Raw genomic sequence first — 448,915 nt, 5'->3', positions numbered from 1 at the left:
CCACCAGAAGCCGGCCCGACTGTGCGCTGCCGACCGTCCCGTGGTCCATGCCGTCTCTCTCCCGAGGTCGTGGCTGCTGACTGTCGCCCTCGAACACTACGCCTTCCTTGCGCACTTCGACAGCCGACGATCCGCGCAAAAACGGACATACTACCACAGAACGCACTTGCGGTCTCTTCGGGGTAGCGGGTAGGGCTAGTAGGAACACGTAACCGACACGGCCGGCTTTGGAGGCGCCGCACACCGCAGTGCACGTATCTGGCTTCGGCAGCCGTATGCCGAGAACGATGGAGGACATCATGTCACCCCGGCTCGACGAATCGCATACCCCCCAGGCGACGTCGACACTCCCTCCGGAACATCTGGATCCCATCGCCCCCGACGGCGTCGCCGCAGACGCCCTCACCGGACTCCCGGAGATCCCCCCATACGACGAAGTGGCCCCGGAAGACGCCCGGGCCCTGTCCAAGACCCTCTTCGAGCGGCTGGAGTCGCTGGAGGAAGGCACCCACGAATACGCCTACGTCCGCAACACGCTCGTCGAACTCAACCTCGCCCTGGTCAAGTTCGCCGCGTCCCGGTTCCGCTCCCGCAGCGAGCCGATGGAGGACATCATCCAGGTCGGCACGATCGGCCTGATCAAGGCGATCGACCGCTTCGAACTCAGTCGTGGCGTCGAGTTCCCGACCTTCGCCATGCCAACCATCATCGGCGAGATCAAGCGGTTCTTCCGCGACACCTCGTGGTCCGTGCGCGTCCCGCGCCGGCTGCAGGAGCTCCGGCTCGACCTGGCCAAGGCCGGTGACGAGCTGGCCCAGCAGCTGGACCGCGCGCCGACCGTCGCGGAACTGGCCGACCGGCTCGGCATCTCGCCCGAAGAGGTCGTCGAGGGCATGGCCGCGTCCAACGCGTACACCGCCTCCTCGCTGGACGCCCAGCCCGAGGAGGACGACAGCGAGGGCGCGCTGGCGGACCGTATCGGCTACGAGGACCACGGGCTCGAAGGCATCGAGTACGTCGAGTCGCTCAAGCCGCTGATCGCCGAACTCGCGCCCCGGGACCGCAGGATCCTCTCCCTGCGGTTCGTCGCCGGTATGACCCAGTCGGAGATCGGCGAGGAGCTGGGCATCTCGCAGATGCACGTGTCCCGGCTGCTGGCCCGCACGCTGGGGCGGTTGCGCAAGGGGCTGACGGTCGAGGAGTGACCTCCTCCGCGCGGAGCCGGACCCCTTCGCGCGGAGACCGACCGACGTCCGCTCCGGACGGTGCCGTTACCCGCGGAAACTCTTTCCCCGCGGGTCCCCTTCCTCCACTATGAGCCGTCATACCCGCCGGTAGGTCAGAACACCGGCGGGTCGGACGGCTGTGCGAGGAGGCGGGGGATGGGGCGGGGCGACCCGGACGACGGTCACGGTCACGATCCCGGGGACCGCGCGGGGACACCCGACGCGCACCTCACCCGGTTGCTGCGCGCCGACTCCGCCACCGCGTACCCGGCGCTGCGCGAACTGCGTGCCCGGCACCGGGAGTCCGCGCTGGCCTACGCCCGGCTCTGCGTCGCCGGCGAGTCGACGGCCCGTCAACTCGCCGCGCAGGCCTTCGCCGAGGCCGCCCGCGAGACGGCCCAGGGCACCGACCCCGCCGGGCCGTGGCGGCACCGGCTGCTGCTGCTCACTGCCCGGCTGGCCGCCGAGTGGGCCGCCGACGAGCGCTCCGCCGGGCTCGACCCGGGCGTGCTGCTCGTCCTCAACACGGCGGGACCGGGCGTCCCGGTGCCGCCGCTGCTCGGCGCGTTCCGCTCCCTGCCGTCGAACACCCAGGGCATCCTCTGGTACGCCGTAGTCGAACAGGAGGACGACGAGACCACCGCCGCCTTCCTCGGCCTGACCCGCGAGGAGGTCGCCCACGGCCGGGACGGCGCCCTCCAGGCGCTGGGCCGCGCCTGTCTGCGCGCCCGCCTCGCCGCCTCCGACGACCCGCGCTGCCGGGGCTTCGAACGGCTCCTCGAGGAGGCCGTACGGCCGTACACGGCCCGCCGCAGCGCCGATCTGGACGCCCACCGCGCGGTGTGCCCGCACTGCGCGACGGCCTACGAGGAGCTGTGCGCGCTGCGCGACGCGCCCGCCACCGCGCTCGCGGAGGGGCTGCTGCCGTGGGCGGGGACCGCGTACGCCACGGCAGGCCGGCGGCCCGAACCCCGGCCGGCGGACCCGGCCTGGCCGCCGTCGCGCCGCCGGTACGCCCTGGCCTCCGCCGCCCTCGGGGTGGCGCTGGCGCCGTTGCTCGCCTTCCTGCTGACCCCCGACGGCGACCGGATCCACAACACGGCGAGCCCGGCGGGCCCGCCGTCCGTCCCGGCCGCTCCCCCGCCGGTGACCGTCACGACGACGGCGACGGTGTCGGCGACCACGTCACCGTCCCCGTCCAGATCGCCCTCGCCGACGCGGACTTCCGCCCGGCCTCCCCAGCCGTCGCGCACCCCGGCGCCGCCTCCTCCGTCCTCCGCGCCTCCCCCGGCCCGGCCACCGGGCGCCGCCTACGCCCAGGTCGTGAACGCCGCCTCCGGGCTGTGCCTGGACATCCGCGACGGGGTGATGACGAACGGCACGGACGTCATCACGGTCCCGTGTGCCTCCTCCGCCACCCAGATCTGGCGGGTCGACGCCTGGCGGGGCGTGCTCCAGTCGGCCGCCGATCCGGAGTACTGCCTGGACAGCCGGGGTTCCGTCGACCGGGGCGTGGGCATCTGGACGTGCTCCTCGGTGAACGGGCGCAACGGCCGGAACCTGCGGTTCTCCGTGGACGCGCACGGGGTGATCCGGCCGGGGATCGCCCCGGGCCACGCGGTGACCCCGGCCGGCGGCGGACTGGCCCTGCTGCCGGAGACGGGGCGGCCGGACCAGCGGTGGCGCGCCGGCTCCTGAGGGGCGCGCCGATGTTCCTCATAGGCGCGCAGGAACGTGGGGGGCGCGAACGCTCGTGACGGGTGCGCCGGTTGCTCGCGGGCGCGAACGCTCGTGGCGGTCGCGCCCGTCGGCGGTCAGACCACGCGGATGCCGCGCCGCCAGACGCCGGTGACCAGGGGGACGCCCGGGCGGTAGGCGAGGTGGACGTGGCTCGGGGCGTCCAGCAGGATCAGGTCGGCGCAGGCGCCCGGGGTGAGGCGGCCGATGTCGGTGCGGCGCAGGGCCGCCGCGCCGCCCGCCGTGGCCGACCAGACCGCCTCGTCGGGGGTCATGCCCATGTCCCGCACGGCGAGGGCGATGCAGAACGGGACGGACGAGGTGAACGACGAGCCCGGGTTGCAGTCGGTGGACAGGGCGACCGTGACCCCCGCGTCGAGCAGCCGGCGGGCGTCCGGCCACTCGGCGCGGGTGGAGAACTCGGCGCCGGGCAGGAGCGTGGCGACCGTCCGGCCGCTCGCCAGCGCGTCGACGTCGGCGTCCGTCAGGTGGGTGCAGTGGTCGGCGCTGGCGGCGTCCAGTTCGACGGCGAGCTGCACACCGGGGCCGTACGACAGCTGGTTGGCGTGGATGCGCGGGTGCAGGCCCTTCGCCTTGCCCGCGGTGAGGATCGCGCGGGCCTGGTCGCCGTCGAAGGCGCCCTTCTCGCAGAAGACGTCGATCCAGCGGGCGTACGGCGCGCAGGCGTCCAGCATCTCGCCGGTGACCAGGGCGACATAGGCGGCCGGGTCGTCGGCGTGGTCCGGGGAGACGATGTGGGCGCCGAGGTAGGTGACCTCGTCGGTGTGGGCGGCGGCGATCCGCAGGGCGCGGGCCTCGTCGGCGACGGTCAGGCCGTAGCCCGACTTGGTCTCGAAGGTGGTCGTGCCCTGGCGCAGCGCCTCGGTGAGGTAACGGGTGAGGTTCGCCTCCAGTTCCGCGTCGGTGGCGGCGCGGGTGGCGGCGACGGTGGTGCGGATGCCGCCCGCGCTGTACGGCCGCCCGGACATCCGGGCGTTGAACTCCTCGGTGCGGTCGCCCGCGAAGACCAGGTGGGAGTGGGAGTCGACGAAGCCGGGGAGGACCGCCCGGCCGCCCGCGTCGACCCGATTGTCAGTGGCGGGTGCTTTGCTTGATTCACCGGTCCACGCGATGCGGTCGCCGTCGATGACGACGGCCGCGTCCCGGACCAGTCCGAGGGGGGAATTTCCCCCACTCTCGAATTTGCTCGAGCGGGGGGACCCCCATCCGAGGGAGGGGTCGTTGGTGACCAGGGCGGCGATGTTGGTGATGAGCGTGCTTGCGGTGCTCGCGGAGTGGGCGGGGCTGACGGTCGTCGCGTTGCTCATGGCGTCCTTGGTGGCCTGGTCGGCGGTGGGGTCGGGGGCGGGGGCGGAGCCGGCCGCGGGGGCGGATGCGGGCCGCGCGGGCGCGCGGCCCCGGTTCATCCGCGCAGGGCTGCGACGGCGTCCGCGAGGGATTTCGGCACATCCGGTACGAGGGAGTGGACCCCGTCCCGCACGACGTGCCGGCCTGCCACGACCGTATGCGACACGTCCGCTGCCGACGCGGCGAATACGGCCGTCTCGGCCCCGAGCCGCGGAGGCGGCCCTGCCGTCCTGACCGAGTCGAGCGCGATCGTCGTGAAGTCGGCGAGCGCCCCGGGCTCCAGGGTGCCTGCGTCGGTCCAGCCGAGGGCGGCGTGGCCGTCGGCGGTGGCGGCCCGCAGCAGGGCGGCGGCCGTCCAGTGGCCGCGGGTGCGGCTGCGCAGCCGCTCGTTCAGCTCCATCGCCCGCGCCTCCTCCAGCAGGTCGATGACGGCGTGGCTGTCGGAGCCGAGGGAGAGCGGCGAGCCCTCGTTCTGGAGGGCGACGGCGGGTCCGATGCCGTCGGCGAGGTCCCGCTCGGTCGTCGGGCACATGCAGGTGCCGGTGCCGCTGGAGCCGATGAGGGAGATGTCCTCGGCGGTGAGGTGGGTGTTGTGGACGCCGGTGGTGCGCGGCCCGAGGACGCCGTGCAGGGCGAGGAGCTGGGTCGGGGTGCACCCGTGGGCTTCCCGGCAGGCGTCGTTCTCGGCGGTCTGCTCGGACAGGTGCACATGGAGCGGGGCCCGCCGCTCCTCGGCCCAGCGGGCCACGGTCGCCAGCTGCTCGGCGGGCACGGCCCGCACGGAGTGGACGGCCGCCCCGATCCGCGCGTGATCGCGTTCCTTGAGAACTGAACAGCGTTCGGCCCAGGCCTCGGCGTCGCCGTCGGAGAAGCGGAGCTGATGGCGGTTGGGGGGCTGGCCGAAGCCGGAGGAGAGGTAGGCGGTGTCGAGGAGGGTGATGCGGATGCCGGCTTCGGCGGCGGCCGCGATCAGGGCCTCGCCCATCGCGTTGGGGTCAGCGTACGGGGTGCCGCCGGGGGCGTGGTGCACGTAGTGGAACTCGCCGACGGCCGTGATGCCGGCGAGGGCCATCTCGGCGTACACCGCGCGGGCGAGGGCGTGGTAGGTGTCCGGGGTCAGCCGGTCGGCGACGGAGTACATGACCTCGCGCCAGGTCCAGAAGGTCCCGCTGCCGACCTGGACGGTGCCGCGCAGGGCCCGGTGGAAGGCGTGGCTGTGCGCGTTGGCGAGGCCGGGCAGGGTGAGGCCGCGCAGCACCTCGGCGCCCGGCGGCGGGGTGCCGACTCCGGTCCGGACGGCGGTGATGCGCCCGCCGTCGGTCTCCAGGGCCACGCCCGGCTCGACGTTCGCGCCGAGCCAGGCGTGCTCCAGCCAGTAGGTCGCCTTGGTCACGTGCGGGCCAGTCCTTCCAGTACGTCGGCGAGGGCGAGCACCCCGGCCACGCAGTCGTCCTCGGCGGCGGACTCGGCCGGGGAGTGCGAGACACCGGTGGGGTTGCGCACGAACAGCATGGCGGTCGGCACGGTCCCGGAGAGGATCCCGGCGTCGTGTCCGGCACCGGTGCCGAGGACGGGGACCTTCAGGTCGGTTTCCTTGCCGAGGATGCGGGCGAGTTCGTCGCGCAGGGCGTGGTCGAACTCGACGACGGGCGTGAAGGACTCGCGGACCACGTCGAGGTCGACTCCGTGCGCGGCGGCGTACTCGCGGGCGGCCCGCTCGACGCCCTCCACCACCGTGTCGAGGGTGTCCTGGTCGGCCGCGCGGGAGTCGAGCCAGCCACGCACCAGGGAGGGGATCGCGTTGACGCCGTTGGGCTCCACGGCGATCTTGCCGAAGGTGGCGACGGCGCCGGCGAGCCGCGCCTCACGGCGGGCGGCGAGCACGGTCTCGGCGTACGACAGCATGGGGTCGCGCCGGTCGGCGAGCCGGGTCGTGCCCGCGTGGTTGGCCTCGCCCCGGAAGTCGAACCGCCAGCGGCCGTGCGGCCAGATGGCACTGGCGATGCCGACGGCGTCCCCGCTGAGGTCCAGCGCCCGGCCCTGCTCGACGTGCAGCTCGACGAACGCGCCGATACGGGCGAGGCGTTCCGGGTCCGGCCCGATCGCGTCGGGGTCGTATCCGGCGGCCTCCATGGCCTGCGCCAGGGTGACGCCGTCGCCGTCCGTCAGACGGTGGGCCTGCTCGCGGCCGAGCTGCCCGGCGGTGAGCCGGGAGCCCACACAGGCGAGGCCGAAGCGGGCGCCCTCCTCATCGCCGAAGTTGACGATGGCGAGGGGCTTGGTGAGCCGCGCGTTCCGGGCGCGCAGCTCGTCGAGCGCGGCGAAGGAGGACACGACTCCGAGCGGCCCGTCGAAGGCGCCGCCGTCGGGCACGGAGTCGAGATGCGATCCGGTGACGACGGCGTCCCCGGCGGCGGGGTCGCCGAGCCAGGCCCACTGGTTGCCGTTCCGGTCCACCTCGTACGCCAGCCCCCGGGACCGGGCCTGCTCCTCGAACCAGGCCCGGCACTCCCCGTCGGCCCCCGTCCACGCGAACCGCCGGTACCCACCGGAGTCGGGGTGCCGACCGATGGGCAGCAGCTCCCGCCACATCTCCTGGAAGGAGGAACCGCCCACAGGGTGTGGACACTCGCCGTCGATGGCAGACCGTGGCGGCTGTGGGCCGTCACTCCGCACAGCCGGGCCCGCACTCGGCGACGGGACATCGGCCCCGACCGGACGGTTGCCGTCACGCTCACTCACGCGGGGTCACCCTCACGCATCGGCACCCGCACGCCGCGCTGCTCCGCCACCGACTCGGCGATGTCGTAGCCGGCGTCGACGTGGCGGATGACGCCCATGCCGGGGTCGTTGGTCAGGACGCGGCGGATCTTCTCGCCGGCGAGGGGCGTGCCGTCGGCGACGGTGACCTGCCCGGCGTGGATGGAGCGGCCCATGCCGACGCCTCCACCGTGGTGGATGGAGACCCAGGACGCGCCGGAGGCCACGTTGACCATCGCGTTCAGCAGCGGCCAGTCGGCGATCGCGTCGGAGCCGTCCAGCATCGCCTCGGTCTCGCGGTACGGCGAGGCGACGGACCCGCAGTCGAGGTGGTCGCGGCCGATGACGACCGGCGCGGACAGCTCTCCGCTCGCCACCATGTCGTTGAACCGCTCACCGGCCTTGTCGCGCTCGCCGTAGCCGAGCCAGCAGATGCGCGCGGGCAGCCCCTGGAAGTGCACCCGCTCGCCGGCCATCTTGATCCAGCGGGCGAGGGACTCGTTCTCCGGGAACAGCTCCAGGATCGCCTTGTCGGTCCTGGCGATGTCGGCGGGGTCGCCGGAGAGCGCCGCCCACCGGAAGGGGCCCTTGCCCTCGCAGAAGAGGGGGCGGATGTAGGCGGGGACGAAGCCGGGGAAGGCGAACGCCCGGTCGTACCCGGCGAGCCTCGCCTCGCCGCGGATGGAGTTGCCGTAGTCGAACACCTCGGCGCCGGCGTCCATGAAGCCGACCATGGCCTCGACGTGCCGGGCCATGGACTCGCGGGCGCGGGTGGTGAACCCGGCGGGGTCCTTCGCGGCGTAGGAGGCCATCTCGTCGAAGGCGACGCCGACCGGGAGGTAGGACAGCGGGTCGTGGGCGGAGGTCTGGTCGGTGACGATGTCGATCGGCGCGCCCATGGCGAGCAGCTGCGGCACCAGCTCGGCGGCGTTGCCGAGGACGCCGATGGACAGCGGGCGGCGGGCGTCGCGGGCCTCGACGGCGAGCTGCAGCGCGTGGTCCAGGGAGTCGGCCTTGACGTCCAGGTAGCGGTGCTCGATACGGCGTTCGATGGCGCGCGGGTCGCAGTCGATGCAGATCGCCACGCCGTCGTTCATCGTCACGGCGAGCGGCTGGGCGCCGCCCATGCCGCCGAGCCCGGCCGTCAGCGTGATCGTCCCGGCCAGGGAGCCGCCGAACTTCTTCGCGGCGACGGCGGCGAAGGTCTCGTAGGTGCCCTGGAGGATGCCCTGGGTGCCGATGTAGATCCAGGAGCCGGCGGTCATCTGGCCGTACATGGTCAGGCCCAGCTGCTCCAGGCGGCGGAACTCCTCCCAGTTGGCCCAGTCGCCGACGAGGTTGGAGTTGGCGATGAGGACGCGCGGCGCCCACTCGTGGGTCTGCATGACGCCGACCGGGCGGCCGGACTGGACGAGCATCGTCTCGTCCTGCTTCAGGCCCTGCAGGGTCCGCACCATGGCGTCGAACGAGCGCCAGTCGCGGGCGGCCTTGCCGGTGCCGCCGTAGACGACGAGCTTGTCGGGGTGCTCGGCGACCTCGGGGTCGAGGTTGTTCTGCAGCATCCGCAGGGCGGCTTCCTGCTGCCATCCCAGGGCGCTCAGTTCCGTGCCGCGCGGTGCTCGGACGGGGCGGGGTCCTGACATGGCATGCCTCCTGACGGACGACGATCTTGTTTCTACGACTATTCACATCCTGACGGTCTGAATAGAGCTAGTCAATACACCGGTGTGCCAGCGCGGGCGCGCCGCGGATGTTTCGCTGGAGGTGGGCCGGACACAGGGACCGGGCGACGACATGACGGGGGATGCCGTGGTCAACGCGAGTGACGACAGGGCCGCGCGGGGCACGCGGGGCACGCGGGGCCGGCCGGGCGAGCCGGGCGGCGCCGAGCGGGCGGCCCGCCGGGACCAGGCGGTGCGCGCGGCGGTGGAGCAGGGCCTGCTGGGTCCCGCCGCGCCCCTCGTCGGGCTGCTCGACGTCACCGGGATCCGGGAGTCGGCCGCCGAGCTGCGGGCCGCGTTCGACGCGGTGGTGCCGCCGGGCACCCCGGTGCTGCACGCCTTCGCGGTGAAGGCGACCCCGCTGGTGCCCGTGCTGCGGCTGCTGCGCGAGGAGGGGATCGGCGCGGAGGTGGCGAGCCCCGGCGAGCTGGCCCTGGCCCGCGCGGCGGGCCTGCCGCCGGAGCGGACCGTGCTGGACTCCCCCGCGAAGACCCCCGCGGAGCTGCGCGAGGCGCTGGCGCTCGGCATCGCCGTCAACGCGGACAACCCGCAGGAGCTGGCCCGCCTCGACGCCCTGATGGCGTCCGCGCACAGCCGCTCACCCCTGGGGCTGCGGGTGAACCCGCAGGTCGGGGGCGGTTCCATCGAGGCGCTGTCCACCGCGACGGCCACCTCCAAGTTCGGGGTTGCCCTGCGCGACGAGGGCGCGCGGGACTGGGTGATCCAGGCGTACGCCGACCGGCCCTGGCTCACCCGGCTGCACGCGCACACCGGCTCGCAGGGCATCCCCCTGTCGCTGATGGCCCGGGGCGTCGCCGAGGCCCACGCGCTCGCCGAGGAGATCAACCGGCGGATCGGCCGCCCGCAGATCGACACCATCGACATCGGCGGCGGTCTGCCGGTGAACTTCGCCTCCGACGAGACGAGTCCGACGTACGCGCAGTACGCCCGGCTGCTGCGGGAGGCGGTCCCCGCGCTGTTCGACGGCCGCTACGGCCTGGTCACCGAGTTCGGCCGCTCCCTGCTGGCCAAGCACGGCACGGTGGTGGCGCGGGTGGAGTACACCAAGTCGGCGGGCGGGCGCCCGGTGGCGGTGACGCACGCGGGCGTCCAGGTGGCCACCCGCACGGTGTACGCGCCCGCCGCGTGGCCGCTGCGCATAGCGGCCTACGACGCGAAGGGCCGCCCCAAGGAGGGCCCGGAGACCGTGCAGGACATCGCCGGCCCCGCCTGCTTCGCCGGCGACCTGCTCGCCGAGGCCCGCGCCCTGCCCCTGCTGGAACCCGGGGACTACGCGGCGGCGCTGGACACCGGCGCCTACTACTTCGCGCACCACTACGCCTACAACTCGCTGGCGCGCCCCGGTATCCACGGGTTCGTGCCCGACGGCGCCGGGGGCGTGGCCTTCGCGACCGTCCGCGAGCCGCAGACGCTCCAGGAGATCGTGGCCGAGTCCGGAGGAGCGCACGCCGACGCGCTGACCGGGCTTCAACAGCCGTAATCCGACGCGCAGTTGCCCCGCCGGGAACAGGTGGCCAGCCGACCCACACTAGTACGCCGGACGCATGTTCCTGTGGAAAATGCCAGAACCCTCACCCGCCGCCCACACAGTGCGTAGCCTCGGCGTCACTCGACGGAAGGCCAGGCGGGGAGGGGAGCCACGGTGCCCGGAATCGACGAGTGCCTGCTGGACGCGATGCGATTGCCCGGTGCCCGGGGTGCCGCGCTGGTGGACTGGACGAGCGGGCTGGCGCTCGGCGTCGTCGGGGAGTTCCCCGGCGGTGACGCGGAGGCGGCCTGCGCCGAGTCGGCGGAACTCGCGCGGCTGGCGGCGGAGCACAAGACGTTCGCCCCGGACGGCGGCCCGGGCGAGGCGGATCCGCCGGTCGAGGACCTGCTGATCAGCAACCGGGACTCGTACCACGTACTGCGGTTCGTGCCGACGTCGTTCGACAGCACGGTGTTCCTGCACGTGTGGCTCGGCCGCGCGGACGGCAACCTGGCCCTCGCCCGCATCCGGCTGGGCGAGCTGGCCGGACGGCTGGTCCTGGCATGAGAGCCGTCCGCACCACCGCCCCGCCCCCGCTGCCGCGCCGGCACCGCGCGGGCGCCGCGGAGCTGGTGGCGGCCGGGCTCTCGCCGATGCTGTCCCGGCTCGCCGCCGAGCGCGCCACCGGGGTCCTGGTCCGCGAGCGCGGCACCCTCCACCTCGCCGAGGGCCGCGTGGTGCACGCCGAGAGCCCGGCCGCGCCCGGACTCGGCGTGCTCCTCACCGCCCGCGGCACGCTGGAGCCCGCCGCCTGGCGGGAGGCGGTGGACCGGACCGGATCGCCCCAGGACGCCGGGCGGCTGCTGGTCGAGCTTGGCCGGCTCGCCGCGGGGGCGCTGGAACTGTGCCGGCTGGGCGCCCTGTTCGACGCGGCGTACTTCGCGCTCGCCCCGAGCAGCGCACCCGGGCGTTTCCGCTACGGCGATCCGCTCCCGTCGGCCGGACTGCGCCCGGTGCCGGTGGCGGAGGTGGAGCGCGCGACCCTGCGCCGTCGGGAGCTGCTGTACCGCATATGGCCCGACCCGGGCACCGACACCGCGGCGCTGACCCGCCCGCACCCCGCCGCCGCCCCGGCCCGCCGGCCCCTCCCGGCCCTCGCCCTCCCGCCCCGGCAGCGGGCCGTCCTCGCCCTGGTGGACGGCGTCCGCACCGCCGCCGACATCGCCCGCGCGCTGGGCCGCCCCGGCTTCCACACCCTGGTGGACCTGCGCCGCCTGGCGGCGGCGGGCCTGGTGGCCCCGGTCCCGGCACCACCGGAGCGTCCCGCACCACCGGAACGTCCCGCGCCGCCGGAGCCCTCCGCGCCACCGGAGACTTCCTCGCCGCCGGCACCCTTCGCACCGCCGGAGACTTCCTCGACGCCGGCGCCCTCCTCCCCGCCGGCGCCCTCGGCACGACCCGCACCGCCGCTGCCGACGAGTCCACCGGCACCGACGCCTCCAGCTGCGCTGACCGTTCCACCGGTACCGACCGGTCCGCCGCCACCGGCCGGACCGGCGCCCACCGGCCGGGCCGCACCGACGGGACCACCCACACCGACGGGCCGGCCCGCACCGACCGAACCACCCATCCCCACCAGTCCGCCCCCACCGTCCCCCGCAAGCTCCCTGCCCGAGGTCACCGACCCCGACATCACCTTGCTGAAGAGGCTCAGGGATGCGCTGGAGGCCCTTTGAACGGCACCGACCGCCCACCGCGATCGCGGAGATCACCGAGATCGCCGAGATCGCCGTGCGCGCCGAGAGGAGAGAACCGATGGCGGCCGAGCCCGACATCCTCCACGAACTGCACCTGCTGAGGGCCCGGATGCCCCAGCTGACCGGCGCCCTCGCCGCCAGCGTGGACGGCCTCGTCCTCGCCCACGACACCCCCGGCGTCGAGCCGGACGGCCTGGCCGCACTGACCGCCGCCTCGCTCGGCGTCGCGGTGCGGCTGACCGACGCCACCGGCCGCGGCGGACTGCGCGAGCTGCTCGTGCGCGGCGAGCGCGGCTATGTGGCGACGTACGCGGCGGGCCGTACCGCCGTGCTCACGCTGCTCGCACAGGACCGCGTCAACGTCGGCCGGCTCCACCTGGAGGGCCGCCGGGCCGGCGCCCGCATCGGGGAGCTGGTCGAGACGGCGCACCGCACCACCCACCCCATCACCGAGAGTTGAGAGGACCCACCACCATGGCCAACACCGAGACCGCCCTCAAGGAAGCGCTCTCCTCCATCGAGGGCGCCACCGGTGTCGCGCTCGTCGACTACACCAGCGGCATGGCGCTGGGCACGCTGGGCGGCAGCAAGACCTTCGACCTGAACGTCGCCGCCGCGGGCAACACGGACGTGGTGCGCGCCAAGATGCGCACCATGGAGCACCTCGGCCTGAAGAGCGAGATCGAGGACATCCTGATCACCCTGTCCGACCAGTACCACCTGATCCGGCTGCTCAAGAGCCGCGGCGGCAACGGGCTCTTCCTCTACCTCGCGCTCGACGCCAAGCGGGCCAACCTGGCGATGGCCCGCCACCAGCTCAAGCGGATCGAGGAGGACCTGGAGGTCTGACGCGCCCTCCCCCGCCGGCGGGTCAGACCAGCGCCGCGGTGCGGCGACGCTCCCCGCTCTGCGCCGCGGCGCGGCGGCGCGCCCCGCTCTGCACCGCGGTGCGGCGGCGCGCCCCGCCCGGGGCCGCGTCGCCCGCCGCGACGCCCGTGCTGCGGTACGCCTTGACGGCCTTGCCGGCCGGGCGTCCGCCGCGCGCGGTGAGCCAGTCCACCCGCACCCACAGCAGCTCCTCCTGCGCCCGCTCCAGGCGGCCCAGCCACGCCGCCTTCAGCCACAGACCGGTCCCGCACCCGGCGAGCAGCAGCCCGCCGGCCACCGGCACCGCGAAGTTGCCGCCCAGCGCGGCGAGAAACCCGAGCAGCAGCCACCAGCGGTGCCCGCGCCGCCAGGTCCGGGCGGTCACGGCGCGGTCCTGGAGGACGTCGTACTTCCCCGCGCGGGCCGTCCCGCGGGCCAGCGCGGCATAGCGCCGGCGGCGGGCGCGGGCCACCACCACGGCGCCCGCGATGAACAGCGCCGCACCGGCGTACACGCCGATCCGCCGTCCCGTCAGCCCCGGGATGAACAGGCCGATCCCGGCCGCGCAGACGCCCAGCCACCACAGCGGCGCGGCGCCCGCCCGTACGACGACGGCCACCCGAGCCAGTCCCTGACCTCCGCGTGCCACGTTCCGCCTCCTCGTCGTCCGGCACAGTCCTGACGGCCCGGCAGGGTAGCGGCGGAACCTGAGACGAGTCTGAGAACGCGGGCCCCGGAAGCCCGGCCACTCCGCCGAAACCCCGCGGAAGCCCGGCTGTCCACGGACGCCCCAGGAAGCCCGGCTGCTCCACGAGCACCCTCCGGAAGCCCGGCCGCTCCACGAACACCCCCGGAAGCCCGGCTACTCCACGAACAGCCCCCGGGCCGCCGCCCGCGTGTCGAACTCCTCGAGCCGCGCCTGGGCGTCCGGCAGGTCGTCGCACATCGCCTCCAGCAGCACCCGCCCCAGCAGCATGGGCGCGCAGGCGGTGTCGAAGGCGAGGCCGGTGCCGACGGCGGCGGGCAGCAGCAGGTCGGAGACCTTGGCGACCGGGGCGAAGGCGGAGTCGGCGACGGTCACCACGGTCAGGCCCGCCTCCCTGGCGTACCCGAGGGTGTCCACGACCTCGCGGGGGTGGCGGGGCAGCGCGAAGCAGAGCAGGGCGGTGGCGCCCGCGCGGACGGCGCCGTCGATGCGGTCCTGGAGCATCGTGCCGCCCTCGTTGAGCAGCCGTACGTCCGGGTGGACCTTGGCGGCGAAGTAGGCGAAGCCGTGGGCCTGGGCGGCGGCGGCGCGCAGGCCGAGGACGGGCAGGGGGCGGCTCGCGGCGAGGACGCGGCCCGCGCGCTGCACCGGGCGCGGGTCGGCCAGTGCCTCGGCGAGGTGCCTGAGGTTCTCGATCTCGGCCTCGACGGCCTGCTGGTACTCGTTGAACGCGCCGGTCTCCGCGGCGGGCTGCTCGGCGGGGGCGACCTCGCGGAGGTGGCGGCGCAGCGCCGGGTAGCCGTCGAAGCCGAGGGCGACGGCGAAGCGGGTCACGGACGGCTGGCTGACCCCCGCCAGCTCGGCGAGTTCCACGCTGGAAAGGAACGGCACGTCGGCGGCGCGGCGCACCATGCTGTGCGCGATCCGGCGCTGGGTCGGCGTGAGCCGGTGCCCCTCGAAGAGCGCCTGCAGTCGTGCGGCAGGGCTGTCGGTCGGGCTCATGCCGTGCTCCCCCTTGTCACCGGGTCCGTCGTCACCACGTCTGGCGTCACCAGGTCTGGCGTCACCAGGTCTGGCATCTCCAGGTCTGGCATCTCCAGGGCTGGCATCTCCAGGTCTGGCGTCACCAGGTCTGCCTATTCAGGTAACGGAAACTCTGCATTCTCCTATGCAGCCGGGCAACAGGGGGGTTGTCCCCAGTGCCGCCGCGTCCCCCGCTTCCTACCGTGGGGGTCATGACCGGAATGGACGGGCGGGACACCGACCTGAAGAAGGAACTCGACGCCACCCTGCGCGCGCGCCGGGAGCTGGGCGAGGAGTACGAGTCGGCGCTGGTCGACTCCTTCCTGGAGAAGGTCGACCAGCGCATCGACGGCGTGGTCGAGCGCCGGGTGCGGCGGCAGCTGGCCGAGCAGCAGCTGGCGGCGGCGCGGGAGACCCGGTCGCCGGACGGCACGGACTCCTGGGGCGAGCGCTTCGGCTTCGGCATCGTCTCGCTGGTCCTGGCCGTCCCGCTGTCCGCGATCGGCGGGGGCATCGGGGGCCTGTCCGGCCTGGTCACCGCGTGGCTGGGGATCGTGGGCGTGAACGCGGTCCAGGCGGCCCGCGTCCACCCGGGCCTGTTCCGCGGGCGCGGGCGGCGGGCCGACGACTCCGGCTGGGAGGACTGAGCCCGCCGGGGAAAGACCTGCAGGGGAAGGCCCAGCGGGGGAAGACCCTGCGGGAAAGAGTTGCGCGGGGACCGCCGCACCCCCGTTTCCGGGGGGCGGGACGACGGCGGTCCCCGCGAGGGACGCGGGCCGGGTCAGGGCCGGGCTTGCGCGTCCGTGGCGTCCATGGAGGTCCGGGAGCCGCTCCGGAGGTCCTAGGCGCCGCTGGGTGCCGGTCGGAGCGGGGAGCCGCTCCCACCCCTGCCGACACCCACTACTGTGCCGGTCCCGTGTTAAGCGGGTGCTGCGCGGACGTGACACCCTCGTACCACTTCCGCGCGGCCCAAACCCCCTCGAGTCACCGCGAGTTCGCCGCCGTCACCGGCGGTTCACCGCGGCTTCGCCGCGACGTCCCCTCGGCTACTTGGCGTTCTTGGCGAGGAAGGCGAGCAGGTCCTGGCGGCTGACCACACCGGTCGGCTTGCCCTCGACGAGCACTATCGCGGCGTCCGCCTGGCCGAGCACGTTCATCAGGTCGCCGACCGGCTCGCCGGAGCCGACCTGCGGCAGCGGGGCGGACATGTGCTTCTCCAGCGGGTCGTCGAGGGAGGCGCGCTTGGCGAACAGGGCGTCCAGCAGCTCGCGTTCGACGATGGAGCCGACGACCTCGGCGGCCATGACGTCCGGGTGGCCGGCGCCGGGCTTCACGACCGGCATCTGGGAGACGCCGTACTCCCGCAGGACCTCGATGGCCTGACCGACCGTCTCGTCCGGGTGCATGTGGACGAGGGACGGGATGGCGCCGTGCTCCTTGTCCTCCAGCACGTCGGCGACGCGGGCGCTGGGACCGGCGTCCTCGAGGAAGCCGTAGTCGGCCATCCACTCGTCGTTGAAGATCTTGCTGAGGTAGCCGCGACCGCTGTCGGGGAGCAGTACGACGACCACGTCGTCCTCGGTCAGCCGCTCGGCGACGCGCAGCGCGGCGACGACCGCCATGCCGCAGGAGCCGCCGACCAGCAGGCCCTCCTCCTTGGCGAGGCGGCGGGTCATCTGGAAGGAGTCCTTGTCGGACACGGCGACGATCTCGTCGGCGACGGTCCGGTCGTAGGCGGTCGGCCAGAAGTCCTCACCGACGCCCTCGACGAGGTACGGCCGCCCGGAGCCGCCGGAGTAGACGGACCCCTCGGGGTCGGCGCCGATGACCTTCACCCGGCCGTCGCTGGCCTCCTTGAGGTAGCGGCCGGTGCCGGAGATGGTGCCGCCGGTGCCGACGCCCGCCACGAAGTGGGTGATCTTCCCCTCCGTCTGCTCCCACAGCTCGGGGCCGGTCGAGTGGTAGTGGGAGAGCGGGTTGTTCGGGTTGGAGTACTGGTCCGGCTTCCAGGCGCCCGGCGTCTCGCGGACCAGGCGGTCGGAGACGTTGTAGTAGGAGTCCGGGTGCTCGGGGGCGACCGCGGTCGGGCACACGACCACCTCGGCGCCGTACGCGCGCAGCACGTTGATCTTGTCCGTGGACACCTTGTCCGGGCAGACGAAGATGCACTTGTAGCCCTTCTGCTGGGCCACGATCGCCAGGCCGACGCCGGTGTTGCCGCTGGTCGGCTCGACGATCGTGCCGCCGGGCTTCAGCTCCCCGCTCTGCTCGGCCGCCTCGATCATGCGCAGGGCGATGCGGTCCTTCACGGACCCGCCCGGGTTGAAGTACTCCACCTTGGCCAGGACGGTCGCCTTGATGCCCTTGGTCACGCTGTTGAGCCGCACCAGCGGGGTGTTGCCGACGAGGCTGATCATCGAGTCGTGGAACTGCACCGTTGTCTCCGGTTGCTGCAAAAAGAAGTGGTCGTGGTGCCGCCAGCCTAAGCCCCGGAACGGTCGTTCACTCACTGTTGCGATTGGCGGACGGCCGGTACGGGGCAAGGAGTGGATGTACGGCAACGAGGAGGTGGCGGCGACGCATGACCAGCATGTCGAGGGCGAGGGTGGCGCGGCGGATCGCGGCCGGCGCCGCGTACGGCGGCGGTGGCATCGGTCTGGTCGGCGCGGCGCTCGTCGGCCTGCTGCTGGCCGAGGCGCAGATGGCCAGACGCCAGGTGCAGGCGAACGGCTCCTCGCCGTACGTACCGAAGGCGGACGGCCTGTACGGCGGCGGCTACGGGACCCCGGGCGAGGAACCGCTGCGGCTGACCCTGCTGGGCGACTCCACCGCCGCCGGGCAGGGCGTGCACCGGGCCGGGCAGACGCCCGGCGCGCTGCTGGCCTCCGGGCTCGCGGCGGTCGCGGAGCGGCCGGTGGAGCTGCGCAACGTGGCGGTGCCGGGCGCGATGTCGGACGACCTCGACCGGCAGGTGGCGCTGGTCCTGGCCGGGCCGCAGCCCGTGCCCGACGTGTGCGTGATCATGGTCGGCGCCAACGACGTCACCAACCGGATGCCGCCCACCCGCTCGGTCCGCCACCTGGCGGGGGCGGTGCGACGGCTGCGTACGGCCGGTGCGGAAGTGGTCGTCGGCACCTGCCCGGATCTCGGCACCATCGAGCCGGTGCAGCAGCCGCTGCGCTGGCTGGCCCGCCGGGTCTCGCGCCAGCTGGCCGCCGCGCAGACCATCGGCGTGGTGGAGCAGGGCGGCCGTACGGTGTCGCTGGGCGATCTGCTGGGCCCCGAGTTCGCCGCGAACCCCCGTGAGCTGTTCGGCCCCGACAGCTACCACCCCTCGGCCGACGGGTACGCCACCGCCGCGATGGCGGTCCTGCCCACCGTCTGCGCCGCCCTGGGCCTCTGGCCGGCCGAGGAGGAGCGTCCGGACCTGTCCCGCCGCGAGGGCTTCCTGCCGGTCGCCCGCGCCGCCGCCGAGGCCGCCTCGGAGGCCGGTACGGAGGTCACCGCCGCGATGCCGACGGGTCCGCGCGGCCCGTGGGCGCTGCTGAAGCGGCGGCGCAGGCGGCAGGTGGCGGAGGAGCACCTGGACGAGCACGCGGACTCGGGGAGGCAGGCGGGCGGCTAGAAGCCGAACGGACGGGCACCCGGAGTCCGACAGCCCGGGCCCCGGAGTCCGGCAGCCGGGCCCCCGGGAACCAAGCAAGCGCTTAGAAAGTTGCGGTCCATGTCACACCGCGTACGTCGTGACCGCGCGCATACGTACGGGTAACTTCCCAACCAGCCCTGCCATCCATCCCGTACGCCACTGGAGCCGTGATGCCCGAAGCCGTGATCGTCTCTGCCGCCCGCTCCCCCATCGGCCGCGCCTTCAAGGGCTCCCTCAAGGACCTGCGCCCCGACGACCTCACCGCCACGATCATCCAGGCGGCGCTCGCGAAGGTCCCCGAGCTGGACCCGAAGGACATCGACGACCTGATGCTCGGCTGCGGTCTGCCCGGTGGCGAGCAGGGCCACAACCTCGGCCGGGTCGTCGCCGTACAGATGGGCATGGACCACCTGCCGGGCTGCACCATCACCCGCTACTGCTCCTCCTCGCTCCAGACCTCCCGGATGGCGCTGCACGCCATCAAGGCCGGCGAGGGCGACGTCTTCATCTCCGCGGGCGTCGAGATGGTCTCCCGCTCCCAGTTCGGCACCTCCGACCAGCCCGACACCCACAACCCGCTCTTCGCCGAGGCCGAGGCCCGCACCGCCTCCGTCGCCCAGTCGGAGGGCGCGACCTGGCACGACCCGCGCGAGGACGGCGTCCTGCCCGACCCGTACATCGCCATGGGCCAGACCGCCGAGAACCTGGCCCGCTTCTGGGGCGTCAGCCGCCAGGAGATGGACGAGTTCGGCGTCCGCTCGCAGAACCTCGCCGAGGAGGCCATCAAGAACGGCTTCTGGGAGCGCGAGATCACCCCGGTCACGCTGCCCGACGGCACGGTCGTCTCGAAGGACGACGGCCCGCGCGCCGGCGTCACCCTGGAGGCCGTCTCCGGCCTCAAGCCGGTCTTCCGCCCCGACGGCCTGGTCACCGCCGGCAACTGCTGCCCGCTCAACGACGGCGCCGCCGCCCTGGTCATCATGTCCGACACCAAGGCCCGCGAGCTCGGCCTGACCCCGCTGGCCCGGATCGTCTCCACCGGCGTCTCCGGCCTCTCCCCCGAGATCATGGGCTACGGCCCGGTGGAGGCGTCCAAGCAGGCGCTCCAGCGCGCGGGCCTGACGATCGACGACATCGACCTGGTGGAGATCAACGAGGCCTTCGCCGCCCAGGTGATCCCCTCCTACCGCGACCTGAACATCCCGCTGGAGAAGCTGAACGTCAACGGCGGCGCCATCGCCGTCGGCCACCCCTTCGGCATGACCGGCGCCCGCATCACCGGCACGCTCATCAACTCCCTCCAGTGGCACGACAAGCAGTTCGGCCTGGAGACCATGTGCGTCGGCGGCGGCCAGGGCATGGCGATGGTCATCGAGCGCCTGAGCTGAACCGCGGCCCGAGCGGCGCCCCTGGGTGACCGCCATACCACCCACCGTCACCTGACGGCCCGGAACCCGGAAACCTCCTGGGTTCTGGGCCGTTTTGTGATCCAATCTCCCCCAGGATGTGACCTATCTCCCTCGGCACAGGGAACTCCGCAGGTCAGAGCAGCACCACCGGACACCCCCACCCCAAGAACCTGTCCGTTTCGTGACGTTACGCACTGACAGCTGGTTAGTTCACCCCTCAAGCTGATGTAGGAAGTCGGGGGTCGACTTTGAACCGGGAGTACGTCAGTGAGCGCCATGCCGATCGCCCTGCTGGTCACCACGGCCGCCACCGGCGCCGTGGGCGTCGCCGTCCTGCGCACCCTTCTGCAGCTGCGCCGCCAGGTCGCGGCCCTGCACACCGAGCTGGCCGCGGCCCGCGGGGCCCGCGCCCACGTGCCCGCCGCGCGCACCACCGCCGACACGGACGAGATACGCGCGGCCGTGGCCGAGGCGCTGGCCGAGGAGCGCGAGCGCGAACTGGCCGAGGCCCGCGCCTTCTGGGCCGCTCAGGAGGCCCGGGACATCTCCGACGCCCCGTCGCTGCTCTCCCTCGCCGACAGCGACCTCTTCCTGCCGCGCCAGGCCGACTTCGTGGGTCTGGAGCCGGTCGCCGAGCCCGACGAGTTCCCCGGCGACTCGCCCGAACTGGCCGCCGCCCGGCGCCGCCACCCCTCCCACCCGGACTTCGTCCCGGTCGCGTCACCGGTCGTGAACGACCACGAACGCACCGTCGCGACCCTGGAGGAACTGGCCGCCGCCCGCACCGAACTCACCGACGTCCGCCCGGGCCCGCTCGGCACCCTCGACGTCTACGTCTTCGCCGACGGCACCACCCTGTGCATGACCCCGGGGCACCGCGAGACCGCCGAACGCCTCGCCGCCGCCCTCCAGGCCGGCGAGACCCCGGTCCTCCTCGGCGGCTCCGGCATCTCCGGCGCGTACGCCCTCACCTTCGAGTGCGGCGACGAGAACGTCTACATCCTGGCGGACAGGGTCATAGCGAGCCTGTGAGGGCTCTCCCGAAGAGCCCCGGGCTCGTCTCGGCGAACGGCGCCGGTGCCCCCCTCAGGGGCGCGGGGAACTGCGCGAACACCCCCCACTCACCCGCACCCGCCGACGAACCTCAGACCCCCGCCTTCTTCTGCGCCTCCTCCACCAACCGCACCGCCTCGGCGACCTCGGCGTCGCTCCGCAACACGACCGCGAGATCATGCGCGGCCACACTCACCTGATCCGCCGCCGCGAACATCCCCGCGTCCGGCATGACCCGGGGCTCCACCCCGGGAGTCTCCAGCTCCTGCGCCCACCGGGCCAGCTCCCTGGCCAGCTCCAGAGCCGCCCCGGCCGCGCTCCGCTGCAACCGGCTCTGCGGCGCGGCCCTCAGACGATCGGCAAAGTGATCCACCGCACGGGTCAAAGGCGTCGTATCAACCACGCCGAGACCCTACGCCCCGCACGGGGACCGTTTCCAACAGCCACCCGCACTGTTGCCAACGGGCGAACGCTCAGGCACGGTGACCTGAAGGACCGGCTTACATCCCCTTGCGTATGGAGGCGCCGATGTCCCAAGTCTTCTCCGAGGAGACCCACCGCAATCTGCTCGCCCGCATCCCCCATTGCACCGGTCGTGAAGTGACCGACTGGCTGCGCACCGTAGAAGAAGGCCCCGCGCTCCGCTTCGAGGAGAAGGTCAGCTGGCTGCGCCACGAATACGACCTCGCGTACGGCCACGCCAAAGCGCTGATCCACGAGTACGACCTGAGGAGGGCCGCGCGCCGGTTCTGAAGGCCGGGCGCGCGCACGACGAAGGGCCCCGGGGGCAGCCCCGGGGCCCTTCGTCATGTCACCGCCTGCCGGCTACGGCAGATCAGTCGTCGCCCGAGAAGATGGCGACCAGCCGCAGCATCTCGATGTAGATCCAGACCAGGGTCATGGTCAGACCGAACGCGGCCAGCCAGGACTCCTCGCGCGGCGCGCCGTAGGCGATGCCGTCCTCGATCTGCTTGAAGTCGAGGGTCAGGAAGAACGCGCCGAGCACGATCGCGATGATGCCGACGATCGCACCGAGCGGGCCCATGCTGCGCAGTCCGCCGTCCTCGGCGACACCGAAGACGACCAGCAGCAGGTTGACCGCCATGACCAGGATGAACGCCATGGCGATCGCCAGGCCGATCCGGGCGTAGCGCGCGGTCACGCGGATCCAGCCGGCCTTGTAGATCAGCAGCGTGGCGCCGGAGACCGCCATGGTGCCGAGCACCGCCTGGAAGGGCGCGCCGGACCACTGGGTGTTGAACATCTCGCTGATCACGCCGAGGAAGACGCCCTCGAAGGCGGCGTACGACAGGATCAGCGCGGGGGACGCCTTGCGCTTGAACGACTGGACCATCGCCAGGACGAAGGCGATCAGCGCGGCGCCGATGGCGAGCCCGTAGCTGGTCGACGAGACCGGCAGGAGGGCCCAGGCCAGGACGGCGCCGACGGCGACGGTGCCGAGCGTCATGGCCGAGCGCATGACGACGTCGTCCATCGTCATCCGGTTGCCGGTGGCGACCGGGGCCTGCGGCGGGGCGCCGTGCTGCACGTCCTGGGCGTACGGGTTCTGGGCGTAAGGGTTCTGCGCGTACGGGTTGCCGCCGGCGCCGGGCTGCGCGTAGGGGTTGCCCGTGGCGTACGGGTTGCCCTGCGTGCCTACCGCTGCGCCCCCGGCCTGCGGCGCGGTGTTGAAGCCCGCGTAGCCGTTGTCGCGGCTGAACCCCCGTCGCGAGAAGACCGGGTTGCTGCTCCTCATTTCACTCCTCCATGGCCACCCTGCGTAGCCTTGGCTCAAGAGTAATAGACAGGCAAAGGAATGACCCTAGTGCTTGGGGAGGATCTTTCCCTCCACTTGCTGCGCAACACGCTACGCGGCCGGGTGATTCCCGGCATGTGAGGGACCGAACCGTGGCCCCACGGTGACGATCTCGTCACCCTGGGGGCGGTGAGCGCCGCCCGGGGGGGCGGTGTGATGACGACTCGGGGAAGACTTCGGTGCATGGTGCACACGAGACTTCGGTGCATGGTGCACACGATCCGAGGGCGTCGGAGGTGCCCGGAACCGGACTCGAACCGGTACGCCCGCGAGGGGCAGCGAGGTTTAAGCTCGCCGTGTCTGCATTCCACCATCCGGGCAGGCCATGGGCTCCGCGTCGAGGTTCCGAGCCTAACGGGACGCGTCCCCCGAACAGCGGAACGACGGCCCGATGTTGTCTTATTTTATTGACGTCTGAGGGTGCATCAGCACTCGGAACGCGCCATCCGCACTTGCCAATAGCCTTGCGTGTGACGCCCGCCCGCGTATGCGGAATGACGGAATTTCACCGCCCGAACAAGGGCACTCCACCTGTTCTCGACACGATCACCCGCTCGGGCACGCCCCCTCCGCCCCCCCCGGCGGTCTCTCAGGGTCCCCGTCATCCCCAGGTATGACGCGGGCCCCTCCCGGTCCGACCGGAGTCGCCCCCCGGAACCGGAACAGCGGCTGACTACACGGCGCCGTACGGCCGCAACGATGGACGGGTACCTCGATCCCCGTCCCGACAGGAGCCCTTTGCCGTGACCACGACTCCCCTCGCCGACCGGACCACCGCGGTGGCCGCCCGCGCCACGGAGCTGTCGAAGATCTACGGGCAGGGCGAGACCCGGGTGGTCGCCCTCGACCGGGTCTCCGTCGAGTTCCGGCAGGCCGAGTTCACCGCGATCATGGGTCCCTCCGGGTCCGGCAAGTCCACGCTGATGCACTGCGTGGCCGGCCTCGACACCTTCTCCTCCGGTTCGGTGCGCATCGGTGAGACGGAGCTGGGCTCGCTGAAGGACAAGCAGCTCACCAGGCTCCGCCGGGACAAGATCGGCTTCATCTTCCAGGCGTTCAACCTGCTGCCCACGCTGACCGCGCTGGAGAACATCACCCTTCCGATGGACATCGCGGGCCGCAAGCCGGACAAGGAGTGGCTGGACACGGTGATCCGGATGGTCGGCCTGTCCGACCGGCTCGGGCACCGCCCTTCCCAGCTCTCCGGCGGCCAGCAGCAGCGCGTCGCGGTCGCCCGGGCGCTCGCCTCCAGGCCGGACATCATCTTCGGTGACGAGCCGACCGGGAACCTCGACTCCCGCTCCGGCGCCGAGGTGCTGGGCTTCCTGCGCAACTCGGTGCGCGAGCTGGGGCAGACGGTGGTGATGGTGACCCACGACCCGGTGGCGGCGGCGTACGCGGACCGCGTGGTGTTCCTCGCGGACGGCCGGATCGTGGACGAGGTGTACGGGCCGACGGCGGAGTCGGTGCTGGACCGGATGAAGCGGTTCGACGGCAAGGGCCGCACCAGCTGACGCACCGACGCCGTTCCCCGCCCTCCCCCACCCTGGACTGAGAAGAAACGATGTTCCGTACCGCCTTGCGCAATGTGCTCGCGCACAAGGCCCGGCTCCTGATGACCGTGCTCGCCGTGATGCTCGGCGTGGCCTTCGTGTCGGGGACCCTGGTCTTCACCAACACCATCTCGGACGCCTACCAGAAGAGCTCCGCCAAGGGGTTCGACCAGGTCGACGTCGCCGTGGACCCCGAGTACCAGGAGGACGACGGCGACACCCTCGGCAAGACCCCGGAGCTGACCCAGGCGCTGCTCGACAGGAGCGCGCGGGTGCCGGGGGCCGAGTCGGCCATCGGCGTCGTCACCGGCTTCACCGCCCTCGCCGACAAGGACGGCAAGCTGGTCGGCACCGGCTTCCAGTCGCAGGGCGGCAACTACTGGGGCACCGACGACCCGCGCTACCCGCTCGTCGAGGGCCACGCCCCCAAGGGCCGCGGCGAGGTCGTCATCGACGCGAAGACCGCCGAGCGCACCGGCTACCGGGTCGGTGACACCCTGCGCCTGTCGGTCGACGGCCCGGTCCTCACACCGAGGATCGCCGGCGTCTTCACCACCGACGACGGCAACGTCGCCGCCGGCGGCAGCCTCGCCCTGTTCGACACGGCGACCGCGCAGCGGCTGTTCGGCAAGACGGGCACGTACGACCAGATCGCCGTCAAGGCGAAGCCGGGCGTCACCCAGAGCGCGCTCAAGGCGCAGCTGGACAAGGCGCTGTCCGCCGGTCTCGTGGAGACCACCACCGGAAAGCAGCTCGCCGACGACCAGGCGGAGATGATCGCCTCCTCGATGAGCGGGCTGAAGCAGGGCCTGCTGGTGTTCGCCGGGATCGCGCTCTTCGTCGGCACCTTCATCATCGCCAACACCTTCACCATGCTGGTCGCCCAGCGCACCAAGGAGCTGGCGCTGCTGCGCGCGGTCGGCGCCTCCCGCCGCCAGGTCACCCGCTCGGTGCTGATCGAGGCGTTCGTGGTGGGTGTGGTCGCCGCGGTGACCGGACTGGTCGCGGGCATCGGCATAGGCGCGGGTCTGCGCTCCCTGATGGGCTCGCTCGGCGAGACCGTGCCGGACGGGCCGCTGGTCGTCACCCCGGGCACGATCGCCGCCGCGCTCGCGGTCGGTGTCCTCGTCACCATGCTGGCCGCCTGGCTGCCGGGGCGCCGCGCGGCGAAGATCCCGCCGGTGGCCGCGATGAGCAGCGTGCACGCCCAGGCGACGGTGAAGTCGCTGGTACTGCGCAACACGATCGGCGCGCTGTTCGCCGGGGCGGGTGTCGCGGTCGTCCTCGCGGCGACCTCCATGGGCGGCTCGGACGGCCAGGCGCCGATGGGTCTGGGCGCCTGCCTGCTGATCATCGGGGTGTTCGTGCTGACGCCGCTGCTGTCCCGGCCGCTGATCGCGGCGGCTGCGCCGGTGCTGCGGGTCTTCGGGGTGTCGGGCAAGCTGGCCCGCCAGAACTCGGTGCGCAACCCGCGCCGTACGGCCGCCACCGCCTCGGCACTGATGATCGGGCTGACCCTGATCACCGGGATGACGGTGATGGCGGGCAGCCTGCAGAAGGCGATCGACAAGATGGCCTCGGACGCGATCCGCGCGGACTACGTCGTCTCGATGGCGAACCGGACCCCGCTCTCCCCGGACGTCGACGAGAAGCTGCGCGCGACCGAGGGCGTCACCGCGACCAGCCCGCTGCGCAACGCGCCCGCGCGCATCGACGGGGAGACCGAGTTCCTGACCGGTGTCACCGGCGCCACCATCGGCGACCTGACGGAGCTGCCGGTCGCGGACGGCAGGTTCGAGGTCGGCGGCGACCGGGTGGTCGTGGACGAGGACACCGCGAAGGCGCACGGCTGGAAGGCCGGATCGGTGTTCAGCGCGTCGTTCGAGGACGGCGAGAAGGAGCGGCTGACCGTCGCGGGCGTCTACCGGCCCAACGAGATGATGCGCGGCATCATGCTCGACCTGCCCACGCTCGCCCCGCACCAGAGCGACCCGGCCGACATGCAGGTCATGGTGCAGACCGCCGACGGCGCCTCGCCCGCGACGAAGGACCGGCTGGAGAAGGCCCTCGGCTCCAACCCGGCCGTCCGGGTCCAGGACAAGCAGGACATCTCCAACGAGATCGCGCAGATGTTCACGATGATGCTGAACATGCTCTACGGCCTGCTGGCCATGGCGGTGATCGTGGCCGTCCTCGGGGTCATCAACACCCTGGCGATGTCGGTGTTCGAACGCTCGCAGGAGATCGGCATGCTCCGCGCGATCGGCCTGGACCGCACCGGCATCAAGCGGATGGTCCGCCTGGAGTCCCTGGTCATCTCGCTGTTCGGCGGGGTCCTCGGCATCGGCCTCGGGGTGTTCTTCGGCTGGGCGGCCGGAGAGCTGATGGCGGACAGCCTGGCGACGTACGAACTGGTCCTGCCGTGGGCCCGTATCGCGGTGTTCCTGCTGCTGGCGGCCACGGTCGGCATCCTGGCGGCGCTGTGGCCGGCGCGCCGGGCGGCCCGGCTGAACATGCTGGCGGCGATCAAGTCGGAGTAGCCGCCACGACGGCCCGAGGGCCCCGCTCCTCCCGCTTCTCCCGGGGGGGGGGGGGGGGGGAGCGGGGCCCTGGCGTTGCCGCTAGACGTTCCAGGTACGGGACCGCAGGGGCATCCCGGACTTCCCGGAATCGGGTGTGCGCACGGCGAGGACCTGGTTGACGCCGATGCGGTTGTGCTCGAAGGACAGCGCGGAGGCGGCCATGTACAGCCGCCAGACCCGGGCCCGGCCGGGGCTGGTCAGCCGTACGGCCCGCTCCCAGCCGGCCTCGAGGTTGGTGACCCAGCGGCGCAGGGTGAGGGCGTAGTGCTCGCGGATCGACTCCACGTCGCGCACCTCGAACCCGGCCCGCTCCAGCTGGGCGACGGTGGTGCCGATGGGCGCCAGCTCGCCGTCGGGGAAGACGTAGGCGTCGATGAACTCGTCGACGTCGTACTCGGATTCGTCGCGCTGCGGGCGGCGCGCGATCTGATGGTTGAGCAGCCGCCCGCCGGGCTTCAGCAGGCCGTACAGATTCCGGGCGTACTCCAGGTACTTCTCGGAGCCCACGTGCTCGGCCATGCCGATGGAGGAGATCGCGTCGTACGGCCCGTCGGTGACGTCGCGGTAGTCCTGCACCCGGATCTCCACCCGGTCGGTCAGCCCCTCGTCGGCGACCCGCTTGCGGGCGTAGGCCGCCTGTTCCTGCGAGAGGGTGATGCCGACGACGCTCACCCCGTGCTCGCGGGCGGCGTGGATGGCCATGGAGCCCCAGCCGCAGCCGACGTCGAGGAGTCTCTGCCCGGGCCGCAGGCCGAGCTTGCGCGAGACGAGTTCCAGCTTGTCGCGCTGGGCGTCCTCCAGGGTGCCGCCCTGTTCCTCGGGCCTCTCCCAGTAGGCGCACGAGTAGACCATGGACGGGCCGAGCACCAGCTCGTAGAAGTCGTTGCCCACGTCGTAGTGGTGGCTGATGGCCCGCCTGTCGGTGCGCCGGGTGTGGAGATGGCCGCGGCGCCGGCGGACCTCCTCTCCCGGCGGGGCGGGCGGCAGCCCGGGCCCCGCCATCCGCACCAGCCCCCGCACGGCGGCCCGCACCTCGGGGTCCCGCAGGGCCTCCGCGAGGGTCCGCGCGTCCTCCCCCCGCTCCCAGACCAGTCCCGCCATCAGGTCGAGCGTCGCGTACAGATCCCCCTCGACCTCCAGCTCCCCCGCGACCCAGGCCCGCGCCAGCCCCAGCTCCCCGGGCTTCCACAACAGCCTGCGCAGCGCCCGCCGGTGACGCACCACCAGCACCGGCGCCCCCGGCGGCCCGGCCTGCGAGCCGTCCCAGGCCCGGATCCCGACCGGGAGCGGCGCTCCCAGCACCTGCTCGAGCAGCTCCTTCAGCCGCGGCGCGGCGTCCGCCATGGTGCACACCTCCGTGACAGCGATCCCAGGAAGTCCGACACCACGTAAACACCTGCGAGGTCGCAGCGCAGTCCCCCACGCGCGTTACGGCTGGGCAAAACCCTGGTGGGGCAGAGCCGGTTACCGGAAACGCCGAAGGGGCCGCCCGCACCACGGATGGCAGGCGGCCCCTTCGGGGTGTTTCAGAGGTGACCGGAGGTCAGGAGGCCTTGGCCTTCTCCTCGGTCTTCTCGGTCCTCGCGGCGGCCGGGGCCGGCGCCGGCTTGGCGGCCTCGTAGAACTCCTCGCGCGGGGACTCCAGGGCGCCGAGTGCGACGACCTCACGCTTGAGGAACATGCCGAGCGTCCAGTCCGCGAAGACGCGGATCTTGCGGTTCCAGGTCGGCATGGCCAGACCGTGGTAGCCACGGTGCATGTACCAGGCGAGACGTCCCTTGAGCTTGATCTTCATCTTGCCCATGACGATCATCGCGACGCCCTTGTGCAGGCCGAGGCCCGCGACCGCGCCCTTGTTGGCGTGGCTGTACTCCTTCTGCGGGAAGCCCCGCATGCCGGAGACCACGTTGTCGCCGAGGACCTTGGCCTGGCGCAGCGCGTGCTGGGCGTTCGGCGGGCACCAGGCGTTCTCGTTGCCCGCCTTGCGGCCGACGAGGTCCGGGACCTGGGCGTTGTCGCCCGCGGCCCAGATGTAGTCGGTGCCCTTGACCTGGAGGGTGGGCTCGCAGTCGACGTGACCGCGGGGGCCGAGCGGCAGGCCGAAGCGGGCCAGGGCCGGGTTCGGCTTGACGCCGGCGGTCCAGACGATGGTGTTGGCGTCGACCTCGAGGCCGTTCTTCAGCACCACGTGGCCGTCGACGCAGGAGTCCATCGACGTGGAGAGGTAGACCTCGACGCCGCGGCTCTCCAGGTGCTCCTTGCCGTAGGCGCCCAGCTTCGGGCCGACCTCGGGGAGGATCTTGTCGGCGGCGTCGACGAGGATGAAGCGCATGTCCTCGCGGGACACGTTCTTGTAGTACTTGGCCGCGTCGCGGGCCATGTCCTCGACCTCGCCGATCGTCTCGGCGCCGGCGAAGCCACCGCCGATGAAGACGAAGGTGAGCGCCTTGCGGCGGATCTCCTCGTCGGTGGTGGAGTCGGCCTTGTCCAGCTGCTCCAGCACGTGGTTGCGCAGGCCGATGGCCTCCTCGATGCCCTTCATGCCGATGCCCTGCTCGGCGAGGCCGGGGATCGGGAAGGTGCGGGAGACGGCGCCGAGCGCGATCACCAGGTAGTCGAAGGGCAGCTCGTACGCCTCGCCGACCAGCGGGGCGATCGTGGCGACCTTGCGGTCCTGGTCGATGGTGGTGACCCGGCCGGTGAGGACCTCCGCCTTGGGGAGCACGCGTCGCAGCGGGACGACGACGTGACGCGGGGAGATGTTGCCGGCGGCGGTTTCGGGGAGGAAGGGCTGGTAGGTCATGTACGACCGGGGGTCGACGACCGTGACGGTCGCCTCGCCGTAGCGCATCTTCTTCAGAATGCGCCGAGCTGCGTACAGGCCTACGTACCCACCGCCTACTACGAGGATCCTGGGACGCTCCGTGGTGCTCATGCCATCGAGTATCCACCCGGTCGGAGGGGGTGGCTCGTGCGCCCCTTCACAAGCTTCCACAGGCCCTGTGCTACACTCCCCGGCTCGCGTGACTTAGATCATGTCTAAGTGCGGGAACCGTGACCCCGCCCACACCGTTGTCAATGCCGCGTGAGCTGCCTCTCTGGGTCGCGGAGCCCCTCGTGAGCCGTCGGAAACAGTCCGCGGACCGCGTGATTCGAAGGCGCCCCACCCCCTGTTCTGAACATGTTCAAAGGCCAGTCGACCCCCCGAACGGGGCAACCGAAGGCGTTCGACGGCCCTCAGGGACCAAATTCCTTGTGAAGAACTTCACGAACTTTCCCGACGCGGCGTCACCGCGGGGTCCCGAAGGCCGCTCAAACGTGGTCACCGACTGCTCACCAGAGGCCTCTGACCAGGGGGTCGGTGCCGTCGGCGGGGTCGCCGACGGCACCCTTCCCGGCGGGCCGGACCACCGCCCGAAGCGCGGGTCGTCGGGGTCGTCGGCCCGGTAGGTGGACTTCCCGCGCGTCAGTGCACTGCCGTCACGCGACGGACCAGGCGATGCCGTCCAGGATGTCGTGCTCGCTCACCACGACCTCCTCCGCGCCGATCCGCTCCATGATCGCCAGCAGGACGAGGGCGCCGGCGGCGATCACGTCGACCCGGCCGGGGTGCATGGACGGTACGGCGGCGCGCTCGGCGTGGGTGGAGTGCAGCAGCCAGTCGGTGATCTCGCGGACCTTGTCGTGGGAGATCCGGGAGTGGTGGATGGCCGCCGAGTCGTACTCCGGCAGTTCCTGGGCGATCGCCGAGACCGTCGTGACCGATCCGGCCAGGCCCACCAGCGTGCGCGCCTCGCGCAGCGGCACCGTCCGTTCGGCCAGGTCGAGGGCGGCCTCGATGTCGGCGCGCATGGCCGCGACCTGCTCCTCGGTGGGCGGGTCGGTGACCGCGCCGTCCGTCACCAGGTGCCGCTCGGTCATCCGGACGCAGCCGACGTCCACGGAGCGGGCGGCGCGCACATGCTCCTCGCCGACGACCAACTCGGTGGAGCCGCCGCCGATGTCGACCACCAGGAAGGGCCGCTCCAGGTGGTCGTGGCCGGTCAGCTCCTTGGTGGCGCCGGTGAAGGAGAACTCGGCCTCCTGGTCACCGCTGATGACCTCCGGCTCGACCCCGAGGATGTCCACGACGCCGCGCACGAACTCGTCCCGGTTCTCGGCGTCCCGGGAGGCGGAGGTGGCCACGAACCGCAGCCGCTCGGCGCCGTACTCCTTGATGACGGCGGCGTACTCGCGGCAGGCCGCGAAGGTCCGCTCCAGCGCCTCGGGGGCCAGCCGCCCGGTGCGGTCGACGCCCTGGCCGAGCCGCACGATCGTCATACGGCGGTCCAGTTCCGCCAGTTCGCCGGTCTCCGGGTCGCAGTCGGCGACCAGGAGGCGGATGGAGTTCGTACCGCAGTCGATGGCGGCCACCCGGGTCACTGTCCGGCCTCCTCACCGGTGAGGGTCACGCAGGAGCCCTTGCGCCACCACTCGGGCAGCATGGCCAGGGCCTCGTCGCCGAGCGGGTTCACGCCGGGTCCGGCGGCCAGCGAGTGGGCCACCAGGACGTGCAGGCACTTGACCCGGTCCGGCATGCCGCCGGCGCTGGGGAAGCCCTTCAGCTCCTCGATCTCGTCGCGGCGGCGGATGTAGTCCTCGTGCGCGGCGCGGTAGGCGGCGGCCAGCTCGGGGTCGCTCTCCAGCCGGGCCGTCATCTCCTTCATGACGCCGTTCGCCTCGAGCGTGCCGATGGCCGAGTTGGCCTTGGGGCACGTCAGGTAGTACAGCGTCGGGAAGGGCGTGCCGTCGGGCAGCCGCGGGGCCGTCTCCACGACGTCCGGCTGCCCGCAGGGGCAGCGGTGCGCGATCGCGCGCAGCCCGCGGGGCGGCCGGCCGAGCTGCTGCTTGAAGGCCTCGACGTCCGCGTCGGTGGGCTCGGTGCGCGGGGTGGGCGGCAGATCAAACAGCGTCAGCGCGGAGCGCTGCCCTTCAGGGGGGGTGGTCGGGCGGCGGGCGGGAGTTTCCATGCCTGTCTTTCTTCGTCCGTTCAACGGTCCGGGACATCGGCGGCGTCGGCCTTGTCGACGCCGTCCCAGACGTTCGAGTACCAGGGGCGGTCGGCCCCGCCCGTGTCGGTGCGGGACTGCTTGGCCGCGTCCGGGTCGATCACCACGTACCCGGTCTCGCCGGGCATCACATAGTGCAGCCGTTTGCGGATCTGCTGCTCGGCGTACGCGTCGTCCTGCCACCGCGCCTTCTGGTCGCGCAGCCGTTCGACGCGCTCCCGCGCCTGCCGCTGCTCCCGCTCCAGGTCGGCGATCTCGGCGCGCTGGGCGACGTACTGCCTTATCGGGTAGGCGAGCGCCACCACCAGGGAGCAGACCACCAGCGCGAGCAGCGCGGCCCGGCCGGTGAGCCGGGAGCGGCGGGCCTGCCGTTTGGTCTGCGAGCGGTAGACACGGGCGGCGGTCTGCTCGCCGAGCAGTCTGATCCTGGTCGCGGTGGAGAACCGGTCCCGGTCCTTCACGGCCATCGTCCCGCCTCCCGTTCACGCGCGTACGTCCCCGCACACGGTACGGGACCGAGTACGGGGACGTACGTACGACGCTTCCTACGCGAGCGCTGCTCAGCCCTTGAAGCGGGGGAACGCGCTGCGGCCGGCGTACACCGCGGCGTCGTCGAGGATCTCCTCGATGCGCAGCAGCTGGTTGTACTTGGCGACGCGCTCGGAGCGGGCCGGGGCGCCGGTCTTGATCTGGCCGCAGTTGGTGGCGACGGCGAGGTCGGCGATGGTGACGTCCTCGGTCTCGCCGGAGCGGTGGGACATCATGCACTTGTAGCCGTTGCGCTGGGCCAGCTCGACGGCGTCCAGGGTCTCGGTGAGCGAGCCGATCTGGTTCACCTTCACCAGCAGGGCGTTGGCGGCGCCCTCCTCGATGCCCTTGGCCAGGCGCTCCGGGTTGGTGACGAACAGGTCGTCGCCGACGAGCTGGACCTTGTCACCGAGCTGGGCGGTAATGGTCTTCCAGCCCTCCCAGTCGTCCTCGAACAGCGGGTCCTCGATGGAGACCAGCGGGTAGGCGTCGACCAGCTCGGCGTAGTACTCGGTCATCTCGGCGGCCGAGCGGTTCTTGCCCTCGAAGACGTAGGAGCCGTCCTTGTAGAACTCGGACGCGGCCACGTCGAGGGCGAGGGCGATCTGCTCGCCGGGGGTGTAGCCGGCCTCCTTGATGGCCTCGAGGATGAGGTCCAGGGCCTCGCGGTTGGAGCCGAGGTTCGGGGCGAAGCCGCCCTCGTCGCCGAGGCCGGTGGACAGGCCGCGGTTCTTCAGCACCTTCTTGAGGGTGTGGTAGACCTCGGCGCCCCAGCGCAGGGCCTCGGAGAAGGACTCCGCACCGATCGGGGCGATCATGAACTCCTGGATGTCCACGTTGGAGTCGGCGTGCGAGCCGCCGTTCAGGATGTTCATCATCGGCACCGGGAGCAGGTGCGCGTTGGGGCCGCCCAGGTAGCGGAAGAGCGGCAGGTCGCTGGCCTCGGAGGCGGCGTGCGCGACGGCGAGCGAGACGCCGAGGATGGCGTTGGCGCCGAGCGAGCCCTTGTTGTCGGTGGCGTCCAGGTCGAACATGGCCTGGTCGATCAGGCGCTGCTCGGTGGCGTCGTACCCGACCAGCTCCGGGCCGATCTGCTCGATGACGGCCAGGACGGCCTTCTCGACACCCTTGCCGAGGTAGCGGTTCGAGTCGCCGTCGCGCAGCTCGATGGCCTCGAAGGCGCCCGTGGAGGCGCCGGACGGGACGGCGGCACGACCCGTGCTGCCGTCGTCGAGGCCGACCTCGACCTCGACCGTGGGGTTGCCTCGGGAGTCCAGGATTTCCCGGGCTACGACGACGTCGATGGACGGCACGAGCATCTCCTTCGTGGATGTGACGCGGTTGGCAGAACCGCGGGTGTGGCTCTGCGAGACGAGCCTAACCGGCTCCGGGGGATCGGCCAGCCGACCGCCCACCCCGTGGACGGAACCGAGAGTAAATTGTTTCCGAACGGAACAAAGACCGTTTCGGAAAATCCGCCGTCTCGGGCGGGGCGGGCGGGCGGCGGACACGGCAGGCGGGCGCCGCGAACACATGGGCGGCCAGGCGGCGGACGCGCGGCCGGACATGACCCCGCCCCGGCGCGTACGGGGGAGACGCGCCGGGGCGGGGAGTCTGCGGACGTGCCGCTGCTCTCTTCTTACTTGAGGTGCAGCTGCTGGCCCGGGTAGATGACGTCGGCGTCGTCGACGATGTCCTTGTTCAGCTCGAACAGCTTCTGCCAGCCGCCCTTGACGTCGTGCTCCTCGGCGATCGTGCTGAGGGTGTCGCCCTTGACGACCTTGTACTCGCCGTCGCCCTTCTCGACCTTCTTGCCGGTCGGGGTGGTGACGGTCTTCTCGGCCTTCTGGGCCGGCTCGGCGGCCGGGCGCTCGGCGGAGCGGGAGGCCGGCTGCTCCTCGGTCTCGCGGGCGGCGGTGGAGCCGGTGCTCTCGGCGGAGCCGCCGTTGTACGGAGCGCTGGAGAGGTTGACGCCGCAGTGCGGCCACGCGCCCTTGCCCTGGCCCGCGAGGACCTTCTCGGCGATGGCGATCTGCTGCTCCTTGGTGGCCTGGTCGGCCGTGGCGGCGTACTGGGTGCCGCCGTACGCGGCCCAGGTGGAGGCGGAGAACTGCAGGCCGCCGTAGTAGCCGTTGCCGGTGTTGATGGACCAGTTGCCGCCGGACTCGCACTGGGCGACGGCGTCCCACTCGGCGGCGGTGGCGGCGGAGGCGTTGCCGGCCGCCATCAGCGGGCCGGCGACGGCGGCGCCGGCGACACCGGCGATGGCGATGGCGCGGGTGGCCTTGGACGGACGACGGTGCTTGCCCTTGCTGGAAAACAGCATGGATCGATCCCCTCACCGACGCCTACGAGGTGAGCTGTCGGGTTCGGGCCGGTTGAGTTGCCCGGCCGCGGCTCTCGCGAGCTGCGGCTTCACCCCAAGCCGGTTCCGGTGTCGAGTCTCCTCAACGGCCGGGCCCGGCACTTACCTTGGGTCCCCCGCTCCTGCCTACGGCGCTTGAAGCGACGACTGTTCCCGGGCGCCGCTGGCAGGATTCGGCGTTGCGGCAGCCGGGGCTCGCGGTGACGAGCGGCTTTGACCGTAGCCACGCGATCAGCGGAATTTCAAAGACGATCAGGGCTTCTGAGACCTATCTCTCACCATGTTTATAACGGACATTCACCGCGAACCGTATGCTGAAGTCCCGCTACTTTTCTCCCGGTTCAACCCCGACCTCGAGGGTCTGACCGGGGAGGATGAGGTCGGGGTCGGCGCCGACCGTCGCCTTGTTCTCGGCGTAGAGCGCGGACCATCCGCCCTGCAGGTCAAGGGAGTCGGCGATGCCCCAGAGGCTGTCGCCGGAGCGGACCGTGTAGGTGCCGTCGGCCGCGTCGCGGGCGGCGGCGGAGTCACGGGAGGCGTGCCGCCCGGAGGGCTCGGTCGTACGACTGTCGGCGGCCTCCTCCTCGGCGCTGTCACCGCGGTGGCGCCCAGTGCCGGTGGAGCCGCTTTCGCCGGTGCCCGAAGAAGGGGCGTTCTGGCCGGACTTGTCCGACTCGTCGTTCTTGGTGGTGGCCGAAGGAGAGTCACCCTCTCCCCGTGCGTCACCCGACGACGCACCGTCGGTGGCGGCGGGGGACGGCGAAGTCGTGCCAGAACCGGACGATTCGGCATCTTCCGAGGCGCCGGCACCACCGGAAGACAGGGAGGAATCGGAGGATTCGGCCGTTTCCGAGGATCCAGAGTTTTCCGACGAGTCGGACAAGCCGGACTCGGGGCTCGTCGAGGAGTCGTCGGCGTCCGGCGTGGCCGTCGCACCCGACGCGGCGTCAGCCGCGAGACCGGTGTCGACACCGGGCGACGCGGAGTCGCCGTCGAGGCCGGCGAGCAGACCGCAGGTGGGCCAGGCCGCCACGCCCTCGGCGGCCAGGATTCTCTCGGCCACGGCTATCTGCTGCGAACGGCTGGCCACGTCGGGGCTCTCCGCGTAGTCGAGGCCGCCGTACTTCACCCAGTTCTCCTGGGATATCTGCAGACCGCCGTAGTAGCCGTTGCCGTTGTCCGCGCTCCAGGAGCCGCCGCTCTCGCACTCCGCGACCCTGTCCCATGTGGCTCCGCCGGCGGCGCTCGCGCTGGTCGCGCCGAGGAGCGGGATGGCGATGGCGGAACCGGTCACTCCGGCCGCGACGATGAGGGCCGGGGCCTGGCGGGGGCGACGGTGACGACCGTTCCCGGAGAGCATGCGGGGACCTTTCGCGAGACAACGGTGAAGCGCGGCACCGCTGCTGTGACGCTCGGCGCCGCGTTGATGGGTGAACGTATAGGCAGACGATCACTTGTCACAAGTTAATGCCGCACAGATCACGTGAAGATCACAGAGGTGAGGGTGTGTCACCTTTACGGCGGGGCAGGCTCGCTGGTCGCGCCGGGAACCGCGGGCGCAGCCGCGCGCGTCCTCACCGCTCGGGGGTGAACTCCACCGGCAGCGTACGCAGTCCGCGCATGATGAGGCCGCCGCGCCAGCGCAGCTCCGCGGGGTCGACGGCCAGGCGCAGATCCGGGAGGCGGGTGAGGAGGGTGGCGAGCGCGGTCTGGCCCTCCAGCCGGGCCAGCGGGGCGCCCAGGCAGTAGTGGATGCCGTGCCCGTAGCCCAGGTGCTGGTTGTCGCGGCGGGCGAGGTCCAGGGTGTCGGGGTCGGCGAACCGGGCGGGGTCGCGGTCGGCGGCGGCGAGCACGACGAGGACCGGGTCGCCGGGGGCGATGTCCTGTCCGCCGATGGTGAGCGGCTGGGTGGCGAAGCGCCAGGTGGCCAGCTCCACCGGGCCGTCGTAGCGCAGGAGTTCCTCGACCCCGGTCTCCAACAGGCCGCGCTCGCCGGCCGCCAGGGAGCGCTGGAGGCGCTCGCGCTGTTCCGGGTGGGTGAGCAGGGCGTAGGTGCCGTTGCCGATGAGGTTGACCGTGGTCTCGAAACCGGCGAACAGCAGGATGAACGCCATCGCCGCCGCCTCGTTCTCGGTCAGGTGCTCACCGTGGTCGGAGGCGCGGATGAGACCCGAGATCAGGTCCTCGCCGGGGGCGGGTTCGGCGGGCAGGGCCTCCCGCTTGCGGTGGATGAGGTCGGCGAGATAGCCGCGCATCTTCTTCACCGAGCGCGCCACGCCGCCCCGCGGGCCGCCGCCGTGCCGGATCATCATGCCCGCCCAGTCCCGGAAGTCGTCCTGGTCCTCGCGCGGTACGCCCAGCATGTCGCAAATGGCGTAGATGGGCAGCGGGAAGGCGAACTCGTGGATGAGGTCGGCGGAGCCGGTGCGGGCGAACCGGTCGATGAGGTGGTCGGTCAGCTCCTGCACACGCGGCGCGAACTCCGCGACGCGCCGGGGCGTGAACGCTTTGGAAACCAGGCGGCGCAGCCGGGTGTGGTCCGGCGGGTCGATGTTGAGCAGATGCGTCATCAGCTCCGCCTTGCGCTCCCCCGGGATGCCCGTCTTGCCCTTGGCGTGCGCGGGCTCGTCGTGGTGCGCGGGGTTCTTCGACAGCCGCTGGTCGGCGAGCGCCTGCTTGGCGTCGGCGTACCGGGTGACCAGCCAGGCCTCCACCCCGCTGGGCAGCCGGGTCCGGTGCACGGGGGCGTGCTCACGGAGCCAGGCGTACGCGGGGTAGGGGTCGGTGGCGAACTCCCAGGTGAAGAGCGCGGGGGCGGGGGTCGGGGGGTGGGGCTGGTCGGTCACGCCGTCGACGGTATCCGGAGGCGGGGGGTGCCCTCACCCTGAGGTCATGCGGACCTCTTGGGGGTGTGGTGATTGCGGATCTCCACGTTGCAGTCGGTGACCCGCGAGTGGTCGCCCGCGCCGCGGCCTCCGCGCGCTGCCTGGCGAGGGCCTGGCACACCGCGCAGTCCGGTCGTGCGGCCGGCGGGTCCAGGGGCAGGCCGAGGTCCATCGGCCGCCCCTGGAGGGTCACGGCCTCCCCCCTCGGGCGGTCGAGAGGTCCTGGTGCCGTGGTGCTCGCCGATACTCCTCGTACAGCGCGTCGGCGGCCGGGCACTTCAGGTCGGCGTTGACGCCGTGCTCGTCCGTGGCCGTGCAGGTCTCACAGTCGAGGCAGTGGTTCCACAGTCGCAGGAGTGCGGCCCGCTGAGGGTTGAGCACGACCGGAGGCCCGCCGCTCAGGTTCTCGTAGTGGTCGCACAGCGTGTTGACGGATCGGGCCAGCCGCTGGGCGTGCGCGACCCGCGCGCGCAGCGTACGGCCCGGCGGCACGCTGAGGCGAGTGCGGTCTCCATGACGGCGACGTTCGCGCAGGCGCGCGGCGCGTCGTCCTCGGGCAAGGCGTCGGCCAGCGCCTCGACCACGGGGAGGGCCAGCATGAGGTGCCCACGCAGCCGCAGGGTCAGCGTCTCCAGCTCGTCTTCCGAGGGGAGTTCGGCGCCCTCCGCGAGCAGGGCGCGCGCGGCGGCGCGCATGGTCTTGATGTCCAGGGGGGCGGTCGTACCGCTGGGCGGCATGCCTCTCACCTCCGCGTTTTGGGTGATCATCGCGTCACCGAAGGTAATCGGCGGGGGTGGGGGCGGACAGACACGTTCCGTGGCCCGCGCGGCGGCGGCCCACCGGGAGCGGACACGGAACGTGCCCCTTATCACTGGGTGCCGAAGAACGCCGCCAGGTCCCGCTGCTTCGACGTCAGGCTGCGCCGCTTGCTCCTCCGGAGCAGCTCGTGGAACGTGTCCGCGGCCATCCGCTGGTGCCGCAGCCACTGCGGTGTGTCGTCCATCAGCGACCCCAGGATGTCCGTCGCCGCGTCCGTCTGTTTCAGCATCACGTGGGCGTGCGCCACGTCCAGCAGGTGACGGCGCATGAACAGCCGTCCCTTCGCGTCGGCCGGCTTGGGCATCCGCTCAGACAGGCGCAGCACCCGGTCGGGTTTCTCCGCCACCAACTGGTTCTCGATGCCCTGGAACGCGACCGTCCGCCAGTCGAACCGCCCCCACGAGGACACCGCGACAGCCTGCCCGCCGCCGAGTGCGGCCCCCGCCGTACGGCCCAGCCGAAGGATCTCGCGTGCTTCCTGGGGCCGGTTGTTGCGGGCGGCGGCAGCGCTGCCGTGCACCAGCAGCTTCCCCCAGGCGCCGAGCGCCTGCGGGGTGGCGCGGGAGATCCGGGGCTCGACGGCGTCCGCCGTGGCGATGCTGACCTGCTCGGCCTCGTCCAGGCGCCCCTGCCGCATCAGCAGCCAGCCCTGCTGGTACACGGCCGCGGCAACGCCCCCCATGTCCTTGACCCGTGCGGCGTCCTCGATGGCGTCGCGCAGCGCGATGTGGGCGAGGTCGTACGCGCGGACCTGGGTGAGATAGCGGCCGGCCATCTGGAGAACGTCGGAGCGGATCCGCAAGGCCTCGGTGTGCTCGGGGCCGTGGTCGAAGTGGTCGACCGCGGAGTGGGCGGCGTGGACGAGGGAGGGCAGGAAGTCGGCGACGTAACCGTAGTCGTCGCGGTGGTAGGCCGTGCCGACCTCGGTGGCGGTGGACCGGAGCCGGTCGAGGTCGGGCTCGACGATCGCGTCGGTCAGGCGCCCGCCTAACGTGATCGGCGGCGCGAGCGCCTGACGGAGCGGCATGAGGTCGATGTTGTCGTCGTCGCCGCGGGTGGTGGCGTGCGGCCCGCCCGGTTCGAAGAGTGCGGAGGTACGGACACCGAGGGTGCGGGCCAGGGCGTGGTACGTCTCGAGGCGGGCGGTGCCGCCTCGTTCGAGCTTCTTCACGACTCCCAGGCTGAGCTGGGCGCGTTCCGCGAGGCCTTCTTGGGTGAGGCCTCTGGTGAGGCGGAGTTCCTTGAGCCGGTCACCAGGGTGCGCGGGCCTCTTGTCGGCGGGGTGGGGCATGCTGGTGCTCCGTTCTCGGTACGCCTTTCCCCGGTACCTACCCCTTCTCCTTCTCCCCCCTCTCGTACGCCACGATCGCGTCCCGGTACGCCCGGGCCGCCGCCCGCAGGGCCGCCTCCGGGTCCGTTCCCTCGGATTCGGCGCGGGCCGCCAGGGCCAGGAGTTCGTAGCCGATGCCCTCGGCCGGGGGGAGGGGTACGTCCAGGCCCGCCGTCCGTACGCGGGAGGCCAGCTTCGCGGCGAGGGCGAGGCCGGGCTGGTGCAGGGGGATGCCCTCGGTCACCGATGTGCGCTGCTTCTCCTCGGCCTTGGTGCGCAGCCAGTGCTCCTTGACCTCCTCCGGGGTGGACGCGGTCTCGTCGCCGAACACGTGCGGGTGGCGGTGGATCAGCTTGGCGACGATGCCGCCGGCCACGTCGTCGACGGAGAACGGCGCCTCCGGGTCCTCCTCGGCGATCCGGGAGTGGAAGACGACCTGGAGCAGGACGTCGCCCAGCTCCTCGCGCAGCTCGTCGCGGTCGCCGTCCTCGATCGCCTCGACCAGCTCGTACGCCTCCTCGATGGCGTACTTCGCCAGGCCCTCGTGGGTCTTCTGGGAGGTCCAGGGGCACTCCGCGCGCAGGCGGTCCATGACCTGCACGAGGTCGAGGAGGCGGGCGCCGGGCAGGTCGTAGGAGGCGGGCAGCAGCTCCAGCTCGGGCATCCGGACCCTGCCGGAGCCGGCGAGGCGGGCCAGACCGTCCGTCAGGGCGGGCTCGCCCTCGCCGGTGGCGACGACGACCACGGTGCGACCGCCGGCGCAGGCGTCGACCAGTTCCTCGGCGGTCGGCGCGGCCTCCTCGACCGTTATCCCGGCCTCGCGCAGATAGGGCAGCTGCGGGTGCGTCCCGTCCGCGCACAGGACGCGGTCGGCGGCGTGCAGCGCCTGCCAGGCGGGCCAGGAGAGCAGGCCGGGGGCGACGCGGTGGCTGGTGGTGAGCAGGACGACGCGGCCGGGGGCGGCCTGCTCGGTTGCGCCTTCGAAGCTGGTTGCGTTCACGATCCGAACGTAACCCACGCCGCCGACCGGCCTCAGAAGTTATCCACAGGCACGGTGCGATCATCCGACCGGCATGGCTGCCGACGCCCCCGCCGTACCGTTCCTGCTACGCGATCACGCTCCCGCTACGCGATCACGCCGGTTCCTGCGCCGCCGTGACCTCCCGCACCCACGGCGTCTTCGCGTCGACGCGGCTGCTCTTCTCCACGTCCCAGCTGCCGTAGCGCGGATTGAGGTCGACGCCGAGCTTCTTCGAGGTCTCGGACAGGGCCTTCCAGAACTCCGGCCGGCTGGTGTCGGTGCCGAGCTTCGCGGCGAGTTTCTGGGCCTCCAGCTGCAGGCTCAGGTTCTCGTCCAGCCGCGCGGGCGCCACGCCGTACTGCTGGAGCCAGGCCGTCTCCAGCGCCTTCGCCCCGCCGACCTGCTGTTCCAGGCCGGACCGCATCTCCTGGACCTCCTTGCGGGTCACCGTGACGCCGGCGTCCCGCGCGGCCTGGTGCAGCACCCGGTCGAGGACCATGCCGTGCAGGGTGTCGCGGGTGAGGCTGCCGGTCTTGGCGATGGCCTGCGCGTACTGCGCCTCGTCGGCCACCGCGGCGCGCTGGGCCGCGCGCACCTCGTCGACCCGGTTCTCGAGCTGGGCGACGGTGATCCGCTGGTCCCCGACGACGGCCGCCGCGCCCGGACGCGCATCGTTTGCGCAGGCGGTGAGCAGGGGTGCCGCGGCGATCGCGGCGGACAGGAGGAGCGCGGTGCGACGGCGGTGCAAGGAAACCTCCCGAGGAGATTGTGCGACGGTGCACAAAGTCTTGCGGTGATCGATGGTAGGCAGGGGACCGGCTCTGGCCAACCCATTCGACCAACGATTCACCGCCACTTCCGGCACCGCCGCGCCGCGCCCCCCGCGGCCCCTGGGCCGCGCCCCTCCGGGCGCCCGCGCCGCGACCCGCGCCCCCGGCCGCCCGCTAGCGCACCTGCCCCAGCCACTGGAGGGTGCGCCGCACCTCGGCCGCCAGCGGGTGCCCGGGGCCCCGGAGGCGCTCCACGTCGTGGAGGAGGCGGACGAGGGTGTCGTGGGCGGCGGCCCGGTCGCCGAGGGCGAGCAGGAGGTGGCCGATGCGGCGGCGGACGTCGTGGGCCAGCTCCGGGTCGCCGGAGACGTACTGGTTCTCGTAGTACGGCAGCAGCGCCCGGTACTCGGCGAGCGCCGCCGCCGGTTCGCCGAGCTGTTCCAGGCACTGCGCGGCCTCGTAGCGGAAGCGCAGCGACTGGGGGTCGGCCTGGCCTGCCTCGGCGGCGCGTTCGTCGGCGAGGCGGCGCAGTTCGGGCAGCGCGCGCCGGTACTGGCCGTCGTCCATGAGCGTCGCGGCGTACTGCTTGCGCAGGGTGCGGACGACCGGGGAGTGCTCGCCGTGCTGTTCGGCGGCGGCGGGCAGGATCGCGCCGAGGATGTCGACGGCCTGGGTGATCCGGCCCTCGCCGAGCAACCGCTTGACCTCGTCCACCGCGCGGGCCACGTCCGGCTTCTCGGCCTTCTCGACGGCCGGGGTGACGGGGGCGGGCTGGGGCGCGGGCGTGCGCGCGCGGTCCGGCCAGGGGGCGTGCGGGCGCAGGAAGGGGCGCGTGGGGTCGAGGGGCGCCCCGCTGGGCATCCCGCGCACGGGCAGCAGCGGCGCCAGCTCCTCGTACACCTCCTGCGCGGAGGCGGGCCGGTGCTGCGGGTCCTTGGCGAGCAGCCGCAGGACCAGCGACTCCAGGGCCTCGGGCACCTCGGGGCGGATCCGGCGCACGGGCAGCGGCGGCTCGTACAGATGCCGGTGCAGCACACCGAGCGCCGTCGAGCCCGCGAACGGCACCTCGCCGCTGAGGAGTTCGTGCAGCAGGACACCGAGCGCGTACAGGTCGGTGTACGGGCCGACCGCGCCGCCCATCGCCTGCTCCGGCGCCATGTAGGCGGGCGAGCCGATCGGGGAGCCGGTGTGGGTCAGCCGCGTGGTGTCGCTGTCCATGACGGAGGCGACGCCGAGGTCGAGGACGGTGACCGTGCCGTCCTGCTTGACCATCACGTTGCGCGGCTTGAGGTCGCGGTGCACGATCGGCACGGCGTGCACGGCGCTCAGTACGGCGCACAGTTGCGCGGCGACCGCCACCGCCCACTGCCACGGGTACGGGGTGTGCTCGGCGAGGTGGTCGGAGAGGTCGGCGCCGTCCACGTACTGCATGACGAGGAACAGCTCCTCGCCCTCGCTGCCCGCGTCGTGCACGGTCACCAGACCGGGGTGGTCGACCTGCGCGGTCACCCGGCACTCGCGCACGAAGCGGCGGCGCAGCTCGTCGGCCTCCTGCCCGGCCACCTTGTCGGGGCGCAGCAGCTTCACCGCCACGCGCCGGTCCAGGCGCCGGTCGTAGGCCGTCCAGACCTGGCCCATGCCGCCCTGCCCGATGAGCGTGGCCAGTTCGTACCGGTCGGCGACGACGCGTCCTGTCGTCACGGTCACCGTCCGCCCTCGTGGTCGCCGCCCTCACGGCCGTCCTGTCTGCGCAGCAGCTCGCTCAGTTCGTCGAGTTCGGCGCGCACCTGGTCGATCCGGGCGGGCGCGGGGCGCTGCGGCGGCGGGGTGTGCGCCGGGGGCACCGGCACACCGGAGGCGGGCCCCGGGGGCGGGGTCGTCCCCGGTATCGGGGTCGGGGGCTGGGGCAGCGGGGACACCTGCGGAGGGCGCGGCGTCTGCGCGGGCTGCGGCGCCTGCGGGACGGTGGTGGCGGCGCCCGGGACGGCGCCCGGGGACGCGGCGTACGGCGCGGCGGGCCGCGGATAGCCGTACGCCTGCGCCGGACGCGGAGCATACGGGCCGTAGCGGAGCTGGTGGAAGTGGCGGATGTCCGCGGCCAGGTAGTACGCGATCACGATCACCAGCGTGCCCAGCAGCAGCCCGAGGCCGGTCCAGCCGGCCGCGGTGTGGATCTCCTCGCCCGGCTCGGTGCCCAGCAGCACCATGGCGAGGGCGTCCACGGCCAGGACGGCCACGAACAGCCCCCAGTCAAGCGACTTGCGCGTCACGAGCGCCAGGCGCAGCAGCATCGTCCACGTCAGGAAGCCGAGACTGAGGACGGAGATCACCACGAACAGCACACGCAGAACGACCAACCACGCCGTGGGTGGCGGCTGTTTCACCGGCTGCACGTAGCCGTGGCCATGCATGACTGCTCCTGAAGTCGGGCGATTGTCGCTTCGAGCGTATAGGCCGACTCGGACAACCGGTCCCGGGTTGTACCGAACCGTTGTCATGCTGATCACTTCCGACGACCGCGAAGACCCCGCAGGTCGTACGCGCCTCAGTCCGGGGTGACCGTGCCGTCCGTCAGGCCGTCGTACATGCCGCGCACGAGTTGTTCCCCGAGCCGGCTCGCGTGGCGCAGCACCCGCTCGAAATCGTCGAGGGCGCGGAAGCGCGCGCCGTAGCGCCGTTGTTCGTCGAGCGGCAGCCGGGGCAGTTGCAGGCGGCGTACGTCGAGCCGGGTGGCGGTGGAGGCGTAGCTGCTGGCCTGGCGGTTGTTGGCGGTGCCGCGCAGGAAGCCGGCGAGGAACCAGGGGTCGAGGGCGGTGGGATCGGGGCGCAGCAGGACGAGGTTGCGCCCCAGGGCGGCGCCCCCGGTCGCGTCGTCGATCACGCGCGCCACCGCGCCGCCGCCGAGGACCGGCACGACGACGTCGCCGGGCCGCGTCAGCACCGCCTCCTCCTCGCTCTCCGGCAGGGTTCCGGAGGGTGCCGTTCCGGCGAGCACGTCGTGGTCGGTGAGGACGGGCACGCGCGCGGGGCCGCCGAGTCCGCCGGTACGCATCACCAGGGCGCCCGCGCGGGCGAGTTCGCCGACCGTGGTGAGCGGCCACCGCGCGGGCTGCGCCGGCCGGACCGCGGGCGGGGTGAGGTCGGTGGTCAGCCGCAGGGTCTCGCCGAGGCGGGTGCGCACCTCGGTGAGCTGTTCGGCGCCGTCGGCCGCCGTGGGCGGCGGGAGGTGGCGCGCCGGGGAGAAGTCCACGTCGTCGTCGAGGAGTTCGATGACCGGCACGGAGCGCGCGAGACCCGGCCGCTCCTGGAGGGTGCCCGCGCGGTCGAAGGACTGCCAGGCGTCGAGGACGGCGTCGCGCACGGCGTGCCAGTCGGGTCCGCCGCGCCCCTCCGTGGCGAACTGCCCGGCGTCCGCGAGCAGCACCTCGGGCTGCGCGGGCGTCGCCGCGGGCCGGCGCAGCACCCACAGGTGCAGGGGGATGTTGTACGGCGGTGCCGCGCCGACCGGCAGGGCGACGACGGCCCGCAGCGCGCCGCGGCGCAGCAGGTCGGCACGGATGCGGCGGCCGGAGCGGCGGGAGGCGGCGGCGGGCGGCATGAGCAGGACGGCCGTGCCGCCGTCGCGCAGCCGGGCCAGCGCGTGCTGCACCCAGGCCAGCTCGGACTCGGTGCGGGCCGGGAAGCCGTACTCCCAGCGCGGGTCGTAGGCCAGTTCGTCGTGGCCCCAGTTGCGCTCGTTGAACGGCGGGTGGCACAGCACGACGTCGGCGCGCAGCGCCGGGTGGGCGTCGGCGCGCAGGGTGTCGCCGCCGGCCGCGCGCACGGTCGACGTGGTGTGCAGGGCGAGCCGGAACGCGGTGAGCGCGGCGAGGTCGGCGGCGCTGTCCTGGGCGTACAGCTCGCGGTCGGGGCGGGCCGCGGCGGCGCGCAGCAGGGCGCCGGTGCCGCAGGCGGGGTCGAGGACGGTGCGGGCGGGACCGGCGAGGTCGGCCATGAGGCGGGCCAGTTCGGCGGGGGTGAGCGTGTACTGGCGGGGGTTGGCGTCGAGGTGCCGGCCGAGCAGGAACTCGAAGGTCTGCCGCGCGCCCAGCTCGGCGGCCAGCTCGGCGGCGCCGCGCAGGAGGGGGACGGAGGGGAGGAGTTCGGGGCCGGTGGGGAGGTGAACGGCCGGCGCGGTGTTCACAGGGGTGGAGCTTGTGGCTCCGGACGACGGGCGGCCGGGCGCCGGGGTGTTCACAGGCCCGCCGTCGTTCACCGCCTCGGGTGCCCCGGAGCCGCCGTATCCCCTGTCCGCGCCGCTTCCGCCGTTCACGGCCGCGGCGCCGCCGCCACCCGTCGGCGTCACGCGCGGCACCGCGCCGAAGCGCGGCGCCATCACCTGCTCCAGCGCCGCGGGCAGGGACTGCGCGAGCCGTTCGTCGGAGCCGGCGCTCAGCTCCAGCCAGACCGTCGGCCGGTCGTGGATGAGCAGCAGGGCGCAGCCCGCGTGGATGAGGGCGGTGACGGGCCCCTCTGGGTGTCCGGCGAGCTGCTGCCAGACCCGTTCGCGCAGCGGGACCTCGGCGAGTTTGCCCTGGCGGCGCAGCCATGCCTCGACCTCGGCGAGGGCGAAGGAGGGGCTGGTCTCCGTGCCGCCGACCGGTTTCGGGAAGTCGGCGTGGCGGCGGCGCCAGTTGCTCACGGCGGCCCGGCCGACGCCGGCGAGCCGGGCGATCCCGGCGGCGGTCACCTCTGTCGCGTTGTCCTGCACCCCGCCCGCTCCCCTCGCCACGTTCGTTCTGTGCATCGAGCATACCGACGTAGGCAAGATCCAGGCATTCACGGACGTGTACGCACCTCGGCCTGTGAACCGTGTTGACTCGGTTCACACCTCATGCTCTCATTGACCCAGCGAACGAACGATCGCCGGACGGAGGCGGTCGACACGTTGGGGAGGGAACAGTCATGGGCATGAAGGCCAAGGTCGCGCTGGGCGCTGTCGTGGGTGTCGTCGTCATCGGCGCCGTGTCGGCGAACGGCGGTGGCGACGACGGCAAGGCGTCCGGTGGCGACAAGGGCTCTTCGGCCTCCGCGAACCGCGACTCCGGCACGGGTGTCGGCAAGGGCTCGGGTTCCGAAGCGGCCGAGAAGAAGGTCGCCTTCGAGGGGGACGGCGACTTCCAGGTCGGCTCGGACATCAAGCCCGGCACGTACCGCACCACCGGCAACACCGACGACATGTGCTACTGGGAGCGCGCCAAGGACGCCTCGGGCGAGGTGGACTCCCTGCTGGCCAACGACAACGTCAGCGGCACCGCCTACGTGACCGTCCAGGCCACCGACAAGATCTTCAAGTCCAGCGGCTGCAACGACTGGGAGGCCGTCGACCCCAAGGCCAAGGGCGGCTCCCCGGCCACCGAGATGGCCGGCGACGGCGGCATGTTCAGAGTCGGCGTCGACATCGCCCCGGGCACCTACAAGTCCACCGGCAACACGGACGACATGTGCTACTGGGAGCGCGCGAAGGACGCCGAGCACTCCCTCGACTCGATCATCGCGAACAACAACGTGTCCGGCTCGGCCGTCGTCACCATCAGCGCCTCGGACGCCTACTTCAAGACCTCCGGCTGCCAGGACTGGAAGAAGACCTCCTGAGCCGGCGGCTCACCGGGCGGCCGGCCTCCCCCGCCGGCCGCCCACCCGTCCCTCGTATCTCATCTCCAAGGAACCCCCATGCGCCGTACGACACTTGCCGCCCTCTGCCTCGCCGCCGTGACCACCGTCGGCCTCACCGGCTGTCTGCCGGGCCAGGACAAGGCGGACGACAAGCCGAAGGGGCCCTTCGCCGGGCTGACCGGCGGCGAGATCGCGGACCGGGCCGTCAAGGCCACGACCGGCGCCTCGTCGCTGCGGATGGCGGGCGAGGTCCCCGACGAGGAGAGCGGCGGCACGATCCGCTTCGACGTGGCCGTCAACAAGAAGGGCGAGTGCGCCGGCACCTTCGGCACGGGCGAGGGCAAGGCCGACCTGATCAAGACCGCCGACACCGTCTACATGCGCTACGACGAGGCGTTCCTGCGCGCCCAGGCCGAGGGTGAGCCCAAGGCGGAGACCGACGCGGTCGTGGACATGATGGCCGGCAAGTGGACCAAGATGGCCGCGACGGGCGCCGACGCCGAGGGCGTGGGCGACTTCTGCGACCTGGACGAACTGCTCGGCGGCGCCGACGACGTGAAGTCGGACGCGACCCGCTCCAAGACCACGACCGTCGACGGCGCCCCGGCCATCGTCCTGCACGAGAAGGACGGCAAGGACCGCTACACGCTGTACGTCGCCACCGAGGGCGAGCCGTATCTGCTGCGCCTGGACACCAAGAGCGCCGGCGAGCGGGACTCGCTGGTCTTCAGCGACTACGGCAAGCCGGTCCCGGCGAAGAAGCCCAGCGGCGAGATCCTCGACCTGGACGAACTCGCGGGCTGACCACAGTCCTCGGATGCGGCGGCGCCTACAGCGCGTGCCGCATCCACACGTTGGGCTCGACGTACACCGCGTATCCGCGCTCCGGCTCGCACCGCACCGGCACCAGCGCGCCGGGCACCTCGACGTCGCCCGCGGTGTCGAAGGGCAGGCCGGTCCACCGGCGCCACTGCTCCAGTGAGCCGGAGACGGTCATCGAGGCCGGTGCCACGGAGTGGACGGTGGCGCCGGCCCGGGCGTGCACGCGCAGCCACGGGTCCTGAGGAAGCCCGTCGGGGCGCACCCGGCGGGCGTACTCCTCCATCGACGTCCGCGGCTCCAGGTGCTTGGCGCTGGGGCGTACGGGGGCGACGACCTCGCGGAAGCCGAGGGCGCGGGCGTTGTCGCGCAGCGCCGCGAGCATCACCGCGGACAGGCCGAGACCCTGGCGGTGCGGGGCGACCGAGACGGAGATCGCGCTCACGGTGTCCGGCCGGACGCCCCGGCGCAGATCGGAGAAGGCCCACAGGAGGACCGCGTCCCAGCCCCGCTCGGGCAGGTCGCCGCGGCCTTCGGCGGCGAGGGCGAACGGCACGCTGTAGGCGTTCGCGACGACCTCGCCCCGCTCGTCCTCGGCGAACAGCACGTACTGCGGCAGTTCGGTGGCCATGCGCGGGAAGTGGGCCCAGCCCACCGGGTCCTCGGTCACGAACTCCGGCCAGCTGTCCGCCATTCCGACGACCCGCCGCAGCATGTCGGGACGCTCCGCCAGGGTCGACACTCTCCATTCCATGGGCGGCACCGTAGGCCGGACCCGGGACACCGGAGAAACGGTTTTCCCGTGCGGCGCGGGGAGTTCAGTCGGCGTGGAACCGCTCCGGTGCCTTCGTGGGGGTGCCGCCCGACGGCAGTTCCTGGTCGGGGCAGCGGGAGAGCACCCGCCGCATCGCGGCCTTCTCGGCGGAGGTCACCCACAGCCCGTACTTCTTCTTCACCGCGACCTGCGCGGCGACATACGTGCACCGGTACGCCTTGTTCGGCGGCAGCCAGGTCGCGGTGTCGCCGTCGCCCTTGGCGCGGTTGGTGCCGGCGTCGACGGCGAGGAGGTTGAGCGGGTCGTTGGCGAAGGCGACGCGCTTGCTCGGGTCCCACCGGCCGGCGCCCTTCTGCCAGGCGTCGGAGAGGGCGACGACGTGGTCGATGTCGACCTGGCTGCGACCGCGGACGTAGGTGACGTCCCGGCCGGTGTAGGGGTCGGGGTCCAGGGTGCCGGAGATGACCTCGCAGCGGTCGTCGCCGAACCGGACGCCGGTGAGGTCGCGGCGCAGGATGTCGTCGCGGGTGTCGCACCGGTTGGAGTCGGTGTCCGCCCAGGGGCTGCCGAAGCGGTCCCGGTCGTAGCCGGTCCTCGGCGCCCGCCCCTTCACGGGCAGCGACTCCACGGCCGCCAGGGCCGCTCCCCCGCCGGCCGTCTCCTGCGGTCCGCCGGCCCCCGTGGTCGACCCGGTGCAACCGGTCACGACGCTCAGCAGCACTCCCACGGCGACGGCCGCCGCCCGGCCCCTGTCAGGCCTCATATCGCCTTCCACCCCTTACTCAACTCGGCATCCCGGACATCTCGGGCGTATCGTCGGTCTTGAGTCATCCTCGGAAGGAGCTCTGGATGGGCATCTTCGACAGGTTCAAGAGCCATGGGTCGCAGGACAAGGCCAAGAAGGCGTCCGACGCGGCGGAACAGAAGATCAACGAGAGGACGGGCAACAAGTACGAGGACCAGGTCGACCAGGGCCAGCAGAGGATCGAAGGCCAGTTCGGCATGGACCGCGGCGACCGGCCCGACCAGCAGCAATAGGGCGTCAGCGCACCCCATGGCACCGCAAGCCGCCCGGAGGCACCCGGGCGGCTTGCGCCCTGTCGTGACGTGACGCAGCCCTTGCGCTACGACCCCAGCACCGACGTCAGGAACTCGCCCACCCACGCCAGCAGTTCCCGCCCGACCAGCGGCTTGCCGCCGATCTTCGCGGTCTTCGGCCGGGGCACCAGCACCTGGTGGGCCGTCGCCTTGACGACCGTCCCCGGATACAGCCGCTTCAGCCGCAGCTCCTGCGACTCGCGCAACTCCACCGGTGCGAAGCGGATGTTGGTGCCCTGGAGCACGATCTCGCCGACGCCGCACGCCCGCGCGAGCATCCGCAGCCCGGCCACCAGCAGCAGGTTCTCCACCGGCTCCGGCAACTTGCCGTAGCGGTCGACCAGTTCCTCCCGGACCGCCTTGATGTCCTCCTCCGTGTTGGCGGAGGCGATGGCGCGGTAGGCCTGGAGGCGCAGCCGCTCGCCCGGCGCGTAGTCGTGCGGGACGTGCGCGTCGACCGGCAGCTCGATCTTGACCTCGAGCGGCGGCTCCTCCTCGATCTCCCCGGTCTCCAGCTGGCGCCGGTAGTCCGCGACCGCCTCGCCGACCATCCGGACGTACAGGTCGAAGCCGACGCCCGCGATGTGGCCGGACTGCTCGCCGCCGAGCAGGTTGCCCGCGCCGCGGATCTCCAGGTCCTTCATCGCCACGTACATGCCCGCGCCCATCTCGGTGTGCTGGGCGATGGTCGCCAGGCGCTCGTGCGCGGTCTCCGTCAGCGGCTTCTCCGGCGGGTACAGGAAGTACGCGTAGCCGCGCTCGCGGCCACGGCCGACCCGGCCGCGCAGCTGGTGCAGCTGGGACAGGCCGAAGGTGTCGCCGCGCTCCACGATCAGCGTGTTCGCGTTGGAGATGTCGATGCCGGACTCGACGATCGTCGTCGACACCAGCACGTCGAACTTCTTCTCCCAGAAGTCCACGACGACCTGCTCCAGCGCCGTCTCCGACATCTGGCCGTGCGCGGTCGCGATCCGCGCCTCGGGCACGATCTCGCGCAGCCGGGCCGCCGCGCGGTCGATCGACTCGACCCGGTTGTGGATGTAGAAGACCTGGCCCTCGCGCAGCAGCTCACGGCGGATGGCCGCGCCGATCTGCTTCTCCTCGTACGGCCCGACGAAGGTGAGCACCGGGTGCCGCTCCTCCGGCGGGGTCGTGATCGTCGACATCTCGCGGATGCCGGTCACGGCCATCTCCAGGGTGCGCGGGATCGGCGTCGCCGACATCGTCAGCACGTCCACGTTGGCCCGCAGCTTCTTCAGCTGCTCCTTGTGCTCGACGCCGAACCGCTGCTCCTCGTCGACGATGACCAGGCCGAGGTCCTTGAACTTGGTCTCCGACGAGAACAGGCGGTGGGTGCCGATGACCACGTCCACCGAGCCGTCGCGCAGGCCCTCCAGGACCGCCTTGGCCTCGGTGTCGGTCTGGAAGCGGGACAGGGCCTTCACGACCACCGGGAACTGCGCGTACCGCTCGCTGAACGTGCCGTAGTGCTGCTGCACCAGCAGGGTCGTCGGGACGAGCACCGCGACCTGCTTGCCGTCCTGGACCGCCTTGAAGGCGGCGCGCACCGCGATCTCCGTCTTGCCGTAGCCGACGTCGCCGCAGATCAGGCGGTCCATGGGGACCGACTTCTCCATGTCCTCCTTGACCTCGGCGATGGTGGTGAGCTGGTCGGGGGTCTCCGCGTAGGGGAAGGCGTCCTCCAGCTCGCGCTGCCAGGGCGTGTCCGGCGCGAAGGCGTGCCCGGGGGCCGCCATGCGCGCGCTGTACAGCTTGATCAGGTCCGCGGCGATCTCCTTGACCGCCTTCTTCGCGCGGGCCTTGGTCTTCGTCCAGTCGGCGCCGCCCAGGCGGTGCAGGGTGGGCGCCTCGCCGCCGACGTACTTGGTGATCTGCTCCAGCTGGTCGGTCGGGATGTACAGCCGGTCGCCGGGCTGGCCGCGCTTGGCGGGGGCGTACTCCACCACCAGGTACTCGCGGGTGGCGCCCTGGACGGTGCGCTGCACCATCTCGATGTACCGGCCGACGCCGTGCTGCTCGTGGACGATGTAGTCGCCCGGCTCCAGGGTGAGCGGGTCGATGGTCTTGCGGCGCCGCGCGGGCATCCGGGTGCCGTCCCGGCCGGCCGCGCGCTGCCCGGACAGGTCGGTCTCGGTGAGCACCGCCAGCTTCAGGTGCGGGTCGACGAAGCCGTGCTCGATGGAGCCGCACGCCACGTGCACGACCGACGGGGAGATCTCGGCGAGGTCCGCCTCCAGGCGCGCGGCGATGCCCTCGCCGCCCAGCACCTCGGCCGTCCGGGCGGCCGGGCCGTGGCCCTCGGTGACGTAGACCGTGCGCCAGCCGTCGGCGAGCCAGCCCTTGGTGTCGGCGAGCGCCTTGGCGGTGTCCCCGCGGTAGGTCTCCGGGGCGTGCATGCCGAGCTTGAGGGTGTCGGCGTCCAGTTCCTCGTCGGCCGCGAACGGCGACACCGACCACCACATCATGTCCAGCTCGCGGGCCCGGTCGCGGACGTCGGCGATGGACCACAGGGAGGCCGCGCCGACGTCGATGGGGGCCTCGCCGCCGCCCGCGGTGGCCGCCCAGGACGCCTGCAGGAACTCCTGGGAGGTCGCGACCAGGTCGGAGGCACGGGTGCGCACCCGCTCCGGGTCGCAGACGACGGCCATGGAGCCCTTGGGCAGCACGTCGAGCAGCAGCTCCATGTCGTCCACCAGGACCGGGGCCAGCGACTCCATGCCCTCCACGGCGATGCCCTCGGCGATCTTGCCGAGGAGTTCGCCCAGCTCGGGGTGTTGCTCGGCGAGGGCGGCGGCCCGCTCACGGACCTCGTCCGTGAGCAGCAGCTCACGGCAGGGCGGGGCCCACAGGCCGTGCTCGGCGACCTCCAGGGAGCGCTGGTCGGCGACCTTGAAGTAGCGGATCTCCTCGACGTCGTCGCCCCAGAACTCGATGCGCAGGGGGTGTTCCTCGGTGGGCGGGAACACGTCGAGGATGCCGCCGCGGACGGCGAACTCGCCGCGCTTCTCGACCAGCTCCACGCGCGCGTACGCGGCGGCGGCGAGCGCTTCCACGACCTCGTTCAGATCCGCCGTCTGTCCTGACTTCAACGCCACCGGCTCCAGGTCGCCGAGGCCCTTGACCTGCGGCTGGAGCACGGAGCGCACGGGGGCGACGACGACGGAGACCGGGCCGGTCTCGGGGTCGTCGGGGCTGGGGTGGGCCAGGCGGCGCAGCACGGCGAGGCGCCGGCCGACGGTGTCGCTGCGCGGGGAGAGCCGCTCGTGCGGCAGGGTCTCCCAGGAGGGGTACTCCACCACGCCGTCCGGGGGCAGCAGCGAGCGCAGCGCCGCCGCCAGGTCCTCCGCCTCCCGGCCGGTCGCGGTCACGGCGAGCACCGGGCGGCCGGACTCGCGGGCCAGCGCGGCGATCGCGAAGGGGCGGGCCGCAGGGGGGCCGACGAGGTCGACGTGCATCCGGTTGCCGTCGGCTGCCGCCTTGATCGCTTCCGCGAGGGCGGCGTCCTTGACGACGGCGTCGAGCAGACCGTGCAGGCTCATGGAGGGGCTATCCGTTCCGGTGATGGGCAACGCGAATCGCCCGACGCGTGATACGGCCGGGGGGTCTCCAGCCTACGACGCTGCGCTGGGCGGCGCCGGGGCCTGTGGACAACCGTCGCTTCCGCAGGCCCCGGCGTGCTGCGCCACACCGCTGCCCCCTGCCGGCGGGCGCGTCCCGGCGGGCTCGCACCCTGGTCCCGGGGTCTCCGTCCACCCACCGCACGGCGGGCCTCTGCCCACCCACCGCACGGCGGGCGCGTCCCGGCGGGCTCGCACCCTGGCTTCCCGGGCCTCCCCGCCCACCCAGCGCCCGGCGGGCCTCCGCCCACCCACCGGGGTCGCGCGCAGCGCGGAGGCGCCCGGCTCTGTCCATCCACCGCACGGCGGGCCTCTGCCCACCCACCGCACGGCGGGCGCGCCCCGGCGGGCTCGCACCCTGGCTTCCCGGGCCTCCCCGCCCACCCAGCGCCCGGCGGGCCTCCGCCCACCCACCGCACGGCCCGCCCGGCCGGCAGGCGGGCGCCGGACCGGAAAAGCGCCCGGCGCCGAAGAGTCCCCTGGACTCCCGGCGCCGGGCTCCTCCGCAACCCCCGTGTGCGGTGGCTACTCGGTGGCGATGGCGTTCAGGACGTTCATCCGGCCCGCGCGGAACGCCGGGATCAGCGCCGCGAACAGCCCCACCAGGGCCGAGCCGAGGAACACCCCGCCGATCGTCGGCCACGGGATGTCGAGGACCTTCAGGCCCTCCAGGGCGAGGAGCTGCTGCGCGGTGGCGCCCCAGCCGATGCCCAGCCCGAGGCCGAGCAGCGCGCCGAACAGGGCGATCACGACCGACTCCAAGCGGATCATCCGGCGCAGCTGGCGGCGCGAGAGGCCGATCGCCCGCATCAGGCCGATCTCCCGGGTGCGCTCCACCACCGACAGCGCCAGGGTGTTCACCACCCCCAGGATCGCCACGATGATCGCCAGGGCCAGCAGGCCGTAGATCATGTTCAGGAGCTGCCCGATCTGGTCCTTCAGGGCCTCCTTGTAGTCGGTCTGGTCGCGGACCTGGAACTGCGGGTAGTCGTGCAGCGCCTCCTTGAGCGCCTGGTAGGCGGCCGTCTCCTGGCCCTCCTTCGCCGTGGCGAAGACGAGCAGGTCGAGCGGCATCCGGTCGGCCGGCACGTACTTCGCGACCGTGTCGATCGAGGCGTACATCGCGCCCTTGTCGACGACGACCTCGTCGCTGGTGATCGCGCGGACCGTGAGCGGCGCCGTCGTGCCGTCCTTGAAGTCGACCTTCACCGTGGAGCCGAGCTCGATGCCATGCTCCTCGGCGAAGCCCTCGAAGACGGACATCGAGTCGGGCCGGTAGGCGTCGGCGAGGTCGCCGGCCACCGTCTTGGTGCGCACGTCCTCGGCGTACGACGGGTCGGCGGCGTTGATCGTCTCGCTCTTGGACCGCTTGCCGTCGGGGGTGATCAGGTCGGCGTCGAGGACCTTGTACTCGGTGACCCGCTCCAGCCCGTCCACCGACTTCACGGCCTGCACGGCCTGCGGGATGATCGGACGTCCCTGGTCGTTCTGCACGATGAAGTCGGTGCCGACGGTCTTGTCGAGCTGGTCGGTGGCCGAGGCGACCATCGAGGAGCCCACCACCGACAGGCACGCCACCAGCGCGAGCCCGATCATCAGCGCGGCGCCCGTGGCGCCGGTGCGGCGCGGGTTGCGCAGCGCGTTGCGTTCGGCCATCCGTCCGACCGGCCCGAAGATCCGCAGCAGTACGGCGCTCAGCACCCGCACCACGCCGCCCGCGAGCAGCGGTCCGACGACCACGAACCCGATCAGCGTGGCCACCACGCCCACGCCCAGCCACAGCGAGCCGTCGCTCGCCTGGTCGGCGGAGCCGGCCAGGTAGAGGGCAGCGCCGCCCGCGCCGGTCAGCAGCAGACCGATCACGGCCCGGACGACACCGGCCTTGACGTCGGCGGGGGTGCCCACGTCGCGCAGCGCGGCCATCGGGGAGACCTTGCCCGCGCGGCGGGCGGGCAGGTAGGCGGCGAGGACGGTGACGACGACGCCGAGGAGCAGGCCGAGGACGGGCGTCGTCCAGGCGATCGTCAGGTCGTCCGTGGACAGCTCCATGCCCATCGAGCCCATGAGTTCCATGAGTCCGATCGCGAGGCCCACCCCGGCGCCCACGCCGAGCACCGAGCCGACGACGCCGAGCAGCAGCGCCTCCACCAGCACGGACCGGTTGACCTGCCTGCGGCCGGCGCCGATGGCCCGCATCAGGCCGATCTCGCGGGTGCGCTGGGCGACCAGCATCGAGAAGGTGTTGATGATCAGGAAGATGCCGACGAGGAAGGCGATCCCGGCGAAGCCGAGCATGGCGTACTTCATGACGTTCATGAACTCGCCGACCTCTTCGCGGTTGGCGTCGGCGACCTCCTCGGCGGTCTGCACCTTGTAGCCGCCGTCGAGCGCGGCGGAGACGTCCTTCTTCAGCCGCTCGTCGGTCACGCCGTTCGCGGCGGTGACGTTGACGTTGGTGTAGACGCCGGTCTCGCCGACCAGGGTCTTCTGGGCGGTCTCGGTGTCCAGGTAGAAGATCGCGGCGCCGGGGTTGGTGACGGTGAAGTCGGCGATGCCGGAGATCTTCGCCCGGTGGGTGCCGACGGCCGTGATGACGCCGATCTCGTCGCCGAGCTCCAGGCCGTGCTTGTCGGCGGTGTCCGCGTCGACCATGATCTGGCCGGCGCCCTCGGGGGCCGCACCGGAGGTGATGTCCATGGTGCGGGCGTCGTTGGAGTTCCAGTTGCCGACGATGGTCGGCGCGCCGGAGGACGGCGACAGGCTGTCCTTGTCGGCGTCGACGACGGTGACCGAGGTGGAGAAGACGGTCCCCTCCGCCGACTTCACGCCCGGCACGCCCCGTACCTCGTCGAGGACGGCGGCGGGCATCACGGGCGGCTTGCCGGTGCCGGAGGTGGTCTCACCGGTGTCCGAGGAGTCCTTCGCGCTGACCGTGACATCGGAGGAAGTGGCGGCGAACAGCTTGTCGAACGTCGTGTTCATGGTGTCGGTGAACACCAGCGTGCCGCACACGAACGCCACCGACAGCAGCACCGCCACGGCCGACAGGGCCATCCGCCCCTTGTGCGCGAGGAAGTTGCGCAGCGAGGTCTTCAGCACGGTCATGACGTACGCCCCCGGGCGTCGAAGTCCTTCATGCGGTCCAGGACCTGCTCGGCGGTCGGGTTGTACATCTCGTCGACGATCCGGCCGTCGGCGAGGTACAGCACGCGGTCCGCGTAGGAGGCGGCCACCGGGTCGTGCGTGACCATCACGATGGTCTGGCCCAGTTCGTCCACGGAGCGGCGCAGGAAGCCGAGGACTTCGGCGCCCGCGCGGGAGTCCAGGTTTCCGGTCGGCTCGTCACCGAAGATGATCTCGGGCCGCGCGGCCAGCGCCCGGGCCACGGCGACGCGTTGCTGCTGGCCGCCGGAGAGCTGGGTGGGCCGGTGCTTGAGCCGCCCGGCGAGCCCGACGGTGTCCACCACGCGCGCCAGCCACTCCTTGTCCGGCTTGCGGCCGGCGATGTCCATGGGCAGCGTGATGTTCTCGATCGCGTTCAGCGTCGGCAGCAGATTGAACGCCTGGAAGATGAACCCGATCCGGTCCCGCCGCAACTGGGTGAGCTTTTTGTCCTTGAGCCCGGTGATCTCGGTCTCGTCCAGGTGGATCTGACCGCTCGTCACGGTGTCGAGCCCGGCGAGGCAGTGCATCAGGGTGGACTTGCCGGACCCGGAGGGGCCCATGATCGCGGTGAACCGGCCGCGGGCGATGTCCACGTCGACGTGGTCGAGGGCGACGACGCGGGTCTCCCCGGCCCCGTAGGCCTTGACGACCTGCCGCGCCCGCGCGGCAACGGCCGTACGCCCTCCAGTGCCCCCGTGCCTGGGAATGGTTACAGCCGAAGTCACGGTATGTCTCCTATGTCGGTCATCTATTGGTGCGTGCGCATCCCTTGAACCGCTGGACGCGCACGAAGTGGTTACGAGAAGGAGTCTCGCGGGCGGAGGGGGTGCTGTTCGATGGTGCTCAGCCCCCTCCTGTGCTGGGGAAAACCCCACCCCCCACGCTGCGGTTCGCCGGTGCCGGCGGCGCCCTCAGCGGTGTAAAGCCAGGTTAAGGACGCCCGGTGCCCCGTCTCGTCCTCCGCCGGGACGAGCCCTCCCCGAGCCGTTGTACGGAGGAACCCCTAGGGGACTCCACCGGCAGACGGAACCGCCCCGGGGCGCTGTCCGCCCTTCGGACCACCCACCCTGCACCCTCCCGCGACGTCAGGGGCAAGTGCGAAGCTGTCGTGCGGCAGATAGGTGCAAGGGGAAGGAATCCCGTGGGCCAGGGCGACACCGAGCCGATGCGTCAGAACGGCACCGAGTCGGGGCCGAGGCCGCGGGGCGGCACCGCGTCCGAGCCCGGGCCGGGCACCCGGGGCCGCGGCGCCGTCGTCGCCGCGCTGATGCTGTCCATGGCGCTCGCCGCGCTGGACTCCACCATCGTCGCCACCGCCGTCCCGCAGATCGTCGGCGACCTCGGCGGGTTCTCCGTCTTCTCCTGGCTGTTCTCCGGCTATCTGCTCGCCGTCACCGTCAGCCTCCCGGTCTACGGCAAGCTGTCCGACACCTTCGGCCGCAAACCGGTGCTCATCGTCGGCGCGGCCGTCTTCCTGCTCGGCTCGCTGCTGTGCGCGCTGGCCTGGAACATGGGCGCGCTCATCGCCTTCCGCATCGTCCAGGGCCTGGGCGGCGGCGCTCTGCAGGGCACGGTGCAGACCCTCGCCGCCGACCTCTACCCGCTGAAGGAGCGCCCGAAGATCCAGTCCAAGCTGTCCACGGTGTGGGCGGTCTCGGCGGTCGCGGGCCCCGGCGTGGGCGGCCTGCTCGCCGCGTACGCCGACTGGCGCTGGATCTTCCTCGTCAACCTCCCCGTCGGCGGCCTCGCCCTCTGGCTGATCGTGCGCCATCTGCACGAGCCGCAGCGGGAGAAGGCGTTCCCCCGCGCGCGGGTCGACTGGGCGGGCGCCCTGGCCGTGTTCGGCTGCGGCGGGGCACTGCTGACCGCGCTGGTGCAGGGCGGGGTGGCCTGGCCGTGGCTGTCGCCGCCGTCGCTCGCCCTGTTCGGGGCCGGGATCGCGCTGCTCGCGGTCGTGGTGCTGGTGGAACGGCGGGCGGCCGAGCCGATCATCCCCGGCTGGGTGTGGCGGCGCCGTACGATCGCGGCCGTCAACCTGGCGCTGGGCGCGCTGGGCCTGCTGATGGTGGCACCCACGGTGTTCCTGCCGACGTACGCGCAGTCGGTGCTCGGACTCGGCCCCGTCGCCGCCGGGTTCGTGCTCTCGGTGTGGACGCTCAGCTGGCCGGTGTCGGCGGCGTTCAGCCAGCACGTCTACCGCAGGATCGGCTTCCGCAACACCGCCATGCTGGGCATCGGCACGGCCACCCTCGTCCTCGCCGCGTTCCCGCTCCTGCCGTATCCCGGCGAGGCCTGGCAGCCGACGCTGCTGATGCTCGTGCTCGGCGCCGCGCTGGGCCTGTTCCAGCTACCGCTGATCGTCGGCGTGCAGTCGACGGTCGGGTGGGCGGAGCGCGGCACGACCACCGCGTCCGTGCTGTTCTGCCGGCAGACCGGCCAGACCGTCGGCGCCGCCGCCTTCGGCGCGGTCGCCAACGGGGTGCTCGCCGCCCGCCTCGGCGGCGCCGGCGACCTCGACTCCGTCGCACACGGCCTGGACACCGGCGCCGCCTCCGAGGCGACCCGGCGCGCCATCGCGGACGCGGTCCACGCGGTCTACCTGGGCGCGGCCGGGGCGGCGGCACTGGCGTTCCTGGTCCTGCTGCTCCTGGCCCCCCGCCGCTTCCCGGTCCTGACGGACAACTGAGGCACAGGGGGCCGAAGCCCGGCACGCCGGCGGACGGTAAGCGCATACCGACCGCTCAGTTTGGTGAAAACGCCGCGCGTCCCGGATGTGCCGAGTAGCGTGCGTGGCCCCGCACCGCAGACCCCCACTCCCTGCGGTCCGACCTCCGCGGACCCGAGCCACGCAAGGAGCACCGGGATGTCCTCCGACCCGTATCCGACGTACCCCTGGCAGCCCGCGCCGCCGCCCCTGCCGCACACCCACCGCAGACCGCCCCGCCCGCCGCTCGGGAACCACGGCGACCTGCGCACCCTCCGCAGCGCCTACCGCTGGCAGCGGCGCGTGGCCACGCTCACCGCGCTGGGCTACTTCACCCTGTTCCTCGTCCTGTCGGCGTACGCGCCGTCGTTCATGACCTCCGACGTCACCGCCGGACTGCCCGTCGGGCTGCTGCTCGCACTCGTCCAACTGCCCGTCACCTGGCTGGCGATCGCGCTCTACGAATACACCGCGCGCCGCCACGTCGACCCGCTCGCCGACCGGATCCGCAGGCAGTCCGCGCTGGACGCCAGGCGGGAGGCGGGCCGGTGAACGTCTTCAGCGAGTCCGCGCAGACCATGACCCTGGTCGCGTTCACCGCGATCGCCACGATCACCCTGCTGCTGTGCGTGATGACCGGCCCCGACCGGGACGACCTCGACGAGTTCTACACCGGCTACAGCTCCCTGTCGCCGATGCGCAACGGCCTCGCGATCGCGGGCGACTACATCTCCGCCGCGACCGTCCTCGGCACCTGCGGGGTCATCGCGCTCTACGGCCACGACGGGATCGTCCTCGCCCTGAGCACGGCCCTGTCGCTGATGCTGCTGATGTTCCTGCTGGCCGAACCGCTGCGCAACGCGGGCCGGTTCACCATGGGCGACGCCTTCGCACGCCGCATGCCCGGGCGGACCGTGCGGATGACGGCGTGCCTGGTGACCCTGGCCGCGCTGCTGCCGCTGATGCTGGTGCAGCTCGCGGGCACCGGACAACTGCTCGCGTTCATCCTGGGCTTCTCCGGCGACGAGGTGAAGACGGGCTGCATCATCGGCCTCGGCGCGCTGATGATCTCGTACGCGGCGATCGGCGGCATGAAGGGCACCGCCCTCATCCAGATCCTGAAGATCGTCATTCTGCTCGGCTCGGGCGCCGCGGTCGCCGTGCTCGTCCTGCACCGGTTCGACTGGGACCCGACGGCCCTGTTCTCCACGGCGGCGCGGCGCAGCGGCGTGGGCGACGCGTTCCTCGCCTCCGGGCTGGAGTTCGCGGGCGGCCCCTTCCCCCGCGCCGACATGATCAGTGCCCAGCTGTGCGTGGTGCTCGGCGGGGCCTGCCTGCCGCACGTCACCATGCGCATGTACACCGCCTCCAGCGCTCCCCAGGTACGCCGTTCGATGTCCTGGGCGGTGTCGAGCGTCGCCGTGTTCGTGCTGGTCATCACCGTCGTCGGGACGGGCGCGACGGCGCTGGTCGGGCGCGAGGCGATCGCGCTGGCCGACCCGCAGGGCAACTCGGCCTACCTGCTGGGCTCCCTCGCGGCGTTCGGCGCGGAGGTGTCCACCGCGGAGACGTTCCTGTTCACGACGGTCGCGACCGGGGTGTTCCTGACCGTGCTCGCCTCCGTCGCCGGCATGATCCTCGCCTGCGCCAACTCCCTGGCCCACGACGTGTTCGCGGCCCGCGTGCAGGAGATGCCGGCCCGCCGCGAGATGACCCTGGCCCGCGTCTCCGCGCTCGCGGTCGGCGTCCCGGCGATCCTGCTGGCGACGATGGTCCAGCACCGCAGCCTCCAGCCGCTGGTCACCCTCTCCTTCAGCCTCGGCGCCTCGGCCATCGCGCCCGCGCTGGTCTACAGCCTCTTCTGGCGCCGCTACACCCGCACCGGCCTGCTCGCCACCCTCATCGGCGGCACCCTCGCGGTCCTCGTCCTCACCCCGGGCACCAACCTGGTCTCCGGCTCCCCCGTCTCCGCCTTCCCCGACGCCGACTTCACCTACTTCCCCTTCACCACCACCGGTCTCGTCTCCGTCCCCCTCGGCTTCGCCTTCGGCTGGCTCGGGACGGTCCTCTCCGGCCGGCGCAAGGCGGAGCGGGAACGCCGGCAGTACGAGGCGGTGGAGGGCTGGATCCTCGCGGGGGCGGTGCGCAGGAACGAGTGAGGGCACCGCTGCCCGGGCGGTGGACGCAGTGAGGTGGCCTCACCCGCGGGAGCCCGCCCTGACCGGCTGTCACTCCGCCGGTGCCCGCCCGCCCTGACCGGCTGTCACTCCGCTGGTGCCCGCCCGCCCATGAGCGCCGCCAGGCTCTCGCGTACGTGGTCCATGTGCGCCTGTACGTCGTCCCGGCGCTCCCCGTGCTCGCGCAGCACCCGCTCGGTCTCCTGGGCGATGCGCTCCTCGCGGGCCCGGGCCTCGGCGACGATCTCGGCGGCCCGTGCCTGCGCCTCCTCCTGCCGCAGCCGGGCGGTCTCCTCGGCGTCGGCACAGGCCCGCTCGGCCTCGCGGAGCGCGGCCTCGGCGCGAGCGACGGCCGCGGCGTGCCGGGCGTCCAGCGCGGCGGCCCGCTCGGCGGTCTCGCGCTCGGCGGCGGCCCACCGCTCGGCGTGGTCCTTCGCCTGGTCCGCGAGGAGCGCGACGGTCCGCCGCCGCACCTCCCGCAGCGCGGCGACCGCCTCCGTACGGCGCTCCTTCACCTCCCGCCGGGCGGTGGCGCGGATCTCGTCGGCCTCGGCCCGCGCCGCGAGCAGCCGGTGACGCACCCGGTCCTCGGTCTCCACGCGGAGCGTGTCGGCGTACTCCCGCGCCGCCCGGCACACCCCGTCGGCGTACGCCCGCCCCCGCGCGCCTCGTTCGTGCGCCTCGCGCCGCGCCCGCTCGCGCACCTCCGCCGCCTCCTCCTCCCCGAGCAGGAACAGCCGCCGGGCACGCTCCCCCAGCGCCTCGTACGTCTGCGGCGCGAGCCGTGCGACCGTCTCCCGCATCCGCTCCGCCTCCGCCTCCATCTCCCTGGCGAGCACGGTGAGCCGGGCGGCCCGCTCCCAGGCGGCGTCACGGTCCCGGCACAGTGCCGCGGTGAACGCGTCGACCTGCCCGGGGCGGTACCCGCGCCCCCGGACGGTCACGAAGCCATGTGCCGACACCGATGCGCTGCTCATCCTCCGGGCCCCTCTCCACCGACCACGACGCGCTCTCGCGCACTTCTCGATGGATCGGCAGGAAACGCCCGCACCGCAACACCCGGCGCGCCAGGTGCACACAAAAGGGCCCGGCCCGGTCGGGAACGACCGGGCCGGGCCCCTTCTCACACACCGTCAGACGGGCGTCACAGCAGCCCGTCCCACATCTGCTCCAGCAGCACCGACCACCAGCTCTCCGGCGAACCGAGCGCCGCCGGGTCCAGCGCGGCCAGCTGGGCCTGGAAGTCGACGGTCCAGCGGCCCGCCTGCTCCTGGTTCAGCCCGAACCGCAGCCGCCACATCCGGCCCAGCAGCGCCAGGCAGCGGGCGAACTCCGGCAGACCGGTGTTCACGAACTGCGGCGGCACCGGCGCACCGCCCGGCCCCGCCTCCACCGGCACGGCGACGATGTTCGCCGTGCCGTACTGCACACAGATCGCCTTGCCGAAGTCCGTGCCCATGACGAGGTACGAACCCGCGTCCGCGGCCGGCTGCACCCCGCGCTCCTGCGCCAGCTCCGCCAGCGTGGGAACGGGCCGCCCCGGCTGGGCCTGCGCCCAGAAGAACGGGCCCATGTCGACCGGCAGACCGGCCACCACCAGGGTGTGCGCCACGATCGGCGGCACCCCCTGCCGGGACACCGCGGCCTGCTCGAACCGGAAGACGCCCGGCCCGAACGCCGCCGCCAGCTCCTGCGCCACGCCCTCCGGCGGAATCGGCGGCGCCGGCTGCACCGGCGGCACCGGCACCCTGACCGGCGCCGGACGCGCCGGCCCGTCCGCGACCTGGTGCAGCTCGCCCTGGTGCGCCAGCAGCTGCTGCATCCCCTGCTGCCGGCTCGCGTGGTCCGTGCCGTACGGCGCGATCGACGTGATCCGGGCCTGCGGCCACTGCTCGCGGATCATCCGCGCGCAGTACGCCCCCGGCAGCTCGCACGACTCCAGCTCCGTGTGCAGCTCCAGCACCTGGTCCGGCGGCACGTTCATCGCCCGCAGCTCATGGAAGATCTGCCACTCCGGGTGCGGGGTGCCCGGCGCGGAACGCCGGATCAGCTGCTGCTCCGAGCCGTCCTGCGCGCGGTAGCGCAGGACGGCCTGGTAGCCGGGGCCGACCGTCGGCTGGGCCTGCTGCTGCGGATAGCCGTACGCCGGGGGCTGCGCGCCCGGAACCGGCTGACCCGGAACCGGCTGACCCGGCATGGGCGGCATGGGCGCGTGCCGGCCGGGCGCGGACGGCATCGGCAGAGGGGCGCCGGGGGCACCCGGAGCGCCCGGGGGCATTCCGGGTGCACCCGGCGCCATTCCGGGTGCGCCCGGTACGCCGGGTACGCCCGGGGCCTGCGGCGGCGGGGGCACGCCCGGACCGCCGACAGGAGGTGCGGCCAGCATGGTCTCCGCGTGGTGCACGGCGCCCGCGCCGGGCGCACCCGGCACCCCCGGGGCGCCCGGAGGCTGCGGTGCGCCGGGGGCACCGGGGGCATGCGGGGCGCCCGGAGCGGCGGGCGGCTGGGGCGCGCCCGGCCCCATCCGGGAGGGGTCGGCCAGCATCGTGGCGGCGTGGTGGACGCCGCCCGGAGGCGTACCGCCGGGGGTGTTCGGCGCACCCGGCGGGCCCGGCGGGTTCGGAGCATCCGGGGCACCAGAGGCCCCCGGGGCGCCCGGGCCCTCGGGGCCGTCGGGGCCGAGGGCGGAGACGAGCTGCGTGGGCACGTACGCACCGCCCGCCGGGGTTCCGTCCGGCGGCGGAGGTGTGCTGCCCGGCCGTACGCCCGGGGTGCCCGGCGCGCCCGGCGGAGGCGGCGGCGTCGCACCCCGGCCACGCCGCGGCGGCGGGGCCGCCTTGCTGGTCGCGGCGTCGGCGATGTCCCCCGCCTGCGGCGGGTAGCCGTAGGCCGGCGGGGGCGGCGTGCTTCCCTGCGGCGCGGGCGGCGCGGCCGGAGGGGGCGTGCTCCCCTGCGGCGCACCCGGACCCTGCGCCCCCGGCACGGGCGGGGCGGACGGCACGGGCGGCGCGGACGGCGGCGGCGTGCTGTGCACCCCCGGCGCGGGCGGCACCCCGGGAGCGCTCGGCGCCCCGGGCACGCCCTGCGCACCCGGTCCACCCTGCACACCCGGTCCACCCTGCACACCCGGTCCGCCCATTGCGCCAGGCGCGCCCTGCGCCTGCGGATCGTCGATCGCCGGCGCGATCGCCGTCGGCGGGAGCTGGCTGCCGCCCGACATCAGTGCCGTCTTGGCGTCCGGCACCGCCGAGGGCGCCGACGGGGACGGCTCGTCGTCGACGCCGCTCAGCGGCGGCGCGAACACGGTCTGCGGCAGCGGCACGGAACGGTCCTCACCGGCATCCGCGTTGGTGTCCGTCCCGGCCCACGGCGTCGCCCCCGCGGGCGCGCCGGGCACGACACCCGGCGCCGGCGCACCGGTCGGAATCCCGGCCTGCGTCTGCGGCAACGCCGAACCCGAGGCCGGCGCCGCGAACCCGGGCACCGCGTCCCGAGGCCCGGCATCCACAGCCCCGGCCCCCTGCGACGCCGCACCCGCGGGCACCGCGTCCCGAGGCCCGGCCCCCTGAGAGACCGCACCCGCGGCCCCCGCACCAACAGGTCCCGCACCCGGAGGCACCGCATCCGCAGGCACCGCATCCGCAGGCACCGCATCCGCAGGCTCCACGCCCCGAGGTTCCGCCCCGGCCGCAGACGCACCCGAGGGCACCGCGTCCACCGGCTCCGGCCCCCGAGGCACCGCACCCGCGGACCCCGCGCCCTCGGCCCCGCCGCTCTCCTCGGCCGCCCCGCCCCGGGTCCCCCGCTGATCCGGGATGCCCAGCTTGTCCGCCGCCTCCTGCAACCACTCCGGCGGACTCAGCAGGAACGACGTCTGGTTCAGATCCACCCGGGCCGCCGGCGCCGGCGCGGGCTCCCCGGCCGCCTCCTCACGGCCGTACTCCTCCTCATAACGGCGGATCACCTCACCCACCGGCAGCGACGGCCACAGCGTGGCCTCCCCGCTGTCCCGGGCGATCACCAGTCGCTGCCCGCCGCCGTCCGAACGCGGCCCGTCGGGACGGTCCTCCGCCCACACCACGAAACCGAGGTCGAACTCCCGCACCCGCACCTCACGGTGCTGGTACGACGGCACGTCCCCGTTGATCCACTCCTCGGCGCGCTCCTGCGCCTGCGCGAACGTCACCATCGGCCAGCTCACTCCCCGGACACCGGAACGGACCGCGCGAAACCGCCGTCCACCATCAGATTCGCCACCGTCTCCAACTCCGGCGGCGAACCCGCGAGCCGCGACAGAAAAGCGTCGAAGTCCTCACCGCACGGCAGCAGCAGCCGCTCCACCCGCTCCGCGGGCGACCACGACGGATCCACGTCGCGCGCGTCGTCGTACGCGCAGAACCACACCGAACCGACCCGCTCGCCCTTCACCTTCACCGCGAGCAGGCCGCCCTGCACGAACGCCACACCCAGATAGTCCTTGGTGAGATGGTCCCGCAGGCACTTGTTGACGTACACCAGATCGTTGACCGCCGCCTCGTCCCGCACCGTGAAGAACGGCTGGTCGATCAGCAGCCCCAGCTCCGCGTCCAGCGCGGTGCCCACCGGCGCGCAACCACCCGCCGCCTTCAGGAACGACCGGTAGGCGCCCGGCAGCCGGTAGCCGAGATCCTCCTCGACGCCCTGCACCTGCGCCTCGCTCACCGCCACACCCGACTTCGGCAGCCCGAAATGCGCCGGACGCGTCTCCTGCAACGGCCGCGTGCCCCGCTTGCCGTGGTCCACCGCCGCCGTGGCGATACCGCCGTGATGCCGCAGCAACGCCTTCACCTCGACCGGCACCAGCTCCAGCCGCCGCGTCCCCGCCACGTGATGCCACGTCCAGCCGTGCGGCGTCGCCACCGACGGGATCGTGTCCCACAACTCGTGCCCGGACGCCGCCAGCGCCGCGTTCGCCGACACATAGTCCGTCAGCCGCAGCTCGTCGACACCGAAACCCTCCGGCGGATCCGCGATCTCCGCCGCCGCACGCGCGTACGGCGAGAAGTCGGGGTAGCCGCGCTCGTCCACCCGTACCCCTCTCGGGTGACGGGCCGCCCGGACCGGATCCGGGAAATGCACGACCTGCCCGGCGTAGGCCGCGTTCGGCGGCGCGGCGTGTCCCCCGGCCTGGCGGCCGGGAGGTGCCCCCAGCCCGAGCCGACCTGTCGTCATGGCGGTTGCCCCCTGCGGCACTCTGTACGACCCGTAACGACCGACTCCGGCCACTACGCCCCGTATCGACTTCTCTGCTCCGACGCACCCCTGTCCCGGGCACGCCCACCGCGCGCGACGCGGTCCCGACAGCCTATGCGGTACGGGGAAACCGGTCACCGGCGCCGGTCACGCCCGCCCCGCACCACCGGACGGACCCCTTCCGCACCACCCCAGCACCCACCGCCCCGCCACCACGCCACCCGACCCGCCCTGACACACCGTCACCATCGCGTCACCACCATGTGACGACCCACCCCCGACCGTGCGTGTCGAGCCGCCCCAGCTTCCACACCAGCCACGGCATTTGGCACTCTGTGTCCGCCGGGGGGATGCACGGGAGGGGAAACACGAGCATGAACGCAACACAAACAGGCCCGCACACCAGCGCCTCCGGCGACCCCCGCGTCGGCTGGAGCGCCACCGACGAACGCCCCGCACCCACCCTGCGTCACCGCCGCGACGGCATACTCCCCACCGTCGCCGCCGCCCTCTCCGTCCGCGGCACCACCCTCACCGGCACCGCCGCCCGCGGCGACCGGCCACCCGCACTCCACCCCCTCGTCCAGGACTTCCTCGACACCCTCACCAGCGCCCAACGCGACCGCTTCACCGGCCGCTGCGCCGAGACCATCCTCATCTCCCGCCACCTCACCGCCGCCGACGCCGCCCGCAGCAAACGCGCCGCCCGCAGACCCATGACCAACGGCGAAGCACGCAAAGCCCTCAAACACGCCAAACTCACCGCCCGCCGCATCCGCGAGGCCGGCGACCCCCTGCACGGCAGCTTCGCCGCCCCCTGCCGCGCCTGCACCGCCCTCAGCGCCCACTTCGGCGTCCGCATCGTCGACCCCACCGCGACCGACGACTGACCGCGCCACCGCCCCACCACCACACGACGAACAAGGGCAGATGCACACCGACCGCGCCTCGACCACCCGCTTCTCCGTCCCCGTCGACGCCGCCCTGCGCGCCGCCGGCTGGCAGCCCGGACGCTGGGACATCAAACAAGCCGAGATCTGGGCCGACACCCTGCGCGACCACATCTCACCCGGCGGCCACCGCCACGCCGTCTCCCCCGCCGCCGTCGAAGCCTGGGCCGAATTCGGCGGCCTCCACGTCAACCCCACCGGCCCCGGCCGCCAGCTCGCCCCCGCCGCCCTCCACCTCGACCCCCTGCACGGCCTCCACATGGCCCGCACCCTCGGCGACCTCGGCCGCGCCCTCGACACCGACGTCAGCCCCCTCGGCGCCGAAACCGACACCCAGGCCCTCCTCGCCATCGACGCCGAAGGCCGCGTCTACGCCCTCGACCACACCGGCGACTGGTACCTCGGCCCCGACATCGACCACGCCCTCACCACCCTCGTGGCCGGCCTCGAACCCGTACGCCTGACCGCCACCCCGACGGACTGAAACCGCACCCCTCCGGCCGAGACCCCACCCCGCCGGGCGAGACCCCACCCCTCCGGCCGAGACCCCACCCCGCCGGGCGAGACCCCACCCCGCCGCCTACGACGCCGGAATCACCGCCGACACCCGGAAACCCCCCGCCTCCGTCGGCCCCGACACGAACACCCCACCGAGCCCCACGACCCGCTCCCTCATCCCCACCAGCCCATTGCCCCCCGACGGCAACCGGGCCGACGACGCCGCACCCACCTCCGGCGGCGGCTCGTTCTCCACCTGCATCGCGATCTCCGACGCCCGATGCGCCAGCCGCACATACGTCTTCGCCCCGGCGGCATGCTTGTGGACGTTCGTCAACGCCTCCTGCACCACCCGGTACGCCGTCTGCTCCACCTCCGGCGGATACGCCCGCACCTCCCCCTCCACCGACAGATCCACGACCATCCCCGCCGCCGCCGACTGCCCGATCAACTCGTCCAGCTCCGACAGACAGGGCCCCTCCCCCGGCTCCTCGACAGCCCGCGACGCCGCGGCAGCCGCAGCGGCACCCACCGCCGCCAACGGCACCGACGACCCCTCACGCCGCCGCACACCGTCCCCCGCGGTCCGCAGCACACCCAGCATCTCCCGCAACTCGGTCAACGCCTGCCGCCCCATGTCCCCCACCAGCGCGGCGTTCTTCACCGCCTTCTCCGGATCCTTCCGCGCCACCGCCTGCAACGCCGCCGCGTGCACCACCATCAGACTCACCCGATGCGCGACCACGTCGTGCATCTCCCGCGCGATCCGCGTCCGCTCCTCGTTACGCGCCCACTCGGCCCGCTCCTCCGCCCGCTCCGCGAGCAGCTGAAGCTCCCGCTCCAACGAGTCCGCCCGCTCCCGCAGACTCTCCATCAGCCGCCGCCGCGCCCCCACATACAGCCCCAGCAGCAACGGCGGCGCGGTCACCCCCAGCGAAGCGGTGATCGAAATGAAGGGAACGAACCAGTCCCCCACACTCAGCTCGACATCCCCGTGCGCCATGTCCTGCCGCGCCCGCACGAACGTCACCACCAGCGTCCCCAGCAGCGACATCCCCGCCAGCGCCGCGATGATCCGACGCGGCAGCTCCGAGGCGGCGAGCGTGTACAGCCCCACCACCGTCAGCAGCAGCCCCATCTGCGCCGGCGCGATCGCGATCGACACCAGCACGACGGCGATCGGCCACTTCCGCCGCAGCAGCAGCGTCGAACCCGCCACCACCCCGAAGACGACCCCCGCCGCCTCCGGAATCCCCGCGTCCTGCGCGAACGGATACCCCTCCGCCCCGCACTCCAGCGCCGACACCAGCGCGAGGCTCCAGTCGAGCACCGCCCCGCGCCGCCTCACCCACCACCACGGCCCCGACCGGGCCTCCGTGTGGTCATCCCCCGTCGTGGTCATGCCTCCAGCCTACGGGCGGCCCTGTCCGCTTTTCCGGCGAGTTTCGACGACTGGCCTACACCACAGTCCGTAATCGAATAACCGCGAAACAGCCCGGAATCCCTCGAACTGGCGAACTGCGCCCGTTCGACCCCCGGAACCCACCATTCCGGCCGGACGGTATGCACATGGCACATACCAGCGGCAAGTACGCCGACTACGAGGGCCTGCGCGAGCGGGCGGTGGCGCTGCGGCGCCAGGGCTACAGCCTTCGGCAGATCCGGGACGAGCTGAGGGTCTTCAACAACGACATCCTCAACCGCCTGGTGAAGGGAGAACCCCCACCGGAGTGGACGAAGCGCCCGCGCGCGAAGGACGACCTGCGCGAGAAGGCAAGGGAGCTGCGACTCAAGGGCTGGACCTACGACCAGATCGAGGCGGAGCTGGGCTGCTCCAGAAGCTCTGTCTCCCTTTGGGTGCGGGATCTGCCGAGGCCGGCACGCAGTCGGTCCCCGGAAGAAGCGGTAGCGATCGCACGCAAGGGCTGGGAGGAGAAGCTCCGCATCCGCGAAGAGGAACGACAGCAGACCAAGGAAGCAGCCAAGCAAGCCGTCGGCAGCCTGTCGAGCCGCGAGCTGTTTCTGATCGGCGTGAGCCTCTACTGGGCCGAGGGCGGCAAGGACAAGCCGTACGACCGCCGAGAGAACGTCACTTTCGTGAACAGCGACCCAGGCATGATCAAGGTCTTCCTGGCCTGGCTCGACCTGCTCGGCATCGAGCGCGAGCGGCTGCGGTTCACCGTCATGATCCACGAGAACGCGGACGTGGCAGGCGCGGAGCACTACTGGGCTGACCTCGTCGGTGCCGACCGCTCTGCGTTCAACAAAACGACGCTCAAGAAGCACAACCCGAAGACGGTCCGCAAGAACGTCGGTGAGACCTATCGCGGCTGTCTGGTGATCAAAGTCCTGAAGGGCGCCGAGTTGTACCGTCGCATCGAAGGGTCTTGGTACGGCATAGTGTTGGGTGCCGACTCGGCGACCTGACCAAATGTCCGGTTTAGGCGAGTTTCATCCCCCATGGTGTAATCAGGCAGCACTGAGGGTTTTGGTCCCTTAAGTTCAGGTTCAAATCCTGATGGGGGAGCTCCTTGCATGCGGGCCCTGACATCTACGTCGGGGCCCGCTCTCATGTCCCCCCGGAAACCCCCCGGTATCCTGCGGTTGTCCACACCCCCTCCACAGCCGAAGGGCATCCCGTGAGCGCCATTCGCCCGGCAGCCGTCGTCGTTCTCGCAGCGGGTGAGGGCACCCGTATGAAGTCGGCCACACCGAAGGTCCTGCACGAGATCTGCGGCCGCAGCCTCGTGGGGCACGTGCTGGCCGCGGCCGGTGAGTTGGAGCCGGAGAACCTGGTCGTCGTGGTCGGGCACGCGCGGGAGCGGGTGACCGAGCACCTGGCCGCCGTCGCCCCGGACGTGCGTACCGCCGTGCAGGCGGAGCAGAAGGGCACCGGGCACGCGGTGCGGATGGGCCTGGAGGAGCTGGGCGGCGGTGTCGACGGGACCGTGGTGGTGGTCTGCGGCGACACTCCCCTGCTGACCGCGGACACGCTGCGGCGGCTCGCTCGGACGCACTCGGACGACGGGAACGCCGTCACGGTGCTCACGGCCGAGGTGCCGGACGCGACCGGCTACGGCCGGATCATCCGGGACGAGGCGACCGGTGCCGTGACCGCGATCGTCGAGCACAAGGACGCGACCGAGGCGCAGCGGGTGATCCGGGAGATCAATTCCGGGGTGTTCGCGTTCGACGGCCGGCTGCTGGCGGAGGCGCTGGGGAAGGTCCGTACGGACAACAGTCAGGGCGAGGAGTATCTGACGGACGTGCTCGGGATCCTGCGGGAGGCGGGGCACCGAGTGGGTGCCTGTGTGGCCGGGGATCACCGGGAGATCGCCGGGATCAACAACCGGGTGCAGCTGGCCGAGGCGCGGCGCATTCTCAACGACCGGCTGCTGACCGAGGCCATGCTTGCCGGGGTCACGGTGGTGGACCCGGCGACGACCTGGGTCGATGTGACGGTCACGTTCGAGCAGGATGTCGTGGTGCATCCGGGGACGCAGTTGCAGGGTTCCACGCATCTCGGTGAGGGGTGTGAGGTCGGGCCGAACAGCCGGTTGAAGGACACCCGCGTGGGTGCGGGGGCGCGGGTCGACAACACGGTGTCCGAGAAGGCCGTGGTGGGTCCGGAGGCGTCCGTGGGGCCGTTTGCGTATCTGCGGCCGGGGACGCGGCTGGGGCGCAAGGGCAAGATCGGGACGTACGTCGAGACGAAGAACGCGTCGATCGGCGAGGGCACGAAGGTGCCGCATCTGTCGTATGTCGGTGACGCGACGATCGGTGACCACACCAACATCGGTGCGGCGAGTGTGTTCGTGAACTATGACGGTCAGGACAAGCATCACACGACCGTCGGCTCGCACTGCCGTACCGGTTCGGACAACATGTTTGTGGCTCCTGTCACGATCGGGGACGGTGCCTATACGGCTGCCGGCTCAGTGATCACCAAGGATGTGCCGCCCGGCTCGCTGGCCGTGGCCCGTGGTCAGCAGCGGAATATCGAGGGTTGGGTGGCTCGTAAGCGTCCTGGGAGCGCGGCGGCGAAGGCGGCCGAGGCGGCGTCCCGGGGGCCGGAAGGCGAAGGCTGACCGGAAACAGGTGCGTCTGGGACGGCGTACCGTGATAAGTGCACACCCGCACCCCACCAGCTGAGACGACGTATCTCGCGCCCCAGCTGCGAGACGTCGTGTCAACACCCCAGCTGAGACACCTCTGAGGAGAAAGTGCTGTGACCGGGATCAAGACGACCGGCGAGAAGAAGATGATGTTCTTCTCCGGCCGCGCCCACCCCGAGCTTGCCGAGGAGGTCGCCCACCAGCTGGGTGTCGGGCTTGTTCCGACGAAGGCCTTCGACTTCGCCAATGGCGAGATCTATGTCCGCTATCAGGAGTCGGCGCGTGGCGCGGACTGCTTCCTGATCCAGAGCCACACGGCTCCGATCAACAAGTGGATCATGGAGCAGCTGATCATGATCGACGCGCTGAAGCGTGCGTCGGCCCGTTCCATCACGGTGATCGTGCCGTTCTACGGTTACGCGCGGCAGGACAAGAAGCACCGGGGTCGTGAACCGATCTCGGCGCGTCTGATCGCGGATCTGATGAAGACGGCCGGTGCGGACCGGATCCTGACCGTGGATCTGCACACGGACCAGATCCAGGGCTTCTTCGACGGTCCGGTGGACCACCTGTTCGCGCTGCCGCTGCTGGCGGACTACGTGGGCAAGAAGGTGGACCGGGAGAAGCTGACGGTCGTGTCGCCGGACGCGGGCCGGGTGCGGGTCGCGGACCGGTGGTGTGACCGGCTGGGCGCGCCGCTGGCGATCGTGCACAAGCGGCGTGACAAGGACGTGGCGAACCAGGTGACCGTCCACGAGGTCGTGGGTGAGGTCAAGGGCCGGGTGTGTGTCCTGGTCGACGACATGATCGACACGGGTGGCACGATCTGTGCCGCGGCGGACGCGCTGTTCGCGCACGGTGCGGAGGATGTCATCGTGACGGCGACGCACGGTGTGCTGTCGGGTCCGGCGGCGGACCGGCTGAAGAACTCGCGGGTGAGTGAGTTCGTGTTCACGAACACGTTGCCGACGCCGGGTGAGCTGGCGCAGGATCTGGACAAGCTGACGGTGCTGTCGATCGCGCCGACGATCGCGAGTGCGGTGCGTGAGGTGTTCGAGGACGGTTCGGTGACGAGCCTGTTCGACGAGCAGTGAGCCGTACGGTCCGCTGACTGATCGATTTTTCTGCGGCCTCCCGAGCCGAGTATCCTGGTCCGGTTGCTCGGCGAGGGAGGCCGTACTCGTTGTACGGCGGTCCGTTATCGACGCGCTCTTCGTAGCAGGCCGTTCGTGGCCGGGTGACCCGTCCGTTCCGCTTCCTACGAGGAGTGATCATCATGTCCGAGGTGAAGCTCACCGCCGAGACCCGTACCGAGTTCGGTAAGGGTGCCGCCCGTCGTATCCGTCGTGACAACAAGGTTCCGGGTGTGCTGTACGGCCACGGCTCGCAGCCGCTGCACCTGACCTTCCCGGGTCACGACCTGCTGCTGGCGCTGCGTACGCCGAACGTCCTGATCTCCCTGGACATCGACGGCAAGACGCAGGAGCTGGCGATTCCGAAGGCCGTGCAGCGTGACCCGCTGAAGGGCTTCCTGGAGCACGTCGACCTGCTGCTGGTCAAGCGTGGCGAGAAGGTCACGGTCGAGGTTCCGGTCGTCGCCGAGGGCGAGCTGGCCGCGGGTGGCAACCTGCTGGAGCACGTGCTGAACGCGCTTCCGGTCGAGGCCGAGGCCACGCACATCCCCGAGCAGCTGACGGTGTCGGTGGAGGGTCTGGAGGCCGGTGCCTCGATCCACGCCAAGGACATCGCGCTGCCGAAGGGCACCACGCTGGCCGTCGAGGAGGACGCCGTCGTCCTGCAGGTCCTGGCCGCGCAGGCCGAGGAGCCGGCCGAGGGCGAGGGTGAGGCCGAGGGCGGCGAAGAGTCCGCCGAGGCCTGATCCTCAGCTTCGTCGTTTCGTCAGCCGCTGTTCCCCGGGGGGTTCTCCGTGGGGGCAGCGGCTGGCGCGTATCCAAGGAGAGATGGACGTGACGGCGGATGTGGGTGCGCCCTGGCTGATCGTGGGGCTGGGGAATCCGGGGCCGGAGTACGCGATGAACCGGCACAACGTCGGTTTCATGGTGGCGGATCTGCTGGCGGAGCGGATCGGCGGCAGGTTCAAGCGGGCGGGCAAGGCGCAGGCGCAGGTCGTGGAGGGCCGGATCGGTCCGCCGGGGCCGGCCAGTCGCCGGGTGATCCTGGCGAAGCCGATGTCGTACATGAATCTGTCGGGTGGCCCGGTGAACGCGCTGCGGGACTTCTACAAGGTGCCGGTGGGCAACATCGTGGCGGTGCACGACGAGCTGGACATCGACTACGGGGCGCTGCGGCTGAAGCTGGGGGGCGGTGACAACGGGCACAACGGGCTGAAGTCGATGACGAAGGCGATGGGCTCGGACTATCACCGGGTGCGGTGCGGGATCGGGCGTCCGCCGGGGCGGATGCAGGTGGCGGACTTCGTGCTGAAGGATTTCTCGTCGGCGGAGCGCAAGGAGCTGGACTGGTTCGTGGACCGGGCGGCGGACGCGGTGGAGTGTCTGGTGATCGAGGGGCTGGAGCGGGCGCAGAGCACGTACAACTCGTGACTACGCACAACTCCTGACTTGTCCCTTACGTGAGTTGACTGGCCGTGTAGGCATGGCCAAGGATCGCGGCCATGCCTTCTGCGGTCGTCTCCCGTCAGGGTGCGGACGCCGTGCTGCGCTTCGGCCGGTTCGCGGCGATGGGCGCGGTCACGGCGCTGATCCTCGTCGCCGGTGTGTGGGCCTCGTGGGGGTCCGCTCAGTACGTGATGCTCACCAAGGGGAGGGAGAGCGGCACCGTCGAGGTCACCCGGTGCGGCGAGGACACGTGTGCCGGTCCGTACAGGCCTCTGTCGCCGGGTTCGCAGCCCCGGGAGCGGGTGGTGCTGGAGCACTCGGTGGCGGTGCGCGAGGGGCGGACGTACACGGTGGTGCTGAAGCCGGACGGTGGCGAGGCGGTGCGTTCGGGGCCGGCGGGGGTTCTCCACGCTTGGGTGCCGATGGGTGGCGCGTTGCTGCTGGCGTCGGTGGTGGTCGCGGGGGGTCTGCGGCGGGCGCGGGCGGCGTGGGTGCTGGCGGGGTCGGGGTTCGTGCTGATCACGGCGGCGTTCCTGGTCGTATGACGGCCTCGTGGTGGTCTTGTGGTCCGCTTTCGGGAGGGGCCGATACGTCTGACCGGGTTTCACCGTTGTCCCGCACGTGGAGAGTTGGATCGTTGCCTTTTCGTGCTTGATCCGACACCGGGGTCTGCCGGATGCTGAGCCGCCCCCTCCACATCTTCCCCGTTCGTCACACGAAGATGGACTACTGCTTCATGCGAACCCTCTCTCGCGCCGGCGCCGTGTGCGCCGTCGCCGCGGCCACGCTGCTCCTGTCGCCCGCCGCCCACGCCACCCCGCCGGGTGACAACGGCACCGTCAAGATCCATGACGCGGCCACCGGTGAGGAGCTGCGCAAGAACGAGCCGCACGTCTGCACCTTCTACCTGGACGCGTTCGGTTTCGACGCGGGTCAGAAGGTCGACTGGCACATCGAGGCCTGGGCGCCGACCGCCGACGTCAAGGGCGAGACGGTGAAGTCCGGCTCGCTGACCCTGGACGCCGACGGTCACGAGCGCACGGAGGACATGACCCTCCCCGACGGCCACTACAAGCTGTTCTGGACCTTCGAGGGCAAGCACGGCGCCCCGAAGCACAAGGTGTTCTGGACGGACTGCGAGGAGGAGGGCGGTCAGCCGGGTACGACGCCGTCCGCCTCGCCGTCCGGGTCGGCCGGTGCGTCCGAGGCGCCGAGCGCGTCCCCGAGCGTGTCGGAGGGCGCCTCCGAGGGTCCGTCGGAGGGCCCGTCGGGCAGCCCGTCCGAGGGTGCCACCCCGGGTGCCTCGGAGAGCGGTGCGGCGACCCCGGCCGCGTCCTCGTCCCCGCAGGGCGGTGTCGAGGGTGACCTCGCCGAGACCGGCAGCAGCGCCCCCGTGGGTCTGCTGGCGGGTGTGGCCGCCGCGCTGGTGGCCGCGGGTGGCTTCCTGGTGGTCCGCCGTCGCAAGGCCCAGCAGGGCTGACGCAGGCGCGGCAAGAGGCGGCGCCCCAACGCTCTCGGTGAGCGTGGGGGCGCCGTCGTGTGTGCGGGCGGGGGTCAGCCGGTGTTGCGCAGGCCCGCCGCGACACCGTTGACGGTGAGCAGCAGCGCCCGCGACAGCAGCGGGTCGACTTCCTCGCCGGCGGCGGCCGCGTCGCGCTGCCGCTTGAGCAGGGCGACCTGGAGGTAGGAGATCGGGTCGAGGTAGGCGTCGCGGATGGTGAAGGTCTGCTTGAGGACCGGCTGGGCGTCGAGCAGTTCCTTCTCGCCGGTGACGCGCAGGACCTCGCGGACGGTCAGCTCGTGTTCGGCCTTGATGGTGTCGAAGACGTGCTTGAGCTCGTCGGGGACGAGGGTGTCGACGTAGTGGCGGGCGATCCGCAGATCGGTCTTCGCGAGGGTCATCTCGACGTTGGAGATGAAGTTCCGGAAGAAGTGCCACTGCCCGTACATCTCGTCGAGCACGGTGTCGAGACCGGCCTCGCGCAGCGCCTTGAGGCCGGAGCCGACGCCGAACCAGCCCGGGACGATCTGCCGGGACTGGGTCCATCCGAACACCCAGGGGATGGCGCGCAGGCCGTCGAGCGAGACGCCGGAGCCGGGGCGGCGGGAGGGCCGGGAGCCCAGGTGCAGGTCGGCGAGCTGGTCCACCGGTGTCGAGGCGAGGAAGTACGCCGGCAGGTCGGGGTCCTCGACCAGGCGCCGGTAGGCGGAGTGGGCGGCGTCGGAGGCGACGTCCATGGCGGCGTCCCAGCGGGCGAGGGCCTCGTCGGACTGGCGCGGGGCGGTGTGCAGGGCGGAGGCCTGCAGCGTCGCGGCCACGGTCAGTTCCAGGTTCTCGCGGGCGAGGGAGGGGATGAGGTACTTGTCGGAGATGACCTCGCCCTGCTCGGTGACCTTGATCTCGCCTTCGAGGGTGCCCCAGGGCTGGGCGAGGATCGCGTCGTGGGTGGGGCCGCCGCCGCGGCCGACGGTGCCGCCGCGGCCGTGGAAGAGGCGCAGGCGGACGCCGTAGCGGTGGGCGACGTCGCGCAGGCGGCGCTGGGCGCGGTGGATCTCCCACTGGCTGGTGGTGATGCCGCCGAACTTCGAGGAGTCGGAGTAGCCGAGCATGACCTCCTGGACGTCGCCCCTGAGCGCGACGAGGCGCCGGTAGGACGGGTCGGAGAGCATGTCCTCGAGGATGGTGTCGGCGGCCTTCAGCTCGTCGGTGGTCTCCAGGAGCGGGACGATGCCGATCTTGGCCCAGCCGGCGTGGAGGTCGATGAGTCCGGCCTCGCGGGCGAGGACGGCGGCGGCGAAGACGTCGTCGGCGCCCTGGCACATGGAGATGATGTACGACTCGATGACCTCGGGTCCGAAGACCTCCAGGGCCCGCTTGATGGTCTGGAAGACGCCGAGGGTCTTCTCGCCGGCCGCGTCGACGGGCGCCGGGGTGGGGGCGAGGGGGCGGCGGGAGCGCAGTTCCTTGGCGAGGAGCCTGGTGCGGTAGTCGCGGGGCATGTCCGCGTACCGCCAGGACTCCTCACCGAGCCGGTCGAAGAGCTGGCCGAGGGCGTGGTGGTGGGCGTCGGCGTGCTCGCGGACGTCCATGGTGGCGAGCTGGAGGCCGAAGGCTGCCAGGGTGCGGATGGTGCGGTTCATCCGGCCTTCGGCGAACAGGGCGCCGCGGTGCTCGCGCAGGGAGGTCTGGATGAGGGTGAGGTCCGCCAGCAGCTCGGAGGTGCCGAGGTAGTCGCGGCCGGGCTCGTGCGGGGTGCCCTTGGCGAGGCGGAGCTTGGTGTTCTCCAGCTTCTGCCGGATGCAGGTGGCCTTGAGCCGGTAGGGCTCCTCGGCGTTGAGGCGCTTGTAGCGGGGGCTGATCTCGGGGAGGTTGTCGAGGTCGGCCTGGAGCGATTCCAGCAGCTCGGGGGTGGCCCCGCTGTAGCGGATGGAGTTGGACAGGAAGCCGCGCAGCTCGTCGATCATCTCCAGCGCGTCGTTGATGCCGTGCTCGTGCTGGAGGATGAGGACGTCCCAGGTCACCTGGGGGGTGACGTTGGGGTTGCCGTCGCGGTCGCCGCCGATCCAGGTGCCGAAGGTGAGCGGGCGGGTGTCGTCGGGGAGCTTGACGCCGACGCGCTCCAGCTCGGCCGTGAGGTCCTCCAGGACGTCGCCGACGGCGTTCGCGTGCAGCTCGTCCAGGTAGTAGATGGCGTTGCGGGCCTCGTCGGCCGGCTCCGGGCGGACGACCCGCAGCTCGTCCGTCTGCCACACCAGGTCGATGTTCTCGGCGAGGCGGACGTCGTGGCGGCGTCGGTCGGAGTCGAGGACGGGGGTGTCCAGCAGGGCGGCGATGCGCCGGAGCTTGTTCAGCACCGAGCGGCGGGCGGCCTCGGTGGGGTGGGCGGTGAAGACGGGGCGGACGTTGAGGTTGCGCACCGTCTCGCGCAGGTGCTCGGGGTCGGCGTCCTTCAGCCGGTCGGCCGTGCGGGACAGCAGGCCGCCCTCGGCGGCGCGCTTGGCCCGCAGCTCGCGGCCGCGGTGCACCTGCTCGGTGACGTTGGCGAGGTGGAAGTAGGTGGAGAAGGCGCGGACCAGCTTGGCCGCGGTCTCCAGTTCCGTGCCACGCAGCAGCTCGGCGGCGGCCTCGCCGTCCTCGCGGGTGAGGCGGCGGACCTTCTCGACGAGCTCCAGCAGCTCGGGGCCCTCCTGCCGCACCAGGGTCTCACCGAGGAGATCACCCAGCCGGCGGATGTCGGCGCGCAGCGCGCTGCTGTTCGTCGTGGTCTGGTCGTCGGCACTGCTCACAGGTGCGGCTCCTTGCAGTGTTGAAGCTCGTCTGGGAGGGGTACCCGGACGGCGTCTCGTACGGCGGCTTGCCGCATACGGGCCGGACATCCGGGAAGTAAACAGAGCGGACCGCGCTGTCCGACCGACATCAAGGATAGGTGTCCATGCGGACGCGCAGGCTTTCGGGCTCTTGCCGCCGGGCGAGCCGCTGCCATACTTACGACGCCGTAGGTTACGGAACCGTAGGGAGCTGCCCGGTTCGGTGGCCCCGGCACCCTTCTTGACCCTCGACCCCACAGGGGACGCCCATGACCCCAAGCTCCGATGTGATCGACAACGCCTCGCAGTCGACCGCCGAGACCTCCGCCGCTTCGACGCCGTCCGCCACGCTGGGCGGTGAGAAGAAGCGGTCCGTCGAGCAGATCACGCTGCTGCTCTTCATCGTCGTCCCGTTCCTCGCCCTGCTCGCGGCCGTGCCGCTGGCGTGGGGCTGGGGCGTGAGCTGGCTGGACCTCGGTCTGCTGGTCTTCTTCTACTTCCTCGGCTGCCACGGCATCACGATCGGCTTCCACCGCCACTTCACCCACGGTTCGTTCAAGGCCAAGCGCCCGCTGAAGATCGCGCTGGCGATCGCCGGGTCGATGGCGGTGGAGGGGCCGCTCGTCCGCTGGGTCGCCGATCACCGCAAGCACCACAAGTTCTCGGACGCGGAGGGTGACCCGCACTCCCCGTGGCGGTACGGCGAGACCGTGCCCGCGCTGATCAAGGGCCTGTGGTGGGCGCACATCGGATGGATGTTCGACGAAGAGCAGACGCCGCAGGAGAAGTACGCCCCGGACCTGATCAAGGACAAGACGCTGCGGACGATCTCCCGGCAGTTCGTGCTGTGGACGGCCGTGTCGCTGGGTCTGCCCGCGCTGATCGGCGGTCTGGTGACGATGTCCTGGTGGGGCGCGTTCACCGCGTTCTTCTGGGGCTCACTCGTGCGGGTGGCACTGCTGCACCATGTGACCTGGTCGATCAACTCGATCTGCCACGCGGTGGGCAAGCGCCCGTTCAAGTCGCGTGACCGCTCGGGCAACGTGTGGTGGCTGGCGATCCTGTCGTGCGGCGAGTCCTGGCACAACCTGCACCACGCGGACCCGACGTCGGCGCGCCACGGTGTGATGCGCGGCCAGCTGGACTCCTCCGCCCGGCTGATCCGCTGGTTCGAACAGCTCGGCTGGGCGTACGACGTGCGCTGGCCGTCACGCTCGCGTATCGATTCCCGCCGGAACACCGGGGAGGACGACTCCCGGCGCCGGAAGGAGGCCGCCGAGGCGGCATGATTGACGCCGTGGCGACCGACTCCAGCAGTACCCCGAACAGTGACAAGCCGCGGCGCACGCGCCGTACCCGAATGACCGGTGCGGAGCGACGCCAGCAGCTGCTGGAGATCGGTCGCACCCTCTTCGCCGCGAAGGGCTTCGAGGGCACGTCGGTGGAGGAGATCGCCGCGAAGGCGGGGGTCTCGAAGCCGGTGGTGTACGAGCACTTCGGCGGCAAGGAGGGGCTGTACGCGGTCGTCGTGGACCGCGAGATGCGGCGCCTGCTGGACATGGTGACCGGCTCGCTGACCGCCGGACACCCCCGCGAACTGCTGGAACAGGCGGCGTTCGCGCTGCTGGACTACATCGAGGAGTACACGGACGGCTTCCGGATCCTCGTCCGCGACTCCCCCATCCCCCAGTCGACCGGTTCCTTCGCCTCCCTCATCTCCGACATCGCCACCCAGGTGGAGGACATCCTCGGCAAGGAGTTCAAGAGCCGCGGCTTCGACCCGAAGCTCGCCCCCCTCTACGCCCAGGCCCTGGTCGGCATGGTCGCGCTGACCGGCCAGTGGTGGCTGGAGGTCCGCCGCCCGAAGAAGGCGGAGGTGGCGGCCCACCTGGTGAACCTGGCGTGGCACGGCCTGGACGGCCTGGAGCCGAAGCCGCGGTTGATAGGGCACCGGAAGAGCTGAAATCCAGGGTGCCGAGGCCTGCGCCGCGGAATGCCGGGTCCATGACCAGGATTCCGATCGACGAGGCAGGCCCCCGGCTCGACGAGCTGGTCCGCCGGGTAGCCCACAGCTGCGAGACGATCGCCCTCGCCGACCATGGACACGTGGCCGCGCTTCTCGTATCACCTCGGGTGATCGAAGATCTGGAGGACTCCCTCGCAGTCTCCGACTACCGGCGCCGCAAGGCCGAAGGCACGCTCGGCGCCGGCATCCCGCACGAGGACGTCAGACGCATCCTGGGGCTGGGCCCCTGAGCTGTAGGCCGGCCGGCGTCGGCCTGCTGTTGTCGGCGCGGCTTCGGGGCCACTCCCGCCTCACCCCTCCTTTCGGGCCACCGCGAACACACGGCGGAACGGAAACGGCGTGCCGTGCCCGGTCGGCGGGTACGCCTCGCGGAGGGCGTCGCGGTAGGTGCGTACGAATGACTCCTGGGCCTGGGGGTCGTCGGCCAGGGCCGTGAGCACTGGGCGCAGGGCCGTGCCCTTCACCCAGTCCAGGACCGGGTCATCGCCCTCCAGGAGATGGACGTACGTGGTCTCCCAGACGTCCGCCACGCAGCCGAGGTCCGTCAGGCGGCTCAGGTACTCCGACGGCGTGAGGACGGCGTTCTCGTGGCGCAGCGCCCCGGCGAGGCGGTCCCGCCAGGGCGGGGACTCGGCCAGCTCCCGCAGCAGCCGGTGGCTGGGGGCGTCGAAGTTGCCGGGGACCTGGAAGGCGAGGGTGCCGCCGGGGGTGAGGGCGGCGATCCAGTCGGGGAAGCGGTCGGCGTGACCGGGGATCCACTGGAGGGTGGCGTTGCTGATGATCAGGTGGTGCGGCTCGGCGGGCGTCCAGGTGCGGATGTCGGCCTCGCGGAACTCCAGCCGGCCGCCGCCCGGGGTCTGGCCGCCGGACGCCCGCGCCAGCATCTCGGGCGAGTTGTCGTAGCCCGTGACGCGGGCGGTGGGCCAGCGCCGGGCGAGGAGCTCGGTGAGGGTGCCGGGGCCGCAGCCGAGGTCGGCGATGCGGGGCGGGCCTGCGGGGAGGTCCGGGACGCGGGCGAGGAGGTCGGCGAAGGGGCGGGCGCGGGGGCCGGCGTGGCGCAGGTACTGGGCGGGGTCCCAGATCGGGTCAGCCATGGCGCCAGACTGGCAAGCAAGTCTCTTGACGTCAAGAGACTTCACATCGACACAACCACTACACTGATCGCCATGGAGGACGAGGTCGATCGGCTGGTCGCAGCGTGGCGCCGGGAGCGCCCGGACCTCGACGTGGAACCGCTCGAGGTGCTCAGCCGGGTGAGCAGGCTCGCCCGGCATCTGGACCGCGCACGCCGTCTGGCCTTCTCCGAGCACAGCCTGGAGCCCTGGGAGTTCGACGTGCTGACCGCGCTGCGCCGCGCGGGCACGCCGTACCAGCTCTCGCCGGGTCAGCTGCTGACGCAGACCCTGGTGACGTCCGGGACGATGACCAACCGTATCGACCGGCTCGCCAAGAAGGGCCTGGTGGAGCGGCTGCCCGACCCCAGCGACCGGCGCGGTGTGCTGGTCCGCCTCACCGACGAGGGCCGCGACCGCGCCGACCAGGCGCTGGCCGGGCTGCTGGACCAGGAGCGCGCCATCCTCGCCGAGCTGTCCCGCGCCCAGCGGGGGGAGCTGGCCGCCCTGCTACGCCAGCTGACCGCCCCGTTCGACAACATCCCCGGTTAGGTCGGCCGGCCCCACCCCGGCCCGCCGGGCGAGCGCGACCGCGGCGAGGGTGGAGTGCACGCCCAGCTTGCCCAGCACGTTCTGCATATGCGTACGCACCGTGTGCGGGCTGAGGAACAGCCGCTCGGCGACCGCCTTGCGGCCGAGGCCGGCCACCATGCAGCGCAGCACCTCCCGCTCCCGCGGGGTCAGCGACTCCACCAGCCGCTCGCTCTCGGTGCGGTGCCGGCGCGCGGCGGTCAGCTCCCGCAGCACCCCGGTGAGCAGCGCGGGCGGCAGATGCGTCTCGTCCCGCAGCACCCCGCGGATCACCGTGAGCAGCCGGGACAGGGAGCAGTCCTTCGCGACCCAGCCGGAGGCGCCCGCCTGGAGCGCCAGGGCCGCCCGCCGCGGGTCGTCCTTCTCCGCGAGGACCACGATCCGCACCCCCGGCTGCGCCGAGCGCACACAGCCGACCAGGGAGATCCCGTCGACGACGCCGTCCTCGCCGCTCTCACGCGGCGCGGGTACGGCCGCCACCGCGGGCCGGGGCAGGGGCGCGGGCAGGCTCCCGCCGAGGTCGGCGTCCACGAGCAGCACGTCGAACCGCCGGCCCTCGGCCGCCGCCCGTTCCAGGCTGCGCAGCGCGGCCGGGCCGCTGCCCGCCGCGGACACGTCGACGTCGGGTTCGGCGGCCAGGGCCGCCGCCAGCGACTCGGCGAAGATGCGGTGGTCGTCGACGACCAGGACTCGGATGCGAACCACTGATACCCCCACTGGTCCGGACAGACCGGAACACGAAGAACCGGCGCGGGTACAGCGCCCGAGCGGTGTGGCACCCACGACCGCACGGCCGCCGCCGTGCCATGACTGCTACCCCCGCTGCGGGCGCCGTACCCGACTTGTCTCGCCCCCTGAACAGCACCGGCCCCCACCGGTGCCAGTTCCTCAGAGTACGGGCGGGGGGCCGCGGCGGAAGGCTATTTGCAGAACTGGCGGTCCGCCGCGTTTATGGTGAGCCGCATGTTTCGTCTGGAGACAGAAGTCGACAAGGCCCGGCGCGATCTTCTCCGTTCGCGGCTGCGCGACACCAACACCGCGGCCTCGCCGGTGCTGGCGGCGCTGCGAGGCACGCGGGGGGCGCGCGAAGTGCCGTTGCACGTCTGGGCGTCGGACGAGACGGGGGAACTGGCGGGCGGGCTGGTCGGTCACACCTGGGCGACCTGGCTGCACGTGACGTATCTCTGGGTCGACGCGCCGCACCGGGGCGCCGGTCTGGGCGGCCGGCTGCTGGCCGAGGCGGAGCGCGTCGCCCGCGACGAACGCGGCTGCGGGGCCGCGCGGTTGGAGACCTGGGACTTCCAGGCGCCCGGCTTCTACGAGAAGCAGGGATACGAGGTGGTGTGCGTGATCCCCGACTATCCGCCGGGGATCACCGAGTACACCTTGGTGAAAAGGTTTTAGACGAACGGGTTCCAGATGAACCGGTTCCATAAGGGGCGGCGCTAGCCGATCCGCCGCGCCCCCGGCGACGGCACCGCCTCGAACACCCGCGGCGCGGTGAAGCCGGCCGCGGCGAAGGCCTCCTCGACGGCCTTGGTGATCGTGTCGACGTCGGCCGCCTCCGCGAGGACGATCGCCGAGCCGCCGAAGCCGCCGCCGGTCATCCGGGCGCCCAGCGCGCCGGCCGCGAGCGCGGTGTCCACCACCAGGTCCAGCTCCGGGCAGGAGATGCGGAAGTCGTCGCGCAGCGAGGCGTGGCCCTCGGTGAGGACGGGGCCGATCGCCCGGGTGTCACCGGACTCCAGCAGCGCGACGACCCTCTCGACGCGCTCGTCCTCGGTCACCACGTGGCGGACCAGGCGGCGCACCTCCTCGTCGTCGCCGAGCCGGTCCAGCGCCGCGTCGAGTTCCCCGTACGGGATGTCCCGCAGGGCGTCCACACCGAGCAGCGCGGCGCCCTTCTCGCAGCCGGCGCGGCGCTTGCCGTACTCGCCGGTGGAGTGCTCGTGCTTGACCTGGGTGTCGACGACCAGCAGGCGCATGCCCTCGGCGGCGAGGTCGAACGGGATCTGCCTCTGGGACAGGTCCCGGGTGTCCAGGAACAGGGCGTGGCCGTCGGTGCAGCAGGCGGAGGCCGTCTGGTCCATGATGCCGACGGGGGCGCCGACGTAGACGTTCTCGGCGCGCTGGCACAGGCGGGCCAGCTGCCAGCCCTTCAGGCCCAGCTCGTACAGGTCGTTCAGGGCGAGGGCGACGACGACCTCCAGGGCCGCCGACGAGGACAGGCCGGCGCCCGCCGGGACGGTGGAGGCGAGGTGGATGTCCGCGCCGGTCACCGGGTGCCCGGCCTCGCGCAGCGCCCAGACCACGCCCGCCGGGTAGGCGGTCCAGCCCTTGTCGGACTCGGGCGCCAGGTCGTCGAGGCGCAGCTCGGCGACGCCGCCCTCGACGTCGGCGGAGTGCAGCCGCAGCCGGCCGTCGGTGCGGCGCGCGACGGCGGCGAGCGCGGTGTGCGGCAGCGCGAAGGGCATCACGAATCCGTCGTTGTAGTCGGTGTGCTCACCGATGAGGTTGACGCGGCCGGGTGCCGCCCAGACGCCCTCGGGTTCGGCCCCGTACAGCTCGGCGAAGCCGTCCCGTACCTGCTGTGCGCCCACGCTCACCGCTCCCTCGTGATGTTCTGCGCGAACTCCCACGCGTCCGCGACGATGCCCGCGAGGTCCGCGCGGGTCGGGTTCCAGCCCAGCTTCTCGCGGGCGGTGGCGGCGGAGGCCACCAGGACCGCGGGGTCGCCGCCGCGGCGGGGGGCGACCACCTCGGGGATGGGGTGGCCGGTGACCCGGCGGACGGTCTCGATGACCTCGCGGACGGAGAAGCCGTTGCCGTTGCCGAGGTTGCAGATCAGGTGCTCGCCGGGCTCGGCGGCCTTCAGGGCCAGCAGGTGGGCCTCGGCGAGGTCCGCGACGTGGATGTAGTCGCGGATGCAGGTGCCGTCCGGGGTGGGGTAGTCGTCGCCGTAGATCGAGATGGCGTCGCGGCGGCCCTGGGCGACCTGGAGGACGAGCGGGATGAGGTGGGATTCGGGGTCGTGGCGCTCGCCGCAGCTGCCGTAGGCGCCGGCGACGTTGAAGTAGCGCAGTGAGACCGCGCCGAGGCCGTGGGCCTTGGCCTCACCGGTGATCATGTGGTCGACGGCGAGCTTGGAGGCGCCGTAGGGGGAGGTGGGGGCGGTGGGGTCGGTCTCGGTGATGGGCGTGCTGACGGGCTCGCCGTAGGTGGCCGCGGTGGAGGAGAAGACGAGCTTGCGCACGCCGGCCTCGCGCATCGCGGCGAGCAGGGCCATGGTGCCGCCGACGTTGTTGTCCCAGTACTTCTCCGGCTTCACCACCGACTCGCCGACCTGGGAGAAGGCGGCGAAGTGCAGCACGGCGTCGTAGGAGGAGTCGAGCCACTTGGCGGCGTCGCGGATGTCGCCCTCGATGAACGCGGCCCCGGCGGGGACGCCCTCGCGGAAGCCGGTGGAGAGGTTGTCCAGGACGGTGACCTCGGTGCCCGCCTCCAGCAGATGCTGGGCGACCACGCTGCCGACGTATCCCGCGCCGCCCGTCACCAGGTACTTACCGCTCATCAACTCGCTACCTCTCGCAGTCGCTCGGCCGCGCGCTCCGGCGGCACGTCGTTGATGAACACGCTCATGCCGGACTCGGAACCCGCGAGAAACTTCAGCTTGCCGGAAGTCCGTCGGATGGTGAAAAGCTCCAGGTGGAGCGCGAAGTCGTCACGCGTGACGCCGTCGAACTCCGCCAGCTGGCCGAACGGCGCCTGGTGCCAGGCCGCGATGTACGGCGTCGGAGGCTCACCCTCGCCGAAGATCCGGTCGAAGCGCCTCAAGAGTTCCAGATAAACCTGGGGAAACTCTGAGCGCGCGTCCTCGTCGAGCGCCAGCAGATCGGGCACGCGGCGCTTGGGGTACAGGTGGACCTCGTACGGCCAGTGGGCGGCGTACGGGACGAAGGCCGCCCAGTGTTCACCCTCAAGGACGACCCGCTCGTCGGCCAGTTCCCGCTCCAGGACGGCGTCGAACAGGTTCTCCCCGCCGGTGGCGTCCTTGTGGGCGGCGAGCGAACGCAGCATCAGGGCGGTGCGCGGGGTGGTGAACGGGTAGGCGTAGATCTGCCCGTGCGGGTGCTGGAGGGTGACCCCGATCTCGGCGCCGCGGTTCTCGAAGCAGAACACCTGTTCCACGGAGGGCAGATGGGAGAGCTCCGACGTCCGGTCGGTCCAGGCGTCCAGGACCAGCCGCGCCTGCTCCTCGCTCAGATCGGCGAACGAGGCGGTGTGGTCGGAGGTGAAGCAGACGACCTCGCAGCGGCCGGAGTCGCCGGCCAGGGAGGGGAAACGGTTCTCGAAGACCACGACGTCGTACGACGAGTCGGGGATCTCGCTCAGCCGTTCGCCCTCGGAGGGGCACAGCGGGCACTCGTCGGCCGGCGGGTGGTAGGTGCGGCCCTGCCGGTGCGAGGCGATGGCGACGGAGTCGCCGAGCAGCTCGTCGTGGCGGACCTCGGAGGTCGTCACGGTCCGGTCCAGCGGACGGCGGTCGACCGCGTCGCGCACGGCGTCGTCGCGCAGGTCGTAGTAGATCAGCTCACGACCGTCGGCCAGCCGGGTCGAGGTCTTCTTCACCGCGGACTCCTCATTCGAGCCACCCCATCACTAAGCCCACCCATCAAACAGAACCAAACACATCGAAACACAACTCACCACGACCGTCAACATCACAATCAAACAAAGACCATCACCAGAAGTGTTCAATTACTGAACGCGGAGGCGTAGGTTCCGCCACGGATCAGTTCGCGCAACGAAGCGAGTACTTATGCAAACCCCCACACACACCACCTCACAGCTGGCGGCCGAGCTACGACTCCCCACGAACTGGCTCGACTACACGATCCTCGGGATCTACTTCGTCGTCGTCCTCGGCATCGGTTTCGCCGCCAAGCGGTCGGTGAAGACCAGCCTCGACTTCTTCCTCTCCGGCCGCTCCCTGCCCGCCTGGGTCACCGGTCTCGCGTTCATCGCCGCGAACCTCGGCGCGACCGAGATCCTGGGCATGGCGGCCAACAGCGCGCAGTACGGCGTCTACACGACGCACTGGTACTGGATCGGCGCCATCCCGGCCATGGTCTTCCTCGGCCTGGTGATGATGCCCTTCTACTACGGCTCGAAGGTGCGCTCGGTCCCCGAGTTCCTGCTGCTGCGCTTCGACAAGGCGGCGCACCTGCTCAGCTCGATCCTGTTCGCCTGCGCCGCCATCCTCATCGCCGGCGTCAACCTCTACGCCCTCGCCATCGTCGTCGAGGCGCTGCTGGGGTGGCCGCAGTGGGTGGCGATCGTGGTGGCCGGATTCTTCGTCCTCGCGTACATCACCCTCGGCGGCCTCTCCTCGGCGATCTACAACGAGGTGCTCCAGTTCTTCGTGATCCTGGCCGCGCTCATCCCGATCACGGTGCTCGGGCTGAAGTCGGTCGGCGGCTGGGACGGGCTCTCCGACAAGCTGACCGCGCAGCACGGCGGCGACTTCATGACCTCCTGGGGCGGCACCGGCATCGGCGAGGCCAACCCGCTGGGCGCCAACTGGCTGACGATCGTGCTCGGCCTGGGCTTCGTGCTGTCGTTCGGCTACTGGACGACGAACTTCGCGGAGGTCCAGCGCGCCCTGTCCGCGAAGAACCTCTCCGCCGCCCAGCGCACCCCCCTGATCGCCGCCTTCCCGAAGATCTTCATCGTCTTCCTGGTGATGATCCCGGGCCTGGTGGCGGCGGCGCTCGTCCCGGCGATCGGCACGCCGGACTCCGACCTCCAGTACAACGACGCCATCCCGTACCTGATGGAGTCCCTGCTGCCGAACGGCGTGCTGGGCATCGCGGTGACCGGTCTGCTGGCGGCGTTCATGGCCGGCATGGCGGCGAACGTCTCGTCCTTCAACACCGTCTTCACCAACGACATCTGGGCGAGGTACGTGGTCCGCGACCGCGCGGACGACTACTACGTGCGGTTCGGCCGCCTGATCACCGCGATCGGCGTGCTGGCCTCCATCGGCACGGCGTTCCTGGCGTCGTCCTTCTCCAACATCATGAGCTACCTCCAGACGCTGTTCTCCTTCTTCAACGTGCCGATGTTCGTCGTCTTCATCATCGGCATGTTCTGGAAGCGGGCGTCGATGAAGTCCGGCTTCTGGGGCCTGATCGCGGGCACGACCGCGGCGATGGTGAACTACTTCTGGATCTACAAGCAGGGCATCGTCGACATCCCCTCCGACCAGGGCGCCAACTTCGTCTCGGCGATCGCGGGCTTCGTCGCGGGCGCGGTGGTCATGGTGGCGGTCTCCCTGTTCACCAAGCCGAAGCCGGCCGAGGAACTCCAGGGCCTGGTCTACGGCACCCGCTCCCCCGGCATGTCCGAGCCGCCCGCCCCCGGCGACGAGGCCTGGTACCGCAAGCCCGCCCTGCTCGGCTGGGGCGCGGTCGTCCTGGCCGCCGCCTGCTACATCCCGTTCTCGTTCTGACCGGAGGCCTGAGAAACCATGTCCGAACACCACGAGCACGGGTACAGCGAGAAGGACGTCCTGCGCGAGGTCACGGAGCTGGAGGGCAAGTCCGCGACCGCGGCCCGCCTCTTCGACATCCGCCGCATCATCGGCGGCCTCTTCGTGATCTACGGCGTCATCGTCACCATCGCCGGCCTCACCGACGACGACGCCGCGATCGACAAGGCCCAGGGCGTCAACATCAACCTCTGGACCGGCCTGGGCATGCTGGCGCTGGGCCTGTTCTTCCTCATCTGGCTGAAGCTGCGACCCACGGCTCCGCCGCCGCCGGACGCGATCCCGGAGGAGAAGCGGGCCGAGTAACTCGGATACGGGGCCGGGACCCACTCGCGGGTTCCGGCCCCATACGCATGCCTAGGCATCGCCGGGGTGGGACTCCTCCTCGCCGAGCCTCAGCCCTCGTGACTCGGCGACCCGCAGGGCGGCACTCAGACACTCGGCGAGCCGGAGCCCGGCGTACCGCAGCTCGGCGTGCGGGGAGAGCGGGTCGTCGAGGACCTGCCGGGTGACGGCGAGCACGTCGGCACTCGCGGCAAGCTGCCGCGCTTCCGCGGAGTCGGCCAGCCGGGAGAGGTACCCGTCTCCGGCACCGGGGAGGAGATAGCAGGGCTTGCCCTCCGGGGAGGTCCACGGCAGCAGTCGGACGACAGACTCCGGATCGGTGCGCTGCGGCTGCTCCATCAGGCGGCCACCCCTTCGAGGTAAGGGCGTACGAGGCGGGTGGCGGCGCCGTCGAGGGGGCCGGTCGAGGCCGTAGGGGGAGCGGTGGAGGGGGGCGGGGACGCGGAGAATGGGGTGGGGCGGGCCGGGGACCTGCTCGGTGGGTTCCGGTGCCGGGAGCGAACAGCGTCAGCAGCCACGCCGCAGCCCTGTGGATGACTCGGACGGCATCGCTATGACTCGGCATGACGCGTCCGGGTGCGTCATGACTCTGCCTGCCTATCTCCGCCGCGTTCTGACTGCTTAGTGTGCTCCCATGTCTGAGGACCAGGATTGGCGCCCCGACCCGGCGTCCCGGATCTATGTGTACGTGCAGATCGCGGACCGCATCTCGAGCCAGATCCGCTCAGGACAGCTCGCAGTAGGCGCCCGCCTGGCGTCGGAGCCCGATCTCGCAGCCCAGTACGGCGTCGGCATCAACACCCTGCGCCGCGCCATCCGGGAACTCAGGGAACGCGGCATCGTGGACACCGTCCCCGCGAAGGGCACCTTCGTGATCGCCGTGCCCGAGCCGGAGGCAGGCGCCTCCCGCGGCGACGAATAAGGCCATGGACTGGAAGGCCTATGCGGAGGCTCGCGAGGCGGAGATCGCCGCGGCGCGCGAGCGTGGCCCGTCCCATCTCGTCGACCTGCAATGGCGGCAGTTGCGGGAACGGGCCGCTGAAGCCGGATACACCGGCTTCCTGGTCCTTCTGGATGCGGCGGCTGCCGAGCCGAGGCTGCGGCAGCTCTTCCCGTTCACCAGCATGTGGGTCCTGTGTTTCAGTTCGAACGTGGACGAGCCGTCCTTGGCGGAGGCACCGGCTGTCGTCGCCCGACTCGACGGCCGATTCCAAGTCAAGGCTGACCGTTGGGGCGACATCATCGGTGAGACCGACTCCGCGGCCGAGGCCATCGCACTTGTCGTGGCTCACCTCCCGCCGCACCTTCGGTGAGACACCCCGGCGAGGATCCGGCACGCCGTCCGGACGCCGCAGGCCGGCTCGGCCGACTGGGCGTCAATGATCGCACCGGTACGGCCGGGCCCCTGTTGAGCCCCGGTTCTCGTACGTGACCCAGGCGGCCGCGGCGGCCAGGAGCGCTGAGATCAGGCGCCGGGGCCGGGCTGACCGTCACAGCTCCGGCCTCGTGCCCGGTTCCGGACTGCTCCCGGGGTGCCGCAGCGGCCCCGCCCTGTCCAGCAACCCCGTCCGAGCCGCCAGTGCCGCCGCCTCCAGGCGGGAGCCCACCCCCAGTTTCATCAGGACGCGTTGGACGTGGGTGCGGGCGGTGGAGGGGGCGATGCCCATGCCTGCGGCGATGAGGCGGGTGTCCTCGCCGTCGGCTACGCGGACCAGGACCTCGACCTCGCGGGGGGTGAGCATCTGGAGCAGGCGCTGGCCCTCGTCGTCGGGCTGGGCGGTCGGGTTGAGGAGTTCGGCGAAGGCGCCCTGGAGGAGGGCGGGGGCGACGGCCGCCTCGCCCGCGCGGGCCTTCATGATGGCCCGCTCGACGCCCTCTATGCGCTCGTCGTGACGGACGTAGCCGGACGCGCCGGCGGCGAAGGCCGCGGCGATGCCGCGGGGGGACGGGACCGGGCCGAGGACCAGGACCGCCACCTGGGGGCGTTCGCGTTTGATGCGCGTCACCGGGTCGAAGGCGCCGGGTTCCGCCGGGGCCGCCGTGCCCAGCAGGCATACTTCGGGCGCCCGCGTGATCACCAGCTCGGCCGCGCCCGCGGCGGGCGCCGCCGCGGCGAGCACCCGGTGCCCGCGCAGCTTCAGCGCCGAGGCCAGCGCCTCCGCGAGCAGACGGTGGTCGTCGACCACCATGAGCCGCACTCCCATCGAGCAACCCCCAGTCCCCCCAGTGGACGCCTCTATGGCTGCCCACGGATCACTCGGACAGACCCCCGCGCAGGGCCCCCCGGCACCCGCGCTCTTTCATGCCCCCGGAAGCTACACGCTTGTTCGACGTTGCGCTGCCCCTACTGGTGAGAACTGCCCCGTAACTCCGATATTCCGCTCATTCGAGGGTGTTGACGGGGTTGAGAGTTACGCGCACGGCCCCGTCCCTGAGCTGGGACGGGGCCGTGCGCTCCGGCGCGTGCGCCGGGGGGGGCGAGCGGGTGCCGGGTCAGCCGGTCGCGCCGAAGGCGACCGCCAGGTACTTGTCGCCGTACGAGGACGACGAGCTGGCGAACGTCTCGGACAGGTACAGCCGGCCCTGGGAGTAGAGCAGCTCCGAGTACTTGGGCGACATGCCGGTCTCGACGTCGCGGACCGACTCGTCGGACGGGTTCTCCAGCAGCTTGGTCTCCTTGAAGCTGCCGCCGTCGAAGCTGACGACCTGCCCGCCCTTGTCCCACGGCGGCGCCTTGTACGCGATCACGTTCCCGCCGTCCATGCGCAGCGGCATGATCGTGTAGCCGTCGCCGGCGTCGCCGCGCTGGCCGGTCGGCTTGCCGGTGGCCAGGTCGAAGACGATGATCTCGTTGGTCGAGCCGTAGTCGCCCGTGGTGTCGTGCTCCTCGGTCGGGATGTACAGCCGGTCGTTGCCGACGGCGATCCCCGTGCAGTCCTCGATGCGGGAGATGCCCTCGCAGGACGCGGCGTACTCGTCGCCGGGCGCCGAGATGCGGGTGCGCAGCTTGCCGGTCTTGTTGTCGATCGAGAAGAAGTCGGAGATGCCGGAGCCGTCGCCCGCGGCGTCACCGACGTCGGCGGCCACCACCAGCGGCTCGGTCGAGACCACGCTCGCGTACTCGATGCCCTGGGCCATCTTGTACTCGGAGATGACCTTCCCGGACTTCGGGTCGATGGTCTGGATGTGCAGCTGCCGCGCGCCGTACTGGCCGCACTTGCGCACCGCGACCAGCTTGGCGCCGCCGCCGTAGCCCGCGTCGTAGCAGGTGTCGGCCGGCTTCGGGGCCCACAGCGCCTTGCCCGTGGTGAGGTCGAAGGCGGCGCCGCCGCTGGTGCTGCCGACGGCGACGGTGGACGCGCTGATCGTGATGTTGTCGAAGTTGATGTCCCGGTCACCGGTCTTGGCGGTCTTCTGCCACAGCTTGGTGCCGGCGGCGAGGTCGATCACGGCGACCTGGCTGCATCCCTCGAAGCCGTCCTTCGCCGGCATCTTCGGCTGGAAGACCACCGCCGTCTTGAAGTCCTTGGTCATCTGGCGGCTGGCGTGGCAGACCGGGCCGGGCAGCTTGATCGTCCAGGCCTTGGTGCCCTTGGCGACGTCGTAGCCGACGATCTCGGCGACACCGCTCTTGGCGTACACCTTGCCGGTGAGCCAGGAGCCCTCCACGACCACGGTGTCGTCCTTGGCCACCTTCGGCATCGGCACCTGGAACAGCACCTTGGACGCCGGGTTGGCGGGGACCTTCTCCGTGCCCTTGGAGGAGCCGCCGGAGCCGCCCTTGTCGTCACCGCCGCCGGTGCCGCCGCCGGAGCTCGCGGTGTTGTTCTTGTCGTCACCCTTGCCGGAGTTGGCGTACCAGACGCCGCCGCCGACGATCAGGGCGATCGCGACGACCGCGGCGACGATGATCGCCAGCTGGGCGTTGATCTTCCGCCCGCCGCCGGCCGGCGGGGCCGCCTGCGGGTGCATCGGCATGGTCGGCTGCGGATAGCCGTAGCCGGGACCGGGCTGTCCGTACGCACCGGGCTGCTGGCCGTACGGGGGCGTCGGCTGGCCGTACGGGTTCGGCTGGCCGTATGCGTTCGGCTGCTGGCCGGCGGGCGGGCCTGGCGGCGGGGTGGCCGGGGCGCCGTACGGGCCCGGCTGCGGGCCGGGGTAGCCGTAGCCGGACGGCGGCGGGGTCTGCGGCGGGGGCGGTGCCGCGGGGGCGCCCTGCGGGGGCTGGGGTGCCTGCGGGTAGCCGTAGCCCGGCTGGGGGGCCTGGGCGGGCGGCGTCTGCGGGGCGCCGAAGCCACCCTGTTGCTGCGGGGGCTGGGGCGGGTCCTGGGGTGCGCCGAACCCTCCCCCCTGCGGGGGCTGCTGAGGCGGCGGGGGCGGTGGCTGGGTCATCGTGGGGTACCTCTGGGGACGGATCGGCCGAGCGGGCGAAAGGGCGAAGGGCGCGTCAGATCAGGAGACAGGGGGCTCGTCACTTGCCGTAGGCGAGCATCAGCTTCTCCCTCGCTTCGTCGTCGCCGGACAGCCGCGTGGTGGACAGGTACAGCCGGCCGTCCACCCAGTCGACGTCCCGGGAGAAGAAGCCGTTCTCGACGTCCGCCGCGCCCGCCGGGTTCTGGAGCAGCTTCACCGGCTTGTGGCTGCCGCCGGTGGTGGCGATGGACACGACCTGGCCGCCCGCGTCGTACGACGGCTCGACGTAGGCGACGAGCTTTCCGCCCTCGGCCTTCAGCGGGAACATCGTCTCGTCCGTCGGGGACTTCACCCGCCACTTCTCCTTGCCCTTGGCCAGGTCGACCGCGATGACCTCGTTGGCGCCGGTGGTGGCCTCGGTGGGCAGGTAGAGGGTGTTCGCGTCGACGGCGACGCCGTTGCAGCCGGTCAGGTCACGCTGGAGGACGGCCCAGCCGCACTCGGGGGCGATCGCGTCGTCGATGTCGACCTGCGAGCGGATCCTGCCCTTGTCGGTGAACGTGGCGATGTTCCACGTGTCCTTGTCCTCGTTGGTGCTGTAGACCACCAGCGGGTTCACCGAGAAGGTACGGCCGATCCGCCAGCCCTTCTCGTACGCGAACGTCCACTTGACCTTGCCGGTCTTCGGGTCCAGCTCCTGGATCTCGTCGTGCTCGTTGTCCGTGGCGGCCCCGCAGGAGGCGACCTGGATCAGCCGGGAGCCGCCCGCGAACGCGGCCGGGAAGCAGGCGTCGCCGTACTTCTTCTTGTCGAAGAGCTTCTTGCCGGTCGTGACGTCGTACGCCGTGCCGGACTGCGAGCGGCCGACCATCAGGGTGTTGCCGGCGATGGACAGCTCGACGGTGATCGTGCTGTCGAACAGCGCGCCGTCGGCGATCTCGCCGCTCCAGCCCTTCTCGCCGGTGTTCAGGTCGATCTGCTGGAGCTGGTTGCACTTGGCGCGGTCGCTGGCGCCGCTCATGTACGCCACGACGATCTTGTCGTCGGCGGTCTTCTGCGGGGTGGTCGCGCAGATCTTCTGCGGGAAGGTGATGGTGTCCCAGGTGGGGTTGCCGTCCCCGACGTTGTAGCCGACCAGGTCCTTGTACGCCGCCTTCACAGCCGTCTTGTCGGTGATCCACATGCCGTTGGCGTCGGCGCCGGAACCGGGCGCGTCGGGCGCCTCCTTGTACCAGAGCACCTTCGACTCGCCCGGCTGGCGGCCCTCGTTGAGGTTGTCCGGGTCGGCGCCGCCGTCGCCGCTGCCGTCACCGGGGTTGACCGGGGACTCGGGGGCGGTGGGCTTGGCGTCGTCGCTCTTCCCGGCGACCGGCTTCTTCTTCCCGCCGTCGTCGCCGCCACTCGTGACCGCGTACACGGTGCCGCCGATGACCAGCAGCGCCGCCACGGCCGCGCCGATGGCGAGCGCGGGCTTGCCCTTGAAGGGGTTGCGGGAGCCGCCGCCGGGCGGCGGGGTGCCGGGGGCGCCGGGGAACTGCTGCTGCGGGAAGCCGTAGCCGGGCTGCTGCCCGGGCTGGCCGTAGGGACCCGGCTGCTGCGGCGCGCCGTACGGGCCCTGCTGGGGCTGGCCGTACGGGCCCGGCTGACCGTAGGGGCCCGGCTGCTGGGGGGCGCCGTACGGGCCGGGCTGCTGCGGGTAGCCGTAGCCCGGCTGCGGGACGCCCGGGGGCTGGGCGGGGGGCGGAGGGGTGCCGGGCCCCGGGTTCTGCGGGGCACCGAAGCCGCCCGGCGGCGGATCCTGCGGAGCGCCGAAACCGCCCGGCTGCGGCGGCTGGTTGGGCGGCTGGGTCATCTGCGGTTCCCCCTTGTGACCGATGTGGCGCCGCGCCCTGTGGCGCTGCGTTTCCGCCACACCCGTGATTCTCAGACGTTTTCAGACGGTACTCAGACGGCCCTTTCTATCACCCGGGACCGACAACGCAGCGGGCCGCGTCCTCCCCTGTTCCCAAGGGAGGACCGGCCCGTGATGCCGCCGTTACACGCCTTCACGCCCCCTTCACCAGGGTTACGCGTCCTCGGCCAGTTCGAGCCAGCGCAGTTCCAGCTCCTCGCGCTGGCCCGCCAGTTCCCGCAGTTCGGCGTCCAGTTCGGCCACCTTCGCGAAGTCCGTGGCGTTCTCGGCGATCTGCGCGTGCAGCTTGGTCTCCTTCTCGGAGATCTTGTCCAACTGGCGCTCGATCTTCTGGAGTTCCTTCTTGGCGGCGCGTTGGTCGGCGGCGCTCTTCTCGGCCGTGGCCGCGGGCTTCGGGGCGACGGGGGCGGCTGCCGCCGCGGCCTCCTCCATCTTCCGCCGCCGCTCCAGGTACTCGTCGATCCCGCGCGGCAGCATCCGCAGCGTGCCGTCGCCGAGCAGGGCGAAGACGCGGTCGGTGGTGCGCTCGATGAAGAACCGGTCGTGGGAGATGACGATCATCGAGCCGGGCCAGCCGTCGAGCAGGTCCTCGAGCTGGGTCAGGGTCTCGATGTCGAGGTCGTTGGTGGGCTCGTCGAGGAAGAGGACGTTGGGCTCGTCCATGAGCAGCCGCAGCAGCTGGAGCCTGCGGCGCTCACCGCCGGAGAGGTCGCCGACGGGCGTCCACTGCTTCTCCTTGGAGAACCCGAACGTCTCGCACAGCTGCCCGGCGGTCATCTCCCGCCCCTTGCCGAGGTCGACGCGCTCGCGCACCCGCTGCACGGCCTCCAGGACCCGCCAGTCCGGGTCCAGTTCCGCGACCTCCTGCGAGAGATACGCCAGCTTGACCGTCTTGCCCACGTTGATCCGGCCGGCGGCGGGCTGCGCCTCGCCCTCGGTCCGCGCGGCCTCCGCCATCGCGCGCAGCAGGGAGGTCTTGCCGGCGCCGTTGACGCCGACGAGACCGATCCGGTCGCCGGGGCCCACGTGCCAGGTCACGTGCTTCAGCAGCACCTTGGGCCCGGCGGTGACGGTGATGTCCTCCAGGTCGAACACCGTCCTGCCGAGCCTCGACGACGCGAACTTCATCAGCTCGCTGCTGTCCCGGGGCGGCGGCACGTCCTTGATCAGCTCGTTGGCGGCCTCCACGCGGAAGCGCGGCTTGGACGTGCGGGCGGGGGCGCCGCGGCGCAGCCAGGCCAGCTCCTTGCGGACCAGGTTCTGCCGCTTGACCTCCTCCGTGGCCGCGATCCGCTCGCGCTCGGCGCGGGCGAAGACGTAGTCGGAGTAGCCGCCCTCGTACTCGTAGACGTCGCCGCGCTGGACGTCCCACATGCGCGTGCACACCTGGTCCAGGAACCAGCGGTCGTGGGTGACGCACACCAGCGCCGAGCGGCGCTCGCGCAGATGCCGGGCCAGCCAGGCGATGCCCTCGACGTCGAGGTGGTTGGTGGGCTCGTCGAGGATGATCAGGTCCTGCTCGTCGATGAGCAGCTTCGCCAGCGCGATACGGCGGCGCTCACCGCCGGAGAGCGGCCCGATGACCGTGTCCAGGCCCTGCGGGAACCCCGGCAGGTCCAGCCCGCCGAACAGTCCGGTCAGCACGTCGCGGATCTTCGCGTTGCCCGCCCACTCGTGGTCGGCCATGTCCCGGATGACCTCGTGCCGGACGGTCGCCTCCGGGTCGAGGGAGTCGTGCTGGGTGAGCACGCCCATGCGCAGCCCGCCGGAGTGCGTGACCCGCCCGGAGTCCGCCTCCTCCAGCTTGGCCAGCATCCGGATCAGCGTCGTCTTGCCGTCGCCGTTGCGGCCCACGACACCGATGCGGTCACCCTCCGAGACGCCCAGGGAGATGCCGTCGAGGAGGGTACGGGTGCCGTAGACCTTGCGGACGTTCTCGACATTGACCAGGTTGACGGCCATTTCTCTCCTGCTCACGGGGGACGGTCAGCCTTCAAGCGTAGGGCCTCGGGGGTGGGGGGCGGGGCGCGAGGGGATCGTCACTCGTTGTGATGACGCGATCGGGAATCGGCGGCTACCGTGGAGGGCAGGCAGCAGGATCCCGTCCATGGGAGGAATCATGACCGCCGAGTCCGCGAAGCACCGCGTCCAGTGGCCGGTGCCACCGCAGGACGGCTACACCGTGGACGACCTGTTCACTCTGCCGGATCTCCCGCCGCACACCGAGCTGATCGACGGGAGTCTGGTTTTCGTGAGTCCGCAGCGCCACTTCCATTACGCCGCGATCCATCTGCTGGCGAACGGACTGCGCAGCACCCTGCCGTCGAGCTTGAAGGTCGCCTGTGAGATGACGGTGGTACTCGACCCGCGCAACGGGCCGGAACCGGACATCTGCGTGGTCCACAAAGAAGCCTTCACCGGCCAACGTCAGACCCGTTTCGCGGCGCCCGATGTCCTGCTCGCCGTGGAGGTGGTCTCACCGGACTCCGAGGCCCGCGACCGTGACACCAAGCCACACAAGTACGCCGCAGCCGGTATCCCCCACTTCTGGCTGGTCGAGATGGGCGGCCAGGACGACCACCCCGTGGTCCAGGTGTACCAGCTCGGCGAGGCCACCGGCACGTACGCGCTGACCGGCATCTACCACAACCAGGTCAAGGTCAGCGTTCCCTACGACATCGACATCGACCTGACCACCATCGACCGGTACTGAGCCCTCTCAGACCACCGTCGCCCCCACCACCGGCCCCGCCGCCACCCGCACCGCGCGGCACGTGCCCGACATCCGCAGCGCCTCCGCGACCTTCTCCGCGGAGGCCGCGTCCCGCGTGAGGAACGCCGTCGTCGGCCCCGACCCCGAGACCAGGCCGGTCAGCGCGCCCGCGGCGCGGCCCGCCGCCAGGGTGTCCGCCAGTTCCGGGAAGAGGGAGAGCGCGGCGGGCTGGAGGTCGTTGGAGACGGCCGCGGCGAGCGCGTCCGCGTCGCCCTTGGCGAGGGCGTCGAGGAGGTCGCGGGAGGCGACCGGCTCGGGAACCCGAGTGCCCTCGGCGAGCCGGTCGAACTCGCGGAACACGGCCGGGGTCGACAGCCCGCGCTCGGCCATCGCGAACACCCAGTGGAAGGTCCCGCCGACCTCCAGGACCGTCAGCTTCTCGCCCCGCCCCGTGCCCAGCGCCGCCCCGCCGACCAGGCTGAACGGCACGTCGCTGCCGAGTTCGGCGCAGATGTCGAGCAGTTCCTCGCGAGTGGCGCCGGTGCCCCACAGCGCCTCGCAGGCGAGCAGCGCGCCCGCGCCGTCCGCGCTGCCGCCCGCCATGCCGCCGGCGACCGGGATGTCCTTGGCGATGTGGATGTGCACGTCGGGGGTACGGCCGTGGCGGCGGCCCAGTTCGATCGCCGCGCGCGCGGCGAGGTTCGAGGAGTCCAGCGGCACCTGGGCGGCGTCGGGGCCCTCGCAGGTGACCCGCAGTCCGTCCGGGGACTCGGTGACCGTGATCTCGTCGTAGAGGCCGACCGCCAGGAAGACGTTCGCCAGGTCGTGGAACCCGTCGGGGCGGGCGGCACCCACTGCGAGCTGGACGTTCACCTTGGCCGGGACGCGGACGGTGACGCTCACTGACCGGCCTCCTTGTGCTCGGCGATGCGGGCGAACTCCTCGACGGTCAGGGACTCGCCGCGCGCCTGCGGTGAGACGCCCGCGGCGACCAGGGCGGCCTCGGCGTCGGCCGCCGACCCGGCCCATCCGGCGAGCGCGGCCCGCAGGGTCTTGCGCCGCTGGGCGAACGCCGCGTCGACGACCGCGAAGACCTCCGCCTTGGAGGCGCTGGTCTTGATCGGCTCGGCGCGCCGGACCAGCGAGACGAGCCCGCTGTCGACGTTCGGCGCGGGCCAGAAGACGTTGCGGCCGATGGCGCCGGCCCGCTTGACCTCGGCGTACCAGTTCGCCTTCACGGACGGCACGCCGTACACCTTCGAGCCGGGCGCCGCGGCCAGCCGGTCGGCGACCTCCGCCTGCACCATCACGAGGGTGCGCTCGATGCTCGGGAAGGTGTCGAGCATGTGCAGCAGCACGGGGACGGCCACGTTGTACGGCAGGTTCGCGACCAGCGCGGTCGGCGCGGGGCCGGGGAGTTCGGCGACGTGCATCGCGTCGGAGTGGACCAGCGCGAACCGGTCGGCGCGGTCCGGCATCCGCGCGGCGATCGTGGCGGGCAGCGCCGCGGCGAGGACGTCGTCGATCTCGACGGCCGTCACCCGGTCGGCGACCTCCAGCAGCGCCAGGGTGAGCGAGCCGAGCCCCGGGCCGACCTCGACGACCACGTCGTCGGGGCGCACCTCGGCGGTGCGGACGATACGGCGGACCGTGTTCGCGTCGATCACGAAGTTCTGGCCGCGCTGCTTGGTGGGGCGTACGCCGAGGGCGGCCGCCAGTTCACGGACGTCGGCGGGGCCCAGCAGGGCGTCGGGGGTGGGGCTGCTCACGGCACAAGGGTACGGGGGCGCGGGGCGGGGTCGGTCCGCGGCGGGCTCGGGGAAGCGGTCGTGGGCGGCCGGGGCCGGTGGGTTCACCCCTGGAGCCGGGAGCCGCAGTGCGGCCAGGGGCTGGCGCCGCGCCGCAGGTACAGCTTCTTCGCCCGGTAGGTCTGTTCGGCGGCGGGCGCGTCCTGGGGGCGGCCGGTGCCGCCGAGGCTGTGCCAAGTCTGGGTGTCGAACTGGTAGAGGCCGCCGTACGTCCCCGAGGCGTCGACCGCGTCGGGCCGCCCGCCGGACTCACAGGCGGCGAGGCCCTCCCAGTTCAGGTGGTCGGCGCCACGCACGGAGGTCGGCAGCGGCTTGGTGCCCACCTTCACCACCTGGGTGACCGGCGCGCGCACCAGCTCGGTGCGGATCCGGCGCGGCTTCTGCCGGACGCCGTTGACGGTGCGCAGGGAGTAGGTGACCCGGCGCAGGCCCGGCTGCCCGGCCTGCTCGACGATCTCCGTGCCCCGGAAGACGGCCGGGTCCTCGATCCGCCGCACCTGGAACGGGATCTGCTCCTCGCGCACCTCCTTGCCGCCGGTGATGCGCAGCACGGTGACGGTCTGCCCGTCGCGCGGGAAGCTGCCGGGCGGGACGGAGGTGGTGTCCTGGCCGCGCAGGGTGATGCCGGCCTGTTCGACGGCCTCGCGGACGGTCGCCGCGTTGGTGCGGACGACGCGGGCGCGGCCGTCGGCCATGATCGTGACGGAGCGTTCGGTGCGGACGTCCAGGGTGAGGCCTTCGCGCCCGATGCGCCGGGAGCGCGAGGTGGACAGATACGCGCCCTCCGCGCGCACCCCGAGCTGTCTGAGCGCCCCGTCCACCGTGCGCGCCGTCGTCCACACCTCGCGCCGGTGTCCGTCGAGGGTGAGCCGGACGGGGCGCCCGTAGCGGACCACCACCTCGTCGCCGCTGTCGAGCGCCGTGCCGGGGCCCGGCGCGACCACGTCGTGCGCCCCCACCTCGACGCCCTCGTCGGCGAGGAGTTCGGTGACGTCGTCGGCGAAGGTGTGCAGCGTGCGCGCTCGGCCGTCGACGCTCAGCTCGATCGCCTTGTCCTCGGCGACGAACGCGGTGGTGCCGCCGGCGAGGAAGGCGACCACCAGCGCCTGCGGGAGCAGGCGGCGCATGGAGCCGTCCGGGCGCTCGGCGTACCGCGCCCTGCGCCGGCGCGCGGCCCGCCGGCTCGCTCCGGCGCGCGGCACGGGCACCGGGGCGGGAGCCGAGAGGGGGCCGGAGCCGGGCGCGGCAACGGGGGCGGCGGCGGTGGGCGCGGGCCCCGGGGCTCCCTCGTAGGCCGGCGCGTACGTGTCCTCGTACGCCCCGTCCGTCACCCCGTACGCCGCCCCGCCCGTCCCCCCGTACCCGTAGGCCACCTCGTACGGGGCGCCGTCGAACGCCTCTCCGTACCCCAGCGTCTGCGCCGAGTGCGGATCGAAGCCGTCGGGCGCCCCGGGCACGGTCTCCGTGCGCATGGTCTCCGTGCCATGGGCGCCGTAGCCGTCATAGGTGCCGTAGGGCGCGTACTCGGCGCCGTACCCATAGCGCGCGTCCCGCGCGTACTGCGAACTGCTCACGCCGACACACTCCAGGGGCCCAGGGGTCCGATCGGGCCCCAGAACCTAGCGGAGCGGCGGTCACTCTCCAAAGCGACGCGACTACGCCGCGTCGCGATCAGTAGCCGAAGGCGCGGGCCGTGTTCGCCGCGATGGCCGTCGCCAGCGTGTCCTCGTCGATCCCGCGCACGGCGGCCATCGCGCGCACCGTGACCGGAATGAGATACGGCGCGTTGGGCCGTCCGCGGTACGGCGCGGGCGTCAGGAACGGCGCGTCGGTCTCCACCAGCAGCAGCTCCTGCGGGGCCACCGCGACGGCGTCCCGCAGGTTCTGCGCGTTCTTGAAGGTGACGTTGCCGGCGAAGGACATGTAGTACCCCGCCTGCGCGCATATCTCCGCCATCTCGGCGTCGCCGGAATAGCAGTGGAACACCGTCCGCTCCGGCGCGCCCTCCTCCTTGAGGACGCGCAGGACGTCCGCGTGGGCGTCGCGGTCGTGGATGACGAGCGCCTTGCCGTGCCGCTTGGCGATCTCGATGTGGGCGCGGAAGGAGGTCTCCTGCGCCTCCTTGCCCTCGGGGCCGGTGCGGAAGTAGTCCAGGCCGGTCTCGCCGACGCCCTTCACCTGGGGCAGTGCGGCGAGCCGGTCGATCTCGGCCAGCGCGTCGTCGAGCGCGGCCTGCCCGCCGGGCTCGCGGGCGCCCTGCCGGGACCAGCCGTCGGGGTCGCCGTGCACGATGCGCGGGGCCTCGTTGGGGTGCAGGGCGACGGCGGCGTGGATGTTCTCGTAGGCCGCCGCCGTCTCGGCCGCCCACTGTGAGCCGCGCACGTCACAGCCGACCTGCACCAGCGTGGTCACGCCCACCGACTCGGCCTTCAGCAGGGCCTCGGGGACCGTGCCGGACTGCATGTCGAGGTGGGTGTGGGAGTCGGCGACCGGCACCCGGAGGGGTTCGGGCAGCGGCGGGGCTTCGTCGTGGGAAGACATGCCCCGATCCTACGAAAGGGGGATGCCCCGCAGCACCGGCTTGATCGCTTCGGTCTCCGGGCTCAGCCCGTGGACGAGCGCTTGTCGGCGACCACCGCGTCGAAGACGACCCGCTTCGGCACCCCCGCCTCCACGGCGACGGCCGCGATGGCCTCCTTGCGGCGCTCCCCCGCCTCCTCGCGCACCCGCACCCGCCGCACCAGCTCCGCCTCGTCCGGCGTCTCCGGCGCGCGCTCGGGGGCGCCCTCGACCACGACCGTGATCTCCCCGCGCACGCCCTGTGCCGCCCACTCCGCCAGCTCGGCCAGCGGTCCGCGCCGGACCTCCTCGTACGTCTTGGTCAGTTCGCGGCAGACGGCGGCCCGCCGCTCGCCGCCGAACACCTCGGCCATCGCGGCGAGGGTGTCGTCGAGCCGGTGCGGGGCCTCGAAGTAGACGAGGGTGCGCCGCTCCTCGGCGACCTCGCGCAGCCGGGCCAGCCGCTCGCCCGCCTTGCGCGGCGGGAATCCCTCGAAGCAGAAGCGGTCCACGGGCAGCCCGGACAGCGCGAGCGCGGTGAGCACGGCGGACGGGCCGGGGACGGCGGTCACCTTGATGTCCTGTTCGACGGCCGCCGCGACCAGCCGGTACCCGGGGTCGGACACCGACGGCATGCCCGCGTCGGTGACGAGCAGCACGCGCGCGCCGCCGAGCAGCGCCTCGACGAGTTCGGGGGTGCGGGCGGTCTCGTTGCCCTCGAAGTACGACACGACGCGGCCCTTGGGGGTGACGCCCAGCGCCTGGGTGAGGCGCCGCAGCCGCCGGGTGTCCTCGGCGGCGACCACGTCGGCCCCGGCCAGCTCCTCGGCGAGCCGGGGCGGGGCGTCGGAGATGTCGCCGATGGGGGTGCCGGCGAGGACCAGGGTTCCGGGAGTGTCTGTCACGGTTCCATCCTCGCAGGGGCCGTGCACGGGACTCACACAGCACGGTTCCCTACGATGGCGCGGTGACCAGTACCGCGTCCTCCACGGACACCCGGCAGGACCAGGCCGCCCCCGACCCGCGGCCGTCGTGGCAGCGGCGGCTGCGCCGTTTCGGTTACCTCGCACCGCCGCGGGGCGACGTCCGGGACCGGCTGGTGCCGCCGTACGCCGAGCCGAGCCCGCGGCTGTGGGCGGCGCTCGGGATCCCGGGCGGGCTCGCCGGACGGCTGGTGCGCTGGTCGGGCTGGACCGGCCCGCTGCTGGTGACGCTGTTCGCGGGTGTGCTGCGGTTCTGGAACCTGGGCAGCCCGAAGGCGGTGATATTCGACGAGACGTACTACGCCAAGGACGCCTGGGCGCTCGTCCACCGCGGCTTCGAGGTCAACTGGGACAAGGACGTCAACAAGCTGATCCTGGACTCGGGCGGGCAGGTGCCCATCCCGACGGACGCGGCGTATGTCGTGCACCCGCCGGTCGGCAAGTACGTCATCGGGCTCGGCGAACTGATCTTCGGTTTCGACCCGTTCGGCTGGCGGTTCATGACGGCGCTGCTCGGCACGCTGTCGGTGCTGATGCTGTGCCGGATCGGCCGCCGGCTGTTCCGTTCCACGTTCCTGGGCTGTCTCGCGGGCGCGCTGCTGGCGGTGGACGGGCTGCACTTCGTGATGAGCCGCACCGCGCTGCTCGACGGCGTGCTGATGTTCTTCGTGCTGGCCGCGTTCGGCTGCCTGGTCGTGGACCGGGACAAGGCGCGCCAGAAGCTGGCCGCCGCGCTCCCGGCGGACGCCGACGGCCGGGTCCGCCCCGACGCGTACGCGGCGGAGACGACCCGTCTGGGCTGGCGGCCGTGGCGGCTGCTGGCGGGCCTGATGCTGGGTCTGGCCGTCGGCACCAAGTGGAACGGCCTGTACTTCCTGGCGGCGTTCGGTGTGCTGACGGTCCTGTGGGACGTGGCCTCGCGCCGGGTGGCGGGCGCGCGCCGGCCGTACGCGACGGTGATCCGGCGCGATCTGGGCTGGGCGTTCCTGTCGACGGTGCCCGTCGCGATCGTCACGTACATCGCGAGCTGGACCGGCTGGATCCTGTCCCCGAGCGACGGCACCGGCGGCTACTACCGCAACTGGGCGGCGACCGACGGCAAGGACAGCAGCTGGTCGTGGCTGTTCCCGGACTGGTGGCGCAGCCTGTGGCACTACGAGAACCAGGTCTACGACTTCCACGTGGGCCTGTCGTCGCCGCACACGTACGAGTCGAACCCGTGGAGCTGGATCGTCGCGGGGCGCCCGGTGTCGTACTTCTACGAGTCGCCCGCGCCGGGCAAGGACGGCTGTCCCGTCGACGCGGGCGAGAAGTGCGCCCGCGAGGTGCTGGCGCTGGGCACGCCGGTGCTGTGGTGGGTGGCCTGCTTCGCGCTGCTGTACGTGCTGTGGCGCTGGTTCTTCCGCCGTGACTGGCGGGCGGGCGCGATCGTGTGCGCCGTCGCGGCCGGGTATCTGCCGTGGTTCCTGTACCAGGAGCGGACGATCTTCTTCTTCTACGCCGTGGTCTTCGTACCGTTCCTGTGCCTGGCGCTGGCGATGATGCTCGGCGCGCTGATCGGTCCGTCCGGCTCGGGCGACACCCGCAGGGTCGCGGGCGCGACGGGCGCGGGCGTGCTGGTGCTGCTGATCGCCTGGAACTTCATCTACTTCTGGCCGATCCACACCGGCACGGCGATCCCGATCGACGACTGGCGTTCAAGGATGTGGTTGGACACCTGGGTCTGACCGGCCTGGGTGGGTCCGCACCACACCGCCCGATAGATGCACCTCACAATAAGGAAAACATCCGCCCCCGTTGTCACACCCCGCGCCTACAGTGCGAGAAACCACAACGGGGAGGGGACTGCGCCATGCGCAAGGGGGTCAAGGGCGCCATCATCGGCTCGGTGTTCGCCGTGATGGTGGGCGGCGCCGGGTACGGGGCGTTCAACATCGTGTCCGCGCTGAGCGGTGACGGGGGCGGGGCGGGCGGCACCGAGACCGTGAAGTCCGGGCCGCCCAGCGAGGACGAGGTCGCGGAGACCACGCGGAAGTTCTTAGCCGCCTGGGAGAAGGGGCAGGGCCGGACGGCGGCGTCGTACACCAACAACGCCGGGGTGGCCGGGCCGCTGCTGACGGCCTTCGGCGAGGACGCGCACCTCACGGACGTGAAGATCACTCCGGGGGCCGCCAAGGGCGCCACGGTGCCGTTCGAGGTGCGGGCGACGGTGTCCTACGACGGCAAGAGCAAGCCGCTGGCCTACGACAGCCGGCTCACCGTGGTCCGCGGGGTCACCACCGGGCGCGCGCTGGTCGACTGGAAGCCGTCGGTCGTCCACCCGGCGCTGAAGGACGGCGACACCCTCGTCACGGAGGAGGCGGCGAGCCCGCCCATCGAGGCCGTCGACCGCGGCGGCGCGGTGCTGAACGCGGAGGAGTACCCCTCGCTCGGCCCGATCCTCGACGAGCTGCGCAAGCGGTACGGCGACAAGGCCGGCGGCAGCCCGGGCGTCGAACTGGTCGTGCGGCACCCGGAGGAGACCGGCGCGGCCGACACCTCGCTGCTGACCCTCGCCGAGGGCAGGCCCGGGAAGCTGCGGACGACGCTCAGCGCGACCGCGCAGGCGGCGGCCGAGAAGGCGGTGAAGCAGTATCCCGAGTCGTCGGTGGTCGCCGTCAAGCCGAGCACCGGCGAGGTGCTGGCGGTCGCCAACAACCGCGCGGACGGCTGGAACGCGGCGTTCCTGGGGCAGGCGGCGCCCGGGTCGACGATGAAGATCGTGAGTGCGGCGACCCTGATCGACAACGGGCTGACCAACATGAACGGGCCGGCTCCCTGTACCCCTACGGCGATGTGGGAGAGCCAGACCTTCGGCAACCTGCCCGGCCTGGAGCCCAACCTGAACGCCAACCTCTCGGAGAGCTTCGCCCGCTCCTGCAACACTGCCTTCATCAAGTTCGCCGACGAGCTGAAGGTCGACTCCCTCACCCGGGAGGCCGACGAGCGGTTCGGTCTCGGCCGGGACGACTGGCAGGTGGGTGTGCCCTCCTTCGACGGCTCGGTGCCCGCCTCCGGCGGCCCGGACGGCGCGGCCAACCTCATAGGCCAGGGCCAGGTCCAGATGAGCCCGCTGAACATGGCGTCGGTGATCGCCACCGCCAAGACGGGCACCTTCCGGCAGCCGGTGATCGTGCCGCAGAGCCTGGACGGCCGGGAACTGGCCACCGCGCGGGGGCTGTCGCCGAGCACGGCCGAGCAGCTGCGGGCCATGATGAACCGCACCGCCACCAGCGGCACCGCGGCCGAGGTGATGGCCGGACTGCCCGGCGCCATCGGCGCGAAGACCGGTTCCGCCGAGGTCGACGGGGCGAAGGCGAACAGCTGGTTCACCGGGTACCGGGACGACGTCGCGGCGGCGGCCATGGTCCAGCAGGGCGGCCGGGGCGGTGACGCGGCGGGCCCGATCGTGGCGTCGGTGCTCCGCGCGGGCGGCTGACCCACCAGAGGACACCTTCGCGTGCGGGCGGGTGGCTGATCTCACGCCCGCACGAGGGGACTCTAGGGTGGTGCAGTCGTTGCAGACGGTGAAGGCTGTGGGGCCGTAGAGGCCGGGATACGCACCGGCGCTCCGGAGTGCCCGGGGATGTCGCGGAGGATCGGGAAGAAGTGGGCAACAGAAGGCGCGTCGCCGAGCGACGGAACACGAGACCCGCGGTCATCGGCGGGGTGATCGCCGCGGTCGTCGGCGGCGCCGGAATCGGCGCGTACGCGCTGCTGGGCGGCGGAGCCGCGGCCGAGGACGGGACGGCGAACTCGACCGCCGCCCAGCCGCGCACGAAGTCCGTCAAGACCGGGCCGCTGTCCGCCGCCGAGGTCACCACCACGGCACAGCGCTTTCTCACCGCCTGGCAGCGGGGCCAGGTCCGGCAGGCCGCCGCCGCGACGGACGACACCGCGGCGGCCACCGCCCTGCTCACCGGCTACGCCAAGTCCGCCCGCGTCGAGAACGTCACCCTCACCCCCGGTCCCCGCACCGGCGACAAGGTGCCGTTCACCGTGAAGGGCACGGTCACCTACAAGGGAGTGAGCAAGCCGCTCGCGTACGAGAGCGCGCTGACCGTGGTGCGCCGCGCCTCGGACGGGGAGCCGCTGGTCGGCTGGTCGCCGGCCGTCGTCCACCCGGATCTGCGCGAGGGCGACACGCTCGTGACCGGCGAGGCCGGCACCCCGCCGGTGAAGGCGCTGGACCGCGACGGCGGCGAGCTGACCAGCGAGAAGTACCCCTCGCTGGAGCCGGTCCTCGACGGGCTGCGCGAGAAGTACGGCAAGAAGGCGGGCGGCACGGCGGGCGTCGAGCTGCGGGTGGTCCGCGGCAAGGAGTCCAAGGCGCGGAAGCTGTCCGACAAGACGCTGCTGGAGCTGAGCGAGGGCACGCCCGGCACCGTGAAGACGACGCTCAGCCCCCGGATGCAGGCCGCCGCCGAGCGGCAGGTCGCCGCCAAGGCCCGCGCCTCGGTCGTCGTGCTCAAGCCCTCGACCGGCGAGATCCTGGCGGTGGCGAACTCCTCGCGCGGCTTCAACACCGCCTTCCAGGGCTCGCTGGCCCCCGGCTCCACCATGAAGGTCATCACCGCGTCCCTGCTCATCGAAAAGGGGCTGGCCTCGGCGGACAAGGCGCATCCGTGCCCGAAGTACTTCACGTACGGCGGCTGGAAGTTCCAGAACGACGACAAGTTCGAGATCAAGGGCGGCACGTTCAAGGCGAGCTTCGCCCGCTCCTGCAACACGGCCTTCATCAGCCAGGCGCCCAAGCTGAAGGACGACGACCTGACCCGGCAGGCCCAGCAGGTGTTCGGGCTGTCGCTGAACAACTGGGCCGTCGGGGTGCCCACCTTCGACGGCTCGGTGCCGGTGCAGTCGCAGGCCCAGATGGGCGCGTCCCTGATCGGCCAGGGCGGCGTGCGGATGAACCCGCTGAACATGGCGTCGGTGTCGGCGACCGTGAAGTCGGGCGTGTTCCGCCAGCCGTATCTGGTCGCCCCGTCGGTGGACGGCCGCACGCTGGCCACGGCCCAGCGCACCCTGTCCGCCTCGACGCTGGCCCAGCTGCGGGACCTGATGTCCTACACGGCCGCCTACGGGACGGCGGCGGAGGCGATGGCCGGGGTGAGCGGTGACGTGGGCGCGAAGACCGGCTCCGCGGAGGTCGACGGCCAGAAGAAGCCCAACGGCTGGTTCACGGCGTACCGGGGCGACCTCGCTGCGGCGGGTGTCGTCCAGGCGGCCGGGCACGGTGGCGAGACGGCGGGGCCGATCGTGGCCTCGCTGCTGAAGCTCGGCGGCTGAACCACTCGGCAGCTGAGTACTCGGCAACTGGGACTCAGCAGCTGAGCACCCGGCGGCTGAGCACCCGGCGGGCCGAAGCAGGCCGTCAGCCGGCGGTGGAGACCGGGAGCGCCGTGTAGGTGCGGCGCAGGAAGCGCATCAGCGCCTTGGTCTCGAACTGGACCACGGAGACGCCGTGCGGGTCGTGGAACTCGACCACGGCCTGCACGCGTCCGCACGGCCACACCCGGACGCTGCCGGAGCCGGCCGGGGCCTCGGCCGGGGCGCGCAGTCCCCGTTCGAGAAGCTCGCGGTCGAAGGTCCATTCGTGGTCGCCGGGGAGATCCATCCGCACCGCGCCGGGGTCGGCATCCGGGTCGTAGCGGAGGATGACCGGAACCGCTCGCTGTTCGTCCTCCACCTGGTCGGCGGTGTCGGTGACTATGTGGGCCCGCGCGTACTGCTCGACTACAGACATAGAAGGACCCCTTACCCAGCGTGACCGATGCGGAAACCCGTGTGTCCGCTTCTTCTTCAATGTCCTATATTCCGCGATTCACGCCTCGGGGGCGACAAGAGAGAGACTCGCTCTTGCAAAGGGTTCGCATCAAGCCACTATCATCGAACGGTGCATGTACCTGACGGATTCATCAACGCCCCCACCTCCGTAGCCACCGGAGTCGTCGCCGCGGGTGCCGTCGCCGTGAGCCTGCGGGGCGCGCGCCGCGAGCTCGACGAGCGGACCGCGCCGCTGGCCGGACTGGTGGCGGCGTTCATCTTCGCCGTCCAGATGCTCAACTTCCCGGTCGCCGCGGGCACCAGCGGGCACCTCCTCGGCGGGGCGCTCGCCGCGATACTGGTCGGCCCCTACACCGGCGTCCTGTGTATATCCGTGGTCCTGCTCATGCAGGGCATCCTCTTCGCGGACGGCGGCCTGACCGCGCTCGGCGTGAACATCACCGACATGGCGGTGGTCACGGTGATCGTCGCCTACGCGTTCTTCCGCGGCCTGGTGAAGGTGCTGCCGCGCACCCGCCGCTCCGTCACCGCCGCCTCCTTCGTCGCCTCGCTGGTCTCGGTGCCGGCCGCCGCGCTCGCCTTCACGTTCTTCTTCTGGATCGGCGGCACCACCGACGTCTCCATCGGCAAGGTCGCCGGCGCCATGGTCGGCGTGCACCTCCTCATCGGCATCGGCGAGGCCGCGATCACCGCGCTGACCGTCGGCGCCGTGATCGCCGTACGCCCGGACCTCGTGTACGGCGCCCGCGATCTGCGCGCGCCGCTGAAGCTGCGGGTGGGCGGGGAGCTCGTCGACGCGCCCGCTCCCGAGGCCGCCCCGGTCGCGGCACGGGCCTCGCACCGCGCGGTGTGGATCGGCGGCCTCGTGGCCTCCGTGGTCCTCGCCGGGTTCGTCAGCTTCTACGCCTCCGCCGACCCGGACGGCCTGGAGAAGGTCGCCGCCGACCACGGCATCGACAAGAAGGCCGAGGAGCACGCGATCGCCGACTCGCCGCTCGCCGACTACGGGGTCGAGGACGTCGACGACGCCCGGCTCTCCGGCGGCCTCGCCGGGGTGATCGGCGTCGGTGTGACCGTCGTCGCGGGCAGCGCCGTGTTCTGGGCGGTGCGCCGCCGCCGCTCCGCCGAGACCTCGCCGTCGTCCACCGCCACCCCCGAGAACGTCTGAGGCCGCCGTCATGGGCGCAGGGCACGCGCACCGGCTGTACCGGCGAGGCGACTCGCCGGTGCACGCGCTGCCGCCGCACACCAAGCTCGCCGCCGTCTTCGCCTTCGTGGTGGTCGTGGTCTCCACACCCCGGGAGGCGATGTGGGCGTTCGGGCTGTACGCGGCGCTGCTCGCCGGTGTCGCGTGCCTCGCGCGCGTGCCCGCCGGTTTCCTGCTGAAGCGGCTGCTGATCGAGGTGCCGTTCGTCGCGTTCGCGGTGCTCATGCCGTTCGTGGCGGAGGGCGAGCGGGTCGAGGTGCTGGGGATGTCCCTCAGCGTCAGCGGGCTGTGGGGCGCCTGGAACGTGCTCGCCAAGGGCACCCTCGGCGTCGCCGCCTCCGTGCTGCTGGCGGCCACCACCGAGCTGCGGGAGCTGCTGCTGGGTCTCCAGCGGCTGAGGCTGCCGCCGCTGCTGGTGCAGATCGCCTCCTTCATGATCCGTTACGGCGATCTCATCACCGACGAGATGCGGCGCATGCGGATCGCCCGGGAGTCCCGGGGCTTCGAGGCGCGCGGGGTGCGGCACTGGGGCGTGCTCGCGAAGTCGGCGGGCGCCCTGTTCATCCGCTCCTACGAACGCGGGGAACGCGTGCACCTGGCCATGATCAGCCGGGGGTACGCCGGTGCCATGCCCGTGATCGACGAGGTGACCGCGTCCCGCGCGCAGTGGTCGTACGCCCTCGCCCTGCCCGTCGCCGCGCTCGTGATCTGTCTGCTGGGATGGATGCTGTGACAGCTTCTGTGGACTCCGCCGCCCCGTCGGGAACTCCGGCCTCCCTTGAGGTCTCCGGCCTCGCCTTCGCCTACCCCGACGGGCACCAGGCCCTGTTCGGCGTGGACTTCTCGATCGCGCGGGGCGAGCGGGTGGCGCTGCTCGGGCCGAACGGCGCGGGCAAGACGACCCTCGTCCTGCACCTGAACGGCATCCTGACCGGCGGCACGGGCAGCGTGAGGGTCGCCGGGCTGCCGGTGGACAAGCGGAACATGGCTCAGATCCGGCGCAAGGTCGGCATCGTCTTCCAGGACCCCGACGACCAGCTGTTCATGCCGACGGTGCGGGAGGACGTGGCGTTCGGGCCGGCGGCGGCCGGGCTGAAGGGCGCGGAGCTGGAGGCGCGGGTCGACCGCGCGCTGGAGCGGGTCGGCATGGAGCGGTTCAAGGACCGCCCGCCGCACCACCTGTCCTTCGGGCAGCGGCGCCGGGTGGCCGTCGCGACGGTGCTCGCCATGGAGCCGGAGATCCTGGTCCTGGACGAGCCGTCGTCCAACCTGGACCCGGCCTCCCGCCGTGAACTCGCCGACATCCTGCGGTCGTTGGACGTGACGGTGCTGATGGTCACCCACGATCTGCCGTACGCCCTGGAGCTGTGCGCGCGCTCGCTGATCCTGAGCGAGGGGGTCATCGCGGCCGACGGGCCGACCGGTGAGCTGCTGTCCGACGAGGCCCTGATGCGCGCCCACCGTCTGGAGCTGCCGTTCGGCTTCGATCCGCGGTCCGTGACAATGGGCGCGTGACGCGCCGAGACGACGAGGGAGTCGAGCAGGCCGAGGGGCCGCCGCTCCTCGACCAGCAGCTGTGCTTCGCGCTGTACGCCGCCCAGCGCGCGGTGACCGCCGCGTACCGCCCGCTCCTGGACGAGCTGGGTCTCACCTACCCGCAGTACCTGGTGCTGCTGGTGCTCTGGGAGCGCGGTGAGATCACGGTGAAGGAGCTGGCGGGCGCGCTGCGGCTGGACTACGGCACCATGTCGCCGCTCCTGAAGCGGCTGGAGAGCGCCGGTCTGGTACGCCGGGAGCGCGCGGCCCACGACGAGCGCTCGGTGCTCGTCGCGTGCACCGGGCGCGCGGAGGAACTACGCGAGCGCGCGTCACGGGTGCCCGCCGCCCTCCTCACGGCGACGGGACTCGACGCGGCGGACGTCGCCCGGATGCGTGAGGAACTGTGGCAGCTCGCGCACCGCGCGGAGGAGGCGGCGGCCCGCGCCCGCTGAGCCCCCTCCCCGCGGCATACTCACCCCGCCGCGTGCCGCGCCCCCGCCGACGCCATCCCCAGCCAGGTGTGCGGGTTGCCCTCCCAGCACCAGCCGAGCTTGGGCATGCCCTGGCTGATCCAGATCGCGGGGACGCGGTGGTCGCCGGAGCGGGAGCCGCCGAGGGAGAAGCACTTGTTCTTCACCAGCACCTCGGGGAAGTGGGTGATCAGTGCGATGCCCTCCTCGATGGTGAGCAGGGTGCGGCCACGCCCGGCGATGGTCTCCATGGCGTCGTTCGGCACGACCCCGCAGAACTCCTCGCCGCGCTCCACGTCGGACACCAGGTGGACGCGGTGGCCGGGGACGGCCACCGAGGGGATGGCGACGAACCGTTCCAGCGCGCCGGGCTCGAAGCTGTCGTCGACGAAGCCCGGCTTCTTCTTGCCGTGCAGCGTGGTGAGGGCCATCGTCCGCTCGACCGGCGCCGCCTCGCGGGTGACGACCAGCAGGAACGGCACCCGCCCGGCCGCCACGTCCGGCTCCGCCGTCCCGGACGCCGCCTCGCGCAGGGGGGCGCACAGCTTCTCGAAGTCCGCCGGGGAGAGCCCGCACAGCTCCGGATAACCGAGGTCGATCAGATTGCGTACCTGCCGGTCGAACTCGCGCGCGGTCATGGAGTCCCTTCGGAGGGGAGAGGTTGACGGAACAAAGTTAGGTCCGACCTAGAAATGTGTCAAGCATAAATTTGGGCGAGGCATAGCTAGACTGCACCGCATGACCCAAGCGACGACCGGCCTGCGGGCCCTGAAGAAGCGCCAGACCAGGGAGAAGATCTCGCATGAGGCCACCCGGCTCTTCCTGGAGCGGGGCTTCGACAACGTGACGATCGCGGACGTGGCCGCTGCCGCGCAGGTGGCCAAGATGACCGTCACCAACTACTTCCCGCGCAAGGAGGACCTGGCCCTGGACCTGGCCGGCGTCTTCGTCGAGATGCCCGCCGACGCGGTCCGCGGCCGGGCCCCGGGCGAGTCCGCGCTGGCCGCGCTGCGCCGCGCCTTCCTGGCCGCCGCGGCCGGGCACGACCCGGTGATCGGCTTCTCCGGCCTCCCCTTCGCCCGCATGGTCACCGACAGCCCCGCCCTGGTGGCCCGGCTGCGCGAGTTCCACGACCTCCGCGAGAAGGCCCTGGCCCAGGCCCTCGCCGAGGAGACCGGCGCGACCCCGGACGACATCCGCCCCCGCGTCGCCGCCGCACTGCTGGGCGGCGTCCACCGGCTGCTGTTCGAGGAGACCCTGCGGCTGACCCTCGACGGCCACGGCAACGACGAGATCGCCCTGATCGTCACCGCCCAGGCGCGTACGGCCTTCGCGACGCTGGAGCCCGCCCTCGGCGGCTACGCGGTACGCCCCACCGCCCGCTGACCGGCCGGTCCGCTGTTACCCGCGGTCGCTCCCCCTCGCCGCACCCACCGAACCTACTCGCCGGTACCTTGTGCACGATGCGTCCGCTCATCCGCCCTGGGGGAGGTCCCGCCGTGTCCGAAGGCGTCGCCGTCGACACCCGCCCGACAAAGATCATGTACGTCGCAGAAGCCACCGCGCACGGCGGCAGGGACGGCTATGTGACCAGCCAGGACGGCCAGATCCAGCTGAAGGTGGCGATGCCCCCGGAGCTGGGCGGCGACGGCAACGGCACCAACCCGGAGCAGCTCTTCGCGGCCGGTTACAGCTCCTGCTTCCACAACGCGCTGATCCTGGTCGGCAACCGGGAGGGCTACGACCTCACCGGCTCCACGGTCGCCGCCAAGGTCGGCATCGGCCCGAACCGCAACCGCGGCTACGGCCTCGCCGTCGCCCTCAGCGTCTCGCTGCCCGTCCTCGACCCGGACATCGCCGCCAAGCTGGTCGACGCGGCCCACGAGGTCTGCCCGTACTCCAACGCCACCCGCGGGAACATCGACGTGACGATTCTGCTTGGGTGAGAGAGGCGACCCGCACAGCAGAGGAGGAGTACGGACGTGGACGTGCACGGCACCGTGGCCGAGGGGTTCGAGCCGGTCAGGGAAGCGTTCGTACGGAACTTCGAGACGCTCGGCGACCGGGGCGCGGCGGTGGCCGTCTACCGGGACGGGCACAAGGTGGTCGACCTGTGGGGCGGCACCCGGGACATCGACGGCATCGAGCCCTGGCGGCCCGGCACCGCGCAGATCGTCCGCTCGGCGACCAAGGGCGTCGCCGCCGCCGTCCCCCTGCTGCTGCACCAGCGCGGCGAGCTGGACCTGGACGCGCCGGTCGGCGAGTGGTGGCCGGAGTACAAGACTGCGGGCAAGGAGCGCACCCTGGTCCGGCATCTGCTCGCGCACCGCGCGGGCGTGCCGGTGCTGGACCGCCCGCTGACGCCCGCCGAGGCCGCCGACCCGGTGCTCGGCGCGGAGGCGGTCGCGGCACAGGCGCCGGTGTGGGAGCCGGGCACGGACCACGGCTATCACCCGCACACGTTCAGCTGGTTCGTGGCCGAGTTGGTGCGCCGGGTCACCGGCCGGCCGATCGGCGAGTGGATCGCCGACGAGATCGCGGGCCCGGTCGGGGCGGACTTCCGGCTCGGGGTGCCCGCGGCCGAGGCCGCCCGGGTGGGCCGGGTCGGACCGGTGACGGCCGAGGAGGCGGCGGGCGCCCTGCGCACCCGCCCGAAGCGCGCGGTCACCGACGCCTACGCGGACCCCGCGTCCCTGACCCGCCGCGCGTTCGGCGCGATCTCCCCGAAGCCCGACGAGAACGACCCGGTCTACCGCGCCGCCGCCCTGCCCGGCTCCAGCGGCGTCGCCACCGCCGACGGGCTGGCCCGGATCTACGCGTCCCTGATCGGGGAGATCGACGGCGGCGTCCGGCTCTTCACCCCGGAGACGGCCGGCCTCGCGCGCGGCGAGCAGTCCGCGGGCCCGGACCGGGTGCTGGTCGTGAACACCCGCTTCGGCCTCGGCTACATGCTGCACGGCAGCGCGTCCCCGCTGCTGTCCCCCGGTTCCTTCGGTCATCCGGGCCGCGGCGGCTCCCTCGGCTTCGCCGACCCGGAGTCGGGGATCGCCTTCGGCTATGTGACCAACGGTTTCCGCAAGAGCGTCACCGCGGACCCGCGCGCGCAGGCGCTGGTGAGGGCGGTCCGTACCGCTCTCACCGGCGCCTGACCCGCCACGGGCTCATACGTGGATGGGGTGGGAGGTCCGCCCCGACGCCGAGTCGATCTCGTCGTGCGCCTTGGTGAGCAGCCGCATGGCGAGTTCGTTCAGCGCGCGGGCACCGGCGATCTCCTCGCCCACCCTGGGCTGATTCGCGTCCGTGTGGTGCCTGCTGGCGTGGCCGTGGGAGCGCACCTCGCTGCCGTCGGGCAGCCGCACCAGCGCGGCGGCCTCGGTGTGCCGGTCGTCCTCCTTGAACTCCAGCTCGACGTGCCATCCCACTGCGGTGTGCATGGTCATGACGATCACCTCCGGAAGGGCCTGCTTCCAGAGTGCTCCTCATGGCGCACGGACGCATCCATTGGAGCGGTCACTTGGCGACGTACGTCAGGAAGTCGGTCCACGTGGCGGGAGTGAGGGTGAGGTGCGGGGTGTCGGGGGTCTTGGAGTCGCGGACGTGGATCTTGGCGGGGGTGGTGGCGACCTCGACGCAGTCGCCGGGTTCGTTGCTGCTGCTGTAGCTGCTCTTGAACCAGTGGAGTTCAGAGTTGCTCATAGTCTCCCCAGCGCTTGCTCGATGAACGCTTGCGACTCCCTCGGCGTGAGAGCCTGCGCCCGGATCATGCCATAGCGCAGTTCGAGGATCCGAAGATCCCTTGGGTGCGAGACCGGGCGCCCGTTGAACGCGCCCTCGGAGCGTCCGACCGCCGTACCGTCAGCGAACTTCAGCACCTCGATCAGGCCGGGGACTCCGGCGTGCTCCTCCCTGTCGGTAGGCATGACCTGGAGCGCTACGTTCCGCAACTTGGCCACCTCCAGCAGGTGTTCGAGTTGGCGGCGCAACACCATCTTGCCTCCGAGTGGCCGTTCGAGCGTCACCTGTTCCTGGACAAAGCTGAGCGCCGGGGCAGGCTCTCGCTCGAAGACGGACTTACGGGCCATGCGCGCGGCGATCTCACGCTCGATCACGTCCGGAGACAGGGCCGGCTGCCGCATCTCGTACAGCGCCTGCGCATACTCCGGCGTCTGCAACAAGCCGTGGATGTTGTGATTGCTGTACAGCAGCATCTCCACCGACCGCGCCTCAAGATCCGCCAGCTCCCGCACCTTCTTCGGATATCGCGCCCTCCGCATGTCCTCCATGAACGCCCTGAGATGACCTTGCGCGTTCAGGATCTGGTCCGCCCTGTCCAGGAACTCCGGCCGGGGAATCCGCACCCCGCGCTCGATCTTCCGGATCATGTCCTCGCCGTAGCCCATCACCTCGGCGAGATCGCTCACCCGCATCCCGGCCGCCTCCCGGCAGACCCTCAGCAGCCGCCCGACCGCCTGCACCACCGGCTCGATCTCGTCGCCGGGCTCGACGTCCCAACCCGCTTCTTCCACAACCTCGTTGCTCATCGCGACCCACCTCCAACGCGCTTCCGTACCCGTACAACCCCCGAGACACCCGAGACAGCGCAGGACAAAGCCAGGACAGTCACCGTACGCACAGGCGTTGTCACTGATCCACGGAAGCAGCTTCGGCCACGCTGAGTGACATGAACCGCGAGATGAGTGCCCCTGAAAACCAACTCACCCACCGCATCCGCCACTTCACGGTGCTCCTGTCCCCCACGCCCAGAGGCGCGCGGCTCGGCCGGCTGCTCGCCACGGAGCAGCTGCGCTCCTGGGGCCTGCCGCTGGACCCTGCGGAGAACGTCATCGCGGAGCTGGCGGTGAACGCGGCGACGCACGGGCGGGTGCCCGGACGGGACTTCCGGCTGACCCTGTACGTCGTCGCGCGCACCCTGCGTGTGGAGGTCACGGACACGCGGGCCGAGTGCCTGCCGCGGCTCGGTCCGGGCTACGGGCTGCGGCTCGTGGACGCGCTGGCCGACCGGTGGGGTGTGGCCGCGGGGCCGTCGCCGCGGAAGACGGTCTGGGCAGAGATCAGCCGGTGAGGGCGCCCCGTCCCCACGGAGCCCTCACCGGCTGGTTTCACACGGCCGTCAGACGCGGACCAGTTCGCGGTCCTCGTCCGGGTCCTTGCGGCCGTCGGTCCCGGTGCGCAGGCCCTCGCCCTCGACGTCGACGTTGGGCAGTGCGCGGTCCAGCCACTTCGGCAGCCACCAGGCCTTCTTGCCGAGCAGGGCGAGTACCGCGGGGACGATGGCCATGCGGACGACGAACGCGTCGAAGAAGACGGCGATCGCGAGGCCGAAGCCGATCATCTTGACCATGGACTCGCTGGAGCCGATGAAGCCCGCGAAGACCGCCATCATGATCACCGCGGCGGCCGTGACGACCCGCGCGCCGTGCTTGAAGCCGGTCACGATCGCCTGGCCGGGCTTCTCCCCGTGGACGTAGGCCTCGCGCATCCGGGTCACGAGGAACACCTCGTAGTCCATGGCGAGGCCGAACACCACGCCGACCATGAAGATCGGCATCATCGACATGACGGGGCCGGTCTCCTCGACGCCCATCAGGCCGGACAGCCAGCCCCACTGGAAGACCGCGACGACCGCGCCGAGCGCCGCGAGGACGCTGAGCAGGAAGCCGAGGGCCGCCTTCAGCGGGACGAGGATCGAGCGGAAGACCACGATCAGCAGGAGGAAGGCGAGGCCGACCACCAGGGCCAGGTACGGCAGCAGCGCGTCGTTCAGCTTCTGCGAGACGTCGATGTTCATCGCCGTCGCGCCGGTGACCAGCACCTGGCCGTCCTTGCCGGCGGTCAGGTCGGCGCCGGTGTCGCGGATGGCGTGGACCAGTTCCTCGGTGGTGGCCGAGGACGGCTTGGCGTCCGGGATGACGGTGATCGTGGCGGTGTCGCCGGCCTTGTTGGGCGCGGGCGGGGTCACGGTCACCACGTTGTCGAGGCCCTTGACCTCGTCGGCGACGTCCGTGAAGAGGGTCTGCGGGTTCGCGCTGTCCTTGCCGTCGACGACGACCATGAGCGGGCCGTTGAAGCCGGGGCCGAAGCCCTCGGAGAGGAGGTCGTAGGCGCGGCGCTGGGTGGTCGACGTGGGCTGGGAGCCGTCGTCGGGCAGGCCGAGTTCGAGCGAGGCGGCCGGGACCGCGGCGGCGCCGAGGCCGAGGATGCCGAGCAGCAGCACGGCCACCGGCCGGCGCACGACGAAGCTGGCCCAGCGGGTGCCCATGTTCGGGCGGGCCGGCTTCTTCGGCGTACGGCCGCCGCCGAGGAGCTTGCTCTTCTCGCCGGTCGGGCGGACCCTGCGGCCCGCGTAGCCGAGCAGCGCGGGGATCATGGTGAGCGCGATCAGGACGGCGATGGCGACCGTGCCCGCCGCGGCGATGCCCATCTTGGTCAGCATCGGGATGTTGACGACCGACAGGCCGACCAGGGCGATGACGACGGTGAGGCCGGCGAAGACCACCGCGGAACCGGCGGTGCCGACGGCCCGGCCGGCCGCCTCCTCGCGGTCGCGCCCCTCGGCGAGTTCCGCGCGGTAGCGGGAGACGATGAACAGGGCGTAGTCGATGCCGACCGCCAGGCCGATCATCGTGGCGAGGGTGGAGGTGGTGGAGCCCAGGTCGAGGGGACTCGCCAGCGCGGTGATCGTCGCGACGCCGATGCCGACGCCGATGATGGCGGTGAGCAGCGGCAGTCCGGCGGCGAGCAGCGAGCCGAAGGTGATGACGAGGACGACCGCGGCGACCGCGATACCGATGATCTCGGAGCTGCCGGTGTGCGGCACGGCCTGGAGGGCGTCACCGCCGATCTCGACGGTCAGCCCGGCGTCCCGCGCGTCCTCGGCGGCGCCTTCCAGGGCCTCCTTGGTGGTGTCCTTCAGCTCCATGCCGGACACCTTGTAGGTGACCTGGGCGTAGGCGACCGTGCCGTCGCGGCTGACGGACCTGGCCTGGTACGGGTCGGCGACGGCGGCGACCTCGGAGCCGTCGGCCAGCTCCCGGACCGTCTCCCGGACGGTCGCCTTGTTCTCGGCGTCGGTCATCTTCTCGCCCGCGGGCGCCTTGAAGACGACGCGCGCGGTGGCGCCGTCGGCGCTCATGCCGGGGAAGCGTTCCTCCAGCAGGTCGAAGGCCTTCTGGGCCTCGGTGCCGGGGATCGAGAAGGAGGTGGTGCCGGGGGTGGGGGCGCTTGCCGCGCCGACGCCCGCGAGCGTCAGCAGCGCCACCCATATGAAGGCGACGATGTGCCTTCGCCGGAACGAGAACCGGCCGAGTCGGTAGAGAAACGTGGCCACGAGGGCGTACTCCCGGTCAGTCGTGGGGTGGTCAGGGCAGGGGTTATCGGCCCGACGACGTGAGCGGTCGCGTCAGGTGGTGCTGAGTGGGGTGCTCAGGTGGTGGTGACGCCGAGGGCGGGGAGGACCACGGCGTCGATGTACGAGATGAGGAAGGACTGCGTGGGCGGCAGCTCGTCGATCAGGGCCCGGGTGACGAACGCGCCCAGCAGCATGTGCAGCACGTACTCCAGCGCCGGGTTGTCCGCGCGGACCTCGCCCCGGTCGACGGCGCGCCGCAGCACCCGCCGGAACTCCTCCAGCTCCGGTTCGATGAGCAGTTCCTTGAACGCCCGCAGCAGGTCCGGGTTGGTGTGGACCGCCATGGCCAGCCCCCGGATCAGCGCGGTGTTCTGCTCCATCGTGCAGTCGTCCTCGCGGGTCACGAGGGCGAGCAGGTCGCCCCGGAGCGACCCGGTGTCCACGTCGGCGATCCGGCCCGGCTTCATGTGCCGCATCGCCCGCGCCACCAGTTCGGCCTTGCCGCCCCACTGGCGGTAGAGCGTGGCCTTGCTGGAGTGGGTGCGGGCGGCGACGGCGTCCATGGTCAGGGCGTCGTAGCCGACTTCGCGGAGCAGGTCGAGCACGGCGGTGTACAGCTCGGCCTCCCGCTCGGGCGTGAGCCGGCTGCGCCGCGGGGTGGCGGTGTCGGCCATGCTCCTCACCTCTTCCGGGTTCCGAACCTCTACCGGTCGAAACGGGCTTCCGAACGACACGGTTTCGTACAGGTTCAGGGTAGCGCCGGGTGCGAGCGAAACGAAACGGTTTCGTACGTGTGCTGGGTCACCTCTGTCAAAGCGGCATAAGTTGCTCGGCCCCCATACCGGGCAAAGCATGAAGAGGTGACCTATCTGCGCCTGCCCCACCTCCATCGTGACCTGCTGTGCTTCGTGGCCGAGGACGACCTCTGGCTCGCCCCGCTCGACGGACCGGGCCGTGCCTGGCGGCTCACCGCCGACCGCACCAAGATCGGCCACCCCCGCTTCTCCCCCGACGGCCGCCACCTCGCCTACACGAGCTGGCGCAGCCTCGTCCCGGAGATCCACCTGGTCCCCGTGGCCGGCGGCCCGTCCCGGCAACTCACCTACTGGGGCAGCCCCGACACCCGGGTCTGCGGCTGGACACCCCCGGAGGGCGACGGCCCCGGCGACATCCTCGCCGTCGCCTCCCACGGCGAGCCCTTCTCGTACTTCACCTGGGCGTACAAGGTCTCGACCGACGGCGACCCCGGCCGCAAGCTGCCCTGGGGCCCGGTCGCCGACATCCAGGTCGCCGACCTCCCCGACGGGCACCGCACCCTGCTGCTCACCGGCACCCCGCCGCACGAGCCCGCCGCCTGGAAGCGCTACCGGGGCGGCGCCATGGGCCGCCTCTGGCTGCACGGGCAGCGCCTCCTCGCCGACCTGGAGGGCCATCTGCACTCGCCGATGTTCGTCGGCGACCGGATCGCCTTCCTCTCCGACCACGAGGGCGTCGGCAACCTCTACTCCTGCGCCCACGACGGCTCCGACCTGCGCCGTCACACCGACCACGACGCCTTCTACGCCCGGCACGCCGCCAGCGACGGCACCCGCGTGGTCTACCAGTGCGCCGGTGACCTGTGGATCGTCGACGACCTGGCCCCCGACGCCGTACCGCGCAAGCTCGACGTACGGCTCGACGGGCCGCGCACCGGCCGCCGCCCCTACCAGGTCCCGGCCGCCCAGCACGTCGACGCGCTCTCCGTCGACGAGACGGGCCGCGCCAGCGCCGTCGTCGTCCGCGGCAGCCTGTACTGGCTCACCCACCGCGACGGCCCCGCCCGCACCCTCACCGACACCCCCGGCGTGCGGATCCGGCTGCCGGAGATGCTGGGCTCGCGCGGGCAGGTGGCGTATGTGACGGACGCCGAGGGCGAGGACGCCGTCGAGATCGCCTATCTGCCGCGCGCCACCGGCGACCGCGAGCCCCGGCGGCTCGCCTCCGGCCGGCTGGGCCGGGTCCTCGAACTGGTCGCCGACCCGCGGGGCGAACGCCTCGCCATCGCCGCGCACGACGGACGGCTGCTGCTGATCGACGCGACCGAGGAGTCGGACGGCGAGGTCACCGAGCTGATCCGGTCCGACAACGGCCCGGTCCGCGACCTCGCCTTCTCCCCGGACGGCTGCTGGCTGACCTGGTCGCACCCCGGCATCGGCCGCTCGCTGCGGCAGATCAAGCTGGCCCGGATCGCCGGTGCCGCCGCGGAGGGGGCGCCGGTCGTCGTCGACGTCACCAACGGCCGCTTCGAGGACGAGAACCCGGTCTTCACCCGCGACGGCCGCTACCTCGCCTTCCTCTCCTGGCGCGGCTTCGACCCGGTCTACGACGTGCACACCGGCGACCTGTCCTTCCCGCTCGGCTGCCGCCCCTACCTGGTGCCGCTCTCCTCGGCCACCCCCTCCCCGTTCGCCCTCGACCCCGACGGCCGCCCCGCCGCCGGCGGGCTCGGGCAGCTCGGCGACATCGGCGACCTCGGCGAGGAGGGCGGCGGCGAGGGCACCGTCACCGTGGAGGTGGAGGGCCTGGAGAGCAGGGTCACCCCGTTCCCGGTCGCCGCCTCCAAGTACTCGGCGCTCGCCCCCGTCGCGGGCGGCGGACTGGTCTGGCTGCGCTGGCCGATCTCCGGCGCGCTCGGCGAGACCTTCGTCAACCCGGACGACACCACCGGCCGCCCCACCCTGGAGTACTTCAACATCACCAAGGCCAAGCGGTCCGAACTCGTCGGCCACCTCGACTGGTTCGCCGTCAGCGGCGACGGCAGCCGCCTCGTCGTGGTCGACGAGGGCGACCTGCGCGCGGTGCCGTCCACGGAGAGCGGCGACAGCGACACCACCACCTGGATCGACCTGCGCCGCATCCTGCACGAGGTCGACCCGGGCGCCGAGTGGCGCCAGGCCTACGAGGAGGCCGGGCGGCTGATCCGCGCCTACTTCTGGGACCCCGGCATGTGCGGCATCGACTGGGACGCCGTCCTCGACCAGTACCGCCCGCTGGTCGACCGGGTCGCCTCCCCCGACGAGTTCGCCGACCTGCTGCGCGAGGTCCTCGGCGAACTCGGCACCTCGCACGCCTACGTCAGCGCCGCCCGCCGCAACGAGGGCCCGCCCCACTACCAGCGCTGGCAGGGCCTGCTCGGCGCCAACCTCGTCTGCCGCGACGGCCGGTGGATGGTCAAGCGCATCCTGCCCGGCGACTCCTCCGACTCCAAGGCCCGTTCCCCGCTGGCAGGTTCGGGCATCCGCGAGGGCGCGGTCCTCACCCATGTCGACGGCCGGCCCGTGGACCCGGTGACGGGGCCCTTCCCGCTGCTCGCGGGGGCGGGCGGGACGACCGTGGAGCTGACGTTCGCCTCACCGGAGCCTCCCGAGGGGGCCCAGGGGGGCGGGGATGGGGAGGGAGCCGGGAGCGAGGGCGCGGGTGCGGGCGAGGGTTCGGGCGCGGGCGCGGGTGCGGGTTCGGGCGCGGGCGCGGGCGCGGGTTCGGGCGCGGGCGCGAGCGAGGGTTCGGGCGCGGGTTCGGGCGCGGGCGCGGGTTCGGGCGCGGGCGCGGGTTCGGGCGCGGGCGCGGGTTCGGGCGCGGGTGCCGGGCGCTCCCGGCGCGTCGCCGTCGTCCCGCTCATCGACGAACGCCCGCTGCGCTACCAGGACTGGGTGGCCAAACGCCGCGAGGTGGTCCGGGAGTTGAGCGGCGGACGCTGCGGCTATCTGCACATCCCCGACATGGGCGGCTCCGGCTGGGCCCAGTTCAACCGCGACCTGCGCATGGAGGTCTCCCGGCCCGCCCTCATCGTCGACGTACGCGGCAACGCCGGCGGCCACATCAGCGAACTCGTCATCGAGAAGCTGACCCGCACCATCCTCGGCTGGGACCTCACCCGCGACGCCCAGCCGGTGTCGTACACCTCCAACGCCCCGCGCGGGCCGGTGGTGGCCCTCGCCGACGAGGCGACCTCCTCCGACGGCGACATGATCACAGCCGCATTCAAGCTGCTGAAGCTGGGCCCGGTGGTCGGCCAGCGCACCTGGGGCGGCGTCGTCGGCATGACCGGGCGCCACCGCCTCGGCGACGGCACCGTGATCACCGTGCCGATGAACGCGGCCTGGTTCGACGCGTACGGCTGGTCCGTCGAGAACCAGGGCGTCAGCCCCGACGTGGAGGCGCTGCGCACCCCGCTGGACTGGGCCGAGGGCCGCTACGCCCAGCTCGACGACGCCGTGCACCTCGCCCTGGAACTGCTGGAGACCAACCCGGCGGCCACACCGCCGGACTACCGCCACGTACCGGACCGGTCGCGGCCGAAGCTGCCGCCGCGGTCCTGACCGCCGACCGCCGCGGTCCCGCGGCCAGGGCAACCGCAACGCGGGGCGCCCTCGAAATGGAGGACACCCCGCGTCGGCATGAACCGATCGCTTACCGGTCGCGGTCGTAGTCCGTACCGAAGCGCTCCTCGTCCTCCCGCTCCTGCGGCGTCATGGCGTCGTCACGACGCTGGCCACGGCGGTTCTGGACCTGCTCCTTCGCCTGGCCCATCTTCTCGCGGGCCTGCTCCTGCAGGTGCTCGGACTGGTCCTGGAACTTGTCCTTCATACCCATGTGATGTCACTCCTTGTGACTGGGGGGAGTTGGGGCCCCCGAGTGGGGGCTCACTCAGATTCACACGGGCCGCCACGCTCTGCATGTCGATCAGTCACGCTGCGTGATGCGCACCGCGCGGGCCTGCTCGTCCGCCGCACCGCCCGCGCCCACCAGCCCGGTGCGCATCCCCTCCAGCCGGTCCGCGAACCGCCGCATCTCCCGCTGCCCGACCGTCCCGATCAGCGCCGGCAGATACCCGCGCACGCCCTGCATCCCGCGCAGCCACCACTGCCCGTACACGTGCGCGGAGCGCCGCTCGATGCCCGCCACGATCCGGTCGACCGCCGGGCCCAGCGGGTACGTCTTGTTGGACGGCCACGGCAGCCGCTGCCGCAACTCCCGCATCACGTCGTCCTGATCGGCCCCGCGCACCATGTCGGTGTCCGTCCAGGAGAGATAACCGACGCCGACCTTCACGCCCTTGTAGCCGACCTCCGCGCGCAGGCTGTGCGCGTAGGCCTCCACACCCGACTTGGACGCGCAGTACGCCGTCATCATCGGCGCCGGGGTGATGGCGGCGAGGGAGGCGATCTGGAGCAGATAGCCGCGGCTCTCCATCAGCACCGGCAGGAACGCCCGCGCGGTCACCGCCGAGCCGATCAGATTGACCTCGATGACCCGCCGCCAGGCCTCCGGGTCGGAGTCGGTGAACGGACCCCCGGTCGCCACACCCGCGTTGGCGACCACGATGTCGACCTTCCCGAACCGCTCCTTGGCCTCCCGCGCCACCCTCGCCATCGCCTCGTGGTCCGTGACGTCCGCGTGCCAGTGGTCGCTCTCGCTGTGCAGCCGCGAGGAGACGTCCTTGAGCGCGTCCGGCTCCAGCCCGACCAGCGCGACCTTCACCCCGCGCGCCGACAGCTTGCGCGCCAGCAGCTCGCCGACACCGCGCGCGGCGCCCGTGACGACCGCGACCTGCCCCTCCAGGCTCACCCTGCTCATGCGCCCTCCCTCACCTTCGCGTACGCCGTGACGAGTTGCCGTATCTTCCCGGTGATCAGCTCGGGGGCCTCCACCGGTGTCATGTGGCCGAGCCCGGGCAGCTCGGTGAGGCCGGCCGGGTGCGGGAGCGCGGCGGCGAGCGCCCGCGCGTGCACCGGCGGGGTGAGCCGGTCGTGCGTGCCGACGACGACCTCCGTGGGCGCGCTCAACTCCCGTACGGCGTGGTCGAGGTCGAGCACGGCCAGGACACGCGACCAGGTGTGGCGCACGGCGCGCGGGCAGGCGTGCACGATCCGCGCGCACGCCTCCACCATGTGCGGTGCCGAACCGGCGCCCATCGTCCCGTACTTGAGGACGCGCCGCGCGAGGGGCGTGACCGGTCCCAGCGGTGCGCGCGAGCCGAGGATCCGCCGCGTCAGCCAGGTGCGCAGCCGCCCGGGCCGCAGGGGTACGACGGTGGCGGCGGCCACGAGCTGCGAACTCCCCGTGCTGCACAGCAGGACGGCCGCGGCGTGCTCCCGCACCCGGGGGCGGGTGGCCGCCGCGAGGATCGTCATGCCGCCCATGGAGTGACCGGCGAGCACCGCCTTCTCGCCGGGCGCGAGGGTCGCGGCGAGGACGGCTTCCAGGTCGTCGGCGAGGGCGTCGGTGGTGCAGGTCGGGCTCGCGGGACTGCGGCCGTGGCCGCGCTGGTCGTAGGCGATGACCCGGTGGTCGGCGGCCAGGGCGCGGATCTGCGCCGCCCAGAAGGCGGTCGAGCAGGCCCAGCCGTGGATGAGGACGACGGGGGGCGCGTTCTCGGGCCCGTGCACCTCGACGTGCAGCCGCGCGCCGTCGGCGGAGACGGCGGTCAGTTCGCGGGCGGGGGCGGGAGGGGCGTAGGGGCCGGAGAGGACGGGGAGGAGGCGGCTCATATGGCGGCCTCGGCCTCGGTGGAGGCGGACTTGGCGGTGGCCTCGGTGGTGGGGGCCTCGGAGGCGCCGGTGTTGGCGGCGCCGGTGTTGGCGGCGCCGGTGTTGGCGGCGCCGGTCTTCGCGGCGCCGGTCTTCGCGGCGCCTGCCTTCACGGTGCCGGTCTTCGCCGGCGGCCTCAGCACCTCGTACTCCAGGAGGTCCACCCGCCGTGTCGCCCGCCGGAACTCCGCCGTCGTCCCGGGCCAGATGGTGGTGTTGCGGCCGTTCGCGTCCAGGTACCAGCTCGTGCAGCCGCCGGTGTTCCACACCGTGCGCTTCATCCGCTCCTGCACCCGCCGGTTCCAGGCGTGGACCGCGCTGGGGCGCGCGTCGAGCGCCGCGCGCCCGCCGAGCACGTCGAGCTGGCGGATGAAGTCGGCCATGTAGTTCAGCTGGGACTCGATCATCAGGATCATCGAGGAGTTCCCGAGGCCGGTGTTGGGCCCGATGATCGTCATCCAGTTGGGGAACCCGGCCGCGGAGGCGCCGCGCAGGGCCTCCATGCCGCCCTTCCAGACCTCGGCGAGGGTCTTGCCCTCGGCGCCGACGACCCGCTCGGCGATCGGCATGTCGGTGACGCGGAAGCCGGTCCCGAAGATGATCGCGTCGACATCGGCCTCGCTGCCGTCGGCGGCGACGAGGGTGGAGCCGCGCACCTCGCTCAGCCCGGAGGCGACGACGTCGACATTGGGCCGGGCGAGCGCCGGGTAGTAGTCGCTGGACAGCAGGATCCGCTTGCAGCCGATGCGGTAGTCGGGGGTCAGCTTGGCCCGCAGCGCCGGGTCCTTGATGGCGCGGGCCATGTTGCGCTTGGCCAGCTGCTCGACGAGGCCGAGCTCGTCGGGGTGCTTGGTGAACGCCTGGACCTGCAACTCCCGGATGCCCCACAGCAGTCCGCGCCGGGCCTGGGTGGTGAACGGCAGCCGCCGGTGCAGCCAGCGCTCGGCGCCGCTGATCGCGCGGTCCATGCGGGGCATGACCCACGGGGGCGTGCGCTGGAAGAGGGTGAGCCTGCCGACCTTCGGCTGGATGGCCGGCACGATCTGGATCGCGGAGGCGCCCGTGCCCACCATGGCGACCCGCTTGCCGCGCAGGTCGTAGTCGTGGTCCCAGCGGGCGGAGTGGAAGACCTTGCCGGGGAAGGAGTCCAGGCCCGGGATCTCGGGGATCTTCGGGTCGGACAGCGGCCCGGTGGCGGAGACGACCAGGTCGGCGGTGAGCCGCCCGGAGGCGGTCTCGATCTCCCAGCGCAGCTCTCGGGGGTCCCAGGTCATCAGCTTGACCTCGGAGTCGAACCGCAGGTGCGGGCGCAGCCCGAAGACGTCGGCGACCCGCTCCAGGTAGGCGCGGATGTGCTCCTGCCCGGAGAAGGTGCGCGGCCAGTCGGGGTTGGGCGCGAAGGAGAAGGAGTACAGGTGGGACGGTACGTCGCAGGCGCACCCCGGATAGCTGTTGTCCCGCCAGGTCCCGCCCACGCTGTCGGCGCGTTCCAGGACGACGAAGTCGGTGATCCCCTCGCGGCGCAGCCGTACGGCGGCCCCCAGTCCGCCGAATCCGGACCCGACCACCGCCACCCGTACATGCTCGTGCTCGTGCTCGGCCATCCCGAAGCCTCCACGCATCGCTCGCAACCATGCCAGTGAACACTGGCGCAATGGGGAGCGTAGAGGAGAGCCGTACTCACCGGTAGGGGTCGGCGCCAGGAAAGTTACCGTCGGTACGACTTAGGGTGCGGACGTGGCAGACAAGGCAGCGAACCACCCGGACAAGCAGGCGAAGCGCGAGTACCGCATGGAGGAACTGGCCCGCCTGGCCGGCATCACGGTGCGCACCCTGCGCTTCTACCGCGAACGCAAACTGATCCCCCCGCCCCGCCGCGAGGGCCGTATCGCCTGGTACGACGACCACCACCTGGCCCGACTGCGCACCATCGCCGCCCTGCTGGAACGCGGCCACACCCTCAGCGGCATCGCCGAACTGGCCGAGGCCTTCGACCACGGCCGCGACGTCGGCGACCTGCTCGGCCTCGGCGTCCCGACCGAGGAGACCCCGGTCCGCCTCACCCCCGAGGAACTCGCCGACCACTTCGCCGGCCAGGCCACCCCCGAGAACCTCGCCGCCGCGATGGAACTCGGCTACCTCGGCACCGACGGCGACGAGATCGTCCACATCAGCCGCCGCCTGCTGGACGTCTCCTCCACCCTCGTCCGCGAGGGCATCCCCCTGGCCGACGTCCTGGCCGCCGCCAAACGCGTCCGCGAACACGCCGACGCCCTCGCCGACCTCTTCGCCGACCTGATCCTCCGCCACGCCCCCGAAGACCACCTCCACCGCCTGCGCCCCCTGGCCCGCAGCGTGGTGGAGGCGGAACTCTCCCTGGCCCTGGACCGCCGCCTGAGCAAGCGGCCCTGACACCCGGGCGCCGGCCGGCGCCTGCGCGGTCCCTGGGGGCGTCTCGTCGATCAGGCCGGATCAGCGAGCGGCGTCTGGTGCCGTGCATCGCAAGGCGGAGGAGGGAGTCGATGCGGAGCATCGGCGACCGACGACAACGCGGCGAGGCGCGGTGCCAGGCGTCGGGAGCCCGGCATGATCGACGAGACACCCCCTAGAGGTCGTAGACGACGGTGACGGGCGCGTGGTCCGACCAGCGCTCCGCGTGGGTGGCCGCGCGCTCCACGTATCCCTTGACCGCCCTGTCCGCGAGACGGGGCGTGGAGACGTGGAGGTCGATCCTCCAACCCGTGTCATTGTCGAAAGCGCGACCCCGGTACGACCACCAGGTGTACGGCCCCTCGACGTCCGGGTGGAGCGCCCGCACGACGTCGACGTAGCCGCCGGCCTCCGGGGTGAGGACCTGGGTGAGCCAGTCGCGTTCCTCCGGGAGGAAGCCGGAGTTCTTGGTGTTGCCGCGCCAGTTCTTCAGGTCGGCCTGCCGGTGGGCGATGTTCCAGTCGCCGCAGACCAGCACCTCGCGGCCGTCGGCGGCGGCGCGCTCGCGCAGTTCCTTGAGGTAGGCGAGGAACTCGCCCATGAAGCGGATCTTCTCGTCCTGCCGCTCGGTGCCGACCTCGCCGGAGGGGAGATAGAGGGAGGCGACGGTCACACCGGGCAGGTCGGCCTCGACGTACCGGCCGCTGGCGTCGAACTCGGCCGAGCCGAAGCCGACGCGTACCCGGTCGGGTTCGCGGCGGGTGTAGAGCGAGACGCCCGCGCGCCCCTTCGCGGCGGCGGGGGCGTGCACCACGTGCCAGCCCTCCGGCTGCCGTACGTGCTCGGGCAGCTGCTGCGGCTCCGCGCGGACCTCCTGGAGGCACAGCACATCGGCGTCGGTACCGGCCAGCCACTCCACGAAGCCCTTCTTCGCGGCGGCGCGCAGCCCGTTCACGTTCACGGTGGTCACAGTCAGCACCCGGGCACGATACCGGCACACTGGACCGAGTCCGGATTCCGACGGCCACAAGCCTGCATAGAAGTACGATGCCTCACATGAATATACGTCGCGTCCCCTTCGACCACCCCGACGCCGTCAAGCTCAACGACGAGGTCCAGGCCGAGTACCACGAGCGCTACGGCGACGGCGGCGACGCCACCGTGCTCGAGCCCGCCGACTTCGAGCCCCCGAACGGCGTGTACTTCATCGGGTACGACGAGTGGGACCGGCCGATCGCCACGGGCGGCTGGCGGCGCCAGGACAAGAACGAGGAGGGCAACGAGGACGGCGACGCCGAGCTGAAGCGCATGTACGTGATCAGAGAGATGCGCGGTCGCGGACTCGCCCGGCGCATGCTCGCCGCGCTGGAGGAGGACGCCCGCGCGGCCGGCCGTATCCGCATGGTCCTGGAGACCGGCACCGAGCAGCCCGAGGCCATCGCCCTGTACACCTCCAGCGGCTACGAGCCGTGCGCCAAGTTCGGCTACTACCGGTTCTACGAGTCGAGCCTGTGCTACGCGAAGGCGCTGTGAGGGCGACGGCCGTCCCGGCCGCCTGATCCGTCTGCCAAGCTGTGACGATGACCATGGAGACCACGGCGGAGTGGGAGCGGCGGTGCGCCGCCCTGTGGGACGCCTTCGACGAGTGCGACCCGGCGGAGTTCCGCTCGCGGATGAAGGCGCTGACCGACGAACTGCCGCCGGGCCACGCCGTCGCCGACTTCGAGCTGGCGTCCGCGTACGACGCGACCGATCTGGGTGAGCAGGCCGTTCCCCTGTACCGCAAGGCCCTGGACGGCGGCCTGGACAGCGACCGCCGGCGGCAGGCCGTCATTCAGCTCGCGAGCACGCTGCGCACCCTCGGCGACCCGCAGAGCAGCGCGGACCTGCTGCTCGCCGAGCGCGATCAGACCTCGGACCGTCTCGACGACGCGGTCTCCGCGTTCCTCGCCCTGGCCTTCGTCGATCTCGGCCGCGAGCGTGAGGCCGCCGCCCTGGCGCTCGGTGCTCTCTCCCGCCATCTCCCCGCGTACAACCGCTCACTCGCCCACTACGCGCAGGCCCTGACCGCCGAGGGGATCACCGGGGGCTGAGCCCGGTCGGCTGGGCGCCGTCCAGGGTGCGGGCCGGTGGTCACGGGTGGGAGGCTCCCGGGCCCTCGCCCTGGGCCACTCGGTGGGACGTGTCCTCCGGTTCGGACGGCTCCGCGGTCACGCCGAGTGCCAGCGCGAGCGTCATCGCGAGGAACCCGGCCAACTCGATCGCCTTGCTGCGCATGCGCCACCCCTTTGTCGCGGTCCACGTCCGTGCCCTGTTCGCCGATCGTTCTCCCGGCGTCCCGGACACCGCCGGTCGCCGTTCTCCCATCCTCACCGGGGGCGGGAACGGACCGGCAACCGCGCGTCAAGGCAGCGGGCTCAGGGGCCGCGTCAGGCCGCGGGGCGCGCCGCGACCTCGGGTTCCAGGGCCTGCGGCGCGGCCGGCGGGGCGGGCTGCTCGACCGTCTCGCCGGGCGGGCGCAGCGCGTTCAGGTCCACCCAGCGCAGGGTCGCCAGCGTCATCAGCACCGGCAGCGTCCCGCCGAGCACGAAGACCACCACCATGAAGGCCCGGCCGGTGCCGACACCGGCGATCACCGCGGACAGCGGTACGAGCGCCAGCGAGCCGAGCCAGTCGACGCTGATGACCCGGCCTCGCACCGCGCTCGGCACGGACGTCTGGATCAGCGTCGACCAGTAGACGTTGCCGACGGTCGAGAAGAAGCCGTACAGCGCGGCCATGGGCAGCAGCATCCAGAACGCCGGTACGAACACCATCAGCGCCAGCGGCGCCGCGCCCGCCGTCCAGGCCAGCAGCATCCGGCGGGCGTAGTCCCGGGGGACCTTGCGCGCGCCCAGCACGACGGACGCCACCACGGCCGCGATCCCGGTCACCGCGATGAGCAGGCCGTAGTCGCGGGCGTCGCCGTGGAGCCGGTCGCTGATGAGGAAGGGCAGGAGGACCTGGCGCGGACCGGACTGGAGCAGCAGTACGACTCCGGACCACACGATCAGCACCCACAGCCAGCGTTCCCCGAACAGATAGCGCAGTGCCTGGCGGTACGGGACGGGTTCGGCCGGCTCGCCCGCCTCCGCCCGCCCGGACACGGCACCCGGCACGCCCGGCCGGACGAGGGCCACGCACAGCGCCGCCACCCCGAAGCTCACCGCGTTGAGCACGATGACGCTCATGGAGTCGAGCACCGAGATCAGCACGCCGCCGATTGCCGGGCCGGCCATCCGCATGGTGAGCGAACGCACCGTGGATTCCAGGGCGTTGGCGGAGTGCAGTCCCTCCTCGGGCACGAGGTCGGGGGTGAAGGCGTCGGAGGCGGGCCCGCTGATCGCGGCGGACGCGCCGAGCACGAAGGCGGCGCACACCAGTTGCCACACCATCAGCTGCCCGACGGCGTGGACGACCACGAGCCCGCCGAGGGCGGCGAAACTCACCGCGAACGACGCGCCGATGACCCGCTTGCGCGGGAAGCGGTCCGCGAGCACTCCGCCCACCAGGACGCAGGAGATCAGCCCCACCGCCTCCGCGCCCACCACCATGGCGAGGTCGGAGCTGTCACCGCCCAGCTCCATGGCGACCCAGGGCAGTGCCACGAGCCAGACGCCGTCGCCGATCATGCTGACGAGGTAGGAGAGGAAGAACAGCCGGTACTCGCGGTAGCGCAGCGGCGCCAGCGACCGGGACAGGGAACGGGGAAGGGATGGCATCGGATTCCCAACTCCAGCGATAGGGAAAGGAGGAGGCGAGCGTGCGGGGGTACGACAGCGGTGCGGCGGCCGGGGTGGCCGCCGCACCGGGGCGTCGCTCTCAAGAGCCGGACATCGACACCTTCTTCCGCAGCGCGACCCGGATCTCCTTGCCGTCCTTGCCCTTGATCATCATCACCGAGGGCGTGGAGTGGGTGACGGGCAGCGCCCGCAGGGCCTTCTGGTCCGCGACGCGCGCCTCGTAGTACTCCCGGCTCGCCGGCACCGTGTTGGCCCGCAGCGCCGGGATCGGGCGCTGGGCGACCGGCCAGTCGATGACGTCGTTGCCCGGCTGGTACTCGCTTCCGTCCTCGGGCAGCAGGGTGCGGGGCCGGTTGACGGTGTAGACGTTCTCCAGGTGCTCGAAGGCGTGGCCCACGCCCGGCGGGATCAGCAGGTACCGCTCGGGGTCGGGGTGGAAGGTGTACGTGACGTCCGCGCCGTAGGTCGGCGAGTCCACCCGGGTGTCGATGAGGTGGAGGGTGACCTCCTGGTCGCGGGGCCCGGCGAAGGTGAGCCGGTCCTCCTGGCCGAGGTGGATGCCGTAGGCGTCGTGGGTGTAGCCGGTCTCGCCGTGGTCGATGAAGTAGAGCGGGTGGCGGTCCAGGAGGGCGGAGAAGCCGGACTCGGCGCCGCTGCGGATCACCGGGTGGCGCACCCAGCCCACGCCGAAGACGTCCGCCAGCGGCTCCCAGTTCCTCTTGTCCTCCTTGGGCAGCGGGCGGCGCAGTTCGACCCGGCGCACCGTGCCGTCGGCGAGCTTCACGTCCCGGGTGACGGGATACTCGTAGGCCACCTTCGGGATCATGGCGCGCTGCTGGGCGGCGACCATGTCGTACCAGAGTTCGCTGGCCGGGTGGGCGTTGGGCTTGTAGAGGGGGATGTCCTCGTCGGCGATGTCGAGGGGGATGTTGATGATGTCCGCGTCGGGCTGCCAGTCGAGGCTGCCGTGGACCCATTCGTCGGGGTCGGGCAGGAACAGCTCGTAGGAGTTGATGGTGTTGACGAACTCCAGGCCGTCGAAGGTGTGGGCCACCCCCGGCGGGATGTAGAGGGCGCGGGCCGACGTGGGCGACCAGGTGTGCTTCTCCCGCATGCCGGCGGTGGGCGAGCCCTCACGGCAGTCGATGAACCAGCCGGTGATCGTGCCGCTGCTCGGGCCCATGAAGGTCAGGACGTCCGCCTGGCCCAGGTGGATTCCGTAGTGACCGTAGCTGAATTCCGTTTCCCCGTGGAAAACCAGGGTCGCGGGGCGCAGGGTCGGAAAAGGGACGACGTAGGAATCGTTCCCGTTCTCGATCCGCCAGTTCTCGCGCCAGCCGAGTCCTTCGATGGAAAACGACTCACTCACGACGTTCCCTTTCTTCTTCTGCTCGATGATGAGAGCGGGACGCGAACCTTTCCCCGAGGGGGGCGGTCCGGTCCCCGGACACGGGTTCCGGGGACCGGACCGCTGCGCCCCACGGCTGGATCAGGCGAGGATCTCGACCTCGTAACCGGCGGCCTCGGCGGCGGCGCGCAGGTCCTCGATGGAGGTGGTGGGCAGCTCCTCGAAGATCTCCGCGACGGCGGCCTGCTTGATGCCGGCGAGGGAGGCGGACAGACGCGCGGCCTGGTCGGCGCCCTCGAACTTGCTGAAGGCCAGGCTGGTGAGCAGCGACTGCAGCGCCTCGTCACCGGAAGCGGCGGCCTCGCGCAGCTTGGCGAGGGTGGCGTCGTCGACCTGGCTCCAGTCGGCGTCGAACTGGGCGCCGTCGGCGTACAGGCCGTTCATCATCTGCTGGGCCGGGTTGGTGACGGAGACGTTGCTCATAGCGGACTCCTTCTGTTTTCGGCCCCCTTCTTTTTCTTGCCTTTTTTCGGGGGCCTCCCTGTTGGTGATTTGATTTCATCAAGCCCGGCCGTCACGGTCAATGAATTTCTGATCGGCCTCTCTGCAACGAGAATTCGGACACGTCGATGGGTCCCGCTCCCGTCCGGCTCCCGTCCCGCGTTCGCCCCGCTTTCGTCAGGCCGCGATCCGGTCGTTCTCCTCGGCCATCAGGGTGGCGACCCGGTCGATGAACAGCCGCATCTCCCGGCTGAGCGGGGTGCGCCGGCGCCGTACGAGCTGGGTGTAGACGGCGGAGGGCGGGTGCCAGTCGAGGGCCACGAGCGCGCCCGCCGCGATGTCCTCGGCGACGGCGACCTCGGGCAGCAGCCCCACTCCGAGTCCGGCCGCGGCCCACCGTTTGGTCGACTCGACCGTGCCGGACTCCAGGATCGGCGCGGTGTGGCCGGGCAACTCCCGCTGGAGCAGCCGCCGGTAGCCACGCCCGGACTCCGGGGCCAGGATCGGCACGTCCCGCAGCCGGGCCCCGGTGACGGACCGCCGGCCGGCCAGTGCGTGGTCGGGTGCGACGACGGCGACGAGCGGCTCCGGCCCGAACACCGTGCTCTCCAGCCCGGGATGGCGGATGTCGGTGTCGATCAGCAGGACCAGGTCCAGGGCGCCCTGGCGCAGACCGTCGAGGATCTCCGCCCCGCTGCCGGGCCGCAGCACCAACTCCAGCTGCGGGCAGCGGTGATGGAACAGCTCCAGCAGCGGTGGCATGCGGTACGTGGCGATGCTCTCCATCGTTCCGATCACCAGCCGCCCCGACGGCTCGGCGGAACCGAGGGTGGCGCTGCGGGCCTCGTCGGCGAGCAGGAGCAGCCGTTCCGCGTACGGCAGCAGGCGCAGGCCGGCCGGGGTGAGCCGGACCCGGCGCCCGGCGAGCCGCTCGAACAGGGCGACGCCCAGGGCGTTCTCCAGGCCCTTGATCTGCCCGGTCACGCTGGACTGCGCGTAGTTGAGCTCCGCAGCGGTGCGGCTGAAGCTGAGCAGGGTGGCGGCCTTGTGAAAGGTTCTGATCTGACGCATGTCCACGTGCCTGTCCTCCTGGGTGAGAGTTGGGGGGTCACTGGCGACGGATGCGGGGTGCGGGACCGGCCTGTGCGTGCAGGTGTTCGCCTGCCTCGGTGAGGCGTACTCGTGCCTCGGTGAGGCGTTCGGCGGCCTCGCCGGGGTTCGCGCCGCCGACGACGACGCAGCCGTGCCGGGGTGCGGCGTCCACCGCGGCCGGACTGCCGGGCGGCAGCCGGACGATCCCGCTCGCGGCGGCGCCCACCGCCTCGGTGGGCGGCAGGCACCGGCCGAGCCGGAGGGCCTGGAAGAACGCCGCCTCCAGGTCGATCCCGCGCGTGAGCCTGAGCAGCAGGGGGATACCGTCCCGGGCGAACCGGGGTCGGCAGGAGATGACGCGCGGGCCGGTGGCGCCCAGCACGACGGTCGTGTCGGCCGGTCCCTGCTCGAATCCGGCGAGGTCCAGCAGCGCGCACACCGCGGACCGGATCTCGGCCTCCGCGCGGGCGCCGATCGGCGCCGGGTGCACATGCCCGGTCGCCACGAAGTGCGGCGGCCCGTCGGTCTCGGTCGCCGTGACGCCGACGACCTGGTGCATGCCGTCGACACTGAGCGTCGTGACGGCGTACTGCGGCCCGGCCACGAACTCCTCGACGAGGCAGGGCCCTCGGGTGCGCGCGGCCCAGGCCGCGAGGCCGCCCGGGTCGGCCACGAGGACGGGACGCGGGTCGGCACCCGCGCCCAGGGCGCACACGACGGCGGGAAACCCGACCGACTCCGCCACGGCGCGCGCCAGTTCGTCACCGCGCTCGACGCGCCGGAAACGCACCCCGAGCCGGTCGTGGTGCCGCAGCAGTTCCCGCAGCGCGGCACGGCTGCCCAGAATCCGGTGGGCGTCCCGGGGATTGCCCGCCAGCCCCAGCCGGTGGGCCTCGTCCAGCACCGGCCGCATCCCCGTCCCGCCGCCCAGGTACATCACCCGGCCGACGCCGTACTCCTCCGCGGCCCGTACGACCAGGGCACGCAGGCCCGCCTCGTCGGTGAGGTCGGCGACGAGCACCTCCTCGGAGCCGCGGACCACGTCTCCGTGCTCGGCGGCGACACCCAGCACCGGGTCCCACACGGACCACACCCGGTACCCCGCCTCGACGGCCTTGCGAACCGTCCGCGCGCGCGGCAGGACCATCAGCATGCGGTCGGCTCGGGTCTGCATCACGGGACTCCCCGGGGGACTCGGACATCACCTCCGCGGAGTGTGCACGCACCGGTTCCTGTTTGGTTCCCGCACGCGTCCGCCGAGAGGGAGCGGGCGGTTTCCGGGGGATGGAGGGGGCGGTTCCCGTGGGGTGGGGGGACTTCGCCGGGCGGAGGGGGCTTCCGCCGGGCGGAGGGGGCAATCGCCGGGTGACGGAGGCTTCCGCCGGGCGGAGGAGGCTTCCGCCAGGCGACGGAGGCTTCCGCCAGGCGGAGAGGCCTTCACCGGGCGGAGAGGCCTTCACCGGGCGGAGAGGGCTTTCACCGAGCGAAAGGAGCGGCCCCACCGAGCCGTTACTCCGCCCGGTGCTCCCCGATGCCCAACTCCGCCGCCAGGGCTCGCGCGCGTTCACGGTGGGTGCTCGCCGCTTCCTCGTCGCCCAGGTCCTCCTCCGCCTCGGCCAGTCCGGTCAGGGCGGCGAGGATCTCGGCTCGGTAGCCGAGGGACGTGGCCTGGTCGAGGGCGCGCCGGTGCAGGCGCAGTGCGGTGGTGGGGTCGCCGGACCTGCGGTGGACGCGGCCGACGATGTTCTCGATCTCCGAGGCGCGCAGCCGTACGCCGGAGCGGCCGACCATCTCGCGGGCGCGGCGGGCGTCGCGCAGCGCCCGCTCGTCGTCGCCGAGGAGCTGGCGGGCCTCCGCGGAGAGGGCGAGGGCGAGGGCGTGGTTCTCCGCCGCGCGGGTCTCGTCGCCGGGCGCGAGGGCCGCGTCGAGGACCGCGAGCGCCCGCTCGTGTTCACCCAGCCCGATCAGCCCGGCGGCCAGGTCGTTCAGGATGAGTCTCTCCTTGTCGCGCACGCCCAGGCGGCGGTTGATGCGCAGCGCCTCCTCGGCTGCCTCGACGGCCTCGCGGTGGCGGCCGAGGCGGCGGTACGCCGAGGACAGGTTGGCCCAGCTGTCGACCTCACCCGTCGTATAGCCGCTCTCGCGCCGCAGTACGACGGCCCGCTCCAGATCCCGGACCGCTTCGGCCAGTTCGCCGGTGTCGAGGTGGAGCAGCCCGAGCCGTCCGACGCTCATCGCCTCGCCCACCGCGTCGCCCAGGGCGCGGGCGATGCGCAGGGCCTCGGACACGCTCTCGATGCCGTCGCGGAAGCGGCCCGCCCGCCACTCGGCCACGCCGAGGTTGTTGAGGCTGAGGCACAGCAGCCGCCGGTCCCCGAGCCGCCGCGCGGCACGGACGCCCGTGATCCCCAGCGCGAGCTGCTCGTCCGGCTTGCTGCGCGAGTACAGGTAGAAGGAGAGATTGCGGGCCAGATGCACCACGCAGGCCGGGTCGGCGGCGTCCCCCTCGCGGTCGATCACGAGCTGGATGGTGTGGTACTCCCGGTCGAACCAGTCCATGGCCTGCGCCGCCGTCCGCAGCTCGGGCAGTTGGCCGGCCGGCGGCACCGCGACACCGGACTCCACGCGCAGCCGGTCCGGGAACAGCACCTCGCAGGCCGCCTCGGTCGCGCCGAGGTAGTACGGCAGCAGGCGCGCGGCCGGCGTCCCGTCCCCGGTGTCGTCGCCCGGGAGGGAGAGGGCGAAGCTGCGCACCAGGTCGTGGAAGCTGTACAGGCCCAGGGTGTGCTGCTGCACCATGTGGGCGTCCAGGAGGTGTTCGAGGAGATCCTCGGCCTCCCGCACGGTGGTCCCCATCAGGGCCGCCGCCGACCAGACGTCGATCTCGGCGCCGGGGTGCCTCCCGAGCAGCCGGAACCCGGCGCGCCCGCTCGCGCTCAGTGCCTGGTAGGAGAGTTCGAGGGTGGCCGTGACGCTGCGCCGCCCGGTGCTCAGCTCCTCCAGTCGGCGGGTCTCGTGCCGGAGCCGCTCCACGAGGTGGGCCACCGTCCAGCGGGGGCGGTTGCGCAGCCGGGCCGCCGCGATGCGCAGGGCGAGCGGCAGCCGCCCGCACAGTTCGCCGAGTTCGGCCACCGCGTCCGGCTCGGCCTCGGTCCGCGCGGCGCCCAGCGTCTCCGCGAGCAGTGCGGCGCTCTCCCGCGCGGTGAGCATCCCGAGCCCGATCCACTCGGCGCCGTCGAGGTCGACCAGCCGGCCGCGGCTGGTGATCAGCACCAGGCAGCCGGACGACGCGGGCAGCAGCGGGATCACCTGCCGGGGGTCGGCGGCGTTGTCGAGCAGGATCAGCACCCGTCTGCGCGCGACCGTCATGCGCCACAGCGCCGTCCGCGCCTCGGTCTCCTCCGGTATCTGCTCGTCCGGTACGGCGAGCGACCGCAGCAGGCTCTCCAGCGCCACCGCGGGATGCAGGGGCTGTTCCCCGGGGGTGAAGCCGCGCAGGTCGATGAAGAGCTGGCCGTCCGGGTAGTGCTCGGCCAGCAGGTGCGCGGCCCGGACCGCGAGGGTGGTCTTGCCGGAGCCGCCCATGCCGTCGAGGGCGATGATCCGGGTCCCGGCGCCGCCGGGTTCGCGCGCCTTCTCCAGCAGCAGCCGCAGCTCCCCGTCCCGGCCTGTGAAGTCGGTCACGTCGTACGGCAGCGTGCACACGGCCCGGTCCGCGGGGCCCGGCCCGGTCGCGGTGGCCGGCCGCGGTCCGGCGGGCGGCGGGCCCAGTCCGGGGTCCTCGCGCAGGATGTCCTCGTGCAGGCGCGCCAGCCGGGCGCCCGGTTCGATGCCGAGTTCCTCGACGAGCGCCCGCCGTGCGGCCGCGTACTCCTCCAGGGCCTCCGCGCCGCGCCCGGAGCGGTACAGGGCGAGCATGAGATGCCCCCGCAGGGTCTCGCGCAGCGGGTGACGGGAGACCAGGTCCCGCAGGTCGCCGACGAGTTCCGCGGCCTCGCCCTGCGCCATGCGCAGCTCGAAGTACTGCTCGGTCGCGGTCAGCCGGCGTTCCTCCCACGCCGTCGCCGCCAGGTCGACGACCCGGCCGCCACGGCCGTCCATGACCGGGCCGCGCCACAGGGCGAGCGCCTGCCGCAGGGTGGCCACCGCGTCGGCCGTACGGCCCTCGGCGACCGCCACCCTGGCCGCGCTCAGCAACTGCGCGAACTCGTCGAGATCGAGCGACCCGTCGCCCAGCTCCACGCGGTAGCCGGGACCGTCGGTGACGACGACGCCCGCGCCGCCCGGGATACGCCGGCGCAGCTCCGACACCGCCTTGCGCACCTGGTGTTCGGCGCTGCTGGGCGGTTCCTCGTCCCAGGCGGCGTCGACCAGGCGGGTGACCGGGACGATCCGGCCGGGCTCGAAGAGCAGGGTGACGAGCACGCGTTCCTGGATCGCTCCCCCGAACTGCAGGCGGGTCCGGCCGGCCCAGCCCTCCAGCGTGCCCAGGATGTTGAAACGAAGACGCCCCGGCTCGCCCCCCGTCACCGCGCCCCCTCCGTCAGGTAGAGCCCTTTCCCGGGCACCGTCCCGGCAAGATCCTCGCCCGGACGTCTTCCGCTTCCACGGCCGCCGCCGAGGCCCAGCAGGAACGGTAACCGCCGACTCGGCGTCATGTCCTCGGCCCGGAACCCCTAACAGGCCCCGGAAACGACGAAGATCCCGCACGATCATCACGATCGTGCGGGATCTCGTCACCGGCCTCGAGCAAGCTCGAGAGCGGTTGTGCGTGGACCTGAGGGGATTTGAACCCCTGGCCCCCTCGATGCGAACGAGGTGCGCTACCGGACTGCGCCACAGGCCCTTGCAACGAGTGAAACTTTAGCACCCCGATCGGCCGGCTCGGAAATCCGCTCCCGGCCGGGGCACGGGGGCGCCCTACTCGTTGGCCGCGCGCGGCCGGTCCCCGTCCTCGTACTGGTCGAACAGCGGCGTACGCCCCCGCTCCCGCGCCCGCCGGGCAGAGGCCGCCCGCCGGGCGTCGCTGCGGCCGTCGCCCTCCGGCCGGTCGCCCGCCCGGTCCGCCTCCGGGTCGGCCGGCTCGTCCGCGGCCGGGTCGGTGGCCGACCGGGTCTCCTCCTCACGCGCGACGGGGCTCGACCGCGCCGAGCTCCACGCGTCCGGCGCCCCGAGGTCGACGTCGGCCGTGGCGCGCGGCGCGACCGGCGCGGTCACATACGTCGGCAGCGGCACCGGGACCGGCTCCCAGCTCTCCCCGTGCCCCGGCCGCCGCTGCCGCTCGCGCTGCTGGTCGACCCACTCCGCGTGGTCGGTCTGCTCGACGAGCGCCCGCCGGTCCGCGGCGAGCGCCGACAGGCCGGGGTCGGCCTCCGGTTCCGGGCCTTCGTCGGGTTCGTCGCTGTCGGCGGGGGTGGACGGCTGCCGGCGCGGCTGGCGCGCCCGCTCCCGCAGCCGCTGTGCGGCGGCCTCCGCGCGGCGGCGGTCCATCTGGAACGCGAAGCGGCGGCGCTCCTGGCTGCGCAGGTAGGCGATGTACGCGCTGAGCAGCACGGCGGGCACGCCGGGCGCCCAGAGGAAGGCGAGCCCTCCTACGGCGGCGACGACCGAGCCCATCGTGAAGGCGAGGAAGAGCACCACGGTGGTGCGCCGGCGGCGCGCGAGCACCTTCGAGCGCCGGGCACGCGCTGCGGCGGCCTCCGCGCTCGGTGCCCGCCGAGCGCCCGGGACCTGTCCCCGCGCGGGTGCGGCACCGGAGGCGTGGCCTGATGCGGAGCCTGATGCGGAGCCCGGGCCGCGGGCGGGTGCGTCGCCGGTGCCGTCCGCCGGGGCGGTCGCGCGTTCCCGTGCCGGTTCCGGGCGCTGCCCGCCGCGCGCCGGCAGCACCTGCGTGTGCGGGCGGGTCGGGGGCACGGCGAAGGCCCGGACGTCCACCGAGTCGGTGACCGCGTCCGGGTCGCTCAGGGCGGGCTCCGCCTCGTCGGCGGAGCGCGCCTGCAGGTCCTTGGCGTACCGGCGCTCCATCCCGGCCCTTCCGGACAGCAACCGGATGGCTGTGCTGAAGCGTTCCGTCGGACGGGCCTCGTTCAGCTCGTCCTGCCTACGGAGCCACATCGGCACCAAGTAGGCGGCCCAGGCCCCGACGATGACTGCGTAGATGAGGCCGCTGCTGCTCACGCCTCACACGGTAGAGGGGTTTGCGTGAGGCCATCCGCCAATTGAGCCGGTGTGTCGCACGATCTGGCTGATATTTCTTGCTTTTTTTGTGAGGGATGCGATCAGCAGCCCACTCCGACCGTGAATTCAAAGCACCGAGTCGGTCATCGGGCGCATAATTTCGAACATTTATTCAATTACTGCTGCGGGTGCGGCTCCGCCGCCACCGGTTCACCAGCCCGTCGGGCACTTCCTCCGCGGTGAGCGCGAAGACGAGGTGGTCGCGCCAGGCTCCGTCGATGTGGAGATAACGGGGCCGCAGCCCCTCCTCGCGGAATCCGAGTTTCTCCACCACGCGGCGGCTGGGCCCGTTCTCCGGGCGAATGCAGACCTCCACGCGGTGCAGTCCGACCGTGCGGAAACAGTGGTCCACGACGAGCGCCACGGCGGTCGGCATCACCCCGCGGCCGGCCACCGCCTCGTCCACCCAATAGCCGATGTGCCCGGAGCACATCGAACCCCAGGTGATCCCGGCGACCGTCAACTGCCCGACCAGCCGCCCCTGGTACTCGATCACGAACGGCAGCATCCGGCCCGCGTTCGCCTCGGCGCGCAGATGGCGCACCATCTGGCGGTAGGTCGGCCGGTGGATGACCGGACCGCCGGGCCCGGGCGGCGGGATCGTCGCCTCCCAGGGGCGCAGCCAGTCCCGGTTGCGCCGGTTGACCTCGCGCCAGGCCCGCTGGTCACGCATCTTTATCGGCCGGAGGACGACGTCTCCCTCGGCCAGCTCGACGGGCCAGGATGCGCTGCTCAGCTCGCACCCCCCGGGCCGGGTCTGGGGTGGTCGCCGCCGCGGATCTGGTCGACGGCGTGGATCAGCAGGGGCTCCAGCACGGCCAGTCCGTCCCGTACGCCTCCGGTGGAACCGGGCAGGTTCACGATCAGGGTCCGGCCCGCCACCCCGGCCAGCCCCCGGGAGAGCACCGCCGTCGGCACCTTGTCCCGGCCGTACGCCCGGATCGCCTCCGCGATGCCCGGGACCTCGCGGTCGAGGACCGCGCGGGTGGCCTCCGGGGTGCGGTCGGAGGGCGAGATGCCGGTGCCGCCCGTGGTGACGATCACGTCGTACCCCGCCGCCACACCCGCTCGCAGGGCGGCCTCCACGGGGTCCCCGTCGGGGACGACCTGCGGGCCGTCCACGGCGAAGCCGAAGCCGGTGAGGCCGTCGGCGATCAGCGGGCCGCCCTTGTCCTCGTAGACACCCGCGGCGGCCCGGTTGGAGGCCGTGACGACCAGCGCGCGGTACGGCGCGGTCGGCCCGCTCACGCCCGGCTCCAGTCGCCCGACTTGCCGCCCGTCTTCTCCTCCACCCTCACGTCCGTGATGACCGCTCCCTTGTCGACCGCCTTGACCATGTCGATGACGGTGAGCGCGGCGACCGAGACCGCCGTCAGGGCCTCCATCTCCACGCCCGTGCGGTCCGTCGTCTTCACCGTGGCGGTGATCTCCACGGCGTCGTCCGCGACCGACAGGTCCAGTGTCACACCCGACACCGACAACGGGTGGCACAGCGGGATCAGGTCCGGGGTGCGCTTGGCCCCCATGATCCCGGCGATCCGCGCGGTGGCGAGGGCGTCGCCCTTGGGGACGCCCTCACCGCGCAGCAGCTCGACCACGCGGGGCGAGACGAGGACGCGTCCGCTGGCGCGGGCGGTGCGCGCGGTCACGTCCTTCTCCGACACGTCGACCATGCGGGCGGCGCCCGCGTCGTCGATATGCGTCAGGTGGTCCTGCCCGCGCGGTCCGGGGGTCTCCCCCCGGGAAAACTCAGTCATGCTCTGTGCCGCTCCCGGTCCGGGCCCGTCGCGGTGCGGCGCGCGGGCCTGCTGTGCGCGACACGGTACCGCCAACACCCGGGGGTCAGCCGAGCAGGATCACCTCGACGTCGTCGCCGGGCGCGACGGACTCCACGTCCTCGGGGACGACGATCAGCGCGTTCGCGCGCGCGAGGGCGGCGACCAGATGGGAGCCGGCCCCGCCGACCGGGGTCACCGTGCCGTCGGCGTACGTCCCGCGCAGGAACTGGCGGCGGCCCTTGGGCGAGGTCAGCGGCTTGTCCGCCGTCAGGGCGGCGCGGGCCCTGGGCCGGTGCACGTCGGTGAGGCCCATGAGGGTGCGGATCGCGGGGCGGACGAACAGTTCGAAGGAGACGTACGACGACACCGGGTTGCCGGGCAGGGCCAGCAGCGGGGTGTGGTCGGGGCCGATGGAGCCGAAGCCCTGCGGCTTGCCGGGCTGCATGGCGAGCTTGCGGAACTCGACGCCGCTGCCCGGCTCGTCCTCGTCGCCGACGTGCGACAGCGCCTCCTTGACCACGTCGTACGCGCCGACGCTGACACCACCCGTGGTGACCATGAGGTCGGCGCGCACGAGCTGGTCCTCGATCGCGGTGCGCAGGGTCTCGGCGTCGTCGGCGACGGCACCCACGCGGTAGGCGATGGCACCGGCGTCGCGGGCGGCGGCGGTGAGGGCGAAGCTGTTGGAGTCGTAGATCTGTCCGGCGGCCAGCTCCTCGTCGGGCTGGACGAGTTCGCTGCCGGTGGACATCACCACCACGCGCGGGCGCGGGCGCACCCGCACGGTGCCGCGGCCGATGGCGGCGAGCAGCGCGATCTGCGGCGGGCCGAGGATGGTGCCGGCGTCGAGCGCGCGGTCCCCGGCCTTCACGTCGCTGCCCTTCGCGCGTACGTGCGCGCGTGCCTCGCACGGCCGGTACACCCGCACCTGTCCGCCGGCCGCCTCGGGGGCGAGACTGCGGGCGCGCATCCCGGCCACGGGGCCCTCGCCGAGGCCGCCGTCGGTCCACTCCACGGGGACCACCGCCTCGGCGCCGGGCGGCAGCGGGGCGCCCGTCATGATGCGGGCGGCCTGGCCGGGCCCCACCTGGAGCAGGCCCGCCTGGCCCGCCGCGACGTCCCCGACGACGTCGAGCACCGCGGGGAACTCCTCGCTCGCGCCCGCGACATCCGCGACCCGCACCGCGTACCCGTCCATGGAGCTGTTGTCGAACGGCGGCAGGGAGACCGGCACCGTGATGTCGTCGACCAGGACGCAGCCCTGGGCGTCGAGCAGGTTCAGCTCGATGGGTTCGAGGGGGCGGACGGTGGCGAGGATGTCCTCCAGGTGTTCGTCCACCGACCACAGGTGGTCCTGGCCGGTGGCGCGGGGCGCGGCGGTGCTCAAGGTGGCTACATCTCCTCGGTGACGTAACTGCGGAGCCAGGTCCGGAACTCCGGGCCCAGGTCTTCACGTTCGCACGCGAGTCTGACAATGGCACGCAGGTAGTCGCCGCGGTCGCCGGTGTCATAGCGGCGGCCCTGGAAGACGACGCCGTGCACCGGGCCGCCGACCTTCTCGTCCTGGGCGAGCTGCTGGAGGGCGTCGGTCAGCTGGATCTCGCCGCCGCGGCCGGGCTCGGTCTTGCGGAGTATGTCGAAGATGCTCGGGTTGAGGACGTACCGGCCGATGATCGCGTAGTTGGACGGGGCGTCGGCCGCGTCCGGCTTCTCCACCAGGCCGTTCACCTTGACGACGTCGCCGTCCGCGGTGGCCTCGACGGCGGCGCAGCCGTACAGGTGGATCTGCTCGGGCGCGACCTCCATGAGGGCGACGACGCTGCCGCCGTGCCGCTCCTGGACCTCGATCATCCGCTTCAGCAGCGGGTCGCGCGGGTCGATCAGGTCGTCGCCCAGGAGGACGGCGAAGGGCTCGTCGCCGACGTGCGGGGCGGCGCACAGGACGGCGTGGCCGAGGCCCCTGGGGTCGCCCTGGCGGACGTAGTGCATCGTCGCGAGGTCGCTTGACTCCTGCACCTTGGCGAGCCGTTCGGCGTCGCCCTTCTTCTCGAGCGCGGACTCCAGCTCGTAGTTGCGGTCGAAGTGGTCCTCAAGCGGGCGCTTGTTGCGCCCTGTGATCATGAGGACGTCGTCGAGGCCCGCCGCGACGGCCTCCTCGACCACGTACTGGATCGCCGGCTTGTCCACGACCGGCAGCATCTCCTTGGGAGTGGCCTTGGTGGCCGGCAGGAACCGGGTGCCGAGACCTGCTGCGGGAATGACAGCCTTGCTGATCCTGGGGTGCGACTGAGTCATGCCCGACACCATATCCGGTGCCTTTGCACGGAATCTGAGGCTCCGGTTAGTTGACGCTCGTATGAGCACATTGAATCGAAACGGGAGTGACAGATGCGCCACAGCGGACCTTCCGCCGAGCCTGACAAGCGAGGGTTGCGGCGCCGGCTCATCGCGGTGAGGAACAGGTTGACGGCCGATGACGTGCGGGAATCGGAGGCCGCTCTGGCCCGGCGGGCGCTGGAGCTGCCCGAGCTGGCGCGTGCGCGCACCGTGGCGGCGTATGTGTCCGTAGGGAGTGAACCGGGGACGCGCGCGCTGCTCGACGCGCTGCGTGCGCGGGGCGTGCGCGTCCTGCTGCCGGTCCTGCTGCCCGACAACGATCTGGACTGGGGCGTGTACGCCGGTGAGGGCTCCCTCGCCCGCGTCCGACACGGCGGGCGGATGGCGCTGTTGGAGCCCGCCGGCGACCGGCTCGGCCCGGACGCGGTGACCGCCGCGGACGCCGTGCTGCTGCCGGGGCTCGCGGTCGACGCGCGCGGGATGCGGCTGGGGCGCGGCGGAGGCTCGTACGACCGGGTGCTGGCCCGGCTGGAGCGCGCGGGCGCCCATCCCGCGCTGGTGGTGCTGCTGTACGACACGGAGGTCGTCGAGCGGGTCCCGGAGGAGGAGCACGACCGGCCGGTGCACGCGGTGGTGACCCCGTCCGGGGTGCGGCGGTTCTGACGCTCCGCCCCGGGGCCCCGGGGACGGAAAAGGGCCCTCCACGCGCGCGTGGAGGGCCCTTTCGGGTGGGTCAGCCGTTCACGGCTTGAGGACGAGCGTGTCGGTCGTGCTCTTGTCGACCGCCGCCTTGGAGAAGGACCACGGCAGCAGTTCGCCCTTGGCCCACTTGGCCGTCTGGTCCGTGTAGTGGGCGCTGTAGGCGTGCCCGGAGGCGCCGGACAGGTTGATCCACCGGGACTTGTCGAGGTCGCCGAGGTTGACCACCATCCGCATCGACGGCACCCAGACGACGCCGTAGCCGCCGGCGGCGTTCCAGCCGGTGGCGTTGACCGCCGCCTCGCCGCCGCTGAGCTTCCAGGGGCCGCGGTTGAGGGCGTACTGGAGGAAGCCGGGGCCCTCGGTGCCGAGGGTCTTGTTCTTCAGGAACAGGCGGTGCAGCCGGCCCCAGCTCCAGGTGTCGATGTCCTTGCCGAGCTTGGCGGTCAGCTCCCAGCGCGCGTCGATCATGGCCCGCTTGAACAGCTCGTCCCGGTTGTCGGCGCCGGGGCGGGTGCCGTTCTCGGGCGTGGTCCACCAGTCGCTGTCCTGGTCGTCCATCAGGGTGCGGACCACCTCGAACCAGCGGTCGCCGCCGTCGGGCTGGGCCTCGTCGGCGTCGCGCAGGCCGCACTCGCGCACCCGCCGGTCGTCGTCCACGGGCCCGGTGGTGTCGACCGGCTCGACCCACAGGCACTGGCCCTTGACCCGAAGCTCCTTGGGCAGCTTGTTGCCGAAGGCGAGCTTGAGGACGTTGCGCCAGACCGCGTTGAAGTACGCGGCCGCGGCCGAGTCGGCGTCCTGGGTGTAGTCCCAGCCCTCCAGCAGCTTCTGCGCCTCGCGGACGTCCTTGTCGCCGACGTCGATCTTCAGCAGCTGCGGCACGAGCAGCTTGGCCATCTCGCTGCTGTTGTCCGTCTGCATCTGGCGCATGTCCTCGGTGGACACCTTGCCGCCGCCCTTGATCTTCGACTCGATCAGGTCGGTGATCCGCTGGCTGCGGGTGCCGTAGCCCCAGTCCGTGGTGAGCGTGTAGGGGTAGTCCTTGCCGACCGCGGCCTGGTTGGCGGCGACGATGTAGCCGCGCTTCGGGTCGTACTCGTAGGGCAGTTCGTCCGGCTCGAGGTAGCCCGTCCAGCGGTACTTCGAGTCCCAGCCGGGCGCCGGGACGGAGCCGTCGTGGCCCTTCGCGCGGGTGGGGATCCGGCCGGGCAGGGTGTAGCCGATGTGGTTGCGGGTGTCGGCGTAGACGAGGTTCTGCGAGGGCACCTCGAACAGGGCCGCCGCCGCGCGGAAGTCGTCCCAGCCGGTCGCCTTGTCCATCGCGAAGACGGCGTCCATGGTCCGGCCCGGGTCGAGCGCGGTCCAGCGCAGGGCGATGGCGTAGCCGTCGCCGCGGTCGGGGGCGGCGGTGTCGACGGTGGCCTTCTTGCCGACCTTCACCAGCTCGTCGGCGCGGTCCGACAGCAGGGGGCCGTTGTTGGTCTCCCGGACGACGATCTTCTTGGAGGCGCCGCCGGCGACCTTGATGGTCTCCTCGCGGGTCTCGAAGGGGACGACCTTGCCGTCGTACAGGTAGCCGTCGCCGGTCAGCTTCTCCAGGTAGAGGTCGGTGGCGTCGATACCGGAGTTGGTCAGGCCCCAGGCGATGTCCTTGTTGTGGCCGATGATCACGCCGGGCATACCGGCGAAGGTGTAGCCGGAGACATCGAACTGGCACTTCGCGGACACCGCGCGGCAGTGCAGGCCCATCTGGTACCAGACGGACGGCAGCGACGGCGACAGGTGCGGGTCGTTGGCGAGCAGCGGCTTGCCGGTGATGGTGTGGGCGCCGCCGACGACCCAGGAGTTGGAGCCGATGCCGTTGCCGTTCACGCCGACGGCCGCGGGCAGGTCCTCCATGACCTCCTGGAGGCCCGAGAGCTGGGTCTGGAGCGCGTCCGTGGCGGTGCCGGTGCCCGTGGCGGCGCCGGTCCCGGTGCCCGCGGAGGTCCCGGCGGACGTTCCCGCGGCGCCGCCCGCCGACGCGCCCGCCGTGCCGGCGGCACCCGCGGTGCCGGTCCCGGCGCCGGCCGACGCGCCCGAGCCACTGCCCTGTTCGAACGTCTGCGTGAGCTCGTCGTACTGGCCCTCCTGGACGACGGCCCGGTTGCGGTCGTACGGGTACTCCGGGTACAGGTCGGCGATCTGCTTCGGGCCGAGGCGGCTGGTCATCAGGGCGCGGTCGATCTCGGCCTTCATGTTGCCGCGCAGGTCCCAGGCCATCGCCTTCAGCCAGGAGATCGAGTCGACCGGGGTCCACTCCTGGGGCTTGTAGTCGTTGCTGAAGCCGAGGGCGGCGTACTCCAGGGAGATCTCCTCGCCCTCCTTGCCCTTCAGGTAGGCGTTGACTCCCCTGGCGTACGCCTGGAGGTACTTCTTGGTGGAGGCCGACAGCTTGGTGTCGTACTCCTCCTTCGCGATCCGGTCCCAGCCGAGGGTGCGCAGGAACTCGTCGTTGTCGACCTGGCTCTTGCCGAACATCTCCGACAGACGTCCGGCGGTCATGTGCCGGCGCACGTCCATCTCGTAGAACCGGTCCTGCGCCTGGACGTAGCCCTGCGCCATGAACAGGTCCTCGTCGGAGGAGGCGTAGATCTGCGGGATGCCGTACTCGTCCCGCTTCACGTCGACGGGCCCGGAGAGGCCGTCGAGTGTGAGTGAACCCTTGGTCTGCGGGAAGGAGGCCCGGACGGTGCTGACGGTCCAGTACGCCCCGTAGGCCACGCCACCGATGATGGCCAGCACCAGCACGAGCACGATCAGACGGGCTTTGCGCCCCTTCTTCCTGCCGGACTTGCCGGGCTTCTGACCCGTTGAGGCGGTGGTGTTGGGGGGCATCGCTGTCCTTGCTGTCCTAACGCGAGCGGCAGGTCGGGCTGTGACTATGAAAGAGCGCTGGAGCAACCATAGGCGCAGGGCCTTGTCCCGCTTGACGCGGAGTCGGGAACCAGCACGGACGGACGTTCGATCTTGCCTGGGTGAACGTCAAGAAATCGTCAAGAGTTAGGTAAAGTAACGAAGTAGTTGGTGCGAAGTGTGCGCACTTCGTGTCGGATTTGTACGAGCGTTCACGCGCGCGGAGAGCGTGCGAGGACCAGGGAAGGGAACGGCCGCTGACTGTCCACCACCTCAACCAGCTCCTGCTCGTCTGCTCGATCGTCCTGCTCGTCGCCGTCGCAGCGGTCCGGATCTCCTCGCGCAGCGGGCTCCCCAGCCTGCTCGTGTACCTGGGCATCGGCGTCCTCATGGGCCAGGACGGCATCGGCGACATCCACTTCGACAACGCCGAGCTGACCCAGGTCATCGGATACGCGGCCCTCGTCGTCATCCTGGCCGAGGGCGGTCTCGGCACGAAGTGGAAGGAGATCAAGCCGGCTCTGCCGGCCGCCTCCGCGCTGGCGCTGGTCGGGGTCGCGGTGAGCGTGGGAGTCACCGCGACGGCGGCCCACCATCTGATCGGCCTGGAATGGCGCCAGGCGCTCATCATCGGGGCGGTCGTCTCCTCGACCGACGCGGCCGCCGTCTTCTCGGTGCTGCGGAAAATACCCCTCCCCGCGCGCGTGACGGGCACCCTGGAGGCCGAGTCCGGCTTCAACGACGCCCCGGTCGTCATCCTCGTGGTCGCCTTCTCCATGGCCGGTCCGACCGAGCACTGGTACGTCCTGGTGGGGAAGATAGCGCTGGAGCTGGCCATCGGCGCCGCCGTCGGCCTCGCGGTGGGCTGGCTCGGCTCCTGGGGCCTGCGGCATGTGGCGCTGCCCGCCTCCGGCCTCTACCCGATCGCCGTGATGGCCATCGCGGTCGCGGCGTACGCGGCGGGCGCGCTGGCGCACGGCAGCGGCTTCCTCGCCGTCTATCTCGCCGCCATGGTGATGGGCAACGCCCGGCTGCCGCACTGGCCGGCCACGCGCGGCTTCGCCGACGGACTGGGCTGGCTCGCCCAGATCGGCATGTTCGTGCTGCTCGGGCTGCTGGTCACGCCGTCCGAGCTGGGCGACGACGTGGTGCCCGCGCTGCTCATCGGCCTGGTGCTGACCATGGTGGCGCGCCCGCTGAGCATCGTGGCCTGTCTGACGCCGTTCCGGGTGCCGTGGGCGGAGCAGGCCCTGATGTCGTGGGCCGGGCTGCGCGGCGCCGTGCCCATCATCCTGGCGACGATCCCCATGGTGAACGGCGTCGAGGGCAGCCGCCGCATCTTCAACATCGTCTTCATCCTGGTCGTCGTCTACACCCTCGTCCAGGGACCCACCCTGCCCTGGCTCGCCCGAAAGCTGCACCTCGGCGACCGCTCCGAGGCCGCCGACCTCGGCATCGAGTCGGCGCCCCTGGAGCGGCTGCGCGGCCATCTGCTGTCCGTCGCGATCCCCGAGGGGTCGCGGATGCACGGCGTCGAGGTGCACGAGCTGCGGCTGCCGGCCGGGTCCGCGGTCACCCTCGTCGTACGCGAGGGGAAGTCCTTCGTACCGCTCCCCTCGACGGTGCTGCGGCGCGGCGACGAGCTGCTCGTCGTCGCCACGGACCCGGTCCGGGACGCCGCCGAGCGGCGCCTGCGCGCGGTTGGCCGGGGCGGCAAGCTGGCCGGCTGGCTGGGGACGAGCGGGAACGGGACGTAGGCCCCACTCGTTCACAGGCTGCGCGATAAATGGTGCTCGTTTTCACAGGTGCGACGCGCGTAGATCTCTGTATCATGAAGGTCGACCAGACCTGATCGAACCAACTCTGCCTGACGCAGAGCTGGCGCGACCGTATGGCGGCCGGTCCGCTCCCCTTCCGTGAGCGCCGGTATCTACCGCAGTTCCGCGCAAGAGGACAGCTCTCGGCGCTGCCCCGCCACCCCGGGGGCGGTGCTACCAGGCGGCAGAAAGGCACGGGCCGTGGCGTCCACGGTCACCACCGAGCCGTCGAAGGACACGACGGCGACCTCCCGCCCGGGATACGGGCAACTGCTGCGCACCCGCGGCGCCTGGACGTTCCTGCTGCCCGGCTTCGCGGCCCGCCAGCCGTTCGCCATGCTCACGCTCTCCATCGTGCTGCTCGTACAGCACACCACCGGCTCCTACGGCGCGGCCGGCGCCGTCGCGGCGGTCACCGGCGTCTCCATGGCGCTGTTCGCGCCCTACAGCGGGCGCCTCGCGGACCGCTTCGGCCAGCGCGCCGTCCTGGTCCCCGGCGTGCTGGTGCACACGGTCTCCGGTCTCACCCTGACCGCGCTCGCGCTCGGGCACGCCCCCCTGTGGGCGCTGTTCGTGGCGGCCGTCCCCACCGGCGCCTCGGTGCCGCAGGTCGGCCCCATGGTGCGGGCCCGCTGGGGCGTGAAGCTCCAGGGCTCGCCGCTCATGACCACCGCCGCGGCCTTCGAGTCCGTCACCGACGAGCTGACGTTCGTCGTCGGCCCGCTGCTGGCCACCGCCCTGTGCACCGCCGTCGACCCGGCGGCGGGCCTGGTCACCGAGGCCGCGCTGACCCTCGTCGGCGGTCTGCTGTTCGCCGCGCAGAAGAGCACCCAGCCGGTCGTCACCGGCGGCGGGCACGCGCGCGTGGAGCACGCCTCCGCGCTGCGCGTCCCGGGTGTGCGGGTGCTGATCGTCGCCTTCCTCGGCATCGGCTCCGTCTTCGGCGGCATGCAGGTCTCGCTGGCCGCGTTCACCGAGTCGATCGGCGAGCCCGGCCTGAACGGCGTCCTGTACGGGATCTTCGCCGCGGGCAACATGCTGTCGGGCATCGTCTGCGGCGCCATCGCCTGGAAGGCCGCCCCGCAGCACCGCCTGGTCGTCGGCTACGCGGCGCTCGCGCTGGCCGCCTCCGGGCTGTGGGCCGCGCACTCGGTGCTCGTCCTGGCGGGCCTCGGCCTGCTGGTCGGCATGTGCATCGCGCCCGCCCTCATCACCGGCTACACGCTGGTCGAGAACCTGGTCCCGGCCGGGGCCCGCACCGAGGCCTTCACCTGGCTGACCGGCGCGGTCGCGCTCGGCCAGGCCGCCGCCGTCACGGTCGCCGGACAGCTCGAGGACCGCCTGTGGGACGGCGCCGGGTTCCTGGTCCCGATGGGCGGCACGCTGCTCGCCCTGGGGACCGTGCTGGCGCTGCGTTCGCGGCTGGCGGCACGGCCCCGCGGCCGGACCGTCGCGCGTGGCGTCGGTCACCGCTCGCCGGTGACGGTGGACTGATGCGCCGGAATACGTCACTATGGATCGTCGTTAGCACTCATTGAGTGAGAGTGCCAGGAGGAAGACAGTGCCGACCTACCAGTACCAGTGCACCGAGTGCGGCGAGGGCCTCGAGGCGGTGCAGAAGTTCACCGACGACGCCCTGACCGAGTGCCCCAGCTGCCAGGGCCGCCTCAAGAAGGTGTTCTCGGCCGTCGGTATCGTCTTCAAGGGCTCCGGCTTCTACCGCAACGACAGCCGCGGCTCCTCGTCGAGCAGCTCGCCGGCTTCGTCGAAGTCGTCGTCCTCTTCTTCGTCCTCGTCGTCTTCGTCTTCGGACTCGAAGTCGTCGAGCTCCAGCACCTCCACCACCGGTACCGCCGCGTAAGACCGGCGCGCCTCTTAGGCCTGGTATCGCCGAGGGGTCCGGTATCGCCGCGTAAGTCTGCTTTCGCCGCGCGTGCCGGTGCCGCCGCGCGACTCGCTTCGGGAAGACCCCGCCGTCCTGGGACGGTGGGGTCTTCCGCGTTCCCCGGCCGCCGGTGTCCGCGCCCCGCCGCCTGCGGCTACTGTGCTGGTCATGGCGAACGCGGAGATCGGTGTCATCGGCGGGTCCGGCTTCTACTCCTTCCTCGAGGACGTGACCGAGGTGGAGGTGGAGACCCCCTACGGGCCGCCCAGCGACTCCCTGTTCCTCGGTGAGATCGCCGGCCGGCGGGTGGCCTTCCTGCCCCGGCACGGCCGGGGACACCATCTGCCGCCGCACCGGATCAACTACCGGGCCAACCTCTGGGCGCTGCGGTCGGTCGGGGTGCGCCAGGTGCTCGGCCCGTGTGCCGTGGGCGGTCTGCGTCCCGAGTACGGGCCGGGCACGCTGCTCGTCCCGGACCAGCTGGTCGACCGTACGAAGGCGCGGATGTCGACGTACTTCGACGGGCTGCCGCTGCCGGACGGCACCGTGCCGAACGTGGTGCACGTGTCCCTGGCCGACCCCTACTGCCCCACCGGACGCGCGGCGGCCCTGAAGGCGGCGCGCGGGCGGGACTGGGAGCCGGTGGACGGCGGCACGCTGGTCGTCGTCGAGGGGCCGCGGTTCTCGACCCGTGCCGAATCGTTGTGGCACCAGGCGCAGGGCTGGTCGGTGGTCGGCATGACCGGCCACCCGGAGGCGGCGCTCGCCCGTGAGCTGGAGCTCTGCTACACCTCGCTCACCCTGGTCACCGACCTCGACGCGGGCGCCGAGACCGGTGAGGGCGTCTCGCACGACGAGGTGCTGCGGGTGTTCGCGGCGAACGTGGACCGGCTGCGGGGGGTGCTGTTCGACGCGGTGGCCGCCCTGCCCGCGAACGAGGAGCGGGACTGCCTGTGCACGAGGGCACTGGGCGGGATGGACCCGGGGTTCGCGCTGCCGTAGCGGTGCGGAGCGTCCCCTTCGGGTGACGGGGTTTTCCACAATCCGGCGGTGGTCCACCGGCTTCGGCGGGCGACGGCGCGAGGCCTCATCGTGGGCTGCACCGATCGCTTACCGAAGGCGGTCGCTCGTCGAAGGTGGTGGTCCCTGTGTCTCTCGGTCCCTCCCGCGCTCCGTTCTCCGCTCGGGACTCTGCTCTCTCCTCCGCTCGGTCCTCGGCTCCGTCCTGGGCTTCCGCGCCGCCCCGCCCGCCCGGCGCCGACGTGCCCGCCACATGCGAGGTGCCGCACTTTCCTCCGGTCCGGGTGCGCGGCGGTGGTCATCGGCTGCGCCGGTTCGTACGGCACCGGCAGCGGGCGCTGGCCGCCGGGCTGGCCCTCACCGCCGCCGCGCTCCTGGCCGTCGGCCCGCCCGGTCCGGGGGAGCCGCCCGGTGGGGACCGGGCCCGCGGGCACCCGGTGGCGGACCGGGCGTCGGGGCGCGAGCCGGGCCGGGGGCCGGGGCGGCCCGGCGTGGCGCGGGTGGCCGCGCCGGTGCGGATCGCGGACGCCGCGACGGTGCGGCTCCTGCGGCCCGGCGACCGGGTCGACGTGATCGCCGCGGAGGACTGGGTGAGCGGCGGTGAGGCGCGGGTGGTCGCGCGCGGGGCGCGGGTGGCGAGGGTGCCCGAGCCGCTGGACGGCACCGGCGGCGCTGTCGGCTCTGACGGCTTTGGCAGCTCTGGCAGCTCTGGTGGCTCTGGTGGCTCTGGTGGCTCTGGTGGCTCTTTCGACGGTGGTGCGCTGGTGGTTCTGTCGGTGCCCCGGGACACGGCCGCGCGTCTCGTCGGCGCGAGCGCGACGGCCCGGCTGGCGGTGACGCTGTGCTGAACCGGGTGGTGCGCTTTCTGCGCGGTCTGCTGTCTGGTTCCTCGTTCGAGTCGGGGAATTGGACAGGTCGGCCGCGCCGTGACGTAGGTTGCGGAGCGTTTGATTCCACAGCGTGTGCGTGCGAGGAGAGGCTCCGAGGTGATCGAGAAGAAGGATTCGGGCGTTCTGCAGGGTTTCAAGACCTTCCTGATGCGTGGGAACGTCGTCGATCTGGCAGTCGCGGTGGTCATCGGCGCCGCCTTCACCAACATCGTCAACTCGGTGGTGAAGGGCGTCATCAACCCGCTGGTCGGGGCGATCGGCACGAAGAACCTCGACAGCTACAGCTCGTGTCTCAAGGGGCCCTGCGAGACGGGGCAGGACGGGACCGTCACGAGCGGCGTCATGATCCTGTGGGGCTCGGTCCTCGGCGCGACCCTCAGCTTCCTGATCACCGCGGCGGTCGTCTACTTCCTGATGGTCCTGCCGATGTCGAGGTACCTGGCGCGGCAGGAGGCCCGCCGGCAGGCGCGGGAGGGCACGAAGGAGGTCATCGAGGTGACCGAGCTGGAGGTGCTGAAGGAGATCCGCGACGAGCTGGTCGCGCAGCGGGGGGCCGGGCGCTCCGAGTCCTAGCGGAAACGGCGGCACCGCTGGCGGCGGCCCGCGGGAGCCTGCGGACGGGGGCCTTCATGGCCCGTCCGGCTCACAGGTGGTGGGGCGGCTTCTCGTCGAGGAAGCGCTTCAGGTCGTCCGCTGCGTCGCCGCCGCTCTGCCGTTCGCCCCAGCCTCGGTCGGTGTCGTCGGAGGACTGCTCGTCCAGCGGGTCGTCGAAGATCAGCGCGGCCTTGGGGTCGCGCGGCTCGGGGGTGGAGGCGGTGCTCATGCTTCCAGAGTACGGCCCGGGGTGCGACCCGGGGGCAGGGCCGTGTCGGGGCCGCGTCCGGCCGGCCGGACGCCCCGGGAAACGCCTTGTGAGACGCCTTGTGAACGCCTTCACAAGAAATTTCGTCCGGTATCTGCTGTTCTGGGACGCATGACGTCCCGTTCGACTCCCCCACCCGCCCCGGCGGGCGGGCCGCCCCCCGCACGGCCGCTGCGCAGACTCACCGCGCGTGGCCGCGACGAGGCGCACCGCGCCGCCACCCCGCTGGAGCTGTTCTTCGACCTGTGCTTCGTGGTGGCGGTCGCCCAGGCGGGCCTCCAGCTGGTGCACGCCGTCGCCGAGGGACACGCGGGCGAGGGCATCCTGAACTACGCGATGGTGTTCTTCGCCATCTGGTGGGCCTGGATGAACGTGACCTGGTTCGCCTCGGCGTACGACAACGACGACGCCCTGTTCCGCGTCGCCACCCTGGTCCAGATCGCGGGTGTCCTGGTGCTGGCCGCGGGGGTGTCGCGGGCCTTCGACGACCACGACTTCGGCGTCGTCTGGCTCGGCTATCTGATCATGCGGCTGGCGCTGGCCGCGCAGTGGCTGCGGGCCGCGAGAGCGGCGGCGGGCGCGGAGCGGACCACGGCGCTGCGGTACGCGGCCGGCGTGCTGCTCTGCCAGGTCGGCTGGCTGGGCCTGGTGCTGCTGCCGGAGCCCGCGCGGCCGTGGATGTTCCTCGCGATGGCGGTCGCGGAGCTGTGTGTGCCGGTCCTCGCGGAGAAGGACCACCCGACGTCCTGGCATCCGCACCACATCGCCGAGCGGTACGGGCTGTTCACGATCATCGTGCTGGGCGAGACCATCGCGGCGGCGACGGTGGCCGTGAAGTCGGGGGTCGATGAGAACCACGCCCTGGGCGAGCTGCTGCCGATCGCGGTGGGCGGCCTGCTGATCGTGTTCTGCGCGTGGTGGATCTACTTCGTGGTGCCGGCCCACGGCCGGCTGCGCTCCAACAGACAGGCGTTCCTGTGGGGCTACGGCCACTACGCGATCTTCGCCTCGGCGGCGGCGATCGGCGCGGGCCTGGAGGTGGCGGTCGAGCAGGCGGTCGGCAAGGCGCACATCTCCACGCTGTCCGCCTCCGCCGCGGTGACCCTGCCGACGGCGCTCTATCTGCTGACCGTGTGGGCGCTGCACTCCCGGTACTTCAAGGTGGGCATCGCCCAGCAGGCGGTGCTTCCGGTGACCGCGCTGCTGGTCATCTGCTGCTCCTTCCTGGGGCGCTGGGCGGTCCTCGCGGTCGGCGTCGTGACGGCGCTGGCGGTGGCGACCGGGGTGACGCTGACGGCGCGCCGGGCCGCCCGGGAGAGCGCGCCGCGGGAGCCCGCTTCGACGGTCTGATCGCGCCCGGGAGCGGCACGTCGTCCGCTCGCCGCGGCGGGCCAGACTGACCCCATGACTGTTGACGCTCTGACGGACGTGGCGGGCCTGCGGGTGGGACACGCGACGCGCACCGGCGACGGGTGGCTCACCGGCACCACCGTCGTCCTGGCCCCGGAGGGCGGTGCCGTCGCCGCCGTGGACGTGCGCGGCGGCGGCCCCGGCACCAAGGAGACCGACGCGCTCGATCCGCGCAATGTGGTGCAGAGGGTCGAGGCGATCGTGCTGACCGGCGGCAGCGCCTACGGGCTGGACGCCGCGTCCGGGGTGATGGCCTGGCTGGAGGAGCGCGGGCGCGGTGTGCGCGTGGGGCCGGACCCGGCGCACGTCGTGCCGGTCGTGCCCGCCGCGTGCGTCTTCGACCTGGGCCGTGGCGGTGACTTCCGGGCCCGGCCGGACGCGTCCGTCGGCCGGGAGGCGGTCGAGGCCGCCGCGGCCGAAGGGCTCGGAGCGCCGGTGCGGGAGGGGAGCGTGGGCGCCGGCACGGGCGCCGTGGTCGGCGTGCTGAAGGGCGGGGTCGGCACCGCGAGCACCGTCCTCGGCTCGGGGATCACGGTGGCCGCGCTGGTGGTGGCGAACGCGGCGGGCTCGGTGACGGATCCGGAGACCGGCGTCCTGTACGGGGAGCTGTTCCAGGGCCGTGTGAACTACCCGGAGGCGCGGGTCCATGAGGCCGCGCGGCGGCGCATCGCCGAGGCGGAGGCCAGGAACGCGCCGCCGCCGCTCAACACCACGCTCGCGGTGGTCGCCACCGACGCCGTCCTGACGAAGGCACAGGCGCAGAAGCTGGCCGGTACGGCACACGACGGCATCGCGCGCGCCGTGCGGCCGGTGCATCAGCTCAACGACGGCGACACGGTCTTCGCGCTGGCGACGGGGGCACGGGCGCTCGACGCCGGGAGCCCGCTCGCGCTCAACGAGATCCTGGCCGCGGGCGCGGACACGGTGACGCGCGCCATCGTGCGCGCCGTGCGCGCCGCGTCGCCGGTGGCGGGGCCGGGCGGGGCGTGGCCGTCGTACGGGGAGCTGTACGGGAACCGCTGAGGGGAGCCGCACGGGAAACGTGGAGGGAGCTGTATGGAAACCGTTGAAAGGGGGAACAGGAGGGAACACCAAGGGGTCGCAGTGGGGTTCGCGACGGGGCTGTCCGGTTGGCGCCGGATGGAGATCAAGGTGCCTCTGAGCAGCGGATTTTGACCGTCCGTCGGGTGGCGCGGGAATCTTTCCGGCGGCCCGCCCGTTTTCCCCGCGTACGTTTTCTCGGTTCCCGGTCACGAGGTCCGGCCGAGGGGCTACGGTATGCACCCACAAGGTGACATGCAGCAACGCCGGGAGAAACCTTGAGCGTTCCGTACGAGACCGCAGCGTACGAACCACATGAGTCGCCCGAGTCTCCGGAGGAGCATCTCGCGCGACTGCTCGGCCGCGCCCTGAACTCGTTCGAACTGCCCGACGAGACGATAAGGCGCCTCGACGGTGCGCTGGCGCACGACAGTTCGCTGCACTCCGCGCATCACAGCGCGGGGCTGCACCGCGAGACGTACCGGCACACCTGGCTGCTCGCCGACGGCTCGGCGCTCACGTTGTGGGAGCTGGTGCACAACACCGCGCGGGGGCGTGAGGCGCAGCACGAGGTGTATGTCGACGAGGAGGAGCTGCGGGCCGCGACGATGCGACTGCCGCTGCCGCCGGACGCGCCGGACTTCGAACTGCCGGTGCTGGTGCAGCCGTCGCCGGTGCCCGGGCCGCGGCACGCGTATGTGCCGGACGACTCGGCGGACCACGCGCGCCGGCTGCTGCGCCGGGCGGAGAACCCGGACCGGCCGGGTGCGGAGACGGCCGCGCTGCTGACGACCGCGTGCGCGCACCAGATCACCCAGGCCTTCGGGCGCCCGTGCCGCGCGGGCCGCGCCGGACTCGGCTTCTCGCTGTACGAGCACGCGTTCCTGCTGCGCGACGGCAGGGAGATCTCCCTGTGGGAGGTCGAGCACACGGCCACGCCCGACGGGCGCCACATGTGCGAGGTGTACACCTCGGAGGAGGCGGCGCGGGAGGCGATGGAGCGGCGGGCGGCGCAGATGTCGTAGCGGCGTCGTCGGCGCCGGGAGCCGTAGCGGCTCAGGTGCGTTGCGGCTCAGGTGCGTTGCGGCTCAGGTGCGTTGCGGCTCAGGTGCGTTGCGAGTAGTGGCCGTTGCGGTCAGTGCCCGTCGCGGGTCAGTGCCCGTCGCCGAGGCGGCGTACGAGGAGCGCGAAGGCGGCTTCCTCCGCGGGGGTCAGGCGCACGGACTCCCGGTGCGGGCCGTTCTGGCGCTGGCGGGGGAGCGCGGCGAGGGGGCGTGCGCCGGTGCGGGTGGCGGCCCACGCGCCGGCGCCCGCGGCGCTCCCGGGGCGGCCGCGGCGCAGCAGGCGGGCGAGGACCATCACCCAGGCCACGGCCGCCACGGCGAGGACGGCCACGCCCGCCCACTGGAGGATCGAGACGTGCTCAGGCATACGGTCCAGTAGACACCACGGTCCGGGACTTCCGCCCCGGACCGTGATCTATCTCGCAAACCCACCCAAGGGCGCTTCAGCGCAGTCCTCTTACGCGGCCACCGGCTGCTTGGGCTCGGCCGTCGGGGCGGCCGGGCCGTCGGCGGCCGGGGTGGCCTCGGTGCCGGGGGCCGGCTTGCGCAGGCCCTTCAGGAGGATGACCAGGCCGGCCGTGACGGCCGTACCGGCGGCGATGGCCAGCAGGTAGAGGAGCGGCTTGCCGATCAGGAAGGTGACCCAGATGCCGCCGTGCGGGGCGCGCAGGGTCGAGCCGAACGCCATGGTCAGGGCGCCGGTGACCGCGCCGCCCGCCATGGACGCGGGGATGACGCGCAGCGGGTCGGCGGCGGCGAACGGGATCGCGCCCTCGGAGATGAAGGAGGCGCCGAGCACCCAGGCCGCCTTGCCGTTCTCGCGTTCGGCGTGGGTGAACAGCTTCCGGCGGAGGGTGGTGGCGAGGGCCATGCCCAGGGGCGGGACCATTCCGGCGGCCATCACCGCCGCCATGATCTTCATCGCGGAGTCGCTGGGCGCGGCGACGGAGATGCCGGCCGTGGCGAAGGTGTACGCGACCTTGTTGACGGGGCCGCCGAGGTCGAAGCACATCATCAGGCCGAGCAGCACGCCGAGGAGGACGGCGTTGGCGCCGGAGAGGCCCTCCAGCCAGTCGGTCATCGCCTTCTGTGCCTCGGCGATCGGCTTGCCGATCACGATGAGCATCAGGAAGCCGACGACGATGGAGGAGAGCAGCGGGATCACGACCACCGGCATGATGCCGCGCAGCGCCGACGGGATGTTGATCTTCTGGATCGCCATCACCACGGCGCCGGCGATCAGGCCGGCCGCGAGGCCGCCGAGGAAGCCCGCGTTGATGTTGAAGGCGATCATGCCGCCGACGAACCCGGGCACCAGGCCCGGGCGGTCCGCCATGCCGTAGGCGATGTAACCGGCGAGAACGGGGATCAGGAAGCCGAAGGCCACGCCGCCGATCTGGAACAGCAGCGCGCCCCAGCTGTCGACCCGGCCCCAGTCGAAGACCTCCGTGACCGGCTTGGCCTCGTTGATCTGGTAGCCGCCGATCGCGAAGCCGAGGGCGATGAGCAGACCGCCGGCCGCGACGAACGGGACCATGTAACTGACGCCGGACATCAGCCACTTGCGCAGCTTGGTGCCGTAGCCCTCGCCGGGCTCGCCGGCGCGCTCCACGGGGGTGCCGCCGCCGGGCCTGGCGGCGGCCGTGACCTCGCCGCGGGCGGCCTTCTCGCGCACCTCGGCGATCAGCTCGGCGGGGCGGTTGATGGCCGCCTTCACACCGGTGTCGACGGTGGGCTTCCCGGCGAACCGGTCCTTCTCCCGTACGGCGACGTCGTGGGCGAAGATCACGCCGTCCGCGGCGGCGATGACGGCCGGGTCGAGCCGGGTGAAGCCCGCCGATCCCTGCGTCTCGACGACGACTTCGACGCCTGCCTCGCGGCCCGCGTTCTCCAGGGACTCGGCGGCCATGTAGGTGTGGGCGATGCCGGTGGGGCAGGACGTGACGGCGACGATACGGAAGGGGCGCTCGGCGCCGCCGTTCGCGGCGGTGGTGCCCGTGGCGGTGGTGCCCGTGGCGGGCGTGTCCGTGGCCCCTGCGGGGGTGGTGGTGCCCGTGGCGGCGTCGGCGGAGGCCGCCACCGGCGCCGCCACGGAGTCTTCGGTTCCGCCCTGGGCGGCGGCGGGGCGGTCCTTGGCGGAGCCGTTCTCGTCGGCGGAGCCTGCCTCGGCGGTGCCGGAGCCGTCCTCGGCGGTGCCCGAGTCATCCTCGGCGGTGGCGGAGCCGTCCTCCGTCGCGGCCGACGGCTCTTCCCCGCGGATCAGCGCCGCCGCTGACGCCGCGTCGCCCACCGAGCGCAGCGCGTCGGTGAACTCGGAGTTCATGAGCTGCCGGGCGAGCGACGACAGGATCGTCAGGTGGGCGTCGTCGGCGCCGGCGGGCGCGGCGATCAGGAAGATCAGGTCGGCGGGGCCGTCCGCGGCGCCGAAGTCGATGCCGGCGGCGCTGCGCCCGAAGGCGAGCGTCGGCTCGGTGACATGGGCGCTGCGGCAGTGCGGGATGCCGATGCCGCCGTCGAGACCGGTGGGCATCTGCGCCTCGCGCGCGGCCACGTCGGCGAGGAAGCCCTCCAGGTCGGTCACCCGGCCCAGGGCGACCATGCGCTGGGCGAGGGCGCGCGAGGCGGCTTCCTTGGTGTCGGCGGACAGGTCGAGGTCGACCAGGTCCGGGGTGATCATGTCGCTCATCGCGGGCTCCTTAGCTCGCGTATCGCCCGGGGAGTGGGGTGGGCGGGAGAGGGGACGGGGGTGCGGTGGGGGGACGCGGGGGTGGGGGTCGTACGGATCGAAGGGATCCGTCGGCGGGCGGAGGCGGGGCCGGGGGAACCCCGCCTCCGGGCGGGGGCGGACTCACCGGGGGCGGACTCACCGGGGTGGAGGAGCCGCCCGTGGGGCGCGGCGAGTAACGGGGAGCCTCGCCGTTTCATGGCCGGGCGGTGCGGCGGAGCGGGCGTCATGACACGGCCTCCTTCAGCGCGCGGTCCATCGGCACGTCCGCCGTGACCGACACCGCCGACGGGTCCAGGTCGGCCGGGGTCGGCATGACGCTGCCGGGGAGCTGCACGGCGGCGGCGCCGTGGGCGACGGCGGAGGCGAGGGCGTCGGGGCCGCTGCCGCCGGCGATGAGGAAGCCGGCGAGGGAGGAGTCGCCGGCGCCGACGTTGCTGCGTACGGCGTCGACGCGAGCGCTGCCGAACCAGGTGCCCGCGTCGTCCACGAGCAGCTGGCCGTCGGCGCCCAGGCTCGCGAGGACGGCGCGGGCGCCGCGCGCGCGCAGCTCCTCGGCGGCCTTGACCGCGTCGCCCACCGTGGCCAGCGGGCGTCCGACGGCCTCCGCCAGTTCCTCGGCGTTGGGCTTCACCACGTCGGGCCGGGCGCGCAGCGCCTCCAGCAGCGCGCGCCCCGAGGTGTCCAGCGCGATCCGCGCGCCCCCGGCGTGCGCCCGGGTGACCACATCGGCGTACCAGGAAGGGGCGAGGCCGCGCGGCAGGCTGCCGCAGCAGACGATCCAGTCCGCGCCGCGCGACTGCTCGCGCACGGTCTCCAGGAGCAGTTCCTGCTCGGCCTCCGACAGCTCCGGACCCGGCGCGTTGATCTTCGTCAGGACGCCGTCCGACTCGGCGAGCGCGATGTTGGAGCGGGTGGCGCCGGCGATCGGCACGGGCGCCACCTCGATGCCCTGCGCGTCGAGCAGGTCCGCGACGAGCGCGCCGGGCGCACCACCCAGGGGCAGGACCGCCACCGTGCGCCGCCCGGCCGCCGCGACGGCGCGCGAGACGTTCACGCCCTTGCCGCCGGGGTCCGTGCGCTCGGTCTCGGCGCGGATGACCTCTCCGCGCTTGAGTGCCTGGACCTCGTAGGTGCGGTCGAGGGACGGGTTGGGGGTGACGGTGAGGATCATGCGCGCACTACTTCCGTGCCGCCGCGCTCGATGGCGGCGGCGTCTTCGTTGCTCAGCCCGCTGTCGGTGATCAGCAGGTCCACGTCGCTCAGGTCGCCGAAGCGGGCGAAGTGCTCCTGGCCGTGCTTGGAGGAGTCGGCGAGCAGCACGACCCGGCGGGCCGCGGCCATCGCCGCGCGCTTCACCGCGGCCTCGGCGAGGTCGGGGGTGGTCAGGCCGTGGTCGGCGGAGAAGCCGTTGGCGGCCACGAAGAGGACGTCGGCGCGGATCTCGCCGTACGCCCGCAGCGCCCAGGCGTCGACGGCGGCGCGCGTGCGGTGCCGTACGCGCCCTCCGACGAGGTGGAGCTGGATGCCGGGGTGGTCGGCGAGGCGGGCCGCGATGGGGAGGCTGTGCGTGACGACGGTGAGGGAGGTCTCCAGCGGGATGGCTGCGGCCAGCCGGGCCACCGTCGTACCGGCGTCGAGGATCATGGTGCCCTCGGCGGGCAGTTCCGCGAGGGCGGCCTTGGCGATCCGGTCCTTCTCGTCCGCCGCCGTGGACTCGCGCTCGGCGAGGTCCGGCTCGAAGTCGAGGCGTCCGACGGGGATCGCACCACCGTGCACGCGGCGCACCAGACCGGCGCGGTCGAGGGCCTTCAGATCGCGGCGGATGGTCTCCGCCGTCACCTGGAACTCCTCGGCCAGCGACACGACGTCCACCCGGCCGCCGTCACGGGCGAGCCGGAGGATCTCCTGCTGCCGCTCCGGTGCGTACATGTCCGTTCGCCTCCGACCATGCCCGAACGTGTGGTTTCAATGGGAGGCTACGACGGGTTTTCCGGAATGTAAACAGGTTCGGGTATGGGTTCGGGCGTAAACGGGCATGATCGGGCTTGCGCGGCGCAGCCCGTGCGAAGGCCGGCCCGGCACATGCGAGGCCCCTCCCCCGGTTGCTCGGACCGGGCACATGGCGAGGGCCCGACCTCGCTGCCGAGGTCGGGCCCTTCGTCCACCGGATCCCCGTACGTCAGGACACCGGCTCCGGCGCGGCGGCCTTCTCCTGCGCGGCGGCCTTCTCCGGCGCGGGAGCCTTCTCCGGCGCGGGAGCCGCGGCCTCCGCCGCCCCCTCCACGTGCTGCGCCGGGCGCTTCGGCAGCGCGGACATCAGCAGGAAGATCACGGCCATCACGCCGGCCACCCAGCCGAGGGCGTGCTGGAAGGCGTTCACGAAGGCCGGGCCCGTCTCCGCCGGGCTCAGGTGCTCGTCGATCACGCCGTAGAAGACCACGGACACCAGTCCGAGCCCGAGCGCGTTGCCCATCTGCTGCACGGTGTTGATCAGCCCGGACGCCGAACCCGAGTGCTCGCGCGGCACCTCCGACAACACGGCGTCCGTCAGCGGCGCGACGATCAGGCCCATGCCGACGCCCATGACGACCAGCGGCAGCGCCATCTGCCAGGGGGTGATGGAGAGGCCGTAGCGGTCGGCCTCCCAGAGGTAGAGCAGGATGCCCGCCGCCATGACCAGCGCGCCCGCCTGGAGAACCTTGCGGCCGAACCGCGGCACAAGCTGCTGCACGGACACCCCGGCCGCCACGGAGACGGCGATGGAGAACGGCACGCCGGTCAGACCCGCCTTCAACGGGCGCCAGCCCAGCCCGAACTGGAGATAGAGCGTCCACACCAGGAAGAAGATGCCGAGCGCGACACCGAACACGGTCTGTACGGCGATCCCGGCCGCGAAGCTCTTCACCTTGAACAGGGACAGCTCGACCAGCGGGGAGCCGTCCCGCGCGCCCTTGCGCCGCTCGTACGCCACGAGCGCCGCGAAGACGACGAGCGCGCCGGCCATGGACAGGTATCCCCACAGCGGCCAGCCCAGCTCACGGCCGCGGGTCAGCGGGTAGAGCAGCATCAGCAGGCCCAGCGTCACGAGTGCGACGCCGACCAGGTCCAGCTTGAGGGCGCGCGGCGCCTTGGACTCGGTGATGAAACGGCCGCCCAGGATGAGGCCCGCGAGGCCGACCGGCAGGTTGATGAGGAAGATCGAGCGCCATTCGAGGCCGAACAGGTTCCACTCCGTCAGCAGTGCGCCCAGCAGCGGCCCGGACACCGCGCCCAGCCCGACGACCGCTCCGAACAGCCCGAACACCTTGCCGCGTTCGTGCGCCGGGAAGGTGGCGTGCACGATGGACAGCACCTGAGGCACCATCAGCGCGGCCATGGCGCCCTGGAGTACGCGGGCGGCGACCAGCATCTCCGGGTTCGCGGCGAGTCCGCACAGCGCGGAGGCGACGGTGAAGCCGCCGATGCCGATGAGGAAGACCCGCTTGCGGCCGTGGATGTCGCCGAGGCGCCCACCGGTGATGAGACCGGCGGCGAAGGCGAGGGCGTATCCGGCGGTGATCCACTGGATCTGGGCGAGGGACGCGCCCGCCTCCCGCTGGATGGACGGGATGGCGATGTTGACGATCGTGACGTCGACGAGGTCCATGAAGGCCGCCGTCATCACGATGGCCAGCGCGAACCAGCGACGCCGGTCGGGCGCCGACGCGGGTGCCGAGCGCCGAGCCGGATCAGGCGCCGAGTCGGATGCCGGGTGGGGCGCCGAATCAGGTGCCGGGTCGGGTGCCGAAGGGCTCTGCTGAGCCGTGTCGAAGGTCTCGGTGGAGGTCATGGCTCCGAAACTAGGACCCGATTAGGCCAGATCGTGTCCTACTTCTCCGGCATGCTCGTTTCCATGACGACGGACACCCCGGCCCGGCTGCTCCAGCTCCTCTCCCTCCTCCAGACCCCGCGCGAATGGCCCGGCGGCGAGCTGGCCGACCGGCTCGGCGTCTCCCGGCGCACGGTCCGGCGGGACATCGACCGGCTGCGCGAACTGGGCTATCCCGTACAGGCGACCAAGGGCTCCGACGGCGGCTACCGGCTGGTCGCGGGCAAGGCGATGCCGCCGCTCGTCCTCGACGACGAGGAGGCGGTGGCCATCGCGGTCGGCCTGCGGGCCGGCGCCGGGCACGCCGTCGAGGGCGTGGACGAGGCGTCGGTGCGGGCCCTGGCCAAGCTGGAGCAGGTGCTGCCGTCCCGGCTGCGCCACCGCGTCGCCACCCTCCAGGCCGCCACCACCCCGCTGACCAGCGGCGACGGCCCGAGTATCGCCCCCGAGACGCTGACCGTCATGGCCTCCACGGTGGCCGGCCACGAGCGGCTGCGGTTCGCCTACCGCGCCAAGGACGGCACCGAGTCCCGCCGCCTCACCGAGCCGTACCGCCTGGTGTCGACCGGCCGCCGCTGGTACCTCGTCGCCTACGACCTCGACCGCGCCGACTGGCGCACCTTCCGCGTCGACCGGATCAGCGACCCCTTCGCCACCGGCGCCCGCTTCACCCCGCGCGAACTGCCCACGGGGAGCGCGGCGGAGTATCTGCGGCGGTCGATCGCCCGGCAGAGCGAGACCTACGACTTCACCGTCACCTTCGCCGCCCCCGCCGAGGCCGTCGCGAACCGCCTCCCGGCTTGGATGGGCCCACCGGAACCCGTCGACGAGACCGCCTGCCGCCTGCGCGGCACGACCGGCGACCCCGTGGAGTGGCTGGCGGTGCGACTGGCCATGCTGGGCCACGACTTCACGGTCCAGGAGCCTGCGGAACTGGTGGCGTGCGTAAGGGAGTTGGGGGAACGCCTGACGCGGGCGGCGGGCGGCTGAGCCACTACCGGGAGCACGGTCGCCGTCCTTCTGACGGCCCCTTAAGAGGGCCCTTCCCACGGGAAGTCCCGCAGCGCCACCAGATTGCGCAGAGCCAGCGCGGCGGGGCCCTCCGGCCCGGTCGGCGGAGCGTCGCCCGCCGCCCAACTCTCCACCGCCACGCGTACGGCCGCACTGGCCACGGCGGCGGCGAAGCGCGGGTCGGGCGCGGCGGGCGCAAACGATGCGCTGGGCGCGGCAGATGCGGCGGACGCAGCAGATGCGGCGGGCACAGCAGACACGGCGGGCACGGACGTATCGGAGGCATCGGAGGCATCGGAGGCATCGAACGCATGGGACGCAGCGGCACCATGCGCCGGTGCATCGGACGCGTCGCCCGACGAGCCCCCCTCGGCAACGTTGTCGGCGCTCGCGCCCGTCCGCTCCGCCAGCACCCCCGCCAGCGTCACCTCCGCCTCCTGGCACACCTCGGCCCACACCTTCCGCAGGGCAGGGCTGGTGGTGGCCAGGCGGATCAAGGTGCGGACCCACTCCCAGGACGCGGCCGAGACCCCGGCGCCGGGTGACAGTGTCTTCCGGACGGCGTGTTCCAGGGCCTCGGGCACCGACAGCTCGGCCGGGGCCTCGCGCACCGCCTCGGCCCAGCGCTGGGCGCCCGCGGCGTAGAGCGGGGCGACGGCCTCTTCCTTGCAGGCGAAGTAGCGGTAGAAGGTGCGCGGCGCGATCCCGGCGGCCTGGGCGATGTCCTCGGCGCGGGTGGCGCGCAGCCCCTGCCGGACGAACAGGCCGGCCGCCGCCCGCGCGATCTCCATCCGGGTGGCCGCCTTGCGCCGCTCGGTCAGCGAGGGTGCGGGAGGCGGGCCTTGGGGCGGCTGTGCTGGGGTGGTGCTGGTCACTCCGTCAGGCTATGCCTATGTGGCAGAATCTGCCATCCGGCGGTGGGCCACCCCGGGGTTCAGGTACGGGGTGCCCCGCCGCCCAGCCATGCCCGCGCGCGAGCACCGCAGCCGGAACCGCGCGACTGCCGCAGCCGGAAAGCGCGTACAAGAAGAGCCGGGCTCCGGCGCCCGGGGGAAGGCGCCGAAGCCCGGCTGGGAGAGTCCCGGCGCCGGGGGGAGTGCGTCGGGACGTGGCTCATGTGGGTGGGATACCGAGGTCTCGCGTACCGAACTCCTGTACCCGGAAGTCTTGTTCCCGGCCTCTCCCGGGTTGAAGCGACGTTACATCGCCACATTTGCGCGGGCTTTCGCCACCCGGCGCACGCGGCCCCCCGTCGGTTGTACGCCGTCAGGAGGGCCGTCCTCGTAGCTCTGCGCACGGCTGTCCGCGCAGCCGCGCGCACAAGGTCACGCCGCCGCGTCGAAGCCCGTGTCCCGGGCCAGCTTCTTCAGCTCCAGCAGCGCGTGCTTCTCGATCTGCCGGATGCGCTCACGGGTGAGCCCGTGCTCCTTGCCGACCTCGGTCAGGGTGCGCTCGCGGCCGTCCTCGATGCCGTACCGCATCTTGATGATGGAGGCCGTGCGCTGGTCGAGGCGGCCGATCAGGTCGTCCAGCTCCTCGCTGCGCAGCAGGGTCAGCACCGACTGCTCGGGCGACACCGCGGAGGTGTCCTCCAGCAGGTCGCCGAACTGGGTCTCGCCCTCGTCGTCCACGGACATGTTCAGCGAGACCGGGTCGCGGGCCCAGTCGAGCACGTCCGTCACGCGCTCCGGCGTCGAGCCCAGCTCCGCGGCGATCTCGGCGGGCTCCGGGTCCCGGCCGTGCTCACGGTTGAACTCGCGCTGCACGCGCCGGATGCGGCCCAGCTCCTCCACGAGGTGGACGGGCAGGCGGATGGTGCGCGACTGGTCGGCTATGGACCGGGTGATCGCCTGACGGATCCACCAGGTGGCGTAGGTGGAGAACTTGAAGCCCTTGCGGTAGTCGAACTTCTCCACCGCGCGGACCAGGCCGGCGTTGCCCTCCTGGATCAGGTCCAGCAGGGGCAGGCCGCTGCGCGGATAGCGGCGGGCGACGGCGACGACCAGGCGCAGGTTGGAGCGGATGAAGATGTCCTTGGCCCGCTCCCCCTCGGCGACCAGGGCTTCCAGCTCCTCGCGGGTGGCCTCGGTCTTCGACTGCTCGTACCCGTCGAGGATCTGCTGCGCGAACACGCCCGCTTCGATGATCTGGGACAGCTCGACCTCCTTTGCGGCGTCGAGCAGCGGCGTCCGCGCGATCTCGTCCAGGTACATGCCGACCAGGTCGCGGTCCGCTATCTCGCCGCCATGGGCGCGAACACTGGTTGCCGCGTCGGTGGTCTCGCCGGCAGCGGACGTACGACGGGCGACGGCACGGGTTGCCATGCGTGCTCCCTTGCGATGGTGAGGTCAGCGGGCGTTCCTTCGGACGCTCGGCACCGGTTGTGGACTCTCGATCCGGTTGCTCGATCCTCTGCCGAGTGCCCTGCATCCGATGGAAACAACGACTGGAATCCGGACAGAATTCCCAAGCCGACCCTCAATTTTTCTGATCATGCAGTACCCTGTGCCGCCACACGGGCGGCGCGACACCGTCGCGAACCACGGAACCGCAGGTCAGGCGGGGAGTGGGGGCGGCCCTCGCGACTCCCTCTCACCCTCCCCACCCCTCCGCGCTTGAGACGGCCGTCACATCGACACCACGAGGTCTTCACCCGGGTAGACGACTCGTGCCGCCCGGAGGTTGCCGGGCTCAGCCGAACTGCACCGACCGCTTCGCCAGTCCCATCCAGAACCCGTCGATCACGGACTTCTGTTCCCCCAGCTCACCGGCCGCGTCCGCGGCGCCCAGCGTCACGAAGAGCGGAGCGAAGTGCTCGGTGCGCGGGTGGGCGTAGCGGCCCGCCGGGGCCTTGTTCGGGAAGTCCAGCAGGGCGTCGACGTCCCGGGACTCCAGCGCCCGCCGCCCCCAGTCGTCGAACTCGGCCGACCAGCCGGGCACCCCCGGCCCGGTGTGGCGCAGGGCGGCGAGGTTGTGGGTGAAGAAGCCGGAGCCGACGATCAGCACGCCCTCGTCGCGCAGCGGCGCGAGCCGGCGGCCGATCTCCATCAGCCGCACCGGGTCGAGGGTCGGCAGTGAGATCTGGAGGACCGGGACGTCGGCGTCCGGGTACATCTCGACGAGCGGGACGTACGCGCCGTGGTCCAGCCCCCGGTCCGGGATGTCCTGGACGGGCATGCCGGGGGCGCGCAGCAGCTTGCGTACGGACTCGGCGAGCGCGGGGGCGCCGGGTGCGTCGTAGCGGACCCGGTAGTAGTGCTCGGGGAAGCCCCAGAAGTCGTGGACGAGGGGGACGGGCTCGGTCGCGGCGAGGGCGAGCGGGGCCTCCTCCCAGTGGGCGGAGACCATGAGGATCGCCTTGGGGCGCGGCAGGGCGGCCGACCAGGCGGCCAGTTCACCGGGCCAGACGGGGTCGTCGGCGAGCGGCGGGGCACCGTGGCTGAGGTAGAGCGCGGGCATGCGCTCCTGGGTGGTGGCGGACATGTCCGGCGACTCCTTTCAGAGAACGGCACCGGAAAGGGCGGTAGGGCATCACCGGGGCGTTCGCTTGAACATTCAAGCTTTACGACTTCCACCGTACGCCCCATTTGTTCAACGTTCAAGGACAGGCCTCGTAGAGTGGAACTCATGAACACGGCAGCCGCACCCGACCCGGCGGAGCCCCGCTGGCTCACCGCCGAGGAACAGCTCGTCTGGCGCTCGTACATCGAGGCCGCCACCCTGCTGGAGGACCATCTCGACCGTCAGCTCCAGCGTGACGCGGGAATGCCGCATGTGTACTACGGCCTGCTGGTCAAGCTCGCCGAGTCGCCGCGCCGCCGGCTGCGCATGACCGAACTCGCCAAGTACGCCAAGATCACCCGTTCCCGGCTCTCGCACGCCGTCGCCCGGCTGGAGAAGAACGGCTGGGTCCGCCGGGAGGACTGCCCCTCCGACAAGCGGGGCCAGTTCGCCGTCCTCACCGACGAAGGCATGGAGGTGCTGCGGCGGTCCGCGCCGGGCCATGTCGCCGCCGTACGCCAGGCGGTCTTCGACCGGCTCACCCCGGAACAGCAGAAGTCCCTCGGCGAGATCATGCGGATCGTCGCCGAGGGACTTCAGCCGGCCGAAGCGGGCGCGGACCTGCCCTGGCTCAGGTGAACCGAGGGCTCACCCGAGCCGAGCGGAGTGCGGCGGTCAGTGCGCGACCACCGGCACCGGCACCTCGTCGTCGGCCGTGGCGCCCGAGCCCGAGCCGGTGACCGTCGTCATGCTCGGACGGCCGGCGTTGACGAAGGTCAGGGCGATCGCCGCGGCGACGACCAGGATGCCGACGGCGAACCAGATCGCGCTGGTGTAGCCCTGCACCATGCCCTCCAGCTGGACCAGCTGCTGCTGGGAGCGGGAGGTCGCCGAGCCGATGTGGTCGGCGATGTACGACGTGGTGGCCGAGGCCGCGATGGTGTTCAGCAGAGCCGTACCGATCGCGCCGCCCACCTGCTGCGAGGTGTTGACCATCGCGGAGGCGACACCGGCGTCGCGCGCCTGGACGCCCTGCGTGGACAGGGACATCGCCGGCATGAACGCCGTGCCCATGCCGAGGCCCAGCAGCAGCATCGCCGGCATCAGCAGGGCGGCGTAGGAGGAGTCGACCTCCATCTGCGTGAGCAGCAGCATGCCGACGGCGGCGACCAGGAAGCCGGGGCCCATCAGCAGGCGCGGCGCGACCCGGGTCATCAGGCGGGTGCCGATCTGGGTGGAGCCGGTGATCATGCCCGCGATCATCGGCAGGAAGGCGAAGCCGGTCTTGACCGGCGAGTAGCCCTTCACGATCTGCAGGTAGTAGGTCAGGAAGAGGAACAGGCCGAACATCGCGATGATCGCGAGGCCGAGCGAGAGGTAGACACCGCCGCGGTTGCGCTCGGTGATCACGCGCAGCGGCAGCAGCGGGGCCTTCACCTTCGCCTCGACCAGCACGAACGCGAGCAGCAGCACGGCCGAGCCGACGAACATGCCGATCGTGACGCTGTCGCTCCAGCCCTCGGACTCGGCGCGGGTGAAGCCGTAGACCAGCGCGACCAGGCCGAGCGTCGACAGCAGGACACCGGGGATGTCGAGCGGGTTGCGGTTGCGGCCGCCCTCCGGCTCACGGATGACGAACCAGGCACCGGCCGCGGCGGCCACCGCGAACGGGATGTTGACGAAGAACGTCCAGCGCCAGTCCAGGTACTCGGTGAGGAACCCGCCGAGGATCAGACCGACGGCGCCACCGCCACCGGCGATCGCACCGTAGATGCCGAACGCCTTGGCGCGTTCCTTGGCGTCGGTGAACATCACCGCGAGCAGCGAGAGCGCGGCGGGCGCGAGCAGGGCGCCGAAGACACCCTGGAGGGCGCGGGCGCCGAACATCATCGCCTCGTTGGTGGCGGCACCGCCCAGCGCGGAGGCCACGGCGAAGCCGGCCAGACCGACGACGAAGGCGCGCTTACGGCCCCACAGGTCCGCGATCCGGCCGCCGAACAGCAGCAGACCGCCGAAGGCGAGGGCGTACGCCGTGACCACCCACTGGCGGTTGCCGTCCGAGATGCCCAGGTCCTGCTGGGCGGAGGGCAGGGCGATGTTCACGATGGTCGCGTCGAGCACGACCATCAGCTGGGCGAGCGCGATGAAGATGAGCGCTCTCCAGCGCCCGGGGTCGGGCGCGGGGGCGGGTATGGCGGAAGCCTTGGCGGCTGTCTGAGACATGGAGGTACCCACTTCGGAACTTCGTGACGGAGAGGAAGCTGGTGAAGAAGCTGGTGATGGAGCTGGAGAAGAAGCTGGAGAAGAGGCTTGTGAGAACGGAAAGGAGGCGGCCCCAGGGGCCGGAGAAGGAATGGCCGTGGCCTGGGAATGGCCTAGGAACGACGCGTCACCATCGACGGCCGGACGAGTGAGAGTGAACGGAAGGGATGGGATGCGTATCCGTGTGTGTCAGGGCCGGCGCAGGTCCTCCAGGGTCACGGCCGTACCCGGGAGCGTGGAGGGGGCCGGAGCCCGCAGTCCGTCCAGGTACAGCTGAAGATGGCGGTGGACGAAGCGGTCGACGCTCATGCAGACGGTCCCGGCGGGGGGCCGGCTGAGCTGGGCGACACCGATCATCAGGTCGCCGACACCGACGTCGGGACGGAGCTGCCCGGCCGCCTTGGCGCGGTCCATGACCTCCCCGACCAGCCTCTCGAACCGCAGACGCGCGGCCTCCAGGTCCGGGTGGTTCTGGTCGAACGTGCTGGTGACCATGGGACACAGGGCGCTGATCCGCTCGTCGGCGGCGGCGTGCGCGATGCGCTCCAGGGCCGTGAAGGCGTCCCCGGTCTCCGCGAGCGCCCGCTCGGCCGCCCGCACCGTACGGTCGATGACCGCGCAGACGACCTCGCGGACCAGCGCGTCGCGGTCCGGGAAGTTGCGGTACACCGTGGCGTTGCCGACGCCGGCACGGCGGGCGATCTCGTCGAGCGGCACGTCGGGGCCGAACTCGACGAACATCTCCCGGGCGGCGGTGACGATCCGCTCCCGGTTGCGCAGGGCGTCGGCGCGCGGCCGGGCCGCCTTGCGGCGCGCGGGGGTGGCGGTCTGCACGGCGTACTCCAAGAACGTGGCTGTGGCTGAGGCGATCCGGGGACCGAGTCCCCGTTTCGCTCGGACGCATGGTTAAACGGGGATCGGCTCCCCGCTTATTTCCCGCCGAGGCGAGAACTTCATGTGACCTGGATCACGCACCTACGCGTGAGAAACCCACGATCGGCTCCTCCAGCGCGCGCCCGCGCCACGCCCGGCCGAGGGTGATCGCAAGGGTGCAGCCGGAGAACGGCGGCTGCCTGGAGCGAGAGGTCCATGCATGCAGCCGCAGCCGTCCAGCCGTCGGATACGCCCGGTACGACACGGTGCCGTCCCCGGCCTCGGAGACCGGCGGCACGGGGCGGGCGGGGCACGACGCGGCGGAGGCGCGGTACGGCGCGGCAGGCGCGCCCTGGCCCTGACGGCGGTGACCGCGCTGACGGCGGCGGTCTGCACCTCGGCGGCCGGCGGCCGGCTCACCGACGGCCCGGCGACGGCCGGCGCCCGCCCGATCAGCGCGGCCGAGTCCTCCGCCCTGGCCCCCTGCATGATCCGCAGCGACCGGGACGTCCAGATGTCGGAGGGCATCCCCACCCCCAACGGCTACTCCCCCTCCACCGGCACGGTCCGCGCGCTCACCCTGATGATCGACTTCGCGGACGCGCCGGGCAGCGGCAAGGCGCTGGACCGCTACCGCGAGTTCTTCCCGCAGACCCGGGAGTGGTTCCGCACCAGCTCCTACGGCCGCCTGGACTACCGCGCGGACACCCCCATCCGCGACTGGCTGCGCATGCCGCGGACCTTCGAGGAGTACGGCATAGAGCGCGGCGCGCCCTTCGACCCCGGCTACCGCAAGCTGGTCCAGGACATCGTGGCCGCGGCCGATCCCAAGGTGGACTTCCGGTCGTACGACCTCCTGAACGTGCTGGTGACCCCGAACGCGGGCCCGTCCGCCCTGGACACGGTCCTGTCGGTGACCTTCGCCGGCAACGCGGAGGCGCCCACGGCGGACGGGGTGCCGGTCGCGAACGCGTCCTTCGTCTACTCCCGCCAGGACGACGGCTCCGGCTCCTACGCGCGCACCGGCTACCGCGTCCTGCCCCACGAGAACGGGCACGTCTTCGGCCTGCCCGACCTCTACACCCAGGAGGGCGGCGGCGCCGTCGGCCACTGGGACATCATGAGCGAGGACTGGGGCGCCAACAACGACCTGCTCGGCTGGCACAAGTGGAAGCTGGGCTGGCTGGACGCGACCCAGGTCGCCTGCGCCGCCCGCCCCGGCACCACCGAGCACACCCTCACCCCGCTCGCCCGCCCCGGCGGCCCGAAACTCGTCTTCGTCCCCCTCGACCGCCGCACCGGCTACGCCGTAGAGCTGCGCACCCGCGAGGGCAACGACGAGGCGGTGTGCCGCCCCGGCATCCTCATCTACAAGGTCGACGCGACGGTGGACACCGGCCAGGGCCCGGTCACCGTCTACGACTCCCGCCGCGACAGCGGCGGCTGCACCCGCAGCCCCAACGTCCACGCCGAGCTCTCCGACGCCCCCTTCTCCCCCGGCGAGACCTTCAAGGACCCGCGGCACGGCATCCGCATCTCGGTGGAGTCGGCGGACGAGGACGACGACGGGCACACGATCAGAGTCACGAGAAGCTGACGTCCCGCCCTCCCCCGCTCCCCCCACCCCCTGATCCGCCACCCGCTACACTGGCCGCGGTGACGCAGGCCCCACGGCCCGCCCACACCACTGCCTTCGTAGCTCAGGGGATAGAGCACCGCTCTCCTAAAGCGGGTGTCGCAGGTTCGAATCCTGCCGGGGGCACATCACTGAACAGGGCAAAGGCCCCGGACCGATCCCGGTCCGGGGCCTTTGCCATCCACGAGGCCGGTCACTGCAGCGGCGTCACTGCAGCGGCGGTGTCTCCTCAGGGAGCAGGCACCAGGACATGTGCCCAGCCAGGAAGCTCTCCAGCTCATGGGCGGCCACGGACTCGGACGGCAGATCGTCTGGACGCGGCCGGTAGAGAGCGCTCAGTTCGTCCCGCAGCCGCGGGTCCAGCATGGGGGCCTGATAACGGTCGATCGTTCCTCGCAGAAACAGCCAGTCGAACAGCCGCACCGCTGGGCTGCGCCCCGACCGGGGGTGCTCGGACACGTGCGCCTCCTGCCAGGAGCCGACGTAGAAGTAAGCCGCACCGGCCAGCGCTTCGGTGAGGGCAGGGGTCGGGTCCTTGAGATTCCAGTAGACCCGCGCGTCGGCCTCGGCAAGGGGCTCCGGGAGCGCAGCGAGCCACAGGCGGTAGTCGCTCATCGGCACAGCTTGCCACCCTGCGGCCCAGGAGACGGCAGTGGTCTCCGGGGGGGACGATCCCCCGACGCACCAATCAAGAGCCCACTCACCGACCCCCTCACCCTCACGGCCTGCTGCCAGGTCAACGCCCCGATCCGACTCCTGGTCGCAGCCCCCGGGCCGGACGGCGAGATCTCCCCCGACGACCTCGCCCTCTATTCGGCACGAGGTCGAGGCATACAGCCGTGAAATCTATGGTTTCTCGGAAATCTACTACGAGCGCAGGTTGAGTTGAGGAACCACTGAAGGTCAACTCATTGAAAATGCAACGGCGCTGCGAAGAGAGCATTCCAGGGCCATCCGCGGATCGCTGGGCCGGTTGCGGGCCATGATCTACCTGGAAGACGCCCTGAAACACCGTGCCGACGATGCAACGCGCCTGCTAGGTACCGCTCTATGACGGACGGACCGCCCTCCGAGATGCAAGACACATGCCACAGTGATTAACCTCGTCATTAGGGCCGTCACCTGGTAACCCGCGCGTTAGACCTGAGGCCCCGATGCAGTGCGATGAAACTTGGGTCACCAGCAGGCCCCTTACAGGCACGCGACGGCGGGAACTGAATCCGGCGCCGATGCTGGGACCGGCTGCAGGTGATGAGAAAGCCTTTTACCCCAAGCCTCGATCCACCGAGCAATGTGCATCCGGGAGATGCGATCCCCCATGCTGCCGCAACGGTGTCCGACGTCGCGGCGATGATTCCGCGTGCTTGGCACTCCTGCGGATGGCCGAGTCGGGCGGCTTCGCACGTTAAGACCTGATCTGACTCTCATTCAGGCCTGATCGGACTTCCATTCCCAGGATTTGATGATTCCGCAGCGAAAACGGACGATAAAACCATAGCGACCTCGAAACTGGAGGTATAACCATGTTCAGGCGCTTTATGGCCTCGGCGATGGTGGTTGCCGCCGGGATCGGCGGCGGACTATCCGCACCGTCGGCCGCCAACGCTCAGGACTACGGGCCCAACACCTGCAGACAGGGATATGTCTGGAGGGAAGCGCGTGCCGGCGATGTCGTGTGCGTCACGCCGCAGACGCGTACGGCCACCGCCAACGACAACGCTCTGGCCCCCGGTAGGACCCTCCCGAACGGCTACTGCAGGCAGGGCTATGTCTGGCGTGAGGCATGGGGTTCCGGCGACCACACCTGCGTGACCCCGCAGACCCGCGCGCAGGCGCGATACGACAACAGTCGGGCTGATGACCGGCGGTTGGCGGTGCGGGTGTGGATCACTTCGGAAAACGGCGCCCTCAAGGTCAGCGGCGACCACTTCAACATAAACAGCCCGGTCCGCCTCGTGTTCTCCGGCGCAGTCAGCAGGATTTGGACGGTCACGGCCGTCAGGCACTCTGGATACGCTGGCGGGAGTTTCGGTTTCGTCCCCGGCTTCCCCGGACGCTGCGCTCCCGGAAACCCCAACTCCCGTGTTCAGGCTGTCGATCTGACCTCGGGTCGAAGCACGGCCAGCGTACCGTTCGTCTACTGCGTAAGGATCGACTGAAACCCTTTCGGGGCCGGGTACTTGCCGCCCCTGGGTGACCCTCGAGTCCGATGAAGCATGAAGCTCCGCTCGGACCACCGCAGCAAGCCCTGGATCATCTCAGCTTCGCAACCTGAGAGCGTGGACCCGGCTCCGCCTCCGCGACGTGATCGGCACGGAGGTCGGGCCTCGCGGCGGCCATCCTCGGGGGTGGGTGGCCTCATCCGCTGTCGGCGCGGTCGGCATTGCTGCCGGGAGCGGGAGCTACGCGGGTGGTGCCGGGTGATGGTTGCGGATCTCCACGTTGCAGTCGCTGACCCGCGAGTGATCACCGTCTGCTGCCGCTTGGGTGCGTTGTCGGGCGAGGGCCTGGCAGACCTCGCAGGCCGGTGGTGGGGCGGGCCAGGCGAGGGGCAGACCGAGGTGGACCGCCCGGGGCGTCACGGCAGCCTCCGGCCCGGCGCGGCGGCCGGCCACTGCACCGCTCGGCGGTACGGCTCGTAAAGCTGGGCGGCGTCCGGGCATGGCAGGTTGGCGTTGGCGCCGGTCTCCTCGTCCCTGGTCTGGCAGGTCGGGCAGGTGAGGCAGTGGTCCGCCAGGCGCAGGAACGCGGCGGTGCCCGGGTCGATGATGGCGGGCTGCTTGCTGCTCAAGTTCTCGTAGTGGTCGCACAGGGCGTTGACGGAGCGGGCCAGCCGCTGCGCATACGCGATCCGGGACGGGAAGGTGCGACCGGGCTCGCGGTTGAGGCGGACGCGGGCGGCCATGACGGCGGAGTGCGCGCAGGCACGCGGCACGTCGTCCTCGGGGAACCGCTCGGCCAAGTCCTCCACGACCGGAATGGTCAGCGCGAGGTGGCCGCGCAACTGAAGTGTCAGCGAGTCCAGTTCGGTCTCGGGGGGGCAGGTCGGCGTCCTCCGCGAGCAGGTGGCGCGCGGCTTCACGCAGGAGGCGCGTGTCGATCGGCAGGGTCGTGGTCATGTGGCCGGGCTCCTTCTGGTGGAGTGGGTGCGCGAGCCGCATGGCGACGTCGGCGCGAACGCGGCCGAGGTCGACAAGAGAGCGACTCGGCGTGGCCGGATCCGCGGCGGGGGACGCCAACACGATCCCGGCGCCGCCGAGCGCGGCACGGAGAGACTCCACAGCGGCGAAGGCGTCGACGTTGTCCACGTCGTCTGAGGTGGTGACCATGCCGGGACGTTAGGTGGGGCGGTCAGACGGGCACCATCGCAGTTGCGGATAGTTGCACACAATCCTGGCTCAGTTGCGCCGAGTTGCGGACGACGCTACTCGGAACGCCGATCGGACAGGGTGCCTGTCGTGGACGCTGGGAGCTCCACCGGTACGGCGAAGGAGTAGCCATGGCTCGTCGACTGCGGTTCAACGGTACGGGCAGCGGGGTGAACGGGTGCCCGTCCATCCACGAAGATCTCGACTCCGGTGAGGTGATCGTGCACGGGCCGCCGCTGACCGACCCGGGAGAGATCGCCCAGCTGCGTCACCTGGGCGACGGTAAGGTGCCGGTCGTAGTCCCGCGGGAACTCCTCGCCGACTTCGGCCCGAAGAAGGTTCAGCGCGTGCCCGACATCATCGGACTGGACGAGTTCGACCGGCTGTTCACGCAGTTCGAGCACACCGCTTGGCGGTTGGAGACCCGTCGTCGGTACGCCTCCGACGAGGCCACCAGCACGTACGCCCAGTTCGTCCGCGGCGAGACCGTGGACTGGGCCGGCGTGGATGCCGCCTGGTGTGCCGAGCGCCGCGAACAGACAACCCTGGGCAAGCGGTTCGAGCGGGTTCGCATCATCGACTCGCCGCCCACACCGGGGCAGCCTTACCTCCTCGACGTCGAGTTGATCCGGGAACCGGCCGCCGTGCTGCGGTACGCCATGACCCGCGACGCGGCGATGCACTACGCCGTCCCGTACCAGGAGGTCGCGGCGCAGCTGGCCGCGGAGAAGTAGGTACAGGAGCGCACCGGTGAGCACGGATTACCAGCAGGCCACGCGCCTCTGGTAGGCGACCTCGGCCGGTCTGCCGCCCGAAACGTCTCCTTGGCGCAGGGAGTTCAGCCAGGTCTGGAAGTTCTGCCGCTCCGCGGCCGTGAGCGGTGGAAAGCGCGGGTCGGCCGGCGTGGCGGGAGGAATGGGCTGGACGCGAGGGCCGTTGGCGGGGCGGTAGGCGACCGGGACCAGGGTCGGAACCCGGATCAGCGGGCCCAGGAACGGCGGCAGGCCGGGAACGAAGCCGCCGTTGTCCGGCTGCGGCATGGGCACGCGTGACTTCGAGCTGTCCAGGGCCGCCGGGATCTTGCCCAGCGCCGCGATCCGCAGGTCACCGGCGATGAGCTCGTGCAGACCGCCGTCGCGGCCGTCACCTCCGAACCTCGGCTGCTCCCACGGCCAGAGAAATTCGCCGGTGGGCGAGGTCTCCTCGTACGGCAGCCGCTGCTTGGCGGTCTCTATGTGATCGGCGTAGGCGTCGCAGGCGTTGGCGATCATTTTGCAGGCCACAGGCAGATTGGCCATGAGGGTCTCTTCCTCGCTGACCTCACCGGATGGCGGGTTCTTGCCGACGAACTTCTTGAAGAAGCCCTCGACCGCGTCCGCGGTCTCGCCGACCTGGTCAAGGTTCGCGGCCTTCCATGCGGTGTCGGAGTCCCAGTACGCGTCCTCGAGGATCTTGGACGCTTCACGCCATGCCTTTGCGACGGCACGGAGTTTCTGCGGCTGCCCGAGGAAGCGCTCGTTGAACAGGTACTGGTCGACACCGCTGGTTTCGCCGACGACCTCGGGGAGGTCCTCCGCCTTGTGGCTGGCTCGCGGGTTGCAGTCGGGGCCGGACGGCTGCGGGCCGATCCCCGGCCCCTGCGGGCTCTGGCCGAGGAGCTGTGCCGCGACCTTGTCTTCCTGCTTCAGGAACTCCTCGGCCGCCTTGAGCAGAGCGCCGGCGCCGTTGGCCATGACCTGGTGAGCGAAGCCGGCCTTGTCGAACACCGTGTTGACGGCTTCCTTGTAGACCTTGGCGAAAGCCCGGCCGGCCTCGCCGTCGCCGGCCATGCCACCGTTCGCGCTGAGCTCTTTGAAGAGCAGGCCAAGCATTTCGTAGATCAGGTCACGCAGCCCCACCATGCACCAGGACGCGTTGACGAAGTTCGCCGTCTGATGCCGAAGATCCAACGTTCCCCCACAGAGCCGTGCCAGGTGCCGTTCGGACCGTACACGGTTGCGAACAGAGCTCGGGCGAGCGGGGGTTGACGTTTGCCACTTCCAAGTACGCGGAACGTGACAGGGCGTGGCGCGGACCGGGCCAACACTTACCGGAAGTCGGTGAAGAGCATTGCGGCTCAGTGCAGCTGCGCGGCGTACTACGTCGTGCGCAGCTGACGAAAGCCGACGCCGCTCATCGCGGCATCGTGTCGGGCTGCTGATGGCTGTGGTGTGTGCCGTGTTGCTCACCGCGTGCGGAGGCGGGCCCGGATCCGCGACAACGAAACCCGACGCGGCGGATCAAGACCGTTTCCTGCGCGAGTACGTACAGCTGCTCAACGCGTCGGACGAGGACGGGTTGGCTGCGCTTCTCCAGAACCATCCCCGTGGCTCCGCGGACGCCGAAGCCCGGATCAGGGCGTATGGGGGACAGGACTGGGACGTCCGGTGGACGCGCAGCTCTGACTTCGCGGGCGTGTGGAAGGTGGACATAACCGGCACAGCCGGGGCCAAGCATCGCCCCGTCCGCATCCACGTCACCGAGACCATCACCTGGGAGAACGAGCAATGGGTGATGGCCCCACTCCCAGGTGTCGTCCCCACCCCGCCTGACGCGGCCCGGACCGAGCCGCCCGGCTGAACCCGTCCCAGCTCGGTCCTGAGAGCGGCGCGGCAACCCCCGCTCACTGATCATTCTTGGTCGTCTTGGCGGTCCGGCCTCTACGGTCTGCCGTGAGCTGCGGCGGTCACGGCGAGGCCGATCGCGGTGGCCAGGAGGGCCATCGCGGCCAGCGCCCCGGTCACCGGACCGCACCAGTTCGGGCGGGTCAAGAGCAAGGCCAGGACGGCGGCGCCCAGGAGGAGGGTGACCGTGGTCAGGAGGAGGGTGAGGAGGAGGGCCGTGAGGGTCATGACGGGCGGCCTTCGCGGGTGACTGCGGCCGCCTGGGGGCCGGTGATGGTGGCCGCCCGGGTGCGGGTGGCTGCGGCCGCCTGGGTCCGGGAGGTGTGGTGGGTGCCGAGGCGCTTGAGTTTGCGGCGTACGCGTTCGCCGTACGCCGACGGGTTCGCGGCGCCGGCGTAGCGGGCCGCCTCCGTCCAGTCGGCGATGGAGGGGTGCGCCCAGGCCATGGCGACGCGGCGTTCGGCGGGGTCGAGGCCGGTGAGGACCGCGTTGACGCGTTCGTCATCGAAGGCGGACTCGAAGACCAGGTCGTCCATGCGGAGTTCGCCGGCGACGAGGTCGAGCAGGGTCAGGTCCTCGGCGAGCGGGGTTTCGAGGAGGAGAACCCGGGAGCCGCGTACCCGGCGGCGCCATACCGGCACCAGTTGGCGGTGGATGGCCCTGGCCTCCGACTTGATGCGGCCGATGACCTCCGGGCCGATGCGGCCGCCCTCGTGCAGCGGGGCCGTCCAGTCGCCGATGAGGGCCGTGCGGACCGCCTGGTCCCAGCGCGGTCCGCAGGGCAGGACGAGGTGGTGGCTGACGAACGTCTCGGAGCCGCCGCAGCCGGAACACTGGTCGTGGCCGAGCGCCCATTCCCGTGCCTCCAGGGCGCGGTACGCGGGGACGTCGAGCGCGTTGTGCAGGGGCAGCGCGGAGGTGACACTGCGGGTGCCGGCCGGGGCGGCGATCGTCCACACGCCCGTCATGCCGGGCCTGGCCCTGCGGTCCACGAAGGCGGTGCCGTCGGTGTCGATCGTGAGGACGTTGCCTCCGCTCCACGGCAGGCCGGACGCCTGACGGTCGCGCCGGGCGTCCGCACTGCTGCCCGCCGCGGAGCTCCCGGCGCCGGTAGGGCTGTCGGCGCCGGTGAGGCCGACCGTGCCGGTGGGGATCTCGGCGGTGCCGGTGGGGCTACCGGTGCCTGTGGTCACCGCCGGGTGCGGGTCGTCGTCGATGCGGGACACGGGTGCTCTCCTTGCGCTCGCGGTTGTCACCTTCCCTTCTCGGTCTCGGGAGGGGGCCGCATCGGCAATGAGAGTGGGGAACTCAGGTGTGATGTGCGCCACTTGCCGTGCCCGCGGGCGCCGAGTCGTCCCCCTGTCCCTCCTCCGGCTCCCAGCGCAGCAGGTCGCCCGGCTGGCAGTCCAGCACCTCGCACAGTGCCGCGAGCGTGGTGAAGCGGACCGCCTTGGCGCGGCCGTTCTTGAGGACGGCCAGGTTGGCGGGGGTGATGCCGACGCGTTCGGCGAGTTCGCCCACGGACATCTTGCGCCGGGCGAGCATCACGTCGATGTCGACGACGATCGGCATCAGATCACCTCGGCCAGCTCGGCCCGCATCCGCGCCGCCTCGACGTCGCGGGCCACCGCCTGGGCGAGCAGCATGCGCAGCACCAGGACGATGAGCGCGACGCCGAGGACGGCCAGGCCTACGCCGCCGATCAGGAGCACGATGCCCGGGGCCACGGCCTCGCCCGGCGCGAGGACGACACCGAGGGTGAAGATCAGGAGCGCGGCGGCCGTCATCGCGCCGATCACGATGTGGACGTAGCGGAAGGCGCCATGGGAGAAGACGGTCCCCCGGCGCACCATCGTCACCAGCCGCCATACGCAGACCAGGACGACCTGGGCCGTCACCAGTCCCAGCAGCACGATCACCACGACCGGGGTGCGCCGGCCGAAGTCACCCATGTCGGCGGCCAGCAGCGGGACCATCACCGCCTGCACGAACACCGAACCGGCGAGCAGCCCCACGAGCACCGCGCGCAGCGCCAGCACCGTCAGTTTTCCCATCGCCTTCCCTCCTCCTCGTCTGACGTCAGCTTCCGTCAGCCCACGCCTCGGGCACGCCTGCGCGCGTCTGCACACGGCGTACACCATCGACTCTCGATGGGAATCTATCGTTTTTCGATAGGTAGCGGCAAGGGGGCGGCGGCGCGGGGTGTTCAGGCTCCGCTTCAGCGGCGGTGTGCCGTCGCCGCGACGGCGGGGAGGACGGCCAGGGACAGGACGCCGCCGGCCAGGGCGAGGACCGGGTAGCTCGCGGCCGCGACCACCGCGCCGGAGGCGAGGCCGCCCGTGGCGCCCGCGATGGCGATCGAGACGTCCACCAGGCCCTGCGTCCTCGCCCGGTTGGCCAGCGGTACGGCGTCGGTGATGATCGCGGTGCCGGAGACCAGGCCGAAGTTCCAGCCGAGGCCGAGCAGGGCGAGCGCGAGCGCCAGCGGGGCGACCGAGTCACCGGGGGCGGTGGCGGCGAGGATGCCTGCGGCCAGGAGGGTGACTCCGGAGGCGGCGGCGATCGGGAGGCGGCCGAAGCGGTCGACCAGCCAGCCGGTGAGGGGAGACGGCAGGTACATCGCGCCGACGTGGATCGCGATGACGAGGCCGGCGGCCGCGGTGCCGTGGCCGTGGTGCTGCATGTGGACCGGCGTCATCGTCATGATCGCCACCATCACCAGCTGGGTGAGGATCATGATCAGTGCGCCGAGCACGACACCGGGGGCGCGCCGCGATCCGGGTCCGGCGGGGGGCTGTTCGGGCGTCGCCGTGCCCTGCCGGTCGAGGGTGCGGGCGAGCAGGAGGGGGTCCGGGCGCAGCCATACGGCCAGGACCAGCGCGGCCAGGGCGTACGCGGCACCCGCGAGGAGGAACGGGCCGGCGAGGCGGGGGACGCCGAGAGCGGCGGCGAGGTCTCCGGTGGGTGCGGCGAGGTTGGGGCCGATGACGCCGCCGAGGGTGGTGGCGACCAGCACGGTGGAGACGGCGCGCCCGCGGTGCGCGGGGGCGGCGAGGTCGGCGCCGGCGTACCGGGCCTGGAGGTTGGTCGCCGTACCGGCGCCGTAGACGAAGAGGGCGACGAAGAGGAGCGGGGCGTTGTCGGCGACGGCGGCGGCGATGACCGCGGCGGCGCCGACCGCGCCGGCGAGGTAGCCGACGGCCAGTCCCGGGCGGCGTCCGCGCGCCTGGGAGATACGGCCGACCGCGACCGCGGCGAGGGCGGAGCCCGCGGTGAACAGGGCGCTGGGCAGGCCGGCGAGGCCGGTGGAGTCCAGCATGTCCTGGGCGAGCAGGGCGCCGACGGTGATGCCGGCGGCGAGGCCGGCGCCGCTGAGGACCTGGGAGACGACGAGGACGGTGAGGATGCGGCGCTGGGCCGCGCCGGACGCGGATATCCCGTCGGCGGGGGCGGTGGCCGTCGTCGCGGGGTCGCGCCTGGCGCCGGTCATGCCGGGTCCCCGGCGGCGACCGGCAGATCGGCCAGGCGCCACTCCAGCATGCCGTCGTCGAGGCGGATCGCCCGGCGGCCGCGGTCGGTGAGGAGGCGTACGGCGTCGTGGGCGAGGACGCAGTACTCGCCCCGGCAGTAGACGACGATCTCGGTGTCCTCGGGCAGCTCGCCGATGCGCTCGGCCAGTTCGCCGACGGGGATGGAGAGGGCGCCGGGGATGTGTCCCGCGCGGTACTCCTCCACCGGGCGGACGTCCAGCACCACCACGTCGCCGGCCGCGACCCGGGCGCGCAGCTCCTCGCGGGTGACCTCCGCGGCGCCGTCGTCCCCGAGGTAGGCGTCGCGCGCGGCGGATACGGCCGCCTGGTGGCGCTCTGCGACCTTGCGCAGCAGCGCGAAGAGCTGGGCCACGTCGTCGCCGGCGAGGCGGTAGTGGACCCGGGTGCCTTCGCGGCGGGTGGCGACGAAGCCGGCCTGCTTGAGCGTCTGGAGGTGCGCCGACGCGGTCGTCAGGTTCAGTCCGGCGGCCTTCGCGAGCGCGTCCACGGTGCGCTCGCCCTGCGCCAGCAGATCGAGCAGCTCCAGCCGCTTTCCGCTGGCCAGCGCCTTGCCACTGGCGGCGAACGCGTCGTAGAGGCGGTTCTTCGGGTGGGTGGGACCGGTGTCCGGCACGGCATCCTCCATAAATCCATGGAGAAGTGTAGTTCACCCGGCGCTGTACCACCGCGTGCGGGTCAGATCACGGAACGGGCGCTCGGCGAGGATGTGCGGAAGGCTGTGTCCGCGGAGCGGTGAGTGAGGTGGCGGAGGTGCCGGAGAGGGCGAGGGAGCCGGCGGGGGTCGGGCTCGGCATCGTCGGCGGTTCGGTGTTCGCCGGGCGCGGTGGGCGGTCTCGGCGGGTTCGTCCCGCCCGCCGCTGGTGATGGGCGCCGTCCACAGCGCCAAGGACTCCTGGGCCATCGGGTTCATGCTCCTGTCGGCCCTGGCGGGCTGTGTGTACGCGTACGTCCGGATGCCCGCCACCGGCGCCTCGTCCCGCCCGGCTGCGGACCGGAGCACCCCTGCCGGCCGGCCCCGCCGGTGTCCGGCCTCGGTACCCTGGCCGAATGGGCGAAGCCGTAGCCGCAGGTGAGCAGATGGGCATCGTGGCCGCGCTGGTGCGGTCGGCGTTCCTGGTGGACGCCGTGTACGCCGAGTCGGGCCGTCGGTACGGGCTGACCCCGCAGCAGGGCCAGCTGCTGTGTGTGCTGATGCCGCAGCCGTACGGCATGTCCGAGCTGGGCTCGATGCTCGGCCTGGCCAAGTCCAGCCTGACCGGGCTGGTGGACCGCACCGTGCAGCGCGGCCTGGTCCGCCGCGAGGCCGACCCGCGGGACAAGCGGGCCGTGCGGGTGAGCCTGACCGAGGAGGGCGCGGCGCTCGCCAGGGAGTTCTACGACGCGACCTGCCGCCGCATCGCGGAGCTGCCGTCGGGTCTCGCCCCCGCCGAGCGGGAGCAGCTGGCGGCGCTCCTCGGACGCGTGGTCGCGGACAACGAGGTCCCACAGGTGTTCCTCGAGCCGGAGCCGCGTGCTTAGCACGTCCCGGTTCCTCCGGCCCGCGTTCAGCTCACCGAGTTCTCCACCTGGCGGTCGCCTCGGGCGTCCGCCGCGCGCAGTCCCCGCGCCAGCATCCCCGTCACGGCCGTCGACGCGACCGCCATCGCCGTCATCGCCACCGCCGGGGAGGTCAGTTGGGCCACGGCCCCGGCCAGCGCCGCGCTCACGCCCTGGGCGGTGAGCATGCCCGCGGAGTGCAGGCCCAGGGCGTGGCCGGAGAGTTCGGTGGGGGTGAGGGCGACGAGCCGTTCCTGCTGTACAAGGCTCGCTCCGAAGCCGGCGGACGCCACCAGGACCAGCACGGCCGCGAGCGGCACCGGTGGGCGCAGGAAGAACAGCAGGTACGGGCCGGCCAGCACCAGCAGCAGCGGCACCCCGAGCCTGGCCCGCCGCCCCGGTGGCACCAGCCGGCCGACCGTGACGTCCCCGGCGAACATGCCCAGCGCCGCGCAGGCGAACAGCGTCCCGGCGGCCCCGGGCGCGTAGGAGACGTACAGCGATTCACAGCCGACGATCAGACCGTTGGGCACCCACAGGGCGAGGAACAGGCGGCGGCGGGGACGGGACGACCACAGCAGCGCGTTGGCCCGCCGGGTCGCCCGTACCGAGGGGCGGCCGGTGGCGCGCGGCGGGCGGTCGGTGAGCCCCAGCCGCAGGCCGAGCGCCGCCCCGGCGTACAGCACCGCCGCCAGCAGCAGCGCGGCGCGCGGTGTCAGGACGGCGACCAGGACGCCGCCGGCCGCGTAGCCGCCGATCTGCGCGAGCCCGCTCATCATGTTGAAGAGCGAACGCCCCAGCAGATAGCGCTCCTTGGAGAGGATCTCGGTCAGCAGTCCCCACCGCACTCCCCCGCCCAGCGAGGCCACCAGCCCCTGTACGAGGACGACCGCGAACACCGCCGCCACCGGCAGTCCGGGCAGCGCGAGCACCGCCGTACCGGCCGCGAACGCGAGTGCCACTCCGGTGAGCGTGGCGCGCGGCGGCAGCCGGTCCGAGCCGGACAGCAGGAAGGTGGCGCCGACGACCTGGGCGAGCGACGGGCCGAACATGCTCACCGCCGCCAGCAGCGGCGACTCGGTCGCCCGGAACACCAGCGTGCCGAGCGCGAGCCCGCCGAGCGTCTGCGCGGCGGTCTGGGCGGCGGAGCAGAGGAAGAGGGGAGTGAACTCGGGGGTGCGGAACAGGCTTGCGTAGCCGGGTGAGGTGCGCATGCGGGGAGTCTCGGGCGCCTGCCGACAGCCCCGTTATCGTTTCGCGCACACGCGAAAGCTACCGGGGGGCGTCATGGGCTGGTGGCAGGTCGACGCGGACACCCTCGCCCGCAGCCGGTTCCTGCTCTCCCCGTACGCCGAGACCTTCGCGAGCCTGAAGCTGCTGCACGCCGCGGCCGGAGCCCATCCGGGCGAGCAGGCGTGGCTGCGCGCCCACCTGCCCGGCTACCGCGCCCGCCTGGCCGCCGACCCGGTGACCGCTCGGCTGGTGCGCGCCGGGCTCGGCCGGGACTGGATCGCCGACTTCCTCACCCCCACGCCGCGGGACGGCGAGGACTTCGCGCGGGCGGTCGCCCGGGTCCGCGCCACCGACCCGGACGCGGCCCGCGCCCATCTGCGCCTCTCCCTCGCCGGCCCGCTCCCCGCCGAGCTGGACCGCGACGACCTGCCCGAGCGGGCGGCGGCGCTCCTCACCTACGTGTGGACCGAGACCGTACGGCCGTACTGGGCCCGCGTCGCCGCGTGCTGGAGGCCGACGTGGTCGCCCGGACCGCGCGGATGGGCGAGGGCGGCTGGGCGGCGGTGCTGGACGCGTTGCGGCCCGGCACCCGCTGGCTGGGCGCCAGCCGCTTCCAGGTCAATCCGCACGAGTACCCGCCCCGCGACATCTCCGGTGCCGAACTCGTCCTCGTCCCCGTCACCCCGCGCACCGGCTGGGTGTCGTGGGAGGAGCCGGAGCGGCAGCGGTACGCCGTCGTCTACCCGTGCGCCGGACCGCTCACCGACAGCCCCTCCCGGCCCGCGCCCGCGAGCCTCGCCGCCCTCCTCGGCCGCGCCCGGGCCGCCGTCCTCGTCCTGCTGGACTCCCCGCTGAGCACCACCCAGTTGACGGCCGTGACCGGGCAGGCCCTCGGCTCGGTCGGCCGGCATCTGCGGGTGCTGCGCGACGCGGGTCTGGTCGAGCGGCGGCGGGTCGGCCGGTCGGTGCTGTACACGCGGACGGCGGCGGGCGATGTCCTCGTACGGGCGGCCGGGGAAGGGCTCGGGCGGGAGGCCCGGGATGAGATTGCGCGGGATGCCGGAGAAGGGCTTGGGCGGGAACCCGGGGAAGGGCTCGCGCGGGAGCCCGGAGAGGGGCTTGCTCAGGAGGCCGGGGAAGGGCTTGCTCAGGAGGCCGGGGAAGGGCTTGCTCAGGAGGCCGGGGAAGGGCTTGCGCGGGAGGCCGGGGAAAGGCTTGCGCGGGAGGCCGGGGACGTGCAGGGCGAGGCTGCCGGGGCCGACGGGACCCGGCGCGGCTAGCATCCGCCCTATGACCACCAACGCATCCCCCCTCGACGTCGACATCGACGCCCTCCAGGGCGGCCCCGCCAACCTGAAGCAGTACGCCGGGCAGGTCGTGCTCGTCGTGAACGTGGCCTCCAAGTGCGGGCTGACCCCGCAGTACGCCGGTCTGGAGCGGCTCCAGGAGCGGTACGCCGACCGGGGGTTCACCGTGCTCGGCGTGCCCTGCAACCAGTTCCTCGGCCAGGAGCCGGGCAGCGCCGAGGAGATCGCCGAGTTCTGCTCGGCGACGTACGGCGTGACCTTCCCGATGACGGAGAAGGTCGAGGTGAACGGCGCGGGCCGGCACCCGCTGTACGAGCGGCTGACCGGTTTCGCCGACGCGGAGGGCCACAGCGGTGACATCCGCTGGAACTTCGAGAAGTTCCTGATCGGCCGGGACGGCGCGGTCGTCGCCCGGTTCTCCCCGCAGACCGAGCCGGAGTCGGCGGAGGTCGTCGCCGCGATCGAGGCGCAGCTCGGCTGAAGCCGCGGCGGCCGGTCTTGACCGGTCTTGACCTTGCCCTTGGGGCAGGCCCGAGCCTCCTTCCCGCCGGGCGCCGAGGCCGCCCGGTGACGGAGGAATGCGCGGATGGACGAGGAACTGCTCACCATCGGGACGTTCGCCGCCCGGGCCCGCCTCTCGGCCAAGGCCCTGCGGCTGTACGACCGGCTCGGCCTGCTCACCCCGGCCCGGGTCGACGAGACCAGCGGCTACCGCTACTACCGCGCCGCGCAGATCGAACAGGCGCGGCTGGTGGCCCTGCTGCGGCAGCTGGACATGCCGCTGGCGCGGATCGCCGAGGTGATCGCCGCGGACGGACGTACGGCGGCCGGGCTGCTCGCCGCCTACTGGGCGGACGTCGAGGCGCGGACGGCGGGGCAGCGGACGCTCGCCGCATACCTCTGTGGACGGCTGTCGGGAGGGAACCCCGAAATGCACGAGACGTTCACGGTCGAGACGGTCGAGGTGCCCGAGCAGGTGGTGATCACCGAGACGCGGCACGTCCTGGCGGACGAACTGCCCGCCTGGATCGGCACGTCACTGGGGCGGCTGGAGGAGGCGGCCCGGGAGTGCGGCGGCCTGACCGGCGCGCCGTACGTCGTCTACCACTCCGAGGTGTCCATGGAGAGCGACGGCCCCGCCGAGGCCTGTGTGCCGGTGGCCGACGAGGCGGCGGCCCGGGCCTGGGCCGAGGTGCACGGACGGAACTGGCAGACCCGGGTGCGGGTGGAACCGGCCATGCGCCTCGCCTACACCCGGATCGGCAAGGCGCAGGTGGCGCATCCGCAGATCCTGGCCGCCTTCGAGGCGGTGGAGGAGTGGATCCGGGAGCGGGGGCTGGAGCCGGCCGCCGCCTGCCGCGAGGTGTACTTCGCGGACTGGGACGCGGCGGGTCCCGACGACCCCGTGTGCGATGTGGCGTTCCCGGTGCGCTGACGGCTGACCGCCGACACGAGCCGAGCCCCCTCGGCAAGGACGGCGGGCTCGTCGAGAGGGCTCTGCGCACGGTGCGCGAGGTGCGCGGGTGGTGCCGGTGTTACGCCTTGACCGAGGCCACGAAGACGTTCCACGCGTCGGCGGGGAAGGCCAGCACGGGGCCCTGCTGCACCTTGGAGTCCCGGACGGCCATGGCCGACGGAACCGGGGACTTGATCTCGACACACGCGCCGTTGCCCTGGGAGTAGGAGGACTTGACCCACGTGTCCGTCGCGCCCTGCTTGATCGCCATTTTCGCTCCAGTAAGCCAGTTGCTGAGTTGTGCGTTTGCGCCAACGTTCCTGTCTTGATGGCGTGATCGACGCTACTCGCCAACTCGGATCTCCGGAGCGACTATTCACTCGACCGGATGGCATATTCCATTCGGGTCTTCCATCCGGTCGGGGCGGCGGTGTACTTTGCGGCGCCTCACCTGCGACCCGCGTAGTCCTTCACCACTTCCGAGATGAATTCCCGGGTTTGGTCGGCGTTCAGGGCCTGCGCCCGCAGGTGCTCGTACATCACCGCGTATTTCTGGACATCCTGCGCCTTTTCCAGATAAAGGTCGCTGGTGACACCCTCGATGTAGACGACGCTCGAATCGGCGGCGTCCGGGAACTCCAGAATCGCGTACTGGCCGCTCACCCCGGGATGCGCGCCCATCTCGAACGGGATCAACTGGACCGTGACGTGCGGGAGCTGGGACATCTCGAGCAGGTACTCCAGCTGCTCGATCATCACCTGTTTACTGCCGACCTCGCGGCGCACCGCCGCCTCGTCGAGCACGGCCCACAGCCGCAGCGGGTTCTCCTCGGCGGCAATACGTTCCTGCCGGCGCAGTCTCACCTGCACCCGTTTGTCGATGTCGGCCGGTGTCGCCTCCGGCAGCGCCCCGGTGATCAGCGCCTCCGCGTACTGCCGGGTCTGCAGCAGACCGGGCACCACCTGCGGGTCGTACACGCGCAGACTGGCCGCGTCGGTCTCCAGGCCGATGTAGACGCTGTACGGGATGTCGCCGAAGGAGTGCCACCAGCCCTGCTGACGCGAGTCCTTGGCCATCTGCATCAGCGAATCGACGATGCGGTGGTCCTCCACCTCGTAGACTCCGCACAGGTCGCGCACATCGCGCTGGCTGATGCTGCGACGGCCGTTCTCCAGGCGGCTGATCTTCGACTGCGACACCAGCAGCCGCTCCGCCACCTCCTCGGCCGTCATGCCCTTGAGCTCACGGAGCCGACGCAGCTCCTGGCCCAGCCGGCGCCGCCTGACGGTGGGATTGACATTGGACGCCACGGGACGTGCACCTCCGGCTGCTGCAACTTTGCGTATCTGCTGTTGAGCAGACTGCCACCAAGGTGGTCCTTACCGCTGGGAAACCGCGGATATGCGGCGGGTACACGCCAGATCCACACACGCGGACATGCGTCCGCGCGGGGCGGCGGACGCGTCCGTCGTCCAACGAACGCGTTCCACCGCCCCGCGCGGCTCGCGCGGCTCCCGAACCGGGCTCTGTGGTGCCGTACTGCCCTGACTGCGGCTCAGTGGGCCACGGCACGGGCCATGCCCGCGCGGCGCGGCTGGGCCGGAACCCCCCGAGCGGGTTCCGCCGCCCTGACTCCGGCGGCCGGTCGGCCTGCCGGGCCCGCCGGGCCCGCCGGGGCACGGCGCGGCTGGGCCGCCACGCCGTTCTGGACGTCCATCACGGCGTGCGCCACGAGACCGCCCATGGGGTCGTGCCTGATCAGGTCCCGCAGCCGGGAGCGGGACGAGCGTCCCTCGTTCCCCGGATACAGGTGCTTGCCGAGGCCGACCGCGTGCGCCAGGGCGGCGAGCGCCGCGGTCCGCGGGTCCGGCGGAACGCCGGTGCGGATCGCGGAATCCAGCCGGGCCCTGATCTCCCGGCTGATGGCGTTGTCCGTCGCCTGGTAGCGAGTCGTCGGCAGCACTCCGCACATCTGGCCCTCGACGGCATGCACCATGCCGCACCGTTCCAGATGCGAGAGGTAGGTCTGGCGGAGCCCGAGACGCGGCCCGCCGATCCAGTGGACGGCGCGGACCGGAGCGCCGCGCCTGCGCAGCAGCTCCAACGCGCTGTCCAGTGTCGGATCTCCTGTCGGCCGTGGTACCACCACGGCGATACGATCCCCGTCTGGGGCTATCCGTCCGGCCAGCGCCAGCTCCACTAGCTGTGCTCCGGCCAGACCGAGGTCGAGCGACTGCGGCTGTGCAGTGGTACCCGTGGCCGGGTCCAGTGCCAGCAGCAGAAGCTCCTCCGGAAGTGTTCTGCGGCTCCTGCCCATCCATGCCTCCCCGCGTGGATGAATGACAGGGTGACCCCTCTCACATTGGTCTGTCGAGGGTGCGTGACCGGTTCGTAAGGGAACCGGTAGGTATGTCGTTCTCGTCTACCGCTTGGGTTTAGCCCGCACACAGGACACTGGTACATGGTTCGGACAGCGGTGGAACCCAGGTGTCCGGGCGGCTGTTCGGTTCGGTAGCGCACGGGAGCGTGCGGCATGGAGGAGGCATCGGTGGCGGGCGAGTCCCCCGACAGGTCGAAGCAGCGCGAGTCGTCGGCAGAACCGACGTCGGGGAGCGCGGGTCCGGTTCCCGAGGCCAGGAGCGAGGCGGCCGATCCCCGTCTCTCGGTGGCCCGCGCGGCCGTCGACACCGCCACCCGCGTCCTCTCCGCGAAGGACCTCGCGCAGGCACGCGAGCGCGCGGCGGAGGCCGCCGGCGAGAAGGGCGACGAGGGGCTGCGCGCGGCGGTAGCGGCGTGGGTCCGCTCCGCGGACGAGGCCCCGTCCGAGGATGCCCCGTCCGAGGATGCCCCGTCCGAGGATGCCCCGTCCGAGGATGCCCCGTCCGAGGATGCCCCGTCCGAGGATGCCCCGTCCGACGGTGCCGAGCCGTCGAAGCGGTCCGGGGGGACCGGGGAGGCGGAGAAGGCCGAGAAGGCCGAGAAGGCCGACGGGGGCGAGGAGTCCGGCGAGGCCGGCAAGACCGGCCAAGCCGAGAAGGCCGACGCGAGCGAGAAGACCGGGGAGGCCGAGAAGGCTGGCCGGCCCCGGGAGGTCAGCGAGACCGGCCAGGCCGAGAAGGCCGGTGTGAGCGAGAAGACCGGTCGGGCCGAGAAGACCGGCGCGGCCGGGAAGGCCGATGAGGTCGGCGGCACCGGTCGGGCCGAGGGGGCCGAGGAGAAGACCAAAGCTGCGGCTGAGGGTGACGCCGGGGGTGACGCCCAGGGCGAGGACGCCGCCGAGCCCGAGGGCGCGTCCGACGCGGGCGAGGGGGGCTCCGCGAAGGCCGGGTCGACCGCCGAGGCCGCGACGGCGGACGACGCCGAGGACGGCGAGTCCGCCGAGGGCGACGCGAGCGACGCCGACGAGGCCGAGGGTCGCGAGGACACCGACGCCGACGGCACCGAGGACTCCGAGAGCGACGGCGCCGCCGGTGACGCTCCGTCCGACGTCGCCGCGAAGGCCGACGCCGTCTCCGAAGAAGCCGACGCCAAGGCCAAGGCCGGTGAGGCCAAGGCCGCCTCCGGTGCGGTGGACGCCAAGGGCGGCGCCGCCCCGGACGCCGGTAAGGGTTCCGTCGACCAGCCCGCCACCGTCTTCAAGGCCGTACGGCCGCCGAAGCCCGCGGTCGACCAGCCCACCACCATGCTCAAGCTCGGCGACGCCGCCAAGGCGAAGCCCGCCGAGAAGGCCGACGAGAAGGCCGACGAGGAGGCCGACAAGGCCGACGAGGGCGGAGCCTCCGGCAAGGACGCCGAGCGGACCAGCAAGTTCGTCGCGCTGAAGCCGCTGGACGACCCGGCGGCCCGCAAGTCCCGTCCGGCCGCGCCCGCGAAGCCCGCCGGGCCGGGCGGACCGGCCAAGTCCGCGAAGCCCGCCGAGCCGGCCGCGTCCGCGGCCTCCAGCGCCCCCGCCCCCGCCGACGTCACCGCCGCCGTCCCCCAGATCGGCCCCGAGCGGACCACGCAGCAGCCGTTGCCGCCGAAGCCGCCGCTGGACCTGCTGGCGGAGCTGACGAACACGCCGCCGCCTCCGCAGACCCCGCTGCGCACCGCCGTGCGCCGGGTGAAGATCTGGACGCCGCTGGTGCTGCTGCTGGTGATCGTGTTCGCGGTCGTCCAGTCGTTCCGCCCGCTGCCGACGCCCACGCTCCAGCTGACCGCCCAGGACAGCTACACCTTCGACGGCTCGAAGGTCGACATCCCGTGGCCGGAGAACGGCCAGGCCGCGCTCGACGTGCAGGGCATCGGCACGTTCGGCTCGTCCGGCGAGCAGAAGCCGGTGCCGATCGCGAGCGTCGCCAAGGTGATGACGGCGTACATCATCCTCCGGGACCACCCGCTGAAGAGCGGCGAGGAGGGCCCGATGATCAAGGTCGACCAGGCGGCCGAGGACCAGTCCCAGGCCGGCCAGGAGTCGACGGTCAACGTGTACGCGGGCGACCAGATCTCGGAACGTGAGGCGCTCGAGGGCATCCTCATCGCATCCGCGAACAACGTGGCCCGGCTGCTGGCCCGTTGGGACGCGGGCTCCGAGAAGGACTTCGTGGCGAAGATGAACGCCACCGCGAAGGACCTCGGGATGACCAACACGACGTACACCGACCCGTCGGGTCTGAACGACACCACGGTCTCCACGGCCGTGGACCAGGTGAAGCTCGCCAAGGCCGCGATGACCCAGCCCGCGTTCCGCGAGGTCGCCGCGATGATGTCGTACGACGACTACAAGGGCGTGAACCACCCGAACTGGAACCAGCTGGTCGGCAGCAACGGCGTCGTCGGCATCAAGACCGGCACCACCACCTCCGCCCTCGGCAACCTGGTGTTCGCCGCGAAGAAGGAGATCGGCGGCGAGACCCACACCATCGTCGGCGCCGTGGTGCGCCAGCCGGCGGGTGGCGCGGACAACACCATCCTCGGTGCCGCGCTGCACCAGAGCGACCTGCTGATCCGGGCCGCGCAGGGCGCCCTGGAGTCGGCGACGATCCTGAAGAAGGGCGACGTCGTCGGCTATGTGGACGACGGCCTCGGCGGCCGTACCCCGGTGGTCGCCACCGAGGACGTCACCGCGGTCGGCTGGGCGGGCCTGGAGGTCAAGGTGTCCTTCGCCGCCGACGAGCTGCCGCACACGGCGAAGGCCGGGACGAAGGTCGGCACGCTGACCGTGGGCGACGGGGCCGTCGCCGGGGCCGTCAAGGTGCCGGTCGCGCTCCAGCGGGACCTGGTGGAGCCCGGCTTCATGGACAAGGTGACGCGGATCGCCTGACGCCACCGCGCCCAGGGGCCAGAGCCCCGCACCGCACCGCACGCACCCCGTCGAGCAGGGCCCGCAAGCCCGCCGGCGGGGTGCGTGCTAGCGTCACGAATCGGGACAGGCCGCCCGCGTGCGGGACGCGGACGGAAACTCCCGGGGACCCTGCCGGGAACGGTCGGAGAACACGGACCACGCGGCCGAGAAGAGAAGACGCACACGGGGAGCGCCAACAGGTGGCCACTGCGGAGCCGACACGCACCGACGACACCGGTCCGGGCCCGGGAGACGGTCCGCGAATACGCGTACCCGGCTCCCCGCCGGACCCCCCAAGGCGGACCCTGCGCGACCGCGCGGCCCGCCACCCCGCACTCCTCGCCACCGCCCTCGCCGGAGTGCTGCACGTCGCCTGGTTCTTCACGTTCGCGAACAGCGGCGGGGATCTCGCGGCGCAGGACGCCTGGGCGGAGTTCGTCGGCCGGCACCCCGACTCGGCGTACAACCTGGCCTGGTACGGCGGGATGCACCCGGTGTCGTACAGCGTGGTGTCGCCGTATCTGATGTCGCTGCTCGGCGTGCGGACGACGATGATGATCGCCGGGACGCTCTCGGCGGGTCTGCTGACGACGATCCTGGTCCGCAGCCGGGCCGTCCGCAGACCGCTGTGGCCCGCGCTGGCGGGTGTGTTCGGGCTGCTCGGCAACGCGGCGTCGGGCCGGGTCACCTTCGGCCTGGGCACGCTGTTCGCGCTCGCGGCGGTGGCGGCGGTGTTCTGCTGGCCGTACCGCTGGCGCCACAAGCGCTGGGCGAAGGCGCTGTGCGCGGCTCCGCTGGCGGCGCTGGCCACCATGTCGTCGCCGGTCGCGGGCCTGTTCGTGGGCCTGGTCGCGGTGGCGCTGTTCCTGCAGAAGCGGCGGCCGGGCGCGTGGGCGCTGGGGCTCGGCCCGAGTGTGGTCGTCGCGGTGTCCGCGTGGGCGTTCCCGTTCTCCGGCACCCAGCCGATGGGGTTCGGTTCGGCCGTGCTCCCGATGCTGTACGCGCTGCTGGTCTTCCTGCTCGTGCCGCGCGAGTGGGTCACCGTCCGCATCACCGCGGCGGTCTACTTCCTCGCCGTGCTGCTCGTCTGGCTGATCAGCTCGCAGATCGGCTCGAACATCACACGCCTGGCGATGCTGTTCGCCGGGGTGGCGCTGGTGGCGGCGCTGCCGTTCACGGTGCCGCGCTCGCTCAAGTGGTACGCGCTGGTGGTGTCGTTCGCCGGTTTCGTCGGCTGGATCGGCTTCAAGTCGGCCGACGACGTGGTGCACACGACACCGCGCGCCTCGTGGGCCCGTGAGCTGGCCCCGCTGGTGAACGAGTTGCAGGAGGTCGGCGCCGACAAGGGCCGGGTCGAGGTGGTCCCGGCCGCCTCGCACCGGGAGGCCTCGGCGCTCGCCCCGTACGTCAATCTGGCCCGCGGCTGGAACCGCCAGGCCGACATGGAGCGCAACCCGCTCTTCTACGACGACACCCTCAACTCGGCCAACTACCACCTGTGGCTCAAGCGCTGGGCGGTCCACTTCGTGGTCCTGCCGAAGGACGAGCCGGACGGCGACGGCGGCCAGCGTGAACGCGAGCTGGTGCAGCGCGGCCTGCCCTACCTGGAGCAGGTCTGGGGCGACGCGAACTGGCAGCTGTTCCGGGTGAAGGACCCCGCCCCGCTCGCCGATCCGCCCGCGACCGTGGAGCGTGCCGAGCAGGGCGAGATGACGCTGCGGGTCAGCGAGCCCGGCCGGGTCCTGATACGGGTGCCGTACTCCCCCTGGCTGAAGCTGGTCGACGCCGAGGGCAAGGGCGTGGAGGGGCCGCGGGAGACGGAGGAGTCGAAGAGCCGTCCCGAGGGGGAGCCGAAGACGTACGAGAACGTCAACGGCTGCCTGATGGAGAGCGCGGAGGACGCGGAGGGCGACAAGTGGACGCTGCTGCTCGCGCCCCGCGCGGGCACCTACCGCCTGGCCTCGCCCTACGCCTGGCCGCGGGGGACTCCGTGCCCGGAGGAGCTGCGCTGACGCCCTGATTCCAGCGTTCAGGTGAGTGAACGGAAGTCACCTGGCAGAACAATTTTGCCAGCCCTTGACCTTCCGCTTCCTTGTCGTGCCCATGTGACCGCACTCACGATGAGCGGGCCGTTCACAAGGCGGACCCTGGGCGGACCCTGGAAGGGTGGCACATGAACAGTCTCGACTGGGCCGTGCTCATCGGCTACTTCGGCGTGATGGTGGCCATCGGCGTCTGGTCGCACAAACGCGTGGACAACGTCAGCGACTTCTTCACCGCCGGCGGCAAGATGCCCTGGTGGCTCTCCGGCATCTCGCACCACATGTCGGGCTACAGCGCGGTGATGTTCACGGGTTACGCGGGCATCGCCTACACCTACGGCGTCACCTCGTTCGTCACCTGGTCGTTCCCCATCGCCCTGGGCATCGCCATCGGCTCGAAGCTGTTCGCCCCGCGGATCAACCGGCTCCGCTCACGCCTCCACGTGGCGTCCCCGCTGGAGTACCTGAAAAACCGCTACGACCTGAAGACCCAGCAGGCGCTGGCCTGGTCCGGGATGCTGCTGAAGATCGTGGACGTGGGCGCGAAGTGGGCGGCGATCGCCACGCTGCTGTCGGTGTTCACGGGGGTGTCCCTGAACCAGGGCATCCTCATCACCGGCACCATCACGGCCGTCTACTGCACGATCGGCGGTCTGTGGGCCGACGCGCTCACCGAACTGGGCCAGTTCGTCATCCAGTTCCTCGCCGGTATCGCGATGTTCGTCGCGGTGATCGTGGAGCTGAACGACAAGGGCATCGGGTTCCTCGGCGCCTGGGACGAGCCCGAACTCCAGGGCCACGGTGAGCCGCTGGTCGGCCCGTACGGCACGGTGTTCCTGCTGGCGTTCCTCTTCATCAAGCTGTTCGAGTACAACGGCGGGATGCTCAACCAGGCCCAGCGCTACATGGCCACGTCCAACGCGTACGAGGCCGAGCGCTCGGCGCGGCTGTCGGCGGTGCTGTGGCTGGTGTGGCCGCTCGTCCTCTTCTTCCCGATGTGGATGTCGCCGCTGCTGGTCGAGTCGCAGAAGGCGGACGGCTCGGACTCCTACGGCCTGATGACCGAACAGCTCCTGCCGCACGGCCTGCTGGGTCTGGTCATCGTCGGCTTCTTCTCCCACACGATGGCCATGTGCTCCTCCGACGCCAACGCCATCGCCGCCGTCTTCACCCGTGACTGCGCGCCGGTCGTCTGGCGCCGGGCGCGGGCCTGGAGCGAGGGGCAGGGCCTGCGGGTCGCCCGGGTCACCACGGTCGTCTTCCTCGGCCTGTCGATGGCGGCGGCCACCCAGGTCAACTCCCCCACGTTCGGCGACATCATCACCGTCGTCATCAAGTGGGTCGCCGGCCTGATGGGCCCCATGGCCATCCCGATGATGCTCGGCCTGCTCCGCCCGTTCCGCCGCTCCGGCCCGACGGCGGCCCTCACCAGCTGGGCGACCGGCCTGTTCACCTTCTGGCTGGTCAACTACCCCATCCACTGGAACCTCGACGGCGGCGTCCCGCTCCAGTACCAGGTCTCGATCCCGCTCGCGGTCTCCCTCGTCCTCTACATCCTCATCGGCTACCTCAAGCCGGAGGACACCCCGGAGCGCCTGGCCATCATCGAACGCATCAACACGGACGATGACGGCACGGGCACGGCGGCGGCGATCCCGGCCCAGCAGGGCGGGGCTCCGGGGGTCGCGGTCAAGGACTGACCGGGTGGTCACGGCCAGGACTGACCGGGTGGTCACGGTCAAGGACTGACCGGGTGGCGTCGGCCGGGGCTTCCGGGCCGGTGACGGCTCACGGCCACAGCAGGCTCCGCGCCCAGCCGTCCCCCTCCCGCCGGTACAGCAGCCGCACATGCCGCCGCCGTGCGTCTCCCTGGAAGAACTCGACCTCCTCCGGCCGGAGGCGGTAGAGGGTCCAGGTGGGCGCCGGCGCCCGCGGGTCGCGTTCGGCCCGGTCCCAGGCCGCCTTCGAGGCCTCCGCCAGTTCGCCGAGGGAGCCGAGGGGCTCGCTCTGGCGGCCGGTCAGGGCGGCGGCGAGCGCACCGGTGGAGCGGGCGTGCAGATCGGCCTGGGCCTCCTCGGGCGGGGCCGTGGTCACCGGCCCGCGGACCCGGATCTGCCGGGCCTGGGCGGGCCAGTAGAAACCGAGGGCGGCGGACGGGCGGGCGGCGAGGTGGCGGCCCTTGCGGCTGCCGGCGTGGCCGCCGAAGCTCCAGCCGTGCTCCTCGTCGGCGCCGTGCAGCATCACCGTCCGTACGTCCGGCAGGCCCTGCTCGTCGGCCGTGGCCAGGGACATGGTGTGCGGCTCGGGCTGCCCGGCGGCGACCGCCTCCGCGAACCACGCGGTGAAGAGGGCGAGCGGGGTGTCGGGCGCGGTGGCCGGGTCGAAGGCGGGCAGGGGATCGACGTCCCACACCCGCAGCGACCGCAGCAGTTCGTGAAGGTCCGGTGCCATGCCCCGAGTATCGCCGGGGCCCTCTCCGGGCTCAGAAGGTGGCCAGTCGCTGGACCAGCAGCAGCGCGCCGATCCCCAGCATCGCCGCTCCGGACGTACGGGTGACCGCGCGGGCGGCGGTCGGGCGGGTGCCGAGGACCGCGCGGGCCAGCAGGCCGACGGTGAGGTAGACGGCGGCGCAGCACGCCATGTGGAGCAGGCCGAGCACGGTGGTCTGCACGGGTACGGGCAGGTGGTGGCCGTCCAGGGTGAGGAACTGCGGCAGCAGCGACAGGTAGAGGAGCAGCCCCTTCGGGTTGAGCCCGCTGATGGTCGCGCCCCGCAGGAAGACCCGGCGGCGGCCGGTCGTCGCGTCCCCTGCCCCTGTGACCCCCGCCGCCTCCGCCGGGTCTCCCGCGACCGGCACGCCCGGCCGTCGCAGGACGCTCCAGCCCAGCCACACCAGGTACGCCGCGCCGGCCACGGTGAGCGCGGTGAGCACGGCCGGGGACCCGGCGACCAGCACCGCGAGGCCCGCCGCCGCGAGGACGGTGTGCAGGGCGTAGCCGGTGACCAGGCCCGCGACCGCCGGGACCGGGGAGCGGTCGCGCAGCCCGGCGGAGATCACGTACGCCCAGTCGGCGCCCGGTACGCAGACCAGCAGGAGGTCCAGAGCGAGGAAGGAGAGGAGGGTGGCCGAGTCCATGAAGGGGACATTAGGCGGGAACGGGCCGAAAGTGTTTCTGTTCTTTCTCCGTCCACCCGAACACTGAGGCAAGATCTGTCCCATGGACGACGTTGACCGGAAAATCCTTGCCGAGCTCCAGCAGGACGGGCGGCTGACCGTGACCGAGCTGGCCGCGCGGGTGCGGCTCAGCGTCTCGCCGTGCCACCGGCGGCTGCGGGAGCTGGAGCGGTCGGGGGCGATCAGCGGCTACCGGGCCGTCGTGGACCCGACCGCGGTGGGGCTGACCTTCGAGGCGCTGGTCTTCGTCTCGATGCGGCAGGAGGACCGGGAGACGGTCGCCGGGTTCGAGCGCGCGCTGACCGAGGTGCCGGAGGTGCTGGAGGCGCAGCGGCTGTTCGGGGAGCCGGACTATCTGCTGCGGGTGGTCGCGGCGGACCTGGCCGCGTACCAGCGGCTGTACGACGAGCGGCTGGCCACGTTGCCGGGGGTGCAGCGGCTGACGTCCACGCTGGTGATGAAGCACGTGGTCAGGGACCGGCCGTTGCCCGCATAGCTGCCGTCGAGGGCTTCTTCGCGGCTTCCCCGCGCCCCTTCCGGGGCGCCTGACAGGACGGGGGGAAGCGGGTGCGGTTACTTGGTGGGCTTCTTGCCGGTGATGGCCAGGTGGACCAACAGCGCGAGATTCGGCTTCAGTTCGGCCTGCTTGACGCCCCAGGAGGAGAAGCCCTTCTGGTGGGAAGCCACCGCCGCGAGCATCGCGACGACCGAACCGGCGATCGCGGCCGGGTTGACGTCCTTGTCGACCTTGCCCTTGGCCTGCAACTCGGCGACCGCGTCCGCGAGGGAGGTGTTCACCGAGTTGAGGATCTTCATGCGGAGCTTGTAGAAGCGCTTGTCGCCCTCGGCCGCACCGAGGTCCACGACGCGCAGGATCGCGTCGTTCCTGCGCCAGAACTCCAGGAATCCGTCCACGAGTTCCTGCGCCGTCTGCCAGCCCGCCTTGCCGACCCAGCTGCGCCCCTCGACCGTCCCGGTCAACCCGGCGCCCTCGGCGGCCACTTGATCGGCGATCTCCAGGACGGCGCCCTCGACGTCCGGGAAGTACTGGTAGAACGTCGCGGGCGAAGTGCCCGCCTTCCGGGCGACGTCGATGACCTTGACGTCCCGGTAGGGAGAGGAGCTGAGCATCTCGCTGAGGCAGTCCAGCAGCTTCTGCCGCGTCGCCTGCCCGCGTCGGCCGGCCACGCGGCCGTCGACGGTACGCACTTGTCCTGTCATGCCGTCAGCTTACCGAGGGGGGATGGGAGCGCTATTCGGCCGACTGCAAATGGGGTGCGCGGGGGCTCGGAGGGCTGTGTGCCTGGTGAGCGGGGTGCGCGGGGCGCCGTTACTTTGACTGCATGGCCGAAAACAGGGCATCTGCTCACCAAGGGGGATACACCGAGGGCGTCCCGTGCTGGGTCGACGCCCAGCTCGCCGACGTGGCGGCGGGCAAGCGCTTCTACGGCGAGCTCTTCGGGTGGTCCTTCGAGGAGTCGTACGGCGGCAGCGTGTGGGCGCGCCTCGAGGGCGAGCCGGTCGCGGCGGTCGCGCAGAAGGCGGACGGACGGCTGCCCACCGTCTGGACGGTGTACTTCGCGACGCCGGACGCCGAGGCCCTGTCCCGGCGGATCCTGGCGGCCGGCGGACAGGTGGTGACCGCGCCGATGCCGGTCGGCGAGCTGGGCGTCGCAGCCCTCGCCACCGACCCGGAAGGCGCCGTGTTCGGCCTGTGGCAGGCGGGCACCCACGCGGGCTTCGGCCGCCGCCACGAGCCCGGCACCTTCGGCTGGGCGGAGCTGTACGCCCGGGACACCGCCGCCGCGAACGGCTTCTACGGCGGTCTCTTCCACGACGCCCTGTTCGGCCCGGACGCCGAGCCCGACTTCGGCCGCGCCCCGCTCACCGACGTCTTCCCCGAGCAGATGCCGCCGCACTTCCTGGTGCACTTCCGGGTGGCGGACTGCGCGGCGGCGCTCGCCGAGGTGACGCGGCTCGGCGGGCGGGTGCAGGCGGGCCCGTTCGAGGCGTCGTACGGCACGGTGGGCGTGGTCCAGGACGACCAGGGGGCGTCGTTCGCGGTGCTCGAGCCCTGAAACCGGCCACGCCGTGAGGTGATCTGTCACGGTTTTGCGGCGATATCGACTGAGACACCCCGTTTCTCACCGGGTTCGCAACCTGCGCCCCGGCCAGGAAGAATCGGGGTGCGTGCCGCCACGGCGGTGCGGTGGTGAGACGCTGCACTTCGGTCGCGTACATATGTGGGTGGCGCGGCTCGTACGGGGAGGTGGCAGGCAAGTGGTGGATCAGCTGACACAGCACGATCCGCGGCGGATCGGGCCGTTCGAGGTGCTGGGACGGCTGGGGGCCGGCGGCATGGGGCTGGTCTATCTGGCGCGCTCGGCGTCCGGCCGGCGCGTGGCGATCAAGACGGTCCGCACCGAGCTGGCCGAGGACCAGCTGTTCCGGGTCCGCTTCACCCGTGAGGTGGAGGCGGCCCGCGCGGTCTCCGGCTTCTACACGGCGGCCGTGGTCGACGCCGATCCGCGCGCCGCGGTGCCGTGGCTGGCCACCGCTTACGTGCCCGCGCCCTCCCTCGAGGAAATAGTGAACGACTGCGGTCCGCTGCCCGCGCAGGCGGTGCGCTGGCTGGCAGCGGGTGTGGCGGAGGCGCTTCAGTCGATCCACGGCGCCGGGCTGGTCCACCGTGACCTGAAGCCGTCGAACGTGCTGGTCGTGGAGGACGGCCCGCGGGTGATCGACTTCGGTATCGCGTCCGGCGTTTCGAACACCCGTCTGACGATGACCAACGTCGCGGTCGGCACGCCCGCCTACATGTCGCCCGAGCAGGCGAAGGACTCCCGCAGTGTGACGGGCGCCTCCGACGTCTTCTCCCTCGGCTCCACCCTGGTCTTCGCCGCCACCGGCCACCCGCCCTTCCACGGCGCCAACCCGGTCGAGACCGTGTTCATGCTGCTGCGCGAGGGACCCGACCTCGAAGGCCTCCCCGACGAACTGCGTCCGCTGATCGAGTCCTGCATGCAGATGGACCCGGCGGCCCGGCCCACCCCGGCCGACCTCCAGGCCCAGCTCGCCCCGCATCTGTTCGGCTCCGGCTCGGACGACAGCGGGACGGCCTCGGCGTGGCTGCCCGAGAAGGCCGTCGCCCTCATCGAGGCCCGCCGCGGCGGTCGCCCCGCGGTCAAGCCCGCCCCCGCGGCGCACCACGGCGGGCACTCCGCCGGGCGCGGCACCGGCCGCGGCGGGGGCTCCGCCCTGCCGCCCCCGCCCTCCCACGACCCGGTCGTCCCGGCCCCGCTCGGCGCGCCGCCCGCCTCGGTCGGCGCCCCCTCGGCGCCCTCGGCCCTCGCGACCCCCTCGGCCCCTCCCGCGCCCGACAGCGGGCCGGTCCGGCTGGCCGGCGCCGTCGTGCCCATCGGGCCCGGCCCGCGCGTCGCCGACGCCCGCGCCGCCGCCGTCAAGGCGCCCCCGCCGGAGGCCGGTCTCGCCGCCTCCTGGTCCAAGCCGCGCCCCGGCGTGGGCGGCGCCGACCCGGCCGTGACCGCGCCCCCGGCGCCCCCCGTGCCGCCGGAGCCGGCCGCGACGGGCTGGCGGCCGTGGCGGTTCCGCATGTCGAACGACGTGTGGGGCACCCCCGCCGTGGCCGACGACCTCGTCTACGTCACCTCCTTCGAGGTGCACGCCCTCGACGTGGCCACCGGCCGCCGCCGCTTCAAGACCCGTGACGTGGCCTGGTCGATGGCGGTCGCGGACGGCCGTATCCACGCCTCCGACGGCCCCACCCTGTTCGCCCTGGACGCCCGGGAGGGCACCGACCTGTGGCGGCTGTCCACGGACGCCTGGGTGTACTCCCTCAAGGCCGAGCGCGGCACCGTCGTCACCGGCACCCGCGGCGGCGGCGTGCAGGCCTGGGAGGCCGTCAACGGCCGCAAGCTGTGGGAGATCACCGGCTGCCAGACGGACTTCGAGTCCCCGGAGGCGGGCCCCGCGCTGCACGACGGCACGGTCTACGTCTGGCAGGACGCCCGGCTGCGCGCCCTGGACGCCCGCACCGGCGACGAGCGCTGGTCGTACCCGATCGGCGACGCGGCCTCCTGCGGCGGCGTCCCCGTCCGGGTCGCCCCCGCCCCCGACGGCTACGTCTACGTCTCCGCGGGCACCCGCGTGCTCGCCGTGGACGTCGTGAGCGGCCATGTCCGCTGGCACTTCGAGGCACCGGCGGTCTTCCTCTCCCCGCCCGCCTTCGCGCCCGGCCCCGCGGTCACCGGCGGCGGCGTCTACCTCGCCGACTACCTGGGCACGGTGTACGCCCTCGACGCCACCGACGGCCGCGACCGCTGGCGTATCGCCACCGAGGCCCGGGCCTCGGTCGAGCCGGTCCTGGTCGCGGCGGGCCACGTCCACGTGGGCAGCGGCACCGGCCTGTACACCCTGGACGCGGTCACCGGCACCCCCAAGTGGCGCTTCCAGGCGGGCGGCGACATCGTCGGCGCCCCGGCGGTCGCGGAGGGCCGGATCCACTTCGGCTCCACGGACCACCTGCTGTACACGCTGAAGGCCGACGACGGCCGGCTGCGCTGGAAGCTGGCCACCGGCGGGGAGATCACCGGCTCGCCGGTGGTCAAGGACGGGATCGTGTACGCGTGCAGCAAGGACCGCTGCGTCTACGCGCTGGACGCCGAGAAGGGCACGGGCACCGCGCGGACCGCGTGAGAACCGGGGACGGCCGTCGTAAGGGCACGGAAGGGGTTCCAGACGGCGGCCGTCGCACTCGGTGAGCGTGTGGAGACTCCTTCACCGCGCTCACACCAGACGCTACGCGCAGTGAGCGGGGACCGCCACGCGAGCCGCTAGTCTGACGTGCGCATGCCAGCCGCATGCCTCTGTCCGACGCTGTCTGTGCACCACGGGGGTCTCCACCATGAAGCTTCGCCATGTCCGCGCTGTCGCCGTCTTCGTCGGCGTGGTCGTAGCGCTGACCGGCGCCCGCCACTCCGGCGGCGGCGGCTGCGACAGCTCCAACTCCTCGGGTTCGTCCGGCTCGTCGGGCGGCAGCAGCCACTACGACGATGACGACACCGGTTACGACTCGGGTTACGACTCGGGCGCCACGTCCGGCGGCGAGACGAGCGACACCGGCAGCGGCGGCTCCGTCGACGCCTCCCAGGACGTGCGGATCGAGGACTGTGTCTACGACGCGACCCGCGGCATCGTCGCCCGGGTCAGCGCCTCCAACCCCAGCTCGACCCTCACCCACAGCTACGAGTTCAGCGTCACCTTCAAGGACCCCGAGGGCACGGTGCTGCGCACCAGCGAGTCGACGATCCCGTACGTCTCCCCCGGCGACACCGAGACCCTCGACGTGGCCGCCTCCTACGTCCCGGCGGCCGGCGGCGACGGCAGCGGCGGCCGGTGCGAGCTGGACGACGTGACGCGTACGGCGGTGTGACCGGGGGCGAACCCTGCCCGGACACACCTCGGCCGCGGCGGCTCCCCCTCCGCGCCGCCGCGGCCGATCCCCCGAGTGTCAGCCTCAGACCGGCTCGTCCGTGGCGTGGACGTTCCCGTCCGTGGTGTCGCCGGCGCTCTCCTTGAGCTTGACGGGCTCGCCGGTGGCGTGGACGTTCTTGACGGCGATGGGCTCGCCCGTGGCGTGGACGTTCCCGTTGGTGGTGGCGTCGCCGGTCGGCTCGTCCGTCGCGTGGACGTTCTCGGTGCTGTTCTCGGTCATCTGGCTGGCTCCCCTGTGATGTCGTGCGTCGGTGGACGGAAGCCGCCCGGCAGCTCCCCCGCGGGCTGCCGGGCGGACCGTCAGGCCGGTTCACCTTAGAGGCCCGGCCGTCGGTCGTTGCGTCTGCCTCCCCCCGAGGCGACGGCTCGACACAGTTGAGAGTGCCGGGAGGCGATAAACGAACGATGAACGCCGGGCCGGTACGGCGGCGGCGTATCGGCTCAGGACAGGGTCGCCGGTTCCAGCAGACCCCTGACCTCGTCGGCCTCGGGGGCACCCAGGGCCTCGAAGATGTCCAGCGCCTCCCGCCAGCAGACCTGCGCCCGGTCCCGTTGGCCGATGCCGCTGAGGGCGCGGCCGAGAGCCGTGAGGACGTTGCCGTGACGCCAGTCCCCGCCGATGCCCCGCAGCAGCGTCAGCGCCGACTCGGCGTTCATCGCGGCGCTCGCCGGCCGCCCGGCCGTGAGATCCAGTTCGGCCAGCCGGAACATGGTCATGCCCTCCCACAGCCGCTGGCGGCTGTCCCGGAACACGCGCAGGGCCTGCTCCAGGCAGTCGGTCGCCTCGGCCAGCCGGCCGCTCTTGGTCAGGGCGAGCCCCAGCGCGTACCGTCCGTTGGCCCCCTTCAAGGCGTGGCCCATGTCGTCGTACATGGCCGTACCCTCGCGGGCCAGAGCCACCGCGCCGTCGGTACGGCCGGTGGCCAGGTGGATCCGGGAGAGGTTGCACAGGGCGCTGGCCTCGCCCGGCCGGTCGCCCAGGCGCCGGAAGCTCTCGATGGCCCGGGTGAAGTGCGCCTCACCCTCCTCGTGCCGGTTCTGGTAGAGCGCGACGACACCGCAGATGTTGGACGCCCAGCAGCCGGTGAGCGGATCGCCGGCTTCGCCGGCCAGCCGCACGGCCCGCTCCGCCTCTTGGAGCGCCACGTCGAACCGGCTGCCGGAGATGTGGTGCACGAAGGCGAGCGCGGTCAGCGCACGCGCCTCGGCCCGAAGGTCTCCCGCCCTCTGCGCCGCGTCCCGCAGCAACGTGGCGACCGCCTCGTACTCCTTGGAGTTGGCGCCCGACTCGGCCAGGTCGACGGCGGCCCACAGTACGTCGACGGCGCGCCGAAGCGTCTTGGGGCCGGCGGCCTGGCGTACGCAGGCGAGCAGGGAGACGGCCTCGGCGTACAGCCAGTCCCGTGCCGCGTGCCGGTCCGCGAACGTCAGGCCCGGCTGCCGGGTCGGCTCCAGATGCTCGACCAACCGGTCCCCGGGGCGTTCGATCAGATAGACCGCGGCGACCGTGGAGAGGTAGAAGTCCAGCAGCCGCGACAACGCCGCTTCCCGTTCGCTCGGCGGCTGTTCGTCCCGTTCCGCACACGCACGCGCGTAGAGCCGTACGAGATCGTGGTACCGGTAGCGGCCCGGCGCCGCCGATTCCAGCAGTGACATGTCGACGAGGGACTCCAGCAGGTCCTCCGTCTCCTCCACCGGAAGGTCCAGTACCGCCGCTGCCGCCGCCAGGGAGATGTCCGGGCCGTCGGCGAGGCCGAGCAGGCGGAAGGCGCGGGCCTGGGCGGGCTCCAGCTGGCCGTAGCCGAGTTCGAAGGTGGCCTTCACCGCGAGGTCGCCGGCCTGGAGTTCGTCGAGGCGGCGGCGTTCGTCGGCGAGCTTCGCCGCGAGCACGGAGACCGTCCAGGTGCGGCGGGCGGCCAGCCGGGAGGCGGCGATACGGATGGCCAGGGGCAGGAAGCCGCAGGCGGCGACCACGTCCAGGGCCGCTTCCCGCTCCGAGACCACCCGCTCCTCACCGACGATCTTCGTGAAGAGGGCCAGCGCCTCGTCGGGGGACATGACGTCCAGGTCGACCAGGTGGGCACCGGCGAGGTCCACCATCCGCACCCGTGAGGTCACCAGCGCCGCGCAGCCGGAGGTGCCCGGCAGCAGCGGCCGTACCTGTGCCGCGTCCTTGGCGTTGTCGAGGAGTACGAGGACCCGGCGGCCGTCGAGGACCGAGCGGTACAGCGCCGCCCGTTCCTCCGCGGAGTCCGGGATCGCCGAGTCGGCGGTGCCGAGGGCGCGCAGGAAGGAGCCGAGGACGGTCTCGGGTTCGGCCGCGCGCGGGCCGGTGCCCTGGAGGTCGACGTACAACTGGCCGTCGGGGAAGGCGGTCCGGGCCTGGTGGGCGACGTGGACGGCGAGGGTCGTCTTGCCGACGCCGCCGATGCCCGCGAGCGCCGACACGGCCATCACCCCGGTCTCCGAGGAGGCCAGCACCTCGCTCAGCTCGCTGACGAAGGAGGCGCGGCCGGTGAAGTCGGGGACGGTCGCGGGGAGCTGGGCCGGGCGGACGGGGACGCCCGCGGGTTCGGTGACCGGGGCGGACGGCTCCGCCAGGCCGGGGTCCGCGCGGAGGATGCGCTGCTGGAGTTCGCGCAGGCCGGGGCGGGGGTCCACGCCCAGTTCGTCGGCGAGCAGCCGTCTGGTGTCCGCGTAGACCGCGAGCGCCTCCGCCTGGCGTCCGCTCCGGTACAGCGCGAGCATCAGCAGCTCCCGCAGGCGTTCCCGGAGCGGGTGCGCCGCGGTCAGGGCCGTGAGTTCCGACACCGCCTCCGCGTGGCAGCCCTGTTCCAGGTCCATGTCGAGGCGGGATTCCAGGAGTTGCAGCCGCCACTCCTCCAGGCGCACCCGCTGGGCCTCCGCGTACGGACCCGGGACTCCCGCCAGCGTCTCGCCGTCCCACAGGGCCAGCACGCGGTTCAGGGTCGCGCGGGCCTGGCACAGGTCCCCGGACACCTTGGCCTTCTCCGCCTCCGCCGCCAGCTCCTGGGCCGCGGCGAGGTCCAGCGCGCCCTCGCCGAGGCCGCGGATCGCATAGCCTCCGGACTCGCTGACGAGCACGCCCGCGTCCAGCGCCTTGCGCAGCCGGGAGGCGTAGGTGCGGACCGCGGCCAGCGCCTGCGAGGGCGGTTCCTCGCCCCACAGCGCGTCGATCAGCTCGGCGGCCGTCGCGGTGCGGCCCTCGCGCAGCAGCAGGGCGGCCAGCAGGGCGCGTTGCTGGGGTGAGCCGGTGTTCAGCGGTTCGTCGCCGCGCCAGGCGCGCACCGGCCCGAGCACGCCGAAGCGCAGCGCCGCCGGTTCCACCGAGTCCGGACGCCTCTGCGCCGGCACTCGCGGTACCCCGTCCATCGCCGTCCCCCTAGACCCTGTCGTGTGGATCACGGGCCCCTAGACATCCTGAGCAACCCTGTCAGTTTGCCTTGTTCATGGCGGATACGTCAGCCGGGCAAGAGGCCGATCACAGGCCGTTCGCGGGGTCGCCGCCCCGTCAGGGGGTGTGGGGGGCCGTGCGGCGGCGGGTTCACGTATCCCTCACCGGTCCTTCGCAGCGCGGACGAAGTGACGTACCGTCACATCTCTTTCGGCGGCGGCTCGGTGGCTCAGTCGTCCGTCAGGTCCACCCGTATCGTCAGGAGGTTGGTGCCGAGCGCCCGGACCGCCGCACTGTTGTAGCGGGGCAGGGTGCGCAGGCGGGCGATCGGGTCGTCGTCGGGCAGGAGGTGGGCCGTACCGGCGTGCCAGCGACCGCCGACGCGGACCCGGACCCGGGGATCGGCCTGGATGTTGCGGACGTACTGCGAGCGTTCCCCGAACTCCGAGACCAGCCAGAAGGAGTCACCGACGCGACGGCCGCCGACCGGGGTGCGCCGGGGCAGGCCGGAGACGCGGCCGGTGGTCTCCAGCAGCGTGTGGAACGGCAGTCGGCGCATGAGGGGGTTGGCGACGTACCGCTGGACGGCGGTCGTCAGACGGAAGCGGAGGTCGGTGGGCGGCCGGGACATCGTCCGTGGGACTCCTTCACTGGAGGCTCTGCTGCCTCCATGGTCATCTGATGCCTCCATGGTCCCGTGAACTCGCCCTGCGCGCCTGCCTTCCGGCGGGCCGTGTGCGAGCCCTGTGCGGAGTGTGTGCTCCGGCCATGTAGGGCTGTCCGTGGCGTGTCGGCGTCCCCACGGTCGTGATCGGCAGCAGGCTCACGGGGGAAGTCGACGGCCTCTGACGGCTACCGGCTCAAGAAGTCCGGCATGTCCGGTCAGGCGAAGGAACTGGACGGCGCGGGCGACGACACGGGCGCGATGATGATCACCGGTCAGGAGGGTGACATGCTCCAGATCTACAACCCGTGGGGCACGACCACACGGGTCAGCGAGGACGACTTCGTCAACGGCGACATGGGCAAGGCTTCCAACGGTGAACTCGACAACGCGTACCAGGTCTATGTCCCGCGGTAGGCACGGCGGCGGGCGCCACGGCGGGGCAGTGGGCGGCGCGGCGGCGGCCCTGCTGCTCCCGTTGCTCCTGTCCGCCTGCGGATCGGGCGACGGCGAACCCACCAGCCATCCCACGGACGACCACACCATCACGGCGTCCGTGGGCGAGCGGTTCACGCTCACCGTCGAGGAGAACGCCTCGACCCGCTCGCAGTGGTACCTGGCCGCCCCGAAGCCGGACGGCTCGGTGGTCCGCGCGAAGGGCGAGGAGAGCGAGTCGGCGCAGGACGCCGACGGCGAGGTGGCCCCGGGCGCCTCCAACCGCCTCACCTTCACCTTCGAGGCGACCGGCGAGGGCAGCACCGAGATCGTGCTCCTGCACTGCACGTTCAACAGCACGTGCGACACCGGCGACGGCAGCCCCGCCCCCACCCCGACGACGGGCGGCGCCGAGCCGACCGAGCCGGAGCGGGTCACCTACGAGGTCACGGTCGGCTGATACATGGACACCACCGCGCGCACCGACGACGAGCCGGCCGGCCTCGACATCGCCGCCCTCCTCCGCTACGGCCTCACCGCCGCCCGGGGTCCCTTGCGTACGTCCCTCTTCGGCGACGGCGCGGTGGGCGGTGTCGCCCACGCCCTGACCCTCCCCGAGCCGCTTCGCCGCTGAGGCCCGCCCGCCCGCCCGCCGAATCCGACCAGTCGGTATGGACAGAAGGGGGCGCCCCCGGTAGAGATGGTTCATGCGCATCGCCGTGACCATCTTCCTCACCGACGAGACCATCACCCCGACCCGGCTCGCGCGTGAGCTGGAGCAGCGCGGCTTCGCCGGGCTCTATCTCCCCGAGCACACCCACATCCCCGTCGAGCGGACCACGCCGTACCCGCCGGGCGGCGACCTGCCGCGCGAGTACGGCCGCACCCTCGACCCGTTCGTCGCGCTCGGCCAGGCCGCCGCCGTCACCGAACGGCTCGGCCTCGGCACGGGCATCACGCTCGTCGCCCAGCACGACCCGATCGATCTGGCCAAGCAGATCGCCACCGTGGACCACCTCTCCGGAGGCCGGTTCACCCTCGGTCTCGGCTACGGCTGGAACGTGGAGGAGGCCGCCGACCACGGCGTGGAGTGGCGCACCCGCCGGGAGCTGGTCCGGGACCGGATGGCGCTGATGCGGGCCCTGTGGTCCGAGGAACCGACGGCGTACGAGGGCGAGTTCGGGTCGGTCCGGGCCAGCCTCGCGCACCCCAAGCCGGTGCGGAAGCCGCGCGGCCCGGTCGTCGGCCCGCGCACCCTCATCGGCGGTGCCGCCGGGCCGAAACTCTTCGCTCACATCTGCGAATACGCCGACGGCTGGCTGCCCATCGGCGGCCGTGGCCTGTCCACCTCCCTGCCCGCGCTGCGCGCCGCCTGGGCCGACGCCGGCCGCGACCCGGCCGCGCTCCAGGTCGTCCCGTACGCCGTCCACCCGACCCCGGGCAAGCTCGCGCACTACGCCGACCTGGGCATCGAGGAGGTCGTGGTGCAGCTGCCGCCGGCGGGAGAGGCGGACGTACTGCGGGCGCTGGACAGTTTCGAGCCGTATCTCGCCGTTCCCGCCGACGGGCCCGGCGGCCCGGCCGAGAGCTGATCTTCCCGATCGTATGCTCGAAGGATGACGACTTCCGCGTCCTCCGGAACCGGCCCCACCGAGAACTCCATGCGCCGCGCCCTCAAACGCGCCCGGGACGGCGTCGCCCTGGACGTCTCCGAGGCGGCGGTTCTGCTCCAGGCCCGCGGCGAGCACCTTCAGGACCTGGCCGCCTCGGCCGCCCGCGTACGCGACGCGGGCCTGGAGGCGGCGGGCCGCCCCGGCGTCATCACCTACTCCAAGAGCGTCTTCATCCCGCTGACCCGGCTGTGCCGGGACAAGTGCCACTACTGCACGTTCGCCACCGTCCCCGGCAAGCTGCGCCGCGCCGGGCACGGGATGTTCATGTCCCCCGACGAGGTCCTGGACATCGCCCGCAAGGGCGCCGCCCTCGGCTGCAAGGAAGCCCTGATCACCCTCGGCGACAAGCCGGAGGACCGCTGGCCCGAGGCCCGCGAATGGCTGGACGCGCACGGCTACGACGACACGATCGCCTACGTCCGCGCCGTCTCCATCCGCATCCTGGAGGAGACGGGCCTGCTGCCCCACCTCAACCCCGGCGTCATGAGCTGGACGGACTTCCAGCGGCTGAAGCCCGTGGCGCCCTCCATGGGCATGATGCTGGAGACGACCGCGCAGCGGCTGTGGTCCGAGCCGGGCGGCCCGCACTACGGCTCCCCCGACAAGGAACCCGCCGTCCGCCTGCGGGTCCTGGAGGACGCGGGCCGTTCCTCGGTCCCCTTCACCTCCGGACTGCTGATCGGCATCGGCGAGACGTACGAGGAGCGGGCGGAGTCCCTGTTCGCGCTGCGCCGGGTGGCCCGGTCGTACCACGGCATCCAGGAACTGATCATCCAGAACTTCCGCGCCAAGCCGGACACCGCGATGCGCGGCATGCCGGACGCGGAACTCGACGACCTCGTCGCCACGGTCGCCGTCGCCCGCCACATCATGGGCCCGAGCGCCTGCCTCCAGGCCCCGCCGAACCTGGTCGACGGCGAGTACGAGCGGCTGATCGGCGCGGGCATCGACGACTGGGGCGGGGTGTCCCCGCTCACCATCGACCACGTCAACCCCGAACGCCCCTGGCCGCAGATCGAGCGGCTGGCGGAGCACTCCCGCGCGGCCGGCTTCGAACTGCGCGAACGCCTCTGCGTCTACCCGGAGTTCGTCCGGCGCGGCGAGCCCTGGCTGGACCCGCGCCTGCTGCCGCACGTCAGCGCGCTCGCCGACCCGGAGACCGGCCTGGCCCGCGAGGACGCCGTGGTGGAGGGCAGGCCCTGGCAGGAGCCGGAGGAGGTCTTCACCGCGACGGGCCGCACCGACCTGCACCACTCGATCGACACCGAGGGCCGTACGTCGGACCGCCGCGACGACTTCGACGTGGTGTACGGCGACTGGGAGGCGCTGCGCGAGGCGGCGGCCCCCGGGATGGCCCCGGAGCGCATCGACACCGACGTACGCCAGGCGCTGCGGGTCGCGGCCGACGACCCGACGAAGCTGACCGACGCCGAGGCGCTGGCCCTGCTCCACGCGGACGGCCCGGCGCTGGACGCGCTGTGCCGGGTCGCGGACGACGTGCGCAAGTCGGCGGTCGGGGACGACGTGACGTACATCGTCACGCGGAACATCAACTTCACCAACGTCTGCTACACGGGCTGCCGCTTCTGCGCGTTCGCCCAGCGCAGGACGGACGCCGACGCCTACACCCTCTCCCTGGACCAGGTCGCCGACCGCGCCCAGCAGGCGTGGGAGGTGGGCGCGGTGGAGGTCTGCATGCAGGGCGGCATCCACCCGGACCTGCCGGGCACGGCGTACTTCGACATCGCGAGGGCGGTCAAGGAACGGGTCCCGGGCATGCACGTGCACGCCTTCTCCCCGATGGAGGTGGTGAACGGTGCCACCCGCACGGGCATGTCGATCCGCGAGTGGCTGAGCGCGGCCAAGGAGGCCGGCCTCGACTCCATCCCGGGCACGGCGGCGGAGATCCTGGACGACGAGGTCCGCTGGGTGCTGACCAAGGGCAAGCTGCCGACGGCGACGTGGATCGAGGTCGTCACCACCGCCCACGAACTGGGCATCCGCTCCTCCTCGACGATGATGTACGGCCACGTCGACCAGCCCCGCCACTGGCTGGGCCACTTCCGCACGCTCGCCGGGATCCAGCAACGCACCGGCGGCTTCACGGAGTTCGTGACGCTCCCCTTCATCCACACCAACGCCCCCGTCTATCTGGCGGGCATCGCGCGCCCCGGCCCGACGATGCGCGACAACCGCGCGGTGACGGCGATGGCGCGGCTGCTGCTGCACCCCTGGATCCCCAACATCCAGACGAGCTGGGTGAAGCTGGGCACGGAGGGTGCGGCGGAGATGCTGCGCTCGGGCGCGAACGACCTGGGCGGCACGCTGATGGAGGAGACGATCTCCCGGATGGCGGGCTCCTCCTACGGCTCCTACAAGTCGGTCAAGGAGCTGATCGCGGTCGCGGAGGCGGCCGGCCGCCCGGCGAAGCCGCGCACCACGCTGTACGGCGAGGTCCCGGAGGAGCGCCGGCGCGCGGCGGAGGCCTCGGACGGCCACCTTCCGGAGCTGCTGCCGGTGCTGGACCGATAGCGGGCGGCGGACAGGCCGTTCACGGCCCCGCAGTAGGATGATCCGACCCCCGGTGTAGCCCGGCACCGGGGCCGGATTTGCTGAGGAGTTGCGTGCCCGTGCCTGCCCGCCGGCTTCCCTCGTGGGCCTGGGTGACCGGTCTGACCACCGGGGCGATAGCGGTGGTCGCCGTCCTCGCGGTCCAGGCCACCGACGGCACCCGCCCGGTCGCCACGGCGAAGACCCCGACCCCGTCGGCCACGGCGACCGCGAAGCCCAAACCCACGGCGACGGCCCCCACCGCCGTACCCGACGACTCCGGCACCGGCCGCCGTATCGTCTACTCCCTCTCCCAGGACCGGGTCTGGCTGATCGACGCGAGCGACAGCCCCCGCCGCACGTTCCCCGTCTGGCCGGGCACGGTCGACCCCGACCCGGGCACCTACACGGTCGGCACCCGCTCCGAGCCCGTCACCACCGGCTCCGACGGCGTCCGCATCCAGCACATCGTCTACTTCGCCGCCAAGTCCGGCGTGAACATCGCCTTCTCCCACGCGGTCGACGGCTCCTCCCCACCCCCCGCCGCCTCCGGCACCCAGACCGGCGGCATCCGCACGAAGAAACCGGACGGCACGGCACTGTGGGCGTTCGCGACGACGGGGACGACAGTGCGGGTGGTGAAGTAGCCCGGCAGGCCTCCTTCTCCGCCAGGGCGTGCGTCACGGTCTGCGGTTGATCAACTTGGGTGCTTCCGTGGCAAACTGGCTGTCGGCGTACTCGTACGCTTCATGGAACTCGGCAGCCGGACGGGGGACGGACACGGTGTCGTGGGATGAGGAGTGGGCGCAGCTCAAGGCTGATGCCCTCGCGCGGCAACAGCAGTCGCAGCAGATGCAGTTGAACCAGCTGCCCGCCGAGAAGGGCGGACCGGTCACGGGTCCGGGCGGCTCAGGAGACGGCTTCGCCGCGAACGCGGCCTCCATCGACGGTAGTTCACACCTGCTCGTCGAGATCGCCGGTGTCCTCTATGAAGGCCGCATGGACGGCGAAAACGCGACGATGTGCCGTGCTCCCCGGTCGCACCCCGACGTGTCCTCGAACGTCGAGACGTTCGCCCGGTACGCCAAGGACCAGTACACCGACACGGTCGTACTCCTGGCGGCACTGGCCGGCAAGCTGAGGTCGGCGAACGGAACGTACGCGCGGTACGACGACGATGTCCGCGGGAAGCTGGACTCCGTCCTGACGTCCGGGCGTTTCATAGAAGCCGGGGACCGGTGACCCGCTGTGGCCTACCGCAAGGATGTGGAGTTCCTGGAGGACGCCAACCCCGCGCTGATCGCGCTCAGCGCCTCGGAGTTCACGCGTCTGCACAAGCTGATCGGAACCACCGACGACGCCTTCCGCAAGGCGGTCGGGGTCGACTGGCAGAGCGAGGCACGTGATCTGTACGTCAAGCGGCTCCGTGAGGCCAAGGAGATCGCCGACGCGCTGTCGGATGCCTTCCGCAGGGTGGGAAACGCCCTGACGTCGTACGCGGACGCGGTCACCACGGCCAAAAGCCACTACAGGAGCGGCAAGGCCACCGAGGGCAAACTGTCTGAGGTGATCTCCAGAGAGGCGACCGCCATCACGCCGACCGCGCGGGCCGCGGAACCTCTGCGGCAGTGGGAGGATCTTCGGGGCACCACCGGCGTCCTGGACTGGTTCGCGGAGCTGGGTGTCGACATCGACGCGATCCGCGAGGACGCCGAGCGTTACTACGACCAGACCAAGGGCCACTACGCGGACGCCCTGCGCGTGGAGTCCGAGGCGCGCGAGAAGTGCGTCGCCGACATCAAGTCGGCCTACCGGTCTCTTCCCGACTTCCAGAGCCCCCTGGCCGACCCAGGGCAGTTCCTGAAGAACCTGGCGCCGCTGCGGACCGAGGCCCACCAGGCAGGCTCCAACCCCTACGCCCAGCTTCCGGGAGCCGGCCCGAAGGTCGACGACATCCCCACCACGGGCCCGAAGGTCGTCATCAACGAGACTCTGTCACGGATCCAGACCCGCATCGACAGCCTTCCGGAGGCGGAAGGGAACAACTACTGGCTGTGGTCCGATTCGGACGACAGCCGTCGGCAGTACATCTCTGCCAACAAGGCGATCATCAAGGCCGCCGCGCACGACGCAGGGCTGCCGCCCGAGATGGTCGCCGGCATCGCCTGGCAGGAGGTCGAGGGCGACCCCGGCTGGCTCGACGACGCCGCGTACGAGGGACGCAAGATCATTCCCGGAAGGGAGGATCCCGACCGTACCTCGATGGGCCCGCTGTCCATCCAGGTGCGCCGTGCCGCCGAGGTTCTCGGTTACGACCCGCACAACCTCACCGAGATGCAGCGGAGCATCGTAGTGGACGCCATCAAGGATCCGGCCCAGAACATCTTCATCGCCTCCGAGTACCTCGCCCAGCTCAAGGCGGAGAGCGGCTTCGCGCACGTACCGCCGGAGCAGATGACCCGCGCGCAGATGCAGGAGCTGGCCGCCCGCTACAACGGCGGCCCCTACTACGAGGACCCGGGCGCCCAGGGATACGGCCGGGGCTTCGACCGGAGGCTGGACCAGGCGAAGGAGGCGCTGAAGTGAGCCCGGGCAGCAAGGCGACGGCCGACGTCCGCGAGGGCCGGCCGTCGAAGTTCTCCGACTGGTTCGGAACCGGCGTGTGCGCGGTGGTTCTCGCTCTGGCGACGCTGGTGACGGGCTATGTCGTGCTCACGGCCTACGTGGTGGAGCCAGATGGCCCGTGGGACTCCCAGGCTGTCACCAACTCCAGGTTCGCGGCCGGTATCGGCTTGGCCTTCTGCGTGGTGATGGCCATGCTGATCTGGGTTTTCGTCAAGGCCGAGTGGCTGCGGAGATGGTGGTACGGCATCCCCGTGGTGCTGGCCGTCGCCGCTCTGCTGCGACTCACCGTGCTGGCCCCCCAGCTCTGACGTCCGTCGCGCTGCCGAGCCGAGGAGACGTGAGCCTCAAGGATGCATCCGCGCCCCCTTGAGCACCTTGTCCACGGCGTTGCGCGGCCCGTACACGGCGAGGCCCACCAGGTCCAGCTGGTCCTTCGGGACGGCCCGCACGGCGGCGCGGTTGTCGCGGTCGTTGCCGGTGGTGAAGAGGTCGGAGGTGAAGACGGCGCGGGGCAGCGCGCGGGAGAGGGCCCGGCCGTGGGCGGCGGTCAGGACTTCCTTCGGCCCCTCCAGCACCAGCACGGGCTGGCGGAACATCGGCAGGTACGGGGTGCCGTCGGCGTCGGCGTACGGCTCGCCGATCACCTCGGGGATCTCCGTGCCGAGCCCGCTGACCAGGAACGCGGTCACGTTGAGCCGCTGCCAGGGGGCGAGGTCGTCACGCAGCAGGACGGCGATCTTGGTGTCGAAACGTACGGGCGTGCTCTCGGTGCTCTCGGTGCTCATGCCCTTGAGCCTGCCGCCCGCGCCGCGCGGCGGTCTTGTACGTTCCTTGCATGGTCGGACGGCCGGAGATCACGGCGTGGCGCCCGCGCGTACCGGGCGTCGTGGAGGTCTTCCACGCCCACTTCACCGAGCACGCCTACCCCATGCACGTCCACGACGTGTGGACGCTGCTGATCGTCGACGACGGCGCGGTGCGCTACGACCTGAACCGCCGCGAGCACGGCACCCCGCACGACACGGTCTCCCTGCTGCCGCCCCAGGTCCCGCACAACGGCGAGCCCGCCACCGCGCACGGCTTCCGCAAGCGGGTGCTCTACCTGGACCTGACCCAGCTGGACGAGACCTTCATCGGCCCGGCGGCGGACGCCCCGGACATGGCCGATCCGCTGCTGCGCCGACGGGTGGCCCAGTTGCACGCGGCGCTCGCGCACCCCGGGGAGGAACTGGAGGCGGAGAGCCGGCTGACGCTGATCACCGAGCGCCTGCGCGGCGCCCTCCGCCCCCGCCTGGCGAAGGACACCCCGCCGCCGGCCCGGGGCGTGGCCCACGACCTCCGCGACCTCCTGGACGACCGCCTGCGCACCGGGGTGACCCTGAACGAGGCGGCGGAGCTGGTCCACGCCCATCCCGCGCACCTCGTCCGCTCGTTCAGCTCGGCGTACGGCATCGCGCCCCACCAGTACCTGACGGCCCGCCGTGTCGAGCGCGCCCGGCGCCTGCTGCTGGACGGGCGCCGCCCGGCGGAGGTGGCGACCGAGGTCGGCTTCCACGACCAGGCCCATCTGACCCGTCACTTCAAGCGCCTGGTGGGCACGACACCGGGGCGCTACGCGTCCCGTCCCGCCCCCGGCAGGTGATTGACGACGAGGACCACGCCGCTGAGGAGGAAGATCCGGGTGGCGGCGTCGAGGCCGTTCCAGTCCCCGGACTGCCACATGGCGAACCACTCGCCGCCGATCCCGATGAACCCGACCCCGAACAGCAGCATGACCATCAGCAGCCCGTAGGTGGACAGGCGCTTCCCCTGAGGCTGCCGCCCGCGGGCCCAGAACCAGGTTCCGGCGATCAGCACCAGCGCGGACAGCGTCTCCCAGACGATGATCGCGACGTACGCCGCGTTCTGGAGCCCTTCGCTGGTGATGGCCCGCCACATCAGGTCCTCGTCCTTGAACGTCGTGTCCATGGCGAGCACATGCTGGACGAACGCCTGGTTGGTCCCGAAGTCCGTGATGTTCCCGAAGGCGACCAGCGCCATGTACAGCGCGACGGTTCCGGTGAGCAGGGTGGCGGCGAGGGAGAGAGGGCCGCGTGAGGTTGTGGTGGACATGGCGCCCATCTTGCCCGGCGCTCCGACGTGGTCCACCGGGAATGAGTCAAACACCGGGGCAGGCCCGACTTGAGGCCCGATCACGCCCTCGGATACCGGACCAGCCACGCGGGCGAGGCGCCCGCCGGGCTGTGCAGCGCCGGTCCCTGGGTCATCTCCATGGCGAAGTCGTCGGCGAGTTCGAGGATCGTCGGGCGGCCCTCGATCTCGGCGATCCAGGCCGGGGGGAGCGCCGTCTCCCCGTGGAGGGCGCCGAGGAGGCCGCCGGCGAGGGCGGCGGTGGCGGCGGAGGGGCCGCCGTGGTTCGCGGCGAGGCGCAGACCGTGCCGTACGTCCTCGCCGACGAGGGAGCAGTAGACGGCGGCGGACACGACACCCTCGGCCGCGCCGTCCCCGGCCAGTTCCTCCACCCTCCCGGGCGTCGGTATCCCCTGCCGTACGGCTCCCAGTGCCTGCTGCAACGCGACCGACACCGGTTCGTGCCCCGGCCGCGCCGCGAGCATCGCCAGCGCCCGTTGCACGGCACCGTCCAGGCTGTCGCCGCGGGCCAGCCCGTGGACGACGACGGCGTACGCGCCGGCGGCGAGGTAGGCGGTGGGATGGCCGTGGCTCTGCGCCGCGCACTCCACCGCGAGCTGGATCACCAGCTGCGGCTCCCAGCCGACGAGCAGTCCGAACGGTGCGGAACGGGCGGCTGCCTCGGGTCCGGCCTCACCGGGATTCTTGGGCGCCTCCAGGGTGCCCATCGTGGCGTCCCCGAACCCGATCAGCAGGGAGCGGGTCGGGCCGCGGCGGGCGTACAGCCACTCCTCGCGGGCCAGCCAGCCGTCGTCCTCGCGCCGCTCGTCCGGCCCCCAGTCCCGCTGCGTGGCCGCCCAGCGCAGATACGCCCGGTGCAGATCGGTCGGCGGGTGCCAGGCGCCCGTGTCGCGGCGGACCTGGGCGCGTATCAGCCCGTCCACGCTGAACAGGGTGAGCTGGGTGAGATGCGTGACGGCGCCGCGCCGCCCGTACGCGGGCGCGAGATCCACGATGCCTTCCGGCCCGTAGGCCTCCCGTATCTCCTCGATCCCGAGCCCGTCGACCGGGGCGCCCAGCGCGTCCCCGACGGCAACGCCCAGCAGCGTGCCCCGCACCCTGCTCCGGAAGTCCTGCTGCTCGGCCCGCCCCCAGACGGGCCCGGCTGTCGTACCCACCTAGACCTCCCGGAGAACCGTCCGCTCGTACGACGCCTGCACTGTAATCGAACGGGAACGGTCGGTTCAGGACGTGATTCGGCGGCTTTCAGCCGTACCGGGTGGCATCGCAGACGTAGACGCACGCGTGCCGAGGTGCAGGCGGGAAGCCGATGAAGCCGCGCCGTAACTCCACCATCCCCCCTCATCCGTGATCGATCCGCAACCAATTCCGGTCTTGACCGAGACCCATCAACCGGACATGTGATTACGCTCCCCCACATGCCCGACCCCACCCCCTCGGCGCCCGGCACCCCGGCGCCCGGCACCCCGGCGCCCGGCACCCCGGCGCCCGACACCACCACGCGCGGCACCCCGGCGCACAACCCCCCGCCGCACACCTCCCCGCGGCAGCCCTCCCCGCCGCACCCGGCTCCCGAGCGCCGCCCGGTCTACGTCATCGGTGGCGGACCCGGAGGCCTGGCCGCCGCGTACGCGCTGCGCGCGCGGGGCATACAGGCCGTGGTGCTGGAGAAGTCCGACCGCGTCGGCGCCTCCTGGCGGCGCCACTACGACCGGCTCCGGCTCCACACCACCCGCCGCCTGTCCAGCCTGCCCGGACTCCCGATGCCACGCCGCTTCGGCCGCTGGGTCTCCCGCGACAACGTGGTGCGGTACCTGGAGAAGTACGCCGAGCACCACCGGCTGGACGTCGTCACCGGCGTCGAGGTCTCCAGGATCGAACGCTCCCCCGACGGCACCGGCTGGCTGCTGCACGCCACCGGCGGCCGGCAGCTGACCGGCGCCGCGGTCGTCGTCGCCACCGGCCACAACCACACCCCGCGCGTCCCGGACTGGCCCGGCCTCGCCGATTACACCGGCGACTTCCGCCACGCCCGCGACTACCGCGACCCCGCGCCCTACGCCGGCCGTGACGTCCTCGTCGTCGGCGTCGGCAACACCGGCGCCGAGATCGCCGTCGACCTGGTCGAGGGCGGGGCCGCGCGGGTACGGCTGGCCGTGCGCACCGCCCCGCACATCGTGCGCCGCTCCACCGCAGGCTGGGCCGCCCAGTACAACGGCATCCTGATCCGCCGTCTCCCGGTCCGCCTGGTCGACGCACTGGCCCGGCCGCTGGCCCGGCTCAGCGTGCCCGACCTGTCGGCGTACGGCCTGCCCCGCCCCGACACCGGCCTCTACAGCCGGGCCCGCGCGGGCGCGATCCCCGTCCAGGACGTCGGGCTCATCGACGCGGTCCGCCGGGGCCGGGTCGAGATCGTCGCCGCGGTGGACTCCTTCGACGGCGACAAGGTCGTCCTCGCCGACGGGGACCGCGTCGAGCCGGACGCGGTGATCGCGGCCACCGGGTACGTCCGGGCGCTGGAGGGCCTGGTCGGCCACCTCGATGTGCTCGACGAGCGCGGACGGCCGGTCGTCCACGGGCCGCGCACCCCGCGCCAGGCACCCGGGCTGTTCTTCACCGGGTTCACCAATCCCATCAGCGGCATGCTCCGGGAGCTGGCGATCGACGCGGAGCGGATCGCGAAGGCGGTGGCCCGGGGGTTCGGGGAGAGGGTGGCGCGGTTGCCGGAGTGAGCGGCCCGCCACGCGAACGAGCCGGGGCGGCAAGCACACTGACGCCCGGTCAGTTCGCCGGCTGCCGCCCCGTCATCGCCCACGGCTGACCCACCCGGGGCGGTGACCGGGTCAGCCGCGGGCGAGGAGACGCAGGGCCGGGGAGTCCAGGTGCGGGAGCGTACGTCCCGGCCGTCCGTACAACCCCAGGGGTCCCCCGGGTGTCCAGTACATGACCGGACGGCCAACCGTCCGGTCCCGTCCTTCCTGCCCCACCAAGGAGACCCCGTGCGTCAGCACACCCGCCGCGCCGCGGCCGTCGCGACCGCCGTCGCGATCGCCGCCGCCGTGCCCGCCGTCCTCGCCCCCATGGCTCACGCGGAGGAGGCCGTGCCCGACCTGTCGGTCTCGACGCTGTCCGGCCTGCCCTTCAAGCCCGGCGACGTGTACGAGGACACCGTCACCCTCACCAACCACGGCACGGCTCCCGCGGACGGCGTCTCCTTCCAGGTCCGGCTGACGCGCGGCCTGGACTTCCCGGAGCCCGTCAAGGGCTGCACGTACACCACCGACGAGCAGCGGGTGCGCACGGCGCTGTGCGAGCTGGACACGGTGATCCAGCCCGGCGCCACCTTCACCACGCCCGTCCGTTTCAAGGCGCTGCCGCACGCGCTGATGGAGGCCGTCGAGTACGGCACCTCCCGCACCGGCGAGGCCCCGAGCGGCGGCTTCGACCAGGCCTACCAGCGCCTGGCGATGACCGCCGACAGCTCGGCCGACGTCGTCGCGGTCGGCGACCGGGCCGAGGCCGCCCCGGGCGAGACGGTGACCGTGCGGGCCACCCTGCGCAACGACGGCCCGGGCTGGGTCCAGGACCAGGTGAGCGACAACCTGCCGGGCCTCGTGGTGCGGATCCCGGCGGGCACGACCGCCGTCGAGGTGCCCGCGGACTGCTCGACGTTCGGCATCGACGGCCCGAGCGGCCCCGCGAAGCCGGGCAAGTCCGCGTACGTGTGCAGGCCGAAGGACGCCTCCCTCGACGTCGACGAGACGCACACCTGGTCCTTCACGCTGAAGGTGAAGGAGGGCGCGAAGGACACCAAGGGCGAGGTGCGGGCCAGTTCGGTCTACGACATCACGCCGGAGTACGACGAGAAGCTCGCCAACAACACCGCCTACCTGCGCGTCGACGTGACCGGCGACGACGGTTCCGGCACCTCGGGCGGCTCGGGCTCCACCGGCGGCTCCACGAACGGCTCGACCAGCGGTTCCTCGGGCGGCAACGAACCGGACGGCCAGTCCACGGGCGGCACGGGCACGACCGGCTCCACCGGGTCGACGGGGACCGGCGGCTCCGCCACCGGGACCGCGGGCGCCACCGGAACCTCCGGCACGACCGGCACGAACGGCGCCACCACGGGCGGCAACCTGGCGGCCACCGGCTCCGACGGCACCCCGCTCCTCGCGGGCGCAGCAGCCGCCGCGGCCGGGATCGGCGGACTGCTGGTCCTCGCCGTACGCCGCCGCCGGGCGGGCGCCGAGTCCGCCTGACACCCGCCCCGTTCCCGGAATCCGGCTCAGGCCGCCGCGATTCCCGCGGTCCGGCTCAGGCCGCCGCGATTCCGCTGTCCCGGCTCAGGCCGCCGCGAGTGAGCGGTCCCGGCTCAGGCCGCCGCGAGTGACGCGGTGGCCTGGGCCGGCCGGCGCCGGATCACCAGCGCCATCAGCGCAGCCGCCGCGCACAGCGCGCCGGACGCGTACCAGACCACGTCGTAGCTGCCGAAGACGTCCCGGGCGACACCGCCGAGGAAGGCGACCAGGGCGGCACCGACCTGGTGCGAGGCCAGCACCCAGCCGAACACGATCGCGCTGTCCTCGCCGTAGTGCTCCCGGCACAGGGCGACGGTCGGCGGGACGGTGGCGACCCAGTCCAGGCCGTAGAAGACGATGAAGAAGATCATCGGCGGGTGCACGGACGGGGCCAGCAGCATCGGCAGGAAGAGCAGCGAGACACCGCGCAGGGCGTAGTAGACCGCGAGCAGCCGGCGCGCGTCGAAGCGGTCGGTGAACCAGCCCGAGGCGATCGTGCCGACCACGTCGAAGACGCCGATGACCGCGAGCAGCGAGGCGGCGGCGGTGACGGGCATGCCGTGGTCGTGGGCGGCGGGCACGAAGTGGGTCTGGACCAGGCCGTTGGTGGACGCCCCGCAGATCGCGAAGGTGCCGGCCAGCAGCCAGAACGGGCCGGTCCGGGCCGCCCGGAAGAGCACGGTGACCGCGCGGCGCGCGGCCCCCGGCACCGGCGCGGGCTTGGGCACGAACTCCTTCGCGCCGTACGGCTTCAGGCCCACGTCGGCCGGGTGGTCGCGCAGCAGCAGCCAGACGAACGGGACGACGACGAGGGCGGCGAGGGCGACGGTCACGGCGGCCGGACGCCACTGGTGCTTGTCGACGATCCGGGCCAGCAGCGGCAGGAAGATCAGCTGCCCGGAGGCGGACGCGGCGGTGAGGATGCCCGTCACCAGGCCGCGCCGCTCGGTGAACCAGCGGTTGGTGACCGTCGCGGCGAACGCCAGCGCCATCGAGCCGCTGCCCAGGCCGACCAGCAGACCCCAGCACAGCAGCAACTGCCAGGCCGCCGTCATCCACACGGTGAGCCCCGAGCCCAGCGCGATCACCACGAGCGCGCACGCGACGACCCGCCGGATGCCGAAGCGGTCCATCAGGGCCGCCGCGAACGGCGCTGTGAGGCCATAGAGGGCGAGGTTGACGGAGACGGCCGCGCCGATGGTGCCGCGCGACCAGCCGTACTCCTGGTGCAGCGGGTCGATGAGCAGACCCGGCAGCGAGCGGAAGGCGGCGGCGCCGATGATCGTCACGAAGGTGACGGCGGCGACGAACCAGGCACGGTGGATACGGCGGCGGGTGCGGGCGGGACGCGGTCCCTTCCGGGCGTGGGCGACGGCGGTCGCATCGGTTGTCTGGGTCACGTCATAGAGCTTCCTGCCCGGTCCCGCCGCGAACGAGTGGCCCGAGGGACAGCATTCGCTAGGATCGGGCCATGACCCGAGAGCCGAGCCGTGACCGGAGCGGTGTGCTGAGCCGTGACCGGAGCGGGGTGCCGGGCCGTGACCCGAGCGGTGTGCCGGGCGGGGACCCGGACTTCCGTCCGCACCGCGTCGTCGTCCTCGCCCTCGACGGGCTGCTCCCCTTCGAGCTGGGCATCCCGCACCGCATCTTCGGCCGCCCGAAGGACACCCGGGGGCGGCACCTCTACGAGGTCGTCACCTGCTCGGTGCGCCCGCCGGGTCCGGTGGAGACGGACGCGGACTTCGCCATCCACGTCGCGCACGGCCCGGAGGCGCTGGCCACCGCCGACACCGTGATCGTCCCGGCGTCGTACGAACTCGGCCCGGTCCACGAAGAGGGCGTGCTCACCGAGGAGTTGGCCGCCGCCCTCGCCCACATCCGGCCCGGCACCCGGCTCGCCTCCATCTGCACCGGCGTGTACGTCCTGGCCGCCGCCGGCTACCTCGACGGCCGCCCGGCGACCACCCACTGGGCCGACGCCGAGCGCCTCCAGCGGATGTTCCCCAAGGTGAAGGTCGACGCGGACGTCCTGTTCATCGACGACGGCGACGTGCTGACCTCCGCCGGGGTCGCGGCCGGCATCGACCTGTGCCTGCACATCGTGCGCCGCGACCACGGCACGGCCGTCGCCAACGACGTGGCCCGGCGCACGGTCGTCCCGCCGCACCGCGACGGCGGGCAGGCGCAGTACATCCAGCGCCCGGTGCCCGACCCGCAGCAGGCCACCACGACCACGGCCCGCGCGTGGGCGCTCGGCCGCCTCCACGAGCCGATCCAGCTGCGGGACATGGCCGAGCAGGAGGCCATGTCGGTCCGCACCTTCACCCGCCGCTTCCGCGAGGAGACCGGCGTCAGCCCCGGCCAGTGGCTCACCCAGCAGCGCGTCGAACGCGCCCGGTACCTGCTGGAGTCCACCGACCTCTCGGTCGACCAGGTCGCCCGCGACGCGGGTTTCGGCACCGCCCAGTCCATGCGCCAGCACCTACAGGCCGCCCTGGGCGTCACCCCCACCGCATACCGCCGGACCTTCCGCGCGGCGACCGAGACGGCCGGGGGCAGGGGAGGCACGGTCGGCACCGGAGTCACCAACAGTGCCCGGGTCGGCAGGAGCTGACAGACCATCACTGTCCGAGGCGCCCACGCCCCCGCCATACGCCGCCCCACCCCGCTCCGCCACCGTACGCCGCTCCAGCCGCCCCTCCCCCCAGGCACCCACCACCACCAGCACCGCCGTCAGCCCGACCCCGGCCAAGATCGCGGTGTCCGGAGTCGTCACCTTGAGCAGCGCGCCCGCCGCCGAGCCGGTGACGGCGTATCCGGCGGAGGCCGCCGCGTACATCACGGAGTAGCCCGCGGCCAGCGCACTCGCCGGCAGGTTCTCCTGGAGGGCCAGGTTCCGGGTGACGACCGCGCCGGCCTGGAGGACGCCCGCGAGGGCCAGCACGACCGCGATGCCCACGGCGCTCGGTATCAGCGCGATCAGCACCGCGCACCCCGACACCCCGCACATCAGCACCACGCTGCGGGTGCGCAGCCGCCCGGGCCAGGACCGTATGCCGTACAGGAACGCGCCCACCGCCGAGCCGAGTGCGAACCCGCTGAGCAGCGGCCCCGACCAGCCGACGCCGATCGCCCGGTGTTCGAGCAGGGCGGGCAGCAGGAGTTCGGCGAGGGCCAGCAGGGCGATGCTGGCGGCGCCCGTGACGTACACCGGCCATGCCCCGGCGAGCAGCCGCAGCATCGCCCGGCCCGGCGTGGTGGTCTCGCCGGCCTCCCAGCCGTCGGGCAGCAACCACAGTCCACCGGCCGCGGCCACCAGCAGCACGGCGGCGAGCAGCGGCGGCACCCGGGGTGCCCAGCCCAGCGCCAGTCCGGTGACCGCGGCCGGGGCGACCGCCCAGATCCCGGACATGAGCATCGATTCGAGGGACAGGGCCTGGGCGACGGCGTGCCGGGGGGCCAGCCGCCCCGTCAGCAGGGAGCGCAGTCCGCCGGCCGAGGCGGCGGGCGCTGCCCCGGCGAGAAACGCGCATCCGGCCAGCACCCCCGCGTGCGCTCCCGGCATCAGCCCGAGCCCGGCGAACCCGACGGCGCCGGCGAGGAACCCGGCGCTCATCTGCCGCCGGGCCCGCTTCGGCCGTAACCGCATGCCGAGCAGCGGCGCCCCGACGATCTCGCCGAGCACATAGGCCGCCGCGAGGAGTGCGCCCAGCGCGTATCCGCCGGGTCGTTCCCGGACGAGGAACACCGCGGCGAGCGGGGCCATGGCCACCGGCATCCGGGCGGCCACGGCGACGAGGGACCAGGTCAGCACGGGCCGGGTGGCGAGATCGCGATAGGTCATGCGGCTGACGCTAGGGCCCGGCACCGACAACACCCCACCGGTTTTCCGCCCCCTGTGGATAACCGCGGCCAACCACCCCGCACCTGAACCCCAGTTCGAGCCGGAAGAGGCCAGAGCCGAGATCTCGAAAAGTTGTCCACAGCCTGTGGACAAATAAATCGTGGCTGAAGTCCGGCTGGCGGCGCGAGCGCGCCCGCCCCGAGCACGGCACCCCGCGCCGCCATCCGGCCCCGGCGCACCTTCCCCCGCTCTCGGCTTCTCCCCTTGAGCGGAGGCCCCCCACCGGCTCCCCGTGGCCCTGAGGAAACCGACGCCGGTTCACGACCCACACTCGCCGAGGGCTTCCGGCACCGGAGCCCTCGACGTCCCCTCGCGGCGAATCGCTGAACACAAGCGTGATCAAACGGACACGAGCCGTCAACACCCACTAGGGGATTTATTACTAACGTCCGCTTTGGTAGAGGCGCGCACGGAAGCACGTCCCGGCGCACCGCCCCACCCCTCCACACGGTCCGCCGGATCACCGTGCGCCCGTGCCCCCGCGGCGTCACACCGCTTCGTACGCCAGCTTCTCGCACGCCTGGTACGCCGCCGCGCCGCCCTCCGGACGGGCGCCCGTGGCCGCGTGAGAGGCGTCACGGCGGTCCAGTTCGCACCAGATGCGCTTGCCGGCGCCCTCCCGGTTCCAGCCCCAGCGGTCGGCGAGTCCGTCGACGAGCGCGAGGCCCCGGCCGCCGGTCTCGTCGCCGTCGGTCCAGCGCGGCACCGGTGCGCGGGTGCTGCCGTCGGTGACCTCCAGGCGGACCGTCGCCTCCTCGGCGGGAGCCTGGGGCAGGCACAGCCGCAGCACGGCCGGACGGCCGGTGTGCACCACTGCGTTGGTGACCAGTTCGGAGACGATAAGGATCAGGGTCTCGGCCAGCGGTTCGTCGGCCGCTATCGCGGACCCGGCGAGCCGCGCGCGTGCCCACCTCCGCGCCCGCCCCACTTCAGCGGGGTCGGGCCGGATCTCCAGCTGCACTTGAAGCACCTGCACCGCTCACACCATCCGAACCGATGGACACCGAGGCTCGCGCCTCACGAGGGCCACGATCGTAGCCATTTTCTGCATGACCAGAACAACGACCAGGAGCAAGGGTCACGGAACGTGAATCCCTTGCAGGACAGCTTCGTTGACGTACCGTCACCCCAACAAGCGCTTCGGGCATATTCCCGCGCGAAGGAGTACCCGTGCGGCATACTGTGCGACCCTCGCCGCACCGAGTCGAACAGCCGGAATGCGGCGCGTCCCCCACAAGGTACCGGAGGGGGCCCACGACCCCGGGACGCGACAAGTGCCGCGCGGGACACGGCCCGACGTCAACGCTGAGTGACCCTAAGGCGCCACGATCCGTGACATTCCCGGAGGCGGAAGCGGCCCGTCCTCCACGCTTCTCACGACACCCCAGCCCAGCGCGGTCCGGCCCGCACCGGACAGCCGGTTGGCCAGGTCGGCACCCCCCTCACTCTCCGTGCGCCATCCCCCACGCTGAGCGCGCAACGGGGCGCGTTCCGGCGGCAGTCGGGGACGTGAGGGGCCGATGGGGACCGCTGGGCACCGCTGGGCACCGCTGGGCACCGCTGGGCACCGCTGGGCATCGCTGGGCGCCGCTGGGCATCGCTGGGCGCCGCTGGGCATCGCTGCGGGCGAACGCCTACTCGGGCACGGTGAAGTAGCGCGCGAAGGCGGGCACGACCTCCGCCTCGCCGACCTTGCCGTCCCCGTCGGTGTCGAGCGCGGCGGCTGCCGCGCGGGCCCGGTCCTCGGGCACGCCGAGCGCGGTGAGCACGCGCCCGATCTCCTCGACGGTCGCGGCGCCGTCGCCGTCCACGTCGGCGACGGCGAGGGCGGCGTGCAGGAAGGGCCGGGCGATCTCGGCGAACCGGTCCGGGTTGTCCCGCAGCCGCTTCACCGCGCCGTTCACGAACTCGTCCCGCGTGATGCGCTGGTCGCCGTCCCGGTCCGCTATGCCCGCCATGCCCTGCCAGAACGCCTCCGCGCCGACGTACAGCGCCTGGCCCTTGTCGGACCGGGCCGCCGTACCGAACTCCGCGAGCACGGCCTTGGCCGCGCCGCTGAAGTCCTCGCGGTCGATGAATCCGTTGCCGTTCTGGTCGAAGGTGGCGAACCGGGCCGCGATCCCGCGCTCGTACTCGCTGCTGACCATGTCTCCTCAGGCCGCCTTACATCACGTGGGGGTGCGTCTCGCTCGGAGCGTACGACGCGACGGCCGCCGAGGCAGCGGGAAAACGACGCTTGTACCAGGACTGCGGGAATTCCGGGACGACGTCGTGGCGTACGCATCGCGAGCGGCTAGGCGGAGAGCGGTTCCGTGCCCTCGGTCACGGCCTCCGTGAGATCTCCGTACACATCGAACAGCCGGCGCACTCCCAACGCGCCCAGCACGCGGTTGACATGGGAGCCGTCGACCGCGCCTTCCGCGGGGAGTATGAGCCGGAGCCGGCCCTGGCAGGAGCGCAGCAGGCGACGCGCGGCGATCAGCACGCCGACGCCGCTGGAGTCGCAGAAGAACACCTCGGAGAGGTCCAGGACGAGCTGGTGGCGGCCCTCGGCCACCACGTCGTGGACCCTCTGACGCAGCACCGGCGACGTCACCAGGTCCAGCTCGCCCGACACATGGAGCACGGCCCATTCGCCCCGCTCGCCGCCGGTCACATTGAACGCCACCACCAAGCCCTTCGTTCGCCGGAACGTCCCCGAACCCCCGGCCGGAAACGGAAGCAGCCCCTACGCTTTTCTTCAGCGCGGCTGCCCAGCGGCCGTTCCCTGAAACACCGCGCCGGAAACGGAAACCGATCGGAAAGGGCTTGTTTCAGTCCACTTCGATCCTGTTCGATCAGATCACAAATAAGTCTGAGCACAGAACGGACGGGTACGCGCCAGGAAAAGAGCGCCGTTATCATCCGCGGCCCCTCGGGGGCGCGCATTGCGACAAAGGGGCGTGCGCTGTCAGACGTGCCGACTACATTCGGGACGACGGTGGACGCACGCTGGAACGGACCCGGTGCCGACGCAAGGGGAGGGGGCCCTGTGGCGAGGAAGGACGCACCACCCCGCTGGGACCGCAAGATGCAGCAACGGCTCGCCCGCGGCGAGGCCGCGGCCCTCGGCGAGCTGTACGACCGCTTCGCCACCCTCGTGCACGGCCTCGCCCACCGCGTCCTCGGCGACGAACACGCGGCCGACGGCATCACCCGCGAGGTCTTCGCCCACGTCTGGCAGCACCCCGACGCCTACGACCCCAAACAGGGCCCCCTGCGCTCCTGGGTCGCCGCCCTCACCCACCGCCTCGCCGTGCAGCGGCTGCGCGCCACCGAGACCGCAGCCCTCGAGAGCGGCCACGGCACCTCCGAGGAACTGGAACACAAGGTCCGCCACGCCGCCGTCGCCGCCCGCGCCGACTACATCGTCCAGTCCATGCCGGCACCCCTGCGCTCCGCCCTGGAACGCGCCTACTTCCAGCGCCGCGACTACCACCGGACCGCGGCCGACCTCGGCATCACCGAGGACGAGGCCCGCCGCCGCCTCCGCCTGGGCCTCCAACTCCTCGCCACCGCCCACGACACCGGCGCACCGCCCGGATACGGGGGCATCGCATGACCGAACCCCACTTCGAAGACGACCCCGACGAGAACCACACGCCCCGCATACCGCCGCCCCGCGTCTCCGTCGAGGACGGCGACCACCCCCTGCCCGCCCTCGACACCCTCCGCGCGGTCATGACCCCACCCCGGCTGCCCCACCCGGTCCTGAAGTCCCTGCTGGGCGCCTGGGCCCTGTCCGCCTGCTCACCGGAGGAGGCTGCTGCCGTCGAGGACCACCTCGGCACCTGCGGAAGCTGCGCCGACGAGGCCCGCCGGCTGCGCGAGGCGGTCGGCCTGCTCCACCCGCCCGAAACCCTCGACCTGGACCCGTCCCTGCGCACGCGCGTCCTCGAGACCTGCCTCGACCGCCGGCCGCCGCGCATCCCGGTCCCCGACTGGGCCACCGCCTACGACGCGGAGACCGCCCGCCTCGACGCGCTGCTCCAGGACTTCGGCGAGTCCGAATGGCACGCACCGGTCCGCTTGCGCTGGTACGACGGCAAGGAACCCGCGACCCGCCGCACCACGGTCGCCGGCGTCATCGCCCACCTCCTCGCGGTCGACGGCCTCGTCGCCCTCGCGCTGGGCCTCGACGACCCCCTCGGTGACATCACGTCCGGCAGCCCGACCCCCGCGGCCCGCACGGAGGCCTACTGGCGCGCCTCGCACTTCCCGCCGACCCGCTCCATCCGCGCCCCCTGGCGCGAACAGAGCCACGCCCTGGTACGAACCGTGGCCTTCACCGGCAGCAACGCCGGCCGCATGCCGGTGCCGTACCACGACTTCACGCTGCCCCTGCACGACGCCTTGATCGACCGCGCCTTCGCATGCTGGACGCACGCCGAGGACATCGCGGACGCCGTGAACTACCCCTACGACGCGCCCTCCGGCCGCCACCTCAACCGCATGATCGACCTGGCCGCCCGGCTGCTCCCCGAGGCCCTCGCCGAACGCCGCCGCGCGGGCCTCGCCGCCCCCGTCCGCCACCTGGTCGCCGCCGGTGACCCCGGCCGCACCCTCCGCCTGGAGATCGAGGGCTCCGGCGGCGGCGAGTGGCTGATCTCTCTCGACTCTCCCGCCGCGACCCCCTCGGCCGACCACGAGGTGGCCCACGTCGCCCTCGACGACGTCGAGTTCTGCAGACTCGCCGCCGGCCACGTCTCCCCCGAGGAAGCCGCGGCCGGCCAGGACGGCGACCGCGAGGCCATCAGGGACGTCCTGTTCGCCACGGCGTCCCTGAGCCGCATGTAGGGGACGCGCCGGGGGTGTCCGCCCGCAGCGTCCAGTCCGGGCGTCCGCCCCGACAGACCTACGCGAAGACGACCGTCCGCCGCCCGTTCAGCAGAATCCGCCGCTCCGCATGCCACTTCACGGCCCGTGCCAGCGCCTGGCACTCCACGTCCCGCCCGATCGCGACCAGCTGGTCCGGCGTGACGTCGTGCCCGACCCGCTCGACCTCCTGCTCGATGATCGGCCCCTCGTCGAGATCCGCGGTCACATAGTGCGCGGTGGCCCCGATCAGCTTCACACCACGCGCATGCGCCTGGTGATACGGCTTCGCGCCCTTGAAGCTCGGCAGGAACGAGTGATGGATGTTGATGATCCGGCCGCTCAGCTGCTTGCACAGGTCATCGGAGAGCACCTGCATGTAGCGGGCCAGCACGACCAGCTCCACGCGCTCCTCCCGGACGATCTCCAGCAGCCGGGCCTCAGCCTCCGGCTTGGTGTCCTTCGTCACGGGGATGTGATGGAACGGAATGTCGTACGACGCCACCAGCTCCGCGAAGTCCGTGTGGTTCGACACCACCCCCACGATCTCCACGGGCAGCGCCCCGATCCGCGCCCGGAACAGCAGGTCGTTCAGGCAGTGCCCGAACTTGCTGACCATCAGCAGAACCCGCATCTTCTCCTCGGCCCGGTGGATCTGCCAGTCCATGTGGAAGGAGTCCCCGATGGCCGCGAAGCTGGCCCGCAGCTTCTCCACCGTCACCGGCGCCTCCGCCGAGAAGTGGACCCGCATGAAGAACAGGCCGGTGTCCTGGTCACCGAACTGCTGACTGTCCACGATGTTGCAGCCGGTCATGAACAGGTAGCTCGACACGGCGTGCACAATGCCCTGCTTGTCCGGGCAGGAAAGAGTGAGGACGTACTGATCGGCGGTGGCCGCGGCTCCGGTGGACTGCTCATTCATGCAGGACAGGGTCCCACAACGCACTCGAGTCCCGGCAATCGTCCCGCTGGACGGACCACGGTCCGGACGGCCGGCGTCAGGCGGCGCGCGTCAGAATGCGCAGCACCTCCAGCGTCCGGGGCGCCGCGTCCGGGTCCTCCCCGTCGCTCACCGCCATCCGCACATGCGCGTCCCGGGCCGCCCGCATCGCCTCCGGCCACCCCGGGTGCTCCATGTACGAGGCCACCGGCGCGTCCGGCCCCACCTGGTGCATGATCCGCAGCACCCGCAGCACCGCCGTGTCGACCAGCGCGGCCTCCTGCGAGTCCCGGAAGATCGTGCCGACGTACTTCTCCGCGGACCAGTGATCCAGCCAGGTGTCCTCGACCAGCCGGTACACGGCGTCGGTCACGTCTCCGTACCCCTCGACACCCGCCAGCCAGACGTCCCGCTGGAACACCGGGTCGGAGAGCATGTGCAGCGCGGAGCGCACATTGCTGCGCCAGCGCCACCACGGCATGTCGTTCAGTGGCATGCCACCCATCGTGGATGAGCGACGGCCGCGACGGGAAGAGTTCTCCGAACCTTGGACACCTTGCACGGTCATCGATCGTACGTTCCCCCCAACAGGCCGCTCACGGGCCCCCGCAATTCACCTGCGCGTCACCCTTCGTTGACCGAAGGTCACTGCCAGGTTAGCGATGTGGCGGAATCGTGCGTGAGCATGACCGGCAGGCGACGCACCCGCAGCACCTTCCTCCCCCACGTCACCCGGCGCGCCAGAGCGGTGGGCGTCATGGTGGCATGCGCCGCACTCGCCGCCGGATGCGGTGTCGTCCCCGGTGTCACGGGGGGTGCCGGGGACGACACGATCACCGTCATGACCTGGGCACCGTCGGACACCAACGCGACCGACAAGCCCGGCATGCCCGCCCTCGCCCTCGCCTACGCCCGCCATGTGAACGCCGAGGGCGGCATCGACGGCCGCAAGCTCAGGGTGCTGATCTGCAACGACCACAACGACAGCGTGGGCGCCGCGAAGTGCGCCCGCCGCGCGGTCAGGGAGAACGCGGTCGCGGTGGTCGGCTCGTACAGCCAGTACGCCGGCTCCTTCTTCCCGGTCCTGGAGGGCGCCGGCATCCCCTACATCGGCGGCTACGGGGTCACCAACGACGAGTTCACCAGCCCGCTGTCCTACCCGGTCAACGGCGGCCAGCCCGCCCTGCTGGCCGGCCTCGGCAAGGAGCTGGCCGCCGGCTGCGGCCCGGTCGCCCTGGTCCGCCCCGACACCATCGCGGGCGACGAACTGCCCACCCTGATCAACTCGGGCCTGAAGGCGGGCGGCCACGAGAACGCGGCCGACCTGCACGCCGCGGAGGACGCCACCGAGTACTCCGCCCAGTCCCAGCAGGCACTCCGGCAGGTGACGACCGACCCCGCCGAGAAGGGCTGCGTGGTGCCCGCGCTCGGCGGCCGGACCAGCACCTTCATGGACTCCTTCCGGCGCGCCCGGCAGGACTACCCGGACGTCCGCACCGGCACCGTGCTGGGCAGCGTCGACCAGACGGTGATCGACGCCTCCGGCGGCGCCTCGGGCCCGTACGAGGGGGCGTACATCACGGGCTGGTACCCGGTGGAGACCGACAAGCGCTGGGACGAGATGAAGCGGGTGATCCGCGAGCAGGCCTTCGCCGACACCCGGATCGACCCCGCGGACGCCGGGGTGCAGACCACCTGGATCGCGTACACCGTCTTCCGGGCCGTCGCCGAGGGCATCGGCGAGGACGAGGAGCTGACGGCGTCCTCGGTGCGCCGGGCCCTGGACGACGGCGTCGAGGTCGGCACCGGCGGGCTCACCCCGACCCTGCGCTGGCGGTTCCAGGACCGGCTGGCCTCGGTCGGCTTCCCGCGCCTGGTCAACGCGAACGTCACCCTCCAGGTCGTCCGCGACGGCCGCCTGGTCGAGGCCCGCAAGGGCTTCATCGACGTGACGCGCACCCTGGAGGGCGCCGAGGTCGCCTGAGCCGCCCGGCGCCCGCCCTCAGCCCTGCCCCGGCCTCACAGCTGGGTCGGCTGCCGCTCGGTGAGCCCGTACTTGCGGGCGATCGCGTTCCACAGCTTGGCGGCCTCCGCCTTCTGCGTCGTCGCGGTGCCGCTGTCCCGGTTGCCCGCCTCCGTCTGGGGGGTGCTGCGGGCCTGCCCCTTCTTGCACAGCTTGCCCTTGCGCGCGGCGACTTGGTCGGCCCAGCCGGCGTAGTGGTTGTCGGCGGACGCGGACGCCTTCCAGGCGTTGGTGAGCGCGGTGGTCAGCGCCGCGTGGTTCGGCAGCTTGTCCACGCTCAGCCCGGACAGCCGGGCGACCAGCTCGTTGCGCTGCTCGGCCGCGTCCCGCAGGTCCTTGGCCGCCTGGCTGAGGTTGGTGCAGGACTTCACGTCGTTGACCGCGTTGATCACGGCGGTCCGGCTGTCCCCGCTGTCGGCGAGCAGCTTGTCCAGCGCGACCGCCTGCTGCTCGGCCGGGTCCGCGGACGGCGACGGGGACGCGGTGGCGGACTCGCTCGCGGGCGCCGTGGCGGAGACGGGTCTGGGCGTCTCCTCCTCGCCGCCGCTGTCGGCGAGCAGCGCGCCCGCGCCGATCCCGACCACCGCGATGGCGACGCCGCACGCCGCGATCAGCGGCACCCGGGAGCCGGTACGGCCGCCACGGCCCCGGCCCGCGGCGGCGGGCTCGTCGTACGCGGACACCGGCGGTTGCGGGCGGTCCTCGAAGTGGGGCAGGTGCCGGGTGCCGTCGGCGGGACCGTCCGCGCGGAAGAGGTTGTCGAACTCGGCGGGCGTCTGCCGCCCCCCGGCCACCGGCGGGATGTACTGCGTGGCCTCGGCGTCGGGCCCGGCCGACGGCGGCTGCGCCCCGGGCGCGTCGCCCGCGCGGGCACGGCCGAGGTAGGTGGTGCTCTCGGCGGGCATCTCCGGCGGCAGCGCCCCCGGCGTCATCGGCGGCAGGTACTGGGTCGCGCCCTCGTCGGGCGCGGACGGCGACGCGGAATCGGACCGCACGGGCGGCAGGTACTGGGTGGCCCCGTCCGCCCCGGCCGCACCGGGTATGCCGGGCGCGGACCCGACCGGAGGTATGTACTGCGTGGCACCGTCGTCCGCGGCCGGCGGCAGCGGCGCCCCGGCCCCCGCGGGCGGCGGCAGGTGAGCACCGGCCCCCTGAGGAGGCAGCGCCCCCGCGCCCCCGGCACCGGAGGTCCCGGGGTACGCCCCGTGAACGGGCGCGCCGTAGCCGCCCCCGTTCCCGCCGTACGCCTGGTTCGGCGCACCCGCGCTCTCCCCGTACGCCCCGCCGGACGTGCCCTGGCCCGTGCCGTACCCCGCGCCGGGCGCGCCCTGGTTCGTGCCGTACGACGCACTCGGCGTTCCCTGGTCCGCGCCGTACGCCGGGTTCGGCGCACCGGCACCGGTGCCGTACGCCGGGCCGGGCGCCCCCTCGGGCGGCAGCGGACCGGCGCCCGGGGCGGACGCCTGCGGGGCGGGCGGCGCGCCGGCGCCCGGCTGGGACGCGGGGTGGCCGCCCTGCGGGCCGCCCCACGCCTGGTCCGGCGGCGCGGGCCAGTTCTGCGGCGGCGGGGTGGCGGTGTGCTGCTGCTGTCCGGGTCCCCAGGGCTGTCCCCAGGCCTGGCCGCCGGGCGGGGCCTGGGCCGGGAGGGGGCCGTCGGCGGGGCGGCCGGGGCCGGCCTGCGCGCCCGGCAGCAGGGGCTCGCCACCGTCGGAGGGCAGCACGATGCCTTCGCGCGCGTGCTGCGCCGAGGGCTCCTCGCCCTGTCCACTCTGCGTCACCGGGACTCCTACGAATGGGGGACCTTCGGAATCGTCGGCTCACGCTACCGGGTCCCCCGAGCCGGGTGCCACGCAGCACAGGACCTGACCTCCTGCCCTGTGACCGCGGTAACAAACCGGCTCGCGGCGCTCTCCTCCCGTCACCTCCCGCTCGTCAACCGCCTGTTTCCCGTGCCGTCACCCGGCGGCGGGTCGTTCGTTCACGCGGCCTGCTGGAGGTCGAGCCGCGCCCCGAACTCCCGTACCACCGCCTCGTCCCGGAACGGCTCCAGACGGGCCTGGAAGTCCTCCAGGTACTCGGCGCCCCGGTTGGACCGCAGGGTCTCCAGGAGTTCGACGGCCTTCAGCCCCGTGTGGCAGGCCTCCTCGATCTCGCGCTGCTGCACCTGGGCCGTGGCGAGCAGCACATAGCCGATCGCGCGCCGCCGGGCCCGGGACTCGGGGTGCCCCTCCAGGGACTGCCGCGCGCACCGGGCCGCGGCCTCGGCCTGGCCCAGGTCGCGGTGGCAGTGGGCGAGTTCGTCGGCGAGGTAGGCCTGGTCGAAGTGGGCGATCCACGCGGGGTCGTCGCCGGAGTCCGGGTCGGCCTGCTCCATGGCGCTCACCGCGCGCGCCACCGACGCCTGGGCGGCCCGCGCGTCCCCCATCAGCGCGTGGCCGCGCGCCTCCGCCGCGTGGAACATGGCCTCCGCGCGCGGGGTCACGCGCCCCCGCGCCCCCTCTTGCGCCGCCCGCGCCAACTGGGCGATCTCGCGCGGGTTTCCGAGCTGGGCGGCGAGGTGGCTCATGGACGCGGCGAGGACGTAGCCGCCGTAGCCGCGGTCGCCCGCCGCCTGGGCGAGCCGCAGCGCCTGGATGTAGTAGCGCTGGGCGAGCCCCGGCTGGCCGGTGTCCACCGCCATGTACCCGGCGAGTTCGGTCAACCGCGCGACGGCGGCGAACAGTTCGCGCCCGACGGACTCCCGGTAGGAGCCGGCGAGCAGCCCGGAGACGACGCTGTTCAGGTAGTGCACGACGACCGGGCGGACATGCCCGCTGCCGTACTGGTGGTCCAGGTCGACGAGCGCCTGGGTCATGGACTGCACGGCGGCCACGTCCGACCGGCCCACGCGGGGACCGGCCGAGCGCGCCACCTGCGCGTCGGGCGCCGAGATCAGCCAGTCGCGGCTCGGTTCGACCAGCGCCGAGGCGGCGACGGACGAACCGGACAGGAAGTCGCGGCGCCCGACGTCGCTGCGCCACAGCTCGCAGACCTGCTCGATGGCTCCCAGTACCGTCGGCGAGAACTGGAGGCCGACGCCCGACGCGAGATTCTTGCCGTTGGCCATGCCGATCTCGTCGATCGTGACCGTACGGCCCAGTTTGCGGCCCAGCGCCTCGGCGATGATCGCCGGAGCGCGTCCGCGCGGCTGCTGTCCGCGCAGCCAGCGTGCCACGGACGTCTTGTCGTAGCGCAGGTCGAGTCCGTGTTCGGCGCCGCACATGTTGACCCGGCGGGCGAGCCCGGCGTTCGAGCACCCCGCCTCCTGGATGAGCGCCTGCAGCCGTTCGTTCGGCTGCCGCGCGACGAGAGGCCTTGCGGCCATGGCGTAAACCCCCTGTGGCTGCGGTGCCTGCCCGTGCACCGAGTTGTCGTGTCTTCCCCGCCCGTCGCCCCTCGCCGGTGACGAGGGATTCCGGTCGTGAAGATCAATGCCCCGCGGTCATACCGAAAATGCGGACATGCCCCGAAAACGCGAAGCATGCGCGGATTACCGGGGTAAGCCGTGGTAAAGCGCACCCCGTACCCACCCGTCCCCCTCGTGGCTACCCAGCTCCCGCCGCGGATTCTCCCGCGCGCCCCCACCCATGCACCCATGCGCCCCGGACGCCGAATCGATGCTCCTCCCCCGCGCGCGGACGGAGCCGTAACCCGAGGTAGACACGGGAGTTGAGTTCCACGTGGAAGAGACGATCCGGGGCACCGAAACCGCACAGATTCCCAAGCAGCGCGGGGACTCGCTGCTGGAGACCGCCGTTCGCTACGCCGAGGAGCGCCACTGGGACGTGTTCCCGGGCACCTGGCTGGAGGCCGTCGACGGAAGTCAGCGCTGCTCCTGCGGCGACGCTCTGTGCGAGGAGCCCGGCGCGCATCCCGCGCGCCCCGACTGGGCGACCCAGGCGACGGGCAGCGCGACCGTCGCGCGCCGGATGTGGCAGAAGCAGCCCAACGCGTCGATCCTGCTGCCGACGGGGCGTACGTTCGACGCGATCTCCGTGCCGGAGACGGCGGGCTTTCTCGCGCTCGCGCGGATGGAGCGGATGGAACTGACGCTCGGCCCGGTCACGTTGACGCCCGCGCGGCGGATGCAGTTCTTCGTGCTGCCCGGGGCCGCCGCGAAGGTGCCGGACCTGGTGCGCAAACTGGGATGGTCGCCGGCGTCGCTGGACCTGGTGGCGCTCGGCGAGGGCGGTTACGTGGCGGCGCCTCCCACGCGGTACGGGTCGCGGGGGGCCGTGCAGTGGGCCTGCCGGCCGACGCCCGCGAACCGGTGGCTGCCGGACGCCGAGGAGTTGATCTCGCCGCTCGCCTACGCGTGCGGGCGGGACCGCTGACGCCGGCCCGTCTGCCTGGTTGCTGATCGCCGGCGGCTGCGGGTCGTGGGCGTTGATCGCGCAGCTCCCCGCGCCCCTGGATGGGGGACCTGACCGTAGGGTTCATGCATGACGTCAGCCGTACGCGTTCAAGGGCTCTGGAAGCGGTTCGGGCAGCAGGTCGCCGTCGCCGGGATCGATCTGGAGCTGCCCGCCGGGAAGTTCATCGGGCTGGTCGGACCCAACGGAGCCGGGAAGACCACGACTCTCTCCATGGTGACGGGGCTGCTGCGGCCCGACGAGGGCACCGTCGAGGTCGTCGGGCGCGACGTGTGGCGGGACCCCGTCGAGGTGAAGGCGCGGATCGGGGTGCTGCCCGAGGGGCTGCGGCTGTTCGAGCGGCTGTCGGGGCGGGAACTGCTGGGCTACACGGGCAGGTTGCGCGGCCTGCCCGGCGCCGAGGTCGACAAGCGGGCCACCCAGCTGCTGGACGTACTGGATCTCGCGGGCGCGCAGCACAAGCTGGTCGTGGACTACTCCACCGGCATGCGCAAGAAGATCGGGCTGGCGGCGGCCCTGCTGCACAACCCGGAGGTGCTGTTCCTCGACGAGCCGTTCGAGGGCGTCGACCCGGTCTCCGCGCAGACCATCCGCGGCGTCCTTGAGCGGTACACCGCCTCCGGCGCCACCGTGGTCTTCTCCTCCCATGTGATGGAGCTGGTCGAGTCGTTGTGCGACTGGGTCGCCGTCATGGCCGCCGGACGGATCCGCGCCCACGGCACCCTCGCCGAGGTGCGGGGCACCGCGCCCACCCTGCAGAAGGCCTTCCTGGAGCTGGTCGGCGCGCACGGGCGGGACGCCGGGACCGACCTCGACTGGCTCGGCGGCGGCGCCCGATGAGCGCGGCCACCACCGGAACGAGCGTCACCGCCACCGTCGTACGGCTGAAGCTGTCCCTGCTGCGCAACGGGCTGCGGCAGTCCGGCGGGCGCAAAGCCGCGTACATCGCGTCGGCGGTCGTCGCGCTGCTGTTCGCGGTGCTCCAGGTGCTCGGGCTGGTCCTGCTGCGCGGCACCGCGCACGCCGACTCCCTGGTCGTACTGCTGGCGGCGGTGCTGGGCCTCGGGTGGGCGGTGATGCCGCTGTTCTTCCCGAGCGGCGACGAGACCCTCGATCCGACCCGGCTGGTGATGCTGCCGCTGCGGCCCCGGCCGCTGGTGCGGGCGCTGCTCACGGCCTCGCTGGTGGGCATCGGGCCGCTGTTCACGGTCTGCCTGTTCGCCGGCTCGGTGGTCACGGTGGCGCGCGGGGCGGCGGCGTACGTCGTCGGCGTGGTCGCCGTCGCGCTGGGGCTGCTGGTCTGCGTGGCCCTCGCGCGGGCCGTCGCCGCCGCCAACATCCGGCTGCTGACCAGCCGCCGGGGGCGGGATCTCGCGGTGCTGAGCGGGCTGGCCGTGGCGATCGGCGCGCAGGTCGTCAACTTCGGGGCGCAGCGGCTCGGTTCCGCCGGGCTCGGGCAGCTGGACCCGGTGGCGGACGTGCTGCGCTGGCTGCCGCCGGCGTCGGCGCTCGGCGCGGTGCACTTGGTGAGCGGCGGCGACTACGGGGTGGCCGCGCTGCAACTGGCGCTCACCGCGGCGGCCCTGGCGGCCCTGATCGCCGTATGGGCGAGGCATCTGACCCGGCTGATGACCTCGCCGGACGCGTCGACGCTGCCGAGCGACGCCCCGGCCGCGCGGGAACGGTCCTCGACCAGGCTCGGGCGGCTGCTGCCGGGCGGGCGGACCGGGACGGTGATGGAGCGCAGCCTGCGCTATGTGTGGCGGGACCCGAAGACCAAGGCCGCGTGGGTGACCTCGCTGGCGATCGGGCTGATCGTGCCGGTGTTCAACGCACTCCAGGGCACCGGGTCGGTCTACTTCGCCTGCTTCGCGGCGGGGATGCTCGGCATCCAGATGTACAACCAGTTCGGGCAGGACACCTCCGCGTTCTGGATGGTCGCGATGACGATCTCCTCCGCGCGGGACGCCTACGTCGAACTGCGCGCGCGGGCGCTGGCCCTGCTGGTGATCACCCTGCCGTACGCCACCCTCGTCACCGTCCTGACGACGGGGCTGCTCGGCGACTGGGCGCGGCTTCCGGAGGCGCTGGGGCTGTCCTTCGCGCTGCTCGGCGCGATGCTGGCGACCGGGGCGTGGACCTCGGCGCGCTTCCCGTACTCCATCCCGCAGGAGGGCTACAAGAACGTCGCCCCCGGGCAGGTCGGGCTCGCCTGGATCTCCATCTTCGGCGGGATGGTGGCCGCCGCGCTGCTGTGCGTGCCCCTCATCGTGGCGACGATCTGGATCCACACGGGCGCGGACGCCGACGAGTGGGGCGGCCTCCTGCTGCCGGCCGGCACGGTCTACGGGGCGGCCCTCGCCTATGCCGGACTGCGGCTGGCCGCGCCGCGCACGGCCGCGCGGCTGCCCGAGATCCTCACGGCGGTCAGCAAGGCGTGAGGTCAGGTGCGCCGGGGTGAGGTGCTCTGAGCCGGGGTGGGGTGCGCTGAGCCGGGGTGGGGTGCCGTGAGGTGAGGGCCGAGGGCGCCGGGGTTCAGCTCTCGCGGACCCTGTCCAGGAACGGCTCGATCGCCGCGCGCCAGGCTTCCGGCTGGTCGTAGTGGACGAGGTGGCCGGCGTCGGCGACCTCCGCGTACTCGCCGCGGGGCAGGACCCGGACCATCTCCTGCGCCTCGGCGCGGCCCAGCTCGCCGTCGAGGCCGCGGACCACCAGGGCGGGGCAGCGGACCTGGGCCAGCTCCTCCCAGTGGGCGTCGTACACCCAGGTCTCACGGGACCTCAGCATCTGCTCGGGCTCGAAGGCCGGCCGCCAGCCGTCCGGGGACTCGGCCATGACCTCGGCGAAGAACGCGCCGCGGGCCGGGTTGGGGCGCTCCAGCCAGGGGTCGTCCTCGCCGAACCACTTGCGCACGTCCGCGAGCGTGGCGAACGGCAGCGGCCAGGACGCGAACCAGGCGGCCCACTCGCGCTGCGAGGCGGCGCCGAGCGCGGAGGCCCGCATGTCGCAGATGATCAGGGCGCGGACCAGGTCGGGGCGTTTGGCGGCGAGCTGCCAGGCGGTCAGCGCGCCCATCGCGTGGCCGATCAGCACGGCCGGGCCGAGGCCGAGCTGTTCCAGGGCGGCCTCGGCGTCGTCGACGTAGGCCTCACGGGTGTAGGCGGTCTTCGGGGGCTTCTCGCTCCGGCCGTGGCCGCGCTGGTCGAGTGCGACGGCGCGATGGCGCTCGGCGAGCCATCGGGCAGTGGGCGCCCAGTGGGAGGCGCGGCCCATCAGGCCGTGGAGTAACAGCACGCCGGGCGGGGCGGGCGCCGTGTCGGAGCCGGTCTTGGGTGGGTCGCCGAACTCCCAGGCGGCAAGGCGCACCCCGCCCGCTCCGGTCACGTCGATACGCCGCGCCATGGTCCCGGCACCCCCCAAGCTCCGCTGGTACGCCTGAGTCCTGCTGGTCGTGCTGTGGTGCTGCTGTGCTGTCCGCCCCCGCAGACTATCGAAAGGACATTCGAAGATACGGCCTCCGCGGCCAACACCCCTCGTTCGAGTGACCCCGCCCAAGGAATGATCGCCGCCTCCGAGGGGAGATCTCCAACGGGAGGCGGACCGCTCGGGGAAAAACGGTCCGAGGGGGACGACCCTGAGAGCTCGGGGCTCCGGGTCGAAACAGGGGAGGACAGGCCCCGGCGCCGCAAGGCGCCGGGGTCCCACCACGAACAGGCGCAGCGCGATTGCGCGGGGCGGCGCGGGCCTAAGGGATGTCTCGCCCTGGTGCTCGCCCTAGCGCTTGGCGACGAAGACGTGCGAGGCCACATCCGCCTCCAGCTCGGCGGCCTCACCGCCACTGCCCACCAGGACACCGCCGGGCGACTCCGTCACGCTCACCACCGAGCCGGGCTGCACACCCGCACGACGCAGCGTGTACATCAGCTGGGCGTCCGTCTGGATCGGCTCCCCGATCCGGCGGACCACGACCGTCTTGCCCTCCGTGCCCGGGTCGAGTTCGGCCAGCGAGACCATGCCCTCGTCGAGGAACGGGTCCGCGCCGTCCTTCTCGCCCAGCTCCTCCAGACCGGGGATCGGATTGCCGTACGGCGACTCGGTCGGGTGGCGCAGGAGCTCCAGGACACGCCGCTCGACGGCCTCGCTCATCACGTGCTCCCAGCGGCAGGCCTCCGCGTGCACCTGCTCCCACTCCAGGCCGATCACGTCGACGAGCAGACACTCCGCGAGCCGGTGCTTGCGCATCACACGCGTCGCGAGCCGGCGGCCCTCCTCGGTCAGCTCCAGGTGCCGGTCGCTCGCGACGGACACCAGGCCGTCACGCTCCATCCGCGCCACCGTCTGGCTGACCGTCGGCCCGCTCTGGTCGAGCCGCTCGGCGATCCGGGCGCGCATGGGGACCACACCTTCCTCCTCCAGCTCGAGGATGGTGCGGAGATACATCTCCGTCGTGTCGATCAGTCCGGACATACGTGCCCCTCGATGAGATGAGATCTGCCGAAGGCTCCACGGCGCTTCGGCGCGTGCGCTGGCCCTGCCATCAATTCTGCCGGATGCCACTGACAACCGTGCCGCGCCGCCGAAACCGGGGGACGGACACCGCATCGACCCCGCAGCGTGGCCCCGTCGACGCCCTGAACACCCCGTCCCGTCCCACCGTATTGACAGCACAATGGTCCAGACCGCACGGTGATCCGCGACACACGCAACGGCGCGAAGGAGCTCGCATGAGCGACAGCAAGCTGGCCGACCGGTACCTCGACGCCGCCATCGGCCTGCTGCAACGTGTCCGCGACGAGGAGGCCGCCCCCATCGCCGCGGCCGGCACCCTGCTCGCCGACACCGTCGCCGCCGGCGGCCGGCTGTTCGCCTTCGGCGCCGGACACTCCTCGCTCGCCGCCCAGGACCTCGTCTACCGCGCCGGCGGCCTCGCCCTGATGAACCTGCTCGCCGTCCCCGGCGTCGTCGGCGTCGACGTCATGCCCGCCACCCTCGGCTCCGCCCTGGAACGCGTCGACGGCCTCGCCGCCGCCGTCCTGGACAGCTCACCGCTGCGCGAAGGCGACGCCCTGGTGATCGTCTCCCTCTCCGGACGCAACGCCCTCCCCGTCGAAATGGCGATCAACGCCCGCGCCCTCGGCATCCACGTCATCGGCGTCACCTCCGTCGCCTACGCCACGCAGACCAGCTCACGCCACTCCTCCGGCACCTTCCTCAAGGACCACTGCGACATCGTCCTCGACTCGAAGATCGCCGTCGGCGACGCCGAACTCACCCTCGACAGCGTCCCCGCACCCTTCGCGCCCGCCTCCACGGTCGTCACCACCGCCCTCCTCCAGGCCGTCATGGCCACCGCCGCCGGCACCCTCGCCGAACGCGGCATCGAACCCCCGCTCCTGCGCTCCGGCAACGTCGACGGCGGCCACGAATGGAACGGCCGCGTCCTGGAGGAGTACGGCGACCGGATCTTCTACCGCCACTGAACCCCTCACGGCACCCCGAGGGGCCGGCCGGCCGGCTCGACGGATCACCACCACGCGGCCGGGGATCACCCGGACCGGAGCAACCCCGCCAGATCGAGCGCCCCCGCGATCCGCACGGCCACATCCTCCGCGTACGCCGCATCCGACCGCTCGAACGCGCTGCGCCCGCTCCCCCGCAGGAACGTGACCACGCCCAGCGTCCGGCCCCGGCTGCGCAGCACCGCGCACAGCGCGTGCACCACCTCCGGCGGCCACTGCCGGGCCAGGGCCCACGCCCGCGCCTGCTCGACGGGCACGCTCCCGACACTCGCCCGCACCGTGCCGGCCCGCTCGACGCACTGCAACGCCGGATGCCCCTCGCCGTACCGCACCGGCAGCCCCGCCGCCCCCGCCGACAGACTCGGCCCGGGCGCACCGGAGGGCGTGGCCGCCACCCGGACCAGCCGGACCGGCCCCGCGGACTCCCCGTCCGCGAGCGCGCCCCCCGCGACCCGGTCGATCAGCGCGTGATCGGCGAACCCGGCCAGCGCGAAGTCGAGATGAACCGTCGCCGCCTCCAGCGGGTCCTCGCACTCCGCCGCCGCCCGCGCCGCGCGGTGCAGCTGGTTCGTACGGAACCGCAGCAGCGCCGCCTCCTGCTCACCCTGCTTCGCCTCGGTGACGTCCTGGAACAGCCAGCCCACACCCAACGGCACCGGCTCCTCCGCGAGCGGCGAGGCCAGCCGGACGAACCCGCACCGCCAGCAGCGCCGCCGCACCCCGTCCGGAGTGCGCACACCCACCCAGATCTCGGCGGGCGCCGGCGGCGCGCCCTCGGCCAGCACATGGGTGAGCACCGCCTCCAGCTCCTCCACACCCTGCGCGAGCAGATCCCCGAGCGGCCGGCCCAGCACCGCCGTACGCCCGAGACCCAGCGCGCGGGCCGCGTGCGCGTTGACCACGGCCGGACGCAGATCGGCGTCGACCAGGACGACACCCCAGCCGGCATCCTCGAACAAGGCCTCGCTGAGCGCGATGGACCGCTCCAGGTCGATCTGCGCGTGCACCTCGCTGAAAGCGCAGTACACCCCGGCGGGCTTGCCGTCCGGACCGCGGACCGCCGCCGACTGGATCCGCACGAGCACCCGCCCGCCGTCCTTGGTCACCAGGGCGAACTCGTGCACCTGCCGACCCGGCGCGTGCATGGCCGACAGCAGTCGCGCCTCGACCTCCTCGGCGTCCGCGCTGCGCACCGCCCAGCCGGCGAACCCGTGCCGGCCCACGGCCTCGGCCGCGCTCCAGCCGAGGATCCGCTCGGCCTCGCGGTTCCAGTGCGTGACGACGCCGTCGGCGTCGAACGCGCACAGGGCGGCGTCCATGCCGTCCAGCAGGGCGGCCAGCAGATCGGCGCCGTCCCGCTCGGGCTCGTCCGGCCCCAGTTCATCGGTGGTCCCACTACGCCGGGAAGCACTCACCTGGACCCCCTGCAGGCTGTGTCCGCACGTACGGCACGTCAGTCGTGCTCACTGGCCCTCATTCAACTTGAACGTGACCCAGCCCACATATGGTTCCCGCAAGATTGCAAGGAATCCGCGAGGAATCGTTGCACGCCGGAAACGGTCGCTCAGCCGGCCGCGGGCGGACGACGCGCGTACACCTCGATCTCGATCCTCATCCGGGGATCCGCCAGCCCGCACACCATCATCGTGGCCGCCGGCCGCACCTCACCGAAGCAGGCCCGCAGCACCGGCCAGCACGGCTCGAAGTCCTCCCGCTCCGGCAGCAGATACCGCACCCGCACCACATCCGCGAACGTGCACCCCGCCTCCTCCAGCGCCGCCCCGATGTTCCGCAGACACTGCTCGGCCTGCTCGACGACGTCGTCGGAGATGGTCATGGTCGCGTAGTCGTATCCCGTGGTCCCCGACACATGCACCCAGTCCCCGTCCACCACGGCCCGGGCATACCCGATCCGCTCCTCGAACACCGAACCACTGAGAATCGCCCGCCGATTTGTCATGCACGGAACGCTAGCGGGCTTGCGGGGCGACGCCACAGACGGTTTGGCAGGCATCCAGTAGCAGCAGTGTCGGCCAGGCATTCGAGGAACTCGCGAAATGCGCACGAAGAGGCGATTTTTCTCCGGCTGTGGGGCCGCTCGCCCAGGCCTGTCACTAGCGTCAGCAGAACACTTCGGAAAGGAGGTCACCCGCTCCCCGACCGCGAGGTCGCCGAGTGACCAGCCCCAGTCATCGCGATCGGAAAGATCAGGGAGGTGCCCCCGATGACTACGTTTCCCGCAGGTGAGCAGACCCACCAGGCTGTGCTTCCTCAGCAGCCCGCTCTGGAATCCGTGGGAGCAGATACCCCTGGGAGCAGGGACGAAACGGCTCACGGACACCCCGCCACCGCGCGGGGCACCGGCAGGAAACATGGGCGAGGGGAGACCGGCGGGCAGGGCACCCAAGCCCGTCGGCGTCACGCCAAGAGCGCCACCCCGGTGGCGCAGGCGGCAGAGAACGGGAGCGGTGACGCTCCCCCACACAACAGTCCGTACCGCGGCGGCATCGGCGCCAGCAGGGTCTTCGTACTGTCGAAGGAGGGGCACCCCCTCATGCCCTGCCACCCCGCCCGCGCCCGCGAACTACTGCGGAAGGGCAGAGCAGTGGTCGCCCGATACGTGCCCTTCGCGATCCGGCTGAAGGACCGCACACTCACCGACTCAGAGGTGGACGGCGTTCAGTTACGCATCGACCCCGGCTCCAAAGGCACCGGCCTCGCCCTCACCGACGAGAAGAAGGAATCCGACCAACACGGCGCCACCATCACCGTCCGACGCGGACTCGTCGCCATCGAACTCCAGCACCGCCCCGAACAGATCCGACACCGCATGCAACAGCGCGCCGGCTACCGTCACAGACGCCGCTCGGCCAACCACCGCTACCGCGCACCCCGCGCAAAGAACCGGACACATCCTGCAGGATGGCTGCCGCCCTCCCTGCGCCACCGCGTCGACACCGTCTTCTCCCTGGCCGACCGCATGTGCCGATACGCGCCCGTCACCGACATCCACGTGGAAGCCGTCGCCTTCGACACCCACTCCCTGAGCGCAGGCAGACAACTCAGAGGCACGGACGCCCAAGGACCCCTCGCCGGAACAACACCCCGCGCCTACCTACAGGCCAAATGGAACAACGCCTGCGCCTACTGCGACGCCACCGGGGTTCCCCTCAACATCGACCATCTCCACCCCCGCAGCCGAGGAGGATCGAACCGCATCACCAACCTCGTCCTCGCCTGCGTCCCCTGCAACCAGGCCAAAGGCAACACCCCGGCCGAGATCTTCCTCGCCCACCGGCCCGACCGACTTGCCGTGATCCTCCAGCAGGTCAGAAAGCCGCTTCACGACGCCGCCGCCATGAACGCGACGTGTGGACAGCTCATCGACGCGCTGCACACCCTCGGCAGAGCCGTACACAGCTGGTCCGGCAGGCTGACCAAGGAAAACCGCAACGCCACGGGACTGGCCAAGAGCCACACCCTGGACGCCTTGTCCGTAGGCCGCCTCGGTCACGAGGACGGGGATGCGATCGTGCGCTTCCCCGGCCAGGTCCTCGTCGCCAAGGCCACCGGGCGCGGCTCGTACGCTCGCACAACCCCGGATCGCCACGGATTTCCCCGGCTGTCGCGTGCCCGCACCAAGCAGCACTTCGGATACATCACCGGGGACCTGGTCCAGGCCACCGTGCCGACCGGCAGGTGGACCGGCACGTGGACCGGACGCATCTCCGTTCGTGCCCGGGGACAGCACAGTCTCGCGACGTCAGTGGGACGGTTCAGCGTTTCCCACTGGAATCTACGGCTGCTGCAGCGCGGCGACGGTTACGCCTACGACGTGCTGCCCGAAGCAGGGCCGCCGAGCTCACGGAAAAAACGGTTGATGAGGCTGGCGGTCGATTCTTAAGGTGTGGCCACCGCGAAAGGAGGTGGTTCGGAGCATGTATGCACACCGGACGTCGGAGGTGACTGCGGGCTAGCGGCCCGCCGTCGCACTCGGTTCGACGCCGGACCAGCGTGTGTGAGAAGCACGCAGCCGGCCAATCCAACGCAGTCACCCGACCCGCGAGCTGCCGGTACGTCCGACCGGCTCCTCCTTTCAGGAGGACCAGGCTCGCGGGTCGTCTGCGTTTTCGGTGGGCGGCGTCGGCCGCGGGCGTGTTCGGGCCGTGGGACGCCGCCCGTGGGGGTCAGTGTGCGATGTCCGCGTAGCCCTCGATCTCGCGCGGGTCGCGGGGGCCGGGGCCGATGTAGCGGGCGGAGGGGCGGACGAGGCGGCCGGTGCGCTTCTGTTCCAGGATGTGGGCCGACCAGCCGGCGGTGCGGGCGCAGGTGAACATCGAGGTGAACATGTGCGCCGGGACCTCGGCGAAGTCGAGGACGATGGCGGCCCAGAACTCGACGTTGGTGGCGAGGACGCGGTCGGGGCGGCGGGCGTGCAGCTCTGCCAGGGCCGCCTTTTCCAGGGCCTCGGCGACCTCGAAGCGGGGGGCGCCGAGTTCGCGGGCGGTGCGGCGCAGGACGCGGGCGCGGGGGTCCTCGGCGCGGTAGACGCGGTGGCCGAAGCCCATGAGGCGTTCGCCCTTGTCGAGGGTCTTCTTGACGTAGGCCTCGGCGTCGCCGGTGCGCTCGATCTCCTCGATCATGTGCAGGACGCGGGAGGGGGCGCCGCCGTGGAGGGGGCCGGACATGGCGCCGACGGCGCCGGAGAGGGCGGCGGCCACGTCGGCGCCGGTGGAGGCGATGACGCGGGCGGTGAAGGTGGAGGCGTTCATGCCGTGCTCGGCGGCGGAGGTCCAGTAGGCGTCGACGGCGGCGACGTGCTTGGGGTCGGGCTCGCCGCGCCAGCGGATCATGAAGCGTTCGACGACGGACTGGGCCTTGTCGATCTCGCGCTGCGGGACCATGGGCAGGCCCTGGCCGCGGGCGGACTGGGCGACGTAGGAGAGGGCCATGACGGCGGCGCGGGCGAGGTCCTCGCGGGCCTGGGCGGCGTCGATGTCGAGGAGCGGTTTCAGGCCCCAGACGGGCGCGAGCATGGCGAGCGCGGACTGGACGTCGACGCGGATGTCGCCGGAGTGCACGGGGATGGGGAACGGCTCGGCGGGCGGCAGGCCGGGGTTGAAGGCGCCGTCGACGAGCAGGCCCCAGACGTTGCCGAAGGAGACGTGGCCGACCAGGTCCTCGATGTCGACGCCCCGGTAACGGAGGGCGCCGCCCTCCTTGTCCGGTTCGGCGATCTCCGTCTCGAACGCGACGACTCCTTCGAGTCCGGGTACGAAGTCGGACATCAGGCGGCTCCTCGTGATGTGTACGACGTGGTGTGTATGGCGTGGTGTGTATGGACTTGGGGTCTACGGCGGTGGTGGCAGGCGCGGGTGTTGCCGGCGGGTGTGGTGATCGTCCTGGGATCCACGGCCTGTGCGGGCTCGCGGTCCCGAACGTTCACTCGGGTCATGCCCCGTCGGCCCTGCGGTCACCCCACCGGGACGGCATCTGCACGATATCCCCGGGTGCCAGCCTTGGGGAGCTTTCGCGGCACTCAGTGCCATGCAGTGACGAAGGACACCGTGGCGTGGGGCCGTGGGGTATGCGGCAAGATGACCGGGTGACCGAGCATGACGCCGTTCCCGCCGTCCCGCACGAGCCCCTTCCCGATCCGTCGGTGATGCGCAAGCACTATCGCGAGGAGGGGCTTGCCGAGGCCGATCTGGCCGCGACGCCCGTGCAGCAGTTCGCGCGCTGGTTCCGGCAGGCGGCGACGGAGGGCCGGTTGTTCGAGCCGAACGCGATGGTCGTGTCCACGGTCGACGCCGAGGGGCGGCCGAGTTCGCGCACGGTGCTGCTGAAGCAGTTCGACGAGCGGGGTTTCGTCTTCTACACCAACTACGACTCCCGCAAGGGCCGTGACCTTGCGGAGAACCCGCATGTGTCGCTGCTGTTCCCCTGGTATCCGATGGCGCGGCAGGTGATCGTGTCGGGTGTGGCGGGGCGTACCGGCCGGGATGAGACGGCGGCGTATTTCCGGACCCGGCCGCATGGCTCGCAGCTGGGGGCGTGGGCGAGTGCGCAGTCGTCGGTGATCGGTTCGCGTGCGGAGCTGGAGGCGGCGTACGCCGAGTTGGAGGCCCGTTATCCGGAGGGTGAGCGGGTGCCGGTGCCGCCGCAGTGGGGTGGGTTCCGGGTGGTGCCGCGGTCGGTGGAGTTCTGGCAGGGGCGGGAGAACCGGCTCCATGACCGGCTGCGGTATGTGGCGGAGCCGGACGGGGGCTGGCGGGTGGAGCGGCTGAGTCCGTGAGAGCGGCGGGCTGGGCCGGGGTCTAGCAGCCGCCCCAGAGGTACACCGTGCGGTGGCCGTCGAGGAGGGCGGTCAGGCGGCGGCTCCGCTGGTGAAGGCGGTGCGCCGGGTGTGGACGGCGAGCCCGTCGGAGGGCGGCCGGTCCCAGTCGTCGCGCACGGCCCGCTCCCGGTGCGGGCCGGGTGGGTGGCCCAGGGACTGCCCGACGCATCGCGTGCGTTCGGCGTGGAGGACGCCTTCGGCGACGAGCCAGGTTGTGACCCGGGCTGCGAGCCGGGGTGCGTCGGCGGTGGTCGCGTCGAGGTCGGCGATCACCTGGAACCGGTCGCCCATGGTCAGTCCAGCGCGCCTTCGATCAGTGCCGCCCACTGGTCGACCACGCGTTCGCGGCGGGGTGCGTCGTCGGTGAGGAGGTTGGCGAGGCCGAGGCCGCGGGCCATGTCGAGCAGGCCCTGTACGGTCTCGCGGACGCCGGGGCGGGACTCGTCGGCGCCGAGGAGGTCGACGGCGATGCGGTGGGTCTCGCGGCCGACGCGGGCTTCGAGTTCGGTGACGCGGGGCCGCAGCTGCTCCTCGTTGGAGGCGGCGACCCACAGGTGGAGGGCGGCGCGGAAGAGGGGGCCGGTGTAGAGGTCGACGAGGGCGGCGACGACGGCCCGGCGGTCGCCGGCGGCACCCTCGGGGAAGAGGGCGCGCAGGGCGTGGGAGCGTTCTTCGGCGACGTACTCGACGGCGGCGGTGAACAGGTCTTCGCGGGTGGGGAAGTGGTGCTGGGCGGCGCCGCGGGAGACGCCGGCGCGTTCGGCGACGACGGAGACCGTGGACCCGGCCCAGCCGTGTTCGGCGAGGCAGGCCACGGCGGCGGCCAGCAGCCGCTGCCGGGTGGCGCGGCTGCGGTCCTGCTTGGGGACGCGGTCGACTGTCGTCACAGCACTCATTCCGTCACAGCACCCATTCGGGATCCCGTCGTTCCAGGAAGGCCGTCATGCCTTCGCGGGCCTCCGCGGAGGCGAACAGCCTGGCCGAGAGCGCGGTCAGTGCGGTCGCGTCCTGTTCGAAGGCTTTCAGCACCCTAGCCGTGAGCAGCCGTTTCGTCTCGGTGAGGGCCTGGGGCGAGGAGCGGCGGAGCCCGTCGAGGATGGGGGTGAGGAGGTCGTCGACGTCGTCGCCGGCGGTCGTGATCAGGCCGATGCGGGCCGCTTCGGGGGCGTCGAAGCGTTCCCCGGTGAGGTAGTAGCGGGCGAGGGCGCGTGGGTCGGTGCGGGGCAGCAGGGGCAGGGAGATCACCGCGGGGGCCACTCCGATCCGTACTTCGGTGAACGCGAAGGTGGCCGTGTGGGACGCGGCGGCGATGTCGCAGGCGGCGAGGAGGCCGAGGCCGCCCGCGCGGACGTGGCCGGTGACGCGGGCGACGACGGGTTTGGGCAGTGCGACGAGTTGCCGGAGGAGGGCGACGAGCGCGTCGGGGTGGGGCGGGTCGCGCAGGTCGGCGCCGGCGCTGAAGGTGGTGCCGGTGTGGGTGAGGACGACCGCGCGGACGTCGTGGTCCTTGCCGCAGTCGGTGAGGGCGTCGGCCAGTTCACCGACGAGGGCCGCGGAGAGCGCGTTGCGGTGGTGCGGGGCGTCGAGGGTGAGGGTTTCGATGCCTCGGGCGCGGTTGCGCGTGATCGCGGTCATGTCCGCTCCCTGAGTTCGCGGCGCAGGATCTTGCCGGAGGCGGCGCGGGGCACGGTGTCGATGAAGGTGACCTGGCGGACGCGTTTGTAGGGGGCGACGCGTTCGGCGACGTACATCATGACCTCTCCTTCGGAGAGGTCTCCCGCGTGGGGCCGGCGGACCACGTACGCGCGGGGGACCTCGTTTCCGTTCTCGTCGTGGACGCCGATGACGGCGGCGTCGGCGATGCCGGGGTGGGTGAGGAGCAGTGCCTCGAGTTCGGCGGGGGCGACCTGGAAGCCCTTGTACTTGATCAGTTCCTTGACGCGGTCGACGACGAAGAGCCAGCCTCCCCCACTCTCGGCTTCGCTCGAGCGGGAGGTGCCCCCACGGTCGACGTGGCCCACGTCGCCGGTGTGGAGCCAGCCGTCGGGGTCGATCATCGCGGCGGTGGCGTCGGGGCGGCCCAGGTAGCCCTTCATGACCTGGGGGCCGCGGATCAGGATCTCGCCCGCCTCGCCGGGTCCGAGGTCCTTGGTGGGGTCGTCGAGGGAGACGATGCGCATCTGTGTGCCGGCGATGAGTTGCGAGGTCAGGTCGTACCGGGCGACCAAGCGGTCGACCTGTTCGTAGGAGAGGGTGGTGCCGTCGGTGCCGTCGATGAGGGCGGGGGCGTCGCCGAACTCGGCGGCGCGGCCCAGGACCGCCTCGTGGATGGGCAGGTTCACGGGTGGGACGTCTGCGTACTCGCTGCGGAACATGCGGTTCCTCCTCGCGCGGTGGCGGGGGTACGGGCTCAGTACGACTTGGGCAGGCCCAGGGTCTGGTGGGAGACGTAGTTCAGGATCATCTCCCGGCTCACGGGCGCGATACGGGCCACGCGCGCGGCCGTGATGAGGGAGGCGAGGCCGAACTCGCGGGTGAGCCCGTTGCCGCCGAGGGTGTGGACGGCCTGGTCGACGGCTTTGACGCAGGCCTCTCCGGCGGCGTACTTGGCCATGTTGGCGGCCTCGCCGGCGCCGAAGTCGTCGCCCGCGTCGTAGAGGTGGGCCGCCTTCTGCATCATCAGGCGGGCCAGTTCGAGGTCGATGTGCGCCTGGGCGAGGGGGTGGGCGATGGCCTGGTGGGCGCCGATCGGGGACTTCCAGACGGTGCGGTCGCGGGCGTACTCGACGGCCTTGGCGACGGCGTGACGGCCCATGCCGATCGCGAACGCGGCCGTCATGATCCGCTCGGGGTTGAGTCCGGCGAAGAGTTGCAGCAGGCCGGCGTCCTCGTCGCCGACGAGCGCGTCGGCGGGGAGCCGGACGTCGTCGAGGGTCAGTTCGAACTGCTTCTCGTGGGCGGCCAGCTCCATGTCGATCTTGCGGCGTTCGAAGCCGGGGGCGTCCCGGGGGACGATGAACAGGCAGGGCTTCAGGCGGCCCGTACGGGCGTCCTCGGTGCGGCCGACGATGAGGGTGGCGTCGGCGATGTCGACGCCGGAGACGAAGACCTTGCGGCCGGTGAGGAGCCAGTCGGTGCCGTCGCGGCGGGCGGTGGTGGTGATGCGGTGGCTGTTGGAGCCGGCGTCGGGTTCGGTGATGCCGAAGGCCATGAGGCGGGTGCCGTCGGCGATGCCGGGGAGCCAGGTCCGCTTCTGTTCGTCCGTGCCGAAGCGGGCGATGACCGTGCCGCAGATCGCCGGGGAGACGATCAGCATGAGGAGGGGGGCGCCCGCGGCGCCGAGTTCTTCGAGGACGATGGAGAGTTCGGTGATGCCGCCGCCTCCGCCGCCGTAGGCCTCCGGCAGGTTGACGCCGAGGTAGCCGAGTTTGCCTGCCTCGGACCAGAGTTCCCGGGGGTTGTGGTGGCGGCCGTGGCGGGTGCCGAGGGCGGCTACGGCGGATCGGAGGGCCTTGTTCTCTTCGGATTCGATGAGGGTGGTCATGGGGGTCCTTCGGTCTGCGGGTTGTCGGTGGTTTCTCGCACACACGCGGCGGAGCCGCATATCGATGCAGCCCCGCCCCCCTAGGGAGTGGAAGTCACCACGGCCAGGAGGGCACCGACCTCGACCTGCTGTCCCTCGGACACGTGCAGGACGTTCAGAGTCCCTGCCGCCGGGGCCGCGATCTGGTGCTGCATCTTCATCGCCTCCAGCCAGAGGAGGGGCTGACCGGCCCGGACGGCGGCTCCCTCGGTGAGGCCGTCGGCGATGCGGACGACCGTGCCGGGCATGGGGGCGAGCAGGGAGCCCGGGACGTGCTGCTGCGCCGGGTCGGGGAAGCGGGGCAGGGCGTGGAGGGTGGTGGCGTTGACGTGGATCCGGTCGCCGTAGCGCGCGATCGTGTACGTCCGTCGTAGGCCGTCGGTTTCGAGGACGACGAGACCGGAGTCGGCGTGCAGGACGCGTACGCCGTCGGCTTCGAGGCCGCCCGCGCGGGTGTGGCGGTAGTGGACCTCGTGTTCCTCGCCCGCCATGGCGTAGCGCTTGGTCTGCGGCTGGGAGGGCAGGTTGCGCCAGCCGCCGAAGCGGGAGCGGCCGTACGCGTCGGCGAGGGCTGCGGCGAGCGGGGCGTACGGGTCGGGGGTGGGCTCGGTCAGCTTATCCAGGTGCCGGTCGTAGAAGCCGGTGTCCATGCGGGCGGACGTGAACTCCTGGTGGCGCAGGGAGCGGACGAGGAGGTCGCGGTTGGTGACCGGGCCGTGGATCGCCGCCTCGGCCAGCGCGCCGGCGAGTTTGCGGATGGCCTCCGCGCGGGTGGGCGCGTGGGCGACGGCCTTGGCGATGAGGGGGTCGTAGTGGACGCCGATCGGGTCGCCGTCGGTGTAGCCGGTGTCGAGGCGGACGGTGTCCGGGACGGTGAGGCGGTGCAGGGTGCCGGTCTGCGGGGCCCAGCCGTTCGCCGGGTCCTCGGCGTAGAGGCGGGCCTCGACGGCGTGGCCACGCGCGCGTGGCGGGTCGTTCTCCAGGGCGTGGCCCTCGGCGACGCGGATCTGGAGGGCGACCAGGTCGATGCCGAAGACGGCTTCGGTGACGGGGTGTTCGACCTGGAGGCGGGTGTTCATCTCCAGGAAGTGGGCGGTGCCGTCGGCGACCAGGAACTCGACGGTGCCGGCGCCGGTGTAGCCGACCGCTCGGGCGGCGCGTACGGCGGTCTCGTGCAGTTCGCCGGTCAGTTCGGAAGTCAAACCCGGTGCGGGGGCTTCCTCGACGACTTTCTGGTGGCGGCGCTGGAGGGAGCAGTCGCGGGTGCCGAGCGCCCACACCGTGCCGTGGGTGTCGGCGAGGATCTGCACCTCGACGTGGCGGCCGTTCTCGACGTACGGCTCGAGGAACACCTCGTCGTCGCCGAACGCGGAGCGTGCCTCCGCGCGGGCGGCCGTCAGTTCCGCGTCGAGGTCGGCGAGGCGGCGTACGACGCGCATGCCGCGCCCGCCGCCTCCGGCCGCCGCCTTCACCAGCACGGGCAGGTCGGCCTCGGTGACCTCGCGCAGCGGGGCGAGGCCCAGCAGCTCCTTGGCGTGGGTCTTGGACGCCATGGCCTCGATGGCCTGCGGTGGCGGGCCGATCCAGACGAGGCCCGCGTCGAGAACCGCGCGGGCGAAGTCGGGGTTCTCGGAGAGGAAGCCGTAGCCGGGGTGCACGGCGTCGGCGCCGGCCGCGAGGGCGGCCTTCACGATCAGGTCGTCGCGCAGGTAGGTGTCGGCGGGGGCGGTGCCCGGGAGGCGTACGGCCGTGTCGGCCACGCGCGCGTGGAGGGCGTTTTCGTCGGCGTCGGAGTAGACCGCGACCGTCCGGATTCCCAACTCACGGCAGGTGCGGAAGATCCGGCAGGCGATCTCGCCCCGGTTGGCGACGAGTACAGAAGTGATCACGGGGTCCCTCACATCCGGAAGACGCCGAAGCCGCCGCGCACGCCCTCGAAGGGCGCGGTGTGGACGGCCGACAGGCACAGGCCGAGGACGGTGCGGGTGTCGCGCGGGTCGATGACGCCGTCGTCGTACAGCCGCCCGGACAGGAACATCGGCAGCGACTCGGACTCGATCTGCTGCTCCACCATGGCGCGCAGCGCGGCGTCGCCCTCTTCGTCGTAGGGCTGCCCCTTGGCGGCGGCCGACTGCCGGGCGACGATCGACAGGACGCCCGCGAGCTGCTGGGGGCCCATGACGGCCGATTTGGCGCTGGGCCAGGCGAAGAGGAAGCGCGGGTCGTAGGCGCGCCCGCACATGCCGTAGTGGCCGGCGCCGTAGGAGGCGCCCATCAGGACGGAGAGATGGGGCACGCGGGAGTTGCTCACCGCGTTGATCATCATCGCGCCGTGTTTGATGATGCCGCCCTGCTCGTACTCCTTGCCGACCATGTAGCCGGTGGTGTTGTGCAGGAAGACGAGCGGGATGTCGCGCTGGTTGGCGAGCTGGATGAACTGGGCGGCCTTCTGGGACTCCTGGCTGAACAGCACGCCCTGGGCGTTGGCGAGGATCCCGACCGGGTAGCCGTGCAGGCGGGCCCAGCCCGTGGCCAGGCTGGTGCCGTACAGCGGCTTGAACTCGTCGAAGTCGGAGCCGTCGACGATCCGGGCGATGACCTCGCGCGGGTCGAAGGGGGTCTTCAGGTCGCCGGGGACGATGCCCAGCAGTTCCTCCGGGTCGTACTTGGGCGGCTCGGCGGGCCCCGGATCCGGGTACGCCTTGCGGTGGTTGAGGCGGGCGACGACCCGCCGTGCCTGGCGCAGCGCGTCCGGCTCGTCGACGGCGAAGTAGTCGGCGAGGCCGGACACGCGCGCGTGCATCCCGGCGCCGCCCAGGGACTCGTCGTCGCTCTCCTCCCCGGTGGCCATCTTCACCAGCGGCGGCCCGCCGAGGAACACCTTGGCGCGCTCCTTGACCATGATCACGTGGTCGGACATGCCGGGGATGTACGCGCCGCCGGCGGTCGAGTTCCCGAAGACGACGGCGACGGTGGGGATGCCGGCGGCGGACAGCCGGGTGATGTCCCGGAAGATGGCGCCGCCGGGGATGAAGATCTCCTTCTGGGACGGCAGGTCGGCGCCCCCGGACTCCACCAGGCTGATGCTGGGCAGCCGGTTGGCGAGCGCGATGTCGTTCGCGCGGAGGGCCTTTTTCAGCGACCAGGGGTTGGAGGCGCCGCCACGCACGGTGGGGTCGTTCGCGGTGATCAGGCATTCGACGCCCTCGACGACGCCGATGCCGGTGACGAGGGAGCCGCCGACGGCGTACTCACTGCCCCAGGCGGCCAGCGGCGACAGCTCCAGGAACGGGGTGTCCGGGTCGAGCAGCAGCTCGATGCGTTCACGGGCGAGGAGCTTGCCGCGCCGCCGGTGCCGTTCGACGTACTTCTCGCCGCCGCCCGCGAGGGCCTTGGCGTGCTCGGTGTCGAGGTCGGCGAGCTTGGCGAGCATGGCCTCACGGTTCGCCGCGTAGGCGGGGTCGGTGGGGTCCAGGGAGGACGGGAGGACGGTCACAGGAGGGACTCCGGTATGTCCAGGTGGCGGGAGCGCAGCCATTCGCCGAGGGCCTTGGCCTGCGGGTCGAAGCGGTGCCGGGCGGCGACGCCCGCGCCGAGGATCCCTTCGACGACGAAGTTCAGGGCGCGCAGGTTCGGGAGGGTGTGGCGTACGACGGTCAGGCCGGCGGTCTCGGGCAACAGGTGCCGGAAGAGGCCGACGGTGAGCGTGTGGGCGAGCCAGCGCCAGCCGTCGTCCGTGCGCGCCCACACACCGACGTTGGCGTTGCCGCCCTTGTCGCCGCTGCGCGCGCCGACGACGAGCCCGAGGGGCGCGCGGCGGGTGGGTCCGGGCGGCAGGGGCTCCGGCAGGGGCGGTTCCTCGACCGGGTGCAGGGCGCGCGTGTCCTGGGGTGGGGCTACGGTGATCCGCCGCCCGTCGTGGAGGACGGCCACATGGCCGACGGCGCCCTGGGGGACGTACGCGTCCTCGAACACCCCATAGGGAGAGCCCTTTTCCGGTGGCGCGAGCACATGGAAGCCGGGGTAGCTGGCGAGGGCGAGTTCCACGGCGGCGGCCGTGAGAGGGCGCCCGACGATCTCCTGGTCGGGGTCGCGGACCACCAGCCGCAGCAGGGCGCTCGCGGTCTCCTCGGTGGGCGCGTCGGGCCGGTCGGTGCGGACGAGGTCCCAGTGGACCTCGGCGGGCGGCGACTTGGCGAGGACTCCGGCCATCTGCTCCCGTACGAGCGCCGCCTTGGCCTCGATGTCCAGGCCGGTCAGCACGAAGGTGACCTCGTTGCGGAACCCGCCGAGCCGGTTCACGCCGACCTTGAGGGAGGGCGGGGGCGCCTCCCCGCGCGCGCCGTCGATCCGCACCCGGTCGGGCCCGTCCTGGGTGAGCCGTACGGTGTCCAGCCGCGCGGTGACGTCCGGTCCGGCGTAGCGGGCGCCGCCGGTCTCGTAGAGAAGCTGCGCGGTGACCGTGCCGGTGTCGACGAATCCGCCGGTGCCGGGGTGCTTGGTGATGACGCAGGTGCCGTCGGCGTGGACCTCGGCGAGCGGGAAGCCGGGCCGCCGGACGTCTCCGTCCCCGAAGAAGGCGTAGTTGCCGCCGGTCGCCTGCGTTCCGCACTCCAGTACGTGCCCGGCGACGACGGCTCCCGCGAGCCGGTCGTGGTCCGTGGGCGCCCAGCCGAAGTGCGCGGCGGCGGGCCCGCTGACCAGCGCCGCGTCCGTCACCCGGCCCGTGACGACGATGTCGGCGCCCTCGCGCAGACAGGCGGCGACGCCGAAACCGCCGAGGTAGGCGTGGGCGGCGAGGCTGCCCGGGTACGCCGAGGTCAGGTCGTCGCCCTCGACGTGGGCGACGTGGGCGGGGACACCGAGGCGGTCGGCCAGTTTCCGTACGGCGTCGGCGAGTCCGGCGGGGTTGAGGCCGCCGGCGTTGGTGACGATCCGCACGCCCCGCTCGTGGGCGAGTCCGAGCGTGTCCTCGAGCTGCCGCAGGAACGTGCGGGCGTATCCCGCGTCCGGGTTCCTCAGCCGGTCCCGGGCGAGGATCAGCATGGTCAGCTCGGCGAGATAGTCGCCGGTGAGGACGTCGAGGTCGCCGCCGGTGAGCATCTCGCGCAGCGCGTCGAAGCGGTCGCCGTAGAAGCCGGAGGCGTTGCCGATGCGCAGCACGCTCACCGCCCGTCCCCTTTCGTCTTCTCCGGCCGTCCGCCGCCGGGCGGTCCCGCGAAGGCCTGCGCGATGTCCAGCCAGCGGTCGGCGTCCGCGCCTTCGGCGCGCAGGGCGAGGTCGGAGCGGTGCGCGCGCTGGGTGACGAGGAGGCAGAAGTCGAGGGCGGGGCCGGTGACGCGCTGCGAAGCGTCCTCGGGACCGAAGACCCACACGTCACCGCTCGGACCGGCCAGCTCGACCCGGAACGGATCGGCGGGGACGGGTACGCCGTGCACGACGTGGGCGAAGTCCCGGGTGCGGTAGCCGAGCCGGGCGATGTGGCGGAGGCGGTCGGTGGGGGCGGGGGTGACGCCGAGCGCGTCCGCGATGTCGAGTCCGTGCGCCCAGGTCTCCATCAGGCGGGCGGTGGCCATGGACGCCGCGGACATCGGCGGCCCGTACCAGGGGAAGCGGGTGCCGGCCGGGGCGGCGCGAAGGGCCCAGTCGAGGGCGGTACGGCCCTCCCGCCAGCGTTCCAGCAGCTCGGCGGGCGGAGTGCGGGCGCCCTCCTCGGCGCCCTCGTCCACGAAGGAGTCCGGTGCCGCGAGGGCCTTCTCGGCCATCGCCCGGAACCCCTCCTGGTCGGTCACCGCGAGCAGCGCGGAGTGGTCGGTCCAGGCGAGATGGGCGATCTGGTGGGCGATGGTCCAGCCGGGCGCGGGGGTAGCGAGCGCCCAGCGCTCCGGCTCCAACTCGGCCACCAGCTGGTCGAGTTCGTCGCTTTCGGCGCGGAGGTCGTCGAACACGGGCAGGGGGGTCGGGTCGGCCATGGGGGGAGCATGGCAGTGGGGGCAGAAACAAGCAAGCATGCTTGCATGAATTTCTCGGTGGGGGCGCGGGGGCGCTTCGGGGTGCCTCGGGGTGCGTCTCAGGGTCGTCTCCGGGGCATCCCGGATGGGAACGGACGGCAGCCCGGCGATGCTGGAGGCATGTTGATGCCCGCACTGTCCGTGACCGCGATGGGGCTGCTGGTGACGGTCGTTCTGATCGCCGCGCAGTGGCTGCCCTCGGCACGCGCCGCGCTCGGCGCCGTGGCCGGTGCCGTGGCCGGGGCGTGGGCCGGCTACATACTCGGCGCCCTGGCGGGCGCCGCCCTCGACGCCGCCACCGGAAACGGCTACTTCCTCGCCCTGCTCGGGCACGCCGCCGCGATACCGGGGGCGCTGGTGGGAGTGCGGCGCCTGATACGCCCCGCGGTGGCCTGACCCAGGAGGGCCGCGGCGACCTCACGCGATGTCAGGGAACCGCCGTCTCCCTCCGCCCGGGGCCGCGGAGGCGCCGCGCGACTCAGGCAACTGCCGTCTTCCTCCGCGCAGGGCGGCGGAGGCGCCGCACGACGTCAGGAAACCGCTGCCTTCCTCCGCCCCACCTGCGTCCGCACCGCACCCATGCTCGCCACGATGACCAGGGCGATGGCGAGGGCCTGGGTGGCGGTGAGGGTCTGGTCGAGCAGGAAGAAGCCGGCCGTCGCGGCGATGGCGGGTTCCAGGCTCATCAGGACCGCGAAGGTGGAGGCGGGCAGGCGGCGCAGCGCCAGGAGTTCCAGGGTGTAGGGGAGCACGGAGGAAAGGAGGGCGACCGCCGCGCCCAGGCCCAGGGTGACCGGGTCGAGGAGCTTGCCGCCGGACTCCGCGAGGCCGAGCGGGAGGAACAGCACCGCGCCCACCGCCATGGCCAGCGCGAGGCCGTCCGCCTGCGGGAAGCGGCGGCCGGTGCGGGCGCTGAAGACGATGTACGCCGCCCACATCGCGCCCGCGCCCAGCGCGAAGGCCGCGCCGATCGGGTCGAGATCACCGAAGCCTCCACCGCCGAGGAGGAAGACACCGGCGAGGGCGAGGCCCGCCCAGACGAGGTTGATCACCCGACGGGACGCGAGGACGGAGAGGGCGAGGGGGCCCAGCACCTCGAGGGTGACCGCGGGGCCCAGCGGGATGCGGTCGACGGCCTGGTAGAAGAGGCCGTTCATGGCGGCCATGGTGACGCCGAAGACGACGACCGTGCCCCAGTCGGCCCGGGAGTAGCCGCGCAGCCGGGGCCGGCAGACCACCAGCAGCACCACCGCGGCCACGGCCAGCCGCAGCGCCACCACGCCGAGCGCCCCGGCCCTCGGCATCAGCATCACGGCGAGCGCCCCGCCGAACTGCACCGAGATCCCGCCCGCGAACACCAGTCCCACGGGACCGAGCGAGCCGAAGCGGCCAGGAGTGCCGGAAGGGGCGTGGGAGGCGGCGGCGACGGAGGGGGTCGTGGCGGTCTCGGGGCTGGTCACGGGCGGTCCAGTGGCTCGGTTGCGTAGTGCTCGGTTCGAAGCGAGGAGGTTTGTTCAGCGTGATGAACTGCTCGGTCCAGGGTAATGGACTACATCAGGTGTGTGAAGCGGTTATGCCACTTACTTCTCGGCCCTCGGCGGGCCGGGCTCGGTCGATGACGACTCGGCCCAGCGCCTCACCCGGAGCCCCGCCAGGCGCCCCACCCAGCGCCTCACCCGGCGCCCGCGCCCGGCCCGTCCTCCAGTGCCTCCGCCAGCACCTCCGCCAGGTGGCGCCCGCGTACGCCGCCCAGTTGCTCCAACTGGGTCCGGCAGGAGAAGCCGTCCGCCAGGACCACCGCGCCCTCGGGTGCCGTGCGTACCGCCGGCAGCAGTTGCTCCTCCGCGCAGGCCGCCGAGACCTCGTAGTGGCCGCGTTCGAACCCGAAGTTGCCGGCGAGGCCGCAGCAGCCGCCGGACAGCTCGCCGGTGAGTCCGGCGGCGGCGCGCAGCCGGCGGTCGGGGGCGTCGCCGAGGACGGCGTGCTGGTGGCAGTGGGTCTGGCCGACGGCCGGGCGGTCGAGGCGGGGCGGGGTCCAGTCGGGGGCGAGGCGGTCCAGGGACTCGGCGAAGGTGAGGACGCGGGAGGCCAGGCGGGCGGCGCGCGGGTCGTCGGACAGCAGCTCGGGCAGGTCGGTGCGGAGCGCCGCCGCGCAGCTGGGTTCGAGGACCACGACGGGGGTGCCGGCCTCCAGCACCGGTGTCATCACGTCGAGGGTGCGGCGCATGACCGTGCGGGCGCGGTCGAGCTGGCCGGTGGAGACGTACGTCAGCCCGCAGCAGACCCGAGAGGGGCGGCGGCCCGCCGTGGGCGGCAGGGTGACGGCGAGTCCCGCCGCCTCCAGGACGCGGACCGCCGACCGGCCCACGGACGGCGAGAGATGTTCGGTGAAGGTGTCCGGCCACAGCACCACCCGCGCACCGCCCGGCACCTGCGCGGACGCCTCCCGCTTCCGCCACCACCGGCTGAACGGCTCCGTCGCCAGCGGCGGGATGTCCCGCTCCCCCGCGATCCCGGCGAGCCGTTTGCCGATCCGCGCCAGGGGCCCCACGCCGGCCAGGGCGTTGACCAGCGTCGCCGTCCGGGTCCGGTCCACCGCGCGCAGCCACTCCGGCAGGCGTCCCATGCTGTGGTGGGCGGCGGGGCGGCGCCGGCCTGCGTAGTGGTGGTGCAGGAACTCGGCCTTGTAGGTGGCCATGTCGACGCCGACCGGGCAGTCCGAGCGGCAGCCCTTGCAGGACAGGCACAGGTCGAGGGCGTCCCGCACCTCCGGCGAGCGCCAGCCGTCGGTCACCACCTCGCCGGCCAGCATCTCGTGCAGCAGCCGGGCCCGCCCCCGCGTGGAGTGCGCCTCCTCGCCGGTGACGCGGAACGACGGGCACATCACGGACGGGCCGCTCACCGTCGCCGTACGGCACTTCGCGACGCCGACGCACCGTCGTACGGCCGCGGAGAAGTCGCCGCCGTCGGCCGGGTAGCCGAACGCCACGTCGACCGGGCGGCGGGGCAGCGGGGCGAAGCGGAGGTTCTCGTCGAGGCGGGCCGGGCGGACCAGCATGCCGGGGTTGAGGAGGTCGTCCGGGTCCCAGACCGCCTTGGCCCGCTCGAAGAGCGCCACCATCTCCTGCCCGTACATCCGCGGCAGCAGTTCGGCGCGGGCCTGGCCGTCGCCGTGTTCGCCGGAGAGCGAGCCGCCGTGGGCGACGACCAACTCGGCCAGTTCCTCGGAGAAGCGGCGGAAGCGGGCCACGCCCGGCTCGGTCAGCAGGTCGAAGTCGATCCGTACGTGGATGCAGCCGTCCCCGAAGTGCCCGTACGGCGTGCCCCGCAGGCCGTGCGCGGCGAGCAGCGCCCGGAACTCCCGCAGGTACGCGCCGAGCCGCGCCGGCGGCACCGCGCAGTCCTCCCATCCCGGCCATGCCTCGCTGCCGTCCGGCATCCGGGTCGCCGTACCGCTCGCGTCCTCGCGGATGCGCCACAGCGCGTGCTGGCCGGCCGGGTCGGTCAGCACCAGCGCGTCGACGACGTCGGCGGCCCGCACGATCGCCTCCGCGCGGGCGCGGGCCTCCACCTCGGACTCGCCGCCGGTCTCCACGAACAGCCATGCCCCGCCTCCGGGCAGCGCGGCCGGCGAAGGGACCAGGTCGGCGGCCATACCCTCCACCGTCAGCGGCCCGTACGGCAGGAGTCCCGCCGCGGCCTGTGCCGCCGCGCTCTCGTCGGCGTACCCGAGCACGGCCAGGGCCCGGGCGCGCGGGGCCTCGACGAGCCGTACGACCGCCTCCGTCAGCACGCCGAGGGTGCCTTCGGAGCCGCAGAAGGAGCGGGCGACGTCGGCGCCGTTCTCGGGCAGCAGGGCGTCCAGCGCGTAACCGGAGATGCGGCGCGGGAGGTCCGGGAAGCCGGTCCGCAGCCGGGCCAACTCCCCTTCCACCAGCGCCCGCAAGCCCTCCGGCGCCCCCTCCCAGCCCTGTCCGAGCCTGAGCCGCCGCCCTCGCGCGGTGACCACCGTCAGCGCCCGCACGCTGTCCGCGGTCGTGCCCCAGGCCACCGAGTGGGAGCCGCAGGAGTTGTTTCCGATCATCCCGCCGAGGGTGCAGCGGCTGTGCGTGGAGGGGTCGGGGCCGAAGCGCAGTCCGTGCGGCGCGGCGGCCTCCTGGAGCCGGTCGAGGACGAGTCCCGGCTGGACGACGGCCGTGCGGGTCTCGGGGTCCAGGCTCAGCAGCCGGTTCATGTGCCGGGTGAAGTCCAGCACCACCCCCGTGCCCGTCGCCTGCCCCGCGATCGACGTTCCGCCGCCTCGCGCGACGACCGGCACCCCGTGCGCGCGGCACACCTCCAGCGCCGCCGCGACGTCGTCGGCGTCCCGGGGCGCGACCACTCCCAGCGGCACCCGCCGGTAGTTGGAGGCGTCCATGGTCACCAGGGCCCGCGAGGTGACGTCGAACCCGACCTCGCCCCGGACGGCGGCACGCAGACCGGCGCGCAGCTCGGCCAGGTCGGCGCGCAGCCCGGCGAGGCCGGCACGCGCCCCGGCGGGCAGACCGGCAGACAGACCGGCAGGCAGACCGGTCGTCGCACCGGCAGGCAGATCGGCTCGGGGATCCGTCATGCGTCCAGAATGCCTCCGGCCGCCGCCGGTGACGGGCCGCACGCACCCCGGAGCCGGTCTCCTGTAGATCTCCACAGGTCCAGGAGGTGGAGATCTCGTCTCATCGAACGGACACGTTTCCGCCTGATTTCCGCGAAGGGATACGCTCCGCCTCGTGGCTGAGATCCAGATTCCTGCTGACATCAAGCCCGCGGACGGTCGATTCGGCGCGGGTCCCTCCAAGGTGCGGGTGGAGGCGCTGGACGCCCTGGCCGCCACCGGTACGTCCCTGCTCGGCACCTCCCACCGCCAGGCCCCGGTCAAGAACCTGGTCGGGCAGGTGCGCGAGGGCATCCGCGAGCTGTTCCAGCTGCCCGACGGCTACGAGGTCATCCTCGGCAACGGCGGCTCCACCGCGTTCTGGGACATCGCGACCCACGGTCTGATCGAGAACAAGTCGCAGCACCTCAGCTTCGGCGAGTTCAGCTCGAAGTTCGCCAAGGCGGCCAAGCTGGCCCCGTGGCTGGCCGAGCCCACCGTCGTCTCCGCCGACCCGGGCACCCACCCGGAGGCGCGGGCGGAGGCGGGCGTGGACGTGTACGCGTTCACCCACAACGAGACCTCGACCGGTGTGGCCATGCCCATCCAGCGGGTCGAGGGCGCCGACGAGGGCGCCCTGGTCCTGGTCGACGCCACCTCCGGCGCGGGCGGTCTGCCCGTCGACATCGCCGAGACCGACGTCTACTACTTCGCCCCGCAGAAGTCCTTCGCCTCCGACGGCGGCCTGTGGATCGGCGTGTTCTCCCCGGCGGCGATCGAGCGCGCCGAGCGGATCCACGCCTCCGGCCGCCACATCCCGGAGTTCTTCTCGCTGCCGACGGCGATCGACAACTCCCGCAAGAACCAGACGTACAACACCCCGGCGCTCGCCACCCTGTTCCTGCTGAACCAGCAGCTCGAGTGGATCAACGGCCAGGGCGGCCTGGACTGGGCGGTGCGCCGCACGGCCACCTCCGCGCGGACGCTGTACGGCTGGGCCGAGGACGTGAAGTTCGCGACGCCGTTCGTCACCGACCCCGCCAAGCGCTCGGCCGTCATCGGCACCATCGACTTCACCGACGAGGTGGACGCCTCGGCCGTCGCCAAGGTGCTGCGCGCCAACGGCATCGTCGACACCGAGCCGTACCGCAAGCTCGGCCGCAACCAGCTCCGCGTCGCCATGTTCCCCGCGATCGACCCCGCGGACGTCGAGGCCCTGACCAAGTGCATCGACTACGTCATCGAGAAGCTCTGACCTTCTCGCCCGCGACACCGCACACAACGCGAAAGGGGCGCCCGGCGGACACCGGGCGCCCCTTTCGCGTATCTCCTACCCGCGCAGGATCCGCGCGTTGGGCACGAACCGAGTCCTGTCCTCCGGGGCGACGATGTCGTCCAGGTCGGTGAAGTAGAAGGACGTCGTCGTGCCGCTCAGCACCTCGAGGAGGAACTGGCCGCAGGACATGGGGTAGGCGTCCCACAGCGGACCGCGTCCCTCGTTGAGCAGGACGGTCCACTGCTCGGGCTCGGTGCCGGGCCGGACCAGCCAGTACAGGAAGTGGCCCGCGCCCTCCGCGTACGCCCAGGGCACCAGCCGCGTACCGGGCTCCTCCAGCTCGGAGGGCTTGTCCTCGCCTGCCTCCCAGAAGCCGGCGAGGATCTCCTCGCGTTCCGCGGTCTGGGCGAGCAGGTCGTACATCGGGTCCGGGCAGCCCGGTTCCAGCAGCCACAGCGTGTCGCCGAACAGCCCACCGCCGTACGTCTCGACGAGCCGCTTGTAGTCAGCGGGCAGGGTGGTGCCCAGCGCCTCCTCGACAGCGGCCCAGTCGACGACCCGGCCGCCGTCGGACGGCGGCGGGCAGAGGCGCACCAGCGATTCGTGATGTTCGGCAAGCATGCGCTCACCTTGGCACGCGGGCCCCGGACGACGCTGCGGCACCCCGGCCGGCATCCACAGCGCCGCCGGGTCCCGCAGCGCCGCCGGGTCCCGCAGCTGCCGAGGGCATCAGCAGCGCCGCCGATCCCCGCAGCGCGTCAGCGGCTGAGCCGCTGGAACCGTCGTACCGCCAGCGGCAGGAAGATCGCCGTCAGGATCAGCGGCCACAGCCCGGACATCAGCAGCGCGTGCTGTTCGACCCAGGAGTCGCCGTTGCCGGCGGGGGTGCCGAAGAGGTCGCGGGCGGCGGCGGCCGTGGAGGAGATGGGGTTCCAGGCGGCGACCCAGCCGAGCCAGTCGGGCATCAGCTGCGGGGCGACGAAGATGCTGGAGATCATCGTCAGGGGGAAGGCGACCGCGAAGAGGCCGCCCGCCGCCTCCGGATTGGGGACGATGAGGCCCAGCCAGACGCCGACCCAGATCAGCGCGAACCGCAGCCACAGCAGCAGGCCGAACGCGGCGAGGAAGCCCCAGCCGCCGTCCGGGCGCCAGCCCATGGCGAGCGCGGTCAGCATCATGATGGCCAGTTCCGCGCAGGCCACCAGGAGGTCGGTGACGCCGCGGCCCGCGACCACGGCGCTGGACGCCATGGGCATCGAGCGGAAGCGGTCGATGACGCCCTTCGTCGAGTCGTAGACCACCACCGTCGCGGTGTTGATGAAGCCGAACGCCATCGTCATGACGAACATGCCGGGCATCAGGAAGTCCTTGTAGTCCCCGCCGCCGGGCACCTGCATGGCGCTGCCGAAGACATAGCCGTACAGCAGCACCGACAGGATCGGGAAGCCCAGCTGCCAGGCTATGTTCACCGGCTGGCGCCGGTAGTGCGTCAGGCCGCGGCGCACGATGTTCCAGACGTCCGACAGCATCCAGTACGTGCGGCTGCGGGCGGGGGGCCGCGTGAGGTCCAGGGTGCTCATGCCGCCGTCTCCTCCTTCTTGGCGCGGTGTCCGGTCAGGCGCAGGAACACGTCGTCGAGGCTGGGCCTGCGCAGCCCGATGTCCTCGACCCGCACGCCCTCGTCCTGGAGGGTGCGGGCGACCTCGGTGAGGGCCGCGACCCGGTCGGTGACGGGCGCGTGCACGCGCAGCTCGGTCTCGTCGGCCTCCGGTTCGCCGTCCGAGACCCGCGCGACCACCTTCACCACGCGCGGGATGTCCGCCCGGTCGGCGGCCACGACCTCGATGCGGTCGCCGCCGACCCGGTCCTTCAGGCCGTCCGGGGTGTCGTCGGCGATGGCGCGGCCCTGGTCGATGACGGTGATGCGGGAGGCCAGCTTGTCGGCCTCCTCCAGATACTGGGTGGTCAGCAGGACCGTGGTGCCGTCGGCCACCAGCGCCCGCACCGACTCCCAGACCTCGCCCCGGCTCCTCGGGTCCAGTCCCGTCGTCGGCTCGTCGAGGAAGAGCACGGCCGGGGCGAGGATCATCGACGCGGCCAGGTCGAGGCGGCGGCGCATACCGCCGCTGTAGCCGCCGACGCCCTTGTCGGCGGCGTCGGTCAGGTCGAACTGTTCGAGCAGCTCGGTCGCGCGCAGCTTGGCCCGCTTGCCGCCGAGGTGGAACAGCCGGCCGAACATCTCCAGGTTCTGCCGGCCGGTCAGCACCTCGTCCACCGCCGCGTACTGACCGGTGAGCCCGATCCTGGCGCGCACCTCGCGCGCCTGCCGGGCCACGTCGAGGCCGGCCACCGTCGCCCGTCCGCCGTCGAGGCGGATCAGCGTGGACAGGATGCGCACGGCGGTGGTCTTGCCGGCGCCGTTCGGCCCGAGCAGGCCGTGCACGGTGCCCTCGCGGACGGCCAGGTCGAAGCCGTCGAGGGCGCGCTTCTCGCCGTACCGCTTCTCCAGCCCCTCGGCGTGTACCGCGTAACCGTCCATCTCCCCATGTCCTCCCGTCGTCCCCACAACTGCTTACACCGTACCCGATTACACGTACGCCGTAAGCAGTTTTTTGCGCGGGGACATAAGCTGAGGTCATGACGAGCGGCGGCAACGGAATGACCGACACCAGCGGCAGCGGCGACATCGTCCGCACCCTGGAACTGCTCTGGGACACCGGGCGACGCCCGAGCCGGGGCCCCAAGCCCGCCCTCACCCTCGACCAGATCGTGGAAGCCGCCGTCCGGGTCGCGGACGCCGAGGGACTGGAGGCGGTCTCCATGCGCCGCGTCGGCGCCGAACTGGGCACCGGCGCGATGTCGCTCTACCGCTACGTCCCCGGCAAAGCCGAGCTGCTCGACCTCATGCTGGACCGCGTCCAGCGCCCCGGCGAGAACTTCGAAGGCCTCGGCGACGGCGACTGGCGCTCCGCCCTCGACGCCATGGCCCGTGCCTCCCTCGCCCTCTACCGCCGCCACCCCTGGCTGCTCCAGGTCAACCAGTCCCGGCCGATCCTCGGCCCGAGCGCCCTCGACAGCATGGAGCTGATGCTGGGGCGCATCCGGCCCATGGGGCTGAGCGATCCCGAGCTGGTCTCGGTGATCATCCTGATCGACTCGTACGTCGTCGGCGCCGCGCGCACCCAGGTCTACCAGGAGGAGGCCGAGCGCCGCACCGGGCTGACCACCACCGAGTTCTTCGAGGCGCAGGTGCCGGTCCTGGAGAAGGTCATGACGCCCGACCGCTACCCGATCATGGCCAACCTCTCCGAGGACACCTGGAGCCCCGACTTCGACCACTTCGAGTTCGGACTGCAACGGATCCTCGACGGCCTGGACGTGTTCGTGTCACAACGGGCGCGGGAGCGCACTGGGGACGCCTAGGCTCCCGTTGCCGGCGTTTCACGGGGAACCGCCGGTTCAGGGAGGGGAACCCACCACATGGCATTTCGCACGTTCCTGCGCACGCTCGGCGCCGGCGCCCCGTCCGTGGACACCGTCGTCACCACCGACCCGATCCGGCCCGGCACCCCGCTGCGCTGTGAGGTCACCGTGCACGGCGGCGGCGCGGACCTGGACGTGGAGCGGCTGCGGCTCGAACTCGTCGTCCGCGCGGAGGACCTGGAGCCCGACGGCTCCACCGGCTGGACCAGGCCGTACGTCGTCTCCACCGCGACCGGCGGCCCCTTCCGGCTGCCGGCCGGCGGCACCGTCGTCCGCCATGTGGCCCTCGACGTGCCTTGGGAGATGCCCCTGACGCACGCGCGCGGCACGCGGCTGGCCGGCAGCCGGGTCGCGGTGCGCACCGAACTCGCCGTCGACAGCGCGGTGGACCAGGGCGACTTCGACGAGGTCGAGGTGCACGCGCTGCCGTCCCAGGACCTCGTCTTCCAGGTCTACGAGGACCTGGGCTTCCGCTTCCGCGAGTCGGAGGTGAAGCTCGGCGCGCAGCCGTGGCCGGACCGGATGAAGGACCGCCGTACCGCCCCCTTCTGGCAGGAGCTCGACTTCCACTTCCCCGCCTCCTGGAACCGGGGCGCGCAGGAGCTGGAGACGGTCCTCATCACCCGCCCCGACGCGATCGACGTCCACCCGGGCGGCTACCCGCCGGTGACGCTGCCCGCCGGCGAGCCCGACCGCGCGGCGTGGACGCGGGCGATCGAGGAGCACATCCGCTCCTACTGGACCTGACGGTCCCCTGCCGAGCCCGGCACGCCACCGCGCCCGGCACGCCAACTCCCCCCGAACCCCTACTTCTTCCGCCGCAACCGGCTCAGCCCCAGCAGCGCGGCGGCGGCCACGGCGACGGCGAGGACGCCCTTCCCGGCGCTCACGCCGGCGCCGCCCTTGTCGTCCTCCGAGTCCGCACCACCCGCGCCCTCCGGCGACTTGGAGCCCGCCGCGCCGCCGCCTCCCGGCACCTCCCCGGGCTCCACGGAACTCTCCGAGCCCTCCGCGCCGTACATCAGCTTCGACCCGTCGGCGGTGTAGGTGACGGACTCGCCCTGCCCCAGGAACGGCACGCTGAGCCGCCCGGTCTTCTTCAGCCTGCCGCCGTTCCAGTCGTACGCGATGGCCCCGAAGTAGCTGCGGACGACGAGCTGTTCGCCGTCCGGGGACAGCGCGGCGTCGGTGGCCTCCAGATCGGGGACGGCGGCGATCGGCCTGAACACGTTGGTGCCGGAGGCGGAAAGCTCGGCCGGCCCCTGGTAGAGGCGCCCGCCCTTCTCGTTCTTGTCGACGATGTAGACGCGCCCCGTCTTCGGGTGCACCACCAGCGACTCGGCGTCCCGCGCCCCGTCCGAGTACGTCACCACGTACTGCGTCGCCCGCACGGTCTGATCCCGCAGGGTCTTCGGCTCGGGCAGCCGGTAGATCCAGACGTGGTCCCAGCTGCCGCCGAGGTTGTCGCCGATGTCGCCGACGTAGATCCGGTCGTCCGGTCCGATGGAGATCGCCTCGACGTCGCGCGGGGCGCCCACGCCGGTGAGCGAGAGGGTGGCGAGCGTGTCGCCCGTCCTGCCGTCCACGGCGTACAGATACGCGCCGTCGTCGCTGTCGTTGTGGGTCCAGTAGACGCCCGGGTGCTGCCGGGAGGCGGCCAGGCCGCTGGACTCCGTGATGCGCGGGTCCTTGATGGTGAACCCCTCGTCAGCGTCGGCGGCGGAGGCGGGCGGTTGGGCGAGCGCGCCCGTGAGGAGGGCCGCAGCGAGGAGCACGAACGTTCGGCGCATGCCCCAAGACTGGCACGACCGGGGCGTGGCGGGCCTCACACCCCGTGCCGAGCGCGGCCGCCGCGCCGATCGTCCATCATGAGCGGATGCTCAGGTTCATGCCGGTAGGCGACTCGATGACCATCGGCAGCGCGGGCGAACACACGTGGCGGCACCGCATGTGGCAGCACCTGCGCGCGACGTACGGCGGCCAGTTCACGCTGGTCGGCCCGCGCGAGACGCTGTACGACAAGTCCGCCGACGCCCCCACGTCGTACGCCTACGCCGACCCGGACTTCCCCCGCGCCCACCTGGCCGGCTGGGGCGAGGGCTGGCTGCACATGGCCCCGCTGATCGGGGACGCGGTGCGCGAGACCCGCGCGGACGTGCTGCTGGTCTCCCTCGGCCTCATAGACCTGGGCTTCTACACCAACGCCGAGCAGACGGCGCAGAACGTCCACGCGTTCGTGGCCGCGGCCCGCGAGGCCAGGCCGCGCATACGGATGGTGATACTGCCGGTGATCCCCAACGTGCGCGCCCAGCAGGACCCCCCGTTCGCCGAGCAGGTCGCGCGCTTCAACGAACTGCTGGGCAAGGCGGTCGCCGACCTGGACACCCCCCGCTCCCCCCTGCTCCTCGCCTCGCCCCCGGCCGGGTGGGACATCCACCGCGACACCTACGACGGCACGCACCCGAACGCGAGCGGCGAGCACCGGATCGCGGGCGCGTTCGCGGAGGCGATGTGGCAGGGATGGGGGCTCGGCGGGGAATACGGCGCGTAACCGGTCGGCCGTTCGTATCGTTGTACTGCGCGGCCGCACCCGTTCGAGGGGCGGTCGGGGAGGAGCGCCACGATGACCGTCCTTGAAGACAGGATCGAGATGGCCGACGTAAGCGGCGAGCTAACCCTCGACGTCATGTTCGAGTGGCTGGAGAAGCTGCCCATCCCCGAGGGAACCAAGGTAGAGATCGTCGGGGGAAACGTCTTCATGTCACCGCAACGCCAGACCCACTTCGAGATCATCTACGGGATCCTGGAGCAGTTGCGCGACAGGTATCCGCTCAAGCGGCTGGCGTCGGACGTGCGGATCGACTTCCCCGGCCACCTCAACGGCTTCGCGTGCGACGTGGCGGCGATGGCCGAGCGATCGGTGAAGGACGGCCAGGGCCGCTGGCGCTACCAGGACGTCGAGTTCGTGGCCGAGGTCATTTCCAAGGACACGGCGGGGAACGACTACGGCCCCAAGAAGACCGCCTACGCCACCGCCGGGGTTCCCGTCTACCTCATCGTCGATCCCTACCAGGGCCGCTGCCACGTCCACACCGACCCCAAGGACGGCGAGTACGTCGTCGAGATGACCGCCCTGTTCGGCAAGGACCTCGACCTTTCCCGCACCGTCGTCAACCTCACCCTCAAGACCGACGAGTTCCCCCGCGACTGACCCCCCTTGCTTCGAGCGCACTTCAAGTCGTTGGCTAGACGCTCATGGAGTACACGCAGCTCGGACGCACCGGACTCAAGGTCAGCCGCCTCGTCCTCGGCACCATGAACTTCGGCCCGCAGACCGACGAGGCCGACAGCCACACCATCATGGACGCCGCCCTGGACGCGGGCATCAACTTCTTCGACACCGCGAACGTGTACGGCTGGGGGGAGAACAAGGGCCGCACCGAGCGGATCATCGGCAGCTGGTTCGCCAAGGGCGGCGGACGCCGCGACAAGGTGGTCCTGGCCACCAAGGTGTACGGCAACATGGGCGCCGACGGCAGCCCCGCCTGGCCCAACCACGACAAGCTCTCCGCGCTGAACATCCGCCGCGCGGTCGACGCCAGCCTCCAGCGCCTCGGCACCGACTACATCGACCTCTACCAGTTCCACCACATCGACCGGTCCACCCCGTTCGACGAGATCTGGCAGGCCATCGACGTCCTGGTGCAGCAGGGCAAGATCCTCTACGCCGGCTCCAGCAACTTCCCCGGCTACAAGATCGCCCAGGCCAACGAGACCGCCGCGCGGCGCGGCTCGCTCGGGCTCGTCAGCGAGCAGTGCCTGTACAACCTGTTCGAGCGGAGCGCCGAGATGGAGGTCATCCCGGCCGCGCAGGACTACGGCCTCGGCGTCATCCCGTGGTCGCCGCTGCACGGCGGACTGCTCGGCGGCGTCCTCCGCAAGGAGAGCGAGGGCAAGCGCCGCGCCTCGGGACGCGCCGCGGAGACCCTCGCCGACCCGGCGGCACGGGCGCGGATCCAGTCGTACGAGGACCTGCTCGACAAGCACGGCCTGGAGCCCGGCGAGGCGGCCCTGGCCTGGCTCCTCACCCGCCCCGGCGTGACGGGCCCGATCGTCGGCCCGCGCACCGTGGAGCAACTGGAGTCGGCGCTGCGGGCCATGGAGCTGGACCTCTCCGAGGACCTGCTGACCGCCCTGGACGAGATCTTCCCGGGGCCGGGCCCGAGCCCGGAGGCCTTTGCCTGGTGACCCGGGGCCGTCGCCTGTAGCACCCACGTGAAGGGCGCGGAGCCGCACCCGTATGCGGCTCCGCCGCCTGGGCGCGACCGGCCGCGGACGGCCCGCCGCCGACCGGCGGCAGGGGCCCCGCCGCTAGCCGCCCAGCGCCGAGGCGACCGCGACGACGACGAACATCAACACAAGCGCACCGGCCATGATCCGGTTCCGGGTTTTCGGGTCCACGTATCGAGCCTAACCGGCCCCGCCCAGCGCCCAGCGGGCGACCGTCTCGTAGCGCGGCTGCTCCCCCGGCGTCCCGGAGCGCGGCAGGTTGCTGCGGACCAGGGTCAGCTCGGTGACGGTCCAGGTACGGCCGGCGAACGTGCCCAGGGCCTCGACGTACGGCCGTACGTCCACCGCCGAGCGGCTGCGGGCCACGGTCACGTGCGCCTTGTACCGCCGGTGCTCGCCCATGGGGACCCCGGCCTTGCGGGCCGCCGCCTCCGCGCGGTCGGCCAGCAGCCGCAGGGTCGCGACATCGCCGTCCGCGCCGGTCCACAGCGCCCGCCCGTGCCCGAACTGGCCGCCGCCGCGCAACGCCAGCCGGAACGGCTCGGTGCGGTGCGCGGCGCGCTCCAGGCGGACGGACAGGTCGGGGACCAGGGCCTCGTCGACCTCGCCGTAGAAGGCGAGGGTGAAGTGCCAGCCGGGGCGCCCGGTCCACCGCAGCCCGTCCGCGCCGGGCAGCTTCCGCAACGCGGCGACCTCGGCGGCCAGCTCCCCGGCGACGTCGTCCGGCGGCAGCACGGCGGCGAAAAGTCTCATACGGCCACCCTGGCACAGGGCGCACCGGGCGTCCGGGGGTTCCGGCGGGCCGGGGTGTGCGGGGGGGGGAGTTCCGGCGGGCCGGGCGTGCGGGGGTTCCGGCGGGCCGGGGTGTGCGGGGGGGGGAGTTCCGGCGGGCCGGGCGTGCGGGGGTTCCGGCGGGCCGGGTGTGCCGGGGGATCCCGCGGGCCCGGCATGCCGGGGGGACCCAGCGTCCCGGGTATCCCGCGGACCCAGCGTCCCGGGTATCCCGCGGACCGGGCGACCCGGGTATCCCGCGTCGGGGCCCGCCGGACCTCCACGGCCGCGCGGCCGAGACCGCCACGGCCGCCCGACTGAGCCCGGCGCGGCGACAGGCCGCAGCCCGGCGCCGCCCCGGTCAGGACCGGGCGGACCCGCTCAGACCGGGGCAGGCCCGCTCGGCCTGCTCAGAACAGGTCAGGCCCCCTCAGGCCCCCTCAGGCCCGCTCAGGCCCGATCAGACCAGGTCAGGCCCGCTCACGCCCGGTGCGGCGTCACGCCGCGGTCGCCAGCCGCTCCCGCTCGCGCGGGACGAAGCGGACCGTGGGGTGGCCGTGGTGCCAGCCGATGGCGAGGCGCAGGCCGCCCGTGCGGGCCAGGACGAGGCCGATCACGGCGGCGGCCAGCGCGGCGATCGCTCCGCCGGCGGCGAGGCCGACGCGCGCGCCGTAGGTGTCGGTGATCCAGCCGACGATCGGGGCGCCGACCGGGGAGCCGCCGAGGAAGACCATCATGTAGAAGGCCATCACCCGGCCGCGCATGGCGGGGTCGGTCGCCATCTGGATGCCGGTGTTGGCGGTGACGTTCACCGTCATGCCGAAGATGCCGAGCGGGACCATCAGCGCCGCGAACATCCACAGCTGCGGCGTCACGGCGGCGACGATCTCCACCGCGCCGAACACCATCGCCGCCGCGCTCAGCACCCGCAGCCGGGCCGTGCCGCGCCGGGCGGCGAGCAGGGCGCCGGTGACGGAGCCGACCGCCATCAGGGTGTTGAACAGGCTGTAGGTGCCGGCACCGGCGTGGAAGACGTCGTCGGCGAAGGCGGAGAGGTAGACGGGGAAGTTGAAGGCGAAGGTGCCGACGAAGCCGACCAGCACGATCGGCCAGATCAGCTCGGGCCGCCCGGCGACGTAGCGCACGCCCTCGCGGAGCTGGCCCTTGCCGCGCGGGGCGCGCTCGACGGCGTGCAGTTCGCGGGAGCGCATCAGCAGCAGCCCGGCGATCGGCGCGACGAAGGACAGCCCGTTGAGCAGGAACGCCCAGCCGGTGCCGACGCCGGTGATCAGCAGGCCCGCGACGGCGGGGCCGACCAGGCGGGCGGACTGGAAGTTCGCCGAGTTCAGGCTGACCGCGTTCTGGAGCCCGCCGGGACCGACCAGCTCGCTGACGAACGACTGGCGGGCCGGGTTGTCGACGACCGTGGCGAGACCGACGGCGAAGGCGGCGACGTACACGTGCCACACCTGGACGTGGCCGGTCAGGGTGAGCGCGGCGAGCGCGAGGCCGGTGACGGCCATGGCGGACTGGGTGACCAGCAGGGTGGGCCGCTTCGGCAGGCGGTCGACGAGGACGCCGCCGTAGAGGCCGAAGAGCAGCATCGGAAGGAACTGGAGCGCCGTGGTGACGCCGACGGCGGTGGCGGAGCCGGTGAGGCTGAGCACCAGCCAGTCCTGGGCGATGCGCTGCATCCAGGTGCCGGTGTTGGAGACGACCTGTCCCATGAAGTACAGGCGGTAGTTCCTGATCTTCAGGGAGCTGAACATGGAGGCCTTGCGCGGGGCCTCGGTGGCGGATGAGGTGTCGTGGGTGGTCGGTGCGGGGGCGGAGTCTGCTCCGGATCCCGTACTCAAAAGGGTTCGCCTCCTCCTTGCTACGGCTGCTTACAGGTGCGCGAGCTTCTCCAGCACGGGGGCGGCGGCGCGCAGCTTGGCCCACTCGTCCTCGTCGAGGCCCTCCACCAGGGTGGCGAGGAAGGCGTTTCGCTTTCTACGGCTTTCCTCGAGCATGGCCTCGGCCTGTTCGGTCGGGGTCACCACTTTCTGGCGCCGGTCCTCGGGGTGCGGCTCCAGCCGGACCAGTCCCTTGGACTCCAGCAGTGCCACGATGCGGGTCATCGACGGCGGCTGCACGTGCTCCTTGCGGGCCAGCTCACCGGGGGTGGCCCGGCCGCAGAGGGAGAGGGTGCCCAGCACCGACATCTCGGTGGGGCTCAGCGACTCGTCGACCCGCTGGTGCTTGAGCCGACGGGAGAGCCGCATGACGGCGGAACGCAGGGAGTTCACGGCGGCAGCATCGTCGCCATGGGTGAGGTCCGGCATGTTCTTTAGCGTACCTCATTACTCTCGCTAAGGACCACTCGCCTCCGCCATCACCCATCCGGGTGATCCAGAAGCAGAACATGACACATCACGCCCCGCGCGCGCCGACCCTCGTCTCCATGGGGACCAGCGTGCTCAGCCTGCGGATAGACGGGGAGCTGCTCGAACGGCTCCGGCACCACGCGGCGAAAAGAGGAATGAGCGTCCAGGACTATGTCGTCCGGACGCTCATCCGTGATGACTTCGACGAGCGCTTCCAGGCGGCCGTCGAGGAGACGCAGAGGTTCTACGGCGTCACGTGAGCCCCAGCGCCGGCATCAGGTAGTAGAAGGCGAACACCGCCGCCACCACGTACATCGCCGCCGGGACCTCCCGGCTCCGGCCGGCCGCCAGGCGCAGGACGACGAAGGTGATGAAGCCCATGCCGATGCCGTTGGTGATCGAGTAGGTGAACGGCATCATCAGCATGGTCACGAAGGCCGGGATGGCGATCGTGTAGTCCGCCCAGTCGATCTCCTTCACGGAGCCCGCGAGGATCAGGAAACCCACCGCGAGCAGCGCCGGGGTGGCCGCCTGCGACGGGACCATGGTGGCGATCGGGGTGAGGAAGAGGGCGACGGCGAACAGGCCGCCGGTGACGACGTTGGCGAAGCCGGTGCGCGCGCCCTCGCCGACACCGGCCGTGGACTCCACGAACGCGGTGGTGGCCGAGGAGGAGCTGGCGCCGCCCGCGGCGACCGCGATGCCGTCGACGAACAGGACCTTGTTGATGCCCGGCATCTGGCCCTGGGCGTCGGTCAGCCTGGCCTCGTCGCTGACGCCCATGATCGTGCCCATGGCGTCGAAGAAGCACGACAGCAGCACGGTGAAGACGAACAGGACGCCGGTCAGCACGCCGACCTTCTCGAACCCGCCGAACAGGCTGACCTCGCCGACCAGGCCGAAGTCCGGGGTGGCGACGGGGTTGCCCGGCCACTTCGGGGTGGTCAGACCCCAGGACGGCACCTTGGCGACGGCCTCGATGGCGACCGCGACGACCGTCATCACGACGATCGAGATGAGGATCGCGCCGGGCACCTTGCGCACGATCAGCGCGAGGGTGAGCAGGGTGCCGAGGATGAAGACCAGCACCGGCCAGCCGTTGAGGTGACCGTCACCGCCGAGCTGGAGCGGGACGGTGGTGTGGGCGGCGTCCGGGATCCGGGAGACGAAGCCGGAGTCGACCAGGCCGATCAGCATGATGAACAGGCCGATACCGATCGAGATCGCCTTGCGCAGACCGAACGGCACCGCGTTCATCACCCGCTCGCGCAGGCCCGTGGCGACCAGCAGCATCACCACGAAACCGGCGAGGACCACCATGCCCATCGCGTCCGGCCAGGACATCCGGGGCGCGAGCTGGAGCGCCACCACCGAGTTCACGCCGAGACCGGCGGCGAGCGCGATCGGCACGTTGCCGATGACACCCATCAGCAGGGTGGTGAACGCCGCGGTCAGCGCGGTCGCGGTGACCAGCTGGCCGTTGTCCAGCTGGTTGCCGTACATGTCCTTCGCGCTGCCGAGGATGATCGGGTTCAGCACGATGATGTACGCCATCGCGAAGAAGGTCGCGAGACCACCACGGACCTCGCGCGCCAGGGTGCTGCCACGCTCCGAGATCTTGAAGTAGCGGTCGAGGGCGCTGTGGACCGGCGCCTTGCCCGGCTGCTCGGGCGTGGGGACCTTGGCGGGTGCCGAGGTGGGCATTGGTGTGTTCCTACGAGCAGAAGTGGACAGAGACAAACGGTTTCAGTATGAACATATGAGTCCTTGATTGCCATCTCCGCGCGTAGACCATCGGGCCGCCTACACTCATCCGCATGGCGAAGTGGACCCCCAAGCACGAGGCGCCGGAGCCCTTGGAGGGCCCCGTGGTCGCCACCATCACCGGCGGCACGATCCTCTGGTTCGTCCTCTTCCTGGTCCAGCTCCCCTTCTACGGCTGGTTCGACGAGCGCGGCCACACCTGGTGGTTGTGGACCTGCCTGGCCGGCGGCGGCCTCGGCCTGATCGGCATCTGGTACGTCCGCAGGCGCGACCAGGCGCTCAAGCGCGCGGCACGCGAGAAGGCCTCCGCCGCGTAGGGCGTCCACCGCCGAGGCGCCCCCCACCGCCTGACCCGGCCCGTACGACCACGGCACGAACCGCGTCCACCCCTGGTCGGATCTTCCCCGCATTCGGCGGGTGAACGGCCATGTCCGCACGTACCGTCGAATGCATGACGCACATCGACGCGGGCGCCCACCTCGGGCCCACGCGCCCCGTGCCCACGCCCCCGGCGGGCGGGCTGACGGCCGCGGAGGTCGCCGAGCGGGTGGCGCGCGGACAGGTCAACGACGTGCCGGTGCGCAGCAGCCGGTCGATGACCGACATCATCCGGGCCAACGTCTTCACCCGGTTCAACGCGATCATCGGTGTGCTCTGGGTGATCATGCTGTTCGTCGCGCCGATCCAGGACAGCCTGTTCGGTTTCGTCATCCTCGCCAACACCGGGATCGGCATCGTCCAGGAGTGGCGGGCCAAGAAGACCCTCGACTCGCTCGCGCTGATCGGCGAGGTGCGGCCCACGGTGCGCCGCGACGGGGTCGCCGCCGAGGTCGGCACCTCCGAGATCGTCCTCGACGACGTGATCGAGGCCGGGCCCGGGGACAAGATCGTGGTCGACGGGGTGTGCGTCGAGGCGGACGGTCTGGAGATCGACGAGTCACTGCTCACCGGCGAGGCCGACCCGGTCGTCAAACGCCCCGGCGACCAGGTGATGTCCGGCAGCTTCGTGGTCGCCGGCGGCGGCGCCTACCAGGCGACCCGGGTGGGCCGCGAGGCCTACGCCGCCCAGCTCGCCGAGGAGGCCTCCCGGTTCACCCTGGTCCACTCCGAGCTGCGCTCCGGCATCTCCACCATCCTCAAGTACGTCACGTGGATGATGGTCCCCACCGCCATCGGCCTCGTCATCAGCCAGCTGGTGGTCAAGGACGCCGACTTCAAGGACTCCCTCGCCCGGACCGTCGGCGGCATCGTCCCCATGGTCCCCGAGGGCCTGGTGCTGCTCACCTCCGTCGCCTTCGCCATCGGGGTCATCCGGCTCGGCCGCAAGCAGTGCCTGGTGCAGGAGCTGCCCGCGATCGAGGGCCTGGCCCGGGTCGACACGGTCTGCCTGGACAAGACGGGCACCCTCACCGAGGGCGGCATGGACGTCACCGAGCTTCGGGCGCTGAACGGCTACGACGAGTCGTACATACGCCACGTCCTCGGCGCCCTCGGCGAGTCCGACCCGCGCCCCAACGCCTCCCTCCAGGCGATCATCGACGTCTACCCGGAGGCCGAGGACTGGCGCTGCGTGGAGTCCCTGCCGTTCTCCTCCGCCCGCAAGTACAGCGGCGCCTCCTTCATCGAGGGCGACGGCGACACCAGCACCTGGCTGCTGGGCGCCCCCGACGTGCTGCTGCCCGCCGAGGACCCGGCCCTCGCCGAGACCGAACGCCTCAACGAGCAGGGCCTGCGCGTGCTGCTGCTGGCCCGTACCGCCGCCGACGATCTGTCCTCCGCCGAGGTCGCCCGGGGCGCCAAGCCGGCCGCGCTCGTCGTCCTGGAGCAGCGGCTGCGCCCCGACGCCGCCGACACCCTGCGCTACTTCGCCGAGCAGAACGTCCGCGCCAAGGTCATCTCCGGCGACAACGCGGTGTCCGTGGGCGCGGTGGCGGGCAAGCTGGGCCTGACCGGCGCGGTGGTGGACGCGCGCCGCCTCCCCGACGACCGCGCGGGCATGGCGACCGCCCTAGACGAGGGCACCGTGTTCGGGCGGGTCACCCCGCAGCAGAAGCGGGACATGGTCGGCGCGCTCCAGTCGCACGGGCACACCGTGGCGATGACCGGCGACGGGGTGAACGACGTGCTGGCGCTGAAGGACGCCGACATCGGGGTGGCGATGGGCTCCGGCTCGGAGGCGACCCGGGCGGTGGCGCAGATCGTGCTGCTGAACAACAGCTTCGCCACCCTGCCGTCGGTGGTCGCCGAGGGGCGCCGGGTGATCGGCAACATCACGCGCGTGGCGACCCTGTTCCTGGTGAAGACGGTGTACTCGGTGCTGCTGGCGATCCTGGTCGTCTGCTCCCAGGTGGAGTACCCGTTCCTGCCCCGCCACCTCACCCTGCTGTCCACCCTGACGATCGGCGTCCCGGCCTTCTTCCTGGCCCTCGCGCCCAACAAGGAGCGGGCGAAGCCGAACTTCGTCCGGCGGGTGATGCGGTACGCGATCCCGGGTGGGGTGCTGGCCGCGCTGGCGACCTTCGCGACGTATCTGCTGGCCCGCCGGCACTACAGCGGGCCGGGCGCGTTGGACGCGGAGACCAGTGCCGCCACGCTGACGCTGTTCCTGATCTCGATATGGGTGCTGGCGATCATCGCCCGCCCCTACACCTGGTGGCGGATCGCGCTGGTCGCGGCGATGGGCGCCGGGTTCCTGGTGGTGCTGGTGGTGCCGTGGCTCCAGGAGTTCTTCGCGCTGAAGCTGGTCGGGGTGACGATGCCGTGGATCGCGGTGGGCATCGCGCTGGGTGCGGCGGCCGCCCTGGAGGTGCTGTGGCGCTGGGTCGGCCGCCGCTTTCCGGCCTGAGACGAACCTGCGGGTCGGTTACTGCACGTCGACGAAGTCGCCCTTGGCGTTGACCGCCGGGGTGGTCGTCGTGCCCGCGAAGCTGTAGCGGTAGTAGCCGTCGACGCCGGCCTTGACGGTGGTCTTCAGGTTGCCCGTGGAGTCCGTCTTGATGGTCTTCACGTCGGTGTAGGTGGTCGTGCCGTCCTTGCGGAACTGGAGCTTCACCGGCTGGCCGACGTACCCGGCGTACTTGTGGGTCTCCCAGTTCGCGCGGGCGAGCTTGCCGGTGATGGTGAGGGTCTTGCCCTTCTTCACCGGCTCCGGCGTGGCGTCCACCGTGAGCTGGGAGTTGCGCTGGAGCAGGGTGGAGCCGAGGCCGCCCTGCTGGGCGAAGCCGACCTTGGTGATGTCGAAGTCGAAGCCGTCCGGGTCCTGGCCGTTGTAGTCGACGGCCATCGCGCCGCCCTTCCAGGTGCCGGCGTCGGAGTTGATCAGGTCGTCCTGGGCCGGGTAGATGTCGATCTTCCCGGTGCAGGTGGCGGTGGTGGCCGAGGTGGCGGTGCAGGTGGCCGGCTTGTTGCCCATCAGCGGGACGGAGGTCGGGGCCTCCATGCTGCCGCGGTAGAGGACGGGGGCGGTGAGGAAGTCGTCGGACTTGACGTTGACGTCCGCGTCGTGGGTCACGGTGTAGCTGACCGTGGTGGAGACGTGCTGGGTGGTGCCGACCTTGACGGCCTTGGCGACCTTGAAGGCGGAGAAGGTCACGTTCAGGTCGTACGGCTGGCCCGGGGCGCGGTCGGTCGCGGCGCGGGCGATCTTCGCCACGTCGGCGCGGTAGTCGTCGGCCGCTGCGGAACCGCCGGCGGCCTGCGCGGCCGGGACGGCGAGGGCGGAGAGGGCCAGGGCGCCGGTGACGGCGGCCACGGTGGCTCGTATACGCATGCGTTCCCCAAGTGAATGATCGTGGAGCCGAGTCATGACTCATGTGATCAGATGGAGTTGAGGGGGCCGGGGTTGCTCCGGCGCCGTACGAGGCTGAAAAGACAGCCGAAAAGCGCACGGCCCCGGATGGCGTCCGGGGCCGTGCTCAACTGCCGGGTGATTACTGCACGTCGACGAAGTCACCCGCGGCGCTGACGGCCGGGGTGGTCGTGGTGCCCGCGAAGCTGTAGCGGTAGTAACCGTCCGTGGAGGCGGTGACCGTGGTCTTCAGGTCGCCGTAGGTGTTCGTCGTGATGGTCTTCAGCGTGGTGTAGGTGCTGGTCCCCTTCTTGCGGAACTGCAGCTTCACCGACTGGTTGGAGTAGCCCGCGTACTTGGCCGTCTCCCAGTTGGCGCGGGACAGCTTGCCGGTGACCGTGATGGTCTTGCCCTTCGCCACCGGCTCCGGGGAGGCGTTGACGGTCAGCTTGGAGAACCGCTGGACCTTGTGGGTCTTGTAGTAGTCGTTCCAGTACTCGCTGCCGTCGTTGCCCCAGGCGGCGACGCCCACGTTCCAGGTGCCGGCGAGGAAGTTGCCGTACAGGTCGCCCTCGGTGCCCGGCACCGCGGTGATCGTCAGCTTGCAGTTCGACGTGGTCGAGTTGACCACGGTGCAGGTGGCGTTCTCCTCGTTCGGCGGCAGCCAGCCGTCGATGTCGTCCTCGGCGCTGGTGCCGTGCCACAGGTCGATGTAGGCGTCGTAGATGCCGGTCGGGTGGCTGGCGGTGAGGGAGACCGTGAAGGTCTTGGCGTACGTGGTGCCGACGGCGACGCTCTTGCCGGCGTTCACCGTCACGTTGGAGACGGTGGGCGCCTCGGCCGCGGCGGCGGAGGAGCTGAACGCCGACTTGTCGGCGCGGTCGGCGGCGCTCGGCCGGTTGATGTCGGCGTGGCTGTCCGCCTGCGCCACCGGCGCGACGACGGCGGTCAGGGCGAGGGCGCCGGTGACGGCGGCCACAGTGGTGCGAATACGCATGTGTTTCCTCGGGTGGGAAGAGGAGCGAATGTGACTGCGGGAGCGTTACTGCACGTCGACGAAGTCGCCCGTGGCGTTCGCGGCCGCGGTCGTGGTGGTGCCGGCGAAGCTGTAGCGGTAGTAACCGTCCGCGGTGGCGGTGACCGTCGTCTTCAGGTCGCCGTAGCTGTTGCTCGTGACGGTCTTCAGCGTCGTGTAGGTGCTGGAGCCGGACTTGCGGTACTGGAGCTTGACCGACTGCCCGCTGTAACCCGCGTACTTCAGGGTCTCCCAGTTGGCGCGGGACAGCTTGCCCGTGACGGTGATGGTCTTGCCCTTCGCCACCGGCTCCGGCGAGGCGTTGGCCGTCACCTTGCCGGCGCGCTGGAACTTGAAGGACCCGGCCTTCTCCTTCCAGATGTAGTCGCCGTCGTTGGCGTCGACCCACGCGTCGACGTACCAGGTGCCGGCGCTGGCGTTGGTGAGGTAGTCCACCTTCGGGTCGACCGTCACCGAGGCGGTGCAGGTGGACGTGGTGGCGCTGACCTCGGTGCAGGTCGGCTTCGTCGTGGTGAAGAAGCCGTAGTCGGGGCCGGAGAGCGAGAACTCGTCGGCCGCCTTGATGCCCGAGTCGTCCGTCGCCGTCACGCTGACCTTGATGGTCTTGGCGGCCGACGTGCCCACGGACGCCTTGTTGTCGCCGTCGACGACGACCTTGGTGATCGTGGTGTCCCCGTACCCGCCGTCCCGCGTGTCGGCCTGCGCGGCCGGGACGGCGAAGGCGGAGACGGCGAGGGCGCCGGAGACGGCGGCCACGGTGGCGCGAGTACGCATGTGTTTCCTCAGGTGGGAAAGAGCGATGGAAGAGGCGTGACCTACTGGACGTCGACGTAGTCACCCGCGGCGCTGACCGCCGGGGTGGTCGAGGTGCCCGCGAAGCTGTAGCGGTAGTAACCGTCGGCGGACGCGGTGACCGTCGTCTTCAGGTCGCCGTAGGTGTTCGTCGTGATGGTCTTCAGCGTGGTGTAGGTGCTGGAGCCCTTCTTGCGGAACTGGAGCTTCACGGACTGGCCGGAGTAGCCGGAGTACTTGTTCGCGTTCCAGTTGGCGCGGGTCAGCTTGCCCGTGACGGTGAGGGTCTTGCCCTTCTTCACCGGCTCCGGGGAGGCGTTGACCGTCAGCTTGGACAGGCGCTGGAGGGAGAAGCCCTTGGCGTTCTCCTTCTGGACGTAGTCGCCGTCCTTGCCGGAGGCGAAGGCCCAGAGCTTCCAGCCGCCCGCGACCTCGTTGATGGCGTTCTTGCCCGGGGTGAAGGGGTAGTTCGCCGTGCAGGTGGCGGTGGTGGAGTTCACCTTGGTGCACACCGAGAAGTCGTCCTCGGTGTGGGGAAGAGCCGCGCTGTCCGCGTTGTCCAGGTTCGGGCCGTGGTACGGCAGGGCCATGGCCTTGTCGACGCCCGCGTCGTCCTTCACCGTGAAGGTGATGGTGATCGTCTTGGTGGCGGAGGCGCCGACGACGACGGGCTTGCCGCCGTTCACGGAGATGTCGGAGATCGTGGTGTCGCCGCGGATCTCGTCGGCCTGGGCGGCCGGGACCGCGACGGCGGTGAGCGCCAGGGCGCCGGTGACGACGCCGAGGGTGGCACGGATGCGCATGTGTCTTCCCCGTGGAAAGCAGGGGGCCCCGCCGCCTGTCGATGCCGCACCGTTCGTGCGGTGCCGACGGGGCCCGAGTGATCGCAGAGTCTGTTGACTCACGTGATCAGATCCGCGACACGGGTGAATGGTTGTACGACTCCTGAAAAATTTGTGCGGAGGATCGCGAAGGGGGTTTGCGGCGCGCGGCGGTCAGTCGAACCAGCGGTCCCGCGCCAGCTCCTCCGTCCGGGACGGGTCCTCCAGCAGTGCCGCGACCTCGAAGCGGCGGGGCCACTGGCCGGCCGCCCAGGCCAGGCCGGCGGCGACGCCCTCCAGGGTGGCCGCGTGGAGTACGCCGTCGTCGGTGAGCCGCCAGTCGATCTCCACGCCGTCGACGACGAGTTCGTCGTGCTCGACGTAGGAGCGGGGCGTACGCGGGCCCAGCAGCACCCGTACCGCGTCCGGCACCTCGTGCTCGGTGCCCTCGCTGGTCACCTCCCCGGTGACCGACTCGCTCAGCCGCCGCACCTGGAACAGCTCGGCCAGCTCGGCGGCCCGGCTCGGGGGGACCGGCAGCAGCGGCACCCCGCCGGTGAACGGGAGCAGGTCCGGGGAGTCGACGACGACCGCGTCGGCCGCGTCCACCACCTCGACCCGCCCGTCCACGACGGCCCGCAGCTCGTCCGGCAGGGTCACCTGCTCGGGGTCCAGCTCGGCCAGCGCCCCGTACAGCCCGTGCAGTTGGGCGGCGGTGACATGCCGGTCGGGATCGGCGAGCCGGTCCAGCAGCTCGGCCGCGCCGCCCGGCTCGTCGAGCAGCGCCGCCACGGAGGTGCGCACCCCGAGTGCCCGCAGCACCTGCGCGTCGTCGAACCCGGTGGCGTCGGCCTCGTCGTACAGACCGCGCAGCAGCGGATCGCCCCCGGCGGCCAGCAGACCGGCCGGCCGCCGCCCGTCGAGGACCGGGTGCCCGCGCAGCCACCACGCGGTGTAGGGCCGTACGACCTCATGGGTGCCGTCGGGCAGCAGGATCCGTACCGGCTGGGTGAGGGCGTCGCGCAGCGGTGGCCGAGCGAGCAGCGCGAGGGCCTGCGGCCACTTGTCGTCGTCGACGAGGTCCAGGTCCCGTACGGCGACCAGCTCGGTCGCGACCGGCGGCACGGGCGTGTCCGGGAAGCGGTCGAGGATGTCCTCGGACCACACGTCCACGGCGTCGAGCAGCCCCGGATCGTCCGGCTCCGCGTAGTCGCCCTCCCGGGGCTCCAGCTCGTCCGGGTCGAGGACGACGTCCGTGGCGCGGACGAGCGCGAAGTTCACCAGGACCCCGCACGCGGCGAGCGGCGCCTCACCGAAGCGTTCGGCCAGTTCGGCGTCCAGGAACGGGAGTTCACCCTCCCGCATGACCTGGGCGAAGGGGCTGCCCGGGAAGACGAGTTCACCCGCGGGGGTCGGCTCGCCCTCCTCGTCCGGCAGGGCGAGCGCGCCCAGCCAGGGCTCGTCGCCGGGCTCCAGCCCCGCCTCCCGCACCAGCGTGAGCACGGTCTCGGCCAGCTCCTCGGCGTCCAGCGAGTCCTCCTCCCAGCCGGCACCCCCGTCGTCCTCCAGCGAGGCGGCGACGGCGGCCCGCACCTGCGGCGTGGTCAGCACCGCGCGCGGCGTCGCCGGCAGCGCGCCCAGCTTCTCCAGCAGCGGATGCGTGGCGTCCGGGTGGGCGACCTTCAGGCCCAGCCGGGCCAGGACGTCCGGGTCGGTCACCGTCGCGTCGGGCAGCGGCAGCAGCACGCGCCGCGGCCCGATGGTGGTCCGTCCGTCGGCGAGCGGCACCGGCAGCCCCGACAGCCGGTCCGGGTCGACCCCGGCGAGGCTGTCGTACAGCCGCCACCACCAGCCGGGCTCCTTCTCCAGCCCGGCCAGCCGGTCCACGGCGTCCGTGAGCGGCACCCGCGCCACGCCCAGCGTCCGCAGCTCCACCCGCCGCTCCAGACCGGCCGGCAGCAGCGTCGGCAGCACCTCGGCGAGCACCCGCACGGTCTCCGCCCCGGCGCCCTCGACCACCTCGGCGTCCCGGGGCCGCAGCGACTCGGGCAGCTCGCTGTCGCCCTCGGCGGGCGGCACGGCGGGCGGCAGGAAGGCCGTGCGCGGCAACCGGTCGAGGATCGCCTGCCGCAGCGCCCCGTCCAGCTCTCCCTTGCCCAGCGGGCCGGGCACCAGGTCGATGATCCCGTCCGTCACCGGCCGCCAGTCGGCCAGCAGCTCGGCGTACGCGTCCGCCGCCTTCTCCACGATGAAGTCGGTGAGCGGCCCGGGCGCGGCGTGCCGCCGGGTGGTGTCGAGCGGGAAGGAGGCGATGAGCAGCGCGGGCACGCCGAGGGGCTCGTCGCTCGGGGTGGGCGCGTGCACGACGGGGGCGGTCCGGGGCCGCGCGGGCCCCCCGCTCTCCGGCTCCACGGGCACGGCCCAGGTCACGGACCAGTACGGCCGCAGCCGCTCCTCGACCGGCCGCCCGGCCAGCAGCTCGGGGGTCAGCGGCCCGTGCGCGGAGGACGTCCGCCACGTGGTCGTCCCGTCCCGCGAGTCCTCCACGACGGTCAGGGCGCCCTCGGTCCGCCGCCACAGCGTGCGCGGCGCGTCGTCGCCCACCTCGACGACGACCTCCTCCAGGCCCGGCAGGGTGAGGAGCAGCGCGTCGTCGACGGCGTGCAGCAGCCGCTCGGCGAGGTCGGCGGCGGGCGTGTCCCGCAGCGGCAGGATGACGGCGGTGTCGTACGGCTCGGGCGCCCGCCCCTCGGCGGCGAACGGCAGCCGCAGCAGCGGCACATGCCCGTCCCGCCGCCGGATCTCGTCGCCCAGCCCGGGGCTGTGCCGCGCCACGTCGGCGGCGAGATCCCGGGCCTCGGCGAGCGACCACCGCACGCCCCCGTGCCGCCCGACGACGGCGGGCTCGTCGGTCACGGCGAGCACGGCCGCGAACCCGACCCCGAACCGGCCCACGGCACTCTCATGGGTGTCGCGCTTGGCCGACGCCCGCAGGGTGGCAAGGGACTCCACCCCGGCCGCGTCGAGCGGAGCCCCGGTGTTGGCGGCGACGAGCACTCCGTCCCGGAGGGTGAGCCGCAGCCGCCCCGGCACACCGGCCCGGGCCGCCGCGTCGGCGGCGTTCTGCGCGAGCTCGATGACGAGCCGGTCCCGGTACCCGCCGAGGACCAGATCCTCCTCGGCGTTGGCGTCCTCCCGGAACCGCGCGGCACTCGTCGCCCACGCGTCCAGCACGCCACGCCGCAGCCGCCCCGTCCCGAACGGATCGGCCCCCTCGGCCGCCGGCCGCACGTACTTGCTCACGTTGCCTTCTCCTCCTCGTGACGAGAGGACGAAGGTACCGTGACCGGGGGCCCCGCCCGGCTCCGGGACGCTCCACACGGACGCCCGGAACTCCGCCCGCCGCTACCGGCGCGAGGCCCTGGCCGCCGCCACCTCGCGGCGTGACGTCCGAGCGCCGGGGACGGTCGCGGCGCTCGCTCGCGCGATGCCTTCCCGCCGTCATACGAAGAGGTGTGCGCCGGGCCGCCGCGCTGCGAAGGCCCGCGCGGCGTCGCCGAGTTCGCCAGGCGTGCCTCACGGCGCGCCGGGACCGGTGGGGCCCTTACGAGTGACCCAGTTCCGCCGACTCCTCGTCCGTGATGTCCGGGACCGAGCCCGAGTCGCGGGCCGGGCGCAGCGGGAAGGGATCGACCCGGGTCTCGTCGATGACGGGTGGGGCGGGCTGGGGCGGCTTGGGCATGACCGCCGCCTCGGAGTGGCCGCCGCAGCCGTAGGAGAGGGAGACCACGCGGCCGTCGGCCGGGGAGAACTCGTTGGCGCAGACGCCGAAGGCCTGGCCGAGGGAGCCGCCGATGGGGACGAGGAAGCCGCAGCTGACGCAGGAGGCGGGGGCCGCCTGGGCCATGGGGGTCTTCGGGCCGTACGCCTCCTCCCAGCGGTCGGCGGCGGTGTGCAGGCCGTAGCGGGAGAGGACGCGGGCGCGGCGCATGCCGAGTTCTTCGGCGACGGCGGCGATGGAGCCGCGGGACGGGGCCTGGGGCAGGTGGGCCGGGGTGCCGGCCGTCATCTCCGCGTCCTCGGCCTCGACCAGTTCCGCCATGTCCTCGGAGACCGCGGAGTTCGGCGCGGGCTCGTCCTCGCCCGTGTAGCCGGGTTCGAGGCGGAGGTCTTCGGCGTCGGTGGGCAGGAGGTCGCCGGGGCCCAGGTCGCCGGGGCGCAGGCGTTCGCTCCACGGCACCCATTCGGGGGCGAGGACGGCGTCCGGGCCGGGCAGGAGGACCGCCTCGTCCACCGTGACGATCTTGGCGCGGGAGGCGCGGGCCACCGTCACCGCCCAGCGCCAGCCCCGGTAGCCCAGCTCCTTGCACTCGAAGAAGTGCGTGACAACGCGGTCACCCTCGGAAACCAGCCCCACGTGCTCGCCGACGACGCCGGGCGCGGCGGCCTCCTCGGCGGCGGCGCGGGCGAGGTCGACGGCCTCGGCGCACAGGCGGTCGGGGGTGCGGCTTCGCGTTGTCGCTGCGCTCACAGGTATCGCTTCTCTCCTACGCCGTCTTACGGGTGCGCCTTGCCTTGAGGCGGTGGGGGCGGCGGACGGAGCGGACCTGGGGACCGCGTCGACGTCCGTGTCCTCACGCTCTCGGGCACACCTACGTCATCCATTCTGCGGGATGCCGGTGAGGCGCGCGGCCGAGAACGTTCGCCACGGCGCGCTACGCACGCTACCTGTTCCCGTGCACTTGGCCTACACCGCCGCCCGGCCGATCCCCCTCAGTTCGCCGCCATCCGCCTCGTAACACCACTAGCGACGCCGTTCTCAGGGCACTATGACGGGGTGGCAGCCGCCAACGGGAGCAGCCGACGGAGCGGAACGGGCCGATGGGGTGGCTCGCTCCGCGCGCTGGGGCGTGCCCTGCACCTGCCGGTGACGGGGACCGCGCGCGGGATCCGGAAGGCGACGCACGCGCACGGCGCGGGCGAGTCGGGCCTGGGCAAGCTGATCGAGCTGCACGCGGTGAACGGCGCCGGCGACGTCATGATCACCGTCGCGCTCGCCTCCACCGTGTTCTTCTCCGTGCCGACCGACGAGGCGCGCGGGCGGGTCGCCCTCTACCTCGCGATCACCATGGCGCCCTTCACGCTCCTGGCGCCCGTGGTGGGCCCGCTGCTCGACCGGGTGCCGCACGGGCGCCGCGCCGCGATGGCGTGCGCGATGCTGGCCCGGGCGCTGCTCGCCCTGGTGCTGTCGGGCGCGGTGATCTCGGGCAGCATCCAGCTGTATCCGGCCGCGCTCGGCGTGCTGGTCGCCTCCAAGGCGTACGGCGTGGTGCGCAGCGCCGTGGTGCCCAGACTCCTGCCGCCGGGCTTCTCGCTGGTGAAGGCGAATTCCCGGGTGACGCTGGGCGGGCTGCTGGCGACCGGTGTGGCCGCCCCCGTCGGGGCCGGGCTCCAGGCCCTCGGCCCGCGCTGGCCACTCTTCGGCGCCTTTGTGATCTTCGTCGCCGGAACGTTCCTGTCCTTCTCGCTGCCCCGGAAGGTCGACTCCGCCAAGGGCGAGGACACCGCCCTGCTCGCGGCGGACGCGGAGCATCTGCACGGCCCGCACCGCAAGCCGGTGAAGCGGCCGGGGCTGCGCACGGTCGGCATCGCGGTCACCCACGCGCTGGCCATGAACGCCGCGATCCGCTGCCTCGCCGGGTTCCTGATCTTCTTCCTGGCGTTCCTGCTGCGCGAGCACCCGCTGACCGGGCAGAGCGCGGCGGTGTCGCTGGGCATGGTGGCGGTCGCGGCGGGCGTCGGCAACGCCTGCGGTACGGCGGTGGGGGCGGCGCTGCGGGCCCGCGCCCCGGAGATCATCATCGTCACGGTCGTCGCGGTGGAGCTGGGGGTGGCGGTCACCGCGACCCTGTTCTTCGGCGCGTTCCTGGTGGCCTGTCTCGCCGCGGTCGCCGGGTTCGCGCAGGCGCTGGCCAAGCTGTCGCTGGACGCGCTGATCCAGCGGGACGTGCCGGAGCAGGTGCGCACCTCGGCGTTCGCCCGCTCGGAGACGCTGCTGCAGATGGCCTGGGTGGTCGGCGGCGCGATCGGGATCGCGCTGCCGCTGAACGGCACGCTGGGCCTCGCCGTGGGCGCCGGTGTGCTGGCCACGGGCTGGGTGACGACCGTGCGCGGGCTGCTCGGCTCGGCCCGGCACGGCGGCCGGCCGCGCACGCGAGTGGCGTAACCCACGCCACGGCTCGTACCCCACCCGGGCGGGCCTCCTGACGCGCCCGATAGCCTTCGGCCATGACCACGCTGCAATCCGTTGTGCGACGCCGCCGCGCCGTCGCCGCCGCCGGCGCCGTTTCCGCCGGACTGCTCGTCCTCACGGCCTGCGACAAGCCGACGCCCGTTGCGACGATCACCGTCGGTTCGAGCTCGGTCAACGACGAGGCCATCTGCTACAACGACGGCGACAAGCTGGACGAGAAGTCGCTGGCGAAGTGCGCCGAGAACACCAAGGACGTCAAGTCCATCGAGGTGGAACAGGGCGAGACCGTCCGCTTCGGTGTCGACCCGGAGATCGCGGAGAACGGCTGGGTCGTCCTCGTGAACGGCCGCCAGTTCACCGAGGTCACCAAGAACACGTACACCACCCTCCCCAGCAACGCCTTCTTCAACGCCCAGTACGGCAGCCAGGGCGCGACCAACACGGTCTCCATCCAGGAGGGCCAGAAGGGCGTCAAGGGCGTGTGGACGTTCAAGGTCGAGCAGTCCGGCTCCTGGAAGGACGCCGTGAAGGAGAGCGCCTCCTGACGCCTCCGGCCCGTGTGCTCGTAGCCACCGCGGTCCCCGCCGAACGGGACGCGGTGGCCCGGGCGTTCCCGGGGGCGGCGGAGCAGGTGCACGTGCCCGGCACGGTCCTGCACCGCCTGCCGGGCGGCCCGGACCTGCTGGCCGCGGGCGTGGGCCCGGCCCGCGCCGCCGCCTCCGTGGCAGCCGCGCTGACCGCCGCCGCCCTCGGCGGCGCCCCTTACACGCTGGTCGTCTCCACAGGCATCGCGGGCGGGTTCGCGCCCGGTGCCCCCGTCGGCTCGCTCGTGGTCGCCGACGCGATCACCGCCGCCGACCTGGGCGCGGAGACGGCTGACGGCTTCCTGCCGCTCACCGAGCTCGGCTTCGGAACCGTCACCCACCACCCGCCCGAGGCCCTTGTACGGGAGACCGCCGGCGCCACCGGCGCGGCGACCGGCACCGTGCTCACCGTCTCGACCGTCACCGGCACCGCCGTCCGCGCCGCCGCCCTGCGCGAGCGCCACCCCAGCGCCCTGGCCGAGGCCATGGAGGGCTTCGGCATCGCCGAGGCCGCCACCCTGCACGGCACGCCCGTCCTGGAGATCCGCGCGATCTCCAACCCCGTCGGCCCCCGCGACCGCGCCGCCTGGCGCATCGGTGACGCGCTGGACGCGCTGACCGAGGGCTTCGGGAAGCTCGCACCCGTCCTGGAGGGTTGGAAACCGGCATGAAGCTGCGGATCGCTTACTCCCCCTGCCCGAACGACACCTTCGTCTTCGACGCCCTCGCCCATGGCCGCGTCCCCGGCGCGCCCGCCCTCGAGGTGACCTTCGCCGACATCGACGTCACCAACGGGATGGCCGAGCGCGGCGAGTCCGACGTGCTGAAGGTGTCGTACGCGGTGCTGCCGTACGTCCTCGACGAGTACGCCCTGCTGCCGTGCGGCGGCGCGCTGGGGCGGGGCTGCGGGCCGCTGGTGCTCACGCGGGAGGCGGGCGACGGGGGACTCACCGGCCGGACGGTCGCCGTGCCGAGCGAGAAGTCGACCGCGTATCTGCTGTTCCGGCTGTGGGCGGCGGACACCGTGCCCGGCGGTGTCGGGGAGATCGTGGTGATGCCGTTCCACGAGATCATGCCCGCCGTGCGGGACGGGAAGGTGGACGCCGGGCTCGTCATCCACGAGGCCCGGTTCACGTACCGGAACTACGGGCTGCACAAGCTCGCCGACATGGGCGAGCACTGGGAGAACACCACCGGGCTGCCGATCCCGCTGGGCGCGATCATCGCGAAGCGGTCGCTGGGCGAGGAGACGCTGCGGCTGCTCGCCGACTCGATCCGTACGTCCGTACGGGCCGCGTGGGACGACCCGGAGGCGTCCCGCCCGTACGTCATGGAGCACGCCCAGGAGATGGACCCGGCCGTCGCCGACCAGCACATCGGGCTGTACGTCAACGAGTTCACCGCCGACCTCGGCGAGGCCGGCTACGCGGCGGTCCGCGGGCTGCTCACCCGCGCGGCGGCCGAGGGACTGCTGCCGCCCCTCGGCCCGGACGCGCTGGACTTCCCCTGACGGGGTCTGCCCGACGGTCTACACGGTCATACGTCGAGCTGGTCGGCGACCGCGCGGAGCAGGCCGGCGATCTTCTTGCCGGAGGCCTTTTCGGGGTAGCGGCCCTTCTCCAGCATCGGGGTGATGTTCTCCAGGAGGGTCGTCAGGTCCTGGACGATCGAGGCCAGCTCATCCGGCTTCTTGCGCTGCGCGGCGGCGACCGACGGGGTCGGTTCCAGCAGGATCACCGACAGGGCCTGGTCGCCGCGCTGGCCGGCGACCACGCCGAATTCCACGCGCTGACCCGGCTTGAGCGTCTCCACTCCGGCGGGGAGAACCGAGGAATGGACGAAGACGTCACCGCCGTCGTCGCGGGAGAGAAAGCCGAAGCCCTTCTCGCTGTTGAACCACTTGACCTTGCCGGTAGGCACGTCTGTCCTCGTCCTCGTACTCGTCGGAAAACTGCTTCGGAAACGGCTCTTGATAGCACTAGAGCGGGTCGCCACTGACCCGCCGGTACCAAGGCTAATGGTCCCGGGGCCGCTGACAAGACGTCGCCCGGTTGTTCCCTCGCGCTGGGAACTACCCTGGTGCGGTGCGTGACAAAACCCAACCGAATTCCGCCGCGCCCGGTGACCGACTGGTCCGTGCCGGTGCCGTCGTGTTCTTCCTCGGTGCCGTGGCCACGCTGGTCACCGTGGCCCCGTTGTTCCTCGGAACGACGCCGTTTCCGACGTATATGTTCGCATTGAGCATGCTCATGGGCGTCGGATTTCTGATCGCCGGTGCCGGGGTGCTGCGGTCCATCGCCGCCGGGCGGCGTCAGGCGCGCGCCGCCTCCGGGGCGCCGGGGGCACCATCGGTTTCCTCGAGGTAGCCGGCAAGCCACCGCGGAAACTCGGTGAGGTCGGCGAGGGCCACGTCCGTGCCCGCCGCGCGCAGCTCGTCCGCGCCGAACGGGCCGGTCGCCACCGTCACCGACAGGGCGTCGGCGGCGCGGGCGGCGCGGATGTCGCCCAGGTGGTCGCCGACGTAGACGCCCGCGGCGTGCGCGCGCAGGGCCCGCGCCTTCGCCTCGGCCCACAGGTCGCCGACCACGGCGTCCGGCTCGATGCCCAGGTGCTCCAGGTGCAGCCTGGCGTTCGGCTCGTACTTCGCCGTGACGACGATCGCGCGCCCGCCGGCCACCTGGACGGCGGCGATGGCCTCGCGGGCGCCGGGGAGGGCGGGGGTGGCGGCGATGGCGTACGTCGGATACATCGACCGGTACAGGTCGGCCATGGCCGGGACCTCGTCCTCCGGGAACCAGTTCCGCAGCTCCTCCGCCAGGGGAGGGCCCAGGCGGGTGACCGCGAGGTCGGCGTCGACGAACGTGCCGGTCCGCTCGGCGAGGGCCTGGTAGCAGGCGCGGATGCCGGGGCGGGAGTCGATCAGGGTCATGTCCAGGTCGAAGCCGACGGTGAGCGGGGCGGGGGTCGTGGAGGCCATGCGGGCCATTGTGCCGACCGGCCGGGCCACCGCCGTTTCCGGGACCGCGCTCACCGCTGCTTCCGGCACCGCGCTCACCGCTGCTTCCGGCACCGCGCTCGCCTCTGTTTCCGGCACCGCGGCTCACCGCTGCCGGACCGCGCCCTCGCCGCTGCCGGACCGCATCCTCGCCGCTGCCGGACCGCGCCCTCACCGCTGCCGGACCGCGCCCTCGCCGCTGCCGGACCGCATCCTCGCCGCTGCCGGACCGCGCCCTCGCCGCTGCCGGACCGCATCCTCGCCGCTGCCGGACCGCGCCCTCACCGCTGTTTCTGGGACCGCCAGACCAGGAACGCCGCCGACGCGAGCGCCGCGCCCCGCACCACCCACGGCCAGGTCTCGCCGATCGCCGCGCTCATCGCGCCCTCGGGGATCGGCTCGCCCCAGCGGCCCTCCGTACGGCCCCACAGCCAGGTGAAACCGGCGGCGACCGCGAGTCCGGGCAGCACCATGACCGCCCACTTGATCTCGGCCTGGGTGAGGCGGCGGGAGACGTAGACGATGAGCCAGCCGAAGGCCAGGACCAGGAGGTTGCCGAGGACCGCGCCCGCGACCAGGAGGGCGGCGGCGAACAGGAGCAGGGGGTTGCTCCAGCTTCCGGGGGCGGGGAGGAAACGGCGGCGGCCCTCCTCCGGCACCTCCTCGGCCTCGGCCTCCTCCTCGGCCTCGACCAGCGGCGCGGCGGACTTCTTCGCCACCGCCGCGTCGCGCGCCGGCGGCGGCTTCAGCAGGTCGGGGATCTCCACGCCGCCGACGAACCCCGGGACGGCCTCACCGGCGCCGAAGGGGGTGCTCTCCACCCGCCACCAGTCCGGCTCGATCGCGCTGTCGCCGAGTTCGTGGGCGCCCGCCACGTGGGGCGCGGCGGCGACCTCCTCGGCCGCGGCGCGCGGTTCGGCGGGGCGGGGGCGGGGGACGACGCGGCGCAGGCTCTTCGGCAGGCCCAGGGGCGGCCGGGCGGGCTTCTTCGGGCGGCGCTCCACGGCCTCGGCGGTCTCGTCCCGCTGGACGGGGACGGCGGCGGGCGGCGGCTCCGGGGCGGTGCGCGCTCCGGTGCCGTCGCCCGCCGCCGTGACCACGTCGTCGGGGCTGCCCAGGCGGGCGATGATCCGGCGGACGGCGGCGGGGCTGTCCACCGGTGCCTTCGCCCGCCGCCGGTCGATCTCGTCCCGCAGCTGGTTGACCAGCCGCATGCGGGTGGCGGAGGGCAGCTGCCGTTGCTGCGCCACGTCGCCGACGCGGCTCAGATACTCGTAGACGACCTTGTCGCTCTCGATGCCCACGCTGTCCCCTCCGGGGCGGGTGTGCCGTTGCGCTGTCACGGTTTCCGTTTTCCGCCGAAATCCGTCCCCGGGGGACGACGTTAGCGCAGGGGCCGGTGGCGGACGGTACGTCAGCCGGGTTCGCACAGCCCGGGTTTGTCCGCCTCCGAGCACAGCCGGGCGACGATCGGCTGCCAGCCCGCGTTCTCGATCCGCAGCAGGACGAACGACGGGTTGGTGAGGGTGCTGCCGTGGTCGTCGTCCAGCTCCCGGAGGACTCCGGCGTACGGCGAGTGGGCGGTGTCCGTCGCCAGCGTGTCCATCTGCACCCGGTATCCGAGCCGCTTGCGCCCGACGACCCCGAACTCCCACCCGAACGCGATGAGCGGCACCACGATGCTCAGGATCGCGATCACGGTGTCGAGATCCACTCGATGCCCAGAGTCACCGTCGAACTCCCTTTCGCCATCGAGAGGTTGACAGGGGAGCCTCAGGGTGACGACTGCGGACCGAGTGTTGCCAGAGCTGTCGGAACCGTCCGCGCGGAATTCATCCGGGGGCCATCTGCGCAACGTCCCGTTCGCCGGCGGCGGCCTCCCTGGCGCCGTCCCGGCGCCGTCGCGGACGCCTCGCGGGGCCCGCGCGGGGCTGATGTCCGGGGGTGGTAGCCGCTACCGTTGGCCGGATGAGCACCGAGGAGAAGCCTGTGGCCCCCCGGTCCCTCGCGGAGGCGCTCCGCGGTCGGGACGACGCCTCGCTGGCCGGGCTCCTGCGGAGCCGGCCGGATCTCATCACGCCGGTGCCGACGGATCTGACGCAGCTGGCGACCCGGGCGGGGACGCGGGCCTCGGTGGTGCGGGCGCTGGAGCGGCTGGACCGGTTCGCGTTGCAGACGGCGCAGGCGCTGGCCGTGGCCGGGGATCCGGCGTCGTACGACGAGCTGCTGGGGCTGATGGCGGGGGACGACCGGGATCCGGTCGTGGCCGCCGCGCTGCCCCGTGCGGTGGGGGTGCTGCGCGAGCAGGCGCTGGTGTGGGGGGACGACGAGCGGCTGCGGCTGGTGCGGACCGCCCGGGAGCTGCTGGCGCCGTCGCCGCAGCATCCCTCGCCGACCGGGCTGGGGCCCACCGTGCAGGAGGCGACCGCGGGGATGTCGCCCGGGCGGATCCAGGAGATCGTGGCCGCGGCCGGGCTGCCGTCCACGCACGACTCGGTGTCCGCCGTCGCCTCGCTCAGCGCGCTGTTCCGCGACCGGAAGCGGATGCGGGCGCTGCTCGCCGAGGCGCCCGAGGAGTCGCGGCAGGTGCTGGAGCGGCTGGTGTGGGGGCCGCCGTACGGGCAGGTGACCGCGGATCCGGCGCCCCGGCTGCGGTGGTTGATGGACCGGGGGCTGCTGCTGCCGACCGCGCCGGGGACCGTCGTGCTGCCGCGCGAGGTGGCGCTGCATCTGCGGGGCGGGCGCGCGCACCGCCACCCCGAGCCGCTGCCGCCCGCCGTCGAGGCCGCGGCCACGCACCGTCCACAGGTGGTGGACGCCACGGCGGCCGGGCAGGCGCTGACCGCGCTGGCGACCGTGGAGGAGCTGCTGAAGGAGTGGGACGAGGGCGGCCCGGCGGTGCTGCGGGCCGGCGGGCTGAGCGTGCGCGACCTCAAGCGCACCGCCGTCGCCCTGGACGTCTCCGAGCCGGTCGCCGCGTTCTGGGTGGAGCTGGCCTACGCCGCCGGGTTGATCGCCTCCGACGGCGAGGCCGACGAGCGCTACGCGGCCACCCCGGCCTACGACGAGTGGCTGGAGCGGCCCGCCGCCGAACGCTGGGCCCGCCTCGCCGAGGCCTGGCTCGCCGCGACCCGGACGCCCGGGCTGGTCGGCGGGCGCGACGCCAAGGACCGCAGCCTGTCCGCGCTCGGCCCCGGCCTCGACCGCTCGGCGGCGCCGGAGGTACGGCACCGGGTGCTGACCCTGCTCGCCGCGCTGCCCGAGGGCGCCGCGCCCGACCGCGAGTCGGTGCTCGCCCGGCTGCGCTGGGAGCGGCCGTCGCGCGGCGGCCGGGACACCGAGGACGATCTGCGGGCCAGGCTCGCGCAGTGGACGCTGTCGGAGGCGGAGCTGCTGGGCGTGACCGGGCGCGGGGCGCTCTCCGGGCACGGACGCGCCCTCCTGGGCGCCGGCGCGCCCGCGCCCGCCCCCGCGCACATGCCGGAGCACGCGCCCGAGCACGCCCCCGCCCCGGAACCTCAGGGCCCCGGTGACAAGCTCCCCGTGCACCACCATCCCCATCACCACCACCCGGCGCCCGCCGCACCCGCCACGCCCGCCGTCCCCGAGCCGCTCTCCCCCGCCGAGCAGGCCACGGCCACCGCCACCGCCGCCCGCCTGCTCGCCCCGCTGCTGCCCGAGCCGCTGGACCACGTGCTGCTCCAGGCCGACCTCACGGCCGTGGCGCCCGGCCCGCTCGAGCGCCCGCTGGCCGAGACGCTGAGCGTGCTCGCGGAGGTGGAGTCCAAGGGCGGGGCGACCGTGTACCGGTTCACGCCCGCCTCCGTGCGCCGCGCCCTGGACGCCGGCCGCACCGCCGCCGACCTGCACGCCTTCCTCGCCGAGCACTCCCGCACGCCGGTGCCGCAGCCGCTCGCCTATCTGATCGACGACGTGGCCCGCAGGCACGGCCATCTGCGGGTCGGCGCCGCCTCGGCGTACGTCCGCTGCGACGACGACGCCATGCTCAGCGAGATCCTGGCGGACAAACGGTCGGCGGGACTGCGGCTGCGCCGCCTCGCCCCGACCGTGCTGGCCGCGCAGGCCGACCCCGCGACCCTGCTGGAGGGGCTGCGCGCGATGGGCTTCGCCCCGGCCGCCGAGTCCGCCGAGGGCGACGTACTGATCACCCGCGCGCACGCCCACCGCACCCCGCCGCGCACCGCCCCCGAGCCGGTGCCGGACGGGCCGCCGGTGCCCGACGCGACACTGCTCTCCGCCGCGATCCGGGCGATCAGGGCGGGCGACCTGGCCGCCACCGCCCCGCGCAAGCCGAGCGACGGGAGCGGGTCCGGCGAGTCCGCCCCGGCCGCGCCCGGCGCGCTGCCGCGCACCGGCTCCGCCGAGACGCTCGCCACCATGCAGGCCGCGGTGCTCACCGGGCAGTCCCTGTGGATCGGCTATGTGAACGCGGAGGGCGCCGCCAGCCAGCGGGTCATCGCCCCGGTGCGGGTCGAGGGCGGCTTCGTGACGGCGTACGACCACACCGCGGACGAGGTCCGCACCTTCCCGCTGCACCGGATCACGGGCGTGGCGGAGCTGGCGGACGACGAGGGCTGAGGCGCGCCGCCGCGGAGGTCACCCGGACGGGTGTACGCCCGCGTTCATGCACGCCACGCCGCGGGGTTCCCACCCATGAGGGAGCTTGCCGGGCCTGTCGCATTCCGGGGGGAACCGCCGGGCAGCCACCGGTTGTCCTGATCCCGCCCGGGCCGTCGGACAGGCGGCCCGGGCCCAGCACAGCCGAAAGGAAACCCCCCATGCGCGCAGCCCGTCGAGTAGCCGCCGTTCTGTCCGCCGCCGCTCTGATGTTCGGCGCCCTGACCACTCAGGCGGCGGCGATCAGCATCGACGTCGCGGGACTGGTCCTCGAGACGCCGCAGATCTGATCCGTCGTCGCAGGCACCGGGCCGGTCCCGTTCAGCCTCTCCGGGACCGGCCCGCCGACCCACTCCGCCCTTTCACGGAAAGGCCCTGACGCTTCCCATGCGCTCCGGACTCGCCCTCCGCCCTCACGTCACCCGCTCCACCGCGCTCGCGGTCTCCACGGCGGCGCTCATCTCGGCCGCCTCGCTGGTCGGCGCCCTGGCCCCGCAGGCCTCCGCCGCCACCCCGGCCGCCGCGACCGCCGCCTCACCCGCCGCCCCGCTGCCCTTGCCGCTGCCGCTGCCGGAGGCCGGCGCCGGGCCCGTGGTCAGCGAGGTGGGGAACATCGAGGGACCGCTGATCAACACGATCGCTCTGCCCACGCTGAAGTAGTGCGGCGCCTGCGGTAGCTGTCCCCTTCGAGCCGTACGGTCTCGGCGTGGTGGGCGAGGCGGTCCGCCATCGCCGGGACGGCCGGGCCGTCGAACACCTCGTGCCAGCGCTCCAGCGGGCGGTCGCTGGTCACGATCAGCGAGCCGCGCTCGTAGCGGTGGGCGACCAGCCGGAACAGCAGGCGCGTGGCGTCCGTGTCGAAGGGGACGTAACCGACCTCGTCGACGATGAGGAGGGGAACGTCGTCGAGGCCGGCCAGCTCCTCGGTGAGCCGGCCCGCCGCCTCCGCGTCCGCCAGCCGGGCCGCCCACTCCGCGGCCGTCGCGAACAGCACCCGGTGCCCGGCCTGGCAGGCGCGCAGCCCCAGCCCGATCGCGAGGTGCGTCTTGCCGGTGCCGGGGCCGCCGGTGAACAGCACGTTGCGGCGCGCGGCGACGAAGTCGAGCTTGCCGAGGCGCGCGACCGTGTCACGGTCGAAGGCGCGCGGGTACTCGGTGTCGAAGTCCTCCAGCTGCTTGCGGGCGGGGAACCCGGCGGCGCGGATCCGGTCCTCGGCGTGCGCCTCGCGGTCGTAGGCCTCCCGGGCGGGCGGACCGGCCTGCGCGGGCACGGGCAGCGGCTCGCCGCCCGGCTCGGGCCCGGCGCCGTGACGGCTCCGCGCCGGCTCCTCGGGATGCCGGTCCCCGGAGTGCTGCTCCCTCGCGTGGTGGTCCTTCGTGTGGTGCTCGACGCGCGCCACCATCTCCCCCGACATGTACGCGAGGATCGCGGCGGACACGATGAACGCCATGTGGATCACCGTGCCCCACAGCAGCGAGTGGTGGGAGGTGTGGTCCACGTCCACGAACATCTGGAGCAGATGGACGGAGGAGATGCCCACGATGGCGGTGGCCAGCTTGACCTTCAGCACGTTGGGGTTGACGTGCGAGAGCCATTCCGGCTGGTCCCGGTGGCCCTGGAGGTCGATCCGGGAGACGAAGGTCTCGTAGCCGCCGACGATCACCATGATCAGCAGGTTGGCGATCATCACGACGTCGACGAGTTTCAGCACCGCGAGCATGACGTACGTCTCGTCGGCCCGCCCGGCCACGCAGCGGACGATTAACGTCCACAGCTCGTTGAAGAACTTGTAGACATAGACGCCCTGCACGGCGACCAGGCCGAAGTACAGCGGCGCCTGGAGCCAGCGCGTGGCGAAGAGGGCGTACCCGAGCGTGGCGGTGGGCGGTGGCGGCGTACGAGTCATGTGCTGCACACTGCGTCATTCTTCGCAGCACTCCGCCGTACGGCCGCACCCCACCACCCGCGAGACTGAATAGACATCCTGTAGGACCGGTGGCGGCGGTACCGGCCCGGAGCGCACCGGACCGGCCGCCGACCGGGCCGGATCAGGCACACTGGACGTTTGGCCGCGCGGAAGGATGTACGCACGTGAACGGACCGCTGATCGTCCAGTCCGACAAGACCCTGCTCCTGGAAGTCGACCACGAGCGGGCCGACGACTGCCGTCGTGCCATCGCGCCGTTCGCCGAGCTGGAGCGGGCGCCCGAGCACATCCACACCTACCGGGTGACGCCGCTCGGGCTGTGGAACGCGCGCGCCGCCGGGCACGACGCCGAGCAGGTGGTCGACGCGCTGGTCGAGTACAGCCGCTACCCGGTGCCGCACGCGCTGCTCGTCGACATCGCCGAGACGATGGACCGCTACGGCCGGCTGTCCCTGGTGAAGCACCCCGCGCACGGGCTGGTGCTGACCACCACCGACCGGCCGGTGCTGGAGGAGGTGCTGAAGTCCAAGCGGATCGCTCCGCTGGTCGGCGCCCGCATCGACCCGGACACGGTCGCCGTGCATCCCTCGGAGCGGGGGCAGATCAAGCAGACGCTGCTGAAGCTGGGCTGGCCCGCGGAGGACCTCGCCGGGTACGTGGACGGCGAGGCGCACCCGATCGAGCTGCTGGAGGACGGCTGGGCACTGCGGCCGTACCAGAAGCAGGCGGTGGAGAACTTCTGGCACGGCGGGTCCGGTGTGGTCGTCCTGCCCTGCGGCGCGGGGAAGACGCTGGTCGGGGCCGGGGCGATGGCGCAGGCCAAGTCGACGACGCTGATCCTGGTCACGAACACCGTCTCCGCCCGGCAGTGGAAGCACGAGCTGGTGAAGCGGACCTCGCTGACCGAGGACGAGATCGGCGAGTACAGCGGCACGAGGAAGGAGATCCGCCCGGTCACGATCGCCACCTACCAGGTGTTGACGACCCGGCGGAAGGGCGTCTACCCGCACCTGGAGCTGTTCGACTCCCGGGACTGGGGCCTGATCGTCTACGACGAGGTGCACCTGCTGCCCGCGCCGGTGTTCAAGTTCACCGCCGACCTCCAGGCGCGGCGGCGGATCGGTCTGACGGCGACGCTGGTCCGCGAGGACGGCCGTGAGTCGGACGTGTTCTCGCTCATCGGGCCGAAGCGGTTCGACGCGCCGTGGAAGGAGATCGAGGCGCAGGGGTACATCGCGCCCGCCGACTGCGTCGAGGTGCGGGTGAACCTGACCGACGCCGAGCGGCTGGCGTACGCGACGGCCGAGGCGGAGGAGAAGTACCGTTTCTGCGCGACGACGGACACCAAGCGCAAGGTCACCGAGGCCATCGTCCGCCGCTTCGCGGGCCAGCAGATCCTGGTGATCGGCCAGTACATCGACCAGCTCGACGAGCTGGGCGAGCACCTGGGCGCGCCGGTCATCAAGGGCGAGACGTCGAACGCCCAGCGGGAGAAGCTGTTCGAGGCGTTCCGCCAGGGCGAGATCAGTGTCCTGGTGGTCTCCAAGGTGGCGAACTTCTCCATCGACCTGCCCGAGGCCACGGTCGCCATCCAGGTCTCCGGCACCTTCGGCTCCCGCCAGGAGGAGGCCCAGCGCCTCGGCCGCGTCCTGCGCCCCAAGTCCGACGGCCACCAGGCGCACTTCTACTCGGTCGTCGCCCGCGACACCATCGACCAGGACTTCGCCGCCCACCGCCAGCGCTTCCTCGCGGAGCAGGGCTACGCGTACCGCATCGTGGACGCGGACGAGCTGCTGGCGGAGAGCTGAGGCCGCAGCAGCACCAGCACCGCCAGCCCCAGCAGGGGATACGGCGACGCGAGGAGCTGCTGCCACCACGGGAGGTGGAGGTCGCGGGGGCCCTCGTGGGGGACGAGCCAGAGGGTGCGGGCGGTGAAGGCGGCGGCCGTGAGCGCGGCGAGGCGGGGGCGGCCGTCCGCGACCAGGACCGCGATCAGGGGGACGCACCACACCCAGTGGTGGGACCAGCTGACCGGTGAGACGAGCAGGGCGGTCGTCGCGGTGAGCGGGATGCCGTGGCGGTCGCCGGCCGCGCGGGCCGCCAGGCACAGGCCGCCGGCCGCCGTCAGGACCGCCGGGAGCCACCAGGCGGGGCCGGGGGCCGGGTCGCCCAGCGCACGGGCGATCATCCCTTGGAGGGACTGGTTGTCGACGATCCACGGCTTGCCGACGCGGCCGGTCTCCCAGAGGCGGCGCAGCCAGAAGTCGGCGCTGGCGGCGGGCAGCAGCAGCGCGCCCACGAGGACGGTGCCGGCCAGTGCCGCGGTGGCCGTCGCCGCCTCGCGCCGGCGGCCGGTCAGGAGCAGGTACGCGATGAAGACGGCCGGGGTCAGTTTGATCCCGGCCGCGATGCCCACCGCCGCGCCCCGGGCGCGGGTGCCGGCCGGGCGGGTCAGGTCCCACAGGACCAGGCAGGCCAGGGCGAGGTTGATCTGCCCGAAGAGCAGGGTCTGGAAGACGGGTTCGAGCCACAGGGCGAGGGCCGTGGCGGCGCACAGCGTCGCGGGCCCCGTGCGCAGGCCCACGAGGCGGGCCGAGAGGTGCACCAGGCAGGCCGTGAGCAGGGTGTTGCCGGTGAGGAAGGCCGCCTTGAGGGCGGCCGGGGGGAGCCAGGCCGTGGGGGTGAAGAGAAGGGCGGCGAAGGGCGGATAGGTGGCCGGGAGATGCCACTCGGTGACCGTGAAGCCGTACAGGTCACGGCCGTCGAGGACCGCCTCGCCCTCCGCCTGGTAGACCAGCGCGTCGGCCATGGGGGCGCGCTGGGCCACGCACAGCACGGCGAACACCGTGAGGGAGACCGCGAGAAGGAGCCAGGGGGTTGCGCTGTGTGCACGGCGGGTCACGCGGTGACCCTAGACCGTCACCTGCGGCGGACGCCCGCCTCCTCGCCGTACTCCCCGAGGACGACCACGTCGAACACGGCACCCGCGAAGACCTTCACGGCACGGAGCGCGTCGCCGAGGCGGTGCCGGTGGCTGCCGGCGACGGCGGTCGCGCCGGTCGGGGCCCGGGCGGGGGGCGGTGCTGGGGTGATGGCTGCTGCACTCATGTCTCCATGGTGGATTCCCGGACATAAGGGCCGCATCGGTCTTCGGTCGGGTCTGCCCCCTAGGGAGCCGGGGAGGGCCGTACACCGCGAGAGGGAAGCGGGGAAATTCGTTAGCCCCGGTCTTCGCGCTCGTCTAAAATCTCCGCTCTTGCCCGCCTCCCCTCACGGAGTGCCGCCGCCCGGACGGAAACCGGTCGGCTTCTCGCAGGCCCACCACCTCGCAGGTCCCTTCGGAGGCACCCCCTTGTCCACCGCCGACCGCACCGACCCCCTCTCCCGTGAGCGTGCCCACCTCGCCGCCTCCCGTGCCGCGCTGCGCGCGATGCGCGAGGACGTGGAGTCGCTGGACATCCGCGACGTCACCGCGAACTGGGTGAACGCCCAGGTCCTGGAGCGCCAGATCGACGAGCGGATCAAGGCGCTCGCCGACCTCAGCGACACCCCGCTGTTCTTCGGCCGCCTGGACTATCTGCACACCCCGGGCGCGGACCGGGCGGAGGGCGCGGAGGGCGAACGCTTCTACATCGGGCGGCGCCACGTGCACGACGCCGACGGCGACCCGATGGTGATCGACTGGCGCGCGCCGGTGTCCCAGCCGTTCTACCGCGCCTCGAAGAAGGACCCGATGGACGTCGCGCTGCGCCGCCGCTTCGGGTACACGGGCGGCGAGCTGACCGCGTACGAGGACGAGCGTCTGTCGGACCCGGCGGAGGCCGCGAAGACCAGCCGGCTGCTCCAGCGGGAGATCGAGAAGCCGCGTGTCGGCCCGATGCGGGACATCGTGGCCACCATCCAGCCGGAGCAGGACGAGATCGTCCGCTCGGGCCTGGGCGGCACGGTGTGCGTGCAGGGCGGACCCGGCACCGGAAAGACGGCCGTCGGCCTGCACCGCGTCGCCTACCTCCTCTACGCCCACCGCGAGCGGCTGGCCCGCACCGGCACGCTGGTGATCGGCCCGAACCGGTCCTTCCTGCACTACATCGAGCAAGTTCTGCCCGCCCTGGGCGAGTTGACGGTCCGTCAGGCGACGGTCGACGACCTCGTCGCGCACGTCGAGGTGCGCGGCACGGACGACGCGGCGGCGGCCGTCGTGAAGGGTGACGCGCGGATGGCGGAGGTGCTGCGCCGGGCCGTGTACTCCCACGTGACCCTGCCCACCGAGCCGGTCGTGGTCGTACGCGGCTCGCGGCGCTGGCGGGTCCCGGCGTACGAACTGGAGGACATCGTCCGCGAGTTGCTGGACCGCGACATCCGCTACGGCGCCGCCCGCGAGGCGCTGCCGCAGCGGATCGCGCACGCGGTGCTGGTGCAGATGGAGCGCGCGGGCGAGGCGCCGGACGACCGGGTGCAGGACGCGGTGGCCCGCAACAGCGCGGTGAAGGCGGCGGTGAAGGCGATCTGGCCGGTGGTGGACCCGGCGAAGCTGGTGCTGCGGCTGCTGACGGACGCGGACTTCCTCGCCGAGCACGCGGAGGACATCCTCACCGAGGACGAGCAGAAGACGATCCTGTGGGCGAAGCCCGCCCGGAGCGTGAAGTCCGCCAGGTGGTCGCCCGCCGACGCGGTGCTGATCGACGAGGCGGCGGACCTCGTGGAGCGCACGCCCTCGCTGGGGCACGTGGTGCTGGACGAGGCGCAGGATCTGTCGCCGATGCAGTACCGCGCGGTGGGCCGCCGCTGCACCACCGGCAGCGCGACCGTCCTCGGCGACCTGGCGCAGGGCACCACGCCGTGGGCGACCCGCGGCTGGGGGGAGGCGCTGGCGCACCTGGGGAAGCCGGACGCGGTGATCGAGGAGCTGACGGCCGGTTTCCGTGTGCCGACGGACGTCATCGCCTACGCCTCTCGGCTGCTCCCGCACATCGCGCCGGGCCTCACCCCGGTCGCCTCGATCCGGGAGAACCCGGGCCTGTTCGAGGTCCGCCCGGCCGCCGGCACCGCCGACGTGGTCGCGGCCTGCGCGGAGCTGCTGCGCAACGAGGGCTCCGTCGGCCTGATCGCCGCCGACGCGCGCGTCCCGCTGCTCGCGGAGGCGCTGACGGAGGCGGGGCTGCCGTATCTCGCCCCGGGTGAGGAGACCACCCAGGAGACCCGTCTGACGCTGGTCCCCGCCTCGCTCGCGAAGGGTCTGGAGTACGACTACGTCGTGCTGGACGAGCCGCAGGCCGTGGTGGACGGGGAGCCGGACGAGCGGACGGGGCTGCGCCGTCTGTACGTGGCGCTGACCCGTGCGGTGTCGGGCCTGATCGTGACGCACGGGGCACCGCTGCCGGCTCAGTTGGACTGAGGGTCCGGCGGGTTGGGGCGGTCGCTGCCGTCACCGGTCTGCGGGTGGTGTGTGGCTGGTCGCGCGGTTCCCCGCGCCCCTGAAGTGCGTGCACTATACCCACCTCCAGGGGCGCGAGCAACCCACGACGCACCGCAAGTCCGCGACGCGCAGCCGCACCCCCCTCAGACCGCGTCCAGAACCCTCCGCCACTCGGCGACCGCCTCCACCGAGACCGGCCCCGACCAGCCCGCCGGCCGCGCCGCCCCGCCGATGTGGAACGCGTCGATCCCGGCCTCCCGCAGGCGCGGCACATGATCGAGCCGCAGCCCCCCACCGACCAGGATCCGTGGCTCGTACCCGGGCTCGCCGCTGCGCGCCGCCTCGGTGAGCAGCGCGGGAAGGCCGTCGTCCACGCCGGCGGCGGACCCGGCGGTGAGGTAGGTGTCCAGACCGGGCAGTCCGTCGAGCTGCTTGCGCAGCGCGTCGCGGTCGGCGGCGTGGTCGATCGCCCGGTGGAAGGTCCAGGAGCAGCCGTCCAGCGCGGCGACGACCCGCTCGACCGCGTACAGGTCGAGGCCGCCGTGCGGGTCGAGGAAGCCGAGCACGAACTGATCGGCACCGGCGCCGCGCAGTTCGCGGGCGCGGGCGACGAGCCGGTCGAGATCGCCCGACGCGAACCCGTCGGTGAGCCGCAGCATCACCCGCAGCGGGATGTCGACGGCGGCGCGGATCGCGCGGAAGGCCGCCGTGGACGGGGTCAGCCCGTCGGCGGCGATCTCGGTGACCAGCTCGAGGCGGTCCGCGCCTCCGGCCTGGGCGGCGATCGCGTCCTCGGCGTCGAGGGCGATCACCTCCAGGACTGCACGCTTGCTCATGACACCCCATTCGTCGGCGTTCGTCAGCCGCGCTACGGCTCTACAGGTCTAGTCCAATCAAAGACTACGCCCGCGCGCCGCCGCCCTCACCCGCCCTCACCGGAAGATGTTCAGCTCGGCCGCCTCCACCCCGGCCAGCTCGTAGTCCGCGCCCGCGAGCGGGCGGCCCGCGTACAGCCGGACGAGGGCCGGCGCGGACCCGATGAACCGGGCCGGCGGCCGGGCGCCGCTCGCCTCGCCGAGCAGCAGCGGCTCGTCCCGGTCGTCGAGGTCGGCGTGGAGCGGCAGATGGCCCCGCTCCCGGGTGAGCCGGGCGAGCAGTTCGAGCGCGTACGGCAGCCCCGCCCCGCCGTACGCGCCGGGCTCGCCGAGCACGTCCCGGACGTCACCGGCGTGCACCCACTCCCCCAGCGCGAGCCCGTCCAGCGCCCCACCGGCCTCGGCGATCACCGGCCCGGCCTCGGTCATCCCGCGCTCCAGCTCGTCCACGACCCGCGCGTTCGTCCAGTCGGCCCGCTCGGCGATGTCCCGGTCGTTGGACTCGGGCGAGAACACGCCCTCCTCGAACCGGTTCTCCACCACCCGCGTCAGCGCGGCCGAACAGTGCGCGAGCACGTCCCGCACCGTCCAGCCGGGACACGCCGTCACCGGCAGCGCGAAGTCCGTCTCCGCCCGGGACCGCAGCAGCGGCACCAGATCGTCCCGCTCGACCGTCAGCAGCCGCCCGGGCAGCTCCGGGTCGCGTACGTCACTCACGTCCGTAGAAGTCATACGGCCACGCTAGGTGCCATACGCCGCCGCGCGGGAGAATGCCGCCATGGCCGATGTCGATCTCGAGGAACTGCGTGCCCGGTTCAGCCGCTCCCTGGAGCGGGCCCGGCATCCGGGGGACGGCCCGGATCCGCTGCCGTACGCGGACGATCTGCTGGGCCGCTGGCGGGAGCCGCAGCGGCGGTATCACACGCTCGCCCATCTCACGGCGGTCCTCGACCACGTCGACACGCTGGAGGAGTACGCGGACGATCCGGACCTGGTGCGGCTGGCCGCCTGGTTCCACGACGCCGTGTATCTCCCGGACCGGTCGGAGAACGAGGAGCGGTCGGCGCGGCTCGCCGAGCGGGCGCTGGCCGAGGCGGGGCTGGCGGAGGACCGGACCGCCGAGGTGGCGCGGCTGGTGCGGCTGACCGCCGGGCACGCGCCCGCCGACGACGACCGCAACGGGCATGTGCTGTGCGACGCCGACCTGGCGATCCTCGCCTCGCCGCCGTCCGCGTACGCCGCCTACACGGTGGCCGTGCGCGAGGAGTACGGCTTCATCCCCTCCGACGCCTTCCGCGCGGGGCGCGCCGCGATCCTGCGCGATCTGCTCGCCCTGCCCCGGCTGTTCCGCACCCCGTACGGGGCCGAGCGCTGGGAGGCGACCGCCCGCTACAACCTCACCGCCGAACTGGAAATGCTGTCGTCCTGACCCCGCCCGCTCCCCTAGCCTGCCGACCATGACTGACGTGGGCGGGCAACGGGCGGCCGAGGCCGTCGAGCGGGCGGTGTCGGGCGCGGCACGGGTGCTGCGGACGGCGACGGAACGGGACTGGGACGGCACGAGGGCGGGCCGCCTGGAGTGGAGCTGCCGCAGGGCGGCGGGTCATCTCGCGGGCGCCCTGACGGCGTACGCCGGTCAACTGGCGGGCCGCGGACGGCACATGGACGCCTACGCGCCCTTCGACCTCGTCGTCGAGGACGACACCCGGCCGGCCGGCCTGATCGACGTCCTGGAGACCACCGGCACGCTGCTCACCATGGCCGTGCGCACCACCCCGCCACGGGCCCGCGCCTTCCACCCGTTCCCCTTCCGCAGCGCGAACCGCGAGGGCTTCGCCGCGATGGGCGTGACCGAGACACTGCTCCACACGCATGACATCGCCGAGGGCTTCGGGCTGGCGTACGAACCGGACGCCGACCTCGCCGAGTTCGCGCTGACCCGGATCTTCCCGCAGGTCCGGCCGGGCCCCGCTCCTTGGCCGACCCTGCTGTGGGCCACCGGGCGCGGCGAGCTGCACGGGCGCGAACCGGTCACCGAGTGGGTGTGGAGCAACAACCTCGTCATCCCCGCCGAACGCCTCACCCTGGAGGGCGTCACCCCGGCGGCGGCTGCGGATCTCGCCGTCGGCGGGGACGGCGGGTTCGACTGGGTCGAGGGCGGGCCGTACGAGGGCACGCGGGAGGCCGCGGCGATGACCCTGAAGGCGTACGAGACCGGGGTGCACCGGCCCGAGTTCGGGCTGTTCGTGCTGGTCCGGCAGGAGGACGGGCGGGCGGTCGGCGGGATGGGCTTCCACGGCCCGCCGGACGAGGACGGCCGCGCGGAGATCGGCTACGACCTAGCGACCTCGGCCCGCGGCCGGGGCTACGCCACCGAGGCGCTGCGCGCGCTGTCGGAGTGGGCGCTGGCCAGGACGGACGTACGGTCGCTGTTCGCCACGGTGGAGCCGGCGAACCTGCCGTCGCAGCGGGTCGTGGCGCGGGCCGGCTTCCGGAGGGTGGCGGCGGAGGAGGAGCTGTTCGCCTACGAGTTGCGGGGCTGACCGGCGGCCGGGGAGTGCCGTTTGCGGCGGCGCAGTCCGGCGCCGTGCAGCAGCCGCACCAGCTCGCGGGAGGTGACCTCGACGGCCCCGGCGCGGACCACGTCGGCGTAGCGGTGCGCCGGGATGTCGTAGTGGTCGCGGTCGAAGGCGCGGCGGGGCACGCCCAGGCGGGCGGCGAAGGTGTGCAGTTCGTCGTACGAGGCGTCGCTGACCAGGTGGGACCAGAGCCGGCCGTGGCCCGGCCAGGTCGGCGGGTCGATGTACACCGTCACGAGGACGCCCTCTCGGTCCCGTTCACGACGAGGGCGTCCCGCCCATCGCCGAGCCCAGGGAGCCGATGGAGGCGACCTTCACGCCCGCCTTGTGGCAGACCCAGTGCGGGTCGGGGCCCAGCTCGGGCTCGACGTCGAGGGCGTGCGGGTCGCCGGAGCCGCAGACCGGGCACAGCGGCCAGCGGCCGTACCGGTCGAGGAGCGCGTCCTGCACGTCCTGGGCGATCAGCCCGGCGACGAAGGTCGCGCCGTCCGGCCACTGCTCGACCCACCAGCGCCGCTGGGTGACGGAGTCCTCAACCAGCGAGACGACGTCCGCCTCGGCGACCTGGCCCGCGACGAGGTCGGCCAGCACGAGGGCACGCGCCGCGTGCAGTGCCTGCTCCAGGGGGCTGATGGGGTCCATGCCCCTATTGTGCGCACTCTTGACCGCGACTCCGAGCCGAAAATATCTTTCAAGTGTGACCAGGGAAGTGAAGGAAACTTTCGGGGGCGGCGGTCTCGGCGGTTCGCCTCCCGCACCCAGCGCGCTCGCCGCCAAGGTGCGCACACTCGCCCCCTCCATGACCCGCTCCATGCAGCGCGTCGCCGAGGCCGTCGCGAGCGACCCGGCCGGCTGCGCCGCCCTCACGGTCACCGGACTGGCCGAACGCACCGGAACCAGCGAGGCCACGGTCGTGCGCACCGCCCGCCTGCTCGGCTACCCGGGCTACCGCGATCTGCGCCTCGCCCTGGCCGGCCTCGCCGCCCAGCAGCAGTCCGGCCGCGCCCCCGCCATCACCACCGACATCGCGGTGGACGACCCGATCGCGGACGTGGTGGCGAAGCTGGCGTACGACGAGCAGCAGACCCTCTCCGACACGGCCGCCAACCTGGACACCGTCCAGCTCGGCGCGGCCGTCGGCGCGCTCGCCGCGGCCCGCCGCGTCGACGTGTACGGGGTCGGGGCGTCCGGGCTGGTCGCGCAGGACCTCACCCAGAAGCTGCTGCGCATAGGGCTGATAGCGCACGCGCACAGCGATCCCCACCTCGCCGTCACCAACGCGGTCCAGCTCCGCTCGGGCGACGTCGCGCTCGCCATCACCCACTCCGGGTCGACGGGCGACGTCATCGAGCCGCTGCGGGTCGCCTTCGAGCGCGGGGCGACCACCGTCGCGATCACCGGCCGGCCGGACTCCCCGGTGACGCAGTACGCCGACCACGTGCTGACCACGTCCATCGCCCGCGAGACGGAGCTGCGCCCGGCGGCCATGTCGTCCCGCACGAGCCAGTTGCTCGTGGTGGACTGCCTGTTCGTCGGGGTGGCCCAGCGGACGTACGACACGGCGGCCCCGGCCCTGTCGGCGTCGTACGAGGCGCTGGCGCACCGGCACCGCAGATGACCCGCGCCGACCATCACGCCGAGAACTGACCGTCGTGGAAAGAGCCGCACCCGATGACCTCCGCATCCGACGCCCCTGACCTGCAAGCCCAGCTGGAGACGCTGACCACCGAGGCCTTCCGGCCCGAACTCGCCGAGATCGACCGGCTGTCCACGCTGGAGATCGCGACCGTGATGAACGGGGAGGACGCCGGGGTGCCGGGCGCGGTCGCGCGGCAGCTCCCGCGGATCGCCGCCGCCATCGACGCCGTCGCCGACCGCATGGCCCGCGGCGGCCGGCTCGTCTACGCCGGTGCCGGGACCGCCGGGCGGCTCGGCGTGCTGGACGCCTCCGAGTGCCCGCCCACCTTCAACACCGACCCCGCCCAGGTCGTCGGCCTCATCGCGGGCGGCCCGCAGGCCATGGTGACCTCCGTGGAGGGCGCGGAGGACTCGGCGGACCTGGCCCGCGCGGACCTCGACGCGCTGGACCTCGGGCCGGACGACACGGTCGTCGGCATCTCCGCCTCCGGCCGCACCCCGTACGCCGTCGGCGCGGTCGAACACGCCCGCAAGCTGGGCGCGTTGACCATCGGACTCGCCTGCAACCCGGACAGCGCGCTGGCCGCCGCCGCGGACCACGGCATCGAGATCGTCGTCGGCCCCGAGCTGATCACCGGCTCAACCCGGCTGAAGGCGGGCACGGCCCAGAAACTCGTCCTGAACATGATCTCGACGATCACCATGATCCGGCTGGGCAAGACCTACGGGAACCTCATGGTCGACGTCCGCGCCTCCAACGAGAAACTGCGCGCCCGCTCCCGCCGCATCGTCGCCCTCGCCACCGGAGCGGCCGACGAGGAGATCGACCGGGCGCTGGCCGAGGCGCACGGCGAGGTGAAGGACGCGATCCTGTCCATCCTCGCGGGCGTGGACGGGCCCACGGCGGCCCGCCTCCTCGCGGAGAACCGGGGACACCTGCGGGCGGCGCTGGCGGCGGCGCGGGCATAGCACCCCGGGCGCCGCGCCGGACCCTCAGGAGGCGGACGGCCGGAACCGGGCCACGTACGCGTCGAAGGGCTCGATCCCGGCTCCGGTGCGCAGTTCGTCCACCCGCTCCGGCTCGGCGCACGGCCACGGCACGGGCGAGCCGTCCCCCCGCACCCCTGCGATCTGCGTGCCGTAGATCTGCTCCCGCCCCTCGTTGACGAGGGTCCGGTCGCGCAGGAACGCCAACTCCCGCGCGCTCGCCCGCCCCGCGCCGACGGCCGCCTCCAGCAGCCGCAGCGCCCGCCGCTGCACGTCGAGTTGCCGGTCGGCGTGCTGGGCGATCAGCCACGCCGCCCGCGCGGCCTCCTCCCCGACGAGGTCGGCCGTGGGCCAGCCCACCTCGTCCATGATCTCGTTCAGCCGGTCCCCGTGTTCGGCGGTGATTCGCCGCCACCGCAACTGCTCGGCGGGATCGTCGGCGTTGGCGTGCGCGGCGGCCCCGTGATCGGCCTCGGCCATGGCGAGAAGTTCGGCGGCGAGTGCGGAGCGAAGGTCTCGGTCGTCGTGACTCATGCCCTCGACCCTAGATCCACAATGCGGGCAAAAAGATCATTCCGCCGGAGGGTGACAGGCCCCGCCGATCAAGGGGACAATGGATCAACAGCCGCTACCGAAGCCGCTCGCGCTCCCGGTTCACCGTCCGCACCCGGGCCAGCAGCGCGTCGTCCGACGGCACCATCCGCAGCACGTCCGTCAGATGCTCCGCCGTCCGCACGTTGCAGCGCCCCAGGTCGACCAGGGCGAAGGGCTCCTCACTGGCCCCCGTCACCGGGTCGACGCGCAGCGAAGGCAGCACGACCCCCACCCCCTTGAGCGCCGCCCGCAGCGCCTCCACGATCTCCTCGGTCGTCCGCACGCTCCCGCACCTCCACGCTGAGTTTCCGATTCGCCACACAGCGTGTCCTGACCGCCTCTAACCTGGCCAGACAGGGCGCCCCAACAATCCGAGGTGTACGACAGGGAGTTGCCATGCCGGGACCCAAGGACCTCGACCCGTCGTCGTCCCCCCGCGCCCTGCTCGGTGCGGAACTGCGCCACGCCCGCGAGAAGGCGGGCCTCAGCCAGGAGGAACTGGGCCAGCGGCTGTTCGTGAGCGGGTCGTTCATCGGGCAGCTGGAGGCGGGGACGCGGCGGATGCAACCGGAACACGCGCGGATGTTGGATGAGGTCCTGGGGACAGAGGACTTCTTCCAGCGGAACTGCGCGGCGGTGGCCAAGTCGAAGTATCCGGAGCACTTCGCGGAGGCGGCGGAGGCAGAGGCGAGCGCCGCGGAGATCCGGCAGTACGCGCCCCTGCTGATCCCAGGCCTGCTCCAGACGCCCGCCTACACTCAAGCCGTGTGCCGGGCCTATCAACCGACGGCACCGCAGGCGGTGATCGACGAACTGGTGGCCAACCGGATGGATCGAGTACGTATCCTCGACGATCCAACAGAACCCATGTTGTGGGTCGTGCTTGACGAGGCTGCGCTGCGCCGGGCGACCGGCGGGGCAGCCGTGATGGCGGAGAGCTTGCAGCACATCACGGCCCTCGTGCGCCGGAACCGGGTCATCGTTCAGGTGCTGCCGTTCGAGGCCGGCGCGCACTCGGCGATGGAGGGCGCGATCAAGCTGATGGACTTCAAGCAGGCTCCCCCGCTGGCCTACTTCGAGGGAGTGGGAGCGGGACGGCTGGAGGACGACCCGGCGACCGTCCGCCACCAGCGGCACACCTTCGACCTCCTCGCCGCGTGCGCACTCTCACCGGAGAAGTCCCTGGCCGTGCTCGAAGGGATGGCGCAGGATTACGTCCATGAGGACCATCCCTGAGTACGACCTGGACACTGCCACCTGGTGCAAGTCCAGCTACAGCGGCGGCAGCGGCGGTGACTGCCTCGAAGTCACCCACGACTTCCCCACCGTCATCCCCGTCCGCGACTCCAAGACCCCCACCGGCCCGAAGCTCGTGTTCCGAGCCCCGGCCTGGACTGCGTTCGTCAGCGGGCTGAAGCAGGACTAAGAGAGCCCCGAAGCTCAAGTCCCGCGCTTCGAGCGCTCTTTTCAAGGAATGGTCGGTGGGTCTCAACCCACCCTCCCACCCTGCGAGTTGACCTGGCGCATCCGACTTGCGACGCAGGGTGACGAGGCTCTAGCGTTCCCGCAACAAGCAACAGCCCCCGCTCGGTGCGCCAACACCTGCGGGGGCTTAACCAACGAGATCGAAGCGACCGATCCCATGGCTGACGCCCACTTTAGTGCCGCCCCTGCGCCCGCGCACCCCATGTCCAACCCGGGCTACGGCAAGCGCTCCGCACCCGACCAATCCCCGCGCACGAACCACGACTTCGCGCACCTCCCACCCCGCGAAGCCGCCATCGCCGCGTACATCGACCGGCTGCCCGACGGCGCCGACATCTCCGTGAAAACGCTGGCCAAGCACCTGCCGTACGGGCAGTGCGCGCTCCGCACGGCGCTCAACAACCTGCAAAGGGCGGGCCACTTGCGCCGCGGCAGGGAGGCCGTCACCGCGGACTCGGGCTGCACGCGCTGGATCACCCGATCGTGGTTCTCCCGTACCGCCCGCGACGACGCCTGGTGGACGGCGTTCACGCGAGGGGACGTACCGGATCCGGATCCGGACCCTGGACCGAGAGCACGGCCCACCCGTTCCCGCGCCCACATCTTCCTCGCGGCCCTGGGCCGCGCCACCCCTGCCCTCTCCCTCTCGGAGGCCGAGTGCGCGCGGCTCGCGCCGCTGGTGGCGGAGTGGTTCGCGCGGGGCGCGGACGAGGAGGCCGTACGGCACGCCCTGACGAGCGGCCTGCCGAGCCCGGTGCATCACCCGGCCGCGCTGCTGCGCACCCGGCTCGCGGGGAAGCTGCCGCCGCCGCCACCGCCGCGTCCGCCCAGGCGGGTCCTGGAGTGCGCGGGCTGCGGCCTGCCGGGCCGGCCGGAGGCCCTGCCGGGCGGCCGGTGCGGCGCGTGCCGGGGCAAGCGCGCCCCCGGCCGCTCCCGAGCGCCCATGCCCGCCCGCACCGTCCACGCCCGCGCCGCAGAGATCCGGGCCGCGATGGCACAGCGCCGAGAGAGGACCCGCGCATGAGCACGCCGTACACACACGCGGGTGTGTACAGTCTTCGCATGGACGCGTATCCGCTCGTGGAAGCCCGCAACCAGCTCGGTCAACTGGTCGGCAGGGTCCGGCACGGCCAGGAGCACATCCTGATCACGGAGTACGGCAAGCCCGCCGCCGCGCTCGTGCCGATAAGCGAGCTGGAGGAGCTTCAGCGACTCCGGGACGAGGCCGACATCGCTGAAGCACGGGCCCGAGAGGCGAGCCCGGGCGGCCCGTCGATGTCCCACGACGAGTTCATGGCCCAGCTTGAGGAAGAGGACCGGCGGGAGGCCGCTTCGTGAGGCCCGCGGTGATGTGGGAACACCACGCCATGGCCGATTCCGGCGGCTTCGTGTCACCGATCCTGTAGGAGCCAAGGCCACTGCCGCTGCGGTGCGGGCACTCGCCGACGAGCCCTACCCTGAGGAAGCGCGTGCCCTTGGCGCGTCCGGTTACTACCGGCTGCGCGTCGGAGGCTGGCGTGTGCTGTATCGGCCGGAGAACGACACCTCCACCGTCTACGTGATCAAGGTCGGCCGCAGCAGCTGAACGAGGCCCAGACAGAACCGGAGCCTGCACCCATGAACCACGCCCAGCTCACCGCCCTAGGCCGTGCCCTGCGTCTGCTCGGGGAGCACGGGGAGGCGCTGACCGCGGACACCCCGGACGCGAAGCTGCACGAGGTGAAGGCGGATCTGCGCAGGGCCCTGGACCTGCTGGAGGAGAGCGTCACCTCGGCCGCGCCGACGACACGGTGCCCGGAGCATCCGCAGGGACCCGTGGACGAGGCCGCGCCCGATCTGTGTCTGCTGTGCGAGACGCGGCGCCGGGCGGCCCGCCGCGCCGAGTTCAACGGGCCGGGCCCGTCGCCCGCGCCCACGCCCACCGCGCCGTCGCGGTACGGGACGCGCGGTGACCGGCCGCAGCCCCAGCAGCGGTGGCTGCCCGAGGCGTGGAACGGGCAGGAGTGGCAGCTGTGCGGGACGCCGCGCCGGGACCGGCGGGAGGCCGAGCTGTATCTGGCCGCCCAGCGGCGCGGCTCGCGGCCGGCGATGGCGTACCGGCTCGTGCACGAGTTCACCGACTACGAGGTGCTGCGGGTGTGGGGCAACCCGGTGCGGATCGACATCGAGCCGATGGGCAATCTGTAGCCCTCAGGCCGCCACGACCGTCACCACCTCGTGCCGCACCACGTACGGCTCGGCCTCCACGCGCAGCACCCACGTGCCCTCACCGGCGGTCAGCTCGGCGCGCAGCAGGCCCTCACCGGCCGGTTTCAGGGTCACCGGGGGCAGCGGGGGCTGTCCGGGACGGTGCAGGCTCGCCCGGACGGTGCGGTCCGTGCCCTGGACGAGGACTTCGAACGGCTCCCCGGCGACCGCCAGTTCGGGCGCCAGGACGCCGATCTCGTCCGCCGAGAGCATCGAGCGGCCCCTGCCGCCCCGCAGGATCACCGCGAGCTGGTGGCTGACCGCCTCGCCGCCGGGCAGCTCGGCGTGCTTGTAGCCGTTCCAGACGCCGTAGCTCAGCTCGGTCAGGGCCCACCACGGGTGGGCGGAGTCCTCGGGGACCGTGCCGTCGCCGGTCCAGTGCCGCCGGTCGTCCAGGCGGGTGGGGAACTTCAGCTCGCCGCCCGGCTCCACCTGGACGCCGTGCACGGTGGGGTGGGCGCGCCCGCCGATGCTGTGGACGGCGTATCCCGGCCAGGGTGAGCGGCGCAGCCTGTTGCGTTCGACGGCCTCCTCGAAGTCCTCGTGGAAGTCGAAGGCCTCCTGGACCAGTTCCGTCGGCAGGTCCGGCACCTGTGCCTCGTCCAGGGGGCGCAGCGGACGGTCCGCGCCCGGTCTGAGCACCGCGCGGTAGACCGGCAGGAGCTGGGCCATCGACGGGAAGGTGCGGCACACCTCCATGAACACGTCGTTGTAGAGGGCGCCGACGAGGGCGGCCCGCGGGCCCTGGATGCCCGGCTGGTCCTCGCCGGGTCCGATGCCGTGGCCGGTGAGGAACCGGATGGCCTTGGCGGCTCCGCGGTGCGGGGTGCCCAGGGTGACCAGGGCGCGGGCGGTCTCGGCGCCGTCCTGGCACTCCAGGTGGTAGCGGGCGACCAGGCCGCCCATGGAGTGGCAGACGTACACCACCTTCGGCGGCTCCTCGGCGTGCGGGTAGTGCGCGCGGTACCGCTCGGTCCAGCGCGTCAGCTCGCGCTCCACCCGCTGCTTCAGCAGGCCAGCGGTGACCCGGTTCGACAGGCGCCAGTCGTACGGGAACGGCACGTACTGTCCGGGCGCCAGCCCGCCCATCATGCCCGCCACGTCCGGCGGGCCGAGCGTCTTGAGCAGGCCCGGCAGCGCGTCGGCGCCCTCCAGCGGCTCCTCGGGGGTCACCGCCCAGGGGGCTTCCGGGAGGTCGTGGCCCGCGCCCGGCGGCAGTTTCAGGTCCTCGAAGGCGGTGTGCCGCTTCAGCGGGTTCCTCGCCAGCTCCACGGCCACGTGCAGCCGAATCGCCCGCTGCGACCGCTGCCAGATGTCCACGCCGCCGCGGGTGAGGCGGCTGCCCAGAATGCCGGGGACGAACACCACCAGGTCGTGCTCCAACGAAGTGCCTCCTGTCGCTCAGTGGGTCCCGGTGCGCACCTGGATCAGGTCGCAGCGCCGGATGTCCTGGAGGGCGAGGGTGAGCGTGCCACCGTCGTCGTACGCGGCGTCCGCGACCTCCGGGACGAGTCCGCGGTACGGGACGAGCGTCTCGTCGGCCCAGCGGTCCTCGCGGACGTCCCGCACGCGCAGCGTGTGCGCGCCGCCGCACACCAGGAGCAGCGGATGCTCCGGCGTCCCCGAGAACAGCAACGTCGTGGGACCCGGGCCGGGCACGGTCAGCTCGGCGCGCTCCCATCGGCCGCCGGTCCACTCGGCGAGCCGGATCCGCTCGCCCTCGGCCCAGGCGACGAGCGGCGCGGACCGGCCGTCGGCGTGGTACTCCCCGAGGGCGGCCTGGGCGGTGACGTTCCCGGCCGGCAGGGTGCGGCGTACGGCCGTCATGCCGTCGTCCGTGCGCTCCCACAGCCGGATGCCGTCGCCGGCGTCGGTGAGGAGCCAGGTGCGGCCGTCGCGCAGGGTGCGGGCGGCGGTCCACAGGACCATGACCCCGGCGTACGCGGAGGCGGCCTGGCGGGGCGGGGCGCCGGGCGGCAGGTCCCAGGCGATCATCTCGCCGCGGTCGGGCACGAAGAGCCGTACGGTGTCGCCCGCGGCGGTCAGGCCCAGGGCGGGGATCTCGTCGCGCGGGTCGCCGCCCACGTGCAGGGGCTCGTCCCGGGACCAGGCGTCCAGGCGGGGCGTAAGCCGCCACAGGTGCACCCGGCGGCCGGCGGCCACGGCGACCACCCAGTGGTCGCGGTGGAACAGGGCGCGCACCGCGGTGACGTTCTCCTCGTGCCGCAGCAGCGCCTGCGCGGTGCCGTCGGGATGCAGGGCGGCCTGGACGTCACCGGCCCACACCTGGCACAGCAGCACCGGGCCGCCCGGCTCGCCGGACGCGGCGACGGCGACCTGGGCGCGCTGGTCGTGCGCGCGGCGGCGGGTCACCCGCCGCGCCTCCAGCGCGGACGCGGCGTCCAGCAGCCGGATGTCCGGGCCGTCGCCGACCGCGAGCAGCCCCGAACCGGCCGGATCGAAGGCCAGCGCCTCCGGTTCGCGCGGCTCGGTCAGGCGGAACTCGCAGGACTGGTCCGGGTCGAGGACGCCGCGCACCAGGACGCGGCCCGTCTCGTACAGCGCGAGCAGCGGGCGGCCGTCGTCGAGGCGGCCGAGGGCGAGACCGCGCGCCGGGGTGTTCACCGCGCACAGCTCCTTCCAGCACACCTCGCGGCCGGACACCCCGAGCCGCCACACGGTCGCCCTCTGGCCGTCGGCCACGGCCAGCAGCGTCTCGCCGTCCAGGCCGAGCGCGCCGGCCGCGTAGGCGGGGGCGCCGTCCTCGCGCAGGGTCCAGGAGGCGCCGAGCAGGCCGGTGCCGGCCGGGGCCTGCGGGGTGACCTCCCACAGGGTGACGCCCCGGTGGGCGACCAGCAGGAAGTGGCGTCCGGCGCACTGTGCGAGCGCGATCCGGTCGGCGGCCAGGCCCGGCAGGTCCACCAGCCCGCCGTCGGTGGGGCGCGCGCCGTAGGGCCAGCGCCAGGCCCAGATCATCCGCCCGTCGGCGGCCAGCGCCAGCACCACGTCGTCGCAGCGGGCGACGGTCAGGCTGTGCGGGGCGCCGCCCCACCGGTAGGTCTGGGCGGGGGCGCGGTCCGCGCCGGACCAGAAGGTGAGTACGGCGCTGTCGCTGGCGACGGTGACCCGGCGGCTGCCCGCTCCGGCCTCCCGGACCTCCGTCAGGGCCGTACGGCGGTCGTGCCGGTCGCCGTCCGTGCGGCGGGTCAGGCGGCGGCGGCCGGTGCGGGTGTCCTGCACGACCACCTCGCCCTGCCCGCCGACCGACAGCCGGCCGCCGCCGTCGGCGGGCGTCCAGGTCAGGGCGCGCGCCCCGCCCAGCGGGGCCGGCCAGCGCACCTCCAGGGGCTCGGGCGGGGCGTCCGTCCACAGCTCCCGCCAGGGCAGTTCGCGGAATCCGGGCAGGTCGCGCAGGGCGGCGTGGAAGCCGGTGCGGTGGCTGACGAACGCGGCGGCCCTGAGGATCGCCTTGCGTTCGGCCTCGTCGGTGCGGAAGCGGAAGGCGTCCGCCAGCCGGGCGTACAGCGCGGCGCCCTCGCAGTCCCCGAGCAGCGGGGTGACGTGCGGGAGCAGCACGTCGGGGTCGGTGCGGACCAGGAAGTGCGGGTCGGCGAACAGCTCGCGCAGCTCGCCCCGGCCGGTCTGCGCGGCGTGGGCGCCGAGGTAGCGGCGGGTGTAGGGGTGGGCGGCGGTCCAGCCCGGCTCGTCGCGGGGGCACAGGGCGGCGACGACCCGGCGGTGCGCCTCGGGCGTGTCGAGGCCCGAGCTGTCCAGGAGGTGGGCGCCGTAGCTGGGGTGGGCGAGGCGGTGGGTGCGGATCTCGGCGGACTCGCGCTGCGCGGTGACCACGCTGCCCGCCGCCCGGTCCAGGACGACGGCCAGGGCGGACTCGGTGAGCGGGGGCGTGCCGGGGTCGCGCAGGCAGTCGGCGAGGGTGAGCCACAGCCGCCGGTCCTCGGCGCGGTCCGCGGTCAGTCCGCGGCCCTCGGCCACGGCGAGCGGGCGCAGCAGCTCGGCGGCGCGCAGGTCCCCGCCGGACTCCAGGTGCCGGATCTCCTGGGCGAGGCGTTCGCGCAGGCCGGCGCCGCCCGCCCGGATGCGGCGCACCAGCTGGTCCTCGGGCACGGGGGCGGGGTCGCGGGCCAGTTCGCCGGCCATCAGCCGGGCCACCAGGAAGAGCCGTCCGCTCTCCTCGGCGATGCGCTCGGCCGCCCGGCGGCGCTCCTCGGCGCGGGCGGCGCCGCGCCAGGGGGAGCCGGGTGCGGCGAGGACGGTCTCCGCCATGCGGGCGATGTCGCGTTCGGTGTCCTCGTCCTCGTCGAGGGCGAGGGCGGGCGCGGTCTGGTCCAGCGTCTCCGGCAGGGTCTCCTCGGGGGCGCGGTCGGCGGCCTGGCGGCGGGGCTGCGGGCGGGTGCCGACGACGACCTTCACGCCCCGGGAGCGGGCGAGCGGGTTCAGCAGATGCCGGGCGATCTCGTGCGCCTGCTCGGGCATCGCCTCGTCCAGGCCGTCGAAGACCAGGTTGAGGGCGCCGGTACGGTCCACCAGCGCCTGTACGGCGGCCAGCAGCGCGGTCGTGGCGACGGCGCCGTCCGGCACGGGCGCCATGTCCGGGAAGGCGGTCAGCACCTCCCACAGCGCCCGCGTCAGGGTGACCAGGGACTGGCCGTGGCAGGAGAGCACCGCGTGGATCGTGCCGGGCCGGGGCCGCACCTGCGGCGGGGGCGGCGGGTCCAGGCGGGCGCACTTGTCCGGTACGGACATCAGGGCCAGCCGGCCGAGCAGCGCGGTCTTGCCCGAACCGGCCGGGCCGGTCACCGCCAGCAGGCCCTGCGAGTAGGTGTCCAGCCAGCGGACCAGGCGGCTGAGCGGGCCGTGCCGGCCGGCGAAGACCCGCTCCAGGTCGCCGCCGTCCTCCAGGCCGAGGTGCCCGGTCGACTGCCAGGGGCGGGTGTCGTCGCCGGGCAGCCGGGCGGTGCGCTGCGGCTGGTCGTCGTCCTGGTAGTACGGGTTGTGCAGAAAGCTGTTGGGCAGGGACCGCACCTCGACCTGGCCTGGCCGCTCCTCCGGCTCGTCCAGTCCGGACGCGGCGGCGCGCAGGTCGACCGCCTCCGTCAGATACTCCACCGGCAGGTAGAGCGCGGTCGGTTCCAGCGGCCGTACATGGTCCGCCATCCGCACGCCCGGGTCGGCGAGGGCCGCGTCCAGCCAGTCCACCCACTGGCCCTCGGGGATGGGACGGCCGACGCCGGAGGTGCCGACGACCACGAACCCGTGGCCGCGCTCGCGGTAGGCGGTGCGGACCGTCTCCCGCTCCCTGCTGAGCGCCCGGTCCAGGGCCTGGCGCAGATGGCCGTGGGCGGAGCAGGCGTCGACGACGACCAGGGTGTCCGCCTCGGCGCCGGGCGCGAGCAGTTGGTCGACCAGGTCGGTGAGGGCGATCGCGCGGGCGGGGTCGAAGGCGCCGGTCGCCCAGCTGTCCCGGCAGGCCAGGTAGTAGCCGTCGGCGCCGAGGTCGACGCCGTGACCGGTCCAGTACAGGATCTTGCGGCGGGCCGGGTGCGCGCCGAACTCCGCCAGTCCCGCCCACAGCGCGTCCCGGGTGGCGCCCGCCCGGTCGAGCCGAAGCTGCCGCCCGAAACCGAGTCCGGGGCTGACGAGATCGGTGAACCTGCGCCGCGCGTCCTGGACCAGGGCCAGGTCACGGGCGCCGGGCCGGACCGGGTCCTCGTAGCCGTCGACGGCGACGGTCGCGACGAGCCCTTCTCCCCGCGCCGCCTCCAGTAACGCAGACCGGGACAAAGTCCACCCCCCGCCCCGTAGCATGACCCGAGCACAAGCCCGGCAACACATCTTACTGAAGGGGCAGTTGATGGCTCAGCGGGAAAAGGTGACCGTGGTCGGCAGGCAGACCGACTGCCATCTCTTCGAGGGCGACGGCACCCGGCCGATCCTGGAGGAGAACGTCCGCATCCGGTACATCCCCGAGCGGGTGGAGTTCCCCGACGAGATCGCCCGCTGGCGGCGCGCCATCGAGGACGAGGAACGCCGCAAGGAGGCGGCGGGCGAGCCGCACCGCTGGAACAACCCCCGCTTCGCGGTGGAACGGCTCGTCGTCACCCGCACCCACGCCCTGGAGGAGCCGGTCGCCACGCTCACCCTCCGGGACGCGGACTACTACGACTTCCTGACCACCTCGATCAACCTGGACCGCAAGCAGGAGAACGGGCTCACCCTGCGCCAGCAGTACCTGGAGAGCCGGGACCCGGTCGACGCGCCGCCGTTCATGTTCTGCAGCTTCGGCGTGAACGTCGCCGTCGAGACCGGCGGCGACGGCAAGATGCTCTTCTCCCACCGCAGCGCCCGGGTCGTCGGCCCCAACCGCTCCCGCTGGAATTCCTCCGCCAACGAGGGCCTGGCCGCCAACCACGACCTGTCCCCCGACGGCCGCATCAGCCTGCACGCGGTGGCGCGGCGCGCGCTGCGCGAGGAACTCGCCGTCCAGGCCTCCGACAACGTCGACCTCGAACTCCTCGGCTTCGGCCTCGACCTGCGCAACAACCAGTGGGCGGCGTTCTTCCGCGCGGTCCTCCCCGACCTCACCGAGGAGGACCTGCGCGCCCGCTGGAGCCTCGGTATCGAGGACAAGTGGGAACACGACGCCTTCGCCTTCGTCCCCGCCGACCCCGACTCGGTCCTCACCTTCATCCACGCCCAGCCCCCCGAGTCCTGGGCCCCCTGCGCCCCCACCCTCTTCTACCTGTCCCTGGTCCGCTCCGCCGTCCGTGCCCGCGGCGGCGACCCGGACGCCCGCCTGGAGGTGGAGGCGGCCCAGCGAAGGGTGCTGGGCCGCGCGGGCGCGGCGTAGACCGCCGCGGGGCGCCGACGTGGCTGTGGGCAGTCATGCCGCCGGGGCGGCACGACTGCCCACAGCGGAAAGCCGCCTCAGCTCAGCGTCCGCACCGCCGCCGCGTCGTACGGCGCCAGCTCGTCGAAGCGGCCCTCCAGCACCTTCTGAGCCCACAGCGGGTCCTGGAGCAGCGCACGCCCCACCGCGACCAGATCGAACTCGTCGCGCTCCAGCCGGTCGAGGAGGTTGTCGATGCTGCCGACAGGCGACCCCTCACCGGCGAACGCACGGATGAAGTCACCGTCGAGCCCCACCGACCCCACGGTGATGGCCGGCTTGCCGGTGAGCTTCTTCGTCCAGCCGGCCAGATTGAGGTCGGAGCCCTCGAACTCGGGCAGCCAGTAGCGGCGCGTCGACGCGTGGAAGGCGTCGACACCCGCCGCGGCGAGCGGAGTGAGGATCGCCTCCAGCTCCTCCGGCGTCTTGGCGAGCCGCGCGTCGTACGCCTCCTGCTTCCACTGGGAGAAGCGGAAGATCACGGGAAAGTCGGCGGAGACGGTCTCGCGCACCGCCGCCACGATCTCGGCCGCGAACCGGGTGCGGGCCACCGGGTCGCCGCCGTAGGCGTCGGTGCGGCGGTTGGTGCCCGCCCACAGGAACTGGTCGATGAGGTAACCGTGCGCGCCGTGCAGCTCGACCCCGTCGAAGCCGATGCGCTCGGCCGCCGCGGCGGCCTCGGCGAAGGCGCCGACGACTTCGTCGATGTCCCGCTGGGTCATCGCCTCGCCGGTGCCCTCGGTGCCGTCCGGCCGCACCCCGGAGGGGCCGACGGCGGGCGCCTCGGGGAACGGCGGCCGGCCGGCCTTGCGGACCATGCCGATGTGCCACAGCTGCGGCACGATCCTCCCGCCCGCCGCGTGGACCTCCTCGGCGACCTTCGCCCACCCGGCCAGCTGCTCCTCACCGTGGAACCGGGGCACCCGGTCGCTCTCCCCGGCCGAGGCGTGACCGACGTAGGTTCCCTCGGTGACGATCAGGCCCACACCCGCGGCGGCCCGGCGGGCGTAGTAGGAGGCGACGTCCGCGCCGGGGACGCCGCCCGGGGAGAACTGGCGGGTCATCGGCGCCATCGCGATCCGGTTGCGGACGGTCAGGCCGTTGATCGAGACGGGGCGGGCGAGGATCTGCGCGGCACGGGCGGCCGGGGTGTCGGCGGTGACGGTCACCTGAGGGCTCCTTGGGTACCAAGTGGTATGTGCGTGTGCAACGATCCTTAACCGGCCCGCCCGGTTCCGGATTCCGCCCCGCTCCTGTGACCCCGGACACGCCCGAGGGCGGCACCCCCAGCGGGAACTGGGGATACCGCCCTCGGCAAAAGGACCGGATCGATCGGGGACCGATCAGAAGTCCATGTCACCGCCCGGCATGCCGCCGCCGGCCGGCGCGGCGGCCTTCTCCGGCTTGTCGGCGATGACGGCCTCGGTGGTGAGGAACAGCGCGGCGATGGAGGCGGCGTTCTGCAGCGCGGAACGGGTCACCTTCGCCGGGTCGATGATGCCCTCGGCGACCAGGTCTACGTACTCGCCGGTCGCGGCGTTCAGACCGTGACCCGGGGTCAGGTTGCGCACCTTCTCCACCACGACGCCGCCCTCGAGGCCGGCGTTGACGGCGATCTGCTTCAGCGGGGCCTCGAGCGCGAGCTTCACGGCCTGGGCGCCGGTCGCCTCGTCGCCCTCCAGGTCCAGCTTCTCGAAGACCGAGGAGGCCTGGATGAGGGCCACGCCACCACCGGCGACGATGCCCTCCTCGACGGCCGCCTTCGCGTTGCGGACGGCGTCCTCGATGCGGTGCTTGCGCTCCTTGAGCTCCACCTCGGTGGCGGCACCGGCCTTGATGACGGCCACGCCGCCGGCCAGCTTCGCCAGACGCTCCTGGAGCTTCTCGCGGTCGTAGTCCGAGTCGCTGTTCTCGATCTCGGCGCGGATCTGGTTCACGCGGCCCGCGACCTGGTCGGCGGAGCCGGCGCCGTCGACGATGGTGGTCTCGTCCTTGGTGATGACGACCTTGCGGGCGCGGCCCAGGAGGTCCAGGGTCGCGTTCTCCAGCTTGAGGCCGACCTCCTCGGAGATGACCTCGCCGCCCGTGAGGATGGCGATGTCGCCGAGCATGGCCTTGCGGCGGTCGCCGAAGCCCGGGGCCTTGACGGCGACGGACTTGAAGGTGCCGCGGATCTTGTTGACGACCAGGGTCGACAGGGCCTCGCCCTCGACGTCCTCGGCGATGATCAGCAGCGGCTTGCCCGACTGCATGACCTTCTCGAGGAGCGGGAGCAGGTCCTTGACGTTGGAGATCTTGGAGTTGGCGATGAGGATGTACGGGTCCTCGAGGACTGCCTCCATGCGCTCCATGTCGGTGGCGAAGTACGCCGAGATGTAGCCCTTGTCGAAGCGCATACCCTCGGTGAGCTCCAGCTCCAGACCGAAGGTCTGGGACTCCTCGACGGTGATGACGCCTTCCTTGCCGACCTTGTCCATGGCCTCGGCGATCAGCTCGCCGATCTGGGTGTCGGCGGCGGAGATGGAGGCCGTGGAGGCGATCTGCTCCTTGGTCTCGACCTCCTTGGCCTGGTCGAGCAGCGCGCCGGAGACGGCCTCGACGGCCTTCTCGATACCGCGCTTCAGGGCCATCGGGTTGGCACCGGCGGCGACGTTGCGCAGACCCTCGCGGACCAGCGCCTGGGCGAGGACCGTAGCCGTGGTCGTACCGTCACCGGCGACGTCGTCCGTCTTCTTGGCGACTTCCTTGACCAGCTCGGCGCCGATCTTCTCGTACGGGTCCTCGAGCTCGATCTCCTTGGCGATGGAGACACCGTCGTTGGTGATCGTGGGGGCGCCCCACTTCTTCTCGAGGACGACGTTGCGGCCCTTGGGGCCGAGGGTCACCTTGACGGCGTCCGCGAGCTGGTTCATGCCGCGCTCGAGGCCGCGCCGCGCCTCCTCGTCGAACGCGATGATCTTGGCCATGTGAAGTGGTCCCTCCAGGACTGGGGGTGATTCCTTCGGACCGCGCCCGCGCCCGCGACGGACGGCCTGCCTGCCGTGTGGTTCCTTGCCCCACCCGGCCCGCGGCCTCACCGACCCGGTCCTTCGTTGTCACTCTCACCTTCAGAGTGCTAACGCCAATGATTAGCACTCGGCCCCATCGAGTGCAAGCGGCTCTCGGGGGTCGGAAGCCACTCAGCGGTGGGCGAACAGGGGAACCGCGGTGAGGCGTCCGTGCGCCCCCGCGCCTCCCCGCGCACGCCGAAGGGCTCGCACCGGCGTGCGGTGCGAGCCCTTCGCAACATAAATGTTCAGGCGGTGACGCGAACCATGTCGGCCTGCGGGCCCTTCTGACCCTGCGAGATCTCGAACTCGACCCGCTGGCCCTCTTCCAGGGTGCGGTACCCGTCCATCTGGATCGCGCTGTAGTGGACGAAGACGTCCGCACCACCGTCGACCGCGATGAAGCCGTACCCCTTCTCCGCGTTGAACCACTTGACGGTGCCCTGAGCCATGCCTAACTCCCCTATTACTGGCCCTTGCACAGATCCACACTTCGCGGATCCGGGTCAGACCTCACCCCCCAGTCATCGGGGGCGTGCGCCGGAACGCGTCGACCGCGGCTGAATGTATCTGTCCAACTGCCGTCTGCAACAGGTCAATCGGACGAGAAATCCGGGCACCGGTGATCGGTAATTTACGAAGAATTCACCCGGATTCCGGGCAAGTCGGGCCCGGCATAAGGAACGAAAGGCGCGAAAGGGCCGCTGATTTTGGCTGCATCTCGACGCAGCTTCATCTCGGAAAGTGGAGCGGGTTCCCCAACTCTACCGCGCTCAATCACATGGAATTGCCCCCTCCGCATCTCTCACGGAGGGGGCAATTCGATGAACGGTGTGTGACAGCGGCGAACTCGCCGGCGGCTGGCGGTAGCCGCCGGCGGCCGTCAGCCGCCGGCGACCGCCGGGATGATCGAGACGCCCGCGCCGTCCGGCGTGGCCGTCTCCAGGCCCTGCTCGAAGCGGACGTCGTCGTCGTTCACGTACACGTTGACGAACCGGCGCAGCTTGCCCTGGTCGTCCAGCACGCGGGCGGCGATGCCGGTGTGGTTCTTCTCCAGGTCGGCGATGACCTCGGCGAGGGTGGCCCCCTCGGCGGTGACCTCGGCCTGCCCGCCGGTGTAGGTGCGCAGGATGGTGGGGATGCGAACGGTCACGCTCATGCGAGGCCAGCCTCTCGGAAGGATTCCAGGTTCGGGCGGATGGTGGCGGTGAGGCCGGTGCCGGCCACCGCGTCCAGGGTCTTCAGGCCGTCGCCGGTGTTCAGGACGACGGTGGTCTTCGTGGGGTCGAGGACGCCGTTCTCGATCAGCTTGCGGGTCACGCCGACCGTCACGCCGCCCGCCGTCTCCGCGAAGATGCCCTCGGTGCGGGCCAGCAGCTTGATCGCGTCGACGACCTGCTCGTCGTTCACGTCCTCCACGGCGCCGCCCGTGCGCCGGGCGATGTCCAGGACGTACGGCCCGTCCGCCGGGTTGCCGATGGCCAGCGACTTGGCGATGGTGTCCGGCTTCTGCGGGCGGACGACGTCGTGCCCCGCCTTGAACGCGGCCGACACCGGCGAGCAGCCCTCGGCCTGCGCACCGAAGATCTTGTACGGCTTGTCCTCGACGAGCCCCAGCTTGATCAGCTCCTGGAGACCCTTGTCGATCTTCGTGAGCTGGGAGCCGGAGGCGATGGGCACCACGATCTGGTCCGGCAGCTTCCACCCGAGCTGCTCGCAGATCTCGTACGCCAGGGTCTTGGACCCCTCCGCGTAGTACGGCCGCAGGTTGACGTTGACGAAGCCCCAGCCCTCGCCCGCCGGGTCGCCGATCAGCTCGGAGCAGAAGCGGTTCACGTCGTCGTAGTTGCCCTCGATGCCGACGAGCTCGCCGCCGTAGACCGCGGCCATGACGACCTTGCCCTGCTCCAGGTCGTGCGGGATGAACACGCAGGAGCGGAAGCCGGCGCGGGCCGCCGCGGCGCCCACGGCACCGGCGAGGTTGCCGGTGGAGGAGCAGGAGAGGGTGGTGAAGCCGAAGGCGCGCGCGGCCTCCAGGGCCTGGGCGACCACACGGTCCTTGAAGGAGTGGGTCGGGTTGCCGGAGTCGTCCTTGACGAAGAGCTTGCCGGGCTCGACACCCAGCTCGCGCGCCAGGTTGTCGGCCTGGACGAGCTTGGTCCAGCCCGGGTTCAGGTTCGGCTTGTCGGCCACGTCGGCCGGGACGGGGAGCAGCGGCGCGTACCGCCAGATGTTCGCGGGGCCCGCCTCGATGCGCTTGCGCAGGTTCTCGGCGTCGTACGCGGAGAAGTCGTAAGCGATCTCCAGCGGGCCGAAACACTCCTCGCAGGCGAAGACCGGGCCGAGCGGGACGCGGTGGCCGCATTCCCGGCAGGACAGCGCAGCGGCGGGGCCGAGGTCTACCGTGGAAGCGTCCGCCGAAGCGGCGGCAGCGGAATCAGTGGTGCTTGCAACAGTCTGCACAGCCATGTGAGGCGAGGCCCTTTCTCCTCATCTTCCTCACGACGCACTTCGCCGTGAGACGGATTTGGCACCTTCCCTAGCCGGGGAGCCTCGCGGAATGATCAACGACGATCTACGAGACCGGCTGGAGGGTTGCCGGGGCTTCATCGGGCCGTGTCCCTCTGCCCCTCTGGATGAGCTGTATGTGGTTGTTAACGGCGGTCGACCCCGGACATGCGATGGTCATCCGCGTTGCCCACGACTGTAACCGAAGGCCAGGACAGTTGAGATAGTCGTCCGAACCGCGAGATGGATCACAGAGGAATCCCGACAGTGAGGAGCCGCCGACCGTGCTGGAAGAAGTCGAGCGCTGGCTGAGCACCCGCTCCTGGTCCGTGGCCGATCGCCCGCTCCACAAGATCCTGGCCGCCAAACGCGCCACGGGCCAGACGGTCAGCGTCGTGCTGCCCGCGCTCAACGAGGAGGAGACGGTCGGCGACATCGTCGCCGTCATCCGCCACGACCTGATGCGGCAGGTGCCGCTGGTCGACGAGATCGTCGTGGTCGACTCGGGCTCCACCGACCGCACCTCCGAGGTGGCCGCCGCCGCGGGCGCCCGGGTGGTTCACCGCGACGAGATCCTGCCGCGTCTTCCGGCCGTCCCCGGAAAGGGTGAGGTGCTGTGGCGGTCCCTGCTCGTGACGAGCGGTGACATCGTCTGCTTCGTCGACGCGGACCTGCGGGACTTCTCGTCCGACTTCGTCTCCGGGATCGTCGGCCCGCTGCTGACCGACCCGGACGTGGACCTGGTCAAGGCGATGTACGACCGCCCCCTCGGCGGCGCGGCCGGTCAGGGCGGCCGGGTCACCGAACTGATGGCCCGCCCGCTGCTGAACATGCACTGGCCGCAGCTGGCCGGTTTCGTGCAGCCGCTCGGCGGCGAGTACGCGGCCCGCCGCTCGCTGCTGGAACAGCTCCCGTTCCCCGTCGGGTACGGCGTGGAGCTGGGCATGCTGGTCGACGCGCTGCACCTGGTCGGCCTGGACGCGCTCGCCCAGGTCGACGTCGGGGTGCGCAAGCACCGGCACCAGGACGGGCAGGCGCTCGGGCGGATGGCCGCCGCGATCTACCGCACGGCCCAGCTGCGGCTGGCCCGCGGGCATCTGGTCCGGCCGTCGCTGACCCAGTTCGAGCGGGTGGAGGGCGGTTTCGAGCCGCGGACGTACTCCGTGGACACGGAGGAGCGTCCGCCGATGGTGGAGATCGCGGAGTACGCGGCCCGCAAGGTGGCGTAACACGCCGGACCGCCTGTATACGGCCGAACCGTACGTTTGAGCGGTTGGGGGGCGGGCTAGGTTGAGGACCATGGCTTCGACGTCAGGTGCTGCACAGGTACTGGTGGCCTCCAACCGGGGTCCCGTCTCCTACCGGATCGGTGACGACGGCTCGCTGCACGCCAAGCGGGGCGGCGGCGGGCTGGTGTCGGGTCTGTCGGCGATCGGACCGGAGGCGGGCGCGCTGTGGGTGTGCTCCGCGCTCGGCGACGGCGACCGGGAGGCGGTGCGCCGCGGGATCGGCGAGGACGGCGTGCGGATGCTGGACATCCCGGCCGAGGTGCACGCGGACGCCTACAACGGCATCGCGAACTCGGTGCTGTGGTTCGTCCACCACATGCTGTACCAGACGCCGCTGGAGCCGGCCTTCGACGCCGGGTTCCGCCGCCAGTGGGCGTCCTTCGAGACGTACAACCGCGCCTTCGCCGAGGCGCTGGCGGCCGAGGCGGCCGAGGGCGCGGCGGTGCTGGTGCAGGACTACCACCTGGTGCTGGTCCCCGGCATGCTCCGCGAGCTGCGCCCCGACCTGCGCATCGGCCACTTCTCGCACACTCCCTGGGCGCCCCCGGAGTACTTCCGGATGCTCCCGGACGACATCGCCCGGGCCGTGCTGCGCGGCATGCTCGGCGCGGACCGGCTCGGGTTCCTCACCCGGCGCTGGGCGGACGCGTTCACCGCCTGCTGCGAGGCGTTCACGGGCGGGCTCGGCGACACCCGCATCGGGGTGCACGGGCTCGGCGCGGACGCGGACTTCCTGCGCCGGCGCGCGCACGAGGCGGACGTCGAGGAACGGATCACCGCGCTGCGCGCCGAGATCGGTGAGGGCCGCAGGACGATCGTCCGGGTCGACCGCACCGAACTCTCCAAGAACATCGTCCGCGGCCTGCTCGCCTACCGGCAGCTCCTCGCCGACCGCCCCGAGTGGCGCGAGCGCGTCGTCCACGTCGCCTTCGCCTACCCCTCCCGCCAGGACCTCGCCGTCTACCGCGACTACACCGCCGAGGTGCAGCGGCTGGCGGGCGAGATCAACGACGAGTACGGCACGCCGGGCTGGACCCCGGTCGTCCTGCACGTCAAGGACGACTTCGCCCGCTCCCTGGCCGCCTACCGCCTCGCCGACGTGGCCCTGGTCAACCCCATCCGGGACGGCATGAACCTGGTCGCCAAGGAGGTGCCGGTGATCTCGGACCAGGGCTGCGCACTGGTGCTGTCCCGCGAGGCGGGGGCGCACGAGGAGCTGGCCGAGGACGCGATCACGGTCAACCCGTACGACATCGTCGGCACGGCGAACGCCCTCCACCAGGCCCTCACCATGCCCCACGGCGAACGAGCGGAACGCACCAAGCGCCTCGCCGCGGCGGCCACCGCCCTGCCGCCGGCCCAGTGGTTCATGGACCAGCTGAACGCCCTGAACGCCCTGACCGGCCGGGACGGCTGACCGCACCGGCCGGCCAGGGCGGCGTCCTCCCGGTCAGGGCAGGTGCGCCGCCAGGGTCCGCAGCAGGTGTACGACTCCTCGGGGGCCGTCGACCACCAGGTCCGCGCGGTCCCGGAGTTCGGTGACCTCGTCGCTGCCGCTGCACACGAGGAGGCCGGGGGTGCCGTCGGCGCGGAGTTCGTCGACGGCGGCGTAGGCGGGGAGGTCGCCCAGGTCGTCGCCGGCGTAGAGGACCGCGCCCGCGCCGGTCTCGCGGACGTACCGCTTCAGGGCGACGCCCTTGTCCATGCCGGGCGGGCGCAGTTCCAGGACCATACGGCCCGGTTCGACGATCAGGCCGTGCCGGGCGGCGAGGCCGGCGAGCGGGGCGCGCAGCGCGTCGAAGGCGGCCTGCGGGTCGGCGGCGCGGCGGGTGTGCACGGCCACGGCGAACCCCTTGTCCTCGATCCAGGCGCCCTCGAAGCCCGCGAGGATCCCGGGCAGCGCGGCGCGGACCTCGGCGACGCCGGGGTGCGGGTCGGGGGCGGTGATCTCGCCGCTGGCCGCGTCCCAGCGTTCGGCGCCGTAGTGGCCGAGGACGACCAGGTGGTCCAGGCCGGGGGCGTCGGCGAAGCCGCCGTAGCGCACGGCGACCTCGGCCGGGCGTCCGGTGATGACCGCGACGGCGGCCACCTTCGGGGCGAGCGCGGTCAGCGCGGGCACCGCGTCGGGGTGCGCGCGGGCCTGCCGCGGGTCGGCGACGATCGGTGCGAGGGTGCCGTCGAAGTCGAGCGCGACCACCGCGCCGCCGGGGCGGGCGAGGAGGGCGCGCAGGCCGTCGCGGCCCTGCTCGGTCGCCGGTTCGGGAAGATCCGTCGCATGTGTGTGAGGGCTGCCCATACGGCGAACCTAACCCCCCGGGGCGGTGCCGAACCGTGACCCCGGCCTCACCGCTCGGCGCGTCTGCGCTCCCTGATCCTGCGCAGCCGGTTCACCGTCACCGGGTCGTGCTCCAGTGCCCTCGGGTCGTCGAGCAGGGCGTTGAGGAGCTGGTAGTAGCGGATCGGGGCCAGGCCCAGCTCCTCGCGTATCGCGCGCTCCTTGGCGCCGGGGCCGGGAAAGCCCCGGCGCTCCAGCGCGAGGATGTCCTGTTCCCGCCGCCCCAGCGGCTGACGCTCCGTACCGGCCATACGGAAAACGCTAGCCGCCGGCACTGACAATGCGATGCGCGCCTAGCTCGCCGCCGCCGCGCTCTCCGCCGTGAGGGCCGTGTTCTCCAGTGCGCCGAGGACGGCCGACGGGCTGCCGCCGGGCGCGACCGCCTTGCCTATCTGCTTCTTCACCTCGGCGCTGACCTGCGCCCAGGAGGTCTTGCTCACCGGGTACAGCTCGGCGAGCGGCAGCTCCTTCAGGAACGGCTGGAGTGCCTTGTCCTCGGCGGAGGCGCTCATCACCTCGGAGGCGGAGGTGGTGACCGGCAGCAGGTCGTACTCGCGGGAGAAGTCGAGCACGTTCTCCCGGTCGTAGACGAAGTCGAGGAACTCGCCGATCTGCTCCTTGTGGCCGTTCTGCTTGAAGGCCAGCATCCAGTCGGCGACGCCCATGGTCGCCTTGGACTCGCCGTTGATCCCGGGCATCGGCACCATGCCGTACTTCACGCCCTTCTCGTCGGCCATCTTCATCAGCGAGGGGTGGCCGTTGAGCATGCCGACCTGCCCGTCGGCGAACGCCGCGAAGGCGTCGGCGCGGTTCAGCTTGGCGGGGGCGACCGGGCCGGTCAGCTCCTTGCCGACGAGTTCGTCGCGCAGCCAGGTGAAGGTCTCGACGTTCTCCGGGGAGTCGATGCCGTAGCCGCCGGAGCCGTCGGTGTAGCCGCCACCGCCGCTGAGCAGCCACTGCATCGTCTCGGCCTGCGCCTCCTCGGGCCCGAGCGGCAGCGCGTACGGGAACTTCACGCCCTTCGCCTTCAGCGCCTCGGCGTCGGCGGCCAGCTCGTCCCAGGTGGTGGGCGGGGTGATGCCGGCCTTGGCGAAGAGGGTCTTGTTGTAGAAGAGCAGCCGGGTGGAGGCCGCGAAGGGCATCCCGTACTGCACGCCGTCGAGCTGGCCGGCGGTGGCGAGCTGGGAGGCGAAGTCGGCCTGGACCGGGATGGAGAGCAGGTCGTCGGCCGGGTAGAGCAGGCCCGCGTCCGCGTAGTCGGCGTACGCGCCGATCTGCGCCATGTCGGGTGCCTTGCCGGCGTCGACCATCTCCTTGACCTTGGCGTCGACGTCGTTCCAGGAGTAGACGCTGACCTCGATCTTCACCCCGGGGTGGTCGGCCTCGTACTCCTCGACCAGCTTCGCCCAGTACTTCTTCGAGCTGTTGGCCGCGCTGTCGCCGTAGTCGGCCGCGACCAGCCGCAGGGTGACGTCGCCGGAGTCTCCGGTGAGGCCGCAGCCGCCCAGGACCGCCGTCATGCCCAGTGCGGACATCACCGCGATCATTCCTGTCTTGCGCCGCTGCACCGCTTTCCCAACCCCTGTCGTCTCATGTGTCCTGTTGTCCGAATTCCGGAGGGAGGTCTACACCTTCCGGAAAAACAAGGTCTACACCACGCGAGTGGACTAGACCTCTTCCGGGTCCTCGGGCCACACTGTCCCCCGTGAGACACGTCATCGCCCTCGATGTGGGCGGCACCGGGATGAAGGCCGCCCTGGTCGGGGCGGACACTGTGCTCTCCGGGGGGCCACCCCCCGGGCCCCCCGTGCTGTTGCACCAGGCGCGCCGCGCCACCGGGCGCGAGCGCGGCCCGGAGGCGGTCGTGGAGACCATCCTCGACTTCGCCGCCGAGCTGTCCGCGTACGGTGAGCGGCACCTCGGCACCCCCGCGTCCGCCGCCGGCGTCGCCGTCCCCGGCATCGTCGACGCCGACCGCGGCATCGCCGCCTACGCCGCCAACCTCGGCTGGCGCGACGTCCCCCTGCGCGACCTGCTCAGCGCCCGGCTGTCCGGCCTCCCCGTCGCCCTCGGCCACGACGTGCGCACCGGCGGCCTCGCCGAGGGCCGGATCGGCGCCGGCCGGGGCGCCGACCGCTTCCTCTTCGTCCCGCTCGGCACCGGCATCGCGGGCGCCATCGGCATCGACGGCCGGGTGGAGGCGGGCGCGCACGGCAACGCGGGCGAGATCGGCCACATCGTCGTACGCCCCGGCGGTGCCCCCTGCCCGTGCGGGCAGCACGGCTGCCTGGAGCGCTACGCCTCCGCCGCCGCCGTCAGCCAGGCCTGGGCCGAGGCGACCGGCGACCCCGAAGCGGACGCGGCGGACTGTGCCAAGGCCGTCATGTCCGGGGACCCGAACGCCGTCCGGATCTGGCAGGAGGCCGTCGACGCCCTCGCCGACGGCCTGGTCACCGCCCTCACCCTGCTGGACCCCCGCACGATCGTCATCGGTGGCGGGCTCGCCGAGGCGGGGGAAACCTTGTTCACACCGCTGCGGGACGCCGTCCGGCGGCGGATCACCTTCCAGAAACCGCCGTCGATCGTCCCGGCGGCCCTGGGCGACACGGCCGGATGCCTGGGCGCGGGGCTCCTGGCCTGGGATCTGCTCGACTCAACGGACAGTACGGAGGAACCGACGTGACGGCCACCCCACCAGGGGCGCGGGACAGCGCCGAAATGCGGCTCCGCCGCGGGGCGCGACCAGCCACCACGACGCCGCACCCCGCGACGGACAGCACCCCCCTGCTGCTGACCGGCGCCAACGTCGTCCTCCCCACAGGGACCGTCGAGAACGGCCGGCTGACCGTCGAGGGCACCCGCATCTCCAGCACGACCCCGGCCGGCGCCCACGTCCTCGACGTGACCGGCCACTGGCTGGTCCCCGGCTTCGTCGACCTCCACAACCACGGCGGCGGCGGAGCCAGCTTCACCAGCGGCACCGTCGACGACGTCCTCCGCGGCATCCACACCCACCGCACCCACGGCACCACCACCCTCGTCGCCTCCACCGTCACCGGCGACATGCACTTCCTCGCCCAGCGCGCCGGACTGCTCAGCGAGCTGGCCGAGCAGGGCGACATCGCCGGCATCCACTTCGAGGGCCCCTTCATCTCCCCGTGCCGCAAGGGCGCCCACTCGGAGGAGCTGCTGCGCGACCCGGACCCGGCGGAGGTCCGCAAGCTGATCGACGCGGCCCGCGGCCACGCCAGGATGGTCACCCTCGCCACCGAACTGCCGGGTGGCATCGACTCCGTACGCCTCCTCGCGGACCACGGGGTGATCGCGGCGGTCGGCCACACCGACGCGACGTACGAGCAGACCGTCGAGGCGATCGAGGCGGGCGCCACGGTCGCCACCCACCTGTTCAACGCGATGCCCGCGCTCGGCCACCGCGCCCCCGGACCCATCGCGGCCCTGCTGGAGGACGAGCGGGTCACCGTCGAGCTGATCAACGACGGCACCCATCTGCACCCGGCCGCCCTGCAGCTGGCGTTCCATCACGCGGGCGCGAACCGGGTCGCGTTCATCACCGACGCGATGGACGCGGCCGGCTTCGGCGACGGCCGCTACATGCTCGGCCCCCTGGAGGTCGAGGTCGCGGACGGCGTGGCCCGGCTGGTGGAGGGCGGCTCGATCGCGGGCTCCACGCTCACCCTGGACCGCGCCTTCAAGCGGGCGGTGACCGTCGACAGGCTGCCCGTGGCCGACGTCGTCGCGGCGCTGTCCGCCAACCCGGCCCGGCTGCTCGGGATGGACGACCGCATCGGCTCCCTGGAGCCCGGCAAGGACGCCGACCTCGTGCTGCTGGACGGCGACTTCGAGCTGAAGGGCGTGATGCGCCGGGGTGAATGGGTGGTTGAGCCCCAACTGGGGTGATCCGTCCACGAGTCGAGCGGACGGCGGCCGGTTCCAGGACTGGGCCGACCGCCGTCTCTTTGGCATGATCGAGCCCTCCGGGAAACGTCTCGCACCTCCGGAGAACACGTCTCGACAAGCGCATTCACTCGGGGGAGGTCGGCCCAGGTGATCCTCACGGTCACGCTGAACACCGCTCTCGACATCACGTACCGCGTGCGGTCCCTGCGGCCCCACACCACCCACCGGGTCACCGATGTCACCGAGCGCCCCGGCGGCAAGGGCGTCAACGTGGCCAGGGTGCTCGCGGCCCTCGGCCACGAGGTGACCGTCACCGGGTTCGTGGGCGGCGGCACCGGACGGGCCGTGCAGGAAGGCCTCACCGCCACACCGGGCGTCACCGACGCGCTCGTCCCGATCGGCGGCGCCACCCGGCGCACCATCGCCGTCGTCGACGAGCAGACCGGCGACACCACCCAGCTCAACGAGCCGGGCCCGCTGATCGGCACGGCCGAGTGGTCCGCCTTCCAGGAGGCCTACGCGGACCTGCTCGCCTCCGCCGACGCGGTGGCCCTGTGCGGCAGCCTCCCGCCGGGCGTCCCGGTGGGCGCCTACGCCGGACTGGTCCGCACCGCCCGCGCGGCCGGAGTCCCCGTACTCCTCGACACCAGCGGCGAACCGCTGCGCCGCGCGGTCGCCGCCCGCCCGGACATCATCAAGCCGAACGCCGACGAACTGGCCGAACTGACCGGCGCCTACGAGCCGCTGCGCGCCACCCAGGACGCGCGCCGGCGGGGCGCCCGCGCGGTGGTGGCCTCCCTGGGCCGGGACGGACTGCTCGCGGTGACCCCGGAGGGCCGCTGGCGTGCCGCGCCGCCCGCGCGGATACACGGCAACCCGACCGGCGCGGGCGACTCCGCGGTCGCGGGCCTGCTGTCGGGCCTGGTGGAACACCTGCCGTGGCCGGACCGCCTGGCCCGCGCCACCGCCCTGTCGGCGGCGACGGTCCTCACCCCGGTGGCCGGGGAGTTCGACCGGCGGTCCTACGAGGAGCTGCTGGGGCGGGTCGCGGTGACCTCGGAGGCCACCGCGGCGTGAGCCGCCCCGCGCGGACTACTTCACCCAGCCCTTGACCAGCCACAGCCGGTCGAGGTTGGCGTCGCACTGGTTGCCCTGCTCGCAGGAGATCTTCAGCTCGTTGGTGCCCTTGTTGAGCTGGATCCAGTTGTAGGTCTCCGTCCAGCCCTTCTCGTAGTCGCCCTCGGGCGCGTGCGCGAAGTTGGCCATGTTGACCTTGCGGGTCTGCGGCGTGCCGTTGACGGTGAGGGTGGCGTCGGCGTCCTTGCCGGGCACGCCGTAGCCGACGTACAGGGTGTACTTGCCGCTCTCCGGGATGCCGTCGACCTTCCAGGTGACGGAGGCGCCGACCGCGTTGAAGCCGGTGACGTAGAAACCGCCGTCCGCCTTGGCGCCCTTGATGTCGGAGGCGGTGGTCGCGCCGCCGCCGAGCTGGAGCGTCTTGGCGTCGATGGACGGCAGCTCCTTCTCGCTCTCCGCGCTGCTGCTGCTCGTCGGGGTCGGCTTGCTGCTCTGGGTCACGGTCGGGGTGGGCGAGGCGTCGCCGCCCGCGGTGTCGTCCCCGGAGTCGCTGCTGACCATGGCCACGCCGATGCCGATGACGACGGCCGCGACGACCGCCACCGCGCCGATCAGCAGCCCCTTGGTGTTGGGGCCGCGACGGCCGCCGCCGCTGCCGGGCACCGGCTGCTGGGTGGTCGGCGCGCCGCCGGGGTAGTTCTCGGGCGCGGCGTAGTGCGCGTGGGGGCGGCCGTAGGCACCCTGCTGCGGCGGGACGCCCTGGCCGTACGTGGCGTGCTGCTGACCGCGCGGGCGGTCGCCCACGGTGCGCACCCTGCTGACCGAGTTCGGGTAGCCGTAGCCGCCGGACGGCGGCTGGGCGCCGTTGGCCTGACCGTCGGCGTAGAGGTAGCCGAACGGGTCGTCGTCCTCGGGCGTGCTCGCGCCGTTGTTGCCGGGCGTCATCCCTCGTACTCCTCAAGCAGGTGCGGGTTCGGTGCGTGCGGTGGTGAGAGGGCGAGCCTACCCGCTCTGACTGACCCAAACGGGTGACCCGGATCGCATCACTTCGCTGACCTGCGGTTCATCCCGCGCGGCGGTGCTGTTTGGGACGAGATCGTTTCTCGACGTACATACGCTCGTCCGCCGACTTGAGCACTTCGTCCGCGGTCATCCCGCAGTGTGCCCAGCCGATGCCGAAGCTGGCGCCCACCCGGACCGCGCGGCCCTCGGCCCGGATCGGCTGGATGATCTCGTTGCGCAGCCGGACCGCGAGGTCCTGGGCGTCGGCGCGGCCGAGGCCGTCGGCGAGGATCACGAACTCGTCGCCGCCGAGCCGGGCGACGGTGTCGCCGTCGCGCACCCCGTTGCTCAGCCGGCGGGCGACCTCGATGAGGACGGCGTCGCCCGCGTTGTGCCCGAACCGGTCGTTGATCGACTTGAAGCCGTCGAGGTCGCAGAAGAGGACCGCGAGTCCCTTGGTGCCGTCGTCGTGGTCGCCCTCGGGGGCGACGGTGTGGACGTGGTGGTCGTAGACGTCGTAGCCGTCGCCGGCGCCCGGCGGGAAGTCGAAGGCGTGGCCGGGCTCGTATCCGGCGGGGCCGTAGGCGGCGTCGTGGGAGTCGTACGGCCCGGACTGGGGGCGCTGGCAGAGGCGGGCGGAGAGCCGGGAGCGCAGCTCGGCGGAGTTGGGCAGTCCGGTGAGGGAGTCGTGGGAGGCGCGGTGGGCGAGCTGGAGCTCGCGGCGCTTGCGCTCCTCGATGTCCTCGACGTGGGTGAGGAGGAAGCGGGGGCCGTCGGCGGCGTCGGCGACGACGGAGTTGCGCAGGGACACCCAGACGTAGCTGCCGTCGCGGCGGCCGAGCCGCAGCTCGGCGCGCCCGCCCTCGGCGGAGGTCCTGAGGAGGGTGCCTATGTCCTCGGGGTGGACGAGGTCGGAGAAGGAGTAGCGGCGCATCGCGGAGGCGGGGCGGCCCAGCAGACGGCACAGGGCGTCGTTGGTCCTGAGGATCCGGCCGTGCTGGTCGCCGCCCATCTCGGCGATGGCCATGCCGGACGGGGCGTACTCGAAGGCCTGCCTGAAGCTTTCCTCGCTGGCGCGCAGCGCCTGCTGCTCGCGTTCGAGGCGGACGAGGGCGCGCTGCATGTTGGCCCTGAGGCGGGCGTTGCTGATCGCGATGGCGGCCTGGAAGGCGTACATCTGAAGGGCCTCGCGGCCCCAGGCGCCGGGCCTGCGCCCGTTGCGCGGGCGGTCCACGGAGAGGACGCCGATGAGTTCGCCGGAGGCGGCGCCGCCCTGGGCGCCGGGGGCGTACATCGGCGCGAAGAGGCGGTCGGAGGGGTGCCACTCGTCCTCGAAGCGGGGGGCGGGGCCCTCGGTGTACCACTGCGGGACGTCGTCGTCGTCGAGGACCCATCCCTCGGTGTGGGGTATGAACACCAGGTCGCCCCACTGTTCGCCCATGCTCAGGCGGCGCTCCCAGGAGGCGCGCGAGCCGACCCGGCCGGTGATCAGCGCCTCGGCGGCGGGGTTGCCGGAGAAGGCGGCGACGACCAGGTCGCCGTCGGGGCGGACGAGGTTCACGCACGCCAGCTCGTACCCGAGGGCGGTGACGACGCCGTCCGCGACGGTCTGCAGTGTGTCGGCCAGGCTGCGCGCGGTGTTCATGTCCGCCATGACCTGGTGCAGCTGTCGCAGGGACGCAAGACGGACATACGGCTCCGACTCGGTCTCCATGCTCGCCCTCCCCCCGAGACCTCGCAGCGAATCAAGGGTTCTCTTCGGCGCCTTTTCCGGATGGTGCCTGGGTATCTTCCCGCCACTGAATCACAGCGCGCTGCCCACTCGGTACACAGGGTCAACAATTAATGCCCCTTGTGACTCAAGTCACAGTAGAACGTGAACAATTGAGTGGAGTTTCTGCGTTTTCCCCGTGCGTTTACCGAACGCAGGGTTTGCGCGCTTGTCCGTCTCCAGCCCTAGGACCGGCTTCGGGCCGAGGTCCGATGCGACGGGTTCGCACCGGAGACTAGCGTTTCCAGTGTGCTGAAGACTCCCCCCTCCGCCCCCTCCGTCCCGTCCGTACCCGCCCAGCCCTCCCCCGGCGGGCATGCTGAGGGGGTGAGCAACGACGAGTTCCGGGCCGCCATGTCCCGGCTGGCCGCCGGTGTGGTCCTGGTGACCGCGGTGGAGCCGCCGCTGGACCCCGACGACCCCACGGCGCCGGGCGGCGAGGACGTCGGCATGACCGCGACCGCCTTCATGTCGGTCTCCCTCGACCCGCCGCTGGTCCTGGTCAGCCTGCGCGAGGGCTCCCGCATGGACGACCTGCTCGCCGAGCAGCCCCTGTGGGCGGTCTCCGTCCTCTCCGAGAGCCAGCGCCACATCGCCGGCCGGTTCGCCATGAAGGGCCGCGTCAGCGACCGCCTGCTCTTCGCGGACATCCCCTACCGGCGCGGCGACGTCGCCGGCGCGCCCCTCGTCGGCGGCGCCCTCGCCACCCTGGAATGCCGCACCGAACAGCGGGTGACCGCCGGCGACCACACCCTCGTCATCGGCCGCGTCCTCACCGCGTCCATTCCCAGCGCGGAGGGCGGACCGCTGACGTATTTCCGCGGGCGGTACCGGCAACTCGGCTGAGCGGGAATTCCGTGGCCGCGCGCGGACCCGTCCTCCTACGGTGCCGGAATGATCGGTCTCGAAGAGATAACCCCCGGCGACTTCGACGCCGCGACCGGCATCCGCGTGCGTCCCGACCAGGAGCACGCCGTTTCCGGTGACGCGGTCACTGGCCGAGGCGCGGCCAGCGTGATCGGCCCGCCTCACGGCAGGCGGACGGCCGGTGTGATCGGGCCGCCTCACGGCAGGCGGACGGCCGGTGTGATCGGCCAGGCCTGACGGCCGTCACGGTGCCGGGAGGATGTCCAGTGCGGCCAGTCGCTCCGGATCGGTCACGACGTCGATGACGGCGATCCGGTCGCGTACGACCGTGAAGGCCAGGGCGCGCTCGGGGCGACTCGTCGGACCCAGTACGACCACTCCGGGGGCCCCGCCGACCAGCGCGGGCTCGGCGATCCGGGCGAGGTGGGCGAAACTCGCGGCGCCCCGGGCGACGGCCTCCGCGCCCGTGCTGATCCCGCCCGCCGCGCGGGCGACGACATCCGGGTCGAGCACCTTCAGCAGCCCGTCGAAATCACCGTCCCGCGCGGCGGCGAGAAACGCGTCCACGACCTCCCGCTGCCGCTCCGGATCCGCGTCCGGCGCCTCGGCGCCCCGCACCCGGCGCCGGGCCCGGCTGGCGAGCTGCCGCGCGGCGGCCGGCGTACGGTCCACGATCACGGCGATCTCCTCGAACGGCACCCCGAACAGGTCGTGCAGCACGAACGCCAGCCGCTCCGCGGGCGTGAGGGTCCGCAGGACGACGAGCAGGGCGACGCCCACGGAGTCCGCGAGCAGGACGTCCTGCTCGGGCCCGGCGACGGGCAGCGGTTGCCGGGCCGACTCCAGCGGCTGCTCGCGGCGGGAGGTGCGGGAGCGCAGCATGTCCAGACAGACCCGGCCCACCACGGTGGTCAGCCAGCCGCCGAGATTGTCGATGTCCCGCACGTCCGACCGACTCAGCCGGAACCACGCCTCCTGCACGGCGTCCTCCGCCTCGGCGAGCGAGCCGAGCATGCGGTACGCGACGGCCCGCAGCCGGGGCCGGTGCGCCTCGAAGCACTCGGCGAGGAAGTCGGTGTCGCTCATCGGTCACGGCCTCTCGTCGCGGTCGGTCGCCGGGTCGGTCACCCCGGATGACGGATCGCGGCGAGGAGATGTGACAGCCCTTAGGCCCAGTTCTGCCGCGAGCGCCCGCGCTTCGTCTCGGAGCGCTGCTTCTTCTCCCGCAGCCGGCGTTCGTTGATGCCGCGCGGGATGCGGGTCGGCTTGCGCGGCTTGGGCGGCGGGGCGGTCGCCTCGGCGAGCAGCGCGGCGAGGCGTACGGCGGCGGCCTCGCGGTTGCGCCACTGGGACCGGTGCTCGGAGGCCCTGACGCTGATCACCCCGTCGACCAGCCGGCCGGCCAGCCGCTCCAGGGCCCGCCGCTTCCACACCTCGGGCAGCGCCTCGGTGCGCGCGAGGTCGAATCGCAGCTCGACCTGGGAGTCGCTGGTGTTGACATGCTGCCCGCCGGGCCCGGACGACCGCGAGAAACGCCACATGAGCTCGGCCTCGGGAAGCGAGACGGAGCCGCGGATGACGTGGGGACCGGACATGCGGTCCATGTTCCCCGCGATGACGGGCTCACGTCACCCGAATATCCGCACTACGGCCATCCCGGTAAAGAAAGTAAAGACTCCAGGAACCTCGCGTACCCCTCTTCACGTTCATAGGGGTAGCTGTAGCTTCTTGCCGAATGTAAACGAGGAAGGGACTCCCGAACCATGGCTGTAAGCCTGTCCAAGGGTGGCAACGTCTCGCTCACCAAGGAGGCTCCGGGCCTGACCGCCGTCACCGTGGGCCTCGGCTGGGACGTCCGGACCACCACCGGCACCGACTTCGACCTCGACGCCTCCGCGATCGCGGTCAACACGCAGGGCAAGGTCTACTCGGACCAGCACTTCGTCTTCTTCAACAACAAGCAGAGCCCGGACCAGACGATCGTCCACACCGGCGACAACCGCACGGGCGAGGGCGCCGGCGACGACGAGGCGATCAACGTCAACCTCGCCGCCCTCCCGGCCGACGTCGACAAGATCGTCTTCCCGGTCTCCATCTACGACGCGGAGGCCCGCTCGCAGAACTTCGGCCAGGTCCGCAACGCCTACATCCGCATCGTCAACCAGGCCGGCGGCGCCGAGATCGCGCGCTACGACCTGTCCGAGGACGCGGCCACCGAAACGGCCATGGTCTTCGGCGAGCTGTACCGCAACGGCTCGGAGTGGAAGTTCCGCGCCGTCGGCCAGGGCTACGCCTCGGGCCTCGCGGGCATCGCGCAGGACTTCGGCGTGAACGTCTGAGTCACGCGCTGACCCACCCGCCCCGCCGGGCCCCCCGACCCCGTGTCGGAGGGCCCGGCGGGGCGTTAGGTTGCCGCGTGTGATCCTCGAACCCCTGAAGGTCCCCCGCGGCCGGGACATCCCGGCGCCGCTGCTCACCGAACTCACCGCGCTCCACGCCGCCAACCGCGAGTTCCAGGCGCTCAGCGGCGACTTCCCGGACCCGGACGACATCCGGCCGGAGCAGGTCGCGGCGGCCCTCGCGCAGGAGCTGGCGAACCCGGACACGGAAGTGCTGCTCGCGCGCGACTCCGGGCGGCTGACCGGCATGGCGATCACGCTCGCGCACCACCCCGACCCGGCGGATCCCGACCCGTGGATCGGTCTGCTCCTGGTGCACCCGGCCGTACACCGGCAGGGCCACGGCCGGCGCCTCGCCACGGCCGTCGAGGACCGCTTCCGCGCCGCGGGACGCGCGGCCGTACGGCTCGCCGTCCTCGACAACAACCCCAAGGCCCTGGCCTTCTGGACCGCCTGCGGCTACGAAATCGTCGACCACCGCCCCGACCGCGCCCTGAACCGCCCCTGCGCGGTCCTGCGCAAGCCCCTGCGCACCCCGCGCCCGGACGCCTGACATCGACCCGCTTCCGTGCGCCCGGGAAGACGCCCGCCTACCGGCAGGCACGCGCGCCGGCAGGCACCCGCCCCGTCACGCGCCCGGGCCCTCAGGGCCGGTCCGGGCGGCCGTCGCCGTACAGCCAGTCGTCCCAGACGGCGGTGAAGTCGTGCCCGGGCGCCTGCCGTTCGACGTACGCGGTGAAGCCCTCGGTGTCCGCGTTGCCGTGCCGGTGTTCGCCGGCCCAGCCGCGCAGGAGGCGGCGGAAGGCGCCGTCGCCGACGATCTGCCGGATCCTGTGCAGGACCATCGCGCCCCGCTCGTAGACCGGGCGCCCGGAGATGTCGTCGACGGTCGGCGGCTTAGCGGGCGGGAACTCGAACACGTCCTCGTCGGTGTACAGCGCGTCGAAGATCCGCTCGGCGCTGTCCCCGCCGTGCTCCTCCTCCCACAGCCACTCCGCGTACGTCGCGAAGCCCTCGTTCAGCCACATGTCCCGCCAGCTCTTCGGCGAGACCGAGTTGCCGTACCACTGGTGGGCCAGCTCGTGGACGAGGAGCAGGAGGTCGGGGGTGCCGGGGAAGACCGGGCGGTTCTGGGTCTCCAGGGCGTACCCCGCGATGCCGGCGGGGGCGACGATCGCGCCCGTGGAGGAGAACGGGTACGGGCCGAACGTGTCCTCCGCCCAGGCCGTCACCTCGGGCAGGCGGGCCAGCACCGGACGGCTCGCCGCCGCCTCGGTGGGGTGCACCGCGCTGTAGACGGGCAGGCCGCCCTCCGTCCGGTCGCGCCGGATCTCGTAGCGGCCGATCGCGAGCGTGGCGAGGTAGCTGGCCATCGGTTCGATGGTGCGCCAGGTGTACGTCGTCCGGCCGCCCTCGGTGCGCTCGCCCGCCGGCTCGCCGTTGGAGACCGCCGTGAGGCCGCGCGGCACGGTCACGGTGAGGTCGTACGACGCCTTGTCGGACGGGTGGTGGTTGCCGGGGAACCACGCCATCGAGCCGACCGGCTGGCCGAGGGCGACCGCGCCGTCGGCGGTGCGCAGCCAGCCCTCCTCGGAGGTGTCCGGGTCGGTGACGGTGGCCGGGGTGCCGGAGTAGCGGACCGTGACGCGGAAGGTCGCGCCCTCGTCGAGTTCGCCGCGGGGGCGGACGGTCAGTTCCTGTCCCGCGCGGTTCCAGTCGGCCGCGGTGCCGTCCACGGTCACCGAGCGGACGTCCAGGCCGTCGAGGTCGAGGTTGAGGGCGGACAGCGGCTGGGTGGCCCGGGCCGTGACGACCGCGCGGCCGGTGAGGCGGCGGCTGTCGGGGGTGTAGTCGAGCGTCAGGGCGTAGTGCGTGACGTCGTAGCCGCCGTTGCCCGCCTTGGGGAAGTACGGGTCGCGCAGCCCGGAGCCGCCGGGGGTGCCCTCCACTCCGCCGCCGCAGGCGGTGAGGGCGAGGGCCAGGCCCAAGGAGACGGCGACGGGGACAACGGGTGCGAAACGGGACACGTCCGTGATCCTATGGCGGCGGGTCCGGGACCCCGGGCGGGGACGGATCGGCCGGCCCGCGCGCCGTGACACCATCACCTACGTGCTCGACATCGGTTACGCCCTCTCCAACCGCTTCCCGGACCCGCCCCAGACGGACTACCGCCGCGTGGACGTCCACGCCCTGCGGCACGATCTGTTCTGCGGCGATGTGTATCTCGCCGACACCGAGACGGACCGGGAGCTGTCCACAGCCTGGGGATGGGTGCCGGTGCTCGACTTCGCCTGGGCCCTGTGCGACATCGCGGAACAACTCGACCGCGACCCCGCGGGCTCCCGCGCGTCCCGCCCCCAGCACGCGGAGCTGGACTTCACCGAGTCCACCGACCGCATGCTCTTCGAGCGCCGCTTCGGCTGGGTCGACATCGAGGCCGACTGGATGCCCGCCGAGGAAGCACCCCTCACCTTCTCCCACACCGAACTCCGCCGCGAGGCCCGCGACTTCCTCCACGACCTGATCGCCGACCTGTGCGATCTGCACGAGGACCTGGCGGAGAACCCGGCGATCTGGACTCTGCAGGCGAAGTTCCCGCGGGTGGCGTGAGGCACAAGGGCTGCAGGAAACTCCAGGTCACAGGCGCGCCCACGCATCTGCGCTCATCCCACCCGCACCCCCAGCGCCGCCGCGAACACCTCCGCCAGGTCCATCAGCTGGCCTGGGCCGATGACCGCGCCGGAGAGCCGGTCCACCCCGGCGGCGATCTCCAGGGGCTCCGCGCCACGCAGGTCGACGTCCTCGAGGGTGGCCCCGGTGAAGTCGGCGCCCTTCAGAGCGCAGCCCGTGAACTCCACCCGCTCCAGGCGGGCGCCGCCGAAGTCGGGTTCCACCAGGACGCAGTTCTCGAAGACGACGTCTCTCAGGCGCGCCTTGCGCAGGTTGAGGTACTCCAGCTTGCCGCCCCGGATCACCACCCGCTCCAGCACCGCCCCGTGCAACTGCGCGCCGCCGAGCCGGGGCTCCGTCACCTCCACGTCCCGCAGCGTCGCCCCGGCCAGGTCCGTGCCGACGCCCCGCACCCCGGTGACGGCCGAGTCGAGGAACCGGGCGTTTCTCAGCCGGGTCTCGGTCACGGTGCAGGACGTGAGGACGCAGTCCATGAAGCGGGCCCCGGCGCCGTCCTGACCGGTGAGGTCGCCGTCGCGGAACTCCACACCGTCGTAGTCCCCGTCGGGCTCCAGGCCCGCGCCGCCGTACGGCTCCAGTGACGGCAGCCGCAGCTCCGGCCGCCGCGCCGGCTTCACATCACTCCCGTTCCGCACCATGCCCTCATGCTGCACCCCACCACTGACAACGCCGTGCGGCGGCAGCGGCGCCGGGCGTCTCCCACCGCCCTGACCGGCGAAGAATCCGCCGATGTCACATTCGGGACCCCCTCGTCGGTCTTACCTGAGGAGACAGAGCAGCGACCCTAGGGAGACCCACCCCATGCACCGCATCACCGTCATCGGCGGCGGCTTCGCCGGACTCACCGCGGCGATCACCGCCGCGGAAGCGGGCGCCAAGGTCACCATCCACGAGGCGCACCACACGCTCGGCGGGCGGGCCCGGACCGCGGAGGGGCCGTACCGGACCAACGAGGGCCCGCACGCGCTCTACAACGGCGGCCCGCACTGGACCTGGCTGCGCCGGCGCGACCTGATCGGCCCGCTCGCCCCGCTCCCGCCCCTGGAGGCCGCCCGGCTGCGGCTGCGCCACCACGGGGCGCTGCGCCGCACCCCGCCGTTCGCGATGCTGAAGCTGCTGCGCCCCGGCGCCCGGCAGGCCCCCGTCGACACCGACTTCCTGACCTGGGCGACCGAGCAGGCCGGCGAGGAGGGCGCCCGCGCGGCGGCCCACTACTCAGCCGTCGCGCTGTTCCACCACGACCCGGGCTCCCTGTCCGCGGCGTTCGTGCAGGAACGGCTCCGCCGGGCCACCAAGCTGCCGCCGGAGGCGCACTACCCGCGCGGCGGGTGGGCGAGCCTCATCGACCGGATGGCCGGACGCGCCTGGAACCTGGGGGTCCGCATCGAGACGCTGTCCCGCGTGGACACCCTGCCCACCGACACGCCCGTCATCGTCGCCACCTCCCTGGACGCGGCCCGCCGCCTGCTCGGGGACGACTCGCTGACCTGGCCGAGCGGCCGTACGGCCCTGCTCGACCTGGCGGTGCGCACCCGGCGCGGCGACGCGTTCGCCGTCTCCGACCTGGACGCGCCCGGCTGGCTGGAGCGGTTCACCGCGCAGGACCGCACCCTCGCCCCGGCGGGCGAGCAGCTGATCCAGGGTCAGTTCCCCATCGGCCCGGGCGAGTCCCGCGCGGACGGCATCGCCCGCGCCGAGCAACTGCTCGACCTGGCCTTCGAGGGCTGGCGCGAGCGCGTCACCTGGCGCAGCGAGGCGGTCGCGAACGGCCGTACCGGCGCCGTCGACCTGCCCGGCACCACCTGGCGGGACCGTCCGGCCATCGACCGCGGCGACGGCGTGTACCTGGCGGGCGACCAGGTGGCCGCGCCGGGTGTGCTGTCGGAGGTGTCCTTCACCAGCGCGCTGACCGCGGTGTCGCTGGCGCTCGGCCGGCACGGATCACGCCCGCTTGACCTCAAGCACGCTTGAGGTCGGAGAGTAGGGGGCCGACAAGGGCCGGTGACCACGACCGGCGGAACACGACAGTCCCGGGGGGATTCCATGCGCGCCATCCGTCTCCACGCCTTCGGCCCCGCCGACAACCTCGTTCACGAGGAGGTCGAGGACCCCGTCCCCGGCCCCGGCCAGGTCCGGATCGAGGTCGCCGCGGCCGGTGTCCACCTGCTCGACACCGCGATCCGCGAGGGCATGCGGGGTCCGCTGCCCGAGCTGCCCGCCCTGCCCACCATCCCCGGCCGCGAGGTCGCGGGCGTCGTCGACGCGCTCGGCGCGGACGTCGACGAGAGCTGGCTCGGCAGGCGGGTCGTCGCCCACCTCGGCTTCGCGCCCGGCGGCTACGCCGAACGCGCCGTCACCGACGCCGAGCGTCTGCACGAGGTGCCGGACAACCTGGACTTCGCGCAGGCCGTCGCGATGATCGGCACAGGCCGTACGACCATGGGCATCGTCCAGTTCGCCGAGCCGGGCCCGGACGACATCGTGATGATCCCGGCCGCCGCCGGCGGGATCGGCACCCTGCTGGTGCAGTACGCCAAGAACGCCGGCGCGACCGTCGTCGGCCTGGCCGGCGGCCCCGAGAAGACCGCGCGCGTGGAGGCGAACGGTGCCGACCTCGCCGTCGACTACAAGGACCCGGACTGGCCGGAGAAGGTGCGCGCCTGGCTCGGCGGCCGGCCCGCCACCCTCGTCTTCGACGGCGTCGGCGGGGACGCGGCCCGCGCGTCCGTCGCCCTGCTCGGCCCGGGCGGGCGGCACATCGTCTTCGGCTGGTCCGGGGAAGGGCTGCGCGACGGGTCGGCGTACCTCGTCGAGGGCGTCTCCGAGCAGGTGCTGGGCCCGGTGATGATGCGGAAGGCCGGCGGGGAGAACCCGGTGCGCACCCTGGAGCTGCGCGCCCTCGCCGAGGCCGCCGCCGGCCGGCTCGTCCCGGCCGTGCAGCGCTTCCCGCTCGCCGAGGCCGCCGCCGCGCACCGCGCGCTGGAGACCCGGGGGACGACCGGCAAGGTGGTCCTGGAGCCCTGACCGGGCGGGGCGTTCACGCCGAGTGAGCGGTCAGGGTGCGGTACGTACCATTTCATGGTCTTCTGACCCGCATGAGCGTCCCCCGACGTGACCCGCCCTCCCCCACGACGGCTCCTCCGGCCGCGGACCCCCGCCGCTGGTGGAGCCTGGTGGTCATCGCCATGGCCCAGCTGATGGTCGTCCTCGACTCGACCATCGTGAACATCGCGCTTCCCTCCGCCCAGCGCGACCTGGGCATGACCGACGGCAACCGGCAGTGGGCGATCACCGCCTACACCCTCGCCTTCGGCGGACTGCTGCTGCTCGGTGGCCGGATCGCCGACCTGGTCGGCCGCAAGCGCACCTTCGTCATCGGGCTGGTCGGCTTCGCCACCGCCTCCGCGCTCGGTGGCGCGGCCACCACCCCGGGCATGCTGTTCGGCGCCCGCGCCCTCCAGGGCATGTTCGCCGCCGTGCTCGCCCCGTCCGCGCTCAGCCTGCTCACCACGACCTTCACCGACCCCAAGGAGCGCGGGAAGGCCTTCGGCATCAACTCCGCCCTGGCGGGCAGCGGAGCGGCCATCGGGTTCGTCCTCGGCGGAGTGCTCGCCGAGTACCTGGGCTGGCGCTGGTGCCTGTACGTCAACGTGCTCATGGGGATCGCCGCGCTCATCGGTGCGTACGCCCTGGTGCACGAGGGCCCCCGCCCCGCCGGGGCCCGGCTCGACGTGCCCGGCGTGCTGCTCGGCTGCGGCGGGTTGCTGGCGATCGTCTACGGCCTCAGCGAGGCGCAGCCGAGGGGCTGGGCGGACGTCCGGGTGCTCGGCCTGCTCACCGCCGGCATGACCCTGCTCGCCGGCTTCGTGTGGTGGCAGAGCAGGGCCCGTACGCCCCTGCTGCCGCTGCACATCCTGCGGGACCGCAACCGCGCGGGCTGCTTCCTGACCCTGTGTCTGGCCGTGATCGGCATGTTCGGCATGTTCCTGTTCATGACGTACTACTTCCAGGTCGTCAGGGAGTACTCCCCCGTCACGACCGGGCTGGCCTTCCTGCCGCTCACCGGCTCGATCATCATCGGCTCGACCCAGATCTCGGCCCGGCTCATCCCGCGCGTCGCCCCGCGCCTGCTGGTGGCCCCCGGCATGCTCCTGGCCACATCCGGGATGCTGATCCTGACGCGGCTGACGGTGGACGCGGAGTACGCCACCGAGGTCCTGCCCGCGCTGATCCTCGTGGGCCTCGGCATGGGCCTCACCTACACGCCGGTGTTCGCCAACGCGACCGCCGGGGTCGCCCCCCGGGACGCCGGCGTCACCTCGGCCACCCTCAACACCTCGCAGCAGGTCGGCGCCTCCCTCGGCGTCGCCCTGCTCAACACGATCGCCACCACCAGCGCCGGCGGCTACCTCGCCGCCCATCCGGCCCACCCTGCCCAGCGGGAGACGATCATCCGCCAGAGCCTCGTCCACGGCTACTCGGTCGCCATCTGGTGGGCGGCGGGCATCATGCTTCTCGCCGGTCTGCTCGCCGCCCTGATGATCACCGGCAGGCCCCCTCGATCGAGGCACGGGGCACCGGAGAAGGCCCCGGCGGCACAGTCCGCGGCCTGAGTCTCAGTGCCGCCCCGCCACCCGGTCCGCCCACCGCGCCAGCCGCGACGACTCGGCGCTGTGCGTCACCGTCTCCCGCCGGTCCGCCGTCCGGTAGGTGGCGTACATGCCGTGCACGCCCAGCCAGCGCAGCGGCTCCGGCTCCCACCGGCGCACCTTGTGCCCGACCCACGGCAGCTCGGTCAGCTCGGTGCGCCCGCCCTGCCCGGAGTCCTGCTGGACCAGGTCCCGCAGGGTCCGCCCGGCCAGGTTGGCGGTGGCGACGCCGGACCCGACGTAGCCGCCCGCCCAGCCGAGCCCCGTCGACCGGTCCAGGGTGACGGTCGCGCACCAGTCGCGCGGCACCCCGAGCACCCCCGACCAGGCGTGCTCGACGCGCACCCCGGCGAGCTGCGGGAAGAAGGCGACCAGGATCTCCCGCAGCGCCTCCACGGTCTCCGCCTGCGTGCGCCCGTCGTTGTCGGTCCGCGACCCGAAGCGGTACGGCACTCCGCGCCCGCCGAGCGCGATCCGGCCGTCGGCGGTGCGCTGGGCGTACATGTACGCGTGCGCCATGTCGCCCAGGGTCTCCCTGCCGTCCCAGCCGATCGCCGCCCACTGCTCGTCGGTCAGCGGCTCGGTCGCGATCATGGACGAGTTCATCGGCAGCCAGGTGCGCCGCTGCCCCTTCAGGGAGGCGGTGAATCCCTCGGTGCAGCGCAGCACATAGGGCGCGCGGACGGTGCCGTACGGCGTCACCGCGTGCTTCGGCCGGATCTCCGTGACCGGCGTCGACTCGTGGATGACCACGCCGAGCGCCTCCACGGCCGCCGCGAGCCCCTTCACCAGCTTCACCGGGTGCACCCGCGCCCCGTGCGGCGTCCACGTCGAGCCGACCGCGTCCGCGACCCGGATCCGCCGGGCGGTCTCCCGCGCGCCGTACAGCTCCCGGTCCTTCTCCCCGAAGGCGACCTCCGCCGCGTGGAAGGCCTTCAGCCGGGCCAGCTGCGCGGGCGTGCGGGCGACTTCGAGCACCCCGCCCTTGTGCAGGTCGGCGTCGATGCCCTCCGCCTCGGCGACCCAAATCACCTCGTCGACGGTGTCGTTCATGGCCCTCTGGAGCCGTACGGCGGCCTCGTGGCCGCGCAGCTTCGCGTACCGGTCCCGCCCGGCGACGCCGTTGTACAGCCAGCCGCCGTTGCGCCCGGAGGCGCCGTAGCCACAGAACTTCTGCTCCAGGACGGTGATCCGCAGGAAGGGCGCGGCCTTCTTCAGGTAGTACGCGGTCCACAGCCCGGTGTACCCGCCCCCGACGATCACCACATCGGCGGACGCGTCCCCCTCCAACGGCCTCCTGACCTCGGGAAACCCGTCGGCCGCGTACCAGAAGGAGACTCCGCCGTTCACGACACCGCTGCTCATGGACCCGGACGGTAACCCGCGCGGAGGGCCGGTGTCTCCTTCGGATTCCGTGGAATCCTGCGCGCCCCGGCGGCGCATAGGCTCGTCCCCGTGATCCATGTCCCGGAACAACTCGCCGCGTCGCAGGAGCAGTTCAACGGCGAGGAGGGCCGCGCCTTCGTCGCCCGCCTGCCGGATCTGGCCGCCGCCTTCCTCGACCGCTGGGAGCTGCGGCCGGACGGCCCGTCGATGTACGGCGTGTGCGCCCTGGTCCTGCCCGTGCTCCGCGCGGACGGCACCCGGGCCGTGCTCAAATTCCAGCTCCCGGACGAGGAGACCGAGGGCGAGCCGGTCGCGCTGCGCGCCTGGGACGGCGACGGGGCGGTCCGCCTCCTCGACCACGACCCGGACACCGGCACCATGCTCCTGGAACGCCTCGACCCGGCCCGGATGCTCTCCCACGTCGCCGACAGCCGCGAGGCCGTCCTCGTCATCGCCCGCCTGCTCGCCCACCTCACCGCCCGTCCCGCCCCGCCGGAACTGCGCCGCCTCGGCGCCCTCGCGCCCGTCATGCTGGAGCGGACCCGGCGGGCCCTGGAACGCGTCCCCGACCCGGAGCCGCGCCGCCTGCTCGCCGACTGCGCGGCGGCCCTGCGCGAGGTCGCCGACGAGCCCGGCGACCGCCTCCTGCACTGGGACCTGCACTACGACAACGTCCTCGCCGCCGACCGCGCGGACTGGCTCGCCATCGACCCCAAACCCCTCGCGGGCGACCCCGGCTTCGACCTGTTCCCCGCACTCGCCAACCGCTTCGACGCCGACGAGATCCACTGGCGCTTCGACGCCCTGACCGACACCCTCACCCTGGACCGCCCCCGCGCCCGCGCCTGGACCCTCGCCCGCGTCCTCCAGACCTGCCTGTGGAACCTCGAGGACGACCGCCCCCCGCGCGAGGAACACCTGGAGATCGCCCGACGCGTACGAGAGGCACGGGGCTGACCACGACCACCGGGCCTCGCCTCGCGCTCGATCTCGACGGCCTATCCAAGGGGGCGGTTGATGTCACCCGGAGATGTAGAACGCCCCGGACCGATCACCGGCCGGGGCGTTCGTGCTGTTCAGCGTCAGAGCCCCCTGTCGGATTCGAACCGACGACCTTCGCTTTACAAGAGCGGCGCTCTAACCAGCTGAGCTAAGGAGGCACGCGCGCGTGAAGGACAGCGCGCCCGTGCAGTGTACCCAGCTCCCGGCCGCGCCCTGTCGAAAATTTCCGCGAAGTTCACAGCCGTCCGACTACTGACAGAACAGGTGAACGGCAGGTACCGTCTCGACCCAGTTCGCCCGGTCACCCGTGTGGACTAGACCACCACCTTCCTACAACGGATCGTCCGGCACGTTCCTGCCGGTAGAAGGGGGCCCATTCACCATGGCCACTGTCACGTTCGACAAGGCGACCCGGATCTACCCGGGTTCCGACAAGCCCGCCGTCGACGCCCTGGACATCGAGATCGCGGACGGCGAGTTCCTCGTTCTGGTCGGCCCGTCCGGCTGCGGCAAGTCCACCTCCCTGCGCATGCTCGCCGGCCTGGAGGACGTCAACGGCGGCGCCATCCGCATCGGCGACCGCGACGTCACCCACCTGCCGCCCAAGGACCGGGACATCGCCATGGTGTTCCAGAACTACGCCCTCTACCCGCACATGACGGTCGCCGACAACATGGGCTTCGCGCTCAAGATCGCGGGCGTCAACAAGGCGGAGATCCGGCAGAAGGTCGAGGAGGCCGCGAAGATCCTCGACCTGACCCAGTACCTGGACCGCAAGCCGAAGGCGCTCTCCGGCGGTCAGCGCCAGCGTGTCGCCATGGGCCGCGCCATCGTGCGCGAGCCGCAGGTCTTCCTCATGGACGAGCCGCTGTCCAACCTGGACGCCAAGCTGCGCGTGTCCACCCGTACGCAGATCGCCTCGCTCCAGCGCCGCCTCGGCATCACCACCGTCTACGTCACCCACGACCAGGTCGAGGCCCTGACGATGGGCGACCGCGTGGCGGTCCTCAAGGACGGTCTGCTCCAGCAGGTCGACACCCCGCGCAACATGTACGACAAGCCCGCGAACCTCTTCGTCGCCGGCTTCATCGGCTCGCCCGCCATGAACCTGGTCGAGGTGCCGATCACCGACGGCGGCGTGAAGTTCGGCAACTCGGTCGTGCCGGTGCAGCGCGACGCGCTCTCCGCCACCACCGACAAGACGGTCACCGTCGGCGTCCGCCCCGAGCACTTCGACGTGGCCGGCCCCGACTCCGACCTCGGTGTCGCGGTCACCGTCAACGTCGTGGAGGAGCTGGGCTCCGACGCGTTCGTCTACGGCACCGCCAGCGTCGGCGGCGAGTCCAAGGACCTCGTGGTCCGCGTCGGCGGCCGTGAGGTCCCGGAGAAGGGCAGCACGCTGCACGTCGTCCCGCGGGCCGGCGAGACCCACGTCTTCTCCACGTCGACCGGCGCGCGCCTGTCCGACTGAGCGGCACAACCCCGGGTAATTCACCCAGGTTGACGAAATGGGCTCCGCAGACCCCTGCGGAGCCCATTTCGTTGTCGACAAATACCCCGGCACACTCCTCCATTTCGACCACCGTTCGTCAACACGCCGCCCCGGCCCCGCCCCTTCCCGTCCCCCGAACCGGTGACCAAATGTCGCCAAATCATTACCGGGCGCTACCCTCACGAGCGTGAAGCACTCCACCACCCAACAGACGCGACGCGGCCGGGGCCCCGCCCGCCGGATCGGCCGCTCCCTCGCCCTCGTCCTGCCCGTCGTCCTGGTGCTCTCCGGGACCCTCGCGGTGACGCATGTCAACTGGTCGGGCAGCCCCGAGGGCTCGGTGCTCGCCGCCTCGGACATCTCGGTCGCCGACGCCTCCACCCGCGCCCAGCGCAAGGCCGCCCACGAGGTGCTGCGCGACCAGCTCCTGACCGAGCTGCAGCGCAAGAACCCCGGCGTCGCCCTCACCCACCTCCAGCAGGCCGTGGACGAGCGCCCCTCCCTCGCCAAGCACTGCGTCTCCATCGCCCGCGCCCTCGGCCGCGCCGCCGTCGCCGCCTACGGCCCCACCCGCGCCCAGTCCTTCGCCCGCCCGGTCTGCGACACGTCGTACGCGTCGGGCGTCCTGGCGGCCCATGGCTGAACCCGGTCCCTGGGGGGAGGCGCAGCCGCCCCCTGGGGGCGCGGGGCCGTGTCGGCACACGGCTCCGCCACGCGTGGGCGCGAACGACCACGGACGGCCCGTACGCGCACACGCACACCACCTTCCGAGCCGGTAGGCGCCCGGCGGCACGTACAGTTCGGGCATGACTGATCCGAACGCCGCGACCCGCCCCACCCAGGCGGTCATCCTGGCCGGCGGCCAGGGCTCCCGGCTGCGCCCCTACACCGACGACCGGCCCAAGCCGATGGTCGAGATCCCCGGCACGGGGACGCCGATCATCGGTCATCAGCTCGCCTGGCTCGCCGAGGAGGGCGTCACCGACGTGGTGGTCAGCTGCGGCCACCTCGCCGAGGTCCTCAAGGAGTGGCTCGACTCCGCCGAACTCCCGGTCTCCGTCACCACCGTCGTGGAGAAGGAACCGCTCGGCCGCGGCGGCGGCCTGAAGTTCGCCGCCGCGCATCTGCCCCACCCGGACCGCCCCTGGTACGCCACCAACGGCGACATCTGGACCCGTTTCTCGCTGCGCGAGATGGCCGACTTCCACACCGAGCGGGACGCCGTCGCGACGCTCGCCCTGGCCCGTCCGCGCATCCCCTGGGGCGCCGTCCGCACCGACGGCTTCGGTCACATCACCGACTTCATCGAGGCCCCGCCGTCCACCTTCGAGATCAACGCGGGCGTCTACGTCTTCTCCCCCGGGTTCGCCGCCCTGCTCCCCGAGCGCGGCGACCACGAGCGCACCACCTTCCCGCACCTGGCGCGGGAGCGCCGCCTGGCCGGCTTCCCGATCCCGCACGGGGCGTACTGGCGCGCCATCGACACCGCGAAGGACCTCACGGAGGCGGCGAAGGAACTGGCGGCCCTGGGCCGCTGAACGCCCTCCCCCGGCCCTCTCCCAACCCCCTCTCCGGCCCTCTCGCAGCCCTTCCCCCGGCGCCTTCCCGGCCTCGCCGGCGCCCGCCCGGCGTCCTCCCGCCGAAACCGCCGAAACCGCCGGTCCCGCCCATCCCGCCGATCCGACAGCGCTCCGCCGGCGTACGGCGACGGGGGCCCCGCACCTCACGTGCGGGGCCCCCGTCGCCGTAGGAGGGATGCGCGGGCCGCTACCCGAGCAGGCCCCCGACCAGTCCGGGCCGCCCGGACGACGTCTCGCCGCCGCCGCTGCCGGCCGGCGTGCCCGTGCCGCCGCCGGTGGCGGTGGAGCCGCCGCCGGACGTCGGCCCGGTCGTGGTGCTCGGCGCCTGCTGCTCCGGGGAGGACTGCTGCGGCGGCGCCTGCCCCGCCGTGCCCTGGGTCTGGCTGGGTGCCCCGCCGGTCGTGGCCTCGCGGGTCGCGCCCGGCGTGGTCGTGGCGCCCTCCGTGCCCGCCGTGGGCGCCGAGGTGGTGCCCTGGGTGGGCGAGGAGGTGGTGGCGGACGGGCTGGTGTCCGCGCGGCGCTCGCCGGGCTCCTGCGGCAGCGGCGAGCCGGGCAGCTCGTTGCGCGGCGGCTCGCCGGGGCCGGGTACGACCACCCGGTCGGCGTCGCGCACGGCGCCGCCCAACAGGGAGCCGGCCAGCAGGGTCAGCCCGACGATGACGGCGGTGACGAGGGCGCCGCGGCGCAGCACATAGCGCCGCAGCTCCCAGATGTCGGAGCGCGGTCCGAGGCGGCGCCAGGCGAGCCCGGCGAGGCGTCCGTCCACCGAGTACACCGGCGCGCCCGCGATGATCAGCGGCGACCAGGCGGCGAGGTAGATGATGTCGGGCGTCTCGTAGGCCGGGACGCTCTGCCAGCTGACGGTGACGAGCAGCGCGGCCGACAGCAGCGCACCGCCCACGGCGGCGACCCGCTGCCAGCATCCGAAGACCGTCAGGACACCCACGATGACCTGGGCGAAGGCGATGACGAGCCCGGAGCCGACGGGGTGCTCCAGGGCGAACTGGCGCAGCGGTTCGGCGACTTCCCAGGGGTGCAGGGTGTTGAGCCACTTGACCATGGAGCCGCGCTTGCCGCCGTCGAAGTAGACGGGGTCGCACAGCTTGCCCATGCCGGCGTAGATGGAGATGAAGCCGAGGAAGATCCGCAGCGGGAGCAGGACGACCCCGAGGTTCATCCGCCGCCCGGGGTAGTACGCGTGCCGCGCGGGGTCGTCGGCGTGCCGCCGGCCGCGGGTCTCGGTCCCGGGCCCGGTCTCGTCGGGTTCCGGGTCCGCGTCGAACCGCTCGTCCTCGTCGGGCAGTTCGTCGTACGCCCCCTCCACGGTCCGCATGTGCGGCAGCAGCCGGGTGCCGTCGGTGGGGGTGCGCTGGGCGCCGACGACGGGGGTCTCCACGGTCTGGTCGAGGTCGTCGTACCCGTCGCCGCCGTATCCGGCGCCGGTGTATCCGTCGGTGCCGTAGCCCGTGCCGTCGTAGCCGTCGGTGCCGACGCGCGGGATGACCTGGGTGGCTCCGGCGTCGGCCGCCGAGGGCTCCTCGGCGTGCCGGACGCCCGCCCCGCGCACGGCCTGGAGCAGGCGGTGGGCGCCGGTGTCGTCGGGGGCGGACCTGCCGCTCCAGACCACGGGGCGACGGCGGGCGGCGGCGGGGGCCGCTCTGCCCGCGGCCGTACTCGCGGCGGGGATGCGGGCGGTGTCCTCGGCGGCGCTCAAGTGCCGCGCGACCCGCGGCGATTGCGCTCGCCGCGAGGAGGCGCCCAGCTGCACGCGGAAGCTCACGTGATTGACGATGATCTGCGCCGGATCGCTCGGCACCTTCACCATGCTCAGCGCGGGAGCGTCGTCGAATCCCGACGAGCGGTCCCCCGTGGGTGTGCGGGGTGTTCTGGTGTCCACACTCATCTAACCGAGTGACGTGTGGTTAGGACACTGCTTTCACCCGCCGGATCTGTCCGGACCGCGTCAAGCTTGCCCGGACAGACCCGAATGCCCCTTACGGGTGATCAACCCGCACACCCGTTCGCGGCGTTCACGCCCGGCGGCGTGCCGCCTCGTACAGCACGATGCCCGCCGCCACACCGGCGTTCAGCGACTCGGCGCCACCCGGCATCGGGATCCGCACACGGAAGTCGCAGGTCTCGCCGACCAGCCGGGACAGGCCCTTGCCCTCGCTGCCGACGACGATCGCCACCGGCCCGCCCAGGGCCTCCAGCTCGCCGAGTTCGACCTCGCCGTCCGCGGCGAGACCGACGACCACGACACCGGCCTTCTTGTACTGCTCCAGCGCGCGGGTGAGGTTGGTGGCCCGGGCGACCGGCGTACGCGCGGCGGTACCGGCGGAGGTCTTCCACGCGCCCGCGGTCATGCCGGCCGCGCGCCGCTCGGGGACGACCACGCCGTGCCCGCCGAACGCGGAGACCGAGCGCACCACGGCACCCAGGTTGCGCGGGTCGGTGACCCCGTCCAGGGCGACGATCAGCGGGTCCTCGCCCTCGTCGGCGGCTGCGTCGAGCAGGTCCTCGGGGTGCGCGTACTCGTACGGCGGCACCTGGAGGACGAGGCCCTGGTGGTTGAGCCCGTTGGTCATCCGGTCCAGCTCGGGACGCGGCGCCTCCATGAGGTTGATATTGCCGCGCTCGGCGGCGAGCTGGAGCGCCTCGCGGACCCGCTCGTCGTTGTCGATGAACTGCTGGACGTAGAGCGTGGTGACGGGCACGCCCTCACGCAGCGCCTCGAACACCGGGTTGCGCCCGACGACCAGCTCGCTCGTCCCCTTGCCGCCGGGGCGGCGCTGGGTGCGGCCCTGCGCGCGCCGGGCCTTCGCGGCGGCGGCCCGCTGCTTGACGTGCCCCTTGCGCATCTCGGCGGGCGGCGTCGGCCCCTTGCCCTCCAGGCCCCGGCGCCGCTTGCCGCCACTGCCGACCTGCGCGCCCTTCTTGCCGGACATGCGACGGTTGTTCGCGGCCATGACCTACCTGTCTCTGTGGTGCGTCGGATACGTACGTGTATGCAGTGTGCCGCCCGGGGAGCCGGGCGGCACAGTCGATCATCAGGCGCTCAGCGGGAGCCGAGGCTCCAGCGCGGCCCCTGCGGGCTGTCCTCGATGACCAGCCCGGACTGCTTGAGCTGGTCGCGGATGGCGTCGGCGGTCGCCCAGTCCTTGCGGGCCCGCGCGGACTCGCGCTGGTCCAGGACGAGGCGTACGAGGCTGTCGACCACGCCGTGCAGGTCCTCGCCGCGCTCGCTCTCGCCGGCCCACTGGGGGTCCAGCGGGTCGAGGCCGAGCACGCCGAGCATGGCGCGCACCTCGGCGAGCCGGGCCACCGCGGCGTCCTTGTCGTCGGCGGCCAGGGCGGAGTTGCCCTGCCGGACCGTGGTGTGCACGACGGCGAGCGCCTGCGGCACGCCCAGGTCGTCGTCCATCGCCTCGGCGAAGGCGGGCGGCACCTCGGCGGACGGCTCGACCGCGCCGCCGGCCAGCTCCACCACGCGCTGCACGAAGCCCTCGATCCGCGAGAACGCGGCCTCGGCCTCCTGCAACGCCTCCTCGCTGTACTCGATCATCGAGCGGTAGTGCGGGGTGCCGAGGTAGTACCGCAGCACGATGGGGCGCCACTTCTTGACCATCTCGGAGACCAGCACCGAGTTGCCGAGCGACTTGGACATCTTCTCGCCGCTCATGGTGACCCAGGCGTTGTGCACCCAGTACCGGGCGAACTCGTCGCCGTAGGCCTTGGCCTGGGCGATCTCGTTCTCGTGGTGCGGGAAGATCAGGTCGAGGCCGCCGCCGTGGATGTCGAAGGCGCTGCCCAGGTACTTGTGCGCCATCGCCGAGCACTCCAGGTGCCAGCCCGGGCGGCCCCGGCCCCAGGGCGTCTCCCAGGTCGGCTCGCCCGGCTTGGCCGCCTTCCACATGGCGAAGTCGCGCGGGTCCCGCTTGCCGGTCTCGCCCTCGCCGGAGGGCTGGAGCAGGTTCTCCAGCTCCTGGTTGGAGAGCTGGAGGTAGCCGGGGAAGGACTTCACGTCGAAGTAGACGTTGCCGTCGGCCTCGTAGGCGTGCCCGCGCTCGATGAGCCCGCGCATCATCTCGACCATCTCGGTGACATGGCCGGTGGCGCGGGGCTCGTACGTCGGGGGCAGGCAGCCGAGGACCTCGTAGCCGGCGTTGAACGCCCGCTCGTTCTCGTACCCGATCGCCCACCAGGGGCGGCCCTGGTCGGCGGCCTTGGCGATGATCTTGTCGTCGATGTCGGTGACGTTCCGGATGAACGTGACCTCGTAGCCGCGGTAGGCGAACCAGCGGCGCATGATGTCGAAGTTCAGGCCCGACCGGATGTGCCCGATGTGGGGCGCGGCCTGCACGGTGGCACCACACAGGTAGATCGAGACACAACCCGGCTTGAGCGGGGTGAAGTCACGGATCTGCCGGGCGCTGGTGTCGTACAGGCGAATAGTCACGAGACCTAGGGTAGTGGGCGGAGGAGGGTGCGTGGGTCGTGGCGTTGCCGGTCGGCCGCGGCCCGGTGGGGGTTGGTCGCAGGGGAGACCCCCATCGCGGCGGAGCCGCACGTCAGTACAGCCCCGCGCCTCTCGGGACGGACCACTCACCCCTCTCGCAGCACCAACGCCGTCGCCACCGCCATCAAGCCCTCGCCGCGCCCGGGGAAGCCGAGCCCGTCCGTCGTCGCCCCCGACACCGACACCGGCGCACCGGCCGCCTCCGAGAGGATCTTCTGCGCCTCGTCGCGGCGCTTGCCGATCTTCGGGCGGGGGCCGACGACCTGCACCGCGATGTTGCCGATGCGGAAGCCCGCCGCGCGGACGATGCGGGCGGCCTCCGTCAGGAGGGTCACGCCGGAGGCGCCGGACCACTCGGGGCGGCCCGTGCCGAAGTGCTGACCCAGGTCACCGAGCCCGGCGGCGGAGAACAGCGCGTTGCAGGCGGCGTGCGCGACGACGTCCGCGTCGGAGTGGCCGGCCAGGCCGGGGCCCTCGCCCTCCCACTTCAGGCCCGCGCACCACAGCTCGCGGCCCTCCTCGAAGGCGTGGATGTCGGTGCCGATGCCGACCTGCGGCAGCGGCATCTCGAAGGGGGCCTGCGGGGGCTGCGGGGGCTGCGGGGGAACCTCAGAAGCCATCGTTGAGCCTCCTGCGCGCCAGCACCGCCTCCGCGAGGACCAGGTCCAGCGGCCGGGTCACCTTGAACGCCTCCTCGTGACCCGGCACGACCACGACCTGGACGCCGAGCTGCTCGACCATGCTCGCGTCGTCGGTGACGTCGTCGGTGACCGTCTCGTGCGCCCGCACCAGCGTCGCCCGGTCGAAGCCCTGCGGCGTCTGCACCGCGCGCAGCCGCGCGCGCGACGGCGTGGCCAGCACGGGCTCCGGCTCGCCCGGTACGGCCGCCGGCTCGACCTCCTTGACGGTGTCGGCGAGCGGCAGCGCCGGCACCACGGCCCGCGCGCCCGCGCGCACCGCGTCGATCACGGCGTCCACCGTGTCCACCGGCACCAGGGGGCGGGCCGCGTCGTGGACCAGCACGATCTCGTGCCCGGGCGGCACCGCGTCCAGGCCGAGGCGTACGGACTCCTGCCGGGACTCGCCGCCGGGGACCACGACGAAGTCCGTCCGCTCGGGCAGCGCGTGCGAGTCCAGCAGCGACTTGACCTCGGCGGCGCCGTCGGGCGGCGCGACCACCACGACGAGGGACACCGCGCGGGAGGCGGCCATCGCCCGCACCGCGTGGACCAGCATGGGGGTGCCGTTCAGCGCGCGAAGCGCCTTGGGGGCGCCCGGGCCGAGGCGTACGCCCCGCCCGGCGGCCGGGATCACGGCGGCGACGGAGGCCGCTCCCGGCGAAGGTCGCGAAACGTCAGACATCGTTTCCTGTCAGGTTTGTGTGCTCGGCCTGGTTGGGTATGGCCTGGGGGTACCCCCCGCTCACCGAGCGTGGGGAGTGCCGGGCGCGCAGCCTTGACCGGACCCTTCCGTGACACCGGTCGAGCCGTCGGCCGGGGCCCGGCACGCACAGTACCGGGGGGAGTCCCTCGGGGTGGGGCGTGTGGGGCGGCAGCAGACGAAACATGCCGCAGCGCCCGGCGACGTGATTTCCGTCATCGGGCACCGCGGCAGTTCGGTGTACTGAGATGTACTCGGGTACTACTCGATACGAGATGTACTGGGCTTCAGCGGGCGGCTGCCACGCGTCAGGAGGCGAGAACCTCGTCCAGCAGGGCCTCGGCCTTGTCCTCGTTCGTGTTCTCCGCGAGGGCCAGCTCGCTCACCAGGATCTGGCGGGCCTTGGCGAGCATGCGCTTCTCACCGGCGGAGAGTCCGCGCTCGCGCTCGCGACGCCACAGGTCACGCACGACTTCCGCGACCTTGATGACATCGCCGGAGGCGAGCTTCTCCAGGTTTGCCTTGTAGCGACGGGACCAGTTCGTGGGCTCCTCGGCGTACGGCGCGCGCAGCACCTCGAAGACCCGGTCCAGTCCATCCTGACCGACCACATCACGCACGCCGACGAACTCCGCATTGTCCGCTGGCACACGCACTGTCAGGTCACCCTGGGCGACCTTCAGCACCAAGTAGGTCTTGTCCACGCCTTTGATCTGGCGAGTTTCGATAGCCTCGATCAGCGCGGCCCCGTGATGGGGATAGACCACGGTGTCGCCAACCTTGAACGTCATGTGACAGGTACCCCTTCCGTGGCTATCCAGGGTAACACGGATACGGCGTCTTCTGAATGGCGTTTTCGCAGGTCAGGGCATATCTCGGGGCTTGACAACAGCAACAGGAACGTGCTTCGCGAGGCCTGCGGAACAAGGTATTCGCAGGTGGGAGCGGCTGTCCGGGCCGGGCGAATCGGGCACGTCACACACCGCCGACGCGCCTCCCGAGCAACCGAACGTCCACATATGTCCGGTTCCAAGTGCTCGACTTCCGCTACTCCGTTCGGTGCGCGGCGACGGGTACGAGACGATTCCGGAATTGATCACGCCATCCGATCACGCGGTGATCACGTCGCGCACGGTGATCAATTCCGGGGCCGCTCGCGCATTCCTTCACGGAAAATTCGCGTGCCGCCGCACGCCGTATGCCGAACCGTTTGCCCGTGGTCTTACCGGCGGGCTAATGGGAAAGCCGGACGGTACCCCCCGGCGGAGCGAACCGCCGGACGAACCGCGCCCGGGGGGAGGGTCGGGTGCGGCGGCGCGGGGACGGCTCGGTAACCTGGGGCCGCTGACAGCCACTTAGGGCGGCTTTACAAGGACAGCTGCCCCTGCGTTCAAGGAGTTGCCGCCGCCGTGAGCAGCAGCCTTCGACGCGGCGCCCTCGCCGCCTCCGCCATCGCGTTCTCGATCGCCTCGCTCGCCGCCTGCGGCGCCGGAAACAACGCGCAGACCCTGGAGATCAAGCCGGACAACGCGGCCACCAGCGTCGGCGACATCAAGATCCAGAACGCCGTCGTCATCACCCAGCCGGACCCCGAGGCGAGCGGCCCCGCGGTCGTCTCCGCCACCGTCTTCAACGCCGGTGACAGCGCCGAGACGCTCGACAAGATCACCGTGGACGGGATCGCGCAGCCCGTGGAGCTGTCGCCCGCCAAGGGCGGCGGCAAGCTGACCATCCCCGCCGGCGGCTCCGTCGTCATCGGCGGCAAGGACAACGCCTCCGCCGTACTGAAGGACGGCGAGGGCCTGGAGGACGGCGACGCCCAGAAGGTCACCTTCTCCTTCAGCGAGACCGGTGACGTGAGCCTGGAGGCCTTCGTCGTCCCCGCCGGCGGCTACTTCTCCTCCTGGGGCCCCACCGAGGTCCCGGCGGCGCCGGGCGCCTCGGCCTCCACCTCCGCCACCCCGGGCGCCACGCCGTCCGGTGAGGCCACCCCGTCCGGCGCGGCCGACGGCCACGGCGCCGCCACCGGCACCCCGAGCGGCGCCGCCACCGCGTCCGCGCCGGCCGGCGAGTCGGCGGAGGACCACGAGGCGGCCGGTCACTGAGACACGCGGGGCGCACGGCCGTGGACACCACGCGGCCGTGCGGCTCACGGGGCCGTGTGGCTCACGCGGCCGTGCGACTCACGGGGCCGTGCGACTCACGGTCCGTAGGCCTCAGGGCCTGCGCCCAACGGCCGCACGCCTCAGGGCCGTGCACCTCACGGCCGTACATCTCACGGCCGTACACCTCACAGCCGTATGACGAAGGGCGGGGCCTCCCGGGGAGGCGCCGCCCTTTCGTGTGTCCGTGGGGTGCGGTCTACGGCTCGAACTTGTAGCCCAGGCCGCGGACCGTCACCAGGTAGCGCGGCGCGCCCGGGTCCGGCTCGATCTTGGCGCGCAGGCGCTTGACGTGGACGTCGAGGGTCTTGGTGTCACCGACGTAGTCGGCACCCCAGACGCGGTCGATGAGCTGCATACGGGTCAGCACGCGGCCGGCGTTGCGCAGCAGCATCTCCAGCAGGTCGAACTCCTTCAGCGGGAGGTCCACCTTGGAGCCGGAGACGGTGACCACGTGCCGGTCGACGTCCATCCGGACCGGGCCCGCCTCCAGCGCGGCCGGCGCCACCTCCTCCGGCTCGCCGCGGCGGCGCAGCACCGCCCGGATACGGGCGACCAGCTCACGCGACGAGAACGGCTTGGTGACGTAGTCGTCGGCTCCTATCTCCAGTCCGACGACCTTGTCGATCTCGCTGTCCTTGGCGGTCACCATGATCACCGGAACGTTGGAGCGGCTGCGCAGCTGCCGGCACACCTCGGTGCCGGGCAGACCCGGCAGCATCAGGTCGAGGAGGACGAGGTCGGCGCCGTTGCGCTCGAACTCGTCGAGTCCGTCGGGCCCGGTGGTCGCGACCGCGACCTCGAAGCCCTCCTTGCGGAGCATGTACGACAGGGCGTCGGAGAAGGACTCCTCGTCCTCGACGACGAGCACACGGGTCACGGAAGGACCTCCGGGGCGGGAAGTGTTTCTTCGTACGGGGGTGCGTCAGGGGACGTGCTGCGGGAGGAGCGGGCGCCCGCTCCGCCGCCGGCGGAACCGTGCTGCGCCCGGTCGCGGGCGGCGCCCGCCTCCGGCAGCCGCAGGGTGAAGGTGGAGCCCTGTCCCTCGGAGCTCCACACCGTGACCTCCCCGCCGTGCGAGGCGGCCACGTGCTTGACGATGGCGAGGCCCAGACCCGTACCGCCGGTGGCGCGGGAGCGGGCCGGGTCGACGCGGTAGAAGCGCTCGAAGATGCGCTCCTTGTCCTTGTCGGAGATGCCTATGCCCTGGTCGGTCACGGCGATCTCGATCATGTCGCCGCCCGACGCGGTGACCCGGCGGGCGGCGATGCCGACGCGGGTGCGGGCGGGCGAGTAGTTGACGGCGTTCTCGACGAGGTTGCCGAGGGCCGCCGCGAGCTGGCCGCGGTTGCCCCAGACGTGCAGGTCGGCGGCGCCCGCGCGGTGCCCGCCCGGGTCGGGCCCCTCGTGCGCCCCGGTGTTCGAGGCGATGGTGATCTGCTTGGTGGAGGCCGCGTGCCGGCAGCGGTCCATGGCCTCGGCGACCAGTTCCTCGACCGCGACCGGCTCGGCGTCCTCCAGCGGGTCGTCGTTCTGCACCCGGGAGAGGTCGATCAGCTCCTGCACCAGGTTGGTCAGCCGGGTCGCCTCGATCTGCATCCGCCCGGCGAAGCGCTGTACGGCCTCCGGGTCGTCGGAGGCGTCCATGACGGCCTCCGAGAGCAGGGAGAGCGCGCCGACCGGGGTCTTCAGCTCATGGCTGACGTTCGCGACGAAATCGCGCCGTACCGCTTCTATCCGGCGGGCCTCCGTCAGGTCCTCGACCAGCAGCAGCACCAGGCGGGAGCCGAGCGGGGCGACCCGCGCGGACACCGCCAGCGCCTCGCCGCGGCCGGTGCCGCGCCGCGGCAGGTCCAGCTCGACCTGCCGTATCTCGCCGTCGCGCCGGGTGTCGCGTGCCATCTGGAGCATCGGCTCCACGGCCAGCTTGCCGCCGCGCACCAGGCCGAGGGCGTACGCCGCGGAGCTGGCCTTGACGACGGCGTCGGCCTCGTCGAGGACGACGGCCGACGAGCGGAGCACGGACAGCACCGTGTCCACGCCGGGTGGCAGCACCGGATCGGTGTGCAGTGAGGTGCGGGTGGGGCGTTTCAGGTCGCGCTCGCTCCAGCGGAACGCCAGCATGGCGATGACACCGGTCAGTACCCCGGCGATCGCAGCCGCTGCGGCGACCGCCGCGTTCACGTCCATGCCTCCAGGTTAGGCATGGTGTAAGGCGTGACCACAGCCATCCGTGGCGGAGCTCGAACACTCGTCGCCCAGAGTTCACTCAGGAGCCAGTGATGGTTCATTTGGGGTGGCGGAAACGGACGCGTAGGGGACGGATCGTGGGAGCGTGGGGTTGACGGAACGGGTTTTCGGCACGGTTTTCGGCAAGGGGTCCGGCGGCCCCGGACGCCTCTGGCCTCCGGCTCCTGGCCCCCTGGCCCCCTGGCCCCTTGACCTTTGACCCCCCGGACCCACCGGACTCCCGGGAACGACGCACGAGAGGGAACCCTGATGCGGGACGCGTACCACGAGGAACTGGACTCGATCGGCGACGGCCTGGTCGAGATGGCCCGGCTGGTCGGGTCGGCGATCGGGCGCGCCACGACGGCCATCCTCGACGCCGACCTGAAGCTGGCCGAGAACGTGATCGAGGCCGACCAGAAGGTCGACGACCTCCACCACGACCTGGAGGCGCGGGCCATAGCCCTGCTGGCCCGCCAGCAGCCGGTGGCGACGGACCTGCGGATCGTCGTGACCTCGCTGCGGATGTCCGCCGACCTGGAGCGCTCCGGCGACCTCGCCCAGCACGTGGCGAAGCTGGCCCGGCTGCGCTTCCCCGAGCGCGCGGTCCCGCACGACCTGCACGCGACCATCCTGGAGATGGGCCAGCTCGCCCAGCGGCTGATGGCGAAGGCCGCGGAGGTGCTGGTCACCAAGGACGTCGACCTGGCGCTCCAGCTGGAACAGGACGACGACGCGATGGACCTGCTGCACCGCACCCTCTTCCAGCACCTGATGGACGACCGCTGGAAGCACGGCATCGAGACGGCCGTCGACGTGACCCTGCTCGGCCGCTACTACGAGCGGTTCGCCGACCACGCGGTCGCGGTCGCCAAGCGGGTGGTGTTCCTGGTGACAGGTGAGCACGCGGACGAACTGCAGCAGGAGATGCAGACGGAGATCCAGCCGGCGGCGGGGACGGAGGGCGCCTGACCGACGCGTTGGGGCGAGGTGGGGCGCGTACGAGCCACTGTGCGCCGTTGATGCGCCCAGGGAACCGGGCATGCAATGGGCACAGGCTCCAGCCTCGAGGAGGGACCATGGCCGATTCCCCCAGCACTCCCGGTACGACGCCCGACCCCACGCAGGAACGCGGGACCGAGCAGCCGGCGGAGATCAGGAACCTCATGCTGATCGGCGCCTGCGGCTGCGGCTCCGGGTGCGGCTGCGGATGCCAGTCGGGCAACCCGTGCCAGTGCGGGTGAGCACCTTTCGCTTCGTGCAGGGCCCCCGGCGTGCTGCCGGGGGCCCTTCGGCGCAGCATGGAAGGGGTAGCAGGGCTCCCTCTCTACGGAAGGGGCAGCAGGGCTCCCTCTCTGGGAAGGAGGTGGAGGCCATGCCCGAGTTCATGGACGTCCACCACAACATGAAGGGCATCACCGAGGACCAGCTCCGCGAGGCCCACCAGGCGGACCTCGCCATCGAGCAGGACGAGCGGGTCCACTTCAAGCAGGCGTGGGCCGACCCGGAGTCCGGTGTCGTCTACTGCCTCTCCGAGGCCCCGTCGGCCGAAGCGGTCCAGCGCGTCCACGAGCGGGCCGGGCACAAGGCGGACGAGGTACATGCGGTGCCGCTGACGGTCTGATCCCGGGTTCTCCCTCGCCGAGAGCTGTCCCTGGGTGTCCCGGAGCTGTCCCGGAGCTGTCCCGGAACCGTTCCGGGTGGCGCGTGCGCACAACCATTCGACTGCCGTACGTGTCGTAGAGCGCGGCTGATCACACCCAGCACGCTCTCGGACAACGGAGAACCATGCGCGCCAGACGCACCGCCCTCACCGCTGCCGCGGCCCTCGCGGCAGCGGTCTGCACACCGCTCCTCGTGGCTCCCGCGGCATCGGCGGCCCCCGCCAAGCTGTCGGACGACTTCAACGGCGACGGCTACCGCGACCTCGTCATGCTGGGCGGTGAGCACGGCAAGGACGGGCGGGTCACCGTCGTCTACGGCACGTCGTCCGGCCCCGGCACCCGCGTCCAGATCATCCACCAGGACTCCCCCGGCATCCCGGGCGCGGTGGAGGCGAATGACGGCTGGGGAACCGCCGCGACCACGGCCGACCTCGACCGTGACGGCTATGCCGACCTGGTCGTGTCGTCCCCCTACGAGGACGTCGGCGACGTACAGATGCGCGGCGGGCTGACCGTCGTCTGGGGCGGCGCGCAGGGCCTCGGCCCGGGAACGGTCTTCAACTCGCCGATCCCGCAGCAGAACGAGCACTCGGGTGACGTGTTCGGCCAGGACGTGGTGACCGGCGACTTCGACGGCGACGGCGACGCGGACCTCGCAGTGACCAGCAACAGCACGGCGGGCGTGGTCCTGCTGAAGGGCCCCTTCACGCGCACCGGCGGCAAGAGCGGCTGGGACTCCCTGGGCGGCGGGTACGGCTACCTGGCCCCCGACAACCTGGTCGCGGGCCGGGTCACCCCCGACGCGGCCACCGACCTGTACATCCTCGGCAGGGACCTGGTGCGCTCCAGCGACCTGGACCTGCGGGCGTTCTTCCACCGCGGCGGCAGCACCTTCACCCAGCGCGCGGCCGAGCTGCGGGTGCCCGACGACGGCGGCCACCAGGGCGGCGACATCCTCGCCGTCGGCGACTTCGACAAGGACTCCTACGGTGACCTGGCCATCGGCCGCGGTTACGAGACGGGGGACGGCGAGCGCGGCTACGTCACCGTCCAGTACGGCGGCGCGAACGGCCCCGACACCGCCCGCAAGCAGGTCAGGTTCACTCAGAACACCACCGGCGTGCCCGGCTCCTCCGAGAACGGGGACTACTTCGGCTCCGCCATCGCCGCAGGTGACGTCAACGGCGACGGCTACGCGGACCTCGCCGTCGGCGCCGGCGGCGAGGACCTGGGCACCAAGCGCAACGCCGGCACGGTCACGGTCCTCCTCGGCCGCGCGGGCGGCCTGTCCGCCACCGGCGCCAAGTCCTACTCCCAGGACACCTCCGGCATCACCGGCACCCCCGAGACCGACGACCTCTTCGGCGCCAGCCTCAAGTTCACTGACTACACCCGCGACGGCCGCGCGGACCTGGTGATCAGCACCAACGAACAGCTCGGCTACGAGGACCGCTGGGGCCTCGTCCACTTCCTCAAGGGCTCCGGCACGGGGCTCACGACGACGGGCTCGAAGGCGTACTCGGTGACGTCGCTGAAGCTGTCGTACGCGCGGCTGGGCGGTCCGTTCTCACGCTGAGCGCGACGCTGACGCATGTCGTGAATGTCGGAAAACAGCGTCTGCTTGTGACCGGCGGGGCTGCTCACTACGGTGTGCCCTTTCGTTCGCCCCGCCGTGTACACATCAGACAGCAGACGGGGCGACCTCACCCTCGCAAGGAGCCCCATGCGCAAACGCGCACTCTTCGCCGTACTGGCCGCCGCAGGTGTGCTGGGCGGATTCACCGGTCCGGCGGCGTACGCGGACGACGGCGTCGGCGACATCCAGATCACCGACGTCTCCGTCAACGGTGACAAGGACATCGTCGTCGGCGTCACCGACAAGACCGTCACCGTGTCGGTGACCGCCACCGACCCGTCGGGCATCTGGGACGCGGACTTCTACCTCTGGCGCGGCCCGGACGGCGCCGACCCCTACTTCGACGCCACCGACTACGTCACTCCGAACGAGGACACCACACCCGCGGACTGCGTAGCCTCCAGCGCCACGACCTCCACCTGCTCGAAGACCTTCACCTTCGAGCCGGACTGGTGGGTCACCAACGCCGACGCGGGAACGTGGAAGGTCGGCGTGCACGTGTCCGCCAACGACGGCAGCTGGACGAACCGGTGGGCCTACACCACCACCCGTCTCCAGCGCCTGTCCAAACTGACCGTGGACGCCGGCCCCGAACCGGTCGCCAAGGGCAAGACACTCACGGTCACCGGCAAGCTCAGCCGGGCCAACTGGGACACCCTCGACTACCGCGGCTACGCCGGCCAGCCGGTCAAGCTCCAGTTCCGCAAGGCGAGCGCGACCACCTACACCACCGTCAAGACCGTCAACACCTCCAGCACCGGCACCCTGACCACCACGGTCACCGCGTCGGAGGACGGCTACTGGCGCTGGTACTTCACGGGGACCTCCACCACGCCGGCGGTGAAGGCTACGGGCGACTTCGTGGACGTGCAGTAGCACTCCACTGAGAGCGGCGAGCCCCCTGTCCGTGCGGGAAGTGCGGGCGGGGGGCTTGTGCGTGGGCGCTTACTTCTTCTTGCCCTGGGTCTTGTCGGGGATCTTGGTGAGCTGGGTTTTTGCTGGTCAGGAGCGGTGGACTCGTGCGCCTGGTGGTTGTCATTGGTCGTCCTTGGCCACTGTTGAGCGGCCTCGGACGGCCCAGAGACGGCCCAGCTCCTCGGTCTGTGTGGGCGGCCCGCCGACCTCAGCGCGAGGGGCGCCTCTTCGGGGGGACCGGGCCCGGAATCACATCCTTGCCAAGGTGTTCCTTGATCAGGTACTTGAGTTCCGGCCCTTCGATGAGCTGGAGCCGACCATGTTGGCGGGCAAAGTCGTGGCTGGCCCTGCCGAACCACGATGTGGTGATCAGGACCCCCTTGGCAGCCCGCTTGTGCTCGACCACTCCGGCGAGCGCCTGAACGGACTCAACACCCACGAGCTTGCTGTAGCGCTTCGCCTGAATGATGCACTCACCGTTGAAGACGGGGTCCTTGCTGACGGCAACCGCGTCAACGCCCTCGTCTTTGGACGCCTGGGTGTTCCAGGCCTCCATGCCGATCGCCTCGAACAGTTGGCGAATCAGGTGCTCGAACTCGGTGGGCGTCAGCTTCACCAGCACGGGCCTGTTGTCCAAGCCGGCGACGACATCCATGCTGTCCATGAGCCGGTACTTCGACAGGTCGAATTCGACGATGGGGCGAATCGGTTCGAGATCGTAGGGGTTGGGAGACACCAGAGCGTTGAGTCCCCTGAGGCACTGCGCTGGATCAACCTGACTGAGACGGAGCTTCCCGAACTGCTCCCTGCTGGCGCTGAGCGTCACCAGACAGGGTGAGACCTCCTGACCGGTAGCCCGATCAATGGTTCTCACATGGCCATTCAGGATCACGCCATTGACGACCCGGTCCGGATCACTCGTCAGGACCTCGTGCACTGTCCTCAGAGCGACTTGCGCCAGGACGGAAGCGTAGATCTCCTTGCGCTCCTTCTCCGGACGAGGCAGCACGGTCGTCTCGTCCCGGTTCTTCACGTACCGGTAGCCCCGCACCGTAGGAACGACTGCCTCAGGAGGCAAATGGATCTCAACGAGTACGTCACCGGTGGCAGGACGGAAGGCGATCCGATGCTCGTGCGGGAAGCCCACTGGATACACCGACGCATCCAGAACAGCCCCTAGATGAGCCTCGACCGCCGCGGGCTCCCCGGCCCTGTACGCCTCGCGCTCCTCGTCCAGCTTCGAGTTGAAGGCCGCCACCTCGTCAAGGGCCTGCGCTTCGGCCTGGCGATGCTCGGCACGCTTCCGCTCCAGCGTTGCCAGCCGCTTCTGCTCGGCTCGCCTGTAGCGATCTTGTGCCTCATTGAACCGCACACGCGCCTCGGCAACCTCAGCTTCGTAGCGCTTCCTGCCAAGACCCAGGACAGCGGCCAGACCGCCAGGCTCCGGTGGTGCGAACTTCTCCCAGCGCGGTGAAGGCTCCGGACGAGACCAAGGACGCTCGTCTAACTTCTTCGGCGTGTGAGTCCTCCGCCGGCGCTCGAAGGTCGTCGGCGGATCGCCCACCAAGGCGTCACGGAGCAACTGCCCGAGCTGCTCGACCTCGTGCTCGACTCCGATTGTGCGCACCTGCGCCTGCTCGGCCTGCTGCTCCTGATACGCGGCCTTCCGCTCGCGTTCCTGCCGCTTGCTGGCCGTTTCAGCGGCCTTGCGTTCCCGCTCCGCTTGTCGTGCCCGTTGTTCCTGGGCTCGTCGTAACGCCTGCTGCTGCCGCTGATAGTCGTTGCCTCGGCCGCTGCCCCGTTGCGCCACCTGTCCACCCCTCCCCTGGCCTTACTCCGCCACAGGGCTGCATTCCCCTTCCACCTCGCAGAATCACACAGGGCAGAGACGTCGCCTCAGCCGGACGGCACGGTGCACCGTGGACTCAAGTCGTCTGTGCCTCAACCGACGACAGTCAGCCACGATGGCGGGTTTGCCGACCGGCCAGGCGCGCGTTTGCCTCGCCGCACTCCCACTGGCCTCAGCCACGCTGTCGAGGTGTCGTCGACCAGAGGAAGCCAGGACGGCCGGCCCGTGAGCACACTGCCTGAGCCATCAGCTTGGGAAGCTGCGGGCATTTGCGGCCGAGTTGGTCACTGACCTGGACGAACAGCGGATGGGCGGCCTCGGCGGGCCCGCCTGTTCTTACCGTGGCTCCCCGCTGTTCCCCGCTCGATCTGGTGCGCTTGTGGTGTGGCGCCCTGAATGCCGCCATACAGGTGCGATCGCCAGAGAAGGCGCCACTCCCAGCACCACGGCTCCCAGCGGCCAGCCGGCGCCTCCACGTTCTCGGCCGCGCGGTTGACGATCACTTGTTGACCTCGGCGGTGCACCTGGTACCCGGGCATGAGCAGCAGAGGGCGGTCCAGCTCGTAAAGGGCGTCTGATCGAAACTCAGCTCGTTTAGCAGCAACACCCCGTGCACCAGGGCCGGTTCCTGTTGCAGCCTCATGCACCCATGATGCGATGGCTTCGAGGAGCACCGCTTTAGGAGAGAGGTAGGGGAGCCTTGCCTGTGACCTGCGGCTTTTATGGCCGAGCTAGTAGGCATGGATACGCCTGTCAGGCACCCTTGTTGACCGCGGCTGACCCTCGTATCTGGCAGGGCTTTGGCACGGGACCTCTTGGTCCTGAACTACGGGCGGGACGGTTGCTGAGGCCTGCCGGGCTGGCATGACCCTCCATCGAGCAGGGATGATATGGCGCACTAGAGTTGCAACGCTGGGGGAGGATGACGGCAGTGTTCGCCGAGCGCCAGACGGAGTCCACAGGGGCGGCAGCCGGGGAAGAGGCTGGAACCGGCCGGAAGCAGTGCCGATGAAGGGGCACCGACCGGAAGCACGGACTCCTGTTGACGACCGGGCTGACGACCTGCAGTACGATGCGTTCATCTCGTACAACCACGCGGCTGACGAGTCCTTCGCCCCTGTTTTACGGGGCCTCGTGACCAAGCTCGGCGCCCCCTTGTTCAGAAGGCGCCGGTTGAAGATCTTTCTGGACAAGACAAGCCTGCCCCTCGGAACGTCGCTTCCCGATGAGATCCAGAAGGCTCTGAAGGCATCGCGGAAGTTCATCCTCTTGGCCTCGCCCGGGTCTGCCCAGTCCTGGTATGTGAACCAGTTGGAGATTCACTACTGGAGGGAGGTTCTGGGCAGGCCAGGCATCTACATCTGTCTCACGGGCGGCGAATATCACTGGGACAGGGATTGCAACGATTTCGACTGGCAGCGCACCAACGCATTGTCCTCCGAGCTGTCCGGCACTTTCCCCAGCGAGCCCCTCATAGTGGACCTGCGAAAGATCCGGGCCATGGAACGGCCCCGCCTGCGCCGGGAAGAGGTGAGGCTGCCCGTCGCGAAGATCGTCTCCCTGGTGCGTGACGAGAAACTCGAAAAGGTGCTCGGCGAGGAAAGGCGGCGTCGCGCAAAGAGCTTAGCCGTCATTGTGGTCGTTCTGGCGTTGGTCGTTCTTGTGGGGGTTGTCGGGGCCCGATGGATGACCGCCGAAGAGGATAGGCAGGCCAGTCAGAGAACTGCGACTGCCAGAAAGCTTCTGGTGGCAGCAGAAAAGGCAGCACCGGACGACCCACTAGTGGCTGCCCGCCTCACCGTCGCTGCCACCGCAATCGCCACTGCGGAGCAGGGGCCCGACCACGAGGCCGCGCTTGCTGACCGTGTGTACGAACTGAGGCATGTGCGCCACATCGTGGCGCTTGGTGACGATATCCAACGCAACTTCTCGACGGCGGCCGTGGGGCCCGACGGGCAGTTCGCCTACACACACGGCGACGGGCAACACATCAGGGTCCTCGGCACTGAAGGCAACCAGTTGGCGGATCTGCGCCTGCCGACACCGAAGGGGGGCACACCCATCGAGGCGGAGTGGAACGGCGAGTACCAGGAGCTGGCTTTCGATGCTCATGGCCGGTGGCTGTATGCCTCGCAGATCGGCGGATCACTGGTGCGGTGGAACCTACATGATCTCCAAGCCAGGCCGCAGGAGGTGACGAGGGGTGGCGGTACTTTCTCCGTGGCTCCGGACGGGGAGACCGTCGCCTGGCCAGGCGGGTTTCCGCATGCACCGGATGGCGTTGTGGCACCTGAGGAGCTGGTCGGCAACGGTCTGACCCTACGCTTGGCTGGACAAGACAAGGAGATCGAATCCGACCCGGCTTCTCCTGTGGCAGCGGTGTCCAGTGTCCGCTTCTCTCCGTCCGGCGGAGAAGTTTTCTGCGTGCTGCACAATCCGACCACCGACACGATCGCGGTGCGCACCTGGGACGTTGCTCAGGGCCGCTGGAGGCAGAGCGAGGCTTCGCTGCGCTGGATGCCTGCAGGCCAGATCTCGGCGCTACGCGACGACGGCAAGGTGCTGGCCAAGATCGAAGGCGGAAAGCTACGCCTCTACAGCACGGCGAGCGGTAAGCGCGTAGGGAAGACGCTCCCATACGAACTATCTGGCGCCCAGTCGCCGACTTCCTTGGTCTTCTCTAGGGATGGGCAAACCGTTTACACGGCAGACGAGGATGGCAGGATCACCTCCTGGGAGCTCAACCAGAAAAAGAGCCAGGAAGTCTTCCGAACCGGCGAGAGCGTCCGTGGCCTGGCGCGTGCCGCGGGCGGCGACATGCTGACCGTCACAGGAGCCAAGAGGGCCGTCGTAGTCGACCCGACCCGGGATCTGCGGTACACGGAGGTTCCCGGGGTGCGGTCGGCAGTGGATGTCGCCCTTGCGGGGGACCGCTCACTGGCCGTCCTCGGCGAGAATGAACTCACGGTGAGACCGAGGTCGGGGGCTGCCGCCGGAAAGACGAGCAAGGACGTCGTCACCTGGCCAGGCAGGGGACACCTCGATTTTTCTCCGGACGACCGTCGGCTGTTGACCGTGGAGGGCCACCACGACCAGAGTCTGCTCACGTCCAGGGATGCGAGGACGCTCAAAAGCCACTGGACCGTCACCGCAGACCAGTTGGGAGTCGACAGCATCAATGGCGTGACGGCTGTTGCCGGCGGCCAAACGCTCGTGTCGCACCTCGGCGGCATCGTCGTTGTCGATACCGATGGCAATCGTCTGGGAGAACTGCAGGGCTCACTGCTGGGAACCGATACGAAGGGCGAATGGATCGCTGTCCTCACCACTGATGGTGACGCCGGTGGCAAGTCACCCGCCGTCATCGAGATACGCCGAGTGAGTGGAAGGGTCTCCGGGCGGCTACCGGGTACAGAGCGACGCATCGAGACACGCGGCCAGGTCGTCGGGGCCCGCATGTCCAGTGATGCCAGCACCGTCTTGGTTGGCCTCTCATTGCAGACGAAGCCGGACGGCGAGGAGTACTGGTATGGCGTGGAGCACTGGAGCTTGACCACCGGGAAGCGCGTCGCCCGGACCGAGATGGGCGCCACATGGTCGTCCGATGAGGTGGTGGTCGGTCCGGAAGAGCAGGTGGTCTGGTTCCGCCAGCCGGCGATCTCGTTCCACCGGCGGGGATCGGAGGAACCGTTCGCCCAGTGGCCGGTCCCGGAAACCACCGGCGTTTTCACTAGCGTCGTGGACTCCGCGCACGACAGGCGTACCGCGGTCGTTGCGGAGCAGCACGGCAAAGTCGCTGAGTGGAACCTCAGCGCCGACTCCTGGCTGCGTTCGGTCTGCTCCGCCATCGGCGATCCCGGGCTGGCCTCTCTGCGCCGCACCTATGAGGCCCCTGAGCTGACACGTGACCCATGTGCGGAAACGCGTTGAATGTTTGACGCCCCCAAACAGGCCATCTTGACGAGTTGGAACAAATGAGCCTTACGATTTCGGACAGCGATCTACCAGGTCTGTTTGCCGTGGCGGATGAATTCTCGATACGCGGACAGCGGACGACTCTGCTGTGCAGCCGCATACGGTTGTGGGGGGCGGTGGCCGCTGCCTTGGGTGGAGTCGTCAATTGGAGTCGGCCGGGGCTGAATCCCTGGGCCGCCCTCACAGTCGTCGGGTTCGCCGCCGCGCTGACCGCAGAGATCGTGCTGCTCTCCCGCAGACCGGAGCGGGCCTGGTACAGCGGACGTGCTGTGGCCGAGTCCGTGAAGACGCTGGCCTGGCGGTTCAGCGTGGGTGGCGACCCGTTCCCAGTCGGATTGCCGCCGAGGCACGCTCAGGACTTGCTGCGCGCACGGCTAAGTGGGCTGGTGACGGGTATTCGGTTCCCTGTGGTGCTTCCCCATGACGCGATGGCCACGTCCACGGCCATGGGAACGGCGCGGGCTGCAAGTTTCGAAGAGCGCAAGGCGGCCTACCTGGCCTGCCGTATACAGGACCAGCAGGACTGGTATGGAAAGAAAGCCCGCATCAATGACCGATCTGAGGCGCGGTGGCGCATCGCTCTCATTGTCGGCGAGGTGACTGCCGTGCTCCTAGCGGTCGCCCGCATGGCCGGCCTCTGGGACGTGGATCTGGCTGGGATTCTTGCGGCGCTCGTGGGATCGGGCGCGGGTTGGATGGCGCTCAAGCAATACGCGAATCTGGCGGAGGCGTACTCCGTCGCCTCGATGGAACTGGTCCTTACCCACGACCGGTTGACGGCGGCCAACGAGGGGGAGTGGAGCCAGGCTGTGGCAGATGCCGAAGACGCCATTAGCCGCGAACACACCATGTGGCTTGCCTCGCGATCGGGCCAGGCGCTATGAGGGCTGTCGCGGGCGCCGGGGCCGCACGCCGGTACTGCCTGCCGGGCGGGTGGAGTGCATCGTTGAAGCCGGTGACCACCATGGGTTCGGGGTTTTGTCCAGGACGAGGAAGCCGAGGTCGGCCAGCGCTTCGAGGCTGATGGTTCGCAGGTGGGCCAGGATGTGGTCGCGCCGGGCGTCGGCGATGTCCTGGATGCGGCCGGGCGGGCAGCGGTTACCACTGTCAGCACCGCATTCATCAACCGTTCCGAGCATGACTCCCAGCTTGGGAAGCTTGGGTTTCTCGGGGCCGGTTGCTGTGCTGAACTGCGGCGGAGCGGTGTTGGAGTCCGGGTCGCCCCCAGGGCGAGTCACCGCTGTTCCCCGTGGTTCCCCATGCGATCTGGCACGCGAATGGCACGGTCATTTCTGGGACAACGCACCTCGACCGAGCCGGGCACTTGGGTGCCTGAGCCTCAGCCGACGACAGTCAGCCACGACGGAGAGCGCCCCGACCGATCAGGCGCGCGTGTGTCTCGCTGTGCCGTCTCCAGCTTCAGCCATGCTGCCATGCCGAGGTCCGTTGGCCGCAGGTGAGCAGACAGTCACGCTGCATGTGAGCAGCCTCGATCGTCTCTACCCCTCGGGGAATCGCAACCTGCTGGAATGTGCCGGCGACCCCGGGCTATGCGTAAACGAGATGGCTCCAGGGGCCGCGTGGACTACCGTGTAGTTATGAGTCGTTGTACAGCCCCGGTCCAGGGTCATCGGACCGCCAGCGGACGTGCGGCGTGCCCCGCGTGCAGCGGCGGAGGCTACGGGTACTCATCGTCCCGGTCCTACTACCCGCCGCCGGTTTACACATCGCGGAGCAGTAGCGGGGGCAGCGCGACCAGTGGGGGCAGCTCCAGTAGCGGCAGAACGCGGGCGCCTTGGTCACCGAGCACCTCCTCCGTGACTTACACGCCTGCCGAGGTGAAGGGGCTGAGTCCTGTTCGCGACGCCGCCGTGTTGCGCGCGCGTCAACAGCCTGACCTTCGCGATGTCTTCCTCTGCCACGCATGGGATGACCGGCGCGGTGCTGCCAAGGAGTTGTGCGACCTGCTGGAAGCAGAGGGCGTGTCGGTCTGGTTCAGCGAGAAGGACATTGTGCTCGGCCAACCGTTCATGCGGGAAATCGATAAGGGCCTGGCGAGGTCGCGTACGGGTCTCGTCCTGGTTACCCCTGCGCTGCTGACACGCCTCGAGCGCGGTGGCGTCTCTGACAAGGAGCTCTCGGAGCTCCTTGCACGTGACCTGCTGCTCCCTGTCGTGCATGAGACGTCCTACGGCGAACTCCGGGACATTAGCCCCTTGCTTGCATCCCGAAATGGGTTGGACACGGCGGATGATTCGATGGCAGTAATTGCCACCAAGATCGCCGAGCTGGTCGCCGTTGAGGACGACCTGATCGCACCGCCCACACCGGCGAACTAGCCGTCCGGCGGCGTGCCTGGGCGTCGCTCCCCATCGCTGGCGCCAAGCCCAAGACACGCGAGTCGGTGGCGCGCTCTGCTGCACAAAGGCCTCAGGCCAAGGTCGGTCCGAGGCCTTTGCGCTGGTGCCCCCGGCAGGATTCGAACCTGCGACACCCGCTTTAGGAGTTCGATCGAGCGCCGCTCCGGACGCTGTCGCTCGCTGACGCAACGGCTGGATACGGATGCGGGGGTACGCCTTCGTCCGGCATCGTTGATGTCAGGCGTGGATGTCAGTCCTTCATCCCAGCAGGAGATGCCGCCCAATCTCGCTCTGATGACGCTCGGATACTTGGCCGGTGTCAACGAGCGGTACCCGGGTCATCAGAGCTCATCGATCATCCGGGCCCACTCTTCGATCATGGTCTGCCCATCGATCACCTGCTGCACTGCAGTCTGAATTGAGTTCATCAGAGGACGCAAGGCTCGACTTCCAGAAGCCATGACTTTCGCCCCCTCGCTGAGGCCCTGCAAATTTGAGACGGCCTCCCGTGATGCGGCAATCATCTCCGTCAGCTGGCGGAAAATCTCGCGAGCCGAGTTCTCTTCCTCTTGTGTGGCCTCACCTTCGCCAATCATGCGAATCATCGTGATGATCCCCGGATCGATTCGGGATAGATCCGCTGAATACCGCGCTCCTAGCTCGGCCAGCTTAGCGACTGGTTCACTCAGGTCCGCTGCCAGTGCGTTGGTCACGCGCAATCGACCGGCAAAGCCTCCCCCGCGAGCGTCGGATTGCTGCAGCTGAGTCGCAGACTCTTGCGTCGTCTTGTTGAGCGAATCAAGAACCTCGCCAAACTCTTGCACAGTCTCCGCCCACTCAGGGAGTGAAACTTCCATTTCGGCAAGCGAATCGAGGAAGCCGGGCTGGTCAGCCCCTGGATCACTTAGGGGGACTGCGATGGGTCCGCTGGCGGGCGGCGTTTCTAGAATTCCCTTCAAGCGTAGAGCGAGCTGGTTGACCGCTTGGCGATACCCTGGCGAGTCCTCATCCTCTAGGCGAAGTTGACGCCAATCCACCCACTGCCGACGTGAGATCAATTGAACAACCTCGTCGCTGGAGTTCTCCTCAGTCAGTTGAGGAACGTCTACGTAGTGAATTGGAAGGATTAGGTCTTCAAGGCCGAGGCTCGCAGCGTGGCTGCTGAAGGTGATTATTTCGCGGCGGCACTCCTGGCTCTTCAGGAATTTGGGAGTGATGATCGGAATTAGAAAAGTCGTACTGGTGAGGGCGGAATCAAGGCGTGCTCGCCATTGTTCGCCCCAGGCGATCGAGGCGTTATCCACGAATACGTGGAGCTCATCACCGGTTGTAATCTCGAATGCGTGTGCGATAGCTTCAGCGAGGCGCCGAATGCGTCCCCCATCAAGCTGGTCGTCGCGGTGGGTGTAGCTCCAAAACCCGGCAGGCCCAATGGCGTTCATAGCATCGCACTTTATGGGACTACATGTGATCGCGTGGCCCTTTTGCCAAGGTCGGTGGAGCGGCTTTGGGCTGGAGCTGCTTTGGGGCGAGTGATCATGGCCCCTTAAGCTTCCGGCGCGTCGGGCAGTCTGTGGACCTGCCCGTTAAAGCACGACGTCGGGGCCATGATCTTAGAGGCTCGCCCCAAAGTGGCTGCCTAAAGCCGTGGAGCCGACCGCCCCAGCCACAGAGGGTGTCTCCCACTTCACGCCCGCAGCTCGCCAGCGCGCCGCCTGGCGCGGCCAGCCGGGGCGAAGACAGGAGGCAGGCCGCGCCGTTGAGGCGGCGCGCGCCCGCGCCGTGCGCGGGCCTTGAACCCGTAGAGAAAGTTGTAACTCAGTACGTGGTGCGGGGCTTGTCCGGTCCCGGGTGATGCTTGACGGTGCGAGGCTTGAAGTCGTGTGCGCACGCGGGGAGTTTGCGGACCTCACGGTGTGCGAGCGGCAGGAAGAGTGCTGGGCGGATAGTCCACGTGATCCGGGTGCTGGCGTGCGTGACAGTCACCGTGCAGGGTTCGGAGCGCATCAGGGCGCTGCGGGTCTCGGTGCGTCCTTCGCACAGCCAGGTCCATGCCTCGTCGCAGGCTTCGGAGTCCAGTGCCGGCGTGATGGTCCTGAGCGCGTGGGCTACCCATCTGTCTGCCTGTGGAGCGGAGTAGGCGTCGAACGACGCGTGCAGAGTGGGGCGTTCGATGGCCGCCGTGAGGTCTTCGGTCCAGCACTCGCACCAGAAGCCGTAGCGGAGTCCGGTCATGAGGGCACTCCCGTCGGCGAGGCCGTCAGCACGTACCGCGCGCTGTCGTCGTACAGGGTGAGTTGGTAGGCGCTGCCTGACGTCAGATGGGCGAGGGCGCGTTCGTGTTCCGTCTCGTCCGTCAGCCAGTAGTGGCCCGGCTGCGCGTACGCCGTGTCGAGCTGGTCAACCACATGGCTCGTCCGGTCGCGGATCCATCGCAGGGCGAGGCGCGGGCTAGTTGCCTGGTGGGATCCGAGGTTGATCGAGTCGGGCGTGTGCCAGGGGTATGCGGCTGCCCAGCATGCGTACCTGGTGACGTGTTCCGTCGCGGGTAAGCGCTCGGCGTTGGCCGGCGCCCTCACTGGTTGCTCTCCGGTCGGCGCGCGGTGAAGAGCTCCGCTGTGACCGTGTAGCCGGTGCCGTGGCTGTTGTGGATGACGACTCGGTGGGCGAGGGCGGTGACCATGTCGAGTCCGCGGCCGTGTTCGGCGTGCTGGTCCCGGTGCTCGGCCTTGGGGGCCGTGCCGGTGCCTCCGTCGTCCGTGACTGAGAGGGCGATCACCTGGGGGGAGACGGCTAAGGCCAGGTGGAAGCTGCCGGACTCCGTCCCGCTGGCGGTGTGGAGGATCGCGTTCGCGCTCAGTTCGCTCACGATCAGTTCGGCGTCGTCGGCCAAAGGCGATCCCCGCAGGATGTCGCGGGTCCAGCGGCGGGCCCGGCTCACCTCTTCCGGGAATCCTGGGCAAGACAGTCCCCACACCCGGGCCTTGCTCGTATACTCGTGCATACAAGTTCCTTCGTGCTGGTAGGCCGCCATGTGCAGCGGGTTCGGGTTAGACGAGTTTCACGCCGTCGTGGGCGCGAATGGCCGGCGGGGATGCCGCGTCGAGTGCGTCCAGGACGCGGATCGCGTATGCCTCGTCGGCGAGTTCGATGACCTCTTCGCGGGTGGCCCAGCGCAGTGCACGAGTCTCGTCCCCGGTGGTGGGCGTACCGTCGGCGGCTTCGCAGCGGAAGACCAGCGAGACGATCAGGCCCTTCATGTTCTTGTAGACGCCGGTCAGGGTCGCGGGAAGCGCGACCTTGATGCCGGTCTCTTCGAGGACCTCGCGCTGGAGGGCTTCCGGGATGGTTTCCTCGCGTTCGAGGACTCCGCCAGGCGGCTCCCAGTGACCGTTGTCCCGGCGCTTGATCAAGAGGGCGCGGTCCTGGGCGTCGACGATCACTCCGGCGACGCTCACGGAATGCGGACGGTCGATGCTCACGTTCCTCGGCCCTCTCGGCTGGCTAGGCTCTCCACCGTAGCAACAAAGCTCGCTCACTCGTCTAGATACCTAAAGGAGTACACGTGGCCTCTCTTTCTTCCGGCCTCCTCGGTGATCTCGACCCCACGAGCGATCGTGCGGTCTTCCGGCAGATCGCCGACCAGCTGCGCGAGGCGATCGACCGTGGGCGATTCCGCGAGGGCGAAAAGTTGCCCTCCGAGGCTGAGCTCGTCGACCACTACGGGGTCTCCCGCATGACGGTCCGCAACTCCTTCTCCATCCTCCAGGGCGAGGGCCTGGTGCACGCCGAGCACGGCAAGGGCGTCTTCGTGCGACCACGGCCACCAGTACGACGGCTCGCCTCGGACCGGTTCGCCCGGCGTCACCGCGAGCAGGGCAAGTCCGCGTTCATCGTGGAGGCTGACGCGGCCGGCAGTCACCCCCAGGTCGACAGCCTGGAAGTCAAGGAAGAGAAGGCCAGTCAGGACGTCTCCACCCGGCTCGGCTCCGTGCGGCGGGTGCTCGCCCGGCGGCGCCGGTACCTGCTGGACGGCCGGCCCGTGGAGTTCGCCACCTCGTACCTGCCGCTCGACATCGCGCGCGGCACGCCGATCGCCGAACCGAACCCCGGGCCCGGCGGCATCTACGCCCGGCTCGAGGAGCTCGGCCACCGCCTCGACCACTTCGAGGAGGAGATCCGGGCCCGCATGCCCTCGCCCGCCGAGGTGAAGACGCTACGGCTCGCCGCGGGTGTGCCGGTCATCCACCTGATCCGGACAGCTTTCGATACTGAAGGGCGGGCCGTGGAGGTCTGCGACACGGTCATGGCAGCTGACGCCTACGTGCTGTCCTACCAGCTGCCGGCCACGTGATCGCGTGACCGACGGTGGTGCGCGGGGACACTTCTCCGAACTCGTACACCCCGACAGGCATACTCGTATAGACGAGTGGGCAAGTGGTGTGGCAAGGTAGTCGTCGTTCCCGAGAGATCGGGTTCGCAGGCTGCATCTTGTATAGACGAGTAGATGGGGAGAATCTTGCGCACCATTCGTGTCGAGACCTCGGCCGCGACGATCCTGCTCACCGAGGCTCCCGAGCCCAAGGTCCGCGACCGGCAGACGGGCGAGATCGCCAAGGACGCCGTGAGCGGCGAGGCGCTGATGACGATCGGCGTCGTCCACATCGAGGACGGAGAGTCTTCGCTCATCAAGGTCACCGTCCCGGAGAGCGGCGTCTCGGAAGGGCTGACCCTGGGGGCGCCGGTCTCGCTGCCGGGGCTGGTCGCCCGGCCGTGGGAGAGCGTGCTCGGCGGACAGCAGCGGCACGGCATCGCGTTCCGCGCCGCCGCCGTGACTCCGGCCGCCTTCCCGGCCGCTGTGGGGGCCTCCGCCTGATGACCGACCTGACGACGCTCCTGGAGGTGGGTGGTCCTGTCGCCGCACTCGGCGGCGGGGCCGCCTACGCCCGAGCCAAACACCCCGGCCTCTACTGGTCGGCCGTCGGACTGCCGATATCCACGGCCCGGTTACTCGGCTCGTACGGCTCGGTCATGGAGGCCTGCGGCCTCACCGTGACGCCGTCCCGGCTGCGGATGCTCGCGGTCAAGGCCACCACCCGCCGCGAGATACGTCCCGTACCGCCGCGTCGGGGCATGATCCGGCCCACCTCGACGGGTCTCCGGATACGCCTGGGGCTCGCCCCGGGCCAGGAACCCGCCGACGTTGCGGCTTCGGCGGAACGGCTGCGTCACGCATGGGGCGTGCATGCCGTGTACGTCTCCACCATCAAGCCTGGTGTCGTTGAACTGCGGCTCGTCGGCTTCGACGTGCTGCGGCAGGTACGCATGCCACGCAAGGTCGGTGCTGGATTCCTGAAGGTGCCGGTGGCGCTGCGGGAGGATGCCACGCCGTTCGTACGCGACTACCGCACCATCCCCCACCAACTCACCCTCGGCGCGACCCTGTCGGGCAAGTCCATGTACCTGCGCCACCTGATCACCGGGCTCGCACCTCACCCCGTCGCTCTCGTCGGGATCGACTGCAAGCGCGGTGTGGAACTGGCGCCCTTCGCCGCCCGGCTCTCCGCCCTGGCCACCGACCCCGAGCAGGCGGCCGAACTGCTGCCCGTCCTCGTGAAGGAGATGGAGGACCGGTACGACCTGATCAAGGCCCGTCAGGGCATTGCCCCGAACACCCCGGACGAGGAGATCACCTCCGACATCTGGGGCCTGCCCGAGAACGAACGGCCCGTACCCCTGGTCCTGTTCGTCGACGAGGTGGCCGAACTCTTCCTCGTCGCCACGAAGAAGGACGAGGAACGCCGGGACGAGATGGTCACCCAGCTCATCCGGCTCGCCCAGCTCGGCCGGGCCGCCGGCATCTACCTGGAAATCTGCGGGCAGCGCTTCGGCGCTGAGCTGGGCAAGGGCGCGACCATGCTGCGAGCCCAGTTGACCGGCCGTGTCTGCCACCGCGTCAACGACGAAGCCTCCGCCAAGATGGCACTGGGCGACATCGCCCCCGAGGCGGTCGCCGCCGCCTGCGCCATCGCCCCCGAACGGCCCGGCCTCGCCGTGGCTGGTGACACCTCCGGGGGCTGGTCCCGCATCCGCACGCCGTACCTCTCCCTCGGCGACGCCGCCGAGACCTGCCGCGAGTCGGCCCACCTGGTCCCCGACCTGCCCGCGCTCAAGCCCTTCCGGCCCGACGTGCCCGTACGGCCGCCCGTTGAGGCGCCGGGCCCGGTCGTGCGGCCCCGCCCGGTGGCCGACTGATCCGCGTCCGCACTCATCCCCGGTCGGCGTGACCGCCTCACGCCATGTCCCTACCCCTCCCATGCCCGAATCCGGAAGGAGCCGCAGCATGCGCGCCCACCTGGCCCGTGTCGACGCGGTGCTCGTCCAAGCGGTCATCGCCGCCGCGCTGTCCTTCGCCCACCTGCACGACGTCGCCTTGGCGGCCGGACAAGACGGGTGGAAGGCGTGGGCCTATCCCGTCTCGGTCGACCTGCTGCTCGTCGCCGCCTGGCGTCGGCTGCGGTCCGGCGAGGCGAAAGCGGCCGGGTGGTGCTGGTTCCTGATCGCCCTCGCCGCGTCCTTGGGCGCCAACGTCGCCACCGCGGGGCTGCTCGACCTGGATCACGTGCCGGCCTGGCTCCGCATCCTCGTCGCGGGCTGGCCCGCGGTCGCCTTCCTCGGCGGAACCCTCCTGGTCCACTCGTCGCCGACCACGCGCGACGAGACCGGTGACGTCGTGGGTCAGGAGACGCCCGAGGGCATCGAGGACCAGGAGGACGCGCCCGATCCTGCAGCGGCGCTCCCGGTGCCTGCGGCAGTCGAGTCGGTACCGGCTCCGGCCCCGCCTCCGGTCGCCGTCCCGGCCGCCCTGGTCGAGCACGCCCGCAAAGTCGCCGCCGAGCACCACGCCCGCACCGGAACGGCCATCGACACCCCGACCCTGCGCGCCCGCCTCGGCGTCCCGCCGCCCATGGCCGACGCCATCGCCGCCCAGCTCACCTGACCGACAAAGGAGAACCATGCCTCTCTGCTTCAACACGGCCGCCGACTACCTCGAAGCGGCCCGCGAGATTTCCGTAAGCGGTCGGCCGGCGCTCGCTCGGCTCCTCGCCGAAGAAGCCGCCGACCGCACGTCGGACCCCGGGGAAGCCGCCCGGATCCTGCGCGAATTCTCTGACCCAAGCGAGCGACAGGAGGACTGACATCCATGCCCGCACCAAAGCGCTTCCGCTCCGTCACCCGCATCGGACCCGTCCAGGTCGGCACGTCCTACGACGGCCGCGGCCGGGAGAAGCACACCGCCGCCTGCACGGCCCCGCGCTGCGGCTTCTCCGCCGACTACGACAGCCGCGCCGCCGCCGAGCTGGCCGCCCGAACCCACCGTTGCCCCGTCCGCTGAAAGGACCCGCACACCGTGACCGTCAGCCTCCCGCTCGTCGTCCTCCTCGGCTTCTTCGCCTGGGGAGCGGTCAAGTTCCTCGGCGTCCGCACGTGGATCGTCGTCCTGATCGCCCTCTTCGGCTTCTGGCTCTCGGACACCTTCCTGGCCCCCGCCATCGAGTCCGGCACGCGCTCCGGCGTGGACATCGTCAACGGCTCACATGACTAGACGAGTAGGTAAGGAGAGCTTCGTCGTGTTCCTGCCCAAGTACCCCGACAGCCCGACGCCGCCGCCCGCGCACCCCCACACCGTGGCCGATCAGGCTCCCGCTCGGCGGCCGGTACCACAGATCTCCGTCAGCACCGGAGCGGTCGCGGCCGTCCTCGTCGGCGGCGTCGTGCTGACCGCGCTCCTGGCCGCCGTCGCCGTCACGGCCGTCTCCGTGGCCGTCGCCGCCGTGGTCCTGCGCTCGCTGCTCCGCGACCAGCACCGCCGCTGACGCACCGGACCCCCGGGGCGGCCTCGATACCGCCAAGCATCCGCCGCCCCGGGGCGTCTCCCTCCAGCCGAACCAGAAGGAGAAAGCCATCATCACCCGTGCCACTCCGCCCCCGCTCCGCGAACTCGGCGAACTGGCCGCCCTCGGCACCATGCCCGCACTTCTGCGTCAGCTCGCCAGCCTCGGCGGCTGCACGCACCCGATCCGCCTCGACGGCCACCGCACCGAGTACACCGTCGACACCCGCACCGGCGAGATCGGCAACGCCCTCCACCACCTCGACTCCTCCAGCCTCCCGGCCGGTCACCTCCTGGTCCGCTGCAACAACCGCCGCACCACCCGGTGCGCGGCCTGCGCCGAGGTGTACCGCCGCGACACCTTCCACCTGATCACCTCCGGACTGCGCGGCGGCAAGGGCGTCCCCGAACGCGTCGCCGCCCACCCGCGCGTCTTCGCCACCTTCACCGCGCCGAGCTTCGGCCCGGTCCACAATCGCCCCACCGGCCCGGCCGGTTCGGTCCGCCGCTGCCGCTGCGGTGCCCTCCACGACCAGGACGCTCCTGCCCTCGGCACCCCGCTCGACCCGGACACCTACGACTACGAGGCGGCCGTGCTCTGGAACGCGCACGCCAGTCCGCTGTGGCGGCGCTTCTCCATCTACCTGCGCCGGGAGGTCGCCAAGCGCGCCGGCCTCACCCAGCGGGCTTTCCGCGAGCACGCCCGGGTGTCCTTCGCCAAGGTCGCCGAATACCAGAAGCGCGGCGCCGTCCACTTCCACGCCGTCATCCGCATCGACGGCCCCGACGGCGGCGACACCCCGCCTCCCGCCTGGGCCACCGCCGAGCTGCTGACCGACGCCATCCGGGCCGCCGCCACCGCCGCCCGCGTGGACGGCCCGGTCATCGACGGCCGCTCCCACGCCTTCACCTTCGGCCGTCAGCTCGACGTCCGCACCATCCGCTCGGCCGACCTCGACGGCGGCCAGGAGCTGACCGAGCGGGCCGTCGCCGCGTACATCGCCAAATACGCCACCAAGGGCGCCGAGACCGCCACGGGAGCTCTGGACCGACCGCTAAGGTTCCTCGCCGAACTCGCCCAGCTCGACCTCAGCGACCACGCCCGCCGGCTCATCCGCACCGCCTGGACCCTCGGCGCGCGCAAGGACCTCGAACACCTCCGCCTGCGGGCCTGGGCCCACATGCTCGGCTTCCGCGGCCACTTCTCCACCAAGTCCCGCCGCTACTCCACCACCCTCGGCGCCCTGCGCAACGCCCGCGCCGAATGGCGCCGCGCCCAAGCCCTGGCAGCGGACGGGTCCGACCCGGACACGACCCTCGTCCTCGCGCACTGGGTCTACGCCGGAACCGGCCTCACCGACGCCGAAGCCTGGCTCGCCGAAGCCCTCGAACCCGCGCCCGGAACGGAAGGAGAGCCCACCCATGGGTAGCCGTCGCCTCGCTGTCGCGGAAGCGGCCTCCGAGCCGCGTGGTCTGCCGTCGCGGTACCTGACTCCTGACGACCTGGTGGCGATGTTCGACCTGCCCAGCGTCGAGACGGTCTACCAGTGGCGCCGCAAGCGCACCGGTCCTCGTGGCTTCCGGGTCGGTCGGCACCTGCGCTACGACCCTGCGGACGTCCAAGCCTGGGTCGAGTCCCTGCGGGAAGGGGCTGCCGCCTGATGGCCGGGCACATTCAAGATCGCTGGTACCGGACCGAGACTGGCCCGGACGGGAAGGTGCGCAAGGTCAAGACCGAGCGCTACGGGTCCGGCCTCCGCTACCGCGCCCGCTACGTCGGCCCGGACGGCACGGAGAAGTCCAAGAGCTTCCCCGACCGTCAGAAGCGGCTCGCCGATCAGTGGCTGGCGCACATCGAGGCGGACATGGCGCGCGGGCAGTACATCGACCCGCGCGCCGCTCGGATCACCTTCCAGCAGTACGCCGAACACTGGGTCACCACGCAGGGCGCCGACCCGAACACCCAGGCCTCGATGGAGTCGCAGCTACGGCTGCACGCCTTCCCCTACCTCGGCTCGCGCCCACTCGGCTCCTTCCAGCCAGCGCACATCCGCGACTGGGTGCGACAGTTGCAGGAGAACGGCATTCGCGGGTCGTACGCCCGGACGATCTACTCCAACGTGCGCGCGGCGCTCAGCGCGGCGGTGGACGACGGCCATCTTCCCCGCAACCCGTGTGCCGCTCGGTCCGTACGGCCGCCGACCGTCGACAACAGGCGCGTCGTGCCCTGGACGCCCGAGCGGGTCTTCGCCGTCCGGGCCGCCATGCCCGAGCGCTACCAAGCCATGGTCGACCTGGGTGGCGGCTGCGGGCTCCGCCAGGGTGAGATCCTGGGCGTGGCCGTCGACGCGATCGACTTCGACTCGGACACGCTCCATGTGGTCCAGCAACTGAAGCTGAGCCGCAGCAAGGCCGTGTTCGCGCCTCCGAAGGGCGGCAAGCTGCGGGACGTGCCGCTTCCCGGCCCCGTCGCCGATGCGCTTCGGGAGCACATGAAGCGGTTCCCGCCGGTCGAGATCACCTTGCCGTGGAAGGTGGCCGACGGTCCTCCGGTGACCAAGCGGCTCATCTTCACCGGGCCGCGCGGCGGGCACGTGTGGCGTACGTCACTCAACGAGGAGACGTGGAAACCGGCGCTGGCTGCGGCCGGCGTCATCCCTGTGCCTGAGCGCGGCCGGCCATACGCGGAGTCCCGCGAGAACGGCATGCACGCGCTGCGACACTTCTACGCCTCGGTGCTCCTGGACGCGGGGGAGAGCATCAAGGCCCTCGCCGAGTACCTCGGCCACTCGGACCCGGGCCTGACACTACGGGTCTACGCCCATCTCATGCCGTCAAGCCAAGAGCGCACTCGTAACGCTGTCTCGCGAATCTTTAGCGGAAGCATTCGGAACGGAAATAAGGCGCCGATTATCTTCGACGCTAAAGAACGCGGTTAGAAGCCGTGATTAGCCATCACGATTGGTAGACACGGTTAGGCGGCCGGATTAGCAGTCAGGAGCATCTAATCCACGTACTTCTGGGCCGATAGATAGTGGTGGACCCCAACCACTCCTACTGGACCGACTGCCTGCTGGGCGTGCATGCACGCACGTTGAGTGTGCATGCACGCCCAAGATCCGTAGCCCGACGGGACTCAAGGACCACCAATGACGCCTGCAAACTATGATTTGGGATGCCGCTCATTCAATGCTAGTCCGCTCTCACCTGGAGAGTTGCAGAAGGACTACCCATCTGAATAGGCTTCACGCGAAATTCAGGGCCACTCCCCTGCCTGGGAGTGGCCCTGTCTCCGATATAGAAACACGTCGCATCCTTCGGAGGAGACTCATGGTCCCACGCGCAGGTGTCACCGTCGACATCTGTCCCCGCGACTTGCCGATCGCGCTCATCGGCACAGGCGGCGGTGCGCTCGCCCTGTGGGCCGACGCTCCCGCCGAGATCGCCGTCCCCGTGGCACTGCTGATCGTTCTCGACATCCGGGTCCGCCGCTGGCGTCGTCGCACCTGACGGCCCACAGACGGCCCAGCCCCACCAAAAAGCCCCCGCCCTGCAAAGAAACCGCAGGTCGGGGGCTTATCAGCGTCGCGTTACTTCTTCTTGCCCTGGTTCTTAACAGCCTCGATCGCCGCAGCCGCCGCCTCCGGGTCGAGGTACGTGCCGCCCGGGTTGACCGGCTTGAACTCGGTGTCCAGTTCGTAGGACAGGGGGATGCCCGTGGGGATGTTCAGGCCCGCGATGTCGGCGTCGGAGATGCCGTCGAGGTGCTTGACCAGGGCGCGGAGCGAGTTGCCGTGGGCGGCGATCAGGACGACGCGGCCGGTGAGGAGGTCGGGGACGATCGAGTCGAACCAGTAGGGGAGCATCCGGTTGACGACGTCCTTCAGGCACTCCGTCTGCGGGCGCAGCTCCGGCGGGAGCGTCGCGTAGCGCGGGTCGGAGAACTGGGAGTACTCGGCGTCGCGGTCCAGCGGCGGCGGCGGGGTGTCGTAGGAGCGGCGCCACAGCATGAACTGCTCCTCGCCGAACTCGGCGAGGGTCTGGGCCTTGTCCTTGCCCTGGAGCGCGCCGTAGTGCCGCTCGTTCAGGCGCCAGGAGCGGTGGACCGGGATCCAGAGGCGGTCCGCGGCCTCCAGTGCGAGCTGCGCGGTGCGGATGGCGCGCTTCTGGAGGGACGTGTGGACCACGTCGGGCAGCAGGCCGGCGTCCTTGAGCAGCTCGCCGCCGCGCGTCGCCTCCTTCTCGCCCTTCGCGGTCAGGTTGACGTCCACCCAGCCGGTGAACAGGTTCTTCTCGTTCCACTCGCTCTCGCCGTGGCGGAGGAGGATCAGCTTGTACGGTGCGTCGGCCATGGCTTCGAGCCTACCTAAGGGGTATGGGGGCTGCGGGCCACGCTCCCCCTCCGGCGGCGACACCCCCGTAACGTCCCGGTGAACTCTTCCACAACCTTTCCTCACATTCGTCTGTCTCGTAATCGCAGGACTTGTGCAGGGGGAAGAAGAGGAGCCAGGACGTGACCGTGCGTTCCTTTGCGCGGCGTATGCGACCGCGGGTCGAGCGGAAGGCCGCCGAGCGGGTGTGGCAGCTGCGGACCATGCGGCGGCGGCGGAAGGCCGCGGTCACCGATCCGGTGCTGCGCCCGGTCGCGGTGCGCGGCCAGCGGTTCTACGGGCGGGTGGTGTCCCGGTTCACCGCCGCGGAGGCCGCCGCCGGCAACCTGGAGATCGTGGTCTCCGCGCTGGAGCAGGCCGGGGTTCCGTATTTCCTGGTGCCGACGTCCCGTACGCGGCACATCGTCGGTGTCTACGCCGCCGACCGGGAGCGGTTCCTGGCCGCCCTGGAGGCGCGCAACGCGGGCAAGGCCGTGTTCATCGGCCGGCCGCTGCCCGGCGGGCAGCTCAAGCATCCGGCGATGTTCATGGACGGGGTGCTGCCCACGCCGCTGCGCTCCGCCCCGGTGCTGCGCATCGGCGAGAACCACCTCGGGCCCGCCGGGCAGCTGCTCGCCGGTCCCGAGCTGGCCTGTGACGTGGAGTTCTGGGAGGACGGCGCGGAGCTGCTGGAGTCCGCGGACGGGCCGCGGCGGCTGGCCAAGGTGCAGCCGCAGGCGTCCGAGGACGTCTTCCGGGACTCGATCGTCGCGCCGCGCAACAACGGCCTCACCGACGTCCTGCCCGCCACCGAGCGGCAGCCCGCCACCGTGCGCGTCGGCGACCGTGAGCTGCCGACCTTCGCGCCCTTCACCGTGCCGACCGTGAACCGGGTGACCTTCCCGGTCGACGTCGTCTACACGTGGGTCGACGGCGAGGAGCCGGAGATGCGGGTCAAGCGGGCCCGCCACCAGGAGCGCGGGATCGCCGAGATCCTGGACAAGGAGACCAACGCCTCCCGCTACACCAGCCACGACGAGCTGAAGTACTCGCTGCGCTCGCTGGCGATGTACGCCGACTTCGTGCGGCACATCTACATCGTCACCGACGGGCAGAAGCCGCGCTGGCTCGACGACCGGGCCGAGGGGATCACCGTCGTCGATCACCGGGAGATCTTCCCCGAGGGCGTGCTGCCCGTCTTCAACTCGCACGCCATCGAAACCCGGCTGCACCACATACCGAGCCTGTCCGAGCACTACCTCTACTTCAACGACGACGTCTTCGTCGGCCGCCGCGTCACCCCGGAGCACTTCTTCCACGGCAGCGGCCTGATGAAGATCCCGGTCTCCCCGCTGAAGATCGGCGTCGGCAAGCCGCACGGCGAGGAGACCGCCACCAACTCCGCCAGCAAGAACGTCCGCCGGCTGCTGCTGGAGAAGTTCGGGCGGATGACGACGAACAACTTCATGCACACCCCGCTGCCGCAGCAGCGTGGCGCGCTGCGGGCACTGGAGGAGCTGTTCCCCGAGGACATCGCCCGCACCACCGCGTCCCGGTTCCGCTCGCCGACGGACATCGCCATGACGGCCCCGCTGCTCTACCAGTACGCGCTGATGACGGGCCGCGGCGTGCCGGGCAAGTTCTCCTTCCGGTATGTGAACATCAGCCGTCCGGACGCCGCCCGCCGCCTGGCCGACCTGCGCCGCAACCGCCGCTTCGACTTCTTCTGCCTGAACGACGTGGACGTGCCGCCGGAGGAGCGCGAGCAGGTCGGCGTCCGGATGCACGAGTTCCTGGAGGACTACTTCCCGTTCCCCAGCCCGTACGAGAAGCAGCCCGAGGAGCAGCCCGAGGAGCAGCCCGGGAAGCAGTTCGAGCGGCAGCCCGGCACCGCCGAGCGCCAGGGCTGACAGGGCGGCGGCCATGGACCTCCGACACCGTCTCGTGCCGCCCCCGGGCCTGCGGGCCGTCCGGGATCTGCTCCGCCGCCGCCTGTGGCTGTCCGTCCGGCTGTGGATCGCCGCCCGGCTGTGGGCGCTGCGTGCGGTGCCGGCGCGGCGCCGGCTGCGGGCCGCCGTACCCGGGCTGCGGCGGGTCACCTGTGGGCCGGTGCGGCTGTACGGCCGTACGGTCACCGGATACGCCGCCGCCGACGCCGCCGCGGCCGACCTGGAGCAGGTGTGCGCCGTGCTGGACGCGGCCGGTGTGCCGTACTTCCTCGTTCCCGGCGAGCCCGCCTCCGGCGTGGCGCGGCAGGTGATCGGCGTCGCGGAGGCGCACCGCGGGGCCGTCCTCGCGCAGGCCGCGCGCCACTTCGCCGGCACCCCCGGGTTCGTCGGCGCGGTCGGCGCGGACGGTGCCGTGACCACGGCGGTGCTGTGGGCCGACGGCAGGCTGCCGCGGGCACTGCGGCGGGCGGCGGTGCTCCGTACCGGTGTGGTGCGGCTGGGGCCGCGGGGGCAGGTGCTCGGCGGTCTGGACACGGGCTGCGACATCGAGTTCTGGCGGCACGGCAGGGACATCGGAAAGGACCCCGGGTATCTGACCGTGCCGGGCGACCGGCTGCCGGACGTCTTCGGCAGCGCGCTCGTGGCGCCGCGGCCGAACCCCGTCTCGGAGGTGCTTCCGGTGGCGGCGCAGCGGCCGGCCGAGGCCCCGGTGGCCGGGGCGGGCCGGCGGCTGCGGGGCGTGCCGACGTTCGCGCCGTTCGCGGAGCCCGGCATCGACGAGGTGCGCTTCCCGGTCGACGCCGTCTACACCTGGGTCGACGGGGACGACCCGGCGATGGCCGCCAAGCGCCGCGCCCACCAGGCGCTCGCGGACCACGGCATCGCGCCGCGCGAGACCGGCGCCTCCCGCTACACGAGCCATGACGAACTGCGGTACGCGTTGCGCTCGCTGGAGATGTACGCCGGGTTCGTCCGGCACGTGTACCTGGTGACCGACGCGCAGCTCCCGGCCTGGCTGGATCCGCGCGCGGAGGGCCTGACGGTGGTCGACCACCGGGACATCCTCCCGGCGGACGCGCTGCCCGTCTTCAACTCGCACGCGATAGAGAGCAGGCTGCACCACATACCGGGCCTGTCGGAGCGCTACCTCTACTTCAACGACGACGTCTTCATCAACCGCCCGGTGCGGGCCGAGCACTTCTTCCACGGCAACGGCATCGCCCGCATCCCGCTGTCCCCGCTGAAGCTGGGCGTCGGCGACCCGCATCCGCTGGAGCCGGCGCCGAACTCCGCGGGCAAGAACACCCGCGAGGTGATACGGCGCTTCCACGGCCGGCAGATCCGGCACAAGTCGCTGCACACCCCGCATCCGCAACTGCTGTCGGTGATGCGGGAGATGGAGGCCCTGGGCATCGAGGAGCTGCGGCGCACGGCGTACTCCCGCTTCCGCTCCACCGCCGATGTCGCCCCCGCGTCCACGCTGCACCACCACTGGGCGATCGCGACCGGCCGGGGCGTGCCGGCCGACTACCGGTTCCGTTACGTCCAGCTCGGCAGCCCCGACATGCGGCGGCGGCTGGCGCGGCTCGCGGCCGGCGAGGACGTCGACTTCTTCTGTCTGAACGACGTGGACACCGCACCGGCCGAGCGGGCGGCGGCGCGGTCGGCGATCCGGGCCTTCCTGGAGCGGAAGTATCCGTTCCCCAGCCGCTGGGAGCGGGCGGCCAGCGTGGCGCCCCAGCCGTCACGTTTGACGCTCCCTGTTAATTGAGTGGCGTACCGGACTCCGCGGTTCGTAAGGTGTGGCCGCTGGTTGAGCCGCTTACAGCTGTGGGGGATCCGCGATGTCGTCAGCCACCGTGAGACGAGCCGTCCGGGAGACCGTCTCCGGGCTCCCGCGTGAGTTCTGGTGGCTGTGGACCAGCACCCTGGTCAACCGCCTGGGCGCCTTCGTCGCCACGTTCCTCGCCCTCTACCTCACCCTCGACCGCGGCTACTCCGCCACCTACGCGGGACTGGTCGCCGCCCTGCACGGCCTCGGCGGAGTCATCTCCTCGCTCGGCGCGGGCGTGATGACCGACCGGCTCGGCCGGCGGCCCACCCTGCTGATCGCCCAGGCGTCGACCGCGCTGTCCGTCGCCCTGCTCGGCTTCGTGCGCGACCCCGTCGCCATCGCCGCCGTCGCCTTCCTGGTCGGCATGGCCTCCAACGCCTCCCGGCCCGCCGTGCAGGCGATGATGGCCGACATCGTGCGCCCCGAGGACCGGGTGCGCGCCTTCTCCCTCAACTACTGGGCGATCAACCTCGGCTTCGCCGTCTCCTCCATGGCCGCCGGGTTCATCGCCGAGACCAGCTATCTCGCCGGCTTCCTGATCGAGGCCGCGATGACGATGGCCTGCGCGATCCTCGTCTTCGTCAAGCTGCCGGAGTCCCGCCCGGAACGCACCGCCGCCCAGAAGGCCGAGCCGGAGGTCGGCCTGGGCACGGTGCTGCGCGACGGCCGGTTCATGAGCGTCGTCGGCCTGTCCTTCCTCGTCGCGCTGATCTTCCAGCAGGGCTCGGTGGGGCTGCCGGTGGCGATGGGCGAGGCCGGGTTCACGCCCGCCGAGTACGGCATGGCGATCGCCGTCAACGGGGTCCTCATCGTCGCCCTCCAGATCCCGGTCACCCGCTTCATCCAGCACCGGGACCCGCGCCGCCTGCTGATCGTCTCCTCCGTCCTCGCCGGATACGGCTTCGGCCTCACCGCGTTCGCCGGGTCCGTCGCCGTGATCGCGCTCACCGTCTGCGTGTGGACCCTCGCCGAGATCGTCAACGCGCCCACCCAGACCGGGATCGTCGTACGGCTCTCCCCCGTGCACGGCCGTGGTCGCTACCAGGGCATGTACACCATGTCGTGGTCCGTCGCCGCGCTGGTCGCGCCGCTGATGTCCGGGTACGTCATCGACCGGTACGGCGCGGAGTGGCTGTGGGCGATGTGCGCGGCCGTGGGGACGGTGGCCGGGCTGGGGTACGGGCTGCTGATGCGGCGGCTGCCGGAGGAGGAGACGGCGGCGGAGACGGCCGGTGGGGAAGCGCCCACGGGTTCGACCGCACCGGCCCCCACGGAAGCGCTCGGCGAGATCGGCGGAACCCGCCCGTCCCCCAGTTCCGCCGGATAACGTCGCCGCCATGGACGACGCAGAGGACACGCAGAAGGCACAGAAGGCACCGAACACCCAGCAGATACAGAGGACTACACGGGCCCACAGACGGGTGGGACGCCTCTCGGCCGCCGTCGCGGGGGCGGCGGCCCTGGTCGCGCTGAGCGTGGGGGTCGCGCTGGCGGCCGGCTCGGAGGACGAGCCGTATCCCACCCCGGTCCCCACCTACAGCGAGCCCCCGTCCGAGGAGACGCCCGTGCCGCCCGACAGCGGCGGCGTGACCACCGGCGGCGGCTCGGGCGGCAGCACGGGTGGCGGCGACGTGGACCCCAGCCCCACCGCGGTACCGACCGACCCGGGCACCGGCGCGCCCGACCCCGGCGATCCCGGCGACCCCGGCGATCCCTCGACCGACCCCTCCGCGCCGGCCGACCTCGAGGAGCTGAACCGGCGTATCGAGGAACTCGACGCGAAGGTCGACCAGTTGCCCACGAAGAAGGAACTGGCCGACGCGCTGCGCGCCTTCGCCGACGAACTCGACAAGGAGGAGTGACGAGGCGCGCCGCGCCGCGGTGGCCGGAGGGTGGTGTCAGCGGACGTCGACGTAGTCGCCCGCGGCGGTCGCGCCGCCCGTCGTCGACGTCTCGCCGTAGCTCCAGCGCCAGTAGCCGTCGGCGGAGGCGGTCACCGTGGTGTTCAGGTAACCGGTGGAGTTCGCGCGCACGTACTTGACGGTCGTGTAGGTGCTGGTGCCCGCCTTGCGGAACTGGAGCTTGGCCAGCTTGTCGCCGTAACCCGTGTAGGCGTCCTTCACCCAGTCCGCGCGGGTGGCCCGGCCGGTCACGGTGATCGCCTTGCCCTTGGCGACCGGCTCGGGCGAGGCGTTCACGCTGACCCGCGCCGCGCGCTTGACGGCGACGCTGCCGAAGCCGGTCAGGTACTCCTCGGCCACGATCTTGGTGTCGGTCTTGTCCCACAGCCGCGCCGCGACGGCGATCTTCCAGGTCGTCGCGTCGTTGTTGGAGTCCAGGGTGTACGGCGGGTTGATGTACAGCTCGCCCTCGCAGTCCGCGGAGGTCGGGCTGTCGTCGTACAACGTGACGCTCGACATGTAGATGCCGCCGTCCTCGGCACCGGCGGCGGCCGTGGTGCCGTGGTACAGGTACGGGAAGGCGTCGACCCTCTCGGGCGTGTAGCCCGAGGGCCAGGTCACGCGGAAGCTGAAGTCGGGGGACTTCTCCTCGCTGATGCCCACGACGATGGGCTTGCCGTTGTTCACGACCAAGTCGGTCACCGTGATGCCGGTGTCCGCCGCCTCCGCGGCCGGCGCGGAGAACGCCACGAAGGCGAGCGCTCCCGCGAGGACGGCCGCGGTGCCGGTTCTGCCTGTGCGCATGCACAACCTCTTTGCTGGTAGGGCTGACGGCGAATAGACCGCGGCGGCGCCCCGGAGGTTGTACGGAAGTGCGGAAGCCGTGGGGCTAGCCCTCGCTCCGCCGGGTGAGACGCGCGAAGGCGTCCAGATTGCGCGTCGACTCCCCGCGGGAAACCCGCCACTCGTACTCGCGGCGGATGGCGCTCGCGAAGCCCAGCTCCAGGAGGTTGTTGAAGGCGCCGTCGGCCGCCTCCAGGACCTGGCCGAGGAGGCGGTCCACCTCGTCGGGGGTGACTGCGGCCAGCGGGAGCTTGCCGGTGACGTAGACGTCGCCGAGCGGGTCGATGGCGTAACTCACGCCGTAGAGCTTGAGGTTGCGCTCCAGGAGCCAGCGGTGGACGCCGGGCTCGTTCTCGTCGGGCCGGCGGATGACGAACGCGTTCAGGGACAGCGAGTGCCGGCCGACGATCAGCGAGACGGTCGTCGAGAGTTTGCGGGTGCCGGGGAGCTTGACCACGTAGTGGCCGGGCTCGGGGGCCTCCCACTCCAGTTCGGCGTCCTTCAGCGCGCCCTCGAGGATCTGCGCGGCCTGTCGCTGTGCTGCACCCATGGACTCACCCATGGGCCGAGCGTACGCGACGCCGGTGGGCGTGCAGCGCGGCCGTGTAGACCTCCGCGGTGGCCGCGGCGGAAGCCTCCCAGCCGAAGGACCGGGCGTGGGCGGCGGCAGCGGCGCCCATGCGGTCCGAGAGGGTGGGGTCGGTGGCGAAGTCGTGCAGCACGCGCGCGTAGGCGGCCGGGTTGTGGCCCTGGACGAGGACTCCGGTACGGCCGTCGCGCACGGCCACGGGCAGGCCGCCGACCGCCGCCGCGAGCACCGGCGTGCCGGACGCCTGGGCCTCTATGGCTACCAGGCCGAAGGACTCGCTGTACGACGGCATGACCAGCACCGAGGCCGCGCGGAACCAGTCGGCGAGGCGGTCCTGGTCGACGGGCGGGCGGAAGCGGACGACGTCCGCGATGCCGAGGCGCGCGGCGAGCTTCTGCAGGCCCTCGGGCTTGGCGAGGCCGCTGCCGCTGGGCCCGCCGACGACCGGTACGAGGATGCGGGAGCGCAGCTCGGGGTGCTCGTCGAGGAGGACGGCGACCGCGCGGAGCAGTACGTCCGGGGCCTTCAGGGGCTGGATGCGGCCCGCGAAGAGGGGGATCAGGGCGTCCTGGGGCAGGCCCAGGCGGGCGCGGGCGGCGGCGCGGCCGTCGGCCGGGGAGAAGCGGTCCAGGTTGACGCCGGGGTGGACGACGGCGACCTTCGCGGGGTCGGCGGCGTAGTGCCGGACGAGTTCGCCGGCCTCCTCGTCGGTGTTGGCGATCAGCCGGTCGGCGGCGGCGACGATCTGGGTCTCGCCGATGACGCGGGCGGCGGGCTCGGGGGTGTCGCCGTCGGCGAGGTTGGCGTTCTTGACCTTGGCCATGGTGTGCATCGCGTGCACCAGCGGGACGCCCCAGCGCTGGGCGGCGAGCCAGCCGACGTGGCCGGAGAGCCAGTAGTGGGAGTGGACCAGGTCGTAGTAACCGGGGCGGTGCCCGGCCCAGGCCTGCATCACACCGTGGGTGAAGGCGCACAGCTGCGCCGGGAGGTCTTCCTTCGCGAGGCCTTCGTAGGGGCCCGCGTCGACGTGCCGGACGAGGACGCCGGGCGCGAGTTCGACGGTGGGCGGGAGGGCGGCGGTGGTGGCCCGGGTGAAGATCTCGACCTCGATGTTGATCGCGGCGAGCCGCTGGGCCAGCTCCACGATGTACACGTTCATGCCGCCGGCGTCGCCCGTGCCGGGCTGGTGCAGCGGGGAGGTGTGCACGGAGAGCATCGCGACGCGGCGGGGCCTGCGATGCAGCCGCAGCCGGGGCGGTGCGGCCGGGGAGCGCCGTCCGAGCCTGCCGATGTACTGGCTCACGGGCCGTTCCTCCTTGCTGCGGGCATGCCGGTGGGAGGACGTGCGGGCCCTCCACGAGGGGGCAACACCGGAGCTGGCCACTCCATTTCCGCCGCACCCTTCTTTACGGAATCATTGCCATTTCTCGCTCAAACGTTCGAGCGCCTGCTGCGTACGTCCCGGCTCCGCCTACCCTCGTACGCATGGCCTCCCGCACGACGCCCGTCCCCCGCCCTCGGCTGCGCCCGAGCGGGCGGACCGTTGTCGTGGGCACGGTGACGCGCGGGACGACCAATCCCAACCGGCTGCGCCGCATGGACCGCTGGATCGCGGCCACCCACGGCGCCGAGCTGCGCCGCGCCGCCGATCCGGTCGCCGTCGACCTCGGCTACGGCGCGGCCCCCTGGACGGCCGTGGAGCTGCTGCTGCGGCTGCGCGCCACGGCTCCGCGCACACGCGTGGTCGGCATCGAGATCGAACCGGCCCGGGTCGCGGCGGCGAAGCCGTACGAGCGGGCGGGGCTGGACTTCCGGCACGGCGGGTTCGAGGTGCCGGTCCCCCAGCGCCCGCACCTGATCCGCGCGGCGAACGTGCTGCGCCAGTACGACGAGGCCGAGGTCGCCGGCGTCTGGGAGCGGCTGTGCGCCCGGCTGGCCCCGGCCGACCCGGCCACCGGAGCGCGCGGCGGGCTGCTGGTCGAGGGCACCTGCGACGAGATCGGCCGCCGGCACGTCTGGGTCGCCCTCGGCCCCGAGGGCCCGCGCACGGTCACCTTCGCCACCCGCCTGGGTTCCCTCGACCGCCCCTCGGACCTCGCCGAACGCCTGCCGAAGGCCCTGATCCACCGCAACGTCCCCGGCGAGCCGGTGCACGCCTTCCTCCGCGACTTCGACCGCGCCTGGTCCGCCGCCGCGCCGTACGCCTCCTACGGCGCCCGCCAGCGCTGGATCCGCGCGGTGCGGGACCTCACGGCGGACTGGCCGGTGACGGACGGCCCGGCACGCTGGAGGCAGGGCGAAGTGACGGTGCGCTGGGGCGCGTTGGCGCCGCGCGGCTGATCCGCGCCGCGTCGGCCGGGCAACGGCCCGGAACGATCGCCCCGACTCGTTCGTCACAGAGCCCGGGGGCCGGACGCGCCGGGCCGGGCCGCGCGGACCGAGTCACGGCCTCTGTCGTTTTGCGCCACGACATGGCACGATCCCTCAGGCGAGCCGCAAGTTACTGACGGTAAATCAGTTGGGGGCAGGGGTATGGCAAGGGGCAGGCGTGGCTTGATCTCGGTGGCCGTGACCGTCGTCTGCGCGGTCACCGTACTGGCGGCACCCGGTACGGCGTTCGCCGCCGCCGGCGCACCCCAGCCGGCCCCGGACCCCACACCGTCCGTCTCCGCTGCCCCGACTGCCGGATCCGACAAGGAACTCGAGGCGGTCCGGGAGGAGCTCGACCGGCTCTACCGCGAGGCGGCGTCGGCCACCGACGCGTACAACGCCGCCGAGGAGAAGGCGAAGGAGCAGTCGGCGCAGCTCGTCGCGCTGGCGAAGAAGATCGCCGAGGGCAAGGAGAAGCTGGCCGGCCTGAAGGACCGCGCGGGCGCCGCGGCCCGCGCCCAGTACCGCTCGGGCGGCCTCCCGCCGGAGGCCCGTCTCGTACTCAGCGACGATCCCGGCGAGTTCCTCGACGGCACCGGCCGCGTCCTCCAGGGCGAGCGCGCCACCCAGCACCTGATCGAGGAAACCAAGCGCACCCAGCAGGACTTGGAGCAGTACTCCGCGGACGCCTCCGCCCAGTGGAAGAAGCTGGAGGCCAACCGCAAGGCCAAGGCCGCGGCGCGGAAGAAGGTCGAGAAGCAGATCGCGGCGGCCGAGAAGCTCGAGTCGGAGCTGGAGAAGGAGGAGAAGGAGCGGCTGGCCGAACTCGAGCGCGAGGCCGCGCGCAAGGCGCAGAACGACTGGCTGGACACCGGCGTCCTCGACGGCGCCGACGGCGAGGCCACCACCGCGGGCGAGCAGGCCGTGAAGTACGCCACGGCACAGATCGGCAAGCCGTACGAATGGGGCGCCGAGGGCCCCGACTCCTACGACTGCTCCGGCCTGACCTCCCAGGCCTGGGCCAGCGCCGGCCACGTCATCCCCCGCACCTCCCAGGAGCAGTGGAAGCAGCTCCGGCGCGTCGACGTCACCGACATGCGCCCCGGCGACCTCGTCATCTACTTCGACGACGCCAGCCACGTCGGCATGTACATCGGCGACGGCACCATCGTCCACGCCCCCCGCCCCGGCCGGGACATCACCCTCGCAGGCGCCGGTTCGATGCCGATCCTGGGGGTCGTCCGCCCGGACGCGGGCTGAACCCTCCGGGCGCCGCCCAGTTGGTGACCTGGGCCACGTGACCCACCCCACGCCCGCGGGGATTCCAAACCCGGCGCCGGAGTGACGTTCGTCATCCCGGCAGGTCGGGTGCCCTGTCCAACTGCGGTACGGAACGCGGCATATGACAGTGGCCCGCGGCCGGCCGGCGTGCCCCACGCCATTCCGCTGCGGCGCCGTCACCCGCTATGGTCCCCGTCGGTGGGTCGAGGTCCCTCGCCCCGCCGTGCCCTCGGGGGGAGGGAAGGAACCCAAGACAATGCCCGTACCCGTACCGCGGCAGAGAGCGATCCCGGCCGTGGAGAGTGGTCAGGCGCCCGCCGCGTCCACCGGCGGCCCCTCCGGAGACTCCGGCACCGGGGCCCCGCGCAAGGAAGACACGGCCCAGAACAGCTCCGACAACACCGCCACCACCAACCACACCAACCTGACCCTGCTGCTGATCGAGGACGACCCCGGCGGCTCGCCGATCGTGCCCGACCTGCTCGACCAGGCAGGCAAGCCCATCCGCGTGCGCACCGCCCGCAACCTCACCGAGGCCGAGCGGCTGCTCACCGACGACGTCCACTGCATCCTGCTGGACCTCGCGCTGCCGGCCCCCGGCCGGGCGGGCGAGGCGGACGACGACGAGCTGGCCGTGCTCCGCCATGTGCTGGAGCTGGCGCCCCGGCACGCCGTCCTCGCCCTCACCGGCTCCGGTGACGCCGAGCGCGGCGCCGAGGCGGTCCGCGTCGGCGCGCAGGACTATCTGTTCCGCGAGGAGCTGGACGGCCGGCTGCTGGGCCGCGCCATCCAGTACGCCGTCGAGCGCAAGCGCTCCGAGACGGCCGAGCGCCGGCTCGCCGAGGGCCGCCTGCGCGCGCAGGAGAACCGGCGCCTGGAGCGCGGTCTGCTGCCTACGCCGCTGCTGGAGGGCTCCTCGCTGCGGTTCGCCGCGCGCTACCAGCCCGGCCGCTCCCGCGCGCTGCTCGGCGGTGACTTCTACGACGTCGTACGCACCCCCGACGGCACCGTCCACGCCATGATCGGCGACGTCTGCGGGCACGGCCCCGACGAGGCCGCGCTCGGTGTGGAGCTGCGTATCGCCTGGCGGGCGCTGACGCTCGCCGGGCTGTGCGGGGACCAGCTGCTGAACACCCTCCAGCAGGTGCTGGAGCACGAGCGGTCCGACGACGAGATCTTCGCGACCCTCTGCACGGTGGACATCGCGCCCGACGGGCGCCGCGCGGGCCTGTGCCTGGCCGGCCATCCGGCCCCGCTGATAGCCCGCCCCGGCCGCGCGCCGCGCCTGCTGCCGTACGACAACAACGGCCCCGCCCTCGGCCTGCTGCCGGGCGCCCGCTGGCCGCGGATGCAGGTGGAGCTGGGCGCCGAGTGGAGCCTGATGCTCTACACCGACGGCCTGATCGAGGGCCGCGTCGGTGACGGCGGAGAGCGGCTCGGTCAGGACGGCATGGTGGAAATGATCAGCCGCCAGCTGGCCTCCGGCCTGACCGGCGAGGAACTGCTGGGCGCCGCGGTGAACGAGGTCCGCGAACTGAACGGCGGCGAGCTGACGGACGACGTGGCGGTGCTGTTGCTGGACCGGGTGCCGTAGGCCTCCGGCGACGGGGTCGGCTGCCGCCGGGCGGGTGCCGTAGGTCACCCGGCGCGGCAGCGGCGACCTTCGATCCCGGGTGGGTCGGCTGCCGCCGGGCGGATGCCGTAGGCAGCCGGGGCGCGCTCAGCGCCCCCCGTTGTACGGCCCGTACGGCCCGTCGCTGCTGGAGCCGCGGTGGCTGCGACCGCCGCCGGGGAGGCCGCGGAGGGCCGGGCGTACGTCGACCATGTAGACGATCGTCGCGATGAGGCCGAGGATCGGGAGGAACGACAGGATGCCGAAGATCATGCTGACCAAGAAGGCCAGGCCGAGGATGATCAGCCAGAACGGCTTGGTCTGCTTGTCGGCCGCGCGGTAGGCGTCCTCGCGGCGCGTGGCGGCGTCGATCAGCGCGAAGCCGCTGAAAAGGATCAGGGCCAGGTTCAGCAGCCACAGGAACCCAGCGAAACCCTGCATCAGCACAACGTCCACCACCCGACTCGGCTCGTCCTTACGCGGTCACCGTACCCGCAACCGGCTCCCGCCTACCCGAACAACGGTCCGGGCACCCCCTGAGTGCCCGGCCGTCCTCCGGACGCCGTCACTTCGCGGGCGGCGCGGTCTTCTTCGCGGTGTTCTTGCGGGCGGCGGGGGCCTTCCTGGCCGCCGGCGTCTTCTTCTCGGCCGCCGTCTCGGCGGGCTCGTCCTCGACCGCGACCGGCTCGGTCTTCGGCTCGGTCTTCGGCTCGGGGTCGGGCTCGACGGCCACGGCCACGTCCTCGATGGCCTCGGCGGCCTCGCCGCGCCAGGTCTTCACGGCCTGCTCGCCGTGCTCGGCGACCTTCTCGTAGGTCTCCCGGGCCCTCACGGCGTACTCGGCGGCGACGCCGACCCCGCGCAGGGCGAGGTCCTGGGCGGTCTCGCCGATCTTCTTCAGGTCGACCTTCTTCAGATCGGCCTCGAGGGCCCCGAACAGTTCGGTGACCTTGGCCTGGATGGTCTCCTGGGTCTCCTTGACGCGCGCGGTGGCCTTCTCCTGGACGGCCTTCGGGTCGGTGTTGCGGACCGCCTCGATCCTGGCCGGGGCCTCCCGGCGCAGCTGCTCCACCAGCTCCGGCACCTTCTTGGCCTGCTGGAGGGCGAGATCGGCGGTACCGGCGGCGAAGTAGAGCGGAGTGGGGTCGCTAAAAGTCTTGCGCAGGTCGTCGGTGATGGCCATGGTGAGGGTCCTCCGGTTCGATGTCGATCACTGCTGATCGCTGCCGATCGTTATCGGCTGAGGGTGGGCGGTCCGTGGCCGCCGGCCGGTCTTTCCCTGGTCCGGTCAACCGGCCGTCTGCCGCGGACCGGCTTCGCTCGTGTCGGGCGGGGTCTCCACCCCGCGCATCTCCTCCGCGTGCACGTCCTCCCCGTGACCGTTCTCCTTGCGGAACGAGTCGTAGACCTGGAGCAGCACCTGCTTCTGCCGCTCGTTCAGCGTGGGATCGGCGAGGATGACCGCCCGGGTCTCGACCTCGTCCCGGTCCCGCTCGGCGTCGAGGATGCCGGCGCGCACGTACAGCGTCTCCGCGGAGATGCGCAGCGCCTTGGCGACCTGCTGGAGCACCTCCGCGCTCGGCTTGCGCAGCCCGCGCTCGATCTGACTCAGATACGGATTGGACACCCCGGCCGCCTCGGCAAGCTGCCGCAGCGACAGCTGCGCGTTACGCCGCTGCTCGCGCAGGTACTCCCCGAGATTGCCGACATTGAGCGATGCCATACGTCCACCATGCCCCACCCCCGCTAACAATTGCAAGCACCCCGCTTGCAAAAGTGCTCCACCCGCCCGCGAGGAGGTGTGACTGAGCACGATAGGTGTCGCATTTGCAGGACAACTGTCGTGCGGTCTCACCGCCGGTCAGGGTCCGCAAGCGAGCATGGGTGCAGGGCTCCACTCCGAGTGGAGCCCTGCACTTGACGTTAGCCTTTCCTGGTCAGAGCTGAATGGTCTCTGCGGGGCGCCCACGGCCAGCGTCACCGCTGAATCCCGCGGCGACCAGCCGACGCTCCGGAAGTCGGCACCCGAGCGGATTGCACGCTGGCGATCGTTTGTCGACGGACTCGCCCTTCAGGGGTAGGAAGCTCGCTCATCACCTCGGCATACCCCTCGGGCTGGCCCAGCCTCCCGCCACTGCTGCGAACCACCTCGACCACCTGCGGCAGTACGCGGTGCAGCGCCACGGCTCTATTGACCTTCTGCAGGACGAAGTCCGACGCCTCTTCGAACTTCGGGCTGCCGCCCCGACAGGTCCGGTCACCCGTAACCGAGCCGCTCCCGCCAGGCCGGGGACAGCCGGGGGCGCAGGAAAACCACCCCCTGTTGGGTGCCGACGGCGAGGTCGAGGACGGGGCTCGCGGGGAGGGCGGTGAGGGAGGTGACGAGCGCCGGCAGGGGCGCCGACCACACCTTCTCGCCACTTGGCAGATGGCACAGTGCCACGCCCTGTTCGTCGCTCACCGCGACCAGGGTGTCGCCAGCCGGGGCCCGCCCAGTCCACAGCAACCGGCAGGCCGGTACGCTCAGCTGACGTGGGGCGTCAGGGGTGGCGGAATCCCAGACGGTGACCGGGGCCGCATGCGCGTCGTCACAGGCCGCAGGGTCTAAGAAGAGCAGGACGGCGCCTCCGTCGGACAACTCGGTCCAGCGCAGGAAGACGTCGACTGCGGAGATCATCCGGTGGCCGATGTCCGAACGGGGTTCGGCCACCGGCCGACTTGGCTGGACCTGGTACCGGCTGTCCGTCGACAGATCGATGACTTCCGTCGTGCCGTCCCGTCCCTGCTGGGCCACCCACCGCGTCCCGGTTTTGGTGTGATGCGGCAGGAGGCGGAAGACGTCGCCGAGGAGTTCCAGCGGCGTGCCCCTGCGGGGCGTGCCCGTTGAGACGTCCCACAGTTGGCCGTCTGTGGCACCGGTCCGCGGTGCCTCATCTTCGGCTGAGCGGTTGGATCGGCCTGCCACGCTGCTTTCCCAGCGCAAGAGCGGGCGGGTGCCCGTCAGCAGCACGGTGGTTCCTGCCAGGGTGGTGAAGGCGGCCGAGCAGACCCAGTCGTTGCTCGGATCGACCGGCCAGGGAAGGTTGGTCCACTCAGGAGTCGAGTGCGGAGCGTCGAGGAGTTTCATCCGGCCGCGGATTGCGTCCAGGCCCAGCAGTCGGGTGTGCGGATGGCTTGACGTTGGTGGCAGGAGGTGAGCCTGGACCCCGAGGTCGGCCTCCCCTTCCAACCAGGTCAGGTTCGTGTGCTCGGCGAGTCCGCCCAAGGCGATGCGGTGCCAAACTGCCTGAGAGTACGGCACGGATACGGACCACCCGGGCAGGTCGGAGTAGGCACGCGGCTTCACTTGGCCCTGGTAGTCCCAGAGCAGGAGCTGTAGCGAACCGTCCGGGTCCACCGCGCGCTTTTGTTCGGAAACCGAGTCGATGAATAGCTCCTCGACCAGGTCGAACGTGGTGCCGGGGGCTGGCTCAGGGGCGGGGGCAACGCGCCGGACCATGCGACCGGAGACGGCCATGACGCCGGTGGAGTCCTCGGGCCAAGCGATGAGTGAGTCGATCTCCGGAGCAGACAGCTCCTGCGGGGCGGACCGAGGGGCGCCCGCCCTGGCGTGGTCGGCCCACCGCCACAGTCGTGCCGTCCCGTCGTTGCCCACCGCCAGGATGTCGGGTCCTGGTTCACCGGGAGCGGGCAGCAGTCGGAGGGCGCAGATTGCACTCTCGTGCCCCCACAGCGGCGAACCCACAGCGTCTGCGGTCGTGCAGCTGACCACGTAGACCTGGCTTCCGTAACTGGCCGTCGCGGCGAACAGCCCGTCTCGCAGTAGCACGGGTGCCAGCAAACTTGCATGGTCGGCGTCCTTGTCCCGGGCCGCGACGCGTTGCGCGGGGCCGTCGAGACGCGCGATGAGCAGATCGTTGTGATCCTGCGTCACGAAGACGGGGTCGTCCCCGCTGCCCAGGGCGAAGCCGCTCTCCTGCCAGACGAAACCGTCGAAAGGCAAGGCCACCATCCGCCCTGATCCCGTCTCGATCAGCGTTACCCGGGTGCGCGGCTCGCGCACCGCGGCGACAGTGCCCCGGCCGCCATGGATGCGATCGGCCAGCAAGGGGCGGACACAGTCGTGGAGCAGGACGTTGACGTCTCCCTCCGCGTCGAGGGGGTGCAGGGTGACACGACCGCGCACCCCGTCGCACAGGAGGAGCCGGACGCGGCCGTCCGCGTCGTGGGCGAGGCAGGCGGATGCCTCGGGCATGTCAAAGTCGTTCTTCGGGGGTGTCTCGCAGGCCACCTGGATCAGCGGCTCCAGCAGGGGCAGCGTGCACACGCGGACCTGCTCGGCGTCCCCGCACACGACCACGGACGTGCCGTCGTCGCGGAACCCCGCGTCGAACAGCAGCGTTGCTCCACTGGGGGCGGTGTGGAGCAGCGTCTGGTCGGCGATGTCCCAGATTCGGATGTCTCCCTTGACGTCGAGGGTCACTGCCTGCGCCAGGCCCGCACCGTCAATGAGCAGAGCGAGCCCCGCGACGCTGGCGGGATGCGGCAGCAGGGTCGACTGCGACGGGTCGTCGAGCCGCCACACGTGCACGTGTGAGGCCGACGGAGGCGCCGCAAGCACGACGTGGCCACCGTCCGGCAGAACCAGGCCTTCGATCTGCCACCCCATGTTGACCGAGCGGATCGCATAGGCGTCCCCGTCATGCCGGCCCACCACGCGATGCGGGGTGATCTCCCGTGGCTCCACCCACACGCGCTCCAGCACAGCCGACAGGTTCTGGGCCTGCCCGGACAGCGCGTGCTCCCCGTGTGCCCCCGCCACGAAAGCCAGCAGCGCCGGCTTGTCGACTTGGGCGGAGTCAGTGTTGGCGACGAGGTAGGCGTAGCGCTCGACAGCGAGGGCGAGCGTGGGACGGCGCAGTGCTCGCCGCACCGCCGGCAGCAGCGTCGCCAGGTCAGCGTGAACGACGAACGAGGCGTCCTCGATGAGATCGTCCAGTTCTCCCGAAGCAGCGGCGTGCGTCGACAGGTGGGTGCGGACATACGGATGTGCATGCGACCAGTCCCGGTCGGGCACGAGCTCCAGCAGGGTCGCCACGAAGCATTCCTGAAGATCGGCCAGATCCCGGTGCTTGAGCGCCCGCCACTTGAGATGGTCCGTCAGTTCCTGGTGGTACAGCCGGAAGTACTTCGTGCCGTCCACTTCGGCGTGCGCCAGATAGGAGCCGTCCTCGTCCAGCAGCAGGTCGACGTCCGCCTGGACGAGAGGGATGCCCGAGAGCCGCGTCGCCACCCGCACCCAGAGCCGGCGCGGCAGGCCGTTGCCCTCTCCGAAGGCCAGCACGGTGAGCAGGGCCATGGTCTTGGCGTACCGCTCCTGAGGCAGCCGCAGGAGATACGCCTCGAAGGCGCCTCCCACGTCCGAGGGCAGTTGCTCCGCCCAGCCCGGCGCGGCGGTGTCGACGACCGGGCCGCGCAGCAGCGCGCTCGCCGTCATCCGGGCGACCAGGAGACACCTCCCGGCCCGGCGGGCCACCTCGCGGGCGACCTGGCGGCCCACGTCCGGCCGGTGTTCGTACGGTGCCTCCCTGTCGCAGAGGATCTTCGCCACGTACTCGGCCGGCTCCGTATCCTGGGCGTACTCGCCGCCGTCGAGGTCGATCACCGGTACGTGGCCGCCGAGGTGGGGCAACAGCTCGCGACGTGAGCCGACCACGAGCCGGACGCAGGTCACCGCCGCGAGCGGGCGCAGCAGTTCCCACGCGATGCGGCGGGCCTCGGCCTTGTCACCCGCCGAGCCTGCCTCGTCGAGCGAGTCGACGACGATCCGGAAGGGGTGTTCCCGGTCCGAGAGGGCGGTGAACAGGGCTACAGGCGTGCCCGCCCGGACGTCCGCCGCGGCAGCGATGCGCTGCACCAGGGCCTCCAGCGTCTGGTGGTGCGCGTTGACGGAGGCGTCGACAAAGCCCTCCAGTACCAGCCGGCCCAGGACCGCGGACTTGCCCGAGCCGGGGTCGGCGGTGACGACCAGGGGCCGCCCCTGCCCGTCGCCCTCCAAATGGGCGCGTGCTGCCCGCAGGGCCCGCTCACGTCCGGTGAAGTACGAACCGGGGTCGTGTACATGCTCCACACCACGGCCGCGCGGCTCAAAGTGCGAGGAGAGGTCGGAGGCGTCGGAGACCGTGCGCCCGTCGCCCGTAACCTCGGCGAGCGGGTCGAAGGAGGGGTTTACGAAGAAGGGGGGTCGCTCGGACTGGTCGACGGACGAGCACGCGGCTCGCTGGGCCAGCCCCTCCGCCGTGAGGGACCGGTTGACCCGCTCGGCGAGCGTGCTCGGCGCCAGGTACCGCTGTGACGGCCCATCACCCTGCTGGCTTGCCTTGGTCAGTTCGGTCACGAAGGCGCCGTCGACCGCCAGATCGCGATGCCGGGCGGAGGCCAGCAGCCAGGTGCCCGCACCGAATCCGTCCCCGCGTCCCCGGCCAGCCACGATGGTGTCGGTGACGGTGCCGATCTCCGCCGTGGCCGCCGCCGCGTGACAGGCGTCCACCACGAACAGGACGTTGCGGACCGGTGATGTGGCAAGGATCTCGGCCAGGTTGGGCAGTGACAGCCACGAGCGTGGTCGCCCCGGCTCACTGTCAGCGCAGGCCAGACGGTACTGGCCAGCCGGAGAGCGGTCCCCGTGCCCGGCGTAGTACACGACCACGACGTCGTCAGCGGTCAGTCCGGGGGTGCGGCACCAGTCGGCCAGGGCGTTCTCGAACGACTCGCAGTCCGGGTCGTAGGAGACGGCCGTCAGGACACGCTCGTAGCCCATCGACACGAACAGATCGGTAGCCCGGTCGACGTCCTCGTGGGCCAGGGGGAGTTCGGGGGCTTCCCGGTAGTGGCGGGTGCCCGCCGCGACGAGGTACCGCATCAGACCGCCTCGGCCGCCGGCAGCAGACCCTTCAAGACGGCCCGCCCGGTCTCGACGGCGGTCAGGTACCGCGTGGCGTCGTGCATGTGGCTGCCGTTGTTCACTACGACATCCTGCACACCGTCGCCGAAGGCCGGGCCGAGTTCGCGTACGACGGCGACGATGTCGGTGTCGTCGGCTATGTTGGTCCACGCCCGTACCGGCTTCGGCCACACCGCCCGGCGGTTCTCGGGCGCCGGTTCGAGCCGGTCGAGGACCAGAGCGCGCATGCCGAGTGGCGATCCCAGGGTGACGAGCATGTGGATGTCCCAGTCGCCGTTGCGCCGCGGGTCGCAGAGCGTCTCGTAGGCGATAACCGACCCGAGTGAATGGGCCACGACGACCCGTGTCTTTGGAGTGATCCGCGCAGCCAGCCGGTCCTGCGCCGCACGCCGGATCTCCTCGTCACCGAAGTAGCCGGTCATCTGCTTGAGACTGCCGATCAACGCGCGGTCGAGGACCCCGCGCAGGTACCGGGCGCCCGTGAGGGCGTCCAGGGCTGCTCGTACGGCGTTGAGCCGGAGGGACCGGGAGGTGGTCCAGCCCACGGGGCCCCGCGTACCGGTGGCTGCCGGATCAGGGACCGCGGGGTCGGTGCGCGCCGCCTCGGCCCACCACTCCATCAGGAGGGCGAACTCCGCGTCGTTGTCGACATCACCTTCGTCGTAAGGGAGTTCGGCCCCCGCGCGGGTGCCGCGTGGCCGGAACAGGTCACCGTAGAAGGCCACCCCCACGTCTTCGGACGAAGGCACCGGTCCGCCCGCCAGGCGTGTGCCGCCCTGGAGTTCGGGAACGACGTCCCGTGCCAAGGAGTCCTCGCTCAAGTACTGCTTGCCGACGCCGTGCACGAAGACGACCTTGCTCAATGGCCCTCCCAGAGTGAGTGAACAAGATTACGCGGGGACGGTGAGCTCGGCAGCTCGAAGCCGAGGGCGCCCGCCGCCTCGACGGGTGCCCGGGCCGCGTCCAACGGTGAGCCATCGCGAGATCGCGCACCGCCGCTCCCGGTCCTCGACGTAGGGGAGACGGCTGGGCCCGGCCCTCGTGAGAAGCGGGGTCCGGCCGGTGCTTGGACTCATGCGGACAGCGCGGCCAGAGGTGCGTTAACGGGCGGCACGCCAGCCCGCGAAGTTCGACACCCCCCCCTTGCGTGGGGACAGCGTTGCGGGGCTGCGTACGGACATCTTGCACGTACGAGCCGGTGGGGTCATGCCGCTGACGCGGTCCGGAGGCTTTCCACGATCTGGGACGGCAGGATGGCCCGCGCCGGAGCGCTGTCGGCAGAGGCAAGGTAAGCGAGGAGCCTTGTCGGCTGCTCCGGCCGACCAAGAGGGACCGGTTCAACGCGGCGCCATCCCCGGGCAGACGCCGCCTTGATGGCGGTTAGATAGGTGTTCTCATTCATGCGCCCCAGGGTCCGGGCGCGCATGAGCAGAGCGGCCAGGGACACCTGCCACTGCCGTTTGAGCGCGAAGAGGGCTGGCCAGTCGACAGTGGTCGGCAATTGATCGTGGATGTCTTCGGCGGGCATAAGGAAGGCCGCCGCGAACTGGTGGGCCTGGGTCTCGACCTCCTTCACGCCCCAGATCTGCTCGCCGTGCAGCACTAGATGTGCGAGTTCGTGTGCGCTGTCAAAGCGGGATCGGGCTCGGTCGTCCTTGTCTGTGCCCAGGACGACAACCGGGTGGTCAGGAAAGGGCAAGGAGAAGGCGTCGACATCCGTGTTGTCGAGGGGGAGACGGATCACCGCGACACCACGCGCCTCAAGAAGGCCAACGACGTCGGAGACTGGTCCGGAAGGCAATCCCCACATCTTCCGTACCTGAGCCGCAACCTCTTCGACCTCCTCCCGTTCCGCCTGCAGTCCGCTCACGGGGAGCATCGGCACGTCGCCGGCGCAGAACCGCTGCGCGGATGAGGCATGGACGGCCAGGTCGTGAGCCACGTGAGCGATGGCCCGCGCACGGCGGCGGTCGGACACCGAGGTCCGGCGCAGCGACCGGAAGAAGCCCTCGTGGCTTTCGATCATCGCTTCGTGAAAGAACTCCTGGGGCACCCCGAGGACCGAGGCCAGGACACTGCTCGTATCCGGGCTGGGTCGTGCCGCGCCGCTCTCAAACTGGCTGATTGCGGCAGGAGTGAGCCCGCTCGCGCGGGCGAGCTGCGTCTGGCTCAACCCTGCCAGTTCGCGGGCGGTCCGCAGCCGAGAGCGCTCGAACGCCTGCGTGCTCATCTTTCCCCTTGCCTGGCCTGCCTGACTTTGATCTCCACATCTTGGCGGAACACAGAAACCACGCCCGCTCCAGGGTGCGTGGCCAACACAAACCTTACGACTTCCGCGCGGAAACACGCACGGAAACACATGCCGTGATAATAAGTACTCTCGATAGTGGAGATCCGGCTGCGGCAGGCGGAGCTTCCTCGAACCCATGGCGCGGGGGCGGTTGAAGTGACGGAGCGTTTCCAGATTCTGGCCCTCGACGGCGGTGGCTTCCGCGGCATGTTCTCCGCTGCGGTCCTAGCGCGCCTCGAAGAGGATCTCGGTGTTCGCATCGCCGACCACTTCGACCTGATCGCTGGCACCTCGACAGGCGGAATCATCGCGCTGGGCCTCGGACTCGGGCTGTCCCCGCAGCAGATCCTGGAGTTCTACACCGAGCATGGGCCGCGCATCTTCCGGGACCGTAGCCGCCTGCGGGGCCTGAAGCACCTGATCCGCGCGAAGTACAGCGCGGAGCCGCTGCGCGCGGCCCTCACCGAAGTCTTCGGCGAACGGACCTTCGGAGAGAGCACCAAACGCCTGGTCATCACTTCCTACAACGTCGCCGCCGACGACGTCTACCTCTTCCGGACCCCGCATCTGCCTGGCCTCAAGCGCGACTGGCGCGAGAAGGCCGTCAACGTCGCGCTGGCCACCTCCGCCGCGCCGACCTACCTGCCCGGGATGCCTCTGGACGGAGCACGGCTCGTCGACGGCGGCGTCTGGGCGAACAACCCGGCCATGGTCGCCCTGACCGAAGCGGTGGGCCCGCTGTCCGTGCCTCTCGACACAATCCGGGTGTTCAGCCTCGGGACCACGACCGACGTCCGCCACCGCCACCGCCGTCTCGACGGCGGTGGTCTGCTGCCCTGGGCCCGCGACGCGGTCGAGGTCCTCATGCGGGCGCAGAGCGAGAGCGCGGCCAAACAGGTGCGCCACTTCGTCGGCAAAGACGACGTGCTTCGCCTCAACCCGACAGTCCCCACCGGCGCCCTAGCTCTGGACGACGTAGACACCACAACGCTCTCGGGATGGGCCGGACATGTCAGCCGCGACGCCTCCCCGGCCGTCCACCGCACTTTCTGCGATCACCTCGCGCCGGCTTTCGTCCCCCTTCACTCTGCTCGTAAGGAATGACGTGAACGCGTACCACCAGACGCAGGACAACACCGACTCGGCCGAACAGATGCTTTCCATGCTGCTCGACGGCGCCGTGGAAGTCCTCGACATCGCCCCCGACCTCCACGACACCGCCATCGAGCGGTACGGAGAAGTAGGAACCTGGCTCGCCGAGAACGGAAGCCCCGGATGGGAGATCCACTCCCAGGGCTCCTTTCTCCTCGGCACCGTGGTCCGCCCCAACACCGAGAGCGGCGAGTACGACATCGACCTCGTCTGTCGACTCCCTCTGCAGCGGGACAGCACGACGAAAGAGGAACTCAAGCTGCGAGTCGGTGACCAACTGGTCGCCTACCGGCGCTGGAAGCAGGGCCAAGGCCACACCGACGGCCCCGAAAGCCTCGAAGCCCGCCGCCGCTGCTGGACCCTCGGGTACCCCGGCTTCCACCTCGACGTCCTGCCCGCCATCCCCGATGAGGAACACCCGCCCACCGGAATCCTCCTGACGGACAAGAAGCTCCACAAATGGCAGCACAGCAACCCCCTCGGCTACGCAGACTGGTTCCGCGCCCGCTCGGAACTCTCCCCCGCCCTCCTCGAAAAGCGGCTCGTCGCCAGCGTCGCGAAGGTCCCCGAACACCACATCCGCAGCACCCTGCAGCGACTCGTACAGATCCTCAAGTGGCACTGCATGCTCTTCTTCGCAGAGGACACCGACAACCGACCGCCGTCCATCCTCCTGACCACGCTCGCCGGCCGCGCCTACCGCGGCGAGGACGACCTGTTCACCGCCGTGCGCAACGTACTCGCCGCCATGCCTCGATTCATCGAGGACCGCGACGGTCAATGGTGGGTTCCCAACCCTGCCCACAAGGAGGAAAACTTCACCGACAAGTGGAACGAATACCCTGAGCGGCGTCAGGCCTTCCTCACCTGGTTCGGCGAGATCAGCACGATCATGGACAATCTGGCACTGACGGAGTCCAAGGGCCTGGACGTGGTCTACTCCCAGTTGATCAAGTCCTTTGAGGCTGGTCCCGTGATGCGCTCCTTCGCGAGCTACGGCGCCCGCATGAAAGCACCCACCGGCCAGCGAATGAGCACCACCGGGCTGCTCTCCGAGACCGCCACAGGCCCCCGCAGGAAGCCGAACACCAACTATGGTCAGCATCCCGGCGCGCGCGGTTAACCTCGGCCGCCAGTTGGCCGCGATCAAGGTCGCCGTCCCCGCCACCCGAGGGGCCGTGCGGGGCGGTGAACTTCTCTGCACGCTCCCCCTTCAACCGACCCCCATGAGCAGGAACTACATAGTCCGGATCGCCTACCGCCACCGGCGCAGGCCGCGAGTCACCGTCACCGACCCGCCCCTGGTACTGCATTCGGACGCCACCGCCCTACCGCACGTCTACCCCGACGGCGACCTATGTCTGCATTTGCCCGGGGAGTGGCAGGACCATATGTTCCTCGCGGACACGATCTTGCCGTGGACCTCAGCATGGCTCCTGCACTACGAACTCTGGCTGTCCCTTGGCTACTGGACCGGCACCGGCGACCAACACTCAGTACCGTCACCCGCGAACCGGATCCGATGACAGATTCGCGGCCGTGATCTCTCCCTCCGCCCAGGCGGAAATGCGGGCGACGTGGCTCTACCACTCTCGAATCCCACCACCGGCTCCCGGTCACGGCAGGGGATAGTCAAGGCATGGACCTGGGAAAGCCACAGCCGATGAGCCCTGCGTGGTGCGTCACGAGTTAAGCCATCATGCTGCGCCCCTTCTGCCTATCGGAAGATCCATGACCGCTTGCCTCAGCGAGACCGAGATCCAAGACGGGCGGCGAAGCCAGGTGCTCAGTGCCAGGTCCACCTCCCTCAACCGTTGAACGAGCGGCGCCAACCGACTCCGGGCGTCTCCCGGATCGTGTGCGTCGAGCAGCTTCGTCGCGACATCGAGTGCCGCGCCGGTGGCAAGGCGCCCCGTGGGGGGCGCGGTGTAGGGCTTGGAGGTCTTCTTCTTGCCCGGGGTGTTGAACAGGGGTCCGGCCTGCGCGGCGCGGGATTCGTACTCCGCGTCGAGTGTGACGGCCAGGCAGGGTGTGCTGGCGTACTCACGGGCGACGGGCCAAGACCGGAAGATCATGGCGATCATGGCTCGCAGGTCGGCGAAGTACTGCGGGACAGAGACCGCTGCGCCGGCGCTCATCGCGGTCTCGGGACCGCTCACGCCAAGCAAATCAATAAGACGTCGCTGGACTTGCAAGAGCACGGTCATGCTGGCCGTGTCTGGGGCCGTGGGAGGCGGATCAAGCAGGGTCAGGGCGGCTGCGCAGGCCGTTTCGGACTGCTGTAGCCGTGTCGGACCCGCGATAAGGCGGCACTGCCACGGGTGGAGTGTGTCGTCAGTCAAGCGCGCGACGGCGCTTGCCGAGCGGGCGAACTGAGCGGGTGTTGCGCAGCCGGGGCATTGGTGCTGGAGAAGACATTGGTGCCGGATACAGAGGAATATCACGGGGAGACGCCACAGCCGTCTCCATGCGCCACCGTGGAGATCCTGTATGGCAGTACCGTCCCCGGCGAGGCAGCGCGGGCAGTAGCGCGTGGAGCGGGTCAGGACCCACGGGTTGTCGTAGATCATTCGCGCTGGAGTACGGCGCGGAGTGAGCTCGGGATTCAACGGCCCGTACCTCTCTCCGAGCGGGGCGAGAAGCATGGCGCTCACTTCGGCAAGCGTCAGCTGTGTAGCGCGAGCAAAATCCGTGAGGTGTTCGTCGTCCAAGTGATACAGGACGCTCAGAGGCAGACGGGAGGGCAAGCCGGTACGGGTGGCGATCTCTCCGGGTGTCGTACCCAGCCTGTGGGCGAGTCGAAGTACGAATCCGGTGAGGGTCTCGTCGGCCAGTGGGTCGAGGCTGCGTGGCAGGGGACGCATGATCAACCGTTTCTCGGGCCGCGAAGGTAGATCTCGGGGTTCTCACTGTCCGCCGTCTCCTTTGCGACTCCGAGCACCTGCTGCAGCGCAAGGGACGTGCCGGAGAGGCGTGCAAGGCGCCGGAAGGTGTCCCGGTTCAATGTGAGGGCGGCGTCGTAGAACGGGCGTAGCACTCGCTCTGTCCAGTTCTTGTCGCGGGCTTCGAGCACGGACACAGCGATGCCCAGTACCGCGCCCATGGTCAGGGCAGACTCCAAAGGTGAAAGCAGCGAGTTGATCCCGTACGGGCTCTTCGATCCGCCCCGCCGCGTGCGGCGTCGGCTGTCGCGCATTCGCTGCACCGCTTCCCGTTCGACCGCCTCTGCCAGGGCAGGTGTCGCTGCGAAGCGGTTTGCCTCCGGCCAGGAGGCGAGGATCAACGTGGCCACCACCCGCAAGTCGATAAAGTACTGGGCGACCGGCACGAGTCGGCCGCAACTCCCGACGGTCGGCGGCCCGTTGGTAGCCAGCAGTTCGTCGAGGCGTCCTTGGAGGGTCAGCAGCGCCTTGAGCGAGGCGGCGTCCTCCGGGATACGAGCTGGCCCGACGCGGGAGAGGTCGGCCCCGCAGACCGACAGGCGGGCCCCGCCCGGGCCCGGAGCGGATGGCGATCGGCACTGGGCCGGGTGAAGCTCTTCCGTCCCCGGGCGAGCGATCAGGCCGGCGCGGGCGAACTGACCAGGGGTCCGGCAAGCAGGACAGACCCGATGGAGGAGCTGCTGGTGCCGAACGCAGGCGAAGACCACCGGCAGGCGCCATGACCGTCTCCAGGCACCTCCGTTCAGAGCCTCTTTTGGGCTTCCGTCGCCCGCGAGGCAGGACGGGCAGTACTGGGAGGTCCGTACGAGGATCCATCGATTGGGGTGGTCCAGCTGCCGGGGGCTCGTCCACGGGCTGTATCTCCTGCTCACCAGACCATATCGATGCCCCATGGGGGCGAGCAGTAACTTGCCGGCCTCCGCCACGGTCAGCTGTGCCGCGCGTGCGGCCCGGACAAGGCGCGGTTTGTCCATGTCCACCAATAGCCAGGGCGAGACAATGCCGGGAGATTCTTCCGGGCCGTCCGTCAGGCCTAACCGGACGGCGGCTTGGTCCGGTGTCGTGCCGTTGTGTCGGGCAAGGCGGAGGAGGAAGCCGACGAGGGTTTCGTCGTCGAGCGGATCGAGGCCGCGAGGCAGGGGGCGCATACCGCTACTCATTGGGTCACGCCTCGGCCGCCGGAGGAGTGCCGCGGTCGTCCAAGACCTTGTTGCGTCCCTTCCGGGGTTTCGATCTCCTCGTCTCCGACTTCCGCCCCGGCTCCGGGGAGGTGTCAACGTCGGGGATCTCGCCCGCTTCAGCGTCCCGTACGCCGTCCTTCCCGGGGACGTTGCCCAGGTTGATGGTGACCTCGTCGAGGAGGTCGATGGTCAAGTCCTCCAGGCCGCTCTCCATGGCCTTGGTCAGTCCGTCCTCGATCAGGCGCCGCAGGAGACCGACGATGCCGTGGGTGCGACGGTAGAGGTACTCGGGCATCCGGCCATCGGAGAGCGTGCCGGGGCCGGCGTTGAAGAGTCGGATCTCGTTCTCGATACCGATGAGGTGGTCGATGAAGGCACCGGTGCGCGCGTCGCTGCTGTAGTCGAAGGCGTCGAGGGTGACGATGTCGAAGCGGCGCTCGGTCTGGGTGGAGGCGTCGGGGTTGTAGCTCTTGCCCTTCTTCAGTGAGGCGTACACCCACTGTTTGGTGCGGGGGTCGTGCCAGCCCTCCCTGAGCAGGCCGGACCGGGGGATGTTCACGCCAATCAGGACGAGCGTGACGTCCAGGTCCATCAGGCTGCGGATCAGGTCGAGGGTGTCTTGGTCGTCTTCGCGGTGCATCTTCAGGCGGGTGATGTCGTCGATGATCAGGACTGTGGTGGCATGCGCCTTGATCGATTCGCGGACGTTGCGGATCATGCCGCGCAGGTTTCTGCCGTACGGGGCGCCGTAGTAATCGAGGATCGCCTCGCACAGGCCGATCGGGGTGGCCTTCACCGGGGTCTGGCAGTAGGCAACCGGTGCGATCAGGTCCCGGGTGCCGGGCATTGGGTCGAGGTAGCACTCGGGGTACTGCTCGTACAGGTCGCGCCAGGTGTCCTCGAACTCGGCGGCGGTGCGGCAGGCGGTCTCCGTCTTGCCCTGGTAGCCGCCGCCGTTGATCATCAGCCCGTCCAGGGTGCTCGGACCGATGCGCATCGCGTTGTTCTGGATCCGTGAGCGCATCAGCGTCGTGACCACCTCGCTCATCGGGGTGTCCAGCATCTGCATGTTCACGTGCGTGGCCGCGCGGTGCAGGTCGTACAGCGACTTCTTGCGCGGGCTCATCCGCCGGTACTCGGCCAGGGACATCTTCCTGACCGGCACGAACAGATCCCGTGTCCGGCGGAACTCCTGCCAGCCCTCATGCCGGGTCCGGTCCGGCCTGGGGCCGAAGCGCAGGAACGGCACGAGAGCGTTCGGCCGCTCCGGGCGCAGGTTGCTCATCTCACGTCTCCTCTGTCGGCTGCGGGGCCGGGGCGCCGGGGCCGTCATCGTCGTCGGCGATGACGAAAAGATTGCGGCCACGCCGGCTCGATCCCAGCGGGGCAGGCTCCGCCGGTTGCCGCGAGGACGTGGCTGCCTCCCGCCGCCGACGCCGGTGAGCATCCAGGCTCTCGGTGGCCTCCCGGGCCCGCTCCCGCCAGGGCGGCTCCGCATCCGCTGCGCCGACGGCGGACAGGCGCGGTGGCTCGTCCAGCTTGGCCAGCTGTTTCGGCCGGTCCGCGGCGGCTGCCTTGGCCTGGGTGATCTCGCGTGCGTGCTGAACCCGCTGGGACTTGGTCAGCTGGGACGGCCAGTTCTCGACCGGGTCGACAGCCCCCAGCATCTCCAGGAGGATGGGGACGAGCTCGGCGTCGGAGCGCGGCTTGAGATCTGCTTCCCGTACCCGGGTGAGGAGTTCCTCGACCCGGGCGTCGCCGAACGCCGGCATCTCGCCCTTCGGCGGCAGGCCAGTCCAGCGCAGTTCGTGCCACTCGTGGGTGGCGGGATCCTGGAAGTACACCACCCGCCGGTCGCGGGGTTCGCGGTGGATGACCCACTGCTTCTTGTAGCGGCCGCCACGTGTGGAGTTCCTGTCGGGCGTGTGCAGCAGCTCGGCGTCGTACCAGAGTCCCTTGACCTTGACTCCCCGCCGGTAGATCCGCTTCACATGGTGCTCGGGCAGGAAGCGGTAGTACGTCTCCGGGGACGGGATGTCCAGGTCGAAGCCCTCCTGGGCGAAGGAGGCGGCGAACAGGGTGTTGGGGCTGTGGTTACCGCCCGGATCCCAGCAGGGTGCGAATTCGCCGAGCCTGCGGTTCTGCCAGGCCTTCACGACCCAGGTCGCGATGAATTGCTCCATCTGGGCCATCGTGAGCACCGCGTCGCCTTCCGGGTCGGCGCCACGGTCGGCGACGTCAACTCCCGTGTAGCCGGGCAGCTTCTCGAACACCAGCGAGCGGATACCACCGAAGACGCGCTCCACTGCGGCCTTGTCCTGCGGGCGCAGCACGCGTGCCGGCAGGATCCGGCAACCCATCGCCTCCTGGACGTCCACTAGGTGGTGATTGCGGTAGACCGAACCGTGGTCGGAGGTGACAGTCTCGGGGGTGAAGAACGGCAGCCCGGCCACCTCGTACCCGGCGAACTCCGAGACCATGGCCGCCGGCAGCCCCGGATAGGGCCACTCCATGTCCTCGCCCCACTCCTCCCTCATGGGCAGCGGCAGCATGACATCGCGCAGCACCATCGCGACGTCCACCGAGGAGTCGGACACCAGGGTCAGCCGGAACGCGCAGATGGAGTGGGTGTAGACGTCCAGTGCCAGGGTGAGGTGGACGGTGACCGGGTCGCCGAAGACGTTCTCGCGGACCATTACCGGCAGAATCGTCGTGTCCAGCGCAACAACCTGCCCGGGGCGGGTCACCAGCACATGCCCGTTCTTGGTGGGCAGTTCGGCCGAGCGCTCGTACTTCGGCCGGGCACCACCCGGCCCGAACCACTCCTTCCACACCCGCAGCAGCGTGTGATAGCTGGGGACCTCGATCTTCTTGCCCTGGGGCTTCTCGCCCTTACCGTCCTCCTTCCCCTCCTCCTTCTCGAAGGTCTCCCTCACATAGCGACGGATCATGATCTCGCGAGTCCGCGCGCTCACTCGGGAGCGATGTTGCTGCGTCTCCGCCCTGACCGCGAAGATGGCCTCGCGGACCTCCTCGCTGACGCTCGGGTGTCCCCCGCTCGCCCGCAGCCACCGGTGGTCAGCGCAGCCCACGATCCCGTACTTCCTGCGGCGCTTCTCCCACCGCTCCAGCGTGCGCACCCCGACGGTTGCGACGCCCAGGAGCAGCTTGGCCTCCTCGGGCCGCAGCACCGCCAGCTCAGCGACCTTCGCCGCCCTCCGCTCACCCAGCGTCGTACGGTCCGGGTCGTACTCGGGGCGAGGCTCCCCCGGCTCGGGCCGGAACGGATCACCACTGCGGAAACCGCAGTTGACCTCCATCAGATGTGCGAAACGCTGTTCCATCAAAGGGCGCTTCTCCGGCTTCACATCACTCCACGAAGCCGGCTGCCGCCCTCGGTTGGCGCCTTCCGCCGCCGTACGCGAAGACGGCCGACACTGCGGATGATTGACCAGGAAACGGAAGCTCACCCGCTGGCGCTCGCCGTCCCCGCGGACGAGCTGGACCCGCCCCAGATGCGGCTCCTGCCTCTCGACCAGCCACTCCACCTCGTCGAGCACCACGCCCGCGCCAGGCGAGAGGTCCAGCGCCGCCGCCCCCATCATGAGACGCCTCCTGCCAGCACCACCCGCGACCTGTCCGTCAACGGCTGAGCAAGGTCGAGCCCGAGCCTGCGGTGCCAGAGCAGGTGCAGCAACTGCGCCCGCGCCACCGGCCAGTACATCTGTTCGGCCGCCAACTCCCCAAACGTCACGCCTGCTTCGGCTTGGGCAAGCAGATCGGGCTGCACCCCGAGCACGTCTCGCGTCGGACGACGCTTCCCGTAGAACGCACTGATCGTGGACCGCACATGTGGGCGCCACTCGGCCGCGACCGCATAGTGCCATCCGCAGACAAGCGCCACTTCCTCAGCAGCCGCGAACGACTCCAGGTCCTCCGGTTCGATCAAGTCTCGGGGTCGCACGTCGATCAACCAGGTCCCCGCCCGCGTGACCGCGAAGAAATCCGGCGTGTGGCTGCGCCACTTCTCCGCCGCACGGAACCGGATACGCAGCGGCTGCGCCAGCACCTCGACCAGGTCACCGGCGAAGTCCAGGGCCACGAGCAGCTGGTCCTCTTCGAGGCTCTCGAACCCGTGCAGGCGCTTCGTCGACACCAGTGACTCCAGACCAGGCCTGTGCCGCTGCTCCCGCCGCCAGGTGAACCCCCGCATCGGCCCGCGGCTCGCCACCGGCACCTGCCCCAGGTGTCGGACCGGGCCCGTGATCTCGTCCCCGGCGTACTTCCACGTCGCCGTCCACCGGTCCGGCCAGCCATCGGAGATGTCCAAGCCACTCCGCCCCGCATCTAGCGTGACCGGGACCAGCAGGTCCGTCCACTTACAGCGGTGGGACCACAAGGGGCGCCGGGTATCGCTCATGCTCCCAGGGAAGCCGCACGGCTCCCCTGGGAGGAGCAATCTTCGAAGTTGACGACAACTTGCCAGCAAAGAGCGCGGATCACGTCAGCAACGATGCGAATTCGGCGACAGATGTCGCGCTCAGAGCTTCGCGAAAGGCCAGGTCGGGACTGGAAGATGACGACACCTACCGTGCTCAGTCTCAGGAGGATCGAAGAGCGTGGCGAGCCGGTGGTGCTGGTGCTCTTGGCTGTCAGGACGGCTGGACTTCGTCGAAGAGGGCGAGGGCTGCGGCGGGGTCCGGGCTCACGAGGCGTTCCAGGCCGGCCGTCGTGATCTTCGCCCATCTGCCCGCCCGCGCCCACATCCGCTCCTCGAAGGCGCGGACGGCCTCGTCGAGGTCTGCGGGGCCGGCGGCGATGGACTCGGCGAGTTCAGCGCCTTCCAGCATCGCGAGGTTCGCGCCCGCTCCCAATGGGGGCATCAGATGGGCGGCGTCACCCAGGAGCGTCACACCGAAGACATGGGTCCAGGTGTGGGACACGGGCAGGACGTAGAGGGGGCGGTGGACGAAAGCGGTGCCGTAGCGGAGGAGGTCGAGGACGGGGGAGGCCCAGCCGTCGAACAGAGCCAGCAGGCTCGATCGCACGGCCTCGATGTCGGCCAGGTCCAGGTTCGCGTGCCAGTCCAGTGGCGCACGGAACTGGGCGTACACCTTGACGTGGCCGCCGCTGTTGCGCTGGGCGACGAGAGCTCGGTTCACGCCGTACACCGCAACGGAACCGTCGCCGATCAACCGGGCGAGGTCGGGGTGGCGGGTGTCGACGTCATCGAGGGAGGTCTCGACCGAGGTGACGCCGGTGTAGTGCGGCGTCACCGGCGAGACTGCCGGGCGAGTCCGGGACCAGGCGCCGTCAGCGCCGACCACGAGGTCGAACGTTTCCTGTCGCCCGTCCGCGAAATGGATCAGTACGCCGTCCCGGACCCCCGGCACCACCTGTGTCACGTCCCGTCCCCACTGGACGTCGAGAGGGCCGAGTAGCAGGTCACGGAGTTGCCTGCGGTCGATCTCGGGATTGGCCCGGTCACCTGGACGGGGCCGCCAGTCCCGCAGGACGGTCCCGGCCGTGTCCAGGATGCGCATGGCCTGCCCCTCGGGACGGGACAGCGCCCGGAACTCCGCCCGCAGCCCCGCCTTACCCAGTGCGAGCTGGCCCATCCCTTCGTGCAGGTCCAGCGTTCCGCCCGGGGGGCGGGCGTCGGCGGCGGGATCGCGTTCGAGGACGGTGACGGGGTGGCCATGGCGGTGCAGGACACGGGCGAAGGTGAGGCCGGCGGGACCGCTCCCGACCACGGCGATACGACGTCTCATATCGATATAACGTATTCTTCCAATACGGTGTATCGCAACAGTACGATGTGCCCATGACTGTGTGGGACCGGCCGGAGCCGCCGACTCGCCCCGTGCCGCTCGACCGGGAGCGGATCGTCGCCGCCGCCATCGCGCTGGCCGACGAGGGCGGGTTGGAGGCGGTGTCGTTGCGCAAGGTCGCCGCCCGGCTGAACGCGGGCCCGATGCGACTGTACGGATACATCTCCACCAAGGAGGAGCTGTTCGACCTCATGGTGGACGAGGTCCAGGCCGAGATCCTCCCCGAGGAGCTGCCCGGTGACTGGCGGGAGGCCCTGCGCGTCCTCGCCCACCGCACCAGGCAGGCAGCTCTCCGTCACGAATGGCTGGCCGACCTGCTCGGCCGCCGCCCGGCCCTGGGCCCGAACGGCCTCGCCGTGACCGAGGCCACGCTGGCCGCCCTCGACGGCCTGACCGACATCAACACCGTCATGCGAGCCGTGGAGACGGTCAGCGCCTACTTCACCGGCGCGATCAGGCGCGAGATCACGAACCTGCGGGCCGAGCGCGCCACGGGCCTGTCCAAGCACGACTGGCAGCGCGCCCACGGCCCGCATGTGACAAGGATGCTGGCCACGGGCCGCTTCCCGGCACTGGCCAAGGCCGTGCACGACGGCACGGACGTGGACGCCGAGACATCCTTCGCGACCGGCCTGGACTGGGTCCTCGACGCTGTGGCCGCCAAACTCACCCGGCCGTCGACCTGACGCTCGGCTCCGGCTGAATGCGAGCGAGGTCGGGGTCGGTGCCCACGGGCCGTGCTGTCGCAGCCGTTGTGGCCGTTCTAACGTCAGGCGACCCGGAACTCGTTCGTCTGGAGTTCGCGGGGGCCCGAGCCGGGGTCGATGTGGACGGTCACCCGGTGGGGGCCCTCGTCGAGGCGGCCCAGGCTGACCAGGCCGGTGTCCGGGCAGCCGGGGGCGAGCTGGCCGGAGGTCCACACGGAGGCGACGACGTCGCCGTCGCACTCGACGGTGACCTTGGCCGTGCCGCCGACGTCGCCCACGTTGAGCAGGTCGAAGCTGATCCGGGTGCCGGCGTCGTGGTGGGGAACGGCGTGGCCGTGGGGGTTGTCCGCGGGATCGGGCATCACACCGATGCCGCCGTCCGCCAGCTCGAACTTCGCTGACATGGCAGTTCCCTCCTCGGAATCCAGCATGGCACGGGCCCGCCGGGGCCGCCCGGCGGGCCGGGACACCCACAAAAAAGTGGGTACTTGGCACCGTCGGGCGGCCGTAAGAGGCTGTTCGCAGGCGGCCGGGACAGCGGTCAGGATGTGTCAGGACGTGTCAGGACGTGTCAGGACGCCTCCGCCAGCCGGTCCAGGCGGCGGTGCCCCCAGTCGGAGAGAGGAGCGAGGGCCTCGGACAGTTCACGGCCGAACGCGGTGAGCGAGTACACCGTCTTCGGCGGCAGGACGTCGTACACCTCCCGGTGCACCAGACCGTCCTCCTCCATCTCGCGCAGCGTCTGAGTCAGCACCTTCTCGGTGAGGCCCGGCAGCTTCCGGCGCAGTTCGCCGGGGCGGTGCGGGCCCGACTCCAGCAGCCACAGCAGCAACGTCTTCCACTTGCCGTCGATCACCGCGATCGCGGCGGTCACTCCGCAGACATTCACGTCCCGGGCCCGGCTGCGCGTCATCGTCACCCCATTTGTTCGTTATCAGTCATCAGTCGGTTTTATCCGTCTTGCAGGACAGCAGGAGCTTCCCCATGTCTACGAACGTCACGGACCCCGCGTCCGCTTCCGTCACCGTCCTCGGCCTCGGCCCCATGGGCCGCGCCCTGGCCGCCGCCTTCCTGGACGCCGGCGTGCGCACCACCGTCTGGAACCGCACCCCGGGCCGGGACGCCGACCTGGTGGCACGCGGGGCGCGGCGCGCCGCGTCCGCCGAGGAGGCGGTCGCGGCGAGCGGGCTCGTCGTCGTCTGTGTCGTCAACTACGACGCCTCCGACGCGATCCTGCGCCAGGACGCCGTCACCGACGCCCTCAAGGGCCGTACTCTCGTGAACCTCAGCGCCGACACCCCGGACCGCGCCCGCGACACCGGCGACTGGGCCGCCCGGCACGGCGTCCGCTACCTGGACGGCGCGATCATGACCCCGACCCCCACCATCGGCACCCCCGACGCCGTCTTCCTCTACAGCGGCCCCGAGGACCTGTACGCGGAGCACCGGCCCGTGCTGGACGTGCTCGGCGGCGCCCACACCCACCTCGGCGAGGACATCGGCCGCGCGGCGGCGTACGACCTGGCGCTGCTGGACATCTTCTGGACGGCGATGGGCGGCTACGCCCACGCGGTGGCCCTGGCCCGCGCCGAGGGCGTCTCCGCGCGGGAGCTGACCCCGTTCGCCCAGGGCATCGCCGCGATCCTGCCGCCGCTGTTCGAGGCGTTCGCGGACGACGTGGACAGCGGTACGTACTCCGGTGACGTGAACCCGATCACCTCGGGCGCCTCCACCATGGCCCACATCGTGCACGCCTCGGAGGCGCACGGCATCGAGGCGAGCGTGATGCGCGCCATCGAGGGGCAGGCCCGCCGGGTCATCGGCCTGGGGCACGGCAAGGACGGGTTCATGCGGGTAGCGGAGATGCTGGGGCGCACCCGCCGCCCGCGTCCCTGACAACGTCCGGCGGGATCGTCCGGCCGGATCACCCAGGAAGGTCCTCCGGCCGGACGATCCCAGAAGGTCCTCCGGCCGGATCGTCCAGCCAGGTTCTCCCGTCGGGTCTCACCCCGAGCCCTTAATCGGCTTGCCGCGCCCGGCAGTTCGCCGCTAGCGTCCCCGTCATGACTGCCGGGTCGGCCTTGTGCCGTGAGCGAGTTGGGTGCCCGGCCTCTGAGTGAGGCCGGCGGGGGTCCCCCTTGCACGGGCTCTGCCGAGGGCTCGGGGAAGGGCCAGGGGCCCGCCTTCCTCTCCGTGAACAGACGCGATCAGCGAAGACCACGGAGTGAGGAAGAGAATTGCCCGACGACACCAACGACTTCAACGACTTCAACGACTTCAACCAACAGATCATCGACGAGTTCCGGGCCAACCGGGGCCGTCTCAGCGGGATGTTCGAGAACGCCCGGCTGATCCTGCTGACCACCACCGGCGCCCGCTCGGGCCGGCCGCACACCACCCCGGTCGGCTATCTCCCGGACGGCGGCGAGCGCGTCCTGGTCATCGCCTCGGCGGGCGGCTCCCCGCGCCATCCCGCCTGGTACCACAATCTGCTCGCGCATCCCGAGGTCACCGTGGAGACCGGTGCGTTCACCTACCGGGCGCGGGCGGTCCCGCTGACCGGCGAGGAGCGCGACGCGGCCTTCGCGCGGGCCGTGGAGAGCGACCCGGGCTGGGCGGCGTACCAGGAGAAGACCAGCCGGACGATCCCCGTGGTCGCCCTGTACCAGGCCGGGGACGGCGGCCCCGGGGACATCAACGCCGGCTCCCTGGCCGAGGCGATCAAGGTGGTGCACGACGCCTTCCGCCACGAACTCGCCTTGCTGCGGGCGGAGATGAGCGGCACCGGCTCCGCCCTCGGCGCCCAGCTCCGCGTCAACTGCCTCACCTTCTGCCACGGTCTGCACAACCACCACACCGGTGAGGACACGGCGCTGTTCCCGTTCCTCGCCGACCGGCATCCGGAATCCGCCCCGGCGATCGCGCGGCTGCGCGAGGAGCACGAGCGGATCGCCGCCCTGGTGGAGGAGTTGCGCCGGGCGGTGGACGGGACGGCGGCGGACCCCGCGACCGCCCGCGCGGAGGTCGAACGGCTGGCCAGCGAGCTGGAGGCGCACCTGGCCTACGAGGAGGAGCAGCTGATACCGCTGCTCACCTGACGGCCCGGCCCCCGCTAGAAGGGCAGCGGCCGGCCGTGCACCACCGTCAGCGCGGACACCGCGCGGGTCAGCACCACGTACAGCCGGTGCAGCCCGCGCTCCTCCGCCTCCGCGACGGCCGCGGGTTCGACGGCGACGACATGGTCGTACTCCAGGCCCTTGACGACGGACGCGGGCACCACCGCCACCCGCGCGCCCGCGTCCACCGCCCCCGCCGCGTCCGACGCCTCGATCCCGGCCGCCGCCAGCGCCGCGCGCAGCCGGGGCACGTCCGCGTCGGCGACGACGACGCCCACGGACCCCTCGCCGCCGAGCGCGTCCCGTACGGCCGTGACGACCGCGGCGGGCACGTCGTCGGCCGCGCGGACGGTCAGCTCGCCGTCCCGGCGCAGCGAGCGGGGCTCCGGGACGGCGACGTGGAGGCGGCGCAGCAGCCGGTTGGCGAGGGCCAGCACGGCCGCGGGGACGCGGAAGCCGGTGGTCAGCGCGGTGACGGCGGCGTCCGGCTTGCCCAGGTGGCGCAGCAGGTCCGGCCAGTCGCGGGCGGCCCACGGGGTGGTGCCCTGGGCCAGGTCGCCGAGGACGGTGAGGGAGCCGTGGACCGAGCGGCGGGCGATGGCCCGGCACTCCATCGGGGAGAGGTCCTGCGCCTCGTCGACCACGATGTGGGCGTAGCCCTCGGGGTGTTCGATCAGCCCGGCGGCCTCGTCGAGCAGGACCAGGTCGGCGGCCGACCAGCGCGCCGACTTCCAGGAGCGCGGCGGGCGCGGCCACAGCAGCGCCTTCTGCTCGTCGGCGTCCAGCACCCCGTCGGCGGCGCGGGCGAGGGCGTCGGGGTCGGCGAGCAGTCCGGCGACGACCTCTTCGGGCCGCGCCTTCGGCCAGACGGCGTCCAGCCACGCCCCGAGCGCCCGCGCCCGCTCGATCCGCCGCGTCCAGGCGGTGGTGCGCGGACCGCCGCGCCGCTCGGCCTGCGCGCGCAGCACGGCCACCACGCGTGCGCGGACCCGCTCCCGCCCGACGGCGTACGGCGGCTGCTCGGCGCGTACGTCCGCGACGATTCCCCGCAGTTCCTCGGCGGAGACCCGCCAGCGGTAGGAGCCGTCCGGTACGGCGAGGGCGTCGGCGCACGCGTCGGGGCTCGCCCGCTCGTACAGCGCCCGGCGCAGCACCTCGGCCATCCGGGCGTCGTGCTTGACGGCGGCGGCCCGCTCGTCGTCGGCCGCGGTGACCGGGTGCCGGGCGATCTCCTCCTGGACGGTGGACTGCCGTACGCCGGTCTCGCCGAGGGCGGGCAGCACCTCGGCGATGTAGCCGAGGAAGGTGCGGTTGGGGCCGAGGATCAGCAGTCCGCCGCGCCGGACGCGCTGGGGGTGGGTGTAGAGCAGGTAGGCGGCGCGGTGCAGGCCGACGGCGGTCTTGCCGGTGCCGGGGGCGCCCTGGACGCACACCGAGGTGGTGAGGTCGGTGCGGACGAGGTCGTCCTGTTCGGGCTGGATGGTCGCGGCGATGTCGCGCATCGGGCCGACGCGGGGGCGTTCGATCTCCCGGGCGACGATCTCGCTCGCCCGGCTCTCGGCCCGGGCACCGTCCCGCAGGTGTTCGTCCTCCAGGCCGGTGAGGTCGGCGGAGTCGCCGCGGCTGCCGGGCGCCCAGCCGAAGCGGCGGCGGACCGCGACGCCCTGCGGGTCGCGGGCGCTCGCCTGGTAGAAGGCGCGCGAGACGGGGGCGCGCCAGTCGACGACGAGGGGCGGGGCGGCAGGGTGCTCGGTGATGCGCAGCCGGCCGATGTGCAGTGTCCCGAGCGCCGCCTCGGGTTCGAAGTCGAGGCGGCCGAAGAACAGCGGCCCTTCGGGGAGTTCGCGCAGTTCCCTGGCCTGGGTGCGCAGCCGGCGGCCGAGGACTTCGGCGTCGGCTCCGGAGGCGGAGACGTCCTCACCGGTGACGACCTGCTCCTGGGCGCCCTCGATCAGGGCGGTGAGGGCGGCACGGCAGCGGTCGTGGTGGGCGCGTTCGAGGCGGAGGGTGTGCTGGAGGGCTTCCTGGGCGTGGTCGGGTGACGTCATTCCCACGAGCGTAACGGAATGACGTGACCGAGTTAAATTTCTTACCGAGTCATCGAGCGAGGTGCGGAAGCCCGGCCGCGAGCAGGTCGTACGCCCGCTCCGCCGCCGCCACCGCCTCACCCCGTACGTCCGCCGCCCGCTCCCCGGCCGCCATCCGCCGCCAGTTCTCCTGCGCGAGGATGCGCTGCACGGCGACGATCTGCCCGGCGGCCAGCCGGGCGACCAGGTCGCCGCCCAGGGCGTCCGCGAGCGCGGCCTCCGAGCGCTCCAGCAGGGTGTGCAGGCGGGCGACCAGGGCCGGGGTGCCGTAGAGCAGGGTGTGGAAGGCCAGCACCTCCGGGTCGTCGTTGAGCCCGGTCACGGGGTCGCGCCGGTCCAGTCCGGCCAGGAAGTGCCGGCGCAGGGCGACCAGCGGGGGCGCGTCGGACCCGGCGACCACGCGCGCCGCCTCGCCCTCGTGGTCGGCGATCCGGTGCAGGACCAGATCCTCCTTGGCCGGGAAGTACCGGAACAGCGTCGGCTTGGAGATCTCCGCCGCGGCGGCCACCTCGGCGACCGGCACCGCGTCGAACCCCTTCTCCAGGAACAGCCCGATCGCGAGGTCCGACACCACCTGGTACATCCGCTGCCGCTTGCGCTCACGCAGCCCGATCTCTCCCATGACCCTGAGCCTACGGTCGGCCCCGGGCCCGCGGCCGTCCCCCACCGCTCCCTGAGGCTCCTTGGCGTTCCCTGACACTCCTTGACCTCAAGTGCGCTTGAGGCCGAAGACTGCGCACGGAAACGAAGATCCCCGGCAGGCGGAGGTGTGCGCGGTGCTCACGGCGCAGGTGAAGGAGTTCGGCGGTCCACAGGTGCTGGTGCCCGTGGAGGTGCCCGACCCCGTCCCCGGGCCCGGGGAGGTGCTGATCGAGGTCGACCACGCCGACACGATCTTCCTGGAGACCCAGCTCCGGGCGGGCTGGGGCGGCGAGTGGTTCCGGATGGTGCCGCCGTACGTGCCCGGCGGTGGGGTCGCGGGCACCGTACGGGAGCCGGGACCCGGGGTCGGACCGGAGTGGCGGGGGCGCCGGGTCGCCGCGTTCGTCGACGGCAGCTACGCCGAGCGCGCGCTCGCCCCGGCCGACGCCCTCACCGCCGTACCGGACAGCCTCGCCCTGCCGACGGCGGCGGCCCTGGTCCACGACGGGGTCACGGCGATCGGCCTGCTGGAGCGGACCGCCCTCACGGCCGGAGACCGGGTGCTGATCCTCGGCGCCTCCGGCGGCATGGGCACCCTCCTCGTCCAGCTCGCCCGCGCCCGCGGCGCCCGGGTGGTCGCGGCGGCGCGGGGCGCGGAGAAGCTGGCGCTGGTACGGCGGCTGGGCGCCCACGAGGCCGTGGACGTCACCGCCGCCGACTGGCCGGAGCGGGCCCGCGCCGCCCTGGGCGGGGGCGCCGACGTCGTCCTCGACGGCGTCGGCGGCTCCCTCGGCGCCGCCGCCCTCCCGCTCACCGCGCCCGGTGGCCGCTTCTCCGCGCACGGCGCGCCCTCCGGCGACTTCGCGGACGTCGACCCGGCGGAGGCGGCCCGGCTCGGCATCACCCTCTACGGCATCGCCGACGCCCAGTACCCGGTGGAGGAGGTCCGCCGGCTGCGGTCCCTCGCCTTCGCCGAGGCGGCGGCCGGGCGTCTCACGCCGGTGATCGGCGAGGTGGTCCCGCTGGCGGAGGCGGCCCGGGCGCACGCCCTGATCGAGGACCGGTCAGTGGTGGGGAAGGTGCTGCTGCGGGCGGGGAGTTGAGCCTGGTCCGCCCTCCCGCAGCACCCTCAGCAACGTCTCCAGCGAACCGATGACGTCCCGCGCCCCGGCGTCCGCCAGCAGCCTGGCCTTGCGGGCGTTGCGGGCGTAGCCGAGGAAGGTGACGCCGGCCCGGCGGGCGGCCTCGTGGTCGACGGGGCTGTCGCCGATCAGGAGGGCCGCCGCCGGCGCCGCGGTGAGCGCGTTCAGGGCGCGGTGGAGGTGGTAGGGGTCCGGTTTGAGGCGGTGGAGGGCGGCGTCGCGGCCGTAGATGTGCGGGCCGAAGCAGTCGGCCAGGCCGCGGCCGGCGAGGTAGGCGCCGATGACGCGCGGGGAGTTGTTGGAGGCGACGGCGAGGCGGACGCCGAGCGCGGTCCAGGTGCGGATCAGCGGATCGGCCCAGGCGGTCGGCATCGCCGTGGCGGTGGCCCGCAGCTCCTCCTGGGTGAGGCGTTCCTCCAGCTCCGCCGCCACGCCCCGGCCGAGCCCGGCGCGGTCCACGGCACGCAGCACGACCTGCGGGTCGGCGGTGCGCCGCTCCGCCTCGGTCAGCAGTCCGCGCAGCCCGCGCGTCTCCAGCCAGTCCACGAGCCCGCCGGCCACCCCGGGCGCCGGGTGCCCGGAGAACAGCCGGCAGATCGGCCCGTCGAAGTCCCACAGCACGACCTCGGCGCGGGCGACCAGTCGCCGCAGCCGGTCGGTCGGGCTCGCCACCGGTTCGGTCCGCGTCGTATCGGAAGTCACAAGGAGAGTGTCAGGTCCGTGGTGATGGTTTCCCAGAGGGCGTCGAACCACTTCTGGGATTCGTCCACGAACGAGGCGTCGCGCCGACCGGCGTCCCGGTCGAAGGAGAACAGCAGCGACTCGGTGCCGAGCGCGTCGTACATGTCGAGGACACCGGCCTCGGTGGCCTCCTCGCGGCGCGCCACCATGTAGTACGCGATCAGCGCCTCCGAGCCGTTGAGCAGGTACAGCTTGACCGGCGGGGTGAACGGCAGGGCACGGAACGACACCCGGACGTCGATGCCGTGCGAGACGGTCAGCATCCGCAGGTTGTGGCGCAGTACGTGCCCCTGGGCGTTGCGCATGGCGAGCCAGCGCTGGTGGACGGGGTTGTCGTCGCCGTCGCCCTGCCCTTCGACCGGGACCGGGAAGGCGAGGTTGATGTCCCGGGACGGCAGCAGGACTCGGACGTCGACCGACTCGGGGCGCAGCCGCCCCTCGTGGATCAGGCGCAGCGGTTCGCCCAGGGCCAGCATCAGCGTCTCGGCGGTCAGACAGGCGGCGTCGATACGAACGTGCGGGGCGGTGAAGGCGTGGCTGAGCCGGGGGGCGAGGCCCACCATCGCCGGCTGCGGCGCGGCGGCGGGCGGCGCCGCGCGGTCGGCGATCCGCGGCGGGCTGCCCTTGCTGACATGGCTGAGCAGCCCCTCCTCCTGGAGGACGCGCAGGGCCTGGCGTACGGTGCCGCGCTCCACGCCGAACTCCCCCGCCAGCTCGGCCTGCGTGGGCAGCCGGTCCCCCGGCCGGAGCCGGCCGTCGCGGATGCGTTCGCGCAGGTGGACGGCGATCTCCTGGGCCGAGGTCCGGTTGCCGCCACGTACTGCCACGTTCTCCTGGGTCACAGCCAAACGCTACAACTCAACACCAGCCCGCGGAAGTTGCCCAGCAGGTGGTTACAACTGACCCCCAAGTGGGGAGGAAGACAGTCAAGTTGGCCACCAACTTCCACAACTTTGTCCAAGCTGTGGAAGGTTGGCGGACTCCCATCCGGAGGGGAGCCGGGAGCCCGGCGGCCGGCGCACCACCAGCACGACCCCACAACCGAACAGCACACCCACAACAGAAGAGCACGCTACGGATGCGTGAACCCGTCGGCCGCCGAGCGAAGGGAGACTCAGAACGAGTCCGGGCACCAAGGACGCCTGGACGTGCGCAGCAGGGCGTCGGCCACCCGGGCGGCGCCCGCTCGTGTCTCCCGCACCCGCCCCACGGCCGCCAGCCGCACCGCCGACTCGTCTCCCAGCCACAGCGCCCCGAGGTCCGACACGTCCAGCGTCAGATCGGCGTCCCGCGAGGTCGCCGCACACACGCCCCGGCCGTCCTCGACCTCCAGCAGATACCGCCCGTTCGCGAACCCGCCCGCGTCCACGACCTCCAGCACCAGCCGCCCGGACCCGGTGTACGTCCGCGCCTCCAGCGCCCGTACGACGTCCAGGATCCGCACCCACATCCAGTCCGCCTGGGTGACGATCCGGGCGGCGCGCGGGTCCGGCAGGAACAGCGGCAGCAGGTCGTCCGGGGCCCGGTAGCCCGTCTTCACCGTGGTGATCCAGTCGATGGAGCACAGGAACCGCCACAGCGCCCGCTCCGCCTCCGGGCGAGCCGCGACCAGCCACTTCACGGTCGCGGTGTTCAGCGGCTGCTTGGCCTCGCCCCACCGGTCGTCGGCGGTGTACGCCACCATCCCGTCGACCTCGCCGGACGCCGAGCGGTACACCGCGTAGAACGGCTCCTTGCGCTCAGGCCAGATCCGCAGCTCCCCGGTCTCGATCCGCCACCACCGCTCACCGCGGTCCACCGCGCCCGGCGTCGCGCGCCGCACCCGCTCGTACAGCTCGGGCCCCAGCTTGCCGACCTCGGTCACGTCGACGAGGTCGATCCGCCCGCCGTCCTCCGGTCCCGCCCAGCGCGGGTCGAGCCCGGCGCGCGGCACGTCGACGGTCCACTCGGCGACCGTGGTGACCGGGCCGAAGCCGTAGCGGCCGTAGATCGGGTACTCGGCGGCGATCAGCGTCGCCACCACGTCCCCGCGTTCCTTCGCCGCCGCCAGGTCCCGGCTCATCATCCGCGTCAGCAGCCCGCGTCGGCGGTGTGTCGGGGTCACGCTCACGTTGGTGACGGCGTTCGCGGCGACGACCGCGCCGCCGACCGCGGTCAGCTCCTGCGGGAACGAGCGCAGCGTCGCCACGCACCGGCCGTCGTCGAAGGCGCCGAAGGTGCGCTCCGGCACGATCGCGGTCGCCCGGGCGGCCAGCACCTCCTCGGACACCACGGGGCCCTGGAGGAACCCCACGGCCAGGGCCCGCTGCCAGTCCGGCGTCTCGTCCTCGGTGATCGTGCGTACGTCGAGTGCGTCGAGTGCGTCGCGGTCGCTCATGGCGTCACGGTAGGCGCCCAAGGCGCGGGCCGTCGCGGGGATTTCATCACGGCGGACCACAGCAGCGGGACGCCGCGAGCGGTCCCGGCAGCAGGTCACCGCGAGCGGTCCCGGCACCGGATCACCGCGAGCGGTCACAGCAGGAGGTCGTCGACCTGCGCCTCCCCGTCCCGGTATCGCCGGGCGATCTCCGCGCTGCACTCGTCGGCCGTGCGCTGGAGCCGCTGGCGGCGGCGGGAGACCTGCTGCTCGTAGCGGACGAGCCGCCCGATGCCGTCGGTCAGCTCCGCGTCCGTCCGGGCGTCCAGCGCGGACAGCTCGACCTCGCCCAGCATCTCGGCGGCCAGCCGCCGGTACTCCTCGCTCTGCGGCGTCCCCAGCGTGACATGGCGGGCGGAGGAGCGGTGCCGGGCCGGGGCGTCGGTCAGGATCTCCGGCAGCCGCTCCACCACCGACCCCTCGCCCACGGCCACCACGGACGCCGGTCCGCGCCGCGCCAGCTCCGCGCGCAGGATGTCGATCCGCCCCTGCAGCAGCCGCCGCACATAGCTCAGGTCCGCCTCGTCGCGCTGGGCGTCGCGGCGCAGCCGGCGCAGTTCGGGCAGGCTCAGCGCCGCCAGGTCGTGCTCGGGCGGCTCCGGCAGCAGCGGCGGCCGGCCGGCGCCGCCGACGCCGCCGGAGCTGTCGGGACTGTCGGTGCGCTGCATGGGCGGCCGCAGTGTCGCCACTTCCTCACCCGTGCTCGGTGTGCTCATGTGCCTCTACCGTCCCCTCGACCGGTGTGTGGGAAGCATCGTGCCACCCCAAGTGGCCGCTATGTGACCGAGTGCCCCCGAACGGCCCCAGATGGGCGGGTTAGGGATCGAAAAGCGGCCACGGCATGATGGTCGTATGCGAGCTGTGGTGCAGAGGGTGGACGGCGCGAGCGTCGTGGTGGACGGCCGGACCGTCGGGGAGATCATCGGCGAGGGACTGTGCGTGCTGGTGGGCGTGACGCACGACGACACCGAGGAGAAGGCGGCGCAACTGGCCCGCAAGCTCTGGACCGTCCGGATGCTGCACGACGAGAAGTCATGCAGCGACATCGACGCCCCGCTGCTGGTCATCAGCCAGTTCACCCTCTACGGCGACGCCCGCAAGGGCCGCCGCCCCACCTGGAACGCGGCCGCGCCCGGCGAGGTCGCCGAGCCCCTGGTCGATGAGGTGGTCGCCCAGCTGCGGGCGCTGGGCGCGACGGTGGAGACGGGCCGGTTCGGCGCGCAGATGCGGGTGTCGCTGACGAACGACGGCCCGTTCACCGTCCTGATCGAGGTCTGAGAACCGCTACCTCGTACGGCGTACAACCGATGTCGTACGCCGTACGGCCGACGGGGTGACGCCGACGGCCCACCGCTTACGGCACGACGACGACTTCCTGGGCCGCCGCGGTGTCCCCGGCCACCAGCCGGGCGTCCACCGGCACGTTCCGCTTCACCAGGGCGAGGGCGACCGGGCCCAGCTCGTGGTGGCGGACGGAGGTCGTGATGAAGCCGATCTTCCGCCCGTCGGGGCCGTCGTCCGCGAGCCGGATCTCGGTGCCGTTCGGCGGCAGGTGGACCTCGCTGCCGTCCAGGTGCAGGAAGACCAGCCGGCGCGGCGGCTTGCCCAGGTTCTGCACCCGGGCGACCGTCTCCTGGCCCCGGTAGCAGCCCTTCTGGAGATGCACGGCGGTGCCGATCCAGCCCAGCTCGTGCGGGATGGTGCGGTGGTCGGTCTCGAAGCCCAGGCGGGGCCGGTGGTGCTCGACGCGCAGCGCCTCGTACGCGAGGATCCCGGCCGCCGGGCCGGCCTGCTCGGCGAACTCCTCCAGCCGCTCGCGCGGCAGGAACAGATCACGGCCGTACGGGGTCTGTCGTACGACGACACCCTCCGGCGCCTCGGCGATGGAGCCGGCGGGCAGGTGGACGACCGCGAAGTCGGCGGTGCGGTCGGCGACCTCCACCCGGTAGAAGAACTTCATCGACTCCAGGTACTGGATCAGCGCGCCCTGGGTGCCGGGCTCCACGTGCGCCCACACCGTCGTGCCGTCGTCCACCAGATACAGCGCGTGCTCGATGTGGCCGTGGGCGGAGAGGATCAGCGCCTCGGTGGCCTCGCCCGTGGGCAGTTCGCTGACGTGCTGGGTGAGCAGCAGATGCAGCCAGCTCAGCCGGTCCTCGCCGGAGACGGTGACGACCCCGCGGTGCGAGAGGTCGACGAAACCGGTGCCGTCGGCGAGGGCGCGCTGCTCGCGGAACAGGTCGCCGTAGTGGGCGGCGACGCCTTCGTCCACGCCCTCGGCGGGGACGGCGCCGGGCAGGGACAGCAGGGGGCTCTTCATGGCTCCAAGCCTACGACTCGGTATTTGAACTCTTCAGCGAACAGTCCTCGCACCGGCCGAAGATCGCGAAGTGCTTCAGGTCCGTGTCGAACCCGAACTGCTCGCGCAGCTTCGCGGTGAACTCGGCGGCCACGCTCAGGTCCGCCTCGATGACGTTGGTGCAGTCCCGGCACACCAGGTGGATGTGATGGTGCCGGTCGGCCAGGTGATACGTCGGCGCCCCGTGCCCGAGGTGCGCGTGGCTGACCAGCCCCAGCTCCTCCAGCAGCTCCAGCGTCCGGTAGACCGTGGAAATGTTGACCCCCGACGCCGTCTTCCTCACCTCGCTGAGGATGTCGTCGGGGGTCGCGTGCTCCAGGGTGTCCACGGCTTCGAGCACGAGTTGCCGCTGCGGGGTCAGCCGGTAGCCGCGCTGCCGCAGATCGCTCTTCCAGTCGGTGCTCACCACACCGGCCAGTCTAGGACTACTTGAAGAAGGCGATCCCGTCGTCCGGCATGTCGTCCGGCAGGGCCTTCGCCCAGCGCTCGACGTCCTCCGGGGTGACGACCTTCTTCAGGTGCGCCGACATGTAGGGGCGCAGCTCGACCTCGGGGGTCTGCTTCTCGCCGACCCACATCAGGTCGCTCTTGACGTAGCCGTAGAGCCGCTTGCCACCGCTGTAGGGCTGGGAGGCGGGGGTGCGGGCGACGGCGTCCGTGACCAGGTCGATCTGCGGCTTCTGGTGGGCCATCTCGCCGTACCAGATCTCGATGACGCCGTCGTCGCGGGTCATGGTCACCTCGACCTTGCGGTCGGCGTCGATCCGCCAGAAGCCGTGCTCCGACTCCAGGGGACGGACCTTGTTGCCGTCCTTGTCGAGGACCCAGGTGTTCGAGTGGTACTCCAGGAAGTCCCGGCCGTCGTGCGAGAAGGTGACCTCCTGCCCGAAGTTGCACTTCTCGGAGCCGGGGAAGTCGTGCACGCCCGCGCCCACCCAGTTGCCGAGCAGGAAGGCGAGGGGGACGAGGTCCTTGTGGAGGTCGGACGGGATCTCGATCATGAGCAGAGGTTCCTAGGGGGTGTTCAGCGCTGGCCCTGGTACAGCTTCTTCACGGTCAGACCGGCGAAGGCGAGAACGCCGACGGCGACCAGGACCAGCAGGATTTCGAAGAAGAGCTCCACGGCGTGCTCCTTGGATGAGCGTGGTGAGGTACGGACGTACAGGGCCAGGCCCCAGCTTACGCGGCCGGGGCCCGGCCCACTTTGTGAGGTGCCTCGCGGGGCAGCCGGGCGCGGATCAGCCGAGGAGCTGGCTCTGGAGAGTGATCGTCTGGTGGAACGGCAGCGCGGGCGTCGCGCCCCTGCCGGACTGGACGACCAGCGCCAGCACGTCACCGGCGCCGAGGTACGCGTGCCGGACCTGCTCACGGCCGTACGGCTCGGGCTCCACGTGGGCGGACCGCCGGACGTTGTCGACCTGGGAATCGGAGGTGAGCCCCTCGTCGAAGACGGACAGTTCGGTGCCGCGCACCTGGCGGGGCGCCCGGTCCTCGGGGACCAGGTAATCGGAGAGCAACCCGTCCACGACCTCCGCCGTACCGAAACGCAGCAGGTAGACGCGGGTCCGGGTGCCGTCCTCCGTGGTCCAGCCGCGCGCCGCGATGTGCCGCAGCCCGGCGTCGGCCAGCTTCAGCCGGAGCGTGTCCCTGTCCTCCTCGAACGGGAACTCCGCGAGGAAGTCCTCCGTCGCCAGCCAGCCGTCCGACCCCCGCAGCTTCGCCGTCTCCGTCGCGCCCCGCGGGGCGGGCAGCACGAGAGCCCGCAGGTCGGCGTGGTGGGTGCCGGCGTCGTTGCCCTCGGCGAACGGCCCCGGGCTGCCGGAGGGCAGCGGCGGGCGGGTGAGTTCCGGATACGGCCAGCGGCCGTCCGACTCCGTCGCGAGTCCCGGCACGTCCGTCCGCTCCATCCGCGTGATCCCGTACGCCGTCCCCGCCCAGGCCGCGGCGAAGGCGCAGACGGCAGCGGTCCAGCGCAGGGCCGCGCGCAGGACGCGGCGGTCCTTGGGCGGGGGCGGGGGGTCGGCGGGGGCGGGTGCCGTGGACTCGGCCGGCGAGGCGGAGGCCGGGGGTTCGGCCGGTGCGGCGGGGGCCGTGGGCTCGGCCGGTGCCGCGGATGCCGTGGGCTCGGTCGGTGCGATGGACTCGGTCATACGGCCTTCCCCGGTTCCTCGATGCGGTCCAGCTGGTCGGCCAGCAGGTCCGCGACGTCGTCGGCGTTCAGTTGGGCCGGTCCGGACGCGGTGACGGTGACGAGGACGTCGCCCTCGTACGCGGAGCAGAACATCGCGTCCAGTTCGCCCTTCTTCACCTCGCCCTTCGGCGGCAGGAAGCACCGTGCGTTCTCGTGGCCCCGGACGGCGGGTCCCTTGCGCAGGACGTCCAGCGCCTGCAGGAACTCGCTCTCGAACCTGGAGATGCTCCGGACGGCCTGCCTGTCCTCCATCTGCGTCAGCACGACGGACACCGCGGTCGACCTGTCCGCGAACCACTCGTCCGTGGAGAGGGAGACGTAGCTGCGCATCGCCATGCCCTTGACCCGCTGCTTGTCGATCTCCTTCTCCAGCCGCTTGCGCTGGGTGCGGGGCAGATCGCGCAGCGCCTCCTTGCGCAGGGCGGCGGCCCGCTCCCCGCTGAGCCGCGCCTCCGACCCGAACCCCGGCAGGTCCGGACCGGGCTCCCAGGTGTCGTCGTACGGCACGAGCATCCCGGCGAGGCCGCCCGCGCGGGCCGCCTCGGACTTCTCCGCCGCCTGCTCCGGGAACGCCCACACGGGCTCGCCCGGATCGCGGTCGGCGCCGCGCACGGTCACGACGGTGTACCCCACCCCGGCGACGAGCGCCCCGACGAGCAGGAGCGCACCGGCGACGGCGGCGACACGGCCCCGGCGTACGGATTTCCTCACCGGGCTCCCGGCCGCGGTCTCCGCGGCGGCCTCGGGCTCCGGCTGCTGGTCGTCGTTCACAGGCGCTCCATCTGCCGCTCGGCCAGGCCCACGACCGTCGCCTTGGGGACCGGCTTGTCGGAGTAGACCCAGATCTCCATGGCGATGTCCCCGCGCCCGGCGTGGGCCTCCGCGCCGTACAGGGGCAGGTAGCCCGGCTCGGTCACCGGGCGGCTGTGGACGTACGCCCGGCCCTTCTCGGTGCCGTCGACGGGCCAGCTCTTGGAGCCGGACCGTTCCTCCGCGTAATAGCCGGCTTCCTCGACGAGGTCGGCGACCGCCAGGCTCTCCTCCTGGTGGAACTGGACCAGCCGGATCTCCACGGTGGTCCCGTCGCCGGTCTGCCAGCCTGTGACGGCGGCCCGGCGGAACTCGTCCTCGATGAGCCCGCGGAAGGCGTCGGCGGGCCGCTCGTAGCTGTCGGCGTAATCGGCCAGGTCCATCCAGCCGTCGCTGCCCTCCAGCCACTCCGCGTCCTTCGCGCCGCGCGGCTTCTCCAGCAGCAGCCGGCGCAGGTCGCCGTCGGTCCTGACCTGCCGGTCCCGGGCGGCGGACAGCGGCTCCGGGGCGGGACCGTCGGCCTGCGGGAGCGCGGTCTGCGACAGCGAGGGCAGCCGGGTGGGCTCGCGCTCGGCCTGGACGAGGTAGCCGGTACAGGTTCCGGCGACGGCGCCGAGGACGGCGGCCGTGGCGATCAACACGGTCGTACGGCCGCGGCGACGGCGAGGCGGCGCGAGCGGCACGGGCGCCTCGGGTGCCGCGGGCACATCGGGTGCCGAGGGCACATCGGGTGCCGCGGGTGCCTTGGCTGCCTCGGGCGCCTTGGCTGCCTCGGGCGCCTCTGGCGCCTCTGGCGAAGGAGCTGACTGTCTGTCCTCTTCGGACTCTTCCATGACGTCCCCCCACAAAAGGTGAGCTGCGCGTTCCGTATGCGCGCCCCCAGGAGACTCGTGGCCACGGCATGGAGTTGCAAGCGAGTTGATTACGATTCGGGCATGGCGAAGAAGCTCGTGATCAAGGTGACGGCCGGGGCGGACGCTCCCGAACGCTGCTCGCAGGCGTTCACGGTGGCGGCGGTGGCCGTGGCCAGTGGCGTGGACGTGTCCGTCTGGCTGACGGGCGAGTCCGCCTGGTTCGCGCTGCCCGGCCGGGCGGCCGAGTTCGAGCTGCCGCACGCGGCCCCGCTCCCCGACCTGATCGACTCGATCCTCGCCGCCGGCAAGCTCACCCTGTGCACCCAGTGCGCGGCCCGGCGGGACATCACCGAGAAGGACGTCCTCGAGGGCGTACGGATCGCGGGCGCGCAGGTCTTCGTCCAGGAGGCGCTGGCCGAGGACACGCAGGCGCTCGTCTACTGATCGCCGGTCCGCGTCGGCACGTACAGGCAGAAGGGGTGCCCCGCCGGATCCAGCAGCACCCGTACGTGCGCCTGGGGCTGGAACGCGGCGAGCCGGGCGCCCGCGAGGAGGGCGGCGGCCGTCTCGCCCTCCAGGTCGTCCACCGCGATGTCCAGGTGGACCGCCATCTGCTGCCGGTCCGGCTCGCTCGGCCAGACCGGCGGCACGTAGTGGGGCTCGGTCTGGAAGGACAGTCCGGTGCCGCCGTCCGGCGGGCGGATGTGCACCCAGTCCGGCCCCTCCTCGCCGTTCCACACCCGCCAGCCGGGCAGCAGCCGCAGGTAGAAGTCCGCGAGTTCACGCGCGCTCGGCGCGTCCAGGGTCGCCGCCACGAGTCTCATGCGCCGGGAGTACCCCGCCGGGCGGGGCCGACGCCCGTCACCTCGGACGCCGCCCGTCACCTCGGACGCCCCCGTCACCTCGGACGCTTCTTGCCGTCCAGCTCGTCCCACCACTCGTCGGAGAGGGGATCGCCGGAAGGGTCGTCCCACCAGCGGTCGTCGGGGCCGCGGCGGTTGGCGATCACCGCGGCGACGGGCGGGATCACCATGGCGACCACGCACAGGGCGACGGCCGCCTCGGTCGACCAGAGGCGGACGACGCTCCAGGCCAGCACGAAGAGCACCAGGCAGGTGCCCATCAGGGCGAAGTAGACATGCCGCCGCCGCGCGTACATACGTCCAGCGTAGGCAGGCCTCCGGACACGGTGAAGGGCCGCACCCCAGGCGTCCAACCCAGGGGGTGCGGCCCTTCCGCCGTACGGGTCCGTCAGGGTCCGTCAGACCGCGATCGCGACCTCGGCCAGCGCGCCCTTCTCGGCGACGACGACCGTGCGGTCGGCGGTGCCACCGGGGACGAGGGCGCGGACGGTCCAGGTGCCCTCCGCCGCGTAGAAGCGGAACTGGCCCGTGGCGGAGGTCGGGACCTCCGCGGTGAACTCGCCGGTCGAGTCCAGGAGCCGGACGTAACCGGTCACCGGCTCGCCGTCACGGGTCACCTGGCCCTGGATGGTGGTCTCACCGGGCTTGATCGTCGAGGCGTCGGGGCCGCCGGCCTTCGCTCCGCACATGTCTTTCTCCAAGAGGGGTCTGACCGGAAGGCCGGTCGTCGATTGCTTGCCGGGATTACTTGTTGGCGCCGAGCTCGATCGGCACGCCGACGAGGGAGCCGTACTCGGTCCAGGAGCCGTCGTAGTTCTTGACGTTCTCCACGCCCAGCAGCTCGTGCAGCACGAACCAGGTCAGGGCCGAGCGCTCGCCGATGCGGCAGTAGGCGATGGTGTCCTTGGAGAGGTCGATGCTCTCCTCCTCGTAGAGCTTCTTCAGCTCTTCGTCGGACTTGAAGGTGCCGTCGTCGTTGGCGTTCTTCGACCACGGGATGTTGCGGGCGGTCGGGACGTGACCCGGGCGCTGCGACTGCTCCTGCGGCAGGTGGGCCGGGGCGAGCAGCTTGCCGGAGAACTCGTCGGGCGAGCGGACGTCGACCAGGTTCTGGCTGCCGATGGCCTTGACGACGTCGTCGCGGAAGGCGCGGATCGCGGTGTTCTGCGGCTTGGCCTTGTACTGGGTCGCCGGGCGCTCGGGCACTTCCTCGACCAGCTCGCGGGCGTCCAGCTCCCACTTCTTGCGGCCGCCGTCGAGGAGCTTGACGTTCTCGTGGCCGTAGAGCTTGAAGTACCAGTAGGCGTACGAGGCGAACCAGTTGTTGTTGCCGCCGTAGAGGATCACCAGCGTGTCGTTGGCGATGCCCTTCGCCGACAGGAGCTTCTCGAAGCCCTCCTGGTCGATGAAGTCGCGGCGGACCGGGTCCTGGAGGTCCTGCGTCCAGTCGATCTTGATGGCGTTGCGGATGTGGTTCTTGTCGTACGCCGACGTGTCCTCGTCCACCTCGACGATCGCGATGTCGGGGTTGTCCAGGTTGTCCTGAAGCCAGTCGGCGTCGACCAGGACGTCGCTGCGGCTCATGCTCTTTCTCCTCCGGGGCAGTTGCGGCGGGGCGTGCGAGTGAGAGGCGTGCGCGGACGGCCGCCGCGAAGCGGCGCGGCTCGGCGCACGGATGCCCTGGGCAGGGCGGGGGGTGAATGCGGCAGGCGGATGCTGCCGCTCAGACGGTGCGACAGAGCATGGCGGCAACGCGGCACAGGTCTACTGCCCGCCGCTTCGTGAGATCCGCCTGTCGCTTCATGCGGTCGATCGTAGGGACGGACGGGCGGGCGTGTCACCGGTGTGTCGCATGGTGAGACGCGATCGTCCGGATTGCGAGAACGCGAAAGCGCCCGGGCCGTCGCCGGACGGCTCGCGGGCGCCTGCTTCGGGGCTCACATCTGCGGTACGGACGGGCCTGTCTCGCTCCTCGGACAGCCTCGGACAGCTCGAACAGGCTCGACAGCCCCGCACAGGCTCGGACGGCAGCCTTGGAGACCGCCGTCCCGACCGCCGTCCCGACCGCCGTCCCGACCGCCGTCCCGACCGCCGTACTGGCCGGTCAGCCGGTCCTACCCGGCCAGCCGGACGTCGGAACCCTGCACGGAGATCTCCACACCGTCCGGCGCGGCCTCGACCTTGTCCAGGCGGATGCCGCCCGGGAGGTCGTCGATGGCCTGCTGGAAGTCGGTGATCTTCCGGACCGAGTTCTCGGCGAGGTCGAGACCCGCCAGGTCCGGCAGGGAATCGGTGCGCACCTCGACGTTGTCGCCCTTGACGCTGACGGTGCTGAGCACGGACAGCTCCCGGGTGCCGATGACCGGGACGTCGACCTCCACCCCCACCTTGATCTTGCCGTTGCCGCCGTCGGCGAGACTCACCACGCGGGCGGTGATGCCGGGGGCCACCTCCGTCGGCTCCGACTTGGCGGCCTTCATCAGCTCGTCGTAGGCGATGGTCGCCGTGCCGGTGGCGGAGGCGGCGGTGGCGGAGCTGTAGTCACCGGAGAACCGCACGCCCTTCATATGGGCCTGGAGGTCGTCGATGCGGATCTTCTCGCCCTCGCCCGCGGCGGCCTCGTAGTCCTGGATGCCGACCTCCACGTCGTCCAGCTCGCCGCCCGCCACCTGGGTGAGGAAGGGGAAACCGTTGATCGACACGTCCGGGGTCCGCGGCAGGCCCTCGGTCGCGCGCAGCCGGTCCGCGGCCTCCCCCTCGGCGAAGTGCACGGCGATGCGGTCCACGGCCACGAAGAGTCCGCCGAGGATCACGACGACGATCAGAAGTATTCGCAGCGCGCGCATTTTTCCCCACTTCGGCCTTCGACGACGACCGCCACGGTAACCCTGCGGGGCCGCAACGGCGGGGACTGTCGATCAACTGTGACAGGCGGGGGCGCCGTACGCGCACCGAGCGCGCACGGCTCAGCCCAGCGTCCGCCCCAGCACCCACACCACCGGGGCCGCCGCCGTCAGGGGCAGGGCGACGCCCGCGGTGAAGTGCACGAAGCGGGACGGGTAGTCGTAGCTCGCGACGCGGTGGCCGATCAGGGCGCAGGCGCCGGCCGCGGCGCCGAGGAGCGCCCCCTCGGTGCCGGTGCCGGTCAGGTTGCCCACCGCGATGCCCGCGCCGGCGGCGGCGAGCAGCGCGACGACGACGGAGGCCGGGGTCGGCAGCGGCAGCGCGCGGGCCAGGACGGCGACCGCGACGGCCGCCGCGCCGATCGTGACCGCGTCGGACCCGGCCGCCAGGTAGCCCGTCGCGACGACCGCCAGTGCCGCCGAGACGACGGTGGCCGTCAGGCCGTACAGCCGCTCGTCCGGGTCGGCGTGCGAGCGCAGCTGGAGGACGAGCGACAGCAGCACCCAGACGCCGAGCG

General features: G+C 72.0%; 415 protein-coding genes, 4 tRNA genes, 5 pseudogenes and 2 riboswitches (2 of these 426 cut by a window edge). Of the genes and pseudogenes, 189 read left to right on the top strand and 235 right to left on the bottom strand.

Annotated features, from left to right (window positions below; translation table 11 throughout):
* Positions 1–49, bottom strand: the start of a protein-coding gene (locus tag ACIG0D_RS10255) for an STAS domain-containing protein (protein ID WP_399798068.1). The gene continues 332 nt to the left of window position 1, outside the view; only the first 49 of its 381 coding nucleotides appear in the window; it begins with the start codon at positions 47–49; its stop codon lies beyond the left edge, outside the window.
* A gap of 250 nt (positions 50–299) precedes the next feature.
* Between ACIG0D_RS10255 and ACIG0D_RS10250 the strand changes: the two genes are divergently transcribed.
* Entirely contained in the window at positions 300–1,205 is a 906-nt protein-coding gene (locus ACIG0D_RS10250; RefSeq protein WP_399798065.1) for an RNA polymerase sigma factor SigF, read from the top strand.
* A gap of 177 nt (positions 1,206–1,382) precedes the next feature.
* Entirely contained in the window at positions 1,383–2,924 is a 1,542-nt protein-coding gene (locus ACIG0D_RS10245) for a ricin-type beta-trefoil lectin domain protein (RefSeq protein WP_399798062.1), read from the top strand.
* A 116-nt stretch (positions 2,925–3,040) separates the two neighbouring features.
* On the opposite strand, the gene hutI is transcribed toward ACIG0D_RS10245, so the two are convergent.
* The 4 genes from hutI to hutU form a co-directional block, all read right to left on the bottom strand.
* Positions 3,041–4,390, bottom strand: a complete 1,350-nt coding sequence (hutI, locus tag ACIG0D_RS10240; RefSeq protein WP_399798059.1) for an imidazolonepropionase — start codon at positions 4,388–4,390, stop codon at positions 3,041–3,043.
* On the bottom strand, positions 4,387–5,724 hold the full coding sequence (locus tag ACIG0D_RS10235) for a formimidoylglutamate deiminase (protein ID WP_399798057.1): 1,338 nt from the start codon (positions 5,722–5,724) through the stop codon (positions 4,387–4,389). Before ACIG0D_RS10235 ends, hutI begins: the two co-directional genes overlap by 4 nt.
* Complete coding sequence (locus ACIG0D_RS10230; protein ID WP_399798210.1) at positions 5,721–6,923, bottom strand: allantoate amidohydrolase; 1,203 nt, start codon at positions 6,921–6,923, stop codon at positions 5,721–5,723. Before ACIG0D_RS10230 ends, ACIG0D_RS10235 begins: the two co-directional genes overlap by 4 nt.
* A gap of 146 nt (positions 6,924–7,069) precedes the next feature.
* The gene (hutU, locus tag ACIG0D_RS10225; protein WP_399798054.1) at positions 7,070–8,734 is read right to left on the bottom strand and encodes a urocanate hydratase; all 1,665 of its coding nucleotides are present in this window, start codon (positions 8,732–8,734) and stop codon (positions 7,070–7,072) included.
* A gap of 151 nt (positions 8,735–8,885) precedes the next feature.
* Between hutU and ACIG0D_RS10220 the strand changes: the two genes are divergently transcribed.
* From ACIG0D_RS10220 to ACIG0D_RS10200, 5 genes are all read left to right on the top strand, one after another.
* Positions 8,886–10,313 carry a diaminopimelate decarboxylase gene (locus tag ACIG0D_RS10220; protein ID WP_399798052.1) on the top strand — a complete coding sequence of 476 codons (1,428 nt, stop codon included), beginning with the start codon at positions 8,886–8,888 and terminating at the stop codon, positions 10,311–10,313.
* A gap of 162 nt (positions 10,314–10,475) precedes the next feature.
* Positions 10,476–10,868, top strand: coding sequence for a hypothetical protein (locus tag ACIG0D_RS10215; protein ID WP_165999460.1), 393 nt, complete (start codon positions 10,476–10,478; stop codon positions 10,866–10,868).
* The gene (locus ACIG0D_RS10210) at positions 10,865–12,037 is read left to right on the top strand and encodes a hypothetical protein (RefSeq protein ID WP_399798049.1); all 1,173 of its coding nucleotides are present in this window, start codon (positions 10,865–10,867) and stop codon (positions 12,035–12,037) included. Before ACIG0D_RS10215 ends, ACIG0D_RS10210 begins: the two co-directional genes overlap by 4 nt.
* Positions 12,038–12,116: 79 nt before the next feature.
* Positions 12,117–12,518: a roadblock/LC7 domain-containing protein gene (locus tag ACIG0D_RS10205; protein WP_399798208.1), complete on the top strand. Its 402-nt coding sequence runs from the start codon at positions 12,117–12,119 to the stop codon at positions 12,516–12,518.
* Positions 12,519–12,532: 14 nt separating this feature from the next.
* Positions 12,533–12,907, top strand: a complete 375-nt coding sequence (locus ACIG0D_RS10200; protein WP_399798046.1) for a hypothetical protein — start codon at positions 12,533–12,535, stop codon at positions 12,905–12,907.
* A 22-nt stretch (positions 12,908–12,929) separates the two neighbouring features.
* Here ACIG0D_RS10200 and ACIG0D_RS10195 read toward each other — a convergent pair whose 3' ends face one another.
* Both ACIG0D_RS10195 and ACIG0D_RS10190 read right to left on the bottom strand, forming a co-directional pair.
* Positions 12,930–13,574 (bottom strand): hypothetical protein, encoded by a 645-nt coding sequence (locus tag ACIG0D_RS10195; protein WP_399798043.1) that lies wholly within the window; start codon positions 13,572–13,574, stop codon positions 12,930–12,932.
* A 213-nt stretch (positions 13,575–13,787) separates the two neighbouring features.
* Positions 13,788–14,633, bottom strand: coding sequence for a MurR/RpiR family transcriptional regulator (locus ACIG0D_RS10190; protein ID WP_399798041.1), 846 nt, complete (start codon positions 14,631–14,633; stop codon positions 13,788–13,790).
* Between the two features lie 233 nt (positions 14,634–14,866).
* Here ACIG0D_RS10190 and ACIG0D_RS10185 point away from each other — a divergent pair, with 233 nt between their 5' ends.
* A complete protein-coding gene (locus ACIG0D_RS10185; RefSeq protein ID WP_399798039.1) occupies positions 14,867–15,301 on the top strand; it encodes a hypothetical protein in 435 nt (144 codons plus the stop codon).
* 399 nt (positions 15,302–15,700) lie between these two features.
* On the opposite strand, the gene ACIG0D_RS10180 is transcribed toward ACIG0D_RS10185, so the two are convergent.
* Entirely contained in the window at positions 15,701–17,089 is a 1,389-nt protein-coding gene (locus ACIG0D_RS10180) for a cystathionine beta-synthase (RefSeq protein WP_399798036.1), read from the bottom strand.
* A 146-nt stretch (positions 17,090–17,235) separates the two neighbouring features.
* On the opposite strand from ACIG0D_RS10180, the gene ACIG0D_RS10175 reads away from it, so the two are divergent.
* From ACIG0D_RS10175 to ACIG0D_RS10165, 3 genes are all read left to right on the top strand, one after another.
* The gene (locus ACIG0D_RS10175; protein WP_399798033.1) at positions 17,236–18,279 is read left to right on the top strand and encodes an SGNH/GDSL hydrolase family protein; all 1,044 of its coding nucleotides are present in this window, start codon (positions 17,236–17,238) and stop codon (positions 18,277–18,279) included.
* Between the two features lie 191 nt (positions 18,280–18,470).
* Entirely contained in the window at positions 18,471–19,688 is a 1,218-nt protein-coding gene (locus ACIG0D_RS10170; protein WP_399798031.1) for an acetyl-CoA C-acetyltransferase, read from the top strand.
* A 288-nt stretch (positions 19,689–19,976) separates the two neighbouring features.
* Complete coding sequence (locus ACIG0D_RS10165; RefSeq protein WP_399798028.1) at positions 19,977–20,741, top strand: hypothetical protein; 765 nt, start codon at positions 19,977–19,979, stop codon at positions 20,739–20,741.
* A 112-nt stretch (positions 20,742–20,853) separates the two neighbouring features.
* Here ACIG0D_RS10165 and ACIG0D_RS10160 read toward each other — a convergent pair whose 3' ends face one another.
* Positions 20,854–21,165 (bottom strand): hypothetical protein, encoded by a 312-nt coding sequence (locus ACIG0D_RS10160; RefSeq protein WP_399798025.1) that lies wholly within the window; start codon positions 21,163–21,165, stop codon positions 20,854–20,856.
* A gap of 125 nt (positions 21,166–21,290) precedes the next feature.
* Between ACIG0D_RS10160 and ACIG0D_RS10155 the strand changes: the two genes are divergently transcribed.
* Positions 21,291–21,515, top strand: a complete 225-nt coding sequence (locus tag ACIG0D_RS10155) for a DUF4287 domain-containing protein (protein ID WP_365763462.1) — start codon at positions 21,291–21,293, stop codon at positions 21,513–21,515.
* Positions 21,516–21,597: 82 nt separating this feature from the next.
* Here ACIG0D_RS10155 and ACIG0D_RS10150 read toward each other — a convergent pair whose 3' ends face one another.
* Entirely contained in the window at positions 21,598–22,518 is a 921-nt protein-coding gene (locus ACIG0D_RS10150) for a Bax inhibitor-1/YccA family protein (RefSeq protein ID WP_365763464.1), read from the bottom strand.
* A gap of 297 nt (positions 22,519–22,815) precedes the next feature.
* Positions 22,816–22,898, bottom strand: a tRNA-Leu gene (locus ACIG0D_RS10145).
* 423 nt (positions 22,899–23,321) lie between these two features.
* On the opposite strand from ACIG0D_RS10145, the gene ACIG0D_RS10140 reads away from it, so the two are divergent.
* Complete coding sequence (locus ACIG0D_RS10140; RefSeq protein ID WP_399798020.1) at positions 23,322–24,092, top strand: ABC transporter ATP-binding protein; 771 nt, start codon at positions 23,322–23,324, stop codon at positions 24,090–24,092.
* Positions 24,093–24,142: 50 nt separating this feature from the next.
* On the top strand, positions 24,143–26,671 hold the full coding sequence (locus tag ACIG0D_RS10135; RefSeq protein ID WP_399798017.1) for an ABC transporter permease: 2,529 nt from the start codon (positions 24,143–24,145) through the stop codon (positions 26,669–26,671).
* Positions 26,672–26,752: 81 nt separating this feature from the next.
* Here the strand turns inward: ACIG0D_RS10135 and ACIG0D_RS10130 are convergent, their stop codons facing one another.
* The 17 genes from ACIG0D_RS10130 to ACIG0D_RS10050 form a co-directional block, all read right to left on the bottom strand.
* Positions 26,753–28,057 carry a class I SAM-dependent methyltransferase gene (locus tag ACIG0D_RS10130; RefSeq protein ID WP_399798014.1) on the bottom strand — a complete coding sequence of 435 codons (1,305 nt, stop codon included), beginning with the start codon at positions 28,055–28,057 and terminating at the stop codon, positions 26,753–26,755.
* 199 nt (positions 28,058–28,256) lie between these two features.
* Entirely contained in the window at positions 28,257–29,648 is a 1,392-nt protein-coding gene (locus tag ACIG0D_RS10125) for an NAD(P)/FAD-dependent oxidoreductase (protein ID WP_399798011.1), read from the bottom strand.
* Between the two features lie 545 nt (positions 29,649–30,193).
* On the bottom strand, positions 30,194–31,135 hold the full coding sequence (locus ACIG0D_RS10120) for an exopolyphosphatase (RefSeq protein WP_399798008.1): 942 nt from the start codon (positions 31,133–31,135) through the stop codon (positions 30,194–30,196).
* A complete protein-coding gene (locus tag ACIG0D_RS10115; protein WP_399798006.1) occupies positions 31,132–31,722 on the bottom strand; it encodes a DUF501 domain-containing protein in 591 nt (196 codons plus the stop codon). The genes ACIG0D_RS10120 and ACIG0D_RS10115 overlap by 4 nt, the downstream gene beginning before the upstream one ends.
* Before the next feature lie 20 nt (positions 31,723–31,742).
* Entirely contained in the window at positions 31,743–32,228 is a 486-nt protein-coding gene (locus ACIG0D_RS10110; RefSeq protein WP_399798003.1) for a septum formation initiator family protein, read from the bottom strand.
* Positions 32,229–32,321: 93 nt separating this feature from the next.
* Positions 32,322–33,602, bottom strand: a complete 1,281-nt coding sequence (gene eno, locus ACIG0D_RS10105; RefSeq protein WP_399798001.1) for a phosphopyruvate hydratase — start codon at positions 33,600–33,602, stop codon at positions 32,322–32,324.
* Positions 33,603–33,928: 326 nt separating this feature from the next.
* Positions 33,929–34,615 (bottom strand): transglycosylase family protein, encoded by a 687-nt coding sequence (locus ACIG0D_RS10100; protein WP_399797997.1) that lies wholly within the window; start codon positions 34,613–34,615, stop codon positions 33,929–33,931.
* Between the two features lie 4 nt (positions 34,616–34,619).
* Positions 34,620–34,798: riboswitch (cyclic di-AMP (ydaO/yuaA leader) on the bottom strand.
* A 181-nt stretch (positions 34,799–34,979) separates the two neighbouring features.
* Positions 34,980–36,014 (bottom strand): transglycosylase family protein, encoded by a 1,035-nt coding sequence (locus ACIG0D_RS10095; RefSeq protein WP_399797995.1) that lies wholly within the window; start codon positions 36,012–36,014, stop codon positions 34,980–34,982.
* A gap of 214 nt (positions 36,015–36,228) precedes the next feature.
* On the bottom strand, positions 36,229–37,500 hold the full coding sequence (locus ACIG0D_RS10090; protein ID WP_399797992.1) for a cytochrome P450: 1,272 nt from the start codon (positions 37,498–37,500) through the stop codon (positions 36,229–36,231).
* 228 nt (positions 37,501–37,728) lie between these two features.
* A complete protein-coding gene (locus ACIG0D_RS10085; protein ID WP_399797990.1) occupies positions 37,729–37,920 on the bottom strand; it encodes a hypothetical protein in 192 nt (63 codons plus the stop codon).
* A 17-nt stretch (positions 37,921–37,937) separates the two neighbouring features.
* Positions 37,938–38,276, bottom strand: a complete 339-nt coding sequence (locus ACIG0D_RS10080) for a DUF6415 family natural product biosynthesis protein (RefSeq protein ID WP_399797988.1) — start codon at positions 38,274–38,276, stop codon at positions 37,938–37,940.
* A 131-nt stretch (positions 38,277–38,407) separates the two neighbouring features.
* On the bottom strand, positions 38,408–39,649 hold the full coding sequence (locus ACIG0D_RS10075; protein ID WP_399797985.1) for a helix-turn-helix domain-containing protein: 1,242 nt from the start codon (positions 39,647–39,649) through the stop codon (positions 38,408–38,410).
* 37 nt (positions 39,650–39,686) lie between these two features.
* Complete coding sequence (locus ACIG0D_RS10070; RefSeq protein WP_399797983.1) at positions 39,687–40,688, bottom strand: nucleoside triphosphate pyrophosphohydrolase; 1,002 nt, start codon at positions 40,686–40,688, stop codon at positions 39,687–39,689.
* Between the two features lie 133 nt (positions 40,689–40,821).
* Positions 40,822–41,457 carry a SurA N-terminal domain-containing protein gene (locus ACIG0D_RS10065; RefSeq protein ID WP_399797980.1) on the bottom strand — a complete coding sequence of 212 codons (636 nt, stop codon included), beginning with the start codon at positions 41,455–41,457 and terminating at the stop codon, positions 40,822–40,824.
* A 196-nt stretch (positions 41,458–41,653) separates the two neighbouring features.
* Positions 41,654–43,144 (bottom strand): protein kinase, encoded by a 1,491-nt coding sequence (locus ACIG0D_RS10060; protein WP_399798205.1) that lies wholly within the window; start codon positions 43,142–43,144, stop codon positions 41,654–41,656.
* Positions 43,145–43,182: 38 nt separating this feature from the next.
* Complete coding sequence (locus ACIG0D_RS10055) at positions 43,183–43,890, bottom strand: hypothetical protein (protein WP_399797977.1); 708 nt, start codon at positions 43,888–43,890, stop codon at positions 43,183–43,185.
* Positions 43,891–44,024: 134 nt separating this feature from the next.
* Complete coding sequence (locus ACIG0D_RS10050) at positions 44,025–46,229, bottom strand: N-6 DNA methylase (RefSeq protein ID WP_399797974.1); 2,205 nt, start codon at positions 46,227–46,229, stop codon at positions 44,025–44,027.
* 194 nt (positions 46,230–46,423) lie between these two features.
* On the opposite strand from ACIG0D_RS10050, the gene ACIG0D_RS10045 reads away from it, so the two are divergent.
* Positions 46,424–47,113 (top strand): hypothetical protein, encoded by a 690-nt coding sequence (locus tag ACIG0D_RS10045; RefSeq protein WP_399797971.1) that lies wholly within the window; start codon positions 46,424–46,426, stop codon positions 47,111–47,113.
* 78 nt (positions 47,114–47,191) lie between these two features.
* Positions 47,192–47,938, top strand: coding sequence for a hypothetical protein (locus ACIG0D_RS10040; protein ID WP_399797969.1), 747 nt, complete (start codon positions 47,192–47,194; stop codon positions 47,936–47,938).
* Positions 47,939–47,963: 25 nt separating this feature from the next.
* Here the strand turns inward: ACIG0D_RS10040 and ACIG0D_RS10035 are convergent, their stop codons facing one another.
* Both ACIG0D_RS10035 and ACIG0D_RS10030 read right to left on the bottom strand, forming a co-directional pair.
* Positions 47,964–48,707, bottom strand: a complete 744-nt coding sequence (locus tag ACIG0D_RS10035; RefSeq protein WP_399797966.1) for an N-acetyltransferase — start codon at positions 48,705–48,707, stop codon at positions 47,964–47,966.
* Between the two features lie 64 nt (positions 48,708–48,771).
* A complete protein-coding gene (locus tag ACIG0D_RS10030) occupies positions 48,772–49,491 on the bottom strand; it encodes an HNH endonuclease family protein (RefSeq protein ID WP_399797963.1) in 720 nt (239 codons plus the stop codon).
* An 86-nt stretch (positions 49,492–49,577) separates the two neighbouring features.
* On the opposite strand from ACIG0D_RS10030, the gene ACIG0D_RS10025 reads away from it, so the two are divergent.
* Positions 49,578–49,766, top strand: coding sequence for an antitoxin (locus tag ACIG0D_RS10025; protein ID WP_365766532.1), 189 nt, complete (start codon positions 49,578–49,580; stop codon positions 49,764–49,766).
* A gap of 86 nt (positions 49,767–49,852) precedes the next feature.
* Here ACIG0D_RS10025 and mfd read toward each other — a convergent pair whose 3' ends face one another.
* The 3 genes from mfd to ACIG0D_RS10010 form a co-directional block, all read right to left on the bottom strand.
* Positions 49,853–53,386, bottom strand: coding sequence for a transcription-repair coupling factor (gene mfd / locus ACIG0D_RS10020; RefSeq protein WP_399797960.1), 3,534 nt, complete (start codon positions 53,384–53,386; stop codon positions 49,853–49,855).
* 603 nt (positions 53,387–53,989) lie between these two features.
* Complete coding sequence (locus ACIG0D_RS10015; RefSeq protein WP_399797957.1) at positions 53,990–56,569, bottom strand: ABC transporter permease; 2,580 nt, start codon at positions 56,567–56,569, stop codon at positions 53,990–53,992.
* Complete coding sequence (locus ACIG0D_RS10010) at positions 56,566–57,354, bottom strand: ABC transporter ATP-binding protein (RefSeq protein WP_399797954.1); 789 nt, start codon at positions 57,352–57,354, stop codon at positions 56,566–56,568. Before ACIG0D_RS10010 ends, ACIG0D_RS10015 begins: the two co-directional genes overlap by 4 nt.
* A gap of 440 nt (positions 57,355–57,794) precedes the next feature.
* Here ACIG0D_RS10010 and ACIG0D_RS10005 point away from each other — a divergent pair, with 440 nt between their 5' ends.
* From ACIG0D_RS10005 to ACIG0D_RS09995, 3 genes are all read left to right on the top strand, one after another.
* A complete protein-coding gene (locus ACIG0D_RS10005) occupies positions 57,795–59,315 on the top strand; it encodes an MFS transporter (protein WP_399798202.1) in 1,521 nt (506 codons plus the stop codon).
* Positions 59,316–59,492: 177 nt separating this feature from the next.
* Positions 59,493–59,885: a DUF485 domain-containing protein gene (locus ACIG0D_RS10000; protein WP_399797952.1), complete on the top strand. Its 393-nt coding sequence runs from the start codon at positions 59,493–59,495 to the stop codon at positions 59,883–59,885.
* A 26-nt stretch (positions 59,886–59,911) separates the two neighbouring features.
* The gene (locus ACIG0D_RS09995) at positions 59,912–61,492 is read left to right on the top strand and encodes a cation acetate symporter (RefSeq protein ID WP_399798200.1); all 1,581 of its coding nucleotides are present in this window, start codon (positions 59,912–59,914) and stop codon (positions 61,490–61,492) included.
* Positions 61,493–61,596: 104 nt separating this feature from the next.
* Here the strand turns inward: ACIG0D_RS09995 and ACIG0D_RS09990 are convergent, their stop codons facing one another.
* The 3 genes from ACIG0D_RS09990 to ACIG0D_RS09980 all read right to left on the bottom strand — a co-directional run bounded on the left by ACIG0D_RS09990 (position 61,597) and on the right by ACIG0D_RS09980 (position 66,721).
* A complete protein-coding gene (locus tag ACIG0D_RS09990; RefSeq protein ID WP_399797949.1) occupies positions 61,597–62,487 on the bottom strand; it encodes a cellulose-binding protein in 891 nt (296 codons plus the stop codon).
* Positions 62,488–62,654: 167 nt separating this feature from the next.
* On the bottom strand, positions 62,655–65,699 hold the full coding sequence (locus tag ACIG0D_RS09985) for an SUKH-4 family immunity protein (protein WP_399797946.1): 3,045 nt from the start codon (positions 65,697–65,699) through the stop codon (positions 62,655–62,657).
* 8 nt (positions 65,700–65,707) lie between these two features.
* A complete protein-coding gene (locus ACIG0D_RS09980) occupies positions 65,708–66,721 on the bottom strand; it encodes an SMI1/KNR4 family protein (protein ID WP_399797943.1) in 1,014 nt (337 codons plus the stop codon).
* A gap of 395 nt (positions 66,722–67,116) precedes the next feature.
* On the opposite strand from ACIG0D_RS09980, the gene ACIG0D_RS09975 reads away from it, so the two are divergent.
* Positions 67,117–67,632, top strand: coding sequence for a YwqJ-related putative deaminase (locus ACIG0D_RS09975; protein ID WP_399797940.1), 516 nt, complete (start codon positions 67,117–67,119; stop codon positions 67,630–67,632).
* Between the two features lie 40 nt (positions 67,633–67,672).
* Positions 67,673–68,176, top strand: a complete 504-nt coding sequence (locus tag ACIG0D_RS09970) for an SUKH-3 domain-containing protein (protein WP_365764289.1) — start codon at positions 67,673–67,675, stop codon at positions 68,174–68,176.
* Positions 68,177–68,272: 96 nt separating this feature from the next.
* Here the strand turns inward: ACIG0D_RS09970 and ACIG0D_RS09965 are convergent, their stop codons facing one another.
* A complete protein-coding gene (locus tag ACIG0D_RS09965; RefSeq protein WP_399797937.1) occupies positions 68,273–69,592 on the bottom strand; it encodes a histidine kinase in 1,320 nt (439 codons plus the stop codon).
* A 167-nt stretch (positions 69,593–69,759) separates the two neighbouring features.
* On the opposite strand from ACIG0D_RS09965, the gene ACIG0D_RS09960 reads away from it, so the two are divergent.
* The 7 genes from ACIG0D_RS09960 to ACIG0D_RS09930 all read left to right on the top strand — a co-directional run bounded on the left by ACIG0D_RS09960 (position 69,760) and on the right by ACIG0D_RS09930 (position 76,364).
* Positions 69,760–70,617 carry a hypothetical protein gene (locus ACIG0D_RS09960; RefSeq protein WP_399797934.1) on the top strand — a complete coding sequence of 286 codons (858 nt, stop codon included), beginning with the start codon at positions 69,760–69,762 and terminating at the stop codon, positions 70,615–70,617.
* Positions 70,618–70,829: 212 nt separating this feature from the next.
* Complete coding sequence (gene glmU / locus ACIG0D_RS09955; RefSeq protein WP_399797932.1) at positions 70,830–72,278, top strand: bifunctional UDP-N-acetylglucosamine diphosphorylase/glucosamine-1-phosphate N-acetyltransferase GlmU; 1,449 nt, start codon at positions 70,830–70,832, stop codon at positions 72,276–72,278.
* A 140-nt stretch (positions 72,279–72,418) separates the two neighbouring features.
* A complete protein-coding gene (locus ACIG0D_RS09950) occupies positions 72,419–73,399 on the top strand; it encodes a ribose-phosphate diphosphokinase (RefSeq protein ID WP_399797930.1) in 981 nt (326 codons plus the stop codon).
* A gap of 182 nt (positions 73,400–73,581) precedes the next feature.
* Positions 73,582–74,184: a 50S ribosomal protein L25/general stress protein Ctc gene (locus tag ACIG0D_RS09945; RefSeq protein WP_399797928.1), complete on the top strand. Its 603-nt coding sequence runs from the start codon at positions 73,582–73,584 to the stop codon at positions 74,182–74,184.
* An 82-nt stretch (positions 74,185–74,266) separates the two neighbouring features.
* Positions 74,267–74,869, top strand: coding sequence for an aminoacyl-tRNA hydrolase (pth, locus tag ACIG0D_RS09940; protein ID WP_399797925.1), 603 nt, complete (start codon positions 74,267–74,269; stop codon positions 74,867–74,869).
* A gap of 71 nt (positions 74,870–74,940) precedes the next feature.
* Positions 74,941–75,429, top strand: a complete 489-nt coding sequence (locus ACIG0D_RS09935; RefSeq protein ID WP_399797923.1) for a hypothetical protein — start codon at positions 74,941–74,943, stop codon at positions 75,427–75,429.
* A gap of 191 nt (positions 75,430–75,620) precedes the next feature.
* Entirely contained in the window at positions 75,621–76,364 is a 744-nt protein-coding gene (locus ACIG0D_RS09930) for an LPXTG cell wall anchor domain-containing protein (protein WP_399797920.1), read from the top strand.
* A 74-nt stretch (positions 76,365–76,438) separates the two neighbouring features.
* Here the strand turns inward: ACIG0D_RS09930 and ppc are convergent, their stop codons facing one another.
* Positions 76,439–79,171, bottom strand: a complete 2,733-nt coding sequence (ppc, locus tag ACIG0D_RS09925; RefSeq protein WP_399797917.1) for a phosphoenolpyruvate carboxylase — start codon at positions 79,169–79,171, stop codon at positions 76,439–76,441.
* 290 nt (positions 79,172–79,461) lie between these two features.
* Here ppc and ACIG0D_RS09920 point away from each other — a divergent pair, with 290 nt between their 5' ends.
* From ACIG0D_RS09920 to ACIG0D_RS09910, 3 genes are read left to right on the top strand one after another with little or no spacing between them, the layout of a single operon-like run.
* Entirely contained in the window at positions 79,462–80,481 is a 1,020-nt protein-coding gene (locus ACIG0D_RS09920) for an acyl-CoA desaturase (RefSeq protein ID WP_399797914.1), read from the top strand.
* Positions 80,478–81,155, top strand: coding sequence for a TetR/AcrR family transcriptional regulator (locus ACIG0D_RS09915; RefSeq protein WP_399797912.1), 678 nt, complete (start codon positions 80,478–80,480; stop codon positions 81,153–81,155). The genes ACIG0D_RS09920 and ACIG0D_RS09915 overlap by 4 nt, the downstream gene beginning before the upstream one ends.
* A 41-nt stretch (positions 81,156–81,196) precedes the next feature.
* Positions 81,197–81,448, top strand: coding sequence for a type II toxin-antitoxin system prevent-host-death family antitoxin (locus ACIG0D_RS09910; RefSeq protein ID WP_399797910.1), 252 nt, complete (start codon positions 81,197–81,199; stop codon positions 81,446–81,448).
* A 60-nt stretch (positions 81,449–81,508) separates the two neighbouring features.
* Here the strand turns inward: ACIG0D_RS09910 and ACIG0D_RS09905 are convergent, their stop codons facing one another.
* The gene (locus tag ACIG0D_RS09905; protein ID WP_399797908.1) at positions 81,509–82,312 is read right to left on the bottom strand and encodes a trans-aconitate 2-methyltransferase; all 804 of its coding nucleotides are present in this window, start codon (positions 82,310–82,312) and stop codon (positions 81,509–81,511) included.
* Positions 82,313–82,384: 72 nt separating this feature from the next.
* On the opposite strand from ACIG0D_RS09905, the gene tamR reads away from it, so the two are divergent.
* Positions 82,385–82,882 (top strand): MarR family transcriptional regulator TamR, encoded by a 498-nt coding sequence (gene tamR / locus ACIG0D_RS09900; RefSeq protein ID WP_019753616.1) that lies wholly within the window; start codon positions 82,385–82,387, stop codon positions 82,880–82,882.
* Here tamR and ACIG0D_RS09895 read toward each other — a convergent pair.
* Entirely contained in the window at positions 82,841–83,626 is a 786-nt protein-coding gene (locus ACIG0D_RS09895; RefSeq protein ID WP_399797904.1) for a LuxR C-terminal-related transcriptional regulator, read from the bottom strand. The genes tamR and ACIG0D_RS09895 overlap by 42 nt on opposite strands.
* Positions 83,627–83,872: 246 nt before the next feature.
* Here ACIG0D_RS09895 and ACIG0D_RS09890 point away from each other — a divergent pair, with 246 nt between their 5' ends.
* Positions 83,873–84,325, top strand: a complete 453-nt coding sequence (locus ACIG0D_RS09890) for a GNAT family N-acetyltransferase (RefSeq protein ID WP_399797901.1) — start codon at positions 83,873–83,875, stop codon at positions 84,323–84,325.
* A gap of 41 nt (positions 84,326–84,366) precedes the next feature.
* Here the strand turns inward: ACIG0D_RS09890 and galK are convergent, their stop codons facing one another.
* From galK to galT, 3 genes are read right to left on the bottom strand one after another with little or no spacing between them, the layout of a single operon-like run.
* Entirely contained in the window at positions 84,367–85,521 is a 1,155-nt protein-coding gene (gene galK / locus ACIG0D_RS09885) for a galactokinase (protein ID WP_399797898.1), read from the bottom strand.
* Positions 85,522–85,523: 2 nt separating this feature from the next.
* On the bottom strand, positions 85,524–86,492 hold the full coding sequence (gene galE / locus ACIG0D_RS09880; RefSeq protein ID WP_399797895.1) for a UDP-glucose 4-epimerase GalE: 969 nt from the start codon (positions 86,490–86,492) through the stop codon (positions 85,524–85,526).
* The gene (gene galT, locus ACIG0D_RS09875; protein ID WP_399797892.1) at positions 86,492–87,550 is read right to left on the bottom strand and encodes a galactose-1-phosphate uridylyltransferase; all 1,059 of its coding nucleotides are present in this window, start codon (positions 87,548–87,550) and stop codon (positions 86,492–86,494) included. The genes galE and galT overlap by 1 nt, the downstream gene beginning before the upstream one ends.
* 190 nt (positions 87,551–87,740) lie before the next feature.
* Here galT and ACIG0D_RS09870 point away from each other — a divergent pair, with 190 nt between their 5' ends.
* Together ACIG0D_RS09870 and ACIG0D_RS09865 are read left to right on the top strand one after the other, a co-directional pair.
* Complete coding sequence (locus ACIG0D_RS09870) at positions 87,741–89,432, top strand: sodium:solute symporter family protein (RefSeq protein WP_399797890.1); 1,692 nt, start codon at positions 87,741–87,743, stop codon at positions 89,430–89,432.
* A gap of 18 nt (positions 89,433–89,450) precedes the next feature.
* A complete protein-coding gene (locus ACIG0D_RS09865) occupies positions 89,451–89,777 on the top strand; it encodes a hypothetical protein (RefSeq protein ID WP_399797887.1) in 327 nt (108 codons plus the stop codon).
* A gap of 51 nt (positions 89,778–89,828) precedes the next feature.
* Here the strand turns inward: ACIG0D_RS09865 and ACIG0D_RS09860 are convergent, their stop codons facing one another.
* Entirely contained in the window at positions 89,829–90,155 is a 327-nt protein-coding gene (locus tag ACIG0D_RS09860) for a hypothetical protein (RefSeq protein WP_399797884.1), read from the bottom strand.
* Between the two features lie 295 nt (positions 90,156–90,450).
* Between ACIG0D_RS09860 and ACIG0D_RS09855 the strand changes: the two genes are divergently transcribed.
* Both ACIG0D_RS09855 and ACIG0D_RS09850 read left to right on the top strand, forming a co-directional pair.
* On the top strand, positions 90,451–90,738 hold the full coding sequence (locus ACIG0D_RS09855) for a winged helix-turn-helix domain-containing protein (RefSeq protein WP_399797880.1): 288 nt from the start codon (positions 90,451–90,453) through the stop codon (positions 90,736–90,738).
* Positions 90,739–90,742: 4 nt separating this feature from the next.
* Entirely contained in the window at positions 90,743–91,129 is a 387-nt protein-coding gene (locus ACIG0D_RS09850) for a DUF6193 family natural product biosynthesis protein (protein WP_399797877.1), read from the top strand.
* 177 nt (positions 91,130–91,306) lie between these two features.
* On the opposite strand, the gene ACIG0D_RS09845 is transcribed toward ACIG0D_RS09850, so the two are convergent.
* The 4 genes from ACIG0D_RS09845 to ACIG0D_RS09830 form a co-directional block, all read right to left on the bottom strand.
* A complete protein-coding gene (locus ACIG0D_RS09845) occupies positions 91,307–92,020 on the bottom strand; it encodes a LuxR C-terminal-related transcriptional regulator (protein WP_399797874.1) in 714 nt (237 codons plus the stop codon).
* Between the two features lie 289 nt (positions 92,021–92,309).
* Positions 92,310–94,208: a PQQ-binding-like beta-propeller repeat protein gene (locus ACIG0D_RS09840; RefSeq protein ID WP_399797871.1), complete on the bottom strand. Its 1,899-nt coding sequence runs from the start codon at positions 94,206–94,208 to the stop codon at positions 92,310–92,312.
* A gap of 79 nt (positions 94,209–94,287) precedes the next feature.
* Positions 94,288–96,081 (bottom strand): PQQ-binding-like beta-propeller repeat protein, encoded by a 1,794-nt coding sequence (locus ACIG0D_RS09835; protein ID WP_399797869.1) that lies wholly within the window; start codon positions 96,079–96,081, stop codon positions 94,288–94,290.
* A 213-nt stretch (positions 96,082–96,294) separates the two neighbouring features.
* Positions 96,295–98,103: an ABC-F family ATP-binding cassette domain-containing protein gene (locus tag ACIG0D_RS09830; protein ID WP_399798197.1), complete on the bottom strand. Its 1,809-nt coding sequence runs from the start codon at positions 98,101–98,103 to the stop codon at positions 96,295–96,297.
* Positions 98,104–98,260: 157 nt separating this feature from the next.
* Here ACIG0D_RS09830 and ACIG0D_RS09825 point away from each other — a divergent pair, with 157 nt between their 5' ends.
* A complete protein-coding gene (locus ACIG0D_RS09825) occupies positions 98,261–98,854 on the top strand; it encodes a Uma2 family endonuclease (RefSeq protein WP_399797866.1) in 594 nt (197 codons plus the stop codon).
* A gap of 6 nt (positions 98,855–98,860) precedes the next feature.
* Here ACIG0D_RS09825 and ACIG0D_RS09820 read toward each other — a convergent pair whose 3' ends face one another.
* From ACIG0D_RS09820 to rsmI, 5 genes are all read right to left on the bottom strand, one after another.
* Complete coding sequence (locus tag ACIG0D_RS09820; RefSeq protein WP_399797863.1) at positions 98,861–99,757, bottom strand: 4-(cytidine 5'-diphospho)-2-C-methyl-D-erythritol kinase; 897 nt, start codon at positions 99,755–99,757, stop codon at positions 98,861–98,863.
* Entirely contained in the window at positions 99,754–100,623 is an 870-nt protein-coding gene (gene rsmA, locus ACIG0D_RS09815; RefSeq protein WP_399797860.1) for a 16S rRNA (adenine(1518)-N(6)/adenine(1519)-N(6))-dimethyltransferase RsmA, read from the bottom strand. The genes ACIG0D_RS09820 and rsmA overlap by 4 nt, the downstream gene beginning before the upstream one ends.
* An 83-nt stretch (positions 100,624–100,706) precedes the next feature.
* Positions 100,707–102,134, bottom strand: a complete 1,428-nt coding sequence (locus tag ACIG0D_RS09810) for a ubiquitin-like domain-containing protein (protein WP_399798195.1) — start codon at positions 102,132–102,134, stop codon at positions 100,707–100,709.
* Between the two features lie 199 nt (positions 102,135–102,333).
* Entirely contained in the window at positions 102,334–103,203 is an 870-nt protein-coding gene (locus tag ACIG0D_RS09805; RefSeq protein ID WP_399797858.1) for a TatD family hydrolase, read from the bottom strand.
* 62 nt (positions 103,204–103,265) lie between these two features.
* Positions 103,266–104,126, bottom strand: a complete 861-nt coding sequence (rsmI, locus tag ACIG0D_RS09800; RefSeq protein WP_399797855.1) for a 16S rRNA (cytidine(1402)-2'-O)-methyltransferase — start codon at positions 104,124–104,126, stop codon at positions 103,266–103,268.
* A gap of 62 nt (positions 104,127–104,188) precedes the next feature.
* Here rsmI and ACIG0D_RS09795 point away from each other — a divergent pair, with 62 nt between their 5' ends.
* The 3 genes from ACIG0D_RS09795 (at position 104,189) to ACIG0D_RS09785 (ending at position 109,532) form a co-directional block, all read left to right on the top strand.
* Positions 104,189–105,931: a dolichyl-phosphate-mannose--protein mannosyltransferase gene (locus ACIG0D_RS09795; RefSeq protein WP_399797853.1), complete on the top strand. Its 1,743-nt coding sequence runs from the start codon at positions 104,189–104,191 to the stop codon at positions 105,929–105,931.
* A 125-nt stretch (positions 105,932–106,056) separates the two neighbouring features.
* Positions 106,057–107,682, top strand: coding sequence for a penicillin-binding transpeptidase domain-containing protein (locus tag ACIG0D_RS09790; RefSeq protein ID WP_399797851.1), 1,626 nt, complete (start codon positions 106,057–106,059; stop codon positions 107,680–107,682).
* A 170-nt stretch (positions 107,683–107,852) separates the two neighbouring features.
* Positions 107,853–109,532 (top strand): penicillin-binding transpeptidase domain-containing protein, encoded by a 1,680-nt coding sequence (locus ACIG0D_RS09785; protein WP_399797848.1) that lies wholly within the window; start codon positions 107,853–107,855, stop codon positions 109,530–109,532.
* An 85-nt stretch (positions 109,533–109,617) separates the two neighbouring features.
* On the opposite strand, the gene ACIG0D_RS09780 is transcribed toward ACIG0D_RS09785, so the two are convergent.
* Positions 109,618–109,989 (bottom strand): SsgA family sporulation/cell division regulator, encoded by a 372-nt coding sequence (locus ACIG0D_RS09780; RefSeq protein WP_399797846.1) that lies wholly within the window; start codon positions 109,987–109,989, stop codon positions 109,618–109,620.
* Between the two features lie 150 nt (positions 109,990–110,139).
* On the opposite strand from ACIG0D_RS09780, the gene ACIG0D_RS09775 reads away from it, so the two are divergent.
* Genes ACIG0D_RS09775 through ACIG0D_RS09760 form a run of 4 tightly spaced genes read left to right on the top strand, consistent with a single transcriptional unit; the run spans position 110,140 to position 113,228 of the window.
* Entirely contained in the window at positions 110,140–111,198 is a 1,059-nt protein-coding gene (locus tag ACIG0D_RS09775) for an energy-coupling factor ABC transporter permease (RefSeq protein ID WP_399797843.1), read from the top strand.
* 10 nt (positions 111,199–111,208) lie between these two features.
* A complete protein-coding gene (gene cbiQ, locus ACIG0D_RS09770; RefSeq protein ID WP_399797841.1) occupies positions 111,209–111,970 on the top strand; it encodes a cobalt ECF transporter T component CbiQ in 762 nt (253 codons plus the stop codon).
* Entirely contained in the window at positions 111,958–112,752 is a 795-nt protein-coding gene (locus ACIG0D_RS09765; RefSeq protein WP_399797838.1) for an energy-coupling factor ABC transporter ATP-binding protein, read from the top strand. The genes cbiQ and ACIG0D_RS09765 overlap by 13 nt, the downstream gene beginning before the upstream one ends.
* Entirely contained in the window at positions 112,749–113,228 is a 480-nt protein-coding gene (locus tag ACIG0D_RS09760) for a MarR family winged helix-turn-helix transcriptional regulator (protein ID WP_399797836.1), read from the top strand. The genes ACIG0D_RS09765 and ACIG0D_RS09760 overlap by 4 nt, the downstream gene beginning before the upstream one ends.
* A 20-nt stretch (positions 113,229–113,248) precedes the next feature.
* Here ACIG0D_RS09760 and ACIG0D_RS09755 read toward each other — a convergent pair whose 3' ends face one another.
* Positions 113,249–113,884, bottom strand: coding sequence for a DUF5701 family protein (locus ACIG0D_RS09755; protein WP_399797833.1), 636 nt, complete (start codon positions 113,882–113,884; stop codon positions 113,249–113,251).
* Positions 113,885–113,984: 100 nt separating this feature from the next.
* Between ACIG0D_RS09755 and ACIG0D_RS09750 the strand changes: the two genes are divergently transcribed.
* The 3 genes from ACIG0D_RS09750 to ACIG0D_RS09740 all read left to right on the top strand — a co-directional run bounded on the left by ACIG0D_RS09750 (position 113,985) and on the right by ACIG0D_RS09740 (position 116,395).
* Positions 113,985–114,632 carry a TetR/AcrR family transcriptional regulator gene (locus ACIG0D_RS09750; RefSeq protein WP_399797831.1) on the top strand — a complete coding sequence of 216 codons (648 nt, stop codon included), beginning with the start codon at positions 113,985–113,987 and terminating at the stop codon, positions 114,630–114,632.
* Positions 114,633–114,745: 113 nt separating this feature from the next.
* Entirely contained in the window at positions 114,746–115,192 is a 447-nt protein-coding gene (locus ACIG0D_RS09745; RefSeq protein WP_399797829.1) for an organic hydroperoxide resistance protein, read from the top strand.
* Positions 115,193–115,228: 36 nt separating this feature from the next.
* Positions 115,229–116,395 (top strand): serine hydrolase domain-containing protein, encoded by a 1,167-nt coding sequence (locus ACIG0D_RS09740; protein WP_399797826.1) that lies wholly within the window; start codon positions 115,229–115,231, stop codon positions 116,393–116,395.
* Between the two features lie 12 nt (positions 116,396–116,407).
* On the opposite strand, the gene ACIG0D_RS09735 is transcribed toward ACIG0D_RS09740, so the two are convergent.
* The 3 genes from ACIG0D_RS09735 to ACIG0D_RS09725 all read right to left on the bottom strand — a co-directional run bounded on the left by ACIG0D_RS09735 (position 116,408) and on the right by ACIG0D_RS09725 (position 117,787).
* A complete protein-coding gene (locus ACIG0D_RS09735) occupies positions 116,408–116,686 on the bottom strand; it encodes a DUF1876 domain-containing protein (RefSeq protein WP_365762772.1) in 279 nt (92 codons plus the stop codon).
* A 70-nt stretch (positions 116,687–116,756) separates the two neighbouring features.
* Entirely contained in the window at positions 116,757–116,942 is a 186-nt protein-coding gene (locus ACIG0D_RS09730) for a DUF397 domain-containing protein (RefSeq protein WP_399797822.1), read from the bottom strand.
* Complete coding sequence (locus tag ACIG0D_RS09725; RefSeq protein ID WP_365762776.1) at positions 116,939–117,787, bottom strand: helix-turn-helix transcriptional regulator; 849 nt, start codon at positions 117,785–117,787, stop codon at positions 116,939–116,941. Before ACIG0D_RS09725 ends, ACIG0D_RS09730 begins: the two co-directional genes overlap by 4 nt.
* Before the next feature lie 152 nt (positions 117,788–117,939).
* Between ACIG0D_RS09725 and ACIG0D_RS09720 the strand changes: the two genes are divergently transcribed.
* A complete protein-coding gene (locus ACIG0D_RS09720; RefSeq protein ID WP_399797818.1) occupies positions 117,940–118,329 on the top strand; it encodes an ATP-binding protein in 390 nt (129 codons plus the stop codon).
* A 48-nt stretch (positions 118,330–118,377) separates the two neighbouring features.
* Here the strand turns inward: ACIG0D_RS09720 and ACIG0D_RS09715 are convergent, their stop codons facing one another.
* Both ACIG0D_RS09715 and ACIG0D_RS09710 read right to left on the bottom strand, forming a co-directional pair.
* A complete protein-coding gene (locus ACIG0D_RS09715; protein ID WP_399797816.1) occupies positions 118,378–120,594 on the bottom strand; it encodes an MMPL family transporter in 2,217 nt (738 codons plus the stop codon).
* A gap of 95 nt (positions 120,595–120,689) precedes the next feature.
* The gene (locus ACIG0D_RS09710) at positions 120,690–121,289 is read right to left on the bottom strand and encodes a TetR/AcrR family transcriptional regulator (protein WP_399797813.1); all 600 of its coding nucleotides are present in this window, start codon (positions 121,287–121,289) and stop codon (positions 120,690–120,692) included.
* Positions 121,290–121,475: 186 nt separating this feature from the next.
* Here ACIG0D_RS09710 and ACIG0D_RS09705 point away from each other — a divergent pair, with 186 nt between their 5' ends.
* Positions 121,476–124,973, top strand: a complete 3,498-nt coding sequence (locus ACIG0D_RS09705) for a S41 family peptidase (RefSeq protein WP_399797810.1) — start codon at positions 121,476–121,478, stop codon at positions 124,971–124,973.
* Between the two features lie 91 nt (positions 124,974–125,064).
* Here the strand turns inward: ACIG0D_RS09705 and ACIG0D_RS09700 are convergent, their stop codons facing one another.
* From ACIG0D_RS09700 to ACIG0D_RS09685, 4 genes are all read right to left on the bottom strand, one after another.
* Entirely contained in the window at positions 125,065–125,247 is a 183-nt protein-coding gene (locus tag ACIG0D_RS09700; RefSeq protein WP_399797807.1) for a hypothetical protein, read from the bottom strand.
* Positions 125,248–125,337: 90 nt separating this feature from the next.
* On the bottom strand, positions 125,338–126,231 hold the full coding sequence (locus ACIG0D_RS09695) for an SDR family oxidoreductase (RefSeq protein ID WP_399797804.1): 894 nt from the start codon (positions 126,229–126,231) through the stop codon (positions 125,338–125,340).
* Positions 126,228–127,145, bottom strand: coding sequence for an alpha/beta fold hydrolase (locus ACIG0D_RS09690; RefSeq protein WP_399797802.1), 918 nt, complete (start codon positions 127,143–127,145; stop codon positions 126,228–126,230). The genes ACIG0D_RS09695 and ACIG0D_RS09690 overlap by 4 nt, the downstream gene beginning before the upstream one ends.
* Positions 127,142–128,788, bottom strand: a complete 1,647-nt coding sequence (locus tag ACIG0D_RS09685) for a flavin-containing monooxygenase (protein ID WP_399797799.1) — start codon at positions 128,786–128,788, stop codon at positions 127,142–127,144. Before ACIG0D_RS09685 ends, ACIG0D_RS09690 begins: the two co-directional genes overlap by 4 nt.
* Positions 128,789–128,975: 187 nt before the next feature.
* On the opposite strand from ACIG0D_RS09685, the gene ACIG0D_RS09680 reads away from it, so the two are divergent.
* Positions 128,976–129,596, top strand: coding sequence for a MerR family transcriptional regulator (locus ACIG0D_RS09680; protein ID WP_399798192.1), 621 nt, complete (start codon positions 128,976–128,978; stop codon positions 129,594–129,596).
* 193 nt (positions 129,597–129,789) lie between these two features.
* Here the strand turns inward: ACIG0D_RS09680 and ACIG0D_RS09675 are convergent, their stop codons facing one another.
* Positions 129,790–130,593, bottom strand: a complete 804-nt coding sequence (locus ACIG0D_RS09675; protein WP_399797797.1) for an exodeoxyribonuclease III — start codon at positions 130,591–130,593, stop codon at positions 129,790–129,792.
* 77 nt (positions 130,594–130,670) lie between these two features.
* Here ACIG0D_RS09675 and ACIG0D_RS09670 point away from each other — a divergent pair, with 77 nt between their 5' ends.
* Positions 130,671–131,147: a GNAT family N-acetyltransferase gene (locus ACIG0D_RS09670; protein ID WP_399797794.1), complete on the top strand. Its 477-nt coding sequence runs from the start codon at positions 130,671–130,673 to the stop codon at positions 131,145–131,147.
* Between the two features lie 47 nt (positions 131,148–131,194).
* A complete protein-coding gene (locus ACIG0D_RS09665; RefSeq protein ID WP_399797792.1) occupies positions 131,195–131,707 on the top strand; it encodes a tetratricopeptide repeat protein in 513 nt (170 codons plus the stop codon).
* 40 nt (positions 131,708–131,747) lie between these two features.
* Here the strand turns inward: ACIG0D_RS09665 and ACIG0D_RS09660 are convergent, their stop codons facing one another.
* From ACIG0D_RS09660 to galU, 14 genes are all read right to left on the bottom strand, one after another.
* Complete coding sequence (locus ACIG0D_RS09660; protein WP_365762815.1) at positions 131,748–131,891, bottom strand: hypothetical protein; 144 nt, start codon at positions 131,889–131,891, stop codon at positions 131,748–131,750.
* Between the two features lie 152 nt (positions 131,892–132,043).
* On the bottom strand, positions 132,044–133,375 hold the full coding sequence (locus tag ACIG0D_RS09655) for an MFS transporter (protein WP_399797789.1): 1,332 nt from the start codon (positions 133,373–133,375) through the stop codon (positions 132,044–132,046).
* 100 nt (positions 133,376–133,475) lie between these two features.
* Entirely contained in the window at positions 133,476–134,765 is a 1,290-nt protein-coding gene (locus ACIG0D_RS09650) for a dTDP-4-dehydrorhamnose 3,5-epimerase family protein (protein ID WP_399797787.1), read from the bottom strand.
* A gap of 120 nt (positions 134,766–134,885) precedes the next feature.
* Entirely contained in the window at positions 134,886–135,227 is a 342-nt protein-coding gene (locus ACIG0D_RS09645; protein WP_399797784.1) for a hypothetical protein, read from the bottom strand.
* A gap of 195 nt (positions 135,228–135,422) precedes the next feature.
* Complete coding sequence (locus ACIG0D_RS09640) at positions 135,423–136,316, bottom strand: LysR family transcriptional regulator (RefSeq protein WP_399797781.1); 894 nt, start codon at positions 136,314–136,316, stop codon at positions 135,423–135,425.
* A 37-nt stretch (positions 136,317–136,353) separates the two neighbouring features.
* Positions 136,354–137,511: an acetyl-CoA carboxylase biotin carboxylase subunit family protein gene (locus tag ACIG0D_RS09635; protein WP_399797778.1), complete on the bottom strand. Its 1,158-nt coding sequence runs from the start codon at positions 137,509–137,511 to the stop codon at positions 136,354–136,356.
* Between the two features lie 335 nt (positions 137,512–137,846).
* Positions 137,847–140,867 carry an AfsR/SARP family transcriptional regulator gene (locus tag ACIG0D_RS09630; protein ID WP_399797776.1) on the bottom strand — a complete coding sequence of 1,007 codons (3,021 nt, stop codon included), beginning with the start codon at positions 140,865–140,867 and terminating at the stop codon, positions 137,847–137,849.
* A gap of 242 nt (positions 140,868–141,109) precedes the next feature.
* Positions 141,110–141,183: transfer RNA gene (locus ACIG0D_RS09625), tRNA-Ala, on the bottom strand.
* Between the two features lie 74 nt (positions 141,184–141,257).
* Positions 141,258–142,514, bottom strand: coding sequence for a gephyrin-like molybdotransferase receptor GlpR (gene glpR / locus ACIG0D_RS09620; protein ID WP_399797773.1), 1,257 nt, complete (start codon positions 142,512–142,514; stop codon positions 141,258–141,260).
* 172 nt (positions 142,515–142,686) lie between these two features.
* Positions 142,687–143,310 (bottom strand): GNAT family N-acetyltransferase, encoded by a 624-nt coding sequence (locus ACIG0D_RS09615; protein WP_399798189.1) that lies wholly within the window; start codon positions 143,308–143,310, stop codon positions 142,687–142,689.
* Positions 143,307–143,822, bottom strand: a complete 516-nt coding sequence (locus ACIG0D_RS09610; protein WP_399797770.1) for a molybdenum cofactor biosynthesis protein B — start codon at positions 143,820–143,822, stop codon at positions 143,307–143,309. The genes ACIG0D_RS09615 and ACIG0D_RS09610 overlap by 4 nt, the downstream gene beginning before the upstream one ends.
* The gene (moaC, locus tag ACIG0D_RS09605) at positions 143,819–144,331 is read right to left on the bottom strand and encodes a cyclic pyranopterin monophosphate synthase MoaC (RefSeq protein WP_399797767.1); all 513 of its coding nucleotides are present in this window, start codon (positions 144,329–144,331) and stop codon (positions 143,819–143,821) included. The genes ACIG0D_RS09610 and moaC overlap by 4 nt, the downstream gene beginning before the upstream one ends.
* 85 nt (positions 144,332–144,416) lie before the next feature.
* Positions 144,417–145,739, bottom strand: a complete 1,323-nt coding sequence (gene glp / locus ACIG0D_RS09600; protein WP_399797765.1) for a gephyrin-like molybdotransferase Glp — start codon at positions 145,737–145,739, stop codon at positions 144,417–144,419.
* A gap of 5 nt (positions 145,740–145,744) precedes the next feature.
* On the bottom strand, positions 145,745–146,647 hold the full coding sequence (gene galU / locus ACIG0D_RS09595) for a UTP--glucose-1-phosphate uridylyltransferase GalU (protein WP_399797763.1): 903 nt from the start codon (positions 146,645–146,647) through the stop codon (positions 145,745–145,747).
* 93 nt (positions 146,648–146,740) lie between these two features.
* Here galU and ACIG0D_RS09590 point away from each other — a divergent pair, with 93 nt between their 5' ends.
* A complete protein-coding gene (locus ACIG0D_RS09590; protein WP_399797761.1) occupies positions 146,741–147,352 on the top strand; it encodes a 5-formyltetrahydrofolate cyclo-ligase in 612 nt (203 codons plus the stop codon).
* Between the two features lie 78 nt (positions 147,353–147,430).
* Here the strand turns inward: ACIG0D_RS09590 and ACIG0D_RS09585 are convergent, their stop codons facing one another.
* Positions 147,431–150,268 carry a penicillin acylase family protein gene (locus tag ACIG0D_RS09585; protein ID WP_399797758.1) on the bottom strand — a complete coding sequence of 946 codons (2,838 nt, stop codon included), beginning with the start codon at positions 150,266–150,268 and terminating at the stop codon, positions 147,431–147,433.
* 209 nt (positions 150,269–150,477) lie between these two features.
* On the opposite strand from ACIG0D_RS09585, the gene ACIG0D_RS09580 reads away from it, so the two are divergent.
* The 6 genes from ACIG0D_RS09580 to ACIG0D_RS09555 all read left to right on the top strand — a co-directional run bounded on the left by ACIG0D_RS09580 (position 150,478) and on the right by ACIG0D_RS09555 (position 156,471).
* Complete coding sequence (locus ACIG0D_RS09580; protein WP_399797756.1) at positions 150,478–152,043, top strand: potassium/proton antiporter; 1,566 nt, start codon at positions 150,478–150,480, stop codon at positions 152,041–152,043.
* A gap of 261 nt (positions 152,044–152,304) precedes the next feature.
* Positions 152,305–153,597: an MFS transporter gene (locus ACIG0D_RS09575; protein WP_399797754.1), complete on the top strand. Its 1,293-nt coding sequence runs from the start codon at positions 152,305–152,307 to the stop codon at positions 153,595–153,597.
* Between the two features lie 67 nt (positions 153,598–153,664).
* A complete protein-coding gene (locus ACIG0D_RS09570; RefSeq protein WP_399797752.1) occupies positions 153,665–153,964 on the top strand; it encodes an FmdB family zinc ribbon protein in 300 nt (99 codons plus the stop codon).
* Between the two features lie 192 nt (positions 153,965–154,156).
* Positions 154,157–154,990 carry an S-methyl-5'-thioadenosine phosphorylase gene (locus tag ACIG0D_RS09565; RefSeq protein ID WP_399797750.1) on the top strand — a complete coding sequence of 278 codons (834 nt, stop codon included), beginning with the start codon at positions 154,157–154,159 and terminating at the stop codon, positions 154,988–154,990.
* Between the two features lie 146 nt (positions 154,991–155,136).
* Positions 155,137–155,856: a hypothetical protein gene (locus ACIG0D_RS09560; RefSeq protein ID WP_399797748.1), complete on the top strand. Its 720-nt coding sequence runs from the start codon at positions 155,137–155,139 to the stop codon at positions 155,854–155,856.
* Positions 155,857–156,045: 189 nt separating this feature from the next.
* Positions 156,046–156,471 (top strand): MscL family protein, encoded by a 426-nt coding sequence (locus tag ACIG0D_RS09555; RefSeq protein ID WP_399798187.1) that lies wholly within the window; start codon positions 156,046–156,048, stop codon positions 156,469–156,471.
* Between the two features lie 70 nt (positions 156,472–156,541).
* Here ACIG0D_RS09555 and ACIG0D_RS09550 read toward each other — a convergent pair whose 3' ends face one another.
* A complete protein-coding gene (locus tag ACIG0D_RS09550) occupies positions 156,542–156,721 on the bottom strand; it encodes a hypothetical protein (protein WP_365767312.1) in 180 nt (59 codons plus the stop codon).
* A 150-nt stretch (positions 156,722–156,871) separates the two neighbouring features.
* Here ACIG0D_RS09550 and ACIG0D_RS09545 point away from each other — a divergent pair, with 150 nt between their 5' ends.
* The 3 genes from ACIG0D_RS09545 (at position 156,872) to ACIG0D_RS09535 (ending at position 160,236) form a co-directional block, all read left to right on the top strand.
* Positions 156,872–158,110, top strand: a complete 1,239-nt coding sequence (locus ACIG0D_RS09545; protein WP_399797745.1) for a low temperature requirement protein A — start codon at positions 156,872–156,874, stop codon at positions 158,108–158,110.
* A 54-nt stretch (positions 158,111–158,164) separates the two neighbouring features.
* Positions 158,165–159,193 (top strand): P1 family peptidase, encoded by a 1,029-nt coding sequence (locus ACIG0D_RS09540; protein ID WP_399797742.1) that lies wholly within the window; start codon positions 158,165–158,167, stop codon positions 159,191–159,193.
* Positions 159,194–159,489: 296 nt separating this feature from the next.
* Positions 159,490–160,236 carry a DUF6227 family protein gene (locus tag ACIG0D_RS09535; protein ID WP_399797740.1) on the top strand — a complete coding sequence of 249 codons (747 nt, stop codon included), beginning with the start codon at positions 159,490–159,492 and terminating at the stop codon, positions 160,234–160,236.
* Between the two features lie 127 nt (positions 160,237–160,363).
* On the opposite strand, the gene ACIG0D_RS09530 is transcribed toward ACIG0D_RS09535, so the two are convergent.
* From ACIG0D_RS09530 to ACIG0D_RS09510, 5 genes are all read right to left on the bottom strand, one after another.
* Positions 160,364–160,642, bottom strand: coding sequence for a hypothetical protein (locus ACIG0D_RS09530; protein WP_399797737.1), 279 nt, complete (start codon positions 160,640–160,642; stop codon positions 160,364–160,366).
* A gap of 90 nt (positions 160,643–160,732) precedes the next feature.
* Positions 160,733–162,961, bottom strand: a complete 2,229-nt coding sequence (locus ACIG0D_RS09525) for a fructose-specific PTS transporter subunit EIIC (protein WP_399797734.1) — start codon at positions 162,959–162,961, stop codon at positions 160,733–160,735.
* Between the two features lie 265 nt (positions 162,962–163,226).
* Positions 163,227–164,174, bottom strand: a complete 948-nt coding sequence (gene pfkB, locus ACIG0D_RS09520; protein ID WP_399797732.1) for a 1-phosphofructokinase — start codon at positions 164,172–164,174, stop codon at positions 163,227–163,229.
* On the bottom strand, positions 164,171–164,932 hold the full coding sequence (locus tag ACIG0D_RS09515) for a DeoR/GlpR family DNA-binding transcription regulator (RefSeq protein ID WP_365759691.1): 762 nt from the start codon (positions 164,930–164,932) through the stop codon (positions 164,171–164,173). The genes pfkB and ACIG0D_RS09515 overlap by 4 nt, the downstream gene beginning before the upstream one ends.
* Positions 164,933–165,182: 250 nt before the next feature.
* Positions 165,183–166,664 (bottom strand): MFS transporter, encoded by a 1,482-nt coding sequence (locus ACIG0D_RS09510; protein WP_399798184.1) that lies wholly within the window; start codon positions 166,662–166,664, stop codon positions 165,183–165,185.
* A gap of 231 nt (positions 166,665–166,895) precedes the next feature.
* Here ACIG0D_RS09510 and ACIG0D_RS09505 point away from each other — a divergent pair, with 231 nt between their 5' ends.
* Positions 166,896–167,861, top strand: a complete 966-nt coding sequence (locus ACIG0D_RS09505; protein WP_399797729.1) for a helix-turn-helix transcriptional regulator — start codon at positions 166,896–166,898, stop codon at positions 167,859–167,861.
* 41 nt (positions 167,862–167,902) lie between these two features.
* On the opposite strand, the gene ACIG0D_RS09500 is transcribed toward ACIG0D_RS09505, so the two are convergent.
* The 3 genes from ACIG0D_RS09500 to ACIG0D_RS09490 all read right to left on the bottom strand — a co-directional run bounded on the left by ACIG0D_RS09500 (position 167,903) and on the right by ACIG0D_RS09490 (position 171,365).
* Complete coding sequence (locus ACIG0D_RS09500) at positions 167,903–168,757, bottom strand: TetR/AcrR family transcriptional regulator (protein WP_399797727.1); 855 nt, start codon at positions 168,755–168,757, stop codon at positions 167,903–167,905.
* A gap of 450 nt (positions 168,758–169,207) precedes the next feature.
* Complete coding sequence (locus ACIG0D_RS09495) at positions 169,208–170,206, bottom strand: RNA polymerase sigma factor RpoD/SigA (RefSeq protein WP_399797724.1); 999 nt, start codon at positions 170,204–170,206, stop codon at positions 169,208–169,210.
* Between the two features lie 367 nt (positions 170,207–170,573).
* Positions 170,574–171,365, bottom strand: coding sequence for a dioxygenase (locus ACIG0D_RS09490; RefSeq protein WP_399797721.1), 792 nt, complete (start codon positions 171,363–171,365; stop codon positions 170,574–170,576).
* A gap of 144 nt (positions 171,366–171,509) precedes the next feature.
* Between ACIG0D_RS09490 and ACIG0D_RS09485 the strand changes: the two genes are divergently transcribed.
* Complete coding sequence (locus ACIG0D_RS09485) at positions 171,510–172,022, top strand: MarR family transcriptional regulator (RefSeq protein WP_365759681.1); 513 nt, start codon at positions 171,510–171,512, stop codon at positions 172,020–172,022.
* Positions 172,023–172,058: 36 nt separating this feature from the next.
* Here the strand turns inward: ACIG0D_RS09485 and ACIG0D_RS09480 are convergent, their stop codons facing one another.
* Positions 172,059–173,606 carry an MFS transporter gene (locus ACIG0D_RS09480; RefSeq protein ID WP_399797718.1) on the bottom strand — a complete coding sequence of 516 codons (1,548 nt, stop codon included), beginning with the start codon at positions 173,604–173,606 and terminating at the stop codon, positions 172,059–172,061.
* A gap of 41 nt (positions 173,607–173,647) precedes the next feature.
* Between ACIG0D_RS09480 and ACIG0D_RS09475 the strand changes: the two genes are divergently transcribed.
* Positions 173,648–173,797, top strand: a complete 150-nt coding sequence (locus tag ACIG0D_RS09475; protein ID WP_399797716.1) for a hypothetical protein — start codon at positions 173,648–173,650, stop codon at positions 173,795–173,797.
* A gap of 37 nt (positions 173,798–173,834) precedes the next feature.
* Here ACIG0D_RS09475 and ACIG0D_RS09470 read toward each other — a convergent pair whose 3' ends face one another.
* On the bottom strand, positions 173,835–174,479 hold the full coding sequence (locus ACIG0D_RS09470) for a TetR/AcrR family transcriptional regulator (protein WP_399797713.1): 645 nt from the start codon (positions 174,477–174,479) through the stop codon (positions 173,835–173,837).
* Positions 174,480–174,738: 259 nt separating this feature from the next.
* On the opposite strand from ACIG0D_RS09470, the gene ACIG0D_RS09465 reads away from it, so the two are divergent.
* On the top strand, positions 174,739–176,115 hold the full coding sequence (locus ACIG0D_RS09465) for a M6 family metalloprotease domain-containing protein (RefSeq protein ID WP_399797710.1): 1,377 nt from the start codon (positions 174,739–174,741) through the stop codon (positions 176,113–176,115).
* A 92-nt stretch (positions 176,116–176,207) separates the two neighbouring features.
* Positions 176,208–176,280 (top strand) — tRNA-Arg (locus tag ACIG0D_RS09460).
* Positions 176,281–176,361: 81 nt separating this feature from the next.
* Here the strand turns inward: ACIG0D_RS09460 and ACIG0D_RS09455 are convergent.
* The gene (locus tag ACIG0D_RS09455; RefSeq protein WP_399797707.1) at positions 176,362–176,769 is read right to left on the bottom strand and encodes a hypothetical protein; all 408 of its coding nucleotides are present in this window, start codon (positions 176,767–176,769) and stop codon (positions 176,362–176,364) included.
* Positions 176,770–177,677: 908 nt separating this feature from the next.
* Between ACIG0D_RS09455 and ACIG0D_RS09450 the strand changes: the two genes are divergently transcribed.
* A complete protein-coding gene (locus ACIG0D_RS09450; protein ID WP_399797705.1) occupies positions 177,678–178,313 on the top strand; it encodes a hypothetical protein in 636 nt (211 codons plus the stop codon).
* Between the two features lie 419 nt (positions 178,314–178,732).
* Here ACIG0D_RS09450 and ACIG0D_RS09445 read toward each other — a convergent pair whose 3' ends face one another.
* Positions 178,733–179,236 (bottom strand): DUF6415 family natural product biosynthesis protein, encoded by a 504-nt coding sequence (locus tag ACIG0D_RS09445; protein ID WP_399797702.1) that lies wholly within the window; start codon positions 179,234–179,236, stop codon positions 178,733–178,735.
* A 417-nt stretch (positions 179,237–179,653) separates the two neighbouring features.
* Between ACIG0D_RS09445 and ACIG0D_RS09440 the strand changes: the two genes are divergently transcribed.
* Entirely contained in the window at positions 179,654–180,256 is a 603-nt protein-coding gene (locus ACIG0D_RS09440) for a DUF6879 family protein (protein ID WP_399797699.1), read from the top strand.
* A 27-nt stretch (positions 180,257–180,283) separates the two neighbouring features.
* Here the strand turns inward: ACIG0D_RS09440 and ACIG0D_RS09435 are convergent, their stop codons facing one another.
* The 7 genes from ACIG0D_RS09435 to ACIG0D_RS09405 form a co-directional block, all read right to left on the bottom strand.
* A complete protein-coding gene (locus tag ACIG0D_RS09435; protein WP_399797697.1) occupies positions 180,284–181,471 on the bottom strand; it encodes a hypothetical protein in 1,188 nt (395 codons plus the stop codon).
* 750 nt (positions 181,472–182,221) lie between these two features.
* Positions 182,222–182,413 (bottom strand): hypothetical protein, encoded by a 192-nt coding sequence (locus ACIG0D_RS09430; protein ID WP_399797694.1) that lies wholly within the window; start codon positions 182,411–182,413, stop codon positions 182,222–182,224.
* On the bottom strand, positions 182,410–183,411 hold the full coding sequence (locus ACIG0D_RS09425; protein WP_399797692.1) for a hypothetical protein: 1,002 nt from the start codon (positions 183,409–183,411) through the stop codon (positions 182,410–182,412). The genes ACIG0D_RS09430 and ACIG0D_RS09425 overlap by 4 nt, the downstream gene beginning before the upstream one ends.
* An 82-nt stretch (positions 183,412–183,493) precedes the next feature.
* Positions 183,494–183,757: a helix-turn-helix domain-containing protein gene (locus tag ACIG0D_RS09420; protein WP_399797690.1), complete on the bottom strand. Its 264-nt coding sequence runs from the start codon at positions 183,755–183,757 to the stop codon at positions 183,494–183,496.
* Positions 183,757–184,239, bottom strand: a complete 483-nt coding sequence (locus ACIG0D_RS09415; RefSeq protein WP_365759663.1) for a DUF2975 domain-containing protein — start codon at positions 184,237–184,239, stop codon at positions 183,757–183,759. Before ACIG0D_RS09415 ends, ACIG0D_RS09420 begins: the two co-directional genes overlap by 1 nt.
* Positions 184,240–184,403: 164 nt before the next feature.
* Positions 184,404–185,675 (bottom strand): MFS transporter, encoded by a 1,272-nt coding sequence (locus ACIG0D_RS09410; protein WP_399797688.1) that lies wholly within the window; start codon positions 185,673–185,675, stop codon positions 184,404–184,406.
* Positions 185,672–186,349 carry an ArsR/SmtB family transcription factor gene (locus ACIG0D_RS09405; protein ID WP_399797686.1) on the bottom strand — a complete coding sequence of 226 codons (678 nt, stop codon included), beginning with the start codon at positions 186,347–186,349 and terminating at the stop codon, positions 185,672–185,674. The genes ACIG0D_RS09410 and ACIG0D_RS09405 overlap by 4 nt, the downstream gene beginning before the upstream one ends.
* A gap of 204 nt (positions 186,350–186,553) precedes the next feature.
* Between ACIG0D_RS09405 and ACIG0D_RS09400 the strand changes: the two are divergent.
* Positions 186,554–186,809: pseudogene (locus ACIG0D_RS09400) on the top strand (hypothetical protein); the annotation flags it as partial.
* Between the two features lie 4 nt (positions 186,810–186,813).
* Entirely contained in the window at positions 186,814–187,254 is a 441-nt protein-coding gene (locus ACIG0D_RS09395; RefSeq protein ID WP_399798181.1) for a MarR family winged helix-turn-helix transcriptional regulator, read from the top strand.
* A gap of 26 nt (positions 187,255–187,280) precedes the next feature.
* Here the strand turns inward: ACIG0D_RS09395 and ACIG0D_RS09390 are convergent, their stop codons facing one another.
* Positions 187,281–188,486: an MFS transporter gene (locus ACIG0D_RS09390; protein ID WP_399797683.1), complete on the bottom strand. Its 1,206-nt coding sequence runs from the start codon at positions 188,484–188,486 to the stop codon at positions 187,281–187,283.
* A gap of 73 nt (positions 188,487–188,559) precedes the next feature.
* Here ACIG0D_RS09390 and ACIG0D_RS09385 point away from each other — a divergent pair.
* The 3 genes and pseudogenes from ACIG0D_RS09385 to ACIG0D_RS09375 all read left to right on the top strand — a co-directional run.
* Positions 188,560–189,518: pseudogene (locus tag ACIG0D_RS09385) on the top strand (ArsR/SmtB family transcription factor); the annotation flags it as partial.
* Between the two features lie 277 nt (positions 189,519–189,795).
* Entirely contained in the window at positions 189,796–190,293 is a 498-nt protein-coding gene (locus ACIG0D_RS09380) for a glutathione peroxidase (protein ID WP_399797680.1), read from the top strand.
* A 105-nt stretch (positions 190,294–190,398) separates the two neighbouring features.
* Positions 190,399–191,247 carry a MerR family transcriptional regulator gene (locus ACIG0D_RS09375; protein ID WP_399797678.1) on the top strand — a complete coding sequence of 283 codons (849 nt, stop codon included), beginning with the start codon at positions 190,399–190,401 and terminating at the stop codon, positions 191,245–191,247.
* 100 nt (positions 191,248–191,347) lie between these two features.
* Here the strand turns inward: ACIG0D_RS09375 and ACIG0D_RS09370 are convergent, their stop codons facing one another.
* The 3 genes from ACIG0D_RS09370 to ACIG0D_RS09360 form a co-directional block, all read right to left on the bottom strand.
* Positions 191,348–191,539 carry a DUF397 domain-containing protein gene (locus ACIG0D_RS09370; RefSeq protein WP_365759646.1) on the bottom strand — a complete coding sequence of 64 codons (192 nt, stop codon included), beginning with the start codon at positions 191,537–191,539 and terminating at the stop codon, positions 191,348–191,350.
* A gap of 176 nt (positions 191,540–191,715) precedes the next feature.
* Entirely contained in the window at positions 191,716–192,579 is an 864-nt protein-coding gene (locus ACIG0D_RS09365; RefSeq protein ID WP_165999730.1) for a helix-turn-helix transcriptional regulator, read from the bottom strand.
* A gap of 245 nt (positions 192,580–192,824) precedes the next feature.
* Entirely contained in the window at positions 192,825–193,586 is a 762-nt protein-coding gene (locus ACIG0D_RS09360; protein ID WP_399797674.1) for a GPP34 family phosphoprotein, read from the bottom strand.
* 216 nt (positions 193,587–193,802) lie between these two features.
* Between ACIG0D_RS09360 and ACIG0D_RS09355 the strand changes: the two genes are divergently transcribed.
* The 3 genes from ACIG0D_RS09355 (at position 193,803) to ACIG0D_RS09345 (ending at position 200,334) form a co-directional block, all read left to right on the top strand.
* Positions 193,803–196,571 carry a D-alanyl-D-alanine carboxypeptidase gene (locus tag ACIG0D_RS09355; RefSeq protein WP_399797671.1) on the top strand — a complete coding sequence of 923 codons (2,769 nt, stop codon included), beginning with the start codon at positions 193,803–193,805 and terminating at the stop codon, positions 196,569–196,571.
* A 221-nt stretch (positions 196,572–196,792) separates the two neighbouring features.
* Positions 196,793–198,604 (top strand): MFS transporter, encoded by a 1,812-nt coding sequence (locus tag ACIG0D_RS09350; protein WP_399797669.1) that lies wholly within the window; start codon positions 196,793–196,795, stop codon positions 198,602–198,604.
* 161 nt (positions 198,605–198,765) lie between these two features.
* On the top strand, positions 198,766–200,334 hold the full coding sequence (locus ACIG0D_RS09345) for a sodium:solute symporter family protein (RefSeq protein WP_399797666.1): 1,569 nt from the start codon (positions 198,766–198,768) through the stop codon (positions 200,332–200,334).
* An 88-nt stretch (positions 200,335–200,422) separates the two neighbouring features.
* On the opposite strand, the gene ACIG0D_RS09340 is transcribed toward ACIG0D_RS09345, so the two are convergent.
* Both ACIG0D_RS09340 and ACIG0D_RS09335 read right to left on the bottom strand, forming a co-directional pair.
* Entirely contained in the window at positions 200,423–201,085 is a 663-nt protein-coding gene (locus ACIG0D_RS09340; RefSeq protein ID WP_399797663.1) for a pyridoxal 5'-phosphate synthase, read from the bottom strand.
* A gap of 31 nt (positions 201,086–201,116) precedes the next feature.
* Complete coding sequence (locus ACIG0D_RS09335) at positions 201,117–201,770, bottom strand: LysE family translocator (protein WP_399797660.1); 654 nt, start codon at positions 201,768–201,770, stop codon at positions 201,117–201,119.
* 82 nt (positions 201,771–201,852) lie between these two features.
* Here ACIG0D_RS09335 and ACIG0D_RS09330 point away from each other — a divergent pair, with 82 nt between their 5' ends.
* On the top strand, positions 201,853–202,305 hold the full coding sequence (locus ACIG0D_RS09330; RefSeq protein ID WP_365759631.1) for an Lrp/AsnC family transcriptional regulator: 453 nt from the start codon (positions 201,853–201,855) through the stop codon (positions 202,303–202,305).
* Between the two features lie 77 nt (positions 202,306–202,382).
* Here ACIG0D_RS09330 and ACIG0D_RS09325 read toward each other — a convergent pair whose 3' ends face one another.
* A complete protein-coding gene (locus tag ACIG0D_RS09325; protein WP_365759699.1) occupies positions 202,383–203,018 on the bottom strand; it encodes a TetR family transcriptional regulator in 636 nt (211 codons plus the stop codon).
* A 134-nt stretch (positions 203,019–203,152) separates the two neighbouring features.
* On the opposite strand from ACIG0D_RS09325, the gene ACIG0D_RS09320 reads away from it, so the two are divergent.
* From ACIG0D_RS09320 to ACIG0D_RS09310, 3 genes are all read left to right on the top strand, one after another.
* Positions 203,153–203,887 (top strand): VOC family protein, encoded by a 735-nt coding sequence (locus ACIG0D_RS09320; protein WP_399797656.1) that lies wholly within the window; start codon positions 203,153–203,155, stop codon positions 203,885–203,887.
* 202 nt (positions 203,888–204,089) lie between these two features.
* Positions 204,090–206,525 carry a PQQ-binding-like beta-propeller repeat protein gene (locus ACIG0D_RS09315; protein ID WP_399797654.1) on the top strand — a complete coding sequence of 812 codons (2,436 nt, stop codon included), beginning with the start codon at positions 204,090–204,092 and terminating at the stop codon, positions 206,523–206,525.
* 208 nt (positions 206,526–206,733) lie between these two features.
* Positions 206,734–207,261 carry a hypothetical protein gene (locus tag ACIG0D_RS09310; protein WP_399797651.1) on the top strand — a complete coding sequence of 176 codons (528 nt, stop codon included), beginning with the start codon at positions 206,734–206,736 and terminating at the stop codon, positions 207,259–207,261.
* An 84-nt stretch (positions 207,262–207,345) separates the two neighbouring features.
* On the opposite strand, the gene ACIG0D_RS09305 is transcribed toward ACIG0D_RS09310, so the two are convergent.
* The 3 genes from ACIG0D_RS09305 to ACIG0D_RS09295 all read right to left on the bottom strand — a co-directional run bounded on the left by ACIG0D_RS09305 (position 207,346) and on the right by ACIG0D_RS09295 (position 211,369).
* Complete coding sequence (locus ACIG0D_RS09305; protein WP_365759623.1) at positions 207,346–207,543, bottom strand: hypothetical protein; 198 nt, start codon at positions 207,541–207,543, stop codon at positions 207,346–207,348.
* Between the two features lie 221 nt (positions 207,544–207,764).
* A complete protein-coding gene (locus tag ACIG0D_RS09300; RefSeq protein WP_399797649.1) occupies positions 207,765–210,716 on the bottom strand; it encodes a BTAD domain-containing putative transcriptional regulator in 2,952 nt (983 codons plus the stop codon).
* A 251-nt stretch (positions 210,717–210,967) separates the two neighbouring features.
* Positions 210,968–211,369: a nitroreductase/quinone reductase family protein gene (locus tag ACIG0D_RS09295; RefSeq protein WP_399797645.1), complete on the bottom strand. Its 402-nt coding sequence runs from the start codon at positions 211,367–211,369 to the stop codon at positions 210,968–210,970.
* 243 nt (positions 211,370–211,612) lie between these two features.
* Here ACIG0D_RS09295 and ACIG0D_RS09290 point away from each other — a divergent pair, with 243 nt between their 5' ends.
* From ACIG0D_RS09290 to ACIG0D_RS09250, 9 genes are all read left to right on the top strand, one after another.
* Positions 211,613–211,819, top strand: coding sequence for a hypothetical protein (locus ACIG0D_RS09290; protein WP_399797642.1), 207 nt, complete (start codon positions 211,613–211,615; stop codon positions 211,817–211,819).
* The gene (locus ACIG0D_RS09285) at positions 211,806–212,297 is read left to right on the top strand and encodes a protease inhibitor I42 family protein (protein WP_399797639.1); all 492 of its coding nucleotides are present in this window, start codon (positions 211,806–211,808) and stop codon (positions 212,295–212,297) included. Before ACIG0D_RS09290 ends, ACIG0D_RS09285 begins: the two co-directional genes overlap by 14 nt.
* 3 nt (positions 212,298–212,300) lie before the next feature.
* Positions 212,301–212,471 carry a hypothetical protein gene (locus tag ACIG0D_RS09280; protein WP_399797636.1) on the top strand — a complete coding sequence of 57 codons (171 nt, stop codon included), beginning with the start codon at positions 212,301–212,303 and terminating at the stop codon, positions 212,469–212,471.
* 73 nt (positions 212,472–212,544) lie between these two features.
* Positions 212,545–213,429: an LLM class F420-dependent oxidoreductase gene (locus ACIG0D_RS09275; protein ID WP_399797634.1), complete on the top strand. Its 885-nt coding sequence runs from the start codon at positions 212,545–212,547 to the stop codon at positions 213,427–213,429.
* Positions 213,430–213,453: 24 nt separating this feature from the next.
* A complete protein-coding gene (locus ACIG0D_RS09270) occupies positions 213,454–216,042 on the top strand; it encodes a bifunctional FO biosynthesis protein CofGH (protein WP_399797632.1) in 2,589 nt (862 codons plus the stop codon).
* Positions 216,043–216,134: 92 nt separating this feature from the next.
* On the top strand, positions 216,135–216,707 hold the full coding sequence (locus ACIG0D_RS09265) for a hypothetical protein (protein WP_399797629.1): 573 nt from the start codon (positions 216,135–216,137) through the stop codon (positions 216,705–216,707).
* A gap of 136 nt (positions 216,708–216,843) precedes the next feature.
* Positions 216,844–217,302, top strand: a complete 459-nt coding sequence (locus ACIG0D_RS09260; protein WP_399797627.1) for a hypothetical protein — start codon at positions 216,844–216,846, stop codon at positions 217,300–217,302.
* 6 nt (positions 217,303–217,308) lie between these two features.
* On the top strand, positions 217,309–218,646 hold the full coding sequence (locus ACIG0D_RS09255; protein ID WP_399797624.1) for a hypothetical protein: 1,338 nt from the start codon (positions 217,309–217,311) through the stop codon (positions 218,644–218,646).
* Complete coding sequence (locus tag ACIG0D_RS09250; RefSeq protein ID WP_399797622.1) at positions 218,643–218,993, top strand: hypothetical protein; 351 nt, start codon at positions 218,643–218,645, stop codon at positions 218,991–218,993. The genes ACIG0D_RS09255 and ACIG0D_RS09250 overlap by 4 nt, the downstream gene beginning before the upstream one ends.
* A 36-nt stretch (positions 218,994–219,029) precedes the next feature.
* Here the strand turns inward: ACIG0D_RS09250 and ACIG0D_RS09245 are convergent, their stop codons facing one another.
* A complete protein-coding gene (locus tag ACIG0D_RS09245) occupies positions 219,030–219,470 on the bottom strand; it encodes a DUF2000 family protein (protein WP_399797619.1) in 441 nt (146 codons plus the stop codon).
* 50 nt (positions 219,471–219,520) lie between these two features.
* Between ACIG0D_RS09245 and ACIG0D_RS09240 the strand changes: the two genes are divergently transcribed.
* A complete protein-coding gene (locus ACIG0D_RS09240; protein ID WP_399797616.1) occupies positions 219,521–220,327 on the top strand; it encodes an AraC family transcriptional regulator in 807 nt (268 codons plus the stop codon).
* Here ACIG0D_RS09240 and ACIG0D_RS09235 read toward each other — a convergent pair.
* Positions 220,297–220,797 (bottom strand): DUF2165 domain-containing protein, encoded by a 501-nt coding sequence (locus ACIG0D_RS09235; RefSeq protein WP_399797613.1) that lies wholly within the window; start codon positions 220,795–220,797, stop codon positions 220,297–220,299. The genes ACIG0D_RS09240 and ACIG0D_RS09235 overlap by 31 nt on opposite strands.
* A gap of 80 nt (positions 220,798–220,877) precedes the next feature.
* Complete coding sequence (locus ACIG0D_RS09230; protein ID WP_399797611.1) at positions 220,878–221,993, bottom strand: ADP-ribosylglycohydrolase family protein; 1,116 nt, start codon at positions 221,991–221,993, stop codon at positions 220,878–220,880.
* A 261-nt stretch (positions 221,994–222,254) separates the two neighbouring features.
* Here ACIG0D_RS09230 and ACIG0D_RS09225 point away from each other — a divergent pair, with 261 nt between their 5' ends.
* Positions 222,255–223,568, top strand: a complete 1,314-nt coding sequence (locus ACIG0D_RS09225; protein WP_399797609.1) for an NAD(P)-binding domain-containing protein — start codon at positions 222,255–222,257, stop codon at positions 223,566–223,568.
* A gap of 267 nt (positions 223,569–223,835) precedes the next feature.
* Positions 223,836–225,098 (top strand): LPXTG cell wall anchor domain-containing protein, encoded by a 1,263-nt coding sequence (locus ACIG0D_RS09220; protein WP_399797606.1) that lies wholly within the window; start codon positions 223,836–223,838, stop codon positions 225,096–225,098.
* A gap of 113 nt (positions 225,099–225,211) precedes the next feature.
* On the opposite strand, the gene ACIG0D_RS09215 is transcribed toward ACIG0D_RS09220, so the two are convergent.
* Complete coding sequence (locus ACIG0D_RS09215; protein WP_399797603.1) at positions 225,212–226,537, bottom strand: MFS transporter; 1,326 nt, start codon at positions 226,535–226,537, stop codon at positions 225,212–225,214.
* A 71-nt stretch (positions 226,538–226,608) separates the two neighbouring features.
* On the opposite strand from ACIG0D_RS09215, the gene ACIG0D_RS09210 reads away from it, so the two are divergent.
* Positions 226,609–227,751, top strand: coding sequence for a GlxA family transcriptional regulator (locus tag ACIG0D_RS09210; RefSeq protein ID WP_399797601.1), 1,143 nt, complete (start codon positions 226,609–226,611; stop codon positions 227,749–227,751).
* Positions 227,752–229,528: 1,777 nt separating this feature from the next.
* Here the strand turns inward: ACIG0D_RS09210 and ACIG0D_RS09205 are convergent.
* The 3 genes from ACIG0D_RS09205 to ACIG0D_RS09195 form a co-directional block, all read right to left on the bottom strand.
* Positions 229,529–230,002 (bottom strand): ATP-binding protein, encoded by a 474-nt coding sequence (locus ACIG0D_RS09205; RefSeq protein WP_399798178.1) that lies wholly within the window; start codon positions 230,000–230,002, stop codon positions 229,529–229,531.
* 673 nt (positions 230,003–230,675) lie between these two features.
* Complete coding sequence (locus ACIG0D_RS09200) at positions 230,676–231,188, bottom strand: EF-hand domain-containing protein (RefSeq protein WP_399797599.1); 513 nt, start codon at positions 231,186–231,188, stop codon at positions 230,676–230,678.
* A 146-nt stretch (positions 231,189–231,334) separates the two neighbouring features.
* Complete coding sequence (locus ACIG0D_RS09195) at positions 231,335–231,715, bottom strand: STAS domain-containing protein (RefSeq protein WP_365759578.1); 381 nt, start codon at positions 231,713–231,715, stop codon at positions 231,335–231,337.
* A 357-nt stretch (positions 231,716–232,072) separates the two neighbouring features.
* Here ACIG0D_RS09195 and ACIG0D_RS09190 point away from each other — a divergent pair, with 357 nt between their 5' ends.
* Together ACIG0D_RS09190 and ACIG0D_RS09185 are read left to right on the top strand one after the other, a co-directional pair.
* The gene (locus ACIG0D_RS09190; protein WP_399797594.1) at positions 232,073–232,642 is read left to right on the top strand and encodes a sigma-70 family RNA polymerase sigma factor; all 570 of its coding nucleotides are present in this window, start codon (positions 232,073–232,075) and stop codon (positions 232,640–232,642) included.
* Positions 232,639–233,877, top strand: coding sequence for a zf-HC2 domain-containing protein (locus ACIG0D_RS09185; protein WP_399797591.1), 1,239 nt, complete (start codon positions 232,639–232,641; stop codon positions 233,875–233,877). The genes ACIG0D_RS09190 and ACIG0D_RS09185 overlap by 4 nt, the downstream gene beginning before the upstream one ends.
* Before the next feature lie 58 nt (positions 233,878–233,935).
* Here ACIG0D_RS09185 and purU read toward each other — a convergent pair whose 3' ends face one another.
* Positions 233,936–234,817, bottom strand: coding sequence for a formyltetrahydrofolate deformylase (gene purU / locus ACIG0D_RS09180; RefSeq protein WP_365759572.1), 882 nt, complete (start codon positions 234,815–234,817; stop codon positions 233,936–233,938).
* Between the two features lie 76 nt (positions 234,818–234,893).
* A complete protein-coding gene (locus ACIG0D_RS09175; protein WP_399797588.1) occupies positions 234,894–235,403 on the bottom strand; it encodes a hypothetical protein in 510 nt (169 codons plus the stop codon).
* A 117-nt stretch (positions 235,404–235,520) separates the two neighbouring features.
* On the opposite strand from ACIG0D_RS09175, the gene ACIG0D_RS09170 reads away from it, so the two are divergent.
* Positions 235,521–236,819 carry an ABC transporter substrate-binding protein gene (locus ACIG0D_RS09170; protein WP_399797585.1) on the top strand — a complete coding sequence of 433 codons (1,299 nt, stop codon included), beginning with the start codon at positions 235,521–235,523 and terminating at the stop codon, positions 236,817–236,819.
* A gap of 35 nt (positions 236,820–236,854) precedes the next feature.
* On the opposite strand, the gene ACIG0D_RS09165 is transcribed toward ACIG0D_RS09170, so the two are convergent.
* Entirely contained in the window at positions 236,855–238,636 is a 1,782-nt protein-coding gene (locus tag ACIG0D_RS09165; RefSeq protein WP_399797583.1) for a hypothetical protein, read from the bottom strand.
* A 200-nt stretch (positions 238,637–238,836) separates the two neighbouring features.
* On the bottom strand, positions 238,837–240,222 hold the full coding sequence (locus ACIG0D_RS09160; RefSeq protein WP_365764016.1) for a transcriptional regulator: 1,386 nt from the start codon (positions 240,220–240,222) through the stop codon (positions 238,837–238,839).
* Positions 240,223–240,577: 355 nt separating this feature from the next.
* On the opposite strand from ACIG0D_RS09160, the gene ACIG0D_RS09155 reads away from it, so the two are divergent.
* The 3 genes from ACIG0D_RS09155 (at position 240,578) to ACIG0D_RS09145 (ending at position 243,711) form a co-directional block, all read left to right on the top strand.
* Positions 240,578–241,231, top strand: coding sequence for a bifunctional DNA primase/polymerase (locus tag ACIG0D_RS09155; RefSeq protein WP_399797580.1), 654 nt, complete (start codon positions 240,578–240,580; stop codon positions 241,229–241,231).
* A gap of 108 nt (positions 241,232–241,339) precedes the next feature.
* Positions 241,340–242,110 carry an ABC transporter ATP-binding protein gene (locus ACIG0D_RS09150; RefSeq protein ID WP_399797577.1) on the top strand — a complete coding sequence of 257 codons (771 nt, stop codon included), beginning with the start codon at positions 241,340–241,342 and terminating at the stop codon, positions 242,108–242,110.
* On the top strand, positions 242,107–243,711 hold the full coding sequence (locus ACIG0D_RS09145; RefSeq protein WP_399797575.1) for a transporter: 1,605 nt from the start codon (positions 242,107–242,109) through the stop codon (positions 243,709–243,711). Before ACIG0D_RS09150 ends, ACIG0D_RS09145 begins: the two co-directional genes overlap by 4 nt.
* Positions 243,712–243,805: 94 nt before the next feature.
* Here ACIG0D_RS09145 and ACIG0D_RS09140 read toward each other — a convergent pair whose 3' ends face one another.
* Positions 243,806–244,672 carry an alpha/beta fold hydrolase gene (locus tag ACIG0D_RS09140; protein ID WP_399797573.1) on the bottom strand — a complete coding sequence of 289 codons (867 nt, stop codon included), beginning with the start codon at positions 244,670–244,672 and terminating at the stop codon, positions 243,806–243,808.
* Positions 244,673–245,044: 372 nt separating this feature from the next.
* A complete protein-coding gene (locus tag ACIG0D_RS09135) occupies positions 245,045–245,737 on the bottom strand; it encodes a metal-dependent transcriptional regulator (RefSeq protein WP_399797570.1) in 693 nt (230 codons plus the stop codon).
* 257 nt (positions 245,738–245,994) lie between these two features.
* Here ACIG0D_RS09135 and ACIG0D_RS09130 point away from each other — a divergent pair, with 257 nt between their 5' ends.
* The gene (locus ACIG0D_RS09130) at positions 245,995–246,750 is read left to right on the top strand and encodes an SIS domain-containing protein (RefSeq protein ID WP_365764027.1); all 756 of its coding nucleotides are present in this window, start codon (positions 245,995–245,997) and stop codon (positions 246,748–246,750) included.
* Between the two features lie 65 nt (positions 246,751–246,815).
* Here ACIG0D_RS09130 and ACIG0D_RS09125 read toward each other — a convergent pair whose 3' ends face one another.
* Together ACIG0D_RS09125 and ACIG0D_RS09120 are read right to left on the bottom strand one after the other, a co-directional pair.
* On the bottom strand, positions 246,816–248,204 hold the full coding sequence (locus tag ACIG0D_RS09125) for a PAS domain-containing protein (protein WP_399797568.1): 1,389 nt from the start codon (positions 248,202–248,204) through the stop codon (positions 246,816–246,818).
* A gap of 149 nt (positions 248,205–248,353) precedes the next feature.
* Positions 248,354–248,749, bottom strand: a complete 396-nt coding sequence (locus tag ACIG0D_RS09120; RefSeq protein ID WP_399797565.1) for a RidA family protein — start codon at positions 248,747–248,749, stop codon at positions 248,354–248,356.
* 480 nt (positions 248,750–249,229) lie between these two features.
* Here ACIG0D_RS09120 and iscB point away from each other — a divergent pair, with 480 nt between their 5' ends.
* Positions 249,230–250,693, top strand: a complete 1,464-nt coding sequence (gene iscB, locus ACIG0D_RS09115; RefSeq protein ID WP_399797563.1) for an RNA-guided endonuclease IscB — start codon at positions 249,230–249,232, stop codon at positions 250,691–250,693.
* 283 nt (positions 250,694–250,976) lie between these two features.
* Here the strand turns inward: iscB and ACIG0D_RS09110 are convergent, their stop codons facing one another.
* Positions 250,977–252,077, bottom strand: a complete 1,101-nt coding sequence (locus ACIG0D_RS09110) for a citrate synthase 2 (protein WP_399797560.1) — start codon at positions 252,075–252,077, stop codon at positions 250,977–250,979.
* Between the two features lie 299 nt (positions 252,078–252,376).
* On the opposite strand from ACIG0D_RS09110, the gene pdxH reads away from it, so the two are divergent.
* The gene (gene pdxH / locus ACIG0D_RS09105) at positions 252,377–253,084 is read left to right on the top strand and encodes a pyridoxamine 5'-phosphate oxidase (protein ID WP_399797557.1); all 708 of its coding nucleotides are present in this window, start codon (positions 252,377–252,379) and stop codon (positions 253,082–253,084) included.
* Between the two features lie 72 nt (positions 253,085–253,156).
* On the opposite strand, the gene ACIG0D_RS09100 is transcribed toward pdxH, so the two are convergent.
* The 9 genes and pseudogenes from ACIG0D_RS09100 to ACIG0D_RS09060 all read right to left on the bottom strand — a co-directional run bounded on the left by ACIG0D_RS09100 (position 253,157) and on the right by ACIG0D_RS09060 (position 262,681).
* Positions 253,157–253,417, bottom strand: a complete 261-nt coding sequence (locus ACIG0D_RS09100) for a hypothetical protein (RefSeq protein ID WP_399797555.1) — start codon at positions 253,415–253,417, stop codon at positions 253,157–253,159.
* A 2-nt stretch (positions 253,418–253,419) separates the two neighbouring features.
* Positions 253,420–254,022: a TetR/AcrR family transcriptional regulator gene (locus ACIG0D_RS09095; protein ID WP_399797553.1), complete on the bottom strand. Its 603-nt coding sequence runs from the start codon at positions 254,020–254,022 to the stop codon at positions 253,420–253,422.
* Between the two features lie 4 nt (positions 254,023–254,026).
* A complete protein-coding gene (locus tag ACIG0D_RS09090) occupies positions 254,027–254,761 on the bottom strand; it encodes an enoyl-CoA hydratase family protein (protein WP_399797550.1) in 735 nt (244 codons plus the stop codon).
* Positions 254,758–255,327 (bottom strand): annotated as a pseudogene (locus ACIG0D_RS09085) (AMP-binding protein); the annotation flags it as partial. The pseudogene ACIG0D_RS09085 and the gene ACIG0D_RS09090, both read right to left, overlap by 4 nt.
* A 209-nt stretch (positions 255,328–255,536) precedes the next feature.
* On the bottom strand, positions 255,537–256,670 hold the full coding sequence (locus ACIG0D_RS09080) for an acyl-CoA dehydrogenase family protein (protein WP_399797547.1): 1,134 nt from the start codon (positions 256,668–256,670) through the stop codon (positions 255,537–255,539).
* A gap of 80 nt (positions 256,671–256,750) precedes the next feature.
* Entirely contained in the window at positions 256,751–258,598 is a 1,848-nt protein-coding gene (locus ACIG0D_RS09075; RefSeq protein ID WP_399797544.1) for a biotin carboxylase N-terminal domain-containing protein, read from the bottom strand.
* 8 nt (positions 258,599–258,606) lie between these two features.
* Positions 258,607–260,205, bottom strand: coding sequence for an acyl-CoA carboxylase subunit beta (locus tag ACIG0D_RS09070; protein WP_399797541.1), 1,599 nt, complete (start codon positions 260,203–260,205; stop codon positions 258,607–258,609).
* Complete coding sequence (locus ACIG0D_RS09065; RefSeq protein WP_399797539.1) at positions 260,202–261,878, bottom strand: acyclic terpene utilization AtuA family protein; 1,677 nt, start codon at positions 261,876–261,878, stop codon at positions 260,202–260,204. Before ACIG0D_RS09065 ends, ACIG0D_RS09070 begins: the two co-directional genes overlap by 4 nt.
* Positions 261,875–262,681 (bottom strand): TIGR03084 family metal-binding protein, encoded by an 807-nt coding sequence (locus tag ACIG0D_RS09060; protein WP_399797536.1) that lies wholly within the window; start codon positions 262,679–262,681, stop codon positions 261,875–261,877. Before ACIG0D_RS09060 ends, ACIG0D_RS09065 begins: the two co-directional genes overlap by 4 nt.
* A 159-nt stretch (positions 262,682–262,840) precedes the next feature.
* Here ACIG0D_RS09060 and ACIG0D_RS09055 point away from each other — a divergent pair, with 159 nt between their 5' ends.
* Positions 262,841–263,116, top strand: a complete 276-nt coding sequence (locus ACIG0D_RS09055) for a hypothetical protein (protein WP_399797533.1) — start codon at positions 262,841–262,843, stop codon at positions 263,114–263,116.
* A gap of 134 nt (positions 263,117–263,250) precedes the next feature.
* On the opposite strand, the gene ACIG0D_RS09050 is transcribed toward ACIG0D_RS09055, so the two are convergent.
* On the bottom strand, positions 263,251–264,180 hold the full coding sequence (locus tag ACIG0D_RS09050) for an EamA family transporter (RefSeq protein WP_399797530.1): 930 nt from the start codon (positions 264,178–264,180) through the stop codon (positions 263,251–263,253).
* A 212-nt stretch (positions 264,181–264,392) separates the two neighbouring features.
* Positions 264,393–267,332, bottom strand: coding sequence for an FAD-binding and (Fe-S)-binding domain-containing protein (locus tag ACIG0D_RS09045; protein WP_399797527.1), 2,940 nt, complete (start codon positions 267,330–267,332; stop codon positions 264,393–264,395).
* 154 nt (positions 267,333–267,486) lie between these two features.
* Between ACIG0D_RS09045 and serC the strand changes: the two genes are divergently transcribed.
* Positions 267,487–268,605, top strand: a complete 1,119-nt coding sequence (serC, locus tag ACIG0D_RS09040) for a phosphoserine transaminase (RefSeq protein ID WP_399797525.1) — start codon at positions 267,487–267,489, stop codon at positions 268,603–268,605.
* Positions 268,606–268,680: 75 nt separating this feature from the next.
* On the opposite strand, the gene ACIG0D_RS09035 is transcribed toward serC, so the two are convergent.
* The 3 genes from ACIG0D_RS09035 to ACIG0D_RS09025 form a co-directional block, all read right to left on the bottom strand.
* Positions 268,681–269,247, bottom strand: a complete 567-nt coding sequence (locus ACIG0D_RS09035; RefSeq protein ID WP_399797522.1) for an SMI1/KNR4 family protein — start codon at positions 269,245–269,247, stop codon at positions 268,681–268,683.
* A 137-nt stretch (positions 269,248–269,384) separates the two neighbouring features.
* Positions 269,385–270,206: an ABC transporter permease gene (locus ACIG0D_RS09030; RefSeq protein ID WP_399797519.1), complete on the bottom strand. Its 822-nt coding sequence runs from the start codon at positions 270,204–270,206 to the stop codon at positions 269,385–269,387.
* Entirely contained in the window at positions 270,203–271,165 is a 963-nt protein-coding gene (locus tag ACIG0D_RS09025) for an ATP-binding cassette domain-containing protein (RefSeq protein WP_399797517.1), read from the bottom strand. The genes ACIG0D_RS09030 and ACIG0D_RS09025 overlap by 4 nt, the downstream gene beginning before the upstream one ends.
* Before the next feature lie 98 nt (positions 271,166–271,263).
* Here ACIG0D_RS09025 and ACIG0D_RS09020 point away from each other — a divergent pair, with 98 nt between their 5' ends.
* The gene (locus ACIG0D_RS09020) at positions 271,264–272,049 is read left to right on the top strand and encodes a TetR/AcrR family transcriptional regulator (RefSeq protein WP_399797514.1); all 786 of its coding nucleotides are present in this window, start codon (positions 271,264–271,266) and stop codon (positions 272,047–272,049) included.
* Positions 272,050–272,106: 57 nt separating this feature from the next.
* Complete coding sequence (locus tag ACIG0D_RS09015) at positions 272,107–272,856, top strand: sporulation protein (protein ID WP_399797512.1); 750 nt, start codon at positions 272,107–272,109, stop codon at positions 272,854–272,856.
* A 59-nt stretch (positions 272,857–272,915) separates the two neighbouring features.
* Here the strand turns inward: ACIG0D_RS09015 and ACIG0D_RS09010 are convergent, their stop codons facing one another.
* Positions 272,916–273,899 carry a WD40 repeat domain-containing protein gene (locus ACIG0D_RS09010; RefSeq protein WP_399797509.1) on the bottom strand — a complete coding sequence of 328 codons (984 nt, stop codon included), beginning with the start codon at positions 273,897–273,899 and terminating at the stop codon, positions 272,916–272,918.
* Positions 273,900–273,985: 86 nt separating this feature from the next.
* Between ACIG0D_RS09010 and ACIG0D_RS09005 the strand changes: the two genes are divergently transcribed.
* From ACIG0D_RS09005 to ACIG0D_RS08995, 3 genes are all read left to right on the top strand, one after another.
* Positions 273,986–274,660, top strand: a complete 675-nt coding sequence (locus ACIG0D_RS09005) for a GDSL-type esterase/lipase family protein (RefSeq protein ID WP_399797506.1) — start codon at positions 273,986–273,988, stop codon at positions 274,658–274,660.
* A gap of 72 nt (positions 274,661–274,732) precedes the next feature.
* Positions 274,733–275,320 (top strand): Uma2 family endonuclease, encoded by a 588-nt coding sequence (locus ACIG0D_RS09000; RefSeq protein ID WP_399797504.1) that lies wholly within the window; start codon positions 274,733–274,735, stop codon positions 275,318–275,320.
* 44 nt (positions 275,321–275,364) lie between these two features.
* Complete coding sequence (locus ACIG0D_RS08995) at positions 275,365–276,357, top strand: aldo/keto reductase (RefSeq protein ID WP_399797501.1); 993 nt, start codon at positions 275,365–275,367, stop codon at positions 276,355–276,357.
* Between the two features lie 222 nt (positions 276,358–276,579).
* Here ACIG0D_RS08995 and thpR read toward each other — a convergent pair whose 3' ends face one another.
* The 3 genes from thpR to ACIG0D_RS08980 form a co-directional block, all read right to left on the bottom strand.
* A complete protein-coding gene (gene thpR, locus ACIG0D_RS08990) occupies positions 276,580–277,152 on the bottom strand; it encodes an RNA 2',3'-cyclic phosphodiesterase (RefSeq protein ID WP_399797499.1) in 573 nt (190 codons plus the stop codon).
* A 515-nt stretch (positions 277,153–277,667) separates the two neighbouring features.
* The gene (locus tag ACIG0D_RS08985; protein WP_399797496.1) at positions 277,668–279,026 is read right to left on the bottom strand and encodes an MFS transporter; all 1,359 of its coding nucleotides are present in this window, start codon (positions 279,024–279,026) and stop codon (positions 277,668–277,670) included.
* Between the two features lie 30 nt (positions 279,027–279,056).
* Positions 279,057–279,494, bottom strand: a complete 438-nt coding sequence (locus tag ACIG0D_RS08980; protein WP_365759305.1) for a MarR family transcriptional regulator — start codon at positions 279,492–279,494, stop codon at positions 279,057–279,059.
* Between the two features lie 119 nt (positions 279,495–279,613).
* Here ACIG0D_RS08980 and ACIG0D_RS08975 point away from each other — a divergent pair, with 119 nt between their 5' ends.
* Positions 279,614–279,796: a ribbon-helix-helix protein, CopG family gene (locus ACIG0D_RS08975; RefSeq protein ID WP_365759148.1), complete on the top strand. Its 183-nt coding sequence runs from the start codon at positions 279,614–279,616 to the stop codon at positions 279,794–279,796.
* On the opposite strand, the gene ACIG0D_RS08970 is transcribed toward ACIG0D_RS08975, so the two are convergent.
* Positions 279,789–281,240: an NCS2 family permease gene (locus tag ACIG0D_RS08970; RefSeq protein ID WP_399797492.1), complete on the bottom strand. Its 1,452-nt coding sequence runs from the start codon at positions 281,238–281,240 to the stop codon at positions 279,789–279,791. The two genes, ACIG0D_RS08975 and ACIG0D_RS08970, sit on opposite strands and share 8 nt — an antisense overlap.
* A 113-nt stretch (positions 281,241–281,353) precedes the next feature.
* On the opposite strand from ACIG0D_RS08970, the gene ACIG0D_RS08965 reads away from it, so the two are divergent.
* On the top strand, positions 281,354–281,617 hold the full coding sequence (locus tag ACIG0D_RS08965) for a DUF2530 domain-containing protein (protein WP_399797489.1): 264 nt from the start codon (positions 281,354–281,356) through the stop codon (positions 281,615–281,617).
* A 134-nt stretch (positions 281,618–281,751) separates the two neighbouring features.
* A complete protein-coding gene (locus ACIG0D_RS08960) occupies positions 281,752–284,145 on the top strand; it encodes an HAD-IC family P-type ATPase (RefSeq protein WP_399797487.1) in 2,394 nt (797 codons plus the stop codon).
* A gap of 18 nt (positions 284,146–284,163) precedes the next feature.
* Here the strand turns inward: ACIG0D_RS08960 and ACIG0D_RS08955 are convergent, their stop codons facing one another.
* The 6 genes from ACIG0D_RS08955 to ACIG0D_RS08930 all read right to left on the bottom strand — a co-directional run bounded on the left by ACIG0D_RS08955 (position 284,164) and on the right by ACIG0D_RS08930 (position 292,267).
* Positions 284,164–285,069, bottom strand: coding sequence for a DUF5707 domain-containing protein (locus ACIG0D_RS08955; RefSeq protein ID WP_399797484.1), 906 nt, complete (start codon positions 285,067–285,069; stop codon positions 284,164–284,166).
* Between the two features lie 160 nt (positions 285,070–285,229).
* Positions 285,230–286,084: a calcium-binding protein gene (locus ACIG0D_RS08950; RefSeq protein WP_399797481.1), complete on the bottom strand. Its 855-nt coding sequence runs from the start codon at positions 286,082–286,084 to the stop codon at positions 285,230–285,232.
* A 45-nt stretch (positions 286,085–286,129) separates the two neighbouring features.
* Positions 286,130–286,897 (bottom strand): calcium-binding protein, encoded by a 768-nt coding sequence (locus ACIG0D_RS08945; RefSeq protein ID WP_399797479.1) that lies wholly within the window; start codon positions 286,895–286,897, stop codon positions 286,130–286,132.
* Positions 286,898–286,938: 41 nt separating this feature from the next.
* The gene (locus tag ACIG0D_RS08940; protein ID WP_399797476.1) at positions 286,939–287,718 is read right to left on the bottom strand and encodes a calcium-binding protein; all 780 of its coding nucleotides are present in this window, start codon (positions 287,716–287,718) and stop codon (positions 286,939–286,941) included.
* Positions 287,719–287,910: 192 nt separating this feature from the next.
* Positions 287,911–291,039 carry a sacsin N-terminal ATP-binding-like domain-containing protein gene (locus ACIG0D_RS08935; protein ID WP_399797474.1) on the bottom strand — a complete coding sequence of 1,043 codons (3,129 nt, stop codon included), beginning with the start codon at positions 291,037–291,039 and terminating at the stop codon, positions 287,911–287,913.
* 301 nt (positions 291,040–291,340) lie between these two features.
* Positions 291,341–292,267, bottom strand: coding sequence for a DUF3027 domain-containing protein (locus tag ACIG0D_RS08930; protein ID WP_399797471.1), 927 nt, complete (start codon positions 292,265–292,267; stop codon positions 291,341–291,343).
* 306 nt (positions 292,268–292,573) lie between these two features.
* Here ACIG0D_RS08930 and ACIG0D_RS08925 point away from each other — a divergent pair, with 306 nt between their 5' ends.
* From ACIG0D_RS08925 to ACIG0D_RS08910, 4 genes are all read left to right on the top strand, one after another.
* Positions 292,574–293,962, top strand: a complete 1,389-nt coding sequence (locus tag ACIG0D_RS08925) for an MFS transporter (protein ID WP_399797468.1) — start codon at positions 292,574–292,576, stop codon at positions 293,960–293,962.
* Between the two features lie 62 nt (positions 293,963–294,024).
* Positions 294,025–294,534, top strand: coding sequence for a DUF2771 domain-containing protein (locus tag ACIG0D_RS08920; RefSeq protein WP_399797466.1), 510 nt, complete (start codon positions 294,025–294,027; stop codon positions 294,532–294,534).
* Between the two features lie 14 nt (positions 294,535–294,548).
* Complete coding sequence (locus ACIG0D_RS08915; RefSeq protein ID WP_399797463.1) at positions 294,549–295,244, top strand: futalosine hydrolase; 696 nt, start codon at positions 294,549–294,551, stop codon at positions 295,242–295,244.
* The gene (locus ACIG0D_RS08910) at positions 295,241–296,083 is read left to right on the top strand and encodes a 1,4-dihydroxy-6-naphthoate synthase (protein WP_399797460.1); all 843 of its coding nucleotides are present in this window, start codon (positions 295,241–295,243) and stop codon (positions 296,081–296,083) included. Before ACIG0D_RS08915 ends, ACIG0D_RS08910 begins: the two co-directional genes overlap by 4 nt.
* Before the next feature lie 26 nt (positions 296,084–296,109).
* Here the strand turns inward: ACIG0D_RS08910 and ACIG0D_RS08905 are convergent, their stop codons facing one another.
* Positions 296,110–296,493 carry a cold-shock protein gene (locus ACIG0D_RS08905; RefSeq protein ID WP_399797457.1) on the bottom strand — a complete coding sequence of 128 codons (384 nt, stop codon included), beginning with the start codon at positions 296,491–296,493 and terminating at the stop codon, positions 296,110–296,112.
* Positions 296,494–296,657: 164 nt separating this feature from the next.
* Here ACIG0D_RS08905 and ACIG0D_RS08900 point away from each other — a divergent pair, with 164 nt between their 5' ends.
* Entirely contained in the window at positions 296,658–296,939 is a 282-nt protein-coding gene (locus tag ACIG0D_RS08900; RefSeq protein WP_399797454.1) for a hypothetical protein, read from the top strand.
* Here ACIG0D_RS08900 and ACIG0D_RS08895 read toward each other — a convergent pair.
* The 3 genes from ACIG0D_RS08895 to ACIG0D_RS08885 all read right to left on the bottom strand — a co-directional run bounded on the left by ACIG0D_RS08895 (position 296,885) and on the right by ACIG0D_RS08885 (position 299,282).
* On the bottom strand, positions 296,885–297,550 hold the full coding sequence (locus ACIG0D_RS08895; RefSeq protein ID WP_399797452.1) for an HAD family hydrolase: 666 nt from the start codon (positions 297,548–297,550) through the stop codon (positions 296,885–296,887). The genes ACIG0D_RS08900 and ACIG0D_RS08895 overlap by 55 nt on opposite strands.
* Positions 297,551–297,849: 299 nt before the next feature.
* Entirely contained in the window at positions 297,850–298,872 is a 1,023-nt protein-coding gene (locus ACIG0D_RS08890) for a hypothetical protein (RefSeq protein WP_399797449.1), read from the bottom strand.
* Between the two features lie 110 nt (positions 298,873–298,982).
* Positions 298,983–299,282: a hypothetical protein gene (locus ACIG0D_RS08885; RefSeq protein ID WP_399797446.1), complete on the bottom strand. Its 300-nt coding sequence runs from the start codon at positions 299,280–299,282 to the stop codon at positions 298,983–298,985.
* 254 nt (positions 299,283–299,536) lie between these two features.
* On the opposite strand from ACIG0D_RS08885, the gene ACIG0D_RS08880 reads away from it, so the two are divergent.
* The 3 genes from ACIG0D_RS08880 to ACIG0D_RS08870 all read left to right on the top strand — a co-directional run bounded on the left by ACIG0D_RS08880 (position 299,537) and on the right by ACIG0D_RS08870 (position 302,866).
* A complete protein-coding gene (locus ACIG0D_RS08880; protein ID WP_399797443.1) occupies positions 299,537–302,167 on the top strand; it encodes a helicase-associated domain-containing protein in 2,631 nt (876 codons plus the stop codon).
* 200 nt (positions 302,168–302,367) lie between these two features.
* Positions 302,368–302,496 (top strand): hypothetical protein, encoded by a 129-nt coding sequence (locus ACIG0D_RS08875; protein WP_399797441.1) that lies wholly within the window; start codon positions 302,368–302,370, stop codon positions 302,494–302,496.
* Positions 302,497–302,593: 97 nt separating this feature from the next.
* A complete protein-coding gene (locus ACIG0D_RS08870; protein WP_399797438.1) occupies positions 302,594–302,866 on the top strand; it encodes a hypothetical protein in 273 nt (90 codons plus the stop codon).
* Here the strand turns inward: ACIG0D_RS08870 and istB are convergent.
* Positions 302,835–304,112 (bottom strand): IS21-like element helper ATPase IstB, encoded by a 1,278-nt coding sequence (istB, locus tag ACIG0D_RS08865; protein WP_399797435.1) that lies wholly within the window; start codon positions 304,110–304,112, stop codon positions 302,835–302,837. The two genes, ACIG0D_RS08870 and istB, sit on opposite strands and share 32 nt — an antisense overlap.
* A gap of 185 nt (positions 304,113–304,297) precedes the next feature.
* Here istB and ACIG0D_RS08860 point away from each other — a divergent pair, with 185 nt between their 5' ends.
* Positions 304,298–305,941: a DNA repair helicase XPB gene (locus ACIG0D_RS08860; protein ID WP_399797432.1), complete on the top strand. Its 1,644-nt coding sequence runs from the start codon at positions 304,298–304,300 to the stop codon at positions 305,939–305,941.
* On the opposite strand, the gene ACIG0D_RS08855 is transcribed toward ACIG0D_RS08860, so the two are convergent.
* Together ACIG0D_RS08855 and ACIG0D_RS08850 are read right to left on the bottom strand one after the other, a co-directional pair.
* Positions 305,893–306,942, bottom strand: a complete 1,050-nt coding sequence (locus ACIG0D_RS08855) for a glycosyltransferase 87 family protein (RefSeq protein WP_399798175.1) — start codon at positions 306,940–306,942, stop codon at positions 305,893–305,895. The genes ACIG0D_RS08860 and ACIG0D_RS08855 overlap by 49 nt on opposite strands.
* A 110-nt stretch (positions 306,943–307,052) precedes the next feature.
* On the bottom strand, positions 307,053–307,241 hold the full coding sequence (locus tag ACIG0D_RS08850) for a hypothetical protein (protein WP_399797429.1): 189 nt from the start codon (positions 307,239–307,241) through the stop codon (positions 307,053–307,055).
* Between the two features lie 322 nt (positions 307,242–307,563).
* Here ACIG0D_RS08850 and ACIG0D_RS08845 point away from each other — a divergent pair, with 322 nt between their 5' ends.
* Positions 307,564–309,528 (top strand): HelD family protein, encoded by a 1,965-nt coding sequence (locus ACIG0D_RS08845; RefSeq protein ID WP_399798172.1) that lies wholly within the window; start codon positions 307,564–307,566, stop codon positions 309,526–309,528.
* A gap of 164 nt (positions 309,529–309,692) precedes the next feature.
* On the opposite strand, the gene ACIG0D_RS08840 is transcribed toward ACIG0D_RS08845, so the two are convergent.
* Together ACIG0D_RS08840 and ACIG0D_RS08835 are read right to left on the bottom strand one after the other, a co-directional pair.
* Positions 309,693–310,385, bottom strand: a complete 693-nt coding sequence (locus ACIG0D_RS08840; RefSeq protein ID WP_399797426.1) for a copper homeostasis protein CutC — start codon at positions 310,383–310,385, stop codon at positions 309,693–309,695.
* A 96-nt stretch (positions 310,386–310,481) separates the two neighbouring features.
* Positions 310,482–311,156: a maleylpyruvate isomerase family mycothiol-dependent enzyme gene (locus ACIG0D_RS08835; RefSeq protein WP_399797423.1), complete on the bottom strand. Its 675-nt coding sequence runs from the start codon at positions 311,154–311,156 to the stop codon at positions 310,482–310,484.
* Positions 311,157–311,202: 46 nt separating this feature from the next.
* Here ACIG0D_RS08835 and ACIG0D_RS08830 point away from each other — a divergent pair, with 46 nt between their 5' ends.
* Together ACIG0D_RS08830 and ACIG0D_RS08825 are read left to right on the top strand one after the other, a co-directional pair.
* Positions 311,203–311,853: a hypothetical protein gene (locus ACIG0D_RS08830; RefSeq protein ID WP_399797420.1), complete on the top strand. Its 651-nt coding sequence runs from the start codon at positions 311,203–311,205 to the stop codon at positions 311,851–311,853.
* A 28-nt stretch (positions 311,854–311,881) separates the two neighbouring features.
* On the top strand, positions 311,882–312,967 hold the full coding sequence (locus ACIG0D_RS08825) for a GNAT family N-acetyltransferase (protein WP_399797418.1): 1,086 nt from the start codon (positions 311,882–311,884) through the stop codon (positions 312,965–312,967).
* Here ACIG0D_RS08825 and ACIG0D_RS08820 read toward each other — a convergent pair.
* Both ACIG0D_RS08820 and ACIG0D_RS08815 read right to left on the bottom strand, forming a co-directional pair.
* Positions 312,949–313,239 (bottom strand): DUF4031 domain-containing protein, encoded by a 291-nt coding sequence (locus tag ACIG0D_RS08820; protein ID WP_399797416.1) that lies wholly within the window; start codon positions 313,237–313,239, stop codon positions 312,949–312,951. The genes ACIG0D_RS08825 and ACIG0D_RS08820 overlap by 19 nt on opposite strands.
* A 22-nt stretch (positions 313,240–313,261) precedes the next feature.
* Positions 313,262–313,645, bottom strand: a complete 384-nt coding sequence (locus tag ACIG0D_RS08815; RefSeq protein ID WP_399797414.1) for a hypothetical protein — start codon at positions 313,643–313,645, stop codon at positions 313,262–313,264.
* 55 nt (positions 313,646–313,700) lie between these two features.
* Here ACIG0D_RS08815 and ACIG0D_RS08810 point away from each other — a divergent pair, with 55 nt between their 5' ends.
* Both ACIG0D_RS08810 and murQ read left to right on the top strand, forming a co-directional pair.
* Positions 313,701–314,621, top strand: a complete 921-nt coding sequence (locus ACIG0D_RS08810) for a MurR/RpiR family transcriptional regulator (protein ID WP_399797411.1) — start codon at positions 313,701–313,703, stop codon at positions 314,619–314,621.
* Positions 314,622–314,674: 53 nt separating this feature from the next.
* Positions 314,675–315,610: an N-acetylmuramic acid 6-phosphate etherase gene (gene murQ, locus ACIG0D_RS08805; protein ID WP_399797409.1), complete on the top strand. Its 936-nt coding sequence runs from the start codon at positions 314,675–314,677 to the stop codon at positions 315,608–315,610.
* A gap of 24 nt (positions 315,611–315,634) precedes the next feature.
* Here murQ and ACIG0D_RS08800 read toward each other — a convergent pair whose 3' ends face one another.
* A complete protein-coding gene (locus ACIG0D_RS08800; RefSeq protein ID WP_399797406.1) occupies positions 315,635–316,162 on the bottom strand; it encodes a DUF6624 domain-containing protein in 528 nt (175 codons plus the stop codon).
* Between the two features lie 94 nt (positions 316,163–316,256).
* Positions 316,257–316,505 (bottom strand): hypothetical protein, encoded by a 249-nt coding sequence (locus ACIG0D_RS08795; protein ID WP_399798220.1) that lies wholly within the window; start codon positions 316,503–316,505, stop codon positions 316,257–316,259.
* Positions 316,506–316,618: 113 nt separating this feature from the next.
* Between ACIG0D_RS08795 and ACIG0D_RS08790 the strand changes: the two genes are divergently transcribed.
* The 6 genes from ACIG0D_RS08790 to ACIG0D_RS08765 all read left to right on the top strand — a co-directional run bounded on the left by ACIG0D_RS08790 (position 316,619) and on the right by ACIG0D_RS08765 (position 319,894).
* Entirely contained in the window at positions 316,619–317,458 is an 840-nt protein-coding gene (locus ACIG0D_RS08790; protein ID WP_399797403.1) for a Scr1 family TA system antitoxin-like transcriptional regulator, read from the top strand.
* A complete protein-coding gene (locus ACIG0D_RS08785) occupies positions 317,442–317,648 on the top strand; it encodes a DUF397 domain-containing protein (protein WP_399797400.1) in 207 nt (68 codons plus the stop codon). Before ACIG0D_RS08790 ends, ACIG0D_RS08785 begins: the two co-directional genes overlap by 17 nt.
* Positions 317,649–317,864: 216 nt before the next feature.
* Entirely contained in the window at positions 317,865–318,731 is an 867-nt protein-coding gene (locus ACIG0D_RS08780) for a hypothetical protein (protein WP_399797398.1), read from the top strand.
* Positions 318,732–318,769: 38 nt separating this feature from the next.
* The gene (locus tag ACIG0D_RS08775) at positions 318,770–319,045 is read left to right on the top strand and encodes a type II toxin-antitoxin system Phd/YefM family antitoxin (protein WP_399797395.1); all 276 of its coding nucleotides are present in this window, start codon (positions 318,770–318,772) and stop codon (positions 319,043–319,045) included.
* A 13-nt stretch (positions 319,046–319,058) separates the two neighbouring features.
* Complete coding sequence (locus tag ACIG0D_RS08770) at positions 319,059–319,292, top strand: type II toxin-antitoxin system RelE/ParE family toxin (RefSeq protein ID WP_399797392.1); 234 nt, start codon at positions 319,059–319,061, stop codon at positions 319,290–319,292.
* 32 nt (positions 319,293–319,324) lie between these two features.
* Entirely contained in the window at positions 319,325–319,894 is a 570-nt protein-coding gene (locus ACIG0D_RS08765; protein WP_399797389.1) for a hypothetical protein, read from the top strand.
* Between the two features lie 3 nt (positions 319,895–319,897).
* Here ACIG0D_RS08765 and ACIG0D_RS08760 read toward each other — a convergent pair whose 3' ends face one another.
* Positions 319,898–321,337, bottom strand: a complete 1,440-nt coding sequence (locus ACIG0D_RS08760) for an esterase/lipase family protein (protein WP_399797386.1) — start codon at positions 321,335–321,337, stop codon at positions 319,898–319,900.
* Positions 321,338–321,355: 18 nt separating this feature from the next.
* Complete coding sequence (locus tag ACIG0D_RS08755; RefSeq protein WP_399797384.1) at positions 321,356–325,756, bottom strand: AAA family ATPase; 4,401 nt, start codon at positions 325,754–325,756, stop codon at positions 321,356–321,358.
* Positions 325,757–325,826: 70 nt separating this feature from the next.
* Here ACIG0D_RS08755 and ACIG0D_RS08750 point away from each other — a divergent pair, with 70 nt between their 5' ends.
* Entirely contained in the window at positions 325,827–326,822 is a 996-nt protein-coding gene (locus ACIG0D_RS08750) for a translation initiation factor 2 (protein ID WP_399797382.1), read from the top strand.
* Positions 326,823–326,899: 77 nt separating this feature from the next.
* On the opposite strand, the gene ACIG0D_RS08745 is transcribed toward ACIG0D_RS08750, so the two are convergent.
* The 5 genes from ACIG0D_RS08745 to thrC all read right to left on the bottom strand — a co-directional run bounded on the left by ACIG0D_RS08745 (position 326,900) and on the right by thrC (position 332,377).
* A complete protein-coding gene (locus ACIG0D_RS08745; RefSeq protein WP_399797379.1) occupies positions 326,900–328,030 on the bottom strand; it encodes an NADH:flavin oxidoreductase in 1,131 nt (376 codons plus the stop codon).
* Positions 328,031–328,204: 174 nt separating this feature from the next.
* Positions 328,205–329,827, bottom strand: coding sequence for a chaperonin GroEL (groL, locus tag ACIG0D_RS08740; RefSeq protein ID WP_165999936.1), 1,623 nt, complete (start codon positions 329,825–329,827; stop codon positions 328,205–328,207).
* Between the two features lie 329 nt (positions 329,828–330,156).
* Entirely contained in the window at positions 330,157–330,360 is a 204-nt protein-coding gene (locus tag ACIG0D_RS08735; protein WP_004986573.1) for a cold-shock protein, read from the bottom strand.
* A gap of 431 nt (positions 330,361–330,791) precedes the next feature.
* A complete protein-coding gene (locus tag ACIG0D_RS08730) occupies positions 330,792–331,067 on the bottom strand; it encodes a MoaD/ThiS family protein (protein WP_029387398.1) in 276 nt (91 codons plus the stop codon).
* Positions 331,064–332,377, bottom strand: coding sequence for a threonine synthase (thrC, locus tag ACIG0D_RS08725; protein ID WP_399797376.1), 1,314 nt, complete (start codon positions 332,375–332,377; stop codon positions 331,064–331,066). The genes ACIG0D_RS08730 and thrC overlap by 4 nt, the downstream gene beginning before the upstream one ends.
* A gap of 18 nt (positions 332,378–332,395) precedes the next feature.
* Positions 332,396–332,551, bottom strand: a riboswitch (SAM riboswitch).
* A 149-nt stretch (positions 332,552–332,700) separates the two neighbouring features.
* Here thrC and ACIG0D_RS08720 point away from each other — a divergent pair.
* Both ACIG0D_RS08720 and ACIG0D_RS08715 read left to right on the top strand, forming a co-directional pair.
* On the top strand, positions 332,701–333,645 hold the full coding sequence (locus ACIG0D_RS08720) for a glucosyl-3-phosphoglycerate synthase (RefSeq protein ID WP_399797372.1): 945 nt from the start codon (positions 332,701–332,703) through the stop codon (positions 333,643–333,645).
* 70 nt (positions 333,646–333,715) lie between these two features.
* Positions 333,716–335,122, top strand: a complete 1,407-nt coding sequence (locus ACIG0D_RS08715; protein WP_399797370.1) for a trehalose-6-phosphate synthase — start codon at positions 333,716–333,718, stop codon at positions 335,120–335,122.
* A 33-nt stretch (positions 335,123–335,155) separates the two neighbouring features.
* Here ACIG0D_RS08715 and otsB read toward each other — a convergent pair whose 3' ends face one another.
* Genes otsB through ACIG0D_RS08700 form a run of 3 tightly spaced genes read right to left on the bottom strand, consistent with a single transcriptional unit; the run spans position 335,156 to position 337,575 of the window.
* A complete protein-coding gene (otsB, locus tag ACIG0D_RS08710; protein ID WP_399797367.1) occupies positions 335,156–336,001 on the bottom strand; it encodes a trehalose-phosphatase in 846 nt (281 codons plus the stop codon).
* 47 nt (positions 336,002–336,048) lie between these two features.
* Positions 336,049–336,291 (bottom strand): DUF3263 domain-containing protein, encoded by a 243-nt coding sequence (locus tag ACIG0D_RS08705; protein WP_399797363.1) that lies wholly within the window; start codon positions 336,289–336,291, stop codon positions 336,049–336,051.
* A gap of 42 nt (positions 336,292–336,333) precedes the next feature.
* Positions 336,334–337,575 (bottom strand): extracellular solute-binding protein, encoded by a 1,242-nt coding sequence (locus ACIG0D_RS08700; RefSeq protein ID WP_399797360.1) that lies wholly within the window; start codon positions 337,573–337,575, stop codon positions 336,334–336,336.
* Positions 337,576–337,745: 170 nt separating this feature from the next.
* On the opposite strand from ACIG0D_RS08700, the gene ACIG0D_RS08695 reads away from it, so the two are divergent.
* The 3 genes from ACIG0D_RS08695 to ACIG0D_RS08685 all read left to right on the top strand — a co-directional run bounded on the left by ACIG0D_RS08695 (position 337,746) and on the right by ACIG0D_RS08685 (position 341,035).
* Positions 337,746–338,723, top strand: a complete 978-nt coding sequence (locus ACIG0D_RS08695) for an ROK family protein (protein ID WP_399797358.1) — start codon at positions 337,746–337,748, stop codon at positions 338,721–338,723.
* A gap of 104 nt (positions 338,724–338,827) precedes the next feature.
* Positions 338,828–339,958, top strand: coding sequence for an N-acetylglucosamine-6-phosphate deacetylase (gene nagA / locus ACIG0D_RS08690; protein WP_399798170.1), 1,131 nt, complete (start codon positions 338,828–338,830; stop codon positions 339,956–339,958).
* 147 nt (positions 339,959–340,105) lie between these two features.
* Entirely contained in the window at positions 340,106–341,035 is a 930-nt protein-coding gene (locus ACIG0D_RS08685) for a 1-phosphofructokinase family hexose kinase (RefSeq protein WP_399797356.1), read from the top strand.
* Positions 341,036–341,050: 15 nt separating this feature from the next.
* Here the strand turns inward: ACIG0D_RS08685 and ACIG0D_RS08680 are convergent, their stop codons facing one another.
* Both ACIG0D_RS08680 and cdgB read right to left on the bottom strand, forming a co-directional pair.
* Positions 341,051–341,980, bottom strand: coding sequence for a carbohydrate-binding protein (locus tag ACIG0D_RS08680; RefSeq protein WP_399797353.1), 930 nt, complete (start codon positions 341,978–341,980; stop codon positions 341,051–341,053).
* Between the two features lie 118 nt (positions 341,981–342,098).
* On the bottom strand, positions 342,099–343,751 hold the full coding sequence (gene cdgB, locus ACIG0D_RS08675; RefSeq protein WP_399797350.1) for a diguanylate cyclase CdgB: 1,653 nt from the start codon (positions 343,749–343,751) through the stop codon (positions 342,099–342,101).
* A 306-nt stretch (positions 343,752–344,057) separates the two neighbouring features.
* Here cdgB and ACIG0D_RS08670 point away from each other — a divergent pair, with 306 nt between their 5' ends.
* Together ACIG0D_RS08670 and ACIG0D_RS08665 are read left to right on the top strand one after the other, a co-directional pair.
* Positions 344,058–344,654: a flavin reductase family protein gene (locus tag ACIG0D_RS08670; RefSeq protein ID WP_399797347.1), complete on the top strand. Its 597-nt coding sequence runs from the start codon at positions 344,058–344,060 to the stop codon at positions 344,652–344,654.
* Positions 344,655–344,702: 48 nt separating this feature from the next.
* Positions 344,703–344,814 (top strand): annotated as a pseudogene (locus ACIG0D_RS08665) (GNAT family N-acetyltransferase); the annotation flags it as partial.
* Between the two features lie 104 nt (positions 344,815–344,918).
* Here the strand turns inward: ACIG0D_RS08665 and ACIG0D_RS08660 are convergent.
* Both ACIG0D_RS08660 and arfB read right to left on the bottom strand, forming a co-directional pair.
* Positions 344,919–345,761, bottom strand: a complete 843-nt coding sequence (locus ACIG0D_RS08660) for a sigma-70 family RNA polymerase sigma factor (protein WP_399797345.1) — start codon at positions 345,759–345,761, stop codon at positions 344,919–344,921.
* A gap of 80 nt (positions 345,762–345,841) precedes the next feature.
* Positions 345,842–346,279 (bottom strand): alternative ribosome rescue aminoacyl-tRNA hydrolase ArfB, encoded by a 438-nt coding sequence (gene arfB / locus ACIG0D_RS08655; protein WP_399797342.1) that lies wholly within the window; start codon positions 346,277–346,279, stop codon positions 345,842–345,844.
* 159 nt (positions 346,280–346,438) lie between these two features.
* Between arfB and ACIG0D_RS08650 the strand changes: the two genes are divergently transcribed.
* Positions 346,439–347,014 (top strand): TerD family protein, encoded by a 576-nt coding sequence (locus ACIG0D_RS08650; protein WP_399797339.1) that lies wholly within the window; start codon positions 346,439–346,441, stop codon positions 347,012–347,014.
* 79 nt (positions 347,015–347,093) lie between these two features.
* Positions 347,094–347,627, top strand: a complete 534-nt coding sequence (locus ACIG0D_RS08645) for a GNAT family N-acetyltransferase (RefSeq protein ID WP_399797337.1) — start codon at positions 347,094–347,096, stop codon at positions 347,625–347,627.
* A 91-nt stretch (positions 347,628–347,718) separates the two neighbouring features.
* On the opposite strand, the gene ACIG0D_RS08640 is transcribed toward ACIG0D_RS08645, so the two are convergent.
* A complete protein-coding gene (locus ACIG0D_RS08640; RefSeq protein WP_399797334.1) occupies positions 347,719–349,101 on the bottom strand; it encodes a M1 family metallopeptidase in 1,383 nt (460 codons plus the stop codon).
* Positions 349,102–349,183: 82 nt separating this feature from the next.
* On the opposite strand from ACIG0D_RS08640, the gene ACIG0D_RS08635 reads away from it, so the two are divergent.
* Positions 349,184–349,684, top strand: a complete 501-nt coding sequence (locus ACIG0D_RS08635; RefSeq protein ID WP_399797332.1) for a hypothetical protein — start codon at positions 349,184–349,186, stop codon at positions 349,682–349,684.
* A 53-nt stretch (positions 349,685–349,737) separates the two neighbouring features.
* Here the strand turns inward: ACIG0D_RS08635 and ACIG0D_RS08630 are convergent, their stop codons facing one another.
* On the bottom strand, positions 349,738–350,403 hold the full coding sequence (locus ACIG0D_RS08630) for a pentapeptide repeat-containing protein (protein WP_399797329.1): 666 nt from the start codon (positions 350,401–350,403) through the stop codon (positions 349,738–349,740).
* 163 nt (positions 350,404–350,566) lie between these two features.
* Here ACIG0D_RS08630 and ACIG0D_RS08625 point away from each other — a divergent pair, with 163 nt between their 5' ends.
* The 3 genes from ACIG0D_RS08625 to ACIG0D_RS08615 all read left to right on the top strand — a co-directional run bounded on the left by ACIG0D_RS08625 (position 350,567) and on the right by ACIG0D_RS08615 (position 354,378).
* Entirely contained in the window at positions 350,567–351,736 is a 1,170-nt protein-coding gene (locus ACIG0D_RS08625) for an NAD(P)-binding protein (protein ID WP_399797326.1), read from the top strand.
* A 72-nt stretch (positions 351,737–351,808) separates the two neighbouring features.
* Positions 351,809–352,789, top strand: a complete 981-nt coding sequence (locus ACIG0D_RS08620) for a zinc-binding dehydrogenase (RefSeq protein WP_399797324.1) — start codon at positions 351,809–351,811, stop codon at positions 352,787–352,789.
* A gap of 71 nt (positions 352,790–352,860) precedes the next feature.
* The gene (locus tag ACIG0D_RS08615; protein ID WP_399797321.1) at positions 352,861–354,378 is read left to right on the top strand and encodes an MFS transporter; all 1,518 of its coding nucleotides are present in this window, start codon (positions 352,861–352,863) and stop codon (positions 354,376–354,378) included.
* 3 nt (positions 354,379–354,381) lie between these two features.
* Here ACIG0D_RS08615 and ACIG0D_RS08610 read toward each other — a convergent pair whose 3' ends face one another.
* On the bottom strand, positions 354,382–355,779 hold the full coding sequence (locus ACIG0D_RS08610; RefSeq protein ID WP_399797319.1) for an NAD(P)/FAD-dependent oxidoreductase: 1,398 nt from the start codon (positions 355,777–355,779) through the stop codon (positions 354,382–354,384).
* 90 nt (positions 355,780–355,869) lie between these two features.
* On the opposite strand from ACIG0D_RS08610, the gene ACIG0D_RS08605 reads away from it, so the two are divergent.
* Positions 355,870–356,757, top strand: a complete 888-nt coding sequence (locus ACIG0D_RS08605; RefSeq protein ID WP_399797317.1) for an aminoglycoside phosphotransferase family protein — start codon at positions 355,870–355,872, stop codon at positions 356,755–356,757.
* A 129-nt stretch (positions 356,758–356,886) separates the two neighbouring features.
* On the opposite strand, the gene ACIG0D_RS08600 is transcribed toward ACIG0D_RS08605, so the two are convergent.
* Positions 356,887–356,960 (bottom strand) — tRNA-Thr (locus ACIG0D_RS08600).
* A 224-nt stretch (positions 356,961–357,184) separates the two neighbouring features.
* Between ACIG0D_RS08600 and ACIG0D_RS08595 the strand changes: the two genes are divergently transcribed.
* The 3 genes from ACIG0D_RS08595 (at position 357,185) to ACIG0D_RS08585 (ending at position 359,832) form a co-directional block, all read left to right on the top strand.
* Positions 357,185–358,273, top strand: a complete 1,089-nt coding sequence (locus ACIG0D_RS08595; protein WP_399797314.1) for an ABC transporter ATP-binding protein — start codon at positions 357,185–357,187, stop codon at positions 358,271–358,273.
* Positions 358,274–358,481: 208 nt separating this feature from the next.
* A complete protein-coding gene (locus ACIG0D_RS08590; RefSeq protein ID WP_399797311.1) occupies positions 358,482–358,937 on the top strand; it encodes a hypothetical protein in 456 nt (151 codons plus the stop codon).
* Positions 358,938–359,100: 163 nt separating this feature from the next.
* The gene (locus ACIG0D_RS08585; protein WP_365759278.1) at positions 359,101–359,832 is read left to right on the top strand and encodes a nucleotidyltransferase family protein; all 732 of its coding nucleotides are present in this window, start codon (positions 359,101–359,103) and stop codon (positions 359,830–359,832) included.
* Positions 359,833–360,061: 229 nt separating this feature from the next.
* Here ACIG0D_RS08585 and ACIG0D_RS08580 read toward each other — a convergent pair whose 3' ends face one another.
* From ACIG0D_RS08580 to ACIG0D_RS08555, 6 genes are all read right to left on the bottom strand, one after another.
* Positions 360,062–361,777 carry a DoxX family protein gene (locus ACIG0D_RS08580; RefSeq protein ID WP_399797308.1) on the bottom strand — a complete coding sequence of 572 codons (1,716 nt, stop codon included), beginning with the start codon at positions 361,775–361,777 and terminating at the stop codon, positions 360,062–360,064.
* Between the two features lie 127 nt (positions 361,778–361,904).
* On the bottom strand, positions 361,905–362,843 hold the full coding sequence (rlmB, locus tag ACIG0D_RS08575) for a 23S rRNA (guanosine(2251)-2'-O)-methyltransferase RlmB (protein ID WP_399797305.1): 939 nt from the start codon (positions 362,841–362,843) through the stop codon (positions 361,905–361,907).
* Between the two features lie 89 nt (positions 362,844–362,932).
* Positions 362,933–364,333, bottom strand: coding sequence for a cysteine--tRNA ligase (gene cysS / locus ACIG0D_RS08570; protein ID WP_399797302.1), 1,401 nt, complete (start codon positions 364,331–364,333; stop codon positions 362,933–362,935).
* 146 nt (positions 364,334–364,479) lie between these two features.
* Positions 364,480–365,013 (bottom strand): 2-C-methyl-D-erythritol 2,4-cyclodiphosphate synthase, encoded by a 534-nt coding sequence (gene ispF / locus ACIG0D_RS08565; RefSeq protein ID WP_399797300.1) that lies wholly within the window; start codon positions 365,011–365,013, stop codon positions 364,480–364,482.
* Positions 365,003–365,755: a 2-C-methyl-D-erythritol 4-phosphate cytidylyltransferase gene (ispD, locus tag ACIG0D_RS08560; protein WP_399797297.1), complete on the bottom strand. Its 753-nt coding sequence runs from the start codon at positions 365,753–365,755 to the stop codon at positions 365,003–365,005. The genes ispF and ispD overlap by 11 nt, the downstream gene beginning before the upstream one ends.
* Before the next feature lie 326 nt (positions 365,756–366,081).
* Positions 366,082–366,564 carry a CarD family transcriptional regulator gene (locus ACIG0D_RS08555; protein ID WP_003953493.1) on the bottom strand — a complete coding sequence of 161 codons (483 nt, stop codon included), beginning with the start codon at positions 366,562–366,564 and terminating at the stop codon, positions 366,082–366,084.
* A 618-nt stretch (positions 366,565–367,182) separates the two neighbouring features.
* Between ACIG0D_RS08555 and ACIG0D_RS08550 the strand changes: the two genes are divergently transcribed.
* Positions 367,183–367,878, top strand: coding sequence for a DUF461 domain-containing protein (locus ACIG0D_RS08550; protein WP_399797296.1), 696 nt, complete (start codon positions 367,183–367,185; stop codon positions 367,876–367,878).
* A gap of 256 nt (positions 367,879–368,134) precedes the next feature.
* Here the strand turns inward: ACIG0D_RS08550 and ACIG0D_RS08545 are convergent, their stop codons facing one another.
* Complete coding sequence (locus ACIG0D_RS08545) at positions 368,135–368,815, bottom strand: response regulator transcription factor (protein WP_365759289.1); 681 nt, start codon at positions 368,813–368,815, stop codon at positions 368,135–368,137.
* Entirely contained in the window at positions 368,812–370,125 is a 1,314-nt protein-coding gene (locus ACIG0D_RS08540) for a sensor histidine kinase (RefSeq protein WP_399797294.1), read from the bottom strand. Before ACIG0D_RS08540 ends, ACIG0D_RS08545 begins: the two co-directional genes overlap by 4 nt.
* 309 nt (positions 370,126–370,434) lie before the next feature.
* Here ACIG0D_RS08540 and phoU point away from each other — a divergent pair, with 309 nt between their 5' ends.
* The 5 genes from phoU (at position 370,435) to ACIG0D_RS08515 (ending at position 374,340) form a co-directional block, all read left to right on the top strand.
* Positions 370,435–371,136, top strand: a complete 702-nt coding sequence (phoU, locus tag ACIG0D_RS08535; RefSeq protein ID WP_399797292.1) for a phosphate signaling complex protein PhoU — start codon at positions 370,435–370,437, stop codon at positions 371,134–371,136.
* A 107-nt stretch (positions 371,137–371,243) separates the two neighbouring features.
* Positions 371,244–371,408 (top strand): hypothetical protein, encoded by a 165-nt coding sequence (locus ACIG0D_RS08530; RefSeq protein WP_399797290.1) that lies wholly within the window; start codon positions 371,244–371,246, stop codon positions 371,406–371,408.
* A gap of 131 nt (positions 371,409–371,539) precedes the next feature.
* The gene (locus ACIG0D_RS08525) at positions 371,540–371,788 is read left to right on the top strand and encodes an SCO4226 family nickel-binding protein (RefSeq protein WP_399797288.1); all 249 of its coding nucleotides are present in this window, start codon (positions 371,540–371,542) and stop codon (positions 371,786–371,788) included.
* A 164-nt stretch (positions 371,789–371,952) separates the two neighbouring features.
* Positions 371,953–373,404 (top strand): FG-GAP and VCBS repeat-containing protein, encoded by a 1,452-nt coding sequence (locus ACIG0D_RS08520; protein ID WP_399797286.1) that lies wholly within the window; start codon positions 371,953–371,955, stop codon positions 373,402–373,404.
* A gap of 147 nt (positions 373,405–373,551) precedes the next feature.
* Positions 373,552–374,340, top strand: coding sequence for a calcium-binding protein (locus ACIG0D_RS08515; RefSeq protein WP_399797284.1), 789 nt, complete (start codon positions 373,552–373,554; stop codon positions 374,338–374,340).
* A gap of 247 nt (positions 374,341–374,587) precedes the next feature.
* Here the strand turns inward: ACIG0D_RS08515 and ACIG0D_RS08510 are convergent, their stop codons facing one another.
* Positions 374,588–376,189, bottom strand: a complete 1,602-nt coding sequence (locus tag ACIG0D_RS08510; protein WP_399797283.1) for a restriction endonuclease — start codon at positions 376,187–376,189, stop codon at positions 374,588–374,590.
* A 1,047-nt stretch (positions 376,190–377,236) separates the two neighbouring features.
* Here ACIG0D_RS08510 and ACIG0D_RS08505 point away from each other — a divergent pair.
* Positions 377,237–380,158 carry a TIR domain-containing protein gene (locus ACIG0D_RS08505; protein WP_399797281.1) on the top strand — a complete coding sequence of 974 codons (2,922 nt, stop codon included), beginning with the start codon at positions 377,237–377,239 and terminating at the stop codon, positions 380,156–380,158.
* 44 nt (positions 380,159–380,202) lie between these two features.
* Positions 380,203–381,087: a DUF4231 domain-containing protein gene (locus ACIG0D_RS08500; protein ID WP_399797279.1), complete on the top strand. Its 885-nt coding sequence runs from the start codon at positions 380,203–380,205 to the stop codon at positions 381,085–381,087.
* On the opposite strand, the gene ACIG0D_RS08495 is transcribed toward ACIG0D_RS08500, so the two are convergent.
* Positions 381,082–381,342, bottom strand: coding sequence for a hypothetical protein (locus ACIG0D_RS08495; protein WP_399797277.1), 261 nt, complete (start codon positions 381,340–381,342; stop codon positions 381,082–381,084). The genes ACIG0D_RS08500 and ACIG0D_RS08495 overlap by 6 nt on opposite strands.
* Before the next feature lie 678 nt (positions 381,343–382,020).
* Between ACIG0D_RS08495 and ACIG0D_RS08490 the strand changes: the two genes are divergently transcribed.
* Positions 382,021–382,542, top strand: a complete 522-nt coding sequence (locus tag ACIG0D_RS08490; RefSeq protein WP_399797276.1) for a toll/interleukin-1 receptor domain-containing protein — start codon at positions 382,021–382,023, stop codon at positions 382,540–382,542.
* A gap of 362 nt (positions 382,543–382,904) precedes the next feature.
* Here ACIG0D_RS08490 and ACIG0D_RS08485 read toward each other — a convergent pair whose 3' ends face one another.
* The 5 genes from ACIG0D_RS08485 to ACIG0D_RS08465 all read right to left on the bottom strand — a co-directional run bounded on the left by ACIG0D_RS08485 (position 382,905) and on the right by ACIG0D_RS08465 (position 386,021).
* Entirely contained in the window at positions 382,905–384,005 is a 1,101-nt protein-coding gene (locus ACIG0D_RS08485; RefSeq protein WP_399797275.1) for a toll/interleukin-1 receptor domain-containing protein, read from the bottom strand.
* A gap of 376 nt (positions 384,006–384,381) precedes the next feature.
* Positions 384,382–384,798 (bottom strand): hypothetical protein, encoded by a 417-nt coding sequence (locus tag ACIG0D_RS08480; protein WP_399797273.1) that lies wholly within the window; start codon positions 384,796–384,798, stop codon positions 384,382–384,384.
* On the bottom strand, positions 384,795–384,971 hold the full coding sequence (locus ACIG0D_RS08475; protein ID WP_399797272.1) for a hypothetical protein: 177 nt from the start codon (positions 384,969–384,971) through the stop codon (positions 384,795–384,797). The genes ACIG0D_RS08480 and ACIG0D_RS08475 overlap by 4 nt, the downstream gene beginning before the upstream one ends.
* 167 nt (positions 384,972–385,138) lie before the next feature.
* Complete coding sequence (locus ACIG0D_RS08470; RefSeq protein WP_399797270.1) at positions 385,139–385,567, bottom strand: ATP-binding protein; 429 nt, start codon at positions 385,565–385,567, stop codon at positions 385,139–385,141.
* Between the two features lie 46 nt (positions 385,568–385,613).
* The gene (locus tag ACIG0D_RS08465) at positions 385,614–386,021 is read right to left on the bottom strand and encodes an NUDIX hydrolase (protein WP_399797269.1); all 408 of its coding nucleotides are present in this window, start codon (positions 386,019–386,021) and stop codon (positions 385,614–385,616) included.
* Between the two features lie 107 nt (positions 386,022–386,128).
* Here ACIG0D_RS08465 and ACIG0D_RS08460 point away from each other — a divergent pair, with 107 nt between their 5' ends.
* The 12 genes from ACIG0D_RS08460 to ACIG0D_RS08405 all read left to right on the top strand — a co-directional run bounded on the left by ACIG0D_RS08460 (position 386,129) and on the right by ACIG0D_RS08405 (position 393,967).
* Positions 386,129–386,917 (top strand): GntR family transcriptional regulator, encoded by a 789-nt coding sequence (locus ACIG0D_RS08460; RefSeq protein WP_399797268.1) that lies wholly within the window; start codon positions 386,129–386,131, stop codon positions 386,915–386,917.
* Positions 386,918–387,082: 165 nt separating this feature from the next.
* A complete protein-coding gene (locus ACIG0D_RS08455; protein WP_399797266.1) occupies positions 387,083–387,439 on the top strand; it encodes a hypothetical protein in 357 nt (118 codons plus the stop codon).
* On the top strand, positions 387,439–388,818 hold the full coding sequence (locus ACIG0D_RS08450) for an FtsK/SpoIIIE domain-containing protein (RefSeq protein WP_399797264.1): 1,380 nt from the start codon (positions 387,439–387,441) through the stop codon (positions 388,816–388,818). The genes ACIG0D_RS08455 and ACIG0D_RS08450 overlap by 1 nt, the downstream gene beginning before the upstream one ends.
* 88 nt (positions 388,819–388,906) lie before the next feature.
* On the top strand, positions 388,907–389,563 hold the full coding sequence (locus ACIG0D_RS08445; protein ID WP_399797263.1) for a DUF2637 domain-containing protein: 657 nt from the start codon (positions 388,907–388,909) through the stop codon (positions 389,561–389,563).
* Positions 389,564–389,579: 16 nt separating this feature from the next.
* Positions 389,580–389,762, top strand: coding sequence for a hypothetical protein (locus ACIG0D_RS08440; RefSeq protein WP_399797261.1), 183 nt, complete (start codon positions 389,580–389,582; stop codon positions 389,760–389,762).
* Positions 389,763–389,767: 5 nt separating this feature from the next.
* Positions 389,768–389,959, top strand: a complete 192-nt coding sequence (locus tag ACIG0D_RS08435) for a mobile element transfer protein (protein WP_254379057.1) — start codon at positions 389,768–389,770, stop codon at positions 389,957–389,959.
* Positions 389,960–389,974: 15 nt separating this feature from the next.
* On the top strand, positions 389,975–390,169 hold the full coding sequence (locus ACIG0D_RS08430) for a hypothetical protein (protein ID WP_004986817.1): 195 nt from the start codon (positions 389,975–389,977) through the stop codon (positions 390,167–390,169).
* 25 nt (positions 390,170–390,194) lie between these two features.
* On the top strand, positions 390,195–390,440 hold the full coding sequence (locus ACIG0D_RS08425; protein ID WP_219180689.1) for a SpdD protein: 246 nt from the start codon (positions 390,195–390,197) through the stop codon (positions 390,438–390,440).
* Between the two features lie 151 nt (positions 390,441–390,591).
* Positions 390,592–391,887, top strand: a complete 1,296-nt coding sequence (locus ACIG0D_RS08420) for a replication initiator (RefSeq protein ID WP_399797258.1) — start codon at positions 390,592–390,594, stop codon at positions 391,885–391,887.
* Complete coding sequence (locus ACIG0D_RS08415) at positions 391,880–392,119, top strand: AlpA family transcriptional regulator (RefSeq protein ID WP_073934353.1); 240 nt, start codon at positions 391,880–391,882, stop codon at positions 392,117–392,119. Before ACIG0D_RS08420 ends, ACIG0D_RS08415 begins: the two co-directional genes overlap by 8 nt.
* Positions 392,119–393,396 carry a tyrosine-type recombinase/integrase gene (locus ACIG0D_RS08410; RefSeq protein WP_399797256.1) on the top strand — a complete coding sequence of 426 codons (1,278 nt, stop codon included), beginning with the start codon at positions 392,119–392,121 and terminating at the stop codon, positions 393,394–393,396. The genes ACIG0D_RS08415 and ACIG0D_RS08410 overlap by 1 nt, the downstream gene beginning before the upstream one ends.
* Before the next feature lie 391 nt (positions 393,397–393,787).
* Positions 393,788–393,967: a hypothetical protein gene (locus ACIG0D_RS08405; protein WP_399797255.1), complete on the top strand. Its 180-nt coding sequence runs from the start codon at positions 393,788–393,790 to the stop codon at positions 393,965–393,967.
* Positions 393,968–394,047: 80 nt separating this feature from the next.
* Here the strand turns inward: ACIG0D_RS08405 and ACIG0D_RS08400 are convergent, their stop codons facing one another.
* Entirely contained in the window at positions 394,048–394,809 is a 762-nt protein-coding gene (locus ACIG0D_RS08400; RefSeq protein WP_399797253.1) for a phosphoglyceromutase, read from the bottom strand.
* Between the two features lie 161 nt (positions 394,810–394,970).
* Between ACIG0D_RS08400 and ACIG0D_RS08395 the strand changes: the two genes are divergently transcribed.
* From ACIG0D_RS08395 to ACIG0D_RS08380, 4 genes are all read left to right on the top strand, one after another.
* A complete protein-coding gene (locus ACIG0D_RS08395) occupies positions 394,971–396,737 on the top strand; it encodes a stealth family protein (RefSeq protein WP_399797251.1) in 1,767 nt (588 codons plus the stop codon).
* A gap of 13 nt (positions 396,738–396,750) precedes the next feature.
* Positions 396,751–398,547 carry a stealth conserved region 3 domain-containing protein gene (locus ACIG0D_RS08390; RefSeq protein WP_399797249.1) on the top strand — a complete coding sequence of 599 codons (1,797 nt, stop codon included), beginning with the start codon at positions 396,751–396,753 and terminating at the stop codon, positions 398,545–398,547.
* A gap of 73 nt (positions 398,548–398,620) precedes the next feature.
* Positions 398,621–399,937 carry an MDR family MFS transporter gene (locus ACIG0D_RS08385; protein ID WP_399797247.1) on the top strand — a complete coding sequence of 439 codons (1,317 nt, stop codon included), beginning with the start codon at positions 398,621–398,623 and terminating at the stop codon, positions 399,935–399,937.
* 10 nt (positions 399,938–399,947) lie between these two features.
* Complete coding sequence (locus ACIG0D_RS08380) at positions 399,948–400,472, top strand: hypothetical protein (protein WP_399797245.1); 525 nt, start codon at positions 399,948–399,950, stop codon at positions 400,470–400,472.
* Positions 400,473–400,508: 36 nt separating this feature from the next.
* On the opposite strand, the gene ACIG0D_RS08375 is transcribed toward ACIG0D_RS08380, so the two are convergent.
* The 3 genes from ACIG0D_RS08375 to mshA form a co-directional block, all read right to left on the bottom strand.
* On the bottom strand, positions 400,509–401,315 hold the full coding sequence (locus ACIG0D_RS08375) for a hypothetical protein (RefSeq protein ID WP_399797243.1): 807 nt from the start codon (positions 401,313–401,315) through the stop codon (positions 400,509–400,511).
* An 85-nt stretch (positions 401,316–401,400) separates the two neighbouring features.
* Positions 401,401–401,916 carry a YbjN domain-containing protein gene (locus ACIG0D_RS08370; protein WP_399797241.1) on the bottom strand — a complete coding sequence of 172 codons (516 nt, stop codon included), beginning with the start codon at positions 401,914–401,916 and terminating at the stop codon, positions 401,401–401,403.
* A complete protein-coding gene (mshA, locus tag ACIG0D_RS08365; protein ID WP_365766550.1) occupies positions 401,909–403,246 on the bottom strand; it encodes a D-inositol-3-phosphate glycosyltransferase in 1,338 nt (445 codons plus the stop codon). The genes ACIG0D_RS08370 and mshA overlap by 8 nt, the downstream gene beginning before the upstream one ends.
* 245 nt (positions 403,247–403,491) lie before the next feature.
* Between mshA and ACIG0D_RS08360 the strand changes: the two genes are divergently transcribed.
* The 3 genes from ACIG0D_RS08360 to ACIG0D_RS08350 all read left to right on the top strand — a co-directional run bounded on the left by ACIG0D_RS08360 (position 403,492) and on the right by ACIG0D_RS08350 (position 407,188).
* Entirely contained in the window at positions 403,492–404,283 is a 792-nt protein-coding gene (locus ACIG0D_RS08360) for a class I SAM-dependent methyltransferase (protein ID WP_365766555.1), read from the top strand.
* Positions 404,284–404,475: 192 nt separating this feature from the next.
* Complete coding sequence (locus tag ACIG0D_RS08355; RefSeq protein ID WP_399797239.1) at positions 404,476–405,573, top strand: NlpC/P60 family protein; 1,098 nt, start codon at positions 404,476–404,478, stop codon at positions 405,571–405,573.
* Positions 405,574–405,850: 277 nt separating this feature from the next.
* Positions 405,851–407,188, top strand: a complete 1,338-nt coding sequence (locus tag ACIG0D_RS08350) for a PP2C family protein-serine/threonine phosphatase (RefSeq protein WP_399797237.1) — start codon at positions 405,851–405,853, stop codon at positions 407,186–407,188.
* 126 nt (positions 407,189–407,314) lie between these two features.
* Here the strand turns inward: ACIG0D_RS08350 and ACIG0D_RS08345 are convergent, their stop codons facing one another.
* The 6 genes from ACIG0D_RS08345 to ACIG0D_RS08320 form a co-directional block, all read right to left on the bottom strand.
* A complete protein-coding gene (locus ACIG0D_RS08345; protein ID WP_399797236.1) occupies positions 407,315–407,647 on the bottom strand; it encodes a DUF2516 family protein in 333 nt (110 codons plus the stop codon).
* 124 nt (positions 407,648–407,771) lie between these two features.
* Positions 407,772–408,389 carry a hypothetical protein gene (locus tag ACIG0D_RS08340; protein WP_399797235.1) on the bottom strand — a complete coding sequence of 206 codons (618 nt, stop codon included), beginning with the start codon at positions 408,387–408,389 and terminating at the stop codon, positions 407,772–407,774.
* A 105-nt stretch (positions 408,390–408,494) separates the two neighbouring features.
* Positions 408,495–408,929 carry a helix-turn-helix domain-containing protein gene (locus ACIG0D_RS08335; protein WP_399797234.1) on the bottom strand — a complete coding sequence of 145 codons (435 nt, stop codon included), beginning with the start codon at positions 408,927–408,929 and terminating at the stop codon, positions 408,495–408,497.
* Positions 408,930–409,463: 534 nt separating this feature from the next.
* Entirely contained in the window at positions 409,464–414,128 is a 4,665-nt protein-coding gene (locus ACIG0D_RS08330; protein ID WP_399797233.1) for a caspase family protein, read from the bottom strand.
* Positions 414,128–415,033 (bottom strand): antibiotic ABC transporter ATP-binding protein, encoded by a 906-nt coding sequence (locus ACIG0D_RS08325; RefSeq protein WP_399797232.1) that lies wholly within the window; start codon positions 415,031–415,033, stop codon positions 414,128–414,130. The genes ACIG0D_RS08330 and ACIG0D_RS08325 overlap by 1 nt, the downstream gene beginning before the upstream one ends.
* Before the next feature lie 341 nt (positions 415,034–415,374).
* Positions 415,375–416,400, bottom strand: a complete 1,026-nt coding sequence (locus ACIG0D_RS08320) for an XRE family transcriptional regulator (RefSeq protein WP_399797231.1) — start codon at positions 416,398–416,400, stop codon at positions 415,375–415,377.
* 156 nt (positions 416,401–416,556) lie between these two features.
* On the opposite strand from ACIG0D_RS08320, the gene ACIG0D_RS08315 reads away from it, so the two are divergent.
* Both ACIG0D_RS08315 and ACIG0D_RS08310 read left to right on the top strand, forming a co-directional pair.
* On the top strand, positions 416,557–417,564 hold the full coding sequence (locus ACIG0D_RS08315) for a CBASS cGAMP-activated phospholipase (protein WP_399797230.1): 1,008 nt from the start codon (positions 416,557–416,559) through the stop codon (positions 417,562–417,564).
* A 1-nt stretch (position 417,565) separates the two neighbouring features.
* Positions 417,566–418,735, top strand: coding sequence for a cyclic GMP-AMP synthase DncV-like nucleotidyltransferase (locus tag ACIG0D_RS08310; RefSeq protein ID WP_399797228.1), 1,170 nt, complete (start codon positions 417,566–417,568; stop codon positions 418,733–418,735).
* 574 nt (positions 418,736–419,309) lie between these two features.
* Here ACIG0D_RS08310 and ACIG0D_RS08305 read toward each other — a convergent pair.
* From ACIG0D_RS08305 to ACIG0D_RS08275, 7 genes and pseudogenes are all read right to left on the bottom strand, one after another.
* Positions 419,310–419,819 carry a hypothetical protein gene (locus tag ACIG0D_RS08305; RefSeq protein WP_399798218.1) on the bottom strand — a complete coding sequence of 170 codons (510 nt, stop codon included), beginning with the start codon at positions 419,817–419,819 and terminating at the stop codon, positions 419,310–419,312.
* Positions 419,820–420,032: 213 nt separating this feature from the next.
* A pseudogene (locus ACIG0D_RS08300) lies at positions 420,033–420,476 on the bottom strand (TniQ family protein); the annotation flags it as partial.
* A gap of 2 nt (positions 420,477–420,478) precedes the next feature.
* On the bottom strand, positions 420,479–421,702 hold the full coding sequence (locus tag ACIG0D_RS08295; protein ID WP_399797227.1) for a TniQ family protein: 1,224 nt from the start codon (positions 421,700–421,702) through the stop codon (positions 420,479–420,481).
* Between the two features lie 16 nt (positions 421,703–421,718).
* Positions 421,719–423,020, bottom strand: a complete 1,302-nt coding sequence (locus ACIG0D_RS08290; RefSeq protein ID WP_399797225.1) for an ATP-binding protein — start codon at positions 423,018–423,020, stop codon at positions 421,719–421,721.
* Between the two features lies 1 nt (position 423,021).
* Positions 423,022–425,340: a transposase gene (locus tag ACIG0D_RS08285; RefSeq protein WP_399797224.1), complete on the bottom strand. Its 2,319-nt coding sequence runs from the start codon at positions 425,338–425,340 to the stop codon at positions 423,022–423,024.
* Positions 425,337–426,065, bottom strand: coding sequence for a TnsA-like heteromeric transposase endonuclease subunit (locus ACIG0D_RS08280; RefSeq protein ID WP_399797222.1), 729 nt, complete (start codon positions 426,063–426,065; stop codon positions 425,337–425,339). Before ACIG0D_RS08280 ends, ACIG0D_RS08285 begins: the two co-directional genes overlap by 4 nt.
* A gap of 322 nt (positions 426,066–426,387) precedes the next feature.
* Complete coding sequence (locus ACIG0D_RS08275) at positions 426,388–427,506, bottom strand: FAD-dependent oxidoreductase (protein WP_399797220.1); 1,119 nt, start codon at positions 427,504–427,506, stop codon at positions 426,388–426,390.
* Positions 427,507–427,559: 53 nt separating this feature from the next.
* Here ACIG0D_RS08275 and ACIG0D_RS08270 point away from each other — a divergent pair, with 53 nt between their 5' ends.
* Complete coding sequence (locus ACIG0D_RS08270; protein WP_399797218.1) at positions 427,560–428,252, top strand: TetR/AcrR family transcriptional regulator; 693 nt, start codon at positions 427,560–427,562, stop codon at positions 428,250–428,252.
* A gap of 83 nt (positions 428,253–428,335) precedes the next feature.
* Here the strand turns inward: ACIG0D_RS08270 and ACIG0D_RS08265 are convergent, their stop codons facing one another.
* Both ACIG0D_RS08265 and ACIG0D_RS08260 read right to left on the bottom strand, forming a co-directional pair.
* Positions 428,336–428,677: a hypothetical protein gene (locus ACIG0D_RS08265; protein ID WP_365766543.1), complete on the bottom strand. Its 342-nt coding sequence runs from the start codon at positions 428,675–428,677 to the stop codon at positions 428,336–428,338.
* A 167-nt stretch (positions 428,678–428,844) separates the two neighbouring features.
* Positions 428,845–429,186 (bottom strand): winged helix-turn-helix transcriptional regulator, encoded by a 342-nt coding sequence (locus ACIG0D_RS08260; RefSeq protein WP_399797217.1) that lies wholly within the window; start codon positions 429,184–429,186, stop codon positions 428,845–428,847.
* Between the two features lie 71 nt (positions 429,187–429,257).
* On the opposite strand from ACIG0D_RS08260, the gene ACIG0D_RS08255 reads away from it, so the two are divergent.
* Positions 429,258–430,169, top strand: coding sequence for an NAD(P)-dependent oxidoreductase (locus tag ACIG0D_RS08255; RefSeq protein WP_399797216.1), 912 nt, complete (start codon positions 429,258–429,260; stop codon positions 430,167–430,169).
* 341 nt (positions 430,170–430,510) lie between these two features.
* Positions 430,511–431,371, top strand: a complete 861-nt coding sequence (locus tag ACIG0D_RS08250) for a nitroreductase/quinone reductase family protein (RefSeq protein ID WP_399797215.1) — start codon at positions 430,511–430,513, stop codon at positions 431,369–431,371.
* A 14-nt stretch (positions 431,372–431,385) separates the two neighbouring features.
* On the opposite strand, the gene ACIG0D_RS08245 is transcribed toward ACIG0D_RS08250, so the two are convergent.
* Both ACIG0D_RS08245 and ACIG0D_RS08240 read right to left on the bottom strand, forming a co-directional pair.
* The gene (locus ACIG0D_RS08245; RefSeq protein WP_399797214.1) at positions 431,386–433,437 is read right to left on the bottom strand and encodes a HelD family protein; all 2,052 of its coding nucleotides are present in this window, start codon (positions 433,435–433,437) and stop codon (positions 431,386–431,388) included.
* A gap of 49 nt (positions 433,438–433,486) precedes the next feature.
* Positions 433,487–434,098 (bottom strand): TetR family transcriptional regulator, encoded by a 612-nt coding sequence (locus ACIG0D_RS08240; RefSeq protein WP_399797213.1) that lies wholly within the window; start codon positions 434,096–434,098, stop codon positions 433,487–433,489.
* Between the two features lie 154 nt (positions 434,099–434,252).
* Between ACIG0D_RS08240 and ACIG0D_RS08235 the strand changes: the two genes are divergently transcribed.
* On the top strand, positions 434,253–435,221 hold the full coding sequence (locus ACIG0D_RS08235; RefSeq protein WP_399797212.1) for a zinc-binding dehydrogenase: 969 nt from the start codon (positions 434,253–434,255) through the stop codon (positions 435,219–435,221).
* Here the strand turns inward: ACIG0D_RS08235 and ACIG0D_RS08230 are convergent.
* The 4 genes from ACIG0D_RS08230 to ACIG0D_RS08215 all read right to left on the bottom strand — a co-directional run bounded on the left by ACIG0D_RS08230 (position 435,183) and on the right by ACIG0D_RS08215 (position 439,133).
* Positions 435,183–435,962 carry an HAD family hydrolase gene (locus tag ACIG0D_RS08230; protein WP_399797211.1) on the bottom strand — a complete coding sequence of 260 codons (780 nt, stop codon included), beginning with the start codon at positions 435,960–435,962 and terminating at the stop codon, positions 435,183–435,185. The two genes, ACIG0D_RS08235 and ACIG0D_RS08230, sit on opposite strands and share 39 nt — an antisense overlap.
* Complete coding sequence (locus ACIG0D_RS08225) at positions 435,959–436,849, bottom strand: winged helix-turn-helix domain-containing protein (RefSeq protein WP_399797209.1); 891 nt, start codon at positions 436,847–436,849, stop codon at positions 435,959–435,961. Before ACIG0D_RS08225 ends, ACIG0D_RS08230 begins: the two co-directional genes overlap by 4 nt.
* A gap of 266 nt (positions 436,850–437,115) precedes the next feature.
* Positions 437,116–438,378, bottom strand: a complete 1,263-nt coding sequence (locus tag ACIG0D_RS08220; protein WP_399797208.1) for a GNAT family N-acetyltransferase — start codon at positions 438,376–438,378, stop codon at positions 437,116–437,118.
* A gap of 134 nt (positions 438,379–438,512) precedes the next feature.
* On the bottom strand, positions 438,513–439,133 hold the full coding sequence (locus ACIG0D_RS08215) for an aerial mycelium formation protein (RefSeq protein WP_399797207.1): 621 nt from the start codon (positions 439,131–439,133) through the stop codon (positions 438,513–438,515).
* A 136-nt stretch (positions 439,134–439,269) separates the two neighbouring features.
* Between ACIG0D_RS08215 and dtd the strand changes: the two genes are divergently transcribed.
* Entirely contained in the window at positions 439,270–439,695 is a 426-nt protein-coding gene (gene dtd, locus ACIG0D_RS08210; protein ID WP_399797205.1) for a D-aminoacyl-tRNA deacylase, read from the top strand.
* 76 nt (positions 439,696–439,771) lie between these two features.
* Here the strand turns inward: dtd and ACIG0D_RS08205 are convergent, their stop codons facing one another.
* The 6 genes from ACIG0D_RS08205 to ACIG0D_RS08180 form a co-directional block, all read right to left on the bottom strand.
* Positions 439,772–440,737, bottom strand: coding sequence for a YgfZ/GcvT domain-containing protein (locus tag ACIG0D_RS08205; protein WP_399797203.1), 966 nt, complete (start codon positions 440,735–440,737; stop codon positions 439,772–439,774).
* Positions 440,738–440,747: 10 nt separating this feature from the next.
* On the bottom strand, positions 440,748–441,185 hold the full coding sequence (locus ACIG0D_RS08200; protein ID WP_365760444.1) for a transcriptional repressor: 438 nt from the start codon (positions 441,183–441,185) through the stop codon (positions 440,748–440,750).
* A 16-nt stretch (positions 441,186–441,201) separates the two neighbouring features.
* A complete protein-coding gene (locus ACIG0D_RS08195; protein ID WP_399797200.1) occupies positions 441,202–441,777 on the bottom strand; it encodes an FABP family protein in 576 nt (191 codons plus the stop codon).
* 237 nt (positions 441,778–442,014) lie between these two features.
* The gene (locus ACIG0D_RS08190; protein WP_399797198.1) at positions 442,015–442,926 is read right to left on the bottom strand and encodes a hypothetical protein; all 912 of its coding nucleotides are present in this window, start codon (positions 442,924–442,926) and stop codon (positions 442,015–442,017) included.
* Positions 442,923–443,738, bottom strand: coding sequence for a hypothetical protein (locus tag ACIG0D_RS08185; protein WP_399797197.1), 816 nt, complete (start codon positions 443,736–443,738; stop codon positions 442,923–442,925). Before ACIG0D_RS08185 ends, ACIG0D_RS08190 begins: the two co-directional genes overlap by 4 nt.
* Positions 443,735–444,418 (bottom strand): hypothetical protein, encoded by a 684-nt coding sequence (locus ACIG0D_RS08180; RefSeq protein ID WP_399797195.1) that lies wholly within the window; start codon positions 444,416–444,418, stop codon positions 443,735–443,737. Before ACIG0D_RS08180 ends, ACIG0D_RS08185 begins: the two co-directional genes overlap by 4 nt.
* Before the next feature lie 294 nt (positions 444,419–444,712).
* Here ACIG0D_RS08180 and ACIG0D_RS08175 point away from each other — a divergent pair, with 294 nt between their 5' ends.
* The gene (locus ACIG0D_RS08175) at positions 444,713–445,075 is read left to right on the top strand and encodes a DsrE family protein (RefSeq protein ID WP_365760434.1); all 363 of its coding nucleotides are present in this window, start codon (positions 444,713–444,715) and stop codon (positions 445,073–445,075) included.
* Here ACIG0D_RS08175 and ACIG0D_RS08170 read toward each other — a convergent pair.
* The 7 genes from ACIG0D_RS08170 to ACIG0D_RS08140 form a co-directional block, all read right to left on the bottom strand.
* Positions 445,069–445,455 (bottom strand): VOC family protein, encoded by a 387-nt coding sequence (locus ACIG0D_RS08170; protein WP_399797193.1) that lies wholly within the window; start codon positions 445,453–445,455, stop codon positions 445,069–445,071. The two genes, ACIG0D_RS08175 and ACIG0D_RS08170, sit on opposite strands and share 7 nt — an antisense overlap.
* Before the next feature lie 74 nt (positions 445,456–445,529).
* Entirely contained in the window at positions 445,530–445,790 is a 261-nt protein-coding gene (locus tag ACIG0D_RS08165) for a DUF3099 domain-containing protein (protein WP_399797192.1), read from the bottom strand.
* A gap of 102 nt (positions 445,791–445,892) precedes the next feature.
* On the bottom strand, positions 445,893–446,183 hold the full coding sequence (locus ACIG0D_RS08160; protein WP_043502058.1) for a DUF1416 domain-containing protein: 291 nt from the start codon (positions 446,181–446,183) through the stop codon (positions 445,893–445,895).
* A gap of 55 nt (positions 446,184–446,238) precedes the next feature.
* Positions 446,239–447,078: a sulfurtransferase gene (locus tag ACIG0D_RS08155; protein ID WP_399797190.1), complete on the bottom strand. Its 840-nt coding sequence runs from the start codon at positions 447,076–447,078 to the stop codon at positions 446,239–446,241.
* Between the two features lie 139 nt (positions 447,079–447,217).
* A complete protein-coding gene (locus tag ACIG0D_RS08150) occupies positions 447,218–447,298 on the bottom strand; it encodes a putative leader peptide (RefSeq protein ID WP_350203226.1) in 81 nt (26 codons plus the stop codon).
* 310 nt (positions 447,299–447,608) lie between these two features.
* Positions 447,609–448,340 (bottom strand): DUF2993 domain-containing protein, encoded by a 732-nt coding sequence (locus ACIG0D_RS08145; protein WP_399797189.1) that lies wholly within the window; start codon positions 448,338–448,340, stop codon positions 447,609–447,611.
* A gap of 120 nt (positions 448,341–448,460) precedes the next feature.
* A protein-coding gene (locus ACIG0D_RS08140) for a hypothetical protein (protein WP_399797188.1) crosses the window boundary here: on the bottom strand, positions 448,461–448,915 show its 3' portion. The gene runs 640 nt beyond the window's last position; the window shows 455 of its 1,095 coding nt (coding positions 641–1,095); the start codon falls outside the window, past its right edge — the gene reads right to left on this strand; the stop codon is at positions 448,461–448,463.

The organism is Streptomyces sp. NPDC052773, assembly GCF_044547145.1.
GTDB lineage: Bacteria > Actinomycetota > Actinomycetes > Streptomycetales > Streptomycetaceae > Streptomyces.
The sequence above is the reverse complement of the archived record's forward strand: the minus strand, read 5'-3'. Positions and strand labels throughout refer to the sequence as shown.

Excerpts from the sequence above, each read along its gene's own strand:
- ACIG0D_RS10250 (WP_399798065.1), top strand. The coding sequence starts at position 300 with ATGTCACCCCGGCTCGACGAATCGCATACCCCCCAGGCGACGTCGACA.
- ACIG0D_RS10245 (WP_399798062.1), top strand. The coding sequence starts at position 1,383 with ATGGGGCGGGGCGACCCGGACGACGGTCACGGTCACGATCCCGGGGAC.
- hutI (WP_399798059.1), bottom strand. The coding sequence starts at position 4,390 with ATGAACCGGGGCCGCGCGCCCGCGCGGCCCGCATCCGCCCCCGCGGCC.
- ACIG0D_RS10230 (WP_399798210.1), bottom strand. The coding sequence starts at position 6,923 with ATGTGGCGGGAGCTGCTGCCCATCGGTCGGCACCCCGACTCCGGTGGG.
- hutU (WP_399798054.1), bottom strand. The coding sequence starts at position 8,734 with ATGTCAGGACCCCGCCCCGTCCGAGCACCGCGCGGCACGGAACTGAGC.
- ACIG0D_RS10220 (WP_399798052.1), top strand. The coding sequence starts at position 8,886 with ATGACGGGGGATGCCGTGGTCAACGCGAGTGACGACAGGGCCGCGCGG.
- ACIG0D_RS10210 (WP_399798049.1), top strand. The coding sequence starts at position 10,865 with ATGAGAGCCGTCCGCACCACCGCCCCGCCCCCGCTGCCGCGCCGGCAC.
- ACIG0D_RS10205 (WP_399798208.1), top strand. The coding sequence starts at position 12,117 with ATGGCGGCCGAGCCCGACATCCTCCACGAACTGCACCTGCTGAGGGCC.
- ACIG0D_RS10200 (WP_399798046.1), top strand. The coding sequence starts at position 12,533 with ATGGCCAACACCGAGACCGCCCTCAAGGAAGCGCTCTCCTCCATCGAG.
- ACIG0D_RS10190 (WP_399798041.1), bottom strand. The coding sequence starts at position 14,633 with ATGAGCCCGACCGACAGCCCTGCCGCACGACTGCAGGCGCTCTTCGAG.
- ACIG0D_RS10185 (WP_399798039.1), top strand. The coding sequence starts at position 14,867 with ATGACCGGAATGGACGGGCGGGACACCGACCTGAAGAAGGAACTCGAC.
- ACIG0D_RS10175 (WP_399798033.1), top strand. The coding sequence starts at position 17,236 with ATGACCAGCATGTCGAGGGCGAGGGTGGCGCGGCGGATCGCGGCCGGC.
- ACIG0D_RS10170 (WP_399798031.1), top strand. The coding sequence starts at position 18,471 with ATGCCCGAAGCCGTGATCGTCTCTGCCGCCCGCTCCCCCATCGGCCGC.
- ACIG0D_RS10155 (WP_365763462.1), top strand. The coding sequence starts at position 21,291 with ATGTCCCAAGTCTTCTCCGAGGAGACCCACCGCAATCTGCTCGCCCGC.
- ACIG0D_RS10150 (WP_365763464.1), bottom strand. The coding sequence starts at position 22,518 with ATGAGGAGCAGCAACCCGGTCTTCTCGCGACGGGGGTTCAGCCGCGAC.
- ACIG0D_RS10135 (WP_399798017.1), top strand. The coding sequence starts at position 24,143 with ATGTTCCGTACCGCCTTGCGCAATGTGCTCGCGCACAAGGCCCGGCTC.
- ACIG0D_RS10130 (WP_399798014.1), bottom strand. The coding sequence starts at position 28,057 with ATGGCGGACGCCGCGCCGCGGCTGAAGGAGCTGCTCGAGCAGGTGCTG.
- ACIG0D_RS10125 (WP_399798011.1), bottom strand. The coding sequence starts at position 29,648 with ATGAGCACCACGGAGCGTCCCAGGATCCTCGTAGTAGGCGGTGGGTAC.
- ACIG0D_RS10115 (WP_399798006.1), bottom strand. The coding sequence starts at position 31,722 with ATGGAAACTCCCGCCCGCCGCCCGACCACCCCCCCTGAAGGGCAGCGC.
- ACIG0D_RS10110 (WP_399798003.1), bottom strand. The coding sequence starts at position 32,228 with ATGGCCGTGAAGGACCGGGACCGGTTCTCCACCGCGACCAGGATCAGA.
- ACIG0D_RS10100 (WP_399797997.1), bottom strand. The coding sequence starts at position 34,615 with ATGCTGTTTTCCAGCAAGGGCAAGCACCGTCGTCCGTCCAAGGCCACC.
- ACIG0D_RS10095 (WP_399797995.1), bottom strand. The coding sequence starts at position 36,014 with ATGCTCTCCGGGAACGGTCGTCACCGTCGCCCCCGCCAGGCCCCGGCC.
- ACIG0D_RS10080 (WP_399797988.1), bottom strand. The coding sequence starts at position 38,276 with ATGCCGCCCAGCGGTACGACCGCCCCCCTGGACATCAAGACCATGCGC.
- ACIG0D_RS10075 (WP_399797985.1), bottom strand. The coding sequence starts at position 39,649 with ATGCCCCACCCCGCCGACAAGAGGCCCGCGCACCCTGGTGACCGGCTC.
- ACIG0D_RS10055 (WP_399797977.1), bottom strand. The coding sequence starts at position 43,890 with ATGCATGGCCACGGCTACGTGCAGCCGGTGAAACAGCCGCCACCCACG.
- ACIG0D_RS10045 (WP_399797971.1), top strand. The coding sequence starts at position 46,424 with ATGGGCATGAAGGCCAAGGTCGCGCTGGGCGCTGTCGTGGGTGTCGTC.
- ACIG0D_RS10040 (WP_399797969.1), top strand. The coding sequence starts at position 47,192 with ATGCGCCGTACGACACTTGCCGCCCTCTGCCTCGCCGCCGTGACCACC.
- ACIG0D_RS10035 (WP_399797966.1), bottom strand. The coding sequence starts at position 48,707 with ATGGAATGGAGAGTGTCGACCCTGGCGGAGCGTCCCGACATGCTGCGG.
- ACIG0D_RS10030 (WP_399797963.1), bottom strand. The coding sequence starts at position 49,491 with ATGAGGCCTGACAGGGGCCGGGCGGCGGCCGTCGCCGTGGGAGTGCTG.
- ACIG0D_RS10025 (WP_365766532.1), top strand. The coding sequence starts at position 49,578 with ATGGGCATCTTCGACAGGTTCAAGAGCCATGGGTCGCAGGACAAGGCC.
- mfd (WP_399797960.1), bottom strand. The coding sequence starts at position 53,386 with ATGAGCCTGCACGGTCTGCTCGACGCCGTCGTCAAGGACGCCGCCCTC.
- ACIG0D_RS10015 (WP_399797957.1), bottom strand. The coding sequence starts at position 56,569 with ATGACCGTGCTGAAGACCTCGCTGCGCAACTTCCTCGCGCACAAGGGG.
- ACIG0D_RS10005 (WP_399798202.1), top strand. The coding sequence starts at position 57,795 with ATGCGTCAGAACGGCACCGAGTCGGGGCCGAGGCCGCGGGGCGGCACC.
- ACIG0D_RS10000 (WP_399797952.1), top strand. The coding sequence starts at position 59,493 with ATGTCCTCCGACCCGTATCCGACGTACCCCTGGCAGCCCGCGCCGCCG.
- ACIG0D_RS09995 (WP_399798200.1), top strand. The coding sequence starts at position 59,912 with ATGACCCTGGTCGCGTTCACCGCGATCGCCACGATCACCCTGCTGCTG.
- ACIG0D_RS09990 (WP_399797949.1), bottom strand. The coding sequence starts at position 62,487 with ATGAGCAGCGCATCGGTGTCGGCACATGGCTTCGTGACCGTCCGGGGG.
- ACIG0D_RS09985 (WP_399797946.1), bottom strand. The coding sequence starts at position 65,699 with ATGGTGACGTTCGCGCAGGCGCAGGAGCGCGCCGAGGAGTGGATCAAC.
- ACIG0D_RS09980 (WP_399797943.1), bottom strand. The coding sequence starts at position 66,721 with ATGACGACAGGTCGGCTCGGGCTGGGGGCACCTCCCGGCCGCCAGGCC.
- ACIG0D_RS09975 (WP_399797940.1), top strand. The coding sequence starts at position 67,117 with ATGAACGCAACACAAACAGGCCCGCACACCAGCGCCTCCGGCGACCCC.
- ACIG0D_RS09970 (WP_365764289.1), top strand. The coding sequence starts at position 67,673 with ATGCACACCGACCGCGCCTCGACCACCCGCTTCTCCGTCCCCGTCGAC.
- ACIG0D_RS09965 (WP_399797937.1), bottom strand. The coding sequence starts at position 69,592 with ATGACCACGACGGGGGATGACCACACGGAGGCCCGGTCGGGGCCGTGG.
- ACIG0D_RS09960 (WP_399797934.1), top strand. The coding sequence starts at position 69,760 with ATGGCACATACCAGCGGCAAGTACGCCGACTACGAGGGCCTGCGCGAG.
- ACIG0D_RS09945 (WP_399797928.1), top strand. The coding sequence starts at position 73,582 with ATGTCCGAGGTGAAGCTCACCGCCGAGACCCGTACCGAGTTCGGTAAG.
- pth (WP_399797925.1), top strand. The coding sequence starts at position 74,267 with ATGGACGTGACGGCGGATGTGGGTGCGCCCTGGCTGATCGTGGGGCTG.
- ACIG0D_RS09935 (WP_399797923.1), top strand. The coding sequence starts at position 74,941 with ATGCCTTCTGCGGTCGTCTCCCGTCAGGGTGCGGACGCCGTGCTGCGC.
- ACIG0D_RS09930 (WP_399797920.1), top strand. The coding sequence starts at position 75,621 with ATGCGAACCCTCTCTCGCGCCGGCGCCGTGTGCGCCGTCGCCGCGGCC.
- ACIG0D_RS09920 (WP_399797914.1), top strand. The coding sequence starts at position 79,462 with ATGACCCCAAGCTCCGATGTGATCGACAACGCCTCGCAGTCGACCGCC.
- ACIG0D_RS09915 (WP_399797912.1), top strand. The coding sequence starts at position 80,478 with ATGATTGACGCCGTGGCGACCGACTCCAGCAGTACCCCGAACAGTGAC.
- ACIG0D_RS09910 (WP_399797910.1), top strand. The coding sequence starts at position 81,197 with ATGACCAGGATTCCGATCGACGAGGCAGGCCCCCGGCTCGACGAGCTG.
- ACIG0D_RS09905 (WP_399797908.1), bottom strand. The coding sequence starts at position 82,312 with ATGGCTGACCCGATCTGGGACCCCGCCCAGTACCTGCGCCACGCCGGC.
- tamR (WP_019753616.1), top strand. The coding sequence starts at position 82,385 with ATGGAGGACGAGGTCGATCGGCTGGTCGCAGCGTGGCGCCGGGAGCGC.
- ACIG0D_RS09890 (WP_399797901.1), top strand. The coding sequence starts at position 83,873 with ATGGTGAGCCGCATGTTTCGTCTGGAGACAGAAGTCGACAAGGCCCGG.
- galE (WP_399797895.1), bottom strand. The coding sequence starts at position 86,492 with ATGAGCGGTAAGTACCTGGTGACGGGCGGCGCGGGATACGTCGGCAGC.
- ACIG0D_RS09870 (WP_399797890.1), top strand. The coding sequence starts at position 87,741 with ATGCAAACCCCCACACACACCACCTCACAGCTGGCGGCCGAGCTACGA.
- ACIG0D_RS09865 (WP_399797887.1), top strand. The coding sequence starts at position 89,451 with ATGTCCGAACACCACGAGCACGGGTACAGCGAGAAGGACGTCCTGCGC.
- ACIG0D_RS09860 (WP_399797884.1), bottom strand. The coding sequence starts at position 90,155 with ATGGAGCAGCCGCAGCGCACCGATCCGGAGTCTGTCGTCCGACTGCTG.
- ACIG0D_RS09855 (WP_399797880.1), top strand. The coding sequence starts at position 90,451 with ATGTCTGAGGACCAGGATTGGCGCCCCGACCCGGCGTCCCGGATCTAT.
- ACIG0D_RS09850 (WP_399797877.1), top strand. The coding sequence starts at position 90,743 with ATGGACTGGAAGGCCTATGCGGAGGCTCGCGAGGCGGAGATCGCCGCG.
- ACIG0D_RS09845 (WP_399797874.1), bottom strand. The coding sequence starts at position 92,020 with ATGGGAGTGCGGCTCATGGTGGTCGACGACCACCGTCTGCTCGCGGAG.
- ACIG0D_RS09840 (WP_399797871.1), bottom strand. The coding sequence starts at position 94,208 with ATGACCCAGCCACCGCCCCCGCCGCCTCAGCAGCCCCCGCAGGGGGGA.
- ACIG0D_RS09835 (WP_399797869.1), bottom strand. The coding sequence starts at position 96,081 with ATGACCCAGCCGCCCAACCAGCCGCCGCAGCCGGGCGGTTTCGGCGCT.
- ACIG0D_RS09830 (WP_399798197.1), bottom strand. The coding sequence starts at position 98,103 with ATGGCCGTCAACCTGGTCAATGTCGAGAACGTCCGCAAGGTCTACGGC.
- ACIG0D_RS09825 (WP_399797866.1), top strand. The coding sequence starts at position 98,261 with ATGACCGCCGAGTCCGCGAAGCACCGCGTCCAGTGGCCGGTGCCACCG.
- ACIG0D_RS09810 (WP_399798195.1), bottom strand. The coding sequence starts at position 102,134 with ATGCGCACGGAGACCGTGCCCGGGGCGCCCGACGGCTTCGATCCGCAC.
- ACIG0D_RS09805 (WP_399797858.1), bottom strand. The coding sequence starts at position 103,203 with ATGTCTTCCCACGACGAAGCCCCGCCGCTGCCCGAACCCCTCCGGGTG.
- ACIG0D_RS09790 (WP_399797851.1), top strand. The coding sequence starts at position 106,057 with ATGCGCAAGGGGGTCAAGGGCGCCATCATCGGCTCGGTGTTCGCCGTG.
- ACIG0D_RS09780 (WP_399797846.1), bottom strand. The coding sequence starts at position 109,989 with ATGTCTGTAGTCGAGCAGTACGCGCGGGCCCACATAGTCACCGACACC.
- cbiQ (WP_399797841.1), top strand. The coding sequence starts at position 111,209 with ATGGGCGCAGGGCACGCGCACCGGCTGTACCGGCGAGGCGACTCGCCG.
- ACIG0D_RS09765 (WP_399797838.1), top strand. The coding sequence starts at position 111,958 with ATGGATGCTGTGACAGCTTCTGTGGACTCCGCCGCCCCGTCGGGAACT.
- ACIG0D_RS09755 (WP_399797833.1), bottom strand. The coding sequence starts at position 113,884 with ATGACCGCGCGCGAGTTCGACCGGCAGGTACGCAATCTGATCGACCTC.
- ACIG0D_RS09750 (WP_399797831.1), top strand. The coding sequence starts at position 113,985 with ATGACCCAAGCGACGACCGGCCTGCGGGCCCTGAAGAAGCGCCAGACC.
- ACIG0D_RS09735 (WP_365762772.1), bottom strand. The coding sequence starts at position 116,686 with ATGACCATGCACACCGCAGTGGGATGGCACGTCGAGCTGGAGTTCAAG.
- ACIG0D_RS09730 (WP_399797822.1), bottom strand. The coding sequence starts at position 116,942 with ATGAGCAACTCTGAACTCCACTGGTTCAAGAGCAGCTACAGCAGCAGC.
- ACIG0D_RS09725 (WP_365762776.1), bottom strand. The coding sequence starts at position 117,787 with ATGAGCAACGAGGTTGTGGAAGAAGCGGGTTGGGACGTCGAGCCCGGC.
- ACIG0D_RS09720 (WP_399797818.1), top strand. The coding sequence starts at position 117,940 with ATGAGTGCCCCTGAAAACCAACTCACCCACCGCATCCGCCACTTCACG.
- ACIG0D_RS09710 (WP_399797813.1), bottom strand. The coding sequence starts at position 121,289 with ATGGCCGACACCGCCACCCCGCGGCGCAGCCGGCTCACGCCCGAGCGG.
- ACIG0D_RS09700 (WP_399797807.1), bottom strand. The coding sequence starts at position 125,247 with ATGGGTATGAAGGACAAGTTCCAGGACCAGTCCGAGCACCTGCAGGAG.
- ACIG0D_RS09695 (WP_399797804.1), bottom strand. The coding sequence starts at position 126,231 with ATGAGCAGGGTGAGCCTGGAGGGGCAGGTCGCGGTCGTCACGGGCGCC.
- ACIG0D_RS09690 (WP_399797802.1), bottom strand. The coding sequence starts at position 127,145 with ATGAGCCGCCTCCTCCCCGTCCTCTCCGGCCCCTACGCCCCTCCCGCC.
- ACIG0D_RS09685 (WP_399797799.1), bottom strand. The coding sequence starts at position 128,788 with ATGGCCGAGCACGAGCACGAGCATGTACGGGTGGCGGTGGTCGGGTCC.
- ACIG0D_RS09680 (WP_399798192.1), top strand. The coding sequence starts at position 128,976 with ATGGAGGAACTGGCCCGCCTGGCCGGCATCACGGTGCGCACCCTGCGC.
- ACIG0D_RS09670 (WP_399797794.1), top strand. The coding sequence starts at position 130,671 with ATGAATATACGTCGCGTCCCCTTCGACCACCCCGACGCCGTCAAGCTC.
- ACIG0D_RS09665 (WP_399797792.1), top strand. The coding sequence starts at position 131,195 with ATGACCATGGAGACCACGGCGGAGTGGGAGCGGCGGTGCGCCGCCCTG.
- ACIG0D_RS09660 (WP_365762815.1), bottom strand. The coding sequence starts at position 131,891 with ATGCGCAGCAAGGCGATCGAGTTGGCCGGGTTCCTCGCGATGACGCTC.
- ACIG0D_RS09655 (WP_399797789.1), bottom strand. The coding sequence starts at position 133,375 with ATGCCATCCCTTCCCCGTTCCCTGTCCCGGTCGCTGGCGCCGCTGCGC.
- ACIG0D_RS09645 (WP_399797784.1), bottom strand. The coding sequence starts at position 135,227 with ATGAGCAACGTCTCCGTCACCAACCCGGCCCAGCAGATGATGAACGGC.
- ACIG0D_RS09640 (WP_399797781.1), bottom strand. The coding sequence starts at position 136,316 with ATGCGTCAGATCAGAACCTTTCACAAGGCCGCCACCCTGCTCAGCTTC.
- ACIG0D_RS09635 (WP_399797778.1), bottom strand. The coding sequence starts at position 137,511 with ATGCAGACCCGAGCCGACCGCATGCTGATGGTCCTGCCGCGCGCGCGG.
- moaC (WP_399797767.1), bottom strand. The coding sequence starts at position 144,331 with ATGACTGAGTTTTCCCGGGGGGAGACCCCCGGACCGCGCGGGCAGGAC.
- galU (WP_399797763.1), bottom strand. The coding sequence starts at position 146,647 with ATGACTCAGTCGCACCCCAGGATCAGCAAGGCTGTCATTCCCGCAGCA.
- ACIG0D_RS09590 (WP_399797761.1), top strand. The coding sequence starts at position 146,741 with ATGCGCCACAGCGGACCTTCCGCCGAGCCTGACAAGCGAGGGTTGCGG.
- ACIG0D_RS09585 (WP_399797758.1), bottom strand. The coding sequence starts at position 150,268 with ATGCCCCCCAACACCACCGCCTCAACGGGTCAGAAGCCCGGCAAGTCC.
- ACIG0D_RS09565 (WP_399797750.1), top strand. The coding sequence starts at position 154,157 with ATGGCGAACGCGGAGATCGGTGTCATCGGCGGGTCCGGCTTCTACTCC.
- ACIG0D_RS09555 (WP_399798187.1), top strand. The coding sequence starts at position 156,046 with ATGCGTGGGAACGTCGTCGATCTGGCAGTCGCGGTGGTCATCGGCGCC.
- ACIG0D_RS09550 (WP_365767312.1), bottom strand. The coding sequence starts at position 156,721 with ATGAGCACCGCCTCCACCCCCGAGCCGCGCGACCCCAAGGCCGCGCTG.
- ACIG0D_RS09545 (WP_399797745.1), top strand. The coding sequence starts at position 156,872 with ATGACGTCCCGTTCGACTCCCCCACCCGCCCCGGCGGGCGGGCCGCCC.
- ACIG0D_RS09540 (WP_399797742.1), top strand. The coding sequence starts at position 158,165 with ATGACTGTTGACGCTCTGACGGACGTGGCGGGCCTGCGGGTGGGACAC.
- ACIG0D_RS09530 (WP_399797737.1), bottom strand. The coding sequence starts at position 160,642 with ATGCCTGAGCACGTCTCGATCCTCCAGTGGGCGGGCGTGGCCGTCCTC.
- ACIG0D_RS09525 (WP_399797734.1), bottom strand. The coding sequence starts at position 162,961 with ATGAGCGACATGATCACCCCGGACCTGGTCGACCTCGACCTGTCCGCC.
- pfkB (WP_399797732.1), bottom strand. The coding sequence starts at position 164,174 with ATGATCCTCACCGTCACCCCCAACCCGTCCCTCGACCGCACCTACGAG.
- ACIG0D_RS09515 (WP_365759691.1), bottom strand. The coding sequence starts at position 164,932 with ATGTACGCACCGGAGCGGCAGCAGGAGATCCTCCGGCTCGCCCGTGAC.
- ACIG0D_RS09510 (WP_399798184.1), bottom strand. The coding sequence starts at position 166,664 with ATGACGGCGGCCTTCATGGACCTCGTCGACGTCACGATCGTCAACATC.
- ACIG0D_RS09505 (WP_399797729.1), top strand. The coding sequence starts at position 166,896 with ATGACGACGGACACCCCGGCCCGGCTGCTCCAGCTCCTCTCCCTCCTC.
- ACIG0D_RS09495 (WP_399797724.1), bottom strand. The coding sequence starts at position 170,206 with ATGGCAACCCGTGCCGTCGCCCGTCGTACGTCCGCTGCCGGCGAGACC.
- ACIG0D_RS09490 (WP_399797721.1), bottom strand. The coding sequence starts at position 171,365 with ATGTCCGCCACCACCCAGGAGCGCATGCCCGCGCTCTACCTCAGCCAC.
- ACIG0D_RS09485 (WP_365759681.1), top strand. The coding sequence starts at position 171,510 with ATGAACACGGCAGCCGCACCCGACCCGGCGGAGCCCCGCTGGCTCACC.
- ACIG0D_RS09480 (WP_399797718.1), bottom strand. The coding sequence starts at position 173,606 with ATGTCTCAGACAGCCGCCAAGGCTTCCGCCATACCCGCCCCCGCGCCC.
- ACIG0D_RS09465 (WP_399797710.1), top strand. The coding sequence starts at position 174,739 with ATGCAGCCGCAGCCGTCCAGCCGTCGGATACGCCCGGTACGACACGGT.
- ACIG0D_RS09455 (WP_399797707.1), bottom strand. The coding sequence starts at position 176,769 with ATGAGCGACTACCGCCTGTGGCTCGCTGCGCTCCCGGAGCCCCTTGCC.
- ACIG0D_RS09450 (WP_399797705.1), top strand. The coding sequence starts at position 177,678 with ATGTTCAGGCGCTTTATGGCCTCGGCGATGGTGGTTGCCGCCGGGATC.
- ACIG0D_RS09440 (WP_399797699.1), top strand. The coding sequence starts at position 179,654 with ATGGCTCGTCGACTGCGGTTCAACGGTACGGGCAGCGGGGTGAACGGG.
- ACIG0D_RS09430 (WP_399797694.1), bottom strand. The coding sequence starts at position 182,413 with ATGACCCTCACGGCCCTCCTCCTCACCCTCCTCCTGACCACGGTCACC.
- ACIG0D_RS09420 (WP_399797690.1), bottom strand. The coding sequence starts at position 183,757 with ATGCCGATCGTCGTCGACATCGACGTGATGCTCGCCCGGCGCAAGATG.
- ACIG0D_RS09415 (WP_365759663.1), bottom strand. The coding sequence starts at position 184,239 with ATGGGAAAACTGACGGTGCTGGCGCTGCGCGCGGTGCTCGTGGGGCTG.
- ACIG0D_RS09410 (WP_399797688.1), bottom strand. The coding sequence starts at position 185,675 with ATGACCGGCGCCAGGCGCGACCCCGCGACGACGGCCACCGCCCCCGCC.
- ACIG0D_RS09395 (WP_399798181.1), top strand. The coding sequence starts at position 186,814 with ATGGGCATCGTGGCCGCGCTGGTGCGGTCGGCGTTCCTGGTGGACGCC.
- ACIG0D_RS09390 (WP_399797683.1), bottom strand. The coding sequence starts at position 188,486 with ATGCGCACCTCACCCGGCTACGCAAGCCTGTTCCGCACCCCCGAGTTC.
- ACIG0D_RS09380 (WP_399797680.1), top strand. The coding sequence starts at position 189,796 with ATGACCACCAACGCATCCCCCCTCGACGTCGACATCGACGCCCTCCAG.
- ACIG0D_RS09375 (WP_399797678.1), top strand. The coding sequence starts at position 190,399 with ATGGACGAGGAACTGCTCACCATCGGGACGTTCGCCGCCCGGGCCCGC.
- ACIG0D_RS09370 (WP_365759646.1), bottom strand. The coding sequence starts at position 191,539 with ATGGCGATCAAGCAGGGCGCGACGGACACGTGGGTCAAGTCCTCCTAC.
- ACIG0D_RS09360 (WP_399797674.1), bottom strand. The coding sequence starts at position 193,586 with ATGGGCAGGAGCCGCAGAACACTTCCGGAGGAGCTTCTGCTGCTGGCA.
- ACIG0D_RS09355 (WP_399797671.1), top strand. The coding sequence starts at position 193,803 with ATGGAGGAGGCATCGGTGGCGGGCGAGTCCCCCGACAGGTCGAAGCAG.
- ACIG0D_RS09345 (WP_399797666.1), top strand. The coding sequence starts at position 198,766 with ATGAACAGTCTCGACTGGGCCGTGCTCATCGGCTACTTCGGCGTGATG.
- ACIG0D_RS09340 (WP_399797663.1), bottom strand. The coding sequence starts at position 201,085 with ATGGCACCGGACCTTCACGAACTGCTGCGGTCGCTGCGGGTGTGGGAC.
- ACIG0D_RS09335 (WP_399797660.1), bottom strand. The coding sequence starts at position 201,770 with ATGGACTCGGCCACCCTCCTCTCCTTCCTCGCTCTGGACCTCCTGCTG.
- ACIG0D_RS09330 (WP_365759631.1), top strand. The coding sequence starts at position 201,853 with ATGGACGACGTTGACCGGAAAATCCTTGCCGAGCTCCAGCAGGACGGG.
- ACIG0D_RS09320 (WP_399797656.1), top strand. The coding sequence starts at position 203,153 with ATGGCCGAAAACAGGGCATCTGCTCACCAAGGGGGATACACCGAGGGC.
- ACIG0D_RS09310 (WP_399797651.1), top strand. The coding sequence starts at position 206,734 with ATGAAGCTTCGCCATGTCCGCGCTGTCGCCGTCTTCGTCGGCGTGGTC.
- ACIG0D_RS09305 (WP_365759623.1), bottom strand. The coding sequence starts at position 207,543 with ATGACCGAGAACAGCACCGAGAACGTCCACGCGACGGACGAGCCGACC.
- ACIG0D_RS09300 (WP_399797649.1), bottom strand. The coding sequence starts at position 210,716 with ATGGACGGGGTACCGCGAGTGCCGGCGCAGAGGCGTCCGGACTCGGTG.
- ACIG0D_RS09295 (WP_399797645.1), bottom strand. The coding sequence starts at position 211,369 with ATGTCCCGGCCGCCCACCGACCTCCGCTTCCGTCTGACGACCGCCGTC.
- ACIG0D_RS09290 (WP_399797642.1), top strand. The coding sequence starts at position 211,613 with ATGTCCGGTCAGGCGAAGGAACTGGACGGCGCGGGCGACGACACGGGC.
- ACIG0D_RS09285 (WP_399797639.1), top strand. The coding sequence starts at position 211,806 with ATGTCCCGCGGTAGGCACGGCGGCGGGCGCCACGGCGGGGCAGTGGGC.
- ACIG0D_RS09280 (WP_399797636.1), top strand. The coding sequence starts at position 212,301 with ATGGACACCACCGCGCGCACCGACGACGAGCCGGCCGGCCTCGACATC.
- ACIG0D_RS09275 (WP_399797634.1), top strand. The coding sequence starts at position 212,545 with ATGCGCATCGCCGTGACCATCTTCCTCACCGACGAGACCATCACCCCG.
- ACIG0D_RS09270 (WP_399797632.1), top strand. The coding sequence starts at position 213,454 with ATGACGACTTCCGCGTCCTCCGGAACCGGCCCCACCGAGAACTCCATG.
- ACIG0D_RS09245 (WP_399797619.1), bottom strand. The coding sequence starts at position 219,470 with ATGAGCACCGAGAGCACCGAGAGCACGCCCGTACGTTTCGACACCAAG.
- ACIG0D_RS09240 (WP_399797616.1), top strand. The coding sequence starts at position 219,521 with ATGGTCGGACGGCCGGAGATCACGGCGTGGCGCCCGCGCGTACCGGGC.
- ACIG0D_RS09235 (WP_399797613.1), bottom strand. The coding sequence starts at position 220,797 with ATGTCCACCACAACCTCACGCGGCCCTCTCTCCCTCGCCGCCACCCTG.
- ACIG0D_RS09225 (WP_399797609.1), top strand. The coding sequence starts at position 222,255 with ATGCCCGACCCCACCCCCTCGGCGCCCGGCACCCCGGCGCCCGGCACC.
- ACIG0D_RS09210 (WP_399797601.1), top strand. The coding sequence starts at position 226,609 with ATGACCCGAGAGCCGAGCCGTGACCGGAGCGGTGTGCTGAGCCGTGAC.
- ACIG0D_RS09200 (WP_399797599.1), bottom strand. The coding sequence starts at position 231,188 with ATGGTCAGCAGCGAGTACGAGCGCGGGATCGCGGCCCGGTTCGCCACC.
- ACIG0D_RS09185 (WP_399797591.1), top strand. The coding sequence starts at position 232,639 with ATGACCGAACCCCACTTCGAAGACGACCCCGACGAGAACCACACGCCC.
- purU (WP_365759572.1), bottom strand. The coding sequence starts at position 234,817 with ATGAATGAGCAGTCCACCGGAGCCGCGGCCACCGCCGATCAGTACGTC.
- ACIG0D_RS09175 (WP_399797588.1), bottom strand. The coding sequence starts at position 235,403 with ATGACCGTGCAAGGTGTCCAAGGTTCGGAGAACTCTTCCCGTCGCGGC.
- ACIG0D_RS09170 (WP_399797585.1), top strand. The coding sequence starts at position 235,521 with ATGACCGGCAGGCGACGCACCCGCAGCACCTTCCTCCCCCACGTCACC.
- ACIG0D_RS09160 (WP_365764016.1), bottom strand. The coding sequence starts at position 240,222 with ATGGCCGCAAGGCCTCTCGTCGCGCGGCAGCCGAACGAACGGCTGCAG.
- ACIG0D_RS09150 (WP_399797577.1), top strand. The coding sequence starts at position 241,340 with ATGACGTCAGCCGTACGCGTTCAAGGGCTCTGGAAGCGGTTCGGGCAG.
- ACIG0D_RS09145 (WP_399797575.1), top strand. The coding sequence starts at position 242,107 with ATGAGCGCGGCCACCACCGGAACGAGCGTCACCGCCACCGTCGTACGG.
- ACIG0D_RS09140 (WP_399797573.1), bottom strand. The coding sequence starts at position 244,672 with ATGGCGCGGCGTATCGACGTGACCGGAGCGGGCGGGGTGCGCCTTGCC.
- ACIG0D_RS09135 (WP_399797570.1), bottom strand. The coding sequence starts at position 245,737 with ATGTCCGGACTGATCGACACGACGGAGATGTATCTCCGCACCATCCTC.
- ACIG0D_RS09130 (WP_365764027.1), top strand. The coding sequence starts at position 245,995 with ATGAGCGACAGCAAGCTGGCCGACCGGTACCTCGACGCCGCCATCGGC.
- ACIG0D_RS09120 (WP_399797565.1), bottom strand. The coding sequence starts at position 248,749 with ATGACAAATCGGCGGGCGATTCTCAGTGGTTCGGTGTTCGAGGAGCGG.
- ACIG0D_RS09110 (WP_399797560.1), bottom strand. The coding sequence starts at position 252,077 with ATGTCCGACTTCGTACCCGGACTCGAAGGAGTCGTCGCGTTCGAGACG.
- pdxH (WP_399797557.1), top strand. The coding sequence starts at position 252,377 with ATGCGGCAAGATGACCGGGTGACCGAGCATGACGCCGTTCCCGCCGTC.
- ACIG0D_RS09100 (WP_399797555.1), bottom strand. The coding sequence starts at position 253,417 with ATGGGCGACCGGTTCCAGGTGATCGCCGACCTCGACGCGACCACCGCC.
- ACIG0D_RS09095 (WP_399797553.1), bottom strand. The coding sequence starts at position 254,022 with ATGAGTGCTGTGACGACAGTCGACCGCGTCCCCAAGCAGGACCGCAGC.
- ACIG0D_RS09090 (WP_399797550.1), bottom strand. The coding sequence starts at position 254,761 with ATGACCGCGATCACGCGCAACCGCGCCCGAGGCATCGAAACCCTCACC.
- ACIG0D_RS09080 (WP_399797547.1), bottom strand. The coding sequence starts at position 256,670 with ATGACCACCCTCATCGAATCCGAAGAGAACAAGGCCCTCCGATCCGCC.
- ACIG0D_RS09060 (WP_399797536.1), bottom strand. The coding sequence starts at position 262,681 with ATGGCCGACCCGACCCCCCTGCCCGTGTTCGACGACCTCCGCGCCGAA.
- ACIG0D_RS09055 (WP_399797533.1), top strand. The coding sequence starts at position 262,841 with ATGTTGATGCCCGCACTGTCCGTGACCGCGATGGGGCTGCTGGTGACG.
- ACIG0D_RS09045 (WP_399797527.1), bottom strand. The coding sequence starts at position 267,332 with ATGACGGATCCCCGAGCCGATCTGCCTGCCGGTGCGACGACCGGTCTG.
- ACIG0D_RS09035 (WP_399797522.1), bottom strand. The coding sequence starts at position 269,247 with ATGCTTGCCGAACATCACGAATCGCTGGTGCGCCTCTGCCCGCCGCCG.
- ACIG0D_RS09030 (WP_399797519.1), bottom strand. The coding sequence starts at position 270,206 with ATGAGCACCCTGGACCTCACGCGGCCCCCCGCCCGCAGCCGCACGTAC.
- ACIG0D_RS09025 (WP_399797517.1), bottom strand. The coding sequence starts at position 271,165 with ATGGACGGTTACGCGGTACACGCCGAGGGGCTGGAGAAGCGGTACGGC.
- ACIG0D_RS09020 (WP_399797514.1), top strand. The coding sequence starts at position 271,264 with ATGACGAGCGGCGGCAACGGAATGACCGACACCAGCGGCAGCGGCGAC.
- ACIG0D_RS09015 (WP_399797512.1), top strand. The coding sequence starts at position 272,107 with ATGGCATTTCGCACGTTCCTGCGCACGCTCGGCGCCGGCGCCCCGTCC.
- ACIG0D_RS09010 (WP_399797509.1), bottom strand. The coding sequence starts at position 273,899 with ATGCGCCGAACGTTCGTGCTCCTCGCTGCGGCCCTCCTCACGGGCGCG.
- ACIG0D_RS09005 (WP_399797506.1), top strand. The coding sequence starts at position 273,986 with ATGCTCAGGTTCATGCCGGTAGGCGACTCGATGACCATCGGCAGCGCG.
- ACIG0D_RS09000 (WP_399797504.1), top strand. The coding sequence starts at position 274,733 with ATGACCGTCCTTGAAGACAGGATCGAGATGGCCGACGTAAGCGGCGAG.
- ACIG0D_RS08995 (WP_399797501.1), top strand. The coding sequence starts at position 275,365 with ATGGAGTACACGCAGCTCGGACGCACCGGACTCAAGGTCAGCCGCCTC.
- thpR (WP_399797499.1), bottom strand. The coding sequence starts at position 277,152 with ATGAGACTTTTCGCCGCCGTGCTGCCGCCGGACGACGTCGCCGGGGAG.
- ACIG0D_RS08980 (WP_365759305.1), bottom strand. The coding sequence starts at position 279,494 with ATGCCGGACCTCACCCATGGCGACGATGCTGCCGCCGTGAACTCCCTG.
- ACIG0D_RS08975 (WP_365759148.1), top strand. The coding sequence starts at position 279,614 with ATGGGGACCAGCGTGCTCAGCCTGCGGATAGACGGGGAGCTGCTCGAA.
- ACIG0D_RS08970 (WP_399797492.1), bottom strand. The coding sequence starts at position 281,240 with ATGCCCACCTCGGCACCCGCCAAGGTCCCCACGCCCGAGCAGCCGGGC.
- ACIG0D_RS08965 (WP_399797489.1), top strand. The coding sequence starts at position 281,354 with ATGGCGAAGTGGACCCCCAAGCACGAGGCGCCGGAGCCCTTGGAGGGC.
- ACIG0D_RS08960 (WP_399797487.1), top strand. The coding sequence starts at position 281,752 with ATGACGCACATCGACGCGGGCGCCCACCTCGGGCCCACGCGCCCCGTG.
- ACIG0D_RS08955 (WP_399797484.1), bottom strand. The coding sequence starts at position 285,069 with ATGCGTATACGAGCCACCGTGGCCGCCGTCACCGGCGCCCTGGCCCTC.
- ACIG0D_RS08950 (WP_399797481.1), bottom strand. The coding sequence starts at position 286,084 with ATGCGTATTCGCACCACTGTGGCCGCCGTCACCGGCGCCCTCGCCCTG.
- ACIG0D_RS08945 (WP_399797479.1), bottom strand. The coding sequence starts at position 286,897 with ATGCGTACTCGCGCCACCGTGGCCGCCGTCTCCGGCGCCCTCGCCGTC.
- ACIG0D_RS08940 (WP_399797476.1), bottom strand. The coding sequence starts at position 287,718 with ATGCGCATCCGTGCCACCCTCGGCGTCGTCACCGGCGCCCTGGCGCTC.
- ACIG0D_RS08920 (WP_399797466.1), top strand. The coding sequence starts at position 294,025 with ATGACCACGCTGCAATCCGTTGTGCGACGCCGCCGCGCCGTCGCCGCC.
- ACIG0D_RS08910 (WP_399797460.1), top strand. The coding sequence starts at position 295,241 with ATGAAGCTGCGGATCGCTTACTCCCCCTGCCCGAACGACACCTTCGTC.
- ACIG0D_RS08895 (WP_399797452.1), bottom strand. The coding sequence starts at position 297,550 with ATGGCCTCCACGACCCCCGCCCCGCTCACCGTCGGCTTCGACCTGGAC.
- ACIG0D_RS08880 (WP_399797443.1), top strand. The coding sequence starts at position 299,537 with ATGAGCACCGAGGAGAAGCCTGTGGCCCCCCGGTCCCTCGCGGAGGCG.
- ACIG0D_RS08875 (WP_399797441.1), top strand. The coding sequence starts at position 302,368 with ATGCGCGCAGCCCGTCGAGTAGCCGCCGTTCTGTCCGCCGCCGCTCTG.
- ACIG0D_RS08870 (WP_399797438.1), top strand. The coding sequence starts at position 302,594 with ATGCGCTCCGGACTCGCCCTCCGCCCTCACGTCACCCGCTCCACCGCG.
- istB (WP_399797435.1), bottom strand. The coding sequence starts at position 304,112 with ATGACTCGTACGCCGCCACCGCCCACCGCCACGCTCGGGTACGCCCTC.
- ACIG0D_RS08855 (WP_399798175.1), bottom strand. The coding sequence starts at position 306,942 with ATGGCCGACGCGCTGGTCTACCAGGCGGAGGGCGAGGCGGTCCTCGAC.
- ACIG0D_RS08850 (WP_399797429.1), bottom strand. The coding sequence starts at position 307,241 with ATGAGTGCAGCAGCCATCACCCCAGCACCGCCCCCCGCCCGGGCCCCG.
- ACIG0D_RS08845 (WP_399798172.1), top strand. The coding sequence starts at position 307,564 with ATGCGCGAGGACGTGGAGTCGCTGGACATCCGCGACGTCACCGCGAAC.
- ACIG0D_RS08840 (WP_399797426.1), bottom strand. The coding sequence starts at position 310,385 with ATGAGCAAGCGTGCAGTCCTGGAGGTGATCGCCCTCGACGCCGAGGAC.
- ACIG0D_RS08835 (WP_399797423.1), bottom strand. The coding sequence starts at position 311,156 with ATGACTTCTACGGACGTGAGTGACGTACGCGACCCGGAGCTGCCCGGG.
- ACIG0D_RS08830 (WP_399797420.1), top strand. The coding sequence starts at position 311,203 with ATGGCCGATGTCGATCTCGAGGAACTGCGTGCCCGGTTCAGCCGCTCC.
- ACIG0D_RS08825 (WP_399797418.1), top strand. The coding sequence starts at position 311,882 with ATGACTGACGTGGGCGGGCAACGGGCGGCCGAGGCCGTCGAGCGGGCG.
- ACIG0D_RS08815 (WP_399797414.1), bottom strand. The coding sequence starts at position 313,645 with ATGGACCCCATCAGCCCCCTGGAGCAGGCACTGCACGCGGCGCGTGCC.
- murQ (WP_399797409.1), top strand. The coding sequence starts at position 314,675 with ATGACCTCCGCATCCGACGCCCCTGACCTGCAAGCCCAGCTGGAGACG.
- ACIG0D_RS08800 (WP_399797406.1), bottom strand. The coding sequence starts at position 316,162 with ATGAGTCACGACGACCGAGACCTTCGCTCCGCACTCGCCGCCGAACTT.
- ACIG0D_RS08790 (WP_399797403.1), top strand. The coding sequence starts at position 316,619 with ATGCCGGGACCCAAGGACCTCGACCCGTCGTCGTCCCCCCGCGCCCTG.
- ACIG0D_RS08785 (WP_399797400.1), top strand. The coding sequence starts at position 317,442 with ATGAGGACCATCCCTGAGTACGACCTGGACACTGCCACCTGGTGCAAG.
- ACIG0D_RS08780 (WP_399797398.1), top strand. The coding sequence starts at position 317,865 with ATGGCTGACGCCCACTTTAGTGCCGCCCCTGCGCCCGCGCACCCCATG.
- ACIG0D_RS08775 (WP_399797395.1), top strand. The coding sequence starts at position 318,770 with ATGGACGCGTATCCGCTCGTGGAAGCCCGCAACCAGCTCGGTCAACTG.
- ACIG0D_RS08765 (WP_399797389.1), top strand. The coding sequence starts at position 319,325 with ATGAACCACGCCCAGCTCACCGCCCTAGGCCGTGCCCTGCGTCTGCTC.
- ACIG0D_RS08750 (WP_399797382.1), top strand. The coding sequence starts at position 325,827 with ATGGCTCAGCGGGAAAAGGTGACCGTGGTCGGCAGGCAGACCGACTGC.
- groL (WP_165999936.1), bottom strand. The coding sequence starts at position 329,827 with ATGGCCAAGATCATCGCGTTCGACGAGGAGGCGCGGCGCGGCCTCGAG.
- ACIG0D_RS08735 (WP_004986573.1), bottom strand. The coding sequence starts at position 330,360 with ATGGCTCAGGGCACCGTCAAGTGGTTCAACGCGGAGAAGGGGTACGGC.
- ACIG0D_RS08730 (WP_029387398.1), bottom strand. The coding sequence starts at position 331,067 with ATGAGCGTGACCGTTCGCATCCCCACCATCCTGCGCACCTACACCGGC.
- thrC (WP_399797376.1), bottom strand. The coding sequence starts at position 332,377 with ATGGCTGTGCAGACTGTTGCAAGCACCACTGATTCCGCTGCCGCCGCT.
- ACIG0D_RS08715 (WP_399797370.1), top strand. The coding sequence starts at position 333,716 with ATGGCTTCGACGTCAGGTGCTGCACAGGTACTGGTGGCCTCCAACCGG.
- otsB (WP_399797367.1), bottom strand. The coding sequence starts at position 336,001 with ATGGGCAGCCCTCACACACATGCGACGGATCTTCCCGAACCGGCGACC.
- ACIG0D_RS08705 (WP_399797363.1), bottom strand. The coding sequence starts at position 336,291 with ATGGCCGGTACGGAGCGTCAGCCGCTGGGGCGGCGGGAACAGGACATC.
- ACIG0D_RS08700 (WP_399797360.1), bottom strand. The coding sequence starts at position 337,575 with ATGTCCGCACTGGGCATGACGGCGGTCCTGGGCGGCTGCGGCCTCACC.
- ACIG0D_RS08680 (WP_399797353.1), bottom strand. The coding sequence starts at position 341,980 with ATGACGCCCGGCAACAACGGCGCGAGCACGCCCGAGGACGACGACCCG.
- cdgB (WP_399797350.1), bottom strand. The coding sequence starts at position 343,751 with ATGGAGACCGAGTCGGAGCCGTATGTCCGTCTTGCGTCCCTGCGACAG.
- ACIG0D_RS08660 (WP_399797345.1), bottom strand. The coding sequence starts at position 345,761 with ATGAGCGACACCGACTTCCTCGCCGAGTGCTTCGAGGCGCACCGGCCC.
- arfB (WP_399797342.1), bottom strand. The coding sequence starts at position 346,279 with ATGGACCGCATGTCCGGTCCCCACGTCATCCGCGGCTCCGTCTCGCTT.
- ACIG0D_RS08650 (WP_399797339.1), top strand. The coding sequence starts at position 346,439 with ATGGCTGTAAGCCTGTCCAAGGGTGGCAACGTCTCGCTCACCAAGGAG.
- ACIG0D_RS08630 (WP_399797329.1), bottom strand. The coding sequence starts at position 350,403 with ATGGTGCGGAACGGGAGTGATGTGAAGCCGGCGCGGCGGCCGGAGCTG.
- ACIG0D_RS08625 (WP_399797326.1), top strand. The coding sequence starts at position 350,567 with ATGCACCGCATCACCGTCATCGGCGGCGGCTTCGCCGGACTCACCGCG.
- ACIG0D_RS08620 (WP_399797324.1), top strand. The coding sequence starts at position 351,809 with ATGCGCGCCATCCGTCTCCACGCCTTCGGCCCCGCCGACAACCTCGTT.
- ACIG0D_RS08615 (WP_399797321.1), top strand. The coding sequence starts at position 352,861 with ATGAGCGTCCCCCGACGTGACCCGCCCTCCCCCACGACGGCTCCTCCG.
- ACIG0D_RS08610 (WP_399797319.1), bottom strand. The coding sequence starts at position 355,779 with ATGAGCAGCGGTGTCGTGAACGGCGGAGTCTCCTTCTGGTACGCGGCC.
- ACIG0D_RS08595 (WP_399797314.1), top strand. The coding sequence starts at position 357,185 with ATGGCCACTGTCACGTTCGACAAGGCGACCCGGATCTACCCGGGTTCC.
- ACIG0D_RS08585 (WP_365759278.1), top strand. The coding sequence starts at position 359,101 with ATGACTGATCCGAACGCCGCGACCCGCCCCACCCAGGCGGTCATCCTG.
- ACIG0D_RS08580 (WP_399797308.1), bottom strand. The coding sequence starts at position 361,777 with ATGAGTGTGGACACCAGAACACCCCGCACACCCACGGGGGACCGCTCG.
- rlmB (WP_399797305.1), bottom strand. The coding sequence starts at position 362,843 with ATGGCCGCGAACAACCGTCGCATGTCCGGCAAGAAGGGCGCGCAGGTC.
- ispF (WP_399797300.1), bottom strand. The coding sequence starts at position 365,013 with ATGGCTTCTGAGGTTCCCCCGCAGCCCCCGCAGCCCCCGCAGGCCCCC.
- ispD (WP_399797297.1), bottom strand. The coding sequence starts at position 365,755 with ATGTCTGACGTTTCGCGACCTTCGCCGGGAGCGGCCTCCGTCGCCGCC.
- ACIG0D_RS08555 (WP_003953493.1), bottom strand. The coding sequence starts at position 366,564 with ATGACGTTCAAGGTTGGCGACACCGTGGTCTATCCCCATCACGGGGCC.
- ACIG0D_RS08540 (WP_399797294.1), bottom strand. The coding sequence starts at position 370,125 with ATGGACGTGAACGCGGCGGTCGCCGCAGCGGCTGCGATCGCCGGGGTA.
- phoU (WP_399797292.1), top strand. The coding sequence starts at position 370,435 with ATGCGGGACGCGTACCACGAGGAACTGGACTCGATCGGCGACGGCCTG.
- ACIG0D_RS08530 (WP_399797290.1), top strand. The coding sequence starts at position 371,244 with ATGGCCGATTCCCCCAGCACTCCCGGTACGACGCCCGACCCCACGCAG.
- ACIG0D_RS08525 (WP_399797288.1), top strand. The coding sequence starts at position 371,540 with ATGCCCGAGTTCATGGACGTCCACCACAACATGAAGGGCATCACCGAG.
- ACIG0D_RS08520 (WP_399797286.1), top strand. The coding sequence starts at position 371,953 with ATGCGCGCCAGACGCACCGCCCTCACCGCTGCCGCGGCCCTCGCGGCA.
- ACIG0D_RS08515 (WP_399797284.1), top strand. The coding sequence starts at position 373,552 with ATGCGCAAACGCGCACTCTTCGCCGTACTGGCCGCCGCAGGTGTGCTG.
- ACIG0D_RS08505 (WP_399797281.1), top strand. The coding sequence starts at position 377,237 with ATGAAGGGGCACCGACCGGAAGCACGGACTCCTGTTGACGACCGGGCT.
- ACIG0D_RS08500 (WP_399797279.1), top strand. The coding sequence starts at position 380,203 with ATGAGCCTTACGATTTCGGACAGCGATCTACCAGGTCTGTTTGCCGTG.
- ACIG0D_RS08495 (WP_399797277.1), bottom strand. The coding sequence starts at position 381,342 with ATGCTCGGAACGGTTGATGAATGCGGTGCTGACAGTGGTAACCGCTGC.
- ACIG0D_RS08485 (WP_399797275.1), bottom strand. The coding sequence starts at position 384,005 with ATGAACGCCATTGGGCCTGCCGGGTTTTGGAGCTACACCCACCGCGAC.
- ACIG0D_RS08480 (WP_399797273.1), bottom strand. The coding sequence starts at position 384,798 with ATGACCGGACTCCGCTACGGCTTCTGGTGCGAGTGCTGGACCGAAGAC.
- ACIG0D_RS08470 (WP_399797270.1), bottom strand. The coding sequence starts at position 385,567 with ATGCACGAGTATACGAGCAAGGCCCGGGTGTGGGGACTGTCTTGCCCA.
- ACIG0D_RS08450 (WP_399797264.1), top strand. The coding sequence starts at position 387,439 with ATGACCGACCTGACGACGCTCCTGGAGGTGGGTGGTCCTGTCGCCGCA.
- ACIG0D_RS08445 (WP_399797263.1), top strand. The coding sequence starts at position 388,907 with ATGCGCGCCCACCTGGCCCGTGTCGACGCGGTGCTCGTCCAAGCGGTC.
- ACIG0D_RS08440 (WP_399797261.1), top strand. The coding sequence starts at position 389,580 with ATGCCTCTCTGCTTCAACACGGCCGCCGACTACCTCGAAGCGGCCCGC.
- ACIG0D_RS08435 (WP_254379057.1), top strand. The coding sequence starts at position 389,768 with ATGCCCGCACCAAAGCGCTTCCGCTCCGTCACCCGCATCGGACCCGTC.
- ACIG0D_RS08420 (WP_399797258.1), top strand. The coding sequence starts at position 390,592 with ATGCCCGCACTTCTGCGTCAGCTCGCCAGCCTCGGCGGCTGCACGCAC.
- ACIG0D_RS08415 (WP_073934353.1), top strand. The coding sequence starts at position 391,880 with ATGGGTAGCCGTCGCCTCGCTGTCGCGGAAGCGGCCTCCGAGCCGCGT.
- ACIG0D_RS08410 (WP_399797256.1), top strand. The coding sequence starts at position 392,119 with ATGGCCGGGCACATTCAAGATCGCTGGTACCGGACCGAGACTGGCCCG.
- ACIG0D_RS08405 (WP_399797255.1), top strand. The coding sequence starts at position 393,788 with ATGGTCCCACGCGCAGGTGTCACCGTCGACATCTGTCCCCGCGACTTG.
- ACIG0D_RS08400 (WP_399797253.1), bottom strand. The coding sequence starts at position 394,809 with ATGGCCGACGCACCGTACAAGCTGATCCTCCTCCGCCACGGCGAGAGC.
- ACIG0D_RS08390 (WP_399797249.1), top strand. The coding sequence starts at position 396,751 with ATGGACCTCCGACACCGTCTCGTGCCGCCCCCGGGCCTGCGGGCCGTC.
- ACIG0D_RS08385 (WP_399797247.1), top strand. The coding sequence starts at position 398,621 with ATGTCGTCAGCCACCGTGAGACGAGCCGTCCGGGAGACCGTCTCCGGG.
- ACIG0D_RS08380 (WP_399797245.1), top strand. The coding sequence starts at position 399,948 with ATGGACGACGCAGAGGACACGCAGAAGGCACAGAAGGCACCGAACACC.
- ACIG0D_RS08375 (WP_399797243.1), bottom strand. The coding sequence starts at position 401,315 with ATGCGCACAGGCAGAACCGGCACCGCGGCCGTCCTCGCGGGAGCGCTC.
- ACIG0D_RS08370 (WP_399797241.1), bottom strand. The coding sequence starts at position 401,916 with ATGGGTGAGTCCATGGGTGCAGCACAGCGACAGGCCGCGCAGATCCTC.
- ACIG0D_RS08355 (WP_399797239.1), top strand. The coding sequence starts at position 404,476 with ATGGCAAGGGGCAGGCGTGGCTTGATCTCGGTGGCCGTGACCGTCGTC.
- ACIG0D_RS08350 (WP_399797237.1), top strand. The coding sequence starts at position 405,851 with ATGCCCGTACCCGTACCGCGGCAGAGAGCGATCCCGGCCGTGGAGAGT.
- ACIG0D_RS08345 (WP_399797236.1), bottom strand. The coding sequence starts at position 407,647 with ATGCAGGGTTTCGCTGGGTTCCTGTGGCTGCTGAACCTGGCCCTGATC.
- ACIG0D_RS08340 (WP_399797235.1), bottom strand. The coding sequence starts at position 408,389 with ATGGCCATCACCGACGACCTGCGCAAGACTTTTAGCGACCCCACTCCG.
- ACIG0D_RS08335 (WP_399797234.1), bottom strand. The coding sequence starts at position 408,929 with ATGGCATCGCTCAATGTCGGCAATCTCGGGGAGTACCTGCGCGAGCAG.
- ACIG0D_RS08330 (WP_399797233.1), bottom strand. The coding sequence starts at position 414,128 with ATGCGGTACCTCGTCGCGGCGGGCACCCGCCACTACCGGGAAGCCCCC.
- ACIG0D_RS08320 (WP_399797231.1), bottom strand. The coding sequence starts at position 416,400 with ATGAGCACGCAGGCGTTCGAGCGCTCTCGGCTGCGGACCGCCCGCGAA.
- ACIG0D_RS08305 (WP_399798218.1), bottom strand. The coding sequence starts at position 419,819 with ATGACCGTGCTCTTGCAAGTCCAGCGACGTCTTATTGATTTGCTTGGC.
- ACIG0D_RS08295 (WP_399797227.1), bottom strand. The coding sequence starts at position 421,702 with ATGCGCCCCCTGCCTCGCGGCCTCGATCCGCTCGACGACGAAACCCTC.
- ACIG0D_RS08290 (WP_399797225.1), bottom strand. The coding sequence starts at position 423,020 with ATGAGCAACCTGCGCCCGGAGCGGCCGAACGCTCTCGTGCCGTTCCTG.
- ACIG0D_RS08285 (WP_399797224.1), bottom strand. The coding sequence starts at position 425,340 with ATGATGGGGGCGGCGGCGCTGGACCTCTCGCCTGGCGCGGGCGTGGTG.
- ACIG0D_RS08275 (WP_399797220.1), bottom strand. The coding sequence starts at position 427,506 with ATGAGACGTCGTATCGCCGTGGTCGGGAGCGGTCCCGCCGGCCTCACC.
- ACIG0D_RS08270 (WP_399797218.1), top strand. The coding sequence starts at position 427,560 with ATGACTGTGTGGGACCGGCCGGAGCCGCCGACTCGCCCCGTGCCGCTC.
- ACIG0D_RS08265 (WP_365766543.1), bottom strand. The coding sequence starts at position 428,677 with ATGTCAGCGAAGTTCGAGCTGGCGGACGGCGGCATCGGTGTGATGCCC.
- ACIG0D_RS08260 (WP_399797217.1), bottom strand. The coding sequence starts at position 429,186 with ATGACGCGCAGCCGGGCCCGGGACGTGAATGTCTGCGGAGTGACCGCC.
- ACIG0D_RS08255 (WP_399797216.1), top strand. The coding sequence starts at position 429,258 with ATGTCTACGAACGTCACGGACCCCGCGTCCGCTTCCGTCACCGTCCTC.
- ACIG0D_RS08245 (WP_399797214.1), bottom strand. The coding sequence starts at position 433,437 with ATGACGTCACCCGACCACGCCCAGGAAGCCCTCCAGCACACCCTCCGC.
- ACIG0D_RS08240 (WP_399797213.1), bottom strand. The coding sequence starts at position 434,098 with ATGGGAGAGATCGGGCTGCGTGAGCGCAAGCGGCAGCGGATGTACCAG.
- ACIG0D_RS08220 (WP_399797208.1), bottom strand. The coding sequence starts at position 438,378 with ATGAGCGACCGCGACGCACTCGACGCACTCGACGTACGCACGATCACC.
- ACIG0D_RS08215 (WP_399797207.1), bottom strand. The coding sequence starts at position 439,133 with ATGAGCACACCGAGCACGGGTGAGGAAGTGGCGACACTGCGGCCGCCC.
- dtd (WP_399797205.1), top strand. The coding sequence starts at position 439,270 with ATGCGAGCTGTGGTGCAGAGGGTGGACGGCGCGAGCGTCGTGGTGGAC.
- ACIG0D_RS08205 (WP_399797203.1), bottom strand. The coding sequence starts at position 440,737 with ATGAAGAGCCCCCTGCTGTCCCTGCCCGGCGCCGTCCCCGCCGAGGGC.
- ACIG0D_RS08195 (WP_399797200.1), bottom strand. The coding sequence starts at position 441,777 with ATGATCGAGATCCCGTCCGACCTCCACAAGGACCTCGTCCCCCTCGCC.
- ACIG0D_RS08190 (WP_399797198.1), bottom strand. The coding sequence starts at position 442,926 with ATGACCGAGTCCATCGCACCGACCGAGCCCACGGCATCCGCGGCACCG.
- ACIG0D_RS08175 (WP_365760434.1), top strand. The coding sequence starts at position 444,713 with ATGGCGAAGAAGCTCGTGATCAAGGTGACGGCCGGGGCGGACGCTCCC.
- ACIG0D_RS08170 (WP_399797193.1), bottom strand. The coding sequence starts at position 445,455 with ATGAGACTCGTGGCGGCGACCCTGGACGCGCCGAGCGCGCGTGAACTC.
- ACIG0D_RS08165 (WP_399797192.1), bottom strand. The coding sequence starts at position 445,790 with ATGTACGCGCGGCGGCGGCATGTCTACTTCGCCCTGATGGGCACCTGC.
- ACIG0D_RS08160 (WP_043502058.1), bottom strand. The coding sequence starts at position 446,183 with ATGTGCGGAGCGAAGGCCGGCGGCCCCGACGCCTCGACGATCAAGCCC.
- ACIG0D_RS08155 (WP_399797190.1), bottom strand. The coding sequence starts at position 447,078 with ATGAGCCGCAGCGACGTCCTGGTCGACGCCGACTGGCTTCAGGACAAC.
- ACIG0D_RS08150 (WP_350203226.1), bottom strand. The coding sequence starts at position 447,298 with ATGAAGCGACAGGCGGATCTCACGAAGCGGCGGGCAGTAGACCTGTGC.
- ACIG0D_RS08145 (WP_399797189.1), bottom strand. The coding sequence starts at position 448,340 with ATGCGCGCGCTGCGAATACTTCTGATCGTCGTCGTGATCCTCGGCGGA.